This is a genomic window from Ralstonia sp. 24A2 (assembly GCF_051783885.1).
GTDB lineage: Bacteria > Pseudomonadota > Gammaproteobacteria > Burkholderiales > Burkholderiaceae > Ralstonia.
This window is the reverse complement of sequence record NZ_JBPVZD010000002.1, coordinates 1,316,263-1,774,351: the sequence shown is the minus strand read 5'-3', so window position 1 is coordinate 1,774,351 and position 458,089 is coordinate 1,316,263. Positions and strand designations below refer to the sequence as shown.

428 protein-coding genes, 4 tRNA genes, 1 other RNA gene, 7 pseudogenes and 2 riboswitches (2 of these 442 running past the window's edge) are annotated in these 458,089 nt (G+C 63.5%); of the genes and pseudogenes, 219 read left to right on the top strand and 221 right to left on the bottom strand.

All coding sequences use genetic code 11. From position 1 onward, the window contains the following. The 18 genes from era to ACS13N_RS13165 all read right to left on the bottom strand — a co-directional run. Positions 1-150: the beginning of a GTPase Era gene (era, locus tag ACS13N_RS13250; RefSeq protein ID WP_438932069.1), read on the bottom strand. 789 nt of this gene lie to the left of the window's left edge; the window shows 150 of its 939 coding nt (coding positions 1-150); its start codon is at positions 148-150; the stop codon falls past the left edge of the window. Between the two features lie 8 nt (positions 151-158). Further along, positions 159-929 (bottom strand): ribonuclease III, encoded by a 771-nt coding sequence (gene rnc / locus ACS13N_RS13245; protein ID WP_199030058.1) that lies wholly within the window; start codon positions 927-929, stop codon positions 159-161. Position 930: 1 nt separating this feature from the next. After that, positions 931-1,299 (bottom strand): DUF4845 domain-containing protein, encoded by a 369-nt coding sequence (locus tag ACS13N_RS13240; RefSeq protein WP_438932068.1) that lies wholly within the window; start codon positions 1,297-1,299, stop codon positions 931-933. 62 nt (positions 1,300-1,361) lie between these two features. Further along, positions 1,362-2,255, bottom strand: a complete 894-nt coding sequence (gene lepB / locus ACS13N_RS13235; protein WP_438932067.1) for a signal peptidase I — start codon at positions 2,253-2,255, stop codon at positions 1,362-1,364. A gap of 21 nt (positions 2,256-2,276) precedes the next feature. After that, complete coding sequence (lepA, locus tag ACS13N_RS13230) at positions 2,277-4,076, bottom strand: translation elongation factor 4 (RefSeq protein WP_438932066.1); 1,800 nt, start codon at positions 4,074-4,076, stop codon at positions 2,277-2,279. A 218-nt stretch (positions 4,077-4,294) separates the two neighbouring features. Further along, on the bottom strand, positions 4,295-4,579 hold the full coding sequence (locus ACS13N_RS13225; protein WP_438932065.1) for a glutaredoxin family protein: 285 nt from the start codon (positions 4,577-4,579) through the stop codon (positions 4,295-4,297). After that, a complete protein-coding gene (locus ACS13N_RS13220) occupies positions 4,576-6,090 on the bottom strand; it encodes a DegQ family serine endoprotease (RefSeq protein ID WP_438932064.1) in 1,515 nt (504 codons plus the stop codon). Before ACS13N_RS13220 ends, ACS13N_RS13225 begins: the two co-directional genes overlap by 4 nt. Before the next feature lie 75 nt (positions 6,091-6,165). Then, on the bottom strand, positions 6,166-7,275 hold the full coding sequence (locus tag ACS13N_RS13215; RefSeq protein WP_438932063.1) for a MucB/RseB C-terminal domain-containing protein: 1,110 nt from the start codon (positions 7,273-7,275) through the stop codon (positions 6,166-6,168). An 11-nt stretch (positions 7,276-7,286) separates the two neighbouring features. Beyond that, positions 7,287-7,919, bottom strand: a complete 633-nt coding sequence (locus tag ACS13N_RS13210; RefSeq protein WP_438932062.1) for a sigma-E factor negative regulatory protein — start codon at positions 7,917-7,919, stop codon at positions 7,287-7,289. Between the two features lie 116 nt (positions 7,920-8,035). After that, positions 8,036-8,635 carry an RNA polymerase sigma factor RpoE gene (gene rpoE / locus ACS13N_RS13205; protein ID WP_021195369.1) on the bottom strand — a complete coding sequence of 200 codons (600 nt, stop codon included), beginning with the start codon at positions 8,633-8,635 and terminating at the stop codon, positions 8,036-8,038. A gap of 603 nt (positions 8,636-9,238) precedes the next feature. Then, positions 9,239-10,474 (bottom strand): beta-ketoacyl-ACP synthase II, encoded by a 1,236-nt coding sequence (fabF, locus tag ACS13N_RS13200; RefSeq protein WP_438932061.1) that lies wholly within the window; start codon positions 10,472-10,474, stop codon positions 9,239-9,241. A gap of 113 nt (positions 10,475-10,587) precedes the next feature. Beyond that, a complete protein-coding gene (gene acpP, locus ACS13N_RS13195) occupies positions 10,588-10,827 on the bottom strand; it encodes an acyl carrier protein (RefSeq protein WP_438932060.1) in 240 nt (79 codons plus the stop codon). A gap of 186 nt (positions 10,828-11,013) precedes the next feature. Then, a complete protein-coding gene (gene fabG, locus ACS13N_RS13190; protein WP_316874264.1) occupies positions 11,014-11,763 on the bottom strand; it encodes a 3-oxoacyl-ACP reductase FabG in 750 nt (249 codons plus the stop codon). Positions 11,764-11,777: 14 nt separating this feature from the next. Next, on the bottom strand, positions 11,778-12,707 hold the full coding sequence (gene fabD / locus ACS13N_RS13185) for an ACP S-malonyltransferase (protein WP_438932059.1): 930 nt from the start codon (positions 12,705-12,707) through the stop codon (positions 11,778-11,780). A gap of 32 nt (positions 12,708-12,739) precedes the next feature. Next, a complete protein-coding gene (locus tag ACS13N_RS13180) occupies positions 12,740-13,720 on the bottom strand; it encodes a beta-ketoacyl-ACP synthase III (RefSeq protein WP_438932058.1) in 981 nt (326 codons plus the stop codon). 37 nt (positions 13,721-13,757) lie between these two features. Then, the gene (gene plsX, locus ACS13N_RS13175; protein ID WP_438932057.1) at positions 13,758-14,819 is read right to left on the bottom strand and encodes a phosphate acyltransferase PlsX; all 1,062 of its coding nucleotides are present in this window, start codon (positions 14,817-14,819) and stop codon (positions 13,758-13,760) included. A 188-nt stretch (positions 14,820-15,007) separates the two neighbouring features. Further along, a complete protein-coding gene (gene rpmF, locus ACS13N_RS13170) occupies positions 15,008-15,187 on the bottom strand; it encodes a 50S ribosomal protein L32 (protein WP_003268823.1) in 180 nt (59 codons plus the stop codon). Between the two features lie 115 nt (positions 15,188-15,302). Next, positions 15,303-15,839, bottom strand: a complete 537-nt coding sequence (locus ACS13N_RS13165) for a YceD family protein (protein WP_438932056.1) — start codon at positions 15,837-15,839, stop codon at positions 15,303-15,305. Between the two features lie 194 nt (positions 15,840-16,033). Here ACS13N_RS13165 and ACS13N_RS13160 point away from each other — a divergent pair, with 194 nt between their 5' ends. Both ACS13N_RS13160 and ACS13N_RS13155 read left to right on the top strand, forming a co-directional pair. Further along, positions 16,034-16,630: a Maf-like protein gene (locus ACS13N_RS13160; protein WP_438932852.1), complete on the top strand. Its 597-nt coding sequence runs from the start codon at positions 16,034-16,036 to the stop codon at positions 16,628-16,630. 3 nt (positions 16,631-16,633) lie between these two features. Next, positions 16,634-17,365, top strand: coding sequence for an SAM-dependent methyltransferase (locus ACS13N_RS13155; RefSeq protein ID WP_438932055.1), 732 nt, complete (start codon positions 16,634-16,636; stop codon positions 17,363-17,365). Positions 17,366-17,380: 15 nt separating this feature from the next. Here ACS13N_RS13155 and ACS13N_RS13150 read toward each other — a convergent pair whose 3' ends face one another. From ACS13N_RS13150 to ACS13N_RS13135, 4 genes are read right to left on the bottom strand one after another with little or no spacing between them, the layout of a single operon-like run. Next, positions 17,381-18,493, bottom strand: a complete 1,113-nt coding sequence (locus ACS13N_RS13150) for a S49 family peptidase (RefSeq protein ID WP_438932054.1) — start codon at positions 18,491-18,493, stop codon at positions 17,381-17,383. Between the two features lie 48 nt (positions 18,494-18,541). Next, positions 18,542-18,943 carry a Rieske (2Fe-2S) protein gene (locus ACS13N_RS13145; RefSeq protein ID WP_438932053.1) on the bottom strand — a complete coding sequence of 134 codons (402 nt, stop codon included), beginning with the start codon at positions 18,941-18,943 and terminating at the stop codon, positions 18,542-18,544. Further along, positions 18,936-19,595: an HAD-IA family hydrolase gene (locus ACS13N_RS13140; protein WP_438932052.1), complete on the bottom strand. Its 660-nt coding sequence runs from the start codon at positions 19,593-19,595 to the stop codon at positions 18,936-18,938. The genes ACS13N_RS13145 and ACS13N_RS13140 overlap by 8 nt, the downstream gene beginning before the upstream one ends. After that, positions 19,576-20,604, bottom strand: a complete 1,029-nt coding sequence (locus tag ACS13N_RS13135) for an RluA family pseudouridine synthase (protein WP_438932851.1) — start codon at positions 20,602-20,604, stop codon at positions 19,576-19,578. Before ACS13N_RS13135 ends, ACS13N_RS13140 begins: the two co-directional genes overlap by 20 nt. A 726-nt stretch (positions 20,605-21,330) precedes the next feature. On the opposite strand from ACS13N_RS13135, the gene ACS13N_RS13130 reads away from it, so the two are divergent. The 5 genes from ACS13N_RS13130 (at position 21,331) to ACS13N_RS13110 (ending at position 28,032) form a co-directional block, all read left to right on the top strand. Next, entirely contained in the window at positions 21,331-24,327 is a 2,997-nt protein-coding gene (locus tag ACS13N_RS13130) for an Rne/Rng family ribonuclease (protein ID WP_438932051.1), read from the top strand. A 182-nt stretch (positions 24,328-24,509) separates the two neighbouring features. After that, the gene (moaA, locus tag ACS13N_RS13125; protein WP_438932050.1) at positions 24,510-25,631 is read left to right on the top strand and encodes a GTP 3',8-cyclase MoaA; all 1,122 of its coding nucleotides are present in this window, start codon (positions 24,510-24,512) and stop codon (positions 25,629-25,631) included. An 18-nt stretch (positions 25,632-25,649) separates the two neighbouring features. Next, the gene (mobA, locus tag ACS13N_RS13120; RefSeq protein ID WP_438932049.1) at positions 25,650-26,264 is read left to right on the top strand and encodes a molybdenum cofactor guanylyltransferase MobA; all 615 of its coding nucleotides are present in this window, start codon (positions 25,650-25,652) and stop codon (positions 26,262-26,264) included. A gap of 27 nt (positions 26,265-26,291) precedes the next feature. Then, the gene (gene moeA, locus ACS13N_RS13115) at positions 26,292-27,572 is read left to right on the top strand and encodes a molybdopterin molybdotransferase MoeA (RefSeq protein ID WP_438932048.1); all 1,281 of its coding nucleotides are present in this window, start codon (positions 26,292-26,294) and stop codon (positions 27,570-27,572) included. Positions 27,573-27,753: 181 nt separating this feature from the next. Then, positions 27,754-28,032: a hypothetical protein gene (locus ACS13N_RS13110; protein ID WP_004635681.1), complete on the top strand. Its 279-nt coding sequence runs from the start codon at positions 27,754-27,756 to the stop codon at positions 28,030-28,032. Positions 28,033-28,102: 70 nt separating this feature from the next. On the opposite strand, the gene ACS13N_RS13105 is transcribed toward ACS13N_RS13110, so the two are convergent. The 5 genes from ACS13N_RS13105 to pncB all read right to left on the bottom strand — a co-directional run bounded on the left by ACS13N_RS13105 (position 28,103) and on the right by pncB (position 34,183). After that, on the bottom strand, positions 28,103-29,584 hold the full coding sequence (locus ACS13N_RS13105) for a DNA recombination protein RmuC (protein ID WP_438932047.1): 1,482 nt from the start codon (positions 29,582-29,584) through the stop codon (positions 28,103-28,105). 17 nt (positions 29,585-29,601) lie between these two features. Further along, positions 29,602-30,606 carry a 2-hydroxyacid dehydrogenase gene (locus ACS13N_RS13100; RefSeq protein ID WP_438932046.1) on the bottom strand — a complete coding sequence of 335 codons (1,005 nt, stop codon included), beginning with the start codon at positions 30,604-30,606 and terminating at the stop codon, positions 29,602-29,604. Between the two features lie 19 nt (positions 30,607-30,625). Continuing rightward, positions 30,626-32,035 (bottom strand): sodium:proton antiporter, encoded by a 1,410-nt coding sequence (locus ACS13N_RS13095; RefSeq protein WP_438932045.1) that lies wholly within the window; start codon positions 32,033-32,035, stop codon positions 30,626-30,628. A gap of 138 nt (positions 32,036-32,173) precedes the next feature. Beyond that, a complete protein-coding gene (locus ACS13N_RS13090) occupies positions 32,174-32,905 on the bottom strand; it encodes a LutC/YkgG family protein (RefSeq protein WP_438932044.1) in 732 nt (243 codons plus the stop codon). 96 nt (positions 32,906-33,001) lie between these two features. After that, the gene (pncB, locus tag ACS13N_RS13085; RefSeq protein WP_438932043.1) at positions 33,002-34,183 is read right to left on the bottom strand and encodes a nicotinate phosphoribosyltransferase; all 1,182 of its coding nucleotides are present in this window, start codon (positions 34,181-34,183) and stop codon (positions 33,002-33,004) included. Positions 34,184-34,374: 191 nt separating this feature from the next. Between pncB and prfB the strand changes: the two genes are divergently transcribed. The 4 genes from prfB to ACS13N_RS13065 all read left to right on the top strand — a co-directional run bounded on the left by prfB (position 34,375) and on the right by ACS13N_RS13065 (position 38,843). Then, positions 34,375-35,479 (top strand): peptide chain release factor 2 gene (gene prfB / locus ACS13N_RS13080; protein WP_137884610.1). Its coding sequence is split into 2 segments (ribosomal slippage): positions 34,375-34,455 and positions 34,457-35,479, totalling 1,104 coding nucleotides; the frame shifts between segments, so codons are not numbered across the junction. A gap of 15 nt (positions 35,480-35,494) precedes the next feature. Continuing rightward, positions 35,495-36,247, top strand: coding sequence for an SDR family oxidoreductase (locus ACS13N_RS13075; RefSeq protein ID WP_438932042.1), 753 nt, complete (start codon positions 35,495-35,497; stop codon positions 36,245-36,247). Between the two features lie 35 nt (positions 36,248-36,282). Continuing rightward, a complete protein-coding gene (lysS, locus tag ACS13N_RS13070) occupies positions 36,283-37,815 on the top strand; it encodes a lysine--tRNA ligase (RefSeq protein ID WP_438932041.1) in 1,533 nt (510 codons plus the stop codon). A 269-nt stretch (positions 37,816-38,084) separates the two neighbouring features. After that, on the top strand, positions 38,085-38,843 hold the full coding sequence (locus tag ACS13N_RS13065; protein WP_438932040.1) for a glycine zipper 2TM domain-containing protein: 759 nt from the start codon (positions 38,085-38,087) through the stop codon (positions 38,841-38,843). An 85-nt stretch (positions 38,844-38,928) separates the two neighbouring features. Here the strand turns inward: ACS13N_RS13065 and iscX are convergent, their stop codons facing one another. From iscX to iscR, 9 genes are all read right to left on the bottom strand, one after another. Continuing rightward, positions 38,929-39,123 (bottom strand): Fe-S cluster assembly protein IscX, encoded by a 195-nt coding sequence (iscX, locus tag ACS13N_RS13060; protein WP_199031835.1) that lies wholly within the window; start codon positions 39,121-39,123, stop codon positions 38,929-38,931. 34 nt (positions 39,124-39,157) lie between these two features. Then, complete coding sequence (fdx, locus tag ACS13N_RS13055; RefSeq protein WP_438932039.1) at positions 39,158-39,496, bottom strand: ISC system 2Fe-2S type ferredoxin; 339 nt, start codon at positions 39,494-39,496, stop codon at positions 39,158-39,160. Between the two features lie 53 nt (positions 39,497-39,549). Then, positions 39,550-41,415 carry a Fe-S protein assembly chaperone HscA gene (gene hscA, locus ACS13N_RS13050; protein WP_438932038.1) on the bottom strand — a complete coding sequence of 622 codons (1,866 nt, stop codon included), beginning with the start codon at positions 41,413-41,415 and terminating at the stop codon, positions 39,550-39,552. Positions 41,416-41,489: 74 nt separating this feature from the next. Continuing rightward, positions 41,490-42,026 carry a Fe-S protein assembly co-chaperone HscB gene (gene hscB, locus ACS13N_RS13045; protein WP_438932037.1) on the bottom strand — a complete coding sequence of 179 codons (537 nt, stop codon included), beginning with the start codon at positions 42,024-42,026 and terminating at the stop codon, positions 41,490-41,492. A 35-nt stretch (positions 42,027-42,061) separates the two neighbouring features. Further along, positions 42,062-42,262, bottom strand: coding sequence for a DUF3565 domain-containing protein (locus tag ACS13N_RS13040; RefSeq protein ID WP_316681892.1), 201 nt, complete (start codon positions 42,260-42,262; stop codon positions 42,062-42,064). Between the two features lie 10 nt (positions 42,263-42,272). Continuing rightward, positions 42,273-42,593 carry an iron-sulfur cluster assembly protein IscA gene (gene iscA / locus ACS13N_RS13035; protein WP_039596265.1) on the bottom strand — a complete coding sequence of 107 codons (321 nt, stop codon included), beginning with the start codon at positions 42,591-42,593 and terminating at the stop codon, positions 42,273-42,275. Positions 42,594-42,618: 25 nt separating this feature from the next. Further along, on the bottom strand, positions 42,619-43,020 hold the full coding sequence (gene iscU / locus ACS13N_RS13030) for a Fe-S cluster assembly scaffold IscU (RefSeq protein ID WP_021195404.1): 402 nt from the start codon (positions 43,018-43,020) through the stop codon (positions 42,619-42,621). A gap of 59 nt (positions 43,021-43,079) precedes the next feature. After that, a complete protein-coding gene (locus ACS13N_RS13025) occupies positions 43,080-44,297 on the bottom strand; it encodes an IscS subfamily cysteine desulfurase (protein WP_438932036.1) in 1,218 nt (405 codons plus the stop codon). Positions 44,298-44,373: 76 nt separating this feature from the next. Next, on the bottom strand, positions 44,374-44,967 hold the full coding sequence (gene iscR / locus ACS13N_RS13020; protein ID WP_438932035.1) for a Fe-S cluster assembly transcriptional regulator IscR: 594 nt from the start codon (positions 44,965-44,967) through the stop codon (positions 44,374-44,376). 425 nt (positions 44,968-45,392) lie between these two features. Between iscR and ACS13N_RS13015 the strand changes: the two genes are divergently transcribed. Genes ACS13N_RS13015 through rbsK form a run of 5 tightly spaced genes read left to right on the top strand, consistent with a single transcriptional unit; the run spans position 45,393 to position 51,026 of the window. Continuing rightward, positions 45,393-46,352 carry a sugar ABC transporter substrate-binding protein gene (locus tag ACS13N_RS13015; RefSeq protein WP_438932034.1) on the top strand — a complete coding sequence of 320 codons (960 nt, stop codon included), beginning with the start codon at positions 45,393-45,395 and terminating at the stop codon, positions 46,350-46,352. Positions 46,353-46,382: 30 nt separating this feature from the next. Next, positions 46,383-47,963, top strand: coding sequence for a sugar ABC transporter ATP-binding protein (locus ACS13N_RS13010; RefSeq protein ID WP_438932033.1), 1,581 nt, complete (start codon positions 46,383-46,385; stop codon positions 47,961-47,963). After that, positions 47,953-48,972 (top strand): ABC transporter permease, encoded by a 1,020-nt coding sequence (locus ACS13N_RS13005; protein WP_438932032.1) that lies wholly within the window; start codon positions 47,953-47,955, stop codon positions 48,970-48,972. The genes ACS13N_RS13010 and ACS13N_RS13005 overlap by 11 nt, the downstream gene beginning before the upstream one ends. 18 nt (positions 48,973-48,990) lie before the next feature. Then, positions 48,991-50,031, top strand: a complete 1,041-nt coding sequence (locus ACS13N_RS13000; RefSeq protein ID WP_438932031.1) for a LacI family DNA-binding transcriptional regulator — start codon at positions 48,991-48,993, stop codon at positions 50,029-50,031. Between the two features lie 32 nt (positions 50,032-50,063). Then, on the top strand, positions 50,064-51,026 hold the full coding sequence (gene rbsK, locus ACS13N_RS12995) for a ribokinase (RefSeq protein WP_438932030.1): 963 nt from the start codon (positions 50,064-50,066) through the stop codon (positions 51,024-51,026). On the opposite strand, the gene ACS13N_RS12990 is transcribed toward rbsK, so the two are convergent. Continuing rightward, positions 51,023-53,107: a site-specific recombinase gene (locus ACS13N_RS12990; RefSeq protein WP_438932029.1), complete on the bottom strand. Its 2,085-nt coding sequence runs from the start codon at positions 53,105-53,107 to the stop codon at positions 51,023-51,025. The two genes, rbsK and ACS13N_RS12990, sit on opposite strands and share 4 nt — an antisense overlap. A gap of 192 nt (positions 53,108-53,299) precedes the next feature. Then, positions 53,300-55,393: an excinuclease ABC subunit UvrB gene (gene uvrB / locus ACS13N_RS12985; RefSeq protein WP_438932028.1), complete on the bottom strand. Its 2,094-nt coding sequence runs from the start codon at positions 55,391-55,393 to the stop codon at positions 53,300-53,302. A gap of 334 nt (positions 55,394-55,727) precedes the next feature. Here uvrB and ACS13N_RS12980 point away from each other — a divergent pair, with 334 nt between their 5' ends. Both ACS13N_RS12980 and ACS13N_RS12975 read left to right on the top strand, forming a co-directional pair. Continuing rightward, positions 55,728-56,924, top strand: a complete 1,197-nt coding sequence (locus tag ACS13N_RS12980; RefSeq protein WP_438932027.1) for an amino acid aminotransferase — start codon at positions 55,728-55,730, stop codon at positions 56,922-56,924. A 195-nt stretch (positions 56,925-57,119) separates the two neighbouring features. Continuing rightward, positions 57,120-58,391, top strand: coding sequence for a polyhydroxyalkanoate depolymerase (locus ACS13N_RS12975; protein WP_438932026.1), 1,272 nt, complete (start codon positions 57,120-57,122; stop codon positions 58,389-58,391). A 69-nt stretch (positions 58,392-58,460) separates the two neighbouring features. Here the strand turns inward: ACS13N_RS12975 and ACS13N_RS12970 are convergent, their stop codons facing one another. Further along, positions 58,461-59,159 carry a TetR/AcrR family transcriptional regulator gene (locus ACS13N_RS12970; protein ID WP_438932025.1) on the bottom strand — a complete coding sequence of 233 codons (699 nt, stop codon included), beginning with the start codon at positions 59,157-59,159 and terminating at the stop codon, positions 58,461-58,463. Between the two features lie 140 nt (positions 59,160-59,299). Here ACS13N_RS12970 and rsxB point away from each other — a divergent pair, with 140 nt between their 5' ends. Together rsxB and nth are read left to right on the top strand one after the other, a co-directional pair. Then, positions 59,300-60,130, top strand: coding sequence for an electron transport complex subunit RsxB (rsxB, locus tag ACS13N_RS12965; protein ID WP_438932024.1), 831 nt, complete (start codon positions 59,300-59,302; stop codon positions 60,128-60,130). Between the two features lie 14 nt (positions 60,131-60,144). After that, positions 60,145-60,789, top strand: a complete 645-nt coding sequence (nth, locus tag ACS13N_RS12960) for an endonuclease III (protein ID WP_438932023.1) — start codon at positions 60,145-60,147, stop codon at positions 60,787-60,789. Positions 60,790-60,850: 61 nt separating this feature from the next. Here nth and ACS13N_RS12955 read toward each other — a convergent pair whose 3' ends face one another. Continuing rightward, on the bottom strand, positions 60,851-61,438 hold the full coding sequence (locus tag ACS13N_RS12955; protein WP_438932022.1) for a malonic semialdehyde reductase: 588 nt from the start codon (positions 61,436-61,438) through the stop codon (positions 60,851-60,853). A 608-nt stretch (positions 61,439-62,046) separates the two neighbouring features. Here ACS13N_RS12955 and ACS13N_RS12950 point away from each other — a divergent pair. Beyond that, the gene (locus ACS13N_RS12950) at positions 62,047-63,852 is read left to right on the top strand and encodes a S10 family peptidase (protein ID WP_438932850.1); all 1,806 of its coding nucleotides are present in this window, start codon (positions 62,047-62,049) and stop codon (positions 63,850-63,852) included. Positions 63,853-63,935: 83 nt separating this feature from the next. Here the strand turns inward: ACS13N_RS12950 and ACS13N_RS12945 are convergent, their stop codons facing one another. Next, a complete protein-coding gene (locus ACS13N_RS12945; RefSeq protein ID WP_438932021.1) occupies positions 63,936-64,871 on the bottom strand; it encodes a DMT family transporter in 936 nt (311 codons plus the stop codon). 107 nt (positions 64,872-64,978) lie between these two features. Here ACS13N_RS12945 and ACS13N_RS12940 point away from each other — a divergent pair, with 107 nt between their 5' ends. Further along, entirely contained in the window at positions 64,979-65,413 is a 435-nt protein-coding gene (locus ACS13N_RS12940; RefSeq protein ID WP_104656623.1) for a DUF1841 family protein, read from the top strand. 69 nt (positions 65,414-65,482) lie between these two features. Here the strand turns inward: ACS13N_RS12940 and ACS13N_RS12935 are convergent, their stop codons facing one another. After that, on the bottom strand, positions 65,483-65,869 hold the full coding sequence (locus tag ACS13N_RS12935) for a c-type cytochrome (RefSeq protein WP_169340131.1): 387 nt from the start codon (positions 65,867-65,869) through the stop codon (positions 65,483-65,485). An 11-nt stretch (positions 65,870-65,880) separates the two neighbouring features. Continuing rightward, a complete protein-coding gene (locus ACS13N_RS12930; RefSeq protein ID WP_438932020.1) occupies positions 65,881-66,240 on the bottom strand; it encodes a c-type cytochrome in 360 nt (119 codons plus the stop codon). Positions 66,241-66,539: 299 nt separating this feature from the next. Here ACS13N_RS12930 and ACS13N_RS12925 point away from each other — a divergent pair, with 299 nt between their 5' ends. From ACS13N_RS12925 to ACS13N_RS12905, 5 genes are all read left to right on the top strand, one after another. After that, positions 66,540-67,433, top strand: a complete 894-nt coding sequence (locus ACS13N_RS12925; protein ID WP_438932019.1) for an AAA family ATPase — start codon at positions 66,540-66,542, stop codon at positions 67,431-67,433. Between the two features lie 13 nt (positions 67,434-67,446). Beyond that, positions 67,447-68,052, top strand: a complete 606-nt coding sequence (locus tag ACS13N_RS12920) for a GNAT family N-acetyltransferase (protein WP_438932018.1) — start codon at positions 67,447-67,449, stop codon at positions 68,050-68,052. After that, a complete protein-coding gene (locus tag ACS13N_RS12915) occupies positions 68,049-68,375 on the top strand; it encodes a DMT family transporter (protein WP_438932017.1) in 327 nt (108 codons plus the stop codon). Before ACS13N_RS12920 ends, ACS13N_RS12915 begins: the two co-directional genes overlap by 4 nt. 21 nt (positions 68,376-68,396) lie before the next feature. After that, positions 68,397-69,572 (top strand): vWA domain-containing protein, encoded by a 1,176-nt coding sequence (locus tag ACS13N_RS12910; protein ID WP_438932016.1) that lies wholly within the window; start codon positions 68,397-68,399, stop codon positions 69,570-69,572. Positions 69,573-69,726: 154 nt separating this feature from the next. Next, positions 69,727-70,125: a nuclear transport factor 2 family protein gene (locus ACS13N_RS12905; protein WP_438932015.1), complete on the top strand. Its 399-nt coding sequence runs from the start codon at positions 69,727-69,729 to the stop codon at positions 70,123-70,125. A gap of 70 nt (positions 70,126-70,195) precedes the next feature. On the opposite strand, the gene ACS13N_RS12900 is transcribed toward ACS13N_RS12905, so the two are convergent. Together ACS13N_RS12900 and ACS13N_RS12895 are read right to left on the bottom strand one after the other, a co-directional pair. Continuing rightward, positions 70,196-71,071, bottom strand: coding sequence for a spermidine synthase (locus ACS13N_RS12900; RefSeq protein WP_438932014.1), 876 nt, complete (start codon positions 71,069-71,071; stop codon positions 70,196-70,198). 8 nt (positions 71,072-71,079) lie between these two features. Next, a complete protein-coding gene (locus ACS13N_RS12895) occupies positions 71,080-71,838 on the bottom strand; it encodes a tetratricopeptide repeat protein (protein WP_438932013.1) in 759 nt (252 codons plus the stop codon). A gap of 174 nt (positions 71,839-72,012) precedes the next feature. On the opposite strand from ACS13N_RS12895, the gene ACS13N_RS12890 reads away from it, so the two are divergent. Then, a complete protein-coding gene (locus tag ACS13N_RS12890) occupies positions 72,013-72,384 on the top strand; it encodes an ArsR/SmtB family transcription factor (RefSeq protein WP_438932012.1) in 372 nt (123 codons plus the stop codon). Between the two features lie 22 nt (positions 72,385-72,406). Beyond that, positions 72,407-73,489: an SRPBCC domain-containing protein gene (locus ACS13N_RS12885; RefSeq protein ID WP_438932011.1), complete on the top strand. Its 1,083-nt coding sequence runs from the start codon at positions 72,407-72,409 to the stop codon at positions 73,487-73,489. 72 nt (positions 73,490-73,561) lie between these two features. On the opposite strand, the gene ACS13N_RS12880 is transcribed toward ACS13N_RS12885, so the two are convergent. The 3 genes from ACS13N_RS12880 to ACS13N_RS12870 form a co-directional block, all read right to left on the bottom strand. Next, positions 73,562-74,071: a DUF1993 domain-containing protein gene (locus ACS13N_RS12880; protein WP_438932010.1), complete on the bottom strand. Its 510-nt coding sequence runs from the start codon at positions 74,069-74,071 to the stop codon at positions 73,562-73,564. A 410-nt stretch (positions 74,072-74,481) separates the two neighbouring features. Next, positions 74,482-74,925: a thioesterase family protein gene (locus ACS13N_RS12875; RefSeq protein ID WP_438932009.1), complete on the bottom strand. Its 444-nt coding sequence runs from the start codon at positions 74,923-74,925 to the stop codon at positions 74,482-74,484. Between the two features lie 152 nt (positions 74,926-75,077). Further along, the gene (locus ACS13N_RS12870; protein WP_048931733.1) at positions 75,078-75,539 is read right to left on the bottom strand and encodes an Lrp/AsnC family transcriptional regulator; all 462 of its coding nucleotides are present in this window, start codon (positions 75,537-75,539) and stop codon (positions 75,078-75,080) included. 145 nt (positions 75,540-75,684) lie between these two features. On the opposite strand from ACS13N_RS12870, the gene ACS13N_RS12865 reads away from it, so the two are divergent. After that, entirely contained in the window at positions 75,685-77,172 is a 1,488-nt protein-coding gene (locus ACS13N_RS12865) for an aminotransferase class V-fold PLP-dependent enzyme (RefSeq protein WP_438932008.1), read from the top strand. Between the two features lie 13 nt (positions 77,173-77,185). Here ACS13N_RS12865 and ACS13N_RS12860 read toward each other — a convergent pair whose 3' ends face one another. The 3 genes from ACS13N_RS12860 to ACS13N_RS12850 form a co-directional block, all read right to left on the bottom strand. Further along, complete coding sequence (locus ACS13N_RS12860; RefSeq protein WP_438932007.1) at positions 77,186-77,680, bottom strand: DNA-deoxyinosine glycosylase; 495 nt, start codon at positions 77,678-77,680, stop codon at positions 77,186-77,188. 8 nt (positions 77,681-77,688) lie between these two features. Then, a complete protein-coding gene (gene htpG, locus ACS13N_RS12855) occupies positions 77,689-79,611 on the bottom strand; it encodes a molecular chaperone HtpG (protein WP_438932006.1) in 1,923 nt (640 codons plus the stop codon). 101 nt (positions 79,612-79,712) lie between these two features. Beyond that, positions 79,713-81,194 carry a PLP-dependent aminotransferase family protein gene (locus tag ACS13N_RS12850; protein ID WP_438932005.1) on the bottom strand — a complete coding sequence of 494 codons (1,482 nt, stop codon included), beginning with the start codon at positions 81,192-81,194 and terminating at the stop codon, positions 79,713-79,715. Positions 81,195-81,325: 131 nt separating this feature from the next. On the opposite strand from ACS13N_RS12850, the gene ACS13N_RS12845 reads away from it, so the two are divergent. The 7 genes from ACS13N_RS12845 to ACS13N_RS12815 all read left to right on the top strand — a co-directional run bounded on the left by ACS13N_RS12845 (position 81,326) and on the right by ACS13N_RS12815 (position 87,721). Beyond that, entirely contained in the window at positions 81,326-82,048 is a 723-nt protein-coding gene (locus ACS13N_RS12845) for an alanyl-tRNA editing protein (protein ID WP_438932004.1), read from the top strand. A 9-nt stretch (positions 82,049-82,057) separates the two neighbouring features. Next, on the top strand, positions 82,058-82,996 hold the full coding sequence (locus tag ACS13N_RS12840) for a DMT family transporter (protein WP_438932003.1): 939 nt from the start codon (positions 82,058-82,060) through the stop codon (positions 82,994-82,996). Between the two features lie 58 nt (positions 82,997-83,054). Continuing rightward, entirely contained in the window at positions 83,055-83,525 is a 471-nt protein-coding gene (locus tag ACS13N_RS12835; RefSeq protein WP_438932002.1) for a RidA family protein, read from the top strand. Positions 83,526-83,643: 118 nt separating this feature from the next. Then, positions 83,644-84,834 (top strand): PLP-dependent aminotransferase family protein, encoded by a 1,191-nt coding sequence (locus ACS13N_RS12830; protein ID WP_438932001.1) that lies wholly within the window; start codon positions 83,644-83,646, stop codon positions 84,832-84,834. 48 nt (positions 84,835-84,882) lie between these two features. Continuing rightward, entirely contained in the window at positions 84,883-85,524 is a 642-nt protein-coding gene (locus ACS13N_RS12825; protein ID WP_438932000.1) for a glutathione S-transferase family protein, read from the top strand. Positions 85,525-85,613: 89 nt separating this feature from the next. Further along, positions 85,614-86,900: an MASE1 domain-containing protein gene (locus tag ACS13N_RS12820; protein WP_438931999.1), complete on the top strand. Its 1,287-nt coding sequence runs from the start codon at positions 85,614-85,616 to the stop codon at positions 86,898-86,900. Then, entirely contained in the window at positions 86,897-87,721 is an 825-nt protein-coding gene (locus tag ACS13N_RS12815; RefSeq protein ID WP_438931998.1) for an alpha/beta hydrolase, read from the top strand. Before ACS13N_RS12820 ends, ACS13N_RS12815 begins: the two co-directional genes overlap by 4 nt. 9 nt (positions 87,722-87,730) lie before the next feature. Here the strand turns inward: ACS13N_RS12815 and ACS13N_RS12810 are convergent, their stop codons facing one another. From ACS13N_RS12810 to ACS13N_RS12800, 3 genes are all read right to left on the bottom strand, one after another. Beyond that, positions 87,731-90,886, bottom strand: a complete 3,156-nt coding sequence (locus ACS13N_RS12810; protein WP_438931997.1) for a multidrug efflux RND transporter permease subunit — start codon at positions 90,884-90,886, stop codon at positions 87,731-87,733. A gap of 2 nt (positions 90,887-90,888) precedes the next feature. Next, positions 90,889-92,091 carry an efflux RND transporter periplasmic adaptor subunit gene (locus ACS13N_RS12805; RefSeq protein WP_438931996.1) on the bottom strand — a complete coding sequence of 401 codons (1,203 nt, stop codon included), beginning with the start codon at positions 92,089-92,091 and terminating at the stop codon, positions 90,889-90,891. Between the two features lie 168 nt (positions 92,092-92,259). After that, positions 92,260-94,617, bottom strand: a complete 2,358-nt coding sequence (locus ACS13N_RS12800; RefSeq protein WP_438931995.1) for a patatin-like phospholipase family protein — start codon at positions 94,615-94,617, stop codon at positions 92,260-92,262. A 292-nt stretch (positions 94,618-94,909) separates the two neighbouring features. Here ACS13N_RS12800 and ACS13N_RS12795 point away from each other — a divergent pair, with 292 nt between their 5' ends. Together ACS13N_RS12795 and ACS13N_RS12790 are read left to right on the top strand one after the other, a co-directional pair. Continuing rightward, complete coding sequence (locus ACS13N_RS12795) at positions 94,910-96,586, top strand: L-lactate permease (RefSeq protein ID WP_438931994.1); 1,677 nt, start codon at positions 94,910-94,912, stop codon at positions 96,584-96,586. Between the two features lie 472 nt (positions 96,587-97,058). Beyond that, the gene (locus ACS13N_RS12790) at positions 97,059-98,891 is read left to right on the top strand and encodes an ABC transporter ATP-binding protein (RefSeq protein ID WP_438931993.1); all 1,833 of its coding nucleotides are present in this window, start codon (positions 97,059-97,061) and stop codon (positions 98,889-98,891) included. Positions 98,892-98,894: 3 nt separating this feature from the next. Here ACS13N_RS12790 and ACS13N_RS12785 read toward each other — a convergent pair whose 3' ends face one another. The 10 genes and pseudogenes from ACS13N_RS12785 to ACS13N_RS12740 all read right to left on the bottom strand — a co-directional run. Continuing rightward, entirely contained in the window at positions 98,895-100,160 is a 1,266-nt protein-coding gene (locus tag ACS13N_RS12785; RefSeq protein ID WP_438932849.1) for an MFS transporter, read from the bottom strand. A gap of 123 nt (positions 100,161-100,283) precedes the next feature. Then, the gene (locus ACS13N_RS12780) at positions 100,284-101,666 is read right to left on the bottom strand and encodes an amino acid permease (protein ID WP_438931992.1); all 1,383 of its coding nucleotides are present in this window, start codon (positions 101,664-101,666) and stop codon (positions 100,284-100,286) included. Positions 101,667-102,005: 339 nt separating this feature from the next. After that, positions 102,006-102,536, bottom strand: coding sequence for a chromate transporter (locus ACS13N_RS12775; RefSeq protein ID WP_438931991.1), 531 nt, complete (start codon positions 102,534-102,536; stop codon positions 102,006-102,008). Beyond that, positions 102,533-103,114, bottom strand: a complete 582-nt coding sequence (locus ACS13N_RS12770; protein ID WP_438931990.1) for a chromate transporter — start codon at positions 103,112-103,114, stop codon at positions 102,533-102,535. The genes ACS13N_RS12775 and ACS13N_RS12770 overlap by 4 nt, the downstream gene beginning before the upstream one ends. Before the next feature lie 16 nt (positions 103,115-103,130). Further along, the gene (parC, locus tag ACS13N_RS12765; protein ID WP_438931989.1) at positions 103,131-105,473 is read right to left on the bottom strand and encodes a DNA topoisomerase IV subunit A; all 2,343 of its coding nucleotides are present in this window, start codon (positions 105,471-105,473) and stop codon (positions 103,131-103,133) included. A gap of 56 nt (positions 105,474-105,529) precedes the next feature. Further along, on the bottom strand, positions 105,530-106,423 hold the full coding sequence (locus ACS13N_RS12760; protein WP_438931988.1) for a lytic transglycosylase domain-containing protein: 894 nt from the start codon (positions 106,421-106,423) through the stop codon (positions 105,530-105,532). Positions 106,424-106,439: 16 nt separating this feature from the next. Continuing rightward, entirely contained in the window at positions 106,440-108,425 is a 1,986-nt protein-coding gene (locus ACS13N_RS12755) for a DNA topoisomerase IV subunit B (protein WP_438931987.1), read from the bottom strand. A 165-nt stretch (positions 108,426-108,590) separates the two neighbouring features. Then, positions 108,591-108,809 (bottom strand): annotated as a pseudogene (locus ACS13N_RS12750) (ABC transporter ATP-binding protein); the annotation flags it as partial. 345 nt (positions 108,810-109,154) lie between these two features. After that, positions 109,155-109,466, bottom strand: a pseudogene (locus ACS13N_RS12745) (ATP-binding cassette domain-containing protein); the annotation flags it as partial. Positions 109,467-109,667: 201 nt separating this feature from the next. Further along, a pseudogene (locus ACS13N_RS12740) lies at positions 109,668-110,501 on the bottom strand (ABC-F family ATP-binding cassette domain-containing protein); the annotation flags it as partial. Positions 110,502-110,676: 175 nt separating this feature from the next. On the opposite strand from ACS13N_RS12740, the gene ACS13N_RS12735 reads away from it, so the two are divergent. Continuing rightward, positions 110,677-110,883, top strand: a complete 207-nt coding sequence (locus ACS13N_RS12735) for a hypothetical protein (RefSeq protein WP_438931986.1) — start codon at positions 110,677-110,679, stop codon at positions 110,881-110,883. A 521-nt stretch (positions 110,884-111,404) separates the two neighbouring features. Further along, entirely contained in the window at positions 111,405-112,316 is a 912-nt protein-coding gene (locus tag ACS13N_RS12730; RefSeq protein WP_438931985.1) for an amino acid ABC transporter substrate-binding protein, read from the top strand. Between the two features lie 56 nt (positions 112,317-112,372). Here the strand turns inward: ACS13N_RS12730 and ACS13N_RS12725 are convergent, their stop codons facing one another. Together ACS13N_RS12725 and ACS13N_RS12720 are read right to left on the bottom strand one after the other, a co-directional pair. Continuing rightward, positions 112,373-113,335 (bottom strand): Kdo hydroxylase family protein, encoded by a 963-nt coding sequence (locus ACS13N_RS12725; RefSeq protein ID WP_438931984.1) that lies wholly within the window; start codon positions 113,333-113,335, stop codon positions 112,373-112,375. Between the two features lie 146 nt (positions 113,336-113,481). Next, on the bottom strand, positions 113,482-113,709 hold the full coding sequence (locus ACS13N_RS12720) for a hypothetical protein (RefSeq protein WP_438931983.1): 228 nt from the start codon (positions 113,707-113,709) through the stop codon (positions 113,482-113,484). Between the two features lie 204 nt (positions 113,710-113,913). Between ACS13N_RS12720 and ACS13N_RS12715 the strand changes: the two genes are divergently transcribed. The 3 genes from ACS13N_RS12715 to ACS13N_RS12705 all read left to right on the top strand — a co-directional run bounded on the left by ACS13N_RS12715 (position 113,914) and on the right by ACS13N_RS12705 (position 116,803). Further along, positions 113,914-115,326 carry a chloride channel protein gene (locus ACS13N_RS12715; protein WP_438931982.1) on the top strand — a complete coding sequence of 471 codons (1,413 nt, stop codon included), beginning with the start codon at positions 113,914-113,916 and terminating at the stop codon, positions 115,324-115,326. 79 nt (positions 115,327-115,405) lie between these two features. Beyond that, a tRNA-Arg gene (locus ACS13N_RS12710) sits at positions 115,406-115,480 on the top strand. A 39-nt stretch (positions 115,481-115,519) separates the two neighbouring features. After that, complete coding sequence (locus ACS13N_RS12705) at positions 115,520-116,803, top strand: acyltransferase family protein (RefSeq protein WP_438931981.1); 1,284 nt, start codon at positions 115,520-115,522, stop codon at positions 116,801-116,803. A gap of 335 nt (positions 116,804-117,138) precedes the next feature. Here the strand turns inward: ACS13N_RS12705 and ACS13N_RS12700 are convergent, their stop codons facing one another. Further along, the gene (locus ACS13N_RS12700) at positions 117,139-117,327 is read right to left on the bottom strand and encodes a hypothetical protein (protein WP_039596328.1); all 189 of its coding nucleotides are present in this window, start codon (positions 117,325-117,327) and stop codon (positions 117,139-117,141) included. A 481-nt stretch (positions 117,328-117,808) separates the two neighbouring features. Here ACS13N_RS12700 and ACS13N_RS12695 point away from each other — a divergent pair, with 481 nt between their 5' ends. Beyond that, complete coding sequence (locus ACS13N_RS12695) at positions 117,809-119,674, top strand: DEAD/DEAH box helicase (RefSeq protein WP_438931980.1); 1,866 nt, start codon at positions 117,809-117,811, stop codon at positions 119,672-119,674. Between the two features lie 67 nt (positions 119,675-119,741). Here ACS13N_RS12695 and ACS13N_RS12690 read toward each other — a convergent pair whose 3' ends face one another. Next, positions 119,742-121,040, bottom strand: a complete 1,299-nt coding sequence (locus ACS13N_RS12690; protein ID WP_438931979.1) for an SUMF1/EgtB/PvdO family nonheme iron enzyme — start codon at positions 121,038-121,040, stop codon at positions 119,742-119,744. Between the two features lie 74 nt (positions 121,041-121,114). Further along, positions 121,115-122,161, bottom strand: coding sequence for an L-histidine N(alpha)-methyltransferase (egtD, locus tag ACS13N_RS12685; RefSeq protein ID WP_438931978.1), 1,047 nt, complete (start codon positions 122,159-122,161; stop codon positions 121,115-121,117). 518 nt (positions 122,162-122,679) lie between these two features. Between egtD and ACS13N_RS12680 the strand changes: the two genes are divergently transcribed. Beyond that, complete coding sequence (locus ACS13N_RS12680; RefSeq protein ID WP_438931977.1) at positions 122,680-123,372, top strand: TerC family protein; 693 nt, start codon at positions 122,680-122,682, stop codon at positions 123,370-123,372. On the opposite strand, the gene ACS13N_RS12675 is transcribed toward ACS13N_RS12680, so the two are convergent. Further along, positions 123,369-124,370, bottom strand: coding sequence for a threonine dehydratase (locus tag ACS13N_RS12675; RefSeq protein WP_438931976.1), 1,002 nt, complete (start codon positions 124,368-124,370; stop codon positions 123,369-123,371). The two genes, ACS13N_RS12680 and ACS13N_RS12675, sit on opposite strands and share 4 nt — an antisense overlap. 210 nt (positions 124,371-124,580) lie before the next feature. On the opposite strand from ACS13N_RS12675, the gene ACS13N_RS12670 reads away from it, so the two are divergent. Then, positions 124,581-125,375 (top strand): thymidylate synthase, encoded by a 795-nt coding sequence (locus ACS13N_RS12670; RefSeq protein ID WP_041668026.1) that lies wholly within the window; start codon positions 124,581-124,583, stop codon positions 125,373-125,375. Next, positions 125,372-125,875: a dihydrofolate reductase gene (locus ACS13N_RS12665; protein WP_438931975.1), complete on the top strand. Its 504-nt coding sequence runs from the start codon at positions 125,372-125,374 to the stop codon at positions 125,873-125,875. The genes ACS13N_RS12670 and ACS13N_RS12665 overlap by 4 nt, the downstream gene beginning before the upstream one ends. Positions 125,876-125,939: 64 nt before the next feature. On the opposite strand, the gene pmbA is transcribed toward ACS13N_RS12665, so the two are convergent. Continuing rightward, positions 125,940-127,313, bottom strand: a complete 1,374-nt coding sequence (gene pmbA / locus ACS13N_RS12660) for a metalloprotease PmbA (protein WP_438931974.1) — start codon at positions 127,311-127,313, stop codon at positions 125,940-125,942. Between the two features lie 84 nt (positions 127,314-127,397). Here pmbA and yjgA point away from each other — a divergent pair, with 84 nt between their 5' ends. Together yjgA and mog are read left to right on the top strand one after the other, a co-directional pair. Then, positions 127,398-128,012: a ribosome biogenesis factor YjgA gene (gene yjgA, locus ACS13N_RS12655; protein WP_438931973.1), complete on the top strand. Its 615-nt coding sequence runs from the start codon at positions 127,398-127,400 to the stop codon at positions 128,010-128,012. Beyond that, on the top strand, positions 128,009-128,647 hold the full coding sequence (gene mog / locus ACS13N_RS12650) for a molybdopterin adenylyltransferase (RefSeq protein ID WP_438931972.1): 639 nt from the start codon (positions 128,009-128,011) through the stop codon (positions 128,645-128,647). Before yjgA ends, mog begins: the two co-directional genes overlap by 4 nt. Here mog and orn read toward each other — a convergent pair. Continuing rightward, on the bottom strand, positions 128,644-129,291 hold the full coding sequence (gene orn / locus ACS13N_RS12645; RefSeq protein WP_039596337.1) for an oligoribonuclease: 648 nt from the start codon (positions 129,289-129,291) through the stop codon (positions 128,644-128,646). The genes mog and orn overlap by 4 nt on opposite strands. A 64-nt stretch (positions 129,292-129,355) precedes the next feature. On the opposite strand from orn, the gene ACS13N_RS12640 reads away from it, so the two are divergent. From ACS13N_RS12640 to ACS13N_RS12630, 3 genes are read left to right on the top strand one after another with little or no spacing between them, the layout of a single operon-like run. Continuing rightward, the gene (locus tag ACS13N_RS12640) at positions 129,356-130,612 is read left to right on the top strand and encodes a M48 family metallopeptidase (RefSeq protein ID WP_438931971.1); all 1,257 of its coding nucleotides are present in this window, start codon (positions 129,356-129,358) and stop codon (positions 130,610-130,612) included. Beyond that, positions 130,609-131,556 (top strand): ribosome small subunit-dependent GTPase A, encoded by a 948-nt coding sequence (gene rsgA, locus ACS13N_RS12635; protein WP_438931970.1) that lies wholly within the window; start codon positions 130,609-130,611, stop codon positions 131,554-131,556. The genes ACS13N_RS12640 and rsgA overlap by 4 nt, the downstream gene beginning before the upstream one ends. A 29-nt stretch (positions 131,557-131,585) precedes the next feature. After that, positions 131,586-131,900, top strand: a complete 315-nt coding sequence (locus ACS13N_RS12630; RefSeq protein WP_438931969.1) for a hypothetical protein — start codon at positions 131,586-131,588, stop codon at positions 131,898-131,900. Between the two features lie 36 nt (positions 131,901-131,936). Here the strand turns inward: ACS13N_RS12630 and ACS13N_RS12625 are convergent, their stop codons facing one another. The 6 genes from ACS13N_RS12625 to rpsP all read right to left on the bottom strand — a co-directional run bounded on the left by ACS13N_RS12625 (position 131,937) and on the right by rpsP (position 135,977). Beyond that, on the bottom strand, positions 131,937-132,878 hold the full coding sequence (locus ACS13N_RS12625) for a CobD/CbiB family protein (RefSeq protein WP_438931968.1): 942 nt from the start codon (positions 132,876-132,878) through the stop codon (positions 131,937-131,939). Between the two features lie 96 nt (positions 132,879-132,974). Then, on the bottom strand, positions 132,975-133,658 hold the full coding sequence (locus ACS13N_RS12620; protein ID WP_438932848.1) for a CoA pyrophosphatase: 684 nt from the start codon (positions 133,656-133,658) through the stop codon (positions 132,975-132,977). Positions 133,659-133,762: 104 nt separating this feature from the next. Then, positions 133,763-134,149 (bottom strand): 50S ribosomal protein L19, encoded by a 387-nt coding sequence (gene rplS / locus ACS13N_RS12615; RefSeq protein WP_031329539.1) that lies wholly within the window; start codon positions 134,147-134,149, stop codon positions 133,763-133,765. 73 nt (positions 134,150-134,222) lie between these two features. After that, the gene (gene trmD, locus ACS13N_RS12610; protein WP_438931967.1) at positions 134,223-135,011 is read right to left on the bottom strand and encodes a tRNA (guanosine(37)-N1)-methyltransferase TrmD; all 789 of its coding nucleotides are present in this window, start codon (positions 135,009-135,011) and stop codon (positions 134,223-134,225) included. 23 nt (positions 135,012-135,034) lie between these two features. Next, the gene (rimM, locus tag ACS13N_RS12605) at positions 135,035-135,676 is read right to left on the bottom strand and encodes a ribosome maturation factor RimM (RefSeq protein ID WP_438931966.1); all 642 of its coding nucleotides are present in this window, start codon (positions 135,674-135,676) and stop codon (positions 135,035-135,037) included. Between the two features lie 46 nt (positions 135,677-135,722). Then, positions 135,723-135,977: a 30S ribosomal protein S16 gene (gene rpsP / locus ACS13N_RS12600; RefSeq protein ID WP_021195488.1), complete on the bottom strand. Its 255-nt coding sequence runs from the start codon at positions 135,975-135,977 to the stop codon at positions 135,723-135,725. A gap of 145 nt (positions 135,978-136,122) precedes the next feature. Between rpsP and ACS13N_RS12595 the strand changes: the two genes are divergently transcribed. The 4 genes from ACS13N_RS12595 to ACS13N_RS12580 all read left to right on the top strand — a co-directional run bounded on the left by ACS13N_RS12595 (position 136,123) and on the right by ACS13N_RS12580 (position 138,753). Further along, a complete protein-coding gene (locus ACS13N_RS12595; RefSeq protein WP_438931965.1) occupies positions 136,123-137,199 on the top strand; it encodes a PQQ-dependent sugar dehydrogenase in 1,077 nt (358 codons plus the stop codon). A 192-nt stretch (positions 137,200-137,391) separates the two neighbouring features. Further along, the gene (locus tag ACS13N_RS12590; RefSeq protein WP_438931964.1) at positions 137,392-137,793 is read left to right on the top strand and encodes a hypothetical protein; all 402 of its coding nucleotides are present in this window, start codon (positions 137,392-137,394) and stop codon (positions 137,791-137,793) included. A gap of 131 nt (positions 137,794-137,924) precedes the next feature. Then, on the top strand, positions 137,925-138,107 hold the full coding sequence (locus tag ACS13N_RS12585; RefSeq protein WP_438931963.1) for a hypothetical protein: 183 nt from the start codon (positions 137,925-137,927) through the stop codon (positions 138,105-138,107). 190 nt (positions 138,108-138,297) lie between these two features. Next, positions 138,298-138,753 (top strand): NINE protein, encoded by a 456-nt coding sequence (locus ACS13N_RS12580; RefSeq protein ID WP_438931962.1) that lies wholly within the window; start codon positions 138,298-138,300, stop codon positions 138,751-138,753. On the opposite strand, the gene ACS13N_RS12575 is transcribed toward ACS13N_RS12580, so the two are convergent. The 3 genes from ACS13N_RS12575 to ACS13N_RS12565 form a co-directional block, all read right to left on the bottom strand. Continuing rightward, the gene (locus ACS13N_RS12575) at positions 138,754-139,878 is read right to left on the bottom strand and encodes a PA0069 family radical SAM protein (RefSeq protein ID WP_438931961.1); all 1,125 of its coding nucleotides are present in this window, start codon (positions 139,876-139,878) and stop codon (positions 138,754-138,756) included. Between the two features lie 82 nt (positions 139,879-139,960). Next, entirely contained in the window at positions 139,961-141,580 is a 1,620-nt protein-coding gene (locus tag ACS13N_RS12570; RefSeq protein ID WP_438931960.1) for an alkaline phosphatase D family protein, read from the bottom strand. A 64-nt stretch (positions 141,581-141,644) separates the two neighbouring features. Continuing rightward, positions 141,645-142,142, bottom strand: coding sequence for an Lrp/AsnC ligand binding domain-containing protein (locus ACS13N_RS12565; protein ID WP_064804391.1), 498 nt, complete (start codon positions 142,140-142,142; stop codon positions 141,645-141,647). 122 nt (positions 142,143-142,264) lie between these two features. Here ACS13N_RS12565 and ACS13N_RS12560 point away from each other — a divergent pair, with 122 nt between their 5' ends. Further along, positions 142,265-143,554, top strand: coding sequence for a D-amino acid dehydrogenase (locus ACS13N_RS12560; protein ID WP_438931959.1), 1,290 nt, complete (start codon positions 142,265-142,267; stop codon positions 143,552-143,554). Between the two features lie 67 nt (positions 143,555-143,621). On the opposite strand, the gene ACS13N_RS12555 is transcribed toward ACS13N_RS12560, so the two are convergent. The 7 genes from ACS13N_RS12555 to ACS13N_RS12525 form a co-directional block, all read right to left on the bottom strand. Continuing rightward, the gene (locus ACS13N_RS12555) at positions 143,622-145,406 is read right to left on the bottom strand and encodes an acyl-CoA dehydrogenase (RefSeq protein WP_438931958.1); all 1,785 of its coding nucleotides are present in this window, start codon (positions 145,404-145,406) and stop codon (positions 143,622-143,624) included. A 168-nt stretch (positions 145,407-145,574) separates the two neighbouring features. Further along, on the bottom strand, positions 145,575-146,510 hold the full coding sequence (locus tag ACS13N_RS12550; protein WP_438931957.1) for an electron transfer flavoprotein subunit alpha/FixB family protein: 936 nt from the start codon (positions 146,508-146,510) through the stop codon (positions 145,575-145,577). A 53-nt stretch (positions 146,511-146,563) separates the two neighbouring features. After that, on the bottom strand, positions 146,564-147,313 hold the full coding sequence (locus ACS13N_RS12545) for an electron transfer flavoprotein subunit beta/FixA family protein (RefSeq protein ID WP_438931956.1): 750 nt from the start codon (positions 147,311-147,313) through the stop codon (positions 146,564-146,566). A gap of 190 nt (positions 147,314-147,503) precedes the next feature. Continuing rightward, the gene (locus ACS13N_RS12540) at positions 147,504-148,304 is read right to left on the bottom strand and encodes a MetQ/NlpA family ABC transporter substrate-binding protein (protein WP_438931955.1); all 801 of its coding nucleotides are present in this window, start codon (positions 148,302-148,304) and stop codon (positions 147,504-147,506) included. 42 nt (positions 148,305-148,346) lie between these two features. Next, positions 148,347-149,000: a methionine ABC transporter permease gene (locus ACS13N_RS12535; RefSeq protein ID WP_438931954.1), complete on the bottom strand. Its 654-nt coding sequence runs from the start codon at positions 148,998-149,000 to the stop codon at positions 148,347-148,349. Further along, entirely contained in the window at positions 148,990-150,039 is a 1,050-nt protein-coding gene (locus ACS13N_RS12530; RefSeq protein WP_438931953.1) for a methionine ABC transporter ATP-binding protein, read from the bottom strand. Before ACS13N_RS12530 ends, ACS13N_RS12535 begins: the two co-directional genes overlap by 11 nt. Positions 150,040-150,207: 168 nt before the next feature. Continuing rightward, complete coding sequence (locus ACS13N_RS12525; protein WP_438931952.1) at positions 150,208-151,131, bottom strand: histone deacetylase family protein; 924 nt, start codon at positions 151,129-151,131, stop codon at positions 150,208-150,210. A gap of 141 nt (positions 151,132-151,272) precedes the next feature. Here ACS13N_RS12525 and mltB point away from each other — a divergent pair, with 141 nt between their 5' ends. After that, positions 151,273-152,397, top strand: a complete 1,125-nt coding sequence (gene mltB / locus ACS13N_RS12520) for a lytic murein transglycosylase B (RefSeq protein ID WP_438931951.1) — start codon at positions 151,273-151,275, stop codon at positions 152,395-152,397. Positions 152,398-152,466: 69 nt separating this feature from the next. Here mltB and cysM read toward each other — a convergent pair whose 3' ends face one another. The 17 genes and pseudogenes from cysM to gyrA all read right to left on the bottom strand — a co-directional run bounded on the left by cysM (position 152,467) and on the right by gyrA (position 171,543). Beyond that, complete coding sequence (gene cysM / locus ACS13N_RS12515) at positions 152,467-153,369, bottom strand: cysteine synthase CysM (RefSeq protein WP_438931950.1); 903 nt, start codon at positions 153,367-153,369, stop codon at positions 152,467-152,469. Between the two features lie 113 nt (positions 153,370-153,482). Next, positions 153,483-153,800 (bottom strand): ComEA family DNA-binding protein, encoded by a 318-nt coding sequence (locus ACS13N_RS12510; RefSeq protein WP_438931949.1) that lies wholly within the window; start codon positions 153,798-153,800, stop codon positions 153,483-153,485. 133 nt (positions 153,801-153,933) lie between these two features. Further along, positions 153,934-154,929 carry an ADP-glyceromanno-heptose 6-epimerase gene (rfaD, locus tag ACS13N_RS12505; RefSeq protein WP_438931948.1) on the bottom strand — a complete coding sequence of 332 codons (996 nt, stop codon included), beginning with the start codon at positions 154,927-154,929 and terminating at the stop codon, positions 153,934-153,936. Between the two features lie 18 nt (positions 154,930-154,947). Further along, the gene (rfaE1, locus tag ACS13N_RS12500) at positions 154,948-155,880 is read right to left on the bottom strand and encodes a D-glycero-beta-D-manno-heptose-7-phosphate kinase (RefSeq protein WP_438931947.1); all 933 of its coding nucleotides are present in this window, start codon (positions 155,878-155,880) and stop codon (positions 154,948-154,950) included. A gap of 39 nt (positions 155,881-155,919) precedes the next feature. Further along, positions 155,920-157,284, bottom strand: a complete 1,365-nt coding sequence (locus ACS13N_RS12495; RefSeq protein WP_438931946.1) for a UDP-glucose dehydrogenase family protein — start codon at positions 157,282-157,284, stop codon at positions 155,920-155,922. Positions 157,285-157,346: 62 nt separating this feature from the next. Further along, entirely contained in the window at positions 157,347-158,621 is a 1,275-nt protein-coding gene (gene lapB / locus ACS13N_RS12490) for a lipopolysaccharide assembly protein LapB (RefSeq protein ID WP_438931945.1), read from the bottom strand. 3 nt (positions 158,622-158,624) lie between these two features. Beyond that, complete coding sequence (locus ACS13N_RS12485; RefSeq protein ID WP_438931944.1) at positions 158,625-158,948, bottom strand: LapA family protein; 324 nt, start codon at positions 158,946-158,948, stop codon at positions 158,625-158,627. 205 nt (positions 158,949-159,153) lie between these two features. Beyond that, positions 159,154-159,582 carry an integration host factor subunit beta gene (locus ACS13N_RS12480; protein WP_438931943.1) on the bottom strand — a complete coding sequence of 143 codons (429 nt, stop codon included), beginning with the start codon at positions 159,580-159,582 and terminating at the stop codon, positions 159,154-159,156. 45 nt (positions 159,583-159,627) lie between these two features. Further along, positions 159,628-161,316, bottom strand: coding sequence for a 30S ribosomal protein S1 (rpsA, locus tag ACS13N_RS12475; RefSeq protein ID WP_438931942.1), 1,689 nt, complete (start codon positions 161,314-161,316; stop codon positions 159,628-159,630). 142 nt (positions 161,317-161,458) lie between these two features. Beyond that, positions 161,459-162,154, bottom strand: coding sequence for a (d)CMP kinase (gene cmk, locus ACS13N_RS12470; RefSeq protein WP_438931941.1), 696 nt, complete (start codon positions 162,152-162,154; stop codon positions 161,459-161,461). A 27-nt stretch (positions 162,155-162,181) separates the two neighbouring features. Next, positions 162,182-163,486, bottom strand: coding sequence for a 3-phosphoshikimate 1-carboxyvinyltransferase (gene aroA, locus ACS13N_RS12465; protein WP_438931940.1), 1,305 nt, complete (start codon positions 163,484-163,486; stop codon positions 162,182-162,184). Between the two features lie 21 nt (positions 163,487-163,507). After that, complete coding sequence (locus ACS13N_RS12460; protein WP_438931939.1) at positions 163,508-164,404, bottom strand: prephenate dehydrogenase; 897 nt, start codon at positions 164,402-164,404, stop codon at positions 163,508-163,510. A gap of 97 nt (positions 164,405-164,501) precedes the next feature. After that, entirely contained in the window at positions 164,502-165,626 is a 1,125-nt protein-coding gene (gene hisC / locus ACS13N_RS12455) for a histidinol-phosphate transaminase (protein ID WP_438931938.1), read from the bottom strand. A 96-nt stretch (positions 165,627-165,722) separates the two neighbouring features. After that, positions 165,723-166,838: a prephenate dehydratase gene (pheA, locus tag ACS13N_RS12450; protein WP_438931937.1), complete on the bottom strand. Its 1,116-nt coding sequence runs from the start codon at positions 166,836-166,838 to the stop codon at positions 165,723-165,725. Positions 166,839-166,925: 87 nt separating this feature from the next. Beyond that, the gene (gene serC / locus ACS13N_RS12445; protein ID WP_438931936.1) at positions 166,926-168,062 is read right to left on the bottom strand and encodes a 3-phosphoserine/phosphohydroxythreonine transaminase; all 1,137 of its coding nucleotides are present in this window, start codon (positions 168,060-168,062) and stop codon (positions 166,926-166,928) included. Positions 168,063-168,186: 124 nt separating this feature from the next. Next, positions 168,187-168,747, bottom strand: coding sequence for a DUF2059 domain-containing protein (locus ACS13N_RS12440; RefSeq protein WP_039596375.1), 561 nt, complete (start codon positions 168,745-168,747; stop codon positions 168,187-168,189). Between the two features lie 128 nt (positions 168,748-168,875). Continuing rightward, positions 168,876-171,543: pseudogene (gyrA, locus tag ACS13N_RS12435) on the bottom strand (DNA gyrase subunit A). Between the two features lie 433 nt (positions 171,544-171,976). Here gyrA and ompA point away from each other — a divergent pair. After that, entirely contained in the window at positions 171,977-172,627 is a 651-nt protein-coding gene (gene ompA / locus ACS13N_RS12430) for an outer membrane protein OmpA (protein ID WP_104656691.1), read from the top strand. A 186-nt stretch (positions 172,628-172,813) separates the two neighbouring features. Here ompA and ACS13N_RS12425 read toward each other — a convergent pair whose 3' ends face one another. Beyond that, positions 172,814-173,317 (bottom strand): glycine zipper 2TM domain-containing protein, encoded by a 504-nt coding sequence (locus ACS13N_RS12425; protein ID WP_039596378.1) that lies wholly within the window; start codon positions 173,315-173,317, stop codon positions 172,814-172,816. Between the two features lie 161 nt (positions 173,318-173,478). Between ACS13N_RS12425 and ubiG the strand changes: the two genes are divergently transcribed. The 5 genes from ubiG to ACS13N_RS12400 all read left to right on the top strand — a co-directional run bounded on the left by ubiG (position 173,479) and on the right by ACS13N_RS12400 (position 180,562). Then, complete coding sequence (gene ubiG, locus ACS13N_RS12420) at positions 173,479-174,195, top strand: bifunctional 2-polyprenyl-6-hydroxyphenol methylase/3-demethylubiquinol 3-O-methyltransferase UbiG (RefSeq protein WP_438932847.1); 717 nt, start codon at positions 173,479-173,481, stop codon at positions 174,193-174,195. Continuing rightward, the gene (locus ACS13N_RS12415) at positions 174,192-174,881 is read left to right on the top strand and encodes an HAD family hydrolase (protein WP_438931935.1); all 690 of its coding nucleotides are present in this window, start codon (positions 174,192-174,194) and stop codon (positions 174,879-174,881) included. The genes ubiG and ACS13N_RS12415 overlap by 4 nt, the downstream gene beginning before the upstream one ends. 113 nt (positions 174,882-174,994) lie before the next feature. After that, positions 174,995-178,768 (top strand): DUF748 domain-containing protein, encoded by a 3,774-nt coding sequence (locus ACS13N_RS12410; RefSeq protein WP_438931934.1) that lies wholly within the window; start codon positions 174,995-174,997, stop codon positions 178,766-178,768. A 31-nt stretch (positions 178,769-178,799) separates the two neighbouring features. Then, positions 178,800-179,157, top strand: a transfer-messenger RNA (tmRNA) gene (ssrA, locus tag ACS13N_RS12405). Between the two features lie 331 nt (positions 179,158-179,488). Further along, the gene (locus ACS13N_RS12400) at positions 179,489-180,562 is read left to right on the top strand and encodes a porin (RefSeq protein WP_438931933.1); all 1,074 of its coding nucleotides are present in this window, start codon (positions 179,489-179,491) and stop codon (positions 180,560-180,562) included. 286 nt (positions 180,563-180,848) lie between these two features. Here ACS13N_RS12400 and rrtA read toward each other — a convergent pair whose 3' ends face one another. The 4 genes from rrtA to ACS13N_RS12380 form a co-directional block, all read right to left on the bottom strand. Further along, entirely contained in the window at positions 180,849-181,370 is a 522-nt protein-coding gene (gene rrtA / locus ACS13N_RS12395; RefSeq protein ID WP_438932846.1) for a rhombosortase, read from the bottom strand. Between the two features lie 77 nt (positions 181,371-181,447). Then, the gene (locus ACS13N_RS12390) at positions 181,448-183,922 is read right to left on the bottom strand and encodes an ExeM/NucH family extracellular endonuclease (RefSeq protein WP_438931932.1); all 2,475 of its coding nucleotides are present in this window, start codon (positions 183,920-183,922) and stop codon (positions 181,448-181,450) included. A 105-nt stretch (positions 183,923-184,027) separates the two neighbouring features. Then, entirely contained in the window at positions 184,028-185,929 is a 1,902-nt protein-coding gene (locus tag ACS13N_RS12385; RefSeq protein WP_438931931.1) for a bifunctional metallophosphatase/5'-nucleotidase, read from the bottom strand. Positions 185,930-186,151: 222 nt separating this feature from the next. Next, positions 186,152-186,499, bottom strand: coding sequence for an RcnB family protein (locus ACS13N_RS12380; protein ID WP_438931930.1), 348 nt, complete (start codon positions 186,497-186,499; stop codon positions 186,152-186,154). A gap of 286 nt (positions 186,500-186,785) precedes the next feature. On the opposite strand from ACS13N_RS12380, the gene ACS13N_RS12375 reads away from it, so the two are divergent. Then, positions 186,786-187,958, top strand: a complete 1,173-nt coding sequence (locus ACS13N_RS12375) for an MFS transporter (RefSeq protein ID WP_438931929.1) — start codon at positions 186,786-186,788, stop codon at positions 187,956-187,958. A gap of 6 nt (positions 187,959-187,964) precedes the next feature. Here the strand turns inward: ACS13N_RS12375 and ACS13N_RS12370 are convergent, their stop codons facing one another. Continuing rightward, positions 187,965-188,834: an AraC family transcriptional regulator gene (locus tag ACS13N_RS12370; RefSeq protein WP_438931928.1), complete on the bottom strand. Its 870-nt coding sequence runs from the start codon at positions 188,832-188,834 to the stop codon at positions 187,965-187,967. Between the two features lie 132 nt (positions 188,835-188,966). Between ACS13N_RS12370 and ACS13N_RS12365 the strand changes: the two genes are divergently transcribed. From ACS13N_RS12365 to sorB, 4 genes are all read left to right on the top strand, one after another. Further along, on the top strand, positions 188,967-189,515 hold the full coding sequence (locus ACS13N_RS12365) for a carboxymuconolactone decarboxylase family protein (RefSeq protein ID WP_438931927.1): 549 nt from the start codon (positions 188,967-188,969) through the stop codon (positions 189,513-189,515). Positions 189,516-189,644: 129 nt separating this feature from the next. Next, positions 189,645-190,277: a LysE family translocator gene (locus ACS13N_RS12360; RefSeq protein WP_438931926.1), complete on the top strand. Its 633-nt coding sequence runs from the start codon at positions 189,645-189,647 to the stop codon at positions 190,275-190,277. 117 nt (positions 190,278-190,394) lie between these two features. Next, the gene (sorA, locus tag ACS13N_RS12355) at positions 190,395-191,645 is read left to right on the top strand and encodes a SorA family sulfite dehydrogenase catalytic subunit (protein WP_438931925.1); all 1,251 of its coding nucleotides are present in this window, start codon (positions 190,395-190,397) and stop codon (positions 191,643-191,645) included. A gap of 10 nt (positions 191,646-191,655) precedes the next feature. After that, positions 191,656-192,000 carry a SorB family sulfite dehydrogenase c-type cytochrome subunit gene (gene sorB / locus ACS13N_RS12350; RefSeq protein ID WP_438931924.1) on the top strand — a complete coding sequence of 115 codons (345 nt, stop codon included), beginning with the start codon at positions 191,656-191,658 and terminating at the stop codon, positions 191,998-192,000. Positions 192,001-192,068: 68 nt separating this feature from the next. On the opposite strand, the gene ACS13N_RS12345 is transcribed toward sorB, so the two are convergent. From ACS13N_RS12345 to ACS13N_RS12320, 6 genes are all read right to left on the bottom strand, one after another. Further along, positions 192,069-192,296: a sulfurtransferase TusA family protein gene (locus tag ACS13N_RS12345; protein ID WP_021195565.1), complete on the bottom strand. Its 228-nt coding sequence runs from the start codon at positions 192,294-192,296 to the stop codon at positions 192,069-192,071. Positions 192,297-192,343: 47 nt separating this feature from the next. Beyond that, complete coding sequence (locus ACS13N_RS12340) at positions 192,344-192,925, bottom strand: NUDIX domain-containing protein (RefSeq protein ID WP_438931923.1); 582 nt, start codon at positions 192,923-192,925, stop codon at positions 192,344-192,346. 15 nt (positions 192,926-192,940) lie between these two features. After that, on the bottom strand, positions 192,941-193,978 hold the full coding sequence (locus ACS13N_RS12335; RefSeq protein ID WP_438931922.1) for a threonine aldolase family protein: 1,038 nt from the start codon (positions 193,976-193,978) through the stop codon (positions 192,941-192,943). Positions 193,979-194,011: 33 nt separating this feature from the next. After that, positions 194,012-194,200 (bottom strand): 4-oxalocrotonate tautomerase, encoded by a 189-nt coding sequence (locus tag ACS13N_RS12330; RefSeq protein ID WP_199028596.1) that lies wholly within the window; start codon positions 194,198-194,200, stop codon positions 194,012-194,014. Positions 194,201-194,235: 35 nt separating this feature from the next. Next, positions 194,236-195,021, bottom strand: a complete 786-nt coding sequence (locus tag ACS13N_RS12325) for a class II aldolase/adducin family protein (protein WP_438931921.1) — start codon at positions 195,019-195,021, stop codon at positions 194,236-194,238. Between the two features lie 75 nt (positions 195,022-195,096). Continuing rightward, complete coding sequence (locus tag ACS13N_RS12320; protein ID WP_438931920.1) at positions 195,097-196,290, bottom strand: YbfB/YjiJ family MFS transporter; 1,194 nt, start codon at positions 196,288-196,290, stop codon at positions 195,097-195,099. Between the two features lie 145 nt (positions 196,291-196,435). On the opposite strand from ACS13N_RS12320, the gene ACS13N_RS12315 reads away from it, so the two are divergent. From ACS13N_RS12315 to ACS13N_RS12305, 3 genes are all read left to right on the top strand, one after another. Further along, positions 196,436-197,356, top strand: a complete 921-nt coding sequence (locus ACS13N_RS12315) for a LysR family transcriptional regulator (RefSeq protein ID WP_438931919.1) — start codon at positions 196,436-196,438, stop codon at positions 197,354-197,356. 61 nt (positions 197,357-197,417) lie between these two features. Beyond that, positions 197,418-198,830 carry an NfeD family protein gene (locus tag ACS13N_RS12310; RefSeq protein ID WP_438931918.1) on the top strand — a complete coding sequence of 471 codons (1,413 nt, stop codon included), beginning with the start codon at positions 197,418-197,420 and terminating at the stop codon, positions 198,828-198,830. A 20-nt stretch (positions 198,831-198,850) separates the two neighbouring features. Then, positions 198,851-199,600, top strand: coding sequence for a slipin family protein (locus ACS13N_RS12305; RefSeq protein ID WP_438931917.1), 750 nt, complete (start codon positions 198,851-198,853; stop codon positions 199,598-199,600). A gap of 295 nt (positions 199,601-199,895) precedes the next feature. Here ACS13N_RS12305 and ACS13N_RS12300 read toward each other — a convergent pair whose 3' ends face one another. From ACS13N_RS12300 to ACS13N_RS12285, 4 genes are all read right to left on the bottom strand, one after another. Further along, entirely contained in the window at positions 199,896-200,615 is a 720-nt protein-coding gene (locus tag ACS13N_RS12300; RefSeq protein WP_438931916.1) for a hypothetical protein, read from the bottom strand. Between the two features lie 23 nt (positions 200,616-200,638). Further along, positions 200,639-202,756 carry a TonB-dependent siderophore receptor gene (locus tag ACS13N_RS12295; protein WP_438931915.1) on the bottom strand — a complete coding sequence of 706 codons (2,118 nt, stop codon included), beginning with the start codon at positions 202,754-202,756 and terminating at the stop codon, positions 200,639-200,641. A 234-nt stretch (positions 202,757-202,990) separates the two neighbouring features. Beyond that, positions 202,991-204,028 carry a purine-nucleoside phosphorylase gene (locus ACS13N_RS12290; RefSeq protein WP_438931914.1) on the bottom strand — a complete coding sequence of 346 codons (1,038 nt, stop codon included), beginning with the start codon at positions 204,026-204,028 and terminating at the stop codon, positions 202,991-202,993. Further along, complete coding sequence (locus ACS13N_RS12285) at positions 204,025-205,131, bottom strand: purine-nucleoside phosphorylase (protein WP_438931913.1); 1,107 nt, start codon at positions 205,129-205,131, stop codon at positions 204,025-204,027. Before ACS13N_RS12285 ends, ACS13N_RS12290 begins: the two co-directional genes overlap by 4 nt. Before the next feature lie 406 nt (positions 205,132-205,537). On the opposite strand from ACS13N_RS12285, the gene ACS13N_RS12280 reads away from it, so the two are divergent. After that, on the top strand, positions 205,538-207,391 hold the full coding sequence (locus ACS13N_RS12280; RefSeq protein WP_438931912.1) for an ArnT family glycosyltransferase: 1,854 nt from the start codon (positions 205,538-205,540) through the stop codon (positions 207,389-207,391). Between the two features lie 78 nt (positions 207,392-207,469). Here the strand turns inward: ACS13N_RS12280 and alaS are convergent, their stop codons facing one another. Continuing rightward, entirely contained in the window at positions 207,470-210,112 is a 2,643-nt protein-coding gene (gene alaS, locus ACS13N_RS12275) for an alanine--tRNA ligase (RefSeq protein ID WP_438931911.1), read from the bottom strand. A gap of 184 nt (positions 210,113-210,296) precedes the next feature. Here alaS and ACS13N_RS12270 point away from each other — a divergent pair, with 184 nt between their 5' ends. The 10 genes from ACS13N_RS12270 to ACS13N_RS12225 all read left to right on the top strand — a co-directional run bounded on the left by ACS13N_RS12270 (position 210,297) and on the right by ACS13N_RS12225 (position 219,654). After that, a complete protein-coding gene (locus ACS13N_RS12270) occupies positions 210,297-211,517 on the top strand; it encodes a CaiB/BaiF CoA transferase family protein (RefSeq protein WP_438931910.1) in 1,221 nt (406 codons plus the stop codon). 50 nt (positions 211,518-211,567) lie between these two features. Continuing rightward, positions 211,568-212,020, top strand: coding sequence for a DUF2214 family protein (locus ACS13N_RS12265; protein ID WP_438931909.1), 453 nt, complete (start codon positions 211,568-211,570; stop codon positions 212,018-212,020). Between the two features lie 295 nt (positions 212,021-212,315). Continuing rightward, complete coding sequence (locus ACS13N_RS12260; protein ID WP_438932845.1) at positions 212,316-212,735, top strand: tripartite tricarboxylate transporter TctB family protein; 420 nt, start codon at positions 212,316-212,318, stop codon at positions 212,733-212,735. 12 nt (positions 212,736-212,747) lie between these two features. Then, positions 212,748-214,250, top strand: coding sequence for a tripartite tricarboxylate transporter permease (locus tag ACS13N_RS12255; protein WP_438931908.1), 1,503 nt, complete (start codon positions 212,748-212,750; stop codon positions 214,248-214,250). Between the two features lie 185 nt (positions 214,251-214,435). Further along, a complete protein-coding gene (locus ACS13N_RS12250) occupies positions 214,436-215,443 on the top strand; it encodes a triacylglycerol lipase (protein ID WP_438931907.1) in 1,008 nt (335 codons plus the stop codon). Positions 215,444-215,520: 77 nt separating this feature from the next. After that, a complete protein-coding gene (locus ACS13N_RS12245; RefSeq protein ID WP_438931906.1) occupies positions 215,521-216,555 on the top strand; it encodes a lipase secretion chaperone in 1,035 nt (344 codons plus the stop codon). A 64-nt stretch (positions 216,556-216,619) separates the two neighbouring features. After that, positions 216,620-218,362 (top strand): glutamine--tRNA ligase/YqeY domain fusion protein, encoded by a 1,743-nt coding sequence (locus ACS13N_RS12240; protein ID WP_438931905.1) that lies wholly within the window; start codon positions 216,620-216,622, stop codon positions 218,360-218,362. Positions 218,363-218,406: 44 nt separating this feature from the next. Further along, complete coding sequence (locus ACS13N_RS12235; protein WP_438931904.1) at positions 218,407-218,970, top strand: YceI family protein; 564 nt, start codon at positions 218,407-218,409, stop codon at positions 218,968-218,970. Positions 218,971-218,978: 8 nt separating this feature from the next. Next, positions 218,979-219,200, top strand: coding sequence for an RNA-binding S4 domain-containing protein (locus ACS13N_RS12230; RefSeq protein ID WP_021195183.1), 222 nt, complete (start codon positions 218,979-218,981; stop codon positions 219,198-219,200). A gap of 70 nt (positions 219,201-219,270) precedes the next feature. Then, on the top strand, positions 219,271-219,654 hold the full coding sequence (locus tag ACS13N_RS12225; protein WP_438931903.1) for an MAPEG family protein: 384 nt from the start codon (positions 219,271-219,273) through the stop codon (positions 219,652-219,654). Between the two features lie 50 nt (positions 219,655-219,704). Here ACS13N_RS12225 and ACS13N_RS12220 read toward each other — a convergent pair whose 3' ends face one another. Then, the gene (locus ACS13N_RS12220; protein ID WP_438931902.1) at positions 219,705-221,027 is read right to left on the bottom strand and encodes a DUF3999 domain-containing protein; all 1,323 of its coding nucleotides are present in this window, start codon (positions 221,025-221,027) and stop codon (positions 219,705-219,707) included. Next, positions 221,024-223,861: a DUF2339 domain-containing protein gene (locus ACS13N_RS12215; RefSeq protein WP_438931901.1), complete on the bottom strand. Its 2,838-nt coding sequence runs from the start codon at positions 223,859-223,861 to the stop codon at positions 221,024-221,026. The genes ACS13N_RS12220 and ACS13N_RS12215 overlap by 4 nt, the downstream gene beginning before the upstream one ends. A gap of 204 nt (positions 223,862-224,065) precedes the next feature. Between ACS13N_RS12215 and ACS13N_RS12210 the strand changes: the two genes are divergently transcribed. From ACS13N_RS12210 to ACS13N_RS12190, 5 genes are all read left to right on the top strand, one after another. Further along, positions 224,066-224,617, top strand: coding sequence for a YaeQ family protein (locus ACS13N_RS12210; RefSeq protein ID WP_438931900.1), 552 nt, complete (start codon positions 224,066-224,068; stop codon positions 224,615-224,617). A gap of 37 nt (positions 224,618-224,654) precedes the next feature. Next, positions 224,655-225,008 carry an FKBP-type peptidyl-prolyl cis-trans isomerase gene (locus tag ACS13N_RS12205; RefSeq protein ID WP_438931899.1) on the top strand — a complete coding sequence of 118 codons (354 nt, stop codon included), beginning with the start codon at positions 224,655-224,657 and terminating at the stop codon, positions 225,006-225,008. A gap of 64 nt (positions 225,009-225,072) precedes the next feature. Then, a tRNA-Cys gene (locus ACS13N_RS12200) sits at positions 225,073-225,148 on the top strand. 136 nt (positions 225,149-225,284) lie between these two features. Then, positions 225,285-226,013, top strand: a complete 729-nt coding sequence (locus ACS13N_RS12195; RefSeq protein ID WP_438931898.1) for a gamma-glutamylcyclotransferase — start codon at positions 225,285-225,287, stop codon at positions 226,011-226,013. A gap of 11 nt (positions 226,014-226,024) precedes the next feature. Further along, positions 226,025-226,819: an ankyrin repeat domain-containing protein gene (locus ACS13N_RS12190; protein ID WP_438931897.1), complete on the top strand. Its 795-nt coding sequence runs from the start codon at positions 226,025-226,027 to the stop codon at positions 226,817-226,819. Between the two features lie 28 nt (positions 226,820-226,847). Here ACS13N_RS12190 and ACS13N_RS12185 read toward each other — a convergent pair whose 3' ends face one another. Then, complete coding sequence (locus tag ACS13N_RS12185; RefSeq protein WP_438931896.1) at positions 226,848-228,554, bottom strand: long-chain fatty acid--CoA ligase; 1,707 nt, start codon at positions 228,552-228,554, stop codon at positions 226,848-226,850. A 210-nt stretch (positions 228,555-228,764) separates the two neighbouring features. Here ACS13N_RS12185 and trxA point away from each other — a divergent pair, with 210 nt between their 5' ends. The 5 genes from trxA (at position 228,765) to ACS13N_RS12160 (ending at position 231,704) form a co-directional block, all read left to right on the top strand. Then, on the top strand, positions 228,765-229,610 hold the full coding sequence (gene trxA / locus ACS13N_RS12180) for a thioredoxin (protein ID WP_438931895.1): 846 nt from the start codon (positions 228,765-228,767) through the stop codon (positions 229,608-229,610). A gap of 2 nt (positions 229,611-229,612) precedes the next feature. Continuing rightward, the gene (locus ACS13N_RS12175) at positions 229,613-230,278 is read left to right on the top strand and encodes a DsbA family protein (RefSeq protein ID WP_438931894.1); all 666 of its coding nucleotides are present in this window, start codon (positions 229,613-229,615) and stop codon (positions 230,276-230,278) included. Positions 230,279-230,372: 94 nt separating this feature from the next. After that, complete coding sequence (locus ACS13N_RS12170; RefSeq protein WP_438931893.1) at positions 230,373-230,777, top strand: bacteriohemerythrin; 405 nt, start codon at positions 230,373-230,375, stop codon at positions 230,775-230,777. Positions 230,778-230,860: 83 nt separating this feature from the next. After that, positions 230,861-231,193 (top strand): thioredoxin family protein, encoded by a 333-nt coding sequence (locus ACS13N_RS12165; RefSeq protein ID WP_438931892.1) that lies wholly within the window; start codon positions 230,861-230,863, stop codon positions 231,191-231,193. A 187-nt stretch (positions 231,194-231,380) separates the two neighbouring features. Then, positions 231,381-231,704, top strand: coding sequence for a thioredoxin family protein (locus tag ACS13N_RS12160; protein ID WP_021195195.1), 324 nt, complete (start codon positions 231,381-231,383; stop codon positions 231,702-231,704). Positions 231,705-231,711: 7 nt separating this feature from the next. Here ACS13N_RS12160 and tcdA read toward each other — a convergent pair whose 3' ends face one another. Beyond that, positions 231,712-232,614 carry a tRNA cyclic N6-threonylcarbamoyladenosine(37) synthase TcdA gene (gene tcdA, locus ACS13N_RS12155; protein WP_438931891.1) on the bottom strand — a complete coding sequence of 301 codons (903 nt, stop codon included), beginning with the start codon at positions 232,612-232,614 and terminating at the stop codon, positions 231,712-231,714. A gap of 82 nt (positions 232,615-232,696) precedes the next feature. On the opposite strand from tcdA, the gene ACS13N_RS12150 reads away from it, so the two are divergent. Further along, a complete protein-coding gene (locus ACS13N_RS12150; protein ID WP_438931890.1) occupies positions 232,697-234,952 on the top strand; it encodes an AsmA family protein in 2,256 nt (751 codons plus the stop codon). A 10-nt stretch (positions 234,953-234,962) separates the two neighbouring features. Here ACS13N_RS12150 and ACS13N_RS12145 read toward each other — a convergent pair whose 3' ends face one another. Genes ACS13N_RS12145 through ACS13N_RS12135 form a run of 3 tightly spaced genes read right to left on the bottom strand, consistent with a single transcriptional unit; the run spans position 234,963 to position 238,349 of the window. After that, positions 234,963-236,231 carry a c-type cytochrome gene (locus ACS13N_RS12145; protein ID WP_438931889.1) on the bottom strand — a complete coding sequence of 423 codons (1,269 nt, stop codon included), beginning with the start codon at positions 236,229-236,231 and terminating at the stop codon, positions 234,963-234,965. A gap of 1 nt (position 236,232) precedes the next feature. Beyond that, complete coding sequence (locus tag ACS13N_RS12140; RefSeq protein ID WP_438931888.1) at positions 236,233-237,855, bottom strand: GMC family oxidoreductase; 1,623 nt, start codon at positions 237,853-237,855, stop codon at positions 236,233-236,235. Then, positions 237,855-238,349: a sugar dehydrogenase complex small subunit gene (locus ACS13N_RS12135; protein ID WP_438931887.1), complete on the bottom strand. Its 495-nt coding sequence runs from the start codon at positions 238,347-238,349 to the stop codon at positions 237,855-237,857. The genes ACS13N_RS12140 and ACS13N_RS12135 overlap by 1 nt, the downstream gene beginning before the upstream one ends. A gap of 205 nt (positions 238,350-238,554) precedes the next feature. Here ACS13N_RS12135 and pdxH point away from each other — a divergent pair, with 205 nt between their 5' ends. The 3 genes from pdxH to ACS13N_RS12120 all read left to right on the top strand — a co-directional run bounded on the left by pdxH (position 238,555) and on the right by ACS13N_RS12120 (position 241,712). Further along, entirely contained in the window at positions 238,555-239,193 is a 639-nt protein-coding gene (gene pdxH / locus ACS13N_RS12130) for a pyridoxamine 5'-phosphate oxidase (protein WP_438931886.1), read from the top strand. Positions 239,194-239,395: 202 nt separating this feature from the next. Further along, positions 239,396-240,616: a class I SAM-dependent methyltransferase gene (locus tag ACS13N_RS12125; RefSeq protein ID WP_438931885.1), complete on the top strand. Its 1,221-nt coding sequence runs from the start codon at positions 239,396-239,398 to the stop codon at positions 240,614-240,616. Positions 240,617-240,620: 4 nt separating this feature from the next. Next, positions 240,621-241,712 carry a DUF72 domain-containing protein gene (locus ACS13N_RS12120; RefSeq protein WP_438931884.1) on the top strand — a complete coding sequence of 364 codons (1,092 nt, stop codon included), beginning with the start codon at positions 240,621-240,623 and terminating at the stop codon, positions 241,710-241,712. A 13-nt stretch (positions 241,713-241,725) separates the two neighbouring features. On the opposite strand, the gene msrA is transcribed toward ACS13N_RS12120, so the two are convergent. Further along, complete coding sequence (gene msrA, locus ACS13N_RS12115; RefSeq protein ID WP_438931883.1) at positions 241,726-242,292, bottom strand: peptide-methionine (S)-S-oxide reductase MsrA; 567 nt, start codon at positions 242,290-242,292, stop codon at positions 241,726-241,728. A gap of 67 nt (positions 242,293-242,359) precedes the next feature. Next, positions 242,360-243,223, bottom strand: coding sequence for a class A beta-lactamase (gene bla / locus ACS13N_RS12110; protein WP_438931882.1), 864 nt, complete (start codon positions 243,221-243,223; stop codon positions 242,360-242,362). A gap of 286 nt (positions 243,224-243,509) precedes the next feature. Here bla and ACS13N_RS12105 point away from each other — a divergent pair, with 286 nt between their 5' ends. Next, on the top strand, positions 243,510-244,079 hold the full coding sequence (locus ACS13N_RS12105) for a flavin reductase family protein (protein ID WP_438931881.1): 570 nt from the start codon (positions 243,510-243,512) through the stop codon (positions 244,077-244,079). A gap of 9 nt (positions 244,080-244,088) precedes the next feature. On the opposite strand, the gene ACS13N_RS12100 is transcribed toward ACS13N_RS12105, so the two are convergent. After that, positions 244,089-244,295: a DUF3079 domain-containing protein gene (locus ACS13N_RS12100; RefSeq protein ID WP_438931880.1), complete on the bottom strand. Its 207-nt coding sequence runs from the start codon at positions 244,293-244,295 to the stop codon at positions 244,089-244,091. A gap of 73 nt (positions 244,296-244,368) precedes the next feature. Continuing rightward, on the bottom strand, positions 244,369-244,893 hold the full coding sequence (locus ACS13N_RS12095) for an Lrp/AsnC family transcriptional regulator (RefSeq protein WP_438931879.1): 525 nt from the start codon (positions 244,891-244,893) through the stop codon (positions 244,369-244,371). 148 nt (positions 244,894-245,041) lie between these two features. Between ACS13N_RS12095 and kynB the strand changes: the two genes are divergently transcribed. Genes kynB through kynA form a run of 3 tightly spaced genes read left to right on the top strand, consistent with a single transcriptional unit; the run spans position 245,042 to position 247,859 of the window. Then, positions 245,042-245,671, top strand: a complete 630-nt coding sequence (kynB, locus tag ACS13N_RS12090; RefSeq protein ID WP_438931878.1) for an arylformamidase — start codon at positions 245,042-245,044, stop codon at positions 245,669-245,671. Positions 245,672-245,710: 39 nt separating this feature from the next. Continuing rightward, positions 245,711-246,964, top strand: a complete 1,254-nt coding sequence (gene kynU, locus ACS13N_RS12085) for a kynureninase (protein WP_438931877.1) — start codon at positions 245,711-245,713, stop codon at positions 246,962-246,964. Between the two features lie 49 nt (positions 246,965-247,013). Next, the gene (gene kynA, locus ACS13N_RS12080; protein WP_438932844.1) at positions 247,014-247,859 is read left to right on the top strand and encodes a tryptophan 2,3-dioxygenase; all 846 of its coding nucleotides are present in this window, start codon (positions 247,014-247,016) and stop codon (positions 247,857-247,859) included. 137 nt (positions 247,860-247,996) lie between these two features. Here kynA and ACS13N_RS12075 read toward each other — a convergent pair whose 3' ends face one another. Beyond that, positions 247,997-248,542 carry a hypothetical protein gene (locus ACS13N_RS12075; protein ID WP_438931876.1) on the bottom strand — a complete coding sequence of 182 codons (546 nt, stop codon included), beginning with the start codon at positions 248,540-248,542 and terminating at the stop codon, positions 247,997-247,999. 355 nt (positions 248,543-248,897) lie between these two features. Then, positions 248,898-249,725 (bottom strand): IclR family transcriptional regulator, encoded by an 828-nt coding sequence (locus ACS13N_RS12070; RefSeq protein ID WP_438931875.1) that lies wholly within the window; start codon positions 249,723-249,725, stop codon positions 248,898-248,900. A 103-nt stretch (positions 249,726-249,828) separates the two neighbouring features. On the opposite strand from ACS13N_RS12070, the gene ACS13N_RS12065 reads away from it, so the two are divergent. Both ACS13N_RS12065 and ACS13N_RS12060 read left to right on the top strand, forming a co-directional pair. Then, positions 249,829-251,034, top strand: coding sequence for an acyl-CoA dehydrogenase (locus ACS13N_RS12065; RefSeq protein ID WP_438931874.1), 1,206 nt, complete (start codon positions 249,829-249,831; stop codon positions 251,032-251,034). A gap of 476 nt (positions 251,035-251,510) precedes the next feature. Beyond that, positions 251,511-252,830: pseudogene (locus ACS13N_RS12060) on the top strand (NCS2 family permease); the annotation flags it as partial. A gap of 150 nt (positions 252,831-252,980) precedes the next feature. Here the strand turns inward: ACS13N_RS12060 and ACS13N_RS12055 are convergent. Continuing rightward, positions 252,981-253,619, bottom strand: coding sequence for a peroxiredoxin (locus ACS13N_RS12055; protein WP_031329446.1), 639 nt, complete (start codon positions 253,617-253,619; stop codon positions 252,981-252,983). A gap of 280 nt (positions 253,620-253,899) precedes the next feature. On the opposite strand from ACS13N_RS12055, the gene ACS13N_RS12050 reads away from it, so the two are divergent. The 3 genes from ACS13N_RS12050 (at position 253,900) to ACS13N_RS12040 (ending at position 255,292) form a co-directional block, all read left to right on the top strand. Next, positions 253,900-254,226 (top strand): DUF883 family protein, encoded by a 327-nt coding sequence (locus ACS13N_RS12050; protein ID WP_021195215.1) that lies wholly within the window; start codon positions 253,900-253,902, stop codon positions 254,224-254,226. A gap of 149 nt (positions 254,227-254,375) precedes the next feature. Further along, the gene (locus ACS13N_RS12045; protein WP_438931873.1) at positions 254,376-254,753 is read left to right on the top strand and encodes a phage holin family protein; all 378 of its coding nucleotides are present in this window, start codon (positions 254,376-254,378) and stop codon (positions 254,751-254,753) included. Further along, on the top strand, positions 254,750-255,292 hold the full coding sequence (locus tag ACS13N_RS12040; RefSeq protein WP_438931872.1) for a DUF3318 domain-containing protein: 543 nt from the start codon (positions 254,750-254,752) through the stop codon (positions 255,290-255,292). Before ACS13N_RS12045 ends, ACS13N_RS12040 begins: the two co-directional genes overlap by 4 nt. A 59-nt stretch (positions 255,293-255,351) precedes the next feature. Here ACS13N_RS12040 and ACS13N_RS12035 read toward each other — a convergent pair whose 3' ends face one another. Further along, positions 255,352-255,726, bottom strand: coding sequence for a hypothetical protein (locus tag ACS13N_RS12035; protein ID WP_438931871.1), 375 nt, complete (start codon positions 255,724-255,726; stop codon positions 255,352-255,354). Between the two features lie 310 nt (positions 255,727-256,036). Here ACS13N_RS12035 and ACS13N_RS12030 point away from each other — a divergent pair, with 310 nt between their 5' ends. The 3 genes from ACS13N_RS12030 to ACS13N_RS12020 are packed head-to-tail and all read left to right on the top strand — an operon-like array spanning position 256,037 to position 257,980. Beyond that, complete coding sequence (locus ACS13N_RS12030; protein ID WP_438931870.1) at positions 256,037-256,708, top strand: ABC transporter ATP-binding protein; 672 nt, start codon at positions 256,037-256,039, stop codon at positions 256,706-256,708. Continuing rightward, positions 256,708-257,517 carry an ABC transporter permease gene (locus tag ACS13N_RS12025; protein WP_438932843.1) on the top strand — a complete coding sequence of 270 codons (810 nt, stop codon included), beginning with the start codon at positions 256,708-256,710 and terminating at the stop codon, positions 257,515-257,517. The genes ACS13N_RS12030 and ACS13N_RS12025 overlap by 1 nt, the downstream gene beginning before the upstream one ends. Before the next feature lies 1 nt (position 257,518). After that, on the top strand, positions 257,519-257,980 hold the full coding sequence (locus ACS13N_RS12020) for an NUDIX domain-containing protein (RefSeq protein WP_438931869.1): 462 nt from the start codon (positions 257,519-257,521) through the stop codon (positions 257,978-257,980). Here ACS13N_RS12020 and ACS13N_RS12015 read toward each other — a convergent pair. From ACS13N_RS12015 to ydfG, 14 genes are all read right to left on the bottom strand, one after another. Next, a complete protein-coding gene (locus ACS13N_RS12015; RefSeq protein ID WP_438931868.1) occupies positions 257,977-258,891 on the bottom strand; it encodes a TauD/TfdA dioxygenase family protein in 915 nt (304 codons plus the stop codon). The genes ACS13N_RS12020 and ACS13N_RS12015 overlap by 4 nt on opposite strands. 96 nt (positions 258,892-258,987) lie before the next feature. Further along, complete coding sequence (locus ACS13N_RS12010) at positions 258,988-260,160, bottom strand: acyl-CoA dehydrogenase family protein (protein ID WP_438931867.1); 1,173 nt, start codon at positions 260,158-260,160, stop codon at positions 258,988-258,990. A gap of 108 nt (positions 260,161-260,268) precedes the next feature. After that, positions 260,269-260,760: a nucleoside 2-deoxyribosyltransferase gene (locus tag ACS13N_RS12005; RefSeq protein WP_438931866.1), complete on the bottom strand. Its 492-nt coding sequence runs from the start codon at positions 260,758-260,760 to the stop codon at positions 260,269-260,271. A gap of 85 nt (positions 260,761-260,845) precedes the next feature. Further along, positions 260,846-260,921: transfer RNA gene (locus tag ACS13N_RS12000), tRNA-Lys, on the bottom strand. Positions 260,922-260,968: 47 nt separating this feature from the next. Further along, positions 260,969-262,084 carry a YeeE/YedE family protein gene (locus ACS13N_RS11995; RefSeq protein WP_438931865.1) on the bottom strand — a complete coding sequence of 372 codons (1,116 nt, stop codon included), beginning with the start codon at positions 262,082-262,084 and terminating at the stop codon, positions 260,969-260,971. A 4-nt stretch (positions 262,085-262,088) separates the two neighbouring features. After that, positions 262,089-262,763, bottom strand: coding sequence for a 7-cyano-7-deazaguanine synthase QueC (gene queC / locus ACS13N_RS11990; protein ID WP_438931864.1), 675 nt, complete (start codon positions 262,761-262,763; stop codon positions 262,089-262,091). 166 nt (positions 262,764-262,929) lie between these two features. After that, the gene (ybgF, locus tag ACS13N_RS11985) at positions 262,930-263,715 is read right to left on the bottom strand and encodes a tol-pal system protein YbgF (protein WP_438931863.1); all 786 of its coding nucleotides are present in this window, start codon (positions 263,713-263,715) and stop codon (positions 262,930-262,932) included. Positions 263,716-263,783: 68 nt separating this feature from the next. Further along, a complete protein-coding gene (gene pal / locus ACS13N_RS11980) occupies positions 263,784-264,305 on the bottom strand; it encodes a peptidoglycan-associated lipoprotein Pal (RefSeq protein ID WP_438931862.1) in 522 nt (173 codons plus the stop codon). A gap of 29 nt (positions 264,306-264,334) precedes the next feature. Then, positions 264,335-265,639, bottom strand: a complete 1,305-nt coding sequence (gene tolB / locus ACS13N_RS11975; RefSeq protein ID WP_438931861.1) for a Tol-Pal system beta propeller repeat protein TolB — start codon at positions 265,637-265,639, stop codon at positions 264,335-264,337. A gap of 56 nt (positions 265,640-265,695) precedes the next feature. Continuing rightward, positions 265,696-266,736, bottom strand: coding sequence for a cell envelope integrity protein TolA (gene tolA, locus ACS13N_RS11970; RefSeq protein ID WP_438931860.1), 1,041 nt, complete (start codon positions 266,734-266,736; stop codon positions 265,696-265,698). Positions 266,737-266,777: 41 nt separating this feature from the next. Continuing rightward, the gene (gene tolR / locus ACS13N_RS11965; RefSeq protein WP_048935074.1) at positions 266,778-267,212 is read right to left on the bottom strand and encodes a protein TolR; all 435 of its coding nucleotides are present in this window, start codon (positions 267,210-267,212) and stop codon (positions 266,778-266,780) included. Between the two features lie 12 nt (positions 267,213-267,224). After that, positions 267,225-267,917 carry a protein TolQ gene (gene tolQ, locus ACS13N_RS11960; RefSeq protein WP_438931859.1) on the bottom strand — a complete coding sequence of 231 codons (693 nt, stop codon included), beginning with the start codon at positions 267,915-267,917 and terminating at the stop codon, positions 267,225-267,227. Continuing rightward, a complete protein-coding gene (gene ybgC, locus ACS13N_RS11955) occupies positions 267,914-268,318 on the bottom strand; it encodes a tol-pal system-associated acyl-CoA thioesterase (protein WP_021195233.1) in 405 nt (134 codons plus the stop codon). The genes tolQ and ybgC overlap by 4 nt, the downstream gene beginning before the upstream one ends. Positions 268,319-268,408: 90 nt before the next feature. Further along, entirely contained in the window at positions 268,409-269,161 is a 753-nt protein-coding gene (gene ydfG, locus ACS13N_RS11950) for a bifunctional NADP-dependent 3-hydroxy acid dehydrogenase/3-hydroxypropionate dehydrogenase YdfG (RefSeq protein WP_438931858.1), read from the bottom strand. 140 nt (positions 269,162-269,301) lie between these two features. Continuing rightward, positions 269,302-269,437, top strand: a riboswitch (ZMP/ZTP riboswitch). Between the two features lie 138 nt (positions 269,438-269,575). Between ydfG and glyA the strand changes: the two genes are divergently transcribed. Then, complete coding sequence (gene glyA / locus ACS13N_RS11945; protein WP_438931857.1) at positions 269,576-270,823, top strand: serine hydroxymethyltransferase; 1,248 nt, start codon at positions 269,576-269,578, stop codon at positions 270,821-270,823. 115 nt (positions 270,824-270,938) lie between these two features. After that, positions 270,939-271,403, top strand: coding sequence for a transcriptional regulator NrdR (gene nrdR / locus ACS13N_RS11940; RefSeq protein WP_438931856.1), 465 nt, complete (start codon positions 270,939-270,941; stop codon positions 271,401-271,403). A gap of 27 nt (positions 271,404-271,430) precedes the next feature. Here the strand turns inward: nrdR and ACS13N_RS11935 are convergent, their stop codons facing one another. Genes ACS13N_RS11935 through ACS13N_RS11910 form a run of 6 tightly spaced genes read right to left on the bottom strand, consistent with a single transcriptional unit; the run spans position 271,431 to position 277,735 of the window. Further along, a complete protein-coding gene (locus tag ACS13N_RS11935; protein WP_438931855.1) occupies positions 271,431-271,889 on the bottom strand; it encodes a type IV pilin protein in 459 nt (152 codons plus the stop codon). A 3-nt stretch (positions 271,890-271,892) separates the two neighbouring features. Beyond that, positions 271,893-275,327: a pilus assembly protein gene (locus ACS13N_RS11930; RefSeq protein ID WP_438932842.1), complete on the bottom strand. Its 3,435-nt coding sequence runs from the start codon at positions 275,325-275,327 to the stop codon at positions 271,893-271,895. Then, positions 275,324-275,917, bottom strand: coding sequence for a pilus assembly PilX family protein (locus ACS13N_RS11925; RefSeq protein ID WP_438931854.1), 594 nt, complete (start codon positions 275,915-275,917; stop codon positions 275,324-275,326). Before ACS13N_RS11925 ends, ACS13N_RS11930 begins: the two co-directional genes overlap by 4 nt. Further along, complete coding sequence (locus ACS13N_RS11920; protein WP_438931853.1) at positions 275,914-276,660, bottom strand: PilW family protein; 747 nt, start codon at positions 276,658-276,660, stop codon at positions 275,914-275,916. The genes ACS13N_RS11925 and ACS13N_RS11920 overlap by 4 nt, the downstream gene beginning before the upstream one ends. Next, complete coding sequence (gene pilV, locus ACS13N_RS11915) at positions 276,657-277,187, bottom strand: type IV pilus modification protein PilV (RefSeq protein ID WP_438931852.1); 531 nt, start codon at positions 277,185-277,187, stop codon at positions 276,657-276,659. Before pilV ends, ACS13N_RS11920 begins: the two co-directional genes overlap by 4 nt. Before the next feature lie 2 nt (positions 277,188-277,189). Then, on the bottom strand, positions 277,190-277,735 hold the full coding sequence (locus ACS13N_RS11910; RefSeq protein ID WP_438931851.1) for a GspH/FimT family pseudopilin: 546 nt from the start codon (positions 277,733-277,735) through the stop codon (positions 277,190-277,192). Between the two features lie 628 nt (positions 277,736-278,363). Here ACS13N_RS11910 and ACS13N_RS11905 point away from each other — a divergent pair. From ACS13N_RS11905 to ACS13N_RS11855, 11 genes are all read left to right on the top strand, one after another. Continuing rightward, positions 278,364-278,558, top strand: a complete 195-nt coding sequence (locus ACS13N_RS11905) for a prepilin-type N-terminal cleavage/methylation domain-containing protein (RefSeq protein ID WP_438931850.1) — start codon at positions 278,364-278,366, stop codon at positions 278,556-278,558. A 1-nt stretch (position 278,559) separates the two neighbouring features. Then, positions 278,560-279,492 carry a PilW family protein gene (locus tag ACS13N_RS11900; RefSeq protein ID WP_438931849.1) on the top strand — a complete coding sequence of 311 codons (933 nt, stop codon included), beginning with the start codon at positions 278,560-278,562 and terminating at the stop codon, positions 279,490-279,492. 29 nt (positions 279,493-279,521) lie between these two features. Next, a complete protein-coding gene (locus ACS13N_RS11895) occupies positions 279,522-280,298 on the top strand; it encodes a pilus assembly PilX family protein (RefSeq protein ID WP_438931848.1) in 777 nt (258 codons plus the stop codon). Further along, a complete protein-coding gene (locus tag ACS13N_RS11890; RefSeq protein ID WP_438931847.1) occupies positions 280,298-280,699 on the top strand; it encodes a type IV pilin protein in 402 nt (133 codons plus the stop codon). The genes ACS13N_RS11895 and ACS13N_RS11890 overlap by 1 nt, the downstream gene beginning before the upstream one ends. After that, on the top strand, positions 280,696-281,259 hold the full coding sequence (locus tag ACS13N_RS11885; protein WP_438932841.1) for a GspH/FimT family pseudopilin: 564 nt from the start codon (positions 280,696-280,698) through the stop codon (positions 281,257-281,259). Before ACS13N_RS11890 ends, ACS13N_RS11885 begins: the two co-directional genes overlap by 4 nt. Positions 281,260-281,283: 24 nt before the next feature. Continuing rightward, the gene (ribD, locus tag ACS13N_RS11880) at positions 281,284-282,396 is read left to right on the top strand and encodes a bifunctional diaminohydroxyphosphoribosylaminopyrimidine deaminase/5-amino-6-(5-phosphoribosylamino)uracil reductase RibD (RefSeq protein WP_438931846.1); all 1,113 of its coding nucleotides are present in this window, start codon (positions 281,284-281,286) and stop codon (positions 282,394-282,396) included. Between the two features lie 4 nt (positions 282,397-282,400). Continuing rightward, entirely contained in the window at positions 282,401-283,036 is a 636-nt protein-coding gene (locus ACS13N_RS11875) for a riboflavin synthase (protein WP_438931845.1), read from the top strand. 130 nt (positions 283,037-283,166) lie between these two features. Beyond that, positions 283,167-284,309 (top strand): bifunctional 3,4-dihydroxy-2-butanone-4-phosphate synthase/GTP cyclohydrolase II, encoded by a 1,143-nt coding sequence (gene ribBA, locus ACS13N_RS11870; RefSeq protein WP_438931844.1) that lies wholly within the window; start codon positions 283,167-283,169, stop codon positions 284,307-284,309. Between the two features lie 112 nt (positions 284,310-284,421). Next, positions 284,422-284,916 carry a 6,7-dimethyl-8-ribityllumazine synthase gene (ribH, locus tag ACS13N_RS11865; RefSeq protein ID WP_021195252.1) on the top strand — a complete coding sequence of 165 codons (495 nt, stop codon included), beginning with the start codon at positions 284,422-284,424 and terminating at the stop codon, positions 284,914-284,916. Between the two features lie 29 nt (positions 284,917-284,945). Beyond that, complete coding sequence (gene nusB / locus ACS13N_RS11860; RefSeq protein ID WP_039597640.1) at positions 284,946-285,413, top strand: transcription antitermination factor NusB; 468 nt, start codon at positions 284,946-284,948, stop codon at positions 285,411-285,413. A gap of 45 nt (positions 285,414-285,458) precedes the next feature. Beyond that, on the top strand, positions 285,459-286,643 hold the full coding sequence (locus ACS13N_RS11855; protein WP_438931843.1) for a pyridoxal phosphate-dependent aminotransferase: 1,185 nt from the start codon (positions 285,459-285,461) through the stop codon (positions 286,641-286,643). Between the two features lie 96 nt (positions 286,644-286,739). On the opposite strand, the gene ACS13N_RS11850 is transcribed toward ACS13N_RS11855, so the two are convergent. Then, positions 286,740-287,930, bottom strand: coding sequence for a transglycosylase SLT domain-containing protein (locus ACS13N_RS11850; RefSeq protein WP_438931842.1), 1,191 nt, complete (start codon positions 287,928-287,930; stop codon positions 286,740-286,742). 538 nt (positions 287,931-288,468) lie between these two features. On the opposite strand from ACS13N_RS11850, the gene ubiD reads away from it, so the two are divergent. The 6 genes from ubiD to ACS13N_RS11820 all read left to right on the top strand — a co-directional run bounded on the left by ubiD (position 288,469) and on the right by ACS13N_RS11820 (position 296,296). Beyond that, positions 288,469-289,980 carry a 4-hydroxy-3-polyprenylbenzoate decarboxylase gene (ubiD, locus tag ACS13N_RS11845; RefSeq protein ID WP_438931841.1) on the top strand — a complete coding sequence of 504 codons (1,512 nt, stop codon included), beginning with the start codon at positions 288,469-288,471 and terminating at the stop codon, positions 289,978-289,980. Between the two features lie 123 nt (positions 289,981-290,103). Then, complete coding sequence (locus ACS13N_RS11840; protein ID WP_438931840.1) at positions 290,104-291,612, top strand: NAD-dependent succinate-semialdehyde dehydrogenase; 1,509 nt, start codon at positions 290,104-290,106, stop codon at positions 291,610-291,612. A gap of 87 nt (positions 291,613-291,699) precedes the next feature. Next, positions 291,700-293,754, top strand: a complete 2,055-nt coding sequence (locus tag ACS13N_RS11835) for an acetoacetate--CoA ligase (protein WP_438931839.1) — start codon at positions 291,700-291,702, stop codon at positions 293,752-293,754. Between the two features lie 130 nt (positions 293,755-293,884). Then, the gene (locus ACS13N_RS11830) at positions 293,885-294,628 is read left to right on the top strand and encodes a hypothetical protein (RefSeq protein WP_438931838.1); all 744 of its coding nucleotides are present in this window, start codon (positions 293,885-293,887) and stop codon (positions 294,626-294,628) included. An 80-nt stretch (positions 294,629-294,708) separates the two neighbouring features. Next, a complete protein-coding gene (locus ACS13N_RS11825; protein ID WP_438931837.1) occupies positions 294,709-295,608 on the top strand; it encodes a hypothetical protein in 900 nt (299 codons plus the stop codon). 91 nt (positions 295,609-295,699) lie between these two features. Beyond that, on the top strand, positions 295,700-296,296 hold the full coding sequence (locus tag ACS13N_RS11820) for a ParB-like protein (RefSeq protein ID WP_438931836.1): 597 nt from the start codon (positions 295,700-295,702) through the stop codon (positions 296,294-296,296). Positions 296,297-296,351: 55 nt separating this feature from the next. Here ACS13N_RS11820 and ACS13N_RS11815 read toward each other — a convergent pair whose 3' ends face one another. Continuing rightward, positions 296,352-297,557, bottom strand: a complete 1,206-nt coding sequence (locus ACS13N_RS11815; protein WP_438931835.1) for an amino acid aminotransferase — start codon at positions 297,555-297,557, stop codon at positions 296,352-296,354. 31 nt (positions 297,558-297,588) lie between these two features. Beyond that, positions 297,589-298,515: a DMT family transporter gene (locus ACS13N_RS11810; protein ID WP_438931834.1), complete on the bottom strand. Its 927-nt coding sequence runs from the start codon at positions 298,513-298,515 to the stop codon at positions 297,589-297,591. Positions 298,516-298,634: 119 nt separating this feature from the next. Between ACS13N_RS11810 and ACS13N_RS11805 the strand changes: the two genes are divergently transcribed. The 8 genes from ACS13N_RS11805 to trmB all read left to right on the top strand — a co-directional run bounded on the left by ACS13N_RS11805 (position 298,635) and on the right by trmB (position 304,535). Further along, on the top strand, positions 298,635-299,150 hold the full coding sequence (locus ACS13N_RS11805) for an Lrp/AsnC family transcriptional regulator (protein WP_438931833.1): 516 nt from the start codon (positions 298,635-298,637) through the stop codon (positions 299,148-299,150). A gap of 138 nt (positions 299,151-299,288) precedes the next feature. Next, positions 299,289-300,065: a TylF/MycF/NovP-related O-methyltransferase gene (locus ACS13N_RS11800; RefSeq protein ID WP_438931832.1), complete on the top strand. Its 777-nt coding sequence runs from the start codon at positions 299,289-299,291 to the stop codon at positions 300,063-300,065. Positions 300,066-300,085: 20 nt separating this feature from the next. Further along, entirely contained in the window at positions 300,086-300,982 is an 897-nt protein-coding gene (locus ACS13N_RS11795; protein WP_438931831.1) for a phytanoyl-CoA dioxygenase family protein, read from the top strand. A gap of 134 nt (positions 300,983-301,116) precedes the next feature. Further along, the gene (locus ACS13N_RS11790; RefSeq protein WP_438931830.1) at positions 301,117-301,806 is read left to right on the top strand and encodes a hypothetical protein; all 690 of its coding nucleotides are present in this window, start codon (positions 301,117-301,119) and stop codon (positions 301,804-301,806) included. A 273-nt stretch (positions 301,807-302,079) separates the two neighbouring features. Further along, positions 302,080-302,153: transfer RNA gene (locus ACS13N_RS11785), tRNA-Gly, on the top strand. Between the two features lie 156 nt (positions 302,154-302,309). After that, a complete protein-coding gene (locus tag ACS13N_RS11780; protein ID WP_438931829.1) occupies positions 302,310-302,630 on the top strand; it encodes a metalloregulator ArsR/SmtB family transcription factor in 321 nt (106 codons plus the stop codon). Between the two features lie 81 nt (positions 302,631-302,711). After that, positions 302,712-303,716, top strand: a complete 1,005-nt coding sequence (locus ACS13N_RS11775) for an acyl-CoA desaturase (protein ID WP_438931828.1) — start codon at positions 302,712-302,714, stop codon at positions 303,714-303,716. 66 nt (positions 303,717-303,782) lie between these two features. After that, a complete protein-coding gene (gene trmB, locus ACS13N_RS11770) occupies positions 303,783-304,535 on the top strand; it encodes a tRNA (guanosine(46)-N7)-methyltransferase TrmB (protein WP_438931827.1) in 753 nt (250 codons plus the stop codon). Between the two features lie 18 nt (positions 304,536-304,553). Here trmB and ACS13N_RS11765 read toward each other — a convergent pair whose 3' ends face one another. The 3 genes from ACS13N_RS11765 to ACS13N_RS11755 all read right to left on the bottom strand — a co-directional run bounded on the left by ACS13N_RS11765 (position 304,554) and on the right by ACS13N_RS11755 (position 307,328). Next, positions 304,554-305,666, bottom strand: coding sequence for an NADH:flavin oxidoreductase/NADH oxidase (locus ACS13N_RS11765; RefSeq protein WP_438931826.1), 1,113 nt, complete (start codon positions 305,664-305,666; stop codon positions 304,554-304,556). Positions 305,667-305,777: 111 nt separating this feature from the next. Beyond that, complete coding sequence (locus tag ACS13N_RS11760) at positions 305,778-306,659, bottom strand: undecaprenyl-diphosphate phosphatase (RefSeq protein ID WP_438931825.1); 882 nt, start codon at positions 306,657-306,659, stop codon at positions 305,778-305,780. Between the two features lie 72 nt (positions 306,660-306,731). Further along, positions 306,732-307,328 carry a DUF1439 domain-containing protein gene (locus ACS13N_RS11755; RefSeq protein WP_438931824.1) on the bottom strand — a complete coding sequence of 199 codons (597 nt, stop codon included), beginning with the start codon at positions 307,326-307,328 and terminating at the stop codon, positions 306,732-306,734. Between the two features lie 209 nt (positions 307,329-307,537). Here ACS13N_RS11755 and ACS13N_RS11750 point away from each other — a divergent pair, with 209 nt between their 5' ends. The 5 genes from ACS13N_RS11750 to ACS13N_RS11730 all read left to right on the top strand — a co-directional run bounded on the left by ACS13N_RS11750 (position 307,538) and on the right by ACS13N_RS11730 (position 311,666). Then, entirely contained in the window at positions 307,538-308,227 is a 690-nt protein-coding gene (locus ACS13N_RS11750; protein WP_438931823.1) for a WbqC family protein, read from the top strand. 97 nt (positions 308,228-308,324) lie between these two features. Continuing rightward, positions 308,325-308,996, top strand: a complete 672-nt coding sequence (locus tag ACS13N_RS11745) for an acetyltransferase (protein ID WP_438931822.1) — start codon at positions 308,325-308,327, stop codon at positions 308,994-308,996. Between the two features lie 268 nt (positions 308,997-309,264). Next, complete coding sequence (locus tag ACS13N_RS11740) at positions 309,265-309,483, top strand: hypothetical protein (protein WP_438931821.1); 219 nt, start codon at positions 309,265-309,267, stop codon at positions 309,481-309,483. Then, a complete protein-coding gene (locus ACS13N_RS11735) occupies positions 309,484-310,752 on the top strand; it encodes an O-antigen translocase (protein ID WP_438931820.1) in 1,269 nt (422 codons plus the stop codon). A gap of 2 nt (positions 310,753-310,754) precedes the next feature. Then, on the top strand, positions 310,755-311,666 hold the full coding sequence (locus tag ACS13N_RS11730; protein WP_438931819.1) for a glycosyltransferase: 912 nt from the start codon (positions 310,755-310,757) through the stop codon (positions 311,664-311,666). A gap of 331 nt (positions 311,667-311,997) precedes the next feature. Here the strand turns inward: ACS13N_RS11730 and ACS13N_RS11725 are convergent, their stop codons facing one another. Beyond that, positions 311,998-312,255 (bottom strand): YkgJ family cysteine cluster protein, encoded by a 258-nt coding sequence (locus ACS13N_RS11725; protein ID WP_438931818.1) that lies wholly within the window; start codon positions 312,253-312,255, stop codon positions 311,998-312,000. Between the two features lie 193 nt (positions 312,256-312,448). Between ACS13N_RS11725 and ACS13N_RS11720 the strand changes: the two genes are divergently transcribed. From ACS13N_RS11720 to ACS13N_RS11705, 4 genes are all read left to right on the top strand, one after another. Beyond that, positions 312,449-313,192, top strand: coding sequence for a TetR family transcriptional regulator (locus tag ACS13N_RS11720; protein WP_438931817.1), 744 nt, complete (start codon positions 312,449-312,451; stop codon positions 313,190-313,192). A 95-nt stretch (positions 313,193-313,287) separates the two neighbouring features. Continuing rightward, positions 313,288-313,938 carry a protein-L-isoaspartate O-methyltransferase family protein gene (locus ACS13N_RS11715; RefSeq protein WP_438931816.1) on the top strand — a complete coding sequence of 217 codons (651 nt, stop codon included), beginning with the start codon at positions 313,288-313,290 and terminating at the stop codon, positions 313,936-313,938. Between the two features lie 27 nt (positions 313,939-313,965). Next, positions 313,966-314,298, top strand: coding sequence for a rhodanese-like domain-containing protein (locus ACS13N_RS11710; protein WP_438931815.1), 333 nt, complete (start codon positions 313,966-313,968; stop codon positions 314,296-314,298). Between the two features lie 116 nt (positions 314,299-314,414). Beyond that, positions 314,415-315,902 carry a TolC family outer membrane protein gene (locus ACS13N_RS11705; protein WP_438931814.1) on the top strand — a complete coding sequence of 496 codons (1,488 nt, stop codon included), beginning with the start codon at positions 314,415-314,417 and terminating at the stop codon, positions 315,900-315,902. On the opposite strand, the gene ACS13N_RS11700 is transcribed toward ACS13N_RS11705, so the two are convergent. The 4 genes from ACS13N_RS11700 to ACS13N_RS11685 form a co-directional block, all read right to left on the bottom strand. Beyond that, the gene (locus ACS13N_RS11700) at positions 315,903-316,637 is read right to left on the bottom strand and encodes an META domain-containing protein (protein ID WP_438931813.1); all 735 of its coding nucleotides are present in this window, start codon (positions 316,635-316,637) and stop codon (positions 315,903-315,905) included. Positions 316,638-316,749: 112 nt separating this feature from the next. Continuing rightward, entirely contained in the window at positions 316,750-318,075 is a 1,326-nt protein-coding gene (gene waaA, locus ACS13N_RS11695) for a lipid IV(A) 3-deoxy-D-manno-octulosonic acid transferase (protein WP_438931812.1), read from the bottom strand. Further along, entirely contained in the window at positions 318,075-319,073 is a 999-nt protein-coding gene (gene waaC / locus ACS13N_RS11690; protein ID WP_438931811.1) for a lipopolysaccharide heptosyltransferase I, read from the bottom strand. The genes waaA and waaC overlap by 1 nt, the downstream gene beginning before the upstream one ends. Before the next feature lie 43 nt (positions 319,074-319,116). Next, positions 319,117-320,505, bottom strand: coding sequence for a phosphomannomutase/phosphoglucomutase (locus ACS13N_RS11685; RefSeq protein WP_438931810.1), 1,389 nt, complete (start codon positions 320,503-320,505; stop codon positions 319,117-319,119). A gap of 177 nt (positions 320,506-320,682) precedes the next feature. Between ACS13N_RS11685 and rfbB the strand changes: the two genes are divergently transcribed. From rfbB to ACS13N_RS11640, 9 genes are all read left to right on the top strand, one after another. Continuing rightward, positions 320,683-321,744, top strand: a complete 1,062-nt coding sequence (rfbB, locus tag ACS13N_RS11680; RefSeq protein WP_438931809.1) for a dTDP-glucose 4,6-dehydratase — start codon at positions 320,683-320,685, stop codon at positions 321,742-321,744. A 15-nt stretch (positions 321,745-321,759) separates the two neighbouring features. Then, entirely contained in the window at positions 321,760-322,641 is an 882-nt protein-coding gene (gene rfbA / locus ACS13N_RS11675) for a glucose-1-phosphate thymidylyltransferase RfbA (RefSeq protein WP_438931808.1), read from the top strand. A gap of 166 nt (positions 322,642-322,807) precedes the next feature. Next, positions 322,808-323,977: a dTDP-4-amino-4,6-dideoxygalactose transaminase gene (rffA, locus tag ACS13N_RS11670; protein ID WP_438931807.1), complete on the top strand. Its 1,170-nt coding sequence runs from the start codon at positions 322,808-322,810 to the stop codon at positions 323,975-323,977. A gap of 446 nt (positions 323,978-324,423) precedes the next feature. After that, on the top strand, positions 324,424-325,458 hold the full coding sequence (locus tag ACS13N_RS11665) for an EpsG family protein (RefSeq protein WP_438931806.1): 1,035 nt from the start codon (positions 324,424-324,426) through the stop codon (positions 325,456-325,458). Between the two features lie 41 nt (positions 325,459-325,499). Continuing rightward, positions 325,500-326,456 carry an NAD-dependent epimerase/dehydratase family protein gene (locus ACS13N_RS11660; protein ID WP_438931805.1) on the top strand — a complete coding sequence of 319 codons (957 nt, stop codon included), beginning with the start codon at positions 325,500-325,502 and terminating at the stop codon, positions 326,454-326,456. A 49-nt stretch (positions 326,457-326,505) separates the two neighbouring features. Beyond that, complete coding sequence (locus tag ACS13N_RS11655) at positions 326,506-327,666, top strand: glycosyltransferase family 4 protein (RefSeq protein WP_438931804.1); 1,161 nt, start codon at positions 326,506-326,508, stop codon at positions 327,664-327,666. Between the two features lie 6 nt (positions 327,667-327,672). Beyond that, positions 327,673-328,626, top strand: a complete 954-nt coding sequence (locus tag ACS13N_RS11650; RefSeq protein WP_438931803.1) for a UDP-glucose 4-epimerase family protein — start codon at positions 327,673-327,675, stop codon at positions 328,624-328,626. After that, positions 328,623-329,183 carry a sugar transferase gene (locus ACS13N_RS11645; RefSeq protein WP_438931802.1) on the top strand — a complete coding sequence of 187 codons (561 nt, stop codon included), beginning with the start codon at positions 328,623-328,625 and terminating at the stop codon, positions 329,181-329,183. The genes ACS13N_RS11650 and ACS13N_RS11645 overlap by 4 nt, the downstream gene beginning before the upstream one ends. Positions 329,184-329,244: 61 nt before the next feature. Beyond that, the gene (locus ACS13N_RS11640) at positions 329,245-331,101 is read left to right on the top strand and encodes a polysaccharide biosynthesis protein (protein ID WP_438931801.1); all 1,857 of its coding nucleotides are present in this window, start codon (positions 329,245-329,247) and stop codon (positions 331,099-331,101) included. On the opposite strand, the gene rfbD is transcribed toward ACS13N_RS11640, so the two are convergent. Beyond that, positions 331,102-332,010: a dTDP-4-dehydrorhamnose reductase gene (gene rfbD / locus ACS13N_RS11635; RefSeq protein ID WP_438931800.1), complete on the bottom strand. Its 909-nt coding sequence runs from the start codon at positions 332,008-332,010 to the stop codon at positions 331,102-331,104. 109 nt (positions 332,011-332,119) lie between these two features. On the opposite strand from rfbD, the gene rfbC reads away from it, so the two are divergent. From rfbC to ACS13N_RS11620, 3 genes are all read left to right on the top strand, one after another. Continuing rightward, positions 332,120-332,671: a dTDP-4-dehydrorhamnose 3,5-epimerase gene (gene rfbC, locus ACS13N_RS11630; RefSeq protein ID WP_438932840.1), complete on the top strand. Its 552-nt coding sequence runs from the start codon at positions 332,120-332,122 to the stop codon at positions 332,669-332,671. Positions 332,672-332,776: 105 nt separating this feature from the next. Then, positions 332,777-333,655 (top strand): hypothetical protein, encoded by an 879-nt coding sequence (locus tag ACS13N_RS11625; RefSeq protein WP_438931799.1) that lies wholly within the window; start codon positions 332,777-332,779, stop codon positions 333,653-333,655. Continuing rightward, entirely contained in the window at positions 333,652-334,509 is an 858-nt protein-coding gene (locus tag ACS13N_RS11620) for a symmetrical bis(5'-nucleosyl)-tetraphosphatase (protein ID WP_438931798.1), read from the top strand. Before ACS13N_RS11625 ends, ACS13N_RS11620 begins: the two co-directional genes overlap by 4 nt. Here ACS13N_RS11620 and ACS13N_RS11615 read toward each other — a convergent pair. The 7 genes from ACS13N_RS11615 to ACS13N_RS11585 all read right to left on the bottom strand — a co-directional run bounded on the left by ACS13N_RS11615 (position 334,506) and on the right by ACS13N_RS11585 (position 339,954). Then, on the bottom strand, positions 334,506-335,303 hold the full coding sequence (locus ACS13N_RS11615; protein ID WP_438931797.1) for a lysophospholipid acyltransferase family protein: 798 nt from the start codon (positions 335,301-335,303) through the stop codon (positions 334,506-334,508). The two genes, ACS13N_RS11620 and ACS13N_RS11615, sit on opposite strands and share 4 nt — an antisense overlap. Next, positions 335,290-336,567 carry a dihydroorotase gene (locus ACS13N_RS11610; protein WP_438931796.1) on the bottom strand — a complete coding sequence of 426 codons (1,278 nt, stop codon included), beginning with the start codon at positions 336,565-336,567 and terminating at the stop codon, positions 335,290-335,292. The genes ACS13N_RS11615 and ACS13N_RS11610 overlap by 14 nt, the downstream gene beginning before the upstream one ends. 8 nt (positions 336,568-336,575) lie before the next feature. Next, the gene (locus ACS13N_RS11605) at positions 336,576-337,547 is read right to left on the bottom strand and encodes an aspartate carbamoyltransferase catalytic subunit (RefSeq protein ID WP_027678022.1); all 972 of its coding nucleotides are present in this window, start codon (positions 337,545-337,547) and stop codon (positions 336,576-336,578) included. Between the two features lie 57 nt (positions 337,548-337,604). After that, on the bottom strand, positions 337,605-338,123 hold the full coding sequence (gene pyrR, locus ACS13N_RS11600; protein WP_438931795.1) for a bifunctional pyr operon transcriptional regulator/uracil phosphoribosyltransferase PyrR: 519 nt from the start codon (positions 338,121-338,123) through the stop codon (positions 337,605-337,607). Continuing rightward, on the bottom strand, positions 338,120-338,554 hold the full coding sequence (gene ruvX / locus ACS13N_RS11595) for a Holliday junction resolvase RuvX (protein ID WP_438931794.1): 435 nt from the start codon (positions 338,552-338,554) through the stop codon (positions 338,120-338,122). The genes pyrR and ruvX overlap by 4 nt, the downstream gene beginning before the upstream one ends. Next, positions 338,547-339,119 carry a YqgE/AlgH family protein gene (locus tag ACS13N_RS11590; protein ID WP_438931793.1) on the bottom strand — a complete coding sequence of 191 codons (573 nt, stop codon included), beginning with the start codon at positions 339,117-339,119 and terminating at the stop codon, positions 338,547-338,549. Before ACS13N_RS11590 ends, ruvX begins: the two co-directional genes overlap by 8 nt. Before the next feature lie 100 nt (positions 339,120-339,219). Then, positions 339,220-339,954 (bottom strand): 16S rRNA pseudouridine(516) synthase, encoded by a 735-nt coding sequence (locus ACS13N_RS11585; RefSeq protein ID WP_438931792.1) that lies wholly within the window; start codon positions 339,952-339,954, stop codon positions 339,220-339,222. Between the two features lie 89 nt (positions 339,955-340,043). Between ACS13N_RS11585 and ACS13N_RS11580 the strand changes: the two genes are divergently transcribed. Then, on the top strand, positions 340,044-341,600 hold the full coding sequence (locus ACS13N_RS11580; protein WP_438931791.1) for a cryptochrome/photolyase family protein: 1,557 nt from the start codon (positions 340,044-340,046) through the stop codon (positions 341,598-341,600). Positions 341,601-341,665: 65 nt separating this feature from the next. On the opposite strand, the gene ACS13N_RS11575 is transcribed toward ACS13N_RS11580, so the two are convergent. The 6 genes from ACS13N_RS11575 to ACS13N_RS11550 all read right to left on the bottom strand — a co-directional run bounded on the left by ACS13N_RS11575 (position 341,666) and on the right by ACS13N_RS11550 (position 352,424). Beyond that, positions 341,666-347,872 (bottom strand): Hpt domain-containing protein, encoded by a 6,207-nt coding sequence (locus tag ACS13N_RS11575; protein ID WP_438931790.1) that lies wholly within the window; start codon positions 347,870-347,872, stop codon positions 341,666-341,668. Between the two features lie 89 nt (positions 347,873-347,961). After that, complete coding sequence (locus tag ACS13N_RS11570) at positions 347,962-350,181, bottom strand: methyl-accepting chemotaxis protein (protein WP_438931789.1); 2,220 nt, start codon at positions 350,179-350,181, stop codon at positions 347,962-347,964. Positions 350,182-350,451: 270 nt separating this feature from the next. Further along, entirely contained in the window at positions 350,452-350,997 is a 546-nt protein-coding gene (locus ACS13N_RS11565) for a chemotaxis protein CheW (RefSeq protein ID WP_438931788.1), read from the bottom strand. Between the two features lie 34 nt (positions 350,998-351,031). Continuing rightward, positions 351,032-351,400 carry a response regulator gene (locus ACS13N_RS11560; protein ID WP_438931787.1) on the bottom strand — a complete coding sequence of 123 codons (369 nt, stop codon included), beginning with the start codon at positions 351,398-351,400 and terminating at the stop codon, positions 351,032-351,034. 42 nt (positions 351,401-351,442) lie between these two features. Further along, positions 351,443-351,958, bottom strand: a complete 516-nt coding sequence (locus ACS13N_RS11555) for a response regulator (RefSeq protein WP_438932839.1) — start codon at positions 351,956-351,958, stop codon at positions 351,443-351,445. Between the two features lie 283 nt (positions 351,959-352,241). Further along, a complete protein-coding gene (locus ACS13N_RS11550; protein WP_003261842.1) occupies positions 352,242-352,424 on the bottom strand; it encodes a rubredoxin in 183 nt (60 codons plus the stop codon). A gap of 213 nt (positions 352,425-352,637) precedes the next feature. Between ACS13N_RS11550 and hemL the strand changes: the two genes are divergently transcribed. Next, a complete protein-coding gene (hemL, locus tag ACS13N_RS11545; RefSeq protein ID WP_438931786.1) occupies positions 352,638-353,939 on the top strand; it encodes a glutamate-1-semialdehyde 2,1-aminomutase in 1,302 nt (433 codons plus the stop codon). Positions 353,940-354,422: 483 nt separating this feature from the next. On the opposite strand, the gene ACS13N_RS11540 is transcribed toward hemL, so the two are convergent. Further along, positions 354,423-355,493 carry an IS30 family transposase gene (locus ACS13N_RS11540; protein WP_438930839.1) on the bottom strand — a complete coding sequence of 357 codons (1,071 nt, stop codon included), beginning with the start codon at positions 355,491-355,493 and terminating at the stop codon, positions 354,423-354,425. 135 nt (positions 355,494-355,628) lie between these two features. Beyond that, a complete protein-coding gene (gene dapA / locus ACS13N_RS11535; RefSeq protein ID WP_438931785.1) occupies positions 355,629-356,537 on the bottom strand; it encodes a 4-hydroxy-tetrahydrodipicolinate synthase in 909 nt (302 codons plus the stop codon). 102 nt (positions 356,538-356,639) lie between these two features. Here dapA and ACS13N_RS11530 point away from each other — a divergent pair, with 102 nt between their 5' ends. The 7 genes from ACS13N_RS11530 to ACS13N_RS11500 all read left to right on the top strand — a co-directional run bounded on the left by ACS13N_RS11530 (position 356,640) and on the right by ACS13N_RS11500 (position 364,041). Beyond that, entirely contained in the window at positions 356,640-356,834 is a 195-nt protein-coding gene (locus tag ACS13N_RS11530) for a hypothetical protein (protein WP_438931784.1), read from the top strand. A gap of 108 nt (positions 356,835-356,942) precedes the next feature. Further along, entirely contained in the window at positions 356,943-357,569 is a 627-nt protein-coding gene (locus ACS13N_RS11525; RefSeq protein ID WP_438931783.1) for a LemA family protein, read from the top strand. Between the two features lie 13 nt (positions 357,570-357,582). Further along, positions 357,583-358,446 carry a TPM domain-containing protein gene (locus ACS13N_RS11520; protein WP_438931782.1) on the top strand — a complete coding sequence of 288 codons (864 nt, stop codon included), beginning with the start codon at positions 357,583-357,585 and terminating at the stop codon, positions 358,444-358,446. Positions 358,447-358,454: 8 nt separating this feature from the next. Beyond that, the gene (locus ACS13N_RS11515; RefSeq protein WP_438931781.1) at positions 358,455-358,979 is read left to right on the top strand and encodes a TPM domain-containing protein; all 525 of its coding nucleotides are present in this window, start codon (positions 358,455-358,457) and stop codon (positions 358,977-358,979) included. A gap of 1,152 nt (positions 358,980-360,131) precedes the next feature. Continuing rightward, complete coding sequence (locus ACS13N_RS11510) at positions 360,132-361,511, top strand: sigma 54-interacting transcriptional regulator (RefSeq protein ID WP_438931780.1); 1,380 nt, start codon at positions 360,132-360,134, stop codon at positions 361,509-361,511. A 62-nt stretch (positions 361,512-361,573) separates the two neighbouring features. Further along, a complete protein-coding gene (locus tag ACS13N_RS11505) occupies positions 361,574-362,899 on the top strand; it encodes a glycosyltransferase family 87 protein (RefSeq protein ID WP_438931779.1) in 1,326 nt (441 codons plus the stop codon). Continuing rightward, positions 362,896-364,041: an acyltransferase family protein gene (locus tag ACS13N_RS11500; protein ID WP_438931778.1), complete on the top strand. Its 1,146-nt coding sequence runs from the start codon at positions 362,896-362,898 to the stop codon at positions 364,039-364,041. The genes ACS13N_RS11505 and ACS13N_RS11500 overlap by 4 nt, the downstream gene beginning before the upstream one ends. Here the strand turns inward: ACS13N_RS11500 and ACS13N_RS11495 are convergent. Genes ACS13N_RS11495 through ACS13N_RS11480 form a run of 4 tightly spaced genes read right to left on the bottom strand, consistent with a single transcriptional unit; the run spans position 363,995 to position 368,853 of the window. Continuing rightward, complete coding sequence (locus ACS13N_RS11495) at positions 363,995-365,236, bottom strand: glycosyltransferase family 87 protein (protein ID WP_438931777.1); 1,242 nt, start codon at positions 365,234-365,236, stop codon at positions 363,995-363,997. The two genes, ACS13N_RS11500 and ACS13N_RS11495, sit on opposite strands and share 47 nt — an antisense overlap. A 26-nt stretch (positions 365,237-365,262) precedes the next feature. Next, entirely contained in the window at positions 365,263-366,276 is a 1,014-nt protein-coding gene (locus tag ACS13N_RS11490) for a glycosyltransferase family 2 protein (RefSeq protein WP_438931776.1), read from the bottom strand. Continuing rightward, complete coding sequence (locus ACS13N_RS11485) at positions 366,276-367,574, bottom strand: glycosyltransferase family 87 protein (protein WP_438931775.1); 1,299 nt, start codon at positions 367,572-367,574, stop codon at positions 366,276-366,278. Before ACS13N_RS11485 ends, ACS13N_RS11490 begins: the two co-directional genes overlap by 1 nt. Positions 367,575-367,581: 7 nt before the next feature. Then, positions 367,582-368,853, bottom strand: coding sequence for a glycosyltransferase family 87 protein (locus ACS13N_RS11480; RefSeq protein ID WP_438931774.1), 1,272 nt, complete (start codon positions 368,851-368,853; stop codon positions 367,582-367,584). A 966-nt stretch (positions 368,854-369,819) separates the two neighbouring features. On the opposite strand from ACS13N_RS11480, the gene ACS13N_RS11475 reads away from it, so the two are divergent. From ACS13N_RS11475 to ACS13N_RS11420, 12 genes are all read left to right on the top strand, one after another. Continuing rightward, positions 369,820-369,987: a Flp family type IVb pilin gene (locus tag ACS13N_RS11475; RefSeq protein ID WP_438931773.1), complete on the top strand. Its 168-nt coding sequence runs from the start codon at positions 369,820-369,822 to the stop codon at positions 369,985-369,987. A 149-nt stretch (positions 369,988-370,136) separates the two neighbouring features. Further along, entirely contained in the window at positions 370,137-370,307 is a 171-nt protein-coding gene (locus ACS13N_RS11470) for a Flp family type IVb pilin (protein WP_438931772.1), read from the top strand. 46 nt (positions 370,308-370,353) lie between these two features. Further along, entirely contained in the window at positions 370,354-370,524 is a 171-nt protein-coding gene (locus tag ACS13N_RS11465) for a Flp family type IVb pilin (RefSeq protein WP_438931771.1), read from the top strand. A 98-nt stretch (positions 370,525-370,622) separates the two neighbouring features. Further along, entirely contained in the window at positions 370,623-371,168 is a 546-nt protein-coding gene (locus ACS13N_RS11460; protein WP_438931770.1) for an A24 family peptidase, read from the top strand. Between the two features lie 61 nt (positions 371,169-371,229). Then, positions 371,230-372,669: an ATP-binding protein gene (locus ACS13N_RS11455; protein WP_438931769.1), complete on the top strand. Its 1,440-nt coding sequence runs from the start codon at positions 371,230-371,232 to the stop codon at positions 372,667-372,669. A gap of 49 nt (positions 372,670-372,718) precedes the next feature. Continuing rightward, positions 372,719-373,564 carry a Flp pilus assembly protein CpaB gene (cpaB, locus tag ACS13N_RS11450; protein ID WP_438931768.1) on the top strand — a complete coding sequence of 282 codons (846 nt, stop codon included), beginning with the start codon at positions 372,719-372,721 and terminating at the stop codon, positions 373,562-373,564. A 109-nt stretch (positions 373,565-373,673) separates the two neighbouring features. Continuing rightward, positions 373,674-375,680, top strand: coding sequence for a type II and III secretion system protein family protein (locus ACS13N_RS11445; RefSeq protein WP_438931767.1), 2,007 nt, complete (start codon positions 373,674-373,676; stop codon positions 375,678-375,680). A 25-nt stretch (positions 375,681-375,705) separates the two neighbouring features. Further along, positions 375,706-376,044, top strand: coding sequence for a hypothetical protein (locus ACS13N_RS11440; protein ID WP_438931766.1), 339 nt, complete (start codon positions 375,706-375,708; stop codon positions 376,042-376,044). A 126-nt stretch (positions 376,045-376,170) separates the two neighbouring features. Further along, positions 376,171-377,379 (top strand): AAA family ATPase, encoded by a 1,209-nt coding sequence (locus ACS13N_RS11435; RefSeq protein ID WP_438931765.1) that lies wholly within the window; start codon positions 376,171-376,173, stop codon positions 377,377-377,379. Positions 377,380-377,421: 42 nt separating this feature from the next. Continuing rightward, positions 377,422-378,786 (top strand): CpaF family protein, encoded by a 1,365-nt coding sequence (locus tag ACS13N_RS11430; protein WP_438931764.1) that lies wholly within the window; start codon positions 377,422-377,424, stop codon positions 378,784-378,786. A 72-nt stretch (positions 378,787-378,858) separates the two neighbouring features. Next, positions 378,859-379,839, top strand: a complete 981-nt coding sequence (locus tag ACS13N_RS11425) for a type II secretion system F family protein (RefSeq protein ID WP_438931763.1) — start codon at positions 378,859-378,861, stop codon at positions 379,837-379,839. 74 nt (positions 379,840-379,913) lie between these two features. Further along, positions 379,914-380,876 carry a type II secretion system F family protein gene (locus ACS13N_RS11420; protein WP_438931762.1) on the top strand — a complete coding sequence of 321 codons (963 nt, stop codon included), beginning with the start codon at positions 379,914-379,916 and terminating at the stop codon, positions 380,874-380,876. Positions 380,877-381,328: 452 nt separating this feature from the next. Here the strand turns inward: ACS13N_RS11420 and ACS13N_RS11415 are convergent, their stop codons facing one another. The 9 genes from ACS13N_RS11415 to groES all read right to left on the bottom strand — a co-directional run bounded on the left by ACS13N_RS11415 (position 381,329) and on the right by groES (position 389,466). Beyond that, positions 381,329-381,460 carry a hypothetical protein gene (locus tag ACS13N_RS11415; RefSeq protein ID WP_438931761.1) on the bottom strand — a complete coding sequence of 44 codons (132 nt, stop codon included), beginning with the start codon at positions 381,458-381,460 and terminating at the stop codon, positions 381,329-381,331. Positions 381,461-382,030: 570 nt separating this feature from the next. Then, a complete protein-coding gene (locus ACS13N_RS11410; RefSeq protein WP_438931760.1) occupies positions 382,031-382,477 on the bottom strand; it encodes a TadE/TadG family type IV pilus assembly protein in 447 nt (148 codons plus the stop codon). Continuing rightward, positions 382,470-382,967, bottom strand: a complete 498-nt coding sequence (locus tag ACS13N_RS11405; protein WP_438931759.1) for a TadE/TadG family type IV pilus assembly protein — start codon at positions 382,965-382,967, stop codon at positions 382,470-382,472. Before ACS13N_RS11405 ends, ACS13N_RS11410 begins: the two co-directional genes overlap by 8 nt. Positions 382,968-382,976: 9 nt before the next feature. Then, positions 382,977-384,221, bottom strand: a complete 1,245-nt coding sequence (locus ACS13N_RS11400; protein ID WP_438931758.1) for a pilus assembly protein TadG-related protein — start codon at positions 384,219-384,221, stop codon at positions 382,977-382,979. A gap of 221 nt (positions 384,222-384,442) precedes the next feature. After that, positions 384,443-384,889, bottom strand: coding sequence for a GtrA family protein (locus ACS13N_RS11395; protein ID WP_438931757.1), 447 nt, complete (start codon positions 384,887-384,889; stop codon positions 384,443-384,445). Between the two features lie 124 nt (positions 384,890-385,013). Beyond that, entirely contained in the window at positions 385,014-386,099 is a 1,086-nt protein-coding gene (locus ACS13N_RS11390) for a M48 family metallopeptidase (RefSeq protein WP_438931756.1), read from the bottom strand. 21 nt (positions 386,100-386,120) lie between these two features. After that, positions 386,121-387,197 (bottom strand): YjgN family protein, encoded by a 1,077-nt coding sequence (locus ACS13N_RS11385; RefSeq protein WP_438931755.1) that lies wholly within the window; start codon positions 387,195-387,197, stop codon positions 386,121-386,123. 231 nt (positions 387,198-387,428) lie between these two features. Continuing rightward, a complete protein-coding gene (groL, locus tag ACS13N_RS11380; protein WP_039600554.1) occupies positions 387,429-389,072 on the bottom strand; it encodes a chaperonin GroEL in 1,644 nt (547 codons plus the stop codon). 103 nt (positions 389,073-389,175) lie between these two features. Continuing rightward, positions 389,176-389,466 carry a co-chaperone GroES gene (gene groES / locus ACS13N_RS11375; protein ID WP_438931754.1) on the bottom strand — a complete coding sequence of 97 codons (291 nt, stop codon included), beginning with the start codon at positions 389,464-389,466 and terminating at the stop codon, positions 389,176-389,178. 663 nt (positions 389,467-390,129) lie between these two features. On the opposite strand from groES, the gene ACS13N_RS11370 reads away from it, so the two are divergent. Next, positions 390,130-391,383 (top strand): Hsp70 family protein, encoded by a 1,254-nt coding sequence (locus tag ACS13N_RS11370; protein ID WP_438931753.1) that lies wholly within the window; start codon positions 390,130-390,132, stop codon positions 391,381-391,383. A 338-nt stretch (positions 391,384-391,721) separates the two neighbouring features. On the opposite strand, the gene ACS13N_RS11365 is transcribed toward ACS13N_RS11370, so the two are convergent. After that, positions 391,722-392,627, bottom strand: a complete 906-nt coding sequence (locus tag ACS13N_RS11365) for a LysR family transcriptional regulator (RefSeq protein WP_438931752.1) — start codon at positions 392,625-392,627, stop codon at positions 391,722-391,724. A 95-nt stretch (positions 392,628-392,722) separates the two neighbouring features. On the opposite strand from ACS13N_RS11365, the gene ACS13N_RS11360 reads away from it, so the two are divergent. The 6 genes from ACS13N_RS11360 to aroQ are packed head-to-tail and all read left to right on the top strand — an operon-like array spanning position 392,723 to position 397,038. Beyond that, entirely contained in the window at positions 392,723-393,673 is a 951-nt protein-coding gene (locus ACS13N_RS11360) for a ketopantoate reductase family protein (RefSeq protein WP_438932838.1), read from the top strand. Beyond that, the gene (locus tag ACS13N_RS11355) at positions 393,670-394,062 is read left to right on the top strand and encodes a VOC family protein (protein ID WP_438931751.1); all 393 of its coding nucleotides are present in this window, start codon (positions 393,670-393,672) and stop codon (positions 394,060-394,062) included. The genes ACS13N_RS11360 and ACS13N_RS11355 overlap by 4 nt, the downstream gene beginning before the upstream one ends. Before the next feature lie 2 nt (positions 394,063-394,064). Further along, entirely contained in the window at positions 394,065-394,523 is a 459-nt protein-coding gene (locus ACS13N_RS11350) for a MaoC family dehydratase (protein WP_438931750.1), read from the top strand. Beyond that, a complete protein-coding gene (locus tag ACS13N_RS11345) occupies positions 394,523-395,734 on the top strand; it encodes a CaiB/BaiF CoA transferase family protein (protein WP_438931749.1) in 1,212 nt (403 codons plus the stop codon). Before ACS13N_RS11350 ends, ACS13N_RS11345 begins: the two co-directional genes overlap by 1 nt. 7 nt (positions 395,735-395,741) lie before the next feature. Continuing rightward, complete coding sequence (gene aroE, locus ACS13N_RS11340; RefSeq protein WP_438932837.1) at positions 395,742-396,575, top strand: shikimate dehydrogenase; 834 nt, start codon at positions 395,742-395,744, stop codon at positions 396,573-396,575. A 19-nt stretch (positions 396,576-396,594) separates the two neighbouring features. Beyond that, complete coding sequence (gene aroQ / locus ACS13N_RS11335; protein ID WP_438931748.1) at positions 396,595-397,038, top strand: type II 3-dehydroquinate dehydratase; 444 nt, start codon at positions 396,595-396,597, stop codon at positions 397,036-397,038. A gap of 164 nt (positions 397,039-397,202) precedes the next feature. Here the strand turns inward: aroQ and ACS13N_RS11330 are convergent, their stop codons facing one another. After that, positions 397,203-398,105, bottom strand: coding sequence for an alpha/beta fold hydrolase (locus ACS13N_RS11330; RefSeq protein WP_438932836.1), 903 nt, complete (start codon positions 398,103-398,105; stop codon positions 397,203-397,205). A 142-nt stretch (positions 398,106-398,247) separates the two neighbouring features. On the opposite strand from ACS13N_RS11330, the gene ACS13N_RS11325 reads away from it, so the two are divergent. Then, positions 398,248-398,694: an Rrf2 family transcriptional regulator gene (locus ACS13N_RS11325; RefSeq protein WP_438931747.1), complete on the top strand. Its 447-nt coding sequence runs from the start codon at positions 398,248-398,250 to the stop codon at positions 398,692-398,694. Positions 398,695-399,034: 340 nt separating this feature from the next. Here the strand turns inward: ACS13N_RS11325 and ACS13N_RS11320 are convergent, their stop codons facing one another. Then, positions 399,035-399,745: a response regulator gene (locus tag ACS13N_RS11320; protein WP_021196698.1), complete on the bottom strand. Its 711-nt coding sequence runs from the start codon at positions 399,743-399,745 to the stop codon at positions 399,035-399,037. 347 nt (positions 399,746-400,092) lie between these two features. On the opposite strand from ACS13N_RS11320, the gene ACS13N_RS11315 reads away from it, so the two are divergent. From ACS13N_RS11315 to ACS13N_RS11280, 8 genes are all read left to right on the top strand, one after another. After that, positions 400,093-400,734, top strand: a complete 642-nt coding sequence (locus ACS13N_RS11315; RefSeq protein ID WP_438931746.1) for an energy transducer TonB — start codon at positions 400,093-400,095, stop codon at positions 400,732-400,734. A 57-nt stretch (positions 400,735-400,791) separates the two neighbouring features. Next, positions 400,792-401,580: a MotA/TolQ/ExbB proton channel family protein gene (locus ACS13N_RS11310; protein ID WP_438931745.1), complete on the top strand. Its 789-nt coding sequence runs from the start codon at positions 400,792-400,794 to the stop codon at positions 401,578-401,580. A gap of 3 nt (positions 401,581-401,583) precedes the next feature. After that, on the top strand, positions 401,584-402,015 hold the full coding sequence (locus ACS13N_RS11305) for an ExbD/TolR family protein (protein WP_438931744.1): 432 nt from the start codon (positions 401,584-401,586) through the stop codon (positions 402,013-402,015). 34 nt (positions 402,016-402,049) lie between these two features. Continuing rightward, the gene (locus ACS13N_RS11300; RefSeq protein WP_438931743.1) at positions 402,050-402,481 is read left to right on the top strand and encodes an ExbD/TolR family protein; all 432 of its coding nucleotides are present in this window, start codon (positions 402,050-402,052) and stop codon (positions 402,479-402,481) included. A gap of 74 nt (positions 402,482-402,555) precedes the next feature. Then, a complete protein-coding gene (locus ACS13N_RS11295; protein WP_438931742.1) occupies positions 402,556-403,917 on the top strand; it encodes an MFS transporter in 1,362 nt (453 codons plus the stop codon). Between the two features lie 29 nt (positions 403,918-403,946). After that, positions 403,947-404,960 carry a dipeptide epimerase gene (locus ACS13N_RS11290; RefSeq protein ID WP_438931741.1) on the top strand — a complete coding sequence of 338 codons (1,014 nt, stop codon included), beginning with the start codon at positions 403,947-403,949 and terminating at the stop codon, positions 404,958-404,960. 8 nt (positions 404,961-404,968) lie between these two features. After that, positions 404,969-406,612, top strand: coding sequence for a serine hydrolase domain-containing protein (locus ACS13N_RS11285; RefSeq protein WP_438931740.1), 1,644 nt, complete (start codon positions 404,969-404,971; stop codon positions 406,610-406,612). A gap of 20 nt (positions 406,613-406,632) precedes the next feature. Continuing rightward, complete coding sequence (locus tag ACS13N_RS11280; RefSeq protein WP_438931739.1) at positions 406,633-408,306, top strand: serine hydrolase domain-containing protein; 1,674 nt, start codon at positions 406,633-406,635, stop codon at positions 408,304-408,306. A 747-nt stretch (positions 408,307-409,053) separates the two neighbouring features. Here ACS13N_RS11280 and ACS13N_RS11275 read toward each other — a convergent pair. Further along, positions 409,054-409,998, bottom strand: a pseudogene (locus ACS13N_RS11275) (serine hydrolase domain-containing protein); the annotation flags it as partial. A 15-nt stretch (positions 409,999-410,013) separates the two neighbouring features. After that, positions 410,014-412,266, bottom strand: coding sequence for a TonB-dependent receptor (locus ACS13N_RS11270; RefSeq protein WP_438931738.1), 2,253 nt, complete (start codon positions 412,264-412,266; stop codon positions 410,014-410,016). A 440-nt stretch (positions 412,267-412,706) separates the two neighbouring features. On the opposite strand from ACS13N_RS11270, the gene ACS13N_RS11265 reads away from it, so the two are divergent. From ACS13N_RS11265 to ACS13N_RS11250, 4 genes are all read left to right on the top strand, one after another. Next, a complete protein-coding gene (locus tag ACS13N_RS11265) occupies positions 412,707-413,654 on the top strand; it encodes an ATP-binding protein (protein WP_438932835.1) in 948 nt (315 codons plus the stop codon). A 124-nt stretch (positions 413,655-413,778) separates the two neighbouring features. After that, positions 413,779-415,239, top strand: coding sequence for a M81 family metallopeptidase (locus ACS13N_RS11260; protein ID WP_438932834.1), 1,461 nt, complete (start codon positions 413,779-413,781; stop codon positions 415,237-415,239). 92 nt (positions 415,240-415,331) lie between these two features. Continuing rightward, positions 415,332-416,603: an FAD-dependent oxidoreductase gene (locus ACS13N_RS11255; protein WP_438931737.1), complete on the top strand. Its 1,272-nt coding sequence runs from the start codon at positions 415,332-415,334 to the stop codon at positions 416,601-416,603. A gap of 31 nt (positions 416,604-416,634) precedes the next feature. Continuing rightward, positions 416,635-417,021 carry a RidA family protein gene (locus ACS13N_RS11250; protein ID WP_438931736.1) on the top strand — a complete coding sequence of 129 codons (387 nt, stop codon included), beginning with the start codon at positions 416,635-416,637 and terminating at the stop codon, positions 417,019-417,021. 324 nt (positions 417,022-417,345) lie between these two features. On the opposite strand, the gene ACS13N_RS11245 is transcribed toward ACS13N_RS11250, so the two are convergent. From ACS13N_RS11245 to ACS13N_RS11230, 4 genes are all read right to left on the bottom strand, one after another. Then, positions 417,346-419,076 (bottom strand): cation acetate symporter, encoded by a 1,731-nt coding sequence (locus ACS13N_RS11245; RefSeq protein ID WP_438931735.1) that lies wholly within the window; start codon positions 419,074-419,076, stop codon positions 417,346-417,348. Further along, the gene (locus ACS13N_RS11240) at positions 419,073-419,381 is read right to left on the bottom strand and encodes a DUF485 domain-containing protein (RefSeq protein WP_438931734.1); all 309 of its coding nucleotides are present in this window, start codon (positions 419,379-419,381) and stop codon (positions 419,073-419,075) included. The genes ACS13N_RS11245 and ACS13N_RS11240 overlap by 4 nt, the downstream gene beginning before the upstream one ends. A gap of 465 nt (positions 419,382-419,846) precedes the next feature. Then, positions 419,847-420,767 (bottom strand): recombination-associated protein RdgC, encoded by a 921-nt coding sequence (locus ACS13N_RS11235; protein ID WP_438931733.1) that lies wholly within the window; start codon positions 420,765-420,767, stop codon positions 419,847-419,849. Positions 420,768-420,885: 118 nt separating this feature from the next. Next, positions 420,886-421,656 carry an alpha/beta hydrolase gene (locus ACS13N_RS11230; protein ID WP_438931732.1) on the bottom strand — a complete coding sequence of 257 codons (771 nt, stop codon included), beginning with the start codon at positions 421,654-421,656 and terminating at the stop codon, positions 420,886-420,888. 434 nt (positions 421,657-422,090) lie between these two features. Here ACS13N_RS11230 and ACS13N_RS11225 point away from each other — a divergent pair. From ACS13N_RS11225 to ACS13N_RS11215, 3 genes and pseudogenes are all read left to right on the top strand, one after another. After that, positions 422,091-422,989: pseudogene (locus ACS13N_RS11225) on the top strand (acetoacetate decarboxylase). 52 nt (positions 422,990-423,041) lie between these two features. Beyond that, on the top strand, positions 423,042-424,286 hold the full coding sequence (locus ACS13N_RS11220; RefSeq protein WP_438931731.1) for a saccharopine dehydrogenase family protein: 1,245 nt from the start codon (positions 423,042-423,044) through the stop codon (positions 424,284-424,286). Then, a complete protein-coding gene (locus ACS13N_RS11215; protein ID WP_438932833.1) occupies positions 424,205-424,525 on the top strand; it encodes an FCD domain-containing protein in 321 nt (106 codons plus the stop codon). Before ACS13N_RS11220 ends, ACS13N_RS11215 begins: the two co-directional genes overlap by 82 nt. 2 nt (positions 424,526-424,527) lie before the next feature. On the opposite strand, the gene ACS13N_RS11210 is transcribed toward ACS13N_RS11215, so the two are convergent. The 3 genes from ACS13N_RS11210 to ACS13N_RS11200 all read right to left on the bottom strand — a co-directional run bounded on the left by ACS13N_RS11210 (position 424,528) and on the right by ACS13N_RS11200 (position 427,839). After that, positions 424,528-425,850, bottom strand: a complete 1,323-nt coding sequence (locus tag ACS13N_RS11210) for a voltage-gated chloride channel family protein (protein ID WP_438931730.1) — start codon at positions 425,848-425,850, stop codon at positions 424,528-424,530. 76 nt (positions 425,851-425,926) lie between these two features. Then, positions 425,927-426,000: riboswitch (Fluoride riboswitch) on the bottom strand. Positions 426,001-426,063: 63 nt separating this feature from the next. Then, the gene (locus ACS13N_RS11205) at positions 426,064-427,116 is read right to left on the bottom strand and encodes an AI-2E family transporter (protein WP_438931729.1); all 1,053 of its coding nucleotides are present in this window, start codon (positions 427,114-427,116) and stop codon (positions 426,064-426,066) included. A 138-nt stretch (positions 427,117-427,254) separates the two neighbouring features. Then, the gene (locus tag ACS13N_RS11200; RefSeq protein ID WP_438931728.1) at positions 427,255-427,839 is read right to left on the bottom strand and encodes a TetR/AcrR family transcriptional regulator; all 585 of its coding nucleotides are present in this window, start codon (positions 427,837-427,839) and stop codon (positions 427,255-427,257) included. A 175-nt stretch (positions 427,840-428,014) separates the two neighbouring features. Here ACS13N_RS11200 and ACS13N_RS11195 point away from each other — a divergent pair, with 175 nt between their 5' ends. Further along, positions 428,015-429,085, top strand: a complete 1,071-nt coding sequence (locus ACS13N_RS11195) for an MBL fold metallo-hydrolase (RefSeq protein WP_438931727.1) — start codon at positions 428,015-428,017, stop codon at positions 429,083-429,085. A 186-nt stretch (positions 429,086-429,271) separates the two neighbouring features. After that, a complete protein-coding gene (locus ACS13N_RS11190) occupies positions 429,272-430,507 on the top strand; it encodes a serine hydrolase domain-containing protein (protein WP_438931726.1) in 1,236 nt (411 codons plus the stop codon). Here the strand turns inward: ACS13N_RS11190 and ACS13N_RS11185 are convergent. After that, entirely contained in the window at positions 430,504-431,355 is an 852-nt protein-coding gene (locus ACS13N_RS11185; protein ID WP_438931725.1) for a GntR family transcriptional regulator, read from the bottom strand. The genes ACS13N_RS11190 and ACS13N_RS11185 overlap by 4 nt on opposite strands. 276 nt (positions 431,356-431,631) lie before the next feature. Between ACS13N_RS11185 and ACS13N_RS11180 the strand changes: the two genes are divergently transcribed. Beyond that, positions 431,632-433,389, top strand: a complete 1,758-nt coding sequence (locus ACS13N_RS11180; protein ID WP_438932832.1) for a diguanylate cyclase — start codon at positions 431,632-431,634, stop codon at positions 433,387-433,389. A 9-nt stretch (positions 433,390-433,398) separates the two neighbouring features. On the opposite strand, the gene ACS13N_RS11175 is transcribed toward ACS13N_RS11180, so the two are convergent. After that, positions 433,399-434,211, bottom strand: coding sequence for a DUF6597 domain-containing transcriptional factor (locus tag ACS13N_RS11175; protein WP_438931724.1), 813 nt, complete (start codon positions 434,209-434,211; stop codon positions 433,399-433,401). 118 nt (positions 434,212-434,329) lie between these two features. Between ACS13N_RS11175 and ACS13N_RS11170 the strand changes: the two genes are divergently transcribed. Then, positions 434,330-434,998: a glutathione S-transferase family protein gene (locus tag ACS13N_RS11170; RefSeq protein ID WP_438931723.1), complete on the top strand. Its 669-nt coding sequence runs from the start codon at positions 434,330-434,332 to the stop codon at positions 434,996-434,998. Positions 434,999-435,005: 7 nt separating this feature from the next. Here ACS13N_RS11170 and ACS13N_RS11165 read toward each other — a convergent pair whose 3' ends face one another. After that, positions 435,006-436,808 (bottom strand): methyl-accepting chemotaxis protein, encoded by a 1,803-nt coding sequence (locus ACS13N_RS11165; RefSeq protein ID WP_438931722.1) that lies wholly within the window; start codon positions 436,806-436,808, stop codon positions 435,006-435,008. A 231-nt stretch (positions 436,809-437,039) separates the two neighbouring features. Here ACS13N_RS11165 and ACS13N_RS11160 point away from each other — a divergent pair, with 231 nt between their 5' ends. The 6 genes from ACS13N_RS11160 to ACS13N_RS11135 all read left to right on the top strand — a co-directional run bounded on the left by ACS13N_RS11160 (position 437,040) and on the right by ACS13N_RS11135 (position 443,057). Beyond that, positions 437,040-438,146 carry an S-(hydroxymethyl)glutathione dehydrogenase/class III alcohol dehydrogenase gene (locus ACS13N_RS11160; protein ID WP_438931721.1) on the top strand — a complete coding sequence of 369 codons (1,107 nt, stop codon included), beginning with the start codon at positions 437,040-437,042 and terminating at the stop codon, positions 438,144-438,146. Between the two features lie 19 nt (positions 438,147-438,165). After that, on the top strand, positions 438,166-439,038 hold the full coding sequence (gene fghA / locus ACS13N_RS11155; protein WP_438931720.1) for an S-formylglutathione hydrolase: 873 nt from the start codon (positions 438,166-438,168) through the stop codon (positions 439,036-439,038). Positions 439,039-439,232: 194 nt separating this feature from the next. Further along, complete coding sequence (locus ACS13N_RS11150) at positions 439,233-440,057, top strand: paraquat-inducible protein A (RefSeq protein WP_438932831.1); 825 nt, start codon at positions 439,233-439,235, stop codon at positions 440,055-440,057. Beyond that, a complete protein-coding gene (locus ACS13N_RS11145; protein ID WP_438931719.1) occupies positions 440,054-440,773 on the top strand; it encodes a paraquat-inducible protein A in 720 nt (239 codons plus the stop codon). The genes ACS13N_RS11150 and ACS13N_RS11145 overlap by 4 nt, the downstream gene beginning before the upstream one ends. After that, positions 440,770-442,413, top strand: a complete 1,644-nt coding sequence (locus ACS13N_RS11140) for an intermembrane transport protein PqiB (protein ID WP_438931718.1) — start codon at positions 440,770-440,772, stop codon at positions 442,411-442,413. The genes ACS13N_RS11145 and ACS13N_RS11140 overlap by 4 nt, the downstream gene beginning before the upstream one ends. Then, the gene (locus ACS13N_RS11135; protein WP_438931717.1) at positions 442,410-443,057 is read left to right on the top strand and encodes a PqiC family protein; all 648 of its coding nucleotides are present in this window, start codon (positions 442,410-442,412) and stop codon (positions 443,055-443,057) included. Before ACS13N_RS11140 ends, ACS13N_RS11135 begins: the two co-directional genes overlap by 4 nt. An 11-nt stretch (positions 443,058-443,068) precedes the next feature. Here ACS13N_RS11135 and ACS13N_RS11130 read toward each other — a convergent pair whose 3' ends face one another. Further along, complete coding sequence (locus ACS13N_RS11130; protein ID WP_438931716.1) at positions 443,069-444,541, bottom strand: PLP-dependent aminotransferase family protein; 1,473 nt, start codon at positions 444,539-444,541, stop codon at positions 443,069-443,071. Between the two features lie 194 nt (positions 444,542-444,735). Between ACS13N_RS11130 and ACS13N_RS11125 the strand changes: the two genes are divergently transcribed. Beyond that, positions 444,736-445,104: a hypothetical protein gene (locus ACS13N_RS11125; RefSeq protein ID WP_438931715.1), complete on the top strand. Its 369-nt coding sequence runs from the start codon at positions 444,736-444,738 to the stop codon at positions 445,102-445,104. On the opposite strand, the gene ACS13N_RS11120 is transcribed toward ACS13N_RS11125, so the two are convergent. Next, entirely contained in the window at positions 445,101-445,310 is a 210-nt protein-coding gene (locus ACS13N_RS11120; protein WP_438931714.1) for a hypothetical protein, read from the bottom strand. The genes ACS13N_RS11125 and ACS13N_RS11120 overlap by 4 nt on opposite strands. 158 nt (positions 445,311-445,468) lie before the next feature. On the opposite strand from ACS13N_RS11120, the gene ACS13N_RS11115 reads away from it, so the two are divergent. Beyond that, positions 445,469-445,678 carry a hypothetical protein gene (locus tag ACS13N_RS11115; RefSeq protein ID WP_438931713.1) on the top strand — a complete coding sequence of 70 codons (210 nt, stop codon included), beginning with the start codon at positions 445,469-445,471 and terminating at the stop codon, positions 445,676-445,678. Between the two features lie 109 nt (positions 445,679-445,787). Further along, a complete protein-coding gene (locus tag ACS13N_RS11110) occupies positions 445,788-446,435 on the top strand; it encodes a hypothetical protein (RefSeq protein WP_438931712.1) in 648 nt (215 codons plus the stop codon). A gap of 164 nt (positions 446,436-446,599) precedes the next feature. On the opposite strand, the gene ACS13N_RS11105 is transcribed toward ACS13N_RS11110, so the two are convergent. From ACS13N_RS11105 to ACS13N_RS11090, 4 genes are all read right to left on the bottom strand, one after another. After that, entirely contained in the window at positions 446,600-448,819 is a 2,220-nt protein-coding gene (locus ACS13N_RS11105; protein WP_438931711.1) for a TonB-dependent receptor, read from the bottom strand. Between the two features lie 90 nt (positions 448,820-448,909). After that, on the bottom strand, positions 448,910-449,275 hold the full coding sequence (locus ACS13N_RS11100) for a hypothetical protein (protein ID WP_438931710.1): 366 nt from the start codon (positions 449,273-449,275) through the stop codon (positions 448,910-448,912). A 155-nt stretch (positions 449,276-449,430) separates the two neighbouring features. Then, on the bottom strand, positions 449,431-450,417 hold the full coding sequence (locus ACS13N_RS11095; protein ID WP_438931709.1) for a DUF6685 family protein: 987 nt from the start codon (positions 450,415-450,417) through the stop codon (positions 449,431-449,433). A 213-nt stretch (positions 450,418-450,630) separates the two neighbouring features. Beyond that, positions 450,631-451,851, bottom strand: coding sequence for an HD-GYP domain-containing protein (locus ACS13N_RS11090; RefSeq protein WP_438931708.1), 1,221 nt, complete (start codon positions 451,849-451,851; stop codon positions 450,631-450,633). A gap of 340 nt (positions 451,852-452,191) precedes the next feature. On the opposite strand from ACS13N_RS11090, the gene ACS13N_RS11085 reads away from it, so the two are divergent. After that, positions 452,192-452,533 (top strand): hypothetical protein, encoded by a 342-nt coding sequence (locus ACS13N_RS11085; RefSeq protein ID WP_438931707.1) that lies wholly within the window; start codon positions 452,192-452,194, stop codon positions 452,531-452,533. A gap of 57 nt (positions 452,534-452,590) precedes the next feature. On the opposite strand, the gene ACS13N_RS11080 is transcribed toward ACS13N_RS11085, so the two are convergent. From ACS13N_RS11080 to ACS13N_RS11070, 3 genes are all read right to left on the bottom strand, one after another. Then, entirely contained in the window at positions 452,591-453,103 is a 513-nt protein-coding gene (locus ACS13N_RS11080) for a MarR family winged helix-turn-helix transcriptional regulator (RefSeq protein WP_438932830.1), read from the bottom strand. A 73-nt stretch (positions 453,104-453,176) separates the two neighbouring features. Further along, positions 453,177-454,334, bottom strand: coding sequence for an ABC transporter substrate-binding protein (locus ACS13N_RS11075; RefSeq protein WP_438931706.1), 1,158 nt, complete (start codon positions 454,332-454,334; stop codon positions 453,177-453,179). Between the two features lie 39 nt (positions 454,335-454,373). Next, on the bottom strand, positions 454,374-455,651 hold the full coding sequence (locus ACS13N_RS11070) for a flavin-dependent oxidoreductase (protein WP_438931705.1): 1,278 nt from the start codon (positions 455,649-455,651) through the stop codon (positions 454,374-454,376). Between the two features lie 165 nt (positions 455,652-455,816). Here ACS13N_RS11070 and ACS13N_RS11065 point away from each other — a divergent pair, with 165 nt between their 5' ends. The 3 genes in view from ACS13N_RS11065 to ACS13N_RS11055 are tightly spaced (at most 38 nt apart) and all read left to right on the top strand, a layout consistent with a single transcriptional unit that may run on beyond the window. Next, on the top strand, positions 455,817-456,530 hold the full coding sequence (locus ACS13N_RS11065; RefSeq protein ID WP_438931704.1) for a GntR family transcriptional regulator: 714 nt from the start codon (positions 455,817-455,819) through the stop codon (positions 456,528-456,530). Between the two features lie 38 nt (positions 456,531-456,568). Further along, the gene (locus tag ACS13N_RS11060) at positions 456,569-457,246 is read left to right on the top strand and encodes a DUF2848 domain-containing protein (RefSeq protein ID WP_438931703.1); all 678 of its coding nucleotides are present in this window, start codon (positions 456,569-456,571) and stop codon (positions 457,244-457,246) included. A gap of 28 nt (positions 457,247-457,274) precedes the next feature. Then, positions 457,275-458,089: the 5' portion of an amidase gene (locus ACS13N_RS11055; protein WP_438931702.1), read on the top strand. It continues 532 nt past the right edge of the window; 815 of the gene's 1,347 nt are visible here — the first part of the coding sequence; its start codon is at positions 457,275-457,277; the stop codon falls past the right edge of the window.

Sequence of the window (458,089 nt, the reverse complement as noted above, 5' to 3'; positions counted from 1 at the left end):
CGACGTGATACTGACTTTCTGGCCCACCAAGGCATTCATCAGCGTGGACTTGCCGACGTTCGGCCGCCCAACGATGGCGACCATGCCGCAGCGGAACCCCTCCGGCACGCCAGATTCTGACTGCGGAGGCTGCAATGGGGTGTCGCTCATTTACCTGATTATTCCTTCAACCTGAGAGACAACTGCGGATCGGGCGGCGTGGCCTGTTTGCGCGTTTTGCCGGTACGCTCGGCGCGGCTGCGCTTGACGAGCTGCGGCACCAGGCGGTGCGCTTCATCCAGGGCCAGTTTGGCCGCCGATTGTTCGGCCGCGCGCCGCGATGCCCCGCTACCAGAGACGCGAATCTCCAGCTTGGGGATCGTGCACTCGACCTCGAATTGCTGATTATGCGCCGCGCCGTGGGTGGCAACCACCGTGTACAGCGGCAACGCAATCTTGTGACCTTGGAGATACTCCTGCAGCAGCGTCTTGGCATCCTTGCCCAGCGTGCGCGGATCAACCTGCTCCAGGATCGGGATGTACAGTTTGCGGATCAGCGTGCGGGCAGCATCGAAGCCGCCATCAAGAAACACCGCACCGAAGATCGCTTCCAACGCGTCCGCCAGGATGGACGGCCGGCGGAAACCGCCGCTTTTCAACTCGCCCTCGCCCAAGCGCAGCGCATCGGGCAACTGCAACATCTGCGCGATCTCATACAGCGCCTGCTGTTTGACCAGATTGGCCCGCACGCGCGAGAGATCACCTTCATCCAGCTTGCCGAACATGCCGTAGAGCATGTCAGCGACGGCGCAATTCAGGATCGAATCACCCAAAAACTCCAGGCGCTCGTTATGCATCGCGCTGTGGCTGCGATGGGTGAGCGCCTGCTGCAGCAACTCCGGTTTGCTGAAGCGATAGCCAAGGCGTTGCTGCAATGCATCCAAACTCATGTCAACGCTGGGTTCCCGAATACGTAATGACGATGCCGATCGGACCATACAGCGGAATTTCGCGCTTGTACGAGAAACGCACCGCCTGGATCGAACCGCCCGCATCCAACACTTCCAGATCCTCGCCCTTGAGGGACGTGATGTCATCAATGGCGGCCTGCTTGTCGAAGGCAACAACCACGTCCGCACGGGTGGCAGCTTTCTCGCGCGCCTGCTTCACTGCTCGGGTAATCGCTTGGTACTCCATCAGGCTTGGAATAGACCGGATTGCCGGCAGCACGGCCGTGATCAGCACGATGATGCCAATCAGAATTCCGAACATCGTAATCCCGCGCGACTGGCGCTTCAGAGCGGCCTGACGAATCCGCATTGCATTTCCCCCGTTGTGCAATTGCCGAGTTTCCATAAGAGATTCTTGAGTCACTTATTGGATCAATGGAAGCTGCCAATCCGCTTCAAATCACCCAGGTTCATCCAGATGAAGAACGCTTTTCCGACAATGTTCTTATCCGGCACGAAGCCCCAGTAGCGGGAGTCCGCGCTGTTGTCGCGATTATCGCCCATCATGAAATAGTGACCCGCAGGTACCTTGCAGGTAAAGCCGGTCTGATTGTAAGTGCAGTTCTCGCGGAACGGAAAATCGTCCGGGCCGGACACATAGGCCGGACGGTCGGCATCGTTCAGGATGTTGTGCGAGACGGTGCCGAGCGTTTCCTGGTACTGCTTCGAGTACGTCAGGCGCTCGCCATCGAGGTAGTCGGATTGCGGTGCATAGGTGGCCGGCTGACCATTCACCGTCAAACGCTTGTTGTCGTACTTGACCACATCACCCGGCACGCCGATGACGCGCTTGATGTAGTCCATCGATTCGTCTTTCGGGTAGCGGAAGACCATCACGTCGCCGCGCTGCGGCTGGTTCAGTTCGACGACCTTCTTATTCACGATCGGCAGGCGAACGCCATACGTGTACTTGTTGACGAGGATGAAGTCACCGATCTGCAGCGTCGGGATCATCGAGCCCGACGGAATCTTGAACGGTTCAATCACGAACGAGCGCAGCAGGAACACCGCGGCGATCACCGGGAAGAAGCTCGCTGTGTACTCCAGCCACCAGGGCTGGCGCAGCTTGTCTTCGGCCAGTTGAAGACGTGCGGCGCCAATGTCGCCACCGCCACCGTACTGTGCCTGCACTTGTGCGCGCGCATCGAATTCAGCCAGCGCAGTGGCTGCTGCCGCTTGGCGCTGGCGCTGGAATACGAGCTTGTCGGCTACCCACGCAATGCCGGTGAGGACGACGAGAACAAACAGAATCAGGGCGAAGTTCATGTGTGAGAGATTCGTCCGAGGTTATTTTTCTTCGACGCGCAGGATGGCGAGGAACGCCTCTTGCGGAATTTCAACAGTACCGACTTGCTTCATGCGCTTCTTGCCCTCCTTCTGCTTCTCGAGGAGCTTCTTCTTGCGCGAGATGTCACCGCCGTAGCACTTGGCCAGGACGTTTTTGCGCAGCGCCTTAACGTTTTCACGTGCAATGACGTTGGCGCCGATGGCCGCCTGGATGGCCACGTCGTACATCTGGCGCGGAATGATTTCGCGCATCTTGGCGGCCACTTCACGGCCACGGTACGTACTGTTGGAACGGTGGACGATGATGGAGAGCGCGTCGACCTTGTCGCCGTTGATCAGGATGTCGACCTTGACAACGTCCGACACGCGATATTCCTTGAACTCGTAGTCCATGGACGCATAACCGCGCGACACAGACTTCAGCCGGTCGAAGAAGTCCAGCACGATCTCGCCCATCGGGATCTCGTACGTCAGTTGGACCTGGCGACCGTGATAGCTCATGTTGATCTGCGAGCCACGCTTCTGCTCGCACAGCGTGATCACAGCGCCCACATACTCCTGCGGCATGTACAGGTTGACCGTGACGATCGGCTCCAGGATCGCCTCGATCTTGCTTGGGTCCGCCGGCATCTTGGCCGGGTTTTCCACCTGCACCATGGTACCGTCGCGCTGTTGCACCTGGTAGACCACCGTCGGCGCGGTGGTGATCAGGTCCATGTCGAATTCGCGCTCCAGGCGCTCCTGCACGATCTCCATGTGCAGCAAACCCAGGAAGCCGCAGCGGAAGCCAAAGCCCAACGCCTGGGACACCTCCGGCTCGTACTGCAGAGAAGCGTCATTGAGCTTGAGCTTCTCCAGCGATTCGCGCAGCGCTTCGTACTGGTTGGCTTCCACCGGATACAGACCAGCGAACACCTGCGGCTTGACTTCCTTGAAGCCCGGCAACGGTGCCTCGGCCTTGCGCGGCGCCACGTGGGTGATCGTGTCGCCTACCTTGGCGGCCTTCAATTCCTTGATGCCCGCGATGACAAAGCCCACTTGTCCCGCCGACAGCGATTCACGCGGAACCGATTTCGGCGAGAACACACCCACCTGTTCCACCAAGTGCTGCGCACCCGTGGCCATCAGCAGGACCTTGTCCTTGGCGCGCAGCGTACCGTTGACCACGCGCACGAGCATCACCACGCCGACGTAGTTGTCGAACCAGGAGTCGATGATCAGCGCTTGCAGCGGCGCCGCCGGGTCACCCTTGGGCGCGGGCACCTTGGCAATCAGTGCTTCCAGCACGTCCGCCACGCCCACACCGGTCTTGGCCGAGCAGCGCGTCGCATCCGTCGCGTCAATGCCAATCACGTCTTCGATTTCCTGGATCGCGTTGTCCGGGTCAGCTGCGGGCAGATCGATCTTGTTGAGCACCGGCACCACTTCCACACCCAGCTCAATGGCGGTGTAGCAGTTGGCGACCGTCTGTGCCTCCACGCCCTGCGAAGCGTCCACCACCAGCAGTGCGCCCTCGCAGGCGGACAGCGAGCGGCTGACTTCGTAGCTGAAGTCGACGTGGCCCGGGGTGTCGATTAGGTTCAGGTTGTAGACCTTGCCATCCTGCGCCTTGTAGGAGAGCGCGGCGGTCTGCGCCTTGATGGTGATGCCGCGCTCTTTCTCGATGTCCATCGAGTCCAGCACTTGGGCTTCCATCTCGCGGTCGGAGAGGCCGCCACACAACTGGATGATGCGATCGGCCAGCGTCGATTTGCCGTGGTCGATGTGGGCGATGATCGAGAAATTACGGATATTGTCCATCGAATGCGTCGAAAAGCGCGTCCATCCCGAGGACGCGTTGCCGGGCCGCGTGTGGCGACTCCGACGTGGCCGGCGCGCTCAGGACGGCACCGGCAGGAGAATTGGATTTCAAGCCGAGGCTGCAAAGCAAAATCGTGCGATGCAAAAATCGGCGCTAACAGGCGATTTTACCGGATTTCAGGGGGCTTCCCGCGCCTCTTTTTGCGGCGCCGCCAGCGTCAGGCACCGGGCGTCTGTTCGGCCTGTGCAGCCAGCCACCCCTGCACGGCAGGCATATCCAGGAAATAGTGGCACAGCTCGCGCGCGGTCTCAGCCGGCGCATCGGGCGCGCCTGCCATGAGCACCGGCACCAGCTCGCCAAAACGGTCTTCCAGCGCCGGATCGCTATCGACATCCACCTCGTGCAGCTGAAAAGAAAAATCGCGCCGGAAAGGTTCCAGCGCGACCTTCATGTCGTCGCACAAATGACAGTACGTGCGGCCGTAGAGCGTCAGCTCAATCACTGGCCGCCACCCGACCGCGCCGTGCTCGGGCGCATCGTCACCACCTGGGTGGCGTCACCGCGGCGCACAAACACAGCCACCATGCGGTTCTTGTCGAGCCTCCCAACCACGTCGTTAAACTGCTTGGCGCTGGTGACATCGGTGTCGCCCACACGCAGGATCAGGTCACCCGCGCGAATGCCGACGCGTGCAGCCGGACCTTCAGCCACCTGCACCTCGACGCCCACCTTGGTCTTGAACTCGCGCTGCGCACCCTCGGACAGATCGGCCACCACCAGCCCCAGTGCATTCGGCTTGCCGGGGCCCTGCGGGCCATTGTCCGGCTGGGCACCCTTGCCGCGCTGGGCAACCTTGGTATCGGACGGCAACTCAGCCACGGTCACGGTCAAATCGCGCGTCGCGCCCTTGCGCCACACTTGCACGGTCGCACGTGTACCAGGCTTGGTCTCGCCAACCTGGCGCTGCAGATCGCCCGCTTTCTCAACGTCGCGACCATTGAACTTCAGCACGATATCGCCGGCCTCGATGCCGGCCTTGTCGGCCGGGCCACCCGATTCAACATTACCCACATAAGCGCCACGTGCGCGACCCAGACCCAGCGATTCCGCCGCATCCTTCGGTACGTTGTCGATGGCCACACCGATGCGCCCACGCGTCACACGCCCCGTCGCCTTGATCTGCTCGGCCACGCGCATCGCCTCATCGATCGGAATCGAGAAGGAGATGCCCATGTAGCCACCGCTCTGGCTATAGATCTGATTGTTGATGCCGATCACCTCACCGCGCAGGTTGATCAGCGGCCCGCCCGAGTTGCCCGGGTTGACGGCCACGTCTGACTGGATGAACGGCAGGTAGTCGCCCGTATCACGCCCCTTGGCCGACACGATGCCTGCCGTGACCGTGTTGTCCAGACCGAAGGGCGAACCGATCGCCAACACCCACTCGCCCACGCGCACCTTGTCGGAATCGCCCTGCTTCAGGCTTGGCAGACCGCTGGCCTCAACCTTGACGAGGGCCACATCGGTTCGCTTGTCCAAGCCGATCAACTTGGCCTTGAACTCACGCTTGTCGAGCAGCGTCACGTAGATGGTCTCGGCACCATCAACTACGTGGGCATTGGTCAGGATGAAGCCGTCGCCGGAGATGATGAAGCCGGAACCCACGCCACGGCTCTGCTCTTCTTCCTGCGGCTGCGGCGTACTGCGACGCTTCTGCCCCTGCCCCTGACCAGGCATACCCGGCATCGGCACACCAAAGAAACGACGGAAGAACTCGGCCATGTCGTCGTCGCCCGGGCCACCTTGCGTGCGAACCTTCTCGGTCGTGCGGATGTTGACGACGGCCGGGCTGACCTTCTCGACCAGATCCGCAAAATCGGGCAAGCCATACGTGCCCGCGGCCACACTGCCTGTCGCATTCTGTGCGTAGGCCGGCGCGAGCGCGCCTCCGGCCGCCATCAAAGCGGCAACACACAGCAGACGCAAGGCATGAACGGTTCGAGCGGTACGCATGAAGGCTCCCCGGAACAAAGACAGAGTGAGAATGCGCTGCGTGATCGATTCACGCAGCTTAAGACAGGCGTCAGCTTATTGCGGCGCGCCGGCTGGCTTGTTGGTTGCCGAGTTGGCCGCGTTGGCAGAAACCGGCTTGTAGTCGACCGCTGCGCCAAACTGCTTGATGGTAGCAAACGGCACTTCGCCCACCACTGTCAGCCAGAAATCGGCAATGCGGCGCACCATCACGTGCGTAGCACCCTGCGAAATAAAGCCTTCGCGACGCGTGCGCTTCTCGGAAACCGGCTCGATGAAAAGCGATAGCCCGGCGAGCCCATCGCTGAACACGACCTGCTGCACCTCGAAGCTCGAACTGCCCTTGCCTGCCGGCGCAATGTCACCCAACGGACGGCGCACTTCACGGATCTTCTGGAAGCCCTTGATGGGCGCGCCGATCGTCCAGCCCTGATCGGCTAGGCTGGTCGGCTGCGTGATGATCTCGTACTGGTTCCAGCCACTCAAATTCTTGAGCGCGGCAATGATCTTCTGCTTTTCCGACGGCACACCCACCTCGACCTGCGAGAAGGCGACCTGCTCCAGCACCTTGCCGTCTTCACCGATGGTCTGTGCACGCATCAACAAACCGCTGTTGTGGTCGGCCCAAATGCGGTAGGCATAACGAAAACCATCTTTCGGATCGAGCTGGAAGACCTCGCAATCCATACCGGCCACACGCTCGGACGGCAGGTGGCGCATGTCGTACTGGTCCAGCACATCGCCATTGGTGGTGGCGAGCAGCGCCGGAAAGCTGTCCTTGTGCTCCTGCTTCTCGGTCACGACCAGCTTGACGTCGTAGATCAGGTTCCGGACGACATCGTTCTGACGCAGCATTTCACGCTGCTTGCCATCCAGCGCTTCAACGCGCTCGTACTCGTTGTTGAAGAGATCGGCGTAGTGCTGAATGCGCGTGGAATGCATGCCGGTGCCACGCTGATACGTCAGCGTGCCGACATAGTTCTGCTTGAGCGCAGCGCGATGAATCTTAGTCAGCCATGAGGCGGCCTCCTTGCGCGGCATGGGCTCGACTTGCGGCTGCGCAGCGGCAGCCAGCGTCGACGCACAGAGAAGGAGAAAAACGGACCGACGAACGGCCTGCAGCTTGCGGGCGCCTGCCCCGGCAACGGGGTGCCACACCTTCGACATGGATGCCCGCATTATTCCTGATTGGAGTCCTGGGTGTTCGACACCCCGTTGGCCACCGCACGCAGATACGGAACCACCATGCCGTTGGTCGCCGACTGACGATGCGCGCTCAGATATTCGTCCAGACGGGCGTCACGGATCATGGGCGTGTTGTCAGCCGAGGCCAGCGTCACGCCCGGTGCGTCGGCACCCTGTACCGCCTTGGCAACCAGTGCCGGCGAAGCGTTGCCGCCGTCGGCGGGGCCGCGCAATTGCGGCACGACCACCCAGCTAACGGCCGCCACCGCCGCAGCCACGGCAGTCGTTGGCATGATCCGACGGACCCACGAGGGGCGAACCAGGAAGCGATGCCTCTCTTCGGCTTGCGCGCGCTGCACCACAGCCGGCACCAGCAAGTGCGGCTCGGCTTCAAGCTTGGCCGAGAACCGGCTGAGGAAATCTTCGGAGGAACGCGTGTTCAGCAGATCTTCCGATCGGAGTACATCGCCGATCAGTTGATACTCGCGCCAGTGCGCCGCGCCCTCGCCGTCCTTGGCGAGATCGACAGCCGACGACACCTCGTGCGCCGCCAGTTCACCGTCCATCAATGCGGAGATACGCTGCGCGAACTCCGCTTCTGCTGTCTGCATTTGAGCCTGACCCATTTCCCGACCCCAAAAACTCCAACGTCCAATCAACGATCCGAGAGAAGACTTCCCGAGGTTTCACCGTTTGCAGCCTGGGGTTACACCCGCGGCCGCCGGCTTGTCATATCGGCTGGCTACCACCGTTTGCCCTCTACCGTTCCCAGCAGGGGGCGCAATTTCTCGGCAATCGCCTCGCGAGCCCGGAAGATCCGCGAACGGACCGTCCCTATTGGGCACTCCATCGCTTCGGCGATTTCCTCATAGCTCAGACCCTCGATCTCCCGGAGCGTAATTGCGGTACGCAATTCCTCGGGCAGCGCCTCCATCGCACGGTTGACCGTTTCGGCCACCTGCTTGGTGTGCAGCATGGAGTCCGGCGTATTGATATCCCTTAGTTGCTCACCGTCGGCAAAAGTTTCAGCCTCTTCGGTGTCAATGTCGCTGGACGATTCAGGGCGCCGGCCCTGGGTCGCCAGGTAATTCTTGGCCGTGTTGACGGCGATGCGATATAGCCACGTATAGAACGCGGATTCACCCCGGAACTGGGGTAATGCACGGTAGGCCTTGATAAAGGCATCCTGTGCCACATCCTCGACTTCGGCGGGGTCACGGATCAGGCGAGAGACGAGACGAATGATCTTGCGGTGGTACTTGACCACCAGCAGCTCAAACGCCCGCTTGTCGCCTTGCTGGACGCGCTCGACGAGGATCTGGTCGGCTTCGCGTTCACTCACGGATTCTTCACCTGCAGTGTATCGCCTTGAATTTTTATGACTTCGAAACGTTGTATTTTACCTACGACACACCGGTCGCCTGAGCGGCCATCGGTGGTGGCCCCAGGCGCAACAGACTTCGCATACGACGCAATGGCCCGGTCGCAAACCAGGGCGGCATCAATACAAATATCTGAGGACACCACCCGTGATGCGCAACACCAAGAACCAAGACGCGTTGCCCGAGTGACCATGACCATAACAGAGGCGCATTTCGGACCGCTTGAGGCATTTCCAGCCGGACCTGCCAGACCGGTTGACCGGGTTCGCCATCTGCTTTGAGACGGGCGCGCCACATCAGTTCCATCGCAAGCGGTGAGCGGTTCACTGTCAGTGGAATGCATGCTGCCACGGCCAGCGTACCGATCACAATCCAGGCCAGCACCGGCAGCACCCCACCCCATACGCCGACTAGCCAGGTCAAGACAAAGCAAACAAGGTTTGCCATGCCGAACCGGCCGATCGTACACAGCCGCCGGTATGGCGCCGGAAAAACGATGCGCTGAACTACCAAGGTGGGAAGCGAAAAACGGCGCGCAGCCAGAGGCTGCACGCCGTACAGCGTTACGGACGCGTGAACACCAGCGTGCCGTTGGTCCCGCCGAAGCCGAAGTTGTTCTTCACGGCCACGTCGATCTTCATATCACGCGCGGTATTGGCGCAGTAATCGAGATCGCACTCGGGATCCTGATTGAAGATGTTGATGGTCGGCGGCGACACTTGGTTGTGCAGCGCCAGAATCGTAAACACCGACTCTAGGCCACCCGCCCCGCCCAGCAAGTGGCCAGTCATTGACTTCGTGGAGTTCACGACGACCTTGCTGGCGTGATCGCCGAAAGCCGCCTTGATGGCGTCGGATTCGTTCTTGTCGCCCAGCGGGGTCGACGTACCGTGCGCGTTCAGGTACTGGACCTGATCAGCGTTGATACCGGCATCGCGCAGCGCGTTGAGCATGCAGCGGCGCGGGCCGTCCATGTTCGGTGCGGTCATGTGGTACGCGTCACCGCTCATGCCGAAGCCTGAGACTTCCGCGTAGATCGTGGCGCCACGTGCCTTGGCGGCTTCGTATTCCTCGAGCACCACCACACCGGCACCTTCGCCCAGCACGAAACCGTCGCGGTCCTTGTCCCACGGACGGGACGCGGTGGCGGGGTCATCGTTGCGGGTCGACAATGCGCGCGCCGCGGCGAAACCACCGATGCCCAGCGGCGAAACAGTCGACTCAGCACCACCGGCAACCATCACATCGGCATCGCCGGCCTGAATCAGGCGGGCGGCCAGGCCAATGCTGTGCAGACCCGTCGTACAGGCTGTCACGGCCGCCAGATTCGGTCCCTTCAGGCCGAACATGATGCTCAGATGACCCGAAATCATGTTGATGATCGAACCCGGCACGAAGAACGGCGAAATGCGGCGCGGGCCGCGATTCGTGTATTCCGCGTGGGTATCTTCGATCATTGGCAGGCCGCCGATGCCGGAGCCAACCAGCACGCCAATGCGATCGGCGTTGGCTTCGGTGACCTCCAGCCCGCTGTCCTTGAGCGCTTGCACGCCCGCGGCAATGCCGTAGTGGATGAAGGTATCCATGCGGCGCGCCTCATTGGCGGGGATACCGTATTCCTCGACATTGAAGCCCTTCACTTCACCAGCGAAGTGCACGGCCAGCGCGGAATGATCGAATTTGGTGATGGTGGCGATCCCGGACTTGCCGGCGACCAGATTGGCCCATGCTTCGGCGACCGAGTTTCCTACCGGAGAGACCAGCCCCAGGCCGGTTACGACTACGCGACGACGGCTCACTATGCTTTCCTGCAACTCTGTATCAGCGACAAAGGCCACAGAAAGCGCGCCACCCGGTCAAACCGGACAGCCGCCCTTTCTGTGGCCCGCGATGTCAAGAGATCGATTGACGCTTACGCCTTGACGTGGGCGGTTGCGTAGTCGATAGCTTGTTGCACCGTGGTGATCTTCTCGGCTTCCTCGTCCGGAATTTCCATACCGAACTCGTCTTCCAGAGCCATCACCAGCTCAACCGTATCGAGCGAATCCGCGCCCAGATCGTTCACGAACGACGATTCGTTCTTGATGTCGCCTTCAGCGACGCCGAGTTGTTCAGCAACGATCTTCTTGACGCGTTGTTCGATATTGTCCATGTAACCCTCCAGGGAAGTATTCGACAAAAAGTGCGCGCATTCTAGCAGGTTTGCGCAGCGAAAAACCGCGCCTGAATCCTTGCAAAAACTGCGCCCAATATGATGCTAAAAGCCTGTTAATTCAGCGATTTCACAGGATTCCGCGCATGCGCAAGACCCTGCACAATCGCCGCCGGGACGGCTTCCTTATCCCATGTACATGCCGCCGTTGACGTGCAGCGTCGAGCCCGTAATGTAGCCCGCCGCCGGTGACGCCAGAAAGGCAACCGCGCTGGCGATGTCTTCCGGTGCACCCAGACGGCCCAGCGGAATCTGCGCCTTCAGCGCAGTGTGTTGCTCTTCCGACAGAACCTTGGTCATGTCGGTATCGATAAAGCCCGGTGCAATGCAGTTGACCGTAATGTTGCGGCTGCCGATTTCGCGAGCCAGCGCACGAGCCATGCCTTCCACGCCGGCCTTGGCTGCCGCGTAGTTGGCCTGACCGGGGTTGCCAGCCGAGCCCACCACCGAAGTGATGTTGATGATGCGGCCGCCGCGCGCCTTCATCATCGGGCGCAGCACCGCACGCGACAGACGGAACACAGCGGAGAGGTTCGTGTCGATGACCGACACCCATTCCTCATCCTTCATGCGCATCGCCAGGTTGTCCTGCGTGATGCCGGCATTGTTGACCAAAATGTTCAGGCCACCATGCGTTTTGATCGTCTCGTCGATGACGGCTTCGCAGCGCGCGGCGTCGTTCACGTTGAGCACCACACCTGCGCCCTTCACGCCCGCTTCGGCAAAGTAGGCCGTGATGGCCTGCGCGCCGGCTTCCGACGTGGCCGTACCGACCACCGTCGCACCCTGACGCGCCAACTCCAGTGCGATGGCACGGCCGATGCCGCGCGACGCGCCAGTCACGAGCGCGACCTGGTTGTTCAATGCTTGGGTCATACGAATCCCGTTGATTATTTGAGTTGGCCGAGCACGGCTTCAAGCGATGCCGGATCGAAGATCGCATCGCCGATGATCTCGCCATCAATGCGCTTGACCAGACCCGCCAGCACCTTGCCCGGGCCGCACTCGACCACACGGGTGATGCCGTCGACCTTCATCTTCTGCACAGTCTCAACCCAGCGCACCGGCGAGGCAGCCTGGCGCACCAGCGCATCCTTGATGGCAGCCGGATCGCTCACGACGGCCACATCCACGTTGTTGATGACAGGAATGAGCGGAGCGCTGATCGTCACGCTGGCGAGATACTCGCGCAGACGATCCGATGCCGGATTGAGCAGCGACGAGTGGAACGGCGCCGACACCGGCAACGGCAGCGCGCGCTTGGCGCCCTTCGCCTTGGCGATTTCGCACGCCTTCTCGACAGCCGCCTTGGCACCGGCGATCACCACCTGTGCCGGTGCGTTGAAGTTGACAGCCTCGACCACGCCTGCAGCCGACGCTTCGGTACACGCAGCGCGCACGTCATCATCCGACAGGCCGAGAATCGCAGCCATGCCACCCTCACCCACCGGCACAGCTTCCTGCATAGCCTTGGCACGGAAACGCACCAGCGGCACAGCATCCTTGAAGGCGATCGCGCCAGCAGCGACCAGCGCCGAGTACTCACCCAGGCTGTGGCCGGCCATAACGGTCGGCACCGGGCCGCCCGCAGCTTGCCATGCTCGGTAGACCGCTACGGCGGCCGTCAGCATAACCGGCTGCGTGTTGGTGGTCAGATTCAGTTCTTCAGCCGGACCTTCGGCGATCAGCTTGCCGATGTCCTGACCCAGTGCATCGGAGGCCTCAGCCAGCGTGGCCGCCACCACGGGATGATCAGCAAACGCGTTGAGCATGCCGACCGATTGCGAACCCTGGCCGGGAAAGACGAAAGCGAATGTCATGGCTCGTATTGTTCGTTCTGGAAATTCGTCGATCAGAAGCGCAGCAGCGCCGCGCCCCAGGTAAAGCCGCCGCCCACGCCTTCGAGCATCACGTGATGGCCCGGTTTGATGCGACCATCGCGCACAGCGACGTCCAGCGCCAGCGGAATCGATGCAGCCGACGTGTTGCCGTGCTCATGCACCGTCACCACCATGCGCTCGACAGGCAGCCCAAGCTTCTTGGCCGTGCCTTGCATGATGCGAATGTTGGCCTGATGCGGGATCAGCCAGTCGACCTGCGAAGCGTCAAGCTCCGCAGCAGCCAGCGCTTCACGCGCCACCTTGTCGAGCACATTCACTGCCAGCTTGAAGACGGCCTGGCCGTCCATATACAGAAAAGCGCTGCCCTGGATCGCGCCGGCAGCGACGTTGCCGGGCACGCACAGGATATTGGCGTGGCTGCCATCGGCGTGCAATGCGGTCGACAGGATGCCCGGCTCGTCCGAGGCCTGCAGCACCACAGCGCCGGCGCCGTCGCCGAACAGCACGCAGGTGGTGCGGTCGCTGAAATCGATGATGCGCGAGAACACTTCAGAGCCGATCACCAGCACGTTACGGTAAGCACCCGCGCGGATGAACTTGTCGGCCGTCGACAGCGCGTAGACAAAACCGGAGCACACGGCCTGCACGTCAAACGCCGCGCAACCGTTGGTGATACCCAGCTTCTGCTGCACCAGACAAGCAGTGCTCGGGAAGACGAAATCCGGCGTGGACGTGGCCACCAGAATCAGGTCGATCTCAGAGCGATCGATGCCGGCGGCCTCGATGGCGCGCTCGGCTGCCTTGACGGCGAGATCGCTACACGTGACATCGGGTTCGGCAAAGTGGCGCGCGCGAATACCGCTGCGCGTGACGATCCATTCGTCGCTCGTCTCGATGCCCTTTTCGGCCAGTTGTGCAGCCAGTTCTTGATTGGTGACCCGCTTGGGCGGCAGGTAGCTGCCCGTGCCGATGATCCTTGCGTAACGTGTCATGTGCGGTGGGGTGAATGCTGACTCGGGGGCAACGCGCTCAAGCGGCGTCGGCGGCCGGAGTGGAAGTGGAGACCGGCGCAGCGCCCGCTGCGTCGTGATGCGATTCGAACGCCTGCGCAATGCGGGCGATCACGCCGTTGGCCGCTGCGTCGTAGGCGCGCTTGATCGCCCATTCAAACGCATAGGCATCGGCCGAACCGTGACTCTTGATGACAAGACCCCGCAGGCCGAGCAGCGCGGCGCCATTGTAGCGCCGATGGTCAACACGGCGTTTGAAACGCGAAAGCACGGGCAGCGCCACCACCGCGAGCAACTTGGTGAACCACGAGCGGCTGAATTCTTCGCGCAGCATCTCACCGATCATCTTGGCGAGGCCTTCCGTGCTCTTGAGCGCTACGTTGCCGACAAAGCCGTCGCAGACGACGATGTCCGTGGTGCCCTTGAAGATGTCGTTGCCTTCAACGTTGCCGAAGAAGTTGAGATCGGAGCCGCGCAGCAGCTCACCCGCCTGCTTGACGACCTCGTTACCCTTGATGACTTCTTCGCCGATGTTGAGCAGGCCCACCGTCGGACGCGGCTTCTGCTCGACCACCGACACCATTGCCGAGGCCATCTGCGCGAACTGCAGCAGGTGCGCGGGCTCGCAATCTGCGTTGGCACCGAGATCCAGCACCGTGGTGCCGGAGCCCTTCTCGTTCGGGATGGCGGTCGCAATGGCCGGGCGATCGATGCCGTCCAGCGTCTTGAGAACGTAACGCGACACGGCCATCAGGGCACCGGTATTGCCGGCGGAGACGCACGCTTGCGCGGCGCCTTCCTTGACCTGATTGATGGCCACGCGCATCGAAGAATCTTTCTTCTTGCGCAACGCGACCTCCACCGGATCGTCCATCGACACCACCTCGGAGGCAGGGACGACGTGGATGCGCGGGTTCGCAGCGGCGTGAAGTCGTTTGAGCTGCGCCGCAATGACGTCGGGCTGCCCGACGAGCAGCATTTCGACGTCTTCGTGTGCGGCGAGAAATTGGATCGCTGCAGGGATCGTCACGCCAACGCCGTGATCGCCACCCATGCAGTCGATGGCAAGCTTGATGGTCATGCGAGTCTGAGTTGCGGTTTCACGTGCGGCTTCAGCATAGGCGCCGTATGGTACACAAACCCGACCACGCCTTGCCGAATTCTGCGCAACAAAAAAGCGGCAATTTGGCTTGCCGCTTTCTCGTTTGCATCATGAACCTGTGCGTTCAGACCAACCCAACGCGCTTGCCAGAGAACTGGCAAATCGCATCAGTCGTTCTTGGTCTTCACAACCTTGCGGCCACGGTAGTAGCCGTTCGGGCTCACGTGGTGACGCAGGTGGACTTCACCCGTGGTCGGCTCGACAGCGATCGGGGCCGTGGTGAGGAAGTCGTGCGAACGATGCATGCCGCGCTTGGACGGCGACTTCTTGTTTTGTTGAACAGCCATGACTGACTCCTAAGCAATTTGATCGATTTTATCACATCACACGGAGCCGGAGCGTAGCCATTCCGGTAGGCGTGTGAAACGTACTGCCATCAACGCACGCAAAACCTGCGTACGCCTAATGTTTGGTCTTCAGATTGGCCAGCACCGCGAACGGCGACGGCTTCTTTTCGGCTTCCGCCTCTTCCGGCAAGACCTCATCCGGACAGACTGCGTGACGCGGTGACACCGGCAGCGCCAGCAGCAACTCGTCTTCGATCTGCGTGATCAGGTCGAAGTTACGGGAGCCGACGATGACATCTGCCTCGTCATCATCCAGCGGCGCTGCGTCAGCCTCTCCCTCCGAACGCATCACCTCTAGGCGCGTACGCACCGGCAGCGATTGCTCGTAGGCGTGCAGGCAACGCTGGCATTGCAGCCAGATCGAGCCATCCACTTCCAGATCAACGAAGAAACGCTGGCGGGCCGACTGACCTGCGGCGGCCTCCTCGCGCACAACGCCTTGCATTTGCCAACGAAACTGCCCGTTGGCACCAGCCGGCGCATCGGCGGCTTGCTCAGCCAGCAGACGAGGCATATCAACCAGGTTGACCGTGCCGCTTACCCGCTCGCCTGCGCGGATGAACGCGAAAAGGTCGAATGCACGAAAATTCACAGATCGAACCCGCTAAAGCCGTTGGTGCGCGAAACCTGATTTGTGCCGCCTTGCACATCGCCCCCGGCATCTTGCGCCTAGGCGCCCGGTTTGCGACACTGCGCGGCCAAACCGCGAAACGCGGGATTATAGCGAGAAAAAACCTCTGGCGTCAAAAGGTTTTTTCTCAAAATCCACTGCATCTTCAAGCACTTATGACCTCTGCCTCGCGTCCGCCGTTGATTCTCGGTTCCAGCTCGCCTTATCGGCGGGAATTGCTCGAACGCCTGCGCCTGCCGTTCGAAATCGTCGTGCCGAACATCGACGAGACCCCCGCTCCCGGCGAATCGCCCGACCAGACCGCGTTGCGCCTGGCCCGACAGAAAGCCGAGAAGGTAGCGTTGGACCATCCGGGCGCGCTGGTGATCGGCTCCGATCAAGTGGCGACGCTGGACGGCAAGCAGGTCGGCAAACCAGGCGATCACGCTCGCGCGCTCGCGCAATTGCACTGGATGCGTGGACGTACAGTCACTTTTCACTCGGCGTTGTGTCTATACGATGGCCGCACCGGGCAGCATCAAAGTGAAGATATCCGCACGCTGGCAACCTTCCGCGACCTCTCCGATGAGGAGCTGGACGCGTACTTGCACCTGGAACACCCTTACGACGTGGCTGGCAGCGCCAAATCCGAAGGTTTGGGCATCGCCCTGCTAGAGCGCGTGGAATCGTCAGACCCAACGGCACTGGTGGGCCTGCCGCTGATCGCGCTGACCAGCATGCTGCGCAACGTGCACTACCCTCTCTTCGTCTAAACCATGGCTGGCACGCTTTATCTCATTCCAAATACGCTTGGTCTGCGCGATGCAGCCGATCCGCTGCCCGACGTGATCCCCGCAGGCGTGCAGCAGATCACGGCGCAGCTCGATTATTTCGTGGCCGAACACGCCAAAACGGCGCGCGCGCTACTCAAAAAGCTGGCAGAAACCACGCCGCTGGCGCGTCCGCTACAGGAAATCACCATCCGCGAACTGAACATCAAGACGCCGGAATCGGAGTTGAAAGACCTGCTGGCACCGGTGATTGCCGGGCAGGATGCCGGGCTGATGTCCGAAGCCGGCGTGCCGGCGGTGGCCGATCCTGGCGCAAACCTCGTGCGTCTGGCCCATCGGCACGGCGTGCGCGTGAAGCCATTGGTGGGGCCAAGCTCGATCCTGCTGGCGGTAATGGCTTCGGGCCTGAACGGCCAGAGCTTCGCGTTCAACGGCTATCTACCGGTTGACGCGGGCGAGCGCAAAACCAAGCTGCGGGCGCTTGAGCAGCTTTCACGCTCAGCGGGACAAACCCAGGTATTCATCGAGACGCCATACCGCAACGGAGCATTGCTGGAAGCCATCCAGGCTGGCTGCGCACCAGGCACGCTGCTGTCCATCGCAGTGGATCTGACGCTGCCCGGCGAACAGGTGGTCACCCTGCCCGTGAGCGATTGGCGTGCCGACCGCATGGACTTGCACAAGCGGCCGGCCATCTTTTCGCTGCTGGCGCGCTGAGGGCGCCAGCGCGACTTACTCTTTCATCAGCAGCTTGAGCTGGCCTGTGGAGGCCAGCGCCTTGACGGCCCCCGCGCCCATTGCCGTGCCGAGCTTGCGGGCAACGCGCGAGGCGAAGTTTTCCTTGACCGTGTAGTCGACCACATCCGGCGCCTTGATGACGTTGCGCGCCACGAAGTCTGCACTACCGAGCCCGTCGGCCAGGCCCAGCTCAACCGCTTTCGAGCCTGTCCAGAACAAGCCCGTGAACAGCGTCGGATCATCCTTCAGCCGCGTGCCGCGGCCTTGCTTGACCACATCGATGAACTGCTGGTGGATGTCGTTGAGCATGTCCTGCGCGTACTGCTTCTGCTGCGGCGGCAAGGGCGAGAATGGATCAAGCATCCCCTTGTTCGAGCCCGCCGTGAGCAGACGGCGCTCCACCCCGATCTTGTCCATCAGCCCGGTAAAGCCGAAGCCGTCCATCAGTACGCCAATCGAGCCGACGATGCTGGCCTTATCGACATAGATCTTGTCAGCGGCAGCGGCCACGTAGTACCCGCCCGAAGCGCACATCTCCTCAACCACGACGTAGAGCGGGATGTTCTTGTACTTGGCACGCAGGCGACGGATGTCATCGTTGATCATGCCTGCCTGCACAGGCGACCCACCCGGCGAATTGATCTTGAGGATCACGCCGACCGTGTTGTCGTCGGCAAACGCCGCTTCAAGCGATGCGTTGATGTTCTCGGCGCTGGCGTTCGTGTTGGCGGCGATCTCACCATCGAGGTTGACCACGGCAGTGTGGCGGCCGGTGCTGACCGTTTCGCCCTCAAAGCTGGCGAACGCCCAAAGAATCAGACCAACGATACCCAGCGACACGAAGCGGAAGAAGATGCGCCAGCGGCGCGCAGCGCGTTGCTCCCGCACTGTCGCCATCAGCACCTTTTCAAGCACCTCGCGCTCCCAGCCGCTTGGCTGCGCCGGGGCCACCGCAGAGGCCGCCGATGCTGGCTTGCCGGCAGCAGGATCACGCAACTCAGCTTCGAGCGGGTGATCGGCGTGCTGCGTAACTTCCAGTGCTTCCAGCTTGCCAGCGCCCTCTTCGGGTGCATTTTCAGGCCCTTTCGGCGGATTCGAGTCGGTCATAGACGAAGTTGGGAACGGTCGAGGAAGTCGAAAAAACTGACGACGCCATCATGCGGGGGGAATCGGCGCCGGCGCGGGGGGCGACGCACGAAATAAGGCATCGGGTTGCCACCAGACGCCGCCGTCGCGCTCGGCAATGTCGAGCTTGGACAGATGCGAGCCCCGACACGGCCCGCCAACACAGCGGCCCGTATCCGGTTCGTAGATGGCGCCATGCGTCGCGCACATCAGATACAGCCCGGAGCTTTCAAAAAACTGACCTTCCTGCCAGTCCATCTCCATCGGCACGTGCGCGCACTGATTCAGGTAACCGTGCACGCCGCCGGCATAACGGACAACAAAGGCGCTAATCGTACGCCCACGCACTTCCACGGGAAAACGCACACCCAAGCCACCATCTTCCAGCGCGGCGCTCTCACAGATGCGAACCGGTTCTGCCATCTCAAGCATGATCCGCCAGCCAGCGATGCAGATCGGCGACCGATTGCGCGCAATACAACGGTGTAAGCGTATGCAGCACGTCGGCAGGATGCGCGCCGTATGTAACGGCCACACCGGCGGCCCCTGCATTCGCCGCCATCTGCAGGTCGTGCGTGGTGTCACCGATCATCACCGTGCGCTCGACATCCATGCCGAGGTCACGGGTGAGTTCGAGCAGCATCGCCGGGTGCGGCTTGGAGAACGTCTCGTCGGCGCACCGTGTGTTGTCGAACACGCCAGTCAAGCCGGTGACTTCCAGCGCGCGCTGCAGGCCAACGCGCGATTTACCGGTCGCCACAGCCAGCAGGTAGTTCTCGCGGCGCAGCGCGTCGAGCATCTCGCGCACGCCCGGGAACAGCACCAGTTGCGAATCACGGCTGAGGTAATGAAAACGATAACGTTCGGCCAGCTTGCCGTAGTCCGCCGGGTCGAGCGTCGGCACCGCATATTCGAGCGCGTCGCGCAGCCCCAGACCGATCACATGACTCGCGCGCGTATCATCCGGCACGGGCAGACCGAGATCCCGGCACGCAAGCTGGATCGACCGGGTAATGGCCGACGTCGAATCCATCAAGGTACCGTCCCAGTCGAAAACGATCAGGTCAAAGCGCTGCTGGGGCATCGGAATCGGGACTCTCAGATTGGAAGGCGTTCAGGAAATCGGCACACTCAGCCGGCAACGGCGCGTTGAATGTGACGATTTCACCGCTGTGCGGGTGCGTCAACTGCAGGCGATGCGCGTGCAGGAACATCCGCCCCAGCCGCGGCGACGCATTTGCGCGCGATAACGCCTTGTTGAGCGCAAAATCGCCGTATTTGTCGTCACCGAGGATGGGGAAACCGGCATGGGCCAGGTGCACGCGAATCTGGTGCGTACGCCCCGTCTTCAGTTCAGCCTCCAGCAAGGTGTAAGGCCCGAACACGCCCACCTTGTTGAAGATCGTGTGCGACGGCTGCCCATCGGCCTGCACACGCACGCGGCGCTCACCCTCGGGCGTGGTGAACTTGTGTAGCGGCGATTTGATGTGTTGGCGCTTGTGCGGCCAGACGCCCTTCACGGCGGCGAAATAGCGCTTGTCGAGCTGCCCTTCGCGAATCTGCTCGTGCAGTGCGACCAGCGCCGAACGCTTCTTAGCCAGCAGCAGAACACCGGAAGTCTCGCGATCCAGACGGTGCACAAGCTCAAGGAACTTGGCTTCCGGGCGCGATTGACGTAGCTGCTCGATCACGCCAAACGCGACCCCTGAGCCGCCATGCACGGCCACGCCGGCCGGCTTATCGATCACCAGCAGGTGCGTATCTTCGTGGAGGATCGTGAATTCAGCCGCCGGCACCGCACGCGGCGTTTCAGCTTGCTGAGCGATCCGAAGCGGCGGAATGCGCACCAGGTCGCCGAGCTTCAAGCGATATTCGGCGTCAATCCGACCTTTGTTCACACGCACCTCGCCGGAGCGCAGGATGCGGTAGATGTGGCTCTTGGGCACGCCCTTGGCCAGGCGCATCAGAAAATTGTCGACGCGCTGCCCTTCGGCGTCTTCACCGATTTCTACATAGGCGACGGATTTGCCATCGAGTGCGTCACGTGCGGCCTGTTGAATGCGGCCATCAAATGGATGGCGTAACTCATTCATTTTCAATATAATTTTCTCGCTGGACAGTCGTTTAGGCGCCAGCAAAGCCGGTCGGGACGAAACAACAGCTATTGTACACAGCCACCGTTTCCGTCCGGAACGTGCCGAACTCCCGCCCACTTGTGTTACAAAGCTAATCACGTGGCCGGTCCAATCGGCACGAAAGCAGCACGCACCGCTGTCCCATCGCGCAGGACGTGAACCAAAGATCACGTCGGTAAGATCGGTCAGCGTAGAACGAGCAGCTGGTAGAACAGAATTCAAAAGCGGGCGCCACATGGTCTCCATACGGCGCCCGCTTGGTGAAAGAAGCCCTTGCCGCACCACAGTTGGTGCCGGCCGGCTCAGTATCCGGTTACCGCGTTGCCATGGCGGTCCGGCGGCAAAACTCTAACAAGCAGCACGCCGCCCGATTTGCCCGCCGCGGGTTTCGTCCGGACAGGCCGTCCGTCAATTCGCTCTTTGTGGTCGCTTCACGCGACTCGCCGCCGCCGGCCCGCCCGCACAACGCGTTGGGCCCGTGGCACGAGTGACAGGACGCGCGACATGACGCCAACCGCGTCTGCGAACTCCGCCCTGCCGTCCGTGACGCCCTCATTTCTTTCGCCCGTGCCCCGTTGCGCCGTCTTTTCATCGGCCAACACCCCGGCAATTCGTTGACCACCCGCTCCGCCTTCGCGTGCTCCATGAAGCGCCGTGCATGCACGGCATTGGAGTGAGGTTGCAATGAAACGCATGTTGTTCAATGCGACGCAGCAAGAGGAATTGCGCGTCGCCATTGTCGATGGTCAGAAACTGATCGATATCGACATCGAAACCGCCGGGCGCGAACAGCGCAAAGGCAATATCTACAAGGGTGTCATCACCCGCATCGAACCGTCGCTGGAAGCCTGCTTCGTTAATTACGGCGAAGAACGGCACGGTTTTCTCCCCTTCAAGGAAGTCGCCCGCGCCTACTTCAAGGAAGGCGTGGATGTGCGCAATGCGCGCATCCAGGATGCGCTGCGTGAAGGCCAGGAACTGATCGTCCAGGTTGAGAAGGAAGAGCGTGGTAACAAGGGCGCAGCCCTGACCACGTTCATCTCGCTGGCCGGCCGCTATCTGGTGCTGATGCCGAACAACCCGCGCGGCGGTGGCGTCTCGCGCCGCATCGAGGGCGAAGACCGCCAGGAACTGCGCGAAACCATGGCGCAACTGGAAGTGCCGGACGGCATGAGCATCATCGCCCGCACCGCCGGTATCGGCCGCTCGGCCGAAGAACTGCAGTGGGACTTGAACTACCTGATGCAGCTGTGGAAGGCCGTCGATGGCGCCGCCGTAGACAACAAGGCCCCGCTGCTGATCTATCTCGAATCCAGCTTGGTGATCCGCGCGATCCGCGATTACTTCCAGCCGGATATCGGTGAAATCCTGATCGATACGGACGATATCTACGATCAGGCCCGCGCCTTCATGAGCGTGGTGATGCCCGACAACATGAATCGGGTGAAGAAGTACCGCGACGACGTTCCCCTGTTCTCGCGCTTCCAGATCGAACACCAGATTGAATCGGCGTACTCGCGCATGGTGATGCTGCCCTCGGGCGGCGCCATCGTGATCGACCACACCGAGGCGCTGGTCGCCATCGACGTGAACTCGGCGCGCGCCACCAAGGGTGCGGATATCGAGGAAACCGCCGCGCGCACCAACCTCGAAGCCGCCGACGAAATCGCCCGCCAGCTCCGACTGCGTGACCTGGGCGGCCTGATCGTGATCGACTTCATCGATATGGAGTCGAGCAAGGCCCAGAAGGACGTCGAGACCCGCCTGAAAGACGCACTGCGCCACGACCGCGCCCGCGTGCAGATGGGCAAGATCAGCCGCTTCGGCCTGATGGAGCTGTCGCGCCAGCGCCTGCGTCCGTCGCTGTCGGAAGGCTCGCACGTCACTTGCCCGCGCTGTAACGGCACGGGCCACATCCGCGATACCGAATCGTCCGCCCTGCAGGTGCTGCGCATCATCCAGGAAGAGGCGATGAAGGAAAACACCGCCGCGATCCACTGCCAGGTGCCGGTGGAAGTGGCTGCGTTCCTGCTCAACGAGAAGCGCCCGGACATCAACCTGATCGAGACGCGCTTCAAGGTCAATGTGCTGCTGATCCCGAACAAGCATCTGGAGACGCCGCACTACAAGCTGGAGCGCCTGCGCCACGACGATCCGCGCCTGGACGACACCAAGGCCAGCTACAAGATGGCCGAGGAAGCCGCCAAGGAGCTGGAAGCCGACACCGCCTACAGCACCCGCAAAGAAGCGGCCAAGCCGCGCCAGGAAGCCGCCGTCAAGGGCATCACGCCGGAACAACCGGCGCCTGTGTCGGTGCCGCGCCCGGAGCGCCCGGCCCGCACTGAAGCCACCCCAGCCCCGCAAGTGGCGGCCCCGGTGCCTGCACAAGGCGGTTTCATTTCGTGGCTGAAATCGCTGTTCGGCGGCAAGCCGGCTGAGCCGGTGGTGGCAGCGCCGGTTGAAGCACCGAAACAACGTACGGAAGACGGCAACCGCCAAGGCCGTGGCAATCGCCAAGACCGTGGTGGCCGTAGCCAACGTGGTGAACGCGCGGAACGTGGCGAACGCCAAGGCCAAAGCCAGCAACAAGGTGGCCGCGACGGCAACCGCCAAGGCCGTGACCGCAATGAAGCCCGCGAAGGCCAGCAACAACAAGGCCAGCGCGAAGGTCAACGTGACGGCCAACGCGGCAATCGCGACCGAAACCGCCAGCCGGCCCAGGTCGAAGGCGGCGCACGCGAAACCGCTGAAGCCCGTCAGCCGCAACAGGGCCAGGAAGCCCGCGGTGAAGGCCAAGGCCGCCGCGAGCGCAACCAGGAACGCCGCGAGCGCCAGCCGCGTGAGGGCCGCGAAGGTCGTGAGGCTCGCGAACCGCGTGAAAACCGCGAACGCGACCAACAAGCCAAGGAAGCCGCTGCGGCAACGCCTCTGGCAGCAGAGGACCTGATCGACCAGGCTGCTGCGCCGCAAGTGCCGCAGGCTCTGCTCGACACCACGGTTCCGGCGGAAGTCGCTGGCATGGAAGGCGTGGCTCCGGGTGCCGAAGGCAACGGTGAGGGCGAAGAGCGCCGCCGTCGTGGTCGTCGCGGCCGCAACCGCTATCGCCGTGACCGTGAAGGCGCAGAAGGCGAAGACGACGCGGAAGGTAGCGAAAACGCCATCGCAGAAACCGAAGCGCATGCTGCGCCTGAAGGTAACCAACTCGCCGAGCCGGCACTGCACACGACCGTGACTGAGCCGGTGCAGACTGCCTCGTTCGCACCGGTCGAGGCCCCGGCCCCGGTGGTCCAGGAGCCCGTGCTTACGGCTGATGCCGTGGCACCGGTCGCCGCCGCGCCCGCCGTGCAACCGGCTGAACCGGCCGTGGTAGCCACTGCTCCCGCAGTTGAAGTTGCCGAAGCCGCTATCGCAACTGCAACGGCCGTTGCACCAGCACCGGTCAGCACCGTCGGCAAGGCCGCGCCGCTGTCCGTCGAAACGCTGCAAAGCGTGGTGAGCAACGTCGGTATGACGTGGGTCCACACGGATGCGCAAAAGCTGCAAGCCTCGCAAGAAGAGGCCGCCCGCACCGTCGCAGCTCCGCGTGTGCCGCGCGAGCGCAAGCCGCTACCGCCGATCCAGCAAGGCCCGATGATCCTGGTCGAGACCGGCCGCACGTCAGGCGGCGCTGACCAGCAATAAGCGACCCACCCGGCGGGCAACCGCCGGTGCGTTGCCTCAGGGCGGCTTCGGCCGCCCTTTTTCCTGTGCGCGACGTGCGGAGCCAGAACTGTGCTCCCCGCGCCAAACAGGGGCTGCGCTACACTCGAAGATGTATCCAGCGTGATCGTCCTGCTTTCTGGATTGACGCGCCGCAACACACCATGACCGAAACCGTCATCCCCCTCTACGATTTGCGCGACGGCCAGCACCATCGCGCCACGGTGCCTGCCGTGCCGGACACGCTCGTCCCCGCACAGGGTTGGCTGGCGGACACACGCGGTCGCCGGCTGCACGATCTGCGTATCTCGGTCACGGATCGCTGCAACTTCCGCTGCGTCTACTGCATGCCGAAGGACGTATTCGACAAGGACTACCGCTTCCTGCGTCACTCCGAGCTGCTGTCGTTCGAAGAGATCGAGCGCATGGCGCGTCTGTTCATCGAGCACGGCGTCGAGAAGATCCGCCTCACGGGCGGCGAGCCGCTGCTGCGCAAGGATATCGAGCGCCTGGTCGAAATGCTCGCGCGCCTGACCACCGCAGAAGGCAAGCCGCTGGACCTGACGCTCACCACCAACGGCGCCCTGCTGGCGCGCAAGGCACAGTCGCTCAAGGATGCCGGCCTGAACCGCGTGACCGTCAGCCTGGATGCCATCGACGACGCCGCCTTCCGCCGCATGAACGACGTCGATTTTGCTGTGAGCGAGGTACTGCACGGCATCGAGGTCGCGCAGAAGGTGGGCCTCGCGCCGCTCAAGGTCAACATGGTCGTCAAGAAAGACGACAACGACAGCCAGATTGTGCCGATGGCGCGCCACTTCCGGGGCAGCGGCATCATCGTGCGCTTCATCGAATACATGGACGTGGGCACGACCAACCACTGGGAGATGGGCTCCGTCGTACCGTCGGCCGAGGTGGTCAAGCGCCTGTCGGCGGAGTTTCCGCTGGAGCCGGTCACGGCCAACTACAGCGGCGAGACTGCCGAACGCTGGCGCTATGTGGATGGCGCCGGCGAGATCGGCGTGATCTCCAGCGTCACGCAAGCGTTCTGCCACGACTGCACGCGCGCGCGGCTCTCGACCGAAGGCAAGCTGTACCTGTGCCTGTTCGCGACCGAAGGCTTCGACCTGCGCACCCTGCTGCGCAATGGCACGACTGACCTCAAACTCTCCAACGCGATCCGTGCCATCTGGCAGGGCCGCGCAGATCGCTACTCCGAACTGCGCGCCAACGGCCAGGCCCATCCGGCTGGCCGGCGCATCGAGATGTCCTACATCGGCGGCTGAGCCCGCTTAGGCAACCACATGATTCCGACATCCGACATCACCGGCCTGATCCTGGCCGGCGGCCGGGGCAGCCGCATGGGCGGCGTCGACAAGGGCCTGCAGACCTTCCGCGGCGCGCCAATGGCGATGCACACGCTGATGCGCCTGTCACCGCAGGTGGATCACATGCTGATTAACGCCAACCGCAACCTGGCCGCGTACGAGTCGTTTGGCGTGCCGGTAGTGGTGGATTCCGTGCCGGACTTTGCCGGGCCGCTGGCCGGCGTGCTCGCAGGGCTGGAGCAATGCCAGACGCGCTATCTGCTGACCGCGCCGTGCGATTCGCCATTCGTGCCAGTCGACCTTGCAGCCAAGCTCTCGGCTGCACTTGAAGCAACCGACGCGCGTATCGCCATGCCGGTGACGATGGAGCCAGATGAGCACGGTCAACCGCGCAAGCAGGTGCAGCCGGTATTCTGTTTGATCAATGCACGGCTGACCGACGACCTGATCGCCTACCTGCAAGGCGGCGGCCGTAAGATCGAAACCTGGACCGCACGCCACCCGACGGTGGAGGTGCCGTTCGACGACACCGCCGCCTTCGCCAACATCAACACGCTGGAAGAACTGCACCACCTGGCCGAGCGCCGCTAGAGCGCCGCCCCCTCCCTCATCGACGTCATGACCACCCTCGCCTCCGTCGTCTCCTGCCTGTCCGATTATGATCCGAACGCACTGCCCGTCGCGCAGGCGCAAGCCATCATGCGCGGTTTCGTGCAGCCGGTCAGCGGCTTTGCGCACGTGCCGATCCGCAGCGCGCTCGACCGCGTGCTGGCCGAAGATGTGCTGTCACCCATCGACGTGCCTTCGCATGACAACTCGGCGATGGACGGCTTCGCCTTCGCCAGCGCAGAACTCTCGCGCGATGAAGGTGAGGTGTCGTTGCGCGTGATCGGCACAGCGTACGCTGGTGTCGCCTTCGACGGTGCACCAGGCGCGGGTGAGACCGTACGCGTGATGACCGGCGCCGTCATGCCCGCCGGTTGCGATACGGTGATCCCGCAGGAATTCACGCAGGGCGACGCCACCGCTGTCCGCTTTGCCCGCGATGCGGTACGCGCCGGCGACAACCGCCGCCTGCGCGGCGAAGACCTTGCCCAGGGCAGCGCAGCGCTGGCGGCGGGCCGCGTCCTCCGCCCAGCCGATATCGGCATGCTCGCCTCACTGGGTATCGCCGAAGTGGCCGTGCGCCGCAAACTGCGCGTGGCGTTCTTCTCCACCGGCGACGAGCTGCGTTCCATCGGTGAACCACTCGACGCGGGCTGCGTGTACGACTCGAACCGCTACACGCTGCACGGCATGCTTTCGCGCCTGGGCGTGGAGCTGATCGACATGGGCGTCGTGCGCGACGACCCGGCCGCGCTCGAAACCGCCTTCCGTACCGCCGCTGAAAACGCCGATGCGATCATCACCTCGGGCGGTGTATCCGTTGGCGAGGCCGATTTCACCAAGCAGATGATGGCCAAGCTCGGCGACGTGACGTTCTGGAAGATCGCCATGCGCCCGGGCCGGCCGATGGCCTTCGGGCGCATCGCTTCCAACGGCCGCAGTGCGTTTCTGTTTGGCCTGCCGGGCAACCCGGTGGCGGTGATGGTGACGTTCTATCACTTCGTGCGTGGCGCCCTGCTGCAGATGATGGGGGCCAGCGAGCCGGGTGCACCTCTGGTGCCCGCCGTGAGCGTGACACCGATCCGCAAACGCCCCGGCCGCACGGAGTATCAGCGTGCCATTGCGGCGTTGAACGATCGCGGTCAGCTCGAAGTGCGCCTCACGGGCCAGCAAGGCTCGGGCGTGCTGCGTTCCATGAGCGAGGCGAACTGCTTTGTGGTGCTCGCGCATGAGCAGGGGCAGGTCAACGCGGGCGATGCGGTGCAGATCCTGCTGTTCGACGGACTGGTCTAGTCCGTTGCTACGATAGGCGAGCTGCAATCACCATGCGGGCGTGGCGCTCACGGCGCCTTGCGCCGGAAGCAACGTGGCAGGTTGTCGGTTTTTTGCGTCACCCGCTGAGCGCGGGTATCGGCAGGTCGGTCGATTCGCTACACTTTGCGCCAGTTTGAACGTTTTGAGCTTGCGTGACGCCATGATGACAAAGGAGATTGCTTACCTCCACCCGGCCCACACAGCGCGTGCGCTGGTGCTGGTCTACCTGTGTTTTTCGCTTCCGGTCGTGGGGCTGTTCTTCTTTGTCGGCTTTGTCCGCTACGGTGAACTACCGACGATCGTGGTGTTGAGCGGGTTGATTCTCAACGCGCTGGTTGGCTTTGGCGCGCTGTGGCTGGCTTGCCATGCCTACAACTGGGTCGCTGAGCGTTTTGGCGGCATCGAGATCCTGCTGCGCGACGTACCGGAAGAAGCCTGATCCAGGCACCTACGGATAAAAAAGAAGGGGCGGAAAATTCCGCCCCTTTTCTTTTGCTGATGCTGACCGCTTATTCGGCCTCGCTCATGTCACTTTCGCCATCCTGCGGCACGGCCGTTTCCAGCCCCAGCACGTTCTGCGCAGAATCGCTCGGCAGCGCTTCCACCGCCTTGAGCTTGCGATTCATCTGACGCGTACGCACCTCGGCCTGCTCGATGTTGCTGACGGCGCGCTCCAATGTCTTCTTGGTCGCGGCCAATACGTCGCCGAATTTGCCGAATTCGCTCTTCACCGCGCCCAGCACCTGCCAGACTTCGCTGGAACGCTTTTCCAGCGCCAGCGTGCGGAAACCCATCTGCAGGCTGTTGAGAATAGCCGTAAGTGTGGTCGGCCCCGCCACCGTCACGCGGAATTTGCGCTGCAGCTCATCGGTCAAGCCCGGACGGCGCAGCACCTCGGCGTAGAGGCCTTCCGTCGGCAGGAACAGGATCGCAAAATCGGTCGTGGCCGGCGGCGCGATGTACTTCTCGTGGATGGTCTGCGCTTCCTTGCGCACCGCGACTTCCAGCTCACGGCTGGCGACGGCAGCGGCATCCGCATCGGCGCGTTCCTGCGCGTCGAGCAGGCGCTCGTATTGTTCCTTCGGGAACTTGGCGTCGATCGGCAACCAGACAGTGGCATCGCGTTCCGCATCGGTCTTGCCGGGCAGGCGGATGGCGAACTCCACACGCGCGCCGGTGCCCTGCACGGTCTCGACGTTCTTGTCGTACTGCTCGGGCGTGAGCATCTGCTCCAGCAGCATCTCGAGCTGGACTTCACCCCAGGTGCCGCGCGTCTTCACATTGGTCAGCACCTTCTTCAGGTCACCCACGCCTTGGGCCAGCGCCTGCATCTCGCCCAAGCCGCGGTGCACCTGTTCGAGACGGTCGGACACCAGCTTGAACGACTCACCCAGGCGCTGTTCCAGCGTGGCGTGCAGCTTCTCGTCGACGGTGCGGCGCATCTCGTCAAGCTTGGTCGCGTTGTTGGCCTCGATGTCCTTGAGCTTCTGCTCCAGCGTGGCGCGCACCTCCGCCAGGCGGCGCTCGTTGCCCTCGCCCAGTTGGGCGAGCTGCTGCTGCATGGTCTCGCCAAAGCGGCGCAGCGCGTTGCCCTGCTCCTCGCGTGCCTGCTGGGCCTGTTGTTGCAGGCTCTGGCGCACAGCTTCCAACTGCTGGGTGTTCGTCTCGGTCAGCTTGGTGAGCTGCTGGGCAAACGTGTCGATCTGGTTGTTCTGCAGCGTGGCAACGCTAGTGAGCTGCGTCGCCAGCACCTGCTGGAACTGCCCCAGTTGTTGTGTGACGTCGCTGCGGCCAATGCGAGCGGTCTCGGCAATTTCACCGCGCAGTTCGCGTTCGACGCGTTCGTTGCCGCGCGCAAGCTCATCGCGTAGTGCCGCAAGCAATGGCGACACATCATTTCCAGCCGGGCGCGAGACACCGCGCCAGATCAGCACACACAGCACGGCCACGATGGCCACGCCAAACAACGTCAATAAAGCCAGCCAATCCATAGGGGCGTTCGGTTCGATCAGGAAGCGGCGCGCGGCACAGCCAGCGCGTCAGGGTTCAACAGATTGGGCGGTTGGCCCGCGCGCGGGCCGAAACCGAGTGCGGCAATCAGGTTGTCGGCGGCCATGTTGGCCATGCCCAGGCGCGTACCAAACGTGGCGCTGGCAATGTGCGGCGTAAGCGCGACGTGCTCGGCTTCCAGCAGCGCCGGATGCACCTTCGGTTCGCCTTCATACACATCCAGGCCGGCCGCGAAGATGCGCTTGTCCGCCAATGCCTGTGCCAGCGCCGCGTCATCGACGATGCCGCCGCGTGCGAGGTTGACCAGCGTGGCGGTCGGCTTCATCTGTGCGAGTTCCGCCGCGCCGATGGCGTGATGACTTTCCTTGGAATACGGCAGCACCAGCACGAGGTGATCAGCCTGCTTCAGCAGCTCTTCTTTGCTGACGTACGTGGCACGTGTGTCCTGCTCGATCTCGGGCGCGAGCCGGCTGCGGTTGTGATAGATCACGCGCATCGAGAAGCCGCTCGCGCGCCGCGCCAACGCCTGCCCGATGCGGCCCATGCCAAGAATGCCCAGCGTGCTGCCGTACACCTCGGCACCGAGGAACATGTCGTACGTCCAGCGCTTCCAATGCCCCGCACGCAACCAGTGCTCGGACTCCGGCACGCGGCGAGCGGCGGCCATCAGCAGGGCCCAGCCAAAATCCGCTGTCGTCTCGGTCAGGATGTCCGGTGTGTTGGTGGCGAGAATGCCCGCACGCGTCATTGCCGGCAGATCGAAGTTGTTGTAGCCGACCGCCATGTTGCACACCGCGCGCAGCGTCGGTACGCGGCTGATCAACTCGGCGTTGATGGTGTCGGCGGCGTTGGACAGCAACCCCACGCGGCCCTGCAAGCGCTCGGCCAGGGCTTCGGGCGGATAGACGACGTCCGCCTGGTTGTCGATCACGTCGAAGGTTTCGCGCAGGCGCTCCAGTACTTCGGGAAACATCGCGCGGGTGACAAGGATTCCGGGTTTCATACGCTCAGCACACGTTCGGTTAGCGGAAGAAAACGAAGGTCATGAGCACAAAGATCGGCACCAGAATGCCCACCGACCACAACATGTAGCCGAAGAAACTCGGCATCTGCAGGCCACGGCTTTCAGCAATGGCCTTGACCATCAGGTTGGGGGCATTGCCGATGTAGGTATTCGCGCCCATGAACACGGCCGCCGCCGAAATGGCCGCCAGCGTGGAGGCGCCTTCGGTCATCAGCATCTTGGCGTCGCCGCCGGCGGTGTTGAAGAACACGAGATACGTCGGCGCGTTGTCGAGGAAGGATGACAGCAACCCCGTCGTCCAGAAGTACATCGCGTTGTTCGGCTGCCCGGCGCTGTCGTTCACGAGACGAACGATCATTGCGAACGGACCGTCCACACCCGCCTTGAGCATGGCGATGACAGGCCCAATGGTGATGAAGATGCCGGCGAACAACTTGGCGACTTCCAGGATGGGCTCCCAGTTGAATTCGTTGCCAGCGCGCGCGCTGCCAGGCGTGAGCCACAGCGAGAGCAAGGCGATGCAGACCAGACCGATGTCACGCACCACGTTCTGCAGCAGCACCTCGGTGCCCATCACGTGGAAGACGATGCCGGGCTTCCACAGCCCGCTCATCAGCACGAGGCCCAGGATGCCAGCCAGCAGGATGAAGTTGACGTTGCCCTCGAAGCGCAGCGGACCGGCGTCGTCGGGCGTGGCATCGGTGATGTTGGGCAGTTCTTCCTTGCCCGTGTGATAGAAGTAGCTGTCGACCGCGAAGAAGATCGCCAGCAGCAGCACCCACATCATCAGCGTCTCTCGCCAGAGGTACTTGGCGGTCCAGAAGAAATCGACACCCTGCAGGAAACCGAGGAACAGCGGCGGATCGCCCAGCGGCGTCAGTGCCCCGCCCGCGTTGGCCACCAGAAAAATAAAGAACACCACGACGTGCGCACGGTGCCGGCGCGCCTCGTTGGCGCGCAGCAGCGGCCGAATCAGCAGCATGGCCGCCCCGGTCGTGCCCATGATGCTGGCGAGAACCGTGCCCAGCCCGATGAGGCCCGTATTCAGTTTTGGAGTGCCGTGGATATTGCCGCGAATGCAGATACCGCCGGCCACTACATACAGTGCGGAGATCAGCGCGATGAACGGGATGTACTCCGCAAGCGCGGCATGGATGACGGAGGCAACGGCAGACTCACCGCCAAAGCCGATGCCGAACGGCACCAGAAACGCCAGCGCCCATGCCGTAGCGATCTTGCCGTAGTGGTCGTGCCAAAGCTTGGGCGCTACCAGCGGTGCAATGGCAATCGACAGCAAGATGCCGGCAAACGGTGCGCCCCACCAAAGCGATAACTCCGCGCCATTCACGTCGGCAGCACGCGCCAGGCCACAGAAAAACAGGAAGGCAAGGGGCCAGAGGCGTTTCACGTAGACGTTCTCCTAAGCATTGGCGCGCCGCAAAGCCACACGCCACATGAACAAAGACGCCAGTGTAAACGCCTAGGGCCCGTTACCCGATGAAACGTACACACATGTTTGACAGTGCCGCCTGGGCACACCCAGGGATCAGGCGCCTGTCACGACAATGACGTGCACGCGGTACGGGCCGTGCGCACCGAGCACAATGGTCTGCTCGATATCGCCCGTGCGCGAGGGCCCGCTGATGACGTTGGTCGCGCGCGGCAATTCGCCCTGCTCCGTGCGCATCAACGCGTAAGCATCCTCCAGGTGGGCGACGATGCGCGACTGCGGCACCACGGCGATATGCGTCTCGGGCAGCAAAGCTGCAGAGGCCACGTTCTCCGGCCCCGACAGCAGCATCAGCGAGCCGGTCTCGGCAATCGCGCAGAAGCAGCCGGTAATTCCGACAAGGTCGCCGTGGTCATGGTCGGCTTGCGGCTCGCGCACCGGCGGACGGAATTCAACGGTGACGCCCGCGGCCGCCCAGTCGAGCGATTGCAGCGTGGTCCATGCCACCGCCTGCGGCTTGAGGCTCAATCCCGAGAGGTAACGCGCCGCAGCCGCCGGCACGTCGGCCAGCGTGGCAACGGACTCCAGCGTGGAGGCCATCTTCAGCGCCTGCTCGGCAAAGTGCGCGGCGAGGTCTTCGGGCATCGGCGGGCGTGGGCCAGCCGGATGGCGCGCAATGTAGTCGGCCACGGCATCGCGCTCGCCTTGTGTAGGCTGCTCCGGACGATGCTGCGCGTTGCGGATGCGCGCAAAGATGGCGTCGCGTGCGCGGGTGGTGTCGAGCGGATCAACAGGATCCTGCGCGGGGGAATCGGCTCGTGTGGTCATATCCGGAACGGCTGGCGTGGGATCGGTCGATTATACGAGCCGGTCAACGCCATGCCGCGCAACGCCGCTGAAACTTATTGGGCGACCGCGTGAACCTTATTGCACGCCAAACACCTGCTTGAGGTACGTGAGATAGGCCGGATCGTCGCACATGGTCTTCTCGGGCGCGTCCGACAGCTTGGCCACCGGCTGGCCATTGCAGCGGACCATCTTGATGACGATCTGCAGCGGCGTGTAGCCCAGATCGTTGGTCAGGTTGGTGCCCACGCCAAAGGCCAATTTGCAGCGACCATGGAAACGCTCGTACAGAGCGATGACCTTGGGCATGTCCAGGCTGTCGGAGAAGATCAGCGCCTTGGATTTCGGCTCGGCGCGCATGTCCTCGTAGTGCTTGAGCATGCGCTCGCCCCACTCGAACGGGTCGCCGGAATCGTGGCGCACGCCGTCGAAGAGCTTGCAGAAAAACATGTCGAAATCGCGCAGGAAGGCGTCAAAGCCATAGGTATCCGACAGTGCGACGCCGAGGTCGCCGCGATATTCCTTGGCCCAGGTCTCCAGCGCGAAGGTCTGCGAATCGCGCAGGCGCGGGCCAAGCGCCTGGCAGGCCTGCAGGTATTCATGCGCCATGGTGCCCAGCGGCGTCATGCCGTGCTTCATGGCGAAGTAGACGTTGCTGGTGCCGGCGTACTGGGCGCCAAGCTGCGTGCGTGTCTCCAGCAGCACATGCTCGTGCCACGTGTGCGAGAAGCGGCGGCGCGTACCGTAGTCAGCAATGCGGCAATCTTCGAGGCCAGGGCGCATCAGCGAGCCCAGCTTGTTGGTCAGGCGGCGCTTGCCTTCGTCCCATTGCGGGTGGCTCTGCGTGCGGCTGAAGAACACCTCGTTGACGATGGCCAGCACCGGCACCTCGAACATGATCGTGTGCAGCCACGGCCCGGCAATGACGATCTCGATCTGCCCGTCGTTGCTGGCGCCATTGGTCGATGCAGGGCGCACCTCGATGTACTTCTCGTTCAGATGGAACAGGCCAAGGAAATCGACGAAATCGCTTTTGATGAAGCGCAGGCCGCGCAGGTAATCGAGTTCCGCCTCAGTAAAGCGCAGCGTGCAGAGATGGCGGATTTCCGCGCGGATCTCCTCGATGAACGGCACCAGGTCAACGCCGACGTTGCGGCACTTGAAGCGGTATTCGACATGCGCACCGGGAAAGTGATGCAGCACAACCTGCATCATGGTGAACTTGTACAGATCGGTATCGAGCAGCGAGTGGATGATCATTGCTTCATTGCGGCAGCGCGCCAAAAACCACGTGGATTGGGCGTCATGCTAACCGAAGCCCGCCGCAGCGCCCGCCTCCGCCACAGAAATCCCGCACGGGATGCCGGAAAAGGCCGGGTTCACCCACCCGCGCGGGCTGGGAACCCCTTGATTCCGCTATAATTTCCGGTTTCCGACCGGATTTTTGCATCATGGAAGCAGAACGCCTCAATGCCATCCAGAACACGTTGGCCGACCTGAAGTCGCGCGCCGACGAACTTCGGAGGTATCTTTGACTACGACGTCAAATCTGAACGTCTAGTTGAAGTCGATAAAGAGCTCGAAAACCCCGAGGTCTGGAACGACCCGAAACGCGCCCAGGACCTGGGCCGCGAGAAGAAATCGCTCGAGGGCGTGGTCCACACGCTGACCAAGCTCGACGAAGACCTCACCGGCGGCGCCGAGCTGTTCGAGCTGGCCCGCGAAGAGGGTGACGACGACACCATCGAGGCCATTGAGGCCGACACCGCCGGCATGCGCGCCATTGTCGAAGACATGGAATTCCGCCGCATGTTCTCCGGCAAGATGGACGCCGCCAACTGCTTCCTCGACATCCAGGCTGGCGCCGGTGGCACCGAGGCGTGCGACTGGGCGTCGATGCTGCTGCGTCAGTACCTGAAGTACTGCGAGCGCAAGGGCTTCAAGACCGAAGTGCTGGAAGAGTCCGAAGGCGACGTTGCCGGTATCAAGAGCGCATCGATCAAGATCGAGGGCGAATACGCCTTTGGCTTCCTGCGCACGGAAACCGGCGTGCACCGCCTGGTGCGCAAGTCGCCGTTCGACTCGGCGGGTGGCCGCCACACATCGTTCACGTCGATCTTCGTGTACCCGGAAGTGGATGACTCGATCGAGATCGAGGTCAACCCGGCGGACCTGCGCGTCGATACCTACCGCGCGTCCGGCGCGGGTGGTCAGCACATCAACAAGACCGATTCGGCCGTGCGGATCACGCACATCCCGACCGGGATCGTCGTGCAGTGCCAGAACGACCGCTCGCAGCACCGCAACCGCGCTGAAGCGATGACGATGCTGAAGTCGCGCCTGTACGAGCACGAACTGCGCAAGCGCCAGGCTGAAGCCGACGCGCAAGAAGCCGCCAAGACGGACGTGGGCTGGGGCCACCAGATCCGCTCCTACGTGCTGGACCAGAGCCGCATCAAGGATCTGCGCACGAACGTGGAAATCTCCAACACGCAGAAGGTGCTGGACGGCGATCTTGACGCCTTCATCCAGGCCAGCCTGAAGCAAGGCGTCTAACCCGAAGGCGATCACATGTCGAGCATTGGGAAACCTCAGTCCCTGTTCATCCTGACCGGTGCCTCGCGCGGCCTGGGCGCTGCGCTGGCCCAGGCGCTGATGCAGCCCAGCCACCACCTCATCTGCGTGGCGCGCGGCGACAACGCCGAGCTGCGTGCGCAAGCCGCAGCCGCCGGCGTGACGCTCGACTGGCATCAGGTCGACCTGTCCGACGCGCATGCCGCCGAAGCCTGGATGACCAAGACGCTGGCCGCCCTGCCCGCCTTCGCCAACGTGACGCTGGTACTCAATGCCGGCGCGGTCGAACCGATCGGCACCATCGACACGCTGCGCGCCGACACGCTGCTGCCGCATCTGCAACTGAACCTTGCCGGCCCGATGGCGCTGACCGCTGCCCTGCTGCGCGGCACCGCCGCCTGGAACGCACAGCGCCGCGTGCTGGCGATCTCGTCGGGCGCCGCGCGCCGGCCGATCGCCGGTTGGGCTGCATACTGCACGGGCAAGGCCGGGCTCGACATGTTCGTGCGCGCGCTCAACGCTGACGGCGATGCCAGCGTGCGCGCCGTGGCGCTGGCCCCCGGCGTGATCGACACCGAGATGCAACGCACCATCCGTGGCGCCGACTTTGCCGGCGTGCAGCGCTTCCGCGATCTGCATGCGCACGGCGAGCTGGTCTCGCCGCAAGACGCCGCCACGCGCATCGCTGCCTACCTCGCCCGCCCCGACTTTGGCGCGACCGAACTCGACGATCTGCGCAATTACGCCTAATCCGCGCCTGACAAGACTCTCCTCTCATCACCATCATGACCGAACAGAACAACCCGGCCACAGCACCAGTCGCGGCGCAGGATGACAACAAGATCATCGCCGAGCGCCGCGAGAAGCTGGCAGAGATTCGCCAGCAAGGCGTTGCCTTCCCCAATGATTTCCGCCCGACGCATCACGCTGGCGATCTGCAAGCCAAGTACCGTGAGTTCGAGCAAGCCACGCTGGAAGCCGAACCGGTGCAAGTCGCCATTGCCGGCCGCATGATGCTCAAGCGCGTGATGGGCAAGGCCAGCTTTGCCACCGTGCAGGACGCCACCGACCGCATCCAGTTCTACATCAGCCGTGATGCCGTGGGCGAAGACGTCTACGCCAGCTTCAAGAAGTGGGACCTGGGCGACATCGTGGCCGCCCGCGGCACGCTGATGAAGACCAAGACCGGCGAACTGTCGGTGGCCGTGACGGAACTGCGCCTGCTCTCCAAGAGCCTGCGCCCGCTGCCGGGCGACTTCTATGGTCTGGCCGATCAAGAAGTGAAATACCGCCAGCGCTACGTCGACCTGATCGTCTCGAAGGAAACGCGCGACACCTTCCGCGCCCGCACCAAGGCCATGGCCTCGCTGCGCAACTTCATGGCCGGCAACGGCTTCATGGAAGTGGAAACGCCGATGCTGCACCCGATTCCGGGCGGCGCCGCGGCCAAGCCGTTCATCACGCACCACAACGCGCTGGACATGCAGATGTTCCTGCGCATCGCGCCGGAACTGTACCTCAAGCGCCTGATCGTCGGCGGCTTTGATCGCGTGTTCGAAATCAACCGCAACTTCCGTAACGAAGGCGTGTCGCCGCGACACAACCCCGAGTTCACGATGATGGAGTTCTACGCGGCCTACACGGACTACCGCTGGCTGATGGACTTCACCGAGCAGCTGATCCGCCAAGCCGCGATCGACGCCTCGGGCACCGCCACCCTGACCTACCAGGGCCGCGAGTTGGATCTGGCCAAGCCGTTCCATCGCCTGACGATCTGCCAGGCCATCCAGAAGTACGCGCCGCAGTACACCGACGCGCAACTGGCTGACGTCGACTTCCTGCGCGCTGAACTGAAGAAGTTCAAGATCGACACCAACGCACCGCAATTCCTGAACGCCGGCGTGGGCACGCTGCAACTGGTGCTGTTTGAAGAGACGGCCGAGTCGCAACTGTGGGAGCCGACCTTCATCATCGACTACCCGGTCGAAGTCTCGCCGCTGGCGCGCGCCTCCGATACGCAGCCGGGTATCACCGAGCGCTTCGAGCTGTTCATCACCGGCCGCGAAATCGCCAACGGCTTCTCGGAGCTGAATGACGCGGAGGACCAAGCCGAGCGCTTCCGCAAGCAAGTCGAGCAGAAGGACGCCGGTGACGAGGAAGCCATGTTCTACGACGCCGACTACATCCGTGCGCTGGAATACGGCATGCCCCCGACGGGCGGCTGCGGCATCGGCATTGACCGTCTGGTGATGTTGCTGACTGACAGCCCGAACATCCGCGACGTGATCCTCTTCCCGCACCTGCGCCGCGAAGATTGATCGTCCGGGCGCCCAGCCTCAAAAGAACGCCCCTTCGGGGGCGTTCTTGTTAGCCGCGCAGGCGCAATTCGCACGCCTACCCCCACCATTTGTAACATGCCCGCGGCTTCACAATGTGTATCGAAACGCGTCAACTAACTGATTTTTAGGGGGAAAATCGGGCTACAGATGCTTACAAATTAAAACGGCATCCGTTTGGGCGATCGACCACACTGTGATCATCGAAGGGCTGAAGTGATCATGGCGATCACCGCCGCAGGAGAACGATGATGAACAACAACATCCAACCGAACCCAGGTCAGCAACCGTACACAGGCTCGTCGCCAGGCCAGGTGCCTTCGTCGCGTCGTATGCACCCGCTGGTGGCCACGGCCGCCGTGGCAGTGATCATCGCCAGCCTGACGGCGGTGGCGGCCATTACCGGCGTGTTGCCGATCTCGAAGGCGACGCAGGGCAGCACAGATCCGAACGTTGCGGCGCAGTCGTCGACAGCACCGGCCGCCTCCGCGCCGCTGGCACTCGCTGCGCCCGGCCAGACGACGCAGCCGAACCAGGCCGCGCCGTATCCGGCCCAGGGGGCGTATCCGACGCAGAACACGATGCCGCCGCAAGCTCCGGCACGTCAGCCGTCCTATGCTGAGCGTGCGCCGTCGGCCAACCCGAGCTACGCACAAACGCAACCGCGTCAGTCAGTCAGCCCGTACACCGGCCGTGTGACGTCGATTACCCCGATCACCACGCAAGGCAAGGAAACGGGTCTGGGCATGATCGGCGGTGCAGTGGTGGGTGGCCTACTGGGTAACCAGGTCGGTCGCGGCAATGGCCGCACGCTCGCTACGGTGGGCGGAGCGCTGGCGGGCGGTTACGGCGGCCACGTGGCCGAGAACTACTACAGCCGCGATACGCAATACCGCGTGAACGTGCGCATGGACAACGGCACGAACCGCAGCTTCACCTACAAGGCAGCGCCGGGCTTCCAGGCCGGTGAGCGCGTGCATATCGAGAACGGCTCGCTGGTGGCGGGCTGATCCGTCGCAGCGTTCGCGCCTCCCCCCAAAAAAAAAACCGGCCTTCGGGCCGGTTTTTTTATGCACGGACGCTTGGGCTGCGCGCTTATTCCGCTTCGTCGATCCAGGCCTGCTGGATCGCTTCCAGGAATTTCTCACCGCCGCGCTTGTGGTCGTCGTCAAAGCCGTCCAGACCGACGACCTTGTTGTGCAGGTCGACAAAGTTCAACTTGGTCGGGTCGACGTCGGGGTAGGTGTCATACAGCGCTTCCGCGATCTGCTGGATGTCATTCCATTTCATGATGAGGCTCCCTCTCCACCGTCAGCCGCGCGGCTCAGTGGTTTTCCTTGGCGTGGTTGATGGTGTACTTCGGGATCTCGATGGTGAGGTCTTCGTCCGTCACCTTGGCCTGGCACGACAGGCGTGAGTTCGGCTCCAGGCCCCAGGCCTTGTCGAGCAGGTCTTCTTCCTTCTCGGTGGCCTCGTCCAGCGAGTCAAAGCCCTCGCGCACGATCACGTGGCAGGTGGTGCAGGCACACGACTTTTCGCAGGCATGCTCGATCTCGATGTCGTGGCCTAGCAGCGCATCACAGATGGTCGTGCCGGTCTTGGCTTCGATCACGGCCCCTTCCGGGCAGTACTCGACGTGAGGAAGGATGACGATTTGTGGCATGAAGAAACTCGTTCAATAAAGGGTTGGGAACACGGCGGCCGATGGTGAATCGGTCAGCCAAGCTCCTCGATACGTTTGCCGGCCAGTGCCTTGCGGATGCCGCGGTCCATACGGCGTGCGGCGAATTCGTCGGTGCCGTGCGAGAGCGTATCCACGGCTTCCTTGATGGCGCGGTGGTCTTCGCCCTGCATGGTCGCGCGCAGCGCAGCGATTTCGGTATCGATAGCGGCGCGCTCTTCGAGCGAGAGCAGATCGCCGTCGGCTTCCAGCGCATGCGAGAGTGCCTCAAGCAGGCGCTCGCCTTCGACGCGCTCTTCGGCCAGCGCGCGGCGGCGCATGTCGTCTTCAGCGGACTGGAAACCTTCTTGGAGCATGCGAGCGATATCGTCATCACCCAGGCCGTACGACGGCTTCACGGTGATGGACGCTTCCACGCCGGATACCGTCTCGCGCGCGAATACCGACAGCAGGCCATCTGCATCCACCTGATACGTCACGCGGATGCGTGCAGCGCCGGCCACCATCGGCGGAATGCCACGCAGCTCGAAGCGGGCCAGCGAGCGGCAGTCGCTTACCAGTTCGCGCTCGCCCTGCAGCACGTGGATCGCCATGGCCGTCTGGCCATCCTTGAAGGTGGTGAATTCCTGCGCACGCGCCACGGGAATCGTGCTGTTGCGCGGGATGATCTTCTCGACCAAGCCTCCCATGGTCTCGACGCCCAGCGACAGCGGGATCACGTCGAGCAGCAGCCAGTCTTCGCCCGGTGCGCGGTTGCCGGCCAGCAGATTGGCCTGCATGGCCGCACCGATGGCGACCACCTGATCCGGGTCGAGATTCGTCAGCGGGGTACGACCAAACAGTTGGCCCACGGCGCGGCGGATGATCGGCATGCGCGTCGCGCCGCCCACCAGCACCACGCCCTTCACGTCTTCCACGGTGACGCCCGCATCGCGCAGCGCGCGGCGCGCCGGCGACAGCGTCTTCTGCACGAGGTTGGCGGTCAGTTCGGCGAAGGTCTCGGCGGGCAGCACGAGGTGCACGGTCTCGCCGGTGGAGAGCACGGCGTCAACTTCGGTGCTGTCCGCAGTAGAGAGCCATTCCTTGGCCGCGCGCGCCTTGTTCAGCAGCAGGCGCGTATCTTCGGCCGACAGCGGCTGCAGGCCGGATTGCTCGACGATCCAGCAGACGATGCGCTGGTCGAAATCGTCGCCGCCGAGCGCGGAATCGCCGCCCGTCGACATCACCTCGAACACGCCCTTGGTGAGCTTGAGCACCGAGATGTCGAACGTGCCGCCGCCGAGGTCGTAGACCGCGTAGATGCCCTCGGCCGCGTTGTCCAGGCCGTAGGCGATGGCCGCAGCCGTCGGCTCGTTCAGAAGGCGCAGCACGCTCAGGCCGGCCAGCTTGGCGGCATCCTTGGTGGCTTGGCGCTGTGCATCATCAAAGTACGCCGGCACGGTAATCACGGCGCCGACCAACTCGTCGCCGAGCGTATCTTCCGCGCGCTGGCGCAGCGTGGCGAGAATCTCCGCCGACACTTCCACCGGGCTCTTCACGCCGGCCACGGTCTTCAACTGCACCATGCCAGGCGCGTCGACAAAGTCGTACGGCGTGTTCTCGATGTGGGCGACGTCCTTCAGGCCGCGGCCCATGAAGCGCTTGACCGAGATGATGGTGTTCTTCGGGTCGCGCACGGCCTCGGCCTGCGCCTTGTAGCCGATATGCGCGCCGCCGGTGGGCAGATAGCGCACCACGGAGGGCAGCAGCGGGCGGCCTTGATCATCGGGCAACACTTCCGGCACGCTGCTGCGCACGGAGGCCACCAGCGAGTTGGTCGTGCCCAGGTCGATGCCCACCGCCAGACGGCGTTGGTGCGGTGCGGGCGATTCGCCGGGTTCGGAAATCTGCAGTAAAGCCATGGGGATGTCTCGATTGCGCGGAAGTCGCAGGATGCCGGCCTCGGCAAACCCGCCATTGTCGCAAATTCTGTGTCTCAGTCGTCCAGCCGGTCGATGGCCTCGGCAGTATCGCGCTCGATCTTTTCAATGAACATCAACTGGCGGACGGCATCTGCGGCAGCGGCGCTGTTGCCGTCGCCATCATTGCCATTCAGCAGCCCCGCCAGTGCAGCGTAGCGCGCGCGCTTTTCCTTGCGCAGCATGCCGAGCAGTGCGTCCAGAGCATCGACATCGCGCTCGGCCTTGGCGTCGCCCAGCGATTCGCGCCATTCCATCTGCTGCATCAGGAACGCGGGCGGCATGGCGGTGTTGTTCTCCGCCTGCACATCGATACCGCGAAGGTGCAGCAAATACGTGGCCCGCTTGAGCGGGTCGCGCAGTGTCTGATACGCCTCATTGGCGCGCGTGGCCCATTGCATGGCGACGCGGCGTTCGGCGTCGCCCGCATGCGCGTAACGATCGGGGTGCGCCTGCGATTGCACGGTGCGGTACGCAGCGTTCAACGCGTCTTCGTTAACCTCGAAGTGCTCGGGCAGACCGAACAAGGAGAAATGCGTGTCGCTGACGTTCATGAATAAAAAAAGCGGCCGCGCCGCCTTGGTGTTGCTTACTCGATCGGTTCACCCCGATCGCACTTCAGGCATTCCACCACCACGCCGATCTTGCTGGCGCGCCCTGCTTCGGTTTCCGTCCAGGGCCGTTGCTGCCAGGGCGGATCGTGGCGCATGTGCTGCCCGTGCCCGCACGCGAGACGGGCGACCCAATGGCCTTCCTCGTCCCGCTCGAAACCAACAATCGCTTGCTTCAAGTCGGCCCGCTCACACGCGGAACGACTCGCCGCAGCCACACTCGTCCTTCACGTTCGGGTTGTTGAAGCGGAAGCCCTCATTCAACCCTTCACGCGCGAAGTCCAGCTCGGTGCCGTCGATGTACGGCAGGCTCTTCGGATCGACGATCACCTTGATGCCGTTGGATTCGAACACCTGGTCTTCTGCGGCAATCTCATCCGCGTATTCGAGCTTGTACGCCAAGCCCGAGCAACCCGTGGTCTTCACGCCCAGGCGCAGGCCCACGCCCTTGCCACGGCGGGTCAGATAGCGCGAGACGTGCTGCGCAGCTTTGTCAGTCAGGGTGATCATGCGACGTCCTTCCAATCCGTACGACTTAGGCAGCCTTCTGCTCGGCCGCGCCGTGCTTTTCCTTGTAGTCGGCCACGGCCGCCTTGATGGCGTCTTCCGCCAGGATCGAGCAGTGGATCTTCACCGGCGGCAGGGCCAGTTCTTCTGCGATCTGCGTGTTGCGGATCTCCAGTGCTTGGTCCAGCGTCTTGCCCTTCACCCACTCCGTCACCAGCGACGACGAGGCGATGGCCGAGCCGCAGCCGTAGGTCTTGAACTTGGCGTCTTCAATCACGCCCTGCTCGTTCACCTTGATCTGCAGCTTCATCACGTCGCCGCAAGCCGGTGCGCCGACCATGCCGGTGCCGACCGTGTCGTCGCCCTTCTCGAAGGAGCCCACGTTGCGCGGGTTTTCGTAGTGATCCAGAACTTGGTTGCTGTAAGACATTTCACACCTCTTTCAATCGTTGGCTGGCGCGGGGGCGCCGTTGTTCTCAAACGCCGCGCTTAGTGCGCCGCCCATTGAATGCTGTTCAGATCCACGCCGTCCTTGTACATCTCCCACAGCGGAGACAGGTCGCGCAGCTTGCCGATCTTGCCCTTGAGCAGTTCGACCACGTAGTCGACTTCTTCTTCCGTGGTGAAGCGGCCCACCGTGAAGCGGATCGAGCTGTGCGCCAGTTCGTCGTTGCGGCCCAGGGCGCGCAGCACATACGACGGCTCCAGCGAGGCCGACGTGCAAGCCGAGCCCGACGACACGGCGACGTCCTTGATCGCCATGATCAGCGACTCGCCTTCCACAAAGTTGAAGCTGATGTTCAGGTTGTGCGGCACACGGGCGTCCATGTCGCCGTTCACGTACACCTCTTCCATCGTGTTCAGGCCGCGGTACAGGCGATCACGCAGCATGCGGATGCGCTCGTTCTCGGTCGCCATTTCTTCCTTGGCAATGCGGAAGGCTTCACCCATGCCGACAATCTGGTGCGTGGCCAGCGTGCCCGAACGCATGCCGCGCTCGTGGCCACCGCCGTGCATCTGCGCTTCGATGCGGATACGCGGCTTGCGGCGCACGTACAGTGCGCCGATGCCCTTCGGGCCATACGTCTTGTGTGCCGAGAACGACATCAGGTCGACCTTCAGCTTTTGCAGATCGATCTCGACCTTGCCGGTGGCCTGCGCCGCGTCGACGTGGAAAATCACGCCCTTCTCGCGGCAGATCTCGCCGAGTTGTTCGATGTCCTGAATGACGCCGATCTCGTTGTTCACCATCATCACCGAAGCGAGGATGGTGTCCGGGCGGATGGTTTGCTTGAAGACTTCGATATCGATCAGGCCGTTGTCCTTCACGTCCAGATACGTCACTTCGAAGCCCTGGCGCTCCAACTCACGCGTCGTGTCCAGCACGGCCTTGTGCTCGGTCTTGACGGTGATGATGTGCTTGCCCTTGCTGCTGTAGAAGTTGGCTGCACCCTTGATCGCCAGGTTGTCGGACTCGGTGGCGCCCGACGTCCACACGATTTCGCGCGGGTCGGCATTCACCAGTGCGGCAACCTGCTCGCGCGCAGTCTCGACGGCCTTCTCAGCTTCCCAGCCAAACGGGTGGCTGCGCGAGGCCGGATTACCAAAGCTCTCGCGCAGGTACGGGATCATCTTGTCGACCACGCGCGGATCCACCGGCGTCGTCGCGGAATAGTCCATGTAGATGGGAAGATGCAGGGTGCTCATATCTTGTCTGCCTGATGTGGGGGGCGATGTTCTATGTGTGGGACTGGCTCGGCGGCCGGGCCTCACGCTGGCGCAATCACGACTGCGCCAGGCTGAAAACGGAATTGACCAACGGCGGGCGCTTGACCGGCTCGGCGGCCACCGACGTGGTGGCGGGCGTATCCAGGCTGCGGGCACGAGCCGGCGTACGCTCGCGGCGGGCCGGGCGCGCATCACGCATGTCCTGAATCACTTCGGGCTGGCGTTCGCGTTGCTGGTCGACCAGATTTTGCAGCGATACCGAATCGAGATACTCGACCATCTTCTGGTTGAGCGTCGCCCACAGGTCGTGCGTCATACAGCGGCCGCTCTGCCCGGCGGCGTGCTCTTCGCCGCCGCAATTGCCCTTGCCGCCGCACTGGGTGGCATCGAGAGGCTCGTCCACGGCGATGATGATGTCGGCAACGGTCACATCGTCGGCACGGCGCGCCAGGCTGTAGCCGCCGCCCGGGCCGCGCACGCTTTCCACGATCTCGTGGCGGCGCAGTTTACCGAACAGCTGCTCAAGGTACGACAGCGAAATCTTCTGGCGCTGGCTGATGCCAGCCAGCGTGACCGGACCCTGCTCTTGGCGCAGCGCCAAGTCAATCATGGCGGTGACCGCAAAGCGGCCTTTGGTGGTCAATCTCATGGTGTCGGGGAAATACCTGATCGTTTTGCTCAAGTATAAAGGAACCCGACAAAATCGGTCAACTAAGGTGTCGGGGGATTCCGCGTCGCAGCAAGGGGATTTGCTGATCCCACCTGGGTGGGCAACCGCGCGGCAGGCCGTATTGTGGACTAAAACAATCAACCACGTCGGGTAGGGGCATCACATCCCTCCTGCACCGCAACTTGCTACCGCCATGCGCGAAGCGCTGCCACTGCGGGTTTTCCTTATGCAGCGGGAAACCTAAATTCATTGACTTTTGTTACGTGCCCGCCGAGACTGTTAGATACGCAAACGTTTGCGAACGACGCGGCGCGATTGCCCTTAAGATTGGCTTACGATTCTTCGGGCGACGACGACCGCCTCCACTCAAGCCCCAGACAGCCCCCCTTCCTGGAGGAGACACCATGGATATCCGTCGTCGCCGCGCCCTGCAAATTGGCGCGGGCTCCGCTGTAGCCCTTGCTCTGCCCCTGCCTTTTTCGCTGGCACGTGCGGCTAACCAGCCACCCAAGGTGGCACTGGTGATGAAGTCGCTGGCCAACGAGTTCTTCCTGACCATGGAGAACGGCGCGCGCAAGCACCAGAAGGAGCACGCCTCGGAATACACCCTGCTGACCAACGGTATCCGCGACGAAACCGATACAGGCGGCCAGATCCGCCTGGTCGAGCAGATGATCGTCGCGCGCGTGGATGCGCTGGTGCTGGCACCGGCCGATTCCAAGGCGATGGTGCCGGTGGTCAAGAAGGCGGTGGACGCGGGCATCCTCGTCATCAACATCGACAACCGGCTGGACCCGGCCGCACTCAAGGAAAAGGGCTTGAACGTGCCCTTCGTGGGCCCGGACAACCGCAAGGGTGCGCGCCTGGTGGGTGACTTTGTCGCCAAGGGACTCAAGCCGGGCGACGAGGTGGGCATCATCGAAGGCATTCCGACCACCACCAACGCCCAGCAGCGCACGGCCGGCTTCAAGGAAGCCGCCGAGGCCGCCAAGCTGAAGGTCACCAGCGTGCAATCGGGCGAGTGGGAAATCGACAAGGGCAACAAGGTAGCCGCCGCCATGCTGCGCGCGCAGCCTGATCTCAAGGCCCTGCTGTGCGGCAACGACAACATGGCGATTGGCGCTGTATCGGCCGTGCGTGCCGCGGGCAAGCTGGGCAAGGTGCTGATTGGCGGCTACGACAACATCGACGCCATCAAGGCCATGCTGGCCGATGGGCGCGTGGTCGCCACGGCAGACCAGCATGCCGACCAGCAAGCGGTGTATGGCATCGAGACCGCATTGAAAGCTCTCGCCGCCAAGACGCCGCAGGCGAAGTTGTCGGGCGTGGTCGAAACGCCGGTCAACCTCGTCACGCGCACGTAACTCAATCGACAAGGCAAGCCGCCGCCAGCCATGTCTGCCGCCTACGAACCACGCCTGCCGCTGCTGCGCGCGTCCGCCATCAGCAAGCACTACGCCGCCCCCGTGCTGCGCGAGATCGATCTTGACGTGCACGCGGGTGAGGTGCTTGCGTTGACGGGCGAGAACGGCGCGGGCAAGAGCACGCTCTCCAAGATCCTCTGCGGGCTGGAGACGGCGACGTCCGGTTCGATGACGCTCGTGGGCACGGTATACGCACCAGCCTCGCGCAGTGCGGCGGAGGCACTGGGCGTGCGCATGGTGCTGCAGGAACTGAGCATGGTGCCCACGCTGACGGTGGCCGAGAACCTGTTTCTCGGCCAACTGCCGCGCCGGCTGGGTTTTGTCGACCGTCCCACGCTGCGCCGTCAGGCTGAGCAAGCGCTCGCGCGCGTCGGCCTGGACCTCGATCCGTGGACACCCGTGAGCACGCTCGGCATCGGCCACCGGCAGATGATCGAGATCGCCCGTGCGCTGGCCAGCGCCTGCCGCATGCTGATCCTCGATGAGCCGACTGCCATGCTGAGCGCGCACGAAAGCGCGACACTGTTCGCGCGCATCGACGCGCTGCGCCGCGAGGGCGTAGCGATCCTCTACATCTCACACCGGCTTGATGAGTTGGCGCGCATCGCCGACCGCATCGTCGTGCTGCGTGACGGCAAGCTCATCACCGATGCACCCGCCGCCACCGTCACACAGGACGCGCTGATTCAGGCGATGGTTGGGCGTGACGTCACCGCGTCGGCCAAAGGTGAACGCACCGCACGCGCACCTTGGCCGGGCGATGGTTCCCCTGCCCTGCGCGTAACCGATCTCACACGTACGCCCGCCGTACGCGATGTGTCGTTCGCGGTGGCACCCGGTGAGATCTTTGGCATTGCCGGCCTGGTGGGTGCGGGACGCACGGAATTGCTGCGCCTGATCTTTGGTGCGGACCGTGCAGATGCCGGCACCATCGAAGTGGGCTCGCCGCTCAAAACGGTGCGCATCCACTCACCCGGCGACGCGGTGCGCCAAGGCATCAGCCTGCTCACCGAAGATCGCAAGGATGAGGGGCTGATGCTGGGCTTGCCCATCGCCACCAACATCGCGCTGGGCAACATGCCGGGTGTGACCAAGCGAGGCTGGCTACAGCCTGCGCGTGAACGCGCCCTGGCAGAACGGCACATCGGCGCGCTGCGCATCCGCTGCGCCGGGCCGGAGCAGCCGGTGGGCGAACTCTCTGGCGGCAACCAACAAAAAGTGGCGATTGCCCGCTGGCTGGAGCGCGACACTCCGGTGCTGCTGTTCGACGAGCCCACACGCGGTGTAGACGTGGGTGCGAAGTTCGACATCTATGCCCTGCTCGATGCACTGGCCGCACGCGGCAAGGCGCTCATCGTGGTGTCCAGCGATCTGCGCGAGCTGATGCAGTTGTGCGACCGCATCGGCGTCATGCGCGCCGGTCGTCTTACACATATCTTCCAGCGCGGCGGCTGGAGCCAGGATGCCCTGCTGGCCGCCGCTTTTGGTGAGTCGGGCGAATCCAACCCGCCAGCCCCCAACGCATCTCCGGAGACTGCCGATGCGCTCTGACTCCACCCTGCCGCCGGCCGGTACCGACAACACGCCAGCGGCATCACGTGCCGCGGTGGGCATGTCGCTGGGCGCCATCGGTGGGCTACTGGCCGCGCTGATCGCCATGCTCGTGCTGTTCGGCACGCTGTCGCCCACGTTCTTCTCGCTGCCCACCTTCACCACCATTGCCAACGAAATCCCCGACCTGCTGGTGATGGCGGTAGGCATGACCTTCATCCTGATGATCGGCGGCATCGATCTGTCGGTGGGCTCGGTGCTGGCGCTGGCGGCCTCGGTGCTGTCGATCGCCATGACCAAGCTTGGCTGGGGCGTGCTGCCCGCCGCGCTGGCCGGCGTGCTGGTGGCGACAGCAGCCGGTGCGGTGACTGGCACGGTCACGGTGCACTGGGGCATTCCGTCATTCATCGTCTCGCTGGGGGTGCTGGAGATGGCGCGCGGCCTCGCCTACAGCCTGACCGATTCGCGTACCGCCTATATCGGCAGCGCAGTCGACTGGTTGGCCAACCCGATCGCGCTGGGCATCGCGCCATCGTTCCTGATTGCGATTGCGGTCACGGTGATCGGCCAGATCGTGCTGGTGCGCACCGTGTTCGGGCGCTACCTCGTCGCCATCGGCACCAATGAAGAGGCCGTGCGGCTGGCGGGCGTGAACCCGCGCCCCTACAAGATCGCGGTGTTCGCGCTGATGGGGTTGCTCTCCGGCCTGGCCGCGCTGTTCCAGGTGTCGCGGCTGGAAGCGGCCGACCCCAACGCGGGTGTCGGCATGGAATTGCAGGTGATCGCGGCCGTGGTGATCGGCGGTACGAGCCTGATGGGTGGGCGCGGTTCGGTCGCGCGCACGCTGTTCGGCGTGCTGATCATCTCGGTGCTCGAATCGGGCCTCGCACAGATCGGCGCCTCAGAGCCCACCAAACGCATCATCACGGGCGCGGTCATCGTTGCCGCCGTGGTCATGGATACCTATCGCAGCCGCCGCAACCAATCCGGTCGTAGCACGCACCACTAAGAGACAGAGGAGATCGTCATGGCAACCATCAAGGACGTGGCCGCATTGGCCGGAGTTTCGTTCACCACCGTCTCACACGTCATCAACAACACCAGGCCGGTGAACTCGGAGACGCGCAAGCGCGTGGAAGAGGCCATTCGCGCCACACGCTATGTGCCCAGCGCGGTCGCACGCTCGCTCAAGCACCGGACCACGCGCACCATTGGCGTACTGGTACCGACCGCCACCAACCCGTACTTTGCAGAGCTGGCGCGCGGCATCGAAGACGTCTGCGCAGCTGCCGGCTACAGCGTGATCCTCTGCAACTCCGACGACGACCCGCGCAAACAGCGCGACTACCTGCGCGTGCTGATGGAGAAACGCGTGGACGGCATCATCGTCAGCAGCGCCGGGCCCGACAACGCGCTCATCGAAGCGCTGGGCGAATCCGCCCTGCCCGTGGTGATGGTCGATCGTCCGACCGAAGGCATCCAGGCCGACCAGGTGCAGGTCGATCACGAAGAAGGCGCCTACATGGCGACCAAGCATCTGCTGGAGCTTGGCCACCGGCGCATTGCCTGCATCAGCGGGCCATCGGAGCTGAGCGTGACGGCCGGTCGTCTGGCGGGCTTCCACCGCGCACTGCGCGAAGCCGGCGTACCGGAAGCCTCCGCCCGCATTGCCGAAGGCGACTTCACCAGCCCAGGTGGCTACCGCGCCGCGCGCCAACTGCTGACCGAGGGCGAAATGCCCACCGCCATCTTTGCGAGCAATGACCTGATGGGCATCGGCGCGCTGCGTGCCGCGGCCGAACTGGGCATCCCGGTGCCGAAGGCGCTCTCCGTGATCGGCTTTGACGACATCGAGCTGAGCCGCTACGTATATCCGGCGCTGTCCACCGTCGGCCAGTCGATCCGCCAGCTTGGCGAGACCACCGCGCAGACGCTGCTCGAACACCTGACCGATGCTGCCATGCGCCACCCCGCGGAGGAGCCGCGTGCGCGCCGCATCGTGCTGCCCCCGCGCCTGTCGCTGCGCGAGTCGACCGCAGAGCCGGCTCGCCCCGCCCGCGCCGCTTGAGCGCCCCCCTCACTCTCTCAACGTAGTCCGCCATGGTGGCCAAGCGCCCTTCCGCCTCTTCTGCCCACGCGGCTGCCGACGTGCTGATCGTCGGCAGCCTCAACATGGATCTCGTGATCCGCACGCCGCGTTTGCCCCGCCCTGGGCAAACGGTTGCGGCGCCCGCTTTGGAGACAATTCCGGGCGGCAAGGGTGCCAACCAGGCTGTGGCTGCAGCGCGCCTGGGGGCCAAGGTCGCCATGCTCGGCTGCGTGGGTGACGACGCCTACGGCACGGCCCTGCGCGACGGCCTGCGGCGCGAAGGGGTGGAGACGTCGATGGTGTCGGTGCATGCAGGTGAGGCCACCGGCATCGCCTGCGTGACGGTTGCCGACAGCGGACAGAACACAATCGTGATCGTAGCGGGCGCCAACCAGTTGCTCACGCCGGCCATGATCGAGGCGCAACGCGCAGCGTTCGAGCGCGCCCGCGTGATCGTCTGCCAGTTGGAATCACCGCCGGATGCAGTGGAGTGCGCGCTCAAGCTTGGGGCACGGCTGGGCAAGACCGTCATCCTGAACCCGGCGCCCGCCATCGGCCCGCTGCCGACCCCCTGGCTGGCGGCATGCGATTACCTGATCCCGAATGAAACCGAAGCGGCGCTGCTGACTGCACGCGCCGTCGATTCCCCCGAATCCGCGCTGGATGCAGCGGCTGACCTGCACGCACAAGGCGCGCGGCACGTGATGGTCACGCTGGGCGCGCATGGCGTTGCCTATGTGGATGCCACCACGCGTCTGTTGATGCCGGCGCCAGTTGCGCAGGCTGTCGACACCACGGCGGCCGGCGACACGTTTGTCGGCGCACTGGCGGCCGCGTTGGCCGAGGGCGCTGCGCCGGATGCGGCCATCGCGTTTGGCCAGGCGGCGGCAGCCGTGTCGGTCACGCGGCTGGGCGCGCAACCGTCCATCCCTTTCCGCAGCGAGCTGGGTGTGCTCGCCACACACGCGCATTAAGCCGGCGTGCTAGTACCCGGCGGCGTGGCCGCGGTCGGGGCACGAGGCACCAGTAGGCACAGCGGATCGCGAAAAATGCGCCGCCACACCGCACCGGTGATGCGCTTGCGATCGAGCCCGCGCAGGTTGCGCGAGCGCATGGCCATGTTGAACGCCAGCGCAAACGACACCATCACATTGAGCACGCCCATCAGCGCGATACCAGCAACAGCGAGCCAGAACGGGGCTGTGTTCATCACGCCCGGCCCCAGCACGCCCACGGCCGTTGCCACAGCACCCGTCGACAGCGTGACGTGGCGCACCTCCATATGCGGCCCGAAGAACGACACGATTTCCGGCCCCAGCCCCAGCATGAAGCCCAGCGACACGTTGGCGACAACGCCCGAGAGGTTGCGTTTCCAGAACCCGGCAATGCGATGCGCACCGTGCTCGCCCACCATGAAGCGCAGGCGCCGGTGGTAAGCAATCACGTCGCCCACGCGATGCAATGCAAACCAGTTGTCGGCCCAGCCCGCTGCTAGGCTTGAGGCCCACAGCAGCACGCCCGTGAAGATTGCGTACAGCGGCGTTGGGCCGAGGATCGAGAACGAATCGATGGTCGCCACCGCCTTGGCCGGCGAGATCAGGTTCGCATGAAACAATCGCCCCGCCGCCCACTGCACCAGAAACGCCACCGGCGCCACCGCCACGAGGTTGCCGACGATGGCCGCTGCGTTGGTGCGGATCATGGCCACTGTGTCGTCCACAAAGCGGTCCAGCCCTTCCGGGCGGCTCACCTGGTCCAGCCGGTGCGCCAGTGCAGGCGCCGTCATGGCCGGCTGCTTGGTCGCCAGCGTGAAGTGCGCAAAGTGGATACCGAGAAAGCTCACCGCGTAGTTGATCGACGCAAACAAGCCCTCGGTGAATCGTGACAAGTGCGCGCCCGCGATGAAGAACTTGACATACACCGTGGCCGCCGTAATGACACCACCACCGGCTGCCGCCTTCACCATCGCGCCGTATTCCTTGCCGTCACGAGTGATGTAGTGCTCGCCACTTTCAGCCGAGCGCTCGACCACCTTGCGCGCCAGATCGGCAAAGGTGGAGCGGATCAGGTAACCGACGCTGCGGCGATGCTGGCTGGCAGATACCAGCTCAGCCGTCAAATGCACGAAGCGGCGCGAGGCCTTTGCGTCAGCCCAGGCCGTCAGCAGCAGGTCGATGCGTCCGAGCCACGCCTTCATGCGCTCGACCTGGAACACCACCTCGACGGAAACGCCGTTCTCGTCCAGATGCTGGTAGACGCTGGCAGTGGCGGTACGGCACTGGTCCAGCACCGCGCGGAAGTAGTTGAGCTGCTGCGGAAAACGCTCCGGCGTAGCGAGTGCCTCGTCCGGGCGTTCGAGGAAGATGGCGTTGGCCGCATCCGCCAGCCGGTAGAACGGCGAATCGGTGACTTCCGGATGCTCCATGCGCAGGCGGATGCCGCGCGACAGGCCCGCCGCACGCACCTGGCTAATCAGGATCTGGATGCCAATGCCCAGACTGCGCTCCAGCCGCGTTTGCCCAGCGGCTTCATCCTCGTCGCTCAGGCCGGCACGGAACAGCGTGTGCAGACGCGTGACCAGTTCATCGTCCAGACCGTCTACCCACTGTGCATCGGTCGGGCCGACGAACAGGAGTGCAAACAACGTCGCCAATTGCGGCTGATTGGGCGCAGGCGGCAACCAGCGCGCCTGCCAGCGGTCGACCAGCTCGCCCCAGAAACCAGAGCGCGACGACAAGCCCGTATCGCACAGCAGCGATACCGGATCGTTGTCCTGCACGATGGCGCGCAACGTCTGCCCGACGCGCTCGGCCAGTTCAGGGTTGTTTTCCAGCACCTGCAGCAAGTAGCGCAGGCGTGCGTAACGCCACGATTCGGACGTGGCGCCTGTAGGCCGGTCCGCACGACGCAGCCAATAGGCCAGCTCGATCAGCCATTCATTGCGTTCGGCCAGGCTGCGCGTGGGCGTGAACTGCGCCAGGATGGCGTCGAGCTGATGGCTGGCATGCCGGGAAGCGCGCCATTTGCGCCACGGATTGAGCAAAAACTTGAACATCGAACTCCCTAGTTGGCGGACACGCCTGGCTCGGCCTCGCCCCCGGGCCGATTCTTCTGCTTAACGTATGGATGCAGCGATCAGGCGACGCGCAGCGCCTGAAAATGTGTCCGCAATTGTGTCATGACTCCCCCGCCGCCAGCCTCGGGCGAGGCTGCGGTGCATGTCCGACGCATCAACCGCCTGAGAGGTTCAGGCGACCGGAACGATATGGTCTTCGCCGCTGGCCCCGAAGAGCTGCGATTTGAGCTTGGCAAGCTGGTCGCGCACCGATGCCGCCTTTTCGAATTCGAGGTTCTTGGCGTGATCGAGCATCTGCTTCTCCAGGCGCTTGATTTCCTTGGACGCCTGCTTCTCGCTCATGTCTTCGTACTTGGCGGCCTCTTGCGCGGCCTTGAGCTCGGCGCGCGCATCGTCGACGTTGTACACGCCGTCAATGATGTCCTTGATGCGCTTGACCACCCCGCGCGGCGTGATGCCGTGGGCCTCGTTGTGGGCGATCTGCTTGGCACGGCGGCGTTCGGTTTCGCCAATGGCCTTCTTCATCGATTCGGTGATGCGGTCGGCGTAGAGGATGGCGGTGCCGTTCACATTCCGCGCCGCGCGACCGATGGTCTGAATGAGCGAGCGTTCGGCGCGGAGGAAACCTTCCTTGTCCGCATCCAGAATCGCCACCAGTGACACTTCCGGAATATCCAAACCCTCGCGCAACAGGTTGATCCCGACCAGCACATCGAACGTGCCCAGGCGCAGATCGCGGATGATCTCCACGCGTTCCACCGTATCGATGTCCGAGTGCAGGTAGCGGACCTTGACGCCGTTTTCCGACAAGAACTCGGTCAACTGCTCGGCCATGCGCTTGGTCAGCGTGGTGACCAGTACGCGCTCGCCGGCTTCGACACGCAGATGGATTTCCGAAAGCAGGTCGTCGACCTGTGTGGTCGCCGGCCGCACGTGAATGACCGGGTCGACAAGGCCCGTCGGGCGCACCACCTGCTCCACCACCTCGGTGCCGCTGACAAGTCCCTTTTCATAATCACCCGGCGTGGCCGAGACGAACGTGACCTGCCGCATCTTGGTCTGGAACTCGGCAAACTTGAGCGGCCGGTTGTCCAGCGCAGAGGGCAGCCGGAAGCCAAACTCGGCCAGCGTTTCCTTGCGCGCGCGGTCGCCGTTGTACATGCCGTTGAGCTGGCCGATCAGCACGTGCGATTCATCCAGGAACATCAGCGCGTCTTGCGGGAGGTAGTCGACCAGCGTCGGCGGCGGTTCACCCGGCGCGGAGCCGGACAAATGCCGCGAGTAGTTCTCGATGCCCTTGCAGAAGCCCAGCTCCTGCAGCATCTCCAGGTCAAAGCGCGTGCGCTGCTCCAGGCGCTGCGCTTCCACCAGCTTGTTTTCCTTGTAGAAGAAATCGAGCCGCTCGCGCAGTTCTGCCTTGATGGTCTCGATGGCACGCAGCACGGTCTCGCGCGGCGTCACGTAGTGGCTCGACGGGTACACCGTGAAGCGCGGAATCTTCTGCCGCACGCGCCCGGTCAGCGGGTCGAACAGTTGCAGCGATTCCACCTCGTCGTCAAACAGCTCCAGGCGCACAGCCATCTCAGCATGCTCGGCGGGGAAGATATCGACTGTGTCGCCGCGCACACGGAAGGTGCCGCGCTGGAAGTCCGTCTCGTTGCGCGTGTATTGCATGGCGATCAGGCGCGCGATCACGTCGCGCTGGCTGATCTTGTCGCCCGCGCGCAGCGTCAGGATCATCTGGTGGTACTCGGTCGGGTTGCCGATACCGTAAATGGCGGACACGGTCGCCACGATCACCACGTCGCGTCGCTCCAGCAGGCTCTTAGTGGCCGACAAGCGCATCTGCTCGATGTGCTCGTTGATCGACGAATCCTTCTCGATGAAGAGATCGCGCTGCGGCACGTAGGCTTCAGGCTGGTAGTAGTCGTAGTAGGAAACGAAGTACTCGACCGCGTTGCGCGGAAAGAACTCGCGGAACTCCGAATACAACTGCGCCGCCAGCGTCTTGTTGGGCGCAAACACGATGGCCGGACGCCCCACGCGGGCGATCACGTTGGCCATGGTGTACGTCTTGCCCGAACCCGTCACGCCCAGCAGGGTCTGGTACGACAGGCCGTCCTCGACGTTCTCGACGAGCTGGCGGATCGCCTCGGGCTGGTCGCCGGCCGGCGGATACGGCTGGTACAGCTGGAACGGCGAGCCCTCGAAGGTGACGAACTTCGACTCGTCGTGCGGGCTAGGAACTTGGCTCAGATCAGTCATGGCGGCGGGTGGGATGGCAGCGCAGGAAGTCGACAAAGTGACTCGCACGCCCCCAACAGATCAGGGCGGCAGCGGCAATTGCAACCAATCGTCTAGTGTAGCGCGCCGCCCCTGCAATCGTTTAAGCGGCCGGTCGGGCCCATCTGTAGTGGCCGCTCAACCGCTTTCGGCCCCTGTTCTGCAAGGATTTTTCGGGCGATTAGAGCGTGTATTCGGTACAATTCGGCCTTGTGCCCGCTTCACGCATTCGGCGTCGGCAGCCCTGTCGACCGCTTGCGGCGCACCGCCTGCAGCACTCCACCGAATTCCGAACCAACCGATCGAGACACATCTCATGTCGCTTTTCTCCGCCGTCGAACTGGCCCCGCGCGACCCCATCCTGGGCCTGAATGAAGCTTTCAACGCCGATACCCGCAGCACCAAAGTGAATCTGGGCGTGGGCGTGTACTTCACCGACGAAGGGAAAATTCCGGTGCTGCGCGCCGTGCAGGAAGCCGAAAAGGCCCGCCTGGCGACCGTCGCCCCGCGCGGCTATCTGCCGATCGAAGGCATTGCCGCTTACGACCAAGCCGTGCAAAAGCTGCTGTTCGGCGCAGATTCCGCACTGATCGCCGAAGGCCGTGTGGTGACCGCTCAGGCCCTGGGCGGCACTGGAGCACTGAAGATCGGCGCCGACTTCCTCAAGCGCCTGTACCCGAACGCCAAGGTCGCCATTTCCGACCCGAGCTGGGAAAACCACCGCGCGCTGTTCGAATCGGCTGGCTTCGAAGTCGTCAACTACGCGTACTACGATGCTCCGTCGCACGGCCTGAACTTCGCTGGTCTGCTGGATTCGCTGAACAGCTACGCAGCGAACACCATCATCGTGCTGCACGCTTGCTGCCACAACCCGACCGGCGTCGACATGACCGCCGACCAGTGGAAGCAGGTCGTGGAAGTCATCAAGGCAAAGAACCTGATCCCGTTCCTCGACATGGCTTACCAGGGCTTTGCCGACGGCATCCAGCAAGACGGCCTGGCCGTGCAACTGTTTGCGGAATCGGGCCTGCCCTTCTTCGTGTCGAGCTCGTTCTCGAAGTCGTTCTCGCTGTACGGCGAGCGCGTCGGCGCCCTGTCGATCGTGACGACCAGCAAGGACGAAGCCGCCCGCGTGCTGTCGCAAGTCAAGCGCGTGATCCGCACCAACTACTCCAACCCGCCGACGCACGGCGGCACGGTGGTCGCCACGGTGCTGAACAGCCCCGAGCTGCGCGCGATGTGGGAACAGGAACTGGGCGAAATGCGCGACCGCATCAAGTCGATGCGCAATGCGCTGGTCGACAAGCTGGCCGCCAAGGGCGTGAAGACCGACTTCTCGTTCGTGAAGGCACAGCGCGGCATGTTCTCGTACTCGGGCCTGACCTCGGCCCAGGTGGATCGCCTGCGCAACGAGCATGGTATCTACGCGGTTTCGACCGGCCGCATCTGCGTGGCTGCGTTGAACACCCACAACATCGACGCCGTGGTCAACGCCATCGCCGACGTGCTGTAAGCGCCACGCCCAGCGGGCAATTGCAAAAAGAAAAGCGGCTTCGGCCGCTTTTTTGCTGCACCGATCTAGACTGACACGGGCGCATCATATAAGCGGCGCAACACTCTGTTATTAGGGTTTTTGCTGCGTCGCAGTAACATGCACCTAGGCGCATAATCGTTTGCGTCGCCCTCGCCACAACAGACCGGTCCAGCCATGCTTTACCAGCTCCATGAGTTCCAACGCGCCTTGCTCAGCCCCATGACGGCTTGGGCCCAGGCGACCGCCAAGACCTTCACCAACCCCTTGAGCCCGCTGTCGATGGTGCCCGGCGCCCAGCGCTACGCCGCAGGCTATGAGTTGCTCTATCGCCTGGGCAAGGAATATGAGAAGCCGGAATTCGGCATCCGCTCAGTCAAGTCCAACGGACGCGACATCCCGATCGTCGAGCAGACCATCATCGAGAAGCCGTTCTGCCGCCTGATCCGCTTCAAGCGCTACGCCGACGATGCCGAGACCATCAAGCTGCTCAAGGACGAGCCGATCGTGCTGGTGTGTGCGCCGCTGTCGGGGCACCATTCGACGCTGCTGCGCGACACCGTGCGCACGCTGCTGCAGGATCACAAGGTGTACGTGACCGACTGGATCGACGCCCGCATGGTGCCTGCCGAGGCAGGTGCTTTCCATCTGTCGGACTACATCAACTACATCCGCGAATTCATCAACCACATCGGTGCCGACAAGCTGCACGTGATCTCGGTGTGTCAGCCGACCGTGCCGGTGCTGGCCGCCATCTCGCTGATGGCCTCGGATGGCGAAAAGACGCCGCGCACCATGACCATGATGGGCGGCCCGATCGATGCGCGTAAGAGCCCGACCGCCGTCAACTCGCTGGCGACCAACAAGGCGCACAGCTGGTTCGAGACCAACGTGATCTACACGGTGCCGGCCAACTACCCGGGCCACGGCCGCAAGGTCTATCCGGGCTTCCTGCAGCACGCCGGCTTCGTGGCGATGAACCCGGATCGCCACCTGTCGTCGCACTACGATTACTACCTGAACCTGATTGAAGGCGACACGGAAGACGCCGAAGCCCACGTGCGTTTCTACGACGAGTACAACGCCGTGCTCGACATGGCCGCCGAGTACTACCTCGAGACCATCCGTGACGTGTTCCAGGAGTTCCACCTGGCCAACGGCACATGGGTCATCGAAGGCAAGCCGGTGCGCCCGCAAGACATCAAGGGCACAGCGCTGTTCACCATTGAAGGCGAGCTGGACGACATCTCCGGCAGCGGCCAGACCGAAGCGGCCCATGGCCTGTGCACGGGCATTCCGAAGGCGCGCAAGCAGCATCTGACCGCACCGAAGTGCGGCCACTACGGCATCTTCTCAGGCCGCCGCTGGCGCGAACAGGTGTATCCGCAATTGCGCGACTTCATCCGCCAGTACGATCAGGGCGCGCCGCGCATCAAGGCTGTCGCCTGATCCGCGGATCAAGCGACACCCAAAGAAAAAGCCTCGCAACCGCGAGGCTTTTTTTATCTGGCGCGCCGCTCAGCCCTGGGGCCGCTCCAGATACGCCAGCAGCATCTTGATGTGCAACTGCGCGAAGGCTTCATGCTCATCAGCCGATGCGATGTCTCGACCGATCACTGCGCTGATCGTGTAGCGGTTGGAGAGCACATAGTAGCCCAGCGCAGAAATCGTGAGATACAGCCGCGAGACATCCACATCCTTGTGAAAGACGCCGCTGCGCTGACCACGCTCGACCACACCGCGCAGCACATCGATGACCGGATTGACCAGCTCGCCCAGGTGCGGCGAGGTCTTCAGATGCCGCGCCTCATGCAGGTTCTCGCTGTTGAGCAGGCGGATGAACTCGGGGTTCTCGTAATAGAAATCCCAGATGAAACGCGCCAGCTGGATGACCGCTTCGCGTGGGTCAGACGACTCGAGCTGCACCTGCTCTTCCGCCTGCTTGAAGCGGAAGTACATGTGCTCGAGCACGGTCAGGAAGAGCTTCTCCTTGCTGCCGTAGTAGTAGTACAGCATGCGCTCGTTGGTCTCAGCGCGGCGGGCGATGGCATCGACGCGCGCACCGGCAAACCCACCACGTGAGAACTCTTCAAGGGCTGCAGCAAGGATGCGACGGCGCGTACCGGCGGGGTCGCGGCGTGCGCGGGGTGTGACGGAATCGCCCGAGGAATCGACCGGATCAATGTCGGCGAGCGGCGCGGCTGGGTAAGACGGCATGGCACGTCGGTCCGTTTAGAACCTAAGGATTATGTCATACGGTTAAGACATGGCCGCCGCGGTCAACGTCAGGGCATGCACGCCTTGCGCAGCCGCCAAATCAGCGATAATGGCAGGCTATTCAAACGACAAGTCCCATCGTGGTTTCCTTGGTTCCCGCATTGGCCACATCCTTGGCCGACCGGCTCGAACACCTCCTGCCGCAGACGCAATGCACCAAGTGCGGCTACAACGGCTGCCGCCCATACGCTGAAGCCATGGCGAACGGCGAGGCGCTGCCCAACCGTTGCCCGCCGGGCGGTGTAGAGGGCATCCGCCGCCTGTCCGACGCGCTGGGCCGCACTGGCGATCTGCTGCCGCTGGACCCAGCCAACGGCATCGAACAGCCGCGCGCCGTGGCCGTCATCGACCCGGAACGTTGTATCGGCTGCACGTTGTGCATCCAAGCATGCCCGGTCGACGCCATCGTCGGCGCACCCAAGGCCATGCACACGGTGCTCGAAGACTGGTGCACCGGTTGCGACCTCTGCGTACCGCCCTGCCCGGTCGATTGCATCGACATGATCCCCATCACCGGGGAACGCACGGGCTGGGACGCCTGGAGCCAGGCCCAGGCTGACGTCGCCCGCGACCGCTACGACTTCCGCAACGCACGCCTCAAGCGCGAGCAGGCTGAGAACGAAGCGCGCCTGGCCGCCAAGGCCGCCGCCAAGCTGGCCGCCGTCAGCGCAGAACAACCCGCCGATGACGCCGAGCGTGCCGCCCAGGCACGCAAGAAAGCGATCATCCAGGCCGCCATCGAGCGGGCCCGCCAGAAGCAGGCTGAGATGGCCGCGCGTGGGCAAGGTCCGCGCAACGTGACCGATGTGTCGGCAGACGTGCAGGCCCAGATCGACGAAGCCGAGGCCCGCCGCAAGCGCATCGCCGACCAGGTCGAGCACAGCGCCAAACCCGACGCCAACAAACCCTAACGTCCGCCCCGACGATGAATCCCGCCAAGCGCCACGCCATCTTCGAGACCCTGCGCGAGAACAACCCCACGCCAACCACGGAGCTTGAGTACACCTCACCGTTCGAGCTGCTGATTGCGGTTCTGCTCTCTGCGCAGGCGACCGATGTGGGCGTGAACAAGGCCACGCGCAAGCTGTTTCCGGTGGCGGATACGCCGGCCAAGATGCTGGCGCTGGGCGAGGAAGGCATCACCGAATACATCAAGACCATCGGGCTGTACCGCACCAAGTGCAAGCACATCCTGCAGACGTGCCGCATCCTGCGCGACCAGTACGGCGGTCAGGTGCCGCGTGATCGCGCCGCCCTGGAAAGCCTGCCGGGCGTGGGCCGCAAGACCGCCAATGTGGTGATGAACACGGCCTTTGGCGAGCCGACGATTGCGGTGGATACGCACATATTCCGCGTGGCCAACCGCACCGGGCTGGCGCCGGGCAAGAACGTGCTGGAAGTGGAACTGAAGCTGCTGAAAGTGGTGCCGGAGGAGTTCCGCCAGGATGCGCACCACTGGCTGATCCTGCACGGGCGCTACGTATGCAAGGCGCGCAAGCCCGAGTGCTGGCACTGCGCGATCGAGCCGCTGTGCGAGTTCAGGCCGAAGACGCCGGCGCCGAAGGAATGAAAAACGGGGACCGCAGTTTCGAATGCGAGTCCCCGTTTCTTTTTGCGCGATCGGTTATCGATCAAACGATCTTGCAAGCCTCTTCAAACGACAGGCGCGGGTTGCGCGGGTGCAGCTTCTCCACGTCGCCGTAGCCGATGTTCATGATGAAGTTGACCTTCCACTGACCATCGGGGAAGAACGTCTCATTGACCTTGTTGGCGTCGAAGCCAGCCATCGGGCCGCAATCCAGACCCAGCGCACGCGCCGCGATCACCAGGTAGCCGCCCTGCAGCGAGCTGTTCATCAATGCAGCAGCGTTGATCTTGGCCTGGTCACCGGCGTACCACGAACGCGCATCGGCGTGCGGGAACAGCTTGGGCAGTTGCTCGTGGAATTGCGTGTCGTACGCGACGATCACGGCCACGGGTGCCTGGCGGGTCTTTTCCTGGTTACCGGCCGACATGCACGGGATCAGGCGGTCCTTGGCAGCCGCGGTCTTCACGAACACAAAGCGCGCCGGCGTACTGTTGGCAGCAGTCGGGCCGTACTTGACGGTCTCGTACAGCGTGTTCAGCAGTTCATCGTCGACTGGCTTGTCCAACCACACGTTATGGGTGCGGGCTTCGTGGAACAGTTGGTCCAGCACGGACGGTTCAAGCATGGGCATTGCTAAACGCTCCTGAAAAGAGTCAAGGAGCGCATTGTAATGCGGCTCGCCACGTAGCGCCGGCCGGGTCTAAGCGCAGAAATGCATCAACGCCTTGACGGTCAACACCGACCAGCATGCAGAAACGACATGCCTTCATTGTATTTAATCGCCTTTCTTGTGGCGCACCGTTCAAAACCCATGTCATTTTTACCAGTGGATTGCACGCCCCATAAAACAGGTCTTTACAACGGTTTCCTTACGAACTACTTTTTCGTTCGTCATTGAATCACCAGCAGGTTGAGCGAACCAGATTCGCACTTTGATTTAGCCAAAGTGCGCGGACGCATTCGCGCTAACGTTTTCGCATTGCCCTCACTGGCTTTGCGCAAACACCCTGCCACATTGACTCCAGCGCTGCTCCTATTTTTTGAAACCCAACCGGGTCTCAAGGGGATCGTTTTTCCGAATAAAAACAGATTGAATTAAATCCCCGTGAGAGGCGGGAAATCAGAATATCCGGTTTGCGCGGGATAGAGATTACAAAACGCAAATCAGATATGGAGCCAACTTAAAACTATCCGTTTTAAGTGATGGCGTTCGTCATCCTGAAAAAGGCCTTTATCGCCATGAAAAAATCCAGGTTATCGACCAGTGATTTTGCAGGTTTGCCCAAAGCCCTGGGCGCATCGCTTGCCGCGGCAGCACTCGCTGCCGCGCTGCTGGCGGGTTGCGGCGGCGGCGACTCCTCTGCCACGGCCAACCCCAGCAGCACCGCTGTGGATGCGGGCAAGACGGTCACGCAACCGGTGACGGCAGCCACGCCGCCCGACCAGCCATACGTAGACCCCAACGTCTACGGCACCGGCCCCAATGACGCCCTGGCCGCCGACCCAGGCGAAAGCGCCGCCATCACGCACCACACAGTGAGCATCGGCGGCAAGAGCCTCGCCTACACGGCCACCGCCGGCCACCTGACGACCATCGACCCCGTGACGTCGAAAGCCAATGCGTCGATGTTCTACGTGGCCTACACGCAGGACAATCCGGACCCGTCCAAGCCGCGCCCGGTGACATTCTTCTATAACGGCGGCCCAGGCTCGTCGTCGGTCTTCCTGCTACTGGGCTCGTTCGGGCCGAAACGTCTGCAGTCGTCGTTCCCGAACTTCACGCCGCCGGCGCCGTACAAGTTGCCCGACAACCCGGACAGCCTGCTCGATCGCTCCGACCTCGTGTTCATCAACCCGGTGGGCACCGGCTATTCGGCCGCCATCTCCCCGGCCGTGAACAAGAACTTCTGGGGTACTGACCAGGACGCCCACTCGATCGACCGCTTCATCCAGCGCTACCTGACCAAGAACGCGCGCTGGAACTCGCCCAAGTTCCTGTACGGCGAGTCGTACGGCACGGCGCGCAGTGCGGTGTTGTCGTGGATCCTGCATGAAGACGGCATCGAGCTGAACGGCATCACGCTGCAGTCGTCGATCCTCGACTATGCAAATGCGCTCTCGGCCATTGGCACCTTCCCGACGCTGGCCGCCGACGCGTGGTACTGGAAGAAGACGACCGTCAACCCGCCGCCGACCGATCTCGACAGCTACATGGTCCAGGCACGCAACTATGCGGACAACACGCTCACGCCGCTCGCGCAAGCGCCCAACCCGCAAGACGGCGGCTTCGTCAACGTGCGCCTGAACCTGAACCTGCAATCCGCGCAGACGATGGGCTCGTACATCGGCACCGATCCGGTCTCGTTGATCCAGACGTTCGGCAACCCGGCTGCGCTGGGCAACGTTCCGTCGCAGAACAACAACCCGCCGTACACGTTCTTCCTGACGCTCAACCCGGGCATCCAAATCGGCCAGTACGACGGCCGCGCGAACTACACGGGCCAGGGCATTGCGCCGTTCATCCTGCCGAACTCTGGCAGCAACGATCCGTCGATCTCCAACATCGGCGGCGCGTACACGGTGCTGTGGAACAGCTACCTGAACACCCAGCTCAAGTACACGTCGACCTCGTCGTTCGTGGACCTGAACGACGCCGTGTTCAACAACTGGGACTTCAGCCACATCGACCCGACGGGCGCCAACAAGGGTGGCGGCAACACGCTGTACACGGCTGGCGACCTGGCCTCGACGATGAGCCTGAACCCGGATCTGAAGGTGCTGCAAGCCAGCGGCTACTTCGATGCGGTCACGCCGTTCCATCAGACCGAGTTGACGCTGGCGCAGATGCCACTCGACCCGGCCATCAAGGCCAAGAACCTGACGATCAAGAACTACCCGTCGGGCCACATGATCTATCTGAACGATGCGTCGCGCACGGCGCTCAAGGGTGACCTGGCCTCGTTCTACGATGGCGTGTTGGCGGATCGTCCGGCCCTGATGCGGGTGCAGGGCCTGCAACGCTTGCCGGAAGGCGTGAAGAAGTAATCGCCTGAAGGTGCAAAGAAAAACCGCCCGGCCCTGAGTCATACCAGGCCGGGCGGTTTTCATTTTGAGCAGCCGATCAAACCTCAGGCCATGTCATCCGCACGGTGGCCTGTGGGCTTTGCATCGGCACGCGTGAGCCACAGCACGCCGGCCAGGATCAATGCCCCACCGATCATCTGCGTGGGCGCAATCGACTCACCCAGCAGCATTGCCGCCAGCAGCACCGTCACCACCGGCTCCAGCGTGGAGAGCATCGACGCCTGCGCCGCACCCAGCTTCTGCAGGCCGGCAAAGAACGTGAGAATGGCCACCACCGTCGACAATCCGGCAATCGCTAATGCGGCCGCCCAGCCACCCACCGTACCGGGCAAGTGCGCCGGGGCACCGGCCAACGCCATGCCCGTATAGACGACACCCGCGGCCGTACAGATGACCGTGGTGCAGGCCAACGGGTCCACCCCATGCGTCACGCGCGCGCCCACGGTGATGTAGATCGAGTAGATCACCGCTGATGCCACACCCAATGCAATGCCAAGCAGGCTGCCGCCCGACAGGCCCGCGCCACCCACGGTCAGCCCCGCACCCACCGAACACAGTACCAGCGCAACAATGGCCGCCGTGGTCAGCCGCTCACGCAGAAACACGGCGGCCAGCACCGTCACGAACATCGGATACAGATACAGCAGCAGCGCCACCAGGCTGGCCGGCGCGTAGTTCAATGCCGAGAAGAACGTGAACGACTGCCCCGCATAGCCAATGCCGCCCATGGCCGCCAGGCCGAGCACGCGCGACCATGGCGGAATGCCGATGCGCCGCACGCGCATCACCACCATCAGCGCCGCAGCCGCAACGACAAAGCGCACCATCAGCAGGCCCACCACGTTGGCGCCGCTCGCGTAGGCGTAGTGCGTGAAGATCGCCATTGCCCCGAACGACGCGGCGGAAGTGGCGATCAGCAGCACGCCGAGCAGTTTGTCGGCAGCGCGTGCAGCGAGGGTGGAATCGGTGATTTGTCTCATGGTGCGCGGCGTTGGGTCGCCGTCTGCGGGGTGGGTCGCCATTGTAGCGTTGGCGTCGCTTGGAGGGCCCGGCACACGCCAGGGCAGGCCGGTACAATGGCGGGATCATGTTCAATCCCTCCCGCGACGAAGTCCGTCAATTCTTTTGCGGCGCCTGGCGCAAGCATCGCCAGGCAGAAATCCTCACGCCGCTTGAAGCCATGGCGGTCGACTGGATGCAACTGCATCCCGAATACCACGACACCCTGGACGCCGGCGAAGACGCCCTCGCCCGTGATTACACACCTGAGAGCGGCCAGAGCAACCCGTTCCTGCACCTGTCGATGCATCTGTCGATCAGCGAGCAGGTGTCGGTGGACCAGCCGCGCGGTATCCGTGCCGCATACGAGGCACTGGCCCAGCGGCTCGACTCGCCGCACGAGGCACAGCACCAGGTGATGGAATGCCTGGGCCAGATGCTGTGGACTGCGCAGCGCACCGGCCTGCCGCCCGACGGCGAGGCGTATATCGAGTGCGTGCGCAAACGCGCGACGGCCCGCTAAACGCCCGAGTCATCCGCCCAACAAAAAACCGCTCCGAGGAGCGGTTTTTCTTTGCCTGCCGAAGCCGGCTTACTTCTTGAGCACCAGCGAGCCGGGCAGCGATTCGATGTAGGCAGCGATGTCCTTCAACTCCGCCTCGGTGAACGGACGCGGCTTGCCGTCAGCACCGATGGTGGCCGGGTTGCTGTTGACCTGGCCCGCCATGATGGCGTTGCTGCGGCCCATCAGCGGGTTGTTGCTGGTCTGATAGGCCAGCAATGCGTGATAGATGTAGTCGCCGTGCTGGCCAGCCAGCTTCGGGTAGTCCGGCGAAATCGGGGCGTTCAGGCCGGCACCGTGGCAGGCCGCACACGTGCCCTTCTCCACCAGTTGCTTGCCCTTTTCCAGATCGGCGGCCTGTGCCGACACAGCGGCACCCAGGATCAACGCGCCCAAACCAAGCGAGATCTTCTTCATGTTCTTCCTCGTCACTTCCGCGGGTTGTTGGGCGTAGCGGCCGTCTGCTGCGAGTAATACGCAGCCAGGTTGGCGATGTCCTGGTCCGTCAACGACCCGGCAATGGCGCGCATGGTTGGATGCTTGCGGTCACCCTTCTGGTACGCGTGAAGCGCGCTTTCGATGTACTTGGCGTTCTGGCCGCCCAGGTAGGGCACGCGATACACCTCGGGGAACGACGTCTTGTAGTCGGGAATGGCATGGCAGCCGATGCACATTGCGACCTTGCTCTGGGCGGCGGCGGCATCGCCCTGAATGTCCGCTGCGGAGGCCGACGCGGCCAGCACGCCGAATGTGCCAAATGCGGCCACCATGGTGAGGATCTTTTTCATCTCGTTCTTAAGCGTGGAGTTCAGAATCCTGCTCGCCCTGCCTGGCTTGACCTGTCAGCCGGCTGTCTCTCTGGGCGCCTTCACCGGCTGCTGGCAAGGTGCCATAAGACGGTTGTTTTGAGGTGCGTCAAACCGGCGCATTGTAGCGCACAGATTTTTTTCCAGTCCAGTTAGGGGTCCCGTGACTTGACAGCGGGGAATGGCACGGCTGGGCGGCCCCGGCAGCGCCGGGCAGCAAACACCCAAACTCTCTTATACTGGCCGTTTCCGATTCTTTTACCGCCCAGTAGGCTTGCACGATGAACACCACCACCTCGCCTGCCGCATCCAACCAGCGTGCGCGTTTCGAAGGCTCCGAACAGTACGTCGCCACCGACGACCTCAAGCTTGCCGTCAACGCGTCCATGACGCTGCAGCGCCCGCTGCTGATCAAGGGCGAGCCGGGCACAGGCAAAACCATGCTGGCCGAGGAAGTGGCCGCCGCCCTGGGCATGCCGCTGCTGCAGTGGCACGTGAAGTCGACCACCAAGGCACAGCAGGGCCTGTACGAATACGACGCGGTCTCGCGCCTGCGCGACTCGCAACTGGGCGACAAGGAAAGTAGCAACCGGGTCCACGACATCCGCAACTACATCGTCAAGGGCGTGTTGTGGCAGGCCTTCGAGGCGGATGAGCCCGTCGTGCTTCTGATCGACGAGATCGACAAGGCCGACATCGAATTCCCCAACGACCTGCTGCGCGAGCTGGATCGCATGGAGTTCTACGTGTACGAAACGCGCGAGACCATCCGCGCCAAGCATCGCCCGCTGGTGATCATCACGTCGAACAACGAGAAAGAGCTGCCCGACGCCTTCCTGCGCCGTTGCTTCTTCCACTACATCAAGTTTCCGGATGCCGAGACGATGCAGGCCATCGTCGACGTGCACTACCCGGGCATCAAGCCGGCGCTGGTCAAGGCTGCGCTGGATGCGTTCTACGAGATGCGCAATCTGCCGGGACTGAAGAAGAAGCCGTCGACCTCGGAACTGATCGACTGGCTCAAGCTGCTGCTGGCCGAAGATATTCCGCCGGAATCGCTGCGCAGCCAGGACAAGAACGCGGCCATTCCGCCGCTGCATGGCGCGCTGCTCAAGAACGAGCAGGACGTGCACCTGTTCGAGCGCCTGGTCTTCATGAACCGCGCCAACCGCTGAACGGGGTTGCACCATGCCCCGCCTGATCGAACCCGTCACGCTGTCCGGCCAGCACGCCTGGCTGGAGCCACTCGGCCCCGAGCACGAAGAGGAAATCCGCGCCGCAGCCGCTGACGGTGAGCTGTGGCGGCTCTGGTACACCTCCGTGCCCTCGCCCGAAAAAGTCAGCGACTGGCTGACCATTGCGCTGGACATGCGCGAGCGCCTGGGCGCCATGCCCTTTGTTGTGCGCGAGATGCATGACGGCAAACCCGGCAAGGTGGTCGGCGCCACGCGCTTGTTCAACGTGGACGAGGCCAACCGCCGGCTGGAAATCGGCCACACGTGGTACGCCAAATCGGTGCAGCGCACCGCCATCAACACGGAATGCAAGCTGCTGTTGCTGACGCAAGCATTCGAGACGCTGCGCTGCATTGCCGTGGAGTTCCGCACGCACTGGATGAACCACCAGAGCCGCGCCGCCATCGCCCGCCTGGGTGCTAAACAAGATGGCGTGCTGCGCAATCACCAGCGCATGCCGGACGGCAGTTTCCGCGACACGGTGGTGTTCTCGATCATCGAATCGGAATGGCTGACCGTGAAACGCCATCTGCAATACAAGCTGGAGCAGCCGCGATGAACCCGTGGCTGCTGCTGGCCGGCACCATCGTCACCGAGGTGATCGGCACCTTGTGCCTGAAGCTGTCGGACGGGTTTTCCAAGCCGCTGTGGATCATCGGCACGGCCATCTGCTACGGGCTCGCCTTCGGGGGCCTGGCGATCGTCATGAAACGCATCGACATGAGCATCACGTATGCGGTGTGGTCAGGCGTGGGCACGGTGCTGACGGCCGTCGTCGGCATCCTGCTGTTCAAGGAGGGGGTGTCGATGGCCAAGCTTTCGGGCATCGGCATGGTGGTGGGCGGCGTGGTGCTGCTGAACGTCAGCGGCGCGTCTCATTAAGCCACCGAGCAGGAGACTGACATGCTCATCGATTTCTTCTTCACCTTGCGGCACGCCAAGCTGCCCGTCTCGGTCAAGGAATACCTGACGCTGCTTGAAGGGCTCAAGCAGCAGGTCATCGCGCCCTCGCTCGACGAGTTCTACTTCCTGGCGCGCATGACGCTGGTGAAGGACGAGAAGCACTTCGACAAGTTTGACCAGGCCTTTGGCGCGTATTTCAAGGGCGTGGAAGGCGCGGTCGACTGGCGCGCAGACATTCCGCTCGACTGGCTCATCAAGAAGCTGGAGCGCGAGCTCTCGCCGGAAGAGAAAGCCAAGGTCGAAGCCATGGGCGGCCTCGACAAGCTGATGGAGCGCCTGAAGGAACTGTTGGGCGAACAGCACGAGCGCCACGAAGGTGGCAGCAAGTGGATCGGCACCGGCGGCACGTCGCCGTTCGGGCACGGCGGCTACAACCCGGAAGGCATCCGCATCGGCGGGCCATCGAAGGGCAACCGCACGGCGGTCAAGGTGTGGGAAGCGCGCGCGTACAAGGACTACGACGACACCGTCGAACTCGGCACGCGCAACATCAAGGTCGCGCTGCGCCGCCTGCGCAAGTTCGCGCGTGACGGCGCCGACATCGAGCTGGACCTGGACGACACCATCCACTCCACCGCCGCCAATGCCGGCATGCTCGACATCAAGATGCGCCCCGAGCGGCACAACAACGTCAAGGTGCTGATGCTGATGGACGTGGGCGGCTCGATGGACGACCACATCAAGCGCGTGGAAGAGCTGTTCTCCGCCGCCAAGACCGAGTTCAAGCACCTGGAGTACTACTACTTCCACAACTGCGTGTATGAGCATCTCTGGAAGAACAACCGCCGCCGCCATGCGGAGCGCTTCTCCACGTGGGACGTCATCCGCAAGTACCCGCCCGACTACAAGCTGATCTTCGTGGGCGACGCGACCATGAGCCCGTACGAGATCCTGCAGGCCGGCGGCTCGGTCGAATACAACAATGCCGAAGCCGGCGCGGTCTGGCTCAAGCGGCTGATCGAACAGTTCCCGAAGTTCGTCTGGCTCAACCCCGAGCCGGAAAGCTTGTGGGAGTACCGGCAGTCCATCTCGGTCATCAACCAGATCGTGAAGACGCGGATGTATCCCGTGACCATCGCCGGGTTGGAATCGGCGATGCGGTTGCTGTCCAAGTAACGCCCTCGCCTTTCTCGTTTCTCCGGGCGTGGATGTGGTGATTACCTGCCGCGTAATCGACACCATCCACGCCGGCACCGAAGATGAAGCCATGCAGCACGGAAGACGAATCACCGTGCGCCGCAGCCTCCCCCACTTCGAACGGAGAAACGCCATGACCGCCACGCACCTCGCCGCCAACGAAACCCTCGCTGATACGCTGGTCGACCGCTACATCGCTGCCTGGAACGCGACCGATGCCGCGCAGCGCCGTACCTTCGTCGCGCAGACCTGGACCGAAGGCGCCACCTACGTTGATCCGCTGATGCAGGGCACAGGCCATGACGGCATCGACGCACTCATCGCCGGTGTGCACGCCAAGTTTCCGGGCTTCCGCTTTGCGCGCGACGGTGGTGTTGACGTGGTGCAAGACACAATCCGCTTCCGCTGGACGCTCGGGCCGGACGGCCAGGCGCTGGTCAAGGGCACGGATTTCGTGCGCATCGTTGGCGACCGCATGCACGTGGTGACCGGCTTCATCGACCAGATGCCCGGCATGGGCGACGCAGCCTGAGCTCGCACCTTCGCAAAAGCAAACGCCCCGGCAAACCGGGGCGTTTTGTATGGGCGGACGATAGAGATGCTCAGATCGTCAGCATGTCTTCCTGACCCGCATTGGCGCTGCGCAGCCCTTCTGCCCAACCCTTGGTTGGCAGCCTGAGCGACGCTTGCAACGCAGCGGCACGCTCTTGCACCGCCTCCCAGCTCACCTGCAGCGGCGGGCCGTTGAAGGCCAGCGCGATCACGTTGCCGTCGTGCACTTCGGGGAAGACGAGCACGCGGTTGTCGAATGCATCGCAGATGCGCTCGATGTTGCGCGGGAAACTGGTGTGGTCGCCAAACAGGTTGATCGTCATCACGCCGGGCGAGCGCAGCACCTCGCGGCAAGCCTTGTAGAACGCGGGCGTATCGAGTACCGGACCGCGGGCCGTGGCGTCGTACAAATCGATCTGCAGCGCGTCGACGGTGCAGTGATGGCTGGCGTCCATTACCCAGTCGTAGGCGTCCTGTTCCAGCACGCTCAGGCGCGCATCGTTGAACGGCATGTTGAACATGCTGTGCGCAGCAACGATCACGGAAGGGTTCAGCTCAACTGCAGTCACCTGCGCGGGTGCGAGCTGGCGGTGACAGAACTTGGTCAGCGCGGCCGCACCGAGGCCCAATTGCACGACATGGAAATCCGGTCGCGATGCCGGATCCAGGAACAGCATCCACGCCATCATCTGCTGGGCGTACTCCAGCTCAATAGCGTCGGGCTTGGACAGGCGCATTGCGCCTTGCACCCACTCGGTGCCGAAGTGCAGGTAGCGCACGCCCGCCAATTCAGAGAACGTGACCGGGGCAAAACGCGGGGCCATGCGCTTGGGTTCGTCATCGTGGTTCATGCGATCTTCACGCTTGGCGCGAGCAGGACGGCGCGAGGCCACGGCCTCGATGGATTTACGTTTCAACAGCGTCATAAAGCGGATCAACGGGAAGAAGACTGAGCGGCTGCAGCGCGCTGCAGCCATTCACGGTTGTGGTCTTTGGCATAGCGCGTCCAGTGTTTGGCGTCGCGCAGGATGTCGTCAAACAACGTCTGGGCGCGTTGCTTGTCGGCATCGTTGTTCTGGGTGAGCAGCCACTCGCCGAACAGGCAGCGGGCGGCGGCATCGTTGGCGTAGGTGAGCGCCTGCTCGAACGCCTCGCGTGTGTTGGGGGCATTGATGGCAGCCAGCGCGCGGGCGTAGAGCAGCGTCGAATCGGGTTGCTGGCGCGTCACGCGGTGGGCTTCGAACAGCGTCTCGAGCGTGCCCTTGGCGAGTGCCGCATCGCCGGTGGCGAACTGTGCGCGGGCCAGGCCCAGCAGCACTGCCGAGTCTCCAGCGAATGGGCCGGTGGCCGCCTGCTCGAAATGCTGGCGTGCTTCCTTGGCATCACCTGCCTCCAGCAGCGCTTCGCCCAGGCGCAGGCGGTGCTGCACGGTCGGCGCGCGATCAAAGTCGTTGCGTGCCTCGCGCACGGCGCGGTTGGGGTCGATCAGTTGGGTGACAGCGCGGCTCGCGACACGGGCGCCGCGCGAGTGGCGCATCTCCGGCAGATAGATCGCGAAGAAGTACACCACGCTGCCCAGCAGCGGAAACGCGAACAGGATGAACAGCCAGTACATGTTCTGGTTGCTGCGCACGACGTGCACGGCAAAGAACAGCGCGACGATGACGTGAAACCCGATTCCAAGAAACGGCATGTTGAGGCCCGGTAACAGAAAGGTGCCGGCACCCCCGCGCCGGCCACGGGCGCGATTGTGACAGATGCGCAGGCACACGGCCGTGACCTCTCCTTAACGTTTGCGAGTCGAGTACGGGCAAAGCCTTATGTAACCGACCTTGACAGTCAATTAACCAACAAGTTAAATGATGACATGCCGACATCAGACGACGCCCTCTCGACCGTGTTCGCCGCTCTGGCCGACCCCACCCGCCGCGCGATACTTGCGCGCCTGGCGGAAGGCGAAGCCCCGGTGAGTGAACTCGCCCGTCCGTTCGATATGTCCGCTCCCGCCATTTCCAAGCACCTGCGCGTGCTGGCCGAAGCCGGGCTGATCGAACGTGAGATCAACGCGCGCTGGCGCATCTGCCACCTGCGCCCCGGCGCCCTGCGCGATGCGCACGGCTGGCTGGAGCGCTATCGCCAGCATTGGGAAGGCAACCTGGATCGCCTGGTCGCCTTTGTCGAGCAAACCCACGCCACGTCTGCGCCCCCAGACGCGGACACCCCATCCACCAAGGACTGACAACAGACACCCGGAGACGACCATGGACCGCGCCGCCACTTTCGAACTGGAGATGACCCGCCATATCCGCGCACCGCGCGAGCGGGTATTCGATGCCTTTACCGATCAGGCTGCGCTCGCGGTCTGGCACTGCCCGCGGGGCATGGGCGTGGTCGAAGCCAGCGCCGATGCACGCGTCGGCGGCCAATACCGCATCGTCATGGGCACCCGCGATGGCGAGCAGCACGTGGCACATGGCGAATACCAGTTGCTCGACCGCGCCAACTTTCTCGCCTACACCTGGGGCTGGGAATCCGGCGAATTGCCGGCCAGCGCCCGCACGCTCATTGAAGTCACCCTCACCGACCAGGACGGCGGTACGCGACTGCACATGCGTCATAGCGGCTTCCCCGACGAGCCCACGCGCGATTCGCACAATGGCGGCTGGCAATCCGTCTTCAACCGGCTGAGCGACTACCTGGACCCCGAAGGCAGCGCCGGCACGCTCACCGTCTACGGCAATCCACGCAGCACCTACTGCCGCACGGTGCGCATGGCGCTTGAGGAAAAAGGCCTGCGCTACAAGCTCGACCCACTCACCCCGCATACGCCCGAGCTGCTTGAGCACAATCCCTTCGGCCGCGTACCCGCATTCAGCGACGGGCCGATCGAGTTCTACGAAACGCGGGCCATTCTCAGCTACATCAATGAAGCCTTCGACGGCCCGAGCCTGATACCGCAGACCGGCCCCACCGCCCGCGCCCGCAACGAGCAGTGGATCAGCCTGATCAACTGCCACGCCTACGACGCGATGGTGCGCCGTTACGTGCTGCAGTACGTTTTCCCCAAGGGCGCTGACGGGCAACCGGACCGCAAGGTGATCGATGCCGCTGTCCCGGAGATCGCCACGCAGCTCGACGCGCTTGAACAGGCCTACGGTGATCGCGACTATCTGGTCGGCAATACCTTATCGATGGCCGACCTGTTCTTCGCGCCGATTGCGATGTACCTGGAGATGTTTCCCGAAACCAAGGCGCTGCTGGATGCGCGCCCCAACATCCAGCGTGGGCAGGCCGCCATGCGTGCACGGCCCAGTTACGCCGCCACGATGCCGCAGCTCGGTTGATCAGCACCCATAAAAAAACGCCGGCGCCTGTGATCAGGCCGCCGGCGCTGTCTTTGCGGTGAAGTGCTTCGCTCAGGGGCGCCCGAGGTAATCGAACTTGCCGATCTCCACACCATTGTGACGCAGCAGCGCGTAGGCCATGGAGATGTGGAAATAGAAATTCGGCAGCATGAAGCCACGCAGATAGTCGATGCCGCTGAACCGCAGCTCGCCCTTCGGGGACTTGAGCGTGACCGTGCGATCTTCGCTGCCGGCAAACGCCGCCGGATCAACGCTGTTGACGTACTCCAGCGTCTTGGCGATGCGCGCCTTCAATTCCGGAATGGTCGCCTCGACATCTGGGTATGACGGCGGCTCGGCACCCGACAGGCGCGCCGCTGCGCCCTTGGCCTGATCGCAGGCAATCTGCACCTGGCGCGTGAATGGATGCATGTCCGGCGCCAGGCGCGCGGTCATGAGATTGGCGGGGTCGAATTTCTTCGCCTCCGCATAGGCAGCCGCCTTGTCGAGCAGAGCCGACAGGTTGCCCAGCATGCGGTTGGCAGTCGGCACCAGAAATTCGTACATCGACGGGGTGGTCATCAGCAAACGCTCCTTGGGGTCCATCCATGGTGGCCGGCCGCCCGTGTCCCCGGGACTTGCCAGCCGCTGCGCATCGGTGCACTGGCGACAGTGTAGGCGGAGCGCTGAATGATTGCTCAACAGTGACGTGCGCCCCGCCATGAGGCGTCTGGCACAAGATGCATATCAGCGCCAGCGTAGCGGTGCGCAGGATGCGGCGTGGCTATTGCCTTGGCAGGCACGGGGGCCAACGACGACCCCGGTCCAACACTTCAAATGACACAACACGTTCCAGTACGAGCGTGCATCCCAAACCAACGCCAACATCGAAAACGTCATGGCGCATGTCGCTGCACTTATCAGCACACGGAGATGCCATTGAAGCCCTACCTTAACGTCGGCACCATCGTTGTTCGGCCCGCGTGGTGGCCTTACTCCGCCCAGTTCACCTTCGGGAAGCGGTCTGCAAACCCCTCCGGCATCGCCACCACCTTCTTGTCCGCATAGTCGAAGAACACAAAGCCTGACTTGGCCATGGCGATCAGCGTGTCGTCGGCCGGGCGCGTGATGCGGAAGATGATGTCGCCACCGTACTTATTGAAGTCCATCACCCCCACCTCGAACAGCAGTTGATCGCGCGCATGTGCCTCGTTGCGATACATGGTGGCGAGATCGGTCACGATGATGCCGCTGCCTTGATGGCTCACATCCTCACGGGCGAATTCATGGAGGAAGCGTGCCCGTGCCTCGGAAATCATCGAGATCATCGAGTCATTGGCAAGATGGTTGGCCGAGTTGATATCGGTCACGCGCACGGTCAGATGCGTGGCATAGCAGAACTGATCAGCCGGTAGGTCGAGTTTGAGACGGGCCATGATGGGAGTTACAGGAATGGATTGGACGGCGGACTGGCAAGGCACCCCTCATACGAGAGGCGTCGACTCGGATTCACTCATGCTTCTGAGCGGTGCACCCAGTCAATATCGCGGACGAAAAGCGCATTTTCAGGGGGAACACTCAATCCGCCTTAGGCGTCGTCGCGCACCGGCAACGCGGTCGAATACTTGATCTGCTCCATTGCGAACGATGCGCTCACATCGGACAGCGGCACCGCCTTGATGAGTTGCTTGTAGATGCGGTCGTAGTCTTCGATGCCCGTCACGGCGACGCGCAACATGTAGTCGATGTCCCCGCTCATCCGATAGACCTCGACCACTTCCGGCATCTCACTCACCACCTGTGTGAAACGCTGCGCCCACTTCTCCGTATGTTGATCGGTTCGCACCGCAACGAAGACTGTCGTACCGACACCCAGCTTGCGCGCATCGCACAGCGCCACCTGCGCCCGGATGACGCCTGTCTCCTTGAGACGTTGCACCCGCTTCCAGCACGGCGTCTGCGAGAGATTCACCCGTTGCGCGAGTTCCGCAATGGGCAGGGTCACATCGGCCTGCAACAACCTCAGCAACTCGCGGTCAATGGCGTCCATTTTTTGCCAGGAAAAATATTTCTAGATATCCGCAATTCTAAGAAATATTCACCCCCTTTAGTAGGCATTTTGCAGGAACTTTGAATTATTTTTCCTGATCGTTCGCCGTATCATTTCCTCGCCCCTACAGCAGCAAGAGAACGAAATGAGCGACCGCAACACGATGCACTACCTCGACTACGCAGCCACCACACCGGCTGACCCCCGCGTGATCGCGGCGATGACTGCCTGCCTTGGCATCGACGGTGCATTCGGCAATCCCGCGTCGAGCTCACATGCGACCGGACGACGCGCGAAGAACCAGGTTGAGCACGCACGCGAACAGGTTGCCGCACTCATTAACGCAGATGCCGACGAGATCATCTGGACGTCCGGCGCCACCGAATCCAACAACCTCGCCCTGAAGGGCTACGTGGACACCGCCACCGGCAAGCGTCACCTGATCACCAGCCGCATCGAGCACAAGGCCATTCTGGACACGATGGCGCACCTGTCGACGCGTGGCCCATCGGCAATCTCGGTGACCTATCTCTCACCGACTGCGCAGGGCGAAATTACCGCTGACGCCGTGGCCGCAGCGATGACGCCGGAGACGGGCCTCGTCTCGCTCATGCTGGTGAACAACGAGCTTGGCACGCTGACAGACATCCGCGCGATCGCGCAGATCGTGCACGCCGCGGGCGCCCTATTGCATGTCGATGCAGCACAGGCGCTCGGCAAAACGCCGATTGACGTGCGTGCGCTCGGAATCGACATGCTGTCGATGTCCGCACACAAGTTCTATGGCCCGAAGGGCATTGGCGCGCTGTACGTCCGCCGCGAGATCGCACACCGCATTGCACCGCAAATGCACGGTGGCGGGCATGAGCGCGGTCTGCGCTCAGGCACGCTGGCAACGCATCAGATCGTCGGCATGGGGGTCGCATGCGCACTGGCGGCCGAAGAGATCGAGAGCGAAACCGCCCGGATTGCGGCGCTCAGCCGGCGACTGAAGACGTCGGTACTCGCCTTGGGCGATGTGGTCCACAACGGTGACGTAGCACGACGCATCCCGCACACCTTGAGTCTGACGGTCAATGCGCCCGGCTTCTTCCCGTTCATGCTGGGTGATGACCTCGCGGTGTCCTCGACATCTGCATGCAACTCCGCTGCAGGCACACCATCGCATGTGCTCTCGGCAATCGGTCTGGATGCAGACGCGGCAAGCCGCACCGTGCGCATCAGCCTCGGTCGCTTCACGACGGAGCAAGATATCAATTTCGCAATCGCTTGCTTTCGGCGTGCCATCGAGCAATGCCGCGCAACGGCATCGAGTGGATTGGCGGCTTCGCGGCAGATCATGCCGGCGGATCTGAAGGCGATTCGCGATGCGGGGTTCCGCTCCGTGATCTGCAACCGCCCAGACGGGGAAGGCATTGACCAGCCAACCTTTGAGGAAATCGCCGCAGCGGCGCGCGAGCTGGGCCTGGAGGCACGCTACTTGCCGATCGAGCCGAATCACATCGGCAATGCGGAAGTCGACGCGTTTGGCGCGTTGGTTGATGCACTGCCCAAGCCCATTCTCGCCTACTGCAGAAGCGGGAACCGCGCTGGCATGCTCTGGAATCGCCTGGCGGAGCAGCGCAAGGCTTGAAGGGCGACGCGGCCTAATCCAACCAGGGCTGCAGTGCCTGCCACGCATGCAGCTTTTCCGAATAGGACAAGGTGTGCGCCGGGCTGCTGGAGGGGAGCGTGAGAATACGGTAACCGCTGCCGTGCGCGCCGAGTGCCTTCGCGCCAATGCGTGCAGCGGTACCGCCATTGAACGCAATCACCGCCAGTTCCGGCAATGAAGCGATGAGGCCAACGAGGTCGTTGCCCGCGTGGTCCCGAATCTTGCTGTCGAGGCTGCCTTCGCGCTTGGCCTCGGCCACCACATCCCACAAACCGAGATGATGCGCCAGCAGCGCTTGCAGACGCGCGTCGTAATCCATGCCCGGCAAGTCCTGGCCGATCACCTCACCGGCCAGGCGCCAGAACTGGTTGTGCCTGTAGGCGTAGTACTGCGATTGCGCAAGCGATGCTTCGCCGGGCAGGCTGCCCAGGATCAACACGCGCGTGTGCGCGTCGACCACAGGCGGAAAGCATCGCTTGAGCGTCACGCTGCAGGTCAGGCCAGCAGGCGGTTCACACGCTGTACGTAAGCTGCCGGGTCCGTCAGCGAACCGCCTTCCGCCAGCAGTGCTTGATCGAACAGCACGTGTAGGCGATCTTCGAACGCAGCGCGATCCGCTTCATTGCCCGTGACGGTTTCCAGCAGCGCGAGCTTGCGCACCAGCGGATGCGTCGGGTTCAGTTCCAGCACCGGCTTGCTTTCCGGCGCCTGCTGACCAGCCTGCTTGAGCAGGCGCGCCAGCGTGCCGCTGATGTCGCCATCGTCAGCCACCAGGCACGAGGGCGAATCCGTCAGGCGGTGCGTGATCCGCACGTCCTTGGCCTTGTCGTTCAGCACGGCCTTGGCACGCTCGACCAGCGCCTTGAACTCGCCTTCCACTTTGGCATGCTCGGCCTTCTCGGCTTCGTCTTCCATGGCGCCGAGGTCGAGATCGCCGCGCGCCACCGACACCAGTTCCTTCTCTTCGAAGTCGTGCAGGAACGAGAGCATCCACTCGTCCACGCGGTCGGTCAGCAGCAGCACTTCCACGCCCTTCTTGCGGAAGATTTCCAGGTGCGGGCTCGATTTGGCGGCCGTCCAGTTCTCGGCGGTCACGTAGTAGATCTTGTCCTGACCTTCCTTCATGCGACCGATGTAGTCGGCCAGCGAGACGGTCTGCGCGCTGTCTTCGTTGTGCGTGGAGGCAAAGCGCAGCAGCTTGGCGATGCGCTCCTTGTTGGCGTGGTCTTCACCGATGCCTTCCTTGAGCACCTGGCCGAAGTTCTGCCAGAAGGTGGCGTACTTTTCGCGCTCGGCCGCGTCGTCCGACTCGGCCATCGATTCGAGCATGCCCAGCACGCGCTTGGTCGAGCCTTCGCGGATGGCCTTCACATCGCGGCTTTCCTGCAGGATTTCGCGCGACACGTTCAGCGGTAGATCCGCCGAATCGATCACGCCCTTCACGAAGCGCAAGTAGCCCGGCAGCAGTTGCTCGGCGTCGTCCATGATGAAGACGCGCTTGACGTACAGCTTCAGGCCGCTGCGGCGCTCGCGATCCCACAGGTCGAACGGAGCGTTGGTCGGGAGGTACAGCAGCTGCGTGTATTCGCTGCGGCCCTCCACGCGGTTGTGCGTCCAGGCGAGCGGCTTGCCGTTTTCGTGGGCGATGTGCTGGTAGAAGGCGATGTACTGATCGTCCGTCACGTCGGCGCGCGGGCGGGCCCACAGGGCGCTGCCCTGATTGATGGTTTCCCATTCGTCCTGGGGGACCATCGTCTTCTTCTCTTCGTCCCACGTTTCCTTGCGCATCTGGATCGGCAGGGAGATGTGGTCTGAGTACTTCTGCACGACCGACTTGATGCGCCAGGCGGAAAGGAAATCGTCCTCGCCCTCGCGCAGGTGCAGCGTGATGGTGGAGCCGCGCTCGGCGCGCTCGATGGTGTCGACGGTGAATTCGCCATCGCCGGTGCTTTCCCAGCGCACGCCTTCATTGGCGGCCACGCCGGCGCGGCGCGATTCCACCGTCACGCGGTCAGCCACGATGAAGGCCGAGTAGAAGCCCACGCCAAACTGGCCGATGAGGGCGGCGTCCTTCTGCTGGTCGCCCGAGAGCTGACTGAAGAACTCGCGCGTGCCCGAGCGGGCGATGGTGCCGAGGTTGCGAATGGCCTCGTCGCGGCTCATGCCGATGCCGTTGTCGGCAATGGTGATGGTGCGCGCGGTGGCATCGAAGCCGATGCGGATGCCCAGCTCACCGCCGCCTTCGAGCAGTTGCGGATCGGCGATGCCTTCGAAGCGCAGCTTGTCCACCGCATCCGACGCATTGGAAACCAACTCCCGCAGGAAGATTTCCTTGTTGCTGTACAGCGAGTGGATCATCAGATGCAGAAGCTGTTTCACTTCTGCCTGGAAAGCCATCTTCTCGTGCGGTGCGCTCATGGTGTGCGTAAAAGTCAGAAAAGTGGAAAGAGAAGCGGGCTACACCTTGCGCGTGCGCCCGCATGAATTTGTGAGGCTAGATAAGGCGGATGAGCCGGTTTTCAAGCCCCGCGATCAAGCTGCTCGGCCAGGAAGCGGAGCATGTCCGGATCGGTGCTGGTGGCGATGTTGAAGCGCATCCACGTGGACGGCATCTGCGACGGCGAGAACAGGCTCCCCGGCGCAAACACAAAGCCCTGCTCGTGCCCGGCGCGGGCAATGGCGTTGGCATCCTGCCCGGTGTCGGTCCAGAGGAACATGCCGGCGCCCTGCTGTGCAAACAGCTTCAGGCCCATGCGCTCCAGGTTGCGCTGCACCCCATCCCGTGCGCGATCCAGGCGGGCGCGTACGCGCTCGACATGCTTGCGGTACTGGCCCTCAGTGAGGATCTTGTAGAGCACGCGCTCGTTGATCTCGGGCGTGGTCAGGCCCGTCAGCAGCTTGCCATCGGTCAGATTCTTGGCCAGCTCCGGGTGACAGGCGATAAAGCCCACGCGCAAATTGATCGCCAGCGTCTTGGAGAAGCTGCCCAGATAGATCACCCGGCGCAACTGGTCCAGGCTTGCCAGGCGCGTGCCCTGGTGTCCGGGCGGTGCAAGGTCGCCATAGATATCGTCTTCAACAATCAGGAAGCCGTACTGCTCGGCCAGCCGCAACAGCTGGAACGCCTTGGCGGCGGAGAGCGAGGTGCCCGTCGGGTTGTGCAGGATCGAGTTGATGATCAGCAGCTTGGGCCGGCGCACCTGCACCAGTCCTTCCAGCGCCACCAGGTCCGGCCCCTCGGTGGTGTACGGCACGCCAATCACCTGCGCGCCCTGTGCAGCAAAGCGGCCGAACATCAGGAACCACGCCGGATCGCCCACCAGCACCGTGTCGCCGGGTTGCACGTACTGACGCGCGATCAAGTCCAGCGATGATGTGATGCCCGAGGTCACGACAATCTGGTCGGGGCGCGCGCCAATCTCCAGTTCCGCCAAGCGCGTCTGCAACTGCTGGCGCAGTGGCAAGAAGCCTTGCGGCAAGCCCGGCGCCAGAAACTGGTTGCCGTTCTGGCGGCCCAGCGCGCGCAACGCATTGGCAATCAACTCGCCATCCAGCCAGCCGTTGGGCAGAAAACCGATGCCCGGCGACTTGCGCGGCTCGGCCGACAGAAACATGTTGCGCAACAGCCAGGTCACGTCGATCTTGCGCCCGACCGCCAGCGGCGGCGCGGCGGGCTGCTCTTCCGGCAACGGCGTGTGGCGCTCCTTCACGTAGAAGCCCGAGCCGCGGCGCGATTCCAGATACCCCTGCGCCACCAGCCGCTCATACGCCTCCACCACGGTGAAGCGCGAGATGCTCTTCTCCTGCGCCAGCTGCCGGATCGACGGCATGCGCATGCCGGCACGGAAGACACGTTCATCAATGCGCATGCGCGCCCACTCGGTCAGCTGATCCACCAGCGTCATCTGCGCCGACGGGATCGGGTCGGGCAACTGCTCCGCAGCCGGCCGGGTGGCAGCGCGGTGGGCGTCCAGACTGACGATGTGGGAAGAGGCGGTCATGACGGGGTGGGCAGAAACGGGGCTGAAAACTGTACAGAAAGCGCCACGATAAAGTGTACAGGTACTGTACAGACACAGTTCGGTAGGATCAAGGTCAGAAATCCGCACCCAGCGAATCGGAGACCCCCGCCATGCCAACGCTCAAACGCTTTGACGAAGACGCCTACCGCACCACCTGCGACGCCACCGTCGTCGCGGTGCACGCAGAAGGCATCGAGCTGGACCAGACCGTGTTCTACGCCCGCAGCGGCGGCCAGGCCGGCGATACCGGCTTGCTGACCCTGAGTGACGGCCAGACCGTGACGATTGCCGACACTATCTACAGCCCCGATCGCCAGACAGTGCTACACGTGCCCGCCGACAACGCGGACGCAGCTGCCCTGCTCGCCCCCGGCACGCCCGTCACCGCCGCCATCGACTGGGACCGCCGCCACCGCCTGATGCGGTTGCACACGTGCCTGCACCTGCTGGGCTCGCTGATCCCGGTGCCGGTCACGGGCTGCGGTATCTCGCCGGACTCCGGCCGCATCGATTTCGACCTGCCCGAATCGACGCTCGACCGCGACACGCTCACCACGCAACTCAACGCGCTCATCGGCCGCAACACGCCGGTGCGCATCGACCTGATCACACCGGAAGAACTGGCCGCGCAACCTGAACTCGTGCGCACCATCGGCGCAGCGCCGCCGGTGAGCGCATCGGCCATCCGCATCATCCACATCGACGGCATCGACCGCCAGCCGTGCGGCGGCACCCACGTGCGCGCCACCGGCGAAATCGGCCGCGTGGTCGTCACCAAGATCGAGAAGAAGAGCCGCCAGAACCGCCGCGTTGCCGTGGCGTTTGCGGACTGAGTCACCGTCATGACCAAGTCCGCCACCCTCCCCCTGAACCACACCGACCACGCTGAACGCCGCGGCATGCTACTCGGCTTCATCGGCGTGGCGATCTTCAGCCAGACGCTGCCGTTCACCCGCATGGCCGTGGCCGAGCTGGATGCGACCTTCGTGGCACTGGCGCGGGCGGTGTTGGCCAGCGTGCTGGCGCTGGGCCTGTTGGTGGCCACGGGCGCGTTCTCCACAGGCAAGCGTCCGCAGGGTCGCCAGTGGTGGCTGCTCGCAGTGACGGCGATGGGCGTGGTGGTTGGTTTCCCGCTGTTCTCCTCGCTGGCGATGCGCGATGTGCCGGCCGCGCATGGTGCCATCATCACCGGCCTGCTGCCGCTGGCAACAGCCATCTTTGCCGCGTGGTTCGGCCGTGAGCGGCCGTCGACGGGGTTCTGGCTGTGCGCGGTGGTGGGCAGCGTGCTCGTCGTCTCGTTTGCGCTGCTGCAAGGCGCCGGCGCCCTGCACCGCGCCGATTGGCTGCTGTTCGCCGCCATGGTGACCGGCGCACTCGGCTATGCGACCGGCGGCAAGCTCGCACGCGAGTTGGGCGGCATGCAGACGATTGCCTGGGCGCTGGTCATCTCACTGCCGGTGCTGCTGCCGATGGTGGGCGCACTGGCGTGGCTGCCGTCCACGCATCAGGCCGATGCACTGGCACATGCGTCGTCCCGCGCTTGGATCGGGCTGGGTTACGTGTCAGCCTTTTCCATGTTCATCGGTTTTCTGTTCTGGTATTCAGGCCTGGCCGCGGGCGGTGTTGCTCGGGTCGGCCAGATACAATTGCTGCAACCTTTCATGACGTTGGTCGGCGGCTGGCTGCTGCTGGGCGAATCGCTGGATGCGCCCACTGTGCTGTTTGCGCTGGCAGTGATTGCCGTGGTCGGCATCGGCCGGCGAACGTCGGTACGCCGATAGCGCGTCTGTCAGCGTTACCTCACCCGTATTTGTTCACCCAACACCTCAAGGAGTCCTCATGACCGCCACGCACGACGCCCAGACCAAGCTCAAGCAACTGGGTATCGAACTGCCCGCCGCTGGTGCTCCGGCCGCCGCCTACGTCATGGCCGCGCAAACCGGCAACCAGGTCTTCCTGTCCGGCCACATCGCCAAGAAGGACGGCAAGCCGTGGGTCGGCAAGCTCGGCGCCAACATGACCACCGAAGAAGGCAAGGCCGCCGCGCGCGCCATCGCCATCGACCTGCTGGCCACGCTGAACACGCACCTGGGTGGCGACCTGGGCCGCGTCAAGCGCATCGTCAAGGTCATGAGCCTGGTCAACTCCACGCAGGAGTTCACCGAGCAACACCTGGTAACCAACGGCGCATCGGAGCTGTTTGCCGACGTGTTTGGCGATGCCGGCAAGCATGCCCGCAGCGCCTTCGGCGTCGCGCAGATTCCGTTCGGCGCGTGCGTCGAGATCGAGCTGATCGCTGAAGTCGCTTAAGCATCCCAATGGCGACGCGCCTGCCCGCCAAGACAGGCGCGTCACCTGCTATTCTTTTCGCTTTGCCCACCCACGGCGCCCGCTCACGAGGTGGGCGCCGCAACACAAGGACCACACCATGGACCACACCGCCTGTACCTTCTCCAACCGTGCTCAGAAACTGACCAGCTCGGCGATCCGGGAAATCCTCAAGATCACTGAACGTCCTGAGGTCATTTCGTTTGCCGGCGGCCTGCCCGCCCCGGTCACCTTCCCGGTGGAAGCGATTCAGGCGGCGTGCGCCCGTATGTTTGCAGACAACCCGCAGGCCGCATTGCAGTACGGCCCGACCGAGGGGCTGTCCGGACTGCGCGAATGGATCGCCAAACGTCATGGCACCACGGCCTCGCGCGTGCTGATCACGACGGGCTCGCAGCAGGGGCTGGACCTGCTGGGCAAGATATTCATCGACCCGCAAAGCAAGGTGATGGTGGAAACGCCGAGCTATCTGGGTGCCCTGCAATCGTTCTCGCTGTTCGAACCGGCATATACGTCGGTGCCTAGTGATGACAAGGGCTTGCTGCCCGAAGCGCTCACGCCCGAGCTGACCGCTGGCGCGCGCTTCTTCTACACCATCCCGAACTTCCAGAACCCGACCGGCCGCCGCCTGCCGCTCGACCGCCGCCAGGCCCTGGTGGTCCGCGCCAAGGAACTCGGCGTGCTGCTGGTCGAAGACGATCCGTACGGCGAGCTGAGCTACACCGGCGACCAACTGCCCTCGCTGCGCTCGCTCAATCCGGACGGCGTGGTCTACATGGGTTCGTTCTCGAAGATCCTGGCACCGGGCATGCGCCTGGGCTACATCATTGCGCCCGAGCACATCCACTTCAAACTCGTGCAGGCCAAGCAGGCATCGGACCTGCACACGCCCAGCTTCACGCAGCGCGTGGCCTACGAGGTGCTGAAGACCGGCCTGCTCGACACGCACATCCCGAGCATTCGTGACCTCTACGGCAAGCAGTGCGAGGCGATGCTCGATTCGCTCCAGCGCCACATGCCGCAAGGCGTGCACTGGAACCGCCCGGAAGGCGGCATGTTCATCTGGGTGGAAGTGCCGGAAGGCATCGACACGATGGCCCTGCTGGAAAAGGCCGTCGCGCGCAACGTGGCGTTCGTGCCGGGCGCACCGTTCTACGCCAACGCGCCGCGCCGTAACACGCTGCGCCTGGCGTTCGTGACGGTGGCGCCGGAACGGATCGAACAAGGCATTGCCGTGCTGGGTGAACTGCTCCGCACAGAAATTGCGGCACTCACACCCAAGGCCGCCTAAATTAGGTAACACCGTTCACTCATCCATCTAAGAAAGGAGCCGTCGTCGATGCTGCGGATCTGGGGAAGACTCTCTTCGGTCAACGTACAGAAAGTGGTCTGGTGCGCGCGCGAGCTGTCGCTCGACCATGAGCGCATCGACGTCGGCGGTGCCTTCGGGGGCGTCGACACGCCGGAATTCAAAGCGATGAACCCGAACGGCATGATCCCCGTCATCGAAGACGGCCTAAACGATTCCAGCGATGAGCGCTTCGTCCTGTGGGAGTCCAACGCCATCGTGCGCTACCTGTCGGCGCGTTACGGCCCGGGCAATCTGTACCCGCTCGAACTGCACGAGCGTGCAGATGCCGACCGCTGGATGGACTGGCAGACCACCTCATTCAGCCCGTCGATGGTGGATGCGTTCCTGCAGCTCGTGCGCACCCCCGAAGACCAACGCGACGCCGCCCGCATCGAGCGCTCGCGCCAGGCCGCCGAACGCACCAGCGCCGTCCTCGATGGCGTGCTCGCCAAGCAGCCCTATGTGGCCGGCCAACGCTTCACCATGGCCGACATCGTCTGCGGTTGCGCCGCGCACCGTTGGCTCGGGCTGCCGATGGAGCGCCCGGCGCGTCCGAACCTTGAGCGTTGGATGACCGAGCTGCGCGATCGGCGCGCGGCGCAGGAAGTGTTGGCGTTGCCGGTCGTCTGAGCGCCCGCCGAACCAATTGCGGTAGCATCACCAACCGCGCACGGCATGCATGCCGGCGCGGTTTTTTGTTTTCACCGAGGGAAACCCGGATGCAATTCCACCGACCTTCCACCACCGTCGCCACGATCCTGTGGGGCGTGCTCTATCTGGTTGCCGCCATTGTGTCGCACCGCCTGAACGGGCCAGTCGACATGACGGGCTATATCTGGTTGCCGGCGGGCGTGACCATGGCGGCCTTCATGATGCGGCCGTACCGCGAATGGCCGGGGCTGGGCGCAGCGTTTGCGGTGGCACAACTGGCGCTGGCCGCCATCGAGCACACCAACCCGGCGCACGCCATGCTCTTCGTGTTGGACGAAGCCGGTAGCTCAGCGCTGGCCGTGGCCGTGATCCGACTCGCGGGTGTGCCGGTGGAAGGGCTGTATTTCCTGCGCGCGATGCTGACAGCGGGGGCGATCAGCAGCGTTGTCGGTGCCGTGTTCGGCGCTGCGTGGTTTGCGTGGTCGCAGAATGGTTCATTCGGACACGTCTTCCGCGTCTGGGGTGCCTCGGATTTTCTGGGTGTGCTGATTGTCACGCCGGTGCTGGCGGCATGGTCCCGCTTTCGCGCGTTCCGCTCCGGCGGCACGGATCGCACGGATTTCCTTCTCGGCCTGGCGGCCTTCATCGCGCTGGCACTGTCTTCGTACGTGATTTTCGATGGCAACAGCGTCAGCAAATTTGGCGATGGCATTGGCTTTGCGCTGACCTACGTGCCGCTATTCTTTGCCGTGGTGGTGGCTCTGCTGTGGGGCGGGCGCGGCGGCTCGGTGGCGGTGCTGCTGCTGGCGCTGGTGGCGCTGACGCAAACAGCCGAAGGCGATGGCCCGTTTGCGGTGCTCGACCGCCACTACGGCCAATCGCTGCTGGAAACGCAGCTGTATCTGGGCGTTGCCGCGCTGCTGGTGCTGCTGGTGAGCGCGCTCAAGACCACGCGTGAGCAACTGCACGAGCAAAGCGCGCACTGGCAGAACCGCGTGGAGCTGGCACTGGCGGCGTCCAGCCAGCTCGTCTACACCATCGACCCGGTCAGCGGCCGCATCGACTGGGGCGGCGACGTGACGCTGGCCTTCGGGCATGACGCGCAGACCATGGCTTCGGTCTCCACCGTGCTGCAGCTCGTGCATCCGGACGATCGCGCCGCCCTGAGCGCCCGTTGGCTCGGCACCCCCGCAGTCGACGATGAAACCGTCGCACCCGCACGCCGGCAAACGCTGCGCCTCACCGCGCGCGACGGCACGTTGCATACGGTGGTGGATACCGGTGGGCCGCTGACGGATGCCGTCGGCAATACGGCGCTGGTGGCCGGTACCTGGTCGGTCGAGACCGCACTGTGACCACGCCAGCGCCCAGCAGCACGGCTGTGCTGCTGATCCACGGCCTGGGCGGCACGTCCTATGACCTGGGCGTACTGCAGAAAGCGCTGCGCAACGCTGGCTCGGTCACGCACGCCCCTACCCTGCCCGGCCACGGCACGCGCCCGGAAGACCTGCTCACCACGCACGCCGAGGCGTGGCTCGACGCGCTTGCGCAAACGTACAACCAGCTCCTCGCGGAGCACGAAACCGTGCACATCGCCGGTATGTGCATGGGCGCGCTGCTGGCACTGGTGCTGGCGCATCGTGTGCGGCACGGCGTGGATCGCCCGCAAGCCAGGCTGGCGCTGCTGGCAACGCCCATGTACGTCGACGGCTGGTCGACACCCTGGTATCGGGAACTGCGCCACGCGGTGTACCGGATTCCGGGCATGGCCGCGCACATGCGCGTGGAAGAAGACGAACCGTTCGGCATCAAGAACCCACTGTTGCGGCGGATCATCAAGGCCAAGCTCGCACGCGGCGACAGCTTCCACTACCCCTGGGTACCGCTCACCTGCATTCGCGAAGTCGATCGGCTGCGCGTCAAGGCGCATGCCGCCATGCGCGCCACCCCCTGCGAGACGCTGATCATCCACGCCCGTGAGGACGAGCTGACCAGCCTACGCTCCGCCGAGACACTGCAGGCCACCCTGCCGCGCGCCCGCACCGTGGTGCTGGAGAACAGCTACCACATGATCTGCGTGGACAACGACCGCGATCAGGTCGCGGCCGAGGTGTTGGGCTTCTTCGGATTCGATCCGGCGGCCGCCAGGCGCAAGAGCCCAGCCGCTGCGGATTGAGCGAATCGATCAGGCCACCGGCCCAGCGGTCTCATGCTCGTGCGCCGCATCCAGCCGGCGCTGGCGCTCGCTGCCCTTGAACACGCGCCGCACCACCACAAAGAACACCGGCACCAGGAACACCGCCAGCACCGTCGCCGTGATGATGCCGCCCAGCACGCCCGTGCCGATCGCACGCTGGCTGGCGGATGCCGCCCCCGTTGCAATCGCCAGCGGCACCACACCGAAGGCAAACGCCAGCGAGGTCATCACGATCGGCCGGAAGCGCAGGCGTGCGGCCTCCAGCGTCGCCTCGATCAGGCCCATGCCCTGCGCTACCAGATCCTTGGCGACTTCGATGATCAGAATCGCGTTCTTGGCTGACAAGCCGATCGTGGCGATCAAGCCGACCTTGAAATAGATGTCGTTGGGCAGGAAGCGCAGCGTGGCACCCAACAGCGCACCGAACACACCCAATGGCACCACCAGCATCACGGCCAGCGGAATCGACCAGCTTTCATACAACGCCGCCAGACACAGAAACACCACCAGGATCGACAACGCAAACAGCGCCGGCGCCTGCGCACCCGACAAGCGCTCTTCGAACGACTGACCGCTCCATTCATAGCCGAAACCGTCGGGCAGGTTACGCACGATGGACTCCATGGCGGCCATGGCCTCGCCCGAGCTGTGGCCGGCGGCAGGCGAGCCGTTGATCGCCATGGCCGGAAAGCCGTTGTAGCGGTCCAGCTTGAGCGGCCCCACGATCCATTGGGCCGTGGTGAAGGCAGACAGCGGCACCATTGCACCCGCGGCGTTGCGCACATGCATGCGGCCAAGCTGTTCGACCGACACACGCTGCTTGCCGTCGGCCTGCACGATCACGCGGCGCACCTGGTTGCGATAGACGAAATCGCCCGCATAGTCGGAGCCGAACATCACGGCCAGCGTGCGGTTGATGTCGTCAATCGACACGCCCATCGACAGCGCCTTCTTGCGGTCCACGTCGATCAGGATCTGCGGAGCATCACCCTGGCCGGCAAAGGTCACCTCCGACAACGCCGGATGCTTGGCTGCCTCGGCCAGCACACGGTCACGTGCTTGCGCAAGGCGCTCATAGCCGGCACCGCCGCGATCTTGCAGACGCAGGTCGAAGCCGGGCTTGCTGCCCAACTCCGGCAGCGCGGGCGAGTTCATCGCCATGACCATCGCGCCCTTGATCTTGCCGAACGCGGTATTGGCGCGAGCAACCACGGCGTCGACGTGCTGGTCGTCACCCTTGCGCTGCTTCCACTCCTTGAGCGTGAGGAACAGCATGGCCGCGTTCTGCCCGTTGCCGTACAGGCTAAAGCCTGTGATGGCCAGCGTGGACGCAACGGCCGGCTCCTTGGTCATGAAGTACTGCTCGGCCTGACGCACCACGTCGAGCGTCTGCGCCTGCGTGGCCCCCGTGGGCAGCATGACGACGGTCATGAACTCGCCCGTGTCTTCTTCCGGCAGGAAGGCGGTCGGCAAGCGCATGAACAGCAGCACCACCACGCCGATAATCGCGCCATAGACAATCAGCGCACGGCCGGTACGCGTCAGCAGCTTGGCGACACCGCCCTGGTAACGCGCTGTCAATCGCGCAAAGCCCCGGTTGAACGCGCCGAAGAAGCCCTTGCGCTCCGTACTGTGCCCAGGCTCCACCGGTTTGAGCAACGTCGCACACAAGGCCGGCGTCAACGTCAGCGCCAGGAAGGCCGAGAACACCATCGACACCGCCAGCGACAACGAGAACTGCCGGTAGATGTTGCCCACCGCACCGCCAAAGAACGCCATCGGCACGAACACCGCCGTCAGCACCAGCGAGATGCCGACGATGGCCCCGCTGATCTGGCGCATGGCCTTGGCCGTCGCATCGCGCGGCGAGAGCCCTTCTTCGTGCATCACGCGCTCGACGTTCTCCACCACCACGATGGCATCGTCGACGAGGATGCCGATCGCGAGCACCAGACCGAACAGCGTCAGCACGTTGATGGAAAAGCCCATCGGCAGCATCACCGCAAACGTGCCCAGCAGCGCAATCGGCACCACCAGCGTGGGGATGAGCGTCGCACGCAGGTTCTGCATGAACAGCATCATCACCAGAAACACAAGCACCACGGCTTCCAGCAGCGTCTTGACCACCTGCTCAATGGCGATGCCGACAAAGCGCGAGCTGTCGTACGCCACTTCGTAGCGCACGCCCGGCGGGAAGTGCGCCTGCGCCTCGTCCAGCACCGCACGCACGCGCTTGGCCACACCCACCGCGTTGGCACCCGGCGCGAGCTTGATACCGATGGTCGTGGCCGGCTTGCCATTCATGCGCGAGAGGTACAGGTAGTCGCTGCCGCCCAGCTCCACGCGCGCCACGTCGCGCAGCAGCACCATGCGGCCCTGCGCATCCGCACGCAGCGGGATCTGACCGAAGGCATCAGGCGTGGTCAGCCCATCGTCGCCGGTAATGCTCGCGTTGATGGGCGCACTGCCCGGCACCGCCCCGCTGCCGATTTCACCCACGGTGATGCGCGCGTTATAACGACGCACGGCATCGCTCAAGTCGCCCGCGGTCAGGCCGAGTGCGGTGAGCTTGTCCGCATCGGGCCAGATGCGCATGGCGTATTCCGCATCGAACAACTGTGCGGTACCGACACCCGACACGCGGCGCAGTTGCGGAATGAGGTCGGACGAGGCCAGATCACCCAGATCGATACCGTCGAAGCGGCCACGCTCAGCCGACAGCGACAGATACATCATGTAGTTCTCGGCCGCCTTCTCAATGCGGATGCCGTTGCGGCGCACGACCTCGGGCAGGCGCTCCTCGACGATCTTCAGGCGGTTCTGCACCTCCACCGCCGCCAGATCGGGGCTGGTGCCCTGCTTGAACGACAGGTTGATCGACACGTTGCCCGCCGCGTCGGACGAAGAGGACATGTACAGCAACCCCGGCGCTCCGTTCATCTCGCGCTCGATGATGGCCGTGACAGCCGACTCCACCGTGCGCGCAGAGGCCCCTGGATAGTTGGCGTTGATGCTGACGTTGGGCGGCGCGATGTTCGGATACTGCGCCACCGGCAAGCTGGGCAGCGCAAGCAGGCCGGCCAGGATGATGGCCAGCGCAATCACCCAGGCAAAGACCGGGCGGTCGATAAAGAAACGTGCCATGGTCAGCCTTTGGTGCGCTCGGTCGGCTTGGTGTCTGCGGCAGCGTCGGCGTGCTTGGTGGCGGGCACCGGCTTGACGGCCATGCCAGCTTCCAGCGTCTGCATGCCCGGGATGGCAATGCGCTCGCCGCCGCTCAGGCCGCTCGTCACGAGCCATTGGTCACCGGCCAGCGTTTGCGCAGCCACGGGCTGCGCCGCCAGCGTGTTGTCGGCTTTCACCACGAACACGGTCGCGCCATGGCGGTCACGCTGCAGGGCGCCCTTCGGAATCGTCACCGCGCCCTGCTGCACGGCGTGCGACAGCTTCACCCGCACGTACATGCCGGGCAGCAGCAAGCCATCCGGATTCGGCAGCACGGCACGCATCGAGACGTTGTCCGTCGCACGGTCCACCGCCAGATCGGAGAACAGCAACCGGCCCGGGCGCTCATAGGCCACGCCGTCGCTCAGGATCACCTGCACGCCAACGTCCTGGCCGGACAACGCAGAAGCCTGCCCCTTCTTGAGCGCACGCTGCAGGGCGAGCACCTCGGCGGCGGGCTGGGCAAAGTCGACGTAGATCGGGTCGATCTGCTCGACCGTGGTGAGCGGCGTGGCGGCGTCTTCCTTGACCAGCGCGCCCTCGGTTACCTGCGCGCGGCGCGAGCGGCCAGCGATTGGCGCGGTGACCGTGGCGTAGCCCAGGCGCAGTTGCGCTGTTTCCAGTGCAGCACGGGCGGAGACCACGTCGGCTGCAGCCTGACGCTCGGCGGATTGCGCTTCGGCGTATTCGAGTTCGCTCACGGCACGGGTGGAGGCCAGGCCCTTGTAGCGGGTGGCCTTGTCGCGGGCGATGGCAACCTGTGCCTGCGCACGGGCGAGCGCGCCTTGTGCCGCGTCCACCTGCGCCTTGAGCGGTGCGGGATCGATACGGAACAACACCTGGCCCGCCTTGACCACCTGCCCTTCTTCATAGGCGCGCTTGAGCACGATGCCATCGACGCGTGCGCGCACTTCTGCCGTGCGATACGGCTCGATACGGCCGGGCAACTCGGTCACCAGCGGCGCATCGGAGCGCTGCGCAACGGCAAACTCGACTTCCGGCGGGCCGGCAGGTTTGGCAGCCTCATCAGCGTGCTTGCTGCAGGCCACCAGCGCGCCGAACACACCTATGCAGAGCAACCACCGGAACGAACGGGAACCCTGGGACAACACAGAGAACATCATGGGAAAGGGGGCTGGGCGCGTGCGCGCCCGAGATATTGAAAAAGCGAAGCGGAAGGCTAGCACGCAGCCCCGCTACGGCTTGGTCGATTGATTTCCCAATCTGATCAAGACCTTACGAAGCAGGCACTTCCCCAAGGCGCCTGCGTACATGCACTGCGTGAAGCGGCGTCAGAACACGCGCCCCAACTGCAGGTAGACGTTCCACACGCCCTGCGGCGCCAGGGCAAAACCGAAGTACAGCGGCCCGATCGGGCTGTTGCCGCCGACGAACACGCTACCACTCTTCAGGTAACCGCCGCGACCGAAGTTGTTGCGCAACTGCCAGACGTTGCCCGCCTCTGCACTCGCGCCAAAGACCGGTGCGCGCAAACCCAGCAGATCATCCACGCGCAGGTCGTACAGATAGGTCAGGCGGCCATACAGCAGGTACTGCCCGTTGAACTGGTCCTGCGCATAGGCAGAAAGGTGCTGGAAGCCACCAAGATAGAAACCCTCATTGGCACCGTTACCACTGTTACCGCCGTTCTCCTGCGTCGGGCTGTTTGCGCCGAACTGCCCCGCCCCTTCCAGCGCAACGTTGAACGTGTGGCGCCCATAACTCGTCGCCCACAGGCCCTTGGCCTGGGCGATGTTGTACTTCTTGTCGGGCGAGCCGAAGCCTGCTTCCACGCTGCCGAACAGGTAGTAGCCACTGCGCGGGAACAGCGCATCGTCAAGCTGGTCCAGTGTGAGCTGCGCACGGAATGCCGGCTGAGTGGCAGTCAGGGATGGAAGATTGAGCGCATCCACGATTTCGCCGGAGTCATCCGTCACCAGCGACAGGTAGTTGTAGGTCGCGTTTTTTTTCACGTAGTTCACCCCCAGCCGCAGCTCGCCCTTGCGGCCCAGTGGGATGCCCATGTCGACACCGGCACGCGCCGTTTCGATGGTGAGACTGTTGAACGGTCTGGCGTCTTTGGTCGGTGGCTGGTCGTCAAAGTACTGATCCGAACGGCGGCGTGAATACTCTGCATAGGGCGCGATATAGAACCCCCGTGCGGGCCACAATGGCTGGCGCAGCTCGGTGTGGATGCTCGCGCGGTTGCTGCCCAGCACAATGTCATTGCGCCATTCCAACCCACTCTGCGTGAGCCACGGATAACGATGGCCAATGTTGACGTTGAACGCACCGCGCCCATCGAAGTTGGTCGACATGCCCAAGCCAAACAGGAAGAACTGGTTGCCCCAGGATTTCTCATGCGCGTCGATCTTGAGCGTGTGGACGCCGTTTTCTTCCACCAGCCGCTGCGTCACGGTTTCAAAATCGCCGGTGGTTGCCAGGGCCGAGAGCTCGCGGTTGAGTTCTTCGGCGTCATAGGTGTCACCCTCGCGCACCTTGAGCAGTTGGCGCACACGCGCCACCGGCACGCGGCCGCTGGTGGTCACGTCAATGGTGTCGATGCGCGCATTCTGGGCCAGCATGCCCTGCGGCACGTGGGCAGCACGGTAGGCCGCATACGCCTGCGGCGAGATCGACAGCGCCGCCAGCTTGGCCTCGACGCCCTGCGCCGATTTCTCGCCTTGGGCCACGCCCTGCGGGCCCTTGGCAAAATCGGTGAACGACAGCTCATTGAGCTGCGGTTCGATCAGCACGTCGCGCCCGCGCAACAGCGCCTTCTGCGCGCGCACGTTCTGGCCGACCAGGATGGTGATCATCTGCTGCGTCACCGCCGCCGGCGAGGCGAGGTCTTCCGGCCGCTGCAGGTCGGAGCCGATGTTGACGGCAATGATGATGTCCGCGCCCATGTCGCGCGCCAGCTGCACCGGCAGGTTGGCCACCAGGCCGCCGTCAACCAGCGTGCGCCCGTCCACCTCGATGGGCGCGAACAGGCCGGGCACCGCCATGCTGGCGCGCATCGCCAGTGGCAGCGAACCGCGATCGAGGATCACCGGATCGCCCGTGAACAGGTCCGTTGCCATGGCCTTGAACGGAATCGGCAACTGCGAAAACTTGATGTTGTCGGGCCACTGCGCCGTCCAGTTCTTGAGCAACGCCAGCAGGCGGTTGCCCTGCACCAGCCCGGCCGGCAGCTTGAGCTTGCCGTCGCCGTAACCGGCGGACAGGCCGATCGGGTACTGGAAATCGTCCTCGCGCAGCGATTGCGGCAGCTTGGCGCGCTCGTTGCGGTCGAAAGCAATGTCGCTCAGGTCAACCTGCGTGAGCTTCTCCTCCAGCGCATCTGCCCGCATGCCGCTGGCATACAGCCCGCCCACCACGGCGCCCATGCTGGTGGCGGCAATCACGTCCACCGGAATCCGCATGCGCTCCAGCGCCTTGAGCACGCCGATATGCGCATAGCCGCGCGCCCCGCCGCCCGACAGCACAAGGCCGATGCGCGGGCGCGTGGATTCGCTTTTCTCGGGTGTCGATGCAGCGTTGGGAGCCGTCTGGCCGCGCGCTGCCGGCAAGGACGTGACTAGCGCGATCAGCAAAACCAGCCCGGCAGCGGCCAGGCGGCGCAGAGAGAGAGCCGTCAGGAAAGCCATGAAGGAAGGATCGATCGGGGCGGATTTGTTATCGATTGGAACTTTGCAGGCGCAATGATTCCACAACCCGGATTTACCCGGTGCAATTCCTGCGCGCCACACCAAGCCGCACAGCACCGGGCGTCACGCGCCGATGAATACTTTTCAGGTTGAAAGTGACAGAATATTGCGCAGACCCCGACACGCTTGTTCCTAAAATCCGCGTTCGCCTCGCTGACCTATCAGACGCGGGCGCAAGAAGACGTTCGGTATCGCCATGAGCTGAAACGCCCAGAAACAGGAGGAGATCAAGATGTGGAATCAAGTCTATGACCCGCTCGGCAGTGCCGTGTGGTCAACCATCGCGGCCGGCATACCGGTGGCGGTGCTGCTGTGTTCGCTGGCCTTCTTTCATATGCAGGCCCATCTGGCTGCGGGCCTGGCGCTGATTGTCGGCATCGGCATTGCCTCGTTCGTGTTTGGCATGCCGGCCGCCATGGCGGGCAAGGCGGCGGGCCTTGGCATCGTTTCCGGCCTGTTCCCGATCGGCTGGATCGTTCTCAACATCATCTTCCTGCACCGGCTCACCACCTTGAACGGGTCGTTCAAGGTCTTGCAGAGCTCCATCTCCGGCATTACCGAAGACCGCCGCCTGCAACTGCTGCTGGTGGCGTTCAGCTTTGGCGCCTTCTTTGAAGGCGCAGCGGGCTTCGGCACGCCGGTGGCCGTGACGGGCGCCATCCTGATCGGCCTGGGCTTCTCGCCGCTGGCGGCGTCCGGCCTGGCGCTGATCGCCAACACCGCGCCGGTGGCTTACGGGGCGCTGGGCGCACCGCTCATCGGGCTGGCCTCCGTCACGGGGCTGGATCTGCTGCATCTGTCGGCCATGGTCGGCCGCCAACTGCCCTTCTTCTCGGTGTTGGTGCCGTTCTGGCTGATCTGGGCGTTTGCGGGCTTCCGCGGCATGCTGCAGATCTGGCCCGCGATCCTGGTGGCAGGTGTGTCGTTCGCCATTCCGCAGTTCCTGGTGTCGAACTTCCACGGCCCGTGGCTGGTGGACGTGATTGCGGCGCTGGTATCGATGGGCTCACTCACGCTGTTCCTGAAGGTGTGGAAGCCCAAGACCATCTGGACGTCGACCGCCCTGCGCAACCGCGAAGACAGCTCCCGCGTCGATCCCGAAGCCGCTGCTGAAGCACGCGAAGCCACCACCGCCACCGACGGCAAGATCTCGCGCATGCAAGCGTGGCTGCCGTGGGTGATCCTGACGGTCTTCGTGTTCATCTGGGGCGTGCCGCAGTTCAAGGCGCTGGTCGACGGCATCTGGCAATTCAAGTTCCCGATTCCGGGGCTGGACAAGATGGTGGTCAAGGGCCCGCCGGTGGTCGCCAAGGAAACGAAGGAAGGCGCAGTGTTCCTCTTCAACGTGCTGTCGATGGCCGGGACGGGCATTCTCGTCTCAGCCGTTGTGGGCGGCCTGCTGATGGGCTATTCGATCCCGCGCATGCTCAAGGAGTACTGGAACACCATCAAACTCACGCGCTATTCGCTGCTGACCATCTGCGCGATGTTCGGCATTGGGTACCTGACCCGCTACTCGGGGCTGGACGCCACGCTGGGCCTGGCCTTTGCGCACACCGGCGTGCTGTACCCGCTGTTCGGCACGATGCTGGGCTGGCTGGGCGTGGCGCTCACGGGCTCGGACACGGCATCGAACGTGCTGTTCGGCGGCCTGCAGAAGACCACGGCCGAGCAGCTTGGCCTGTCGCCGATCCTGATGTCTGCCGCCAACAGCTCGGGCGGCGTGATGGGCAAGATGATCGACGCACAGTCCATCGTGGTGGCCTCCACCGCCACCAAGTGGTACGGCCACGAGGGCGACATCCTGCGCTACGTGTTCTTCCACTCGATTGCGCTGGCCTTCCTGGTGGGCCTGTTGATCACGCTGCAGGCGTACGTGGAGCCGTTCACGCACATGGTCGTGCGCTGAAGACCGCCCTGCTGTCTGCACAAGAAGCCGCTCAACCGAGCGGCTTTTTTCATGCCGCGACGTGCGTGGGCCCAGCACGGCTCAAACCCTCACGCACCGGGTTCCGGACCCCGATTGCCGAGTCCAGCGCCACATGCGTTGGGCTCGCAACGCTAAACACCAAGCTCAGAGCCTCGACCGTCGAGTTCTGAACTCCAACATTTCGAGTTCCGAGCGTCATCCTTCGAGTTCGGAACCTCGAACGCCGCGTTCAGAACCTCACGCTCCAAGCTCTGAACCCCAAACGCCAAGCTGCGAGCCTCAACACTCCGGGTTCAGAACCTCATGCGCAAGGCGCCGGCGATCCACTTCGCGGCAGCAGACCGCGAAAGCCCCGCCTCAGGCGTGGCTTTTTTGTCGCGCGTATCATGGGCAGCTCTCCCGCGCACGCCCCGCCCAGGGGCGTCGGTCACCTCCCCCCGCTCGACCCGACATGCCGCTGCGCCGCCTCGAAAGACTCATCGACCCCTTCCGCCATTTGCCCGACAGCAAGCCGCCGGGCGATGTCTGGCGCTTCTACGCCTACTTCCTGCGTGAGGTGCGCGGCGTCTTCGTGTTCCTGCTGGCCGTGGGGCTGGTGGGGGCGCTGATCGAGGTGGCGCTGTTCGATTTTCTCGGGCGCATCGTCGACATGATTCAGGCGACGCCGGGGGCAGCGTTCTTCACCCGGCACCGCAACGAACTGCTGTGGATGGCCTTCGTTGCGGTGATCGCCCGGCCCATCATCTTTGGCCTGCACGATGTGCTGGTGCATCAGGTCATCAACCCGAACCTGGCCAACCTGATCCGCTGGCAGAACCACCGCTACGTGCTCAAGCAGAGCCTGTCGTTCTTCCAGAACGACTTTGCCGGCCGCATCGCCCAGCGCATCATGCAGACCGGCTTTTCGCTGCGGGATTCGGCCGTGCAGTCGGTGGATGCGATCTGGCATGTACTGATCTATTCGATCAGCGCGCTGGTGCTGTTTGCGCAAGCCGACTGGCGCCTGATGGTGCCGCTGCTGCTGTGGATTGCGTGCTACATCGCCGCGCTGGCCTACTTCGTGCCGCGCGTGAAGGCGCGCTCGGTCGTTGCCACCGAGGCGCGCTCCAAGCTGATGGGTCGCATTGTCGACGGCTACACCAACATCACCACGCTCAAGCTGTTCGCCCATACGCAGCACGAAGAGACCTACGCGCGCGACGCGATGTCGGAGCAGACCGAGAAGACGCGCATGGCCGGGCGCATGGTCAGTGCCATGGATTTCACCATCACCGGCATGAACGGTGCGCTGATCGCAGGCACCACCGGGCTTGCACTGTGGCTATGGAGCCAGGGGCTGGTGACGGTCGGCACCATTGCGCTGACAACGGGGCTGGTGATCCGCATCAACAACATGTCCGGCTGGATCATGTGGGTGGTCAACGGCATCTTTGAAAACGTCGGGCAGGTGCAGGACGGCATGCAGACCATTGCCGTGCCGCGCACCGTGACCGACCAGCCGGGTGCACAACCGCTGCGTGTCACCCAGGGCGAAGTGCGCTTCGAGCACGTCGGCTTTCACTACGGCAAGGGCAGCGGCGTGATCGAAGGGCTGGATCTTGTCGTACGCCCTGGCGAGCGGATCGGCCTGGTCGGCCCGTCGGGCGCGGGCAAGTCAACGCTGGTCAACCTGTTGCTGCGCCTGTACGACGTGGAGCAAGGCCGCATCCTGGTCGACGGCCAGGACATTGCCGGCATCACGCAAGAGAGCCTGCGCGCGCAGATCGGCATGGTCACGCAGGACACTTCGCTCCTGCACCGCTCCATTCGCGACAACCTGCGCTATGGCAAGCCGGATAGCAGCGAGGCCGAGTTGATGGAAGCCGTGCGCGGTGCCCGTGCCGACGAGTTCATCCCGCACCTGTCTGACGCGCACGGCCGGCGTGGCTTTGATGCGCTGGTGGGTGAACGCGGCGTGAAACTCTCGGGCGGCCAGCGCCAGCGCATTGCCATCGCGCGCGTGTTGTTGAAAGACGCGCCGATCCTGATCCTGGACGAGGCGACCTCAGCGCTCGATTCGGAAGTCGAAGCCGCCATTCAGGAAAGCCTGGAAACGCTGATGCGAGGCAAGACGGTGATTGCGATTGCGCACCGCCTTTCGACCATCGCGCGCATGGACCGGCTGGTGGTGCTGGATGGCGGCCGCATCGTCGAGAGCGGCACGCATGCGGAGTTGCTGGAGCACGGCGGTCTGTACGCCCGCCTGTGGGCGCATCAGACCGGTGGTTTTGTCGGGGTCGACTGAGCCTTACGACAGCCTGCGTCCCAGCGTTTCCGGCACCATCGCCAGGCCGATCAGCGACACCAGCCCGCAGCCGATCACGTAGAGCGCGGGCGCGTTCGCATTGCCGGTGAGCTGGATCAGCTCGGTCGAAAAGAACTGTGCGAAGCCGCCAAAGATGGCGATCGCAACGCAGTAGGCAATCGACAGCCCCGTGGCGCGCAGCCGCTGCGGCAGCACCTCGCTCACGAGCACCATCGACGCCGGCGAAGTCATCGACATCGGCACCGACAGGCAGCCCACCACGATCAGCAGTCGCGCCAGCGAGGGCTCGGCGTTGATCAGCGCGAAGGCCGGATAGACCATGACCAGCAGCGCCACGCGCGACCACAGCACCACCTTGCGGCGCCCAACTTGATCTGCGAGCCAGCCCGCGAACGGTGACAGCAGCACCTGCACCACGGAAGCGACGCACGCCGCCCAGATACCCAGCGACAGCGGCATGTGCAGCACGCTGACGGCGTAGTTGCTGAGGTAGTAGACGATGATGTACGTCGACGAGGCCACGCCGATCATCAGCAGGATGCTCGCCACCAGCGCGCGGCGGTGTTCACGCAGGAGCGGCAGCGTTGCATCGGCTTCACGCTCGCTGTGCGGCGCGGCGGTCTCCTCCAGACGACGGCGGATGATGAGGCCGACCGGGATCACGAGAATGCCGATCAGGAACGCAACCCGCCAGCCCCACGACTCCAGTTGCGCCGGTGCCAGCACGTTGCTCAGCAGCAAACCCACCAGCGCGCCGAACAGCGCGGCAAGCCCCTGGCTGAACGGCTGCCAGCTGGTGTAGAAGCCGCGCGAACGGTCGTCCGCGTATTCAAGTAGCAGCGCGGTCGAGGCGCCCATCTCGCCGCCGATGGCAAAGCCCTGCACGAGCCGCGCAAGCACCACCAGCACTGGCGCCATGATGCCGATCTGCGCATACGTCGGCGTCACCACGAAGATCAGCGACGACAGGCCCATCAGCCACAGCGTGAGCGCCACGGCCGGCTTGCGGCCTGCGCGGTCGGCGTACATGCCGATCAGCAACCCGCCGAGCGGCCGCATCAGAAAGCCCACGCCAAACGTGGCGAAGGACATCAGCAACTGCCCCGTCGCGTTGCCGACCGGAAAGTACAGCCGGCCGATCAGCGTGGCAAAGAAGCTGTAGACCACGAAGTCATAAAACTCGAGGCCGTTGCCGATGGTGATGGCGGCAATCGCACGCGGGCGTGACAGCGGGCGCTGGTGCGCCATGGCCTGCGCACCCGTGGGTGTGCCGCTGGCCGGGGCGGTGATGGGGTTGGACATGGGGGTCTCCTGCAGGAAATGCGGATCGGACAGCGACTGCGCTGCCCGTCTCGTTTCATTGAATTCGGCTTATGTCCCGCGCGCCTCGTTGGCGAGGGTGCCGTTTGCGGTCGGCTTGACGCGGAGGTACCACGCAGCCGATACCAGCGACACCCAGCCTGCCCCGACGTACAGCGCCACACGGGTGTCTTCCATGTAGCCCAGCACACCGATCACGAACAGCATGAAGGCGATGGCGAGTGCCGGACCGACCGGCCACAGCGGCACCTTGAACTTGAGCGCGTGCACTTCCTCGGCCGACAGGCGGCGGCGCATCGCCACCTGCGACAGCAGGATCATCAGCCATACCCACACGGTCGCGAAGGTGGCGATGGACGCGATGATCAGGAACACGTTCTCAGGAATCAGGTAGTTCAGCACCACGCCGCCCAGCAGCGCGCCGGCCATGGTCAGCACCGTCACCCAGGGCACGCCGTGGCGGGACGTTGCGGCAAAGATGCGCGGCGCCTGGCCCTGCTCGGCCATGCCGTACATCATGCGGCCCGCGCCGAAGATGTTGCTGTTGATGGCCGAGATGGCCGCCGAGATGACGATCAGGTTGAGGATCGCCGCGGCCGACTTGATGCCCAGGCCGGAGAAGATCTGCACGAACGGGCTGCCCTGGCCGCCGATGCCGGTCCACGGGAAGATCGCCATCAGCACGCACATCGTCAGCACATAGAACAGCAGGATGCGCGCGGGCACGGCGTTGATCGCCTTGGGGATGACCTTCTCGGGGTTCTGCGCTTCACCGCCGGTGATGCCGATGATCTCGACGCCGCCATAGGCAAACATCACCACCGCAAGCGAGGCGACGAGACCGCCGACACCGTGCGGCAGAAAGCCGCCGTGTGCCCACAGATTGCTCAGGCCGGGCGCGTGCTCGCCGTTCATCTGCACGCCGAGGAACAGGATCGCGATGCCGCCGACGATCATCGCGCCAATCGCCACGATCTTGATGAGCGCGAGCCAGAACTCCATCTCGCCGAACACCTTGACGTTGCACAGGTTCAGCGCGCAGATCAGCATGACGATGCCGAGCACCCAGATCCACTGCGGCACATCGGGAAACCAGAAGCCCATGTAGATGCCGAAGGCGGTCACGTCTGCCAGGCAGACGATCACCATTTCGAGGATGTACGTCCACCCCGTGAGGAAGCCGGCGAGCGGCCCGAGGTTGTCGCGTGCATAGCGCCCGAACGAGCCCGAGACCGGCTGCCGCACCGCCATTTCACCCAGCGCGCGCATCACCATGTAGACGGCCGCGCCACCGAGGATGTACGCCAGGATCACCGCCGGCCCGGCGAGCTGAATGGCCGATGCGGATCCATAGAAAAGGCCCGTACCGATGGCCGAACCGAGCGCGAGAAAGCGGATATGCCGCGCGCGCAGGTTGCGTTGAAGGTGTTCCAATCTGTCTCCTGTCCTGTCTGGGTAAGCGAGGTGGCCGTTGGGGCGGGCTGCGGCGTGCGGATCTTCGTCCGCCTTACGCCAGCGCAGCGCGAGCCAGACACGCGACAGCACGCGCGCCGAAGCATAGCCACCTTATCTAAGCAACATCGCAATAATTCGTATACTCTTGTATATACAAGACGAGTTGCACTAGGGTGTTCCCGAGGTTCGCGAACAGGAAGTGGCGGCGACCCGATTTTTTCGAATCACAGGCCAAGAAAAAAGGCGAACCCAGTTCGCCTTTGAGATCGCCTGCGATGAAGACTGCGCCGCCGATGCAATCGCGCCCGCCCTTAGACGCTAGACCCAGCCCAGCCCGCCCACGAGCGCACCAAGCCCCACCAGCAGTAGCGGATGCACGCGCGTGAAGGTGCATGCCAGTACGGTCGCCACCGTCAGCACGATAGTGCCGATGCTGTGGTCTGCCCCGCGCGTCAGCACCCAACCCGTGGCGAACATCAGGCCGATGGTCAGCGGTGCCAGTCCACGGCGGATGAGCGTGACCCAGCGGGCGTCGGGGGCGCGATCCATGACACGGGCGATGACACCCGCAATCACGCAGGACGGCCCGCAGATGCCCACCAGCGCGACAATCGCACCGCCCAGCCCAGCCGACTGCCAGCCGAACAACTCGACAAACAGCACGTTCGGCCCCGGCGCAGCCTGCGAGATGGCATACATGGCGCTCAACTGCTCGCTGGTCATGTAGTGCCGCGTGTCGACCAGGAAGCGATGCATGTCGGGCAGCGTTGAGCTGGCCCCACCAATGGCGAGAAACGACAACGTCAGGAAGTGCCAGAACAGGTCGAACAACGTGGAGAGGTAGCTCATCGCGTTGCCCTCCACTCCAGCACGAGCGCCAGCGGAATCAGCACCAGCATGACCGGCAGCAGCGGCCATTGCAGCACGCCAATCGCCAGGAACACCGCCAGGCCGATGCCGATGGCACGCCACGTGCGCGACTGCCCTTGCGCCAGCCGGATTGCTGTCGACAGCACCAGCCCCGCCGCTACCGCCGCCATGCCCTTGAGCAGGTTCTGCACCAGGGACAACGCGCTGAAGTGGTCGTACAGCATGACGATCAACAGCAGCAGCACGGCGGGCACCAGCACCAGCCCCGACATCGCGGCAGCCGCCCCTCGCACGCCGTGGTAGCGGTAGCCGAGCATCACCGAGAGGTTGACGACGTTGGGGCCGGGCAGCACCTGGCCCAGGCTCAGCAGCTCGGCAAACTCGGCGTTGGAGAGCCAGCCATTGCGGTCGACAATGCCCGCGCGCGCGAACGGCAGCACGCCGCCGAAGCCTGACAACCCCATGCGCGCAAACTCGGTGAAGAGCTTGCTGCACGATGGAACGTTTGCTGCCTGGATGGCGGCGTTGGTGTCAGGCTCGGCGCTCAGGTCGGTCATTGATTCAGGCGACAAATCAAGCAGTTTCTGGCGCAGGCTTGGGCAACGACAGCTTCGGTTCGCGCAGCTTGGGCTCCAGCGTCTTGCCCTTGCGTGCGCGCTTGCCGGCGTACGCCTCTTGCGCGCGCGTCGTCATGGTCTGCTCGACCGCCTTGCCGCCACGCGGGCCGGTGCCCGAGAGCACGAAGCCGGCTGCACCGAAGGCCAGCGCCTGCAGCAGCGTTTCGTTCTTCTCCAGCTCCATCAGGATTACGCCGCGGCCACCGCTGGCGAGCGTCTTCAGCTCGCTGATCTGGAACAGCAGCATGCGCCCGCCTTCCGACAGGCAGGCCACGCCGTACGCATCTTCCGGCGCCGCAGCCGGCTTGTTGGGTTGGTCACCCTCATCCAGCGTCAGGAACGCCTTGCCGGCCTTCTGGCGGCCGACCATGTCGCCCACCTTGGCCATGAAGCCATTGCCGCCGCGCGTGGAGATCACGAGGTTCTGCTCGGCATGGCCCGCGAACGTGTGGGCGATATGCGTGCCCGGTGCCAACTCGATCAGCGTGGTCAGCGGCACACCGTCGCCACGGCCGCCCGGCAGGTTGGCCACGGCCACGGAATAGACGCGGCCCGTGCCCTTATCGTCGCGCGTGCCGAAGATCAGCAGCGCATCGGTCGTGCGGCACTCAAAGGTGTCGTACAGCGTGTCGCCCGCCTTGAAGCCGAACTGCGTGGCGTCGTGGCCATGGCCCTGACGCGTACGCACCCAGCCCTTCTGCGAGACGACCACCGTGACGGGCTCGTCGATGACCTTCACCTCGGCGGCGGCGCGGCGTTCTTCCTGGATGAGCGTGCGGCGATCGTCGCCGTATTGCTTCGCGTCGGTCTCGATCTCCTTGATGATGCGACGGCGCATCATGGTCTCGGACTTCAGCAGCACGTCCAGCTCGGACTGCTCTTCGCGCAGGTTCTTCAGTTCCTGCTCGATCTTGATGGCTTCCAGGCGTGCCAACTGACGCAGGCGAATTTCCAGGATGTCTTCCGCCTGGCGATCGCTCAGGTTGAAGGCCTGGATGAGCGCGGCCTTGGGCTCGTCGCTCTCGCGGATGATGCGAATCACGTCCTCGATGCGCAGCAGCACCATCTGCCGGCCTTCGAGGATGTGGATGCGGTCTTCCACCTTGCCCAGACGATGGCGCGTGCGGCGCGTGACCGTGGCAAAGCGGTAGCTGATCCATTCGCGCAGGATCTCGGCCAGGCCCTTCTGACGCGGCCGGCCATCCATGCCGATCATCACCAGGTTAATAGAGGCACCCTGCTCCAGGGACGTATGCGCCAGCAGCGAATTGGCAAACTCCTGCTGGTCGATGTTCTTGCTCTTAGGCTCGAACACCAGACGCACCGGCGCATCCTTGCCAGACTCGTCGCGCACCGCATCGAGCAGGCCGAGCATGGTCTGCTTCATGGTGAGCTGATCCGGCGACAGCGACTTCTTGCCGGTGCGCACCTTCGGGTTGGTCAGCTCTTCAATCTCTTCCAGCACCTTCTGCGACGAGGTGTTGGGCGGCAGTTCGTTGACCACCAGTTGCCACTGGCCGCGTGCGAGCTCTTCAATCTTCCAGCGCGCACGCACCTTCAGGCTGCCGCGGCCGGTCTCGTACACCTGGGCGATGTCCGCCGGCGACGAGATGATCTGACCGCCGCCTGGATAGTCCGGACCCGGCATGTACTGCATCAGGTCGGCGCTGGTGAGCTTGTCGTCGCGGATGAGCGCGACAGCGGCCGTGGCCACTTCGCGCAGGTTGTGCGACGGGATCTCCGTGGCCATGCCCACCGCGATGCCCGATGCGCCGTTGAGCAGCACGAACGGCAGGCGCGCCGGCAGCAGCTTCGGCTCGTCCATCGAGCCGTCGTAGTTCGGGATGAAGTCGACCGTGCCCTGGTCCAGCTCTTCGAGCAGCAGGCGCGAGATCGGCGTGAGGCGCGCTTCGGTGTATCGCATCGCCGCTGCGCCATCGCCGTCGCGCGAGCCGAAGTTGCCCTGGCCGTCGATCAGCGGGTAGCGCAGCGAGAAATCCTGCGCGAGGCGCACCAGCGCGTCGTAGGCGGATTGGTCACCGTGCGGGTGGAATTTACCCAGCACGTCGCCCACCACGCGGGCCGATTTGACGGGCTTGGCGTCAGAACGCAGACCCATCTCATGCATTGCAAACAGAATGCGGCGCTGCACCGGCTTCTGGCCGTCGGCCACCTCGGGCAGTGCGCGGCCCTTGACCACGCTGACGGCATAGTCGAGGTAAGCGCGCTCGGCATAGGCGCCAAGCGTGAGCGCTTCGGCCGGCTCGCTAGGGTCGAAGAGGATGTCTTGTTGTTCCATGGAAGTTCAAGCGAAGGCGGCGCGCATGCTGCAAGTGCATTGGCGCGCCGCCAGGATCAATGTTGTTGTGCGTTCGTGACCACGCCGGTGGCCGGGTCCAGTACCACTTCGATGCGCGCGGGCCGGCCAGTGCGACCGGGCTTGCGCGTGACCATGGCACCGTTGGCGCTCACGGTCATAAAGCCGCCCGCCCCGTTCATCTCAGCCATCGGGTTGTAGTAGCGGTAGAACTGCATCACCGTCTTCACGTAGTTCTGCGTCTCGGCATAGGGCGGGATGTCGTTGCCGTGCTTCTGCACGGCGCCCTCGCCCGCGTTGTAGGCGGCAAGCACGAGTTCAAGATTGCCGGAGAACATGCGCAGCAGATCGCTCAAATAGCGCACACCCGTGGTGATGTTGATCTTGGGGTCGGCCAGTTTCTGTGCAGCGGTGCGGCGTGCGTCTCCGGTCACGCCATAGCGTGCGCCCGTGTCGGGAATCACCTGCATCAGCCCGATCGCGCCCTTGGGCGACACGGCCTGCGGGTTGAAACCCGACTCGGCGGCTATCACGGCCTTCACGAATGCGGGGTCGATGCCGCGCTTGCTCGCTGCTTCGCGAATCAGCGGCTCGACCGTCGGCACGTTCGGGTGCTGCAGCACCGCGCGCACGAGGCGCTGGCGCATGCCACCAGCGTTGTCCAGCGCATCGCGCTTGCTGGCGGCAAGGTAGGCATCGGCGTCCGGCAACTCGGTGGCTGGCAGTGCGATGGCGTTATCGCTCTTGTCATCCGCTCCGCCGGCCACTGCCGCACCCTTCATGAAGAGCACGTAGCGGTCGTCCAGCCGTTCAGAGGCGAAGTGCGCGAGGCCGTTCTCGTCGATGTAGCCGTAAACGTCCGCGCGCGCCGGCTGGCTGGCCAACAGGGCCAGCGCCGTCAATGCAAATGCGAAACGCGAGAACAGCTTCATCGTTGTCGGTGGATTGTCAGATATCGGCTTCAACCTCGTTGCCGCGCGCTTCCAGCCACGTGCGGCGTGCGCCGGCTTCACCCTTGCCCATCAGCATGTTCATCATGTTGACGGTCTGCTCCTGGTCCAGCGCGCCCAATGCCACGGGCAGCAGGCGACGCGTGTCGGGGTTCATGGTGGTTTCCCAAAGCTGCTCGGCACTCATCTCGCCCAGGCCCTTGAAGCGGGAGATCTGCCAGGCGCCTTCCTTGACGCCGTCCTTGCGCAGCTTGTCTTCAATGGCTTCGAGCTCGCCGTCGTCCAGCGCGTAGAGCTTCTGCGCGGGCTTCTTGCCGCGCGCCGGCGCATCGACACGATACAGCGGCGGGCGGGCCACGCATACATTCCCGCGGTCGATCAGTTGCGGGAAGTGCTTGAAGAACAACGTGAGCAGCAACACCTGGATGTGCGCGCCATCCACGTCCGCGTCGGACAGGATGCAGATCTTGCCGTAGCGCAGGCCCGAGAGGTCAACCGTATCGGTCGGGCCATGCGGGTCCACGCCGATGGCGACCGCAATGTCGTGCACTTCGTTGTTGGCGAAGAGACGATCGCGCTCGGTTTCCCACGTGTTCAGCACCTTGCCGCGCAACGGCAGGATGGCCTGGAACTCCTTGTCACGGCCCATCTTGGCGGAACCGCCCGCGGAGTCGCCCTCCACCAGGAACAGTTCGTTGCGGGTGACGTCGTCGGATTCGCAATCGGTCAGCTTACCGGGCAGCACGGCCACGCCGGAGCCCTTCTTCTTCTCGACCTTCTGCGCCGCGCGGGTGCGGGCCTGCGCCTGCTTGATGACGAGTTCGGCCAGCTTCTTGCCGTGCTCGACATGCTGGTTCAGCCACAGCTCCAGCGCGGGGCGGCTGAAGGTGGAGACGAGCCGCACCGCATCGCGGCTGTTCAGGCGTTCCTTGATCTGGCCCTGGAACTGCGGGTCGAGCACCTTGGCCGACAGCACGAACGAGGCGCGCGCAAACACGTCTTCAGGCATCAGCTTGACGCCCTTGGGCTGCAGCGCGTGCATCTCAACAAAGCTCTTCACAGCCTGGAACAGGCCTTCCCGCAAACCGGATTCATGCGTACCGCCGGCCGGCGTCGGGATCAGGTTGACGTACGACTCGCGCACCGGCGAGCCCTCTTCCGTCCAGGCCACCACCCACGAGGCACCCTCGCCCAGCGCAAAGCCTTCTTCGCCGGGCTTGTCGGGGTCGGCAAAATGTTCGCCCTCGAACAGGGGGATCACCGGCTCAGCGCCGCTGCCCTGCGCGAGCGATTCCACCAGATAGCCGCGCAGGCCCTCGGCGTATTGCCACTCGATGGTCTCGCCGGACTTCTCCAGCGTGAGCGTGACCTTCACGCCCGGCAGCAGCACGGCCTTGCTTCGCAACAGGCGTTGCAGCTCGGCCTGCGGAATGTTCTCGGAATCGAAATACTTGGCGTCCGGCCATGCGCGCACGCGCGTGCCGCTCTTCTTCTCGCCGCGCTCGGCCTTGCGGGTGGCCAACGGCTCGATGACGTCGCCGCCGGAGAACGTGAGCGTCGACACATTGCCGTCACGCCAGACCGTCACTTCCAGTCGCGTCGACAGCGCGTTCGTGACCGACACGCCCACGCCGTGCAGGCCGCCGGAGAACGCATACGCGCCGCCACTGCCCTTGTCGAACTTACCGCCCGCGTGCAGGCGCGTGTAGACGATCTCGACCACCGACACACCCTCTTCCGGGTGGATGCCGACGGGAATGCCGCGCGCCTCGTCTTCCACGCTCACGCTGCCGTCCTTGTGCAGCGTTACGGCAATCAGCTTGCCGAAGCCACCCAACGCCTCGTCAGCGGCGTTGTCGATCACTTCCTGCACGATGTGCAGGGGATTGTCGGTGCGCGTGTACATGCCCGGCCGTTGCTTGACCGGTTCCAGGCCCTTGAGGACCTTGATCGACGATTCGCTGTATTGGGAGGTTTTGCTCATGGAAGGCGGAAAAACTGGCGGGCTCAGGGTCTGCCCTGAGCACCGGAATGCAGCGCGCATTGTAAAGGAAGCCGTCCTTAACAATGCGGAGGGATCGTCAGCATCGGGATGCGACGCACTGCCGACATCCCGCTGACATATTGACGGACTATTGCGGAATCGGAATCACACCGCACCGGCGCGCTTGCCTTCGAGTGCTTCCCAGCGCTCCAGCGCTTCCAGCAACTCCAGCTCGATCGCCTCATGGCGTTCGGCCAGCTTCTGGGCGCGCTCGGGGTCACGTCCGTAGATCGTACCGTCCTCCAGTTCGGCGTTGACCTGCTTCTGCTCGGTCTCCAGCGCTTCGATGGTGGCGGGCAGCGCTTCCAGCTCGCGTTGTTCCTTGTAGCTGAGCTTGACCGCGGCCCGCTCGCGCGGCTTGGCTGCCTCCGGTTTCTTCTCTTCGGCGACGGGCTTGGCAGCCTGCGCGATCTGCGCCGAGCGCGCCGATTGCATCTGCCAGTCCGAGAACCCGCCCACGTATTCACGCCAGCGGCCCTCGCCCTCGGCCGCAATCACCGAGGTGACGACGTTGTCGACAAAGGCGCGATCGTGCGAGACCAGGAACACCGTACCGCTGTATTCCTGCAGCAGCTCTTCCAGCAGCTCCAGCGTGTCGATGTCCAGATCGTTGGTCGGTTCGTCCAGCACCAGCACGTTGGCCGGGCGTGCGAACAGACGCGCCAGCAGCAGGCGGTTCCGCTCGCCGCCCGACAACGACGCCACCGGCGAGCGTGCCCGCTCGGGCGGGAAGAGGAAGTCGCCCAGGTAGCTCATCACGTGCTTGCGCTGGCCATTGACTTCGATCCAGTCGCTGCCGGGGCTGATGGTGTCGGCCAGCGAGCGGTTCAGGTCCAGCTGCGCGCGCATCTGGTCGAAATACGCCACCTGCAGGTTGGTACCGTTGCGCACCGAACCCGAATCGGGCGCGAGTTCGCCGAGGATCAGCTTGAGCAGTGTGGTCTTGCCGACACCGTTGGCGCCGAGAATGCCGACCTTGTCGCCGCGCATGATGGTGGCGGTGAAGTTATCGACCACGATCTTGTCGCCGTAGCGCTTGGTCACGTCGGTCAGCTCGGCAACGATCTTGCCGGAACGGTCGCCCTGCGAGACTTCGAGTTTGACGTTGCCCTGTACCTCACGGCGTGCCTGGCGCTCCACACGCATCTGCTCTAGGCGAGCGACGCGGCCAACGCTGCGCGTGCGGCGCGCCTCCACGCCCTTGCGAATCCACACTTCTTCCTGCGCGAGCAGCTTGTCGAAGCGGGCGTTTTCCAGCGCTTCGGCTTCCAACTGCTGCGCCTTGCGCTCCTGATACGCGGTGAAGTTGCCGGGGTACGAGCGCAGCTTGCCGCGATCCAGCTCGATGATGCGCGTGGCGACACGGTCGAGGAACGCGCGATCGTGCGTGATGAACAGCACGCTGCCGCGGAAAGCGAGCAGCAAGTCTTCCAGCCAGCGGATGGAATCGTAGTCGAGGTGGTTGGTCGGCTCGTCCAGCAACAGAATGTCGGGCGCGCCCACCAGCGCCTGCGCCAGCGCAACACGCTTGGTCAGCCCGCCCGAGAGCGAACCGATGCGCGCGGCCGGCTGCAGGCCGAGCTGGGCGATGGTCGTTTCCACACGCGTGTGCAGTTGCCAGGCATCTGCGGCGTCGAGCTGCGCTTGCAGGGCGTGCAGCTTATGCATCGCCTCGTCATCGTGCGCATCGCCCATGGAGGCGATCAGCGCCTCGTATTCAGCGAGCAGGCCGGCGGCGTGCGGCACGCCCAGCGCAACGGCTTCGGCCACCGTCTGATCAGGATCGAATACGGGCTCCTGCGGCACATAGGCTGAGGTGACGCCGCTCTGGCGGGCGATCAGGCCGTCGTCAGGCGCAGTCGTGCCTGCCACGATCTTGAGCAGCGACGACTTGCCGGTGCCGTTGCGGCCGATCAGGCCAACGCGCTCGCCAGCTTCCAGCGAGAAATCGGTGTGGTCGAGCAGCGCCACGTGGCCGAACGCCAGTTGCGCATCGGTAATGGAAAACAGGGCCATGCTGGAATGGAAAAGGATGCGGGCCGCGTGCGGCCGGAAGGCGCGTATTGTAGTCGGCCCGCGCGACAGCCATCCGGTGTCATTGCGCTTGCGCGCGTCGGTGCTATAACGCTTGTGCCGCCGGGCTCGCTTTTCCGGCTGCTTCCACCCACAACGTTAGCGAAGGGGAACACTGATGCGCGGACTGTTCGGCTTGTTGATCGCCCTGATCGTGGTAGGCATTCCGGTGCGGCAGGTCTTGCTGCGGACCGGCTTCTCGCAGTGGTGGACGCTGCTGGTGCTAGTACCGCTGGTGAACCTCGTGGCGCTGTGGATCTTTGCGTTCTCGAACTGGCCGCGGCAGTCGTCGCAGCCGGGCAATGTGTTGCCGAATCAAAGCTGAACCCGGCAACGCTGATACCGGGTGCGTCAAAGGTTCGCACCAAAGAAAACGGCCCGCTTTCGGCGGGCCGGAAGAGTCTCTCCTCGATGCCTTGCGAACAAGACATGGCCGGAGCATAGCGCCCCTTGTCCGTCTCGGGCAGTCAGGACAAACCCGGTAGGGAAAAACGCCGAGGTTACTCACAAATCCAAGCCCCGTGCGGATTTGCACTGCAACAACGCATGCCGCGTCAAGCGTGCGCACGCCCCACACCACAAGGGTGCGACGCACCAGTCGCGTGGCTGATGCAGTGCAAACTGCGCACGCTTGATGTGCGCCATGCACCACTGTCAGGCACGCACCCCGTCTCGCCTGCAAGCAGATTTCTAGAGCATGGAATCCAGTCTTGCGGCCTGCTTACAACAGCGCAAAAGTGCGGACCTGCAGGTTCGCTCGTCGCGCCGTATCATGCGGCAGGCTCTCCGGCCACAAGCCGGACATAACGATAAGGCGGGCCGCCATTCTTTCCGGGGGATACAACCATGCTGTGCTTCAAGCGCACGCTGCTGATCGCAGCGCTGCTTTCCGTTTCTCTGTCCATCTTTGCGCCAGGCACTGCTCTGGCCTCTGCCACACCCGTTCTCGACCGCATTCGTGACACCGGCACCGTTCGCGTTGCGCATCGCGAGAGTTCCGTACCCTTCTCGTTCTACGACGCGGACAAGAAACCCATCGGCTATGCGATGGATCTCTGCCTGCGCGTGGTCGACAAGCTGCGTACCGAACTCAAGCGCCCTGACCTGAAAGTCCAATACGTGATGGTGACCTCGTCTTCGCGTATCCCGACCATTGCCGAAGGCAAGGCTGATGTCGAATGCGGTTCGACCACCAACACGCGTGAGCGCCGTGAGAAAGTGGCCTTCACCATCCCGCACTACATCGCGGGCAGCCGGATGATCGTCAAGACATCGTCAGGCATCCGCAAATGGGACGACTTGCGCGGCAAAACGGTCGTCTCGACCAAGGGCACCACCAACATCACCGAGTTGCGCAAGGTGAACGACGCTCGCGTGCTGGGCATGAACATCATCGAAGCCAAGGACCACGGCGAGGCCTTCGCCATGGTCGAAGCCGGCAAGGCTGATGCCTTTGCAATGGACGACGTGCTGCTCTACGGCTTTCGTGCCAACGCCAAGAACCCGAGTGACTACGCCGTGGTCGGCGACATGCTGACGATCGAGCCGTACGCGATCATGCTCAGCAAGGACGACGCCGAATTCAAGCGGATGGTCGACCGCGCGATGACCAACATCATCCTCGACTACGAGGCTGAGAAGCTCTACAAGAAGTGGTTCCTGCAGCCGATTCCACCCAACGGCGCGAAGCTCGACATTCCGATGAGTTTCCTGCTACGCGATTCGTTCAAGTACCCCAGCGACAAGGTCGCCGACTGAACACCGTATTTGAACGTTCAACGCCGCCAAGCTTGGCGGCGTTTTTCTTTGTGCGACTAGCGCAGCGGCTTGCCGAGCAGGCGCGCGAGCACGGCTTCCGGCGAGTGCGTGCGATCGGCAATCGCAGCCGGGCCGAGGTAGAAGGTCTGCTCCATCATCGCGCGGCCACGCATGGCTGCATGCAGCGCCTGATCGCTGAAAACCACCCACGTCGCACCTGGCGCAAATTCGAAAGTCTGCTGTGGTGCGGTGCGCTGGTACTGGAGATCGGCTTTCGCCAAGTCATGCAGCTGCAGCATGCGATGGTCGTAATCCGAGCGCGGGCGCTTCGTGACATGCAGCTTGTGCATCAACCACGACTGGCCAGGCCGCATGCAACGCGTTTTCGGTACGAAACGCTTCGCGAAATCCGCGAACGGTTCACCAACGCGCCAGATGCGCGGCGCATCCGGATCAACGTTGTGGAACACACGCAGAAGGCGCTGGCCGTGCAAGGGGTTCGACGGAAAGGCATCGATATGCAGGCGTGTGTCGTCTTTGCGCCAGCTGACTGGCCGCCCAGCAATCTCGGCGGAGCGCAGCGAAGTGCCTGCGCGCTTGAGGTGTGGGCCGTAGTCGGGAAACAGCGTGAGCACCAGGCGCTCGGCGGCATCGGCATAGCGACGGATCAACGCGGAAAGATCGCGCAAGTCGACGGGAGCACCCACCGCGCCGCGCACGGTGGTTTCGTTGGCGCGCAGGTTGATGTTTTTCGTCTTGCCATCAGACCAGCGCGCATCGAGAAAGCGCTGCTCGCGCGGGCTTAGTGGAAAATCGAGGGCGGGAAAATGTAGAACGTTGCCGCGCTCCAGTGCAGCACGCATGGCGATCGTTTCGGTTGCGGTGACGGCGGGCGCCCATTCACGTACCGGCCAAGGCACCACCATGTCGATGGCGGGCGGTGCAACAGCGGTCAACTCCCCAACGCATTCTTCGCGGACCGGCTGCTGAGCCGGCGCAAACCCCTGCATACTTCCCATGAACGTATCGATCGCTTATACAAAATGATTCGCGAATGATAGGTCGCTCACCAACGCAGCGCATCGTCAGGAAACACAACGCTGCATGTCATACGGCACGTCACAAACGTGACGTGCCGGTCCACTGACGACAAGGGAAAGAGGCTTTACAGGAAGTGCTTGACGACCTGTTCTTCCAGGCCGACGAAGCGCACGAGCTGGCGCGAGCCGTCCGGGAACTGTTTGATGACGTGGCCGTCTGGGGTATCGGTATGACGAAAGTAGATCGGGCGATCGATCGTCCCAGGCCGTTGCTTCGGTAGCAGGGCATCCAGCGACGACTCCACCGTCCACGGATCGTCCCGTTCCTCGGATGTCAGCATGTTGGTCGCCAAGAGGTTTTTCCGATGAGGGATGAAGCATAACTTCCGTGAACAATCATGCAAAGTTCGTAATACTTAAATCTGATTCGGTGACCGATCGTTCGTTCGATTTAGCGTTTGCGTCACCACAATCGCCTCCGAATTGTGGGGCGTGGCCGACAGAACCCCCACCGTCATCAAGACTTCACGCAGTTCCGATAGCCCCGCAGCCCTCCCATGAGCGACACCCCTTCCCCACCCTCCTCCCCGCTTGCGGCCTTGCGTGAACGCCTGTTGCGCGCCTTTGATCGCAAACTGCGGCAAACCTCGCGCATGTCGCGCAACGGGCTGCGGTTTGCCATTTTTTTGGCCGGTGCGATGGGTGTAGCGGTGTTCTCGCTGGTGTTCTCGTGGGTGGCTGATACCGCGCTGGCGTGGCAACGCGCCCTGCATACGCACTACACGTGGGCGGCCTTCGTACTGTTGCCACCAGGGTTGGCAGCGCTGCGCTGGCTGACGTTGCGTGTGGCACCGCAAGCGCGCGGCAGCGGCATCCCACAAGTCATCGCCACGCAGCATCTGCCGCCGTTTGGGGTAGCGCAGACGACGCTGGTGTCCTTTCCGCAGGCGTTGTGGAAGATCGGGCTGACAGCGGCGGCACTGTTCCTGGGCGCATCCGTCGGGCGCGAGGGGCCATCCGTGCAGGTGGGTGCGGCAGCGATGCTGGCCTGGGGCTCTTGGTGGCAGCATCGCGCTGGCGTGCGCGTCGGTTTCCATGCACAGGCCCTGCTGACAGCCGGGGCGGCCGGTGGCTTGGCGGCGGCGTTCAACACGCCACTGGCCGGCGTGGTCTTTGCCATTGAAGAACTGGGCAAGGGCGCCTCCCTGCGGTGGGACCGCCTAGTATTGGCGGGCGTGCTGGCCTCGGGTTTCCTGTCGCTGGCCATCGTAGGCAACAACCCGTATTTCCAGGTGCACGAGCCCATCCTGTTCCTGCGCGAGGCCTGGCCGTGGATCGTGCTGGCCGCGCTGGTGTGCGGTGTATTCGGTGGACTGTTCGCCAAGCTGTTGCTGGGCGGTGTCACGGGGATCCTGCCTGCGGCCATCGGGCAGCGCGTTCAGCGGCATCCGGTGTGGACTGCGTTTGGCTGTGGCGTCGTCCTCGCATGCATTGGCGCCAGCACGCATGGCGACACCTATGGCACCGGCTACGAGCAGGTAGCCGCCCTGCTCAACGGCCATTCGATCGAAACGCACTGGTTTGGCGTGTCCAAGCTGGCCGCGACTGTGGCGTCGTACTTTGCAGGCATTCCGGGCGGCATCTTCACGCCATCGCTGGCGATCGGCGCGGGGCTGGGGCAGCACCTGTGGCAACTCACCGCCGGCCTGACCGACGAACGCGTGTTGGTGCTGGTATCGATGGCCGCCTTCCTGGCGGCAGCCACGCAGGCGCCCATCACCGCGAGCGTGATCGTCATGGAGATGACGCGCAGCCAGAACATGATGTTTCATTTACTCGCGGCGACCTTGCTGGCCTCGTTCGTGGCCCGGCAATTCTGCCCACGGCCGTTCTATCACGCAGCCTCGCGCAACTTCCGGCGTGAGGCACTGGCCGTTGAAGCGGCTTCCGAGAAGGCTGCAAAGGCCTAGGCAATCTGGCCTTGGCGAGGCAAATTGCGTAGAATCGCCGCTCGCTCGGGCGGCCTTTTGCGTCACCCGGGGCAGGTCACTCGCCGTAGCACAATGGATAGTGCACGCGCCTCCTAAGCGTGAGATACAGGTTCGATTCCTGTCGGCGGGACCACTTAATAGCGTGTGAGTGCGGAGCGTTTTCGGCCCGACCTTGATCTACGTTCCGGTGCATTTTGGTATTTGGGACCGCACCTGCGACGCATCAATCACCAGAGTCGCTCAAGCGAATGCGATATTCGCCAAGGGACATCACCGGATACACCCAAAGAGCACGAGGGTAGTGGCCTGGCTGCAGAATCTGGGGACTCACAAAGACGGCCGACCTCGCCTCTCAAGCCCTCGAATTGCCCAAGAAAGCTATACCGATATCGGCAAAAAAAACTCGGGTATGATGCGGAAAAAATTGAGACCCGAAATGCTCATTTCAATCCAAATTCTCCGTGCTTTGGCCGCCTGGATCGTTGTTGGCCACCATGTCACACAACTGCTTCCCCCTTTTCGAGACAACAGCCAGATAAGCCAGTTCTTTGTCCACTATGGCGCATATGGAGTTGATCTGTTCTTCGTGATCAGCGGGTTCGTTATCTATCTATCGAGCTCAAAATCACACGTAACACCGCGAGAGTTCTTACTGCATCGCATCGTTCGCGTCGTACCCGCCTATTGGATCTTCACTGCCCTTACCGCAATTGCCTTGTTTTTTGACAGTACGATCGTAGCGCTCACAACATTCGAGTGGCCATTTTTTATCCGCTGCCTGTTCTTTGTGCCTGCAATGAATCCTTCCGGCATAGGCCCGTACCCCCTGCTGACTGTTGGGTGGACACTGAACTATGAGATGGTCTTCTATGCGATCTATCTTCTCGCCATGTTCGCCCCGACAAAGCTGCGCACAGGGTGCGTGATTATCGGCGTGCTCATGCTCACCTTCCTGGTACCGAAACTGGGAGGTGCCTTTGCGTTTTACGGAGACGCGATTGTTCTTGAGTTCTTGCTGGGTGTATTGATAGGCGTGGCTTATAAGCAAGGGATATTGAAAAAAACCAATGCCGCCGCAGGTGCATTGCTGGTTCTTTTTGGCCTGGTTGTCATTGGCGAACACGGCGGCATCGGCCACAACTTTGCATGGATAGGCCTACCCTGCGCAATGATTGTCTTTGGCACCATCACACTCGAAAAGTATGCCGTCAAGGCACGCTTCGCCAAAAGTCTGGGAGACTGGTCTTACTCAACCTACCTGTGTCACGCGCTGATTCTGAGTCTCGCGTATCGCGCCTATCAAGTTCTAGAACTCCCACTCCTGACAACCCTCCTGCTCGCGATCGCAGCCATTGTCCTGGTATCCTGGCTGAGCTTTTCGTTAATCGAGAATAGGCTGGCAAAATCTGCCCGCAACTTTCTCAATCCAGAAAAAACTAGTGCATCGTTAGCCTAGACTTGTGGCAGCGTTTCAAACATGCCTTACTCAATAGTTTTCACCCACCTCCCCAACCGTTGCAGCCCGACGCCCTAAACACCTCAAAAGGTTACTTGTCTGAGCCAGAACGCTCGGAGCAAGCCTCCAGAAATTTAAGGCCACGAAGGAATATCGCAGTTTACCGAATCGAGAAAAGGTCAATCATCGCGTTAACTCTTGATTCCTGTCGGCGGGACCAGCGCATCGAAAAAAAACCAGGCAGACATCACCTGGCTTTTTGTTTTCCCGGCCTGAAAAACGACGAGGCCCGCCACAATCGGGCGGGCCTATGGCTGCGGATGGCCCCGGGCCATCTAGGTCAACACCGGCAGCGCTTCGAGCACGAGCAGCCCGATCAGCACCCCAATGATCGTCAGCAGCACGCGGATCCCTACCCGCGCACCTCGGATCGCCAGTGGCGCAGACACCAGTCCGATCACACCCGCCACGCAGACGGCGAGCAACAGGTATAGGTTGGAGAAGGCCATAGGGAATTCCATCATCCGCCCCTTGCCGACCGAGAATGGCCGGTGATCTGAGTATAGGACGCGCCCTCATTCCGGCAACCCGTTGTAATACAGCCCATGCATGCACTTTTTGCGCACTGCAAAAAATCGTGCTATAGTTCGAGGCTTGGCTGCTTACTGCCCTTTTGCGGTTGGCCGATGTGCTGGTTTCGACACCAGCGTCCATCGCTCAGAATTCCGCCCCGAAGCATGCGCAGCCGATTGCCATAGAGCTTGGCATCGTCTCCGATCTCCCGCGTGGATTCACATCACGCCGCAGGGACCGCCGCCCTACCTCGCTGATTGATTCAGCTTGTGGCCGGCCAACTCCCCCGCCTTGTCCGTTTTGCAGCCTCGTCTGTCGAACCGGCCTTATCCGATTGGCGCCGACGCCCGTAATTAACCGGTCGCCGTATCCCATTTCCGTCGTCTGCATCGTGTGATGTGGTCGGCGCGGCAGCCTTACTACCTATTCGACATGACGCAGCCTCAAGACGGCAGCGGCGCCATTGCGCACGCTGAAACCACCACTACCGATAACCTTATCGCCGACGCCGCTACCCGTGCCAGTGCTTTTGCTGAGCTGGGTCTGGACGAGCGCATCGTCCGCGCGCTGGGCGAAGTGAACTACACCACGCCGACGCCAGTGCAGGCGCAAGCCATTCCGGCCGCCCTGGCAGGCAGCGACCTGCTGGTCACGAGCCAGACCGGTTCGGGCAAGACCGCAGCCTTCATGCTGCCGGCCATCCAGCGCATCAGCGAGCAGCCCGAGCCGCAGCGCCCGCGCATGGACGGCCCGCCGCAACGCATGAAGGGCCGTCGCCCCCGCCCGGCCCCGGCCAAGCCGTCGCTGCTGGTGCTCACGCCCACGCGTGAACTCGCCCTGCAGGTGACGACCGCTGCTTCGCAGTACGGCCGCCACATGCGCCGCATCGTCTGCGCGAGCATCCTGGGCGGCATGCCCTACCCGAAGCAGCTCGACATGCTGGCCCGCATGCCGGACATCATCATCGCCACGCCGGGTCGCCTGCTGGATCACATCGATTCGGGCCGCATCGACCTGTCGGCGCTGAACATGCTGGTGTTCGATGAAGCCGACCGCATGCTCGACATGGGTTTCGCTGACGACATCGAAGCCATCGTCGGCGCCACGCCGGCCACGCGCCAGATGCTGATGTTCTCGGCCACCATGGACCGCCGCATCGAACAACTGGCCGAGCGCATGATGCGCGATCCGCAGCGTATCGAAATCGCTGCCGCCAAGGTTGACCAAAGCAACATCGAAGAGCGCCTGCACTTCACCGACGACGTCTCGCACAAGCAGCAACTGCTGGACCACCTGCTGCGCGATGCGTCGCTCAAGCAAGCGATCGTCTTTACCGCCACCAAGCGTGACGCCGACTCGCTGGCCGAGCGCCTGACCGAAACCGGTTTTGCCGCTGGCGCCCTGCACGGCGACATGCACCAAGGCGCGCGTAACCGCACGCTGACCGCACTGCGCCGTGGCCATCTGCGCATTCTGGTGGCCACCGACGTGGCTGCGCGCGGCATCGACGTGCCGGACATCACGCACGTAGTCAACTTCGACCTGCCTAAGCAAGCCGAAGACTACGTGCACCGTATCGGCCGTACGGGCCGTGCCGGCCGCAGCGGTATCGCCATCAACCTGGTGAACCACAACGACACGTTCCAATGGCGCCGCATCGAGCGCTTCGTGGATCGCCGCATTGACGCGAGCACGATCGAAGGCCTGGAACCCAAGCGCACGCCGAAGCCACGCACTGGCGGCTCGGGTGGCCCGCGCGGTGGTGACCGTGGCGGTTACCGCGGCAACAACGGCGGTGGCGGCTATCGCGGCAATCGCGAAGGCTACGGCGCACGCCAGGGCGGCAATGGTGGCAACAACGAAGGCCGCTTCCAGCGCAGCTTCGGCGGCGACCGTGATGGCTTCGCCCCGCGTCGCGACGATCGCAACGGCAATGGTGGCGGTGGCTACCAAGGCCAAGGCGGCCAGCGCGAGTGGAACCGCGACGACCGCGCTCCGCGCCAATCGTACGGCCAAGGCCAGCAAAACCGTGGCGACTGGCAACAGCGCCCGGCCCGTACGCAAGACGGCAACCGTGGCTTTGGCAACAGCAACGGCGGTGGCTACGGCAACCGTGACGGCAATCGCGAAGGCTATGGCAACCGCGAAGGTGCTCCGCGTCGCTTCGGCGACAACAACGGTGGTAGCCGTTTTGGTGACAGCAACGGCACCGGCGCTCCACGTCGCAGCTACGGCAATCGTGACGGCAACCGCGACAGCTACGGCAGCAAGGGCCGCTCGCGCGATTTCGATCGTTGATCGGCTAAGCGCATCGCCCCAATGAAAAAGGCCCCGCAAGGGGCCTTTTCTTTTGCCGGCACCAAACTCAAAGCGCGCAGGTTCGGAAGCCAACGAAGATATCATCACGCTCCGGCAGCAGGAATCCACGGAAGCGGGGATGATGCGCCCGTTGCGGCGTGTGGGCGGCTGCGCCTCGCACTGTTTGCATCGTCATGAAATGCGGAGCCGACAGGCCCGCAACCCGGCCGCGCGGCACACCCGGCACGAAATCCGGATACGGATCGAACGGTGATGCGGTCCATTCCCACACCTGCCCCCAGTGGAAGCCGGCACGGCCCTGCACGGCAGCCATTTCCCACTCATCTTCAGTCGGCAGGCGGCGGCCCGCCCAGCGGCACCATGCCTGCGCCTCGTACAGGCTCACGTGGCGCACAGGCTCGTCGCGATTGAGCGTACGGGCCTGACCGTAGCGCAACGCCTGCCACGTGCGCGTGGCAGGGTCACGCTGCCAACCGAGCGGCGCGGAACGCTCCTGCATCATCAGCCACTCCATGCCGGCAGGTGACCACCACTGCGGATGGTCGTAGCCGCGATCCTCAATGAACTCCAGGTACTGACCGTTGGTGACCGGTTGCGCGTCGATCTCAAACGCGGGCACGTAGGTGCGGTATGGCGGGCACTCGTTGTCGAAGAAGAACCCATCGGCATCGGGCCACCCCATCTGGAAGCGGCCACCGGGCAAGGACAGCGTCTGCGCTGCCGGTACAGCCACGGCCGCCAGCGGCGGTTGCCCAGCCGGTTGCAGGCCCAGCACCTGCAGCAAGCCATGCAGGTGTTCGGCGCGCAGATCTTCATGAAAGACGGCCCAGCGGAACGGTTCGAGCGCCGCATCGTCATCAGTGCCGAGCGTGGCCAGCTTGCGCAGCACGCGGTCGAGCACATCGTGCGCGTATTGCTTGACGGCGGCGATACCGGGCAACGTCAGTTCCCAGCACGCATCCGGCGGCAGGCGATCCATATCGAAGAAGCTGTCGGCGCCTTCGAGTGCGGCGGGCAGCGTGGCCTGCCAACGTGCGAGATCCCACTCGGTGCCGGCGCCGTCTTCGATGGTGTCGCTGCCGTTGCGGCGCGGCTCGCGCAGGCACCAGAACTCGGCAAACCAGGCGAGCTGACCCAGCGTCCACAGCGGCGGCGCGTGGTGTGGCACGCGTTCGATTTGCCAGCCGCGCTGCGTGTCGCCAAACGCGGCGAGCAGCGCCAGCGTGCGATTGCGCGCATCCACCAGGCTGTGCGCGATGCCCTGACGCGGCAGGCGGCGGCCGTCGGTCCAGTCGGAAAGCGATCCGATGAAGGTCGGATCGGGGAGCATGAAGAATTCAGCCATCGCGGCACACCTCGGGCGGCGTCTCAAGATCGAGAGCCATTATCGCACCGCCCGCCATCCCCTCCGGCCCTTGCCTAACGGCTGACGCTGGCGTGGCAGACGGCAAAGTCCTCGCCTGTGTCGGTCCAGGCATACAGGTCTTCAAAGCCTGCGTCGGCAAACAGGCGCTGCAGGCGTGGCAGATCGTATTTGACAGAGTTTTCGGTATGCAGGCGCTCGCCAGCAACGAACGCACGCACCTGGTTGCCCCAGCGGACCGTCACGTCGCAGCGGGCTTCGAGATGCATTTCGATGCGATGTGCGTCGGTGCGATACAGCGCGAGGTGGCGCCAATCCTGCACATCGAAGTTCGCGCCCAGCAGGCGATTCAGATTGCGCAGCACGTTCAGGTTGAACGCCGCCGTCACGCCGAGCGGATCGTCGTAGGCCGCTTCCAGGCGGCGCGCGTCCTTGATGAGGTCGATGCCAATGAGCACGCTGTCGCCGGGGGCGGAGGCTTCGCGCAGACGCGTGAGGAAGGCGCGTGCATCGTCCGGCGTGAAGTTGCCCAGGCTGGAGCCGGGATAGAACCACACGCGGCGCCCATCGCCCACGGCATCGGGCAATACGAGCGGCGCGCAAAGGTCAGCACCGATGCCCACCATGGGGAGCTTCGGATGCTGCCGCGCCAGGGCGCGCAGCGTGTCGCGCAGGAAATCCGCCGAGATGTCGATGGCCACGTAACGCGACGGCGCCAGCGTGCGGAACAGGCGCGCGGCCTTCTCGCAGTTGCCGGCGCCCAGGTCGATCAGCGTGGCACCGCGCCCGACGCGCAGGGCGATCTCGGCAGCGTGCAGGCTGAAAATGCCGGCTTCGGTGCGGGTCGGGTAGTACTCGGGTAGATCGGTGATCGCCTCAAACAGCCGGGAGCCGAGCGCGTCGTAGAAGAATTTGGGGCTCACGCTGGCGGCCGATGCCAGCAAACCGGCCTCTGCCTCGGCACGCAATGCGGCATCGTCCTCGGTAAAGAGCTGATAGAACGTCAGGCCCGCACCGATGGCGTCAACAGTCGGCTGCGGCTGGATCAGACGGGCCAGCGCGCGGCGGGCGTAGGCATCGGCGGATGGCTTGGTGGCCTGCATGGTGTCTCCCGTTGTGGGTGGAACGGCACGGTACGGCATGGTCATGAAGGCCGTTGGCAGCGAGAAATGTGCCACCGCCTCCGCACTCGGTTGGCTCTGGTCTGCACTGATGAAATTGCAGCGTAGACGCCGCTTCGTGACAACGCCACCGTTCTTTCACATGAGAGCACGGCAATGCTGTGTGGCACATCGCGTAAAAATCGCCAGCGCCGCTGAAAAAATTCACGCATGCCGCTCTGTGATGCGGGTGTTGCATTTGCGCACCGCAGCAATCGCTGCCTGCGCTATAATGCGGACTTCCTCAAAGGGGAGTAGCTCGGGGGTTCTTCAGCCCCAGGCACGATCGTCAAGACGAGGCAGAGAAACGCCTCCGGTCGTGTCGGCAGCAGCAGGTTTCCAACCTGTTGGTGTCGAGCAAGACCTTTGCAACCGGATGTTTGGTCGGTCTGCAATGTGTCACGTCCCTGCCCTCCATGTCATCCGGTCAACCCAGTTTCTTGTTTGACTTTGGAGCCACCATGGAATGGTTGTCTGACATTTTCACCATGCAGTTTGCTGCGGCGCTGGCATCGATCATCGTGATCGACCTCGTGCTGGCAGGCGATAACGCCATCCTCATCGCGCTGGCCGCGCGCAACCTGCCGCCCGAGCTGCAGAAGAAAGCCATCATGTGGGGCGCAGCGGGTGCAATCATCGTCCGTGCGCTGATGACACTGGCGGTGGTATGGCTGCTGAAGATCCCCGGCCTGATGCTGGTGGGCGGCCTGGCGCTGGTGTGGATTGCGTGGAAGCTGCTGGCTGACGATGGCCAAGGCGGCGGCGAACACGGTGCCGGCAGCACGACGCTCTTGGGCGCGATGAAGACCATCATCATCGCCGATGCTGTGATGGGCATCGACAACGTGCTCGCCATTGCCGGCGCCTCGCATGGCAGCTTCCTGCTGGTGGTGTTGGGCCTGCTGATCAGCGTGCCCGTGGTGGTCTGGGGCAGCGGCGTAGTGCTGCGCCTGATCGAGCGCTTCCCGGTCATTATCTACGGCGGTGCTGCGGTGCTGGCTTATACGGCAGCACACATGATCGTGGCCGAGCCGGTCCTCAAGCCGTTCTTTGCAGAGCAACGTCCGCTGGTGTGGGCCGTGTACACGGTGGTGTTCTTGATCGTGCTGGGCGGCGGCTGGCTGGTGCAGCGTCGCCGCCAGCAGCCGGCTTAAGTCTGAATCGACTGACCGGCGAGGACCCGCGCCAGCAAAACGCGGTCGATATTGCCGCCGGTCAGCGGCAAGCCAACGCGCAAGCCGGCAATCTGCGTTCGCTGCTGCCATGCGGCCGCCAAGGCCGCGGCAGCGGCGCCTTCCGCCACGTTGTGCGTGGTCGAGAAATACAGGCGGATGGCCTCGGCGACTTCCTCGTCCGTCACAGCAACAATCTCGTCGACGCCCGCGCGGATCACCTCCAACGCCTTCGCGTCCGGCGTGCGACACGCCAAGCCATCAGCCAGCAGCGTTGTCACCGGCGCCGACACGACCGCACCGCTGGCAAACGAATGCTCGTAGCAAGGTGCATGTGCGGACACGACGCCGACGATGCGCGTGGACAACTCCAGCGCATCGCGCACCGCCACCGCCGAGCAGATGCCCGAACCCATGCCGATCGGCACATAGACCACATCCAGCGGCACCGCCTCAAAGAACTCCAGCCAGTAGCTCGCCACGCCTGCGACCAGATCCTCGTGGTACGAAGGCACGTAGTGCAGGCCTCGCTCGACGGCCAATTCGGCGGCCAATTCACGGCTGGCCTGGAAATCGTCCCCCGCCTCGATCAATTCGGCACCGAGCGCACGCATGGCGGCGTTCTTTTCCACGCTGTTGCCGTGCGGCACGATTACGGTCGCCGTCATGCCACTCTGGCGCGCTGCCAGTGCGATCGACTGACCGTGGTTACCACGCGTTGCCGAAATCACACCGCACAACTCCGGCTCGCGCTGGCGCAACGCGTGCAGATACGTCAGCCCGCCGCGCACCTTGAAAGCGCCCACTTCCGTGTGGTTCTCATGCTTCACCCACACCGTCGCACCCAAAGCTTGCGACAGCAACGGCCAACAGTATTGTGGCGTCGGCGGAATCACCGCGTGCACAACGTCAGCGGCGACGCGCAGACGGCGCAGTTCGGCAGCACGGTTGAGCGAAGCGGCGGTGGTAGCGAGTGACATGGCAATCTCCAGCGGACAGTTGGAAGCGATGGCTCATGTTGACTGTCCACCCTGTCGCTGAACATCGACAATTCCGCGATTTGTCAGTCCAACTGTGCCGCCTGCCCGACCGGGCCAGTTTTCAGACACTGCCAGTACAGTCGACGCTGCACCGCTCACGTTACAATGCGGCTCAACCGATTTTCGACGCACTGCCCCGCCCGCGCTCGCATGAAGCCCTATCTCGACCTGATGCGCCATGTCTACGAACATGGCACCGACAAAGCCGATCGCACCGGCACCGGCACGCGCTCCGTGTTCGGCCACCAGATGCGCTTCAACCTGCAGGACGGCTTTCCGCTGGTGACGACCAAGAAGGTCCACATCAAGTCCATCGTCTATGAACTGCTGTGGTTCCTCCAGGGCTCGACCAACGTGCGCTGGCTGCAGGACAACGGCGTGACGATCTGGGACGAATGGGCCGATGCCGATGGTGAACTGGGCCCGGTCTACGGCTCCCAATGGCGCTCCTGGCCGACGCCCAACGGCGAGCACATCGACCAGATTGCCGAGCTGATCGCACAGATCAAGCGCAACCCCGATTCGCGCCGGCTGATCGTCTCGGCTTGGAACGTGGCTGATATCCCGCGCATGAAGCTGCCGCCCTGCCACGCGTTCTTCCAGTTCTACGTGGCCGACGGCAAGCTGTCGTGCCAGCTCTACCAGCGCAGCGCCGACATCTTCCTCGGCGTGCCGTTCAACATCGCCAGCTACGCACTGCTCGTGCACATGGTGGCGCAGCAGACCGGCCTGGACGTCGGCGACTTCGTCTGGACCGGCGGCGACTGCCACCTCTACAACAACCACTTCGAGCAGGTGGAGACGCAACTCGCGCGTGAGCCGCTCCCGCTGCCGAAGCTGCACATCAAGCGCAAGCCCGAGAGCATCTTCGATTACCAGTACGAAGACTTCGAGATCGTCGGCTATCAGAGCCATCCCGCGATTAAGGCACCCGTAGCTGTATGACCATCCTCACGCTCATCGTCGCCCGCGCCCGCAACGGCGTCATCGGCCGCGACAACACGCTGCCCTGGCGCCTGCCGGAAGACCTCGCGCACTTCAAGCGCACCACGATGGGCGCGCCCATCGTGATGGGCCGCAAGACGTATGACTCGATCGGCCGTCCGCTGCCGGGTCGGCGCAACATTGTCGTCACGCGCAATGCCAAGTTGGAGCTGCCGGGCTGCGAGATCGCGTACTCGCTGGAAGATGCACAACGCCTGTGTGTTGGCGTAGAGCAGGTCTTCCTGATCGGCGGCGCACAGCTCTACGCCGATGCGCTACCGAGTGCCGATCGCCTGGTCGTTACCGAGATCGACGCCGACTTCGAAGGCGATGCGCACTTTCCGGCGCCGGACCCGAAGGTCTGGCACGAGGTTGCACGCGAGACGCACCACTCGCCCGCGCCCAACGATTTCGACTACGCGTTCGTGACCTACGAACGACCGCCCTCGGACGAGCAGTAACAAGTCGCAGGCAACAAAAAACGCGCTCAGCTTCGAGCGCGTTTTTCATTTGAGCCGTAGCGATTTACTCGCCCGCAATCGTCATCTGTTCGATCAGGATCGAGCCGGTTTCCTTCGTGCCGCGCACCAGCGCATCCGCACCGATGGCCACGATCTGACGGAACATCTCACCCAGGTTGCCGGCGATGGTGATCTCTTCCACCGGATACTGGATCACGCCGTTCTCGACCCAGTAGCCCGACGCGCCGCGCGAGTAGTCGCCGGTCACGTAGTTCACACCCTGACCCATCAGCTCGGTCACCAGCAGGCCCGTGCCCATGCGGCGCAGCATGCCGGCAAAATCGTCTTCCGGCTTGGTCTTGTCGGAGAACAACGTCAGGTTGTGCGAGCCGCCCGCGTTGCCGGTCGTCTGCATGCCGAGCTTGCGCGCGGAATACGTCGACAGGAAGTAGCCCTCGACCACGCCGTTCTTCACCACGTCGCGGCGCTGCGTACGCACACCTTCCTCATCGAACGGCGCGCTGCCCATGCCGCCGAGCACGTGCGGATCTTCCTTGATCTGCACATGCGGCGCGAAGACTTCCTTGCCCAGCGTATCGAGCAGGAACGTCGACTTGCGATACAGCGCACCACCCGACACCGCCTGCACAAACGCGCCCAGCAACCCTGCGGCCAGCGGCGCCTCGAACAGCACCGGGCACTTGCGCGTGGTCAGCCGGCGGGCTGACAGGCGCGCCAGCGCGCGCTCGGCGGCGTACTTACCGATGGCCTCCGGCGCCGCCAGATCGGCGGGCGAGCGCTTGGATGAATACCAGTCGTCGCGTTGCATATGCGCGCCCGACCCGGCAATCGGCGCGGCCGAAATGAAGTGCCGCGAATACGGATAGCCCGCCATGAACCCGCGCGACGTGGCCAGCACGAAGTGCGAATGCTGCGCCGAAATACTCGAGCCATCGCTGTTGCGGATCTTCGGGCTCACGGCAAAGGCGGCCGCTTCAGCGGCGCGGGCGATCTCGACGGCAGCTTCGGCGTCGATCATCCATGGGTGATAGAGCTGCAGGTCTTGCGGATGCTTCTCCAGCAGCTCCTCCTCGGCCAGGCCGGCAGCATCGTCATCGGCGGTAAAGCGCGCGATGTTGTAAGCGGCCTCCACGGTGGAACGCAGCGCAGCCGGCGAGAAATCCGACGTGCTGGCGTTGCCGCGCTTCTTGCCCAGCATGACCGTCACGCCGACGATCTTGTCGCGATTCTGCTCGATGGTTTCGATCTCGCCCTTGCGCACCGTGACCGACAGGCCCTGGCCTTCGGAGATTTCCGTCGCGGCATCGGTGGCACCGAGTTCGCGTGCAATGCGCAGCACGTCGGTGGCCATCTCTTCGAGCTGTTCGCGGCGGTAGGCAAACACAGGGGCGGTTTTGGAATCGAGCGTTTGGGACATAGGCAATCAAGGGGGAAAAACGGGTGCCGCGATTTTGGCAAAAGCGGGCGGAAGCGCCCATCATAGCAAGATACAATGCGCGCCATGAGCCGAGCATCCCGACACAACCCCACGTATCTGCAACCCATCGTGCGCCTAGACATTGGCGACGAGGACGATCCGGATACACCCAAGAGCAAATCGCAGCGCAAGCGCGAGGTGAACGCCTTGCAAGACCTGGGCACGGCCCTTGAGGCGCTGCCCAAGGACAAACTCGCCAAGGTACCCCTGCCCGAAAAGCTGGTCGACGCCCTGCGCGAGGCCAAGCGCACCACTGCCCATGAAGGCAAGCGCCGCCAGATGCAGTACATCGGCAAGCTGATGCGCGCCCTGACCGACGAAGAAGTCGAAGCCATCCGCCGCGTGATGGCCTCCTTCGTAGGTGCCTCCAAGGCGGAAACCGCGCGTCTGCACGCCATCGAACGTTGGCGCGATCGCCTGATCGCAAGTGACGATGCCGTCACCGAATTCATTGCCGCGCACCCCGACACCGATGTGCAGGCCCTGCGTACGCTGGTGCGCAATGCGCGCAAGGAAGCGCAACTGGCCAAGCCGCCCAAGTCATCGCGCGAGATTTTCCAGATGGTCAAGCAGGCCCTGGATGGCAATGCCCGTGACGACGAAGCCGATCAACCCGAAGCCGAAGACGACGAAGCATGACCGCCTCCTCCCCGCTCACCCGCCGCCATCCCGACGAGCTGATCGTCGGTTTTGTGTCGATTTCGGACCGCGCCTCGGCCGGCACGTATCAGGATGAAGGGATTCCGGCGCTGCGCGACTGGTTTGGCGCGGCGCTATCGTCGCCGTGGCAGGGAGTGGAACGGCTGATTCCGGACGATCAGGCCGCGATTGCCGAAACGCTGATCGACCTGGTCGACCATGCCGGCTGCGATCTGGTGCTCACCACCGGCGGCACCGGCCCGACGCGCCGCGACGTGACGCCCGAGGCCACCCTGGCCGTCGCCACCAAGGAAATGCCAGGATTCGGCGAGCAGATGCGCCAGATCAGCCTGCATTTCGTGCCGACGGCCATCCTGTCGCGCCAGGTGGCGGTGATCCGCGAAACGCCGTCACGCGCCGCGCTGATCATCAACCTGCCCGGCCAGCCGCGCGCCATCAAGGAAACGCTGGAAGGCCTGAAGGATGTGGAAGGCCGCGCCACGGTGCCAGGCATCTTTGCGGCCGTACCTTACTGCATCGACCTGATCGGCGGCCCGTACGTCGAAACGAATGACAGCGTGGTCAAGGCCTGGCGGCCCAAGCACGCTGTCCGCGCAAAGCCGCTGCAAGCTTAAGGGGCGACTGAGGAGGCCAGTGCTTCAGCGTCCGGCGTCTGCGGCACGTCGCGGATGAAGTGTTCGCGGTAGTAACGCAGCTCTTCGATCGACTCAATGATGTCTGCAAAGGCGGTGTGCCGCTGGTGCTTGGTAAAGCCCTTGGCAATTGCCGGCTGCCAACGCTTGCACAGCTCCTTGAGCGTGGAGACGTCCAGGTTGCGGTAGTGGAAATACTCCTCCAGCTTGGGCATGTAGCGCGCCATGAAGCGGCGGTCTTGGCAGATGGAGTTGCCGCACATCGGCGACTTGCTCTTCGGCACCCACTTCTTGAGGAAGGCCAGCAGCTCGGCTTCCGCTTCCGCTTCAGTGGTGGTCGAGGCCTTGACCTTGTCAATTAGGCCCGAGCGACCGTGCGTGCCCTTGTTCCAGGCGTCCATGCCGTCAAGTAGCTCGTCCGACTGGTGGATCACCAGCACCGGGCCTTCGGCCAGCACGTTCAGCTCCGAATCCGTCACCACCACCGCCACTTCGATGATGCGGTCGTTTTCGGGGCTCAGGCCGGTCATCTCCATGTCGAGCCAGACCAGGTTGTTGTCGCTCTTGGCGGCAACGCGGTTGGGGGTCGAGGACGATGCTGCCGGCTGGGAAACTGGGGTACTCACGCGAGGGCCTTGAGAAAATGACTGAAGGCTATAATTTTCGCATATCTGATAGGTGTTTCCCCACATGCCCGCCTTTACTCTTGTCTTCCTCGTTGCCCTTGTTCTGATGTCCGCCACGCGCCTGTGGCTGGCCGCGCGGCAGATCCGTCACGTGGCACGCCACCGCAATGCCGTGCCCGCGCAATTCGCCGAGTCGATCACGCTGGACATGCACCACAAGGCTGCCGACTACACGATTGCACGCACGCGCCTGGCAATGCTGGAAGTGCCGGTGCAAGCCGCCCTGCTGATCGCGCTGACGCTGCTCGGTGGGCTGAGCTGGATCAACCAGGCATGGCTGGGCGTGTTTGGGCCGGGCTATGCATATGGCGTGGCGCTCATCGTGTCGGTGATCGTCATCAGCAGCGTCATCGAGCTGCCGTTCTCGCTGTACGCGCAGTTTGTCGTCGAGGAGCGCTTCGGCTTCAACCGCATGACGTGGAAGCTGTGGGCGATTGACCTGGTCAAGGGCATCGGCATCGGCACTGCGCTGGGCCTGCCGTTGCTGCTGGCGGTGCTGTGGTTGATGGACAAGATGGGCGCGTACTGGTGGCTGTACACATGGCTCGTATGGATGGGCTACATGCTGTTCATCCAAGCGATCTACCCGAACGTCATCGCCCCGCTCTACAACAAATTCACGCCGCTACAAGACGAAGAGATGCGCGCGCGCATCGAAGGCTTGCTCAAGCGCTGCGGCTTCGCCAGCAAAGGCCTGTTCGTGATGGACGGCAGCCGCCGCAGCGCACACGGCAACGCCTATTTCAGCGGCTTTGGCGCAACCAAGCGCATCGTCTTCTTCGATACCCTGCTCGCGCGCCTGAACCCGCCCGAGATGGAAGCCGTGCTCGCACATGAGCTGGGGCACTTCAAGCGCCATCACATCACCAAACGCATCGCCGTGACCTTCGTGCTGAGCCTGGGTGCGTTGGCCCTGCTCGGCTGGCTGATGACGCGCACGTGGTTCTACCTGGGCCTGGGCGTGGCACCCAACCTGTTCTCCGACAATCACGCGCTGGCGCTGATGCTGTTCTTCCTGGCGCTGCCGGTGTTCACGTTCTTCATATCGCCGGTGGCGAGCCTGTCGTCCCGCAAGGACGAGTACGAAGCCGATGCCTTTGCCGCCGAGCACGCCGATGCCAAGCAACTCGTCTCGGCACTGGTCAAGCTGTTCCAGGACAACGCCTCGACACTGACACCGGACCCGGTCTACTCGACGTTCTACTACTCGCACCCGACCGCGTCGCAACGTGTGGCGCGTCTCGTGCAGGCTGGCGCATGACCCGAGGCAAACCGGGCCGCGCCCCTAAGCAGGCTGCCACTGGAGAACGCGGGCTCGTCATCGCCGCGCACGGCCGCCACTATCTTGTTGAACGCGAAGACGGCGGCTACCTGCAGTGTTTTCCGCGCGGCAAGCGCAGCGAATGCGCGGTGGGCGATCGCGTCGTCTTCGAGGCCACGGCGGTCGACCAGGGCGTGGTCGTGCGCGTGGACGAGCGCCGCAACCTGCTCCACCGCTCCGACCAGTTCAAGTCGAAGATGCTGGCGGCCAACCTGGATCAAGTCATCATCATGCTCGGCACCGAGCCGAGCTTTTCCGAAGATCTGCTTGGCCGCGCACTGGTGGCGGCAGAATCGCTCGGCATCACACCGCTGATCCTGCTCAACAAGATCGACCTGACCGCGCGGCTGGAGACCGCTCGCTCGCGTCTGGCGCTCTATCGGGAGCTCGGCTACGCGATCGTGGAGTTGACGGTGCATGGCGCGCCGGAAGCTGCGCACGCCGCGCTGGAACCTCATGTGGCCGGGCGCGCATCGATCCTGATCGGGCAGTCAGGCATGGGTAAATCGTCGCTACTGAATCTGCTAATTCCGGGTGTGGATGCACAGACGCGCGAGATCTCCGAGAAGCTCGATTCCGGCAAGCACACGACCACGTTCACACGGCTCTACCACCTACCCGCTGAGTGGGGCCAGGGTGGCGTACTGATCGATTCGCCGGGCTTTCAGGAATTCGGCCTGCACCACCTGAGCGAGGGCATGCTGGAACGCGCCTTCCCCGAATTCCGCCCACGCCTGACCGAGTGCCGCTTTTATAACTGCCGCCATCTGCAGGAGCCCGGCTGTGGCATTCTGGGGGCGATAGCCGAAGGCAAGATCGATCCGCGCCGGCACCAGCTCTACGCGCAACTGCTGCACGAATCGGAGCAGCAGAAGCCCTGGTAGCGGCGGGCAATACGTTCGGGGAGGCTGAGATGAAGTTGTTGATCAGCAGTCCATCGCTCGGCATGGCGGCGCACTGGCAGAACGTGCTATCCGCCGCCGGCATCCGCACCGAGCTGCGCAACATCTATCTGAGCAGCGTGGCCGGCGACATTCCACCGCAGGATTGCGCAGCGCAAGTCTGGCTGGTGAATCCGGAACAGGAAGCGCAGGCACAGGCGCTGCTCGATCAAGCCCGTCATCCGCCGACGGGCCCGGCTTGGCGTTGCATACATTGCGGGGAGATGCACGAGCCGCAGTTCGCCCAGTGTTGGCGCTGCGGCAGGGATCGTGAGGACGCCGCCTAATCGTGGCGGCGGGTAACGCGGCAGCGCTCGGAAGAATCAGCCCAGCCAGACGGCGATCGACAGCATCGCCAGCAACAGCATCCACAGCACCACCGCCCGCCACACCAGCCCCACGGCCGATTGCAGCGTACGCACGGTGGGCTCTTGCCCAACTTCCATCGGATAGGCGCCGTCCTCATCGGCGATGCTCTCAGCCGAATCGCGTTGCGCGATCGGCGTGCCCAGGCGTACGCCCAGCGCGCCACCGCCGGCCGCCAGCAGAATGCCGTTGACCTCATCGCTCCACTTGGCAGCGCGATTGCGCCACGCGTATACAGCGTCTTCAAAGTCACCAACGATGGCGAAGCCGATGGCGGTCAGGCGCGCAGGAACGTAGTCGATGATGAAGAACGCCTGGCGCGCGAACAGGCCCAGCGCGGGGCTGCGCTCCATCGATGGTTCGCTCCAATGGCGGGCGAGGTATTCCGCGCCGCGATAGAGCACCACACCCGCCGGCCCGATCGGTACAAGGAACCAGAAAAATACGCCGAACACGTGACGATGCACGGCCACGATTGCGCATTCAAGTGTATGGCGGACGATCTCATTGACCGGCATGTCGGTCGTGTCTCGCCCCGACCATTCGTTGAGGATCAACCGCGCGGTCACGACATCGTCGCTGCGCAGCGCCTCATGAATATCGGTGAAGTAATGGCTGAACTGGCGGAAGCCGAGGGTCAGGTAGACCATCACCACGTTCCACAGGAAAGCCAGCCCAATGCTGATCGATGACAACAGGTAGTGCACCAACGCCACAACCACGACAGCCGGCAGCGTGACCACGCACCAAGCCAGCACCGCGTCACGACGTTGTCCGGTGTCGAACCATTCTTCCGCCCGTGCGGCCAGCGCGCGCACGACGTCGTAGATCGGGTTGTCCCGGCTGAGCGCACGAAACTGCTCGAGGATCAGCGCGCAGAGTACGGAGAAGAAAGTCATTGGAGAGGCGTTGCGAAGGCGTTCATCACGCCATGAATGCGATGTGCAAGACGATAGCACACGGCGTGCGCGCAACAGCGCACAGTGACGCGCACGCTACGCTGCCAACAAGTGATACAGGTTGCGCAGCATACCCGCCGTCGCGCCCCAGATGAAGTGATAGCCGCCGTCGGCCTTGCGATACGGCATCGCATAAAAACGACGCACGCGATCTTCCCAACGTAGCTCACGCACTTCGTGATTGGCTGGATTCATCAGAAACGCCAGCGGCACCTCGAACACTTCGGCCACTTCGCTCGGGTCTGGGTACAGCGTGAAATCTGGAGTCAGCAGCCCGACGATCGGGCTCACATGGAAGCCCGTGCCGGTGATGTAGTCCGGCAGGTGACCAATCACATCGATGTGGTCGGCGCCGATCCCCACCTCTTCCATCGTTTCGCGCAGCGCCGTTTCGACGGGATCGCGATCGATGGCCTCGCGGCCGCCACCAGGAAAGCTGATCTGCCCGGCATGCTGGCTGAGCGATGCGTTGCGCTGCGTCAGGAGCACGGTCAAACCAGCTTCGCGCTGTACCAGCGGCACCAGCACAGCCGCTTCACGCAGCTTGAGCGAGGCATCGATCAGGCGCGACTCGTCGATCTGCTCGGGTTCCCACGCCGGCTGCGCGCGCAACCGTTGGCGCACGAAATCGGCAGACAGCTGCACAGCCCCGAGCGCCGGCAGCGATGCCGCAGGGGGCATCACCGGCAACTGCTCGGGATCGAACACGGGGCGGCGCACGGTGGGGAATGTATTGGTGGGCAGAGTAGATTCACGTGGGGGCAATCTTCCGCCCCAAAAGAGAAAAAAGGCACCCGAAGGTGCCTTTTCGCAACGCGCGCAGATTATGCTGCAGCGGTTTCCTTGCGCTTGAAGGTCAGCTTCTCCTTGATGCGTGCCGACTTGCCCGAGCGTTGGCGCAGGTAGTACAGCTTCGCACGGCGCACGTCACCGCGACGCTTCACTTCGATGCTGGCCAGCAGCGGCGAGTACAGCTGGAACGTACGCTCCACGCCTTCGCCCGAAGAGATCTTGCGAACGATGAACGACGAGTTCAGGCCACGATTGCGCTTGGCAATCACGACGCCTTCATACGCCTGCACACGCTTGCGGTTGCCTTCAACGACGTTCACGTTGACGATCACGGTGTCGCCAGGGGCGAACGGGGGGATCGTCTTGTTGGCCGTCAGGCGCTTGATTTCTTCCTGCTCGATTTGCTCGATGAGATTCATCTTTTTCTCCTTGACCATCATGCCGGCGTTTTGCCCAGTCAATTGACCGTGGCCCCGGTAGAGGATGGGAACTTCACTTGGCCGAGGCTTCCGGTGTGGAAGCATCCGACCCCTTTGCCGTCGTCGCCGCGGCAGCGAGGAAAGCCTCATCGCTGCGGGACAACAAACCCTGCTTGCGCGCCGCCTCGATCAGATCGGGGCGCTTGCGCATCGTATTCAACAGCGCCTGCTGGCGACGCCACTTTTCAATCTCGGCGTGGTGGCCACCCAGCAGTACATCGGGTACACGCACACCTTCGTACTCTTCCGGCCGCGTGTAATGCGCGCAGTCCAGCAAACCGTTGACGAAGCTGTCCTGCACCGCCGACTGCGCATCGCCCAGCACGCCGGGCAACTGCCGCACCACCGCGTCAATGATTGCCATTGCTGCGAGTTCGCCACCAGAGAGGACGAAATCGCCGAGGCTGATTTCCTCATCCACACGGCGGTCAACCAGACGTTGGTCGATCGCCTCGTAGCGACCGCACAGTAGCGTGAGTGCCGGCAACTGGGCCAACTCCATCACCCGCTTGTGCGTGAGCGGCTTGCCTTGCGGCGAGAGCAGCACCACATGCGACGCTGCCGGGGCTTGCGCCTCGCGAATCGCATCCAGCGCCGCTTCCAGCGGCTTGGCCAACATCACCATGCCGGGACCACCGCCGTAAGGCCGGTCGTCCACGGTACGGTAGTTGTCCGTCGTGAAGTCGCGTGGGTTCCAGGTGCGCAACGTGTACACCTGCTGCTTGGCTGCGCGGCTGGTGATACCCCAGTCCGTCAGCGCCCGGAACATGTCCGGAAACAGCGAGATGACGTCAAACTGCATCGCCGAATTCTCCGGCCGCATGTTCAGTAATCCAGACCCCAGTCGACGACGATGCGCTGACCAGCCACATCCACCGACTTCACATAAACCTCGACAAACGGCACGAGCCGCTCGACATCGCCTTCGCCAACGATACGCAAGATTTGATGCGCACCGTTGTCGATCAGCCCTGTCACCGTACCGAGCGTTTCCTGCTGTTCGTTGACGACGGTAGCGCCGATCAGATCGACCCAGTAGAACTCGTCATCATCCGGCGCAGGAAAATCGGCACGGCTGACCCACACGGCACAGCCGCGCAGCGCCTCGGCGACATTGCGATCCGGCACGGCAGGCGAACCTGCCACCACGGTACCGCTATGTTCGCGCGACGTGTCGACGGGAAATACCCACCAGTCAGTCGACGCGGCCATCGCCCCCGCTGCCGGCTTGAGCCACCAGGCACGAGCGTTGAGCAACGCGTCGGCTTCACCGTGCGGCTGAACCTTGATCCAGCCGCGAATTCCATAGGCACCGCCCACATAGCCGACCTCGACGAGATCGTCGGGCAGCGCTGGGTTAGCGCCAGCACCCGGACACATGGCTTGCAAGCGCTCAGCAACCTTTTGCGAGGTCGCTTGCGTAGCAACGGCCACGGGGCCGGGGCGCGTCGATGCAGCGCGCGTCACAGCAGAATGTGCTCGGACGGCACCGTCGATCGACGCATGCTAAAACTTAGGCAGCAGCCTTGGCGGCGCCTTGCTTCACCAGACGGGCAACCGTCGGCGACAGTTGTGCGCCAACGCCTTGCCAGTAGGCCAGACGGTCTTGCACGAGGCGCAGACCTTCTTCGCCATCCTTGGCGAGCGGGTTGTAGAAACCGACGCGCTCGATGAAACGGCCATCACGGCGGTTACGCGAGTCGGTCGCAACGATGTTGAAGAACGGGCGCTTCTTGGAGCCACCGCGGGCCAGACGGATCACGACCATGGATCTATTCCTTGAAAAACTGGGTATGCGTACAGAGAAACACGCAAGTATAGCGCAGTTTTCCAGACCAAACAAACACTTAGGCTGGGTGCGACTGCGCCGAGGATGGCCTACGTGGCGCAGACGGTACGTACGGGCTGCCATTGTGCTTGCGGCTTGGCTTGGTGCGGCGCTGCCGACAATGGCCAAGTTGCCCATCGAGACGCTACATGTACCGCCCGGCTTTCAGGTTGACGTGCTGACCGATGCGATGCCCTCAGCACGCGAAATGGCGATCTCCCCGGCAGGCATTCTGTATGTGGGCAGCCGCGCGGGCAAAGTTTACGCGATCTCGCTACAGACACCTGGTGCACCGGTGTATGTGGTGGCTTCGGGCCTGCAATTGCCTGTGGGGGTGGCTTGGCGCAACGGCAGCCTGTATGTATCAGTGGTGTCGCGCATCGTGCGGCTCAATGGTATCGACAAGCGCCTCGACAACCCGCCCGAGCCTGTGGTCATCAACGACAAGCTGCCCACGGAGACGCACCACGGCTGGAAATTCATCGCCTTCGGCCCCGATGGCAAGCTGTACGTGCCAGTGGGCGCACCCTGCAATATCTGCCGCCCCGATGAAAACCGTTACGCCAATTTGATGCGCATGAACGCGGACGGCAGCGACCTGGAACTGGTCGCACGCGGCATCCGCAACACGGTCGGTTTCGACTGGCACCCAAAGACGCACGAGCTGTGGTTCACCGACAACGGCCGCGACCTGATGGGCGACGACGTACCCGACGACGAGTTGAACCGCATCATTGCGCCCAACCAGCACTTCGGCTATCCGTTCTGCCATGCCGGCGACGTTCCCGATCCGGAGTTCGGGGCAGGCCACCCGTGTAGCCACTACGTGCCGCCGGTTGCCAAGCTGGGGGCGCATGTGGCGGCACTTGGCATGCGGTTCTACACCGGCAACAGCTTCCCGGCCGAATATCGCAACAACATCTTCATTGCCGAGCACGGCTCATGGAACCGCTCGTCCAAAGTCGGCTATCGCGTGATGCGCGTGGTGGTTGATGAGGCCGGCAAAGTCATTAGGCAAGAACCGTTTGTGCAAGGCTGGCTGCAACCGGGCGAACGCGTCTGGGGCCGCCCTGCCGATGTACTTGTGGCGCCCGACGGCAGTCTGCTCGTGGCGGACGACTACGCTGGCGCCGTGTATCGCATCCGTTACATCGGAAAATGACGCACGCGTCGCCTACCGCCTGGGCAACGCGTGCAGGAAACATCTCGTTACACAGGAAACCTTTGGACAGTGGATGCGACCTGAGTGAAGCCTTACATTGACAGGCATGAACACGCGCTGCTGCTTTCTCGTTCAAGCTGGAACAAGTGCGGCGCGTGGCACTTTCGAACCCTCGTCAGACAGGAGATAGCCATGCCGATCCGTGCATTGCTTCGCCCCTTGGCGACAGGTGTTCTGATCGCCGCCTCTGCGGGCGCCCTGGCAGCCAACGCATCGGCGCGTCAGGTCGCCGTTGCCTTTGCAGAAACCGCCATGCCGACATGGACGCAACCCGCCAATGCTGCGCCGCAAGCGCGCCCGTTGGTGGCGCAGATGTTCTTTGTCGATGCGCGAGCTGACCAAGCCCGCATCCGCGCGCAGATGGAGCGCATGGAAGCACGCGCACGCGCCGATGACCGCCTCAACGGCCGCGTACAGCCCCGCGAGGGCGGCGGCCGCGGTGACTGGCAGCAGCAACAGGAACGCGAGCGCATGCACCAGGAACGCGGTAATGGCGATCGGGGCGGCGACTGGCGCGGCTCGCGCCGGGGCTGACCGCCGCGCAAACCCACTTCATTTCACATCGCGGAACTTGCCCGGAGCACCTCAGTCGTATTGAATGGTAGATGGCACACGTTTGGCGTGCCCCTGCCATCACACCAATGACAACGACAACAGGTGCTTCAATGCTGTCCCAACTCCACCGCCATGTGCGGCTTCTGCTGGGTCTGATATGGACCTCGGCCTTCATGCTGATGCTTGCCCACTTGCTTTACGGCGAAGTCAGCCTGCGCCAACAGGCGCCCCAACTGTTGCAAGACCTAACGGCCTCGATGAGCGTGCCGTCGCCGCGTCTGGTCCCGATTTAGCGCCCCTGCCCTCCCTGCCACAGCCCCATCGCAACGCTGTGCGCGTCCGGCCGAACTGAAGGCCATCTCCCCCGATTGCTGATGCGTCCTTGCGACGCGCCCCCGGTGCCGCCCCTAGGCTGCGTCGCGGTTCATGTTGGGCGTAGAATGCGCGGCGCTGTGTTGTCTTGCCGTGTGTTCTCCGCTAGCCATGCCTACGACCGCTCTTCAGAAAAAATCCAAGCTGCTGACCGTGCTGCTCGCCTTCCTGTTTGGGAGCGTGGGCGCGCATCGTTTCTATCTCAAGGGCGGACGCGACTTCTGGGCGTGGTCGCAAGTCTTTGCCATGGCGCTTGGCGCGGTTGGCGTGGCACTGCTGCTGTCGACCCAGCGCGCGAGTGTGCCTGGCTGGATCTGCGCGATCATCGGCGGCGCTTCATTGCTGGCGGGATTCCTGTCAGCGCTGGTGTATGGCCTACGCCCGGACGACAAATGGGACGCGCAGTTCAACACCGATGGCACCCCCACCCGCTCGGGCTGGCCCGTCGTGCTGCTGTCCATCCTCACGCTGATGATCGGCACCGGCCTGCTCATGGCCGGCCTTGCCATCACGTTCCAAACCTACTTCGAAACACAGGTGCAGGCATCGAAGGAGCTGTCGCAGTAATCAGAACAAACTGCCCTGACGCTCATCGACCGGTTTTCTTGGTTTGATTGCGCGTGCGGGCGGTTTGAACTGCGACGTGTCCAGCACCAGCTCGTTGTAGCGATGGTAGCGATAATCGAGCTTGTCGGCGGCCTTGTAGAAGCGCTGCCGCAGTAGATCTGCCCAGATGCCGGTGCCACGCATGCGCGTGGCGAAATCCGCCTTGTAGTCCTGGCCGCCGTGCAGATCGCGGATGCGGTTCATCACGCGTTGCGCGCGGTCGGGAAAATGCGCCGTCAGCCAATCCTGGAAGACGGCGTTCAACTCGTTGGGCAGACGCAGCACGATGTAGCTCGCGTACGTGGCGCCCGCCTCGCGTGATGCTTCCAGAATCTGCTCCATGTGATCATCGGTGATGAACGGGATCATCGGCGCAACGCTCACCCCTACCGGAATGCCTGCTTCAGCCAATGTGCGGATCGTGCGCAGGCGGCGTGACGGTGTGGCTGCACGCGGCTCCAGCTTGCGCGCAAGCTCCGAGTCCAGCGTCGTGATGGTCACGGCTGCGACGACGAGGTTCTTCGCGGCCATCGGCGCGAGCAGATCGATGTCGCGTTCGATTAAGGTCGACTTGGTGATGAGCCCGACCGGGTGATCACAATCGTGCAGCACTTGCAGCACGTCGCGCGTGATGTGCAGTTCGCGCTCGATGGGTTGATACGCATCGGTGTTCACGCCAAGCGCAATCGCTTCGCAACGGTAGCCGGGCTTGGCCAGCGTTTCACGCAGCACTTCTGCAGCATTGGTCTTGGCGAACAGTTTGGTCTCGAAGTCGAGCCCGGGCGACAGCTCCAGATACGCATGCGTCGGCCGTGCGAAGCAATACACGCACCCATGCTCGCAACCGCGATAGGGATTCAACGACACGCTGAACGGAATGTCCGGCGATTGGTTATGACTCAGGATCGACCGCGCACGCTCAATGGAGACCGTGGTCTCGATGCGCGGCGGCGTGTCTTCCGGATCGAGCTGCCCGACGAGCGGCTGCCAGCCGTCGTCGACACGCGTGCGTTCATCACGTTCGAAGCGGCCTTGCAGATTGGAGGTAGCGCCGCGTCCCTTGCGGGGGACGTGGCGATCAGACATGTCGGGCACAGCGGAATGGATCGGATGCGGGGGCTTGCTGATCGTATCGCATCCGCCCCTGCTCCGCTGTGAGTGACGCGGGCTACGCCTCCGGATCGAGTTTCACTTCCCAGAGCGATTTGCCATCGAGATCATGCAGCGACACGTGCATGGTGCGCGTGGCCGGATCGATCTTGGCGCGGCCGTAATACTGCTGCAGCGCGGCCGGTGACTGGTTCTGCGGATTGTCTTTCGGGATGCTGATGTAGCGCAGGTCCGGCCCGAAGGTCTGGTCGACCTCGTTGGGCCCGAACGTGCCCGCGTTGATCGGCCCGCCGACGAATTCCCAGAACGGCTTGAACTCCGTGAACTTGGCGCGCGACGGGTGGTAGTACGTGGCCTGCGCGTAGTGCACATCGGCCGTCACCCACACCACGTTCTGGATGTTCTCCTGCTTGATGAAGCGCAGGATCTCGGCCAGCTCCAGCTCGCGGCCGGACGGCGCACCGTCATCCGCATTCGCCCAGGCTTCGTAGGTGCCCTTCGGCACGTCAGGGTTCAGATCGGGCACCACCAGCGAGATCGGCATGTCGCTGGCAATCACCTTCCACGTCGCCTTCGACTGCTTGAGCGATTGCTTCAGCCACGCCGTCTGTTTCGGGCCAAGGAAGGCGGCATCGGCATCCAGCGTGGTCTGGCGATTCGGCGAGTTGCGGCCGCGATAGCTGCGCTCATCCAGCATGAACACGTCGAGCAGCGGGCCGTACTGGAATGCGCGGTAGATCTGCTCCGGGTCGAGCGGGTTGAAGCGGAACGGGTTGTACTCGAACATCGCCTGCTTGGCGCGGGCGGCCAGCACGGATGCGCTGCGTTCTTGATAGCGCTTCTCTTCCGGGCCGATCTGTTGACCGGGGTACCAGTTGTTGCGCACCTCGTGGTCGTCCCACTGGACGAGGAACGGCACTTCGGCGGAGAACGCGCGCTTGTTCTTGTCGAGCTGGTTATAGGCGAACGCGCCGCGATAGTCGTCGAGCGTCTGTGCGACGTGCGACTTCGCCTCGGTGACGAGGTTGGTCCACAGCGAGCCGTCGGGCAGCTTCACTTCGGCCTGAATCGGGCCATCGGCGTAGATCTGGTCGCCGGAGTGGATGAAGAAGTCGGGCGATTCGCGGCGCATCGCTTCGTACAGGCGATAGCCGCCGAAGCGCTCGTTGATGCCCCAGCCCTGCCCGGCTTCGTCGCCGGAGAAGACGAAGCAGATCGAGCGATTGGTCTGCACGGGTGCCGTGTGGAAGCGGCCGGTGATGGGCTCGCTGAACGCCTTGTTGTGGATCGAATCCTGGAAGCGCACCCGATAGAACAGCTCGGCGCCAGCAGGCAACCCCGTGAGGTCTACACGCGCGGTGAAACCGCTGGTTTCAGTGGCTGCCGGTCCAACACGGCGCACGACTTTCTTGAGGGCGGCATCTGTCGAGTATTCGACAATCATGCGCGCCGGGCGGTCAGTGCGGCTCCAGACGATAGCGCTGTCGGCGGTGATATCGCCGCTCATCACGCCGCCGGGCAATTGCGGGCGCAGGCGCTCGGACGTGACCGCAGCCGGTGCGACGCCCTGGGCCAGCACGTCGCCAATGCGCGAACCAAGCAGCGCAGTACCGCTGGCGGATACAAGACCTTTGATGAGCGTGCGGCGGGTCGGCTTGAAGATGGGCTGGTCTGACATGGCGTCTCTACATACAAGGCTGAGAATGCCCGCCAGCGTAAGGCGCTTCCGTGACAACGCTACGTCACCCGCCCTCTTCCGTCACATCGATGGCGAGCGTCTCCTTGATCTCCTCCATCACGATGTAGCTCTTGGACTGCACTGCCCCCGGTAACTGCAGCAGGATGTCGCCCAGCAGGCGCCGGTATTCGCTCATCTCGCGGATGCGCGCCTTGATGAGGTAGTCGAAATCGCCCGAGACGAGATGGCACTCCAGCACCTCCGGAATGCGCAGCACCTCGCGCCGGAACTGCTCGAACATGTTGCCGGCCTTGCTGCCCAGGCTGATCTCCACGAACACCAGCAGCGAGGCGCCCAGCATGGCCGGGTTCAGCCGTGCGTAATAGCCGAGGATGAAGCCCTCGCGCTCCAGGCGTTTGACGCGCTCGATGCAGGGCGTGATGGTCAAGCCGACGGCTTCGGACAGCTCTTTCATCGACAGCCGCCCGTCCTTCTGCAGCAGGTCGAGAATGCGTCGGTCGAGCTTGTCGAGAGCCCGGACGGGCTTGCGCTGGGTTCGCATGGTGAAAAACACCCTAAAATCGAAGTTGTTCCTGTTTCCTGAAAATATACAGAAACAATGACTGGATAGGTGCGAATACGATAGCGGCATCTATCGTAAATGCATCTTCGGGGAGTATTACCATGCGCGTGCTCGTACTTGGCAGTGGCGTAATCGGCGTGACGAGCGCCTATTACCTGGCCCGCGCCGGCCATGAAGTCACCGTTGTCGACCGTGAAGCCGGTCCGGCGCTGGAGACGAGCTTTGCTAATGCCGGGCAGATCTCGCCGGGCTATGCATCGCCGTGGGCGGCGCCGGGCGTACCGCTCAAGGCCATCAAGTGGATGTTCCAGAAGCACGCGCCGCTGACCATCCGCCCGGACGGCACGCTCTTCCAGCTCAAGTGGATGTGGCAGATGCTGCGCAACTGCGACGCCGCCAGCTACGCGCAAAACAAGGAGCGCATGGTCCGCCTAGCTGAATACAGCCGCGACTGCATCCGTGAGCTGCGCGCCGACACCGGCATCGCCTACGAAGGCCGCCAGCAAGGCACGCTGCAAATCTTCCGCACGCAACAGCAAGTCGACGGCGCCGCGAATGACATCGCCGTGCTCGAGCGCGCTGGCGTGCCCTACGAACTGCTTTCGCGCGAAGACCTCGTGCGCAGTGAACCAGGCCTGGCCTCCACCCGCCACAAGCTGGCTGGCGGCCTGCGCCTACCCAATGACGAAACGGGCGATTGCCAGCTCTTCACCACGCGCCTGGCCGCGATGGCAGAGCAGCTTGGCGTGCGCTTCCGTTTCAACAGCACCATCAATAGCCTGATCTTCAAGAACGACGCCGTGCGCGGTGCGCTGGTCGATGGCCAACCGATCGACGCCGACCTCGTGGTCGTGGCGCTGGGCAGCTACAGCACGCCGTTCCTGAAGAACCTGGTGAACGTGCCGGTGTATCCGCTCAAGGGTTTCTCAATCACCGTGCCGATGACGGACGCGGCCAAGAGCCCCGTCTCCACCATCCTGGACGAGACCTACAAGGTGGCCGTGACGCGCTTCGACGACCGCATCCGCGTGGGCGGCATGGCGCAGATCGTCGGCTACGACAAGCGCCTGGACCCGGGCAAGCGCAACACGCTGGAGTTCGTCGTCAACGACCTGTTCCCGGGTGCGGGCGATGTGTCGCGCGCTTCGTTCTGGACCGGCCTGCGTCCGATGACGCCGGACGGCACGCCGATCGTCGGCCAGACACCGGTGCGCGGCCTGTGGCTCAACACCGGCCACGGCACGCTGGGTTGGACCATGGCGTGCGGCTCGGGCAAGCTGCTGTCGGATCTGGTGTCGGGTCGCTCGCCCGCCATCCGCGCGGATGATCTGTCGGTGTATCGCTACATGGGCGGTGCGCCGATGCCGGCCGGCAAACCCGCGCTGGCCTGATCGCCAACGCCGCATCAACGCAAAAGGGAGGCCGAAGCCTCCCTTTTTTCATGCCTGCGAGCGCCGCTTAGAACTGCACTTCCGGCACGGCACCGATGGTCTCACCGCCGGTCAGCACGCTCTGCGCAATGCCAGGCGCCTGCGTGAGCAGCACGTCGGCAAACACGCGCGCCGTGGCGATCTTCGCGCCGTAGAAGTTCGGGTCTTCGCTCTCGCGGTCGATAGCCACCAACAGCGCGCGCGCCATCTGCCAGCCCGACAGCACGATGCCGCACAGGCGCAGATACGGCACGCTGCCCGCGAACACGGCGTTCGGCTGCGCCTTGGTCTGCGCGACCACGAAACGCACCACCGATTCCATCGCCTCACGGCCCGCCGCCAGGCGCGTACGCATCGCCTCGCAATGCGCACCGCCCTTCGCGGCCAGCGCAGCTTCCACCTTGGCGATCTCGGCGCAGATGCCCAGTGCCACCGCGCCGCCATCACGTACCGTCTTGCGGCCGATCAGGTCGTTGGCCTGAATGGCCGTCGTGCCTTCATAGATCGGCAGGATGCGCGCGTCACGGTAATACTGCGCGGCGCCCGTCTCTTCGATGAAGCCCATGCCGCCGTGCACCTGTACGCCGAGGCTCGTCACGTCGATCGACATCTCGGTGCTCCAGCCCTTCACGATCGGCACCAGGAATTCGTACAGCGCTTCGTTCTGCTTGCGTGCAGCATCATCGGCAGCATGATGGCCGGCATCGCAGGCTGCGGCGGCCACGTAGGCCAGTGCGCGGGCGCCTTCGGTCATCGCGCGCATAGTCAGGAGCATGCGCTTCACATCCGGGTGATGAATGATCGGCACCGCCTTGGCTGCAGAGCCATCCACCGGCCGACTCTGCACACGCTCGCGCGCATAGGCCACGGCCTTCTGATACGCGCGCTCCGACACACCAATGCCCTGCATGCCCACCGCATAACGCGCCGCGTTCATCATGATGAACATGTACTCCAGGCCGCGGTTCTCTTCGCCGACCAGCGTGCCGATGGCGCCACCGTTGTCGCCGAATTGCAGTACGGCCGTCGGGCTCGCCTTGATGCCGAGCTTGTGCTCGATCGACACGCAGTGCGCATCGTTGCGCGCACCCAGCGAACCGTCTGCATTGACCATGAACTTCGGCACCACGAACAGCGAGATGCCCTTCACGCCCTCCGGCGCACCCGGCGTGCGCGCCAGCACGAGGTGGACGATGTTCTCGGCCATGTCGTGCTCGCCCCAGGTGATGAAGATCTTCGTGCCGAAGATCTTGAACGTGCCATCGCCCACCGGCTCGGCACGCGTGCGCACGAGTGCCAGGTCGGAGCCGGCCTGCGGCTCGGTCAGGTTCATCGTGCCGGTCCATTCGCCCGAGATGAGCTTGGGCACGAACAGTTGCTTCTGCTCTTCGCTGCCGGCGGTCAGCAGCGCTTCGATGGCGCCATCGGTCAGCAGCGGGCACAGCGCGAACGACAGGTTGGCCGAGTTCAGCATCTCGATGCATGCGGTGGCGATCAGCTTGGGGAGACCCTGGCCACCGTATTCCAGCGGGTGCTGCACGCCCTGCCAGCCACCCTGGCCGAATTGCGCGAAGGCTTCCTTGAAACCGGCAGTGGCCGTGACGACTCCGTCCTTCCAGCTGCTCGGATTGCGGTCACCTTCCACGTTGAGCGGAGCAACGACTTCACCGGTAAAGCGCGCGCTTTCTTCCAGCACGGCCTGCGCGGTGTCGGCGGTGGCGTCTTCGAAGCCGGGCAGCTTGGCGACGTTGTCCAGGCCGGCCAGTTCGTTCATCACGAACAGCATGTCCTTGACGGGGGCTTGATAGGTCATGTCTCTCTCCAATGCTTGTTAAGCGCGATCAGGACAGGTCGTCACAAGGTTCATGACGCGCTCTCCTGATAGCGCTCGCGTATAAAAAAGCCGTTTCCAAACCCAGTCGGAAACGGCTTTGCGTCGGGCATTGCAACGCGCGTCAACGAGGCGCGCTGCGCGGTGCTATCAGCCCAGTGCGGTCACCAGCTCCGGCACGACGGTGTTCAGATCGCCCACGAGGCCGTAGTCGGCCACCTGGAAGATCGGCGCTTCCGGATCCTTGTTGATCGCGACGATCACCTTGGAATCCTTCATGCCGGCCAAGTGCTGGATCGCGCCCGAGATACCGACGGCGATGTACAGCTGCGGCGCGACGATCTTGCCGGTCTGACCGACCTGGTAGTCGTTCGGCACGAAGCCGGCGTCGACCGCAGCACGCGAGGCACCCAGTGCGGCGCCCAGCTTGTCAGCCAGCGGCGTCAGCACCTTGGTGTAGTTCTCGCCCGAGCCCACGCCGCGGCCACCCGACACGATGATCTTGGCGGCGGTCAGTTCCGGGCGGTCGCTCTTCGTCACTTCACGCGAGACGAATTGCGAGATGCCGGCGTCTGCCACAGCGGTCAGGTTTTCGGTAGCAGCCGAACCACCGGTGGCGGCAGCCGGGTCGAATGCCGTGCCACGCACGGTGATCACCTTCACCTTGTCGGCCGATTGCACGGTGGCGATCGCGTTGCCGGCGTAGATCGGGCGCTCGAACGTATCCGGGCCGTCGACCTTGGTGATGTCGGACAGTTGGGCCACGTCCAGCTTGGCGGCCACGCGCGGCAGGATGTTCTTGCCGTAGGCGGTGGCGGGCGCCAGGATGTGGCTGTAGTTGCCAGCAACGGCCAGGGCCTGCTCGGCGACGTTCTCGGCCAGGCCATCGGCAAACTGGGGCGCGTCGGCCACCAGCACCTTGGTCACGCCGGCGATCTGCGCAGCGGCTTGTGCAGCGGCGCCGCAGCCAGCGCCGGCCACCAGCACGTGGACATCATCGCCGCATTGGGCGGCTGCCGTCACGGTGTTCAGCGTCGCGGCCTTGATGGATTGGTTGTCGTGTTCAGCAATAACGAGTGCGGTCATCTTGATCTGCCTGTTCGGTGTGCTTGAAGTTGCGTGCGTTGCGGAACAACCGCTTACAGCACCTTGGCTTCGGTCTTGAGCTTGGCGACCAGCGTGGCCACGTCGGGCACCATCACGCCGGCGCTGCGCTTGGCGGGCTCAACCACCTTCAGCGTCTTCAGGCGCGGTGCAACGTCCACGCCCAGGTCTTCCGGCTTGACCGTGTCGAGTTGCTTCTTCTTGGCCTTCATGATGTTCGGCAGCGTCACGTAGCGCGGCTCGTTCAGGCGCAGGTCGGTGGTGACCACGGCCGGCAGCTTGACCGACAAGGTTTCCAGACCGCCATCCACTTCACGGGTGACCGAAGCCTTGCCGTCGGCAACCTGCACCTTCGAAGCAAACGTGGCTTGCGGCAGGCCAGCCAGCGCAGCCAGCATCTGGCCGGTCTGGTTGGCGTCGTCGTCGATCGCCTGCTTGCCCAGGATGATCAGTTGCGGCTGCTCCTTGTCGACCAGCGCCTTGAGCAGCTTGGCCACGGCCAGCGGCTGCAGTTCTTCACTGGTTTCAACCAGGATGCCGCGATCGGCACCGATGGCCATGGCGGTGCGCAGGGTTTCCTGGCACTGCGTCACGCCGCACGACACGGCGATCACTTCGGTGGCAACGCCCGCTTCTTTCAGACGAACCGCCTCTTCCACGGCGATCTCGTCGAACGGGTTCATGCTCATCTTGACGTTGGCCAGATCGACACCGCTGCCGTCGGCCTTCACGCGAGCCTTCACGTTGTAATCGATCACGCGCTTGACTGCGACCAGGACTTTCATGCGCTCACTCCACTATTTGATAAGACGATTTTGCAAAACGCCGGCCATTATAAGGGGGGCCGGTCGGCCGCGTTAAATTTCCGAACGGTCGTGCTATTTTAACCCCGAAAAATTGCCGGACGCCAGTGAAACGTCCGGCAATCTGTTTGGTAGAGCCCTCTATCGGATCACCTGAGCGATCACAAAGTGGTTACCAAGCCACAATCACGGCGTCTTTGTACTTCGTCTTCACGAAGGCTTTGACCGCGTCGGAATGATACGCCTTCACGAGCTTGGCAACCCAGGGTTGATCCTTGTCGGCGGCACGAATGGCGATCACGTTGGCGTACGGGCCCTTCGGGGGTTCGATGGCGATGCCGTCCTTGGTCGGGTCCAGGCCGGCCTTCTCGGCGTAGTTGCCGTTGATGGCGGCGGCGTCCAGGTCATCCAGCGAGCGCGGCAGTTGAGCTGCATCCAGTTCGACGAACTTCAGCTTCTTCGGGTTCTCCACCACGTCACGCGGCGAAGCCTTGAAGCCGGCGTTCGGCTTGAGCTTGATCACGCCCAGCGATTGCAGCAGCAGGAGCGCGCGGCCGCCGTTGGTCGGATCGTTCGGCAGGCCAAAGCGTGCGCCGTCCTTCAGATCCTTGATCGACTTGATCTTCTTCGAGTAGATGCCCATCGGGAAGGTGATGGTCTGGCCGACGCTCACGAACTTGTAGCCGCGCGTGGCGATCTGGTCGTCCAGATACGGCTGATGCTGGTAGCTGTTGGCGTCCAGATCACCGGCAGCCAGGGCGGCGTTCGGCTGGATGTAGTCGTTGAACTCGACGATCTGGAGCTTCAGGCCGTCCTTCTCGGCGACCTTCTTCACTTCTTCCATGATCTCGGCGTGCGGGCCGGCGGTCACGCCGATCTTGATCGGCTTGCTCTGTGCCATTGCAGCACCGGTTGCCAGTGCCAGCGCGGCACCGAGGCTCGCGGACCATTGCAGCAGTTGACGACGATTCATTGCGTTCCCCTCGTGATGTGTCTGTGGGTGGGTGATATGTATTTAGCGATGGCTGAGGCGGCGCACGAGCCAATCGCCCGTCGACTGCACCGCCTGCACGAAGACGATCAGGATGACGACGACCGCCAGCATGATGTCCGATTCATAGCGCTGATAACCGTAGCGGATGCCCAGGTCGCCCAGACCGCCACCACCGATGGTGCCAGCCATGGCCGAGTAGCCGACCAGGCTGACGAAGGTGATCGTCAGGCCAGCAAGAATGCCGGGCATTGCCTCGGGCAGCAGCACCTTGTAGACGAGCTGGCCAGTGGTGGCGCCCATCGATTGGGCGGCTTCGATCAGGCCGCGATCCACTTCGCGCAGCGCGGTTTCCACCAGGCGCGCGACGAACGGAATGGCCGCGATCGTCAACGGCACAATGGCCGCAGCCGTGCCGATGGACGAGCCAGCCAGCAGGCGCGTGAACGGAATCACTGCCACCAGTAGGATGATGAACGGCACCGAGCGCACCGCATTGACGATCAGGCCCGCCACGCGGTTGAACGCCGGCGCCGACAACACGCCGCCCGACGTCGTCAGATACAGCAGCACACCCAGCGGCACGCCGAACAGCGCACCGATGCCCCCGGACACGCCCACCATGGCGAGCGTTTCCCAGAACGCCGGCAGAAACAGATCGGTCAGGTCAGACCACATGATTGATCTCCTCGACCACCACGCCTTGCTCGCGCAGGAAGTTCATTGCGTTGTTGATGTCAACCGTATCGCCCGTGGCCAGGATCGCCAGCGAGCCGAAGGCCTGCCCCTGGATCTCGTCGATGTGGCCATGCAGGATGTTGAAGTCGAACCCGTAAGTGCGGACGGCTTGCGCCAGCACGGGTTGGTCCACACCCTCGCCGGTAAAGGCGAGGCGGAACAGATGGTCGCGTCCGCCGTGCTCACGTGCGACGAGGCGGCTTTCCACACGCGCCAGCACAGAAGGCGGCAGCTCTTGCGAGATGACCTCGCCGATCAGCGCGCGCGTCACGTCGTGGTTCGGTTTCAGGAACACGTCGATCACGCGGCCGAGCTCCACCACGCGGCCGGCGTCGAGCACCGCCACGCGGTCGCACACCTGCTTGATCACTTCCATCTGGTGCGTGATCAGCACGATGGTCAAGCCCAGCTCGTGGTTGATCTTGCGCAGCAGGTCGAGGATGGAGCGCGTGGTCTCCGGGTCCAGCGCGGAGGTCGCTTCATCGCAGAGCAGCACTTCGGGCTGGCTGGCGAGCGCGCGCGCAATGCCGACGCGTTGCTTCTGCCCGCCCGAAAGTTGTGCGGGATAGCGGTCTTTGAACGCGGCCAGCCCAACGAGGTCCAGCAGCGGCAAGACGATCTCGCGGATACGCTCACGCGACATACCAGCCAGCTCCAGCGGCAGCGCCACGTTGTCATACACGGTGCGCGACGACAGCAGATTGAAGTGCTGGAAGATCATGCCGATCTTGCGGCGCGCCTGACGCAGCCCGTCGGCGTTCAGTGCGGTGAGGTTCTGGCCCGCCACAGTGACGGTGCCGGAAGTCGGCTTGTTCAGTAGGTTGATGACGCGCACCAGCGTGCTCTTGCCCGCGCCGCTACGGCCGATGATGCCGAAGACTTCGCCGCGGTCAATGGTGAGGTCGACGTCGCGCAGCGCGTGGACGTCGTTGCCGCCCGCTCCCCGGAAGTGCTGCGATATCCCCTTGAGTTCGATCATGCGTACATACAAAAACGGCAACCGCCCCGTGTCCAGGCCGTTGCCGTCTCTTTTTGTGTTTTGAATGAGGCGCTAGTGTAAGGCAGGCGCTACATGCGAGGAACGATTCTTTAACGATGTCTTTATTACTTTTTCGAATGTCCTCGACGATTCGTCATCGTCCAGCGCCTAAAGCTCCGCCAACGCCTTGACGTGCGCCACGACGCTGCGGCCGAGCGCGCTGAGGTTATAACCGCCCTCCAGGCAACTGACGATGCGGCCCTTCGCGTGCGTGCGTGCCACCTGCATGATTTGCTGGGTGATCCAGGTGTAGTCAGCTTCGACCAAGCCCATCTGGCCGAGGTCGTCTTCCCGGTGCGCATCGAAGCCGGCGGAGATGAACAGCATCTCGGGCTGGAACGCCTCCAGGCGCGGCAGCCAGATCGTCTCCACCACCTCGCGCACAGTCAGGCCGTTGGTGTAGGCCGGCAGCGGGATGTTGACCATGTTAGCCGCCACCGCCTCGGTGCCCGAGTACGGATAGAACGGGTGCTGGAAGATGCTGCACATCATCACGCGTGGCTCGTCGCGGAAGGCCGCTTCGGTGCCGTTGCCGTGGTGCACGTCAAAATCGATGATGGCGACGCGCTGCAAGCCGTGGTGCTCCAGCGCATGACGCGCGGCCACGGCCACGTTGTTGAAGAAGCAGAAGCCCATCGCGCGGCCGGGCTCGGCATGGTGGCCGGGCGGACGTACGCTGCAGAAGGCATTCTCCAACTCGCCGGCGATGACCTTGTCGGTGGCATCCACCGCCGCACCCGCAGCCAGCACGGCGGCCATGTAGGTATGCGGGTTCATCAAGGTGTCAGGGTCGATCGACACGTAGCCGGCAATCGGCACGCTGGCCACCAGCTCGCGCAGATACTCGGGGCGATGCACGCGGCACAACTGCGCCTCGGTGGCAGGCGGCGCCTCGCAGGGGACGAGCAGATCTTCGATGCGGCTGGCGATCAATTGATCTTCGATCGCGCGCAGACGGTCCGGGCACTCGGGGTGGTGATACCCCATCTCGTGCTTGAGGAATTCAGGATGCGTGTAGAGGCCGGTCGCCATGTTCGTTTTGTGCGCCCGTTTGGGCTTATGCGGTGCATGTGTCTCCAGCCGCTACGTTAGCACGGCGACGCGCAGTCGCACGGCAAGCCGCTCCGGCAGATCCATCCGCTACAATGCCCCGATCCCGTTTGAAGCCTGCCCATGAGCCAATCGCCCTCTTCCCGTCGTCCCGTATTGCGCGCCCTGGTAGCGGGCGCTGCGCTCTCCGCGCTGTCCTTCCCCACCCTCTCGCTGGCTGCCAAAAAGGCCACCAAGTCGCCCAAGCGCCGCGTGGCGGTGCATGAAGAAGAGATCGACCCAGACCGCTACCGCAACAATCCGCAAACGCAGGCCTTCGTCAACGAACTGGTCGGCCAGTACAACTTCGACCGCGCATCACTCGACGCGCTGTTCGCCGGTACAGCCTACTCCGCCACGGTAGCGCGGCTGATCATGCCGCCGGCCACGCCCGCGCGCCGGAGCTGGACGGCGTATCGAGGTCGCTTCATCGAACCCATCCGCATCAACGCCGGCGTGCAGTTCTGGCAGCAATACGGCGACACGCTGCGTCGCGCCGAAAGTGAGTTCGGCGTGCCGGCAGACGTGATCGTCGGCATCCTGGGCGTGGAAACCATCTACGGCCGCGACATGGGCAACTTCCGCGTGATGGATGCGCTGTCCACGCTGGCCTTTGACTACCCCGACACGCCCAACCGTGCCGACCGCAGCACGATGTTCCGCAACCAGCTCAAGGACTACCTGATCTGGTGCCGCGACACCGGGACGGATGCGTTCTCGGTGCTGGGCTCGTATGCGGGTGCGGTGGGCATTCCGCAGTTCATGCCGACCAGCATCCGCGAATACGCCGTCGACTACGACCACGATGGCCACATCGACCTGCGCAACAGCGCGGTGGATGCCATCGGCAGCGTCGCGCACTTCCTGCAGATGCACGGCTGGGAAGCCAACCGCCCGGTGATGTGGAACATCGCCAGCGACACCGACAGCCAGGGCATTGCCGCCGCTGCGGCAGACGGCCAGCCGTATCCGCGCATGACGCTGTCCAAGCTTACGCGCGCCGGCCTGGCGCTGGCGCCCGGCGTGGATGCCGCGCGCGAACAGGAAACCGAAGTGCTCGTGGTCGATCTGCCCACGCCCGGCCAGCCGACCGAGTATCGCGTTGGCCTGCGCAACTTCTACGTGCTCACGCGCTACAACCGCAGCTTCTTCTATGCAGCCGCGGTGTATGAGCTGGGCCAGGCCGTGCGGCAGGCAATGCGCAGCTGATCGCCAGTGTTCGCGCAAAAAAAAAGCGCAGCTTCGGCTGCGCTTTTCTCATGACGATACGGTGTGTCGTCAGGCAGGGAACACGCCGGTCGACAGGTAGCGGTCGCCCCGATCGCACACCACGAACACGATCGTCGCGTTCTCGACTTCTTCAGAAATCCGCAACGCCACGCACAGCGCGCCGGCAGCCGAGATGCCGCAGAAGATGCCCTCTTCACGCGCCATGCGACGGGCCATGTGCTCAGCGTCGGATTGGCTCACGGGCTCGGTACGGTCGATGTACTTCGGATCGTAGATCTTCGGCATGTATGCCTCGGGCCACTTGCGGATGCCCGGAATGCGCGAACCTTCTTCCGGCTGCGCGCCGACGATTTGGATGGCTGAGTTCTTCTCTTTCAGGAAGCGCGAGACGCCGGTGATCGTGCCCGTCGTGCCCATCGCCGAGACAAAATGCGTGATGCGGCCTTCCGTGTCGCGCCACAGCTCGGGGCCAGTGGTCTCGTAGTGCGCGAGCGGGTTGTCCGGGTTGGCGAACTGGTCGAGGATGACGCCCTTGCCTTCCTTCTCCATCGCATCGGCTAGGTCGCGCGCGTATTCCATGCCGCCCTTGACGGGGGTGAGGATGATCTCCGCGCCGTAGGCCGCCATGCTCTGACGGCGTTCTACCGACAGGTCTTCCGGCATGATCAGCACCATCTTGTAACCCCGAATGGCCGCCGCCATCGCCAGCGCGATGCCGGTGTTGCCCGAGGTGGACTCGATGAGCGTGTCGCCGGGCTTGATACGGCCGCGCGCCTCAGCGTGCTTGATCATCGACAACGCGGGGCGATCCTTGACCGAGCCCGCCGGATTGTTGCCTTCGAGCTTGCCGAGGATGACGTTGCCGCGTCGCGCATTGCCTTCGCCAGGAATGCGCTGGAGCTGAACCAAGGGCGTGTTGCCGATGGTGTCTTCAATGGTGAGATAAGCCATGATGCATGGGGAACGGGAATCGAGTCATTGTAATGCAGACCCACAACCCTGCCCCGCGCATGGCAAAACGCCCCGCTCGAGGCGGGGCGTTTTCGGCAGAGCAATCCGGGCGCTTACTTCTTCTTGGCGTCCTTGCCGTCCTTCTTGGCAGCAGCCGGTGCGGGTGCCGGCGCACCGAACGTCAGCCCTTCATTCTCCAGCTTGGCGAGCGTCTTGTCGCCGATGCCGGATACGCGGGACTTGAAGTCGGCAGCGTCCTTGTACGGGCCGTTTTTGGTGCGCTCTTCAATGATGGCCTTGGAGCGCTTCGGGCCGATGCCGGACAGCGTTTCCAGCCCAGCGTGATCGGCAGTGTTCACATCCACCGACGCCCAGGCAGCCGACACCATAGACAGCGACATCAACGCAGCGGCCAACAATTTCTTCAACATGTGCTCCTCCTGATTCTTGAGTTCAGAGATGAAAAAACCGCCACATCGGGTGGCGGTTTCAACGCATCTTAAGGAGCATCTCCGGGATGCCTCAGCGTGCTGACAAAAAGTCACGCGCTGTCTGATTCTGCAATCAGGCCGGTTGCTTCAGCAGCCACTGGCAATAGCGCGAGACGCCTTCCTGCACCGTCAGGAACGGCGCCGTGTAGCCCGCCGCCCGCAGTCTCGACTGATCCGCCTGCGTGAAGCACTGGTATTTGCCGCGCAGCGCATCCGGAAACTTCACATATTCGATCAGGCCTTCCTGCGCCAGCTCCTCGGTGGACAGCACCGGCTTACCTTCCGCCCCGCGCAGCGTGTTCACCACCGTCGTGGCGATGTCGTTAAACGGTTGTGCGCGGCCCGTGCCAAGGTTGAAGATGCCCGACTTGTCGGGGTTGTCGAAGAAGAACAAGTTGACCTTCACCACGTCTTCCACCGACACGAAGTCACGCATCTGACCGCCCTGCGGGTAGCCGTTGTACTCGCCGAACAGCTTGACGGTGCCTTCCGCGCGGAACTGGTTGAAGTTGTGGAACGCGACCGACGCCATCCGCCCCTTGTGCTGCTCACGCGGGCCATACACGTTGAAGTAGCGGAAGCCGACGATCTGCGACAGTGCCGTCGGCATGGCGCGGCGCACGACCTGATCGAACAGCAGCTTGGAGTACCCATACACATTGAGCGGGCGCTCGAACTCGGGCTCTTCACGGAAGGTTTCCGACGCGCCATACGTGGCCGCCGACGAGGCATAGAGGAACTGCACGCCCTGATCTAGGCACGCGCGCATCACCGCCAGCGTGTAGCGGTAGTTGTTGTCCATCATGTAGCGGCCGTCGGTCTCCATGGTGTCGGAGCAGGCGCCTTCGTGAAAGATCGCGCGAACCTTGCCGAAATCGCCGCGTGCAAAGCGTTCGACGAATTCGGTCTTGTCCAGGTAATCGCTGATCTGGCAGTCGACGATGTTCTTGAACTTGTCGGCACGCGTGAGGTTGTCGACGGCGATGATGTCGGTCTCACCGCGTTCGTTCAGGCCCTTGACGATGTTGGCGCCGATAAAGCCGGCCGCGCCGGTGACGATGATGGTCATGATCCGTTGATCAGGTGATCAGTTGAAGAGTTCTGCGTGGGTAACGACAGCCGTGCCCAGCTTGCCGACCACGATGCTGCCCGCACGGTTGGCGTACTGCACGGCTTCCTTGAGGCTGGCGCCGGCGCCCAGCATGGTGGCCAGCGTGGCGATCACGGTGTCGCCCGCGCCCGACACGTCGAACACCTCGCGCGCCTGAGCCGACACGTGCAGCACCTCGTGCTCGGTATAGAGCGTCATGCCCTCTTCCGAACGCGTGAGCAGCAACGCTTCGAGTTGCAGTTCGCGACGCAAATTCTGTGCGCGGATGGTCAGGTCCTGTTCCGATTTCCACGTGCCGACTACCTGGCGCATTTCAGCGCGGTTGGGCGTGATCATGGTCGCGCCCTTGTAGCGCGAATAGTCGTCGCCCTTCGGGTCCACCAGCACGCGGCGACCTGCGTGGCGCGACGCCTCAATCATCTTGCCCACGTGCGTGAGGCCACCCTTGCCGTAGTCGGACAGCACGACCACATCGTGCTGCGGCAACAGTGCGCCGAAACGATCCAGCACCGACATCAGCACTTCGTGCGTGGGCGCGTTCTCGAAATCGACCCGAATCAGTTGCTGCTGGCGCGCCAGCACGCGCAGCTTGATCGTCGTGTTGACGGCCGGATCGCGATGCAGGTGGCCAGTGACGTGGCTTTCGCCGAGCAGCGTTTCGATGCTGCGGCCGGGCTCATCGTCGCCAATCACGCCCAGCATGCCCGCCTGCGCACCCAGCGCCGCGACGTTGCGCGCCACGTTGGCGGCACCGCCCAGGCGCTCGTCCTGACGCTTGATCTGCACGACGGGCACCGGCGCTTCAGGCGAAATCCGATCGACGTCGCCAAACCAGTAGCGGTCGAGCATCATGTCGCCCACCACGAGGATGCGGGCGGCGTGGATCTGTTCGGAAGCGAGCGTGGTCATGGGTCTAGGACGTCGGCAGCGGCCGGGAAGTCTCGGTAATTACGATTGGGTGGAGCGCCCGATGGCCTGGTATTCGAAGCCCGCATCGCGCATGGCCTGCGGCTCGAACAGGTTGCGGCCGTCGAACACCATCGGCGTCTTCAACAGCGCCTTCACGGCGTTGAAGTCCGGGCTGCGGAACGCCTTCCACTCGGTCACGATGACCAGCGCGTCGGCGTTCTTGAGCGCGTCCATCTGACCGGCGCAGAACGTCACACGTTCCAGCTGCTCAGCAGAAAGATCGAGCGCCAGTGCGTGACGAGCCTCTTCCATGGCGACCGGGTCATACACCTGCACACGTGCGCCGCGCGACAGCAGCGAAGCGATCAGGATACGGCTCGGCGCTTCACGCATGTCATCGGTATTCGGCTTGAAGGCCAAGCCCCAGATGGCGAACGTGCGACCGGTCAGGTCTGCACCCATGCGGTCTTCGATCTTGCCGACCAGCACTTCCTTCTGCTTGTCGTTGACGGCCTCGACGGCCTCCAGCACGTGCAGCGTCTGGCCGTATTCCTGTGCGGTGCGTACCAGCGCCTGCACATCCTTCGGGAAACACGAGCCACCATAGCCGGTGCCGGCATAGAGGAAGCTGTAGCCGATGCGCGGGTCGGAGCCAATGCCCAGGCGCACGAGTTCGATGTCGGCGCCGACCTTGTCGGCCAGGTTGGCCATCTCGTTCATGAACGAGATGCGCGTGGCCAGCATTGAGTTGGCGGCGTACTTGGTGAACTCTGCCGAGCGCACGTCCATGTAGAAAGTGCGTTCGTGGTTGCGGTTGAACGGCGCATAGAGCGTGCGCATCATGGCCTTGGCGCGCTGGCCGTCGTTGTCGGCATAGGTGCCGAGCACGATGCGGTCCGGGCGCATGAAGTCGTCCACGGCCGCGCCTTCCTTCAGGAACTCGGGGTTCGACACCACCGAGAAGCCGATGTCGGACTTGCTACGTATGGCCAGCACTTCAGCCACGGCACCACGCACCTTGTCGCCAGTGCCGACGGGCACGGTCGACTTATCGACGATTACCTTGAAGCCGTTCATGTGCTGGGCGATGTTGCGCGCAGCTGCCAGCACATACTTCAGGTCGGCGGAGCCATCTTCATCGGGCGGCGTGCCGACGGCGATGAACTGCACGTCGCCGTGCGCCACGCTGGCGGCCACGTCGGTCGAGAACTGAATACGGCCGGCCGCGCGGTTGCGCTCGATCAGCTCCTTCAGGCCCGGTTCGTAGATGGGCACGCCGCCGGCGTTGAGCAGATCGATCTTCTTCTGGTCGACGTCGAGGCAGAACACGTCGTTGCCCAGTTCCGCCAGACACGCGCCGGTGACCAGACCGACATAACCGCTACCGATGATGGTGATTTTCATACGAACACTTCAAAGATTAGAAAAGCGCCAGCGCGGTGGAAGATCAACCACGCCGGACTGAATTACATGCTGGCCCCACCGCTGCCACCGAGCGTCTCGGTGCGGCGTGGTGAGTAGGTTTCCCAACGGTTGCAGCCCGGGCACTGCCAATAGAACAGACGCGCGCGGAAACCACACTCCTGGCACGTATAGCGCGCCAGGTTGCGTGTGCGGCTTTGCAGAAGATCGCGGATGGCACCGAGATCCTGCGCACGCTGGATGTCTGCATTGCTGCCAGCTTCCACCGGATCAGCCAGCGCACTCTCGGCTACATCGGCTGTCGCGGCGGCCTCATGACCAACCGCTTCAGAAGCACGCGTCGCTTCCGCTTCCACCAGACGTGTGAGCGCCATCAGCGACGGCTGACGGCGGATCTGATCACGCATCAACGCCACGGCATCGTCGATACCGTGCACGTCCAATTCGTACTTGTAGACCGTGTCGAGCAGTTCCGGCCCCAGGCGGGCATCCATCTTGGAGCGCAGCCATGCCAGCCCTTCTGCTGCACGGCCAAGCTGGGTGTACAGCTTCATCAATCGTTCAGCCACCAGCGGCAGGAACGCCGGGTTCTGCTGCTCGATGCTGCGCCAACGCTTGATCGCGCCCTCGTTATCGCCCTGACCCTGCGCCACATCGCCCAACTGGATGGTGGCGCGCACGTTCTTCGGGTTCTCCTGCAGCGCGCGCTCCAGCCATTCAACGGCAGTCGGCACGTCCTTGCGGTGCAGCGATTCCTGCGCCAACTCGCAACAGAATTGTGCGATCTGGACCGAGTAATCCTTGCCTTGTAGCGTCTGCAACTCGCGTGCGGCATCGATGGCCTTGCGCCATTCCTTTTCGACTTCGTACAGCTCCAGCAGCACGTGCTTGGCAGGCTCGGCAAACGTACCTTCCATCAGCCGGCGCAGGGATTCTTCTGCACGATCCAGCAAGCCCGCGCGCAGAAAATCCTGGCCGAGTTCATACATCGCGTGATCGCGCTCATTGGCCGGCAGATCGGGGCGATTGACGAGATTCTGGTGCACACGAATGGCGCGCTCGGTTTCTCCGCGGCGGCGGAACAGACTGCCGAGCGCAAAGTGCAGCTCGGTGGTTTCCGGGTCGAGGCGGGCAACTTCGATGAACGCGTCGATGGCCTTGTCCGGCTGCTCATTGAGCAGAAAGTTCAGTCCTTTGAAATAGGAGCGCGGCAGCGACGACTGTTCGGTGCGCAACTGGCGGGCATCGAGCCGCGCAGCGACCCAGCCCAAGCCAAATACCAACGGGATGGCCAACAGCCACCATAGATCGAAGTCCATACGTCAGACCTTGGGGCCGGGAACGTGATAAGGGGAATCAGCAACGACGGGTGCAGGCGGCTCGGCCACCTCTTCCGCATTCTTCATCCGGCCGATCTGGCGGCGCAGGCGGCTTGCGGTAAAGCGATGCCGCACCACACGCGGCGTCATTGCCAGCATGGCGAGCAGAATCCCAGCCACGAAGAATGCCAGCGCGATCAGAATCAGCGGCGCATGCCACGCCACGCCAAACGGCAACACCAGCGAGACTTCCGTCGTGTTGTGCAACGCCAGCGTAAAGAGCAGCACGAACAACAGGACGCGGATGACCCAGACGAGAAATTTCATGCAGACTCGGTAACAAACGGCACGGAAACGATCGGCGGTGCAGCTAGGCAGCACACGATTGCCGGGTTGTGCCGCATTGTAGCGGATTCACATGATAGCCAACCACGGTAAGGACCCAGCGGGACCGCGCGAAAAGCCATCGCCACAATAGAAAACGCCCCGGTAAAACCGGGGCGCTTCTGAAACTGCCATCTGCAACCAAGGCTTAGCGTGACATGGCCAGCGGTACCGCCGTGTCCGTCGGAAAACCGGCGGTCTGGCGGTTGCTATCGGCCTGCCGCGCTGCCTTGACAGCCATCAGCGACACAGCTGGCTCACCCTCCGAAGAAGGTTCACCCTGTTGCGCCAGGCTGCGATCGACCCGCTCGCGCAACTCCTTACCCGCCTTGAAGTGCGGCACCCGCTTCTCGGGCACCAGCACTTTCTCGCCGGACTTGGGGTTGCGACCGACGCGCGGCGGACGACGATTCAGACCAAAGCTGCCGAATCCGCGGATCTCGATGCGGTGGCCGTCCGCCAGGGCGTCGGACATCGCATCCAGGATCGTCTTGACCGCGATGTCCGCGTCCCGCAGCAACAGCTGCGGAAAGCGGGCGGCCAGCTTCTCCACGAGTTCGGACTTGGTCATGGGCATCGTGCGCGCGTCCTCGTCGTTCTTTTGGGTCGACCCGGTGGATGCTTACTGGTTGGTTTCGTTCAGCTTCGCCTTCAGCAGCGCGCCGAGGTTCGTGGTACCAGCTGCGCCGGTATCCGCCGAGAACTTCTGCATCGCTTCCTGTTGGTCGGCGCTGTCCTTGGCCTTGATGGAGACGTTGATGTTGCGCGACTTGCGATCGATGTTGACGATCATCGCGGTCATCTGTTCGCCTTCCTTCAGCACGTTGCGGGCATCTTCCACACGGTCACTCGAGATTTCCGAGGCACGCAGGTAGCCTTCCACGTCGTCAGCCAGTTGCACCACGGCGCCCTTCGGATCAACGGTCTTGATCGTGACATTCACGATCGAACCCTTGTCGTTGGTCGACACGAAGTTGTTGAACGGATCGCCCGACAGCTGCTTGATACCCAGCGAGATGCGTTCCTTGTCGATGTCGATGGCCAGCACAACGGCTTCCACCTCGTCGCCCTTCTTGTACTTGCGAACGGCTTCTTCGCCAGTCTCTTGCCACGACAGGTCCGACAGGTGCACCAGGCCATCGATGCCGCCCGGCAGACCGATGAACACGCCGAAGTCGGTGATCGACTTGATCTGACCCGACAGCTTGTCGCCCTTCTTGTGGTTACGGCCGAAATCGTCCCACGGGTTAGCCTTGCACTGCTTCATGCCCAGGCTGATACGACGCTTGTCTTCATCGATATCCAGGACCATGACTTCCACTTCGTCGCCCAGCTGGACAACCTTCGACGGAGCCACGTTCTTGTTGGTCCAGTCCATTTCCGACACGTGGACCAGGCCTTCGATGCCGGCTTCGATCTCAACGAACGCGCCGTAGTCGGTCAGGTTGGTCACCTTGCCGAACAGGCGGGTGCCTTGCGGGTAACGGCGCGAGATGCCGACCCACGGATCTTCGCCCAGCTGCTTCACGCCCAGCGAGACGCGGTTCTTCTCTTGGTCGAACTTGAGGATCTTGGCGGTGATTTCTTGGCCAACCGACAGCACTTCGCTCGGGTGACGCACACGACGCCATGCCAGGTCGGTGATGTGCAGCAGACCGTCGATACCACCCAGATCCACGAACGCGCCGTAGTCGGTGATATTCTTGACGATACCGTTGACGATCGCGCCTTCCTTGAGCGTTTCCATCAGCTTCTGACGCTCTTCGCCCAGCGTGGCTTCCACCACGGCACGGCGCGACAGCACAACGTTGTTGCGCTTGCGATCCAGCTTGATGACCTTGAATTCGAGGGTCTTGCCTTCGTACGGCGTGGTGTCCTTGATCGGACGCACGTCGACGAGCGAACCCGGGAGGAATGCACGAATACCGTTGACCATGACGGTCAGGCCGCCCTTCACCTTGCCGGTCACCGTACCGGAGATGATCTCGCCGGATTCCAGTGCCTTCTCAAGGTTCAGCCACGAAGCCAGGCGCTTGGCCTTGTCGCGCGACAGGATGGTGTCGCCGTAGCCGTTTTCCAGTGCGTCGATCGCGACCGAAACGTAGTCGCCGACTTGCACTTCCAGCTCGCCCTGGTCGTTCAGGAATTCTTCGACCGGAACAAATGCTTCAGACTTCAGGCCCGCGTTCACAACGACGAAGTTGTGGTCAATACGCACAACTTCCGCAGAGATCACTTCGCCAGCCTTCATATTGGACTTGGCGATCGACTCTTCGAACAGGGCGGCAAAAGATTCGTTAATTTGGGACATAAAAAATAGGCATCCGCAGAACATGCCTCGCAGAGCGTTCGCTCAATGACGAATTGGCGAAGACACGCGCATGCGGGGTTACGAGTTGAACAACCGCCAGCAGCAACATGCCACCGGCACCGATCGGACCAGTTCAGCCGGGTCAGTTCGCCTTGTTGGCGCCCTGCACCTGCCGGTACCAGTCCAGTACCTGCGCAACCACCTCATCGACCGACATGTCGGACGAATCCAGTTGCCGCGCATCTTGCGCCGGACGCAGCGGCGCGACACTGCGGGTGCGATCCCGCAAATCACGCGCTTCCAAGTCCTGCGAAAGACTTTCCACTGTAGCAGAAAAACCCTTTGCAATCAATTGTTTATAGCGCCGCTCGGCGCGTGCCTGCACGCTTGCCGTGAGGAACACTTTGAGCACCGCTTCGGGGAAAACCACCGTGCCCATGTCGCGGCCGTCGGCAACGAGGCCCGGCGCCTCGAGGAACGCCCGCTGACGTGCATGCAGCGCCTCACGCACCGCGCCGTGCACAGCGATGGCCGAGGCCTGGTTGCCAACCGATTCATGACGTAATGCCAAGCTCACATCTTCACCCTTGAGCCAGATGTGATCGGCCTTGAAGCGCACATCCAGTGTGCTGGCGATGCGTACGAGGCTGTCCACGTCGTGATCATCGACGTTCTCGCGGATGCTGGTGAGCGCCACGAGCCGGTACAGGGACCCGCTATCCAGCAGGTGAAAACCCAGCAAGTCGGCGACCTGATGGGCGACGGTACCCTTGCCGGACGCAGTCGGGCCGTCGATGGTGATGACCGGATACGGCGTGGAAGCAGCAGCGTCGGACATGATGAATTGCCAGTGGTTAATTGCGTTTCAAGCGGTGATGCCACCGAACGCCGTGAAGTATTCCGGGAACGTCTTGGCGACGCAACGCGGGTCGTTGATGCGCACCGGCACCGGGCCAAAAGCAGCCAGCGAGAAGGCCATCGCCATGCGGTGGTCGTCGTAGGTGTCAATGCCGCCGGCAGGCGGCGTCCATTGCGACGGGGGCGTCACGCGGATGTAGTCAGCGCCCTCGTCCACCTCGGCGCCGAGCTTGCGCAGTTCGGTCGCCATGGCGGACAGGCGGTCGGTCTCCTTGACGCGCCAGCTTGCGATGTTGGTAAGCGTGGTGGTGCCGTCGGCAAACAGCGCGGCAACAGCCAGCGTCATCGCCGCATCGGGGATGTGATTGCAATCCAACTCGACCGCGTGCAGCTTGCCGTCGTCGCGCTCGACGCCGCGCACTTCGATCCAGTTGTCGCCAGCCATGACGTTGGCGCCCATGCGGTTGAGCGCGTCAGCAAAGCGCACGTCGCCCTGGATGCTCGACATGCCCACACCTTCCACACGCACCGGCCCGCCACCAAGCGCACCAGCCGCCAGGAAGTACGACGCCGATGAAGCATCGCCTTCCACGAAGATCTCACCCGGCGCCTTGTACACCACGCCGGTCGGCACGGTGAACGACGCCCAGCCGTCGCGCTCGACTTGCACGCCGAAGCGCGCCATCAGGTTCAGCGTAATCTCGATGTAGGGCTTGGAGATCAGCTCGCCAATCACTTCAATGGTGACGTTGCCCGCTGACTCGACCAGAGGCAGCGACATCAGCAGCGCGGTCAGGAACTGGCTGGACACATCGCCGCGCACGCGGATGGGTGCGTCGATCTTGACCGGCGCGGCGTGGATTGCCAGCGGCGGATAGCCTTCGTTGCCGGTGTAGTCGATACGCGCGCCCACTTGGCGCAGGCCGTCAACCAAATCTCCGATCGGCCGCTCATGCATGCGCGGCACGCCATGCAGCGTGTACTCGCCGCCTTGCAGTGCCAATGCAGCCGTCAGCGGACGAATGGCGGTACCGGCGTTCCCCATGAACAGATCAGCCGACTTATTCGGGAAGCGACCGCCCGTGCCGGTGACGCGGTAGTCGTTGTCGCCCAGGCGCTCGACCGACACCCCCAGCTTGTCGAGCGCGGCCAGCATGACGCGCGTGTCGTCAGAATCCAGCAGTTCGCGCACGACGGTTTCGCCCTGCGCGAGTGCCGCGAGCAACAGCACGCGATTGGAGATGCTCTTCGAGCCCGGCAGCTTGATGGTGCCGCGCGCCGTCTTCAGCGGACCGACGTCGAGATGTTCCATGAATCCAGTCAGTTCAAAACGTTATTCGGGTTGAGTGGTCGGCGCGACGCGTTGCGGCCAAGCTAGGCGCGCTTCGCTGGCGCGTCGGAAAACGCGTTCGAGCGAGGCGCCGTCGCGCTCGGCAATCATCATCTTCATACGACCGATCACCGCTTCGTAGGTATTCAACTCGCGCAGCAGCGCTTCGCGATTCGACAAGCAGATGTCGCGCCACATCTCGGGCGACGAGGCCGCAATGCGCGTGAAATCGCGGAAACCGCCGCCGGCAAAGTCGAGCTTGAGCGAGGCGTCTTCGGCGTTGATGATCTGCGCGACCAGCGCGTACGACAGCACGTGCGGCAAGTGACTGACAGCGGCGAACACGGCATCGTGCTGCACAGCGGACATGATGTGGCAGTGTGCGCCCGCCACTTCCCACATCGCCTGCACGCGGGCGACATCAACGCGACGGTTTTCCTGCAGCGGGCACAGCACGGTCTTCTTGCCGACGTAGAGATCGGCCAGCGCAGCCTCCACACCATTCAGCTCACGGCCCGCGATCGGGTGCGCCGGTACGAACTGGCTGACCTGATCACCCAGCGCCGTCTTGGCTGCCATGATGACGTCGGACTTGGTGCTGCCGGCATCCGTGACGATGGCATCCGGGCCCAGGTGCGGCTGCATAGCGAGCAGCAGCGGGAGCGTCTGCGCCACCGGCGCGCACAGCACGACCATGTCGGCGCCGCGCACGGCTTCTTCCATCGGCAGCGCCTCGTCGATCACGCCCAGGCGAATCGCCGCTTCAAGTGACGCGGCCGAGCGCCCGACGCCAATGATCTGCCCGACCACACCCGCGCGGCGCAACGCCAGCGCCAGCGAACCGCCAATCAGGCCAACACCGACAATCACCAACCGGGAACTGGAAAAAGAAGAGGCCACAACACCGCCCTGCCAGAAAAAAGCAAAGCGGCATTGTAGCCCGATGTGCGCAGCGCCCGATGCCCGACCCTGGGCGCTGCAACGGTTCCGACAGAAGTTACGCGGCGGCCTTTTCCTGCGCCAGCGCTACTTCCAGTGCCTCGATAAAGGTTGCGTTCTCTTCGCGCAGCCCGATACTGACGCGCAGCCATTGCGGCAGACCATAGTTGCCGACCGGACGCACAATCACGCCCTGCTTGAGCAACGCGATGTTCACGCGCGCACCAGCGCTATTGTCGTCACCCACACGCACCAGCACGAAGTTGCCCGACGACGGCACGTACTGCAGGCCGAGGCGATCAAACGCTTCGGTCAACTGCACGTAGCCCGCAGCGTTCAGTTCCGCCGATTGGCGCAGAAATTCCGCGTCATTGAGCGCCGCCACGGCAGCAGCCTGCGCAAGGCTGTTCACGTTGAACGGCTGGCGGATGCGGTTGAGCAGATCAGTCAGTTGCGGTTGCGCGATGCCATAGCCCACGCGCAGGCCAGCCAGCCCGTACGCCTTGGAGAACGTGCGAGATACCAGCAGGTTCGGATACTGGCGCACCCATGCGGTCGAGTCGTACTGCTGCTCGGGCTTGAGGAACTCGTTGTAGGCCTCATCCAGCACGACCACGACGGCCGGCGGCACCTTGGCCAGGAACGCAGCAATTTCACCTGCCGACAGGAACGTGCCAGTCGGGTTATTCGGGTTGGCGATGTAGATCAGGCGCGTATCGGGGGTGATGGCAGCGGCCATCGCATCAAGATCGTGGCCGTAGTCGTGCGCCGACACTTCAATGGCACGTGCACCGACTTCCTGCGCCGCCAGTGCATACACGGCAAATGAATGCTGCGCGTACATCACGCCCTGCCCCGGCTCCACCAGTGCGCGGGCCGCCAGTTCAAGAATGTCGTTGCTACCGTTGCCCAGCGTGATCCACCCTTCGGGCACACCGAACTTGGCATGCAGCGCGGCCTTCAGGCTGAAGCCATTGGCATCCGGATAGCGCGCCAGTTCGTCAATGGCGGCCGCCATGGCGTTCTTGGCCGACTGCGGCATGCCCAGCGGATTCTCGTTGGATGCCAGCTTAACGATGCGTGCGGCATCCAGGCCAAACTCGCGTGCCACTTCGGAAATCGGCTTGCCGGCCACATAGGGGGCGATGGCGCGGACATACTCCGGGCCGAACTGTAAAGACATGGGGTGCTCCTCTGGTATCAGCACCCCACCCATGTGAGGCGCGCTTTTGAATCCCTCGGGAGCGCTGCAAACCAGCGCTGGTTTGCCTCGTCCCCGTCAGTGTGCCGTGGGGTAGGACCCCAGCACTTTGAAATACGCCGCGTCGTGACGCAGTTTTTCCAGCGCGCGCGCCACCTGCGGATCGCGCTGATGGCCTTCCACGTCGACGTAGAAGTAGTACTCCCACGCGCCGCTGCGTGCCGGACGCGATTCGAAACGGCACATCGACACGCCGTTCTCCGCCAGCGGCGCGAGCAGCTTGTAAACCGCGCCGGCCTCGTTCGGCACGGACAGGATCAGCGATGTCTGATCACGCCCGCTCGGCTCCGTCTCGTAGTTGCCGATGACGACGAAACGCGTGCGGTTGTGCGGATCGTCTTCCACGTTGGCGCGCACCACATGCAGGCCGTAGCGATTGGCCGCCTGCACACTTGCCAGCGCGGCAACGGTTTCATCCTCACCCGCCATGCGCGCAGCCTCGGCATTGCTCGACACGGCCTCCCGCGGCAGATGCGGGTAGTTCGTGTTCAGCCACCGTTGGCACTGCGCCAGCGCCTGCGCATGCGCGCGCACCACCTTCACCTTCGACATGTCGTCCGTCTTGTGCAGCAGGTTGTGGTGCACCCGCAGCGCGATCTCGCCGCTGATCTTCAACGACGTCGTCAAGAACAGATCGAGTGTGCGCGACACCACGCCTTCGGTCGAATTCTCGACCGGCACCACGCCGCAATCGACGGTGCCGGACTCCGCCGCACGGAACACCTCGTCAATGCTCGGGCACGGCAGCGGCTGAATCTCGTGGCCGAAGTGGGCGATCACCGCCTGCTCCGAGAACGTGCCCGCCGGGCCGAGGTAGCCGATGCGCAGCGCCTGCTCGAGGCCACGGCACGCAGACATCACCTCACGCCAGATGGCGGCGATGCTCTCGTCGTGCAGCGGACCCGCGTTACTCGACTGCATTTTGCGGATGACCTGCAGCTCGCGGTCGGGCCGGAACGCCGGCGACGAATAGCGCTTCTTCACCTCGCCCACTTCCTGCGCCACCTTGGCGCGGTCGGAGAGCAGCGTAAGCAACTGGTTGTCGATCGAATCGATCTGCGTGCGCAACGGCGCCAGCTCCGCCGCCAATGCGGCGTCCTTGTTTTGCTTTGTATCGTCTGACTGACTGGTCATTGTAGGAATCGGGTTCGGCAACGGATTGCAAATTGCCGCGCGAAGCAGGCGCTTCGCGCAATGTTCTGCCTTGATTTGGCGGGTGTCTTAGGCGGACGCCCGCTCAAAGTCACGCATAAAGTCGACCAGCGCTTCCACACCTTCCAGCGGCATCGCGTTATAGATGCTCGCCCGCATGCCGCCGACGGACTTGTGGCCCTTGAGCTGCACCAAACCGCGTTCGCGCGCCTGCGTGAGGAACGCCTCGTTGCGGGACTCATCGTTGAGGAAGAACGGCACGTTCATGCGCGAACGACACGTCGGATGAATTTCGTTGCGGTAGAAACCACTGGCGTCGATAAAGTCGTACAGCATCTTCGACTTGATGATGTTGCGCGTCTCCAATGCCTCAACGCCGCCCTGGCGCTTGATCCACTGAAACACCAGCCCGGCGATGTAGATCGCGTAGGTGGGCGGCGTGTTGTACATCGAGCCGTTCTCGGCCACGAGGCGCCAGTTGAACGCCGACGGGCACAGCGGGTGCGCGTGCCCCAGCAGGTCCTTGCGCACGATCGCAATCGTCAGGCCCGCCGGGCCGATGTTCTTCTGCGCGCCGCCATACAGGACTTGATAGCCATCCCAGTCGACCGGTCGAGAAAGAATGTGGCTCGACACGTCGGCCACCACCACGCGCCCATGCGCCTGACCGACGTCGGGTGTTTCCTGGTATTCCACGCCGACGATGGTCTCGTTCGTGCACAGATGCACGTAGGCTGCGTCATCCGACAGCTTCCAACTCGACACGTCCGGAATCTTGTGGAAGCGCTCGGCCTCGCTGGTGGCGGCGATATTCACCTCACCATACTTGCGTGCTTCCTGCTGCGACTTCACCGACCACGTGCCGGTCACGACGTAATCCGCCTTGGGCGCCTCCACTGATAGACGGCGCATCAGGTTCAGAGGAACGACGGCGTTCTCGGCAATCGCCCCACCCTGCAGGAACAGGATCTCGTAGTTGTCAGGCACCGCCAGTAGCTCGCGCAAATCTGCAAAGGCCTGCGCGAGGATGCTTTCGAACTCGCGGCCGCGATGACTCATCTCCATCACGCTCATACCGCTGCCCTGCCAGGAGAGCATCTCGTCCGCTGCCTGTTGCAGCACCTCGGCCGGCAGCACGGCCGGACCCGCCGAAAAGTTGTAGACACGTGCCTGGCTGGCTTGGATGGCGAGATCGGCTTGGCTCATGAGAGGGAGGGCAAAAGAAAAATGGCTGTCTGGGTTTGAACCCAAACAGCCATTATCTACCAACTGGCGGCCCGACGGGGCGGGGTGGGGAATTCGGCCCCGATCGTCCGCGTACGCCGGTCAATTACTTCGCAGCAGCCGAAACTTCCTTGTCAGCCATGTCGCGCATGGACTTGCCGACTTGCGGACCGTACTTCTGCATCACGTTGCCCCACACTTCCTGCATAGCCTTGCCTTGGTTAGCCATGAACTTCTGGCCGCTCGGCGTCTTCAGGAACGTGGTCAGATCCTTGATTTCCTGGGTCGAGTAGTACTTGCCCAGCGAATCGTAGTGCGCTTGCAGGGCATCCTTGCGGAAGGCATCCGTTTCGAACGCCTTGCCGGCGCCGTCGGTCATGCGCTGCACAGCGCCGTTCTTCTTCAGCTTGTCGACAGCAGCCTGCTTTTGCTTGTCGTTCAGCGACTTGTTCTCGACCAGCGATTGCTCCAGCACCAGCGGGGCTTCCTGCTTGGCGCCGTTTTCCAGCACTTCACCCTGACCCTTGATTGCTGCGTCGACGTTCATCGTCGTCAGCAGTTCCTTGATGGCCGCGGTCTTGTCAGCATCGCCAGCCTGGGCGAAAGCAAACAGCGGAGCGAAACCAGCCACCACGATCAGATGTTTGAGTTTGAGACTCTTGTGCATTGTTGCTCCCTTGAAATAAGCGTTGCGTTTAGGCCGGACGAGTGACGCAAAAGTTCCGGCCCCTGCCGCGCACAGGTCCGGCATCATGACCAGAACTGTGCACAACGGCAAGCAAAAGTTGTTTCCAATTATGACTCGGCGCCGTCATCCGACTGTGCATCGGCGTCCGGTGCGGCATCTAGCGTGTCCACACTTTCATCACCTTCTGCATCGGACTCCACCACACGTTGCAGACCGGACAGCTTGTTGCCCTCGCCCACATTGATGAGCGTGACGCCCTGCGTAGCCCGGCCCATTTCGCGGATCTCATCCACACGCGTGCGAATCAGCACGCCACCGGTGGTGATCAGCATGATCTCGTCTTCCGGCGCTACCAGCGCGGCAGCCACCACCTTGCCGTTCCGCTCGGAGGTCTGGATGGCGATCATGCCCTTGGTACCGCGGCCGTGGCGGGTGTATTCGGCGATCGGCGTGCGCTTGCCGTAGCCGTTTTCGGTGGCGGTCAGCACGCTGCCGATGCTCGCCTGTGCGCCCTCGCCTTCGGCTTCCGTCTCAGCCGGCGCCACCAGCATGGCGATCACCTGCTGACCCTCTTCCAGGTTCATGCCGCGCACACCGCGCGCCTGACGGCCCATCGGACGCACGTCGTTCTCATCAAAGCGCACGGCCTTGCCTGCATCCGAGAACAGCATCACGTCGTGTTGGCCATCCGTAATGGCGGCGCCAATCAGGAAGTCGCCCTCGTCCAGATCCACGGCAATGATGCCGGCCTTACGCGGGTTCGAGAAATCGGTCAGCGCCGTCTTCTTGACCGTGCCCTTGGAGGTGGTCATGAACACGAAATGCTGCTCGTCGAACTGCTTGACCGGCAGGATCACGTTGATCTTCTCGCCCGGCGACAGCGGGAACATATTAACGATCGGACGGCCGCGCGAGTTGCGGCTGCCAGCCGGCACTTCCCACACCTTCAGCCAATACAGACGGCCGCGGTTCGAGAAGCAGAGGATGTAATCGTGCGTGTTGGCGACAAATAGCGTGTCGATCCAATCGTCTTCCTTCGTGGCAGCGGCTTGCTTGCCACGCCCACCGCGCTTCTGCGCGCGGTACTCGGAAATCGGCTGACTCTTCATGTAGCCGCTGTGGGACAGCGTCACCACTAGATCCTGCGGCGTAATGAGATCTTCTGTATCCAACTCGGTCGCATTGTGCTCGATTTGCGAGCGGCGCTCGTCACCGAATTCCGCGCGGATGGCGGTGAGTTCCTCGACGATGATGGCGGTAATGCGCTCCGGACGCGCCAGGATATCCAGCAGGTCAGCGATCTGCGCCATCACCTCGCGGTATTCCTGAACGATCTTGTCCTGCTCGAGCCCCGTGAGTCGTTGCAGGCGCATCTGCAGAATTTCCTGCGCTTGCGTGTCCGACAGCTTGTACAGGCCGTCGCCCTGCATGCCGAACGCCGGCAGCAACCCTTCCGGGCGATACGCCGCGCGGCCACCAGCGGTTTCGCCTTCGGCACGCGACAGCATGTCACGCACCAGGCCCGAATCCCAGCTGCGATTCATCAGCTCTGCCTTGGCAACCGGCGGCGTCGGTGCGGCCTTGATGATCGCAATGAACTCGTCGATGTTGGCCAGCGCAACGGCCAAGCCTTCCAGGATGTGGCCGCGCTCGCGCGCCTTGCGCAGATCGAACACAGTACGGCGCGTCACCACCTCGCGGCGATGCAGCAGGAAGCACTCCAGCATCTGACGCAGGTTCAGCAGGCGCGGCTGGCCGTCGACCAGCGCCACCATGTTCATGCCGAACGTATCTTGCAGCTGCGTATTCTTATAGAGGTTGTTGAGCACAACCTCCGGCACTTCGCCGCGCTTGAGTTCGATCACCACGCGCATGCCGGATTTGTCCGACTCGTCGCGGATATCGGAGATACCCTCGATGCGCTTTTCCGTCACCAGCTCGGCAATGCGTTCGAGCAGCGTGCGCTTGTTAAACTTGATAGGGCAGCTCGTCGACGATGATCGCCTGGCGCTGGCCGCGGTCGATATCCTCGAAGTGCGTCTTAGCACGCATCACCACACGGCCGCGGCCGGTGCGATAGCCTTCCCGCACGCCCGAGATGCCGTAGATGATGCCGGCCGTCGGGAAGTCCGGCGCCGGAATCAGCTCGATCAGCTCATCGACCGTTGCGTCCGGATTGTTCAGCAGGTGCAGGCAGCCGTCGACAATCTCATTCAGGTTGTGCGGCGGAATGTTGGTCGCCATACCGACCGCAATCCCGGACGAACCGTTAACTAGCAGGTTCGGAATGCGTGCCGGCAGAACCGAGGGCTCGCTCTCGCTACCATCGTAGTTCGGCTCGAAATTGACGGTTTCCTTGTCGAGGTCAGCCAGCAGTTCGTGGGCAATCTTCGACAGGCGAATTTCGGTGTACCGCATGGCCGCGGCGTTGTCGCCGTCGACCGAACCGAAGTTGCCCTGGCCATCGACCAGCATGTAGCGCAGCGAGAAATTCTGCGCCATCCGCACGATCGTGTCGTATACAGCAGTGTCGCCGTGAGGGTGATACTTACCAATCACATCCCCGACGATACGGGCGGACTTCTTATAGGGACGATTCCAGTCGTTGTTCAGCTCGTGCATCGAGTACAGCGCACGGCGATGCACCGGCTTGAGACCATCCCGTACATCTGGAAGGGCGCGGCCCACGATCACGCTCATAGCGTAAGCGAGGTACGAACTGCGCATTTCCTCTTCGAGCGATACCGGGAGTGTCTCTTTGGCGAATTGATCCATTGGGCGAACGATGGGAGGCCCGGTAGCACTCACTGCGATGAGCACTACAAGGCGCTACGGTTGCGCGAATAACAGAACATTTTACCATGCCGCAAGCCCCCTCCCCCTCATGTGGTCGAGCGACGCATCCTCAACCTCGGGCACGTTCCCTGCGAAGGCGACCAAAACCCGCGATCCAGTCCCCACAAGGGTTTGCGAGCTGTTTTCTGCCTTGTTGCGTACACACCACAAGGCCATGATGCCCCGTTGGAATCGCTTATATTTGCTTTTTAGGAGTGCGTGCTTGTGGCACAATCCCCCAGCGAAGAGGCAGACATTGTTCGAAGTGGCGAATTCGCTACATCGAGGATGCTACACTCCGAAGAATGTATGACTTGTTTTCGTCCCATCTGCTCGCAGTCTTCTGCGGTGATCTCATCCTGAGAGGAGAAATATGAAAAAATTTGCCAAGCTCGCGTTCGCTGCAGCTGCGGTAGCCATGGCTGCGTCCGCTTACGCTCAGTCGGTGCCCTACGAAAAGAAGGCCGTCAACGACAACTGGGGTAACGGCACGAGCGAGTGGGTCTGGAAGAACGGCACGAACGAACTGTGCTGGCGCAATGGCTTCTGGACGCCGGCAACCGCCAATGCTCAGTGCGACGGCGCTCTGGCTCCGGCTGCTGCTCAAGTAACGCCGGAACAGAAGCCTGGCGTCGTGGCCCCGACCTCGGAAAAGGTCACGTTCGCCGCTGACACGCTGTTCGACTTCGACAAGGCAGTGCTGAAGCCGGAAGGCAAGGCTAAGCTGGATGACCTGGTCTCGAAGCTGCAAGGCATCAACCTGGAAGTCGTGATCGCCGTCGGCCACACCGACTCGTTCGGCTCGGACAAGTACAACGACCGCCTGTCGGTCCGTCGTGCTGAAGCCGTCAAGGGCTACCTGGTCAGCAAGGGCATCGAAGCCAACCGTGTTTACACGGAAGGCAAGGGCAAGCGCCAGCTGAAGGTTGATCCGAAGTCGTGCAAGGGCGCTCGCAAGGCACAAATCGCCTGCCAGCAACCGAACCGCCGTGTTGACGTTGAAGTGGTCGGCACCAAGAAGTAATTCGGTTTCCGCCGAAGAAAAAGCCCAGCGAAAGCTGGGCTTTTTTTTCGCTCGCAAGCTATGTCCGCGGCCAGATTGGATTGATCAGTCGACCCGCCCATCGCCAAGGCAACAAAAAGCGGTGATGCCCATGCGCCACCGCTTTTTGCTTTTCAGGGGCCGCCCCCCTTTTTTCGCCCTTCTCTATTAGTAAGACGGCGTCGCCTGATCGTTGGCGACCATGGCTCGATCACCCACGCGCAGGTTGTTCGGGTTTTGCTGCGTGACCGTCGCGACACGACCATCGTCCAGCCGCACGCTGATGCGGTACACGGTTTGTCCGCCCGCTGCCGCACGCTGCTCAACCTGGTTGCCGGCATAAGCGCCGAGCGCTGCGCCGCCAATCGTGGCGACCGTGTTACCGGTGCCGCCACCAACTTGGTGGCCCAGAATACCACCCGCCACACCACCGATGATCGTGCCCAGAATGCCCGGGCTGTTGACCGGCGCCTGCATCGGCTGGATGGATTCAACCCGGCCGTACAATGCCCCCGGCTGTTGCTGCGGCTGACCACCGTACGCCGGAGGCGGCGCATACCCGCCACCGCCGTAGCCGCCACCATATCCACCGCCATACCCCGGCGCGGCGCAGCCCGCCAGCACCGTCAGGCCCGCTACGCCGAGCCCCGCCAGAATCTGTTTGGATTTCATTGATCTCTCCTAGAGGGAAGGTGACCGTTGGAGAAAACGCATGCGCGTTCGTTCACCTTTGTTTCAATGTGAAACCTTTTTCCCGGCTCGCCCCATTTGGTCAGAACGACGCTTTTTGGTACATTTCCTCACCTAGCCGTTATACCCAGGCGCAGCGCAACATGACTACCATTCACGCGAACGCCGACCCCGGCGAACTCGAAAAATTCAGTGAACTCGCCCACCGCTGGTGGGACCCGAACAGCGAGTTCAAACCCCTGCACGAAATCAATCCGCTGCGCCTCGACTGGATTCAATCCATCGCGCCGCTGACTGGCAAGCGCGTTGTCGACATTGGTTGCGGCGGCGGCATCCTCTCCGAGAGCATGGCGCGTGTCGGCGCCAACGTCAAAGGTATCGACCTGTCACGCAAAGCATTGCGAGTTGCCGATCTCCACAGCCTCGAAGCGGGCGTTGCTGTCGATTACGAAGAGATCGCCGCAGAAGCGCTCGCCGCGCGCGAGCCCGGCAGCTACGATGTCGTGACTTGCATGGAGATGCTCGAACATGTGCCTGATCCGGCGTCGGTTGTGCGCGCTTGCGCGACCTTGGTGAAGCCGGGCGGCCACGTGTTCTTCTCGACCATCCATCGCAATGCCAAAGCGTATCTGCTGGCGGTGATCGGTGCGGAATACGTGCTGAACATGCTGCCGCGCGGCACGCACGACTATGCCAAGTTCATTCGCCCGTCCGAGCTTGCCTCCTTCACGCGCTCGGCAGGTTTGCAGCCGGAACAGATGCGTGGAATGGAATACAACCCGATCACCGGGCGCTACGCCCTGACGCAAGACACCAGCGTCAACTATCTGATGGCCACGCGCCGTCCGGGCAACGCATGACGGTCAGCAGATTCCCGGCCCTGCTGGGCGCAGTGCTGTTCGACCTGGATGGCACGCTGGCCGACACTGCGCCCGATCTGGCAGCGGCGGCCAACAAGGTGCGCACCGACCGCGGCCTGGAACCACTGGCCTACGAAGCGCTCCGCCCCGTTGCTTCGCATGGCGCGCGCGGGCTGCTCGGCGTGGCCTTCGGCATCGGGCCGGAGGATGTGGAATTCGAATCGCTACGGTTGGCATTCCTCGCCAACTACGAGGCGGAAATCTGCGTACGCACAACGCTGTTCCCAGGCATGGCAGACGTGCTGGCCGAACTCGGCCGCGCGGGTATTCCGTGGGGCATCGTCACCAACAAGTCCGGCCGGCTGACCGTGCCGCTGGTCGCTCAACTGCCGTTTCCGGTGCCGCCGGCATGCGTCGTTGCAGGTGACACCACGCCGCACGCCAAGCCCCACCCTGCCCCGCTGCTGCATGCAGCCGAATCCATCGGCGTGGATGCACGGCAGATCGTCTATGTGGGCGACGACGTGCGCGACATCGAAGCTGGCCGCGCCGCAGGCATGCCTACCATTGCTGCCAGTTACGGCTATTGTGGTAATGGGCCGCCGCCTTCGGAATGGCGCGCAGATGCGTTGATCGCCAACGCCGTCGAACTGATTCCGCTATTGCTCGAATCTCAACGCGCTTAAGCACGGCGCCAGGGCCAACGCCCGGCACCTTTCAGGACCGCCGCCTTCCACACGGGACGCGGCGGTCGACCGACTGACGAAGTACGCCACACCGTGGCCGGACCGACACCAGCATGAGCACCTCCCCCGATTCGCGTCCCGACCTGCAATCGAAGTCCAACGGCTGGCGTGCCCGGCTTGATCGTCTGCGTGGCACAGCCGGCTGGCAGCGCGCCACGCAGGTCGGTACGTCACGGCGCACCAAGCGCATCGGGTTGGGTGTGCTCATTTTCCTGGTGGTGTTTGGCCTGCTGGGCGCGCTGGGTGGGCCACCGCTGCTGCACCACCTGGCCGAGACGCAACTGAGCAAGGTGCTGGAGCGACCGGTATCGGTCGGCAAGATCCGCATCAACCCGTACACGCTGCGGCTCGATGTCGACCAGCTCCACATTGCCGAGCGCGACGGCAAGACGCCGTTCGTCGACGTCGGCCACCTTCACGTGAATGCCTCGTGGAGTTCGATCTTCCGCCGCGCCCCCGTGATTGAAGAGCTGCGCATCGATGCGCCGCGCGTGCACATCGTGCGCACCGCCGAGCAGCGCTTCAACTTCTCCGACATCGTCGACAGGCTCAACCAGCCCGAGAACCCGCCCAAGCCCAAGTCGACCGAGCCGGCGCGCTTCGTGTTCGCCAACCTGCAGTTGACCAACGGCGCGATCGAGCTTGTCGACCAACCGCTGGGCACGCAGCACAAAGTGGATAACCTGCAGATTGGCGTGCCTTTCTTGGCGAGCCTGCCGGCCGACGTGAACATCTTCGTGCAGCCACTGCTGGCGGCAAGCATCGACGGTGCCCCGCTCCGTTTCTCGGGCCAGACCAAGCCATTTGCCGACTCGCTTGAATCGAACCTGAACATCAAGCTCGATGGCCTGGAGCTGCCCCGCTACCTCGGTTACGTGCCCGGCCCGCTGCCGGTGGCCGTACCGCAAGGCAAGCTGACGACCGATCTAACGATCGACTTCCAGAAGCCGAAGACTGGCGCCCCGGTGCTGCGTGTGCATGGCACGGCTGGCCTGGACAACCTGGAAGTGACCGACGCCAAGAAGGCACCGTTGGTGGCGGCCAAGCAGGTACGCGCAACGCTGGCGGATGTGCGCCCGCTGGACAACGTGTTCCACCTGGACGCCCTGACGCTCGACGGCGTACGTGTGGATGCCGTGCGCGCCGCCGATGGCGCGATCAACTTCACGCAGCTTGGCGGCAAGCCGGCACCGACCGAAGCCAAGCCCGCTGCACCGGAACCCACCGCCAAGCCGAAGCCGCTGGACGTCGTTGTCGGCAAACTGCAGCTGGCCAACAGTACCGTGCACTGGCGCGACGCCACCACACAGCCGGCAGCGGACCTCACACTGGAAGACCTGCACGGCGACGTGGCCGTGCGTACGCTGGGTGGCCCGATCACGTTTGATGTGGGCAGCAAGCTGTCTCAGGGCGGCACGCTCAACGTGCGCGGCAATACGTCGCTGGAGAAGAACAATGGCGAGCTGGAGCTGAAGCTCGACGGCGTGAAACTGGCCGGCATCGGGCCGTATCTGCGCCAGGCAGGCGCGCCGCAACTGCAAAACGGCGCGCTGTCGGCAGACGGCAAAATCGCGCTCGACTTCGGCGCCGACAAGTTCAACGTGCGGGCTGAACCGCTAACCGCCAGCCTGGCTGACCTGTCGATGGCGCCGCCCACGGGCAAGGACACGGCGTTGCGCGCCAAGCTGCTGCGCGCCGATGTGAAGAGCTTCGATCTGGCCACCCGCACCATCGCACTGAACGAAGTGCGCGCCGATGGCCTGCAGCTCGATGCGCTGCGCAAGAAGGACGGGACGACCACGCTGACGCTGCTGGACGGCGCACCTGCTGCTGCCAAACCCGCTGCCGCACCGGCCAAATCCAAAGCCAACGCACCGGCCGAGAAACCCTGGGCCGTGACCGTGCAGACGTTCAAGCTGGACAACAGCGCCGTCGGCTTCGAAGACCAGACCAACGCACACCCGGTGAAAGTGCGCGTCGAACCGCTGAACGTGGTCGTGCAGAACGCGTCGACCGATCTCGGCAAGCCGATCAACGTGCAGATTGGTGCCGGACTGGGCAGCAAAGGCAAGCTGGACGTGCGCGGTGACGTTGTGCCGCAGCCGCTCAAGGCCGACCTGCGCGTGAACACGCAGAACCTGTCGCTGGCGGGCTTCGACCCGTACCTCGACAAGGCGCTGAACGCCGCCATCACCAGCGCGCTGCTGACGATGGACGGCCGCCTAGTGCTCAACCAGGGCAAGGCGCTAACGGCCAGCTACCAGGGCAACGCTACGCTGGGCAACGTGCGCCTGCAAGACCGCGTGACCTCTGATGACTTCCTGCGCTGGCGCTCGCTCGCGCTCAACCGCATCCAGGCGAACTACGACGGCAATACGCCGCGCGTGCGCGTGGGCGCGGTGGCGCTGTCGACATTCTATGCGCGGATCATCATCAACCCGAACGGCCGTCTGAACCTGCAGGACATCCGCGTGCAGTCGGATGAAGAGCGCCGCTCGCTCACGCAAGCGCAGCCGACGCCGGCGTCTGCATCTGCGGCATCCGCGCCTGCCGCGCAGGTTGCCCAGACCGCTCCAACGCCCGCTTCCGCACCTGCGGCAAACAGCGCTGTCGTATCGAACCCGCCCGCCCCCAAGGCCGGCGGCGCCGATCTGCGTGTCGACGCCATCACGCTGCAGGACGGCAACATCCGTTTCACCGACAACTTCGTCAAGCCGAACTACACGGCCAACCTGACCGCCATCGGTGGCTCGGTGGGCACCATCAGCACCTCCGCCAACCAGCAGCCTGCCGATGTGACACTGCGCGGCAGTGTCGACGGCACAGCACCGGTGGATATCCATGGCAAGGTCAATCCGCTCGCGCCCACAGCCTTCGTGGACCTGACGGCCAAGGCTGACGGCGTAGAGCTGACCAACCTCACGCCCTACTCCGCCAAGTACGCCGGCTACCCGATCACCAAGGGCAAGCTGACGATGGACCTGCACTACCTGCTCGACAGCGGCAAGCTGACGGCCGACAACCACATCTTCATCGACCAGCTCACGTTCGGTGACCGCGTGGAGAGCAAGGACGCGACCAATCTGCCGGTACGGCTGGCGGTAGCGCTGCTCAAGAACTCGCGTGGCGAAATCGACGTGCACTTGCCAGTATCAGGCTCGCTCGATGATCCGCAGTTCAGCGTCGGGGGCATCGTCATACGCGCACTCGTCAACCTGATTGCACGCGCGGTGACGGCACCCTTCTCGCTGCTGGCCAGCGCGTTTGGCGGCGCCGGCGGCGAGGAGCTTGGCTACATCGAATTTGACCCGGGCACCTCGACCATCAGCCAGGCATCGGTCGCCAAGATGGACAAGCTGGCGACCGCCCTCAAGGACCGCCCGTCGCTGAAGGTCGACATCGTCGGCCGCGTCGATCCGGAGTTCGACCGCGATGGCCTGCGGCGCGAAGCTGTGAACCGCCAGATCCGCGAGCAAAAGCTCAAGGACGCCGGTGACGCCGCCGAGGCCGACACCAGCGTCAAGCCGGAAGAGGAGAACAAGTACTTGGAGCGCGCCTACAAAGCCGCCAAGTTCCCGAAGCCGCGCAACATGATCGGCCTGGCGAAATCGCTGCCGCCGGAAGAAATGCGCAAGCTGATGGAGACCAACGTGCAGGTGACGGATGCGGATCTGCGTGAACTCGCCCAGCGCCGTGCCAACGCCGTGCATGTGGCGTTGGCAGAACGTGTGGATCCGGGCCGCCTCTTTGTGGTGGCGCCCAAGCTCAACGCCGAGGGCATCAAGGACAAGGGCAAGACGACGCGGGTTGATTTCGCGCTGAAGTAGCCCATCTATGGGATAATCACTCTTCTTCTCTGGGGCCGACCTGGTTTCGACGTGGGTTGCGAAGCAGTGGAGGGCATACCGAGGACCCGTCACCTCGTTAATCAATGGGAATGCAATAACTGCTAACGACGAACGTTACGCACTGGCAGCCTAAGGGCCGCCGTCCTCGCACTGGCTCGCTGACGGGCTAGGGTCGCAAGACTAGCGAGGTCATTTACGTCAGATAAGCTTTAGGTGAGTCACGGGCCTAGAGACGAAAACCTAGTGAATCGCCGTCGTAGAGCGTGTTCGTCCGCGATGCGGCGGTTAAATCAAATGACAGAACTAAGTATGTAGAACTCTCTGTGGAGGGCTTGCGGACGCGGGTTCGATTCCCGCCGGCTCCACCAAACACCTCTCAAACGTCTTCGACGTTTGGCAATGAAACCCTGCCGGGCTTAGCTCTGCGGGGTTTTTTGTTGCCCAGCCCATCGCCGGCACGTCCCGCTGCGTCACGCGCAGCCAGCCACTGCCCTGCACCGCTCACCGGCCTTCGTGACTCAACGCTGACGGGTCTTGCGAGTCGCTTACGAATTACTGGTAATACGCCAACGAATTTTCACACGGCATCCATAGCCTGCGTCCTGCCGCTGCACCAAGGGGGGGCGAATGCGCTCATGCCATGCGCGCCTGGTCGACGGCGGCGACTTCCTTTCACCCGAACATAAGTTGAGATAGACAGTGAAGAAAGCTTTCCTCGCAATGACAGCGATTGCCGCAGCCTGTGGCGCTTCCGGGGCGTTCGCCCAAACCGCATCTGGCGTGACCCTGTACGGCCTGGCCGACATTGGCATCGAAGCCATCAATCACGTGCCGGGCAACAGCGCCGGCGGCAACACCGCAGTCCGCATGAATGCCGGCAACCTGAGCGGTTCGCGCTGGGGCCTGCGCGGCACGGAAGATCTCGGCAACGGCCTGAAGGCCATCTTCACGCTCGAAAGCGGCTTCGACCTCGACACCGGCATGTCGGCCCAGGGTGGCCGCCTGTTCGGCCGCCAGGCCTACGCTGGCCTGCAGGGCAACTTTGGTGCCGTCACGCTGGGACGTCAGCAGACCGCGCTGTACGACCTGTTCGGCGCCTACGACCCGATGGGCGCAAACCCGCGCTACTCGCTGGCTGCTGTCGACTCGGCATTCAATGGCCGTGCTGACAACGCCATCAAGTACACCGGCAAGTTTGGCGGCCTGACCGCCATCGGCTTCTACAGCTTCGGCCGCGATAACAACGGCGAAGTGGCGGGCGCACCGAAGGTGGCTCGCAACTACGGCCTGGGCTTCGCCTATGCCGCAGGCAATCTCTCGATCGGTACCGCATATGACCAGTACCAAGGCGCTACCTTGGCGCTGCAGGATCGCAGCGCCAAGCGCGCCGCGATTGGTGCTTCGTACGCCTTTGGCGATGCCAAGGTGTTTGGCGGCTATCGCTGGCTGCGTGACGACGGTACGGCCAGCGCCACGGCCACCATCACACGCACCAACGTCTACTGGCTGGGCGGCCAGTACCGCGTCATGCCGGCCCTGGTGCTGACGGGTGCCGCGTACTACACGGACAACCGCAACTCGAGCGCGGATCCGTGGATGTTCGTGCTGTCGGCTGACTACTCGTTCTCCAAGCGCACCGACGTGTACCTGAACATCGGCTACGCGAAGAACAAGAACGGTTCGACGCAAGGCCTGAGCGGCTCGGGTTCGACCTTTGTTGCAGCTGGCGAGAACCAGACCGGCGCCACCATCGGCCTGCGTCACCGCTTCTAAGCAGTACGCACCGGACGACGGCGCATCATCAAATCGTCGTCACCCGCACCTCCCTTGCGAGGCCGCGGCGTGACGACACCACGTTCATATCGACCTTGCCTCCTTGCAGGGCTCGTTGGGCCGATTCTTGATTGCCGAATCGGCCTCTTTTTGTTTCCGTCCTTCTTCTCCCCTGCGATCCGGCGCACGTGGGTAACCTCGTGCGTCATCCACATCGCACTAGGTGCGAAATCACATCGCATCGACGTTGCGCTCAGCGCGTTGCCGGCCCGGCGGGGTTGGCTTACTAGCCAGTAGCCCTACGCCTGCGGCGGATCATGGGAATGCACAGCATCAACACACCGACAGCCAGCCCTGCCAGATGGGCGGCAGCAAGCGGTGGAGCACCGAGCCAGGCCACGGCATCCATATTGACGCCACCGAACCACTGCCAGACAGCACGACCGACAAGCGCGGCCAGCACAACGGCGGCAATCGCTTCGCCACGCGCACGTGGCAGCAGCGCCAGCACAGCAAGGCCGTAGTTGATGCCGGAGAACCCAGCGTAGAACTGCAGCCCAGGCAGGGCCGCAAAGAGAATCAGACCGATCAGCGTGGCAAGTACCACGCAGCAACGCCAAACACACAGCGACGCGGGCAGGATGGCCGCGAGTGCGACCAGGCCACCCACATTGAGCAGGCAGTGCACCCAGGTGAGATGCACGAAGTGGCCGGAGACCAGCCGCCACACCTCACCATTGAGGATGGCCGCACGGTCATAGCGCAGCGCGTCGACCACCGTGGCCCCACCGGCCTGCAGCACAAGCATCAGCAAGGCGGTCGCAAAAAAACCCGGATGCACCGGGCTGTGCGACCGCCAGTCAGGCCAGCGGTGTGTCCGGGTGCTCAGACGCGCCACGAACGGCGGCGTGCCAGGGCGACCATGCCGGCCGTCAGCGTCAGCCACATCAGCGGATCCAGCGAGCCCGAGCCCGAGTCACCCGCGTTGTTGCTGCCACCAGGCGTGCCCGTGCTGCCTTCCGGGGTCGTACCACCGGTGCCCGGGGTGCCGCCCGTCGCTTGCGTGTTGAGCGCAAAGTCAACCAGCACCGGATCGTGGTCCGAAGAGCGGTAGGCGTCCGGCGCGTAGTACGTCAGTTGCTGCTCGGCGCTCTTGTAGGCGAACGAGTATTCCAGCGCGATCGGCTCGTCGGCGTTGATGTGCCATTCATGCACGGCGCGCACGCGATCGGCCAGACCCGACGTCGCCAGCGCGTGGTCGATATAGCCGGACTCACCGCCGAACACATAGCTGTACGCGTCCTTGCCGACGAACTTCGCAACCATGTCGGCGTAGCCCTTCTGTGCGAACAGCAGCACCGGGTCTTCCTTGGCGTAGCTGTTCAGGTCACCGATCAACAGCTTGCCCACATCGGCCACGCCCGTCGGCGAGGTGGCGAGCCAATCGGCGATCAAGCCAGCGGCACGCAGGCGGGTGGGGTTCCAGCAGCTCTGCCCATCGCCCTGGTCGGCATCCTTGCCGGTGGCGCCGGTACAGCCCTTGGACTTCAGGTGATTGACCACCACGGTGAAGTTTTGCGTGCCACCAATGCGGCGGAAGCTGCGTGCCAGCGGCTGGCGGTTCTTGTCGTCGATCGCCAGCGTTGCGACCGCGCCAACCGGTTCCACCGTGCGGCTGTTGTAGATGATCGCCACCGTGATCGCGTCGCCGCCCAGCTTGGGCACGCCCGGATCAACGAAGCGCCAGTCGGCACCCAGCTGGCTGGTCAGGCGGCGGATGGCACTCAGGTCACCATAGCCGTCGTTCTCGATTTCCATCAGGCCGACCACATCGGCATTGATGGCGCGGATGGCCGCGACGATCTTGGCTTCCTGCCGCTCGAACTCGGCCTGCGTCTTGGCGCCGCGGTTGTTCGGATCGTCAAAGCCAGCCCCCTTGCCGTCGCCATTGAAGTAATTCAGCACGTTGAACGAGGCCACACGCACGTCCGCCTGGGCGTGACGTGCGGGCGCGCCGGTGCGCGGGTTGCCCGCGGCGTTGAAGACCGGTGCTACAGCGCCAGGCACCGGCTGCAGGCGCCACGCGTTGTAGCGCATCTCCAGCACGCCTTGCACGCCGCTCACCGTATAGCCGGCACGCACCGGGTTGGCGGCAGACAGGCCGGGCGCCGGGTAAGGCACGGTGCCAGGGTTCTGCTGATTGGAGCCGTCATCAAGCACCAGGCGGTTGAGCGCGTTGGCCGCAGCTTGCGCAGCCGCACCATTCGCGGCCGGGGCCACGTTGGTCGGCAGCGGCAGGCGGCCATTGCTGAGCAGTACGCTGCCATAGCGGCCGAGTTCGTAGGTCTCGCTCACCGTCAGCGTCTGCGGCAGGCGCACCAACATCCCTTCATACGCCGACAGCGATTTGGCATCGGCCACCGGCAGCGTCACATCCACCGGCGTTACGCGGTTGCCGCTGGAGCAGCTTGCCAGTCCACTTGCGGCCAGGGTCAGTTGCGTCTGGCCGTACTTCTCCTCGACCTTGCCGACGAGGTGAACCAGATCGCCCGCACGCGCGGTCACACCGGGCGCGTAGATGAACAGACCTTCGGACACGCCCGCCAACTTGCGGCGCTGCGCGTCTGGCTGTTGCACGAAGAAGCCGTTGAACCCGTTGGTGCCACTGTAGTCGGCGGTGACCACCGCCTCGATCTCGACGTTCTGGCCGGCCAGTGGCGACGTTGCCCCTGCGCCCTGCACGTCTGCGATATGCGTGGCTGCCGCGCCGCATACAGGCTGCACCGGCGGCGGTGTTGTCGTGCCGCCCTGGCCGTTGTACAAGCCAAGGTCGGAAAAATCGTCGACGTTGAACGCGTCCCACTGCACAGCCGGATCGAAGACCGCGGAGGCATTCGTATCGCCCTGCTTGACCGTGCTCTTGCGACGCAGCGTGTGGTCCATGGTGCCGGCCGTGGCCGTGCCCCAGTAGCCCACTGCAGGCCGGTAGCCGACCTGGCCGATGTGGTCCACCACCGTGCCGGAGCGCGTGAGCGTGATGGCATCGTCGCCGTTAAAGGTGAACGCCGCGGTCTGATTGACCTTGGAGCCGAGCACGGCAGCCAACGTGCTATGGGCCATCACGTACACCGCACCTGGCGCGAGCTTGCCGTTGAGCGCGAAGGACGTGGTCGGCGTCGTGGCACCGTTGTTGTACTGCTCAACCTTGTAGAGCGACAGATCCACCTCGGTGCTATCGGGGTTGTAGATCTCGAGCGCCTTGTTGTTCGAGGTGCCTTCAACGTATTCGCTGAAGATGAGCTCAGCATGGGCTGGCAACGCCATGGAGAGCGCAATGGGGAGGAGGTAATGCAAACGCATGGGATGGGGTCGGATAAAGCGGTGCGATGACGCACCTGTGGTTGTTGTATTGCGGCTGGAGCGCGCCTCGCCATCGGCGAGGCATGCTCCATGCCGTACTGTGGGTTACGGGGTTTCGATGTAGCTCTGCGTGCTGTAGTCCGCCACCGGCAGCTTGTTGAGCTGCTTGGTGGTGCCGGGCAGGCCATCCACGTAGGTGAGGAAGGCTTCGGCGTAGTCGAGGCCGACTTCGGTGCGGCGTGCACCGGTCACGCTCTTCATCGTGGTGTAGCCGTCCTGGCCATCCGCGAGGAAGTTGATGGTGACCACGCTGTAGGTCTTGGCCAGATCCAGCGGCACATAGCCCGAGGCGGTCTTCACTTCGAGCTGGCTCAAACGCGCGCCGGTTGCCTGGTTCAGATCCACCTTCCAGCGCAGGCCACCGGTGTAGGGGTAGGAACCGGTGTTGTTGGCGACCACCGATGCGATGGCGTCTTCCAGCGTGGCCTTCACTTCAGCGCCCGTCATCTTGAGCTGCACCAGCGTGTTCTTGAACGGCAGCACGCTGTAGATGCCGCCCACGGTCACGTTGCCGGCGGGCAGGTCAACGCGCACGCCGCCACCGTTCTGGATGGAGATGTCAGCATTGAAGAACGCCTTGCCGCGTTCCAGGAAGGCCTGGGCCACGAGCTGCTGCACGTCACCGCCATGCGCGATGACATCGGCGTCCTTGTTGCAAACGTCACCCAGCGTGGAGCGCGTGGCGTCCCGCTTGGTGCCGGGCACGCGACGCAGGCACAGGTTGGTCGGTGCGGTGGCGACCACCTTCTTGCCCAGCGCGTCCTTGTCGGCCTTGTAGCTGGCCAGCTTGGCGGCCGCAGCAGCGTCAGGCGTGGTGATGCGCAGTACAGCGCTAGCGGTGATGTCCTGGCGGATGGCGACGGCGTCAGCATCGGACACAGCCACCGTGCCACGCTTGAAGGTGTTGCCAATCAACACATGCGGCGTGCCTTGGCAGTTGACGACATCGCCGTTCTTATCAAAGTCCACCTTCAACTCACCGACCACGTAGCTGTACTGCCACGCCTGCACCACGCAGACGGGCTTGCCATCCTTGTCGGTGGTGCGGGTCGGGTAGTCGCCTTCCGGGGTCAGGCCCAGCGGCTGCATGGTGGCCTTGGGCCCAAGCAGGCTGTGAGAATCCGCACCCACGATCACGTCGACACCACTGAGCTGCTTGGCCAACGCCAACTCGCCGGTGTAGCCCACGTGCGAAGCAATTACGATCTTGTTGATGCCCTGCGCACGCAGGCGATTGATCTCCGCCTGTGCGGCCACAGCTTCGTTGTCGAATGTGGTGCCCGCATCCGGGCGCGAAGAATTCTTGGTCTTGTCCGCGATGGTCAGGCCGATGATGCCGATCTTCTGCCCATCACGCTCCACCACAGTGGAGGCCTTCACAGGGCCATTCGCCAGCGCGGAGGTGGCGGCAAATTTGGCGTTGGCGCTCAGTACCGGCGTTTTGCAGTTGCCCGCGTGCAGATAGTCGATGAAGGTCTTCAGGCCGCTGTCGGTGTTGTCGAACTCGTGGTTGCCCAGCGTGAACGAATCAAAGCAGACCGTGTTCATCATCTCGGCATCGGCCTTGCCGTTGCTGAGGTTGAAGTACAGGTCACCGGTGACGGCGTCGCCCGCGTGGATCTTCACCACGTTGCGCGAAGCGCTGGCCAGCGATTGGATGGCAGACGTCACGCGCGCGAAGCCGCCGTATTCCACGTCGATGGCTTCACGCTTGCCTGCTGCCGTCATCAGGTTGAGCTTGACCGACTCCGTATCCAAGTGGGAGTGGTGGTCGTTCACGTGCAGCAGCGTGAGCGACAGCGGCTTGGCCTCGGCGGGCTGTGCCGTCGCCGGCGGCTGGTTGGATGCGGTTGTATCGTCACCGCCACCGCAGGCAGCGAGAGCGAACAGCGTGGAAAAAAGGACGAGCGAATACGCGCCCGCCTTGTGTTTGGTTTGGCGTGCCATGGGTGCATTGCTGTGGGGTTGTGCAGCCCGCAACCTTCAACAACGCGCATGACGTGACCATGGCGCGTTGTCACAGATCTTTCAGCGATCCCTAAGCTACCTTTTTGTTTCCTTCTCGCCGGCCACACGCATCCGCGCAATTCACGCTGCCGCACCTGCAAACAAGAAACCCGCGACGCTTTCGCAGTCGCGGGTTTCTTTGTGACGCAACAGATGTGCGTGTTATCCGCCGATGGTCACATTGAGGACGACACCACTCGGCTGCACCAGGTAGTAGCCGCCGTTGACACCGATCCAGTGGGCCCCGCGCGGCGGCGGCGCCAGGTGGTGGTCACGCCAGTTGTCGATGACGTACTGGCGATCGCGGTACTCGGACGGAATCCGTTCGCCCCGGTTCCAGCGATGCGCCATTTCGCGGTCGGCACGGCGGTCCATGTCGACGCGCTCTTCATGGCGGTCGCGGTCCCAGCGGCGATCGTGATCGCGGTCATGATCTTGCGCGTGGCTCGCGAGCGGTACCAGCGCAGAAGCGGCCAGCATCAGGGCAGTCAGTATCTTGGCTTTTTGCATTGATGTGCTCCCAGAACGTCCGGATACGTCGGACCTTGTTTCCAGTCTAGGCCTCTAGCCCTCCTAAGGCTGTGACGAACACCGTTAAGGATGTAACGGAAGATTATCGTGCGTCACCCGTTTGGCTTACCGTGCCTTGCCCGCTCTGGGCATCGTTGCTACGCTGGCTGACGCAACCGTTTTCCACGTCTGGGATAACCGAAGCCCTGCCTCGAAACCCGACCGAACCGGCCATGTGCGCAACGCGCGACACGGTCATCCACTCGGAAGGGTCAGGAAGAGGCACATGGACACACGCATCTGGCTGCTCGCCGCCACCGTCTTCCTGGCGGGTATCGATGAGAACATCTGCATCGGCATCCTGCCCGGCATTGCGGCAGACCTGCGCGTCTCGCTTGCCGTGGGCGGGCAGCTCACCACCATCTTTTCGCTGATCTTCGCGCTGGCGGCGCTCGCATGCTCGGCATGGCTCGCGCATCGTGACCGCAGGCGTCTGCTGATCGTAGCGCTGGGCGTATTCGCGGCCAGCAACCTGCTCGCCGCCGCGAGCCCGGGTTATGCCGCCCTCTTCGCGCTGCGCATGGTGATGGCCGCAAGCTGCGCCACCGTCGTCCTGCTCGCCACCATGTTTGCCACCGAGCTGGCACCGCCGGGCAAGCAGGGGCGCGCCATCGGCATCATCTTCATGGGGATCAGCGGATCGCTCGTGCTCGGCGTACCCGTCGGCATGACACTCGATGGCTGGTTTGGTTGGCGCGCGGTGTTCGTGGCCATCGGCGTGCCGGTGTTGCCACTGGCGTTCGTGCTGGCGCGGCGATTGCCGACATCGCCCGCGCGGGCGCCGGTGTTGATCGGCGCATGGCTGCGGCATGCGCTCACGCCCAAGATCCTGACCGGGCAGCTCGTGTCGATTGCCATGATCGGCGGGCACTTCATCCTCTTCGCCTATCTCACCCCGTATCTGCAGGCGCGCCTGGGCACACCGCAGGCCACGCTGACGGCGCTGTACTTCGCGTTCGGTGCGGCGGGGGTCACGGGGGCCTGGTTGGGTGGCTGGTGTTCCGACCGCGCGGGGCCAGTGCGTGCACTGCTGCTCTGCCCGGCCGTGTTCCTGGTGGCAATGGCATTGCTGCCCGCCGCCGGACAGAACCTCGCCCTCTTCCTGCCGGCGATGATGCTGTGGGCGGGCCTGAGCTGGTCGATCTCGCCCATCGTGCAGAGCTACCTGATGCACAGTGCACCGGACCGGGCCGATGCGAGCCTGGGGATCAATGTCTCGGCCATGCACCTGGGCGTGGCGCTGGGTGCGGGCCTGGGCGGGTTGCTGGTGGATGCGGGCGGCTTGTTGCTCGCGCCATGGGCCGGCGCAGGTGTGGTGGCGATTGCGTTACTGCTGGCGATCATGTCCGCACGGCTCGGCACAGGCAGAGCAACCGCACAGCAAACAGTGAAGGCCTAACAACGCTCAGCGCATCTCGAACCGCTTGCGCCAATCGCGTGGCGACAGCCCGGTGCGCTCCTTGAACACCCGCGACAACGCCGACGGCCCGGCATAGCCCAACTCCTCGGCCAGCAACTGGATGGGCCGGCCCTCGCGCAATCGCGTCTGTGCGAGCGAGACACGCCAATCCGCCACATAGTCCGCCGGTGTCTGCCCGACGGTCTGCTTGAAGGCTGCGGCAAATGCGCTGCGCGACATGCCAGCGCGGGCCGCCATGGTGTCGAGCGTCCACGCTGCGCCGGGCGACTCATGCACGGCCACCATCGTGCGGGCCAGGCGTGGGTCCGACAGGCCTGCGATCAAACCGGGCTGAATGCCGGCGTCCTCAGGGTGATCGAGCAACCAGCGCAGCAGTTGGATGCAGACCACGTCGAACAGGCGGTCAGCCAGCACACGCTGGCCACAGCGCACGCGATCCGTCTCGGCAAACAGCAAGGCCAGTGCCGCGTCCAAGCCTTCCACCTTCTCCAGCGGCAAGACGATCAGCGCGGGCAGCCCGCGCGCCAGCGGGTTGAGTGCGCCACCATCGAAGTCGAGCGTGGCGCAGGTGAAATCCGATCCATCGACAGGTGGATTGTGGAAGCAGTGCGCCACCGGGCGCGGATAGAACAGCACGGCCGGCGCCTGCACACGCAGGTGTGTCGGCAAGCCGCCCACTGCGTCTGGATGCGTGAGTTCCAGCGCGCCACGCCGCAGCACATGCAGAAACCCCTGCCCCGCATCCGGCGCGAACTGCGTCACACCGCACAGCGGCCCCGAATGAAACAGGCGCGCACGCACACGAAAGCGCTCCAGCAAGCCAGACAGACGATCCAGCGGATCCATCGCACGCATTGGACGAATTGGTATGAAATTGAAACGAAATCGTCCAAATCATACATCCCCAATCGCCATACTGTGTACACGTCGATGGCGCACCCCACACGCCCGGCGCTCCGATCCAACCCATCCATGAGGAGTGTTTCCATGACTGCCCGCGTTCCCCTGCATGACCGCACCAGCGCCCCGATCGATAGCAAGGCCGTGCTGGATCAGATCCAAGGCGCTTTCGGCGCAACGCCTAACATGTTCCGCGCCGTGGCCAATTCGCCGGCGGCGCTCACGTCGATGTGGGCCGCGTTCGGCGCACTCGGCCACGGGCGCATTCCGGCTGTGCTCGGCGAGAAGATCGCCGTGGCTGTGGCCGACCGCAACCGCTGCGAATACTGCCTGGCTGCCCACACGGCGCTGGGCAAGAAGGCCGGCGCCTCCGGCCACGACATGGCCGAAGCCCAGGCCGGCCGCGCTGCCGACGCCAAGACAGCCGCCGCACTCGGCTTTGCACTCAAGCTCGTCGAGCAACGTGGTCAGATCGCCGATGCCGATGTGCTGGCCTTGCGTACGGCCGGTTTCGACGACGGTGAAATCGTCGAGATCCTGGCGCACGTGGCGTTGAACCTGTTCACCAACTACGTGAACGTGGCCTTCAACGTGCCGGTGGACTTTCCGGGCGTGAAGCTGCTGGCGGCAGCCTGATCGCCGCCAACGCACTGGAGCGGCCGACCGATACAGAATCCCGCAAATTTCTGGATTTCTGTACCTGTTGGCCGATTCTTGGCGGGTGCTAGCCTGCAAGCTCTTCATCCCCGCCTGCAGGCTCCTACCATGCCCACCCTCTCCAACCTGCTCACCTTTGCCCTGGTCGCGCTCGGCATGGTGCTCACGCCCGGCCCGAACATGATCTATCTGATCTCACGTTCGATCTGCCAGGGGCGCAATGCGGGGCTGATCTCGCTCACGGGCGTTGCCACCGGGTTCGTGTTCTACATGCTGTGCGCGGCGTTCGGCATCACAGCGCTGTTGATGACGGTGCCCCTTGCCTACGACGTGCTGCGCTTTGGCGGCGCGATCTATCTGCTGTATCTCGCCTGGCAGGCCGTGCGCCCGGGCGGCCGCGCGCCGTTCCAGGTGCGTGAGCTGCCGGTGGACAGCCCCCGCAAGCTGTACACGATGGGCCTGCTGACCAGCATGCTGAATCCGAAGGTGGCAGTGCTCTATCTGTCGCTGCTGCCGCAGTTCATCGAACCCGCGCACGGTAGCGTGCTGGTGCAGTCGGTCTGCCTCGGTATCACGCAGATCTGCGTGAGCGTGACCGTCAACTCGATGATTGCCGCCACGGCCGGCAGCATTGCGGCGTTCCTCTCACGCAAGCCGAGCTGGCTGTCGATTCAGCGCTACCTGATGGGCTCGGTGCTGACCAGCCTGGCACTGCGTATGGCGATGGAAGCGCGCAAGTAAGACATTCGGTGGTGCGCTGGGCACTGCGGCGCACCATCGTCACCACCGACAACCCTGATTGACATGCCTGCCGCCATGTCCTTGGATACCGTGAGGTGACTCCAAGGAGACGACGGCATGCACCCTGATGATCCGCAGCAACGCGCCCGGCGGCGCGGCGTACTCAAAGCCCTCAGCACGCTCGGTGCCAGCACTGCGCTTGGCCATCCGGCATTGACCGCGCTGGCCGCCACCGCAAGCAGCATCACCCTGCCCTTCGACAACGGCGTGCGCGAACTGGTGGCCTTTCCGCAGAAGCGTCCGCTGATCCTGCTGACCAGCCGTCCGCCGCAACTGGAGACGCCGTTCGCGGTGTTCAACGACGGCGCCATCACGCCCAACGATGCCTTCTTCGTGCGCTACCACTGGGCCGGCATTCCCACCTCGATCGACCCCGCGACGTATCGCCTGCAGGTGGGCGGCAACGTCAACGCGCCACTCGATCTGTCACTGGCAGATCTGAAGGCGCTGGGCGAACCGCGCGAGATCGTCGCCGTCAACCAGTGTTCGGGCAATGGGCGTGGTTACTTCCAGCCACGCGTTGGCGGCGGGCAGCTCTCCAACGGGGCGATGGGCAATGCGCGCTGGACGGGTGTGCCGCTCAAGCAGGTACTCGACAAGGCCGGCGTGCGCGCAGGCAGCGTACAGGTCGTGTTCGACGGCCTCGACCATCCTCCGCTGGCCGATGCCAAGAGCCCTGACTTCATCAAGGCGCTGGAGATCGACCACGCGCTCGACGGCGAGGTCATGATCGCCTGGGCCATGAACGGCGCCGACCTGCCCATGCTCAACGGCTACCCGATCCGCCTGATCGTGCCGGGTCACTACGGCACGTACTGGGTCAAGCATCTCTCAAGCATCCAGGTCGTGGACAAAGCGTTTGATGGGTTCTGGATGCGCGCGGCCTATCGCATTCCCGACAACGCCTGCGCCTGCGTGGCGCCGGGCACCGTACCCGCGAAGACGGCGCCGATCGGCCGCTTCAACGTGCGCTCGTTCATCACCAGCCTCGTCGACGGTGCGACCGTTGCCGCCGGGCGCGAGCACATCGTGCGCGGCATCGCCTTCGACGGCGGCTACGGTATTACCGAGGTGGCGTTCTCCTCCGATGGCGGGCGCACGTGGGCAGAAGCGCAATTGGGCGAAGACCTGGGCAAGTACTCGTTCCGCGAATGGCGGGCGCCGTTCAAACCCACGCGGCGCGGTACCTATGAACTGAAGGTGCGCGCAATCAATCGCGTCGGTCAGAGCCAGCCGATGACCGCGCTGTGGAATCCGCCCGGCTATATGCGCAACGTGGTGGAAACCACGCGTGTGACCGTTGCGTGAGGAGGCCGACATGTTCGATCGCAACACGCTACGCACCGGCCTCGCGCTAGCCATGCTGCTCGGCACCGCGGCCGCGCACGCGCTGGACGTCACGCTGCCACCCGAAACCGCGCAATACAAGCCGAGCGACCTGCCCGGCTATCGGCTCGTGCTGCAGAACTGCATGATCTGCCACGCCGCGCAGTACGTGCAGACGCAACCGCCAACGCTGCCGCGCAGCTACTGGGAAGCCACCGTCAAGAAGATGAAGGCGCCCTTTGGCGCACCGTTTCCGGAGGAAGACATCCCGGCGATGGTCGACTACCTGGTGAAGACCTACGGCGCCGAACGCCCGCAAGCCAGCCCCGCCAAATGACAACGGGGCGATCCGGCCAAACCCGAATCGCCCCGCTCGGCCCCGCTTGTGTTCAACACGCGGCCGGATCAGCGGCGGCGCATGTAGAACGTGAAGACCTTGTCGTGCTCGCTGTGCTCCAGCAGCTCGTTGCCGGTCTGCTTGGCGAACGCCTGGAAGTCGCGCGTGGCGCCCGGGTCGGTGGCAAGAATCTTGAGCACGTCGCCGCTTTGCATGTCGGCAAGCGCCTTCTTCGTGCGCAGGATGGGCAGCGGGCAGTTCAGGCCGCGTGCGTCAACTTCCTTCTGGAACTCCATGTCTTCCTCTGGGGTGCGGGCGAGCAGCCTGATGCCGCTCGCGTCAGTCATTCCGTTATTGTAACGAGCCGCGTAGGCTGCCACTGCCTCGCCGGCGGCTCGGCAGGTTCGCCGGTGCGGATGTCGATGTAGCTGACAGGCAGGCCGCGCGACGTCAGGAAGTCGGCCACGGCATACCCCGTGCCGGCCGTCCACGGACGCACTTTCTCGAACGGCTTCAGACGATACTCGACCAGCTCTTCCGACAGCGCGATCTCACCGTCGGCCACCACGTGGTACGCGATGATCAGCTCGTTCTTGCGGATGAACTCGTACACGCCAATGAGCGAGATCGATTGCGCATCGAGGTTGGTCTCTTCCTTCAGCTCACGCGCGATGCCCGCTTCGGGCGTCTCGTCGCGCTCCATGAACCCGGTGACGAGCGCGAACATGCCCTCGGGCCACACGGCATTGCGCGCAAGAAACATCTGCCCGCGATACTCGACCACCGCCGCCAGCACCGGCAGCGGGTTGTTCCAGTGCACAAAGCCACAGTCCGGCGCCGGACATGCAATGCGCAGGCGGCCGGCGTTGTGCTGCTCGACGAGCGGCGTGGCGCATTGCGGGCAGAAGCGGTAGTCGAAGCTCATGGCGGTGAAGTGGGGTTAGGCGACTTGTTCGCAGGCTTGGCGGATGTCGGCGGCGAAGGCTTCCACCGTCTCGGGCTGCACATCCCACGAGCACATCAGACGGCAGCCGCCCGCACCGATGAACGTGTAGAACTTCCAGCCACGCGCACGCAGTGCTTCGATGGCGGGTACGGGCAGTTCGGCAAACACGGCGTTCGATTCGGTCGGGAACATGATGCGCACGCCGGGCACATCGACGATGCGCGAGTGCAGCAGTTGCGCCATCGCGTTGCCGTGGCGGGCGTTGCGCAGCCACACGTCGTTCTCCAGCAGACCCAGCCACGGTGCGGAGATGAACCGCATCTTCGACGCCAGTTGCCCCGCCTGCTTGACGCGATACGCAAAATCTTCCGCCAGGCGGCGATCAAAGAAGACGACCGCCTCGCCCACCGGCAAGCCGTTCTTCGTGCCGCCGAAGCACAGCACATCCACACCCGCGCGCCAGGTGATTTCCGACGGATGCACACCGAGCGACGCCACCGCATTGGCAAAGCGCGCGCCGTCCATGTGCACGCGCAACTGGCGGCGCTTGGCGATCGCCGCAATCGCGCGTACTTCGTCCACCGTGTAGACCGTGCCCACCTCGGTCGACTGCGTGAGCGAGACGACCTTGGGCTTCGGGTAATGGATGTCGGAGCGGCGCGTGACCAGCGCTTCCACCGCGTCGGGCGTGAGCTTGCCGTTCTCGCCCTTGGCGGTCAGCAGCTTGGAGCCGTTGGAGAAGAACTCGGGGCCGCCGCACTCGTCCGTCTCGATATGCGCCAGCTCGTGGCAGATGACCGAGTGATACGACTGGCACAGCGATGACAGCGCCAGCGAATTCGCAGCCGTGCCGTTGAAGACGAAGAAGACTTCGCAGTCGGTCTCGAACAGGTCACGAATGCGATCGCACACGCGCTGCGTCCAGGAATCATCGCCATAGGCGGGCTCGTGGCCGCTGCCGTTGGCTTCCAGGAAGTACTTCAGCGATTCCGGGCAGAAGCCCGCGTAGTTGTCGGAGGCGAAGTGCTGCATGGGGCGGGCCGGCGAGTGATGTGGAGGAGGACGTTACTTCTGTTCGGACCAGAGCACGCCACCAGTCGCCCAGTTCTCGCGCTTGACGTCGTTGATGATGATGTCGACGGCGCCCGGTGCACAGCCCAGGGTTTCGCAGGTGACGCGCGTCACTTCCTCGACGAGCTTCTTCTTCTGCTCAACGGTGCGGCCTTCAAACATCTCGATATGGAAAGTCGGCATGGTGTTCCTTGGTGAGTCATTGGTGAGCCGCTTGGTTAGGCTCGATATGAACGGTCAATTTTATCCAGTTTGCGCAACAGGGCCGGCCACTCCATCACGCCTTCGATGGCGCCGCCATCTTCGAGCTGTTCGGCAGCGCGGTCGGCCACCTGCGGCGCGGGCGAGACGACCTCGCCACCGGTCAGCGCCTGGATCTGGATCTCGCACGCCTTGATGAGCGTGGCCATCAGCACGTGGGCCTCCGCCACGGTACGGCCGATGGTGAGCGTGCCGTGGTTGCGCAGCAGCATGGCGAATTGCTGGCCGAGGGACGCAGTCAGGCGCGTGCCCTCTTCCGGCGTGAAGGCGAGGCCTTCGTAGTCGTGATACGCGATACGTTTGTGGAAGCGCAGCGCATGCTGCGACAGCGGCAGCAGCCCGTGCTTATGCGCCGACACGGCAATGCCCGCCGTGTTGTGCAGGTGGATGACGCAATGCGCATCGGGCCGCGCGGCGTGCACGGCCGCATGCAGCGCAAAACCCGTCACGTTCACGGACGGCCGCTTGGCGGCATCGGGCCAATCGCCGACGAGCTGGCCAGCGCGGTTGATCTTCACCAGATTGGATGCGGTGATCTCGTCGAACGCGAGGCCGAAGGCGTTGATGAGGAAGTGATCCGGCTCGCCAGGAACGGTGGCCGACAGGTGGGTGTAGATCAGGTCATCCCAGCCGTTGAGCGCAGCCAGCCGATAGGCGGCGGCCAGGTCAACACGTACGGTGCGCTCGGCTTCGCTGATCTCGCCGCCAGGTGCAACGGCACCGGGGCGCAGGGCAAAAGACATGGGGCTCCTCCAATGGAGGAGGCATTCTAGAACGTGCGCGCAAATCGCGTGGCGACCTGCGCTACATGCTGTCCATCACGCACGTACGGGCGAGAGAGGAGAAGCGCGCTTGACCACGATGAAGATCATCACGCCCACCACCAGCGACACCGCCGCCACCGCCAGCGATGCACTGAAGCCACCCGTGGCGGCAAACAACCGATTCGCCAGCGGCGGCCCGACGATCTGGCCGATACCGTAGGCGGCCGTCATCAGCCCCATCAGCCGTGGCGCAGCATGCGGCCACAGGCGACGCGCCTCGCGCATGGCAAACAGCGTGATCGCTGTGAATGGCAGGCCAAGCAGTGTGCTGGACAGCGCCAGCCCCGCCACCGTGGGCCAGACGATGCTGACCGCCACGGCAACCGCCTGCATGGCATACGCCGTGGCAAGCAGCGAACGGTTGTCGCGCGCCAGGCTGATCCGTGTGGAGAGGAACGCGCCCAGTGCCACACCCGCGCCGAACATGGGCCAGAACAGATCGGGCCAGATGGAACCGGCTGGCAGCACCTTGCGCGCGATCACCGGCAGGAAGGTGGCGGTGATGATGTAGCCGAAACCGGCCAGACCGTAGGCAAGCGTAATGGCGGTGGTGGGCGCATCAAGGCCCGGTGCGGCGCCGGCTGCAGCCGCTGCGGGCGCCGCATGCGGACGCGTTTCCGGTCGGATGGTCGACCACACTGCCGCGGTGAGCAGCGCCGACAACACGCCAAATGCAATCCATGCCGACGTTGCATGCCACCCCAGTGCCACCATGCCGCTGGCCGCCAGACCGGGAATGGCGATGCCCAGGCCCGGCCCGCAGAAGATGATGCCGCCCAGCGCCGCGTGCCCCAGTTCCGTCAGCTTGTGCAGGCACCAGCCTGCGGTGAACACGAACACCAGTGCGCTCGCCATGCCGGCCGCAAAGCGCAGCCCAAGCCACGCCGGCTGGCCTTGCAGCACGCCCATCCCTGCGGTGAGCAGCACCGTGGCGATCAGGCCGACGCGGATCAGCCGCGCCGCATCGCCTCGCACCGCCATGCAAGCCAGCGCGCCCAGGAAATAGCCCAGGTAGTTGCCCGTTGCCAGCCAACTCCCCTGCGTGAGCGTGACGCTGCCGTCATGCAGCATCATCGGCAGGATCGGCGTGAAAGCGAAACGTCCGATGCCCATCGCCACCGACAGCGCAACCATGCCCGCAATCGCCACGCGCCAAGCTGTGCCGCGCGTGTCATGTGCGACGGACATTGAGGATGAAGTGGTAGACGAGGACGACAGCGCGGATTGCATGGTGATACCCGGACGGGGGAGATCGGTACCTCATCGTACGCAACGCGGTGCATTCTTAAAAATGAATTATATTGAACAAATCTATTAGCGTTTGAGATGCATCATGGATCTGGCCTCGCTTGAAATCTTCCGGACCGTTGTGCGCGAAGGCGGCGTCACACGGGCAGCCCAGCAACTGCACCGCGTGCAGTCGAACGTGACCACGCGCGTCCGCCAGTTGGAAACGTCCCTGGGCGTGCAATTGTTTGTGCGCGAGGGCAAGCGCATGGTGCTCACGCCTGCCGGCCAGACGCTGTTGACCTATGCGGACGACATCCTCCGCCTGGCCGCCGAAGCCCGGCAGGCCGTGCAGCCGCGCGAGCCGCATGGCCGCCTGCGCATTGCCTCGATGGAAAGCACGGCCGCCAGCCGCCTGCCCGGCCTGCTCGCCACGCTGCACCAGCGCTGGCCGCGCGTGCAGCTGGAGCTGGTCACCATGCCCACGCGCCAGTCGATCCAGGCGCTGTCGAACTTTGAAGTCGATTGCGCCTTCGTTGCGGAAACCGCCTGCCTGACCAACACGCGCGCCGCGCTCACGACACTGCCTGCCTTTACCGAAGAGCTGGTGCTGATCGCCCACCGCGCGCATCCGCCAATCCGCCGCGCTGCCGATGTGCAGACCCCTGCCCTGCTCGCCTTTGAGTCCGGCTGTGCCTATCGGCAGTTGATCGAAGACTGGTTTGAGGCCGACGGTGTGGTGCCGTCACGCGTGCTGGAGCTGGGGTCGTATCACGCCATCATCGCGTGCGCGGCAGCAGGGATTGGCGTGGCGCTGGTACCGCGCTCGGTGCTGGAGCTGTATACGAACGCGCCGGACATCAGCATCCACGCACTCAACAAACCCGGCCGCGTCGACACGATCCTGGCGTGGCATCGCGACATGGCGGGGCCAGCGCTGCAGGCACTGGTGCAGGTGCTGAGCGAGCCGCATGCCACGGCAAACGCATTGGCCACGACCGCCGCCGGTGAAGCCATCGCCGCCTAAACTGGATAGACAGACCCTGCCGCCGGTCTAACAACAAAGGCGGTCACCAACGGAGGCTGTCATGCGACGGTCGTCTCGTGCAGCACAGTGCATGGCATGGATGGCGGGCGTGCTGACCGCCGCGTGGAGCTGCCTCGCGCTGGCATCGGCGCCGGTCGTGATACTGCCGCTCACGGGTGCCATCGGGCCGGCTAGCGCGGCTTATGTCGTGCACGGGCTGGAAGACGCGCGCAAGCAAGGCGCACAGCTCGTGGTGCTGCAGATGGATACGCCGGGCGGGCTGGATGCGTCGATGCGGCAGATCATCCAGGCCATCCTCGCCTCTCCGGTGCCGGTGGCAGGTTATGTTGCGCCGGGTGGTGCGCGCGCGGCCAGTGCCGGTACCTACATCCTCTACGCCTGCCATATCGCCGCGATGGCGCCGGCCACCAACCTGGGGGCAGCGTCGCCGGTGGCGATCGGCGTTGGTGGGCACGCGCCGTCCGGTCCCTCACCCAACCCCACGAACCCAACGGCCAACCCGGCCAGCGCGCCTGCAGCCCCTACCGGCCCAGCCACCACGTCGAGCAACGAAGACACCCTCGCCCGCAAGCAGATGCACGATGCGGCGGCGTACATCCGGGGCCTGGCACAACTGCGCGGCCGCAACGCCGAATGGGGCGAACGCGCTGTCCGCGAAGCCGTGAGCCTGGACGCATCCGAAGCCGCAAACCAGCGCGTGATTGATCTGATCGCCAGCGATGTGCCCGACCTGCTCAAGCAGGTGGATGGCCGTGCGCTGCGCACCGCCACCGGCCCCGTCACGCTGCGCACCGCAGGCGCCCAGACCGTGACGCTGGAGCCGGGCTGGCGCAACCACTTCCTCGCCGTGATCACCGACCCGAGCCTCGCGCTGTTGCTGCTGACGGTGGGCGTGTATGCGCTGATCTTCGAGTTCTCGACACCGGGCATGGTGGTGCCGGGCATCCTGGGGGCGATGTGCATTCTGGTGGCGCTGTATGGGCTGCAGATGCTGCCGATCAACTACGCGGGGCTGGCGTTGATCTCGCTCGGCCTCGGCTGCATGGTGGCCGAGGCGTTCCTGCCGACGTTTGGGGCGTTGGGCGTGGGGGGCATCGTCGCGTTCATCCTGGGCGCGGTGATGTTGATCGATACGCAGACACCAGGCTTTGGCGTGCCGCTGCCGTTGATCGTGTCGATGGCCTTCGTGAGCCTGACGGTGATCCTGCTCCTCTCCAGCATGGCGGTACGCGCGCGCCGGCGGCCGACAGTGGCCGGCGGCGACACGATCATCGGCATGACGGGCGAATTGCTGGAACTCGATCCGACCGACCCCAACGACCCCGCAGCAGGCTGGGCGCAGGTTCATGGCGAACGCTGGCGTGTGCATTGCACAGGCCGTCTGACACGGGGTGACCGTGTACGCGTGACGGCGCGACATGGGCTCACGCTCGACGTCGTGCCTGCGGGTTAGCCATCCTCAGGAGAAGAAAAATGCTCTATGGATTCTTCAGCGCAGGCGGCCTGATCTTTCTGGCCGTGCTGCTGATCATTTCGTCGTTTCGCGTGCTGCGCGAGTACGAGCGCGGCGTGGTGTTTCTGCTGGGCCGCTTCTGGCGTGTGAAGGGGCCGGGGCTGGTGCTGATTGTGCCGGCCATCCAACAGATGGTGCGCGTGGACCTGCGCACCGTGGTAATGGACGTACCGCCGCAGGATGTAATCTCGCACGACAACGTGTCGGTCAAAGTCAACGCGGTGGTGTACTTCCGGGTGGTCGATCCGGAGCGCGCGATCATCCAGGTGGCCAACTTTCTGGAGGCAACCAGCCAGCTTGCACAGACCACGCTGCGGGCCATTCTCGGCAAGCACGAACTGGATGAAATGCTGGCCGAGCGTGAGAAGCTCAACCTCGATATCCAGAAGGTGCTTGATATCCAGACCGACCCGTGGGGCATCAAGATCGCCAACGTGGAGATCAAGCATGTGGACCTGAATGAATCGATGATTCGCGCGATTGCCCGCCAGGCTGAGGCCGAGCGCGAGCGGCGGGCCAAGGTCATTCATGCTGAGGGGGAATTGCAGGCTTCGGAAAAACTGCTGGAGGCGGCGCGCATGCTGGCGCAGCAGCCTGAGGCCATCCAGCTGCGGTATCTGCAGACGCTTACGCAGATTGCTGGTGACAAGAGTTCGACGATCGTGTTTCCGTTGCCGATGGAGATATTGGGGGCGGTAAAGAAGGCCTAACGCTTAAGTTGCACCTCCATTGATTGAGTCTGGTGGTGCATCCCTTGTTTCATCCCCTGCCGGGGCTGACTCACTTTCTTTGTCTTGCCAAAGAAAGTAAGCAAAGAAAGGCGCGCCCGATGCGGCGACTTCCCCTTGAATTTATGTGACCGTGCGGGGAAGGAGGCAAACTCGCTGCGCTCAGACAAGCCTCCTTCCTTTTTCCGCCCGCTCACAGAAATTCAAGGCGCCGCATAGGGCAGGTACGGCCAAACCATCTGGACGCAAATGTTGGTGCCATTGACAGGCACTCGACTCATTTTCCGCCCGCTACTGCCCAATCAATCGCCGCATCAAACAGCTTGCGCCCCGTGGGCGTCAAGTTCGGGAAGGTTTCATTGTCCAGGAAGAAGAACACGCGGCGTGCCGGGGCGAGCGTTTCGTAGTCCATCGTCGCGCCTTTCTCGTAGCCGAAGATCACGGCCTTGTTCGGATCACCGGCCACGCTGGCGATGATGTTGGCACCCAGGCCCGGCTTGCCCCAGCCCATCGGCGCGTCCTTGGCATAGCCCACAGCCACACCGGCCGGCACGCCACCTGAGAGCGGATGCGGCGCGTTGACCATCCACAGGTAGTGTTCCTTCTCGACCGCGCCGAAGTCGGTGCCGAGGCGCTTGCCGGTCATGGCCAGGTCGTCGAGCAGGTCGTTCTCCCACGTCATGAGCGGTACAGGCACGTTGCGATACGCGCCCAGCAGATCGCGCGAGCGCACGGTGGACGACAGCACGACGAGGTCGAAATCCTTGGCGCGCTCTGCCGGCTGGTACTGGTCGTACAGCGTGACGGCGTAACCGCGCGATTCGAGATGCGCGACGATCTGCCTGTCGATCGGCAGGCTCTTGCCCTGCATGCGCACGACCATCAGGACGGTCTTACCCGCTGTCTTTCCAGACTCGGGCAACGTGTCAGCCCCAGCCGGTTGCGAGAAAGCGAATGCCATCCAGGCGATGGCGCAGAAACGAAGCAGCGATTGCATGCGTTGCACTCCAGAAAACATCATCACAGGTCGATCTTCATGCCGAGCTTGAACAGGCGCGGCGCGCCCATCGACAGGCGGTTGTTGCCCGCACCGCCCCAGTAGCGCTTGTCGGTCAAGTTGTCGACGTTGAACTGCAGCGTGGTGCGCTTGCCCGAGATGCGCGTGACGTAGCGCACGCCTGCGCTGAACAGCGTGGTGCCACCCAGCTCGGCCTGATTGGCATCGTTCACGGGGCGCGGGCCGAGGTAGTACGCACCGGCGTTGAATGACACGGAGCGCAGCATCGGCAGTGTGTATTCCGCAAACACGCTGGCGGTGCTGCGCGGCGTGTTCTCTGGCGTGTTGCCGTTCAGGCCGTTGCCGACACCGCGGAACTTGGCGTCCGTCCAACCGGCGGAGGCCAGCAGCGACAGGTCTTTCGTGACGCGGCCTTGCGCGGTCAGCTCGACACCACGGATGCGCTCGCGCCCGTCCTGCACGAAGAGGTTTGCGTCGTTGGTGTAGCTGGCGGCACGGTCGATGTCGTACACCGCGGCAGCGAGTTGCGTACCGGCGGGCGTTTCATAGCGCACGCCCACTTCCTTCTGCTCGGATAGGGCTGGCGGCATCGCCACGTTGGCATTGGCAGCCGTGTTCGGCGCGCGTGCCCCGGCCTCCAAGCCTTGCGCGTACGAGGCATACGCCGACAGCGTGGGCGTGAACTTGTAGATGACCGCACCCAGCGGCGTGGTCTTGCTGGCCTCGTAGCGGTTGGGCGCCTGCTCACTGGTGTAGCGCGTGTAGCGCAGGCCGGCAATCACCTGCCAGTGCTCCGACAGCGTCATGCGGTCCATCGCATAGATGCCCGTGTCGACGGCGCGCTGTTCGGCGGTAAAGCTGTTGCCGGTGGTCGGCAGCCAACCGAGGTCGATCGGGTTGTAGAGGTTCTGCGCGCCGGAGAAACGATCGGAATACACGGCCGCCTGACGCATGTCGGAACGCGCCACGCCAAAGGTCAGATCGTGCGTGATCCAGCCCGTCTTCTCGGTACCAGAGATATCAGCGCGGAGATGGCTGGTGTTCCAGCGGCCGTTCTGGCGATTGCCGGAGATGGTGCCTGCGCCCGTCACCGGGTTGGTGATCCGGAACTCATTGAACGCCCGCGAGCGTGCCGTTTCCGACATGCCACCCTCCACCGTCAGCAACCACGCATCGGTGAGCGCGTAGTCGGCGCGCAGCAGTGCGTTGGTGTTGTTGCCGTCAAAGTCGGCCCAGCCCGGCGCGATGCGCTTGGTCGGGTCCGGCATGGCCGGCAGCGTGATGACGCCGTTCTTGGCGGCCGGCAAGGTCACCACCGCTTGCTCGGTGATGACCTTGCGTGAATATTCCACGTCCGCCTTCAGGCTCAAGCGGCTGTTGACCTTCCAGTCGAAGGCCACGGCCCCGAGCTGGCGCGTGCCATCGATGCCGTTGGTGGGCGATTGCAGCGAGCCGCCGGCTGCGTTGAAGCGGATGCCGTACTGGTTGTCTTCACCAAAGCGGCGGCCGACATCCAGCGTGCTGACGATCGAGCCGTTGCTGTCGAACTGCACGCCCAGCGTGGTGACCGGCGTGTTGCCCGCGCGCTTGGTGACGAGGTTCACGACGCCGCCCGGCGTGGTGTAGCCGTAGTACAGCGCCGATACGCCCTTGAGCACCTCCACGCGCTCCTTGTCTTCCAGCGGGATGGCCGTGAGCGCCGCAATCGGCATCGAGCCGTTGAAGCGGAAGTTGGTGCGGTTCTCCATCGTCACACCGCGGATGGCGAGGTTGTCGAAAGTCTCGCCGGAGAGCTGCTGGCGCGTCACGCTTGCCGTGTTGCGCAGCGCATCGAACAACGACGTGTCCTGCTGCGCGTCGAGCGCCTCGCGCGTAACGACGTTCACCGTAGCCGGGATGTCGCGCAACGCCATCCCCCGGAATGCGCCCACCTCCGCCGTGCTGGCCGCAAAGCCGCGTTGGCTGCGCGCGGTGACGGTGGTTTCGTCCAGGTCCACCTTGGCGTGATTGCCGGCGGGTTGGGTGTCGTCGGCACGCGCCAACGTGGCGGTGAGCAAGGCAGCAAGAGGAATGGCGGCAAGCGCGCACGGCAGTGCGCGGGCCGAAAGACGGCGGGTCATCGCAGGCAAGGTCGATCAGGATTGGCAAAACCGGACGCGCCCGGAGGGAGCGCTGGAGGATGAAAAAACGCGCCGCAACAACAAACGCGGCGCGTCGATCCGTTGGCTTGCAGGTGAAAACCCGCTGGCTCGCCCGGCAGAAGCGATGGCCAGCGATCAGGCGAGGTGCCCGCTGCCGCCCATCAAATGAGAATGATTCGCATTATATATTTTGAAATGTGATGTAAGCAACCATTAATTCGGCACCCCCTCCTTCCACTGTGGCCAGTGGTTGACGATGTCGTCCAGCAACGGCTTGGCCGCATTGACGAGGTTGTGCGTGGCCGGCACGAAACCGCCCTGCTGCGCGTAGTTGATCAGGCCATCCGTTGCAGTCTGGCCGTCGTAAGGGCGATCGAAGTCCGAGCCCGAACGCAGCAACGCCACGCGGCTGAAATCGACCTTGCCCGCACGGGCGCCGCGCGTGAGCACCTCCAGCGTGGCGTTGTCTTCCTGCGCGGTGGTGCAGTAGGTGCCCTTGTTGTCCGTCATCGTCTTCACCCAGTCACGTGCGCGCTGGCCCAGATTGCGGCCAGCCCACCAGGTATCGGCGGAAGCCACATCGCATTGGATGACCGATGGCGGCTGATTGGCCGGCGCAAACGCGTAGTTCTTGCGGAAGGCGATGGCCTCGGGGCTATCTTCCAACGTGGCGGACTTGGACAGCGTGTACGCCCGCTGCAGCAGCGCCTCGTTCAGCTGGAACACCTCGGTGCGGTAATCCAGCGGCGGCTTCTGGCCGGGGCTCTTGGTACCGATGCCGAAGTAGCCGTATGACCAGCCGGCAGGCATCTCGCGCGCGTCGATCTCGTGCGACAGACCGTAGTCCACCGCATAGTGCGCCCACGCCGCCGAGCCCACCGTGCCCTGCCCCGGATCGATGCCTGCAATGCCGGCGATCACGAAGTAGGTGTGTGTCAGGTCCAGCTTGCTGCGATAGAGCAGCGCCGAAATGGTCGACGCCGCATTCGCGTAACCCATGCCGGTGGTGACCTGGCAAATGCCGTCGTAGTTGCACAGCATGTTGGGCGCATCGGGCGACAGGCCGGAGATGTACACCTTCTCCTTCAGGTCATAGCGGTCGATAAAGGGCTGGGCTTCGCCCTGGAACATATTGATGACGATGACCTTGACGCCGTCGTATGCACAGCTGTTCAAGGTCAGCGCTGCCGCGCCCACGGCGAGCAACTTGGTGATGGAGCGCATGGGAGTCTTATATCGGGAATCGATCATGGCGAGGGCACTCCGTGTTTCCACACGCTCCAGCGCGTGACGATCTCGTTGACCAGCGGGCCGCCCGCCAGGTAGAGGTTGTTGAGCGACGGCACAAACCCGCCCGAGTTGCTGTTGACCAGCGAGTCATACGGCGTCTGCCCCGGATACGGCCGGTCGAAGTTGGACGCGGTACGCAGAACGGCCACGCGTTGCAGATCGAGCAGGCCCGCCTTAGACCCACGCGTGAGCGCTTCGAACGTGGCGTTGTCTTCCTGCTGCGTGGTGCAGTAGGTGCCCTGCCCATCGGTCAGCAGCTTGACCCACGCGGCTTCGCGCTCGCCCATCTTGGCGCCATGCCAGTACGTGTTGCCGGCGGCGGTGTCGCATTGCACGACTGACGGCGGCTGGTTGGCCGGTGCGCTGGGGTAATTGGCGCGATACGCGCGGGCGGTGGCATTGTCGTCAAGCGCCGCACCCTTGGAAAGCGCCAGCGCCTTCTGCAGCAGCGCCTCGTTCACGCGGAAGACTTCGGTCTTGTAGTCCAGCGGCGGCTTCTGCCCTGGACCCTGCGTGTTGATGCCGATGAAGCCGCTGGGCCAGCTGGCGGGCACCTCGCGGGCATCGATCTCCCAGGCGATGTCGCTGTCGACCAGGAAGCGCGCCCACGCGGCACTACCCAGCGTGCCTTGCGACGGATCGATCCCGGCAATGCCCGCCACCAGGAAGTACGTGCGCTGCAGGTCAAATTTGCCGCTGTAGATCAGCGCCGACACCGACGACGCGGCATTCGCCTTGCCCATGCCGGTGGTGAGCTGGCAAACGTCGTTGGCGTTGCAATGCACGCTCGGATAGTCGATCGACAGGCCCGGCACGGGCACATCCTGGGTCAGGCCCAGCTTGTCGATCCACGGCTGCGCCTCCGGCGCGAACATGCTGATGATCAGCACCTTGACCTTGCGCGCATGCGATTCCGGCGCGAGTTGCGCAACCGGCTGGGTCGATGCGCCAATGCCTGCGGCCACCAGCACGCCGGCTGCGACCGCCCGCAGCAATCGTTTGCTGCGCCGCGCAGCCAATGGCGCTGGCGGCACGGCGTCGACCTTGTCAGATAAGACGCTCATGGTTCTCCTCGGATTTTGGGTAAGGGGTACGACGGGGCACTGCGGGGGACAACGGGCTCGGCCAATGCAATTTGCCTGCCAGGCAGCCGGCAACCCGCAGCGTTTGACCGGTATAGGCGATGGCACGGCCTGTCTCCAGCATTGGGGCATCGCCCAACTTGTCCACATCACGTAGACAAGACGCCAGCCCTGTGCCGGATGCCCAAAAAAGCGCATCCGGTCAGCTTTCCACCTCGGCGGAAATCGGTTGCTCAGATTCCGGCGCTGTCGCTCAGGGTCTCCGTAAGACGGGCGTGATGTACTCCACGCCGCCCCAGCACACCTTGCCGGGCGCCTTGTTTGTCTCGCATAAGCCGATCGGCCGGGTTCTCCGGACCGCATCCGGCAAACTGGAAACTCTTTCGTCATGCTGGAACCGACACGCCCTGGACGGCGGAGCGTCAACACGCCCGCCGCGACCGCTCACGCGCGTGACATCACTTCGAACACCGCCGCGCTGCCCCCCGGCGCGGTCATGGCATCTGCGGCACAAGCCTGGCCGTGGCAGGCGGTGCGCAAATGGCGCACGTGGATCTTCGCCGTGCTCATCGCCTGTGCCTACCTGCTGCCGGGCACACTCGGCCACGACCCCTGGAAACAGGATGAGACCTACACGTTCGGCATCATCCAGCACATGCTGGAGACCGGCGACCTGATCGTGCCGACCAGCGCCGGACAACCGTTCGTTGAGAAACCGCCGCTGTATGCGTGGGTTGCCAGCAGCCTCGCCTGGCTGCTGGGGGATGTCCTGCCCCCGCACGACGCGGCGCGGCTCGCGAGCGCACTGTTTGCCAGTCTGGCGCTCGCCTTCACCGTACGTCTGGCACGCGCTGCCACCAACGCGCCTTCGTGGGCAGACCTGCGCGTGCTCTGCACACTGGCGCTCTGCGCGGGCTCGCTGATCGTGGTCAAGCACACGCACGACATGATCACCGACGTGGCCTTGCTGGCCGGCACCGCCATCGGCTTCTGCGGGCTGTTCGAATGTGTGCAGGCAACCGTGCAGCCCGCGGCACACAGGCGCAGCTCGGCATGGTTGCTCGGCCTCGGCATGGGGATGGCGCTGCTGGCAAAAGGCGTGTTCATCCCGCTGGTGTTTTGCATCACGCTTGCCGGGGCCTGGAGTCTGTTTCCGGCCTGTCGCAGCCGCACGTCCCTGCGTCAGCTCGGCACCGCGGCGCTGGTGTTTCTGCCCTTCGCCACGATCTGGCCGAGGCTGTTCTACCTGCGCGCCCCCGATCTGTTTTACGTCTGGTTCTGGGACAACAACATCGGGCGCTTCCTGGGCTTTTCCGTGCCAGTGCTGGGTGCGGAAAACGACGACCCGTTCTACGTCTTGCACTCGCTGCTGACCATTGGCTTTCCGGCAGGCCCGCTTGCGCTGATCGCACTGGCCTGCGGTGCGTGGCGCGAGTGGCGGACGCCGCGCGTGGCCCTGCCGCTGATCTTCGCGGGCGTCGGGCTACTGGCGCTGCACGTCTCTGCGACAGCTCGACCGCTTTACCTGCTGCCCTTCATGGTGCCGCTGGCACTGCTCGGCCAGCAGGCGATCGCGCGGCTGCCGATGCGCCTGCATGCTGCGTGGGACTACCTCAGCCGCGCGCTGTTCGGCAGCATTGTGCTGCTGGCCTGGCTGCTATGGGCGGTGATGACGAAAGACACCTCACGCGCGGGCCTGCGCTGGCTCGACCGCTGGTTGCCTGTCGACTGGACGATGCCCATCGAGCCCTGGCTGGTGGGCGCCGCACTGGTGCTCACGGTGGGATGGCTGCGTCTGCTGCCGCACCTGCGGCGGGCTGGGGCATGGCGCGGGGCGTTGTCCTGGGCCGCCGGTGCCCTGGTGGGCTGGGGATTGGTCGCCACCTTGCTGCTGCCGTGGCTGGATGAAGCGAAGAGCTACCGCTCGGTGTTCGACAGCCTCAGCAGCAAACTGGCCCCCGCGTGGCGCGAAGACGATTGCATGGCCAGCCTGCATCTGGGTGAATCCGAAGCGCCGATGCTGCATTACTTCACCGGCATCCTGCACCGTCCGCTGGCACAGTCATCGAACCACACCTGCCGATGGCTGATCATCCAGGACAGCCACACGAACACACGAACACCGGGCCGCGAATGGATACCGTTCTGGACCGGCGCCCGCCCCGGTGACAGGAGTGAGCGGCTACGTGTCTTCCTGCTGGTGCCCCCAGTCCTGCGCGCCGCCGTCCACCTGCCCCGCTGACCGGCCGGAAAACAAAACGGCGCGCGCCCCGTTGCCGGGAACGCGCGCCATTCAGCGCATCAGGTTGGAGGCGTTACATCACACCTTCTGCTGCACCCATGCGACCACACCGGCCAGCGCCTGCGGCAGGTTGTCCGGCTCGGTACCACCGGCCTGCGCCATGTCCGGGCGGCCACCGCCCTTGCCGCCGACTTGCTGGGCGACAAAGTTGACCAGCTCGCCGGCCTTGACCTTGGCCGTCGCATCTGCCGTCACACCCGCAATCAGCGCGACCTTGCCGTCGCTCACGCTGCCCAGCACGATGGCGGCGGTCTGCAGCTTGTCCTTGAGCTTGTCCATGGTCTCGCGCAGCGTCTTGGCGTCGGCGCCGTCGAGCTTGGCGGCCAGCACCTTGATGCCAGCCACGTCCACGGCCTGGCTCACCAGTTCGTCGCCCTGGCTTGCGGCCAGCTTCGACTTCAGGCGCTCCAGTTCCTTCTCCAGCGTCTTGACCTGGTCCTGCACCTGGCCGATACGCTGCGTCAGTTCCGACGGCTGTGCGCGCAGTGCGGCAGCCGCTTCGTTGATGCGCGTGTCGAGCGTCTGCAGGTAGTGCAGCACGTTGTCGCCGGTGATGGCTTCCACACGGCGGATGCCGGCTGCCACGCCCGATTCGCCCACGATCTTGAACAGGCCAATGTCACCGGTGCGGGCCACATGGGTGCCGCCGCACAGTTCCTTCGACGTGCCGATCGACAGCACGCGCACTTCGTCGCCGTACTTCTCGCCGAACAGCGCCATGGCACCGTTCTTGACGGCATCGTCAAAGCCCATGATCTGGGCGGCGGTCGGGGCGTTGGCGAAAATTTCTGCATTGACGCGTGCTTCCACTTCGCGGATCTGCAGCGGCGTCATCGGTGCGTTGTGCGAGAAGTCGAAGCGCGTCTTGTCGGCATCGACCAGCGAGCCCTTCTGCTGCACGTGGCCGCCCAGCACTTCGCGCAGGGCCTTGTGCATCAGGTGGGTAGCCGAGTGGTTGCGCATGGTACGCGCGCGGCGCACAGCGTCCACTTCCGCCGCCACGGCATCGCCGACCTTCAGCACGCCGGTGCGCAGCTCGCCGTGGTGGCCGAAGACTTCCGGCTGCACCTTGAGCGTATCGGCCACGTCAAACCAGACAGTGGCGGCCTTGAGCGTGCCCTGGTCGCCAACCTGACCGCCGGATTCGGCATAGAACGGCGTGTGGTCGAGCACCACCACGCCGGTCTGGCCCGGGTGCATTTCCTGCACGGATGCGCCATCGACGAACAACGCCGTCACACGCGCGGTTTCGCGCACGAGCTGGTCGTAGCCGTGGAAGGTGGTCTTGTCGCCGGTGTAGTCGAGCGTGCCGGCAGCCAGCTTGAACTTGCCAGCGGCGCGTGCCTGCTCGCGCTGGCGGTTCATGGCGGCGTCGAAGGCCGCTTCGTCGACGATCACGTCGTTCTCGCGGCAGACGTCTTGCGTCAGGTCCAGCGGGAAACCGTAGGTGTCATGCAGCTTGAAGGCGAGTTCACCGTCGAGCATCTTGCTGCCCGAGGTCTTCAGCTCGCCCAGCGCGCCGTCGAGAATCGACATGCCGTGCTCGATGGTTTCGAAGAAGCGTGCTTCTTCCGTGCGCAGCACTTCGACCACGCGGTCGCGCGCTTCGCGCAGCTCCGGATAGGCCTCGCCCATCTGCGCAACAAGGTCGTCCACCAGCTTGTGGAAGAACGCGGCGCGGCAGCCGAGTTTGTAACCGTGGCGGATGGCGCGGCGGATGATCCGGCGCAGCACGTAGCCGCGGCCTTCATTGCCCGGGATCACGCCATCAACGATCAGGAACGAGCATGCGCGGATATGGTCGGCAATCACGCGCAGCGAGTTGTTCGACAGATCCTTGGTGTTGGTCTCACGCGAAGCCGCCGCGATGAGCGCCTGGAACAGGTCGATCTCGTAGTTGCTGTGCACGTGCTGCAGGATGGCAGCCAGGCGCTCCATGCCCATGCCGGTGTCGACGCAGGGTGCGGGCAGCGGGGTCAGCGTGTATTCGCCGGTGGCCGGATCGAGCTGGCGGTCGAACTGCATGAACACGTTGTTCCAGATCTCGATGTAGCGGTCACCGTCGGCTTCCGGGCTTCCCGGGGGGCCGCCCCAGATGTCCGGGCCGTGGTCGTAGAAGATTTCCGAGCACGGGCCGCACGGGCCGGTCTCGGCCATTTGCCAGAAGTTGTCGGACGCGTACGGTGCGCCCTTGTTGTCACCGATGCGCACGACGCGCTCGGGCGGCAAGCCGATCACCTTGGTCCAGATGTCGTAGGCCTCGTCGTCGTTGTGATAGACCGTGGCCCACAGCTTGTCTGCCGGCAGCTTGTATTCCTGTGTCAGCAGCTCCCACGCCCACACGAGTGCGTCGCGCTTGAAGTAGTCGCCGAACGACCAGTTGCCAAGCATTTCGAAGAACGTGTGGTGGCGCGCGGTGTAGCCGACGTTCTCCAGATCGTTGTGCTTGCCGCCGGCGCGCAGGCAACGCTGCACGGAGGCCGCACGCACGTACGGGCGCTTGTCGGTACCGAGGAAGACGTCCTTGAACTGCACCATGCCGGAGTTGGTGAACAGCAGCGTCGGGTCATTGCCCGGCACCAGCGGCGAGGAGCGCACCACGGTGTGGTTCTTCGACTCGAAGAACGTCAGGAATTTTTGGCGGATATCGGAGGCTTTCATGTCGCGGGGTGCCGGAGTCAGCATTGCGCCGGGGAGCGATGGCTCCTGAGCGCCTTGGATTAGTGCAAACCGTTGATTATACGAGGTTCGCGCCCCATTCGCGCCCATTCATCGCATGGAGCTGGGGGGACCCGGGAGCGTGGTGTAGAGTGCACCCGTTCCAATCGTGTCGATTCGTCAATCCATGGGCGCTCTCAGCCATCTCCGTGTTCTTGACCTGACCCGCGTGCTTGCCGGCCCCTGGTGCGCGCAAAACCTCGCCGATTTCGGTGCCGACGTCATCAAGGTGGAACGCCCCGGCGCCGGCGACGACACCCGCACCTGGGGCCCGCCCTGGCTGCAGGACGAAGCCGGCCAGGACACCGCCGAGGCCGCGTACTACCTCGCTGCCAACCGCAACAAGCGCTCCATCACCGTCGATATCAGCACGCCCGAGGGGCAGGACATCGTCCGCAAGCTCGCCGCGCATGCCGATGTGGTGCTGGAGAACTACAAGGTCGGCCAGTTGAAGAAATACGGGCTCGACTATGAGTCGCTCAAGGCCATCAAGCCGGACCTGATCTACTGCTCCATCACCGGCTTCGGCCAGACCGGCCCCTACGCCGCGCGCGCCGGCTACGACTTCATCGTGCAGGGCATGGGCGGCTTCATGAGCCTGACCGGCGAGCGCGACGACCTGCCCGGCGGCGGCCCGCAGAAGGCCGGCGTGGCCATCTCGGACCTGATGACCGGCATGTACTCCACGGTCGCCGTGCTGGCTGCGCTGGCACACCGGGACCGCACCGGCGAGGGCCAGTACATCGACATGGCGCTGCTCGACGTGCAGGTCGCCATGCTGGCCAACATGAACACCAACTACCTGGCCAGCGGCCAGGCACCCAAGCGCTGGGGCAACGCGCACCCGAACATCGTGCCGTACCAGACCTTCCAGGCGTCCAACGGGTGGATCATCGTCGCGGTGGGCAACGATGGGCAGTTCCGCCGCTTTGTCGATGCCGGCGGCATGCCCGAACTGGCCGACGACCCGCGCTTTGCCACCAACCCGCAGCGCGTGGCCAACCGTGATGTGCTGGTGCCGATCCTGGCCGAGATGGTCAAGCGTTTCCGCAAAGGCGAGTGGATCGACAAGCTCGAAGCCGCTGGCGTGCCCTGCGGCCCGATCAACGATCTCCACGAGGTGTTCGACAATGAGCAGGTGCAGGCCCGCGGTCTGCGCGTCGACCTGCCCCACCCGAGCGCGGGCACCGTCAAGCTGGTCGGCAGCCCGGTCAAGATGAGCGCCACACCGCCCAAGGCGACAAGCCACCCGCCGCTGCTGGGGGAGCACACCGAGACCGTGCTGCGCGACGTGCTCGACCTGAGCGCCGAGCAGATCACGGCACTGCGCACGCGCGGCGTGATCTGACGCCCGCGCCAACCCGAATCAACCGTTTCCCCCACCCTGACGAGGTCACCATGTGGCTTGATGCGTTGCTGGCTTACCTGCATTACATCTCGATCTTCACGATGATCGTCTTCCTCACCGCCGAGGCCGTGGTGCTGCGCCCGGCCATGACGCCGGAGATCCGCCAGCGCCTGGCACGCTATGACGCCGTGTTCGGTTTTGCCGCGCTGGCGGTGCTGATAACGGGGCTGCTGCGTGTGTTCTATGGTGCCAAGGGCTACGCGTTCTACGTCCACAATCCGGTGTTCCACGTCAAGGTGGGGTTGTTCATCCTGGTGGGACTGCTGTCGATCAAGCCCACCATCACCATCCTGCGCTGGAACAAGCAGGGCAAGACACTGCCCGACTTCGTGCCGACGCCCTCGGAGATTGCGACGACGCGCCGCTGGGTCATGATCGAATCGCACCTGATCATCTTCATTCCGCTGGCGGCCGTGCTGATGGCACGCGGCATCGGCATGTAATGCGTACCGGGCTGCGACAGCGTTGCGCGGCCCGTGCTCTCCCGCCATCCACGGCTAGGGCAAACCCGAAATCCTTTGCCTGTGCGCCGTGCCAGGCTGCTGCGCGGCCTGTATCCCCTCTGCAAGGTGCTTGAAAGCCGCTCTGCTTAGCGTGCACACTTGGTCGCCGCTTTGGCCACCACCCGGCCACCCGCAGAGCGCGGCGTTGCATGCCGACAAGAGGAGACCCATCTTGCAGAACGATCCACAGAGCCGCCCGGTGATCCGCAGTCACCAGGACTTTGCGTCGGGCGTCATGTTCATCGTTGCTGGTGTGGCATTCGCCATCCTGGCGCGCGGCTATCGTATGGGCACGACCAGCAGCATGGGGCCCGGCTACTTCCCGTTCTGGCTCGGCATCGTGCTGGCGGCGCTGGGCGTGGTGGTGTTGGCGCAATCACTGTCGCGCAAGGGTGTGGCAGACCGCATCCCACGCTGGGACATCAAAACGCTGCTGTGGATTCTTGGCTCGGTGGTGCTGTTCGGCCTGCTGCTGCAACCGCTGGGGCTGGTGTTTTCCGTAGTGGCGCTGGTCATGATCTCCAGCCTGGCCAGCCACGAGTTCGGCTGGCGGGGCGCCATCGCCACTGCAATCGTCATGGTGGTCATCGGCTGGGGCACCTTCGTCTGGTTGTTGAATCTGCAACTCGCGATGTGGCCTGCCTTCGTTTCCTGAGGAGCCCCCGGTATGGATCTCTTTGCCAACCTTGCACTCGGCTTCTCAACCGCGCTTTCGCTTCAGAACCTCATCTATGCGCTGATCGGATGCACCTTCGGCACGTTGATTGGCGTGCTGCCAGGCATTGGCCCCATCGCGACCATCGCGATGCTCCTGCCGACGACGTACAGCCTACCGCCGGTTGCCGCGCTCATCATGCTTGCCGGCATTTACTACGGCGCGCAGTACGGCGGGTCTACCACGGCTATCCTCGTCAATCTCCCCGGTGAATCGTCTTCTGTGGTCACGACAATCGATGGCTATCAAATGGCGCGTCGCGGGCGGGCCGGGGTAGCTCTTGCAACAGCGGGCATCGGTTCCTTCTTCGCAGGCTGCGTTGCCACCGTGATCCTGGCCGCGTTTGCCAAACCCTTGTCGGAGATCGCGTTCCATTTTGGGGCCGCAGAGTATTTTTCCCTGATGGTCTTGGGCCTGGTGGGCGCAGTCGTGCTGGCCTCCGGATCGCTGCCCAAGGCGCTGGCCATGATCGTTCTCGGCATGCTGCTTGGTCTGGTCGGCACAGACGTCAGCTCAGGCGTGGCGCGCTATGCGTTTGATGTTCCGGAGCTGGCGGACGGGCTGAACTTTGTGTCCGTCGCCATGGGCCTGTTCGGCTTTGCCGAGATCATCGTCAACCTTGAACAGAAGGGGCACCGCGAAACGTTCGTCAATCACGTGCGCAACCTCTGGCCCAACCGCGAGGACTTCAAGCGCATGATTCCTGCCGTGCTGCGCGGTACGGCGCTGGGCTCGGCACTCGGCATCCTGCCCGGCGGCGGCGCGACGCTGGCCTCGTTCGCGTCGTACTCGCTGGAGAAGAAGGCGTCGAAGTACTCGCACGAGTTCGGCAAGGGCGCCATCGAGGGCGTGGCCGGCCCGGAGTCGGCCAACAATGCAGCGGCACAAACATCGTTCATTCCGCTGCTCACGCTAGGCATTCCACCCAACGCGGTGATGGCGCTGATGGTGAGCGCGATGACCATTCACAACATCCAGCCAGGCCCGCAGGTGATGACCAGCAACCCCGCGCTGTTCTGGGGCCTGATCGCCTCGATGTGGATTGGCAACCTGATGCTGATCGTGCTGAATCTGCCGATGATCGGCGTGTGGGTGCGCCTACTGAAGGTGCCCTACCGCTTCCTGTATCCGGCCATCCTGGTGTTCTGCTGCATCGGCGTGTATTCGGTATCGAACACCACATTCGACGTGTTCCAAACGGCGGTCTTCGGGCTGCTCGGCTATCTGTTCGTGAAACTGCGCTGCGAACCGGCACCGATGCTGCTCGGCTTTGTACTGGGGCCGATGATGGAAGAGAACTTCCGCCGTGCGCTGCAACTCTCGCGTGGTGACTTCTCCACCTTCGTCACACGGCCGCTGTCGCTGGGGCTGCTGATCGCGGCGGTCGTGCTCGTGCTGCTGGTGGCACTGCCCGCTATCCGCCGCAAACGCGAGGAAGCGTTTCAAGAGGAGTAGCGGCGTTGCTGCATCGCATCCTAAAGAACCGGAGGCTCGCCCTCCGGTTTTTGTTTGCGCACGCGGCAGCGCAGCATTAGAGCCAATCTTCCAATTCGGTTGACGCTGGAATGCGCACTTCGGATAACGGAGGGCGATCGACCCGCAGAGGTCGACCACCTTTCCATCATTCAGGAGACAACCGAATGTCACAGACGCCCCTGCTTCATGCTGTGTACAAATCAGTGCGCGGCATCTTGCGCACGCACACTGCAGCAGCCGCCTTGGCCACAACTTTGGCCGCATCCGCCCTCACCCTCACCGCCGCTCCGGCCCAAGCCGCCAGCACGTATGCCGCCACCCAATACCCGATCGTGCTGGTGCACGGCCTCTCGGGCACCAGCAAGTTCCTGGGCGTGGTCGACTACTGGTACCAGATTCCCGAAGACCTGCGTGCCAACGGCGCCAACGTCTACGTGGCTGATGTCTCCGCCTTCAACGATGAAACCGTGCGCGGCGAGCAGCTCCTGAGCCAGATCCGCGCCGTGCTGGCCACCACCGGCGCCACCAAGGTCAACCTCATCGGCCACAGCCAGGGCGGTCTAACCTCGCGCTATGCGGCCGCCGTGGCGCCCAACCTAGTGGCGTCCGTCACCACCATCGGCACGCCGCACAAGGGCTCGGAGTTTGCCGACTTTGTCGAGGCCACGCCGGCGCCCTTCCAGGCCCTGGTGAACCTGGGCGCGAATGTGTTCGGCTCCGTGCTCGGCTGGTTCAACGGCAACAGCAATCCGCAGAACGGCTTTGCGGCGCTGCATATCCTCTCGACTGCAGGCGCGGCGGATTTCAACAAGACCTTCCCTAGCGCGGGCCTGGCCAACGGCTGCAACACCGGCAGCGCCACCGACATGCGCAACGGCAACGTACAGAAGCTGTATTCGTGGACGGGACGCTCGACGGCCACCAACATCCTCGACCTGTTCGACCCGGTACTGGTCTTCAGCGGCGGGGTGATGCAGGCGCGTGGTTCGGGTACCAATGACGGGCTGGTCTCGGTGTGCAGCGCCAAGTTCGGGCAGGTGCTGTCGACCGACTATGCTTGGAATCACCTCGACGAGGTCAACCAGCTGCTCGGCCTGATCGGCTGGGGTGCGGCAGATCCGGTAGCGGTGATCCGCACGCAGGCCAATCGGTTGAAGACGGCCGGGCTGTAGTCCATCCTCATCGATCGCCTCCCATCGCCACCAACACGCGCATCGCCATGAAGGGCAAATCACAACCCGTGCAATCCATGCAGCCGACCACATTCATCGGCGCAGTGTTGGTGGCAATTGCCGTTGCGGGGGGCGTCTACTGGTGGCATGCCACCGGTGATGCGCCCCCGGCCGCCGAGCAACCCCAGGCGGCGCCCCGCTCCGGCGCCTATATCGGCAGCATCAAGAGCGACGAGGCAACCGCCACGGCCAAACCCACGGAATTGGCCGACACACAGGCGCCCGACGGCCTGCGTGTCGACGCGAACGGCCACCTCATCCTCGAAGCCGCCAACCGTGCGGTATTCGACTACTTCCTCGACGTGCCCGCGTCGCAGCCCGAAGCGCAGCGCATCGCGATGGCAGAGGCGCACATGCACGCCAAGCTGGTCAGCCCCGCACTGTCGGAGGCGCAATCGCTGCTGCAGCGCTATCTCACCTACCGCAAGGCACTGGCAGGACAGGGCGATGCCGGCCGCAGCAAGCCGAGCCTTGAACAGGTCCGGCAGCAGCCCGAGATCATTGCCACGCTGCGGCAACAGATCGGCGCCCGTGCCGCGTTGCGCCGCCAATACCTCGGCGCGGATGTCGCCCAGGCTTGGTATGGCGACGAAGATGCGCTGGACACCGCTGCGCTCGACCGCCTGGCCGTGATGGCCGACCCCTCGCTCACGCCGGAGCAACGCGCCGCCAAGCTCGCCGCCATCGAGGCCAACCTGCCGGCCGCCCTGCGAGAGGCCCGCCGCAATGCCTCCGCGCCGGTCAAGCTCGCAAACGACATGGATTCCTGGACCAAGGATGGTCTGAGCGAGGCGCAGATCCGCCAGCGTCTGGCCGCCCAGGGCATCGACGGCATCGTGGCGGACCGTTTGGTGCAGGCCAGCCGCGAAGAAGCCGTCTGGCGCGGCCGCTACGACGCCTACGCCCAGCAGCGCGACCGCATCAACAGCTTCCCCGGCCTGTCAGACGCCGACCGCGCCGCACAGCTCACGCAACTGCGCCAGCAGGCCTTTCCTGCCCCGTATGAGGCGTTGCGTGCACAAGCGTTGGATGGCGTCGCGCAACGGAAATAAGGGACAACCCGGCAGAGCGCCCCGGGCACGGTAAAATCATAGGATTGCCGAATCACGCATTCCCATGAGCCAAGACAACGCCAATGGGGCGGCCGCCGCCCCCACGTCCAACTTCCTGCGCCAAATCATTGATGGCGACCTGACGCAAGGCACCTATGCCGGCCGCAAGGACACCAAGGGCCAGGCCCTTCCGCCGGTCATTACGCGCTTTCCGCCGGAGCCCAACGGCTACCTGCACATTGGTCACGCCAAGAGCATCTGGGTGAACTTCGGCCTGGCCAAGGATTACCAAGGCCGCTGCCACCTGCGCTTTGACGACACCAACCCGGTCAAGGAAGACACCGAATACGTCGACTCCATCATCGACGCGGTGCACTGGCTTGGCTACTCGTGGGAAAACGGCACGGGCACGCACCTGTACTACGCCAGCGATTACTTCGAGCAGCTCTACAGCTTTGCCGAAGTGCTGATCCAGCGCGGCGCCGCCTATGTCGACAGCCAAAGCGCCGAGCAGATCGCCGCCAACCGTGGCGACTTCACCCGCCCCGGCACGCCGTCGCCGTTCCGCGACCGCTCGGTGGACGAGAACCTCGCGCTGTTCCGCGACATGCGCGCCGGCAAGTACAAGGATGGCGAGCTCGTGCTGCGCGCCAAGATCGACATGGCCGCACCCAACATCGTGATGCGCGATCCGGTGCTGTACCGCATTCGCCACGCGCACCACCACCGCACCGGCGACGCTTGGTGCATCTACCCGATGTACGACTTCACGCATTGCATTTCCGATGCGCTGGAGAACATCACGCATTCGCTGTGCACGCTGGAGTTCGAGAACAACCGCCCGCTGTACGACTGGGTGCTCGACCACCTGCGCGATGCCGGCGCCCTGCCCGCACCGCTGCCGCATCAGTACGAATTCGCGCGCCTGCACCTGACCTACGCCATCACCAGCAAGCGCAAGCTGCTGCAGTTGGTGAACGAAAAGCGCGTCGACGGCTGGGACGACCCGCGCATGCCGACGCTCGTTGGCATCCGCCGCCGCGGCTATACGCCGGAATCGATCCAGCTGTTCTGCGAGCGCGTGGGCGTGTCCAAGGCCGACAGCTGGATCGACATGAGCATCCTGGAAGGCGCCGTGCGCGACGACCTTGATGCGCGTGCGCCGCGCTCGGTGGGCGTGCTGGACCCGGTCAAGCTGATCCTCGACAACGTGCCAGCGGATTTCAACGAGCCCTGCTCGGCGCCCGTGCACCCGAAGCAGCCCGAACTCGGCCGCCGCGAATTCCCGCTCACGCGCGAGCTGTGGATCGAGCGCGAAGACTTTACCGAGACGCCGCCCAAGGGCTACTTCCGCCTGTTCCCGGGCAACAAGGTGCGCCTGCGCTACGGCTATGTGATCGAATGTACCGGCTGCGACAAGGACGCCGACGGCAACGTCACCGCCGTGCACGCCAACATCATCCCGGACACCAAGAGTGGCACGCCGGGTGCTGACAGCGTGAAGGTGAAGGGCAACATCCATTGGGTCAGCGCCGCGCATGCACTGGAAGCCGAAGTGCGCCTCTATGACCGCCTGTTCAGCGACCCGCAGCCGGACTCGGGCGACAAGAACTTCCTGGATGCGCTCAACCCGAACTCCAAGCAGATCGTCACGGCCTACCTGGAGCCGACGCTGGCAACCGCCAAGGCTGAGGACCGCTTCCAGTTCGAGCGCCACGGCTACTTCGTCGCCGACCGCATCGACTCGCAACCGGGCAAGCCCGTGTTCAACCGCGTGGTCGGTCTGAAAGACAGCTGGGGCAAGTAAGCACAGGCCCATGGTCGACGTGGGCCCCTGAAATAGGAGGCACTATGCGACCTTGGGTTTTGATGCTGGCGGGCGTGCTGAGCACTTCCGCCCTTGCCGCGCCATTCACGCCAGATCTGGCACATACGTCGGTCTACTTCGGCACCTCGCACTTCGATCGGTCTACGGTGCGTGGCCGCTTCGACAAGCTCGACGGCGCCATCGACTTTGACGAGGCGAGCAGCCAAGGCAGCATCGATTTCACCATCGACGCCGCGTCCGTCAACACACGCCTGCCGGTGCTGGACGGCGTGCTGAAATCCGAACAGTTTCTGGATGCCGCACAGTTTCCGATCATCCGCCTGCGCAGCGACCGCTTTGTCGTGCAAGACGGCAAGCTCGTCGCCATCGAAGCCAAGCTGACGCTGCATGGTGTAACGCAGCCCGTGCGGCTGGACGTGCGCCGTTTCAACTGCGGCGACGTAAAGATGCCCGGCACGACACGCCACGTATGCGGCGGCGATTTTCACCTCGCCATCCAGCGCAGTGCATTCGGCATGACACGGTTCCTGCCCGACGTGGGCGACCGCGTCGATCTCGACATCAGCGTGGAAGCCACACCGCAATAATTTTCTCTATGCCCAACATCGATTTCGCTCTGAATACGGAATACATCGAGCTGCACAAGCTGCTCAAGCTCACCGGCGTGGTCGACAGCGGCGGCGCTGGCAAAGCTGTCGTCGCCGATGGCGGTGTCACCGTCGACGGCCAGCCGGAGTCGCGCAAGACCGCCAAGATCCGCGCGGGCCAAGTGGTCATGCTGGGCGACATCCGCATCGCCGTACATGAGGCCGACTAGCACTTCTGGTGTTTGAAAACGCCGCCCGTGCTACGGTGCGGCTCCTTCACAGCTGTCCAGGAGACTGACCATGCCGGTCGCCCTCTGGTGCGTTCTGGTAGCGGCGGTATTGCCGATCGTGTGCGTCGGCATTGCCAAGGCCAGCGGCCCGCGTTACGACAACCGCAACCCGCGTGCGTGGCTTGCGCAGCAAACCGGGGTAGCAGGCCGCGCTGGTGCTGCGCGGCAGAACCACTTTGAAGCGTTTCCGTTCTTTGCAATGGCCGCGCTGGTGGCCATCCTGGGCGGCGGCATGATCGATCGCGTCAACCTGCTCGCCATCGCATTCGTCGTGGCGCGCGTGTTGTACACGAGCTGCTACCTGGCCGACTGGGCGGCGCTACGTTCGCTGATGTGGTTGACAGGCGTAGCCCTGTGCGTAGCGCTGTTTGTGCAACCCGCCTTCGCGCACTGAGCAACCACTCGGTCAAAAAAAACGGCGCTCTAGTGGCGCCGTTTTGTTTGCTACTGCGATGACCCCGGTGGCGTCGCCGACGTACGGAACAACCGCCACGCCATGCCGCCCAGCACAATCACCGCTGCAACCAACGCACCCCACAGCACCCACTGCCGCGTCCTGCCGCCGGGCGGCTCGGCCGTCATCGCATCGGATGGCGAATCACTCATCGCACCAAGCTGCGCCGGTGCAATTGCTGGCGAAGCACCCGCCAACAGATCCGCCCGTGCAATTGGATTGCCACGCGCCACCTCCCCTACCGCAAGCACAAACGGCACGTTGCCGCGCGCCGCGTAGGTAACGGTGGCCGGACGCCAGCCGATCGCCAGTTGCGGCGCGCCCGAACCCAGGCCACCGCTGCGCGTGTCGACCTGCAGGCGCCAGTAACGCTCGCCGGTCGCGGGCACGCTGATCGGCGCGTTCTCCTGTTCGCCCTGCCCGCCAGCACCCGCCAGGCGGAACAGCCGTGCAGACGTGACCGGCCGCCATTGCGCCTGCGCATCCGCACGCGCATACAGCGTGGCCTGTGCGACGGTGTTGGCCTGCGGCAGATGAATCTTCACGCGCTCCACCGGAAACGCGCCACCGGTATCGAACTGGTAGTCGCCGGCTGCAGGCGTCTGCACCGGCGTCAAACCAGTACGCCACTGGATGGCGCTGTCCGCCGGCAACGGTGCCGCACCGGCCGCCAGTTCTGCGCGCACGCTCTCGGGCACGGGCGGCTTGCCCTGCCACGTCAGTCGCAGGTATTTCGCACGCAGCCCGGTGAACTCGATGCGATCCTGCACCAGCAGGCTGCCCTGATTGGACAGGCGGAACAGCGTGGCCTGGCTCACCGGGTTCCAGTCCTGCAAGTCATCACTGGCCTGCACGGTCACGCCGCTTTGAAATTCGGCAGCGGGCAAACCCACCACCAGCGCCGTCAACGTATCGTGCAACTGGCTCAGGTCGACGAGCCACGCCCGCGCCGACTCCTGTGCGAGCGGCGTACCAGTGGCACGCAACACGCCATCGGCGCCGAGCATGACACCGGCGGCACCAGGCTTTTGTGCTTCGTCGATCGGCGTGGCAAACCAGCGCACGTCCTGTAGCGTGCGCGCCTGCGGGGCCGGATCGCGCGGGATCTCGATGGTGAACGGCACAGGCTCGCCATCGCCGTTGAGGATGCGCAAGTCCGCCAGACCGGTGTCGCGCGCATGGGCATACACGTCTTCGCTGAGCGTGACGGCGTAGTACGGCGCGCCGGGCGTACCGGTCAGCGCAAAGCGCTCGGCCCAGGCCGGCGCCGATAGCAGCGACGCCACGGCGATCGCAAGAACAATCTTCTTCACACAACCTCCTTGGTCTCGGCGTCACCGTGCGTCTTGGCCTTGGGCGGCAGCGGCGACAGGTAGCCGATCAACAGCAGCAGCACGCCAATGCCGATAAACGAAACGATGCGCTCCACACCCGTCACGCGCGACAGGTCGAACAGGAACAGCTTGATCACCGTCACACCCAGCAGTGCCGCGCCGGTAAACCACAACGCACGGCTGACGCGCCGCGTGGCAAACACCATCACGCCCAGTGCCAGCACCGTCCAGAACATCGACAGCGACGCCTGTACCAGCATCGAGTCCCCCAGGTCGTCCAGCGTGTACGGAATGCGCGCCCAGTGATGCAATGTGCGCAGCAGTACCGCGTTGGCCCAGATGAACAGCGTCGCGCCGACGGCGTATCCGATCACCATCGGCTCAGGCACCAGCTTCTGCAATGCCACGCGGCGCATCCACAGCGCGATGGCCAGGAAGACCAGCAACTGCGCCACGTCCAGCGGGTTGAGGATGGGCAGATAGAACAGCGGTGCGGCATCGCCATCGCTGGCGGCGCTGACCACGCTCCACAGCCATAACAATGCCGCCAGGGGCGCTGCGCCCCACAGCAGATAAGCACGTTCAAAGCGGGCGATCGGCCAGCGAATGCGCCAGCCGGCACCGGCCAGCAGGGCGAGCAACGCGCCATAGCCATAGGCCCAAGCGGCAAAGCTCCACGTGCCTTCCGGCACATAGGCGTCCAGGCGCCAGTAGCCCTCGGTGGCTAACATGCCGCAGATCAACCAGAACAGCACCGTATGCAGCGGCGCGAGAATGGTGTCGCCAACATCTCGCTGCTGACGGCGCAGCAGCAAGAAGGCCAGCACGATCGATGCGATCCACACTGCCCCACCCCAGCCGGCCAGCGGCGACGGCGCCCAATGTTCGATGGCCAACAACGCGATCAGCGCAAGCGCGGGCGACAGCGACAGCGCAGGCCATTCCGCCAGCGCCCAATCCAGCTTGCGGCGCAGGCCGTGCGCGCCCCATGCGGTCAGCACTGCAAAGGCGGCGTAGAGTGGGATGTCCGGCCGGTCGACCGCCTTGGTGCCGAGGCGCCATGCATAGCGGTCGATCTCATCGCCGCCACTGCCAAGCCACCACAGCAAGCCCCACACCGAGGCGGCCATGCCGAGTGCAGGTGCCACCTTCAGCCAGTCGCGCGCTTCGGCCTTGCCGTGCAGGCGCCAGCCGCTGAAGATGCCCGCCGCCGCAATCAGCACCCCGCCGATGTAGTGGCTGTTGAGCACCGGCCACTGCAGCGACGCCGACCACTCAAGCAGCACGCCCAACGCAAAGGCCACACCCGCCGCCACCTGCAGCAGCAAGCCGGCTGCCAGTGCCAGACGACGACGCTGACGCACACTTGCCCACACCACAGCCGCGCCTTCCACCGCCCAGACCGCACTGGTCGTGCGTCCGTCGAAGGCCAGCGGAATCGCCAGCGTGATGAAGATCACGCCCAGCGCAAACATCGATTCAAACAGCAGCCCCAGGCGCGCACGCTTGCCTGCCAGCCACGCGGCAATACCCAGGTAGAACGCTGCCAGTGTCGCGGCACTCCACGCCATCGCAAACGGAATGTGGTGCACCAGCGCTGCCTGCAGGCCCATCGCCACCAGCGGCGTGCCGAACACCAGCGTGCCGTCTACGTAGTGCTTGAGGTTGACCTGGCGACGCAGCGCATACAGCAGCGCAATGCCCACATACATCAGAAAGAAGAGGACCAGGAACGGCTCGGTGCTCTTGAGCAGTGACGGTTCATAGCGCAGCGCCCCCCAAGCCGTGGCGATGCCGAAGGTGAATACGAAGCCCAGCAGATTCAGCGCACGCCATGCACGGAACCATGCGATGGCGAAGATGCCGGCATTGAGCAGCGCGTAATAGCTGAACAGCGCCACATGGCTGCCCTGCCCGGTCGAGATCAGGATCGGAGCCAGGAACCCGCCTGCGCTACCCGTAAAGGCCAACGCCGACGCGTTCTGCTTGACGGCCAGCCCGGCCGCCAGCGCACAGATCAACACCAGCAGCGGAAACGCCATCCCCGGCGTCAGCAGCGGCACCATGCGTGTCGCCGCGAATACGGTCAGGTACAACACGCCAACCCCGCCGCCCTGCAGCACCAGCGCATAGCCCGGGCGCTTGTCACGCAGGCGCCAGCCGATGCCCAGCAGCACGATGGCCCCCACGGCCACGGCCGCCAGGCGGAACTCGACCGGCAGCAGGCTGTTGTCGGCCGCGTACTTGAGCAGGAACGCCACGCCGAAGAAGAGGATCAGGATGCCGACGCGCACCACGCTGTTGCCGCCCAGCAGCCAGTCGCGCGCAGCACCCACCGCGCGCTCCACCCAATCGGGCTCGTGCGGCGCGAGGGTCGGTTGAGCAATCGGTGGCGCAACCGGCACCGGCTGCGCCACAGCGGGCACTTCCACTGCAGGCAACGACTCGGCAGCGATAGGCTCTGGCACCGGTTCTGGCACCGGCACAACCACAGGCTCAACAGCGGCCGGCACTTCCGGCACAGGCGTTGCGAATGACTGTCCCTTGAGCTCGGCGATCTGGCGACGCAGCAACGCCACCTCGTGCTCCAGCCGCGTCACACGCTCATTGATCGGCACAGCTACTGGGACCTGCACCGGCGCATTGCCTTGCGAGACGTCGGGCGCCTTGGCCCATTGCGAACTGGCGCGCTTGTCCATGACCAGGATCAGCGAAGCCAACCCGACGCCGATCAGCGCGCCGAAAAACGCGCCAACCACACCCCCTGAGAAGGCCCCGAACACCAGGCCCACGATTCCGAAAATCCAACGCATCGTTCTGATTGTCCTGTTGGTATTGGAAAATGCGCGCACATTCCCTGCGCCCTGGGCAACCCGACTCCTGCCCAAGATGCGCGCACCGCTTGCATATACCGCAATCCGGCCCCGAATGGAATCGATCAAGACGCAGAACGCTATGAGGATCGTGTCATCAGGCCATGCGACAATGCGCGCTTTGCTGAAAAACCCGCTGCCCGAATGGCCCTCAAATCCACGATCTACAAGGTCGATCTACAGATCGCCGACATGGATCGCCACTACTACGGCAACCACGCGCTGACCGTCGCCCGCCACCCGAGCGAGAACGACGAGCGCATGATGGTGCGCGTGCTCGCCTTTGCCCGCCACGCCAGTGAAACGCTCGCCTTCACGCGCGGCCTGTCCGAACCCGACGAGCCCGAGCTCTGGCAGCGCGACCTGACCGACGCCATCGAACTCTGGATCGACCTCGGCAACCCCGACGACACCCGCGTGCGCAAGGCCAGTAACCGTGCCGAGCAGGTCGCTGTGTATACGTATAGCGGCAATGCCAGCCGTGTGTGGTGGCAGCAGATCGAGACCAAGGTGGCCCGCTTTGCCAACCTGTCGGTCTACGAAGTTGCGCCCGACACCGTGGCCGCGCTGGCCGGCATGGTGGAACGCACCATGCGTCTGCAAGTCACCATCCAGGATGGCGACATCTGGATCGCCAACGACGCGGACAACGTCCACGTCCAGCTTGAAACGCTCAAGGCCGCAGAGGCTGCCTGAGCCCTCTCTCACCCACGCCCACACCACGAGGCTCAACATGACCACCACGACCACCGCAAGCGGCCTGCAATATGAAGACGTCGTCGTCGGCGACGGCGCTGAGGCCACCGCCGGCAAGTACGTCACTGTGCACTACACCGGCTGGCTGTACGACGACGGCCAGGCTGGCAAGAAGTTCGACTCCAGCAAGGACCGCAACGATCCGTTCGCCTTCCCGCTGGGCGCCGGCCACGTCATCAAGGGCTGGGACGAAGGCGTGCAAGGCATGAAGGTGGGCGGCACGCGCAAGCTGATCATCCCGGCAGCCCTGGGCTACGGCGCACGCGGCGCGGGCGGCGTGATCCCCCCTAACGCAACGTTGATTTTCGAAGTCGATCTGCTGGAAGTCTGATCCTGCGCTAGAATCGCGCCCGGCCTGCGATATGTCATTCGACACATCGCAGGCGCCCTCCCCCGGCGGGGTGGCAGAGTGGTCAATGCTGCGGCTTGCAAAGCCGTATAAGACGGTTCAATTCCGTTCCCCCGCCTCCAATTTTCCGGCCTCACCGTGTGTACCGTTGCGGCCGCGCCATAGCCAAACGCTTCCCGACCCGCACAACGCGGTATTTCAGCGGTATCGCCCGTCCGCCTGCGTGACCACTCGTAACGATTGCTCTATGCTTGCGACATGGCCGTCACCCGAGAGGATCTCGAACAGAACCGGTTGCGCGCCGCCCTGGGTGATTCACCCGTCGCGTCGTCGTTGCTAACCGAGGCTGCGCTGGAAGCGTCGCTTGCATCGACGCTCGCGCGGTTGTCGAGTGCGCCCTGCGAATGTCAGGACGCGTGGGTGTTCGGTTACGGCTCCCTCATCTGGAACCCGATGATCTTCCACACCGAGGCGGCTGCCGCCACGGTGCACGGGTATCACCGCGGCTTCTACCTGTATTCCCGCATCAACCGTGGCACCTGGGACAACCCGGGGCTGGTGCTCGGCCTGGACCGTGGCGGCAGTTGCCGAGGCGTGGCCTTCCGCGTGCCGCGCGCGCATGCCGAGCGTGAATTCCGCGTGCTGTGGCGCCGCGAGATGCTGACCGGCGCCTACCAACCGCGCTGGCTGCCCACCGAGATCAACGGCGAACGCGTCTTCGCACTGGCCTTCGTCATGAACCGCACGCATGAAGCCTACGCCGGCCGTCTGCCTGATGAGCGCGTGGTCGGCTGCCTGCGCGAGGCGGTCGGCCTGTACGGGCCGGCACGCGAATACCTGCAACGCACGCTGATCGGCCTGGCCAGCAACGGGCTGCACGACCCCTATCTGGACCGCCTGTGGACGCGCCTGCAAGCCATGGATGCAGCCAACGCGCCCGTCGCCGGCGAACCCGCAGAACAGCCCGACCCCTACCTCAGCGCCTGAGCCCTCCCGCCATGCTCCTCGCCCGTCATCCCGCGCTCAACCAGCTCATCGGCGTCATGCTGGGGCTGGCGCTGGCCGTGGGCGACATGGCCAACGCCTGGCAGGAGCAGCATCTGCCGATGCTGCGCGTTGCCGCCAGCACGAGTGCCAGCGCCAAGGCCACACCCGGCGCCGCGCCCGCGACGCGCCCCGCTCATCACAGCGACCCCGCCACACGCGACCGCGACCTGATCACCGCCGCCCAAACGGGCAACACGATGGTCATCCAGGCCTTGCTGGCCGACGGTGCCAGCCTCAAGGCCCGCGATGCCGACGGCCGCACCGCACTCATTGCCGCTGTGACAGCACACCAGGGCGCATCAGCACGCCTGCTCATCCAGGCCGGCGCCGACGTCAACGTGCAGGACAACGCCCAGAACAGCGCGTTCCTGCTCGCCGCAAGTCAGGGCGATGCGGAAACCGTGCGCCTGGCGCTGTCGCACGGCGCCAACCTGCGCGCCACCAACGCCGAGGGCGATACTGCGCTGATCCCGGCTGCGCGCCGTGGCTATGTGGAAGTGGTGAGCGAACTGGCAAAAGCCGGCTTGCCGCCCGATGCCACCAACAACCTGGGCCTGACGGCGCTGATCGAAGCCGTGGCCATGGGCGACGGCAGCGACAAGTACGAGAAGATCGTGCAGCTCCTGCTCGACGCGGGCGCCGATCCAAACCTGCCCGACCGGGCCGGTGTCACGCCGATGCGGCACGCGCGCCAGCGCGGCTTCCACGGCATCGGCGCGTTGCTGTTCAAAGCGCGCGGACATTGAAGAAGGGGCCACATGGGCCCCTTCTTCTTTAGGCGGTTGCCGGTTTCTCGGCCGCCGCGTTCCTGGCGTTTTCCTGCTCTTGCAGCGTGCGCCACATCACCTTGCCCGTGCCGGACTTGGGCAGCGCATCCACGAACTCCACCACACGCGGATACTTGTACGCGGCCATGTTGTCGCGCGCCCAGTTGATGATGTCGTCTTCCGTGGTCTTGCCCTTGGCGTGCGCCTTGAGCACGACCACCGCCTTGACCGACTCGCCGCGATACGCGTCGCGCGTGCCGATGATGCAGGCCTCCTGCACATCCGGATGCTTGTACAGCAGGCTCTCCACCTCGGCCGGCCAGACCTTGAAGCCCGAGGCGTTGATCATGCGTTTCAAGCGGTCGGTGAGGAAGAAGTAGCCGTCTTCATCCATCTTGCCGAGGTCGCCCGTGCGGAAGAATTTCTTGCCCTCGAACTCGATGAAGACCTCGGCGGTGGCCTGCGGCTTGCCCCAGTAGCCCAGGAACACCTGCGGGCCGCTGACGATGATCTCGCCCACCTCGCCAATCGGCAGCTCCTGCAACGTCTGCGGATCGACGATGCGTGCGTCAGTGTTGAACACGGGAATGCCCAGGCATTGCTGCTTGGCCCGGTCGGCCGGGTTGCTGTGCGTGGGCGCGATGGTCTCCGACAGGCCGTAGCCTTCCTGGTACGCCAGGTTGAAATCCTTCAGCAGGCGTTCGGCCACAGCCTGCGGCATCGCCGCGCCACCGCCGCCGATGTAGGCCAGGCTCGACAGGTCAAACTCGGCCAGCTGCGGGCTCGCCAGGAAGTCGATCACCATGGTCGGGATGTTCGTCCAGTGCGTGATCTTGTAGCGCGAGATCAGTCGCCCCGCTACTTCGCGGTCCCAGCGGGGCAGCATCACCACCGTGGAGCCCATGTAGATCGGCGCGTTCATGCCGTACTGCATGCCGGTCACGTGGAACAGCGGGATGATCGACAGGCTCACGCCTTCCTTGGTCGAACTTGACCACATCGAGCCGCCCACCACGTTGTGCATGACGGTGCGGTGCGGGTGCATGCAGCCCTTCGGGAACCCCGTGGTGCCCGACGTATAGGGCATCACGGCCAAGTCGTCAGGCCCAGCGGTGTGCGGGCCCGGCACGAGGCGCTGGGCGATTACGTCGTTCCAGTCAACGGCGCCGGGCTGTGCCGGATGCGTTGCGGTGATCCACGCGGGCGGCGCATCTTCGGGGTATTCGTACGTGGCCGGCAGCGCGTCGGCATAGGACGTGACCAGCAGATGTTTCGTACGCTGCGCCTCAGGCAGTTCAGCGTTGGACGTGGTCACGTTGACGGCCAGATCCGCACTGCAGATGACCGTCGCGGCGCCGGCATCGGTGATGTAGTGCTTGAACTCTTCCGGCCGGTTCATCGGGTTGACCGGCACGACCACCGCGTCAGCGCGCAGGATGCCGTAGTACGCGGCCATGAACTGCGGGCAGTTCTGCATGTAGAGCAGCACGCGGTCGCCCTTCTGCACACCGGCCACCTGCTGCAGCCAGCCGGCCACGGCCACCGCATCGTCGTGCAGCTCGCGGAAGCTGGTGTGGCGACCGTAGAAGATGATCGCGTCCTTGTCCGGATAGCGTCGTGCAGACACCTCCAGGTTGTACCAAAGGCTCGTTTGCGGCGAGCCGATGTTGTGCGGCATGCGCCGGGGCCAGAACTGGAAGTGCGGTCGTGTCATAGCGTGTCTCCGTGAATCTGTCTGTTGTTTTTACCGGATGGTATCCGAACGATCGTTCTATTTTCAACCGTTGTCAGGACAGTCATTTTTAAGGGCATGGAAACACCCCCGGGAGCAGCCTGGAAGCAGGCCCAGGCACCCCCAAGTAGAATGCACGACACACCGCCGGCAACCGCTGCCGGCCGCACTTTTCCCAGGAGAATCCCGTCGATGAGCGACGTCACCTCGCAGAGTTTCGCGCTAGAAGTGATCGAAACGTCTCGCCAAGTTCCAGTACTGGTTGATTTCTGGGCGCCGTGGTGCGGGCCTTGCCGCACGCTGGGCCCGATGCTGGAAAAGCTCGAAGCCGAATACGGCGGCAAATGGAAGCTCGCCAAGGTCAATTCGGACGACAACCCCGAGCTGTCGGCGCAGTTCAACGTGCGCAGCATCCCGTACGCGGTGGCCTTTGTGGATGGCAAGCCGGTCGACCAGTTTGTCGGCGTGCTGCCCGAGGGGCAATTGCGCGCGTTCCTCGACCGCGTGATCCCACAGCCGGCCGACGTGGCCTACCGTGAAGGGCTGGCCGCGCGCCAAGCCGGCGAGATCGCCCATGCGCGCGAGGCGTTCCAGAACGCGTTGGCGTTCGACCCCGGCTTCGACGCGGCACGCTTCGAACTGGTGAACTTGCTGCTGGACAGCGGTGACGCGCGCGCAGCGCAGGACGAATTCGCGCTGCTCTCGCCCAAGGCGCCGCAGGATGCGCATTTTGGCCCGCTGCAAACGCGCCTGAAGGCCACTGAACGCGCCGACGCGCTGCCCGATACCAACGCCCTACAGGCGCGCATCGAGAACGAACCGAACAACCTGCAGGCCCGCCTGGATCTTGCCGAGCAGTACATCGCGCAGCAACACTATGAAGCCGCGCTTGAACAACTGATCGCCATTGTCGAGCGCGACCGCACCTTCCGCGACGACGTTGCGCGCAAGACCATGGTGTCGGTGTTCGACATGATGCGCGACGCGCCGCAGGCGGTATCGCACTGGCGCCGCCAACTGGCCTCCAAACTGAACTGACCATGCGACTCATCTACGTTGCCGACCCGATGTGCTCGTGGTGCTACGGCTTTGGCCCGCAGCTTGCCGATCTGCGCAAGCGGCTGGGCGACCTGCTTGCCGCACCGGTGCCGGTCACGCTCATCACCGGCGGTCTGCGCCCCGGGCAACGCGAACCCATGGCCGCTGACAAGCGCGACGAAATCCTCCACCACTGGCATGCCGTGGCCGAACGCAGCGGCATGCCATTCGACCAGTCGCCCGACGTGGCCATGCGCCGAGATGGCTTCGTCTACGACACCGAGCCCGCCTGCCGCGCCGTCGTCATGGCACGCGAACAGTGGGGCGAAGACGACGAGCGCGTGCTCACCCTCTTCCACGCCGTGCAGCATGCCTTCTATGCCGAGGGGCGCGACACGACGCAGGCCGACGTGCTGCGCGAGGTCGCCATCGCCAACGGTATCGACGCCGCACACTTCGACGCCGTGTTCGACACGGAAACGCTGCGCGACGAAACGCGCGAAGACTTCCGCCTCTCGCGCCGCTGGGGCATCAATGGCTTCCCCAGCCTGCTGACCGAACAGAACGGCACGCTGTACCAGATCGGGCGCGGCTACGCGCCATCGGTGGCGCTGTATGCACGGGCGGTGGAAGTGATGCAGCAGCATCCCGCAGCGGATGCCGAATAGCCAGTCCGACCCAGCGATTTGCCCGGCGTCAAACCAGAGCACCAAGGCCGTCGCGTAAGCTGACGGCCTTGTCCATCCTGCACATTCATCCGCCATGCCCGTGATCGAATGGTCTGAGGCGCTCCAGCTTGGAGACGCCGCCACCGACGCCAACCACGCCGAGTTCTGCGCGCTGCTCAACACCGTGGCTGACGCGTCGGACGCCGACTTCATCGCCGCACTCGATGCCTTCATCGCACATACCGAAATCCACTTCGGCGAGGAAAACGCGTGGATGGACGCGGCAGAGTTTCCCCCGCGCCACTGCCATCGCGGCGAGCACGACAACGTGCTGGCGCTGTGCCGTGAAGTGCGCAAGCGCGCTGCAGCAGGCGAGATGGAACTGGGGCGCCGTCTGGTGGCGGAACTGCCCGAGTGGTTTGCCCAGCACGTGGACGTGATGGACCGCATGATGACGACGTACTTAACTCAAATGGGTAAAAGTGCAGCCGTGGTTTGAGCCCGGATTTTTCCCCGCCTAGAGTCAGAGCAGCTTGCGCGGCAGTCTTCGCACAGGCCCCCAACTTCTAGCGAGGAGCCCGCATGGAAACGATTGACGATGACGCCGTCTTTCAAACCCAGGTCATCAAAGCCCCCAAAGGCCAACCTGTGCTTGTGTCCTTCATGACGACATGGTGTGGCCCGTGGAGAGCGATCAAGCCCAAGCTCGACGAGCTCGAAGCAAGTTACAAGAACCGCGTCACATTTGTAGCGGTTGACGTCGACGGAGCTGAACAAGCCGCTGCCAGCGTGGACGTTAACAGCCTGCCAACGTTCATGATGTTCATCGACGGCAAGGAGCAGAAGGGGACTTTTTCTGGGGCGAATAGCGACAAGCTTGTTAGTGATCTACTGAAGCCGTATGCGCTAGGGTAAATCTCGCAGGCTATTCATTAGGCCATCGTCACGGACCGCATGACGATGGCGCCCCTGACTCCGATGGGCAACATCATGCACGTCGATTGCGTTCGGGTTGTTGATCGCCGCTGACCTGCCTACAGTCAGAGTGGCCCTGCCCGCAGGCCTTCATTGCGCGGGCGTCCACTTCGCCCAAGGAGCGCCCATGAAGATCGTCAACGATGCTTCGTTTCAGTCAGACGTGATCGACGCCTCGCAAAGCAAGCCCGTGGTCGTATGCTTTGCCGCAGAGTGGAGCCACCCCAGCCAGTGTGCGGTGGCCAGCCTGGAGAAGATGGAGTCGAGCTACGCCGGGCGCGCCACGTTCGTCACCATGGACTTTGACGAAAACGAAGGCACCGCAGCCAAGTACGGCGTATCGGTCATGCCGGCCTTCGTGCTGTTCGCCAACAGCCAGCCGAGTAGCGAATGGTCGGGGCGCTACGCTGACCAGATCCAGGAAAAGCTGGACCAGCTCCTGCCCCACTAGCCCCCTGTCAGACGGCCGCGATCGCTCGCAAGGCGGTCGACGCCGCCACCATCCCGAACACTGCCGTCACGCACACCGACGAGCCAAAGCCCGCGCAAGCCAGCCCTTGCGGGCCTTGCGACGGCTGCGGCGCGGGCGGGGCGTTGACGACTTCGATCTCCCCTGCCGCTGCCAGATCGTCAATGCCGGCGTGGATCGATTCAACCGGCAACTCAACAGCACAGGCCTGCTGCTCGGGCTCCGGATAGCGCAGCGGCTCATCCGAGAACACCGCATCGATACCGAAACGCGTCTTTGGGTTTTTCGAGAAACCGTGCTGGCGACGCAGGTTGCCGCGTACCTTGGCAAGCAGCGGGTCCTGAATCGTGCGCGTGAGATCCGTCACGCGGATGCGCGTCGGGTCGAGCTGCCCGCCTGCAGCACCGCAGGTCACCACACGTTTGCCGGTGCGCTGGCAAAACGCGAGGATGGCCGTCTTCACCTTCACCGCGTCGATGGCGTCGATCACGTAGTCGAACGGGTGGCCGAGCAATGCCTCGACGTTTTCCACGGTAACGAAATCGTCGATGCGGCTGATTTCGGCACGTGGATTGATCTGCAGGATGCGCTCGGCCATGGCGTCCACCTTGGCCATACCATAGGCGTCGCCCAACGCGTGGATCTGGCGGTTGGTGTTGGAGACGGCGATGTGGTCGAGATCGATCAGCGTGAGCTTGCCGACACCGCAGCGCGCCAACGCTTCCGCCACCCACGAACCGACACCGCCGATGCCGATCACGCACACGTGTGCAGCCGCAAAGCGCTCTAACGCGTTCGGTCCGTACAGGCGCGCAACGCCGCCAAACCGGCGTGCATATTCGTCGTCGAGGATGGGCGGGTGCGCGGGCGCGCTGATTGCTACTTGGCTCATGACACAATTGAATCGGAACTGCGCCGAACTATATATCAATGCGGCGAGTCGGATTTTTACGTGCCAAACGAATAGAAAACCCATGCGAACCTCAGGCAAGCTCGCCCTCGGACTGGTCATCTCGCCCGTTGTCATCGTGGCCACGGCGGTCATCTTTGTGCTGACGTTCGACTGGAACCGCGCCAAGCCGTACCTGAACGACCACGTCTCGCAAGCCATCGGCCGCGCGTTCGCCATCAACGGCGACCTGATGCTGACCTGGAAGAAGCCCGAAGGCGAAACGGGCTGGCGCGCCTATGTGCCCTGGCCACGGCTGATCGCCAATGACATCACCGTCGGCAATCCGGATTGGACCAAGCAGCCGCACGTGGCGACCATCCACCAACTTACGTTCGTGCTGGAAGCCCTGCCGCTGCTGGCGCACCGCATCGTCATCCCGAGCGTGACACTCGATACGCCGGCTATTGCACTGGAGCGCGACAAGCAGAACCGCAACAACTGGACATTCGACCTCGCCGGCGGCGACAAGAAACCGTCCGACTGGAAGCTGGAGCTGCGCGAAATTGCCTTCAGCAAGGGCGCGCTGGCGCTGGACGACGACATCAAGCGCATCCACCTGGCCGCCACCATCGACACGATCGACAACCAGGCGCTGTACACCGCTGCCAATGGCACGGCCATCCAGGGCAGCGAGCAACCAGCGATGGTGCCGACGGCCTCGGGCGCGGCCGCCTCAGGTACGGCTGCCAATGCGCCCGTTACGCCCGATCCACAGCAACCCTACGGCATCTCCTGGACGGTCAAGGGCACGTATAACAACGCCGCTATCAACGGCAGCGGCAAGGCCGGTGGCGTGTTGCGCCTGCAGGATGCCAAGCGCCCCTACCCACTGCAGGCCGACGTGACCGTCGGCAAGACGCGCATCGATCTGGCGGGCACACTCACCAACCCGGCCAGTATCACAGCGTTGGATCTGCGCTTGCATCTATCGGGCGCGAGCATGGCGCAGTTGTATCCGCTCACGGGCGTGGTGCTGCCCGACACGCCGCCGTTCGACACGCGTGGCCGCCTGGTCGGCGAGTTGCGCAAGCAAGGTTCGAGCTGGCGCTACGAAAAATTCACTGGCCGCGTGGGTGGTTCGGATCTGGGCGGCACGCTCACCTTCGCCATGCGCGAGCCGCGCCCGCAACTGACCGGTGAGCTGGTCTCGCACCAACTGCTGTTTGCTGACCTGGCCCCGATCATCGGTGCTGACTCCAATGCCAGCAAAGCCAAACGCGCCGACCCTAGCGCAGAGCCGGGCGACAGCAAGACCATCCGCCAGCCCTCCGACAAGGTTCTGCCGGTCGAGCCCTTCCGCACCGATCGCTGGAACGCCATCGACGCCGACGTGAAGTTCGCCGGCGAGCGCATCGTGCACAGCACCGACCTGCCGATCGACCACCTCGTCACGCACGTCAAGCTGCAGGACGCGGTGCTTACGCTCGACCCGCTCAACTTCGGCATTGCGGGCGGCACGCTCACCTCCAACATCCAGCTCGATGGTCACGCCACGCCGATGCAGGCGCGCGCGGCACTGGCGGCGCGGCACTTCAAGATCAAGCAGCTGTTCCCGAAGATCGATTCCATGCGCGCCAGCGTGGGCGAGATCAACGGCGACGCGCGCCTGTCCGCCACCGGCAACTCGGTTGCCACGCTGCTCGGCTCGTCCAACGGTGAGATGAAGGTGCTCGTGGAACAAGGCACCATCAGCAAGTTCATCCTCGAAGCGATGGGACTGAACGTGGGGAACGTGATCCTCACCAAGCTCTTTGGCGACAAGCAGGTCACCATCAACTGCGCAGCCGGCGATTTTGCGGTGAGCAACGGTTTGGCGCAGGCACGTACCTTTGTGGTGGACACGCAGGATGCCGTGATCGACGTGACCGGCGCGACCAGCTTCAAGCAGGAGGCACTGGACTTCACCATCCATCCGGACTCGAAGGGGTTGCGCGTGTTTTCGCTGCGCACGCCGCTGTACGTGAAGGGCACGTACAAGCATCCGGATGTGTCGGTCAACCCAGCGGTGGTGGCGCTGCGTGCGGGTGGCGCAGTAGCGCTGGCGTTTGCTGCGCCAATCGCTGCAGTGCTGCCGGTGCTGGAACTCAAGCCCGCGCCTGAGAGCCCCTGCGGCAAGCTGCTGGCGGACGTACGCCAGCGCCCCACGGCCCCGCCGCCCGGCAAGACCTACCGCAGCAAGAACCCGGGGCGCACGCCTGAGGGCGATCTGAAATCGGCACAGCCGGCCCCGCGCCCGAGCACGCCGCCCACGCGTGACCCGATGACGAGCGGCGGCTGATTCCGCTGGCTCAGCGTCGCTTGGCAATCCCCTCTGCCGTCATCTGCGGCGTGGCCGGATCGCCAAACTGCCGCGTCACGTAGTTCGTCAGCGCGGCGAGTTGCGCGTCCGACAGCTCGCGCCCGAACGCAGGCATACCGATGTGCCGGTCCCCGGCCTTGCGCTCGATGCCGTGCAAGATCACCTGCACCAGGTTGCCCGAATCACGCGCCCCCACCGTGGAGTTGTGCAGCAACGGCGGATAGTAGCCGTCGGGCGTGCCACGCCCATCGGCCTGGTGGCAGGTGGCGCAGTTGCCGAGATACAGGCGTGCGGCGTCGATGGTGGTTTCGATCGGCTTGCCGCGCAACGCGGTCACATCGGTGGCGGGCTTGCCCCAGTCCTGCCGCGCGCGCTCCAGGTTGTTGCTGGCGGCCGGCACGGTGCGAAGGTACTCCGCCATGGCCAGGATGTCGCGTTCAGTCATGCGCGAGAAGCTGTGTTGCACCGCCTCGCCCATCGGCCCCGCTGCCTGCGCCACGCCCGGCACGCTGCCGGTGCGCAGGTACTGCACAACCTGCTCGGGTTTCCACGCACCAATGCCGCTGACCGGGTCGGACGTGATGTTGAACGCCGTCCAGCCCGCCAGCGTGGAGCCAGCAAGGTAACCCTTGCCCCGCTCGTCCATCGCCTTCTCCTGCATGGCGAAACCGCGCGGCGTGTGGCATGTGCCGCAATGCGCGAGGCCCTGCATCAGGTAGGCACCGCGGTTCCACGTGGGCGTCTTGTCGCCCCTGGGGACGTACGGCTCGCTCTTGAGGAAAACGAGGTTCCACAGCTTGAGTGGCCAGCGCATATTCAGCGGCCAGCGGATGGTGCTGGGCGGCGGATCGTTCTGCACCGCAGTCACGCCGTAGCGGAAGTACGCATAGAGATCCCGCATGTCCGCGTCGTTGATCTTCGCGTACGACGGATACGGCATGGCCGGATAGAGGTTATCGCCGTCGTCGTCCACGCCCTTGCGCACGGCGCGCTCGAAATCTTCATAGCTCCATTTGCCGATCCCGGTCTTCTCATCGGGCGTGATGTTGCTGGTGTAGATCGTGCCCAGCATCGGGATCGGCATGGGCAAGCCGCCGGCAAAGGGCTTGCCGCCCGGTGCGGTGTGGCAGGCTGCGCAGTCGGCGGCAATGGCGAGGTATTCGCCGCGCTTGATCTGCGCGGTGTCGGCCGGTGTGTCCTTGGCGGAAGCGACAGTCGCCAGGCTGGCGAGCAACGGGAAAAAGGCGATCGTTTTCATCTCACGCCTCCTTCTTCAGTTGATCGGCAATGCGCAGCGCCAGTGCGGCGATGGTCAGCGTCACGTTGACGGTGCCCACCGTCGGCATGGTGGAACTGCTGCTGATGAACAGGTTCGGGTGGTCGAAGGTGCGGCAGTCCTTGTCGACCACGGCGTCCTTCGGGTCGGCCCCCATGATGGTTGCGCCGGTGATGTGGTTGTTGGGCGCGAACTCATCATTGAATTGCACGTCGGTGCCGCCCAGCACCTTGGCGGCCGTGGCGTACACCTGGCGCGTATGCACGGCGCTGCGTTTGACGTAATCGTCGATGCGGTACGTGATCTCGGGGCGCGGAATACCGATGGCGTCCACCTCGGTGGTGCTCGGCACGATGCGGTTCTCGGGCAGCGGCAGGATCTCGTGAAAGCTGTCGAACTCCACGAAGCGCGCGGCCTGATCGCGAATGCGCGCATCCAGTTCGGCGGGCTTGATGAGCTTGCCCTCCTTGAAGATGCGCTGCGTCTCCTGCTCGATGCGCGAGATGTTCGACAGGTGCAGTTTCTTGCCCGCCTGCGTGGCGCGGAACGGCCCATCGCGAAAGCCGATCAGCGAAGTCATCTCCTGCGGCCCGCGCCCCGGCCACAGCTTGCGGTCGGCATAGAAGCTCACGCCGGTACCGGGGTGGTCCATCAGGTTGCGGCCCACCATGTCGGAGCTGTTGCCCACACCCTTGGGGAAGTCCTGGCTGGTCGACATCAACATCAGCTTGGGCGTTTCAATACCGTTGGCGGCCAGCACGAACCACTTGCCTTCCACGCGGTGCTCGGCACCCTTCGCATCCTTGTAGCGCGCGGCGACGATACGTTTGTTGGCGCCCACCTCCAGCTTGAAGACCACGGCGTTCTCGATCACGCGTGCGCCGGCCTGCTCGGCTTTCTCCACATGGAAGATGCCGTTGTACATCGCGCCAATCGGGCAGATCGGCATGCAGTTGTTGTTACCGCAGCAGGTCGGTCGGCCATCGTAGGGGCGGCTGTTGCGCGCCACCGGCTCGGTCACCACGTGGAAGTCCGGGTCGTACCCGTTGAGCGCTTCCTTGATGGTGCGCTCGTTGAACGACAGCGGCAGCGGCGTCATCGGATACGGCTGGCTGCGCGGGGAGCCAAGCTCCTCGTCGTTCGGGCCCCATACGCCCAGGGCTTCTTCAGCGCGACCGTAGTAGCGCTCCAGATCGCTGTACTGCAAGGGCCAATCGCGCGCGATGCCGTACACGCTGCGCAACTTGAAATCGTTCGGCATGAAGCGCCAGGCAGACGCCGCCCAGTGCCATGTCGTGCCGCCCACCGCACGGATGTATTGCGAGTTGAATTTGTGCTCACCCTTGAGGATCAGGTAGTTGTTGGGCGGGCCGTATTCCGGATGCGGCGCCCACGATGTGGATGGATACGGCGCCATGAAATCCATCTTGTCGGCCTGATTGCGGAAGCGCTCGACGATCTCCCAGCGCGGCAGGCGCGGGCCGGCTTCGAGCATCAGTACCGACTTGCCTGCGCGCGCCAGTTCGTATGCCACCAGCGCGCCGGCCACGCCGGAGCCCACCACCACGATGTCCGCCTGTTGAGCGGCTTGTTGGGTATCAGCCATCAGGCTTGCCTCTCGACAGGGGGCTCGGCCCAGAAGCCGGGCTGGTTGGGGCAGTACGTGCGGATGACCAGCGTGTCGGACACCACGCTGTACATCAGCGCCTGCTCGTATGTGACGACGTTGCCGTCGACCACGCCCAGGTACCATGCCTCCAGAATGCGCAACGCGATCTTCTGCTGCGCCTCGGACAGCGCACCGGCCGCCAGCGATTGCGCCAGCGGCCGCAACTGCGCGACAAAGTCGCTGCCTGGCTTGCCCAGCGCAGCCAGCAACCGCGTGCCAACGGCACGGTCCAGCGTCGACCGAGCGGTCAGCGCCTGTGACAACGCCATGAACGCATCCAGCGGTTCACCGGGCGCCTGCGCCACCGCACGCAGCACCTGCGAGCCGACCAGCCCCGCAGTCGCAACAGCCAGCGTGCCCTGCAACCACTGGCGGCGCGTCAACCCGAAAGGCGCATCTGAGGGTTCAGGGGAAGGAGCATGGGTGGCCATTTCGACATCCTCTTGCAACTTTTGCGGGGGAATCAGGCGAGCGTGCTGCCGCGCGGCCCGAATTGCCAATATAGGCGGCGTTCCGCAGATCGCCAGAACCCCGGCACAAGCGCGAACCGTGCCAGGCACCCTTGCGTATGCGCAAATGGCGGTCGGCCGCGTTTGTCTATACTCGGCCCGTTCGCATGCCGCTTCCTCTTGCACCATGACCTCCATCGCTGATATCCGCACCGAATACGCCCGCGCCTCGCTCGACATCGCCGACGTCGATGCCAACCCCCTGCACCAATTCCGCCGCTGGTTTGACGAGGCGCTCAAGGCCGAGGTGGCCGAGGTCAACGCTATGACGCTCGCCACGGTCGACCCGCATGGCCAGCCGTCGGCCCGCATCGTCCTGCTCAAGAACCTGGACGAGCGCGGCTTCACCTTCTTCACCAACTACGCCAGCCACAAGGGTGAGGAGTTGGCCGCCAACCCGCATGCGGCATTGCTGTTTCACTGGATCGGGCTGGAGCGTCAGGTGCGCATTCAGGGCACCGTCGAAAAAGTGTCGGAAGCCGAGAGCGATGCCTACTACCACTCGCGCCCGCTGGGCTCGCGCCTGGGCGCCTGGGCATCGGAGCAGAGCAGCGAGGTGCCCGACCGCGCCACGCTGGAAGCGCGCGAGGCCGAATACAGCCAGCGCTTTGGCGCTAACCCGCCGCGCCCGCCGCACTGGGGCGGTTATCGCCTGCTGCCCGAGTGCCTGGAGTTCTGGCAGGGCCGCCCGTCACGCCTGCACGACCGGCTGGAATATCGCAAGCAAGCCGACGGCACCTGGAAGATCGCCCGCCTCGCCCCCTGATGGGGTGAGGTCGCCAGCGCAATGGTCTATTGCGCATTGCGTCATCCCGGCACGGCGCTTGCTGCCACGTGAGAGAAGCTATCCGCCACGCATAAGACCCGCACAGCACAATGGGAATCTTTGTCGTAAGCTAATGTGATGCGTTCGGGCGGCAATCCGATGACGGCTGCCCCGATCTTGTGCACATCTGGGAGGCGTCGACATGTTTTTCCAACAGGCGATTGACCGTAAGCTCGAGCAGTGGATCAAGGAGATCCGCGACTCCGCCAACCTCCCGGTGCGCCTGCGCCTATGGAACGGCGACCAGTACGAACTCGGCCGCTTCGACCAACCGCGTGTCACGCTCACTGTGCGCGAAGCCAGCGCCTTGCCGCTGCTGCTGTCCCCCACGCTCAACAACCTAGGTGAGGCCTACGTCCAGGAGAAGATCGACCTGGAGGGCAAGCTGGCCGACATCATCAACGTGAGCTACGGCCTGGCCACCGCAGCTGCAGCCAAGAGCGGCAACGCGCTGGCCCGCGTGGTACGCCACTTCGCGCACACGAAGGAAGGCGACAAGGAATCGATCCAGTACCACTACGACGTCTCCAACGACTTCTACAAGCTGTGGCTGGACCGGAACATGGTCTACTCCTGCGCCTACTTCGAGAACGGCGACGAAACGCTCGATGAAGCGCAGCTCAAGAAGATCGACCACATCCTCACCAAGATTCGCCTGCAGCCTGGGCAGACACTGCTCGACATCGGCTGCGGCTGGGGTGCGCTGGTGCTGCGTGCGGCGCAGAAGTACGGCGCACGCTGCCTGGGCGTGACGCTGTCGCAGAACCAGTACGACCTCGCTACCGAGCGCGTGCGCGCCGCCGGGCTGCGGGACCAGATCGAAATCCGCATCCAGGACTACCGCGACCTCACCGGCCAGTTCGACCGCATCACCAGCGTCGGCATGTTCGAACACGTCGGGCGCAAGAACCTGCCGGGCTACTTCCGCCGCATGCACGATCTGCTGGCCGACGGCGGCGTCGCCATGAACCACGGCATCACCTCGTCCGACCCAGACGGCGGCGAGAGCTCAATGGGCGGCGGCGATTTCATCGACCGCTACGTCTTCCCGCAAGGTGAGCTGCCGCATATCTCACTGGCGCTCTCTGCCGCACAGGATGGCGGCCTGGAAGCGCTTGACGTTGAAAGCCTGCGCCGCCACTATGCGCGCACGCTTGAGCACTGGGCCGAGCGCTTCGAGACCAACGGTGACACCATCCGCGCGATGGTGGGCGAGAAGAAGTACCGCATCTGGCGTGTCTATCTGGCCGGCTGCGCACACGCCTTCGACGCCGACGAGATCTCGATCTTCCAGACCGTGCTGCAGAAGGCCGGCCAGTCGGCGACGTCGATCCCGTGGTCGCGCCGCTATATCTACGCGTGACCATTTGACTGCCCGTTCACCCAACCCCGCACCCATCGACGATCTGTTCGGCGCGCCGCAAGACAACGCTGCGGCGGCCGAATCGGCCAAACCCGCTTCCAAACCCAAGCGCTCGCCTACCCGTCTGGGCGTGCAGCCAGCCGCGGTTGCGCCCGAGGTGGCTGCGCTCGCGCAGCGCCTGCCGCGCGGGCTGCGCATCGGCACGTCGTCGTGGTCGTATCCAGGGTGGGATGGGCTGGTGTATGCGGGCGAGTATTCCGATTCGATGCTCGCGCGCAAGGGACTGGCGGCCTACGCGCAGCACCCACTGCTGCGCACGGTCAGCATTGATCGCGGCTTCTATGCGCCGATTCCGCTGGCGGATTACGTGGCCTACGCGGCCAGCGTGCCGGAGGATTTCCGCTTCGCCATCAAAGCGCCCGCGGCGGTGTGCGATGCGTGGATCCGAGAGCTGGACGGGCGCGGCCGCATGGCCAACCCGGCCTTCCTGAATGCGGAATTCGCGGTGCGTGATTTTGTCGATCCGGCCGCGCGTGGGCTCGGCATGCGGTGCGGGCCACTGGTGTTCCAGCTTTCGCCACTGGGCGCGCTGGCCGAAGATGCCACCGGTTTCGTGGAGCGGCTCGAAGCGTTCCTGGCCGTGCTGCCGCCGCTTGATCCGCAACTCAATCCGGATGCGATCTATGCAGTGGAATTGCGCGATGCAACGCTGCTCACGCCACGCTTCATCAAGATGCTGCGCGCAGCCGGCGTGCGTTACTGCGTTGGCCTGCATGAACGGATGCCCGCGGCCGATCGGCAGGCCGCCGCCGTTGCACTGCTGGATGAAGGCGCGGGCGGCCCGCTCGTGGTGCGCTGGAACCTGAACAGCCGCTATCGCTACGCGCAAGCCGAGGCGGCTTACAAACCGTTCGACAAGCTCGTCGACGAAGACCCGTTCTCGCGCGAGACGCTGGCCGACATGGCAGTGGCCGCACTGGCGGCCGGACGCAAGGTAACGATCCTGGTCAGCAACAAGGCCGAGGGCTCGTCGCCGCTGTCGTGCATCAAGCTGGCCGAGGCCATCGCCGCGCGCCTGTCGGCGGACGCAACGTAGCCCCGGCCCTGCCTTACCCTTGCAAGCGGTGTGCGAACTGCTTGCGGAACTTCGCCACCTTGGGCGATATGACGAACGCGCAATAGCCTTGCGCCGGGTGGTCTCGGAAGTAGTTCTGGTGCTCTTCCTCCGCACGCCAGAAGGTCACCTTGCCATCGGCAGCATCCACCAGTTCCGTCACGATGGGCGCTTCGAAGATGTCGCTGGCGCCGATCTCGTCAATGGCCTTGCGCGCCGTCGCCAACTGCTCGGGCGATTGCGCAAAGATGGCCGAGCGGTACTGCGGGCCGACATCGTTGCCTTGCCGATCCGGCGTGGTCGGGTCATGGATGGCGAAGAAGATGTCGAGGATCTCGCGGTACGGAATCACGGCCGGGTCGAATTGCACGGCAACCACTTCGGCATGGCCCGTGTTGCCGTTGCAAACAGCGCGGTAGCTTGGGTAGTCGACATGGCCGCCGGCATAGCCGGACACCACGCTGCGCACACCCTGCACCTGCTGAAACACGGCTTCCAGGCACCAGAAGCAGCCTCCGCCCAACACAGCGGTTTCAAGTTGACGGTCTTGTTGGTTTTCCAAGGTTTCTCTCCTGAATCTGCTTCCAATTTTTGGACAGAAAGGCCGGCCACAAGGGTTAGCCTCTTATCTACTGCATGCTCTTGAACAGAATGGATCCCATCCTCGCAATGGCCGCATTGCTCTGTCCGATGGTCGCCTTCGTATCGGTGATGTAGATGGAAACCAGCAGCGGCTTTTTCCCCTCGGGATAGACAACCGCCACAATCGAGCGCGATCCATAACCACCCGCCCCGGTTTTGTCGGCGATTTCCCATTGGGGCGGCAGCGCTTTCCTCAGCAGATCATCGGCGACTTTGTCGTTGCGCATCCAGAGCTTCAGTTCAGCCTTTGCGTTTTTGGACAGGCCGTCGCTAAAGAAAATCTGGTTCAAGCTGTTGACGGCCGCTATCGGCGTCGTGGTATCGCGAAGGTCCCCTGGCGTCCCCTCATTGAGCTCGGGCTCCTTGCGATCCAGACGCGTTGCCTTGTCGCCAATCGATCGCATGAACCCGTTGAAGCCCTGCACACCGCCAATCTTCTCCAGCACCTTGTTGGCTGCCGTGTTGTCGCTGTAGCTCACGGCGGCTTCACACAGCTGAGCATTGGTGGCCGACTGCAGTTTCTCTGTAATCGGGGAGTAGGTCACCAGATCGCTCTTGGAAATTGCGGTGATATCACTGAGCCCAAGCTTCCTTTGATCGACCTTTTCAAGCAGGGCGGCACAGAGGTAGGCCTTGTGCGTGCTGTTGATCGGGAAAGCCTCATCGCCTCGGTAGTTCCAGATGTAACCAGACTCCTTGTCGATTACGGCGATACCAATTCTGGCCTTGAGACTGGCCTCTTCGGATTTGGCAGCCTGCAGCAACCACTGCGCGTTGAATGCATGCGCGTTGAAACTCGCGGCCAGCATGCCAGCCATCAGGGTGAAGAACTTATTTGTCTTAGCAATCATCAGTGCAACGATTTGAAATCCATTGAAAGACGCCCGAGCGTGCTTTACGGCGGCCGTTACCGTTTGACACCGGGCTTGCCGAAGCGCTGCGTCAAAAATGTAACGCATGGATATCAGAGCCGCTTTTCTTTGGGAGCACACGATGCCATTGGTCGGCGGAGCACGCACTTCCTGACATGTGCACTTTGCATCACGCAAAGCCCTACCTACCGGCGGCCTATCGGACGTCCGTTACAATTGAGCATTACTTTCGGTAGTTTGCATGGACCACCACGGAGCCATTCCCATGGATGCGCGCGACAGCGCGTCGTCCGCGCGCGAGCCTTCGGCGGCGCATGGCAGCGCCGCCCCGCCTGATTTCGACGCAGCCCATTTCCGGCACGCGCTGTCCCAATTTGCGACGGGTGTGACGGTTGTCACCACGCGCTCGGAGGGCGGCCCGGGTCAGCCGGCGTTCGTCGGTGTGACGGCCAGCTCGTTCAACTCGGTGTCGCTGGACCCGCCGCTGGTGCTGTGGAGCCTGGGCACGCAGGCGAATTCGTTTCCGCTGTTCCACAGCGGTTCGCACTACGTCATCAACATCCTGTCGGCAGCGCAGTTGGAACTGTGCAAGCGCTTCGCCACCCTCAAGGGCGACCGCTTTGCCAACGTCGACTACACCCTGAGCCCGACCGGCCTGCCGATCCTCGCGCAGTCACTGGCCTGGTTCGAGTGCCATAACCGCAGCCGCTACGACGAGGGCGACCACGTCATCTTCGTTGGCGAAGTCGAGCGCTGTGGCGTGGTTGCGCCGGACGGTGCGCCACTGGTGTTCCATCGCGGCGAATTCTCGTCGCTCACACAGATCGGCAAATAGCCCGCCACATCACGCGGGAGCCGTCGCCTTGCTCGGCGCTTGCGCTTCGATGCCCCAATCGCCGAATGCATACCAGTCATCGCCAAGCAGTTCGGCGGGGTGCTGCGTGCGGCCCGAGCCGTTGCCGCAGCCCAATGCGTTGGTGGAGCAATACTTGTCGCAGCCCCAGCAGATGCGCTCGGGGTGCACAGGATGCAGCGGAAACTTTTTGGCCATGGCCCGCTCCGGTCGACAACACAGGTCGACTATCCGCGCACGCTGGCCGTAGGGGATTGATCCCCGTCAGAAACTAGCTCGCTTTGCCGCGTTTGCCTGCCCCGGCCTCCAACGGGCGGACACCGCGTGCCTCCATCAACAGCGCCAACCCACCGTCGCGTTCCTTGATGGTGCGCAGGACGATGTTCGAGCGGATGTCCATCACGCCCGGCGTCTTGTACAGCCGCTCGATGATGAACTCCGAGTAGTGCTGCAGGTTAGGCGCCTGCACGCGCAGGATGTAGTTGCAATCCCCGGTGATGATGTAGGCGGCCACGATCTCGGGCCAGCTCTGCACGGCGGCCATGAAGGTCTCGTGCCAGCCAGTCACGTCCTGGCGCATCGACACCTGCACGATTGCCTCCAGCTCCAGCCCCAGCGCCGCACGGCCCAGTTGCGCCCGGTAGCCGGTGATGGCGCCGCCCTCCTCCAGCATCCGCACGCGCCGCAGGCAGGCCGACGGCGACAGCGCCACGCGCTCGGCCAGATCCTGGTTACTGATGCGGCCATCTTCCTGCAAGACCTGGAGAATGCGCAGATCGGTGGTATCGAGTTGCATCTGTCGTCGTTCTTTGCGTCATTTCGTTTATATGTTGAATTTTATGCGAATTCAGCTGAATCACACGCACGAATATGCAAACCCATTGCGCGCGGATTTCCCTATCATTTCGGCACGGATTCACCGAGTTTTCTGCCCTGGAGCCGCCTTGGAACGCACTTTGTGGGACATCAGCCCCGCCCTCTCGACCACCACGCCCACTTGGCCCGGCGACACGCCGTTTTCGCAGGAAATTGCGTGGAAGCTCGAAGGTGATTGCCCGGTCAACGTCGGGCGCATCACGCTGTCGCCGCACACGGGCGCGCATGCGGATGCGCCGCTGCACTATCACGCAGATGGCGCGGCCATCGGGCAAGTGCCGCTGGACGCTTATCTCGGACCCTGCCGCGTCATTCACTGTGTAGGCGTGGCGCGCGTTGAGCCGGAACACGTGCGTGATGCGCTCGCTGACACCCCGCCCCGCGTGCTGCTGCGCACGTACGCACAGATGCCGCAGACCACGTGGGACGACCACTTCGCCGCTGTCGCACCCGAGACCATCGAGCTGCTGGCCGCGCACGGCGTCAAGCTGATCGGCGTCGACACCGCCTCGCTCGACCCGCAGACCTCCAAGACCATGGATGCGCACCACGCCGTCGGCAAACATGGCCTCGCCATCCTCGAAGGGCTGGTGCTCGACGCCGTACCCGCCGGTGACTATGAGTTGATCGCCCTGCCGCTCAAGTTCGCCACGCTCGATGCGAGCCCGGTGCGCGCCGTGCTGCGCAGTCTGCCCTGATCCACAGAACACCAACGCATTCATCGCCCCCACATCACCATGACCTTGACCCGCAACTCCTGTCTCGAACGCGACGCGGCCGATCCGATCGCCCCGCTGCGCGACGCCTTTGCACTGCCCGACGGCGTGATCTACCTGGATGGCAACTCGCTTGGCGCGCGCCCGAAAGCTGCGTTGGCCCGCGCGCAGGAAGTCGTCGCCAATGAATGGGGCGACGGCCTGATCCGCAGCTGGAATTCGGCTGGCTGGTTCGAACTGCCACGCCGCCTGGGCAACAAGCTCGCCCCGCTGATCGGCGCGCGTGAAGACGAAGTGGTCGTCACCGACACCACGTCGATCAACCTGTTCAAGGTGCTGGCCGCCGCGATTCGCGTGCAGCGTGAAGACGCGCCGAATCGCAAGATCATCGTCTCGGAAACGCACAACTTCCCGACCGACCTGTACATCGCCGAAGGGCTGGCCGATCTGCTGCGCGACGGCTACAAGCTGCGCCTGATCAATTCGCCCGACGAACTGGAAGATGCGCTGGGTGATGACGTGGCCGTCACCATGCTCACGCACGTGAACTACAAGAGCGGGCACATGTACGACATGGCGGCCGTCTCCGCGCTGGCGCACAAGCACGGCGCGCTGGCGATCTGGGATCTGGCGCACTCGGCCGGCGCGGTGCCTGTGGACCTGCACGCAGGCGGCGCGGATTACGCCATCGGCTGCACGTACAAATACCTGAACGGCGGCCCGGGTTCGCCGGCCTTCGTGTGGGTCTCGCCGGCTCTGCGCGAGCGCTTCTGGCAGCCGCTGTCAGGCTGGTGGGGCCACGCGCGGCCGTTCGCGATGGAGTCGCGCTACGACGCGGACGCCGGCATCGGCCGCTTCCTGTGCGGCACGCAGCCGATCACGTCGATGGCGATGGTCGAATGCGGGCTCGACATCTTCGCGCAGACTTCGATGGCTGCGCTACGCAGCAAATCCTTGGCGCTCACCGACCTCTTCATCACGCTGGTGGAAACGCGTTGCGCGGGCTTCCCGCTCACGCTCGCCACGCCGCGCGACCATGCCGTGCGCGGCAGCCACGTCAGCTACGAACACCCGAATGGCTATGCCGTGGTGCAGGCACTGATCGCGCGCGGCGTGATCGGCGACTACCGCGAGCCGCAGATCATGCGCTTCGGCTTCACGCCGCTGTACACGAGCTTTGCCGATGTGTGGGATGCGGTGGAGATCCTGCGCGACGTGCTGGAAACCGGCGCGTGGCAGTCAGCCCAATTCAACGAACGTACGCTGGTGACCTGAGATGTCGAATCCGATTGAACCGATCAAGCCCGTGGCATCGGGCTGCCCCATGCACGCGGCACAGGGCAACGAAGGCGACGGCTGGCACAGCGCCCAGCTCGATTTCTCGCAGTCGATGAGCTATGGGGACTACCTCGCGCTCGACCAGATCCTGAACGCACAACACCCGCGCTCGCCGGATCACAACGAGATGCTCTTCATCGTGCAGCACCAGACCACAGAGTTGTGGATGAAGCTGATGCTGCACGAGTTGCGTGCGGCGCGTGCCTGCGTGCGCAACGACGATCTGCCGCCCGCGTTCAAGATGCTGGCGCGTGTGTCGCGCATCATGGATCAGCTCGTGCAGGCGTGGAACGTGCTCGCCACGATGACGCCTCCAGAGTACTCGGCCATGCGTCCGCACCTGGGGCAGTCGTCGGGCTTCCAGTCGTATCAATACCGTGAGATCGAGTTCATCCTCGGCAACAAGAATGCGGCGATGCTCAAGCCGCATGCACATCGGCCCGAGCATTACGAGCAGGTGAAGGCCGCGCTGGAGACGCCGTCGCTGTATGACGAAGCCGTGCGTTACATGGCGCGCCACGGCTTTGCGTTCGATGCGGATTGCGTTGAGCGTGACTGGTCGCGACCTGTCACCTACAACGCTTCAGTGGAAGCCGCATGGCTGGAGGTCTATCGCGACCCGACGCACCACTGGGAGTTGTACGAACTGGCTGAGAAGTTTGTCGACCTGGAGGATGCCTTCCGCCAATGGCGCTTCCGCCATGTGACCACGGTGGAACGCGTGATCGGCTTCAAGCGCGGCACGGGCGGCACCGAAGGTGTGGGCTATCTGCGCAAGATGTTGGATGTGGTGTTGTTTCCGGAGCTTTGGAAGTTGCGGACGGATTTGTAGTTGGTATTGATGGTGCGCGTTGGCGAGGAGGTCTAGTCGAGCCTCAAAGGAAATGCGTGTTGGGAGACATGCGCCTCTGCTGAAATGAACATGCCGCCATAGTCGGCGGCATGTTGAGAGGGGTCACTTAGTCTGGCTTAGAGAGCAATTTGAGGCGTCAAGCCCTTCAGGCAGAAATCGCCAGCATATTTAGCGTTCTTTTCATCCTCGCAAAACTCGCTGATCATTTGTCTTCCTACGGGGTGCCGCAGCGTTGGGCGCTCGCTGAGATTGAGTAAGCCCCAGTGAGTGAGGCTATCCGAGGAGAAATTGATCTTCCGGATTTCGCTCATGGCAAATGGAATTTCATAAATGTCATCACGCTTGGTATTACCGTAGCGATCAACTAACCCCGCGTTCAGAACAATGCGAACTTCGTCGACTTGCTGGTCGGGGAAGTACTTGACGATGTTTTTGAAAATGCGCTCCATGCCAAACGCGGCATTCGACATGTCAGGGCCGGGAGACACGCCTGCCAACTTCCAGACAATTCTCAGCTCAGTCTTTCCTGCGTCCTTGGTCTCGGTCACGCTGAGGATATGACTGTCGATGTCTTGGATCGTTTTGGGAGGCTTCTCTCCACAAGCAGAGAGAAGCACGGCAGCAACCATGCACACGCCAATTTGTTTTGCTTTTAGCTCCATTTTTTCTCCATTGGTTTCTGAGCCATCGTGCTAGATGTGGCAGATGATGCCAGACGAGGAGCCCAAATGCTCCACGCTCGTCTCGCCACACCCGGTCAATGCTGACAACGAGATTATCGATGGCATGCCGCTTGTTGTGTTCAATTAGCTTGTCATTGTTTTCCCTTCGAACTCGCACAAGATAAAGCGCGCTTCTAGGTTTATCTCACACCCGCTCAGCAGCCTCCTCTCTTTTGCCTCCCTGCAACACAAACCCAAGGCATCGAACAAAAATCCAAGGCTCCGCATAGGGCAGGAAGAGCCAACCCCTTCGTACGCCAACGCCAAAGCTAATTCCGGTAGACCCTCAAAGGGGTTACACGGCCGGCTCGACCACTTGGCCAAGCCGCGCCGCAAACTCTCGCAGCGCGGGCGCCAGCTCGTCGCGAATGCGTTCGGCATCGGCCGCCGTGTACGGCGCGCTGCAGCTCACCACGTACGGCTCACGCTGGCTTGGCGCGAAAAACGCCACGGCACATGCGTGGATGGCCGGGTGCCAGTCGCGCAGCGATACAGCGTAGCCCTCACGCACACCGGCTTTCACGGCATCGGCCGCTGCCGCACCTTCTGCGGCCCACTGCGCGGGCTGCTGCGTGCGCAACGCCTCATAAAGGCGCTCACGCTTTGCCGTCGGCAGCGAGGCCAGGTACGCCCGCCCCATCGAACTCGACAGCAGCGACAGCCGCGAGCCCACGCCCAGCCCCGCCGAACCGCTCATCGATGGGCTGTCATGGCGGATCGTTTCCAGGTAGACCATGTCCAGCCGATCGCGCTTGCCCAGCGAGATCGACACGCCGTACTTCTGCGCAAACGCGCTCATGTGCGGGCGCGCGAGTTGGATGACGTCGCTCGATGCTAGGTAGGCAAAGCCGAGCGCCAGTACGCCTGCATCCAGCCCGTATTTGCCAAGCGCTTCGTCGTATCGCAGATAACCGAGCGAGACCAATGTGCCCGCCAGTCGACTGACCGTGGCTTTGGGAAAGCCCGTGCGCCGCACGAATTCCTGGTTGCCGAGCAGCGTGTCGCCGGGGCGGAAGGCGCGCAGCAACTCCAGCCCGCGTGCGAGCGCCGTGACGAAGTTCGGATCGCTCGACTCAACGGGCGAGGTGTCGAATTCGGGATCGGGGAGACGGGTTGTGCTCATGGCAAAAAAGCCCTGGAAATCGTCGGTAGTTGGGCTATGATAGCTCTAAATTTCGAAACTGTGTTCCGCATCTCGGAACAACAAAGACTCGGAGACTACTGCTGTGACTGCTCGCAATGCCGCTCCTAACGCCTTTAGCTGGGCCGATCCCCTGCTGCTCGACCAACAACTGACCGACGACGAGCGCATGGTGCGCGACGCCGCCGCGTCGTACTGCCAGGACAAGCTGATGCCGCGCGTGCTGGAATCGTTCCGGCATGAGAAGACCGATGCGTCGATCTTCCGCGAGATGGGCGAGCTCGGCCTGCTCGGCCCGACGATTCCCGAGCAGTACGGCGGCCCCGGCCTGAACTACGTCAGCTACGGCCTGATCGCGCGCGAAGTGGAGCGCGTGGATTCGGGCTACCGCTCGATGATGAGCGTGCAGTCGTCGCTGGTGATGGTGCCGATCTATGAATTCGGCAGCGAAGCGCAAAAGCAGAAGTACCTGCCCAAGCTGGCCACCGGCGAGTGGATCGGCTGCTTCGGCCTGACCGAGCCGAACCACGGCTCCGACCCGGCCTCGATGATCACGCGCGCCAAGAAGGTCGACGGCGGCTACTCGCTGTCGGGCGCCAAGATGTGGATCACCAACTCGCCTATCGCCGACGTATTTGTCGTGTGGGGCAAGCTGCCGAATGACAAGGGCGAGGACGAGATCCGCGGCTTCATTCTGGAAAAGGGCTGGAAGGGTCTGACGGCACCGGCCATTCACGGCAAGGTCGGCCTGCGTACGTCGATTACCGGCGAGATCGTGCTGGACGAAGTGTTCGTGCCGGAAGAAAACCTGATGCCCGGCGTGCGCGGCCTGAAGGGCCCGTTCACGTGCCTGAACTCGGCACGCTACGGCATCGCGTGGGGTGCGCTGGGTGCGGCGGAAGACTGCTGGCACCGCGCGCGCCAATACGTGCTGGACCGCAAGCAGTTTGGTCGTCCGCTCGCCGCCAACCAGCTCGTGCAGAAGAAGCTGGCCGACATGCAGACCGAAATCACGCTCGGCCTGCAAGGCTGCCTGCGCCTGGGCCGCATGAAGGACGAAGGCACGGCCGCAGTGGAAATCACCTCGATCATGAAGCGCAATTCGTGCGGCAAGTCGCTCGACATTGCCCGCATGGCGCGCGACATGCTCGGCGGCAACGGCATCTCCGATGAATTCGGTGTGATCCGCCACGTGGTGAACCTGGAAGTGGTGAATACGTACGAAGGCACGCACGACATCCACGCGCTGATCCTGGGTCGCGCGCAGACGGGTATTCAGGCTTTCTTCTAATTGCGCTTTTCATTTTGGGCGGGTTGGTGCACACTCGCGCACTACCCGCCGCATCCTCTCGCCCGTCCTGGGCACTGTCGTTCTCTCCCCTGTGGTCTTCCCCGCGTTATATAAATTTGCAAATGATCGGGATACGTCTCGCCGCATGAATCGGCCCTGGGCGCCCGTCTATGCTTCGCTCCAAGTGCCAGCGGATCGAATCACTGACACGGCCCTCACACCGATAAAACGTGCGCGCAGTCCACACGCAGATTGCAGCGCCACGCGACAAAACCAATCGCGAGACAACGGTCTGGAGAATGCCAGCGCGCGTACGCAGGCACCCGCACCGAATCAAAACCAGAACAGGGCGCCTCACGTTGACGGTTCAGAGAAACCAGACAGCGCGGAGCTCTGCCAGGAGACAACCCACCATGGCTGAACAGTCCATTCCGTCGACGACGGAACTTGGCGCCGCTGGCTTTACCGATGCGCGTGCCGTTGATCGCTATTTCCAAATATCTGCACGCGGCAGCACCCAGAAGCGCGAGGTCGTGGCTGGTATCACCACCTTCATGGCGATGGTCTACGCCGTGTTTGTCGTGCCCGGCATGCTGGGCAAGGCAGGCTTCGATAGCAGCGCCGTCTTCGTCGCGGTGTGTCTGACCACCGCCTTCGGCTCGCTGCTGATGGGCCTGTGGGCCAAGCTGCCGATCGCCATCGGCTGCGCGATCTCGCTCACCGCCTTCATGGCCTTCGGCCTCGTGTTGGGCCAGAAGCTCACGCCGGGCGTGGCACTGGGCGCGGTCTTCCTCATGGGGGTTGTCTTCACAGCCATCTCCGCCACCGGTGTGCGCTCTTGGATTCTGCGCAACCTGCCCTCGGGCGTGGCGCATGGCACCGGTATCGGTATCGGCCTGTTCCTGCTGCTGATCGCGTCGAACGACGTGGGCCTGGTGGTCAAGAACGCCGGTGAGGGCCTGCCCGTTGCACTGGGTCATGTCACCGCCTTCCCGGTGATGATGTCGGTGCTCGGTCTGGCCGCCATCTTCGGCATGGAGCGTCGTCGTGTACCGGGCGGCATCCTGATCGTGATCATCGCCATCTCGGCGCTGGGCTTGATCTTTGACCCGGCGGTCAAGTTCACCGGCGTCTTCGCCCTGCCCTCGCTCAGTTCGCCTGGCCATGCCTCGCTCATCGGCGCGATGGACATCCGCGGTGCGCTCTCCGCCACCGTACTGCCCGCCGTACTGGCACTGGTGATGACCGCGGTGTTCGACGCCACCGGCACGATCCGCGCCGTGGCTGGCCAAGCTGGTCTGCTCAACGACAAGGGCCACATCATCAACGGTGGCCGCGCCCTGACGGCCGATTCGATCAGCTCGATCTTCTCGGCGTTCTTCGGTGGTGCACCGGCTGCGGCTTACATTGAGTCGACGGTAGGTGTGGCGGCCGGCGGCAAGACAGGCCTGACGGCTGTCGTGGTCGGCGTGCTGTTCCTGGCGGTGATGTTCTTCTCGCCGCTGGCCGGCCTGGTGCCGTCGTACGCCACGGCCCCGGCGCTGATGTATGTCGGCCTGTTGATGCTGTCGAGCGTGAGCAAGCTGCACATGGACGACATGGTCGACGCACTCTCCGGCCTGGTCTGCGCCGTGTTCATCGTGCTGACCTGCAACATCGTCACCGGCATCATGCTCGGTTTCGCTACGCTGGTGATCGGCCGCCTGGTGGCCGGCGAATGGCGCAAGCTGAACATCGGCACAGTGGCGATTGCCCTGGCACTGGTGGCGTTCTACGCAGGCGGCTGGGCGATTTGATCGCGCGCTGAACCGTCTCCACAAAAGACAAACCGGCCAGACCCGCAAGGGCTGGCCGGTTTTGTTTTGGCGCCGCACGTTATCGTTTGCACGAACGCAAAAAACGCCCGGCACGAGGGCCGGGCGGCAATCACACTACCAAGGAGCCGGTTACTTATTGGGCTGCGGCGTCAGGCGCAGATACGGACGCAACGCTTTGTAGCCCTTCGGGAATTTCTGCTTGATGACCTCTTCATCCTTGAGCGACGGCACGATGACAACGTCATCGCCGTCTTGCCAGTTACCCGGCGTGGCCACGCTGTGATACTCGGTCAACTGCAGCGAGTCGATTACGCGCAGCACTTCATTGAAGTTGCGCCCCGTCGAAGCCGGATACGTAATCGTCAGGCGGACCTTCTTGTTCGGGTCGATCACGAACAGCGAACGCACGGTAAACGTCTCACTCGCATTCGGGTGGATCATGTCGTAGAGCTGCGAAACCTTACGGTCCGGATCCGCAATGATCGGGAAGTTGACCGTGGTGTTCTGCGTCTCGTTGATGTCGTTGATCCAGCCCTTGTGCGACTCGACCGAATCCACCGACAGCGCGATCGCCTTGACATTGCGCTTGGCAAATTCTTCCTTGAGCTTGGCGGTCAGGCCCAACTCAGTCGTGCAGACCGGCGTGTAGTCGGCCGGGTGAGAAAACAGCACGCCCCAGCTGTTACCCAGCCACTCGTGGAACTTGATGCGGCCTTCGCTGGAATCCTGCTCAAAATCCGGGGCGATATCGCCCAAACGTAAAGACATCGTGTCCTCCATGCACTGATTGGGAACCACTATAGCCAGATTGCCATCCAACCAAAACGACTATAAATTCACAACAACATCACTTTTCGTCATTTGGCGCGGCAATTGCTGACAGAACGGTGGAAGGCACGCGCACATTGCCGGACAATGACCGAGGTCTTGATCCATCGCAGCGTGCGCGACGTGAGCGCTTGAAGTTTCGCAACGCCCACACATATGCTAGCGAATAAGCGCGTCGACATATTGACGATTGAACCACCCCGATACCAAGGACCCGACCATGACGAACACCTCCCCCAACCTGGCCGAATCCGTCAATAAGGAGAAACTGATGACCGACGTGAAGACCGTTCTGTCCGACGCCGAAACCCTACTCAAACAAGCCGCCTCTTCCAGCGGTGAGAAAGCCGCCGAACTGCGCGAGCGCGGCATGGGCATGCTGCGCCAAGCCAAGGAAAAAGCGCAGGACCTGCAAGACGCCGTCGTCCACAAGAGCAAGGCGGCTGCACGCGCCACCGATGACTACGTTCACGATCATCCGTGGCAAGCTGTGGGCGTGGCCGCGGGCGTGGGCCTGCTGATCGGTCTGCTGCTGAACCGCAAGTAATCCGAAGACCTCTTCCTGGCCGATGGCGCGCACTTGAGTGGTTCGCGCCATCGGCCAGTTGCATTCTGGCGGTCCCGCCATGGGTGTGTGCTGCGTGCTGTATTTGTAATGGCAGTCACGCGCTTCACCTCGTATCCTCCGGAACCTTCATGACCGACGACACCAGCCCGAAGCTGTTCGCCTCCCTGAAGACACTGGCCGGTACGGTCGTCTCGATGCTGCAGACGCGGCTCGAACTGGCGAGCGTAGAACTGGCCGAAGAAAAAGACCGGCTGCTCGGTGCAGCCTTCCTGGGCATGCTGGCAGTCAGCCTGATCGCGCTGTCCATCATGACGCTCACGGCGCTCATCGCCATCCTGTTCTGGGACACCTACCGTTGGCAGGCGCTGGCCGTCATGGCCGTGCTCTATGCGCTGGGCGCGGCGGGCTGCCTGTGGAAGGTACGTACGTCGCTGCGGAACGCACCGCCGCTGTTCGAGGCCACGCTGGCCGAACTTGACAAAGACCGGGAGATCCTGCGCCGATGACCGATCCGACCCAACCGACGTCGTCTCCCTCGCCCAATCCGGTGCCCGAACACGAACCGGCGAGCAGTGCACGGCACCATGTGCGGCCATCCCGCCGTGGCGCCGAGGGCCGCTTGCCGCTGGCCGTGCGCAAGGAACTGCTGCTCACGCGTGCTGCGCTGGAGCGCTATGACTACGCACAGGCCCGCAACGATGTGAGCCGTGCAACCAGTCGCACATTCAGCCTGGGTGGCTTTGGCGCGCTGCTGCCGAGCCTGATCCGCCCGCTCGCCCGCCCGAACGGCCTGATGCGCGCGCTGGGCATTGCACGTGAGTATCCGCTGGTCGGTACAGCACTCTCACTGGCTTATGCAGGACTGCGCCGCACCGTGATCGGCCGCATTACGCGCCGGCTCGGCAAGGTAGGGCTGGTGGCCGGGGCTGCATGGTGGGGCTATCGCAAGTGGCAGGAGGTGCAAGGCGAGCACCCTGACGATACGCCCGCCACAACAACACCCTGCGACGACGCAGACGAGATCATCCCGGGTAGTACCTCCTGAAGATACCCAACAAAAAAGGCCGGATCATTCTGGCCTTTTTTGTTCGTGGCAGATCCATGTCAGTGCAACGGAATCGGATGCCGCACGCGTTCCCAGCGGCGGGCCATGCTTTGACGCAGCCCGGCCAAACCTTGCGGATGGGCAACGGGCTCCAACACCGGAGCCGCATCTGCTGCGGCTTGCGCTGTCACATCGGCGTCGTGCGCAACACGCCGGCGACCATGCCACATCAGCACGCCACTGGCCGTCCAGCCAATCACGAATAACGTATCGCCCACGCGCGCGAGCGAGTCGGGCGAAGTGCCCGCATGAAAAATATCGCCAAGCATGTCGGCAGGCAGTTGAGCGCAGACCCACAGGAAAATCGCCGGGGCTGACGCAAAAACCCCAGGCTGCCACCACGGATGCGCCACCTGAATCTTTTCGGTCTCCATGGCGCCCTCCCATCGCTTCTTGTGATGATTCGATCCTATGCCCGGCGTGCGTAAATGGCGACCCTCCCGTCACTGAATGCAATGTCGGATTCGTCCGACATCCGCTGTGCGCCAGAGCATCCGGCACCGTCTGTTCGGTTTAGGGAGCGGCCTGCATGGCATGCGAATCGCGCAGCGGCGCGGTCGCCGCAAATCGTGCATGCACGCGGCGGAGAGATTTCGGCGGAGGATCGCCCCACCTGCTCATATGCATAATGCATAGAAGCCCTGCATTGATGCCGTACTGTATGCAACACGCCCGCCCCACATCATGCTGACTGCCACCGACCTCCACCGCCGCGACACACGTACCGGCGCCACGCTGCTGCACCCGACTTCGCTTGCCGTGCGCCCGGGCGAACGCGTTGCACTCACCGGCCCGTCGGGCGCTGGCAAGAGCGTGCTGCTGCGCGCGCTCGCACTGTTGGACCCGGTCGATGACGGTCATGTGACATGGCATGGTCAGACGATTGCTGCACGAGCCGTCCCGACCTATCGCTGCCAAGTCGCCTACGTGCGCCAGCGCCCTGCATTGTTGCCCGGCACGGTGGAAGACAACCTGCGGCTGCCCTATCAACTGCATGCACGCCAGGGCCACGCATCGTTTGACCGCGAGGCTGCCATCGCCATGCTGACCCGCGCAGAGCGCGATGCAAGCTTTCTCGACAAAGCCGCCGCCGACCTCTCCGGCGGCGAAGCGCAGATTGCCGCGCTCGTCCGCACCCTGCAGACTGGCCCCGCCGTACTGCTGCTCGATGAGCCGACCGCCGCATTGGACCCGGCCTCCGTGCGGGCGATTGAGGTCCTGCTGCAGCATTGGTTTGCCCAGGCGCCTGACCGGCATGCCTGGGTCTGGATCACGCACGACCCGGCACAGGCCACGCGCGTCGGCCAGCAGCACTGGCGCATGGAAGCCGGCCGACTGAATACCGAGGCATCATGATGAACGGGCAGGAACTCACGCTCTCCGCCTGGCAGGTCGGCATTGCGGCGGCGCTGATTCTCGTGAACGGTGCGCTATCGATCGGCCTGGGTCTGGGGTTGGAGCGTCGCCTCGCGTGGGCCGCCGTACGCACTGTGGTGCAGTTGCTGGCGATCGGCTTCGTGCTCGAATGGGTGTTCGCCCACGCGTATTGGGTGGTGGTGCTGGGCGTGGTTGCCATCATGACGCTCATTGCGGGGCACGCCACCGGCAGCCGTGGTGCACGCGGCTACGCGGGGCTGCGGATCGACGGCACGCTTTCGGTGTTCGGCAGCACGTGGCTCATCGGCGCGATCGGGTTGATCGTCGTCCTGCATGCGCGGCCGTGGTACGAACCGCAGTACGCGATTCCGATCATGGGGATGATTCTGGGCAACACGCTCACGGGCGTAGGCCTGGCGCTGGAGCGCATGACCGGTGAGTTGATCGCCACGCGCGATCAGGTGGAGACAGTGCTCGCGCTGGGCGGTACTCGCTGGGAAGCGGCACGCAATGCGGCGCGCACCGCCGTACGCGCCGGCATGACACCGATCATCAACCAGATGTCCGTGGTCGGCGTGGTGAGCCTACCGGGCATGATGACGGGCCAGGTGCTGGCGGGGCAGTCGCCACTGGAGGCCGTGCGCTACCAGATCGTCATCATGTTCCTGCTGGCGGCGTCTTCGGGGCTCGGCACGGTGACGGCGGTGCTGCTCGCCTACCGGCGCCTGTTCAGCCGCGACCATCAGTTGCTGACCGCGCGCATCGTGCAGCGCGGAGGAGGCAAGTAGCATGCCGATCGCCCTGTCCTGCGGCCTCGTGCTGCTCAACGAAGACGCGGAAGTCCTGCTCGCCCACGCCACTGAAACGCGCCACTGGGATATCCCCAAGGGCGCCCCGGAACCCGGCGAGGATTGCCGCGACACCGCATTGCGCGAGACGCGCGAAGAGACTGGTCTCGTGCTCGACGGCCGCACGCTGGTCGAACTCGGGCGCGTTCCGTTCCGGCGCGACAAGGAGCTGCACCTGTTCGCCACGCGCCTGCACCGCGCCGAAGTCGTGCTCGACACACTCACGTGCACTTCGATGTTCAACAGTTATCACACGGGGCGTCTGATCCCTGAGATGGATGCGTACCGCTGGGCTACCGCGGACGTGGTATCGCAGCACGCAAGCCAATCCCTCGCGCGACTCTTCGCACAGACGCTGACGCTCGCAAGCATTGATGCGCGCCTGCGCGAGGCAGGGCTTTAGACGGGAACGTCGCCCTCGATCGTCGTGCGATGCAGCGTGCGGCGATACGTGTCGGGACAGCCGGGTGCGAAGTGGATGGTCGAGCGGTTGTCCCAGAACAGCATGTCGCCGGCGCGCCAGTGGTGCGTGTAGACGTTGTCTGCGCGGATGCTGTGGGCGAAGAGTTGTTCGAGCACGCTGGTGCTTTCGTCTTCCGGCAGGCCTAGGATGTGCGAGGTAAAGCCTTCGTTGACGAAGAGCGCGCGCTTGGCCGTCTCCGGGTGCGTGCGCACGACCGGATGATCGACCGGTGGCACGGCATCGATCTGCGCCTGCGAGAGCGCCGGCCGCCACGTCGACAGTGCACGCAGGCGCTCGTAACGGTACACGTACGAGTGCACCGCGCGGCGGCCCTCGATCACGCGTTTGAGCTCAACGGGCAACGTCTCGAATGCGCGGACCATGTTGGCGAACAGCGTATCGCCGCCCTCCTCCGGCAGCTCACGCGTCAGCAACAGCGAACCCAGGCTCGGCAACGGCTTGTATGAAAGATCCGAATGCCAGTCGCGCCCCGCATCACCCAGGCCGATCGGCTTGCCGTTCTCGACCACGTTGGAGACGACCAGGATTTCCGGGTGCTCGGCTAGATGAAACTGGTTGAGCACGTGCACCTGCAACGGGCCAAAGCGACGGCTGAATTCGACTTGTGATTGCGGTGTGAGCTGCACGTCGCGGAAGACAAGCAAGCCATCGTGCGCAAGCCACGCCTGGCGAATGGCGGCGATGTCGGCATCAGATAGGTCTGCTGCATCTGCCAGACCAAGAATCTCCGCGCCGAGCGGCGCATCAGGCAGACGACGAACGTGGAAACGGGCAGTGTGAACGGCAGGCGCCTCAGGGGCAGCCGGAGTGGCGAGGGCAACGTCAGACATGATGTAAGTAGACAGTTCACGGCAGCGAACGAATTCCACATTACACCGCCCGCGTCGGCCATGTGCCAACGAAGGAAAGCGCAGATCGATACGCGCTCAGCCGTAGACCGTGGCATCCGGCAGGATGCCTTCCAGCGCGTAGCGGCCAATGGCGCGCAGCTTGTAGTCGAGCGGATCGTGCAGCGTGTGCGTGCGCGCGTTGCGCCAGAAGCGGTCCAGTGCGAGTGCGGCCTTGGTAGAGCGCGCGCCCGTGGCCTCAAACATTTCCTGGCTGATGAACAACGCTGCGCGATGCGCCGCCACCTTGGCCTCGGCCGTGACAAGCGACACCTCGGCGCGCTCGTCGGCGGTGAGTGCTGCGCCCTTGCGCCACGCGCGGTCCAGCCGTTGGATGGCACGATCGGCCAGGGCTTCAGCAGCGAGCCATTGCACGCGCATCTCGCCAAAGCGCTGAATCTGATAGGGATCGTCCGCCGCGCGCTCAACGCCGGACGTCAGCCACGGCCGCGATGCATGCAGCGTGACCTTGCGCGCCTCGTCCAGCGCGCCTGCTGCGATACCGGTGTAGAGATTGACCAGCACGTTCTGCGCCACGCATGAGCGCAAGGTCTGATACGGCGTGAAGACGTTCTCGGGACCCGACAGCACCTCGTCTTCACTCACCTGTACGTGGCGGAACTGCACGGTCGCGCTATCCGTCTGGCGCTGACCGATGGGATGCCAGTCATCGCGCACGGTGATGCCATAGCGCGCAGTCGGTACCACGGCCACGATCGACTTGCCACTCGCCTCGTCGTGGGCGGACACCACCATCATGTTTGAGCCCAGCGTGCCCGAACAGAAACCCTTTTCCCCGTCGAGCACCCAGCCGCTGCCGGAGCGCTGTGCGCGCAATCGATGATCGAGCGGGTTGACGGCATTGCCCCACCACCAGCCCAGCTCGGCGGTCGGGCGCAGAAAGCGTTCGCGCTGCGCGTCAGAACCGTACAGATACACCGTGGTGGTCTGCAGGTACTGGAAGGCCAGCAGATGCCCGAGGGAGCTGTCGACCGCGGCGATGGCACGCACGGCGGCAAAAGCATCGGCCCAGCCTACACCTGCCCCGCCGTACTGCGTGGGAATGACCAACGGCAGCAAACCTGCGCGCGCAATCGCTGCCTTCTCGTGCGCAGCATGACCGCCTTGCTGATCGCGTTGCGCAGCGGTGGAGGCCAATTCGGCCAGCAGGTGTGTGAGATCAGGGAGTTGATGCAGGTCGTCGAGCTTCATGCGGTGCCTCGTCCGGTGGGTTATCCGGTGCAGGCACTATACGGACAGCCCCTGCCGCCCTGAAGGAAGTAATCCGCATACGCATATCGGCCGCGCGACTATGTGCAACTACGCGCCTGCATAGTGCGCGCGCATCTGCTCCAGGCACGCACGCGCATCGCCCACCACTAGGCGGCTGCTGCACGCGATCATCAGGTTGCGCGGCAAGTCGAAGTCCTCCACGGTCCAGCCGTCGGCATCACTGCCTTGAGTGTTCGGTACCTGCGCGAGGAGCGGCACGGCGGGCACGTTGTAGCACCACACGTCTTTGCCGCGCGCGATGGCATAGCCAATCTCGAAGCACGTGCCGGAGTCGGGCTCATGGCCACGAAAATCGGCTACGTTGGCGATCACGGCGTCGGCCGAATCGATCAGTGCGATGTTTTGTCGGTAGATCTCGGCGGCGGTCGCTGGACCGTTGGCCTGTGGGGCGACTGCGTTGTCGAGCGGATACAGGCCGGTGAAGCCGAATTCCGCGCACAGCGCCTTGAGCGCTTCGCCATGGGCGACCGGTTGCGGGCGAAAGACATCGGGGCCGGCGAGGTAGAGGCGCAAGGACATGAGCGTAGACCGGTAAGTGACACGCGCAGGATAGCGTCGCACAAAAGACAAAGGGCCCGACATTGCTGTCGAGCCCTCTGAAATTTGGTGGGTCCTGCGGGATTCGAACCCGCGACCAATAGATTAAAAGTCTACTGCTCTACCGACTGAGCTAAAGACCCCAAAGACAGCGATTATAGGCACACCACCTTGATTTCGTCAACGCCTGTTAGACCAGGCGCTCCATCCGCCACATCTGATAGCGGAACGCCAGCACCGCGCCGATCAGGATGCCCGCCAGCGCGATGAACGAGCCGATCGCCAGCGTCGACACGCCCGACAGCCCCTGCCCGATCGTGCAACCCAGTGCCGTCACGCCGCCCACCCCCATCAGGATGCCGCCGATGATGTGGTTGCCGGTGTCTTCGGCATTGGCAAAGCCTTCCCAGCGGAACGTGCTCGTGGCCAGCGCCACCACGGCCGAGCCGGCAATCACGCCCAGCACGCTCACGATGCCCACCGTCAGCACGCGCGAGGTATCGCTGAAGAACATCAACCACTCCAGCGTGTACGACACGGGGGCGACAAAGCTCAGCGCCTCCATGCGGCCACTGTTGGTGGCAACGAACGCCTCCTGCAGCGTGTTCGGATCTTCCTGCACGTAGCCGAGGTGACCCGACACGTACCACATGGCCACGATGATGAGCCCGACGCCCACACCGCCGAGCAGGTTGTCGACGGTGCGGAAATCATGCCCGAGCAGCGCCCATAGCGACAGCGCCCCGCCAATCACCAGCGCGAGCGCCAGACGCAGCGTGCGCACGTCCACTGACAACGCATGGCCCAGCACGCTCGGCAGGTCTTGCGAGGTCGGCAGCGTGACCACGACGTTGTCGACGGTTGCCACACGCACCACGCCAAACACGCCCTTGAGCGTCATGTACGCCGACAACCCGAGGAATACGAATACCACCACCGACTTGAGATTGCCGCCGCCGATGCGCACCAGCGTCTTGCTGCCGCAACCCGAACCCAGCACCATGCCGAAACCGAACAGCAGCCCGCCCACCAGCGACGACAGCCACAGCAGCTTGTTGGCTGTGTAGATGGTCTTGCTCGTATCGATCAGGCCCAGCCAGCTCAGTACACCCGTGCCGATCGTGGCCACGCCAATGGCCAGCACCCACATGCGCACACGGCTCCAGTCACCAATATTGATGGCATCGGACACCGCACCCATCGTGCAGAAGTGCGTGCGCTGCAAGAGCGCGCCAAAGACAAAGGTGAGCGCGAAGGTCGCCCATAGCAGCGTGTGGGAGAGCGCGTTGAGATCGAGTTCGGGCATGGCGTCAGGCGTAGCGCGTCGGGTCGGGCACGCCGGCGGCCTCAAAACCGGCCTTGCGGATGCGGCATGAATCGCACACGCCGCAGGCACGCCCCTCCTCGTCCGCCTTGTAGCACGACACCGTCATGCCATAGTCGACGCCCAGTCGCGCACCGGTCTGGATGATCTCCGCCTTGGTCATGGCGATGATGGGTGCGTTCACACGGATTCGCTCGCCCTCCACACCGGCCTTGGTGGCCAGGTTGGCGAGCGCCTCGTACGCAGCCACGTATTCGGGTCGGCAGTCCGGATAGCCGGAATAGTCGACCGCGTTGGCGCCGAAGAACAGATCACGCGCGCCCACGGCTTCAGCCCAGCCAAGTGCCAGCGACAACATGATGGTGTTGCGTGCCGGCACGTAGGTGATGGGAATACCCTCGTGTGCGCCTTCGGTCGGCACATCGAGCTTGTCATCCGTCAGCGCGGAGCCGCCGAACTTGCGCAAATCCAGATCGACGATCTCGTGGCGCACGGCGCCCAGCGCCGCCGCCACCTTCTTGGCCGCGTCCAGCTCGGACGAGTGACGTTGGCCGTAGCGCATCGACAGCGCGTAGGTCTCAAAGCCATCGGCATTGGCCATGGCGAGCACGGTGGCGGAGTCCAGCCCGCCGGAGAGCAGGACGATGGCGCGTTTTTTCATGGGCGAAGCCTTGTGGAGCAAATCAGGGGAAGGCCAGCATTTTAGCGCGCCGCCACCCAGCCCGCGCCCAACCGTTCACATGCCGGCCATTTACGGCCCGCCATGAAAAACGCCCGCCAGTGCAACCACGGGCGGGCGTCGATCAACCACAAAAGCGATTCGCCGATCAGCGCATCGTCTTCAGGCGGCTTTGTGCAGTCTTGGCCTGCTCGCTGCCCGGGTACTGGGCAACCACCGCTTCCAGCGTTTTGCGTGCAGCTGCCTTCTGGCCCGACTCACCCTGGTTGGTTGCCACCTGCAGCAGCGCATCGGCGGCCTTCGGGTGCTGCGGATTGGCGCGCGCCATGCTCTCCAGCACGTAGCTCGATCCCTTGTAGTCACGCTGCGCATACAGCGCGTTGCCCAGCCAGAACTGAGCCAGCGGCAGGTACGGGCTCTGCGGGTACTTCTTCACGAAGGCCGAGAACTGGTTGCCCGCGCCCTTGAAATCGCCGCCCTGGAACGTCTTCAGCGCGGCGTCGTATTCATCCTTCTCGCCCGGCTGGACCATGCCGTCACGGCCTTCCACCGTGGCCTGCTGCGGCTCGAATTTCTTCAGGCGCGCATCGAGGTCGGCGTAGTAGTCCTTCTGCTGCTTGGTCAGCGTGTCGACTGAATTCTGCAGCACCTCGTTCTGGCCACGCAGGCGTGCCACTTCGGACTTGAGCGTCTCGATCTGGTTCTGCGCGTCGATCAGGTTGCGGCTATTTTGGTCGATACGCTGCGCGGCGCTCGACTGGAAGGTGTTGAACTTCTCGCGCATGTCGATGATGGCGCGACGCGCCTCATCGTCGTCAAATACCCCTGCCGCCGCCGGGCCAGCCATGGTCAGAGCACCACCGGCAACAAGCGTCGTCATCAGGATGGCCCGACGCATGGCTTCATACGCGCGCTGTTTCATCATCGTGTTCATGTGATTGCCAACGTAAGAACGCCGGCCACGCAAGCGTAGCCGGCGCGCACGACTTCAAACCATGCCGATCAGTAAACGATGTCGGCGCGGCGGTTCTGCGCCCACGACTCTTCGTCGTGACCGGTGGCCTGCGGCTTTTCCTTGCCCAGGCTCACGGCTTCCATCTGGCTGTCAGGCACGCCCATCGACGACAGTGCGCGACGCACGGCTTCGGCACGCTTCTGGCCCAGGGCCAGGTTGTACTCGCTGGTGCCGCGCTCGTCGGTGTTGCCCTGGATCAGGACCTTACGCTGGTTGTGCGACTGCAGGTAGCGCGAGTGCTGACCCAGCAGGCCTTGGTACTCCGACTTCACCGAGTAGCTGTCGAAGTCGAAGTAGATGCTGCGCTTGGCCAGCGGGCTGTTCGGATCGGTCAGCTCGTCACGGCCAACGTCCACCGGGGTGACCGTGCGGGCATCAGCGCCCGTACCGGCTGCGCCGCCGGTGCCGTTCTTGGCGGTGTCATCCAGCTTCACGCCCGAGCTGCAAGCGCCCAGGGCCAGCAGCGTGGCAATGGCTGCGAGTTTGATCATGGTTTGGGACTTCGACATGTCCGATTTCTCCTAGAGGAACTGCTTCGTTATTGCATGAAAGGACCCCATGCCGGCTCACGAACTTCGCCGGCCTGGAGGGAAAGAATCTGACGCGTACGGCCATCGGTCGACACGGCTGCCAGCACGGTCTTACCGCCCACGCGCGTGGAATACAGGATGAACTTGCCGTTGGCGGCAAAGCTCGGGGATTCGTCGTACGTGGTGTCCGTCAGCGCGTTTACATCGCCGTTGGACAAGTCCTGCGTGTACAGGCGGAACGCACCGCCCACGCGCGAGATGTAGGCCAGCAGCTTGCCGTCCGGCGACACACGCGGGCTCGTGTTGTAGCTGCCCTTGAATGTCACGCGCTGGGCACCGCCCGCCTCTTCACCGTCAGCCGACATGCGGTAGATCTGCGGTGCACCGCCACGGTCGCTGGTGAAGTAGATCGAGCGGCCATCCGGCGAGAACGACGGTTCAGTATCGATAGCGCTGCTGCGCGTCAGGCGGCGCAGGCCCGAGCCATCAGCATTGACCACATAGACCTGCGTATTGCCGTCACGCGAGAGCGCCACCGCCACGCGGCGACCATCCGGCGACCACGACGGTGCCGAGTTGTTGCCCTTCTGGTTCGAGATCACCGTGCGGCGACCGGCCACCAGATCATGCACGTACACCACCGGCTTCTTGAGCTCGAACGACACGTACGCGACCTTGGTGCCGTCCGGCGACCATGCCGGCGAGATGATCGGCTCGTTGCTGGTCAGCGCAATCTGCGGGTTGGCGCCGTCCGAATCGGAAATCTGCAGCTGGTAGCGACGACCCACCTTCGACACATACGACAGGCGCGTCGCAAACACACCGCGCTCGCCAATCAGCTTCTGGTAGATGTAATCGGCAATCTCGTGCGCAGCCAGGCGCAGTTGGCCAGGCCCACGTGTGAGCGACAGGCCGCCCAGGCTCTCGCCCTTGGCGGTGTCATACAGGCGGAAGCGAATCTCGTAGCGATCGCCGTTGCGCGTCACGGTGCCGCCCACGAAGGCAGCCGCACCGCGCGTCTTCCAGGCGCCCAGGTCCGGGGCCGGGCTTTCCGGCACCACCGCGCCGGCGACATCCACGTTGGAGAAACGGCCGCTGCGCGCCAAGTCTGCCCGGACGATTGCCGAGAGGTTTTGCGGGGCCTCGGCCTCGCCCTGGAAGTTGGCGATGGCGATCGGGTACTGGCTCGAACCGACGCCCGAGATCTCCACGTTGAGCTGTGCATGGGCCACGCCGACGCACGCTGCAGTCAGCAGCAACGCCTGCGCGGCTCGTCGGAAGATTGGAATCCACATCTTGCGCATCATGTTCATCATCCGTATCGAATCTGTGAACTGGGTGCCGGCGCCACCGGGGCGACGCCAGCGCGTTATTCCTTGGGCCGGAACGTCAGGATGACGCTCGACGGTGCCTTGCCGTTGGTATCGCGCGGCAGCGGATCGGAACGGTCCACCGCACGCAGCACGGCTTCGTCATAGGCGCCGTTGCCGCTCGACTTGGTCAGCCGCTTGGACAGGATCGAGCCGTCCGGCGCCATCGTCACCGCCACCACCGCTGCCGGATTGCCACTGATGGCACCCGGGTCGAACACGATGTTCGGCTTGACCTTGGCGCGCACGCGCTCGGCGTACCCTGCCGATGCCGTACCGCCCGTGCCCATGGCGTTGCCGACACCGCCACCGGAGCCCGCCACCGTGCCGGTTGCACCGGCACCGGCCATCGCACGCAGGCGATCCAGTTGCTCCTTGCGCTGTGCGTTGGCACGCGATTCATTGGCCTTGCGTTCGGCATCCGCCTTAGCCTTGGCATCTGCGGCAGCCTTGGCTTTCAGCTCCTTCTGCTTCGCTTCGGCATCTGCCTTGGCCTTGGCTTCCGCCTGGGCCTGCAGTTGTGCGTTCTTGCGAGCCTGGGCTTCAGCGGCGGCGGCCTTTTCCTTGGCCTGCTGTTCGGCCTGGGCCTTGCGTTGAAGTTCCGCCTGGTGGGCTTGCTGTTCCTTCTGCGCTTTCAGTTGCGCTTGGCGCTGGGCTTCGGCGCGGTCCTCGGCGGCCCGGCGGGCGAGTTCAGCCTCGCGCGCGGCAGCCGCTGCGGCAGCGGCTTCCTGCTCGCGCTTGCGCTTCTGCTCCAGCGCGATGTCGGCTTCCTCTTCCACCTTGGTCGGCGGCGCCTTGATGACCGGCTCCGGCTTGACCTCTGGCGGCGGCGCGGTCTGCACGGCTTGCTGAACCGCAGCCTCATCCCACAGCTCGGCCTCTTCGCCGCGCGGCGTGCTGCTCTGCCACTGCACGCCAAAGTACAGGAAGGCGATCAGCAACAGGTGCGTGAGGACTGCCAACCCAAACGCGCGCAGTGTGCCGCGCTCGCGGACAGGCTCGTAACGATGCAACGCGGGGCTCACTGACCTTGTAGCCATGACGCTCACTCAGGTTGCCTCGCCTGGAAACATCTTCGCGTTCATTGCGACTTCACCATCAGGCCGACGCGCTTGACGCCATCGCCCTTCAATACGCTCATCACCGTCAGCACACGGTCGTACTGCACGGCCTTGTCGGCGGCAATCACGACCGGCTGATCGGGGTTCTCGTCGGTGCGCTGCTTCACGAAAGCGCGCAGCTCATTGTTGTTGGCGAGCTTCTGCTCGGTGGCACCCGAGCCCGTCTTGATGCGAGCAAGGATCGTGCCGTCGCCCTTGATGGTCACGACGATGGGCGGCTGGGTCTGCTGCGGCGTGGCGTTGGCCACAGAAGGCAGGTTGACCACACCCGGGTTCACCACAGGCGCTGCCACCATGAAGATGACCAGCAGCACCAGCATCACGTCGATGTACGGAACAACGTTGATGTCGGCCTTGGCCCGTCGGGCGCGGCGCGTTCGCTGGATGGTAGCCATGACGATCCGTCCTTAGCGCGTTTGGCGCTGGAGGATGTTCGAAAACTCTTCCATGAAGCTCTCGAACCGGTTGGCCAAGCGGTCCATCTCGGTGGCGTAACGGTTGTAGGCGATCACCGCCGGGATGGCCGCAAACAGGCCGATGGCCGTGGCGACCAGCGCTTCGGCAATACCCGGCGCCACAGCAGACAACGTGGCCTGCTGCACGTTGGACAGGCCGCGGAAGGCGTTCATGATCCCCCACACCGTGCCGAACAGGCCGATGTACGGGCTGACCGAACCGACCGACGCCAGGAACGGCAGGTGCGATTCAAGCGAATCCATTTCGCGCTGATAGGCGGCACGCATGGCGCGGCGGGCAGCATCGAGGATGGCACTCGGGTCGCCACCGCCACGCTGCTGCTCACGCGTCTTGAGGTATTCGCGCATGCCGGCTTCAAAGATGCGTTCCAGCGCGCCGGTGTTGTGGCGGTTGTTGGCGGCGCTTTGATACAGCGCCTGCAGATCGCCGCCGGCCCAGAATTCGCGTTCGAACGATTCGGTCTGGCTGCGCGCAGCGCGCAGTGCAAATGCCTTGCGGAAGATGTACGTCCAGGAGAACAGCGACATCACCAGCAACAGGCCCATGACAAATTGGACCAACAGACTGGCGTGCAGCACCAGCGAGACGATCGACAGATCTTGTGTGACCTCGACGGGATTCATGCGGCGGCTTTGATGGTTGCGAGTACGGGAGCGGGGATCGGGGTCGGCCGGAATGTGAGCCGGTCGACACATCCAACACGAATCGTGCCTGATGCGAGCAGAACGTCGCCACGCCAGCCTTCTTGGGCAAATTGGACCGACGCTGGGCCAACCCGTTCCATACGCGAACGGATCTGCACCAGGTCATCTAGGCGGGCAGGTGCGCGGTAGTCCACAGCGGTGCTGCGCACCACGAAAATGGCCCCGGTCGTGTCGGCCAGCGCCTGCTGGTCGACCCCGAGCGCGCGGAGCCACTCAGTGCGGGCGCGCTCAAAGAATTTCAGATAGTTGGCGTAGAACACTACACCGCCTGCGTCGGTATCTTCCCAATACACGCGCAGGTTCCAGTCAAAAGAAGACATCCGGCAATTTTACCAAGGCTCATGTGACGGCCAGCCATCCACCGGCCGGCCGAGGGCTTGCACGCTGTGGCAAACCCTGCATGACACGATTTAAGCCATGTCCCGCGTCAAGCTCGTGGCCGAGAATGACTGGCAAACGGGCATGAGCTCGATTGCGTTGACATTGAAGTGCGCTGGGAGCGCCGCCATCCAGTAGACCGCCTCGGCGATGTCGTCGGCGGTGAGCGCCTCCGTGCCTTCGTAGACCTTATCCACGCGGGCATCGTCGCCCTTGAAACGGACGTTGGAGAACTCGGTGCCCGAGCACAGGCCCGGCTCGATGTTCGATACGCGCACGCGGGTGCCGGTCAGGTCGGCACGCAGGTTCAGCGAGAATTGGCGCACGAACGCCTTGGTCGCACCATATACGTTGCCGCCCGGGTACGGGTACGTCCCGGCAATCGAGCCAATGTTGATGACATGACCACGATTGCGCTCGACCATGGCCGGAAGCAACGCACGCGTCATATGAACCAAGCCGGAGCAGTTGGTACCGATCATGCGATCCCAGTCGGTCAGGTCTGCGCGTTGGGCGGGTTCCAGACCAAGCGCCAGGCCAGCGTTGTTGACCAGCACGTCGACGTCGCGCCAGTCCTCGGGCAGCGAGCCCGGCAACGCCGCAACAGCGGCGGCATCCAGCACATCCAGCACGACCGGCAGAAGCGCGTCGCCCAGTTCGGCCTTGAGCGCATCCAGACGATCCTGACGGCGGCCAGCCGCGATCACACGATGGCCTTCCCGCACGAAACGCCGCGCGATGGCTGCACCGAACCCGGCAGTTGCACCGGTCACGAATACGATCATGGAAGTGTCTCCAAGCCTGAAAAAATGCGAAAAACAGAGTTTACCTGAAGCGTTGCCGCCTGTTGCGTCGCAATGTGCTTGGGCAAGCGCCCCGCGCCTTGCGGCAGTCAAGGGCCTGTCGTACACTCGCGGGCAACCATTCCACCTTGCGCGACTGGCGAATCCCGGGGCTGCAGCAACACACCGCAGACCTCGGCAGTGGGCACCGACCACGAGGAAGCGCAAGGTTTCTGGCGTCATGCACAACGACGCCTGCCGCTCGCCTGGGCAGCGAATGGGAAGCAGGGTGACTTGGGCACCCGCTGCCATCGGTCAACGCCGAGACAGCGTCCAAGCCGCGCGCATGTTTCCCGAAGCCAGCCCGCCACACCCGATCTCCGTTTTTTCCGTTTCGTTTCAGACCAGACACTCGCCATGTTCGAACGCAGCCGCTATACGATCGACCAGATCGATCCCGAGATCTTTGCCGCCATCCAGAAGGAAAATCAGCGCCAGGAAGATCACATCGAGCTGATTGCCTCCGAGAACTACACCTCGCCGGCCGTGATGGCCGCGCAGGGCTCGCAACTGACCAACAAGTACGCCGAGGGCTACCCCGGCAAGCGCTACTACGGCGGCTGCGAATATGTGGACGTGGTTGAACAGCTCGCCATCGACCGCGTGAAGCAACTGTTTGGCGCTGAAGCGGCCAACGTGCAGCCGAACTCCGGCTCGCAGGCCAACCAGGGCGTGTTCTTCGCCGTGCTCAAGCCGGGCGACACAATCATGGGCATGAGCTTGGCCGAAGGCGGTCACCTGACGCACGGCATGGCGCTCAACATGAGCGGCAAGTGGTTCAACGTCGTCAGCTACGGCCTGAACGCGCAAGAAGACATCGATTACGACGCGCTGGAAGCCCTGGCGCAAGAGAAGAAGCCCAAGCTGATCATCGCTGGCGCTTCCGCCTTTGCGCTGCGCATCGACTTCGAGCGCATTGGCAAGATCGCCAAGGCGATCGGCGCGTACTTCATGGTGGACATGGCCCACTACGCCGGCCTGATCGCCGCAGGCGTGTACCCGAACCCGGTACCGCACGCTGACTTCGTCACCACGACCACCCACAAGAGCCTGCGCGGCCCGCGCGGCGGCGTGATCCTGATGAAGGCCGAGCACGAGAAGGCCATCAACTCGGCGATCTTCCCGGGGATCCAGGGTGGCCCGCTGATGCACGTGATCGCCGGCAAGGCAGTGGCATTCAAGGAAGCGCTGTCGCCGGAGTTCAAGGCGTACCAGGAGCAAGTGGTGAAGAACGCTCGTGCCATGGCCGAAACGCTGATGGCCCGTGGCCTGCGTATCGTGTCGGGCCGCACCGAGAGCCACGTGATGCTGGTGGACCTGCGTGCCAAGAACATCACCGGCAAGGAAGCCGAGAAGGTGCTGGGCGACGCGCACATCACCGTCAACAAGAACGCGATTCCGAATGACCCGGAAAAACCGTTCGTGACCTCGGGCGTGCGCCTGGGCTCGCCGGCCATGACCACGCGCGGCTTCAAGGAAGCCGAGGCCGTGAAGGTTGCACACCTGATCGCCGACGTGCTGGACAACCCGCACGACGAAGCGAACATCGCCGCCGTGCGCGCCAAGGTGGCTGAGCTGACCAAGCAGTTCCCGGTCTACGCCTAAGCGCTTGACCATGGCCGGGCAACTGGCCACGTAGTACTCTGCCGCGATGGTCACCCCGGCCATCGCGGCGTTGTTCTTTTAGCGCAGTGCGTTTGAGGTTCCCGAGGAGCGCGGCATGAAATGCCCCTTTTGCGGCCACGCGGCCACCCAGGTGATTGAGACTCGCATGTCGGAGGAAGGCGACACCGTGCGCCGGCGCCGCAAGTGCGAGTCCTGCGACCGCCGCTTCACGACCTACGAGCGCATCGAGCTGTTCTTCCCCGCCGTCGTCAAAAAGAACGGCAGCCGCGTCGATTACGACCGCGCCAAGGTCAAGGATTCCATGCGCCTGGCGCTACGTAAGCGCCCTGTCTCCGCCGAGGCCATCGACGAGGCCATCGCCCGCATCGAAGAAAAACTCCTCAGCCACGGCGAGAAGGAAATCGGCAGCGACCGCGTGGGTGAACTGGTCATGCGCGAACTCAAGCGGCTGGACAAGATCGGGTACATCCGGTTTGCGTCGGTGTACCGGAGTTTTGAGGATCTGGCGGAGTTTCGTGACGTGCTGGATGAAGTTGCGGCGACGAGTGCGCGCAAATGAGAAAGGCCCCCTAGGGGGCCTTTTTTGTTACCAGCACTGCGCAGTTGCAGTCGTGTTGTTTTGGTTATTCTGCTGGCCCAATTGGTTAATCGTGTAGGTGCCGCAGGTGTCTGGTAGTTGCGGCCCCGATGGTACAGCGACCGCCGTGTACGAAGGCTGTGACGCCGCGTTGTTCAACTGTGTCACGTTAAGCGTGTAGTAGCTCTGGCTGCCCGTCTGCACCGCGACCGGAAATGATGCGGCCCCATACCCCAATGCCGCAGGCGAACTGGTGTAGATGTTCTGCAGCGTGTAGTAGCGCTCCTGCCGCGCCGCCAAATCCAGCAGCGCGGTCTTCGCATCAACGCGATGCGACTTGAGCACATATTGCTGATACGACGGGTACGCAATGATCGTGATGATGGCGACGATCGCCACCGTGATCATCAGCTCGATCAGGGTAAAGCCTGCGGCCTGCCCCGCTGGAATGGATTGTTCTCGATTCATGGTTTAACGCAGCTTGACCCAGTTCAGACGCGAGCCGACACCGGCAGCACCCGGGTTGATCTGGTTGACGACACCTGTACCGGTGGTGGTCTGCTGCACCAGATAAGGCAGCTTGTTTGCGGTCACGATCGACGGCGTACCGGTAGCGCTCAAGCCAATACCACTCACAATGCCGCCGTTGTAAGTCGGGAAGTTGTTGTTGTTATCGCCAAAGAAGGATTGCGACGCTGCACCGCCTGAGCCTACCGCCACGGCCATCGTATATCCCGAAGCCGGTGTCGACGTGCAGGACAGCACCTGCTGCACCGCCGGGATGGTCGTGTTGACGATGAACATGCCGTAGGCAAGCGTCGGGTTGTAGACGACCTGCTCATAGTTGGTGACAGCTGTAGCTCCCGATCCCGTGGTCGTACTTGGCAACGGCAGCGTCCAGCCATACTGGGTATTGCCACTGCCACATGCAGTCGATCCTTGCCAGCACACCTTATTGTTGCTGACAGTCCGGTACGAAGGAGTGTTAGCGGAGCTAGTCGATTGCGCAGTAATGTTCTGGGTTAGCAGCGATGTTGTCGTAACATTCTGCGGCCCGGTGAGCGACGCATATCGCGCGGATGCTGATGCCTTGCTATTCCAGGCACTCATGTCCCAATCCCAAATACCGTAGAGCGCCTGCACAGTCTTCGAATACGTGGCCGCCGCTGTCAGCGTTTGCGGCAACGCTTGCCCGGTGCCGAAACTCACAAGCACGCGCGGCTGACCAGTACCGGTGCCGGGGATCGAAGCCACAGCTACCTTGCTGGTAATCGGCTGGCCGGTCGAGGTCGTAAACAGAGGCGACGAAGATGCCGCCCACGAAGATGGGTTTGCCGAAGTCAAGTCAAAACGCCATACGTTGCCCAGCAAATCGCCCGCGTACACATAGTCAGTAATGTGGTCGCCATCAAGATCTGCCGGGGTCACGTACGCAATCCCGTTCTTAGTGCTTCCGCTGGGGCCGGCGCCGGTATCGAAGTAATAAAACGTCTTTGTGCCATCGCTGGGATTAACCAACATGACAAATAGGCCCGCGCTACCCTGCTGGCTGTTCAGCCCATTACCGAACAGAACTGCCCAGTAGCCGTTGTGCAGACGACGAATGACGGGCGTGCCATAGGTGCTACCGAGATACTGACCGCAGTTTGCGACGTTGGAACATGTGATCGTAGACGACGACCACTCGCCCACCACCAACGAACCGGCATTGCCCTCGGTAAAAGTAGAAGGATTGGTGATGTCGAGCGCGTAAATCGCCCCCGAACCCTGGCTCGTGTTGTCCCCAATCGCACCGGTGGCATTGCCACCGCCACCCAGGCCACCGACCAGCCATGTGTGCCAAGCACCGTTGTAAAACAGCTCCCCCGTGCCAGGCGTCGCATCGACATACAGATTGTGTGTGTACGCCGTCGCACTGAAATCGAGGTTGCTGTCAGTACTGTGGATCGTGTTCAACACCGTTGCCGGCATGTATGCGATAGCCTCAGCACCATCGTTCGGCGTACTCGCCGAGTTCCCGACAAAGTTGCCCGTGGCATCGTAGGCACCAGCACGAAAACCATGCAACATGCCGTCGTTGGCACCAACATAGACAACGTTCTGCCGAGTTGCATACTGACTTTTGAAGGCCGCGTAGCTTCCTGCTGGCTCGGCCGGAGTTGCCGAAGCATTCAGCGCATCCACCCACGGGCCGTTGTATGGGGCAGAAGGCGCGCCCACCCAGGTCGGGCTGGAATTCATGATATCGCCCAGCACTCCTGCCCGGGTCCGGAACGATCCGCCAGTGGCAACCTCTTTCGTACGATCGCCACGCAAGTAGGACAAACGGTCGGCGGTAGCGCTGCTATCACCCGCTGTAAGCACCTGCTGCTGCGCAGAGGTCAAATTTGCCCACTCAAACGGAATGCCCACGCGCGACGCATCGTTCCAGGTCAAGATGTTGCGTGCTGTCGGCGCTTGCGCCGTGACCGTCACGTTTGAACCCATTGCCTGACATGCCCCACCGGTCAGCTTGCAACTTGCGTTCCAATTCGCCGTACCGTTGATGGTGACGATGCCCGTCACGGGATCCATCATTAGATTTTGTGCAGTCAGTTCGCCCCACCAGTTCGTCGGGTGGTAGTACGCAAGGTAGACCTGTGTGCCAGCCTCAACCCGTGCCGATTGCTGAACGTTGGTCCCCGCCGAACTACTCGACTGCCCAATTGGCGCAGCCTTGAAACAAGTGATCTCGTGAATATTGCTCCCGCTACCCGTACCGGCCGAGAAACCGAAACGGAACGATGGCGGCAATGGCCCGTTTTGTGCGGTGATGCTTTGATCCTTGATCACCGTCTGAGTCGTGCCACCGTTCACGCTGTATGACACGTTCAAAATGCCGTCCTGCGTAATGCTGATCCCATAAGTGATCGGAACCCCGTTTGCACGCGTCGGGTTCGAAACAGCTTGCTGGTTGGCGATCGAGATACCGAGATCTTTGCCCGTGATGTAGTTGTAGTTGTATGGCAGCTTCTCTGTCGTCTGATAGCCGCTGCCAATGCGCTGGTTGTTCGCGTCGGTTTGCGTCGAGCCGCTGTAGTTGTACAGGTAACCGGCCTTGCAAGTTGACTGAACGGCTGTCTGTTGCGACACCGCCAAACCCGATGACGGATAGTACTTAGCGTACTTGGTGCTCAAATTCAGCCAGTTGGTATTACCTGCTCCTCGCAGACTGATCCGACTAGGCTTCGATCCCCCTGCGCCTGAACTGGTGTTGTCGCCCGAATTCGAGAAATTACCGAACTCGTCAATGCCAAGACCAATGTAGCCTCCAGCCACACCGTCATACACACCGTTTACGTTCGAGCAGCTGTACCCCAAGCTACCACCCAGTGCACCAACCGTAATCAGATCCGTTTTGCCATCGGCTTGTTTCAATGAGCCATCGGACAGGAAGAACCCAATCCCATCCGCACCAGAGCCAACGCCGGCGGAGTTTTTATAAGCATTGCCACCATATGTCACCGTGGTGAACGTGACCTGCACCCCTTGGTTCGTAGGAATGGTGAAGTTCGAAACGACAGCACCGTTCTGGCTATTGCCATTCGTGCCCTTGCCCGTGTCTCCATTAGTCAAACGCAGTGCGCCTGACCCGGCTGCCTCAGGAAACGTTCCGTTAACGCCACCAACCAACGTGGAATTCTTCTGGGTGTAGTAGGCCAGCCCCGAACACCCAGGAATTGGATTCGTGTTGGGGTCATAGACAGGATTAGTCCCGGCAGTCAGGCATGCCCCGTTCAGGGAGAACCATTTGGCAGTCGAAGTTGTGCCGGTCAACGTATCGCTGATGACCTGCTGCGCACGCGACACCCCGGGCAATAACGCCACCGTCGCAAACAAGACAATCCGTTGGATCTTTTCCATTATTGTTGCCCCAGATCTTTGGCGCCCGTCGTGATTTGGTAGGTGCTCTGCACCACAGCTGCGGTTGCCGAATCGCCACCATAGCCAAACGCGGTGACACGGAAGAGCTGCCCGAGGCCGTTCGGCGTCAGACCCATGTAACTGATGTACATGCCGGGCTTGTTGGCATAGTTGATGTCGCCAGCCGGCGAACTTGCTGTGGCCAGGCCACCGCCACCGCTGGCCGTCATTAGCGGCGGCAGATAGTCGGATCGCACACTCCACGGCAGCGTAGTGGGATTGGTCAATGCGGTAGAGCAGACCCGCATCGCAGACAACGTGTTGGCGTTGGTTACCCCCGAGCACGCGACACCGCCAGCCGCACCGTTGCCCTGAGAAAGCCACCACTCCCCGTATTGCAAGGCACTCTGCGCGGCCTCAACCGCACGCTGCTTGTCACGCGTATTGGCGGCAATACGTTCCTGCAAACCAAAGCTGCGCAGCATGCTCACGGCAAACAACGTGAGCACGACCAACAGCACCAGCCCGATGACGAGCGTGTAGCCCTGATCCCTGTGACGCAAAGCGCCGGATGAACGCATCGTCTTGCTCATATCTGACCCATCAGGCTGATGGTCTGAAGCCATGGAATGGCTGGAGGACTGGTCCCATCTGGTTTTTTGAACGGCGGAAGGAAGGTCAGCTGGATCTGCACCGTACGCACGGATGACCACAGGCCACCTGCGGCTACCTGGCTCGCGCTCATATAGGTATCTGCACTGCGATTGTTGTTGCTATCGACGCCGTACGTCACCTTGAAGCCGGACACACCGCTGACCAACGGGACGGGGTTCGCGCCATTCAACGAACACTGCAGCTCATTGTTTGCACTGATCGAGAACGTATTGATGTAGACCTGACCGCTACCGCTGGTGTTGGTCTGGCCCCAGCAGTTCATGATGCCGTCGCCGCTAGCCGTTGCGAACTGCGTTGTCAGCACGTCATTTGCACCAGATGCACCCGACGTGCCAGCAATCGGCTGCCCTGCCACCAGCGACCCATAGACTGCGTTGGTCGAAGCCGGTAGCGATGCAAGTGCAGTGCTATTGACGGGATCGGGGTAGTAACCCGCCGACTGGACCGTCGAGGTCAACACAGTCAGCGCCAAGCGCTCGTTGTCCTGCAACTGCGCGAGCTGATCCTGACTCGTGAACGTGTTCTTCAAGTTCACGAACACCACCACCACGCCCGCCATCAGGAATAGCCCGATGACCATGGCGATCAGAATTTCGATCAAGCTCGAGCCTGCCTGCCTACCGGCGAGCCTTGTACGGGACGTCGTCAGTGTCGTGTTCATGGCTGGACGTAGACAGTAAAGCTCTGAGTGGACGCCGTCGTCACGCCCGACGCTGCAGTCGTGCTATTGATGGCCGTGTATTTTTCAGACCACGTCACCGTGATGTTGCAGCTGACCGGTACACCCGTGGTGGTCGTGCAGTTCACGGTTGCGAAATAGCTTGGGAAGTGATCATTCATGGCGGACGCCCAGGTCTTCACGTCATAGGCCGCCATCTGCTGCGGGGTACAACCGCTCGCACAACTCGCCACGGTGGCATTCAGCACACCCGAGGAATCCGTGACCGTGTTGGCACCAGTCACAGTAAACGAGGCGGGCGCCAAACCCGCCGCCCAATACGCCTTGTTGCCGTGCATGGCGGCAGACAAAGCCTCCGTCTGCATCGCCATCAAGGACCGGACACGTGTGATCTGGGTGTTGTTAACCGCCGCCGCCTGAATCTTGGCCAAACCCAGCAAGCCCACACCGATCACCACCATGGTGATCAACACTTCGATCAGCGAGACGCCGGCTTGGCGCCGTTTCATATTCAGCTGCATGCGCCCCCCGTGTGCACCGCGCGCCCAACCATGTTGACGCTCACGCAGCGTGTTGCCGTGGCATTCGCGGGCGAAGTCGTGCTCAACGTCACCTTGAATGCGCCGTTGTTCGGCAAGTTCATTGCAAAGCCGTCACGGCTATACGTCAACGATTTGGTCGTTGAGGTCGTGGTCGCGGTAAACGTATCGCTGCTAGTGAAAGGGGCCCGCGCCCGCAACACCTTGTCAGTCGACGTATCAATGGCTCCGGAACCGTTGTCATCGTTAAATACGATCCAGCCCCTGTCCCAAGCATTTGCGTTCGTGCACGTTGCGCCATCAGACGAAGCACACAGGCTGACCGGCAAACCACGCTTGATCGCTTCGCTACGGGCGAACTGGAGGTCGTTGACCAGGGAATTCGCCTCGGATTGCGTGCGCGCCCGCTGAATCGTGCCGGTGAATGACGGCACGGCGATCACCGCCAGAATGGCGACGATTGCGAGGGTAATGATGATCTCGACCATCGTGACGCCACGGGATCGACGCGACCGCATACGCCCCGCCCGCCCCATGCGAGGCAGGAGATCAGGTTGCGCCTGCATATCGCGCGACGCGCGTCCGGCACAAATGCCGAAGCCGCCGCCACACCTCACCTCTTGGCATACATGCCCGGTGCTGCGTGAAGACGATTGATGACGCGCGGCTAGATGATTGCGGACCGCAGCCGCCATGTCAGTGCAACAGCTGACCGACTGGAAACCCGTATCGCCCGGTAGGCGAAATCCCGTTGTGCATATTTACCCCCGACATTTTGTTATGCGGCAGTCACGACGCAATCGTTATCGCGTGCGCTGCTGATTTCTGAACTTCCCGAGTTCTTTTGTTGGGCCGCATTCAGCCCCCGCTGAACACGATGGTCTGCCCGGCAAAAAAGCGCAGGCTGACGCACCCACCGAAATAGTGGGGAATTAGTCAAAAAGTGTCAACAACCCCCTACTCGATAGCAGGGTTCGAGCAAGTCGGCTTTGACGAAAATCCAACGATTGACAGTGAAACGCAAACGCGGGCGCACTATGAGCGGGCGCCTTGCCAGACCACCAAGGAGGGTATTGACCAGATATGACACTTATACGGCCAGATTCACACTAACTTGAGCGGCTCCGTCAAGCGCACTACCGACGCATGCCCTCCCGCCCCCTCCGCCAGCACGGCGCCATCCTGATCGAATCCCTCGTTGCGCTAGCCCTGCTGTCACTCTGTGCCGCAGGCGCACTGGCAGCGCTTGAGCGCATGGAAACGACCAGCCAGAGCCTGCGCCAGCTATCGGCCGAAGTCCGCACACAAAGCACCCGAATCGAAACCGCAGACTCGCGCTGACATGCGTCGCCTATCCCACGCCTCGCGGGGCGCGACGCTGGTCGAGTTGCTGATCGGCACGTTGGTCGGTCTGATCGTGCTCGGCATCGCGCTCCAACTCACGCTCCTTGCTCGCGCGCGCTATCAACGCGTCACCGACGAGGCCCTGATCGAAGATCGCGGCACGCAAGCGCTGGAATTGCTGACAACCGCGCTGCAGCAAGCGGGGTGGGTGACGGATACGCCGGCACCACCACGTGCGCGCATGTGGCCCGATGCCAAGGCACCGCCCTCCATCCAAGGCGCGGACAACTGCACCCCACGGGAGGCTGAAAACCTGGATTGCGGCTCCAGTGGCATCCGAAGCAGCGACGCAGTGCTGGTGCGCTTTGCGGGCCGCAACATGTCGACCTCGCCTCAACGCGCAGACAACAGCGTCACCGATTGCTCCGGCTACGGTGTGACAGAACAAGTCCAGGGAGGTGGCAGTGATTTGCGCCCCGGATACATGTTGCTGTACCTCTCCAGGGCACCCGACAACGAGCCACAGTTGATGTGCCGCTCGCGAGCACATCAATCTGGTCAGATCGCTGCCAATGCCTGGACATCCAACGGTATGGTCCGCGGCGTTGAAACGATGCAACTCCTGTACGCGGTCGGCACACCCGACGGCACCTCAACCACCACACTGTCAGCCCGGGCACTCACCCCCGATCAGTGGCGCCGCGTGCAAGCCGTACATATCGCGTTGGTCGTACGCGGCAACGACAACGACCCGAACTCCGCTGGCAAACCCGCGCCGACGCTGGCGCTGTTTCCCCACCTTCGCCAACCGACAGGAACCAACGCGCAGGACTTGGGATTCACCCCTACCCAACCTCAGCGCCGCCGGGCCCTCTTCACGGCGACTGTGCGCTTGCGCAATCCACTCGCCTGCGACGTCGACGTATGCTGACCTGTAGCCCCCGGGAACACGGCTTCTCGATGATGATCGTGATGGCAGCAGTGGCGTTGCTCGGCCTGCTGACGATGGCGACGTTCCATGTGGTACTGGATCAGCGGCAGCGCACCTCCCTCACCGCCGACCACGCCTTGGCCAAATACGCCGCAGAGCATGCGCTGACTGCGGCGGAGTGCGAACTGTCTGTCGTCACCGACACGCCAGCCCCTTCGGAATGCGCCGTTGCCTTGCCACAAGAGCGCATCGTTGCCCTCAATCCCTTCTCGTTGCCGGGCTTTGTCGCCGGAGCCTGCGGCAGCGGTAACACGCTCGGGTTGTGCCGGCCCCGACCTGATCAATCGCTCTGGGAACTGGCGGGGCTGCTGGATGCAATCTCCCTTGGCATGCCAGTTGGCTTACCTACCCCGACCCCAGTCAGTGAGCGCATGTCGGCTCGTGTCGCGCGCTACGTCATCGAGCCCATTCCCGACCAGTGGCCCGGCCAAGTCACGCAAGCCGGCGAGATATCGCTGCCCTGGTTGTATCGCATCACGGCCGCAGGTTTCGGCGCCGACCCTGCCGTGTATGTCGTGCTGCAAACGGTCTTTCGCCCACGGGTGTCGAGTCAGGCATCGACACCATACGTCGCTATTGAACCCGCGCTGCCAGTCGTCCGCCCTGACCGCACAATAGTGCAAACCGTTCACACAACACACTGGACAACCGGCGGCGACCCGCCACACACCACCACAACCCAGACACACACCCTCAAGCTGGCTCGCTTGAGCTGGCGTGAACTGATTGAAGAAGGCACACGCTGATGCGTCACGAAGCCGCGTTCACGCTCGTCGACCTCACGATCGCACTGGCCGCCGCTGCTTTGCTGGCCGGAGTGGCCGTGCAAACGTGGGGGAACCATCGCGAGCGCGCGCAACGAGCCTCGGCGCGTGCAGCCTTGATCGCGGCCATGACTGAGTTGGAGCGGCTGCATGCCCACACGGGCAAAGACACGGCACCCGCCCGCCTCTCAGAGCACGCTCCAGGCTACCGTCTGCTCGCCAGCCCATGCGCAGGCCGCGCCTCCGCGCATTGCATAGAAGTGGCAGCGCAACCCGTGGAGCCAGACACCGCCTGCGGCACGCTCATCCTGCGCAGCAACGGCGAGCGGTTCACGCAGATTGGCGATACGCGCCAATCGGCATCACACGCGTGTTGGCCATGAAATATCTTCGTTCGCGTGCCGGGTTCACGCTGGCCGAACTGGTCGTCGTCTTGAGCGTTGTGTCCATCCTGGCGGTGTTCGCCGCGCCTGCCGGATTGAACTGGTGGCAACGCGAAACCGTCATCGTCCTGGCAGACCGCTTTGCGAGCGCCATTTCACTGGCGCAAACCCTGTCGCGCAATCAACACGTGTGGGTTCACCTTGGCCCGCTCAACGCAGCGCAGCGCTGGAAATCCGGATGGGCGCTCTATCAGACATCGGCACCCGGGCAGCAAGAGGCACCGCGCGAGCCCGACGCCAATAGCATTCTGATGACCGTATCACCGCCGATGATTCCGCCGGCCGAAATGACCTTCCGGGGCTCGAGACGGGGCGTGGACACCCTTTCCTATGCACCTGTGGGATACTCACGACAGCTCAACGGCGCTCAGTTTGGCGGCACGCTGACCATCGCATCCGGAACGCATGTCCGTCGCGTCAAGATCAGCTTGGCGGGCCGCGCCCGCATCTGCGATCCGGCCAACGACACCACATGCACTGACACCGGCGCCGACTCTTAACCCAACCGCCCCGTTTCTCTGCCCATGTTTTCCGATTTCGACCACGCCATGATGCAGCGCGCCCTGGGGCTGGCCGAGAATGGACTCTTCACCACCACACCCAACCCGCGCGTAGGCTGCGTGATTGTGCACGGCGACACTGTCATCGGCGAAGGCTACACACAGCCCGCCGGCCAGGACCACGCCGAAATTCAAGCCATCAAGGACGCCCAGTCGCGCGGCCAGGATGTGCGCGGCGCTACCGCCTATGTGACGCTGGAGCCGTGCAGCCATTTCGGACGCACCCCGCCCTGCGCTGACCGCCTGGTTGAAGCCGGCATCGCCCGCGTAGTGGCCGCGATGGAAGACCCGAACCCCACTGTTTCCGGACGCGGCCTGCAGAAACTGCGGGACGCCGGCGTCGATGTGCGCTGCGGCCTGCTGGAGCGCGAAGCACGCGAACTGAATATCGGCTTTGTCTCGCGCATGACGCGCGGCACGCCGTGGGTGCGCGTGAAGGTGGGCGCATCGCTGGACGGCCGCACGGCGCTCGACAACGGCATCAGCCAGTGGATTACCGAAACCGAGGCGCGTAACGACGGCCATCGCTGGCGCGCACGGGCCTGCGCCATCCTCACCGGCATCGGCACGGTGCGGGAAGACAACCCACGCCTGACCGTGCGTGCCGTCACCACGCCGCGCCAGCCGCGCCGCGTGCTGGTCGACTCAGCCCTGGACGTGCCGCTCGATGCGCACATCCTCACCACGGATGGCCACCACGAGCCGACGCTGATCTTTGCCGCCCAGCCCGAAGCCGGCCGCATGCGCGCCTTGGCCGAACGCGGCGCGGAGGTCGTCCTCCTGCCCAATGCTGCAGGCAAGGTCGATCTGGCAGCCATGCTGCGCGAGTTGGGCCGCCGCGAAATCAACGAGCTGCACGTCGAGGCCGGCTTCAAGCTCAACGGCTCCTTGCTGCGCGAAGGGCTGGTCGACGAGATCCTCGTCTACCTGGCGCCCAAGGTGCTCGGCTCCGGCCAGGGCATGTTCAACATGGGGCCGCTGCAGACGCTGGAAGGCGCGGCCGAATTCTTCTTTCACGACATCTCGCGCATCGGGGGCGACCTTCGCATCCTGGCGCGCCGCAACCCGACAGACTGACACTATGTTCACTGGAATCGTCGCCGCAGTTGGCCGCATTGAAACCGTCACGCCGCTTGGCACCCACGCAGATGCAGGCGTGCGCCTGTCCATCAACTCGGGTGGCCTGCCGCTGGCCGACGTCGCGCTGGGCGATTCGATCGCCATCCAGGGCGCATGCATGACCGTCGTCGCCAAGACCGATACGCAGTTCGACGTAGATGTCTCGCGCGAATCGCTGTCGAAAACGGTCGGTCTGGAGCACCCGGGCGAAGTGAATCTGGAGAAGGCCCTGCGCCTGGCCGACCACATCGGTGGGCATCTCGTGTCGGGCCACGTGGACGGCCTGGGTACCGTCACACATTTCGCGCCCGTGAACGAATCGCACGAACTGCGCATACGCGCCGCGCCGGCTTTGGGCAAGTATCTGGCCTACAAGGGCTCCGTGGTGGTCAACGGGGTATCGCTGACGGTCAACAGCGTGCGCGACGACGCCGACGGCTGCGAGTTCTCGATCAACCTGATCCCGCACACGGTGGCCGTGACCACGCTCAAGCACCTGAAGGCAGGCAGCCAGGTCAACCTGGAAATCGACCTGATCGCCCGGTATGTGGAGCGCATGCTGAGCCACACCACGCTCGCCCAGCCCGCCACCGTTTGAGCCCCAGCCGGGGTGGGGACAAGCGGGGGTCTCCTCGGCCGCCTTGGCGTACAATAGCGGGCTTCCCATTTACGCAGTCGCACGGTCACCAAACGGGGGTTGATCGGCGGCGCGCACCCCTAGTTACGCCATGTCGATCGCCACAGTCGAAGAAATCATTGCCGAAATCCGCGCCGGACGGATGGTCATCCTGGTCGACGAGGAAGACCGTGAGAACGAAGGCGACCTGATTCTGGCGGCCGATTACGTCACACCGGAAGCCATCAACTTCATGGTCACGCACGCGCGCGGCTTGGTGTGCCTGACGCTCACCGAAGAACACTGCGACCAGCTCGACCTGCCGATGATGGCGAGCCGCAACGGCACGCAGTTCGGCACCAACTTCACCGTATCGATCGAGGCGGCCGAAGGGGTGACGACCGGCATTTCCGCCGCCGACCGTGCACGCACCATCCAGGTGGCAGCCGCCAAGAATGCCAAACCGGCAGACTTGGTGAATCCGGGCCACATCTTCCCGCTGCGTGCCCAAAAGGGTGGTGTGCTGATGCGCGCCGGCCACACTGAAGCCGGTTGCGACCTGACCGCGATGGCTGGCCTGACGCCCGCCGGCGTGATCTGCGAGATTCTGAAGGACGACGGCACCATGGCCCGCCTGCCGGACCTGGTGGAGTTCGCCAAGAAGCACGGCCTGAAGATCGGCACGATTGCCGACCTGATCCAATACCGAAGCCGCACCGAGAGCATTGTCGAGCGCGTCGGCGAGCGCACCATGGAAACGCAGTTCGGCACCTTCCGTGCCGTAGCTTTCCGCGACCACGCTGCCGGCCGCGCCCACCTGGCGCTGGTCAAGGGTGACCCGACGCCGGGCACCGAGACGCTTGTGCGCGTGCACGAGCCGCTGTCGGTGCTGGATCTGCTCGAATGCCAGCGCACCACACACTCGTGGAGCGTGCCAGCCGCTCTGCGCGCCGTGCAGGCCGCCCCAGCCGGCGTGGTCGTGCTGCTCAACTGCGGTGACTCGCCGGACCGCCTGTTCACCCAGTTCACCGCGCTGGACGCCCCGCATGAACGCCCACGCAGCAAACCCGATCCGCGCATCTACGGTATTGGCGCGCAGATCCTCAAGGATGTGGGTGTCGGCAAGATGCGTGTGCTGGCTTCGCCACTCAAGCTGCCGAGCATGACCGGCTACGATCTGGAAGTGACGGCCTATCAGTCGATGGCCGAGTCGTCAGAAACCCTGCCGGATGCAACGACGGCAACCAAGCACTGATGCTTTCCTGCGGCAGCTCCGGCTGCCGCGCTGGTTTTCTCCTTTTCGCCTTTTTCTCGATTTCTGACGTTGCCAGATGGACAACCTCAGGCAACCCTAACCGGAACACACCATGGAACACGGCTTCTACCCGACCAATCTCGACGGCGAAGGTCTGCGCATCGGCATCGTTCAGGCACGCTTTAACGAACCCGTGTGCGAAGCGCTGCGCGAAGCTTGCGTCGCTGAACTCGAACAGCTCGGCGTAGCCGGCGAAGACGTGCTGCTGGTGACCGTGCCGGGCGCACTGGAAGCCCCACTGGCACTGCAGAAGATGGCTGAATCGGGCCAGTTCGATGCACTGATCGCACTGGGCGCCGTGATCCGCGGCGAGACGTACCACTTCGAGCTGGTGTCCAACGAATCCGCCGCCGGCATCACGCGCGTCGGCCTGGACTTCAACATCGCCATCGCCAACGGCATCCTGACCACCGACACCGACGCCCAGGCCCACGCCCGCACCCGCGAAAAGGGCCGCGACTGCGCCCGTGCCGCCGTTGAAATGGCCAACCTGACCAGCGACCTCGACGGTCTGCAGGATCACGGCCAAGACGAAGAGAACGAATAAGCGCAGCTGTTCGCGCAAAGGCTTTTCCCATGACGCAAGACAATTCCCAGGCCAAGACCAAAGCCCCTGCCAAGAGCGCGCGCCGCCGTGCGCGCGAGCTGGCGCTGCAGGGCCTGTACCAATGGTTGCTCAACCGCAACGACCCGGGCGTGGTCGAAGCACACCTGCAGGATGCGCAAGGCTTCAACAAGGCCGACCGCGCGCACTTCGACGCCCTGCTGCACGGCGCGATCCGTGAAGAGACCACGCTGACGGAGAGCTTCACGCCATTTCTGGACCGCCCGGTTGCCGAGCTGTCGCCGGTTGAGCGCGCGGCCCTGCTGGTGGGCGCGTACGAACTCGTGCACTGCGTCGACATCCCGTACAAGGTCGTGATCAACGAAGCCGTAGAACTGACCAAGACCTTTGGTGGCGTAGAAGGCTACAAGTACGTCAACGGGGTGCTGGACAAGCTGGCCGCCCAGGTGCGTGCCGTCGAGGTTGCCGCCCGCCGGTAATTCCGGCGTTTGCTGTTCTCTGTACCCCTTTAGCTTCGCTTCAAGATGGACGCCCACCGCCTGCAGACAGCCGCCCGGCTGGCCAATATCCGCGCCTTTCACGTGATGGAGTTGGCCAAGCAGGCCCGCGAGCTGGAGCTGGCGGGGCGCAGCATCATCCACATGGGCATCGGCGAGCCGGACTTCACCGCCGCCGAGCCCGTCGTGCAGGCCGCAGCCGATGCCATGCGGCGCGGTGTGACGCAGTACACCGGCGCGCTGGGCATCCGCCCGCTACGCGAGGCCATCGCCCGCTATTACCAGACTACTTACGGCCTCGACATTACGCCCGAGCGCATCATCGTGACGGCTGGCGCGTCGGCGGCACTGCTGCTGGCGTGCGCGGTGCTGGTGGAAATTGGCGGCGAGGTGCTGATGCCCGACCCGAGCTATCCGTGCAACCGGCATTTCGTGGCTGCCTTCAATGGCGTGGCGAAGCTGATTCCATCAGGGCCGGAGCAGCGCTTCCAGTTGACCACCGAACAGGTCGAAGCCAATTGGGGCCCACGCACGCAGGGTGTGCTGCTGGCCTCACCTTCCAACCCGACCGGCACATCCATCCTGCCAGACGAGTTGCAGCGCATCGTGGAGGCCGTGCGTGCTCGCGGCGGCTTCTCGATCGTCGATGAGATCTATCAGGGCCTGTCGTACGACCAGGCACCGGTCTCTGCGCTGTCGTTCGGCGACGATGTCGTCACGATCAATAGCTTTTCGAAGTATTTCAATATGACCGGCTGGCGCCTCGGCTGGCTGGTGGCACCCACCGAGTTGGTGCCCGAGTTCGAGAAGGTCGCGCAGAACCTGTTCATCTGCGCGTCAGCCGTGGCGCAGCACGCGGCGCTGGCGTGCTTCGAGCCGGAAGCGCTGGCCATCTACGATGGCCGCAAGGCCGAGTTTCGCCGCCGCCGCGACTTCATTGTGCCGGCGCTGGAATCGCTGGGCTTCAAGGTGCCGGTCAAGCCGGACGGCGCGTTCTATGTCTACGCGGACTGCCGCGGCGTGAACCACCCGCACGCGTCAGATGCCGACGCCCTCACGCAATCGATGCTGCAGGAAGCAGGCGTGGTGCTCGTGCCGGGACTGGATTTCGGGCCATACACGGCACACCACTACATCCGCCTGTCCTACGCCACGGCGATGGACCATCTTGAGGAAGCGGTCGCGCGGCTTGGCAAGCTGTTCGGGCGTTGAGCTAGCGGCTTCTCGCCTCACCCAAACAAAAAGGCCGCCCCGAAGGACGGCCTTTTTTTGCCCTCTCTATATAGAGAAGAACAGAGCTTCTACCAATCAGGCTTGGCCCTGCAGCTTGGTGTCCAAGCGCGCCTCTTCCTGCTGACCGGTAACCGGTTGCTTGTCGGCCGGCTTTGCAGCCGGCGTCTTCGCATCCGCCTGGGTCACGGGCGTGGCAGCAGCGACCGGCTTGACCTGCTCACGCTCGGAAGCCATCGTCACCGGCGACTTGTGGCCCGTGGCCACCATACGCAGGCGCGAACGCTCCGCCAGCACCTTGCTGCCATAACCGCCGTCACCTTGCGTCACCGCGCCAACATACAGCTTCAGACCACCTTCGATCGAACCACCGCGGGCGATGCAATCCTTCAGCACCAGTGCACCGACCTTGATGTTGGCATACGGGTTGAGCGCGGCGTTGACGCCACCCATCACCTCATACTTGTCCTGGTGGACCTTGGTCATCACCTGCATCAGGCCCTGCGCACCCATGCCACTCTCGGCAAACGGGTTAAAGCTGGACTCGATGGCCATCACGCCCAGGATCAGCAGCGGATCGATGCCGACTTCCTTGCCAGTCTGGTAGGCCGCCTTCACCAGCTGACCGGTGGCGGTGGCCGCCACTCGGTACTTGCGGGCGATGTACTCGGCCACGGCAGCCTGCTCACGCGGCGTACCGGCGGTTGCCGACTCACGCGCGTCGCGAGCGACCTGCGTGTTCGGAATCTGCGCAGCCAGTTCGGCCACGGACGGCACCTTGGACAGCGAATCCCAGCCTGCAGCTGCCACCGTGCCACCCGCCTGGGCAGCTGTGGCAGGCGCGACGGCCTGAGCGGCGCCCATGCCGGCCGATGGTGCGGCCGGCGCAAAGGCAACCGGCTCCACACCCGCCGAGACGGCAGGTGGCGTGACCGAAGCCACATTGGTGTCCGCACCCGGCGTGAAATGCAGCACGCGCTGAACAGCCATAGCACGCCACTCGCCGTTGAGCGAAAGCGCGACCGCAGCCGCCACAGCCAGCACGCCAATGCTGTTCAGCACGACATGCCCACTACGGAACACCAGCAGGACGCCAGGATGCAACTCATTGCGGGACGCGGCAGCGCCCCCTGCGTTCAACTCCATGCGCAGCTTTCTAGGCAGCGCAACTTGACCAGCGCGCGCGAGGCGGCGGCCAACCGGGGCAACGAGCCGGCGTTGCAGCGCCGATCCGATCCCGGAAGAATGAAGGGTTTTCCAACCGTTCATACTTACCTCCGTCCGCTGCGCTAATTCGGTAGGCGCCTTTCTTTTGCATGGCGCCGTGCGTTTCGAATCGCAACGGTTTTTAGTAAGGATGCCGCGCTGTTGCAGTCAGCCGGCATCTGTTGGGGGCACTCCCCGTGTGCCCAGACAAAAGCGGGGCGTGTCCTTGGGGAGGTCACGTCCCGCAGCGATGCTGTGAAGCTCTGGTGTCGCCCCTCATACGAATGAGAGCAGGGCGAGGGCAATAGCCGAAAACATGTTGCGACGCAACAATTACCAGATCGGATTGGATTGTAGGAAGCGCGTTATGCCAAGTCAATCATAAAGAATCGTCTTTTCATATCAGAAAGTTATGATGAAACCCGCGTTGTTGGGACTGGCTGACCCGCGGTGCGTTCTGTCATCAGGGTGCCGCGAAGTTTTGGCCGTACAATCGCGGCCACCCCGCCTACACCAAAAAAATCGTCCCGGGACGGCCATTTGACTGTCCCGTCATGTGCACGATAGGTGCCTTACCCCTTACCTTTGGTTACAAAAATCCATGCAATACAGGGACTTACGTGACTTCCTCGCCCAACTGGAGCACGCCGGTGAGCTGCGCCGGGTGCGCCAACCGGTTTCGCCGCGGCTGGAAATGACCGAAGTCTGCGACCGCCTGCTGCGCGCCGAAGGCCCGGCAGTGGTGTTCGAGCAGCCCGTGGACGGTGCGCGCAAGTACGACATACCGGTGCTCGCCAACTTGTTTGGTACCACGCGCCGCGTGGCGCTGGGCATGGGCGCGGAGTCGCTCGATGAACTGCGCGACGTGGGCCGCCTGCTCTCTGCATTGAAGGAGCCCGAGCCGCCGCGCGGTCTGCGCGAAGCCGGCAAGCTGTGGACGATGGCCAAGGCCGTGTGGGACATGGCGCCGCGCAAGGTGTCGTCACCGGCGTGCCAAGAGATCGTGTGGGAAGGCAATGATGTCGACCTCTCGCGCATTCCCGTGCAGACGTGCTGGCCGGGCGATGCGGCACCGCTCGTCACATGGGGGCTGGTCATCACGCGCGGGCCGCACAAGAAGCGGCAGAACCTGGGCATCTATCGCCAGCAGGTGATCAGCCGCAATCAGGTCATCATGCGCTGGCTGGCGCATCGGGGCGGCGCGCTGGATTTCCGCGAGCACGCTATCGCGAATCCCGGCCAGCCTTTCCCGATTGCCGTGGCGTTGGGTGCAGACCCGGCCACCATTCTCGGCGCGGTGACGCCGGTGCCGGATACCTTGTCCGAGTATCAATTTGCCGGCTTGCTGCGCGGCAGCAGGACCGAGCTGGCGACATGCCTCACGCCTTCGCTCGCGCACGCGCAACTGCAAGTGCCGGCCGGTGCAGAGATCGTCCTCGAAGGCCACATCCAGCCCGACCCGACGCACCCGAGCGGCTACCAGCACGCACTCGAAGGCCCGTTCGGCGACCACACCGGCTACTACAATGAGCAGGACTGGTTCCCCGTGTTCACGGTCGAGCGCATCACCATGCGGCGCGACCCGATCTACCACTCTACGTATACAGGCAAGCCGCCCGATGAGCCAGCCGTGCTGGGCGTGGCGCTCAATGAAGTGTTCGTACCGCTGCTGCAGAAGCAGTTTCCGGAGATTGCGGACTTCTATCTGCCGCCCGAGGGCTGCAGCTACCGCATGGCGCTGGTCAGCATGAAGAAGCAATACGCCGGCCACGCCAAGCGCGTGATGTTTGGCGTGTGGAGCTTCCTGCGGCAGTTCATGTATACGAAGTTCATCGTGGTGGTGGACGACGATGTGAACCTGCGCGACTGGAAGGAAGTGATCTGGGCGATCACCACCCGCGTGGACCCAGCGCGCGATACGGTCATGGTCGAAAACACCCCGATCGATTACCTCGACTTCGCCTCGCCCGTGTCGGGCCTGGGCTCCAAGATGGGCATCGACGCCACCAACAAGTGGCCCGGCGAAACCACCCGCGAATGGGGCCAGCCCATCGTCATGGATGCCGCCGTCAAGGCCAAGGTCGACACCATGTGGGACACGCTCTTCCAGTAACCGCGTGCCCTGGCGGGCTGGGCAGCAAGCGAACGGTCGTTCGGTTATTCTTATCAAGTTAAGCGACTGCTGCATCTAAAAGGCAGGCCTCCCGGTCTGCCTTCTTTCCTTTCGGAGACCGCCATGGCCGAAGCACTCGACTCCCGCACCACCGCCAACGCGCTGGAGCGCATCAAAGACCGCACCCTCGTCAAGACGCAGTCCTACGTGGATGGCGCCTGGGTGGGCGCGGCGGACGGCGCCACCTTCCCCGTCTACGACCCCGCTACCAACGCGCATCTGACCGACGTCGCCAACCTGGGCCACGCAGAAACGCTTCGCGCCATCGACGCGGCCAACGCGGCGTGGCCGGCCTGGCGCGAACTGACCGGCAAGGAACGCGCCGGCCTGATGCGCCGCTGGTTCGATCTGCTCATTGCCAATGCTGACGACCTCGCTGCGCTGATGACCGCCGAGCAAGGCAAGCCGCTGGCCGAAGCCAAGGGCGAGATCGTCTACGGCGCGTCGTTCATCGAATGGTTTGCCGAAGAGGCCAAGCGTGTCTCCGGCGACGTGATGGCCAGCACCTGGCGCGACAAGCGCATGGTCGTGCTCAAGCAGCCGGTGGGCGTGTGTGCGTCCATCACGCCATGGAACTTTCCGCTGGCGATGATCACCCGCAAAGTCGCACCGGCCATGGCTGCCGGCTGCACCATCGTCATCAAGCCGGCTGAACAGACACCGCTGTCCGCGCTGGCGATGGCCGAACTGGCGCACCGAGCGGGCATTCCCAAGGGCGTGGTCAACGTGGTGACGGGCGATGCCGATCGCTCGATCGCCATTGGCAAGGCGCTGTGCGAATCGCCGATCGTGCGGCATCTGTCGTTCACGGGTTCGACGCCAGTGGGCCGCATCCTGATGCAGCAATGCTCGCCGACGGTGAAGAAGGTCGCGCTGGAGCTGGGCGGCCACGCGCCATTCATCGTGTTTGACGACGCCGATATCGATGCCGCCGTCGAAGGCGCGGTGCAATCGAAGTACCGCAACGCGGGCCAGACCTGCGTGTGTACGAACCGTTTCTACGTGCACGCCTCGGTGTACGACACGTTTGTCGAGAAGCTCTCGGCCAAGGTGCGCAGCATCAAGGTCGGCAACGGCTTCGATGCAGGCGTGGTGCAAGGCCCGCTGATCGACGACCAGGCCGTGGAAAAGGTGCAGCGCCACATCAGCGACGCGACGCAGAAAGGTGCGCGCCTGACCGCCGGCGGCAAGCTGATGCAAGGCTTCGGCTCACAGCGCTTTGTCGAGCCCACCGTGCTGGCCGACGCCACGCCCGACATGCTGATCGCGCGCGAAGAAACCTTCGGCCCCGTCTCCGCCATCTTCAAATTCCAGGACGAAGCGGAAGTCGTGCGCCTGGCCAACGACACCGAATTCGGCCTCGCCTCGTACTTCTTCAGCCGCGACATCGGCCGCATCTGGCGCGTGGCCGAACAGCTCGAATACGGCATGGTCGGCATCAATACCGGGCTGATCTCCAACGAGGTCGCGCCGTTCGGCGGCATCAAGCAATCGGGCCTGGGCCGTGAAGGCTCGGTCTACGGCATCGACGAATATCTGGAACTCAAGTACCTGTGCATGGGCGGCATCTAAGCCGTCACACCACCCCATCGGCCGACCCGCCACACAGAGCGGGCGGCCTTCCCGCTTGCCGATGTCCCCATTCGGCGGAGGAGACACATGAGCACCATCCAGGAAGGCGCCCTGCTGTGGACGCCATCGGCTGACTTCATCGCGCGTGCGCGCCTGACGCATTACCTCGACTGGCTTGCGCGCGAGCGCGGCCTGCGCTTTTCGGCCACCACGCCTGAGGGTTACGACGCACTCTGGCAGTGGTCCACCACCGAACTCGAAGCGTTCTGGACATCTGTCTGGGACTACCTCGACCTGCGCGCCTCCACGCCATTCACCAAGATGCTCGGCGACCGCGCCATGCCCGGCGCGCAATGGCTAGTCGGCGCCAGGCTGAATTACGTCGATCAGGTCATGCGTCACGTCGAGGAAGGCGGCAGTCCTGATCGCACCGCTATCCGCTACGCGAGCGAAACCAAGCCCCTGGCGGATCTCTCATGGCGCGAGCTGCGCCAACGCGTCGCCTCGCTGGCCGATGCGCTGCGCAAGATGGGTGTGGTGCCGGGCGACCGCGTGGCCGCGTATCTGTCGAATACGCCGGACGCGATCGTCGCGTTCCTCGCCACGGCTAGCGTCGGGGCCATCTGGTCGGTCTGTGCGCCCGACATGGGGCAAGTGGCCGTCACCGATCGCTTCCGCCAGATCGAACCGAAGGTGCTCATCGCCGTGGATGGCTATCACTATGGCGGCCGCACGTTTGACCGCACCGACGTCGTCGCAGAGATGGTCGCCGCGCTGCCGACGGTCGAACACCTCGTCCTCGTGCCGCAACTGCTCGGTGACATCAAGCGCGCGCGCTTCCCGCAAGCCAAGGACTGGCGCGACCTGACGGCGAACGACGTGCCGCTCGTCATCACGCCCGTGGCGGCCGATCACCCGCTGTGGATTCTCTATTCGTCCGGCACCACGGGCATGCCCAAGCCCATCGTGCACGGCCACGGCGGCCTGCTGCTGGTGCAGACAGCCATGGGCGCGCTGCATCTCGACCTCGGCCCCGACGACGTCTATCACTGGTACAGCAGCACCGGCTGGGTCATGTGGAATTCGCAGGCGAGCGGGCTACTTGGCGGCGTCACGCTCGCCATCTACGACGGCAACCCCGGTACGCCCGATCTCAACACGCTGTGGCGCTTCGCCCAGGACGCGGGCGTGACGTTCTTCGGCGCCGGCGCCGCGTTCTTCGCCAATTGCCTGAAAGCCGGCATCGAGCCCGGCCGCGATTTTGACCTGTCGAAGCTGCGCGCCATTGGCTCCACCGGCTCCCCGCTCTCGGCCGAGGCGTACGACTGGATCTACCGCCATGTGAAGGCCGACGTCTGGCTCAACCCGATCTCTGGCGGCACCGACTTTGCCGGCTGCTTCGTGGGCGGCGTGGCCACCCTGCCCGTCTACGCGGGTGAGATGCAATGCCGCAACCTCGGCTCCCGCGTGGAAGCGCTGGACGAAGCGGGCAAACCCCTCATCGATGCCGTGGGCGAACTGGTCTGCACCGCGCCCATTCCGTCGATGCCGCTCTTCTTCTGGGGTGACACCGACGGTAGCCGCTACCGCGACAGCTACTTCGACATGTACCCCGGCCAGTGGCGCCACGGCGACTGGATCAAGATCACCCCGCGCGGCGGCGCCATCATCTATGGCCGCTCGGATGCCACCATCAACCGCCACGGCATCCGCATGGGCACAGCCGAGTTGTATCGCGTGGTGGAAGACCTGCCGGAAGTGCTCGACAGCCTGGTCGTCGACCTGGAATTCCTCGGCCGCGAGTCGTTCATGCCGCTGTTCATCGTGCTGCGGGATGGCGCCGTGCTGGACGATGCGCTGCGCGATACGATCAACGCGCGCATCAAGGCAGGGCTGTCGGCTCGGCATGTGCCCAACGTGATCGTGCAAGCGCCGGGCGTGCCGCGCACGCTATCGGGCAAGAAGATGGAAGTGCCGATCAAGAAGCTGCTGCTGGGCGCACCGCCCGAGCGCATCGCCAACCCCGATGCGATGGCCAATCCGGACGTGCTGGCGTGGTATGTGGACTACGCACGCACGATGACCGCGCAGACCAGCGCTGCCGGTGAAGCCGCTCCAGCGCTGGAATCCTGGCGGAGCTAAACCGATCGATCACGTGAGGTTTAGTACACTCGTCCAATCGCACGATGGCACGGCACAGACAGGCTGACTAACGTACAGCGTGCACCGGTGCACCAAGACACCGGGCTCGCTGCTGATACGGGGAGTCACCATGCTTGCAACGACAAGCGTTCTGATCAAGACGGACGACGGCCGAGAGGCCTTGGCCGCGCGCCGCCACGACATGCAGATGCGCCAGCGCCATCTGCTCATCCTCATTGATGGCGCCCGTACGGTCGGGCAGCTGCACCAGTTGCTGGGCGACTGGTCCGATCTGGATGAACTGCTCGTCGGGCTGCAACTGGCCGGGATGGTCGACGTGTTGCCCGGCGTTGCGCGGGAAGACATGCCGGCCCCGGCGATACCCGTTGATGCCTTCGATCCCATCGCCTACTTCAACCGCCCGGTGCTGGACGACGCATCCGAGCGGGAACACGGTGCCCTGTCGTCCATATCGCCCATCTACGACGAACTACCGCCGCTGACCGGCATGACGCTCGGCCTGCAGACCGTGGCCGCGCCGGTTGACGTACCTGCGGCCAACGAGCCGCGCCTCGCGCCCGTTGAGCCTCCCAAAGCGCTGCCCTCGCCCGCCCCGGTTCAGACACCCATCTCGCCCGAGTTGGCCGACGTGCTGCCCAACGTGGTCAAGGTGGAATTGATGCGCTTGGCACTCATCCATTTCGGCTCGGCCGCCGGGGCTGCCATGCCGCTGCTGCGCGCTTGCCAGGAAGACACGGAATCGCTGTGCCATGTGATCGCCGCCTGCGCCAAGGCCGCCACGCCCACGGCCGGCGAACTTGCTGCGGCAAGATTCGTCGATGCGGCCATGCAGTCGATGGCGCGACGGCGGTAGCCTTCCTCACAACGGAGGATCGCCGCCCAAAACAGCCAGCGCTACGATCCGCTGGGTCTGGATGCACACAGGAGGCCGCCATGCGTCGACGCCAGTTTCTCGTACTCGGGTGCGCAGCAGGTCTGGTCGCGGCCGGGCCCACCGTTGCGACCGACCTGATCGGCGATGCACTCAATGGCTACTGGCTGGTCACCGTTATCGGTGAAACCAAGGAGCGGCTGTTGCTGCTCGACGGCGCTGCATTACGGGACGGCAAGCTCGTGATCGGCAAGATGCGCTACGGGCTCGTAGAGGCAGCAGCCCTGTCTGACGTGCATGACGTTTCTGGCTTCGTCGAGGGCGACCATCTGCAGTTGGAGTTTTCATCCATCGTGAACTCCAGAATCCGTGTGGCGCTGACCGCTGGGGACACATCATTGCTGGGCGAGCTTCGATATCCGAACGGGCACACGGTCAATGTGCGGATGACGCGCATCACCGCGGACGAAGCTGCCGCAACGCAGGTCGCCGCACGAAAGGTCCTCCAGGACGGCGCACAAGGCGTCCTCGGCAAAGGCAGCGTGGGCAGCTTTAGTGCCAGCGGAAAGCTGCAGGCGCGTGCCAACTCACGTATCGCGCTGGTTTATGCGGGTGCAATCAATTGCCCTGCCTGCCGAGGCTACCAAGCTGAATACTTCGGCCGCATGGCGAAGATGAAGACCGCGCTGCCCGAGTTGGATCAGATCGACTACGTCCCGCTGAAACTGGGTGGCTTCACGGCGAGAATCCGGTCCGAAGATTTGCCGCCCTACCTTGCATGGGCCGGCGGCGAGCGCCCGGACGGTCGCCGGATTCTGCTGAATCACGGCGTTCCGTTCTTCTTTGCAGCGATCGACGAACAGATCTGGGGGCAGGCGCACGCAGTTTCCGGGCTCGAGGGCATCGTCTTGCCGCAGATCAGGCTCGCCCTCCAGGAACGGGCTCGCGCGCGGGCCACTTGAACGCGCACTGAACACCACACGCGCCCTCGCTTGCTATGCTGCTGTGGGATGACCGGTGTCCAGCACCAGCAGCCACCATAGAGGAAACACCATGCCCAAGATCCACGAATCGCCCATCCACGACCTGCGCCCCACGCAACTCACCGTGGGCATGATCGAGGTTCAAGACAAGAAGAAGCACCTGATGTCGCTTGCGCCAAAAGAGCAGCAGGCATTCATGCAGGCCCATCCGATTCCGGCCGTGCTTGGGCCGGGCGGCAAGCTGTACATCACGGACCACCATCACCTCGGGCGCGCGGCGCTGGAAGCCGGCGTGAGCGTCGGCTATTTCGAGGTTGAAGCCGATCTGTCCGATCATGCCATCGATGACTTCTGGAAAGCGATGGACAAGAGCTGCTGGGTCCATCCCCTCGACGAGCACGGCGTGCGGCACTACTACGCATCGGTTCCGGAGAGCCTGGAGAAGCTGGTCGACGACCCCTATCGGTCGCTCGCCGGGTACGTGCGCAATGCAGGCGGTTATGAGAAGACGCCTACCGCCTTTGCCGAGTTTGTGTGGGCAGATTTCTTCCGCCGCTCCATCCCCGTGGAAGACCTGCAGGGCGATTTCCTGACCGCCGTGCAGAGCGCGCTGGCGCTAGCGCACGGCAAGCTGGCAAGTGGATTGCCAGGGTTCAAGGCGAAGTAAGGCGACCACCCATAGGGCAGTTGGGGGGCGCCCATGTCACCCCGGCTGAAGTCTCTCAGGCCGGCGCGCACACCGTGTCTGAGGCCACGGCAACCAGCGCGCCAGCCACCCGGCCGATCTGCTCCGGCGCCAGACCTGCGATGTTGATACGGCCACCCTGGGTGCCATAGATGGCGTGCTCCGCGCGTAAGCGCTCCATGGCATCAGCGTTCAGCGGCAGCATGGAGAACATGCCCTTGTGCCGTGACAGGTTCTGCAGCCCAGCGGGTGCGCCCAAGCTGACCAGTGCCTCGTCAAGCCGACGTCGGTTGCCGACGATGCGCTGTCGCATGTGCTCCAGCTCGTCGCGCCAGCAGGCCGTCAGCGTGGCATCGGCAAGGATGGCGGCTACGATGGCGGCGCCGTGGTCCGGCGGCATCGAATAGTTGGTACGCGTGATGCGCTCCAGCACACCGCCAACCGGCTGCAGGGCCGCCATGTTCTTGCCGATGACCATTGCGGCGCCGGTGCGCTCGCAGTACAGCCCAACGCTCTTCGAGCAACTCGCCGCCACCAGCACCGTGTCCAGTGCGTCGATGAGCAGCCGCAAACCCGCGGTGTCCTGATCCAGACCGTCGGCAAGCCCCAGATAGGCCATGTCGACAAGCGGTATCAGGCCCTGCTTCGCGCAGCACGCCGCCACGGCCTGCCAGACCCCGATGCCCATGTCGATGCCGGTCGGGTTATGGCAGCAGCCGTGCAGCAACACGATGTCGCCTGCACGTGCGACGGCAAGGTCGGCGAGAACCGCGTCGGCGTCGAGCACACCACCTTCAGCACGCCAGCGGTAGCGTTCGACCGCCAGCCCGGCCGCACGCATGATGGGCACGTGATTGACGTAGCCGGGGTCCGACACCCAGACGCGCGCGCCGGGCGACGCCACGGCGATGAAATCCGCCAGCAACCGCAGCGCGCCGGTCCCGCCCACGGTCTGCATCGTGGTCTGGCGCGCCAGGCGCCCTGCATCGTGTCCGAGGAGCAGCGCTGCCAGACCCGCATTGAAATCGATATTACCGGCCAACCCGCGATAAGCCTTGGAGGCACCGGCTGCGGCCAAACGCTCCTCCGCAGCTTTCACGGCGGCCATGACGGGCGTGCGCCCGGTGTCATCACGGTAGACACCGACCACGAGATCGACCTTGTTGGGCCGGGGGTCAGCGCGGAAAGCAGCGGTCAGCCCCCACAGTGGGTCCGGGGCAACGGTTGCGAGGGTCGCGAGCATGGTGTGTTCTCCGGGAGAGTGATGCGATGGGCTACGCGCGGTTTGCCAGGATCACGCCTACGGTGATCACGGCGATGCCGCACGCAACGGTCAGGGTCAGCGATTCACCGAGCAACGGCACGGCCCCGAGACAGGCCAACGCCGGCGCCAGCGAGCCGATCGCGGAACAGCGCGGCGTATCCAGATGCCGGATCGCCAGCGCATAGGAAACGCTGGAAATCACGCCCACCCCCAGGCCCTGGGCCAGCAGGAATGGCATGGCGCTGGCGATGGTGAACTGCCCGATATGGCTGTCGACCACACCCAGCCCCATCAGCAGCGCCGTCAGCAGGAAGGAAGGCACGCTCAGCAGCAACGCGCAGCCAATGGCGTCGAGCCCGGCGCGGCGCAGCCCGAGGGTGTAGCTGCCCCACAGCAGACTGGCCAGCAACAGCAGTGCGGCCCCGCCGACAAAGGCGCCTTGCGAGCCGTGCGATTGCGACACCAGCAACAGCAGTACACCCGCAAGAATGATCGCGATCGCCCGCCCCCGTGCAGCACCGATGCGCTGACCGTCCAGCGCATAGGCGACCAGCGCCACCGACAACGGCGTGGTACCCGCGATCAGCGCAGCCACATGGGCCGCGGATGTCGCCTTGCCGCCGGCAGAGGCCATGAAGAAGAACGGCACGCCGCCACCCGCCAGCACCATCAGCGCACTGAGCGGCTTCACGCGCCGCAGCATCGGCCAGCGTGAAGGCAGGAACGGCAACAGCAGCAAGGTCGGCAGGCCGAACCGGATAAGCGCCACGTCCGCCGGCGCCAGCGGTGAAGCGCCAATCGCGCGGATCGATAGGGCGAACCCCGCCCAGATCAGCACCGTCAGCACCATCGCCGCATACCCGATCAGCGGACTGGTCTGCGTGGTGCTCCGCCCCGCCTGACCACCTGCTCCCACTGTCAATGTCGAACCACGCATTCCGCCCACCTTCGATTTCAGAATGGAGACAGAATGCCTCAGCATAAAAAGTAGTATCTTTCAATTTCCGCCAATGTTTCAACGCACTTTGGCAGAACCTGCCACGCTAGGAAAATCACATGGATAAGAAGGACAGGCAGATCATTGCCGCCCTGCAAAAGGAAGGCCGCTTGACCAACCAGGAGCTGTCGGAGCGGGTCAACCTGTCGCCCTCCCCCTGCCTGCGCCGGCTGCGGTTGCTGGAAGAGGCGGGCGTGATCCGTGGCTACACGGCCATCGTCGACGAAGAGGCATACGGCCTGCCGGTCACGGCGTTCGTCCATATTCGCTTGCAGCAGCACACGCGGGAGGTGGTCGCAACATTCGAGAACCGCATCCGCGCCATCGACGCGATCCTCGACTGCTACGTGCTGACCGGCGAGGCGGATTACCTGTTGCGCGTGCTGGTGGAGAGCCTGCAGGACTACGAGCATTTCGTGCGCAGCCAGTTGCACGCCATTCCGGGCATCGCCGCCATCGATACGAGCTTTGCCTATGGCGTGGTCAAGCGCTCAACCGTGTTCCCGGCCTGGGATGAAAACCGGAAGAGCGCGGGACGCCGTCGTGAAAAACCGTCAGGCCGATCACCGGCTTAAGTGGCCCGCCCACGGTACCGCTACGGCCGCTGCGCTCAAGAATCCGGGGCGTGGACCGATACTAGGGCTGCAGCATGCAGCGTCCCCAGACGATGGGAGCCGCACCGTATGCGCCCAGAAACCAAGTGGACTGAACCCATGGAACGAAAGAAGCCCGCCCCGTGCCCCGACAACAACTTTGTCGAAGAGGCCATGTTCTCTCTGGTCGCAAGACAGATCGAGGACAAGAACCGCGATGCATTCCGGTTCGGCGGCCTGCTGCGGTACGTCAACCGCCGCGCGCTTGCCAAGCTCATCTGTCACTACGAGATCTACAAGCTGGTCAACGACTTGCCTGGCCATATCGTCGAGTTTGGCGTCTTCAAGGGCGAATCGCTGCTCCGGTTTGCGCAGTTCACCGAGATCTTTGCGCCTTACGACAGAAGCTTCGATGTCATCGGGTTCGACAACTTCGCCGGCTTTCCTGATTTTCATGAGAAGGACGGCGCGCGCAAGGCCATCAACGACAAGGTCGAAGGCGGATGGTCTTCAGCCCAGTATCGCGAAGAGCTGTATGACCTGATCAACGTCTTCGATCACGACCGGTTTGCCCCGCACAAGCCGCGCATCAAGCTCATTGAAGGCGACATCCGGCAGACCGTTCCGCAATACGCGCTCGACAACCCGGGCACCAAGATCAAGCTCCTCCATCTGGACGCCGATCTGTATGAGCCCACCAAGGTTGGCCTCGAGCACCTCTGGGATCGGCTCGTCAGAGGCGGCATCCTGCTGCTGGATGAATACGGCTTCGATGTGTTCCCCGGTGAAGCATCCGCGGTGGACGAGTTCTTCAGAGCGCGCGGGATCGCACCGAAGATCCAGAAATTCCCGTTCTCCGACAACCCGGGGGGCTACATCATCAAAGAGACCTACTGAGCTGCGCGCGAAAAACGAACATGTCCAAGACAATGACGACGGGTTCGCTGGCCGAAGAGGGGTGGGAAAGGGTTGTCCCGGGCGAGGCACTGCAAAGCGACATCGAGGCGCTGTTTTTTGACGTGTGCAATTACCTCCTGGTGCTGGTGAAGAATGACACGCGGTTCGACGGCACAACCCAGCGCCTGCTGCGTGAAGCCATCACGAATCGGGATGTGTTCACGGCAGAACGGCATCTCCAACAGGTCATGCTGGAAATCAACGCCAAGGATCGCAAGCTCCTGGGCCGGGTGTACGACATCGGGACCCGTCCGATGCGGCTCATGTCGGGCATGCGCCTGTTCTTCAATCCGCAGATTCAGCAGATCGCGGAACGCTTCTTCGGCAAGCCCGCAGAACCGTCCATTCTGGTCCGCCCGTACAACGGCGAGACCCTCCACGTGTTTCCCCCGGGCGAGGAAAACTACCGGTACAACCTCCCCATCCATCAAGACTTCCCCTACCTACTACAAAGCGAAAAGCAGCTCACGTTCTGGCTGAACCTGACCAACAATCTGAACGGCGAGGCTGGCGGCGTCCGCATCTATCCGCGCACGCACAAGCTGGGGTTGCCGAAGACGACCAAGAACACGTTTGGCCACTACGAGGTCGCGGTCGAACACTACCCAGAGTTCGATCAAAACGATCACCTCGAATCGGAATCTGGGTTGTTTGAGCTTTACGCGATCGACTCCCTGACCTGGCACAGTTCCCTGCCGAGCATCTCCAAGGACAGCACGCGCCTGACCTACATCTTCCGCATCTCGGATATTGGCGTGCAGGATCGTGTGCCCTACGGCGCCGACAAGGCGAATCCTAAGGGGAAGAATTTCGAGGATCTGTACCCGGAGCTGTATATCGCGCCGGTGACGCAGTAACTCTACCGACAATCGAAATAGGTTCGTAGGATAGGAGTTACGTCGCTCGCACACACCGCACGGTTTAATGCCGCGCTTGAACAATCGGACGCGCTCTTGTGATACGAGGCTGCCGGCATATCTATGGAGGAGCGATGGCAACTGGAAGCCAAGACGCGACCAGCAGTCCTGCGGGGAAACGCGCGAAGAGTCTTACTAAGCGACTACTCTGGGTGCTGTCTTTCATTGCCGCATTTGCAGCCTCACGCGTTGCAATGCAATGGTACTTTGACGATCAGAGACTAAAGGCTGCGTCCGCGTCGGGTAGCCGGATGGTGGAGGCATTGCGGGAAAAAGCAGTCAGTCAGCACCCCAACCAGCCAGTCCCTTACGCGATGGCTGAAGAAGCTACCAAGGCCTCGGGTGAGCGGTTATCTAGTTCTTCCGGCGAGTCGAAAGCACAGGAAGCAGCGGGACAGTTCTTGCGTTTCTATCTTGTCAACGTACGAGCGCGCCGCGAATATTGCCAGCGCCTCGGCATTGATATCACGCCCTTTGTGGAAGCGTTCAGTGCCGAACATAGGGATCTGTACAAGAAGAGTCGCAGAATTATTGCGCGTGGCCCCTACCCGCCGGATCAAGTCGAAGACAGGTTGTACAACATGATGCTGCCAACGCTGCAAACAACCGTTGGAGACGCGATGCAGACGATGGGAAGTGAGGTCCATGCAAGCAAGCAACAGGTCTGTGCGGCGTTCAGTGCAAATGGGGCGAAGATTGCGAGCGCGTTCCAGCTTGCGACCCTAAACCCTGCTTTGTATCAGGTCCTGCTTGAGGTGAAATAGGTCATTGGGACTTCTGCGTACGCGCTTGGTGACGCTATTGCTCAGCTCGCTTCTGCACTCGCCATACTTGTGCAGATGGCTGTGTCCTCCCAATCGCGAGTTTTGAAGGAGCCATGAGTAGCAGCGCCACGACTCCTTCCTTGGTCTTGATCATCGCCACTCTGAACACCAGCGAATGCAGCAATAAAAGTGCTTATAGATGCATTTTTTGCGCCAACGCCCGCCGTCACAGCTTGCCGAATTGCCGCTACCCCGCATAGAATGTCAGGCTACGCGGGCGTCGTATAATGGTAATACCCTAGCTTCCCAAGCTAGAGCCGTGGGTTCGATTCCCATCGCCCGCTCCAGATACCGCATCATCGCGCTGCTTTTACCGCGATGCCTCTTCGAAAAAACCGGACGCTGCTCCGGTTTTTTTGTGTCTGCTGCCCCTCCACATTCACCTTGACACCCGATGCGCCGTCGACAAACAATGAATTAACAAATTTGCTAATCGTTGAATCATGTCCAGCATCGACAAGATCTTTGAAGCGCTGGCATCCGCGCCGCGCCGGCAGATCCTGGCCTACCTGTCGGAAGCCGAACTCACCACGTCCGAGCTGGCCGAGCGCTTTGCCATGAGCGCCCCGGCGATCTCACGCCATCTGTCGGTACTGGAGAACGCCGGATTGGTCATCAGTGAACGGCGCGGCCAGTTCGTCCTGTACCGGCTCAACGGCGACAGCCTCGTCAACAGCCTGACCAGCTATGCCTTCGAGCTGTGTCCGGTCGCCCGCCCGCTCAAGGCGGAATCCCGCAAGAAGGCCGCAGAAAAGCCCGGCTGACACCTCGCGCAGCCGCGCCGCCCCCCCCCCTTTGAAGCCAACGCTGTCATGCATTCCCGATGCCGGGAAGGGAGCCCTGTTGTGCAAAATTCTGCCGAGAGCCTGAAAACACACCGCGTGCAGGCTGCGGACATGCAAAGCGTGGTGCGCGGTGAAGTCCGCTATGCACCAGTCAAATCGCTGTGGTTGACCGGTATGGCAGTGGCCGGCGTGGTTGGCGGCATCTGGACGTTCAGTTGGGCCGCCTTCGCTGGCTTCGTCCTGGCAACCGGCAGCGTCCTGCTGCTGGGCCATTCGCTGGGCAGCCACCGCAAGCTGATCCACGATAGCTATCAGTGCCCCAGATGGTTGGAGTACACGCTGGTGTACTTCGGCGTGCAGGTCGGCCTGGCCGGACCGATCGGCCTGTTGCGCCAACATGATCTGCGTGACTACGCGCAGCGGCTCCCCGACTGCCACGACTACCTGCGCCATGGCCGTTCGTTCTGGCGGGATGCCTGGTGGCAGCTGCACTGCGAATTGCAATTGACCCATCCGCCCCGGATCGCGTTGGAGCCACGAATCGCCAACGACCGCGTCTATCAGTTCCTCGAGCGGACATGGATGCTGCAGCAATTGCCGGTCGCGTTGGTGCTGTACGGGCTAGGTGGGTGGGGCTTCGTGTTCTGGGGGACCTGTGCGCGCGTGACGGCCGGCGTGTTTGGCCACTGGTTGATCGGCTATTTCGCGCACAACCACGGCGGCATGCGCTACGAGGTGCAAGGCGCCGCGGTGCAGGGCCACAACATCCGCTTCGCATCGCTGCTGACCATGGGCGAGTGCTGGCACAACAACCACCACGCCTATCCGGGATCAGCACGTCTTGGCTTGTTGGCCGGCGAGTGGGACCCGGGCTGGTGGGTGCTGATCGCCTTACGCAAGCTTGGCTTGGTCTGGAACCTCCGCCTGCCGTCCGACCTGCCAGCCCGCCCGGAACTGGCTCGCCTGCCGGACGACCCGGCGCCGCCGGCAGAACACCCCGCCCGTCGCTGGCGACTGCCATGTCCGTGCCGACGCCCGCGGGCCGACAGGGCTGCGCTGCTATAATCGGCACATCTCCCAAGCCGCCCTCGGCGGCTTTTTTATTGCCGCCACATCCGTGGTGAATCCGCCATGCAGTCCACCGAACACATCAACGACGGCACGCCCGTCGAACCGCTCGACGACGATCAATCCGGTACGCCCGAAACCGGCCACCCGCGCCGCATCCGCTCTTTCGTGCGCCGTGCTGGCCGCACCTCGACCGGCCAGCAGCGCGCCATCGATGAACTCGGCCCGCGCTTCCAGCTGCCCTACGCCGCCGCGCCGCTCGACTGGGAAGCCGCCTTCGGCCGCCCCGGTGCCAAACGCATCTTCGAGATCGGCTTCGGCATGGGCGAGACCACCGCGCACATCGCGCAACTGCGCCCGGACGACGATTTCCTGGGTGTGGAAGTGCACGAGCCGGGCGTGGGTGCGCTGCTCAAGCTGATTGGCGAACGCGAGATCGGCAACATCCGCATCTGCTCGCACGATGCAGTGGAAGTGCTGGCCCAGATGATTCCGGAAGGCACGCTCGATGGCATCCACGTGTTCTTCCCGGACCCGTGGCACAAGAAGCGCCACAACAAGCGACGCCTGATCCAGAGCCCGTTCGTGGCGCGCCTGGCAGCGCACCTGAAGCCGGGCGGCTACCTGCACTGCGCAACGGACTGGGAGGAATACGCCCACCAGATGCTGGAGGTGCTGTCCGCCGAGCCGACGCTGGAGAACACCGCCGACGGCTTCGCACCGCGCCCCGACTATCGCCCCGTCACCAAGTTCGAGAAGCGCGGCCTGCGCCTCGGGCACGGGGTGTGGGACGTGGTCTTCCGCAAGCGCGGTTAACCACAGCCCACGCGCGGTTTACCGCGCGCCGAAATGCGTCTCGCCGAAGAGGTTCTTGGCGTGACGCGGGAAAGCGCGCCAGTACTGCGGCGGCGCCTTGACGGTGGCGCCCAGTTCAGCGGCCGCGGCCCACGCCCAATGCGGGTTGTAGAGGAAGGCGCGACCGACCGCGATCAGGTCCGCACGCCCTTCCGCCACGATGGCCTCGGCCTCGTGCGCCTCGTTGATGAGCCCGACGGCGATGGTCGGCACCTCAGCCTCACGGCGAATCTTCTCGGCAAACGGCACCTGATAGCCGGTCGACAGCGGAATCTGCTGCAGCGGCGATACGCCGCCTGACGACGCGTCGATCCAGTCGCAGCCACGCGCGCGCAACGCCTGCGCAAACACCACCGAGTCTTCCGGCGTCCAGCCACCTTCCACCCAATCGGTGGCCGACACGCGCACGCCCACTGGAATGCTGTCCGGCACCACAGCGCGCACGGCGTCGAAAATCTCGAGCGGATAGCGCATGCGGTTCTCGCGAGAGCCGCCGTACGCATCGGTGCGCTGATTGGCAATCGGCGAGAGGAACTCGTGCAGCAGATAGCCATGTGCGGCGTGCAGTTCGATGGCGGCCAGCCCCAAGCGCACGGCGCGGCGTGCGGTATCGACAAACTGGTCGCGCACGCGAGCGAGGTCGGCCTCGGTCATCTCGCGCGGGGCGCGTTCTTCCGGGCGTTGCGACAATGCGGACGGGCCTATCGTCTCCCAGCCGCCTGCATCAAGCGGCAACAACGCGCCACCCTCCCACGGCCGCGCACTCGAACCCTTGCGGCCCGCATGCGCGATCTGCATACCGATCGGCACCAGCGCGTTCTGGCGAATCGCAACGAGTATGTTCGCCAGTGCAGTTTCGGTCACGTCATCCCACAAACCCAGACAGCCGTTGGTGATACGCCCTTCCGGCGACACGGCGGTTGCCTCGATCATCAGCAGGCCCGCGCCCGAAAGCGACAGACTACCCAGATGCGCGTGATGCCACGCCGTGGCCTGGCCGTGGTCGGCCGAGTACTGGCACATCGGCGAGATGACGATGCGGTTCTCAAGCGTGAGACCGCGCAGGGAGAAAGGCTGGAAGAGTGCACTCATGATCGGGAGACCCGCAAACAGCGCCTAGCGAAAGAAACCGCCAGTGTGTCCGAATCCGCCCGATCGTGCAGACAGCGCGAAAGCCCGCGCCGAGAGAGGGAGATGCGTGGCTTAAGCCTGCCAGGCGATGAGGTGCGTGTAAGCCGTCACCAGCACAATGACGCCGAAGATGATCCGGTACCACGCAAAGCCGCGGAAATCATGCGAGGCAATGAACTTCAGCAGCCAGCGCACGCAGAAGAACGCCGAGATGAACGCGGCCACAAAACCCACTGCGAAGATCGACAGATCATCCGCCGACAGCAACGCGCGCGACTTGTACAGCTCGTACACCGTCGCCCCGAAAATCACGGGAATCGCCAGGAAAAACGAGAACTCGGTAGCCACCTTGCGCGACAGGCCGAACAGCAGGCCGCCGATGATGGTCGAGCCCGAACGCGACGTACCAGGAATCAGCGCAAAGCACTGCGCGAAGCCCACCTTGATGGCGTCGGAGATGCGCAGGTCATCCAGCGTTTCGATACGCGGCGCGCCGGCCTTGGCGGCCTCAAGTAGTGCGTTGGCGCGCGGGTCGTGCGTCTCGCCGCGATGGCGCTCGCGCCATTCGGCCCACAGGATCACGAAGCCGCCGATGATGAACGCCGACGCCACCACGATCGGGTTGAACAGATGCGCCTTGATCGCCTTGCCGAAGATCAGCGCCAGCGTAATCGCAGGAATCGTCGCCACAATCACGTTGATGGCAAAACGCTGCTGACGCGGATCACTGGGCAGCCCCTTCACCACCTCGATGATCTTGTGGCGGAACTCCCAGCACACCGCGAGGATGGCGCCGAACTGGATCACGATCTCGAAGATCTTGCCCTTCTCGTCATTGAAATCGAGCAGTTGGCCAGCGAGGATCAGGTGGCCAGTGCTGGAGATGGGAAGGAACTCGGTCAGACCTTCGACGATGCCGAGAATCAGCGCTTTGATGGCGAGTGCAATGTCCATGCAGTAAGCAGAGGTGGAGAAGAGAAGAAGAAAAACGGACCGCTGGGCGTGCGACGTACCGCAGCTACGGCATCAGGGCCGCTCGGCCTGAACGTGTACGCCTTCGGGCAAAACCGTGATTGTACCGGGCTCTACAGCAATGCCAGCCACTTTCAACTGCTCCGGCTTGAACGTGTAGACCGCGTAGTCGTTGAGCAACTGCCCTGCGATCAACGAGCCGATCGCGCTGATCTGCTGGCCCAATCCACCGGGCACGTTCTGCAGATCGAAGCGGTCAACACTGGGTTGATCCAGACGAATCGAACGCGTGGGCGGGTCGTAGTGCAAACCGCTGGAGATGGCCAGCGGCCCCGTCAGCGGTTGCCGCAGCAAGCCGCTTTCCACGCTCGCATCCGCCTGGATGGCGATGCGGTTGCGCGCGGGGTCCAGCGAGATCTGCGGGTTGGTCAACGTGACATCGAAGAAACCGAGAAAGCGCCGCTGGAACGGAAACTTGCGCGCCAGCGCTTCCTGCATCTGACCGCGCGAGAAGGTGTAGCCGTTGCCAGTCCAGCCGGTCGGCATGCACGCGACCAGCACGACGGCAACGGTCGCCGTGACAGCGGCTGCGCCGGCCCACCAGCGAACGCGGTTGGAACGGGCGTGGGACGTGGCAGAACGGTCAGTCATGGTTGGCCTTGCCTCGATTGCCGGGACGGGGTCACTGCTGACTGCCTTGATCGCCGGCGAAATATTGGAGGGTGTAAGAGCGACGATCCCGTTGTGACGAAGGCAGCACTCGCCTTCCGGTCGAGTCGGAAATCGGCTATTCTGCCGCCGATCGCGCAATAGGCGCAACCGGCGCGTGCCAGTCGCGCCAGCTATGGTTTGAAGCAACAATGACGAAGAAAATCGCTATTCTCCAGTCGAACTATGTGCCGTGGAAGGGTTACTTCGACCTGATCCGCACGGTGGACGAGTTCATCCTGTACGACGAAGTGCAGTACACGAAGAATGACTGGCGCAATCGCAACCGCATCAAGACCCAGTCCGGTGTGAAATGGTTGAGCATCCCGGTACGCCAAGAACGGCTTGAGCAGAAGATCAGCGAGACCCGTGTAGTCGATTCGCGTTGGGCGGCCCTGCATTGGAAATCAATCGCTGGCAACTACGCGCGAGCGCCCTACTTCGGCCAATACGCTGCAATGGTCGAAGCGTGGTATGGCGAGGCAGCCGCGTGTGAGTTGCTATCGGACATCAACGCGCTTTTCATTCGCGCGATCTGCACGACGCTCGGCATCACCACGCGCATCACTTCATCACGTGACTATGATCTCTCTGGCGATCGGGTCGAACGGCTCGTCAGCATCTGCAAGCAGGCCGACGCGGACGTCTATCTGTCAGGGCCGGCCGCGCGTGGCTATCTCGACGAAACGCGCTTTACCGAGGTAGGTATGCGCGTCGAATGGATGAGCTATGACGGTTATCCAGAATACCCCCAGCTCTTTCCACCGTTTGAGCACGGCGTGACCATTCTCGATCTGCTGTTCAATGTGGGCCCCGAGCACGCAGCCTTCATGAAGGCATGAACGCACTACTGCAGTACGACGAAACCATCTATTCGAACGACCGCGCCCAGATGCTGCTCGCGGTCGACAATTCGTCCACGGAGCACGGATGGCAGGGTTGATCATCTTCGGCGCGGGGCCGTTCGCACAGCTCGTGTGCCGCTACGCGACTACCGATCTCGGCATGCAGGTGCACGCGTTTGCCGTTGACGAACCGTATTTGCCCGCCGCCACCTCAGCACTGGACGGCATACCCTTGCTTGGTTGGCAAGCAGCGCAAGAGCGCTACGCACCCGCTGACGTGATGCTGTTCGTCGCAGTTGGATATCGAAGCATGCGCGCGCGCGCGAACGTGTATCGCACGATCAAACAAAGCGGCTATACCCTCGCCAATCTCCTGCATCCGGCCGCGTGGATCGCGGGCGATGTTGCTATCGGGGATAACGTGATCGTCATGCCTGGCGCCGTCATCGAACCCGGCGTAACGCTCGGCTCGAACAATGTAGTCTGGTCAAACGCAACCGTGTGTCACGACAGCAAAATCGGCGACCACAATTTCATCGCGGCCAATGCAACACTCGGCGGCAACGTCGCGATCGGTACTCGCAACTTCATCGGCTTCTCAGCCGTGGTGATGCAAGGCAGGCGCATCGGGGACGACACCCTGATTGGTGCCCAGTCGTTGATCAACCGCGACACCCAAGATCTCTGCGCCTATGTTGGCGCACCGGCACGGCGGCTGCGCACCCTGGATCCGGCGACTGGCGTGTCGGTCAGCGACCAGGGGTAATCTGCGACGCCATGAAATCTGCGCGCGACATTTCGTTCTCCAGCAAGTTCAGTCCAGTCGGCCGAAGGGCTGTCGAAGACCTGCATGCAGACCGTCGCCCATGCCCGCCCCGACGCCCGAGACCCATCCGAGAGCCTGCAAACCATGGAGCATTGAACGCAGGTCACCAACTTAGCAGCCCACACGGGCTTCATAAGGCGAGCTTTCTGCCGCTCAAACGCCGCTCCGCGCTGCACAAGTGGTTCGACCGACAATGCTATGATCCGCAATGCCAGACAACGTCCAAACTGAACGCATTCCTTTCAACAAGCCGTACCTGCACGGCGGGGAACTCGTCTACGTCGCTCTGGCCATGTCTTCCGGAAAGATTTCCTGCGACGGCATGTTCTCAAGGCAGCGCCATCAATATTTCGAAATGACGGATGAACAGGTCTACCGCGTTTGCGGTGCCCTTGCCGTCGCCGAGTTCTACGGGAACAACACCTGAATGCCTAAACGCTGGCTGAAGGCATCCGTCGCAAGCGCGGCGGCACAGCTGACACGCATGGCCTGCGGTCTGCTTGTGCTGAAGATTGTGATCATGCAACTTGGCGTGGATGGAGTTGGCAGACTCGGTCATTTCATGAATCTGCTCTCGATCCTGTATGTGTTCGCCGGCGGCGGCATCACGATTGGTATTTCCAAGTATGTTGCCGAGCATGAGAAGGCAAAGGATGAGCTGACCTCATTTCTGTCTTCGGCTTGGAGCTATTCGCTCCTGGCGTCCACGCTCATTGCCATCGCATTCACCATCGGTGCGCAACCGCTCTCCGGCGCACTGTTCGGGGATGACTCGTTTAGCGGCATGATCATGTTCGTGGGCGTAGCTCAGTTTGCCTTCGCCTACATCAACTATGCCACGGGCGTGATCAACGGCTTAAGAGAGACCCAGGCGTTTTCGCGTATTACCGTCATCGGGTGCATCGTCGGCGTCATCCCCTGCTACTTCCTGGTATCCAGGTATCGCCTGGAAGGGGCCGTGGTAGCACTCGTGCTGGTCCAGGGTTGCATGCTCTTTCCGGCGGCATGGGAATTCCACAAGCTGTTCAACCGGCTTCGCCCTGCGTTTGCCATGAGCCGCCAGCACATGCGTAATCTCAGCAAGTTTGGCCTCATGCAGCTCTTCTCGGTTGCAACGATGCCGGTTGTCGAGATGTATATCCGCACAGAACTCTCCCATTCGGCAGGCGGATGGGAACTGGCGGGAACCTGGCAGGGTGTGCAGCGCCTCTCGTATGCGGCGCTGAGCCTGTTCACGAGCTTTCTGGCGGTGTACTACATGCCTACCCTATCTGGCATGACCGACCGAAAGCAGATCGTGCACTATGTCCTGAAGACGTTGACCGCTGTCATGGGCGTCTATGCCGTGGCGGCGTGCGGCATCTTCTTGCTGCGCGACATCATTTTCGCCTTGTTCCTTTCAAGAGATTTCGCCATCAGTCCCGGGTTGCTAGCACTCCAACTTGCAGGCGACGTGTTCCGGATCTCCGCCTATGTCGTGGGATTTCTCTCCGCCGCGAAGGCTGCAACACGCGTGTACGTGCTGGCTGAACTCGTGCAGTCAGCCCTGTATGTGGGCCTGTTCACTGTGATTTCGCATCAGGTCGGCGGCAATGGCGTATTCCCGGCGTACGCCGCCTCGAATCTGACATACCTCATTCTCTGCTTGATCGGCCTGTACCTTTATGCCAGGGCCTCGAGTAAAGCATCAACCTGATCATGCTCAAGCTTTCCGTTGTTGTCTCCTGCTACAACCAGCGCGCCTATATCGCCGAATGCCTTGACAGCATCATCGGACAACAAGTCGACTTCCCGTATGAGATTGTCATCTCCGACGATTGCTCGACGGACGGTACACGCGACATCGTCGACGCCTATGGCGCAAAGTACCCGGACCTGATCCGCGTCCTGCCCAATACGCAGAACGTTGGTGTCGGCCGTAACTATTTCCGTGCCCACACTGCCGCAGCCGGGGAGTATGTCGCGCACATCGACGGCGACGACATCATGCTGCCCGGTAAATTGCAGCGTCAGGTCGATGTGTTCGAGACAAACCCGCACTGCAATCTCGTCATCCACCGCGCACGCTATTTCAGCGACGATCGGTCATATGAGTGTGAAACGGGGGCATTCCCGTCCAAGGAGCCGCTGATCTTCTATTCGCAGGCGGAACAGGCGCTCTGGGGCACCATCGCCGTACACAGTTCATACATGTACCGGGCCAGCGCCCTCAAGACCAGGGTATATCCCGCGGATCTCATGGAGTGGTACTTCGCCATGGAGTACCTGAGCGCCCCGGGTACAACGGCCTGCTTCATCAATTCGGTTCTGGTCGAGTATCGTTGCAATATCTCGAGTTCGGCCTTTTCGGGATCCCGAAAGGGCCGAAGCAAATCGTACCGGAACCTGATCGGCCATCTGATGGACAGCTTCGCCACATTGCCAGAGCGTCGCCGGGACATCTACGCGCACGCGATCATCAGCATTCTGGCCTATCACCTCAATGTCAGGACCATCTCTCCGGCCATGATCTGGTTCCTGATTCGCAACCTGCCCTCTCTGGACTTGGCGCGCCTGCGCGAGGCCCTGAGGATTCGCCGCGCCGTGGCTCCCGAGAAGCGGGTTCGCTAGACAAACGGCAATCACGGCCGCGCCAACACGCGTTTCGCCATCGGATTTTTCTTCAGCGCAAATCAACCGACTTGGTTCTCTCCTTGGCGGCCGAGCACAACCTGCAGCGTCAACTCACCCTCGATGGGCGCTTAGCCCCCCCTGGGAAAGGCTCGATCAGTTCGGCAAGCAGCGTGATAACCACGCCGTAAGGCCCAAGCGCACGCTCCGTGCCGTCACGCTCCATCAACTGCATCACGAGCGAACGGTCATGCGCGGGGTCCAGCGCCCCCCCCTGCCAGCGAAGGCGGTTTGTGCGGGCGGCAGGTTTTGCGAAATCGCTCATGAAAGATCAATGCGCCGCAGTGGCGATTTCGAGTCGAGTCAGGAACTGTATGGCGTGCACCGCCGTGTCGCCACACATGTCGGATTCGGGCTGCAGGCTGCCGCACACTGCCGGACGCTCCGGGTGGCCGAAGATGCGGCAGCGGTTGGCGTCATCCAGTTGCGCGCAACGCACGCCTGCCGGCTTGCCGGTTGGCATGCCGGGAATCGGGCTGGAGATCGAGGGCGCAATGCAACACGCGCCGCAGTGGGGTCGGCAGTCCATGGCCGTCCTAGTCAACGAAATGGCTTGGAAAACCGCTATTGTGCACCAGCACATTCGAGGCCCAGTCTGATTGACTGCTCCGATGTTGCTTGACCCACCCTCGCGCCATGCGTACATTAATGACCGGAAAGTAAGTTATCCGTGAGTCAGTGACCCTTGTGTGCTGGCTGACATCCCTTTTGCAGTTGCTGCCGTGACCGATCGAGATACCGAGTCTTCCGCCAAACGCTGGACCCGCCGCAAGGAAGCCCGCCCACAGGAGTTGGTGGCGGCGGCGCTCAACCTGTTCGTGGCGCGCGGCTATGCGGCCACACGACTGGAAGACGTGGCATCGGCGGCCGGTGTGTCCAAGGGCACGGTCTATCTGTACTTCGCCAACAAGGAAGAACTGTTCAAGGCCGTGGTGCAGGAAAACCTGCTGCCCGCACTGGCCGAGGGCGAATCCCTGATCGGCACCTTTGAGGGCACCACCGAAGCGCTACTGCACGAAATCCTGATGGGCTGGTGGGAGCTGATCGGCGAATCGTCGGCCTCGGGCCTGACGAAGCTGCTAATGGCCGAATCCGGCAACTTCCCCGATCTGGCGCAGTACTACAACGAAGAAGTCATTGAGCGCTGCGACCGCCTGTTTGCGCGCATCCTGGCGCGCGGCGTTGCCCGTGGTGAGTTCCGCGAAACCGACGTGGACCTGACCACGCTGGCGCTGACCGCCCCGATGCTCTTCCTGATGATGTGGAAACACTCGTTCGGCCCGTGCGCCTCCAAAGTGCTAGAGCCGAAAGCGTTCATCACGCACGTGGTGGCGCTGATGCTGCACGGCCTGTTGCGCAGTCCGGTGCCCGGCGCCGTGATCCCGCCGCCACCTCCGCTCACCGTACAGCCGTGGCGCACCCTATCCGATACCGCTGGTGACCTCAACGGGGGCACCAAGTCATGACGTTCTCTGCCGGAATGTCCTCCGGACTTGCTAAAATGCCAGGTTTGTCGTCAAACCCTCATTTGCATCACTCGCTCCGCGTGGAAGGCATGCCCATGGACATCGAAAAATCCCGGTTCAACATGATCGAGCAACAAATCCGTCCGTGGGACGTGCTCGATACCGACGTGCTTGACCTGCTGGCCGTCGTCAAACGTGAACACTACGTGCCCGAGGCTTATCGCGCACTGGCGTTCGTCGACATGGAAATCCCGCTGGCCGGCGGCCAGAACATGCTGGCCCCGCGCGTGGAAGCCCGCGTGCTGCAGGAGCTGGCCGTGCGCAAGCATGAAGACGTGCTGGAAATCGGCGCAGGCTCGGGCTACATGGCCGCCCTGCTGGCCCACCGCGGCCGCCAGGTCACCACGCTGGACATCGTGCCTGAGCTGATCACCTTTGCACGCGACAACCTCACGCGCAACGGCGTGACCAACGTCGACGTGGTCGAAGCCAGCGGCGCACAAGGCTGGGGCCAGGACCTGTACGACGTGATCTGCGTGTCGGGCTCGGTGCCTGCGGTGCCGGAAGCGCTGCTCAAGCAGCTCAAGGTGGGCGGCCGCCTGTCGATCTTCGTGGGTGGTGCACCGGTCATGGAAGCGCAGCTCATCACGCGCATCTCCAACACCGAATACCAGACGCGCAACCTGTTCGAAACCTACGTGACACCGCTGGTGGGCGTGCCTGCACCGTCGCAGTTCCGCTTCTGATCCACCATCCGGCCCTCCCCAATCATCATGCAACAGCTCGCTCCCTCCACCCTCGCCCAATGGCTCGCCGACGCATCGCGCGCGAAGCCCGTCCTGCTCGACGTGCGTTGGACTGAAGAGGTAGAGATCTGCGCCCTGCCTGGCATCACACACATTCCGATGAATGAGATCCAAGCCCGCGCCGGCGAGCTGCAAGCTGACCAAGACATCGTCTGCATCTGCCACCACGGCGGGCGCAGCGCGCAGGTTGCACAGTTTCTGATCACGCATGCTGGCTTTGATCCGGCTCGTATCTACAACCTGCAAGGCGGCGTCCATGCCTGGGCCAACCAGGTGGACCCGCAGATGGCGACGTACTGATTGGGGAAGCCGCCGCCGGGCACGAACCCAACTGAGCCTGCTCACGCTCCAACTCGCGTGCACAGGTTCTGACGCGCCCGCGCTGCCTTCCGACGTTTTCCTCGTCCGGGGGCTTTATGCGTATTGCTTGCATTGGCCGCGCGCGGTTTGCCGTGCGCGGTTCGCTTGTTGTGCTGTGCTGGTCGATGGCGCCATTGCTGGCGTGGGCCCAAACGCCCGCGCCGGTAGTGCAGAATGTGCCGGCCGCGACCGATCTCCTCTCCGCTTACCGCGCCGCGCTGGCCAACGATCCGCAGTTCGCATCGGCCCGCGCGCAATCGCTCGCACAGCGTGAGAAGCTCACGCAAGGCCGTGCCGGCCTGTTACCGCAGATTGGTGGCGCATGGAGTTCGACGCGCGTCATCTTTGATCAGAAGGCGCCGGTCGAATTCAACAAAACCTTCTCGTCGACAGGCTGGACGCTCTCGCTCTCGCAGCCGCTGTTCCGCTGGGACCGCTGGGAGACTTACAAGCAAGGCGAGATTGCCGCGCAAGCCGCTGAGGCCTCGCTCGCACAAGCGCAGCTTGATCTCATTACACGCACGGCACAGGCCTACTTCGACGTGCTCAACGCGCAGGACACGCTGCAGCTTGCCGCCGCACAGCGCGACGCCATCCAGCAGCAGTATGAGCAGGCCCGCCGCAATTTCGATGTCGGCAACGCCAACATCACCGATGCCAACGACGCGCAAGCGCGACGCGACGCCATCGATGCGACCGTCATTGCCGCGCGCAGTGATCTTGAGGTCAAACAGTCGGCACTCAAGCAGATCGTTGGCGAGCCGGTCGGCACGCTGGCAGGCGTGCGCACAGGCGTAGCGCTGCCGCAGCCGGAGCCGGCCACCCCCGAACCCTGGGTAGACCAGGCACGCAGCGGCAACCTGCAGGTGGCGCTCGCCCAGTACAACCTGCAGAACGCCGAGCGCGATGTCAAAAAAGCCGCTGCCGGCCACCTGCCCTCCGTCGACCTCGTCGCGCAAACGGGCCATACCAATGCGAGCGGCAACCAGTACCTTCCTTCGCTGCCGGGGGGCGCGCGCTTTGATAGCTCACAGATTGGCGTGCAGGTGTCGATTCCGATCTTCGCGGGCGGCGCGATCCAGTCGCGCGTGCGCGAGAACATCGCGTTGGAAACCAAGGCTGCGAGCGACCTTGAATACGCTCGCCGTGCGGCCGAACAAGGCGCGCGGCAAGCGTATATCGGTGTGGTTGCAGGGTTGGCGCAGGTGAAGGCGCTGGAAGCGGCCGAGCTGTCGGCGCGCACAGCATACGATTCAAACCAGCTCGCCTATGGCGTGGGCGTGCGCATCGGCACCGACGTGCTGAATGCGCAGGCGCAACTGTTCCAGGCAAGGCGCGATCTGGCCCACGCGCGCTACGACACCATCGTCAATGGCTTGCGGCTGAAATCCGCCGCCGGCTCGCTCAACGAGGCTGACGTGATTCAGGTGAATACGCTACTCACAGCCAACGGATCAAGCGACATCACCGCCCTGCCGACGCGCTCTGCCAAGCCCACATCGGCAAAGTCGGCACCGACCGCGACCAAACCCGCCAAGCGCTGATCAGGGGGTCTGGCCGCTTGGTGATGACGCCGGTGCCGGCGCAGATGTCGGCGTCGGCAGTGGCCGCTCTGCAAACTGCAGTAGCGCGCCGCTGGCGGTCTTCCAAATCACCTGACGACCCTGACGCCCCGAAGCTGAAGGCTGCATGCCGACGGTCGCCAATGGCGATTTCAACGCTTCCATAAGCGCACCCTCCAACTCCATACGCGCTGGGTCACACGCCATGCGTGTCGTCACCAGGTTGCCAAAACGCATGCCCGAGACGAGCTTCTCGTACGGGCCAGTGAAGCGGTTGCAGCCCGAGTAGCCCGATGCGACGCCGCTGGCGGCTTCCAGGCCGGCGCTGAATTCGATGGAGATCGGCTGCGCGGCCGGATCAGTGTCCTCCCCCTCAGCCGAGGGCAGATCCTTGGGTGCAGCCCCCGGCTCTTGCCAGCGCACCAGCACGAAGCGTGAGCGGCCCTCGCCTTGCGCCTGGGTCAAGGTGGCTTGGCCAGGGTTGGGCGCGGCGCTGGCGGGAGCGGGCTTCGCCTCAGGCGCCGACGCGGCTTGCGCGACGGGGGCGGAGGCCGTGGCACTTGCCACTGCCGTAGCGGGCTTGCTGGTGGGCGCGGGCGTCATGCAGCCGGCGCCGATGATGGTGGCTGCGGTCAGCACGGCCAAGGCCGCTGCCGTCAGCACCACACGGCGCGGCGTCTGCAGCAGGCTTGGCTTGGGACGATTCGATTGAGACATGAACGGTTCGTAGACGATGACGAATGCAAACTGCGGCAAACTGCACAAAGAGCCGTTAGTCTGCGCCGCGCGGATTGAGTTCGCAGTTTTCGTGCCGAACGTGGCTTGCGCGTTACAGCGTCGGCAATACGAGCGACGCGACGGCCTCCACGGTGCGCGCTGTCGCCCCGCCATGCGTGGCTGCAAAGGCCAGCGCGGCACGTGATGCGGTCTCGCGCGCATCGGCGTCAGACAACCACGTATCAATCACGCACATCACCGCTGCCGCATCGTCCACCTGCATGCAGGCACCTGCAGCCACGGCATCGCGCGTGGCCTGCGCAAAGTTGAACGTATGCGGCCCGATGACCACCGGGGTCCCGACAGCACATGCCTCGATCAGGTTCTGTCCACCCAACGGCAACAGGCTGCCGCCAATGAATGCGGCTTCGGCGGCGGCGTAGTACAGCGCCATCTCGCCCATCGAATCACCAAGCAGGACATCCGCTTCGGCCAAACTGGCGTCGTTCACCATGCCTGCAGCCGAGACTGTCATTGCGCTGCGACGCGCAACGCGCAAGCCCACACGCTCTGCAAGCTGCGCTACTTCATCAAAGCGCTGCGGATGGCGCGGCACGAGAATCAACAGCGGGTGCCGACGCCCGACATGCTGCGCGCGATGCGCCTGCCATGCCTCCAGCAACAACGCCTCTTCGCCTTCGCGCGTGCTGGCGGCCACCCAGGCCACACGCCCATACGGTCCGTGCAAGGCTTCACGCAGCACGCGGCCCGCCATGATCTGGTCGACGTGCGGGGTGATGTCGAACTTCAGGTTACCCGTTACACGCACACGCGGCACACCGAGCGAACGGTAACGGTCGGCATCGTCCGGTGTCTGCGCCAGCACAGCGGCCAGTTGTGCGTACGTCTCGCGCGCGGCCTCGCCCAGGCGAGACGTACGGCGATGGCTTCGCGCTGACAGACGCCCGTTGACGAGCACCACGGGTACGCCAGCGGCATAGGCGCGTTCGATCAGCACCGGCCAGATCTCCGTCTCCATCAACAAGCCGAGACGCGGCTGGAAGTGGCGCAGGAAACGATCGACAGCGCCAGTCAGGTCATACGGCAAATACGCCTGAATGACGCGGCCGTTGCGCTGCGCCGCGAACTCGGCACCCGTGCGGCGGCCGGTCGGCGTCATATGCGTGAGCAGCACGGCATGGTGCGGAAAGCGCGCGAGCAACGCATCAATGAGCGGCTGCGCGGCGCGTGTCTCGCCTACGGACACGGCATGCACCCACAGCAATGGGCGATCAGGATTCGCGCGCGAGGGATAAAGGCCAAGCCGCTCGCCAATGTGCTGACGATAGCCGGGCTCCTTGCGGCCACGCCACCACAGACGCAGCAGTGCGAGAGGCAGCGCAATGCGCCACAGCAGGCGATACAGGAAGCGCAGCATCAGAGCACACCCAGCGCACGCAGTGCATCGAGCGCCTGGGCGCTGGTAGGATGGGCCTCGGCGCTGCCGAGGTCACGCACATTGGGCGTCCAGTAGCCGCCCGTGCGCCACGAGGTCGTGAAGTTATAGAGCGCCACCGTCGGCTTGCACAGCGCGGCGGCAATGTGCACGAGCCCTGTGTCCACGCCCACCACAGCCGTCGCCTGATTGAGGAATGCCGTCACATCCGGCAGCGACATGCGCGGCGGAATCACCACGCGCCCCACCGTGCCCGGCACCGCTGCAATGATGGCCTCGCGAATGGCCTCGCTGGTGCGTCGCTCAGTCTCGCTGCCCCACGGCAGGGCGATGGCGTAGTCACGCGCCAGCAACTCACGTGCCGCGTCCACCCAGGAGGCTTGCGGCCAGCCCTTGTCAGCGCGCGAGGTCGCGTGCACCAGCGCAACGTACGGACGCGGCATCGCAAACGGCAATTCCGTCGACGGCTGCAGACCAAAATCGATCGACTCGGGCAGCGTGTAGCCGAGCGCCTCGGCCACCATGCGGCGCGAGCGCTCGACCACGTGCACGCGCGGTTCCATCTCGATCTTGCGTTGGTAGAACAGCTTGGCGAGCGGTTCATAGCCAGCGCCATCGGTGCGATTGCCGAAACCGGCAACGAAACCGCTCGGCGTCAGCCTGGCCTGGGCCGCAACCAACGCAGTCTTGATGAGACCTTGCGCATCGAGCACCACGTCGTACGACTTGGCGCGCAACGCGCGACGGAAGGCCGCCATCTCGCTCCATGTCTTACCGGAGCCCAGCGACTTGCGCCAGCGCCGCAGCGCAAAGGGAATCACACCCTGCACGCCACGCACGATGCGCACGATGCCGGCAAAGCCCTCTTCGACCACCCAGTCGATCTCGGCATCCGGATGCGCGCGCAGAATATCGGCCACGACCGGTGTGCAATGCACCACATCGCCAAGCGACGATACCTTGACGATCAGCACACGCATGCCGCCATCCTTTCCCCCAACTTCATGAGTACGGACCGTGCGATCAGAACGGCAGTTGCGCGTCCGGCTTCTCGGCCAGGATCGCGCGGCGGAACTGCTCCTGGATGCGCGTCATGGCCGCATCGTTGTCGGCCTCGAAGCGCATGACCACTACCGGCGTGGTGTTGGACGGGCGCGCCAGACCAAAGCCGTCTTCGTATTCCACGCGCACGCCGTCGATGCGATTGACTTCCTTTGCGCCCGCAAACGTGGCATTGGCCTTGATCTTGTCGAGCAACGTGAAGGCTTCACCCTCCGCGCACTTCAGTTGCAGCTCGGGCGTGCAGTGCGAGTTCGGCAGTGCGTTGAGCGTGGCGCTCGGGTCCGCCAGGCGCGAGACGATCTCCAGCAGGCGCGCGCCCGTGTACAGGCCATCATCGAAGCCGTACCAGCGGTCCTTGAAGAAGATGTGGCCGCTCATCTCACCGGCCAGCGGCGCACCAGTTTCCTTCAGCTTGGCCTTGACCAGGGAATGGCCGGTCTTCCACATCGTGGCCTTGCCGCCGTGCTCACGAATGAACGGAGCCAGCTTGCCCGTGCACTTCACATCGAAGATGATCTCACCGCCCGGACTGCGAGACAGCACTTCCTGTGCAAACAGCATCAGTTGACGATCGGGGAAGATCACCTGGCCATCCTTGGTGACCACGCCCAGGCGGTCGCCATCGCCGTCGAAGGCGAGGCCAAGTTCGCAATCGGTGGTCTGCAGCGTGTGCACGAGGTCCTGCAGGTTCTCGACATGCGCCGGGTCCGGATGGTGGTTCGGGAAGTGACCATCCACCTCACAGAACAGCTCCGTCACCTCGCAGCCCATCGCGCGGAAGAGCTCCGGCGCAAAGGCACCCGCCACGCCATTGCCACAATCCACGGCAATCTTCATCGGGCGACTCAGCTTGACGTCCGACACGATACGGTCGATGTACTGTTGGCGGATATCCACCTGGACGTAATCGCCGGCACCCTGGGTGAAGTCGCCCTGCTCGATGCGCGTGCGCAGCGCTTGAATCTGTTCACCGTAAATGGCCTGACCTGCCAGCACCATCTTGAAACCGTTGTAGTCGGGCGGATTGTGACTGCCGGTGACCATCACGCCCGAGGTGGCACGACGGCCAGCCAGTTCAATGTTGGTACCGAAATAGACCATTGGCGTGGCAACCAGGCCCAGGTCGATCACGTCGACGCCGCTTGCGCGCAAGCCATCGGCCAGCGCCGCCAGCAGCTCGGGGCCCGACAGACGGCCGTCGCGGCCGATCACCACGGCGGATTCACCCTTGGCGCGTGCCGCCGAGCCAAATGCTTGGCCGATCAGACGTGCGGTTTCGGCATCGACGGTTTTTCCGACAATGCCGCGGATGTCGTAGGCCTTGAAGATGGTGGGGTTGAGTTCAGTCATGGAATTTCTGAGCACATGCAACCGCGATGTGCGGCAAATGTTGTTGCGGGCAGTCTCGGATTCTAACCTTTAAGCCTTTATAATAGCGGGCTGGCTCTTGTGAGCCGTCCGTCTCATCCCGTCGCACGGCCGCTTTTTGGCACATCGGCCTCGCGCGCAACGCTTACCGAAGATCGCATGATTCTGATTACAGGCGGCGCTGGCTTTATTGGCGCCAACTTCATTCTGGATTGGCTGCGCGGCTCCGACGAGCCTGTGGTCAACGTCGACAAGCTCACCTACGCAGGCAATCTCAAGACGCTCGCGTCGCTTGAGGGTGATACCCGGCATACGTTCGTTCGCGCAGACATCTGTGACCGCGAAGCGATGGACGAACTGCTGACCAAATTCAGCCCCCGTGCAGTCGTGCACTTTGCGGCGGAAAGCCATGTAGATCGATCAATCCACGGCCCAGCGGACTTCGTGCAAACGAACGTGTTCGGTACATTCACGTTGCTGGAAGCAGCACGCGCCTACTGGAGCAAGCTGGAAGGTTCAGCGCGCGAAAACTTCCGCTTCCACCACGTTTCCACCGACGAGGTCTACGGCTCGCTGAGCCAGGATGACGCCCCCTTCACGGAAACCACAGCGTACGCCCCCAACAGCCCATATTCCGCATCGAAGGCCGCCTCAGACCATCTGGTTCGAGCCTACTTCCATACCTATGGGCTACCGGTCCTGACGACCAACTGCTCGAACAACTACGGCCCGTATCACTTCCCCGAGAAACTCATCCCGCTAATGATCGCCAATGCGCTGGCCGGCAAGCCTCTGCCAGTGTATGGCGATGGGTTGAATGTGCGCGATTGGCTATATGTCGGTGACCACTGCGCCGCGATACGTCGTGTGCTGGAAGCCGGTCAAGTGGGCGAGGTCTACAACGTCGGCGGATGGAATGAGAAGAGCAATCTTGAAGTTGTCCACACGTTGTGTGACCTGTTAGATGCACTCAAGCCACGCTCGCAGGGCTCATATCGTGAGCAGATCACTTTTGTAAAGGACCGGCCTGGCCACGACCGCCGCTACGCCATTGACGCACGGAAACTGGAACGCGAGTTGAACTGGACGCCCGCCGAAACCTTTGAGACCGGCTTACGCAAGACCGTCGAGTGGTACCTCCAGAATCAGGAGTGGGTGGCGGACGTGATGTCCGGCGCCTATCGAGAGTGGGTCGACGTGAACTACGGCAGCCGCCACTAACCAACCGGATTCCCCATGGCACGCAAAGGCATCATTCTGGCGGGTGGTTCAGGGACACGTCTGTACCCGATCACGCACTCTGTCTCGAAGCAACTGCTTCCTGTGTATGACAAGCCGATGATCTACTACCCCCTCAGCACATTAATGCTGGCGGGTATTCGCGACATCCTTATCATCTCCACACCGCAGGACACGCCACGCTTCTCCGAGATGCTCGGCGATGGCAGTCAGTGGGGGGTGAATCTCCAGTACGCTGTTCAGCCATCGCCGGATGGGCTCGCACAAGCGTTCATCATCGGTAGCGATTTCATCGGGAATGATCCGTCAACCCTGGTGCTTGGTGACAATATCTTCCACGGCCACAGCCTCATCCAGCAGTTAGGCCAAGCAGCCTCCAACCATGTGGGGGCAACGGTTTTCGCCTATCGCGTACACGACCCCGAGCGATACGGTGTTGTGGAATTCGACCAAAACTTCAAGGCGCTCTCGCTGGAGGAGAAGCCCAGCAAGCCGCGCTCGAACTACGCGGTCACTGGACTCTACTTCTATGACAACAATGTCTGCGACGTTGCAAGAGAGGTAAAACCGTCGCCGCGAGGAGAGCTCGAGATCACGGACATCAACCGGCACTATCTGGAAACCAACCAACTGGAAGTTCAGATCATGGGGCGAGGCTATGCGTGGCTGGATACGGGAACGCACGACTCGCTGCTGGAGGCCGCAAGCTTCATCGCCACCCTGCAAAAGCGCCAAGGTCTCATGGTGGCATGTCCGGAAGAAATCGCGTTACGGAAGCACTGGATCACCATTGAAGATTTGGCGCGGATCGCCGCCCCGCTCTCCAAAAGCAGCTACGGTGGATACCTGAAGCAGTTGCTCGCGGAGCCTGGACTCTAAACGTCGCGGCGACATCAGACATTTCGCAAACCAGTAAGCCGTAGACGAAAACTTTGGAACACCGATCGCAGAGAATGACCACGCATCTGCGACACAAGAAGAAATCGTGCAAGTGCCCATCTCTACCTCCGGCATCAGCACCGAGACCCATACAGCGGACCACAATATGACCGATGCCATTCGCCAGGAAACGCCGCCGATTCCCTTCAATAAGCCATATCTGCACGGGAGGGAGCTTGCCTATATCGCGCAAGCTGCGGCTGCCGGAAAGATTGCGGGCGACGGCACTTTCACCAAGCGCTGCCATGAATATTTCCGGCAACGCTACGGCATCCTCAAGCCGCTACTGACCACGTCCTGCACCGATGCCTTGGAGATGGCGGCCATTCTGCTCAACATTGAGCCAGGTGACGAGGTCATTCTGCCGTCATACACGTTCGTCTCCACGGCAAACCCGTTCGTCATGCGTGGCGCTCGGCTCGTGTTCGCAGATAGCTGCTCAGATCACCCCAACATCGATCCAGAGCAGATCGCCACGTTGATCACACCGCGCACGAAAGCGATCGTGGTTGTCCACTACGCAGGTGTTGCCTGTGACATGGGGCGAATCACAGCACTGGCGGAAGCAGCAGGCATTCCCGTTGTTGAGGATGCCGCCCAAGCCATTGACTCGTTCTATCTGGATAAACCGCTCGGTACCATTGGCGCCGTCGGCACGTTCTCGTTTCACGAGACGAAGAATATTATCGCTGGCGAAGGTGGCCTGCTGTCTGTCAACCGCGCAGATTTGGCAGCTCGCGCGGAGATCATCCGAGAAAAGGGCACGAACCGCTCCGCGTTCTTCCGCGGGGAGGTCGACAAATACGGATGGGTCGACATCGGTTCCTCCTTCCTTCCATCGGAGCTTGTGGCTGCATACCTGTTTGCGCAGCTCGAGCAACTTGACACGATTCAAGGTCGCCGTAAAGCTATCTACGAACGTTATCAGGATCAGCTCGCACCAGTGGAAGGACGTGGCTATATCGCGCTACCGCGGATTCCTCAGTGGGCAACAAATAATGCCCACATGGCCTACATCGTGTGCCGAACGCTGGAGGAGCGCACGGAACTCGCGGCTTATCTGAAAGCCCAGGGCATCCATGCAGTGTTTCACTACTTGTCACTGCACGCGAGCCCGTTCTACGCCGCCAAACATGACGGCCGAGCGCTGCCTAACAGCGATCGCTATACCGATTGCCTGCTCCGGCTGCCCCTGTTCTACGAAATGACCGACGCACAGGTCGATCGCGTGTGCGCCGCTATCGGAGCTTTTTTCGCGTGTCAAAGCGCTGGCTAACCGCATTGCTATCCAGCGGTAGGGCTCAGACAGCATGCATGGTTGCTGGGCTCGCGCTCTCAAAACTCAACGTTGTGCAGCTTGGCCCCACCGGCGACGTTAAGTGTGCCACCAAGCGTCGCGAGAACCTGGAGCTGCCGCACGGACTCCTCTACGCTGTCAGCGCGTATTCACTGCAATTCTCAGGCGGATTTCCAGGACTGGTTGCATTTGCCCTGAACATCTCACGCACACTTTTTGGCACGCTTGCGTGCCGGGTCGTATGTTTGTGCATTCGCCAGAATTCTGGCTTACCGGTGAAATGATGAAGCAGCCGATTTTGGTGTGCCTCGACTCCAACTGCTGCATATCGGATGACTAGACTTGCAACATATTAGAGAAACCGCACAGATTCACCAAGCAGTTGGTCCGCGAATGTGAGTTCGCTAGATTCTCAGAAGACGCTCATGCAACAACAGAATCGGACCTCATCGACATTACGGCCATCTCGTGGCCCGCTTCCGCATGCGCTTTATATTGTCGCAGGGATGTTGTTGGCTCTTTTGTTCGCCGCAGCTGACTTTGGACCCGACTCTGACAAAACTGCATACGCACTGTACTTTGATGCGATCGCACACAATCTCGGAATTCCGACGGGCTTCGAGCGAATAGAGCCTGGGTTTTATGGCTTCACCTGGCTAGTTACCCATATTACCGAGTCGACCTATGCATACTTCTGGCTGATCTTCACCTTTCAGTTTTTCGGCCTCACTAGCACGTGGGGAAAGCGCAGCCCTCTGTTCAGAGATGGAGTTTATTCGGCTCTGTTGTGGCTCGCATTTCCGATGTTTTACTCATTGAGTCTAAATGTGCTTCGGCAAGGCATGGCATTGGTGTTCGTTATTTATGCCCTTGATGCAGAACTGACAGGGCGTCGATATCGGCCTTTCGCCCTCATCTGCCTTGGTACATTGTTTCATGCAAGCACCTTGATCTTTGCACCGGCACTACTGATCTTGCGATTGAACTGGAGCTTGCGCACGTTCCTGCTGATCTGGTCGCTGTGCGTAGTTGCCGCCGTTGCTTCGCTTCCGCAGCAGCTGGTAGCCTTGGTTGCAAGCGTAATACCACCCGGCATCAGCGAACAATATCCGTACTATTTTTCATACTTAACCGGGGAATTGGCTGAGACCTACAACACCGGTCTCAAGTGGCACTTTATCGCTTTTAGTGCGCTACCAATTCTGGCATGGGTTGTGGCTCGACAATGCCGGTTTGCGGTCGATCGCAACTGCCTAAGAGTAATCAAGCTGTACCTACTGCTGAATGGGCTCTTCTTCTTCATTGGACATATCCCGTTTAGTGATCGCATAGCGTTGCTGAGCTGGCAACTCATGCCTATCATCGGCCTCGGCTTGACGCCGCAGCGCATCAAGCCGGTGATGGCATCCGTGGCGCTACTAAGCGCGATCACATTGATTTCCTACTTCTCCATACTGTAAATAACCCCCGCCATGCTTCAAATTTCAATTCAGGAAAAATCGTGCGTGCGGCAGTAACGGGGGGCAGTGGCTTCATTGGCCGTGTCTTGATCGACCACCTGCTCATGGCGGGTTGGGACGTCACGGTGCTATCCCGACGTGCGGCCCAAACAATCTCGCCAGGGAAACTCCGTCACGTACAAGGTGATCTTCTTGAGGTCGGCCCTCATTTGGGCGAGTTTCTACGAGGCAGTGATGTCCTGTTTCACTGCGCTGGAGAACTGTACCGTCCCGCAATCATGGAAGCAGTGCACGTTGGTGGGACGCGTAATTTGCTGCAGGCAATCGCAGAGCAAGCGCCCACAGTACGTCCACATTGGGTGCAGTTGAGTAGTGTCGGTGCCTATGGCCCCCCACAGATGGGAGCCGCTGAACCGCGGGTGATCGAGGAGGACACCCCTCCTCACCCAGTCGGTCCCTATGAAACAACCAAAACGCAGGCAGATGAGCTGGTCTTGGCTGCGGATCAAGCTGGTCTCATCACCCAGACCATTGTTCGCCCTGCAAATGTTTTTGGTGAAGCAATGACGAATCAATCGTTACGCGCGCTGCTCCGGATGATTCGCCGGGGGCTGTTTTTCTATATTGGGAAGCCCGGGGCTATCGCCAACTACGTTCACGTCGAGGACGTTGTTGCAGCATTGATCGCATGTGCTCGCTACCCGAATGCGCGCGGTCAGATTTACAACCTATCGAATGACTGCACCTTGGAGACCTTGGCGGAGGGATCAGCTCGAGCCTTTGATGTCAGGCCGCCATCGCTGCGCATACCCGAGAGCGCAATGCGCATGGTCGCGTACATGGGATCTGCACTACCCCGATTTCCGCTAACAAATGAACGCATCAACGCACTAGTCAACCGTACCCGATACCCTTCCGACAAGATTGAGCGCGAGTTGGGTATCAAGGCGACCATTTCCGTCGCATCTCGAGCGTTGTCCATGCTTGACACTCACTAGGATCGCACTCAAATTTGCGATTTTTTTATATTGGTAGAGGAATGCGGTCATGAAGCGACAGCGCGTCTGTGTTATTTCGACGATCGCGACACCCCTGCGAGTCTTTATTGGCCCGCATATCAAGGCATTGGCGGAGCAGTATGACGTTGTGCTTGTATGCGATGGCACGTCAGAAGAGCTCGATACCCTTCTCGGAGAGCATGTGTCATTTGTGGCCTGCCCCATCCGGCGAGACATCGCTCTGTTTGAGGATCTGCGCTGCTTGCTCTGGCTTTGGCGATTCATCCGACGTGAGCACTTCACCGCAGTCCACACAATCATGCCGAAATCTGGCCTGCTTGGAATGCTGGCAGCCAAATTGGGGGCGGTTCCCCATAGGTTCCACTCATTCACCGGCCAAGTCTGGGCGACAAGAACCGGGGGGATGCGGCACGTACTGAAATTGATGGACAAACTTCTTGCTACATGCGCTTCGAGGTTGCTCACCGATAGTCCGTCGCAGATGCACTTCCTCATCGAACAGGGTGTCACCAGCCCGCAGAACATTGAGGTATTGGCACATGGTTCAATTTGCGGCGTGGACACGGCTCGATTCAAGCCCAATATCGAGAAACGGACTGTCATAAGGACTACCATGGGTATCGAGCGCGATGCCACCGTCTTCCTATTTGTCGGCCGGGTCAATGCAGACAAGGGTATTGTCGAGCTACTCGCGGCGTTCAGTACAGTCGCCAACGCGTTGAAGAATGCACACCTCGTGATCGTCGGGCCCGCCGAGGAAGATCTTGAGGTTCCGATCGCGCAGGCCAAACGTGACACGAATGGGCGAGTCCATCGTCTTGGCTTCACGGATCACCCTGAAGACTACATGGCGGCGGCCGATGTCTTCTGCTTACCCTCGCATCGAGAAGGATTCGGGACCGTAATCATTGAAGCCGCCGCCACGGGAATCCCAGCCATTGCCTCGCGCATATACGGCATTTCAGACGCAGTCATAGACGGCTCAACGGGAATGCTCCACCCAGTTGAAGATGTGGAGGCAATGACATCGCTGATGATACGGCTTGCCTCCGATCACGCATTGCGCTCCAGACTCGGGGAAGCAGCACGACAGCGCGCCCATGATTATTTTTCACAGGACATTGTCGTCCGGGCCATGATGAATTTCTATGATCGCCAGGGCGTCTCAGATGTCCTGAACCAGGCTTGAACATCGATGCACGCCACCAAGATACTCGTTACTGGAGCGACAGGATTTGTCGGCAGCAAGCTTTGCCAGCGGCTAGAGCGTGAGGGTATAGCCCATACTCCTGCTGCCCGAACGCCCATGCCCGGTATGGTCAACGTCGGGGAGCTCAATGCACGAACTGACTGGACGGAAGCGCTGCAGGGTGTCACTGCCGTCATCCACCTCGCTGCACGCGTTCATGTGATGAACGAAACCGAGGCCGACCCCTTGGCTGCCTTCTCGCTCGTGAATGTCGACGCGACACTGAATCTAGCCCGGCAAGCTGTTGCTTCTGGCGTCAAGCGGTTGCTCTATGTCAGCTCCGTGAAGGTCAACGGCGAAGCCACATTTGACCGACCCTATACAGCGGCAGACACTCCGGCTCCGGAAGACGCTTACGGACGCTCCAAGCACATGGCGGAGCAAGCATTGTGGGCGCTGGCGAAGGAAAGTGGCTTGGAAATTGTCGTGGTGCGCCCCCCTCTGGTGTACGGCCCCGGAGTCAAGGCAAACTTCAGAAGCCTGATGCAGGCGGTATATCGCCGCATCCCTCTGCCAATCGGATCGGTCAACAATCTGCGTAGCATGGTCGGTGTTGATAATCTGGTGGATCTGCTGCTGACGGCCGCGACTCACCCCAGGGCTGCTGGACACACTTTCTTGGCATCCGATGATCACGACATCGGAACAGCAGACCTAGCACGCGAGCTTGGCCATGCAATGCAACGCCCCGCGATTCTGGTACCTGTGCCAGTGCCCATCTTGAGGGCACTCGGAACACTTACCGGAAGAAGTGGCTTCATCGACAGACTGACAGGTTCGCTACAAGTGGACATCAGTCCTGCCAAGGAAATACTGGGCTGGTCGCCCAAAGTCGGACTGCGGGAGGGTCTCCTGGCCACTGCTGCACATTTCATTTCTTCGAAACATGAACACGCATGAAACGCGTTTTTGACCTCGCCCTTTGCCTTGTTGTGATCGCCATCCTAGGTCTACCAGCCCTTGTTGTGGCGATACTTGTCAAAACCACCTCGGAGGGCCCGATTCTCTATTGGTCTGATCGTGTCGGCCGCCAGAACCGACTCTTCAAGATGCCCAAGTTTCGTTCCATGCGTATTGGAACGCCTGCCGTCGCAACCCACTTGCTGAGTAACCCTGACACATACCTCACCCCAATAGGTGGGTTCCTGCGTAAAAGCAGTTTGGACGAGTTGCCGCAGCTCTGGTCCATCTTGGTTGGCGATATGAGTTTTGTTGGTCCGAGGCCGGCGCTGTTCAATCAGCATGATCTTGTCGGTCTGCGCACAGAGAACAACGTACATCTACTGCGCCCAGGCTTGACTGGATGGGCTCAGGTCAACGGACGCGACGAACTCCCGATTCCAGTCAAAGTGCAGTACGACACCGAATACGCAAGCAAGCAATCCCTCTTTTTTGATCTCAAAATTCTCGCCCTGACCTTCATCAAAGTCGTCAAGCGGGATGGCGTCTCTCACTAGGATCGGTCATATGCTCCACAGAATCGCGAACTGGCCACGGGCCATCAAGCGACCGCTCATCATGGCAGCAGACTTTGTACTGCTACCTCTTGCGCTATGGACGGCAATTGGACTTCGCTTAGACAACTGGCACGCTGCGAGCACCTACAGTCCGTGGATTTTTTTGCTTCCATCCATCATCGCCATCCCAATCTTTGTCCGATTGGGGCTTTACCGCGCAGTCATCCGGTACCTCGGAGATAAGGCAGCGGTCACGATCGTCCTCGCCGTCACACTTTCCGTTCTACTTTTTGTGAGTGTGTACGCCTTCACCGGACTCCCAGCGATTCCGCGTGGAGCACTCGCCATCTATTGGGTACTTGCGGTTTTCTATATCGGCGCAAGCCGTTTTCTCGCGCGCTTTCTACTGCGTCAGTTGGAATCTGCTCCCGAGCAGCGGCGGGTCCTGATCTATGGTGCCGGAAGCGCTGGCCGACAACTGGCGGTCGCGTTGCGCCACGGGCGGGAATATGACCCCGTTGCTTTCGTCGATGACGACATTACCCAGCTTGGCCTCTCCATCGACGGGTTGACCGTCTATCCGAACAAGAATCTTGAGGCACTGATTCGTCGGCTTGACATCTCCGTTGTCGTCCTCGCGATTCCATCGGCCCCCAGAAGCCGCCGTATCGAGATCATCAATCAACTCGTACCAATGCGCGTCCGCGTACAAGCCGTGCCGGGCATCGCCGATCTGGTTGGTGGAGAGGTCAAGCTCACGGACGTTCGCGAGGTCGAAATCGATGAACTGCTGGGCCGAGACGCGGTTCCGCCGGAAGAAAAACTCCTGGCTGCAAACATTCGAGGCAAGGCCGTGATGGTCACCGGGGCCGGAGGATCAATCGGCAGTGAACTCTGTCGACAGATCATCCGCAACAAACCATCGATGTTGCTGCTGTATGAGCTGTCAGAGTTTGCCTTGTACGCGATCGAGCGAGAGTTGCTCCATATCGCTCAAAACCACGCACTGGACCTGAAGATTCTCCCGATTCTCGGCTCTGTCCAAAACAGCGCTCGGCTTGCAAGCGTGATGCGCCGCTACTGCATCCAGACGGTGTATCACGCAGCAGCCTACAAACACGTGCCCCTCGTTGAATTCAACATGATCGAGGGCATCCTGAACAACACGTTCGGCACGCAAGCGACCGCTCTCGCGGCGATCGAGGCTGGCGTGGAAACCTTCGTCCTGATTTCGACGGACAAGGCGGTGCGCCCCACGAATGTCATGGGGGCGAGTAAACGCATGGCGGAGCTCGTACTGCAGTCCCTTGCAAGCGACCCTGGCGTACACACGCGCTTCAGCATGGTCCGGTTTGGCAACGTACTGGGCTCGTCGGGCTCGGTCGTTCCGCTGTTCCGCCAACAGATTGCTCGCGGTGGCCCCATCACCGTGACGCACCCCGAGATCATTCGCTACTTCATGACGATTCCCGAAGCCTCTCAGTTGGTCATTCAAGCTGGAGCACTTGGCGGCCATGGCGAGGTCTTCGTTCTGGACATGGGGGAGCCGGTAAAGATTGTTGATCTGGCCCGACGCATGATCCACCTGAGTGGTTTGTCGGTCAAAGAGCCCGGCGATACCGATGGCCAGGGCGATATCGGCATTGAGTTCAGCGGCCTGCGCCCAGGCGAGAAATTGTACGAGGAGCTGCTGATTGGCGATGATGTCATGGGTACGCCACACCCTCGCATCATGAAAGCACGGGAAAGCCACCTTGATCGTCCTGCGATGGAAGCTGTGCTTGAGCAGCTCAGCGTCGCATGCACGAGCAATGACTTGGAAGCCATCCGGCAAATCCTGCTGAAGAACGTTGCCGGCTTCAAACCCGACCGAGAAATTGTCGACCTGCTTCACGAACCGGATGCAATGATCGACTGATCATTGCCTACGAACGAGACGCTCCATTTCGAAAAGCAGTATCTCGTCCACAACGGATTGCCACGACGGTGGCACGACTTGCAGTATCGACTGCAGCCTCGAACAGTCCAGCACAGCATGTGCTGGGCGTCGTGCGCCAAAGTGAGCAAGACCAACGATCTGGGGGAGGTTTCTCGCCCGATCCCTCGCGTCCGGAACCAAACGAGTCGCTTGGGCGGCGATGTACTCAACCAGCCCTTGGCGCGATACACAGCCGGATGAGCTCGCGTGCAAGATGTCTGTCTCCGGCATGCCGAACCCACCAGGGCTGAGCATGCGTCGTACAGCAACCGCAGCAACGCGAGCAAGCCATGTTGCCGACGTCGGCGCCCCCCATTGCTCGATGATGGGGAACGCCTGTCCGCCAATAAGCTTATCGAGAACAAACTGGATGAAGTTTGGTTTTGTCATTGACATCAGCCAACCCGTGCGGAAGATAAGGTGCTGACATCCCGACTGCCGTATGGCCTCCTCCCCCGCCAGCTTGGTCTTCCCGTACACGGAAAGAGGGCGCGGCCTATGCGCTTCTCGATAGGGTGCATACAGCGAACCAGAGAAAACGTAGTCCGTCGAAAAATGAACCAGCGTACTTCCGATTGACCGTGCGATGTTAGCCAGGATTGCTGGTGCGACAGCATTGACCGCTTCAGCTTCTGCGTATTGTGACTCCGCGCGGTCGACAGCGGTGAAGGCTGCTGCATTGACGATGACATCTGGTCGCCTATCCAGCAAGACGCGACGCATCGCCCCTGAGTCACGTACATCTAAGAACTGCCGGTCAGTTGCGATCAGTTCACCCAATCCGTTCAACTCCGCAATGAGCGCCGTCCCAAGCTGCCCTCGGCATCCTGTCAGAAGAATTCGTTTCATTTGAGCTAGAGCTACTCACCGGCACATCACATTGGTCATCGCCTGTCCAAATTGGCGGCTCGACCGGAACAATTGCATCGTCCAACCCATCATCCAGACATTGTTGCCCATGCACTCACCTAAAGCGTTCTTTCTGCCCAGATTCCCCGACGAGCGCGGAGAAGTCATGGAGGTCTATCACCGTGAGCATTTGCACAATACGATTGGATGCGATCCGACGTTCGTCCAAGACATCATCGCTCGTTCAAACCATCAGGCCTTGCGCGGGTTGCACTACCAACTGACCGAGCCACAAGGCAAGCTGGTTACCGTCATTGAGGGAGGCATTCTAGATGTTGCCGTCGACCTGCGACTGGACTCCGCACAGTTTCTCACTGTGTATCGCTTTCACTTGGAGTCACACGGCAAGTTCAACAGCGTGTGGATTCCGGAGGGCTTCGCACATGGCTATCTCGTCACCTCGACAACCGCCTTGGTACACTACAAGGTGACCCGGCATCGCGATCCGGAGGCCGAGCGCCGAATTCTCTGGAGCGATCCCGCACTAAGAATCGAGTGGCCCGTGCAAACACCAATTTTATCGATCGCAGACCAAAACGCGACGACATTGGAAGTGGCCCTTGAAGAGCTACGTGCATATGCAGTGCCAAAACATCAGTAGATGTCAGCACGACTGCGCCCCCCGATGCCCAAGGGCGAGGATGTTATATTGAATCACCCGGTAAATCAGGCCACTGAGAACCGAAGCTATTCGTTGGATCCCCACATGCATGCCCCTAACCGTCGTGACGAACAGGATACCGTTGCTAGCGGCGCGCTTTCCCCAGCCTGCTTGATACGATTTGTCAGAACACAAGGACTTCGACTACTCGCGGGCGCATTGGTAGGCGCTGCAATCAGCTACGGCATCACCATGACGCTTCCCAAGCAATGGCAAGCCGCTGCAACCCTGCAACTCGGACAAGTCTACGATGGCAGGACAACCGTCCAGCTTGAGCCTCCCATCCGTGCAATTGAGCGACTGCGCTTGCGCAGCCTGCAAGAACAAGCGTTCCATCGCCTTGGACTTGAGCCACGGAGCGATGCTGGCAAGCTCTTTTTCAGCACCGCCAACGCCAAGCTGGTCCGTAGCTCCGACCTCATCGAGATTAGCGCGAACGGCTACTCACCGGAACAGGCTCAACAATTCTCCGAGGCACTTCAGAACGAATTCATTTCGCAGCACTTACGCATGTTCGAACCCGCGTCTAAGAGATTGACCGACAATCTTGCGGAAACCGATCGCCTTATTGCACAGTCAGAAGCTCGCCGCTCCAGGCTGCTCGAAGTGGGAGAGGCCAAAGTCGCAAAGAGCCGGAATGGTGAAACCAGCCCGGACAACCTCTTGATCGCCGAGCTATTGAATAGCAGTGCCGAAGAGATCAGCCGCGCCCGCCGTGATCGAAATGATCTGTTGGAGCAGTTGAATCCCCTGCGAACGTTCAATACGAAGCCACTGGGGGCAGTCATGGTCAGCGAATCGCCCGTCTTTCCGAAGACTGGCATTGCCGTATTTGCGGGGATTTTGCTCGGCGTAGCCGCCGCACTGTTCAGCGCGCTCTGGACGCTGGCACGTGTGCGCCCGCCGGTTGACCAAGCCACATGACACAGTTGGCCCACGCCATCGGCGACCTCCAAGGCTGCTGCTCCCCCCTCCTGTCCCTGCTGGCCAACCTGCCCGCCAACGCCCCCCTGCGCTTCGTCGGCGACCTCATCAACCGCGGCCCTGATTCGCTCGATACGCTGCGGCGCGTGATCACGCTGTGCGAAAGCGGCCGCGCCCGCACGGTCCTCGGTAACCACGACATCCACCTGCTGGCTGTAGCCGCTGGCGTACGCAAGCCGGGCAAGCGCGACACCATCGCCGAGATCCTGGCCGCCCCCGATCACGACCAACTCATCACGTGGCTGCGCCACCAGCCGCTGGCCATCTTCGAGAACGGCTTCCTGATGGTGCACGCCGGCGTATTGCCACAGTGGACAACCGGCGACGTGCTGGAACTGGCTGGCGCCGTGGAGCGCGAGTTGCGCAGCGCACACTGGAAAACCTTCCTGGCAGATGCGTTTGGCAACCATCCGGCCAAATGGAGCGACGATCTCGTCGGTATGGACCGCCTGCGCCTGACCATCAACGCGCTCACTCGCCTACGCTTCTGCACACTTGATGGTGCAATGGAATTCGAGACGACGGACGCCGATGGTGCACCTGACGGCCACATGCCGTGGTTCGACGTGCCGGGGCGACGCACGCGCGGCACGCCGATCGTCTTCGGACACTGGTCCACGCGTGGTCTGGTCATGCGTGACGACCTGATCGGCCTGGATACCGGGTGCGTGTGGGGCGGGAAGCTGTCTGCGGCAAAGCTCTCGCTGGCGCCAGCAGGGCGCGATGTGGTGCAGGTCGCATGCGAGCAGGCGCAGGACCCGCTCGCAGACAAAAAGAAATCGCAGACGGCCTAGCCGGCGCGTTCGATCAACGCCGCGACAGCATCCTGGCTGTGCGCGGCCAATGAACGGCGGTCCATCTCCGGGGCCACGGTGGCTCCCACCAGCACCTCAACCACCAACGGCGGCCCGTTCAGGATCGCGTTGATGGTATCCATCATCGACAGATCGCCGATGTACGCAGGAATAGTCGTCAGCTCACCCGTAGCGGCAATGCGATAGCGCAGTGCCACAGGGCGAATCGGCGCGGCGGCGGTCACCGGCGCCTGAAACAGGTTGGCGTGGAACGGCAGCAATTGCAGCCCGTCTGACGTCGTCCCCTCGGGAAACACACAGACCGCGTCACCGCTGCGCAGCGCGTCGGCAATGGCGTGCATGATGCGGTGCGCGTCGCGCTTGCGAGCGCGTTCGACAAACAGCACGCCCGTCTGCGCACACAGCCAACCAATCACGGGCCAGCCGCGGATCTCCGACTTGGCGACAAAGCGCGGCGGATGCCAGCCATTGATCGCGTAGATGTCGAGCCACGACACGTGATTGGACACCAGCATAGAGCCCGCCAGATCGCGTGCCTCAGCCTGCTCGCCGTGCACGACGAGTGACACGCGAAACAGCGCTAGCAGCTTGCGCGACCAGCGCTGGATCAGCGCCTGCTTGCGTACAGGGCCCACCCACCAGAACAGCAGCGCGCACGTCGCGAGGCCCTCAGCCAAGTGCACAAGCAACCGCAGCTTACGCAGCAGGTGCATGCGCTGCGGCGTACTTACCTCGGTGGGTGCGCCTTCCGCGCGCTGGTCAATGCCCGTCATAGGCAAGGTGGCCGGCAACCAGCGTCGCACGTACACGGCCGGCCATCTCGAAGCCCAGGTACGGCGAGTTCTTGCCCTGGCTGCGCAGACTGCGCGGCTCGAGTTTCCAGATGGCGTCCGGATCGAACACGCAGACATCGGCCATCGCGCCCACTTCCAGCGAGCCAGCCTGCAAACCCAGCACGCGCGCAGGTTCACTGGTGATGCGCGCCAGCGCCTTCGACAGCCCGACCTTGTGCTCAGCGGCCCAGCGCAGCGTCAGCGGCAACAGGGTTTCGAGGCCAGTCGCGCCAGGCGTGGCCTCGGCGAACGGCAGCAGCTTCTCGTCGTCGTCCACGGGCGTGTGGTCCGAGCAGATGGCGTCAATCGTGCCGTCAGCCAGCGCACGCACGATGCCGTCGCGGTCGCGGCCCGAGCGCAGCGGCGGTACGAAGCGCATCTGCGAGTTGAAGTAGCCGATGTCCACGTCGGTCAGCGAGATGTGATGGACGTTCACATCGCACGTGACCGGCAGGCCTTCTGCCTTGGCGTTGCGCACCAGATCGAGACCAGCGGCCGACGACAGGCGGCACAAGTGCACGCGCGCGCCGGTGCTGCGCATCAGTTCGAAGATGGTGTGCAGGCGCACGGTCTCGGCAATCACGGGCACGCCAGAGAGGCCCATGCGCGAAGCCAGCGGGCCGCTTGCCGCCACGCCGCCCTTGCCCAGGTATGGATCTTCAGGACGCAGCCAGACGGTAAAGCCAAAGGTCCGCGCGTACTGCAGCGCGCGCATCAGCACCTGCGTATCAGCCATCGGCGCATCAGTTTGTGAGAAGCCGACGCAACCCGATTCGGTCAGCTCGGCCATCTCGGTCAGCACCGCGCCCTTCAGGCCAACGGTAAGCGCGCCCAGCGGATACACGTGCGCCTGATTCAGGTTGCGCGCGCGGAACTTGAGCATCTCGACCAGGCCGGGCTCATCCAGCACGGGGTCGGTGTCCGGCGGGCACACCAGCGAGGTCACACCACCGGCCATGGCGGCAGCCATTTCCGATTCAAGCGTCGCCTTGTATTCAAAGCCCGGCTCACGCAGACGGGCAGACAGGTCGATGAAGCCCGGGCTGACGATCAGGCCCGTCGCGTCGACCGTCTTGTTGGCGTGGAAATCCGCCGGCGCGTGGCCGACACCGACCACCTTGCCCGCTGCGATATACAGATCCTGTTGCGCGTCGATACCGTTGGCCGGGTCGATCAGGCGGCCGCCTTTGATATGCAGTTTCATCGGTCTTCTTAGTCGTTATTGCCGGCAACAATGCCCATCACGGCCATGCGTACGGCGATGCCAAACGTCACCTGGTTCAGGATCACCGATTGCACGCCGTCGGCCACGGCGGAGTCGATCTCCACGCCGCGGTTCATCGGGCCGGGGTGCATGACGATGGCGTCCGGCTTGGCCAGCGCCAGGCGCTCTTGTGTGAGACCGTACGCCTTGAAGTATTCCTGCGCGGAGGGCAGCAGCGCGCCACTCATGCGCTCGTTCTGCAGGCGCAGCATGATGACCACGTCCACGCCCTTGAGGCCTTCTTCCATGTTGTGGAAGACGCGCACGCCCATGTGCTCCAGACCGCCCGGCAGCAGCGTGCGCGGGCCGATGGCACGCACCTCGGCGCAGCCCAACGTCGTCAGCGCATGGATGTCGGAGCGCGCCACGCGCGAGTGCAGGATGTCACCGACGATCGCCACCGTCAGGTTCGAGAAATCCTTCTTGTAGTGGCGGATGGTGAACATGTCGAGCAGCCCCTGCGTGGGGTGCGCGTGACGGCCATCGCCCGCGTTGATCACGTGCACGTGCGGTGCGACGTGTTCGGCAATCAGGTACGGCGCGCCCGAACTGGCGTGCCGCACAACGAACATGTCCGCTTGCATCGCCGACAGATTGTTGATCGTGTCGAGCAGCGACTCGCCCTTGCTGGTGGACGACGCGTTGATGTTCAGGTTGATCACGTCCGCCGACAACCGCTTGGCCGCGATCTCGAACGTGGTGCGCGTGCGCGTGGAGTTCTCGAAGAACAGGTTGAACACGCTCTTGCCGCGCAGCAGCGGCACCTTCTTCACCTCGCGATCGGAATCCGACACGGAGACGAACTGCTGGGCGGTATCCAGCACGTGCGTGAGGATGTCGCGCGACAGCCCCTCGATCGACAGCAGGTGCTTGAGCTCGCCGTTTTTCGTGAGCTGCGGGTTGGCGAAAGTCTTGGGCATGAGAGACGAAAAGCGACGAAAGCGGTCTACAGAACAGAAGCGATACAGCGCGCGAGGTCAGGCACCCTTGGGCTCGCGCGTGAAGGTGAAGCGCGCAGCTGCGCCCTCGCCGGATTCACTCAACACGAGCGATTCGTTAGCGGGCAGCGTGATTCGCTCACCGATGTAATCCGGGGCGACCGGTAGTTGACGCTCACCGCGGTCGACCAGCACGGCCAGTTCCACCGCAGCCGGGCGGCCGTAGTCGAACAGCTCGTTGATGGCCGCGCGAATGGTACGGCCGCTGGCCAGCACGTCGTCGACCAGCAGGATGCGGCGGTCGTTCACGTCGAACGGCAGCGTGGTCGGCTGGGCCTGGGCGTGCAGGCCTTTCTTGGCGTAATCGTCACGGTGCAGGGCGACGTTGACGACGCCGTATTCCGGCAAGCCCAGGTCATGCGCCAAGCGCTTGGCGATCCAGGCGCCGCCGCTGACGATTCCGGCGACCGACCAGGTGTGGCCCTCGGCCATCCGTGTGCGCAGTTGTGCGACGAGGCTCTGGTACAGCGCCTCGGCATCGATCTGTTGCGATGTCATGCGTGTGATTCGTCGAAGAACTGTTGGAGGATGATGCACGCGGCTTCAGCGTCGAGCACATCGTCGGAGGCACCGGCGTCCTGTGCGGCAATCGAGGAATAACGCTCGTCCACCCAGGTGACCGGCAGGCCATAACGACCGTGCAATTGATTGCCGAAGCGCTTGGCGAGCTTGATCATCGGCTGCTCGTCGCCATCAGGGTGCACCGGCATGCCGACCACGAAGCCGACCGGCTGCCATTCGCTGATCAGCCGCGTGATCTGCTCGAAGCGGAAGTCGACGGAGCGATTGGGAATGGTTTCCAGCGCCCGCGCTGAGCGCGAAATCGTATTGCCCAGCGCCACGCCGATGCGTTTTTCGCCGTAATCGAATGCCAGCAAGGTGCCTTCTGGTGGCACGGAGGCGGTCGCCGGACGCGCCGGCTCAGGCATGCCCTGCCTCGCCCGACAACATGGCGGGATTGATGCCCAGCAGGTTCAGCGCGGCGGCAAACCTCGCCTCGGCAGGCACATTGAAGATGATTTCGGGATCGGCCTGGACGGTCAGCCAGCCATTGCGGCTGAGTTCGTCTTCCAGCTGGCCGGCGCTCCAGCCGGCATACCCGAGGGTCAGGATGAAGCGCTGCGGCCCACCGCCCTGGGCGACGGCTTCCAGCACATCCTTGGAGGTGGTCATTTCCAGCCCGCCCGGCACCGCCAGCGACGACGAATACGCGCCCGTGGCGTCATGCAGCACAAAGCCGCGCTCGGTCTGCACCGGGCCGCCGTAATACACGGGCTGTTCTGCGAGGGGGTGGATTTCGAGCTTGAGGTCGATCTTGTCGAACAGCGTCGCCAAGTCGATGTCGATGGGGCGGTTGATGACGAGCCCGAGCGCGCCGCGCTCGTTGTGCTCGCACATGTACACGACCGCGCCCGAAAAGGTGGAGTCCGCCATGCCGGGCATAGCGATCAGGAACTGATTCGTGAGATTGATAGGTGCGTCCGGCGAGGCCATGCGACTAGTTTACCAAAAGCCCCCGGGCATCGCCCCTTTCATTTGGAGGAGCCTGCTTTGGGGGTAAGGATTTTGTGGTGATTCGCGCACCCAGAGCGTCCTAGCGCTCCGGCGTGGTGTTCAGCGCTTCGATGTCGGCGGCGTCCAGCCAGCGCCAGTCGCCGGGGGCCAGATCGTCGCCCAGCGACAGCCCGCCGATGGCGCTCCGGTGTAGCCCGGTCACATGGTTGCCGGCCGCAGCCACCATGCGTTTCACCTGATGGTATTTGCCCTGTGTGAGCGCCATGCGCAGGTGGTGGGTGTCCACGCGTTCAGCCCAGGCAGCGGTCACGTTTTCATCCTCATCGTCCAGCAGCACGCCGGCGCACAACTGGGCGACCTGCGCGTCGGTCACCGGTTCGGCGGTGGTGATTTCGTACACCTTGGGCACCTGGTGGCGCGGGCTGGTGAGGGTATGGACGAACTGGCCATCATCGGTGAGCAGCAGCAGGCCCGTGGTGTCCTGGTCAAGTCGCCCGACGCACTGCACGCCGCGCTCGCGCAGCGGCACGGGCAGCAGCGTGTACACGCTCGGATGGTGCTTCGGCTTTTGCGAGCACTCCACCCCGGCTGGCTTGTTGATCATCAGGTAGGCGCGGGCGTGGTACGCCCAGCGCTCGCCATCCACATCGAGCACCAGGCCGGCGGTGTCGACCAGCGCGTCGGGGTCTTCCATTTCGACGTCGTTGATGAACACCAGCCCAGCGAGCACGAGGTCCTTGCAGTAGCGGCGCGTGCCGAAGCCCTGGGATTGCAGGATGCGATACAGCGGAAGACGGGCAGAAGAAGCAGTCATGACAACAACGTGAAGAAGAGAATGCGGCGCGGTGTGCCGGGTTTTTGTTATACGCTCGGCCGATCTCCAAACCCAGCCGAGCGCACCCGATGCCACCCACCACCGGAAACTGCCAGCCTTACGACATCGGCGCGCATTTCCAGCGCGGGCTGGTGTGGTTCCGGCGCGATCTGCGGCACTTTGACCACGCGGCGCTGCATTATGCCCTGCGCCACTGCCACGAGGTCTATTGCGTGTTCGTTTTCGACCGCGACATCCTCGACACAGTGCTCGCGCGGGGGCTCAAGGCAGACCGCCGCATCGAGTTCATCCGCGCATCCATCGAGGAACTGCGCACCGCCCTGCGCGAAGCCGGCGGCGACCTCATCGTCGTGCACGACCAACCGCGCCACGCGATTCCCGACATCGCACGCCGGCTCAACGTCGAAGCCGTCTTCGCCAACCACGACGAAGAGCCCGCCGCGCAGGCCCGCGACGAGGCCGTGCGCAAGGTGCTCGCGCAACAGCCCTGCGCATGGTTCGACTTCAAGGATCAGGTGATCTTCGAGCGCGAAGAGATTCTCAACGGGCAAGGCAAGCCGTACGGCGTCTTCACGCCCTACAAGAACGCGTGGCTGGCCGCGCTCAGGCCGTTCGACCTGCGTGCGTATCCGACGCAAGCCCACTTCGGCGCGCTGGCCAAGCCGCCGCACGCGCTCATGCAAGCAACACCGTCGCTGGAAGCCATGGGCTTCGCGCGCTCGAACCTCGCGGAGATCGCCCTGCCGACCGGCATGTCGGGCGGCGAGGCATTGCTCGACGACTTCGAAGACCGCATGGACGACTACCACGCGCGCCGCGATTTCCCGGCAGTGCGTGGGCCCAGCTACCTGTCGACACATCTGCGCTTTGGCACCGTGTCGATCCGCGCGCTGGCCGCGCGCGCGCATGCCGCCATGCTGCGCGGCAGCCGGGGGGCGGCGACGTGGCTGTCAGAGCTGATCTGGCGCGACTTCTATTTCATGATCCTGCACTACCGCCCGGACCTGGCCGATGGCGCCTCATTCCACCCCGAGTTCGACCGCATCCGCTGGGTGGACGGCGAAACCGGCAACGCGCGCTTCGAAGCCTGGAAAGGCGCCCGCACTGGCTACCCGCTGGTGGATGCGGCCATGCTGCAGATCTTCCAGAGCGGCTACATGCACAACCGCCTGCGCATGGTGGCAGCAAGCTTCCTCATCAAGGATCTGGGCATCGACTGGCGGCGCGGCGAGCAGTACTTTGCCGACGTGCTCAACGATTTTGATTTCGCTGCCAACAATGGCGGCTGGCAGTGGGCGGCATCGAGTGGGTGCGATGCGCAGCCGTGGTTCCGCATCTTCAACCCGGTCACGCAATCGGAGAAGTTCGACCCGCAAGGCCGCTTCATCCGCAAGTACCTGCCGCAGCTCGCCGGGCTGCCCGACAAGTTCATCCATGCACCGTGGATGGCGCCAGCCGATGTGTTGAAGGCAGCGGGCGTGGTGCTTGGCGAGACGTACCCACACCCCATCGTCGACCATGCCGGTGCACGTGCTGCCACGCTCGACCGCTATGCCGTCACCAAAGCGCATCGCACATCGGGGGCAGAGGCGGCGGCACTCAGCAGAACCGGCGAGAACGATTGAGGTGCGTACCAAAGACAACGGGCCGGTAGAACACCGGCCCGTTGTCTTTGCTGCGATGGATTGCGTCAGCCCGCGTTGGCCGCCGGCGCGCGAGCGCCGATCAGGTTGCGCAGGTGCTGCAACAATTCCTCTTCGTTGTACGGCTTGCCGAGGTAGACGTTCACGCCAATCTCCGCGGCATAGCGGCGGTGTTTGTCCGCCGTACGCGAGGTGATCATGATGATCGGCGTGGCGCCGATGCGCTCGTCGGCACGCACGTTGCGCGTCAGGTCGAAGCCGTCCATGTGCGGCATTTCGATGTCGACCAGCATGGCGTCCGGCGTGATCTCCTGCAGCTGACGCAGTGCATCCACACCATCACGCGCGAGCACGGCCTGGTAGCCGGAGCGCGTAAGCAGACGCTGCGTGACCTTGCGCACCGTGAGCGAATCGTCGACCACCATGACGATCGGCTGCGTAGCCAGACCCGGCACGGCATCGGTGCTGCCGTTGCGCGAGAGTTCTGCCACGGCGCCGGTGGTTTCCTGATCAGCATGCGGCAAGCCCAGCGCGGCCGCTTCACGCTCGAAACGCTGCGTGAGCACCACCGGGTTGTAAATCAGCACGATCTCGCCATCACCCAGCGTGGTCGCACCCGCAATGCCCTCCAGACGCGCGAGGTGCGGGCCAATGTGCTTGACCACCACTTCACGGTTGCCGATCACTTCATCGACATGCACGGCGGCGCGTTCTGCGCCGCTGCGCACCACCACGGCCGGCGAGTACTTGCGGCCACCCGTCACGGCCTGCGCTTCTTCAAGCAGCGCGCCGAAGTAGTGGAACGGCACCGGACCGGTCGGCAGTTGCAGCGCCGCGGCGTTGTATGCCTCGGCCAGGGCCTGCGGACGCAGTTGCTGCACGTGGTCGATCATGCCCGACGGAATCGCATACACGCGCTCGCCCACACGCACCAGCAGCACCTGCGTAATCGCGGTGGTCAGCGGCAGGTGGATAGTGAAACGCGTGCCGACTTCCGGCGTGGTCTGCAGCGAGATGCGGCCGCCCAGGGCCACGGTCTCCGCACGCACCACGTCCATACCCACGCCACGACCGGCCAGCTCCGACACCTGATCGGCAGTGGAGAAGCCCGGCGTAAAGATCATCTCGGTGAGGCGCGCGTCGCTCGCTTCTTCGTCGGGCGCCAGGAGTTGACGTTCCAGCGCGCGGGCACGGATGCGGTCGAGGTTCAGGCCCCCGCCGTCATCGACGAAGTTCAGCACGACTTCGTTGCCTTCCTGCTGCACTTCCAGCGTCAGTTCACCCGCAGGCGATTTGCCCTTGGCGCGACGCTCATCAGCGGACTCGATACCGTGCGCAACGGCGTTACGGATCATGTGCTCCAGCGGGCCGCCCATGCGGTCCAGCACGCTGCGGTCCAGTTCCACCGTACCGCCCTTGATGAACAGGCGGACTTCCTTGGCCGTTTCCGATGCGGCCTGACGGGCCACACGATACAAACGATCGGCCACGGTATCGAACTGCACCATGCGCGCGCGCATCAGGCTGCGCTGCAGACCACGCGTGAGGCGTGCCTGCGTTTCCAGATCGAGCGAGGCTTGATCGAAACCGCGGAACAAGTTCTGCTGCACGGTCGCCACGTCGTTGACGGACTCGGCCATCATCCGCGTGAGTTCCTGCAGGCGCGTAAAGCGGTCGAACTCCAGCGGGTCGAAGGCTTCGGCGTGCGCTTGCGCATCGGCAATGCGCGACTCCATCTGCGTTTCGGCCTGGATTTCGATCTCACGCACCTGCGAGCGCAGACGCGCCACGTTGTCGTTCAGTTCCGACAGATAGGTCTTGAGCGCATCGACTTCCGATTCCAGACGCGCACGCGCGGCACCCACCTCACCGGCGTCGTTGATGAGCGAGTCGAGCGCACGTGCCTGCACACGCACCATGGCGCGCTGGCGTTCGGCCACTTCCAGGGCTTCGGCTTCTGCGCTGCGCGTGTCGGTCAGATCAACGTTGGTGGTGGCGGCCACGGCCGGCAGCATCGACGTGCCGGGCGTGGCTTGCGTTTCATCCTGCGCCGAGGATGCAACCAAGGCTTCTGCGGCTTCGGCCAGACCGGCGTCCAGCGGCAGCACCTTGCCCGAGCCCAGTGCGTCGACGTGTGCCTGGATGCGGTCGAACCACACGTAGAGCTTGCGGAACAGCGCGTCGTCTACGCGGTTCTGGCGCAGACCGCTCTCGATGGCGCTCTCCATTTCGTGCGCGGCCTGGCCCAGCGTCATGGCGCCGGCCATGCGAGCACTGCCCTTCACGGTGTGCAGGTTACGCAGCAGCAGGCCGGAGGCAGCGCGGTCCTGCGGCGCGGCTTCCCATGCGCGCAGGTGCTGGCCGAGTTCGGGCAGGGCAACGTGCGCCTCTTCCAGGAAGATTTCCAGCAGTGCCGGGTCCAGCGCATCCGTCGGCGCCTGACGCACCAGCTCACCAACAGCCGGTTCGGCCACGGGCGCCTGGTAAGCCGGTGCAAGCTGCGCCACATCCTCGGGCAGTGCAAAGGCGGGTTCATCCGCCAGGCCAGCGGTTTCGTTCTCTGCCTGTGCAGCTTCGATCAAGGCTTGCGGCGCCGGCTCCAGCGGCAGGCGCGGACGCACCAGCACGCGCTCGCACAGTTCTTCCAAGCCACGACGCAGCGGCTCATCGGTCTCGGGCCAGACGCTGGCAGCAAACTGATGCAGCATGCCGCGCATGCGCTCGACCGCTTGGTCGAGCAGGCGGAAGTCGCCCGGGTGCATCGCTACCGGGCGGCTGTTCAGGTTCAGCAGCACTTGCTCCAGCGCATCGGCCAACTGGCGCACGGGCTCCAGTTCAACCACGGCGGAGCTGCCCTGCAGCGTGTGCGCGGCGCGCAGCGCCAGCTCACTCGGCGGCGTGCGGCCTTCGTGGCGCCATTCCGAGAAGTCCACGCCCAGGCGACGGATCAGATCGTCGGCTTCCTGCAGGTAGACGTTGTACAGCGCCACGCTCACGCGCACCGGGCCGATCACCTTCACGCCATCGTCGTGCGGCGCTTCTTCCGCTGCCCCGGTCTGTGCGAACGGGAACGGGATCACCTTGGCGTCACCGTCGGCAGCGTGTGCCGGCGTTTCGATCTCGGTGTGTGGGGTTTCGGGCTCGACGCTCGCTGCCTGGGACTCGGCGAGCGGCGTTTCGAACTCGATGTTCGGCGTTTCGAACTCGGCGTGTGAGGTTCCGAACTCGACATTCGAGGTTCCGGACTCAGCGTGTGAGGTTTCGAACTCGGCGGATGGCGTTTCGGACTCGATGTTCGAAGCTCCGAACTCGACGTGTGAGGTTCCGGACTCGGCATGCGGTGTTTCGGACTCGACGTGAGGCGCTTCGAACTCCGCGCTCGGGGCTTCGAACCCGGCGTGCAGCGTTTCGAACTCAACGCTTGGTGCTTCAGGCGCCTGCGCGGCCGGCTCGTCTTCCCAGACCAGAGAGGATGCGTCATTGGCCGGCTCGACTGCCTCCACCGGAGCAGCTACGGGCTCCGCCGCCAGTGCCGGCGTTTCCGGCACCGTTTCCAGCCAAACGAACGGACCGCCATGGCGTACGCGCTCGGCAGCGGCCACCAGCGGCTCGATCGGGTGATCGGCCTGCGGCGACTGCGCAATGGCAGCCGCCCACGTTGACAGCTCGGATTCCGCGCGGGTCAGCAGCGCAGCCAGATCGTGCGATGGCACACGGCTCTCGGCCAACCACACGTTCATCACCTGCTCGATGGCCCATGCGGCTTCACCATAGCGGGTCAGGCCAACCATGCGGCCCGAGCCCTTGAGCGTGTGGAACGCGCGGCGCAGTTGCGTCAGCAGGTCCAGGTCGGAGCCGGCAGCCAGGCCACCGGAGCCGGCCTCTGCGGCAGCGTGCAGCGCGTGCAGATCGGTGCGCACACCCGCCAGCACTTCTTCGGCTTCGGACAGGAAGATGTCGAGCAGCTCGGCATCGATGGATTGCGTATCGCGCGCAGCGACGGCCGGTGCGGGTGCGGCCTCGGCCGGTGCGGCAACCGGTGCAGCCAGCGCAGCCTGCAGCCGCTCCAGCGAGCCTGCACTACCAACCTGCCATGCGTCGAACTGTGCCAGCGCCTCTTCCAGACGGCGGCGGCGTGCCGGATCGTCGTCAATGGCGGCGGCGTCGCGTGCTTCTTGCAGAGCGGTGCGCAACTCGGCGGCCAGCGGGTCGGTCGGGTCCACCGGATGCTTGGCGAGCAGGCGGTCGAGCAGCGATTGCAGCGGCGACGCGACATCGGCAGCCGCCGTGTGCTCGGCGACCTGCGCATCGTCCTGCGTCTCACGGCGGGCCAGCATGCCGGCTTCCGCGTCAAAGGCGAACGTGTGCCACGCGGTCTCGCGCTCGGTTGGCGTGAGCGTACCGTCGATGACGATCTCATCGATCTGCGTGCCGGTCAGCTCGGTGCCAGCCGACAGCGCATCGAGGAAACCCTGCAGGCCGCTGGCGTTGGCAGCCAGCGCGCCCAGATAGCGTTCGCGGTCCGCCGCGGCGCCCTCGCCTGCAGCTTCCAGCGCGGCAATGGTCGATTGCGCGGCTTCGGTGGCGTGCACGGCCTCGTAGGCATCAATGGCAGCAAAGGCGCCCTGCATGTCGCCGAACAGGCGGCTGGCTTCCTGCAGGCCGCCGCTTTGCTCACCTTCGCGCTCGAAGGCGTCGAGGTGGGTTTCGGCCGAGGCCAGTTGGGTCTGCAGCGCGCGCACCTGTTCGCCACGCGTGCGGCGGTGTGCGGTTTCTTCAGCCAGCAGGGACAGCCACGCCGGTGCGGGCACAGCGTCGCCTGCCTGCGTAGCGCGGGCGTGTTCGGCCAACTCATTGCAGCGGGCGGCAAACCACGCGCTACGCAAATCGCCGGATTCGCCATGCAGCGCCCAGGGGCGAGCGAGCATGCGCGAGAGGAATTGCAGCGTGGGCGCGACATCGCGGCCATGCGCTTGTGCCAGGCGCTGCGACAGATCCAACAGCGCGGGCTGACCCAGTGCCTCGGTATGCAGTGCGAGCGTCTGCAGCGCGGCGTCGGTTTCTTCGGCGTCGGGCTCGGCTTGCTGGCTCAGGGTTTCCAACGTGCGGCCCACGCGCTGCAGCGTGTCGGTCGCATCCGCCGGCAGCAGCGCGTAGTACTGACGGGTGTGCAACGCACCGGCCGGCGCGTGCGTGGGCGGAATCGCAAAGGCCTGCACGCAGGCGACGATGTCCGGACCCAGCGTGTCGTCACCCACCGCCATGGCAGGCGCATTGCTGTAGGCCATGCCTGCGAGCAGGTACAGCGCGTCGGTCAGCAGGCCTTGCGGCAGGTGGATGTTGTTGTGCGAATACTGGCGCAGCAGCAGGTTGACGCGCGCGGCCAGACGCTTGGCGGTCATGTCAGCTGGCACCAGCCCGGCACGCAGCGCGCCGAACGTCAGCGCCAGCACGAGCCACAGGTCACGCTGCAGATCATCGCCGGCGCGGCGCGGTTCGCGTTCCAGCGCGCGGATGCCATGCAGCAGTTCTTCCAGCGGCGCGTAAGCGGCGGCAGCGGCAGCCGGATCGGCCTGGGCGCTGTCTGTGTTGGATGCCGGTGCGCCGGATGGTGCCCGTAAGGCGGTCAGCAGTGCGAGTTCGAATTTGCGACGCAGGCGTGCCAGCCCCGGCAGATCACGTGAAGGCAGCAGCAATGCCGGCAGGTGGCGCAGCTCGTCGGCCCACAGGTCAGCCGGGTGGATACGTTCTTCACCCAGGCGGGCGAGCACCACTTGATACGGTTGGAACAGGCGCAGCGGCTCCTCGGCCATGCCGGCCATCAGGTCGGCCACGTATTCCTGCAGCGCCTGCACGGCGCGCGAGAAGACGTCCAGCGTCTGCACGTCGGCCGGTACGGTACCGGCATCAACCGCTTCGAGCAGGCGCTTGGCAGCCTGGCAGTACACGTCGATACCGCGCAGGCCGACGATCAGCAGTGCGCCGGCCGCTTGGTGCAGGTACTGGCTAGCCAAGCGCAGCGAGGTGGTATCGCGCGCGCCGATGACTTCCGGGTTGGCGATGACATCGGCTGCATATTCGCCGAACTCGCGCACGGCATCGTCCAGCGCGGCGCGCATGTTGGGCGCAACCCAGGCCAGCGCGGAGAGATCGCGCACTGGCACGACAGCCTTCGGACGCCCGGCGGAGGCTCCGGCCACCTCAAGCGAGGCGCGCTCGGATTCTTCGGGCTGGGCGGAAGATTGATGACGCATGTGTGCTTCCAAAAAGCAGGTGGCGGTTGCCGCTTAGCGTTCCCGCCCGAAATCCAGTAACGACGGTGTCAGGCCCGATGTCAGGCGAATTACGCGATACGGAACCGCGCCACCGAGTCACGCAGTTCTTCAGCAAGCTGCGTGAGCTGGCGCACCGACTGCGCGGTCTGGCGCGTACCCGTCGACGTCTGTTCCGTGATGTGCAGAATCTGTTCGATGTTCTGCGCCACGTCAGACGCCAGCGTTGCTTCGTGCGACGTCGTCTGCGAAATGCTCTCAATCAGTTCGGCAAGCTGGCGCGACACGCGGCCAATCTCCACCAGTGCGGCACCGGCGTTATCGGACAGCTTCGCCCCTTCCACCACACCCGCCGTGCTGCGCTCCATCGCGTGCACCGCGTCTTGCGTATCGGTCTGAATCGTGCGGATCAGCGCACCGATCTGCTTGGCTGCCTCGGCGGAACGTTCTGCCAGGCGCTGCACTTCCTCTGCCACCACCGAGAAGCCGCGACCGGCTTCACCAGCAGATGCCGCCTGGATGGCAGCGTTCAGTGCCAGCACGTTGGTCTGCTCGGTAATGTCCGAGATCAGCTCCACGATTTCACCAATCTCCTGCGACGATTCGCCCAGGCGCTTGATCCGCTTCGAGGTTTCCTGAATCTGGTCACGGATGTCGTTCATGCCCGTGATGGCGTTCTGCACCGCCTGCTGACCTTGCTCGGCTGCCGCCAGCGAGGCGCGTGCCACGTTGGCCGATTCAGCAGCGCCGCGCGACACCTGCGTAATGCGGTCAGCCATCTCCACCACCGACTGACCGGTCTGGCGAATCTGGCGCGACTGTTCTTCCGATGCGGCCACCAGGCCCTCGGACGTCACGGCCACCGCCGACGATGCCTGCGTCACCTGCTCGGCCGTCTGCTGCACCCGGCCGACCAGCTCGCGCAGTTCTTCCACGGTGTAGTTCACCGAGTCGGCAATGGCGCCGGTAATGTCTTCCGACACGGTGGCCTGTTTGGTCAAGTCGCCATCTGCGATGTCCTGCAGCTCGTTCATCAGACGCAGAATTGCAGCCTGGGTGGAATCGTTGTTGCGCTTTTCCACCATCCGGCGTTCTTCAGCTTCACGCTGACGGGCTTCTGCTTCCATCGTACGCACGCGCGAATCGCGCAGGTACAGGGCAGCCAGGCCGGCCAGGCAGACCACGGTCAGGATGGCCGACAGCACCACCGCGCCCAGGGTGAATGGACGGCTGCGCACGCTACCTGCATAGGTCGATTGCAGGTCCGACAGGTCGGCACGCAGCTTTTCGTTGTCGTTGAAGATCTGCTGCTGGGCGCGCTTGGCGGCAATCAGGCCAGGCAGGTTTTCCAGAATGATCTGCGTGGTCTTCTGCACGTTGTCGAAGCGGGTCGACAGCTCTTGCAGGTAGCCCTTGGTCTCGGGGTCGGTCGCGGGCGACAGGCGCAGCGCTTCCGAGCCGTTGAGCAGGCCGTTCAGGGTTTCGCGGAAGGTGTTGGTGTCCTTACCGAGCAGGAACGCCGTTTCCGGGTTCACGCCTTCACCGGCCAGGAACTCGTTCATGTTCTTACCGAGACGCTGCGTCAACATCACGAGCTGCGACGAAGCGGCCACTTCACGGGCCGGCGCGTTGGTCTGCAGCTTCATCGACGAGATCTGTTCGGCTTCTTCCAGCAGTTCGGGGTTGGACGCGTTGAACACGTTCAGCGTCTTACCCACGGCCACCAGGGTCTTCTCTTGCGACAGAACGGCCTGGGCGCTCTTGTCGCTGCGCTTCCATTCGTCGATCGCCTTGTCGAGCAGGACTTCAGAGTCGCTTCCGATGGTGGCGCGCACGCCGCGATCGGAGTTGCCGTTCTTCAGGGCTTCGAGGTTTTCCTGCAGACGCGCGCGGCTCTCCTTGAGCTGCGCGAATGCGTTGACGTTACCGAGCAATGCAACCGGAACCGCCTTGGCCAGACGCTGCGAGTGCATCAGCGTGTCACCGGCAATTTCAATCTGCACCGAGCCGTTGTTGGCCTGACGGTTATCCAGGTACACCGACGTCAGCAGGGCCAGCAGGCCGACCACCAGGCCGATCGTGAACACGCGCTGCTGCGCGGCAAACGGCACACGCTCCATCCAGTCGACCACGGCATCCATGGGCGTGCGGCCCAGCTGCGTGGGCGTGCCAGCGGGATTGTCGTCATCCACGTGGGGGTTATCCAACTGCGCGGAGGCGGCCGATGCACCCTCTCCTGCAACCTCCGGCGCCCCAGCTCGGCGACCTGCGTTGAACCACTTGAACCCCATAGGACCCTCTTGTTTTGTCGATGCGGCCGTCCCGTTTTCCCGAGATCAGCAGCATGGATTTCCCGTCCGCGGCCTCGCCTTGTCTTGCCCGGCGTGGTCCGCACCTTCTGCAGTGCATATCGGCACAAAATGGCGCGTCCTGTTGCCGCGCCACGCACCGCATCTTGCCCCTTGCGCCCACCCGCTCCCGTTGCGGATGTGCCTAATCTTTTCTTGTTCGTTGCCCAGCCAATCCTGAGACCGGGTCTTGCACTACGGTTGCCGCGCGCTTTACGCGCGGCTGCGGCCCACCTGCAGGAAGGCCGGATCGGCTAGCAGGCGGCGCACGTCCATCTCGCGCCACAGCGTGCCCTGCGCATCACGCCAGGCGCGGCCTTGCCACGGGCGGTTCTCGTCCTGCTCAGCCTCGACCGGCTGCAGATCGGTCAGGCTGCGCAGCCCCGCCACACGCGGCACGATGATCGCGCACGCACGCTGCGGGTCTTTGGACAGCACCACGATCTTGGCGCCAGTGCCACCGGCCGTCGGCGCTTCGCCGCAGAACTGGCCGAAATCGATCACACCCAGCAGATTGCCCCGCGCATTCACGAGGCCCAGGTACCACGGCTGCGTGAGCGGCACGCGTGCGGGCGGCTGGTAGTCCAGCACCTCGCCCGTATCCGACAGCGACAGCAGCCAGTGCTGGTCGCCGATCTGCACGCCCAGGAAGCCTTCCGTCGACGACTTGGCGCGCGCTTCTTGCAGGCGCCGTGCCAGCATCGCCTGGTATTCATGCAGGCGCTGGCGGGAGGTCAGGTTCGTGCGGGTTTCACTCATATCCGTGGTGTTCCGGGTCGACGGCTGGCTCGGCTTATTGCGGCAGCTTGGCGATCTTTTCCAGCAGCTCTTCAGCCTTGACCGGCTTGACGATGTAGTCCGATGCGCCCTGGCGCATGCCCCACACGCGGTCGGTCTCCAGCCCCTTGGTCGTGCACATGATCACGGGGATGTCTTGGAAACGCTCGTCTTTCTTGATCGCGCGGGTGGCCTGGTAGCCGTTCTGGCCGGGCATCACCACATCCATCAGGATCAGGTCGAAGGCTTCGGATTCGAGCTTGGCCATGGCCTGGTCGCTATCGGCTGCAACCGTCACCTTGAAACCGCCCTTGCCGAGGATCTCCGACAGGTGCAGCGCTTCGGTCGGGGAATCATCGACCACCAACACTTTCTTGATTGCCATACAAACAGTCCTTCAATTAGAGAGATGCCGTCCGGGGTGCCATCATGCGGCGGCGCCACGAGATTCACTCGCCGCCGGCAGATGGGTCTGGACCGCCTCCAGCAGCGCTTCCTTGGAGAAAGGCTTGGCGAGGTGATCGACCGCCCCGACCGACCGGCCGCGCGCGCGGTCAAAGATACCGTCGCGCGAAGACAGCATGATCACAGGCGTGGCATGAAACTTCGGGCTTTTCTTGATGAGCGCGCAGGTCTGGTAGCCGTCCACGTTCGGCATCAGGATGTCGCAGAACACGAGATCGGGCTTCAGGTCGCCAACTTTAGCCAGGGCGTCGAAACCGTCTTCGGCCAGCACGACCTGGCAACCAGCCTGGGTCAGGAAAATCTGCGCAGTACGGCGGATGGTGCTGGAGTCATCAATGACCAGCACTTTGCAGCCCGTGAGGGGCGCCAAGGAGTTCGCCGGCGGTGAATTCGCCAGCGGTTGGGATTCGGTCAGTTGTTCCACCCGCGCGGATTGCATCATGTTCTCGCATTGCGCGACCACGGGTCGCCACGACATTCTGACCGGATGGATCGCGGCAAATCGACGCGGCGTGCCCAAAAAGGGCCCACGCTGGCGACGACTTCAAAACTACGCCCCCCGGCCCGCTTATGAAGTGTGAAGCTCAGAATTTGACGAAGTGTGACAAGTCACCTATTCGCCGTCAATGGCGCCGACTGTCCGCTGGGCGCCTGTGGCATGGAAGCGACGAGCCTATTCATCGAACCGTCACTTCCTGATATTTGGCTGTCGGCAAGAGGGCAACCGCTCACTTGCCGACGGGAGACACGTCAGATCCGGCTCAGATCTGCACCATTTCAAAGTCTTCCTTGCGCGCGCCGCACTCGGGGCACGTCCAGTTGATGGGCACGTCTTCCCACTTCGTGCCGGGCGCGATGCCGTCATCCGGTGCGCCTTGTTCTTCGTCGTAGATCCAGCCGCAAATCAGGCACATCCACGTCTTGTATTCAATCTGTTGTTCCATAGGGCAAAGCTTCGGTGGGTTCCGTCTATTAAAATGGCAGGCCAGATGGTACCGAATCACGCCCGGGTGCGCCAGAACAGGCGCCGGGCGGACACGGTGTTTGACTGTATCCAACCTGGATCTGCGGCAAACCACCACATAATCGCCTCAAACTGCCTTTAATCCGTGCCGCAGCGTCACTCTGCGCGGCGCCTCTCTCTTGCAACTGCATCCATGTCGACTCCTTCCCGCAGCGCCGCCCTGTTTGAACGTGCCCAGAAGACCATCCCTGGCGGTGTGAACTCGCCGGTACGCGCCTTCCGCTCGGTGGGCGGCACGCCGCGCTTCATTGCCAAGGCAGCTGGCCCGTATATGTGGGACGCCGACGGCACCCGCTATATCGACTACGTCGGCTCGTGGGGCCCGATGATCGTCGGCCACGCGCATCCGGACGTCGTGCGTGCCGTGCAGGAGGTGGCGGCCGACAGCTTCTCGTTCGGCGCCCCGACCGAGGCGGAAGTCGTCATGGCTGAGGAAATCTGCAAGCTCGTGCCGTCGATCGAGCAGGTGCGACTGGTGTCGTCGGGCACCGAGGCGACCATGAGCGCCCTGCGCTTGGCGCGCGGCTTTACCGGGCGCGACCTGATCGTCAAGTTCGAGGGCTGCTACCACGGCCACGCCGACAGCCTGCTGGTCAAGGCCGGCTCGGGCCTGCTGACCTTTGCAGATACCACGCAGAATGCGCCATCCTCCGCTGGTGTGCCGGAAGACGTGGTCAAGCACACGATGGTGCTCCCCTACAACGACGTCGACGCCCTGCGCGAGGCGTTTGCGCGCCACGGCAAGGAAATCGCCGCGGTGATCGTCGAGCCGGTGGCCGGCAATATGAACCTGGTGCGAGGCAGCACCGAGTTCCACCAGGCCATGCGCTCGCTGTGCACCGAGAACGGCGCTGTGCTGATCTTCGATGAGGTGATGACGGGTTTCCGTGTGGCGCTGGGTTGCGCGCAAGCGCTGTACGGCATCAAGCCGGATCTGACGTGCCTGGGCAAGGTGATTGGCGGCGGCATGCCAGCGGCAGCGTTTGGCGGCCGCAGCGACATCATGGGCTTCCTCGCGCCGCTGGGCAGCGTGTATCAAGCCGGCACGCTGTCGGGTAACCCGCTAGCGGTTGCTGCCGGGCTGACCACGCTGCGCCTGATTGCTGCGGATGGCTTCCACGACCGGCTGGCTGTGCAGACGCGCAAGCTGGTGGATGGGCTGTCCGAGATTGCCCGCGAAGCTGGCGTGCCGTTTGCCGCTGACAGCGTCGGCGGCATGTTCGGGATCTACTTCCGTGAAGGCGTGCCGACCAGCTTTGCTGAAGTGACCAAGAGTGACGTTGGGCGCTTCAATGCGTTCTTCCATGCCATGTTGGCTGAGGGCGTGTATCTGGCGCCGTCTGCGTTTGAGGCTGGATTTGTTTCGGCTACGCATGACGATGCGATTTTGGATGCGACGTTTGCTGCAGCTCGGAAGGCGTTTAAGGCGGTTTGAATTTTGGCTCCTTGGGGGATGTGCCTTGGCGGTGCGTCCCTTGTTTCATCCCCTGCCGGGGCTGACTCACTTTTCTTTGTCTTGCCAAAGAAAGTAAGCAAAGAAAGGCGCGCCCGATGCGGCGAAAGACTCCTTGAATTTCCGTGACCGTGCGGGGAAAGAGGCAAACTCGCTTCGCTCAGACAGCCTCCTTCCTTTTTCCGCCCGCTCACAAAAATTCAAGGCGCCGCATAGGGCAGGAAAGTCAAAGGCCAAAGCCAAACCGTCTGGGCACCCACCAGAACGACAAAGACCAACCTCGCGAGGGGTTGGCCTTTGTTTTTGACGTTCCTGCCCTTGATGGCGCCTTGGATTTTTGTTGCGGGGAGGATAAAGAAGGGAGGCTTGTCTGAGCGAAGCGAGTTTGCCTCCCTTCCCTCCCCGCGACAAAAATCCAAGGAGGGGGTCGCCATCTCGGGCGCGCCTTTCTTTTGCTTGGCGGTTTCAAGCCCCAAGTGCAACAGCGGGGTCAATCACAATGCCCTGCTTGGCGCAGTTCTCAATGAAGGCTTCTGCAGGTGTGCGCCAGCCGAGCGTCTTGCGTGGTCGGGTGTTCATCAGCAACGCGATCGCGTCAAGCTGACGCTGTGAGAGCACCGACAGGTCCGCTCCCTTTGGCAAGTACTGGCGCAGCAGGCCATTGGTGTTCTCACAGATGCCGCGCTGCCAGGGGCTGTGTGGATCACAGAAGTAGATCCGGATGCCAGTCGCCTCGGCGAGCTTGCTGTGCAGCGCCATTTCCTTGCCCTGGTCATAGGTCAGAGTCTTGCGCAACTCCTCCGGCAGAGGAGCGAACGCCGCGCTATAGGCCTGCAAAGCAGCCTCGGCTGTACTGCCGTCGATCTTCACCAGCATCACGAACAAGGTGCTGCGGTCGATGAGCGTGCCCACTGCCGAACGGTTACCAGCACCTTTGATCAGGTCGCCCTCCCAGTGCCCCGGAATCAGCCGGTCGTTAGCCTCTGGCGGGCGCACATGAATGCTCACCATGTCGGTGAGCTGCCCACGCCGATCTTGCCCGCGCGAGCGCGGCTTGCGAGCACCGTGCGCCTGCCGCAGCAGGCTGACCAACTCGCGCCGCAGAGCACCGCGTGGAGCGGCGTAGATGGCGTGATAGATCGTTTCGTGCGAGACGTTCAAAGCGGGTTCGCCGGGATGGACACGTTTGAGCTGCGCAGCCACCTGCTCCGGCGAGAAGCCTCTCTCCAAGTACTGGCGGACCTCAGGCCACAGTTTGCCTTGCCGGTGCAGCTTGCGTTCGCGACGTGGCTTACGTCGCAACTTGGAGGCCCGCCGGCCAGCGCGCACCGCATTGTAGCCACCGGCTATCGTGGGGCGCCCCATCGGACCGCGCTCATGTTCCGGTTTCCAGCCGTTGCGCCGAAGCTCCCGGCTGATCGTGCTCGGTGAGCGTTGCAGTGCACGCGCAATCTCCCGCATGCTCCTGTCCTCCAGCTTCATCGCGAAGATCGCGCCACGCTCTTCGGCGCTCAGGTGTTCGTAGTCTTGTCCCATGCAACACATCCTAGATAACGTGTTGCACTTGCTACTTGAAACCGCCCTTACTTTTCTTTGGCAAGACAAAGAAAAGTGAGTCGGCCCCGGCAGGGGACGATACCGGGGATGGACCAACAGAAAAAAAGCAAAAACTTAAACCCGCCCAACCGCCTCCACCAACTCACGCCCCAACGCCTCAGAAACCGCCACCATAGGCGCTCGCAACACATTCCGAACCTGCCCCTCTGCAGCAAGCCAGGCCTTCAACGGCCCAGGATTCGTCGCTGCAAACAACAACCGAATCACCGGCGCCAGCGCATGATGCAGCCGCCGCGCATCATTCAGCCGCTGTTCCTGCACCGCCCGCACCATTTCTACAAACAGCTCAGTCCGCACGTGGGCCGCAGCAATGATCGCCCCCACGCCACCCGCGCACAGCGTGCCGAACACCTGCGCATCTTCCCCTGCCAACACCTGCAACCGCCCATCGGCAATCACGCGCTGGGTCTTGTCCGCGTCTCCACCACAATCCTTGATGCCGTGAATGTTGGGATGCGCGGCCAGCGCAAGTAGCGTTTCGGTATCGATGCTCGCACCCGTGCGATACGGAATGTCGTACAGCAGCACCGGCACGGGCGAAGCATCGGCCAGCGCCGTGAAGTATTCGAGAATCCCGTCCTGCGACGGGCGGATATAGGAAGGCGCGGGAATCAGGAACGCCCCGGGCCGATGCTCGGCGAGCCTGAGCATGCGCTCCCGCACGGGGGCCAGGGCGCTGCCCGAGACACCCATCACCACCGGCAGCCCATCGGCTGCGGCGCGTACCGTATCAAGCACGTCGACCTGTTCCTGGTCGGTCAGCGCGGCGGCCTCGCCGGTGCTGCCGCAGGCAACGAAACCGGCAACGCCCTGCGCGCGATACCGCGCCACTAATGTGTAGAGCGCACCGTAATCGACCGAACGCTGCGCATCATCGGTAAACGGCGTGACGATGGGCACCCAGATGCCCGCATAAGACGGACGCGCGCTGGTAGACAGATTGGTGGATGAATTTTCAAGCACGACAACACTCCTGGACAAATCAACGACCGATCAAGAACCATCAGGAGAGCATCGGGAAGCAGGAGCCCGCGAGATGCGGGTATGAGGTCAACCGTGTCTTGCATGGCGGTCAGCCGCTGTTCCGTCGCCCATCTGACGGAACAGCGCTCCGGTCAGACGAGCGGCTGTTTGGAGGCTTTTTTGGCGTGCGCGCGCGTCGACGCAACCGACAGGCAATGTGCCGGTGCGATGCAGATCGACGAAGCGGAGGAAATCGCGCGCATGGAAATTGTCAAAAAAGTCCCCATACCGTACTGATGTGCGACTGAGGCGTCAAGCGCATAGGCTAGAGTTCGCTGGAACACCATGAGACGATGTCGGTCTCATGCCACATTGTTTGTCTGACTGTCTGATCACGAGGTATTCATGACCCCTGCCCTGTCCGTTCGTTCGACGCGTTTTTCGGTGCTGCGCTGGCTGGCGCTGTCGCTGGCCGTACTGGCCGCGCCGTTCCTGTCTGCTTGCGGCTACAACGACTTCCAGGCCAAGGACGAGGCCACCAAGGCCGCGTGGGCCGAGGTCGTCAACCAGTACCAGCGCCGCGCTGACCTGATCCCGAACCTGGTCAACACGGTCAAGGGCTACGCTTCGCACGAGAAAGACACGCTGGAAGCCGTGACCCGCGCCCGCGCCGCTGCCACCAGCTTCCAGATCACACCCGAAGTGCTGAACGATCCGGCGGCGTTCCAGAAATTCCAGCAAGTGCAGGGCGAGCTTTCGAGCGCGCTGTCGCGCCTGATGGCCGTGTCGGAAAACTACCCGCAGCTCAAGGCGGATCAGTCGTTCCGCGATCTGCAGTCGCAGCTGGAAGGCACCGAAAACCGCATCACCGTCGCGCGCCAGCGTTACATCAAGTCGGTGCAGGACTACAACGTGCTGGCCCGCAGCTTCCCGACCAACCTGACGGCCAAGGTGATGGGCTATCAGGTCAAGCCAAACTTCACGGTCGAGAACGAGAAGGGTATTTCCACCGCTCCGGCGGTGAAGTTCTGACGAGCTGACCATCATGTCGATGCGCGCGCGTGCTTTCTTCGCCTTCCTACTGACAGCGGCCCTCTGGCTGACCGCGTTGCCTGCGCGCACGCAGACTGCCGAGGTGGCCGTACCGCCGCTGACCGCGCGTGTGACCGACCTGACCGGCACCTTGTCTGCCCAGCAACGCAGCGCGCTCGAACAGGTGCTGGCCGACTACGAGCAGCAGCGCGGCAGTCAGATCTTCGTTCTGATGGTGCCCTCCACCGCGCCGGAGCCGATCGAGGCCTACGGCATTCGCGTGGCCGATGCGTGGAAGGCCGGCCGCAAGGGCGTGGACGACGGCGCGATCATCCTCATCGCCAAGGACAACCCGGCGTCGCTGCGCAAGATGCGTATCGAGGTCGGGCGCGGACTGGAGGGGGTGCTGACCGATGCGCAATCGAAGCGCGTTCTACAGGATGTGATGGCACCGCACTTCCGTCAGGGCGATTTTTATGGCGGCTTGTCGGCGGGCATCTCGGCCATCCAGACCATCGTTGCGCAGGAGAGCCTGCCGCCGGCTGAACGCGCCAAGCATCAGCAGGCCAGCAGTGGTATCGAAGATTGGTTGCCGGTGCTGTTTCCGCTCGCGATCATCGTGTTCTTTGTGCTGAGCGCAGCCATGCGCTCAGGCGGACGCGTCACGGGCAGCCTGCCCAGCGGCCGACCCGGCACGCGGGTGGTGATGGGCAACCGCGGCTGGGGGCCCGGCACCATCGGCGGGCTCGGTGGCGGCCTGGGTGGTGGCTGGGGCCGCGGCGGCGGCGGAGATTTCGGTGGCGGCGGCGGAGGGGGCGGCTTTGGAGGCGGCGGCGGGGGCGATTTCGGCGGCGGCGGTGCCTCCGGCAACTGGTGAGGACGATCATGGCATCTCAAACCCGACACCATCGCGGCGCACGCCGTGCCTTCACCCACCTGCTGACGACCTCGTCGCACGCCAAGCGCGCCTTCCCGCCTGCCGATCTGCAAAAGCTGGAAGCCGCTGTGCGCGAAGGCGAACAACGCCATCGCGGTGAAGTGCGCGTGGTCATTGAAAGCTCGTTGCCGGTACGCGATGCATGGGCAGGCGTGACCCCACGCCATCGCGCACGCACACTGTTCGGCCTGCTGGAGGTGTGGAACACGCGCGAGCATGTGGGCGTGCTGCTCTACATCAACCTGGCCGACCACGCTGTCGAGATCCTGGCCGACCACGGCATCGCCGCCAAGGTCGATGCGCATGCCTGGCGCACGGCATGCGAGACCATCACACGCGGCTTTGCGCAGCGCGTGACGATGGCGCCGGTGCTGGACGCGCTGGCGCAGATCAACGACGTCCTTGCCACCCACGTTCCGGCTGACGGCACCCCGCGTGCGAATGAGCTGAGCGACCGTCCACTGGTGCTGTAGCGGCCCCTTCGCCGTCCGTCGGACGGCGAGTGGATCCCAGCCCGTTTATGCGCCCAGTTTGTGCGCTGCGCCGGTCACCTTGTTTCACGGCGATCCGACTGCGGGCGCACATCCACGGCGCGTGTTTCAGTTCTGATACGAATTCGCGCGCGCAAAGAAACGCATTGGCGACACGCCCAGGCAACGAGGCGCCTCATCTTTTAGGATGACGCGGCGGGCGGCTCGCCTCGGGTATCCGCGTCATTCTCTGCCGCGCATTCACCCACATCGCCGACAAGCCGCTACGCCATTTCTGCGACGCACGTGTGCGCAGTGCGATACGGAGACGCCCGTCGCGATGCCTCCGCACGCACGGTGCGCGGGGCATGTTTCACGAATGCAACCATTTCAGTGCCCTCTGGTTGCCCCCGAGTTTTCGCACCGCAGCAGGCATTTCACGTCACTCTTTGCGTCCGTTTGCGCGCCTGATTGCGCACAAAACGCCCTCTTCCTTGGCGATTTCCACTAGCCACCGCCGGTATCCGGCACGTATCCAATTCGAAACATCCAACTGGCGCCTGCCACTGCAAACATCCTGATCCGGACCGAAAGCGTTGTGGCTCAAGGGTTTATCCGCCGTGGCATGGTCGTCGCTCTACCCAGCGGGCCAGCGAGGCAAACCAGTGATCCGCAAGCTCGGCAATCGAACCAGCGGCACGCAACGCCGCCGCCGAGACTGCAGGACAGATTCATGACGGAGTGCCAGTCAACGTGCCATAGAAGAGGCGCTCCGAGGGGAAGTTCAGAACGAAGGCGGTGCACCGGCCACACAAGATGGCCAAGCACCCAAGAATGCGCCTGATGCGGCCATCCATACCGGCCTCAGGCAATGCGGGAAGTCCACTCGCAGAAGTGAAAGTAGAAGTAGAAGTGTCCGGGGGGGGCGTCGGTGCGAACCGACGTGAAAGCCAGTCTCGAACCAACGAGACAGCCAGGTTGCCAGGCATGCACTACACGCCGACCGCCACATGGCACAGAGAGATTCCTCCCCCAGACTGCATGTGCTGCATTTTCGGACAGGCGGTGTTCCGCCCTTGTCCGCTGATTGATCCGGCAGTCCAGTGGTGGCCGCAACAGCTGCGCGCGGCCATATAAAAAGCGTTGGGGGAAAACATGAACGCGTACATCAACCGCCCGTTGCTCTATGTCTCGCTGCGTCACGATGCAACGCGTTGCCGCTACCTGGCTCAACAGGGCTGGCAACTGATCTTCGCCAACAGCCGCCGCGACCTTGAGGCGCTGAACCTGGGCGATGAACCTGTTCTCGGCGGTTTGCTGGATCTGGACAGCGGTTTCTCCGACGCTGAACTGGAAGACCTGGAACCCTGGCTGGCCCAGCAGAACATCGGCTGGATCGGGGTGGTCAACAACGGCGACATGCTGTCAGCACCGATGCGCAAGCTGCTCGGCCTGTACTTTGTCGACTACTACAACATCCCGTGCGACAGCGCCGAACTGGCGCGCGCACTCGGCCACGCCGTCGGAATGGCGAACCTGCGCCCCGCAGCTTCGCTCGCACGTGGTGCGCTGCGCCCAGATGGGATGATCGGCAACTGCCCTGCCATGCAGACGCTGTTCCGCGGCATCGAGAAGGTCTCGAAATGGGATACGCCCGTGCTGATCTCGGGCGAATCCGGTACCGGCAAGGAACTCGCGGCACGCGCAATCCACTGCGCCTCGCGCCGCGCCGGCCAGCCGTTCATCGCCGTCAACTGCGCCGCCATCCCGCCCACGCTGCTGATGTCCGAGCTGTTCGGCTATGAACGCGGCGCCTTCACCGGCGCAGTCAAGCGCAAGCTAGGCCGCATCGAGATGGCGCACGGCGGCACCCTCTTCCTGGATGAAATCGGTGACATGCCGCTGGAAAGCCAGACCAGCCTGCTGCGCTTTCTGGAAACCGGTTGCATCGAACGGCTGGGCAGCACGGAGTCGGTTGCCGTCGACGTGCGCGTCATCTCCGCCACCCATGTCGACCTGGAAGCGGCCATTGCGGCGGAACGCTTTCGCGGCGACCTCTATCACCGCCTCTGCGTGCTGCGCGTCAAGCAACCCGCACTGCGCGAGCGCGACACCGACATCCTGCTGTTGGCCGAACACATCCTCAACAGCATCCGCAGCCATTCACCCGAGCACATCAAGGGGTTCTCGCCGACGGCCCTGCGGGCACTCAGCGTGCACACCTGGCCAGGCAACGTGCGGGAACTGATCAACCGCATCCGGCACGCGGCAGCCATGTGCGAAGACGGCATCATCAAGCCGGCCGACCTCGACCTGCAGCCGCCCGTCGAGCCCTCGCGCCCGCCCACCCTGGCTGAGGCTCGGGAAGCGGCCGAGCGCTGCGCCGTCAAGGAGGCCCTGCAACGCAATCATGAACGGCTCATCGACGTGGCCGAGGAACTGGGCATCTCTCGCGTCACGCTGTTCCGGATGATGCGTGAGCACAAGCTGCAGATCCGCAAGGGAGAACTCGGGATGGTGTGCGTGCAGGGATGAATGCGGGGGTGGAGGCGACGGTAAAGGTGGGGGTAGAACAAGACTGAAAACAGGGGCGGACCATGTCAGTCAGCCAGCAGGGCAAGCAACAAGCGGCGCATGCGGTACCCGCGCCGACAACGAGGGGGGGAGGTTGGCCGGGGTCCCGCCGACTGTATGTCTATGGCGGGGCCCTGCTCTTCCTTGAGTATTTCCTGCTCGGCATGTGGTGGTGGGGGCACCACATCCTGAAGAACACCACCATTCCATCGCCGGGGTGGGACCTTGCAGTCTTCTGGAATGCCGCCAGCCTGGCCATGACGCACGGTGCCACGGCAGCTTATGACTGGGCGTTGCTCCGCGCTGCGGAGGCCGCCATCCTGCCGCCCGACATCTTTGGACCGTTCTCTTATCCACCAACGTTTCTGTTGCTGATCTACCCGATCGGGATGTTGTCGTTTGGCGCCGCAACAGTCGTTTTCTCCGGCTGCGGCATCGCGCTCTATTTGGGGATGCTCCGGTCGACGCTGGCATCGCTGCGGCTGCCCTGGCTCATTCCGGCCGTTGCGTTTCCTGGCGTGTGGGTCACGCTGGTCACCGGGCAGAATTCGCTGTTCACAGCGGCAGCGGCGGGCGCGGCGTTGGTGCTGCTGCGCCGCTCTCCGGTGGCGGCCGGTGCTTGCATCGCCATGCTCTGCATCAAACCGCAACTGGGCGTCCTGTTCCCGCTCTACCTGCTCTGTGGGCGCCAGTGGCGCGCGCTCGCATCGGCGGCGTTCTTTTCTGTACTGACCCTGGCGGTCAGTTGGCTCGCATTCGGCACGGACACCTTTGTTGCCGCCGCGAAAAGCCTGGCCATGTTCCGCCACGCCATTGTCGAAAACGGCGGCGTGATCCTGTACGGCGCGCCGACGGTGTTCGGCACGCTGCGCTCAGCGGGCTACTCGACCACGGTGTCGTATGCGGTACACGCCGGCGTGGCCATGCTGGTGATAGCCGCCTGCGTCTGGCTGTGGCGCAGCACGTGCCGCTTCGAACTGCGTGCCGCCTCGCTGCCCATTGCGACACTGATGGTGCAGCCCTACCTCATCTACTACGACCTGGCATGGCTCGCCTTGCCAATGGCTTGGCTCACCGTCGATTTCGTGCGCCACGGCTGTAACCGGTTCGAAAAAGCGGTACTGCTTGCTGCCTGGCTGGTGCCAGCGCAAGGCCTGTTCGCCGTGCTTTCGCGCAGCATGGGACAGTGGGCGCCGGTCGTACTGGTGGCCTTGCTCGCCATCGTCGTGCAGCGCGCACGTGCACCGCAACGCGTGATCACGCCACCCGAAACCTCTGACGCGGCAACACAACCCGTTACCGCGATTGGCACACACGCAACCAATCCGGCACAGGGGACAACAGCGTGATCAGAAGTTTCGAAGGCCTGCGCGGCATCGCGGCCTTGTTCGTCGTGGTGCATCACATGTTCTGCGCATGGCCGCACCCGCTCTCCGCCAATGCCTATCTTGCGGTGGATCTCTTCTTTGTCTTGAGCGGCTTCGTCATCAGCAGCGCGTGCGGCCCACAGTTGTCGAACCTCGCGTCACTGCGGATATTCATGATCCGCCGCATCGGCCGCCTGTGGCCAACGCACCTGGCAACCACGGTGCTCGCCCTCATCGTGGCTCGCCATCTGCCGCCGATCGGCGAGATGCTGGCGCTCGCCACCATGTCGCAGGGCCTGAACGTCTTCCAGGCCGGCATCGGCAACGCCGTGAGCTGGAGCGCCGGCGACGAAATGTACGTCTACCTGCTGTTCGGTGCGGGTTGCATCCTGATGCGCCGCCCAGTCCGCATGGTGGTGTTCGCTGCGTTGGCCTTGACGGCTTGCGTGCTGGCCGCCCGGATCGAGATCGACCGCGCCTGTCTTCTCCAGGGCGGCTGCCTCAGTAAGTTGGTTCACCAGTTCGGCTGGCTGCGGTGTATCGCGGGCTTCTTTGTCGGCACCCTCATCTATGACTTCCGAGATCGTCTTGTCACGTTGACGAACCACCCCGCCTTTCAGGTGACGGCGTTTTCAGCAGCGCTGTTCCTGCTCATTTCCGCAGATGCCCTTCCAGGGTCCGCATTGACCGCGCCGCTAACGTTCGGCGCACTGATCAGTGCGCTCATCAGTGACCGTGGCCCGATCGCACGCATTCTTCAGATACCGGCTGCGCAATATCTCGGCAAGGTGTCATACCCGCTGTATCTCGCGCATGGCGTCATGCTGCCGCTCGTCGTGAGCATGCCGGCTGACATCGGACTCATGGATCAACTCGTCACCTACGCGCTGTTTCTCTTCTGGGCGTTTGCCGCTGCCCATCTGCTGCACAACTACGTCGAAGTGCCATTTCGCAATCGGTTCAATGCGTGGTCTCAAACCTTCTCGCATGCAACGTCGTCACACGCGCCGATCCAGGAGCCGCGTGGGGCACTGATGCATGACGCGCGTGGCAGCCAAACTGTGCGGCCACAGATCCTCAAACCAGCGGAGACGCGCCCGCCGCGTGCTCGACAAGACCGTTAGCGGATTGCGTGTGTGTCGCGGTTGACGCGAAATGACGCCGCATCGCGATAACCAGCAGCGCCACGAGCACAGCGGGAAGCACCTGAAGATACAAGCCGACATACGCGGCAAGAACACCCTGCACAGGTGCCAGCCACGCCGCAGCCAGCAGAACCCGCTCCAGACGATTCAGCGGCTGAACCCTGGCGTCGCGCATCAGAAAGACGATCGGCAGGACCAGCCATACCAGGTCGTAAAACATGACGTAGGGCTGCATCAACAGCGTGGCCACGACAAAGGCAGTTGCGCGAAGCTCGAACCTGGCACGCTTGACCCACAGGAAGGCCATGACCATCACGGCCGGCGCGGCAACCAGGCCATGCACAACGTAGGCCACGCTCACCGGCAAGCCCAGGCTACGGCTGATCGCAAATACGGTTGGCATGCCAAGCCACATTTCACGACCGCCCTGCTCCACCGCGATCCGGCTGAACTCGGGAAGATACGCAGCAAACGCACGCCATGCGTCAACCCCGAAAACGGCGACACTGCCCCCTGCAAAAACCAAGGTGCAGAGACCCGCAACAACGAGCGCCCTCCATTGCCGACTGCACACCAGTGCCAGCGGAAACAGCACGCCAAATTGGGGCTTGATCACGAGGATCGCGATGCACATCCCGGCAAGACCCGCGTTTGTCTCAAGCAAGGCAAGTGCTGCGCCCGTGGCAGACACCGTCAACAGCGCGTTCTGGCCCAACCCCAACGCGACCGGCACCCCTGGAAATGCGGCCAGCCAAGGCAGCCACGCACGGTCAATGCTGCGACTGATGCGGACAAGCATTGCCCCGTAGGCGGACAAGCCGAGCGCAAAGTAGAGAACGAGCGCGCTCCCGAATGGCAGCAGCCCGAAGAGAATGACTGCCAGCAAGAAGGTGGGCGGATAAGGCCATGGGGAGTAGCCGATCTGGTGCCGTAACGACTCTTCCATCGGCTGCATCCATTGCGCGGAAAACACCGCTGCCGCGTTGTGTTCGAGCGCGACCCGAGCAGCGGACCAGAACACGGAAAAGTCGTAGCCGAGCATCGGCGCCGTCCAATCGTTCAGCACGTAAAACCGGATGCCCCAGATCACCAACGCCAAGACCTGGAGCACCAATGCCACCGCCGCATAGACGGTCAGGCGACGCGCCAGACACCCTACATCCGTTGCCGACATGACGCGCCTCCCATGCACGCATGTGCCTAACCGCGCTGACCCCGCACCATCTGAATCACACGCCGCTCACCCGTCAACCGATTGCGCAGCCGGCGCTCCTGATAGCGGCGCTTCACGAGGTAGATCGGGCGGCCCTTGGCCTCGTCGTAGATGCGGCCGACGTATTCCCCCACCATGCCCAGGCCGATCAACTGCAAGCCGCCAAAGAACAGCAGCAGCGACAGCAGCGAGGCGTAACCCGGCACGTCCACGCCCAAGACCATGGTGCGCGCGATGATGTAGCTGCCATACACGAAGGCCACGCTCGCAATCGCCAGACCGATGTACGTCCAGCTCCGCAGCGGCCAGGTGCTGAAGCTGGTGATGCCTTCCAGCGCGAAATTCCACAGGCGCCAGCCGGAGAATTTCGATTGCCCAGCGCTACGTGCCTCGCGCTCGTACGGAACGATCACGGTGTTGAAACCCACCCACGCAAACAGGCCCTTCATGAACCTGTGCCGCTCGGGCAGCTGCTTGAGCGCGTTGACGACGGCACGGTCCATCAAGCGGAAATCGCCAACGTTCTCCGGCAGTTTCAGGTCTGACAGCGTGTTGTGAACGCGGTAGTACGCCGCAGCGGTCACCCGCTTGAGGAAGGTATCGCAAGCGCGGCTGGCGCGCTGTGCCAGCACCACCTCCGCCCCCTTCTGCCAGTGCGCCACCAGGGTGGGAATCAGTTCCGGCGGATCTTGCAGGTCGGCATCGATGGGGATGACGGCATCGCCCGATGCCTCGTCAATGCCGGCCGTCAGCGCCGCTTCCTTGCCGAAGTTGCGTGTCAGGTCGATCACCCGCACGCGTTCATCCTGGCGTGATACCGCAATCAGCTTCTGCAGCGTGTCGTCTTTGCTGCCGTCGTTCACGCACACGATCTCGAACTGCGTGAACTCGATCGACTCCAGGATCGGCACGACGCGCGCAAAGAAGGACTCCAGCGCCTCGCCTTCGTTGTAGAACGGCACGACCAGCGAAAGCAGTTGGTTTCTTTTGTAATCCAACATCATTGTTCTCCCCGTCCAAGGCGCCTTGGCACGCGGCTGTGTGACGCGTTGCGTGTGCGCTCAAGATGAATACGGCGCGCGATATGCGCGAGTGCCAGCAGCAATACAACCGGCATCAGCTGAAAGCTGAGTCGGTCAATCAGGAGCATTCCGCCCAGCGGCAGAAGCCACAGCAGGATCAGTCCTTCACGTTCACCGGGCAGCCACCCCTCCCGCCACGCGTAGGACGCCAGCCAGGCAATGGCCAGGCCGAGGAAGGCCAGATCGTAGTCGTACAGGTAGGGGCTGGCGAGCATGGTTGCCGTCAGCACAGCCGCAGCACGCAGCGCAAAGCTGCTCGGCCGGCTCCACGCATAGGCGACCACGGCGCAGGCCGCCGTCGCCCCCACCAAGTGCAGTGCGTAGGCCAACACCACGCTACCGTGCAGCATCTTGACCATGGCAAAGAGGGTGGGCATGCGTTCAAGATGGACCGCGCCGGATTCCACCACCGACCGCGCAAACGCTGCGTTGTGCAGGAAGGCGATGAACGACTGCGGACCAAACGCCACGAGCGCCAGCACTGCCAGCGCGAGCGAGGTCAGCGCCATTGCAATCAACGCCTTCCACGCTCTCGCGCACACGAGCGCGACCGGAAACATCACAGCCAGTTGCGGCTTCACCGTCAGCAGAGCAAGCAGTACGCCCGCGGCGATCGGGCTGGCAGGCCGCTTGGGCCGTGGGGAATGCAGCAACGTGAGCGCCAAACCAGCACACGCCGCCAGCAACAACGCGTTCTGCCCCGTTGCGAGCACCACCGCAATGCCGGGAAACGCCGCACACGGCAACCATGCCTGCCGCCACGGCACGATCCGGCTGACCACCCACAGGAAGCACCCGACGCTTACCCCCAGGAAGACCAGCGCGGCAAGCCAGTACGGCAGCAGCCCAAACGGCGCGACGAAGGGCAGGAACGTTGGCGGGTAGAACCAAGGCAACAAGCCCTGGGTTGTCGCCACCAGTGGAACGGTTGCCAGCTCCAGGTTGTGCAGGACGGCAACATCGTAAGCAGCGAGCGGGTGACCCTGCAGGACCAGCTGCGCGGCACTCCAGAACACCAGAAAGTCGCCGCCGATCGGAAAGACACCCGGCACCTTCAACACACTGGCGCGGACGGCCCAGATCGCAAAGTATGCGACGTAGCAGGCCAGCGCGGCCATCGAATACACACGCAGGCGGTCCGGACCCAGCCAGTGGCGGGCATCCGCTGCAGTTGCCTCGGGCACCCTGTGCTTTAGAAGGTTCCAAGCGATGGCCATGGCGCCCTCACCTCCGCTTTGCCACGCGACGTACAACAAGCGCCATCATGACCATCAGAACCAGCGGCCCGATCTGCGGCAGCTTCAGGTAAGGATTGGCGTGCTCATAGAGCGGCAACAGCCAAGCCACCACGAGCAGCCCCCGCTCGCCGCTCGACAGGCCATTGCCACTGCCATCGCGCACCCCGTCGCCCACCACTCCTGCAATGGCAACCCCCAGCCATGTCAGCTCGTAGTCACGCAGATAGGGCGACACAAATAGGGTGGCGATGGCCAGCGCCGCGGCACGCAACTCAAACGCCGTCGTCCGCCGCCAGACATAGGCCATCGCGCCGGCCATCGCCAACGCTGTCAGCACCTGTACGGCGTAGGCGCCAGTCACGCTCGCCCCGGCCAGCCGGACGGCTGCAATGGGCGTTGGCATGCCCCACCACAGGTTGGCGCCGCCTTCGATGAAACTCGTCCGCACCCACTGCGCGTTGGCAAGAAACGCCGGCACCGTGCGCCAGCCGCAGACCAACACGCTGACACCGGCAAACGCCACGGTCGTCAGCAGCGCACCGGCCAGCGCCTTCCATGCGCGCGAGATCACCAGAGCCAGCGGGAACAACACCGCCAACTGCGGCTTGATGGCAAGCAAGCCAATGAGCACACCGGCAAGCACGGGGCGCTTGTTGAGGTGGTACACGGCCGCCCCCGCCACGCCAGCCGTCAACAGGGCGTTCTGGCCAGCAAGAATGGTGATGAGCGTTGCAGGCGCGGCCACCACAGGCAACCACACCCCTTGGCGCCAGGGGTGCCGCGCCCCCACCAACACGCTGATCGATCGGAAATAGACGAACCCCGTGCCCGCCAGGAACAGCAGGTAGCTCAAGGTCAGCGGCAACAACGACAGCGGCAAGACCATCAGCAGAAAGGTCGGCGGATAGAGCCAGGGAAGGATCAGCTCGGCGCCCTTCCCCAAGGTTCCATGCTCGGCGATCACTGCGGTCAGTTGGCGCACGTCGTAGGCCTGCAGCGCCCCCTGCGTCAGTGCGAGATGAGATGCCCCCCAGAACGCCGAGAAATCTGTTCCAGGACGCGCCATCGTCACATCGGTAAAGCCCTGGCTTGTCCAGGCCCAGCCAAGCAGCAACGCGCAGAACAGGGCCAGCAGCGCGCCGCTGTAAGCGCGCACCCGGGCCAGGTCGATCCAGTGGCCAGCAGCATCCTCACCCGCTGCACGAACTGCGGCAGCGGCGCTGCCCGTGGCTGGTAGACGCACAGATCTCTGGCTCATGCTGCTCCTCGCGTCGGTTCCGGGTGATACGCCGCACACGATGTCTGCGCTGCGCTGGGTGGAGCTTCGCCACGCGCGCGACAGCTTCGCGCCGTGTGCGTGTCTTAGAGCCCAGTCTTGTTCTCTCGCGTGAATAAGGCAAGGCACGGCATACGCCTGCAGCCTGGTTCTGGCGCTACCCGATCGTCGAAATTGCATCGACGTTTCAGCGCTGAAGCGCGGCGTCTTTTTCCGCGGAGGCGTTGTGGCTGCGGCCTCGCTGCACACCACCGGGCGAGACAGACACCTGGGGGATCAATCAACGTTTCCGCCCAGAAACGTCGCCCCGCTATGGGCACACCCCCGGCCGGGACACGGTGGAGGGCCTCATGCGGACCCCAAGCCTGCCCGGTGGCGATTTCCACCATCCACTACGCTACCCCCTCACCTGTCCATTTGAATGAGGGCGCCCCTGCACTGCGTCATCCCTACGTAGCCTCATCCAAATCGACGTGCCCCGCCACGCGTTTCCCCCTGGCAACTCCGCCCCCGAGAACCTGGGCACCAACCCGCCGGCGGGTTCTCCAGATTCCGTCCCATTGCCCGCAAAGCCTTGTCGCACATGGAAGTGCATGGGGGTGGCCCGGCTTTTGCCTATGCCAGATCGCAGGACATCGTCACCGCCGCCTTGAACGGGGAGCAGCAAGTTCGCAGCAGACGGCGAAGCGAAACGGAATCTCCAATTCAAAGCATCGAATTGAACAAGGGATCGAGACAAATGCTGACCAACAACACGCTCACATCACCCGCAAGGGACAGCGCACAACACAACACCGCACGGTGTGTGTCACGTGAGTTCCTGCGGGCCGATGACGGCAGCGAAGGCTGCTGGCCGTTTCATGCTTGTGCCATCTGTGCGCCGCCGACATGACCTCTCACTCATTCTGGCTTTTCGAACGCGCATTTTTTCCACTGAAGGAGATTGTCATGAACTACCTCAACGCACTCAAGCAATTCGCCCGTGACGAAGATGGTGTGACCGCCATCGAATACGGCCTGATCGCCGCCCTGATCGCTGTCGTGATCATCGCTTCGGTCAAGCTGGTTGGCACCAACCTGAGCACCGTGTTCAACAACATCGCGCAAGCACTCTGATGCCCCGATGTTGTGAGCGCGAGGCTCACTGCATTCGGTTTCACCGCAATGCATGCCAAGCGAAAGCAAGCGTGGGTCGCCATGAACGTGGCAACCCACGCTCCAGCAACAACCGGCAGAACTTCTGCCTTTGGCAAAGGGAGATTGTGATGAACAGCTACAGCACGCCTCTACAGCAGTTCCTGTACGACGAGCAGGCGGTCACTGCAATCGAGTACGGCCTGATCGCGGCATTGATTGCCGTTGTCATCATCGCCTCGGTTCAGCTCGTCGGCACGAACCTGAGTACGGTGTTTTCCAACATTGCAGCCGCGCTCTAACGGACTGCCAACTCAGTCAGCTACCAGCGCCACGCAGGAGACCAGCATGCACAAGCCAATCAACCCCAGGAAGTGGCTGCGCGACGATCGAGGCGTGACCTCGATCGAGTACGCACTGCTGGGCTCGCTTATCGCAATTGCCATTCTCGGCTCCGTCGTGGCGCTGGGTAGCGGCGTGAAGTCCCTCTACGAAATGATCGCCGCGGCCATCCCGTGATGCCGTGTTGGCCCCAACAACAACATCAACAACAACCTTTGCGACACCCGACCCCATCGAACTGAACTTGCAACTGCACCAAAGAACCCGAGGACACCATGAACGACGCCACCCTGCTCTCGCCAATGATCGGCCCCGTTGCCATGGGCGTGGCGCTGACCGCGGCGGCCATCGACGCGCAGCATCGCCGCATCCCGAACTGGCTGACCTTCGGTGCCTGGCTGGTGGCGCTGCCGTTGCAGGTGGCGATCCATGGCCTCGGTAATGGCGCACTGGTGTGGGCGGGCGGCTGGCTTACAGGCCTGGCGATCTTCCTGCCGTTCTATCTGCTGCGCGGCATGGCTGCGGGCGATGTGAAGCTCATGGCTGCCGTAGGTGCCTGGCTGGGTGCGTTCATGGCCTTTGAGATCGCGCTGGCCACGTTCGTGATCGGCGGCGTCTGGGCGCTGGCGTTCACCCTCTGGCACAAGCGCATGGCGCAGTTGCTCCGGAACCTGCGCGATGTCCTGTTGACGTCGGGACAGGTCAGCCGCGAAGCAGGTACGCCAACACCGCAAGCCGATGCTTCATGGTCGGTGGGTTCGTTGCCGTACGGCGTTGCGATTGCCGCCGGCACGATTGCTGTCCTGTTTGTGTCGGCCTGATGCACGCACTTTGCACACCTCGACGCGCACTTCGTATCCACTCAGACAAACGGTGATGAAGATGATTGGGGACCAAAAGATCGAGCACACAGAATTCGGGCACGCCCAACATGCGCCGCGCTCGCTTGAGGCCGTGCCATCGCCCACCGGGCTCGACACTGCCCGGCGCGAGCCCGCTGCTCCCTGGCATATCCTGCCGCGCACCGTTGCCGAGACGGGCCTGGACATCTCGCTGCTGCTCGGCCTGCTCATGAAGGTGGCCTACCTGCATCGCAGCGCCACGCTGGTCATGCTGATGGACACCATCAAGCTGCCCGCCATGGTCATCAATGAAGTGGCGGCCTACGCCGTGCGCGAGCGCATGCTGGAAGTGGCCCACCGCGGCGCCAACGACCTGGATGTACGCTTCCACCTGACCGACGCCGGCTATGTACGCGCCGCTGAATTCACCGCGCGCTGCAGCTATGTCGGCGCCGCACCCGTCACGCTGGAAGCCTATGTTGAATCCGTTCAACGGCACTCCATCCAGTTTGCCTCGCTGTCCAAGACCGACGTCACCGCTGCCTTCAGCACGTTCGTGATGCCGCCGGACCTGCTCGACGATGTGGGCGTCGCACTGAACACGAGCCGCGCGCTGATGCTGTACGGCCCCGCCGGCGGCGGCAAGACCTATCTCGCGCAGCATCTGGGCATGCTGCTGCCCGGCACGGTGCCGGTGCCGCACGCCATCACGATCGCGGGCGAGATCATCCAGATCTTCGACCCGCTCGTGCACGTAGCGCAGAACGACGAAGATGGCCCCATCGCCCGTCGCCCGCTCGACCGCCGCTGGCAGATGTGCCGTCGGCCCGCTGTGCTCTCCGGCGGCGAGCTCACGCTGGAGATGCTCGAGCTGCGCTACGACGGCACGACCGGCTTCTACCAGGCGCCTCCGCACATGAAGGCCAACTGCGGCATCTACATCGTCGACGACCTTGGCCGTCAACAAGTGGGCGTGAGCGAGCTGCTCAACCGCTGGATCGTACCGTTGGACCGTCGCGTCGACATGTTTTCGCTGCGCAACGGCGTGCGGTTCACCGTGCCGTTCGATGTGTGGCCGGTCTTCTCGACCAATCTTGAACCGGCCCAGCTGGGCGACGACGCCTTCCTGCGCCGGCTCGGCAGCAAGCTTTACGTGGGCCCGCTCTCGGTGGGCGACTACCGCGAGGTCTATCTGCGCGCCGCTGAAGACCTTGGCCTGCAACGTGCAGACATCGCCTTCGATTACCTGCGCGACGCGCTACACGGCGGCAGCGGCAAGCCGTTGCTGGCCTGCATTCCGCGCGATCTGCTGCGCCTGGTGGCCTCCGCTGTCCAGTACCACGGCGGGCCATCCGAGGTGACCGAAGAAGCGCTGCGCCGGGCTTGGCAAATCTATTTCTGTTCGCACACAGATTTCAAGACAACCGACTCCATGAGTGCGGGCATGGGCTGGCGGCAGGACACGCAGGCTCACACCTGAGCCTTGCCGATCCGATCCGCATTATTGATCTCAGAAGGGGGAACTCATCATGAAAAACGCGCGTGCAATCGTGATGCTGGTCGTCGCATTGGTAGCGGGGATCGCGGCCGTTGTCTCTGCATCACGCTGGCTGTCTCAGCAGTCATCCACTTCAGTCAAGCAAGTCGTGGTGGCCGCCAGCGACATGGATCTCGGCCAGCCGCTGGGCAATGAGCAGTTGCGCATGGTCAGCTGGCCAGCCGGCAGCCTGCCGCCGGGCACGTTTGACGATCCCAAGGCACTGCAAGGGCGCGTGGTGCGCGCAAGCCTGCAGAAAGGCGAACCGATTCTGGAAAACAAGCTCGCGCCCATCGGCACCAAAGGTGGCCTGTCCGCCGTCATTGCCGAAGGCAAGCGCGCCATCACCGTGCGTGTGAACGACGTGGTGGGCGTGGCGGGTTTCGCGTTGCCGGGCAACCTGGTCGACGTGATCGTCAATACCAACGAAGACGTCAAGAGCACGAACAACAACAGCATCTCCAAGATCGTGCTGGAAAAGATCCTGGTGCTGGCCGTCGCGCAGCAAGTCAGCCGGGACGATACCCAGCCCAAGGTCGTCAACGCGGTCACGCTGGAAGTCACACCCGATCAGGCAGAGAAGCTCGATGTGGCACGCAGCGTGGGAACGCTCTCGCTGGTGCTGCGCAATCAGGTCGACGTTGCCGCCACCGCAACCGGCGGCGCCACGAAAGGCACCTTGCTGGGCACGCCCGCAGCCGAACCCGCACCCAAGGTGGTGATGGTCAGCGCACCGCGGGCAACGGCCAAGGTGCGCCGCGTTGCCTCGGCTCCGGTCCGGCAGCGCGACTGCATCGGTGTGCTGGCTGGCGTGCAGGGCAGCATGGAGTGCTTCTGACCCGCCACACCTGACAGTCCTTCAACACGCATTGCAACGTAGAGGTTAACCAGCCACAGCGTCTCAACCGCATTTTCTTCTTGTGCAGCACACCCTCGGGGGGGGAGATATGAAGACGAACCAAAAAACCAATGTCGCACTGCATGGCGCTCAGGTCCTCGGCAGCACACGCATGCTGATCCTGGCGAGTGCCGCCGGTGCCATGCTCTGCATGCCGCCGCACGCGACAGCACAAACGGCCATGGAAGCAGGTGCCGTGGCCAAGTCCACCACGGCACCGGTCGTTGTGCAAGGCCGTGCTGGTGCGCCCGCACCGGTGCAGATGACGATCAGCATGAACCCGGCGCTGGCGACCGCGCCAGTGGCCGACGTACGCGGGCCGAACTGCACGGGCGCCGTGCGCGGTGAGAGCAGCGTGGTGGTGCCGGTTGGCAAGTCTTCGCTCATCTCGCTGCCCGAGCCCGTGCGCAATCGCACCCTGGGCAACCCCGCCGTGGTGCAAGCCACCATGGTGTCACCGCAATCCATGTACCTGCTCGGCCGCAGTGTGGGCACCACCAACATGATCGTGCAGGGCCGCAGCGGCGCCTGCAGCATCGTCAACGTGGTGGTCAACGCAGATGCCGGTGGCTTGCAGACCTCGCTCGCGCAACTGATGCCGGGCGAATCCAAGATTCGCGTCATGACCGCGGCCGACAGCCTGGTACTCGCCGGCAACGTGTCGAGCGCACAGGCCGCGCAGCAAGCCATGGAAATCGCGCACGCCTATGCCGCCTCTGCACAAAGCGGCGCGGACAAGGGAGGTGGTGTTGCCGGTGCACTCGGCGGTGGCGGTGGCGGCACCAGCGGCGGCGCCCCGGTCATCAACATGATGATCGTGGATACGCCGCAGCAAGTCATGCTGGAAGTCAAGGTGGCGGAAGTGTCGAAGACCTTGCTGAACCAACTGGGCACGGCACTCAATATCCAGGGTGGATTCGGCTCCTGGAGCGGCGGCCTCTTGACCTCCCTGTTGACGGGTTCGTCCACCGGGTTCTTTGCCAACAAGGCGAACAACCGGCCCTTCCAAGCGCAGTTGGACGCGCAGAAGAACGACAGCCTGGTGAAGATCCTTGCGGAGCCGAACCTCGTCACGCTTAGCGGGCAGGAAGCCAGCTTCCTGGCAGGCGGCAAGATCTACATCCCGGTGGCGCAGAGCAGCGCTTCGGGTGGTGCACCCACCATCACGCTGCAGGAAGAGGAATTCGGCGTTGGCCTGAAGTTCACGCCAACCGTGATGGCCAATGGCCGCATCAATGTGAAGGTGGCACCGGAGGTGTCGGAACTCTCGCCCACGGGCGCAACTGTCACCGGCGCCAACACGAACGGCCAGACCATCCTGCCGCTCATCACCACACGGCGCGCCTCCACCACCGTGCAGATGCGTGACGGCGAGAGCTTCGCCATCGGCGGGCTGCTGCAAGACAACGCACGCGGCTCGCTCAAGGCATTGCCTGGTGCGGGTGAAATCCCCGTCCTGGGCACGCTGTTCCGCAGCACGCAGTTCCAGCATGATCTGACGGAGCTGGTCATCGTCATCACGCCGCGACTGGTGCAGCCGATGCAGACGGCCTCGTACCCGCTGCCGACCGACAGCTTCTCGACGCCCAACGATCTCGACGTCTACCTGACGGGCAACATGGAAGGCAGAGGCGCCAAGAACCGCGCGGCCAAACCGGCGAGCGCCGCAGCACCCGCAGCGGCCCCGCAGATGCCCGCACAGGCACCAAGCGCGCCCTCGGCACCGAGCTCGCAGGCACCTGCCCCCGCCCCGGTAGCACCAGCACCGGTGGCTCCAGCTGCCCCTGCACCGCGCACTGAGGTGAGCACCGAGGTGACCACACCGGCGGTCACGCCGCCGACGAACGATGTGCCGGAACAACCAGCCGCCACGCTGCCGGTTGCGGAAGCCGCACCCGCACCCACCGCAACCCCCGCCCCGGCGCCCACGGACGACAACGCCGCCCGCGTCGCCCGGATCGAGGCCACCGCAGCACGGCTGGCCCAGGCCAGAGCCAAGACGCAGGGCCGTCAGACGGCAGTGGCCGACACGACCACAACCCCGCAGACACGCTAACCCGGGAACCATGTGGAGATATGCCATGAACACCAACTTCAAACGCCTGCAACGTGCCGCACTCGTGATCCTGGCTTGCCAGGCCCTGACTGCCTGCATGACCACGACGCCCAACTGGGACAAGCATTTCGGCGAGGCCGTCACGAGCGTCAAGCAAGCGCAGGTGATCAACCCTGACGCACCGGCCGGCCTGCCCGCGCTGGATGGCTACGACGGCAAGGCCGCAGTGGCCGCCATGAGCAACTACGACCGCTCCATGACCCGTTTCCCGGCTGGCGGCGTCGGCAGCAGTAGTGGGTACGGTGGCGGATTCGGCGGCGGTGGGTACGGCGGTAGCGGCATGTCCGGCAGCTTCTCACGCTGACGGCGCATGGCGGGTGCCCAAACCGCACCCGCCATCGCAAGCCTGATACCGGGCCGGCCTATTCGCAACACCTTGCGGCGCGATGCAACGCTATACAGAACACACGATCGAACGGGGAGCTTTGCCATGCTCAAGATCTTGATTGCGTCCGAAGACGGCGAGCGCCTGGCGGACCTTGCGCGCCTGGTAGCCGCTGCCGGCAGCTACCAGGTCATGCGCCTGCAGGCCGCGCCGGGCAGCCTGTCTACGCACGCCTGCCAACTGCGCGGCGCCGATGCGCTCATCATCGACCAGCCGAGCGGCGGCGCCAGCCAGATGCTGAGCATTGAACTGATCCGGCAGCAGTTCTCTGACCTGCCCTGCATCCTCGTCACGCAAACCCAGGAGCGCGACGACCTGATCCGCGCGCTGCGCGCAGGCGTCAGTGACGTACTGACCTGGCCGCTGGAACGCGCACAGTTGACGGCGGCGCTCACCCGGCTGGAAACCAATCACACCCCGAGAACGAGAGAGGAAGCGCGCGTGATCGCCTTCATCTCCAGCAAGGGCGGTGCCGGCTCCAGCTTCATCGCCAGCAACGTTGGCTACACGCTGGCCGCGCACGAACACAAGCGCGTGCTGTTAATCGACCTGAACACGCAGTTCAGCGACACGCACTTTCTGGTGAGCAACAAGACGCCACCCGCCACGCTGTCCGAGGTGTGCGCGCAGGTCGACCGCCTGGACGATGCCTTTCTGGAAGCGTGCCTGACGCGCGTGGCCAAGGACTTCGACGTCCTGGCCGGCGCCAGTGACCCCATCAAGGCGGGCGAGATCAAGAAGGACAAGATCGAGTACGTGCTGTCGCTGGTGTCGCCGGTCTACGACTTCATCCTGGTCGACGTCGGGCAGGCCATCAACCCGCTGTCGATTGCAGTGCTCGACCACTGTGACCAGATCTGCGTGGTGGTTCAGCCGACCATTGCCTTTGCCCGCACGGGGCGGCGCCTGCTGGATATCCTGCACGGGCTGCACTACCCCGCCGAGAAGCTGCGCATCCTGGTCAACCGGCACGGCAAGCGCGACGAGCTGCCACGCACCACGCTGGAGCAGGTCTTCGGTCAGAAGCTCTTCCATGTGCTGCCCGACGATGCGGCTGCGGTGGACGACTCCATCTGCCAAGGCATGCCCATTGCCCAACATCATCGCAGCAGCGCCATGGCCAAGGCACTCATGGCGCTGGCCGAAGTCTTCGCCACGGCACGCGAGAACGACCGTCACGCATCGCAAGAGAAAGGCTTCTCTCTGAGCAAGCTCTTCACGCGGGCCAAGACGTCGTCTCCGAACATTGCCTGAGTTTTCCTGCTCATTGATTTCGCCAGTCAGACGGAGCCCATCATGTCGATCCGCGAACAACTCTCCCACCCGGACCATGCGCCGCTGTCCATGAACGGACACACGCCGCTTCACCACAAAGTGGTGGGCCATCCGGCCTACCGGGACTTCAAGAAAACCGTGCACGAAGTCGTGCTGGACCGCGTGGACCTGGAGCGGCTGGCCCGCTTCCCGACCGAGCAGGTACGCCACGAGATCGGCACCCTCGTCAACAGCATCATCGACGAGGAGAAACTGCTGCTCAACGATACCGAGCGCCGGCAGATGACCACCGACGTGTACGACGAGATGTTCGGCTTCGGCCCGCTCGAGCCGCTGCTGCAGGACCCGACGGTGTCCGACATCCTGGTCAACACGGCCAAGCAGGTCTACGTTGAACGCCGCGGCAAGCTGGAGCTCACCGACGTCACGTTCTACGACGATGCGCACCTGATGAAGGTGATCGAGAAGATCGTCTCGCGCGTGGGCCGTCGCATTGATGAGACCAGCCCGATGGTGGATGCGCGCCTGCCCGACGGCTCGCGGGTGAACGCCATCATTCCGCCCTCGGCCATCGACGGCCCGCTGCTGTCGATTCGCCGGTTTGCGACCAACCCGCTGCAGGTGTCTGACCTGATCGACCTCAAGACGCTCACGCCGCCCATGGCCAAGCTGATGCAAGCCCTGTCGCAAGCCAAGGTGAACGTGCTGGTGTCGGGCGGCACGGGCAGCGGCAAGACCACGCTGCTGAACATCCTCTCGGGCTTCATTCCAGCCGACGAGCGGATGGTCACCATCGAAGATGCCGCTGAACTCCAGCTGCGTCAGCCGCATGTGCTGCGCCTGGAAACACGCCCGCCCAACATCGAAGGCAAGGGCGAAATCACGCAGCGTGCACTGGTGCGCAACGCCCTGCGCATGCGGCCCGACCGCATCCTCCTGGGCGAAGTGCGCGGCGGCGAGGCACTGGACATGCTCAACGCCATGAACACCGGCCACGAAGGGTCGCTCACCACCGTCCACGCCAACACCCCGCGCGATGCACTCACGCGCATGGAAAACATGGTGAACATGGCGGGCCTGAACCTGCCGCCCAAGACGATCCGGCAGCAGATCGCCTCGGCCATCACCGTGATCATCCAGGTGGCTCGGTTGACCGACGGGCGTCGCAAGGTCATCAGCATTCAGGAGATCACCGGCATGGAAGGTGATGTCATCAACATGCAGGAGATCTTCACCTTCCAGCGCACGGGCATTGCCCAGGACGGCGCCGTCAAGGGGCACTTCCGCGCCACGGGGGTCTATCCGAAATTTGCCGAGCGGCTGCGCGTGTTCGGGGTGGGCTTGCCAGACGAAACCTTTGACCCGCAACGGCACTTTGAGGCCTAACGACTTAAGGGCTTGAAGCCAGAGCCACCACCAGTGTGGTCCAAGCGCGATCTAGAAACGGGGGCACCCTAAATGAACGAAATCTTCTACGCGTTCGCAATCCTGCTGTTCGCGGCCGTCGTGCTCTGCATCGAGGGGGTCTACCAGTGGTGGAACAACTACCACGGCCCCGAGGCGAAGCGCGTTGATGCCCGCATTCGGGCACTGTCCGCGGGCGGACACGTCGGCACGGAACAACTGTCGATTCTCAAGAAACGTCTGCTGAGCGAATCACCACAGTTCCAGCGCTGGCTGATGAGCCTGCCCCGTGTGAGTGTGATCGACCGCTGGCTGGAGCAATCCGGCAGCGCCTGGTCGGTCGCGCAGCTCTTCGGGTACAGCATCGCGATTGCCGTCGGCGCGCTGGTGGTGGGTGCGCTGTTTCTGCCGTTTCCACTGCCCATCCTGATGGCGTGTGCGCTGCTTGCATCCGCGCTGCCAGTCTTGCGCATCACATCGCTGCGGCACAAACGCCTCAAGAAGCTGGAGGCACAGCTTCCCGACGCGGTGGACATGATCGCGCGTGCGCTGCGTGCCGGCCACTCCTTCGCCAGCGCGCTGGGCATGGTCGGGCAGGAGATCAAGGAACCGATGGGCCCCGAGTTCCGCACCACCTTCGAAGAGATCAACTACGGCGTGTCGCTCGACGAGGCGTTGACCAACCTGGCCAAGCGGGTGCCCGTGAATGACCTGCGCTACTTCGTGATTGCCGTGCTCATCCAGCGCGAGAGCGGCGGCAACCTGGCGGAGATTCTCGACACCATCGGCAACCTGGTGCGCGAGCGCCTGAAGCTGTACGACAAGATCCGTGTGCTGTCGGCCGAAGGGCGGCTGTCGGCATGGATTCTCGGGCTGCTGCCCTTCGGCACGGCCGCCATGATCCTCATCGTCAATCCGGACTTCATGAAGGTGCTGTGGACAGACCCGATCGGCCTGCGGATGATCGGCCTGGCGCTGTTCAACATGGTGATGGGCCTGATCTGGATGCGCAAGATCATCCGCATCCGGGTCTGACGAACGTGCGACATGCGGCACGGCTGATGACCTGACCTGACAACGTGACTTCGTTTTCTTGGGGGGAGACGATCATGCAAGCGCTCTATTCCGATCAATATTTCGTCCTGGCCCTGATCTTCGTGGCTGCCTTTGGCGGTGCACTTGGGTTACTGCATCTGTTCTCTCCGAACCGCGCACGCGACCGAATGCAACAGATCGGCGGCCAGACCGTGGGCGCAGACCTGGCCGGCGGCACCGACCATGCCTGGGTAGAGAAACTGGCCACCTGGGCCAAGCCGGTCTCGCAACTGTCGTTGCCCAAAGACGGCTGGGAGAACTCACAGCTGCGCATCCGCTTCATGAATGCAGGCTGGCGGCAACCCTGGGCGCCGTCGCTGTACTTTGGCGTCAAGACGGTGCTGGCGATCCTCTTCCCGCTGGCAGCGCTGCTGGTGCTGAGCAGCCGGCCGGAACACCACGAGCAGGAGGCGGTCCTCGCTGTCCTGGGGATGCTGAGCGCCATTGGCTACTACGTGCCCAACGCGGCACTGGCACGCAAAGTCGAGCATCGTCAGCGCGACGTGTTTGAAGAATTTCCCGACATGCTAGACCTGCTCACGGTGTGCGTAGAAGCCGGGCTTGGCCTGGATGCCGCCATGATGCGTGTGTCGGACGAACTCGCGCTGCGCTGCCCCGTGATGGCCGAAGAAATGGAACTCACGCTGCTGGAGCTGCGCTCCGGGTTTCCCAAGGAAAAGGCGCTCACCAACCTGGCGCTGCGCACCGGTGTGGAAGACGTCGACCGGTTTGCATCGATGCTGATCCAGGCAGACCGTTTCGGTACCAGCCTTGCCGACTCGCTGCGCGTGCTGTCCGACATGCTGCGCACCAAGCGCCGCATGCGCGCCGAAGAACAGGCTGCAAAGATCGCACTGAAGCTGCTCTTTCCGCTGATCTTCTTCATCTTCCCGACGCTGCTGCTGGTGTTGCTCGGCCCGGCGTTCATCCAGATCTACCGTGTGCTGCTGCCGACCATGACAGGCTCGGGAGGCTGACATGCGCGCGCGAAGATAAGCTGGTAGGAAAGGCCCCCGGACTATCACCTGGCGTATGTGCTAGAGCGGTGGTCCTGTTCCCGGACGCGCGCCGGGTTTTTTCCTTTGTATCTCGAGTGTGTGGTTGGGCTGGGACGTGTGTTCCTCGATGGCTCTCTCGGGTTTCGGGGATTGCCGTGTGTGCCTGGTGCGTCGTTTCTTGACGTTGTTGGTTTGTCTGCATGTTTGCGCTTTCGCTAGGGGCGTGTCTTTGTGGTCCACCTCCCTTTCGTCCCCTGCCGGGGCCGACTCACTTTCTTTGTCTTGCCAAAGAAAGTAAGCAAAGAAAGGCGCGCCCGAGATGACGAAACACTCCTTGAATTTATGTCGCAGGGAGGGGAAGGGAAAAACTCGCTGCGCTCAAACAGTTTCCCTTCCTTTTTCCTCCCTGCAACAGAAATTCAAGGCGCCATCTAGGGCAGGAACGGCCACACCGTCGTGGCACTGGCGTTGGCGTTGGAGCGAATCGATTCGCCCGCCACGCTCTTTGTAGCGGCATTGAGGTTCTGAACTTCGACGCCGAGGTTCTGGAACGCCAGCGTCAAGGTGCCGAACTCGGACTTTGGAGTTCTGAACGCCGACTTTGACGTTCCGGAACCCCAGCATTGAGGTTCTGAACGCCAACTGAGCGGTTCCGAGCTTCAACTTTGAGGTTCTGAACTTCGACTGTGGGGTTCCGGAACCCCGACTTTGAGGTTCTGCACCCCAATTTTGGAGTTCTGAACCTCAACCTCGGGGCTTTGAGCCCTGCAGGAGCAAGAAACACGGCGCCACGGACAGCACCCAGCCGGTTTGGCCGTTCCTGCCCTAGATGGCGCCTTGGATTTTTGTTGCGGGGAGGAAAAAGAGGGGAGGCTTGTCTGAGCGCAGCGAGTTTGCCTCCCCTCCCTCCCGGCGACAAAAATCCAAGGAGGGGGTCGCCATCTCGGGCGCGCCTTTCTTTGCTTACTTTCTTTGGCAAGACAAAGAAAGTAAGTCAGCCCCGGCAGGGGATGAAACAAGGGATGGACCACAACCGCCCATCCCGCCAGGGAATGACAAAGGGGATGGGCCACCAAGCCCATCCCCCAACAAACAAGAAACAGCGAACCAGACCGGCAGCAAGCAAAGAAACCTCAAGAGCAAACGCTACTGCTGTTGGCATCCTGCCCCATGACCTCCCGCGGCAGGTAGGTGGAAAACCCCGGCACAGCCAGCCGAGAAAATCCAATCCAGGTCGCCGGCGAATAAGGCGCCACCGTCATCCCGGTAACACTGACTGCAACACCACCGCAGCTCGTGGCATCACAAGTTGTGCTCACTGCCCCGCTGGTGTCGTACCACTGCACCGACACGTTCGCAGTCTTGAGCGTCGGCAGAATGGTCTGCATCTTGGTCAACACAGACGTCGACCCCTGACCGCAAACCACCGCCTGTCGCGCGCCCCAGCGCGTCGCCTCACCCACGGCGTTCCAGGTAAAGAGAATGCGCCCAAAGTCGAGGATGCCGAGCAGCACCGTCAGAAAGAGCGCCACCACAATGGCGAACTCAACCGCCGTCGTACCTTTCTGATGCTTATTCATAGGACTGCCTCATCGTCACTGAGATGTTCCCAAACGGGAACGAGGTGATCGACCCTTTGCCGCCCGCATAGAAGCGCAGGAACGCCATCATGTCGATCACCGGATTGAACTTGTAGCCCGAGATGGTGACGGTGACGGTATTGATGGCCGGGTTGGTCCCTTGTGCGATGTTGGATGTGCAACTCGTGTTGGACGCATCGCAAATGGAAACCATGCTGGACGTCAGCCCCGGCACCAGTGGCGCTTGGGTGTTGCCGACCGTGGGCGTGCCGTAGACCGCCAGATTCGTTGCCGTCGTATAGGAGGTCGCGTTGCCGGCGGCCTGCGTGCTCAGGTAGCGAGTGGCGTCTCGGGTGGCCTTGGCCAGGGTGTTGTACGTGTAGATGGCCCGACCGAACTCCGTCACCGCAAAGGTGATGGCCAGCAGCAAACTGAGCGTGATCGCCAGTTCGACCAGCGCTACACCATGTTGTCGTTGTCGCATCTTCATGGTTCGCTCCTACTGCACCAATGCGGGAACCAAAGGGCCCTTGCTGCCGCCCGCCAAGCCACTGGGCGCGCACGGACTGCTGGTACTCGACGCATTGGCCAGGAACTCGAACTGCGGCGTGTTGTGGACCCCATCAATGGGCTGCAGCATCAGCATGCAGGCGTAATCGATGATCTTCGATGCGGACGAGATGACTGGCACCAGGACAACACGCCGGTTCACTCCATAGGTGGCAAGGTCACCGCTGTTCCCGCTTGTCGCAAGATTCTTGTAGCCGCCCTTGACGTTGAGCCCGGTGATCTTGTCACCGCCGGAGACACTCGTGCCGGTATCGTCGTAGTTGGCATAGGCCAGCCGTTTGTTCTTGAAGTTGGCAGCGCTCTTGTCGGAACCCGATGCAGGTGTGCCGCTGTAGGCGTTCTGCGGCACCGTGTTTTTCCAGTTGGTCGACGTATAGGAGTAGCCCGTGAAATCCGGCTGCAGTTGCGACGCATTGGACTTGTTCTTGTAGATACCGAAGCGCGCGTTCCAATTGTCATCAACGGACACCTTCGCACCGGGTGTCCCTAACTGGTCACCGATCTTGGAATTGCAGTAGCCCTGATCCATTTCGGTTTTTGTCTCGTTGGCATTGGTGGAACCATCGAGGTTGTACCAACCCATCTCACCCGGCGTAGTGGAGCCGCCAGCGTACAGCATGCTGACCCACTCACCGATCTGGAAGCCGTAGTTGGGTGCCGTACCGCCGGTTTTCGGGATCAAGGCTACGGGAATGGGACACGTGCTCTGCGCATGCACACGCGTGGCCACCGCCAGCGCGGCAACGGCATAGCTGTTGGCACCGCCAACGAACTTGATCAGGCGCGCCGTGATCCCGCTTTTCGAGTGCGTGCACTTGACATAGCTGGACGAGCTGGACGCGACACCGGCAGCGCTGTATGTGCCGTTCAGCGCCGTACTGAACGTGACGTCAGCATTGGCCAACGACGCAGACGATGCCTGATAGACAACACGGTTGGCATTGCCCGCCGTCACCCCTGCATTCGTCGCGCGTGTCAGCGCATCAGTGGCGCCATCCAGCTCCTGCGCGGCCGACAAGGCGCAGCTATCCACCGCTGACTGGAGCTCCGTCTTGGCCACGAACAAGCCGCTCAAGTCGATGACCAGGCCTGCCATCCCCAGCAACACGGCAAGCATCAGGCCGACCATCGGGAGCACCGCCCCTCGTTCTCTCTGTTTGGTATGCGTGCGCATATGCCTTCGCCTCCGCCGGTATGAATGGCTATCGGGCGTCGTACTGACTACCTGCTGCAACTCGCCGGTCGTATGCAGGTTTCCCCGTCCCTTATCGTCAGTTGTAGGCGCCGCGAACGCAGTCCGAAACTGGCCGTAGGTATGATTCAGCAATGAAACGCCAGGCCGCCTGGTCGCTTGCATGGCGGGCGGTTTGTGTAGGCAGCCCATGTGGCCCTCCGCTAGCGGAACGTCCAGAACCGATGCAATACAAAGGTGAGCGGCGGCACCACTGACAAGATGGCCGCAAGCCCCACCCAGTAGCTCAGACCCAACGTCTGGGCCAGCCACGAGATCGCGAGCGTCAGCGCCAGGCAGAGTAGTGACACGGCATAGAAGCGCAGGAAATTGGCGCGCCCCGGCTTGGCCGAGAAGCTCCACAGCGCATTGAGCAGGTACGAGCAGACGTTGGCGCAGACAAACGCCACGCCGTTAGCCGTCACCTGGGAGGCAGAAAAACCGTTGATGAGCGTGGTGGCAATGGCCACGTGCACGCCGGTAGCCACAACCCCAGAAACCCCGAAGCGGGCCAAGCGGATCACCATCATGCGGTCCGGCAACCGCTGCACAAGCGTTGGCGGCAGCACACCCGCCAATGCGTTCATGACGCCTGATTCTGCGTGTCGCATGATGTCCCCCGTCCCTCTGCCACCATTCTTGGTGGCACGAGGCAAGGGAGAAATCGATCAAACGGATGACGAAGCCGCCGGGAATTGGACGAGCGTGGCGAGTGGAGTCGGCGTGTGTGACGCGTCAGTCCGCGTCGCGGGTGTCGCTGGCGCCGTGCGTGCGATCGAAACGGCGCAGCGTGTCGATGCGCTCACGCGTGAGCGGGTGGGAAGAAAAGAACGCCGAGGCGTCGTCATCGCTGGCGGTGTCGGATTGCTTCGCGCCGTCAGCCTTGCGCGTGCCGCCGTGCGTGTCTTCCAGCGCCTGCAGTACATCCGCAAACGCGCCGACAGACACGCCGTTGTCCTGCAGCAATTGCGCGGCGTAGTGGTCTGCATCACGCTCGTAGTCACGCGAATAGCGCAGCGTGAGCATCGCCGCCGGCACGCCCGAGAGAATGGTCGACACATCGCCAAAGAGCAGCGCCGCTGTCGCACCAATGGCGGAGGATTGAATCAGCTGGCGCAGGCCGTGGCGATACTCAACGTGCCCGGCTTCGTGCGCCAGCACACCCGTGAGCCCGTCGCCCTCGCCCACCAGCTTGACCAGTGCATCGGTCACGATGATGTCGCCGCCGGGTAGCGCGAATGCATTGGCACCCAGCGAACCCGCATCCCGAAAGACGATGTTGTACGTATGCGTGGCCTGCGGTGCACGCAGGGCTGCGAAGCGTGCACGAATGCGCGCCTGCTGCGCTTCCGGCAGTTTGCTGGGCTTGAGCCAGCGTTCATCCAGCGCGCGCAGCGTACCGCGCCCGAGCTGCAGCTCCACACGTTGCGGCACCATGTTCGCGACCACCTTGGCACCCCACGGCAAGCCGTAGCGGTAACCGATCACCAGCACCAGTACCGTCACGATCAGCGCACCCAGCGCGAGCTTCCAGCTGTTCTGCGCACGCACCACCAGACCTTCCTGGTGGCCGGTACGCTGCAGCAGCGTGTTGAGTGTCGCCTGCTCGGTGGGATCGGCAATCTCGCAGAAGGCGCCGTCCTCAAACGTGATCAGGCGCGGCGCATGCTTGACGCGCTCCGACACGCGCAGCGTGGGCAGGGGCGCACGACGCAGCAGCGTGCCATCGGTATCGAACAGCACCGCCTCGCCTGCCTCGACGGCAAGGCGCACGGGCTGCGCGCGCGAAGTCCGGCCGTCGAAGTAGGTGGCGAGGATCATGTGCGTTGTCTTCCAGCGTGCTTACAGGGCGATGTCGATGTCGTACCAGTCCACAGCGGCGTCGCCCAGCGCGCCCACCTTGGTGGCCTCGCCCGCCACGAACGTATCGAGCGAACCGGCCGCAAACAGCGTCACCGAGTCGAGCTTGTAGCGCAGCGTACGCACACGCGCAAACGGCGTGAACAGGCCGATGGTGATGGCAATCAGCACCGCGTTCGACACGTAGATCCAGAACAGCTTGCCGGCCGCCACCTGGCTCTGGAAGCGGTGCGGGCCCAGCGTGGTGTGGTTCCACACGACGTTCTGCAAACGCGACATGAAGTACGGTGCCAGGAACAGCATCGCCACATACATCAGCACCACCGTAATGGCGATGGCGATGGCGCGGCCAGCGCTGCTTTCCGCCTTGCCGATCGAAACGCCCAGCAGCGCGATCACAGCAACCGCCACCGCGAAGGCCAGCAGCGCCAGCCCGAAGGTGCGCAGATACACACCGTAGAAGTTACCCGGCGTGCCCGAGAAATCGAACGGCGTGGTGCCAAAGCGCGTGTTGCGGTGCTGATAGCGCTTGAAGCGCTGGTGCGCCAGCGGCGCCAGCAGGTATGCGGTGAACACGCTCAGGATCGGCCACACCAGAAACACCATGTAGCCTTCTGCATCCTTGCCCGTGAAGGCAAAGCGCAGGCCGCGGTAGCTGGAGTTGGCCATGCGGAAGCGCAGCGAGCGCACCAGCAGCCACGGAAACGCCGCCGCCAGCAGCGCCAGGAACAGCAGCGACATGCCCGGCGACGAATGACTCAGCAAGTTGAACGCCAGCGCCAACACAAAGATGATCGCGCGGCCCTTGAGGATGGCGGTCGGGCTGCCGTGGTAGTCGAAGCTCGATCCTGCCAGCTGCGTGTTGCGGTAGAAATACTGCATCGTACGCACCTTCGCCCAGGCCGAGTAGATGCCCAGCGTGACGATGGTCAGCAGCAGGTTGACGATCCAGATACGGAAGTATTCCGAGCCGCTGCCAATAAAGCGGACCCGCAAGGGTTGCGGGGCAGCCGGAGCGGGGGCGCCGCCAAGAATGGGCTCGCGTGCGATGTCGTTCATCTGTTTTCCCTTCCCTGTGTTGTTGTCGTGCCCGCTCAGAAACAGACGCTCGCGGGTGGGCCGATTGTAGCGAAGCCTGCCGCAATGCAGCGTTAACGGCGCGTTAACAAATCAGCGGGAGAACATGCATGCATATAACAAAAAACCCCGCGGGCTCGCACCCACGGGGTTTTTTGTTTGGAACAGCCGCCGGAAGAACCAGCGGCCGGGCCGGGTTGCCGGACGGGCAAATTACATCATGCCGTCCATGCCGCCCATGCCACCCATGCCGCCCGGCATTGCCGGAGCTGCATCGTCCTTCGGCAGTTCTGCAACGGCGCAATCCGTCGTCAGCATCAGCGAAGCGACCGAAGCGGCGTTCTGCAGCGCGGTGCGGGTCACCTTGGTCGGATCCAGCACGCCCATTTCCACCAGGTCACCGTACTCGCCGGTGGCGGCGTTGTAGCCGTGGTTGCCCTTGCCGGCGATCACGTTGGCCACAACCACCGAAGCCTCGTCGCCAGCGTTGGTGACGATCTGGCGCAGCGGCTCTTCCATGGCGCGCAGCACGATCTTGATGCCGGCGTCTTGGTCAGCGTTGGAACCCTTCAGGCCCGAGATGGCAGCGCGGGCGCGCAGCAGCGCAACACCGCCACCAGCCACGATGCCTTCTTCCACGGCAGCGCGCGTTGCGTGCAGTGCATCTTCCACGCGGGCCTTCTTTTCCTTCATTTCGACTTCGGTGGCAGCGCCAACCTTGATCACGGCAACACCGCCGGCCAGCTTGGCCACGCGCTCTTGCAGCTTTTCACGGTCGTAGTCCGAGGTCGCTTCTTCGATCTGGGCACGCACTTGCTTCACGCGGGCTTCGATGTTGCGGGCATCGCCAGCGCCATCGATGATCGTGGTGTTTTCCTTGCCGATTTCAACGCGCTTGGCTTGGCCCAGGTCGTTCAGGGTTGCCTTTTCCAGCGTCAGGCCGACTTCTTCAGCGATGACTTGGCCGCCCGTCAGGATGGCGATGTCTTCCAGCATGGCCTTGCGGCGGTCGCCAAAGCCCGGAGCCTTGACGGCGGCGGTCTTCAGGATGCCACGGATGTTGTTGACCACCAGCGTTGCCAGGGCTTCGCCTTCGACGTCTTCAGCGATGATCAGCAGCGGACGGCCAGCCTTGGCCACTTGCTCCAGCACCGGCAGCAGATCACGGATGTTGCTGACCTTCTTGTCGAACAGCAGCACGAACGGGTTGTCCAGCTGGACAACTTGCTTTTCCGGGTTGTTGATGAAGTACGGCGACAGGTAGCCGCGGTCGAACTGCATGCCTTCCACGACGTCCAGCTCGTCGGCCAGCGACTTGCCGTCTTCCACGGTGATCACGCCTTCCTTGCCGACCTTGTCCATGGCTTCAGCGATGCGCTGGCCGATGGATTCGTCGCTGTTGGCCGAGATGGCGCCAACTTGAGCGATTTCCTTGCTGGTGGTGGTCGGCTTGCTGATGTTCTTCAGCTCTTCGACGGCTGCTGCAACAGCCTTGTCGATGCCGCGCTTCAGGTCCATCGGGTTCATGCCGGCGGCAACGTACTTCATGCCTTCGCGCACGATCGACTGAGCCAGCACCGTTGCGGTGGTGGTGCCGTCACCGGCGTTGTCGCTGGTCTTGGAAGCGACTTCCTTGACCATTTGCGCGCCCATGTTCTGCAGCTTGTCCTTCAGCTCGATTTCCTTGGCGACCGACACACCGTCCTTGGTCACGGTCGGGCCACCGAAGCTACGCTCCAGCACCACGTTGCGGCCCTTCGGGCCCAGGGTCACCTTCACTGCGTTGGCGAGAATGTTCACGCCTTCAACCATCTTGGCACGTGCGGCGTCGCCGAACACTACGTCTTTAGCTGCCATCTTGAGAATCTCCGAGATCTTTGGATGTTGCCTGCGCCAGCCTTAGTGGGGCGCGGGCAATGAGGATTGGGTTACTGGTAAGCCGTTGCGCTTGAGCGCACGCTTACTTCGCCACCACGGCCATGATGTCTTCTTCGCGCATGACCAGGACTTCCTGGCCTTCCACCTTGACGCTCTGGCCGGCGTACTTGCCGAACAGCACGCGGTCGCCGACCTTCACGTCCAGCGAAATCGCGTTGCCCTTGTCGTCTTTCTTGCCCGGGCCAACGGCCAGCACTTCGCCTTGATCCGGCTTTTCAGCGGCGGCGTCAGGGATGACGATGCCCGAAGCGGTCTTGGTTTCGTTGTCCAGGCGCTTCACGATCACGCGGTCGTGCAAAGGACGCAGGTTCATACACAACTCCTCAATGCAAAGTGAGTGTTTATTCACAAAACGCGCCGCAAGACGCGGCGCATCGGGAAAGCATCGGGGGTCGGAGGCGTTGTTAGCACTCCTGCCCGGCGAGTGCTAATTATAGGGACGGGGTATTACGATTTCAAGAATGGGGAATTGTCGAGACTCACTCAGCGCTGAACTTTGTTCGCTCAACTCTGAACTCCCTGACGCTCCCAGTTGTCACTGCCTCAAAAAATTCCTTTCTCTTCAATAAGTTACATCGAGACGGTTGAGTAACGAGGAAGATACGTAACGCTCCGCGACGGTGGTGCATACGAAGTTAGGCGGATCTTCGGCACCCATAAATATGATGTATAAATCACTTAAATGAGATCATCCTAAGTCGCAAGCCCTGAAAAAAAAACCAACGACCAACGCTTGGCACACAAGGAGGTGGTGACACGGCTGCCCTCAGCGACCGCTTCCAGCTTGTTGCCGCCATTCGAGTTTCATTGGCCAACACCGGCTTCGCAGCGATTGCTGTCAGCCATGACCCGGCAACGAACGGGCGGCGATCCCTCGCACAAAGCCACTACAATAGCGCCCCTTCGCCGGTGGCGCCCGCTCCTGATATCCCGTACAGGCGCATGCCTCCCGCTGCACTCGAGAAGCCACAATCCTATGATGTCAAACGCTTGCGGCGTCGATTTCGGCACGTCCAACTCCACCGTCGGCTGGCTGAGATCGGACGCACCCACCCTGCTGCCGCTCGAAGACGGCAAGGTTACGCTGCCTTCCGTCATCTTCTTTCACGCCGAAGACCCGCTGGTCAGCTACGGCCGTGCCGCGCTGACCGACTATCTTGCCGGCTACGAGGGCCGCCTGATGCGCTCGCTCAAGAGCCTGCTCGGCACGTCGATGATGGACGACAGCACCGAGGTCATGGGCCAGGCCATGCCCTTCCGCAAGCTGCTGGCGCATTTCATCGGCGAACTCAAGAGCCGCGCCGAGCGCGCCGCCGGCCATGAATTCCGCCGCGCCGTGCTGGGCCGCCCGGTGTTCTTCATCGACGAAGATCCCAAGGCCGACCAGCTCGCCGAAGACACGCTGTCGGAAATCGCGCGCGACGCCGGCTTCGACGAGATCGCCTTCCAGTACGAGCCCATCGCCGCCGCGTTCGACTACGAGGCCAGCATCAGCGGTGAAGAACTTGTGCTGGTGGCGGACATTGGCGGCGGTACGTCGGACTTCTCGCTGGTGCGCCTGTCGCCCGACCGCGCGAAACGCCCTGACCGCCGCGAGGACATCCTCGCCAACGGCGGCGTTCACATTGGTGGCACCGACTTCGACCGCGCCTTGAGCCTAGCCAGCGTGATGCCGCTACTGGGCCTGAACAGCACGCTGCGCAACGGCAAGGCGATGCCGTCCGGCCAGTATTTCGACCTGGCGAGCTGGCACACCATCAACCACGTGTACACGCGCAAGGCGTGGGCGGTGGTGATGGACAATTACCGAGATGTCGCCGACACCGAAAAACTCGACCGCCTGATCCGCCTGATCCGCGAGCGCGCCGGCCACTGGCTGGCCATCCAGGTGGAAGGCGCGAAAATCGCGCTGTCGGACGTCCCGGTAGCGGAGATCGACCTGCACCGCATCGCGCCCGAGTTGAAGCAGCCCGTCACGCGCGAGGACTTCGACCAGTCGATTGGGAAGCTGGTCGGCAAGACGGTCTCGACGGTACAGGCGATGCTGAAGACGGCGGGCGTCGCAGCGGAAGCGGTCGATACCATTCTCTTCGCCGGCGGCTCCAGCGGGGTGCCGTTGCTGCGCGAGCAACTGGCGCAAGTGCTGCCGTCGGCGCGGCGCGTCGAAGGCGACCTGTTCGGCGGGATCGGTTCTGGCCTGGCGCGCGATGCGGCGCGCAAGTTCAGCTGACGGGCTGAAAGGCTGAGGGGCGGCGGGACGTTTCGAGCGTATCGAACCATCCGGGCTGGGATATTGCTGTCGTCGGAGACGAGGACCACGCCATGCTAGAGGCGATCCAACTCAAAGCGACGGACTCAGTTCGCAGGCTAAGCGCAATGCCGTCGCCAGACGACTCAACGAACGTCCGCGCAAGACTCTAAACTTCGATACGCCAGCGGAACGATTCCATCAATACGTTGCATTGACCGGTTGAATCTGCACCCCTTCTTGGCCGTTCGACCGGGCGCTGAGCCACAGGCGGCTTCCAAACAGAAGCGGACCCTTTTTCAAGAATCGTTGACGACGGTCTAGCGCGAACTGCCAAACAACTGCACCACCACGCCACGCAACCACCGATTCCCGGCTTCCTGATGGTATCGGGCGTGCCAGTGCTGCCGCACGGCGAACCCCTCGACGGGGATCGGGCACGGATGGACCGCCAGATCGTTGGCCCGTGCCAGCGTCTCGCCGATGTGACGCGGCAGTGTGGCGATCAGATCGGTGGTCTGGATGATGGCGCCCAGGCCGAGGAACCCCGGTAGTTCCAGCACCACCTGGCGCTCGATCCGCTCGCGAGCCAGGGCCTGTTCCAGCAGTTGCGCTCCAGTTCCTGCGGTAATGGCGACATGCCCTTCGTTGCGGTATTGATTCACACCAAGCCGCGTGCGAAGCCGCGGGTGATGCCGGTTGGCAAGGCACACCCAATCCTGCTCGTAAAGCTGCTGCTGATACATGCCACCGCCCAGCCACGGCACGTAGCCGATCGCGAGATCGGCCTCGCCGGACTCCAGTGCGCGTTCGGTGTTGCCATCGATCCTTGCTGCTTCCAGCCGAATGCCGGGGGCCTGGGCACGAACGTGCGCCAGCAGCCGAGGGAGCAGCGTGATGTGGCTCGCGTCGGTCATGCAGATGCGAAATCGCCGCTGCGCGGTGGCGGGGTCGAACGCAATCTCCCACGTCACGAAGCGCCGCAGCGATTCGAGAATCTCCCGGCATGGTCCGATCAGCGCATCGGCCTGGGGCGTCGGCGCCATGCCGCCCGGCGTGCGGATGAATAGCGGGTCCTGCAGGGTTTCACGCAAACGCCCCAGCCAGATGCTGATGGTCGGCTGACTCTGGCCCAGTTGCTCCGCCACGCGGGTGACGCTGCGCGTGTCGTACAGCAGGTCGAAGAGCTGGAGCAGCTTCAGGTCGGGCAGATCGGTCGGCATCATGGCTTTATTGCGGTATGCAATGGCGATATTGCAATCATTGCATTTTCAGCATGAACGTCAACTCCTACCATGCACCGCATGACAAGGAGATGCCGTTGAAGATCGCGATTCTGGGTGCCGGCGCGCTGGGCTGCGCCATCGGCGCCGCACTGACCGAAGCCGGTCATGAAACCTGGCTGCTGAACCGATCGGCGGCGCACGTTGCAGCCATGCGCCGCGACGGGCTACAGGTCGATGATGCCGGTGGCACGCGGCGCGTTCCGGTGCGGACTACGACGCAGGCGGCCGAGGCGGGTGCAGCGGACCTCGTGGTCGTTCTGGTCAAATCCTTCCACACGGATGCAGCAATGCGCGGTGCGCTGGAATTGGTCGGGCCCGACACGCTGGTGCTGTCGCTACAGAACGGGCTCGGGCACGAGGATGTGCTTGCCGACATCGTGGGTCGCGAGCGCGTGCTGGCCGGCAAGACTTACGTCGGCGGCGTGCTGCGCGGCCCGGGGCATATCCAGTCTGGGGTGGCCGGCAAGGCGACCTACATCGGCGAGCTCGATGGTCAACTCACGCGCCGCGTGCAGGCCATTGCCGACGCGTTCAATGCCGCCGGGCTTGCCACGACGGTCAGCGACAACATCGTCGGCACGATGTGGGACAAGCTGCTGATCAACGTTGCGACCGGCGCACTGACCGGCATCACCGGCCTGACCTACGGGCAGCTTTACGACGAACCACTGCTGAAAGCGACCGCGCTGGCGGCGGTGGCCGAAGCGATGGCCGTTGCCAAGACCGCGGGCGTCGGACTCTCCATGGCGAATCCCGAACAGGCCTGGACGCTGGCCGCCGAAGGACTTTCCCCCGCTTTCAAGACGTCGATGCTGCAGAGCCTCGAAAAGGGTTCGGTCACCGAAATCGACTTCATCAATGGCTCGGTCGTGCGCTGGGGGCAGCGTTACGGCGTGCCGACTCCGGTCAACGCCACGCTGGTCGCCTGCATCAAGGGGATCGAGCGTGCAATGGCCGACCGACAACGCAAGGAGACAAGCGCATGAGCCTTCCCAAGGCCTATCTGGAGCACGTCGCCATCTGGGTGAAAGACATCCATTGGCACATCCGGTTTTTCGAGGAGGTGCTCGGCATGACCATGCGCGAGGTGGACGGCCCGCGTGAAGCGCCTCGGCAGTACTGGACGCTGGGCGGCATGCAGTTCATCCACGACCCGCAGTACGAAGGCCCCGAGGGTCGGCTCGCGCACCTTGGCGTGATGTGCGAGGACCTGGAGGCCGCGTTGGCGGCGGCGCAGCGATTCGGCGTCAGCGCAATGCCGCAGGGGCGCAACTGGCTGCGCCTGCCGGACGGCCTGGCCGTCGAGCTGATCCAGGCCAAGCCTGCGTCTTGCGTGGCCAGTGCCCTGGCGATCAACCCGCGTGCGGAGGCATGAACATGACGGTCATCGAGAAATATTGGGACGACGCGCGCGAAGGCGATGAGTGCGTCAGCCCGCAGTACACGGTCACCAAGGAACGCATCCTCGCCTATGCCGACCTCACGGGTGACCACACACCGGTGCACGTGGACGAGGACTATGCGAAGGCCAGCCACTTCGGCTGTCTCGTCGCGCATGGCCTGTTTGGGTTGTCGATTGCCGATGGGCTCAAGACGCAGAGTGACTACCGCTTTCTGCCGGGCATGTCGCTCGGCTGGACGTGGGATTTCCTGCTGCCGATCAAGGTGGGCGACGTGCTGCACGTGAAGTTTCGCGTGGGCGCAATGCGACCAAGCAAGAGCCGCCCGGGCTGGGGCATCGTCGTGCTGCCGTCCGAATTGATCAACCAGAATAGCCAGGTGGTGCAGCGCGGCGAGCACCGGCTGATGGTGCCGCGCCGGCCGGGAGCGTTGTGATGCAGGCCCGTCCTCTCGAAGGTATTCGCGTTGTCGACTACAGCCATTTCCTCGCTGGTCCGTATGTCGGCCGCTGTTTGGCGGCGCTCGGCGCTGAAGTCATCAAGGTCGAGCGTCCGGGCACCGGCGACGCCGGCCGCCAGCATGCGACTGTGCTCGACGACCAGCAAAGCGGCTACTTCCTGCAGCTCAACATGGGCAAGCGCGGCGTGAGCGTTGACATGAAAGACCCGCGCGGCAAGGCATTCATGCAGCGCCTGTGCGACTCGGCCGACGTCTTTATCGAAAACTACCGGCCTGGCGCGCTGGACAAGCTCGGGCTGGGGTACGCCGCCCTGTCGGCGAGCAATCCAGGCTTGGTGTACTGCTCGATCTCTGCGTACGGCCATACCGGGCCCGACGCACATCGCGCCGGCTTCGGGCTGATCGCAGAAGCCAAGAGCGGCATCATGCAGATGGTCGGCACGCCGGGCGAGCGACCACCGCTGCTGCGCATCTCATTGGGCGACATGTACACCGGCATTCACGCGGTGGCGGCCATCAACGCTGCACTGCTGGGCCGCGTGAAAAGCGGCCGCGGACAGCACATCGATATGGCGCTGTATGACACGCTGGTGTCGATGCACGAATACGCGGTGCAGTGCTACACGCTCAAGGGCGTGCTGCCCGAGCAGACCGGGCACGATATGCCGACCTCGACCCTCTATGGCGTGTTCCGTGCCGCCGACGGCGATCTGGTAATTGCGGCGCAGGTGGACGATGCATGGAAACGCTTCGCCGCGCTGATCGAAGCGCACGGTGGCCCAGCCGGCTTCGGCACCGATACGCGATTCCATGACGGCGTGGGCCGCAACGCCCATCGCCTAGAAATCCTGTCGGTGGTCGAGCCCTGGGTGGCGGTCCGTTCGGTGAAGTCGGTCCTAGAGCTGCTGGACAGCATCGACGTCCCCTGCGCCAAGGTGCAGCGTATCGACGAGGTGCTTGCCGATCCGCAAATCCTGGCGCGAGGCATGGTGGTCGAGCAGCAGCATCCGCGCTATGGAACGCTGCGCCTGCCCAACCTGCCGTTCCACTTCTCGGCGTGCGACACAACCATCCGAGAGGTCGCCCCCGATCTGGGACAACACAACGCCGAGGTGGCGCGGTCGCTGGGCTTCGAGCCGGCAGAGATCGACGCGATGCAGGCCGACGGAGTGCTCTATTCAAAGTGAGGCCATGATGACCGACCAGTATGCAGTGATCGGCAATCCGATCGGACACACGAAATCGCCGCTGATCCACGGCCTCTTTGCCGAAGCGACGCAGCAGGACATGACTTACACAGCCATCGAGGGGCCCGTGGCGCCAGATGACGCCTTTGCCGAGACCGTGCGGGCATTCGTTGCCACCGGCGGCAGGGGGATGAACGTGACCGCGCCATTCAAGCTCAAGGCCTTCGCGATGGCCGATGTGCGCAGCGAGCGCGCAACGCTTGCCGGTGCCGCCAACGCGCTGAAGTTCGAAGACGGCCGCATCCTGGCTGAGAACTTCGATGGCATCGGGCTGCTCCGCGACATCGAGGTCAACCTGGGGCTGCCGATCGCTGGTAAGCGCGTGCTGATGCTCGGTGCGGGCGGCGCGGCGCGCGGCGCATTGCTGCCATTCCTTGCGGCCACCCCCACCGAATTGGTCATTGCGAATCGCGACGTGACCAAGGGCCAGGCGCTTGCAGCGCAGGTCTCCGGGCGCGGCCGAATTGTCGCATGCAGCTATACCGATCTTGCCGGCGCGGGACGCTTCGATCTGGTGGTCAACGCAACATCGGCAAGTCTGACCGGCGACCTGCCGCCCGTCCCGCCCTCCGTCTTCAGCCCGGACGGCGCGGCTTACGAGCTTGCCTACGGCAAAGGGTTGACGCCCTTCCTGCGCCTCGCGCGCAACGCAGGCGTGCGCGGTGTCGCAGACGGCGTGGGCATGCTGGTCGAGCAGGCGGCAGAAGCCTTTGTCTGGTGGCGTGGCGTGCGCCCGCAAACGCGGGCGGTGATCGGCCGGCTTACAGTCCCGCTCGTTTGAGCACTCGGTGGAGAAGCGGATGAAGACCATCCTGATGCTGCACGGCGTCAATCACAACATGTTCGGCAAACGCGATCCCGTGCAATACGGAACGATCACGTTGGCTGAAATCGACGCGCAACTGCAGGCCCTGGGTGCAGAACTGGGTGTGGAAGTCGAGTCCTTCCAGACCAACAGCGAAGCGGCGATGTGCGAGCGCATCCATCGCGCGTTCGAGGAAGGAATGGACGCCGTTCTCATCAACGCGGGTGCCTGGACCCACTACAGCTATGGCATTCGTGACGCACTGGCCATCCTCACGTGCCCGATCGTTGAATTGCATATGTCGAACATCCACGCACGTGAGCCGTTCCGGCATCACTCCGTGTTCGCAGACATTGTCAGCGGGCAGATCTGCGGCTTCGGGATTCAGAGCTATCTGCTGGCTCTGCGAGCAGCGGCTTCAGCGACTGGCGGAACTTGAGCAAGGCTTCTCAACAGGTACCGGTGCTTGGAACGCGAAGAGGCGCAGACACGGCCGCCCTCAGCGACCGCTTTCGACTGCGGATTCAACCGTTCGCAAGCCACGCTTGTAGCGGATATGTCAGCGAAACGCGCCTACCGTGTTGCGACACAAGCCTTCATGATTCAGAGTGATTTCAAGAAACCGATAAGCGCCGCATTGACCGCCTCAGGTGCTTCTTGCTGGAGCCAATGACCCGCCTTGGGTACCACCTGCGACACGCGTAGCTGAGGCACCAACGACGGCATGGCATCGATGATGTTCTGCATGCCCGGCATGGCGAGACCGGTATCGCGCTCGCCCACCAAGTACATGGCGGGCACGTTGACTTGCAGGCCGACGAAGGCTGCCTCTGATGCCCAATTGCGGTCAAGGTTGCGGTAGTAGTTCAAACCACCGCGAAAACCGCTTTTCTCAAACGCGCGCACAAGCTGCTCAAAGTCGACGGCGCTGAGCCAGTCCGGCAGGGCTTGTGGGGTCGGCAATGCAGTGAGCAGTCCGCCTGGGCGAGCAAGCATGCCGAACGGATTCGGTGTGCGCACATCGTCGCGCGGCCCGGCACTTCCTGAAGCCGCAAAGTAGAGCTTGCGCAGGGTTGTCGCTACATCGGCCTCCAGCTCTCGCTCCGCCAAACCTGGCGATGCGAAGTAGTGCGTGTAGAACCAAGCGTCTGGCGTCTGGGGAAAAAGCTGGCTGGGCGCCATGGGCGCACGGCCCATCATGGGTACACCCAGTGCGGCCACCGCCTTGAATCGGTCCGGTCTCAAGAGCGCTGCTTGCCAGGCAATCGTCGCGCCCCAATCTCCGCCGACAACGACAGCCTGCCGCTCTCCCAATGCATCGAGCAGCGCGACCAAGTCGCCGACCACTTGCAGTGCCGTGTATGCGTCGACTGCCTCGGGCTGCTCACTGCGTCCATAGCCACGCAAATCTGGAGCGACGGCGCGGTAGCCCGCTGCAGCAAGCGCCGGCAACTGATAGCGCCACGCGAGGGAGGTCTCTGGAAATCCGTGGCAAAGCAGGACCAACGGCCCCTGGCCTTGTTCAAGCAGATTAAGGTGTATCCCGTTGGCATCGACCAGGCGATGAGAAGCTGTAGTCATGAGTGTCTCGCTGTGCGTGAGCCAATACTGTAATATATAGAGTTACGGAATAAAAGCATCTCTGAACATGGCTCAAGACGTACGCCTTGCCCGGCTGTTGCACGTACTCATTCACATGCATCTGCGCGGCGGCTCCACCAGCTCTGAAACGATTTCACAGATGCTGCACACCAACCCGGTCGTCGTGCGGCGGACCATGGCGGCGCTGCGTGACGCAGGCTACGTTGCCTCCGCTGGTGGGCGCAGCGGTGGTTGGACGCTCGCTTGCGGACTCGACACGCTCACGGTGGGCGACATTCATACGGCGATTGCGACTGCCAGCCCGTTTGCTTTTGGGCCAGCCCAAGACAACCCGCAGTGCCCAGTAGAAGCGGTAGTGAACCGCTTTGTCAGCAACGCGCAGAGTGCGGCAGAGAATGCGCTGTTGAGGCGTTTTCAAGGCAAGCGCTTGTCAGCGCTCGCAAAAGAGTGCATCTCGTTCGCATCGGAGCCTCAGGCGAGTCACTCTGTATAGCGTTGACTGCTGGCGTAGGGGCATCTCTTTTTTGATGCATCGATGGATGACCGCTTGAACGCGTACTGCTCTATATAGGTTCCGCGCCATTGCCTGCGGAAGAGCGGAGCGACAAGGGGCAACGTGTTGCGGCGTATAGACCAGGCATTCGGGGGCGCCCGCCACGCCGACTGCCCCACAAATGAAGCCGTCCGAATCGCGATACCTTCATCGTTCAAACAACTTGAGATGGTCTACCGCTTCACCGACCGCAGCGGACACCGTTCGATACGTTACGTTGTCCGCTCCACACAAGACCGCAGACCGATCTATTGCGCATGCGCAACTGAATCAGCCACGCTCAATGCTGCTTGGCATCGAGCATGTAGCCCTCCCCGCGAATCGTGCGAATCAGCTTGGGCTCCTTGATGTCTTCTCTCAACTTGTGACGCAAGCGCGAGATCTGCACGTCGATGCTGCGATCAAATGCATCGGTTGACTTGCCGCGGGCGGCATCCATCAGGTATTCGCGGCTGAGTACACGCCCCGGGGCGGCAAGGAACGCGTTGAGGAGGCGGAACTCGGCATTCGACAGTGGGATGACCGTATTGTCAGCCGCGATCAAATGGCGGCCAATGAGGTTCAGACGCCAGTTTGCGAACCGGCACTCTTCCTGCGTATCGGCATGCGCATGCAATTGGGCTCGCGTGCGGCGCAGGATGGTCTGGATACGCGCCACCAGTTCACGGGGCTCAAACGGCTTGACGACGTAGTCGTCTGCGCCCAGTTCGAGCCCTACGATTCTGTCTGTCATCTCACCGCGCGCCGTCAGGATGATGATCGGGATATCCGACTTCGCGCGAATCTCGCGACAGAGATCGAGTCCATCGCCATCCGGCAACATCAGATCCAGCACGACAATATCGGCGGTGCCGTCTGCAAGCGCACGATGCATATCGGCACCGTTGGCGGCTTGCGTGGTGACCATGCCGAAATCGGCCAAGCAATCACACAGCAAGCCCCTGATCTGCGCGTCGTCGTCGACCGCGAGAACATGAATCGATTTGGTCACGGTGTCTCCCCCTTTCCGGTGTCGTAGCAGCTGCGTGCCGCCCGCGCGCCCATGGAATTATGAGCCGCCAATATAAGGGCTTTTTTGTACGGATTATTTCAAGCTTGAAATAATCGATCTGGGTGCTGTTGCGCATACGTCCGTGGCCAAGCGCACCGCAAGAATCCGGTCACGCCGGTAGCGCAACGGGATGTGCGCTTCACACGCGCCATCGCGCCAAGCTCGGCCGCTGCTTCCCGCACATCCAGCTTCGTATCAACCTCGATACAAAGTCGAGATGAAGTGGAAATGCCCAGGCTTTAACGTGCTCCTCAACAAGACCTATCAAGGCAGGAGACACGTGGCATATGAACTACGCCCAACCCAAACCGCACGCTCGTCGAATGGCCGGCATCGCATTCGTGATCGCTTTGCATGTGGTGATCCTGTACGCGCTGCTGAGCGGTATCGCAACGAACGTTGTGAAGATCATCACGACGCCGATCGAAACGCGTCTGATTGAAGAGGTCAAGCCTCCGCCCCCGCCTCCGCCGCCCCCCAAGAAGCTGGCGGAGCCCCCGCCGCGGCCGAAGCACGTTGCCCCCCCCCCGTTTGTGCCGCCGCCGGAAGTGCATACCGCCGCACCGCCGTCGCAAAACACCATCACTGCGCAGTCGGCCACGCCAACGCCGTCTGCACCGATCGCGCCTCCCACTCCGGCAGCGCCTCCCGCGCCCGTCGCCGCAAGCGTGGGCGTTGTGTGTCCGAACTCGACGCAAGTGCGCGCGGGCATCCGCTATCCACGTGAAGCGATCAAAGACAGCCTCACGGGCGACGTTGTCGTGGCGTTCACGGTCGGTACAGACGGCAACGTGAAGGACCTGCGTGTCACGACATCCGCCGCACCTGTGCTGGATCGTGCGGCTGAGAACGCCGTGCGGCAGTTCCACTGCATCGCGCAAGGCCAGGAGGTGCGCGTACAGGTGCCTTTCTCTTTCAAGCTCGATTGAGGCTGCAACCGACAGCCAATGCCATCACGTTGTTCCAACACGTTCCAGGAGACAAATATGTTCAAACGCTTCTACCCAGCTGCCGCCACCGTCGCTCTGACGCTGGCAACCAGCGCTGCGCATGCCGCCACGGATGCGGTCACGAATCCATACGGCCTGGAGGCGCTTTGGAAAGGTGGCGATCTGATTGCCCGCGGCACGCTGCTGATCCTCATCGTGATGTCGATGGGCAGCTGGTACATCATCGTCGCGAAGCTGCTTGAACAGGCGCGCGTGCTCCGCCGTGCAAAAGCTGCCGAAGCCGTCTTCTGGACCGCGCCCACGCTTGCAGAAGGCGCACGCGCACTCAACGAGGACTGCCCCTTCCGCTTCATTGCACAGGCCGGCCTGTCCGCATGGGATCACCACGATGGCGCGATGCTGGAGCAGATCAACCTGGATACGTGGGTCACCACCGCTGTTGAGCGTGCGACCAACACCGTTTCCAATCGCCTGCAGGACGGCCTCTCCTTCCTGGGTACTGTCGGGTCAACCGCGCCATTCGTGGGGCTGTTCGGGACGGTGTGGGGCATCTATCACGCGCTCACGGCCATCGGCATTGCCGGCCAGGCATCGATCGACAAAGTCGCCGGCCCCGTGGGCGAAGCCTTGATCATGACCGCCATCGGCCTGGCCGTGGCCGTGCCGGCCGTGCTCGGCTACAACTGGCTGGTCCGGCGCAACAAGGCGGTGATGGAGCGCGTGCGCGGCTTCTCCGCCGAACTGCATACCGTTCTCTTCACAGGCAAGACCACCGCTGCCGCTGCCGCCGCCACGCGGTCCATGGTCATTGCCCGCGTGGGGTGAGCCATGGCCATGTCCGTTGGAACTGGCAGCAGTGACGAGCACGATGAGGTGATGTCCACCATCAACACGACGCCCTTGGTGGACGTGATGCTGGTGCTGCTGATCATCTTCCTGATCACCATTCCGGTGGTCTCACACACCGTGCCGGTCACGCTTCCCAAGGAAGCCGTGCACCCGCTGCAAACCACAGCCCAGAACGTGATCCTCGCGGTCACGAAAGACGGCGACGTGTTCTGGAATGAAGGTCGTGTGCCGGACACCCAAGCGCTGGTCGACAGGCTCAAGACGGTGGCCGTGCAGACACCGCAGCCGGAAGTGCACATCCGTGGCGACCTGGATGCGCGCTATGCCGCCATCGGACGTGTCGTGCTTGCCTGTCAACGCGCGGGTATTGCGAAGGTGGACTTCATTACCGAAGCACCACCGCGCCAATAACCAGTCACCCACTCACACCACAAGGAGGCCCGTCATGGCAATGACGATGCATGGCGGCAACGGCGATGAGGCCGAGGTCATGGTCGAGATCAACACCACCCCGTTGATCGATGTGATGCTCGTGCTGCTCATCATGCTCATCCTCACCATCCCCATCCAAACGCACGCGGTAAAACTGGACATGCCGACCGACGCGCCGGCGCAGCCCCAGCAGACAACGCCGACCGTCGTGCAGATCGACGTCGCACCTGATGGCTCACTCGCCTGGAATGGCGAACCGGTGATCTCACGCGCGCAGCTGGAAAGCCGGCTTGAGGCGGTCAGCGCAGACCCAGCACCAACTGAGCTGCATCTGCGTCCGGACAAGGCGGCGCCGTATCGGGCCGTTGCCATGGTCATGGCGTCCGCCCAGCGGCTGGGTGTGAAGCGCATCGGGCTGGTCGGCAACGAGCAGTTCATGCCGTAACCGTAAGCCGTACGACGCGCTCATCCCGCACGCCCGGTCACCCTCCCGCACTCTCCTCAATTGTCGGATCCACCATGTTCGACTCGAAACTCGACTTACCTTCCCCTGCCCTGGGCATCTCTGCCCCCAGGGAAGCGTCCGCTGGCGCGCTTGCCTGGTTCGGCCTCGCGGTACTCGTGATCGTCGCGTTCTTTGCCAACATCGACCGGCAGATACTTGTCCTCCTTACCGAGCCCATCCGCCAGGACTTCGGTCTCTCGGATCTGCAGATCGGCTTGCTGCAAGGCGCCGGCATCGCGCTGTTTGCGGGTGCGGCGGCGCTACCGATCGGGTGGGTGGCCGACCGCGTCGACCGCCGCCTCGTGCTGGCGGTGTGCATCCTGGTCTGGAGCGCGGCGACTGCCACCTGCGGGCTCACCACCGGCTTCTGGCAACTCTTCATCGCCTCGATCGGATTGGGCATTGGAGAAGCCGGATTGATGCCCATCATCTACGGCATGATTCCCGACCTGTTTCCCGCACGACAGCGCGTGCTCGCCAACTCGGTGTTCGCGCTGGTCAATCTGCTGGGCGCCGGCGCGGGCATGGCGTTGGGGGGCGCGCTATTGCAGGGCGTCACGACGATGCACGGCACGCTACCCAGTGCGCTGGCCAGCTTCTCGCCCTGGCGGCTGGCGTTCTTTGCCGTTGCCATCCCTGCGCCGCTTCTGGTCGTTCTGGTCGCCATGATCCGCCCCAAGCACGGCGACCCTGGCAGGCATCTGCACGCCGCCGGGCAGGTCGCTACGTCGCCCCTGACCGCGCGTGTCTATTTCCAGCGCGAATGGACGATGATGGCGAAATTCTTCGGTGCGATTGCGTTGATCAACATGGCATTCGCCGGCATCACCACCTGGATGCCCATCGTTGCCGTGCGGAACTTTGGCGCGGCCCCAGCCGCGGCTGGCGGTGGATTGGGGGCCGCGGCCAGCATCGGCAGCATCGTTGGCTGCATCCTGGGCTGGCTGATCGCTCGCCGCATCGGGCCTCGCTTCGGCGTTTTGGCTCCGATGCGTGTGTGTGAGTGGGGCGCCTTTGCCGCGGGTGTTGTTTCCCTCCTCTACCTGACCGCCGGTTCGGTGACGTTCGTCTACGGCCTCTTTGGTCTGCAGTTCACTTGCGTAGTGGCCGGCATGGTGCTGTTTCCCGCCATCATGCAAAGCATCTGCCCAGCACATCTGCGCTCGCGCGTGGCCGCCATCGGCGTGCTGACAACCATCGTCGTCCAGGCTGGTAGCCCGGTATTCATCGGCGTGATGTCGGACCACCTGCATGCGATCAACCACGGTCTCCTGCTGACGATCATTGGCGTTGCGCTTGTTGGCTTCTTTTCCGCGTGCGTGCTGATGCGCGCAGCCGGCAAAGGCGTACGCGACGCCATCGAACGCTACGCATAGCGCACCCCCCCCACCGTCCACCAAACACCATGACATCCTGCTCTCTCTCGATTCGGATCGAGCGCTGGCCGCTGGCCGCGCCATTCCAGATCACCGGATATCTCATCGACGCGGCAAAAGTGGTCGTCGTGATGATCGCTGACGCACACCATGAAGGTGTCGGTGAAGCCGCCGGCGTCTTCTATCTTGGCGAGACGCCCGAATCAATCGTGGCGCAGATCGAGGCCGTACGGCCATCCATCGAACGCGGCATCAGCCGTGCGCAGTTGCTGGCGCTACTGCCGTCGGGCGGTGCGCGCAATGCGGTAGACGCGGCGCTTTGGGCATTGGAGTCGAAGCGTAAAGCACAACCGGTCTGGCGCATCGCGCAGCTTCCGCCACCGCGCCCCCTGCTCACCACGATGACGATCGGCGTCGATACCCCACAGGCGATGGCGAGCAAGGCGCGTAGCCTGCGCCAGGCGCGCGCGCTCAAGATCAAGCTCGATGGCAGTGTGCGTGATGCCAGCCGCCTGCTCTCCATCCGCGACGCGAGACCTGACATCCCGCTCTCCGTCGATGCCAACCAGGGCTGGTCGCGCGTGCACCTCGATGCGATGCTTCCGGTGTTGCAGCAGGTCGGCATCGACATGCTGGAACAGCCTTTCGCCATCGGTGCTGACGCCTGCCTCGACACGCTGGACTACCCGATTCCCCTGGCCGCCGATGAGTCGTTCCAGGATGTGCAAGACCTGCCCTGCGTCGTTCGCCGGTACGACATCGTCAACATCAAGCTCGACAAATGCGGCGGACTCACGCGTGCGCTTGCACTCGCTTCCAGCGCACGGTCTGCGGGCCTCTCCGTCATGGTTGGATGCATGCCGGGGACGTCATTGGCGATCGCACCCGCCTTCCTGCTTGGTCAGCTGTGCGACCGCATTGACCTCGATGGACCGCTGTTTCTTGCCAGTGATCGTGCTGTCGGCGCCCACTACGCGGACGGGCTTTTGCTGTGTCCGGACGATGTCTGGGGATCCTCCGTCGACAACGCTGTGCTCCCATAACGCCCGCCATGCAGTACATTGCCTCTTTACTTGCCGCAAGGCTCGACGCCCTCTTTGCCCCTTATCAGCGTAGTGACGCACCGGGCCTCGTCGTGGGCATTGCGTACGGTGACGCGTTGCGCTATCGCCGTGGCTTTGGCATGGCCAGTCTGGAGCACGACGTCGCCAATACGCCATGCACACGCATGCGCATCGGGTCCGTCACCAAGCATTTCGCTTGCCTGGCCGCCATGCTGCTTGTGGAAGCCGGCAAGCTCGACATTGACACGCCGGTGCGCCGCTACCTCCCTGAGCTTCCCGCGCGGGACAACGATCCCACGCTTCGCCAGCTCATGAACCATTCCGGCGGAGAACGGTGCTTTCTCGATCTCTTCATGCTCACGCAGGGATTGAGCATGGTTCCCGCCGGTGCGGCATTGGCCATGCAGGCGCGACAGTCCGAGGGCAACTTCCCTGCGGGCGAGCGTGCCATGTACACCAACGGCGGCTACCAGATGCTGTCGATCGTGATTGAACGCATCAGTGGCCTGTCGTTCGAAGCGTTCCTGGCAGAACACCTCTTTGGCCCGATGGGCATGATCGACACCATTGCGGCGCCCCACGACCTGCAGATCCTGCCTGGCATGGCGACACTGCATGTACGAGACGCCACAGGCGGCTGGCAACGCGGGCTACTGCCAGGATGGCGCTGCCTGGGTGAAGGCGCCATCGTCTCGACTGTCGATGACATGCTGCGCTGGATCGCACACCTGCGCGGCAAGAAACGCATTGGCTCCGCTGCCACGTGGCGTGAAATGCTCACCCCTGCCCGTTTCAATAGCGGGGAGGTCGGCATTTACTCGCTCGGCCTGATGCAGACAACCTATCGCGGCGTCCCGATGCTGCACCACTCCGGTGGCTCGATCGGCGGCGCCTGCCAGATGTTGACGGTGCCTGAGCATGGCCTCGACATCGTGATCATGACGAACGGGGACGCGATCAATCCGATCGCGTTGTCCAAGCGAGTGATCGACATCGTGCTGGAGGCGCATCTCTCGCCAGTGGAAAGCCGCCCGGCAACGTCCGTTGAATATCCCGCCTGGTTGGGGACGTACCACGCGCGCGAAACCGGCGCCTATTGCGAGATTGTGGACCACGAGGGCGCGCTGCATCTCATTCACCACAATCTCGTCATTCACCCCTTGCCGCTCAAGACCGTGTCCAGCAGGCCGAGGACGTTGGCGCTGGATGAAGGCCCGGAGGGCGCGCTTTATCTGAAGCTCCACAGCGACGGAACGCATCTCGACATGACGCAGTGCGGGCAAAGCCAGACGCTGGACCGCCTCGCCAATGTGGCGCCCCATGCAGCCGACGCGGCCGACGGATTGGTCGGACGTTACGTCAGCTCGGATGCCGACGCGCTTGCGATCATCAAGCAGGCAGGCGACGCGCTGGCGATGCATGTCCAAGGCAAACACGGCACGGCGCACTACAGGCTGGACCCCAAGTCGAACGACATGCTTGCCTTCACGCCACACGACCCCAGCAGCATGGCGTATGGCGCCATGCGCCTCTCACGCGACGGCAGTGGCAACACCACGTGTTTCCGGCTTGACACCTGGCGCACGCGCAACTTGCTGTTCACTCGCGTTGACGACGATACAACCCCATGACAAGCACCTCAGAAAGCCGCATGTACGAAGCGCTGTCGGCGCTGTTTCGCCCCTACGCGTGCAGCGATGGTCCGGGCGTCGTGGTCGGCATCGCACAGCATGGTGAACTGCTCTATCGCAAGGCATTCGGCATGGCGAGTCTGGAGCACGCGCGCGCGCTCACCACCGCCACGCGCCTGCGCATCGGCTCTGTCAGCAAGCACTTCACTTGCCTGGCGGTACTGTTGCTCTGCGAGGACGGTCTTCTTGATGCGGATGCCTGCATCGGAACCTATATTCCTGAGCTATCGCGCGCCGGCGGTGCGCCGACGCTGCGTCAACTGATGTCGCACCGCGGTGGACAACGATGCGCGCTCGATCTGGCCCTGTTGACGCAAGGCCTGGCCATCCCACCGCGCGGTGCAACGCTCGCTGCGCAGACCCGGCAACGCGATGAGAATTTCCGCCCGGGCGAGCGGATGATGTATTCGAACGGCGGATATCACTTGCTCTCGCTCGCCATTGAACGTGTCAGTGGTATGCCGTTTGCCGCGTTCCTGGATGCAAGGATCTTTACCCCGATGGGCATGCATCAGACCGCCTCCATCGACAGCGACATGGCCATCGTGCCGGGTATCGCCAGCTTTCATATGCCCGATGGCAAAGGCGGGTACCTGCGCGGCATCTTTCCCTCAAGAGAGATTCTGGGTGAAGGCGGCATTGTTTCGACAGTCGATGACATGCTGCGATGGACGGCACACGTGCGTGGCGACAAGATCATCGGCACTGAAGCAACGTGGGCGCAAATGTTTGAGATGCCCGTGTTCTCTAGCGGACAGCGCAGCCACTACGCCCTGGGGCTTAAGCAAACCAACTATCGCGGTGTCGAGCTCACCCACCATTCTGGCGGTGTTATCGGGGGCACCAGCCACATGCTGTTCTCCGCCGCGCACGGGCTGGATGTGCTGCTCCTCAGCAACGGCGCACTCGATACCCCAATCGATCTTGCCCATCGCATCGTCGATATCGTCCTCGCCGATGTACTGAGCGGTGATGGGCCACCGATACCAGCGCGTGCGTCAGCGCATGCGGCGCGGCTTGGCTGCTATCGCGCATTGGAGAGCGGCGCGGTGTATGCATTGGAGGATCGCGACGGTGCGCTAGCGCTCGGTGGCTGGCTCTGCGCGGGGAAGCCCCTGCCGCTGTATCCGATCGAAGGGAGCCCCACCAACGATGTCGCCATCGAGGCCGGCTCTGACGGGGCCTTCTCCGTGCACTGGGGAACACACAACGCGCCCGATGACCTCGATCATCTGCGGATCGCCCATTGCGGCCATGCGGAGACGTTCCAACGCCTGGCAGAACCGCCGCTGATGACCGCCGACCTCGCCGCTGCCGTGTGCGGCATCTACGAGAGCCACGATGCCAACGCGCGCGCCATCATCGAACCCGATCCGGCCGACTGCAATGCGCTGATGCTCCATATGCAGGGCTCTGCTGGCGGTTGTGATTACCGACTGACACCAATCGCAGAGCGCGTCTTTGGCATGGCTCCTATTGCTCCCCTGGGCTTCATTGACGGCATCGTGACGCTATCGCACGATCCATCCCAGCCGCTGGCGACCAGCTTCCGCATTGATACCCAACGGAGCCGGCGCGTCGCATTCACGCGGGTAGTTGGCAGTTGGGCCCGATACCCCGACCCCTGCATCTAAGAGAAGACGACGAACGTCGGAAGAAAAAGCGGAGCAGCACCGCTGCTGCTCCGCCCGTTCTCATATCTCCCGCGAGAACGCGAGGTTGCGTGTGCGCGAGGTGTCCAGCCAGAAACGCGAAACACGTCCATTGACACGATCGACGGTCAGCACACCGGTGGAGAAGCCTTGCGCATCGGCCGGTTCAAACATGAAGACGTCTTCGCTGACAGGGACAAGCCGGTAGTTGACGCCACCCATCGTGCCCTCGAGCCGCATCGACATCACGCCGTTCGAGAGCGTCAGTCCGGCGTGGCCTGCGGCATCGCCGCTGAAGTAAGCCCCCTCCATGCCGGCGAAGGCATCTGAGAGGGGCGGTGCCTCATCCGGCAGCCTTGCCAGCACCGATGCATGGCCGCAATCGATGAACTCGATCGCCGCCACGCGGCCGGCCGACGTTTCGCCGGGCCGGATCATCAACGCGCCACCAGTGCCGTCCTCAATGCGCAGACCGTCCGGCGTCTCGATCAGCGGTAGCGCCAGGTGCTTCTGGTTGTGGATCACGGCAGCAAGGTGCCCATCCCGATCGACAACCTCACAGTACGCGCGATCGGCACGCGAGAAGTATCGGCCCAGCAGCGCTTCATGGCCTTGGGTGATCAGTGGCGCGGCGCGCGGTGCACCGAGTACCTCGTCGCCCAGGACAACGTCGACGATTTGCGTTGCCAGTGCGATCGGGTCCACCGGCGCGCCATTGGTGAGCACCACCACGTCGAGCGCATGTGCCGCCACGGTCAACATCTGGCATGACCCACCGAACACGCCGCCAGCGTGGTGCAGCAGTTCAACATTGCGATGCGGGGTGCGCATCAGTCCAAGCGCATACACGCCCTCAGCCCCACTGGAATAGCGCGGCTTGGTCAGCATCTGCCGCCACACATCCTGGGTGCCGAGCTTGTCGGGCGCGCGCAGATGGGCCGCCCAGCGCAGCATGTCATCGATGGTGGACACGATGCCGCCTTCACCACGCACTTCCCACGAAGGGAACAGGCCGCGAATAAAGCCGCCCTTTCCGTCCGGTACATGCTGGGTGGCCATGCGGGGCCGAATCTGCATATCGTCCGCAACGGCCTCGGTATCGACCATGCCCATCACACGGAAGATGCGTTCCGACAGGAAGGTCTCGAATGGCACACCGCTGACGCGCTCAATAGCGAGCGACAGGAGGTGATAGCCGCCGTTGCAGTAGATCATCCGCTCCCCGGGGCGGAAATTGACGTCGCGCTGGCGGACCTCTGCCGCCAACGCCGTGCCCCGAGGCATGGTCACCACGCCCTGCGTCAACACCCACAGGTCCAGGTAGCAGCGGTAGCCACCCGTGTGGGTCATCAGCTGGCGTAGCGTGGGATCGCCCGCGAGCACCGGCAGCTCCGGGATATACGTGCGGATGCCCGCGTCGACATCCAGCTTGCCCTCCTCTGCCAGGAGCAGCGCGGCGAGGCACGTGAAGTGCTTGCTCGTCGAGCCGATCCGCATGCGCGTTGCAGGCGTGTTGATGGTGCCGTGCTCAATGCTGGCCAGCCCGAAGCCGCGCCGGTAAAGCGCATCCCCGCGCAACGCGACGCCGACCACGAGGCCCGGTTGGTCCGCCTTGTTGTACGGCTCCAGCAACGCGTCGAGTTGCTTCCTGATATCCAATGGATTGTGTGTCATGCCAAGTGATGTGCGTTAGAAAGGAACCGTCAGCGTTGCGCCGATCGTGCGAGGCTGTGCCACGCTGACCAGCGCAGGGCCACCCATCGGTACCAGAGCCGTACCCGCCGCAAGCAATGCACGACGGTCGAACAGGTTTCGGACATAGAAAGCAAGGCTGAACTTCTTGAAGTCGAGCCCCGCCTGCAGATCCGTCATGGCGTAGCCCGGCAGGGAGTAGTCCGGGCGGCCTGTATTGTTTCCAAAGCCAGCATGGCGACTGCCGACAAACCGCTGGCTGACCCCTGCGTAGGCGGGATACCCGTTCACAGCAAAGAGGTAGCTGGCCGATACCGTGGCGGCAACCCGGGCCGAGTTCGGAAGCGGATCACCCGCATTGGTGCCCGTGCTGGCATTGCCCGTGGTCAGTTTTGCGTCGATGAGCGACACGCTGAGCCCGAGGTTCCAATGGCGATTCGGACGGAACGCGCTGGAGAGCTCCAACCCTCGAATCCTTGCATCACCGGCGTTGAGCACCTGGTTGACGCCATTGACCGCGCCGAACTGCTGGATGTTCTTCCACTGGATGTCGTACACCGTCGCCGCGACCGACATGCGCTTGTCCAACAGATCGGCCTTGTAGCCGGCCTCGTAGGTCCACAGCGTGTCGGGGCGGAACGTGGGATTGCCGGACGAAGGCTGCCCTGTGACAGGGTCGACCAGCAGCGCATTCGGTCCGCCCGGTCGATACCCGCTGGCAGCGCGCACATAGACGTTGCTGTCTTTCGTGAGCGCGTAGCTCGCTGTGAGCATGTAAGTCTTGCTGGTATCCGACGAGGGGGCGGTGATGGTCTGCGTGGGCCCTGCCAGCGCGCCAAACGTGGTCTGCTGGTACTCCTGGGTGTTGTGTGCCACACGCAGGCCACCGGTCAACGACAGACGCGGCGTCAGGTGATAGGTCAGATCCCCGTAGGCAGCGTACTCGCTGTAGGTGCTCGGGGCCTCCAGGGCGGTCAGGTTGGGGCCGGTGGTTCCGTCGGGCAACGTCGTGATGAGCCCTTGGCTCGCATCACTGCGCTCACGCGTGTAGAACACACCGGCAAGCCATTCCAGCGTCCGGTTGCCTGGCGAGGTCAGACGAAACTCCTGCGTGAACTTGTTCGTCGTCGCCACGTTCTTTGCGACAACGGAGTTCACGTTGAGCCCCAGGCCGTTGAGCAGTGGGACGTACACCACCGACAAGTCTTGCGGTGCGTCCGATCGCATCGACTGGTATGACGTAATCGAGTTCGCGCGTGCCCAGCCGAACTCGTACTCAACCCCGGCGGAATAGAGCTGGACGTTCTGATGAAAGGGCTCTGCCGCAAAGAGCCGTGTTGTCAGGTCGCCGTCCACAGGTTGCCCGTTTTTGCCATAGGCAACGTAGTTCGGTGCATTGCGGTTGATGTTCTGCGTCAATGCGGTCAGGCGCACCGTCAAATCACTCGTGGGCGTCAGCAGGAACGACGCGCGCGCGCCGTAGGTATCGCCGCGGTCAACACGTGAACCCGCCTGCGGCCCCACGGCATCGACATAACCTGCGTCGTGCTGGCTGAACATCGAGATCCGTGCCGCCGCAACATCGGTCTTCAACGGAAGATTCAACACAGCGTTGGCCGAGTTGTTCACGCCGCCGTGCTTTGTCACGGAAAGGCCTGCAGAGGCCTGGCCAGAGAACTCGCTGGAATCCGGCTCGTTGGTCACGTACTTGAGCAGACCGCCCATCGCACCCGCACCGTACAGCGTTCCTTGCGGGCCACGCAGAATCTCGATGTGATTGAGGTCCAGCAGGCTCATGTCAAGCGCGAATGTCGCGCCCTGGGAGAACACCGTGCTTCCGCCAAATGCCACATCGTCGACATACACGCCGACGGTCGGCCCAGTCTGCTCACCCGTCGTCACGCCGCGCATGCTGATCTGTCCTGAGCCGCTGCCACCCGCCGTATTCAGATCCACGCCAGGTTCCGACGACAGGAAGTCGGACATCGTCTTCGCGCCACCTTTTTGCAGCTCTTCAGCCGAGACCACGTTGATCTGCATCGGCACTTCACGTGCGGGCTCCCGGCGGCGCGTTGCGGTCACCACAACCGTGTTGAGGGTGGCGCCTTCCTTCCCCTGGGACACGGAAGTCTCGGCTGCCGGCGCAGGCTTCTCAGCCGTGGTCGGTGCGCTTGCGGGCTTCACTCCAGATGTCGTATCCGACGCGGCATCGGGCGCCGCAACCTGCACCGTCTCTTGTGAAGGCTTCACCGTTTGTGCGTGCGTGTACAGGGACGCCAAGCCAAGTACCGGTCCGGCGAACCACGTCATGTATCGCCCACCCTGGCGAAATAGCGACGCGGTTGCATCCGCTCTACGTGTCCTTCGATTGTTCATTTTCACTATCGTCTCCTCCGAGTTTTCCGCTTTCTGATAGCGGTGTTCAAAGCACTGCTCCACTTCGCAACTCATCGGCAACGGTAAGTGCATGGCATTTCTGTTTCGTGTGTACTTTGTATCGGGCTTGAAACAAGCGGAGATCCGACATCGTCCCCGTCGTGCATTGTTTCAACGTTGAAATGGAATACAAACAAAGTCGATACAGTCGAGCGCGATAATCCCGCTACGCTTACTTGTATCCGTATTCGACGTACCGCAGGCCACCTATGCCCAAGCCATCATTTGATTCCGCGTTCTATCGTTTGCTGTTCGTGATGCTGGCCATGGTGCTGATGACGCAGGCCTGCGCAGCTCTCGTCTTGTGGTGGTTCTACAGCGCCGCAGTGTTCAAGGCGCCTCCGGGCATGAGCGCTCCGCTACAGCTATTTCTGGCCGTGCTGATCCAACTGGTGCCGCTATTGATCTCGTCCTGGATCGGCGCGCGCATGCTCGCGGCACCGTTTCGTTCACTGGCCCAAGGGGCTGCCGAATTGGCGAACAACATCGACGCATCGCCCATCCGGGAAGCCGGCCCGATTGAAGCGCGACAGGCGGCCCAGGTTTTCAACTCGATGCAAGCGGCCATACGGCGCCAGATGAGTGAGCGAAACCAATTCCTAGCCGCCGTCTCGCATGATCTACGCACGCCATTGACGCGCATGCGGCTACGCCTTCGCACGCTGGAAGACCGAGAGTTGAATGACCGGCTGCAGAGCGACATCGACGAGATGACGCAGTTGTTGGACGCCACGTTGTCGTTCTTGCGGAACGCGGAAGTCGTTGAAGCCTTCAGCCCGGTCGATATCAACGCGCTGGTGGACGCGATAGCGGAAGATGCCGCCGAACGCGGGCAGCGCGTCACCATCAGCGGTGAGATACGCGCGGTGATGGCGCAACCGCTTGGTTTGAAGCGATGCCTGACGAATCTGGTGACCAACGCCATCCGCTACGGTGAGGAAGCGCATATTCACCTGACTGACGGGCCCTCGTTCATCTGCATCGATGTCGCCGACCGTGGCCCGGGTATCCCCGAGGCGCAGTTGGCACGCGTGCTTGAACCGTTCTACCGGCTTGAGAGCTCGCGCAACAAGGACACCGGCGGCACGGGCCTCGGACTGGCCATCGCGAGCGACATCGTCAAGCGGCACAACGGATCGCTTGAGCTGCGCAACGATCCAGCGGGAGGACTGGTGGCGACGGTGAAACTGCCGCGCCGGTAGCCTGCGCCGCCGTGTCGCCTGCGGCCGCGCTCTCGTGTCGAACGCGATACAGAGTGCTCACAAACCAGCAACAGCGTGTGCCTACAGTGAGGTTTCGATCTCCACGCCTCCCGTAGGATTCACGATGAAACTATTCACCGCTCAGCTCGCGACCGAAACGAATACGTTCGCGCCCTGCCCCACCGGCTGGGGCGGCTTTGAAGAATCGGGCATCTTCCACGGCGACGCGAGCCTGCGGGCCCCGCAAGGCATGGGGTTCGCCCTTGCGGAAGTGCGGCGCCTTGCGGAACGCGACGGGCACGAGATCGTCGAGGGCATCTGCGCAGAGGCGCAACCATCAGGCCCCACGATTCGCGCGGTCTATGAATCGCTGCGAGACGAGATCCTAGGCAAGATCGAAGCAGCCCAGCCGCTGGATGGCGTGCTCCTGGTGCTGCACGGCGCGATGGTGGCCGAGGGATACGACGACTGTGAAGGCGATCTGCTGTCTCGGGTGCGCGCCATTGTCGGCCCCGAAGTGCCGATTGCCGCCACGCTCGATCCGCACTGCCATTTCACGGAGCGCATGCGGCGCTCGGCGGACGTCCTGATCGCCTACAAAGAGTATCCGCACACCGACCCCATCGATCGTTTGCGCGAAGCGTATCAACTGCTGCTCGACACCGCGACAGGCAAGATCCGCCCCACGACAGGGGTGTACGACTGCCGCATGGTGGGGGCCTGGCACACCACCAGTGAGCCCATGGCTACGTTCGTTCAACGCATGAAATCGCTGGAAGGACGGGACGGCGTGTTGTCCGTGTCGTTCGGGCATGGGTTCCCATGGGGCGATGTTCCGGAGGCCGGCGCAAAGTTTTGGGTGGTGACCGACAATAACCTCGCCGGTGCGACGGCGCTGGCCACCCAGCTTGGCCACGAATTCTGGGCGCTGCGGGAAGCCACGCGCCCTACATGGCTCGACGTCGACACCGGGCTGGACCGCGCCCTGGCGGTTGGCAGCGGCCCCGTCGTGATTGGCGACGTTGCCGACAACCCGGGAGGCGGGGCGCCAGGAGACAACACGGTCATCCTGCGCCGGATCATCGAGCGACAGATCGCAAACGTCGCCATCGGGTGCTTCTGGGATCTCGGTGCAATCCAGATCTGTCACGACGCCGGTGTGGGCGCAACGTTCGACTTGCGCCTGGGTGGCAAATGCGGCGTGGCCTCGGCAGACCCGTTGGACCTGCGCGTGACTGTACGTGCGCTGTCCGACCAACATACGCAAAGCATTTCGGGGCTGACCATTCCGTTTGGGCGCGCCGTTTGGCTCGAGGCTGCCAATGGCGTCGACATCGTTCTGGCCTCGGTGCGCAACCAAGTGGTTGGCGTCGACGCGTTCACTGGCCTGGGGATCGATTTTGAAAGCAAGCGGCTGGTTGTCGTGAAGTCAACCCAGCACTTTCAAGCCGAGTTCGCCCCGCGCGCCAAGGCGATCTTCCACATCGCAGCGCCAGGGGCCGTCACACCGAGCTTCGCCGATCTGCACTATCGACGTCGCGATCTCAACTACTGGCCCCGCGTGTCGAACCCCTTCGAGGCATAAGTCCGCATACCAAGGGCATATCCGCCAGAAGCGCAAGAACATCTGCGGCCATCAAACGGCCACGCCTTTCAATACGTCGGGCAGTCAGATCCATGAACATTGTCGTCGTGGGTGCCGGAATCTCAGGCACCGTCACCGCGTTGACCCTCGCACGCGAAGGTCATCACGTGCAGCTCGTCGAACGCGCAGATACCGCTGCTACCGGTGCCAGCTTCGCCAATGCAGGCCTGATCTCACCAGGACACAGCTTCAGTTGGGCGGAGCCTGGAATCATCCAGGTCGCGCTGCGCTCTTTGTTGCACTCCAGCGAAGGCCTGGGCATCTGCGCCCCTTGGAAACCGGCTCTGCTGCGATGGGCATGGCTGTTCGCACGCGAAGCGACGCTGGAGCGGTGGTTGGACAACTCCCGCGCTGCGCTGGCGCTCGCCGCGTACTCGCGCGACCTGCAGTTTGGCGATCCCCTGGTACCGCCTGAAGCGTATGGCGGCCGGCAGGCCGGCATCCTGTATCTGTACGGGAACGGGGCGCAACCCGGCCAGCATGATTCAGAACTGCTCGCAGCGGCCGGTGAACCGTTTGAGAGGATCGACACCACGCGGTTGGTCGACATTGAGCCCATGCTGCGCACTGCGTCAGAGCAGTTTGCATACGCAACCTACTGTCCAATGGACGGGACGGGCGATGCTGCACACTACGCACAGGCAGCCTTGGCAGAGGCGGCGCGTCTTGGCGCGGTGGTGCGATTTTCCGAGACGGTACGCGCGCTGAAAACGCGCGGTGATCGCATCGTCGGTGTCGAGACGGAGCGTGATTGCATCCAGGCGGACGCCGTCGTGATCGCAACCGGTCTGGCGTCGCGCCGGCTGCTGGCGCCCTTGGGATACGACCTGCCGATCTACCCCGTCACGGGTTACTCAATCTCTTACACGGGTGTCCGCGATGCATCGCCTCGTGTGGGCGCCGTCTCGATCCCCCACAAGATCGCGTGGGCATCGTTTGCACCCGAAGCCGTTCGGTTCACGGGGTTCGCCGATATCGGTCAGCCCAGCGCACAACGCATCGCCAAACGTCTTGCCGCCCTTGAAGCCTTTGCCGCGCGTATCTGCACGCGTCTGAACCGCGTACAGCCCAGCCGGTGGGTCGGCCATCGCCCCATGACGCCCGACAACCTGCCGTTTCTCGGAGCCACGCGCCACACCAACCTTTGGCTGAACTGCGGGCACGGTGCGATGGGCTGGACGATGGCGTGCGGCTCAGCGCGCACCGTAGCCGACCTCATCGGCAGACGACAACCCGTGTTGGATCCATCGCCCTATCGCTGGGATCGTTATCAGCTTCTGGGCCGGCGCCAACTACACGCTTGATCTTCTCTTCACCTCAACTCCATCAAGTGCAATGACGACCTCCCCTGCTTACTTGCCTGCACCTCCTGGCCTACCTTTCTCAACAGCGGTACGTGCTGGCGGCTTCTTGTGGCTGTCCGGGCAAATACCCTTGGATGCTGATCACAAGCCGCACGGCGGAACAATCGAAGAACAGACCCACGCTGTCCTGCAAAGCATTTCCACCACGCTTGAAGGCCTGGGAAGCTCTCTGCGCCGCGTAGTCAAAACCACGGTCTGGTTAAGCGATCTCGCGAACTTTGCAGCGTTTAACCAGATTTACCTGCGCTACTTTGAAGCGGGCGCGTTCCCCGCACGGAGTCTGGTGGAGGCCAAGCTGGTATTTGGCGTCGCCGTAGAGATCGAGGTGCTGGCCATCGACGACAGCGTGAGTCCGTAGCCAATCCGTTCAGCCGCCACCATGCGCAAGCAGCGCCCCGTGCAAGATACCCCTGCATTTCAGCGTCGACACCATCGAGACGCAATCTGAATGCGGGCCGTTCTCGGCCACAAGCTGGAGCACGGCCCCGTTCCCCTCAGGCTTCGCTCGAACAGAGGCCTGGCGGGGTAGTCGCGAGCGCCCTCAGCACGACTGGCGAGACGGTCTTGCCGGCCAAAGATGAACCTTGAAGCGGACGGAAGCGGCGCTGACTGGCCGCTCCCGCGCTTGGATGGCGGGCGACGCAAGAGGCCGCCCGCTTCCGGTTGGTGTCGCTGAAACCGCTCAGTGGCCCGAAGCGCCCGCCGCGCCGAGCCCCGTTTCCGAGCGAACCTGCTGCGCGTCGAACGACGCCTTCTCCGCCTTGGCACGCGCGCTGGTATCCAGCACCGAGAACAGCCACACACCTACAAAACCGATCGTCATCGAGAACAGCGCCGGCGACGTGTACGGGAACCACGCCGAGCCCTTCGGATACCCCAGCGTGGCTTCCCACACCGACGGCGACACGATCGTCAGCCCCACCGAAGAGATCAGCCCCAGGAACCCACCGATCACCGCACCACGCGTGGTGCAGCCCTTCCACAGCATCGACAGGAACAGCACCGGGAAGTTGGCGGACGCCGCCACCGCAAACGCCAGCGACACCATGAATGCGATGTTCTGCTTTTCGAAGGCGATGCCCAGCGCCACGGCAACCACACCCAGCACCAGCGTCGTCATGCGCGACACCTTCAGCTCATCGGCGCTGTTGGCCTTGCCGTTCTTGAAGACCGTGGCGTACAGATCGTGCGACACCGCCGAGGCGCCGGACAGCGTGAGCCCTGCCACCACCGCCAGAATCGTGGCAAACGCCACCGCTGAGATGAAGCCGTAGAACACATCACCGCCCACCGTCTTGGCGACTAGGACAGCCGCCATGTTGGCCGTGCCCGCCCCGCCCTTGATCACACCCTTGGCAACGTCGGACAGCTCTGGATTGGTCAGCACCAGCGTGATCGCACCAAAGCCGATGATGAAGATCAGGACGTAGAAATAGCCGATCCACGTGGTCGCCCAGAACACCGACTTGCGTGCTTCCTTGGCATCCGGCACCGTGAAGAAGCGCATCAGGATGTGCGGCAGCCCGGCGGTGCCGAACATCAGCGCCATGCCGAACGAGATGGCCGAAATCGGGTCCTTGATGAAGCCGCCCGGCGACATCACCGACAGGCCGATCTTGGCGGCGTCGTCAGGTGCCTTGCCTGCATTGGTGGCAATGACGGTCTTCACCTCCACTGCCTTGGCGAACAGCGCTTCCGGGCTGAAGCCGTACTGCGCCAGCACCATGATCGCCATGAACGTCACGCCGGCCAGCAGCATGCACGCCTTGATGATCTGCACCCACGTCGTTGCGGTCATGCCACCAAACAGCACGTACACCATCATCAGCGCGCCGACGATGACCACCGCCACCCAGTAGTCCAGGCCGAACAGCAGCTTGATGAGCTGCCCAGCACCCACCATCTGCGCGATCAGGTAGAAGGCCACCACCACCAGCGTGCCGATGGCGGCAAAGCTGCGGATCGGGCCTTGCTCGAAGCGGTAACCGGCCACATCGGCAAAGGTGAACTTGCCGAGGTTGCGCAGCCGCTCGGCCATCAGGAACGTGATGATCGGCCAGCCGACCAGGAAGCCGATCGAATAGATCAGGCCGTCGTAGCCTGAGGTCATCACCGCGGCGGAAATGCCCAGGAAGGACGCCGCTGACATGTAGTCGCCCGAGATGGCCAGACCGTTCTGGAAGCCGGTGATGCCACCGCCCGCCGTATAGAAATCCGCCGCCGAGCGCGTGCGCTTGGCCGCCCACTTGGTGATCCACAGCGTGCCGGCCACGAACAGCGCAAACAGCACGATGGCGGTGGTGTTGGTTTCCTGCTTGGCGGTCTCGCCGACATCGCCACCCGCAGCGATGGCTGCACCGCAGGCGCCGGCGGCCAGCAGGGCTACCAGCATCATGGAAAGCGTCTTCTTCATTGCTTGACGTCCTGCAGGATGTCCTGCGTCAGTTGATCGTATTCGTTGTTCGCGCGGCGCACGTAGAGGCCGGTGATGACCACGGTGAAGACGATCACCGCCATGCCGACCGGGATGCCGACACTCATCACGCCCGCGCTCACAGGCTTGGCGAGGAACGGCTTATTGAATGCGATCAGCGCGATGTAGCCGTAGTACACGACCAGCATCAGCACCGTCAGAAGCAGGCCGAGCGCATTGCGCCGGCGCTTGAGCTGCGCATACTTGGGATGCGCCGCGATTTTTCCTACCAAACCATCCTGCATCGCTGTCTCCTGATTCTTTCTTGATTGAGCGCGGCGATTCTGGATAGCGAAACTGACTCGACTCTTACTCGCGCCCTCTGCAGCGGCGTGGCGAGCACTATGGTTTTCCCTAGCGAAGTCGAATCGTTCGTTGGATGGGCATGCGTGACCGCGCTTTGGGTTGGGTGACGTGGTTGACGATCACAGTAGACAGCGAAGGCGCGATGGGCCGCCGCTTCCCCATCGCGGGCATCTGGCATGCTTGCCAGGCTTCCACCAGGAGCGACCGTGTAGAACCTCGCATCGTCATCTGGTGCGCCGCGCGCCCTCCCAGCATCCGATCAGCGTTGTCGGACTCTTGATTGGCGCCCAGGCCGGCATTTGTGCTGGCGAATATTTGCAGCACGCGATGAATGGCGGATGGGTGGAGTCGGTACGTTGTTTGCCAGGGCTGTGGCCTGGCAAACAACGCACCGCCACCGAAGCTCAGGCTGCGGCCTGATGCACCGCGTCGTGCTGATCGCCGCCCAGGATATCGACCAGATCGGTCAACATCCGCCCCAGCTCACCGGCCATCAGCGTGACATCCGACTCGAAGCGTTCGTCGTCGTTCTTGGCGGTTGGGTCCTCCGCTTCCTTGATCACGTCCAGCGGTGTGACACGCTTGATCGTCAGCGACGGCGTCAGCACGAAGGAGATCCGGTCGTCCCAGGTCATCGCAAGGCGCATGCATTGCTTGCCGGCTTCAATGTGCCGCCGCATGTCGTCTGCTTCCAGCGCGTGGCCAACGTAGCGCACCGTGGCGCCGCCTTCACCGCTCGATCGCAGCTCGGCGTCCTGGTCAACGGTAAATCCGCCCGGCGCTTCGCCAGACAGCAGCCACTCCGTCATCGCGGCAACCGGAGAGCGCGCCACGCGAACGCTGGTGATCGGCAGTTGATCGATCGATTTCACGAGCAGTCCGCGAACGTCGTCGGCAAGCGTCTGGGAAGCGGCATCGATGACGAGCCAGCCGTTGACCGTATCGATCCACACACGGGTGTCGCGACGAATGCTGAACGCGCGCGGCAGCAGTTCATCGGTCACGTGTTCCTTGAGTTCGCGCAGTTGCTTTCGCCCGACCTTGAAGCCTTGCTGCTCCTCGATTTCAAGGGCCCGGGCTTTGGTCACCTGGTTGATGACCGATGCCGGCAGCAGTTTCTTTTCTGCACGGAACACCAGCAGCATCTGCCGGTTGGTCGAATACACGAGCGCGCCGTCATCGCGTGGTGATGCCCATCCGGAGGTCTGCTTCTCGACGCTGTTGCCCGGTTGAAACGCGTGAGGCGCGAGCCACTTTTCAAGCTGGTCAGGAGCAACGGCCCAAGGTGCCGGAAGACGATGAAGCTGAAGATTCTTGAACCACATGGGAGTACGGGCAAAGAGCGCGATTCTAAATGACTGCGACGTTGCCCGGTCCACTGCCGCTATTCGGACCGATCAAAACCGAACGGCGATGACCGGTCTGTGCGACGCTTTGTGTCCATCAGTTCTTGGCGGACTGCATGGCCGCCTGCTCGATGAGCTTGGCCACCTCAGCCGGGTGCGAGATGTAGGCGACGTGGCTGGAGTTCTTGATCTCGATCGTCTTGCTGCCGGCACGCGAAGTCATGAAGCGCTCCAGATCCGGGTTGATCGCACGGTCTGCCGTGGCAACCACCGCCCAGCTCGGCTTCGACCTCCAGGCTGCATTTTTGATGGGCACACCAAACGACTGCGCGGCCGGCATCACCTGCGAGATCGCCATGAACTTGGCTTCAGCGACGGGCACGTCGGCGGCAAAGTCAGCGTGGAAAGACGGCTGATCGAAGTACAGAAAGCCGTCGGGCGTCGGCTTGATAGCCTGGGTGGCGGGCGGCATCTTCTTGGTCAGGTCGAGTGGGCTCTCACCGGTGTCAGGCTGGAACGCGGCCACATAAACGAGACCGGCGACCTTGTCATGGTTACCGGCTTCAGTGATGACAGCACCCCCGTAGCTGTGGCCAACCAGGATGGAGGGGCCGTCCTGCGCTTCGAGCACGCGGGTGGTGGCCTTCACGTCCTCGTCGAACGAGGTTTCCGGTTGCTGCACGATGGACACCTTGTAGCCATCGCGCATGAGGATCTTGGTCACGGCCTGCCACCCCGAGCCATCGGCAAAGTAGCCGTGCACGAGCACGATGTTCTTGACGGGTGCGGCGGCCGCTGCGGGCGTGCTGAGTGCTGCAGCAGAAATGGCGACGGCGGCGGCGCGGACGGCGAACGAGGCAATTTTCATGATGACGCTCCTTGGTGGTGAGTGGACTACGACACTTCATCTGGCGGCGTGACAACACCGCAGTGGCTACGCATGTGTCTCGAATACGGTCGACGTGTACACAGCGAATACCCATCGCTGCCATGCATCTGTCTCGCACGAATTGTTCTGATGGTGAAAACTTGTGCGGCCAGCGAACTTGACGTGAATCCTAGGAACGTCAGCAGAATTTCGCCATTAAATAATGCGTATATCCAGTATTGGAATTTCTGATAATCAGGTTTGTCTGTTCAAGGACGGCCGAGGTATCAAAACGCAAGCCGGCATTCCTGACGTAGGTGGTCGTCAGGTCGTCAGCGGTACGCTCGAAAGGCTGTCGTCAGCGATGACGCTGACATGCCATGGATTGCCCAGGCCCACGCGTTGCGATGTCGCCAGAACGCAGCCGGGTGTTGATGGATTTTGCCGTCGGCGCAACGAACACAGTCGAAGTGCCGGCGGGCGGCTATTACGACCGCTACCGGATGAACCCGAACCTGGATGAAGTGGCACAGGACCCTGCTGCCGAAAACATCGACTGCTTCCGCCGGATTCCCAAGCGCCTGGCCGCGTCGCGTGTCGGCCCCACCTGGGCACCCAACTTCTGCTACCGCTCCAGCAGCATTCAACTGCTGTTCCTGGCGCCGCTCTCCCGATTGCGGCGACACTGCCGGAACCGCTCGAGCCGCTGCGTGCATTCCCGGGCTATGGGCTCGTCGCGCTGATCTTCTTCTCCTATGCGGTGTGCGATAACGATCCGTACAACGAGGTATCCGTTGCGGTGGTAATCCGCCGACCCGGCGCGCGCGGGTCGCATGCGCTGGAACTGCTGGATCCCATGCGACGCCGCAGCTTCGTCGCGCATGTGCTGGCGCTGCCCGTCACCACAGAAATTGCGCGCGTGCGCGGCGTGCATGGCTATCAATTGCCGAAGTGGCGCGCCGACATCAACATGAACATTGGAGCGACCGTGCGGTCCAGCATCGCCGGGCCAGAAGGCAAACCCGACCTGACCTTGCATGCACCGCTTCCTGCCTTGCACAACGCCGTACCCCAGTCCCGCATGGGAACGACGACCATGATCAACAAGGTCGACGGCGAATGGCATCAGAGTTCGGTGCAGCGCAACACGCTATCGTTCGCCCAGCGCCTGTTCCCGCGCAACATCAACCTCGTGCGCAGTGGCGGCCCGCTGAGCCAGTTGCTTGATGGGCTGGGAGCGTCCACCATGCTTCGTCTGGACGTCGTGAAAGACGCGCAGCTGGTTCTGAATCTGCCAACGCCGCTGAAGGCGTTCGATCAATCCGCGATGTGAGGGAGGCGGCGTTCATGCAGGCACTCTCATTCGCCCCTGGAAGGAAGACGCCATGACCGCACCGGACTATGACCTCGTCGTGTTTGGCGCCACGAGCTTTGTTGGCCAGATCCTGACCCGCTACCTAGCCGAGCACTTCTCGGGCCAGGCCGAAACCCTGCGCTGGGCCATTGCGGGCCGGTCCGAAGCCAAGCTCAATGACCTCAAACGGTCACTGGGCACCGCGGGGGCTACGCTGCCCACCATCGTGGCGGACGCGGCCAACGAAACGCAGTTGCGCGCGTTATGCGCACAGACCCGGGTGGTGGTATCCACCGTCGGCCCCTACGCGCTGTATGGCGAACCGCTCATCAAGGTCTGCGCGCAGACCGGCACCGACTACTGCGACCTCACCGGCGAGACCCAGTGGATCAAGCGCATGGTCGAAAAGTACGAGTCGACCGCGCGGCAGTCAGGGGCGCGCATCGTGCATTGCTGCGGCTTCGACTCGGTGCCGTCGGATATGGGCGTCTATTTCCTGCAACGGCAAGCGATGCAGCAATGGGGCACGCCGGCCGCCCACGTGAAGATGCGTGTCAAGACGCTCAAAGGCGGCGCCTCAGGTGGCACCGTGGCCAGCCTGATCAACGTGGTGCGGGAGGCCGCCGCCGACCCCGCGTTGCGCAAGGAGCTGATCAACCCATACGCCCTCTGCCCCAGCGGACATGGTTTTACGGCGCGTCAACATACCGTCAGGGGCGCTGCATTCGATACCGATTTCGATGCGTGGATCGCGCCCTTCGTCATGGCGGCCATCAACGAGCGCGTGGTGCATCGCTCGAACGCGTTGTCCGGCAACGCCTATGGCAACCAGTTCACGTATGACGAAGCGGTGATCACCGGCAGTGGCATGCAGGGCCGCCTGAAAGCCGTGACGATGGTGGCAGGCCTGGGTGCGTTCATGCTGGGAATCGTCATCAAACCCGCCCGCCTCCTGATGGAGCGCTTCCTGCTGCCCAAGCCCGGCGAAGGCCCTAGCCCCGCAGCGCAGTTGGCCGGCCGCTACGATCTCCGCTTTTTCGCCCGCACCGACGACGGGAAGACCTTGCGCGTGAAAGTCACCGGAGATCGCGATCCGGGCTACGGCTCGACCGGCAAGATGCTGGGCCAGGCAGCCGCCAGCCTCGCGCTGGACCACGTCAAGGACGGTGCCAAGACGGGGCGTGCTGGCGGTTTCTGGACGCCAGCCACGATGTTCGACGAACGCTTCATCGAACGCCTGACCCGCCATGCGGGCCTGCGCTTCGAGCGGATCTGAGGTCGCCCAGGAAAGCTCGGCCCCTCACGCTCAAGGCGATCGCAGAGCTGCGCGGCCAGGTGGAACGCTATGAACGGTTGCAGGACACCTTGCTTGCAGACACCCCCTCGTTCCAATACGAGCACGAGAACATCCTCCAGGCATGCCGCGAGCGCAACGCACGCGGCGCCCGCTCCATGACGGTCGCCCATCTCAACTCGGCCAGGGCCATTGTGATGCGGCTCGTCGAGAGCGATTGAGGTCAGGACTGCGAGCGCTCGGCGGATTCTGCGGATGTCTGCCCGGTGGCCTGCGGATCCGGCAAGCGGAGCCCTTCTTGTTCGCTGTCCTGTCCGGACGGGCGTTTCGCATGGCCGATGCGCTGTGCGTGATAGATGCCCGCGTGGCCCGAGAAGAGGTAGCTCACCACACACGCAATGCCGGCGAAGGTACCGACCTCTGGGCCGAACAGCTCCATCGCCATCAAGGTCGACGCGATCGGCGTGTTGGCCGCACCCGCAAACACCGCAACGAACCCGAGACCGGCCAGCAGCGGGAACGGTAGCGGCAACACATAACCAAGCGCATTGCCCAGCGTGGCGCCGATGTAGAACAGCGGCGTCACCTCGCCCCCCTTGAAGCCAGACGCCAGCGTCACGATGGTAAAGGCCGCCTTGCCGGCAAAGTCGTAGGCCGGCAACGGATTGTGGAAGGCATCGACGATGACGGGAATGCCCAGCCCGAGGTATCTATCAGTCCCCAGCGCCATGGCACCGGCCACCACGACACAGCCGCCCAGCACAGGACGCAGCGGACCAAACGGAATGCGATGCTTCAACAGACGCCCGAGCTTGTGCGTGAGCGCCGCAAAGGTCTTGCCCGCCAGGCCGAAGACGATACCGGCCAGCACCACCATGCCGATCGCAACCGGTGTGAGATGCGGCACAAACGGAATCGCGTAGGGCGTGTGATGGACGCCCAGCAGGGGCGGCACCAGATCACCAACGATGGCCGCAATAAAGCACGGCAGGATCGCGTCATAGCGCAGGCGCCCGATGGCCAACACCTCTAGACCAAACACGGCGCCAGCCAGCGGTGTGCCAAACACCGATGCAAAACCAGCGCTGATGCCGGCCATCAGCAGGATGCGGCGATCGCCCGGGTCCAGCTTGAACAACCGGGTCAGATAGTCCGCAAAGCTGCCGCCCATCTGGACTGCAGTCCCCTCGCGCCCGGCCGAGCCGCCAAAGAGATGGGTAACAACGGTACCGAGCAGGATCAGCGGTGCCATGCGCTTCGGCACCACGCGCTTTGGATCGTGGATTTCGTCAATGAGGAGGTTGTTGCCGCCCTCCACCGAGCGGCCCGTGTAGTGATACAGCAGGCCGACAGCTAGACCGGCTGCGGGCAGCAACCAAAGCAGCCACGGATGCGCGATGCGCGTGTCGGTCGCCCAGTCCAGCGCCAGCAGCAGCACCGCAGAGCCCAGCCCCGCGAGCATGCCGACGAGCGCCCCCAGCGAGAGCCAGCGCAGCAGATACGCCAGCATCAGCAGTGGCTCGGAGCGTGTGATCGTTTTCTTCATGATGACCAGATTCGTAGAACGCAAACCTGGACGACAGGATGTCGTATAGACGTGTGCCCACAACTTCCTTGTCCAGGAATTTGTAGGCATCATCAGCCGGCAGTTGGTCGCGCCGGCGGTTAAGGGAGGAATGCCATCTCCACAAGACGGCGAATTGTGCCTGAAATTGGCATCGCCGTGAACGTGATGCAGATCACAGCGCCGCCTGCAGCATCACTCTGCCTGTCCGGCGCGCGCAAAGATGTCCCAGCTCGCCATGAACAGCGCGGCAACGAGCGGCCCGATCACGAAGCCAGTGATGCCGAACAACGCCATCCCGCCGAGCGTCGAGATCAGCACGACCCAATCGGGCATCTTCGTATCCTTGCCGACGAGGATCGGGCGCAGCAGATTGTCAACGAGCCCGATCACGCCCACGCAGAACACCACGAGGATCGCGCATTTCCCCAGCGCGCCCGTCGCCAGGAAGTACAGCGCGGCCGGCACCCAGACAATGCTCGCGCCAATCGCGGGCAGCAGCGACAGAAATGCCATCAGCGCGCCCCACAGCACAACGCCCTCGATACCCACGACCCAGAAGATGAAGCCGCCGAGCGCACCCTGCACCAGCGCCACTGCGATGTTGCCCTTCACGGTGGCGCGCACGACGGTGGTGAACTTGACCAACAGCAGGTTCTTGTGTTCTTCATCGAGCGGCAGCGCGCGGCGCACGCGACGGCCGATCTCGCCGCCGTCGCGCAGCAGGAAAAACACCATGTAAAGCATCACACCAAAACTGATGACGAACTGGAAGGTGTTCTGGCCGATGGTGAGTGCCTGGGTTGCCGCAAACTGGCTGATCTGCGCGGCGCCGTCGCTGAGCTTGCGCTGGATGCCCGGCAGATTGGCCAGACCATACTTGGCGAGCAGTTGCTGGATCGACGTCGGCAGCGCGTGCATGACCTCCTGGAAGTACTGCGAATAGTTGGGCTGCGCGTTCTTGATTTCCTGATAGACGTAGGCCACTTCCTGCACAAGCGTGATCGCCACGAACAACAGCGGCAGGATCACGATCAGGATGATCAGGGTGAGCGTGACGAGCGCGGCCAGGTTGCGCCGCTTGTTGAACCGGGCGACCAGCCAGCGCTGCACGGGCTGGAACAAAATCGCCAGGATGACACCCCAGAACACCGCCCCAAAAAAGGGCGAGAGTATCCAGCAGAGTCCGATGGTGACGACAAACAGCAGAAAGTAGAAAAAATACCGGCGGTCGTTTCCGCTATCCATGGTGCGTCTTCGCGTGAAGGTGAAGTCTGAAGACCCTGGACAAGACCAGAGCCAAGTGAGTTGAACCGGAGTATGCCCGCGACCGTGCCGCTGTCATAGCAGTTGCGGGTGCTGCTGCCAGCGCACGCAAAGGTGCCGCTACCGGGGCACCGATGGGCTGCGCAGCCCCGAGACCATCAACGCGACGAGGCGCTTCGCGCCGGCCTCCCAATCGGTGTCGACCCCGAACGTCGCCACACCCGCAATCGCGCAGAGCAGTTCCAGCGGTTCGATCGGGTGATGGATCTCGCCCGCCTCTCGCGCACGCTGCATCAGCAAGGTCAGTGCCTCGACGATCGCATCGGCGGACAAGGTACAGACGTCGTCCTTGCCACCGACCATGCAGTTGAGCACGTCGGCGTGAATCTGTTTGTTGGCCAGATAGCCGATGAACAGCAGCAGCCAGGCCTGAATGGCGTCCAATGGCGCGAGTTCGGCGGACAGCTGCTGTGCCGCCTCCACGAGCCGATTGCCTTCATCCCGGTAGATCTCGTCGATCAGCGCCTCGCGCGTTGGAAAGTGCCGGTACAGCGTGCCGATCCCCAAGCCCGCCTCGCGTGCAATCTCTTCCAGGCTGGCAGAAACGCCCTTCTCTGCAAACGCCACCTTGGCCACGTCCAGCAGACGTTGGCGATTCCGCTCGGCATCGGCTCTGGGTTTTCGGTTTGTGATCTTCTCGGCCACTGAATCGTGTCTCGCTTGACAAACGGAGGAAGCCTCCGCATATTAAGCGGAGGCCGCCTCATGTTATGTCCTCCCATGCGACGGCGCAAGGCATCATCGTTGCGGAGGACGTGTCAGTCAGGGCTTGCTGCCCCCACCTGATCCGTTTGCCCCTTGCTGTCGGAGTTCTCCCCCAATGTCTGTGCACCCCACCGCTTCGCCCTCGCCTGTTGCCGCCCCCCAGCCATCGGCCGCTCCCGGCGCGAATGACACATTCCACAACGCAGTCAGCCGCCCCAAGAGTGGTTTCTGGTCAGGACTGCGTTTGCTGTGGGCCTTCTTCAACAAGCCGGCGGGTACCGTGCCGAGCCAACCTGTGCCGACCCACGCGTTGACGCGTGAAGCCCTGCTCGCGGCGCCCGATCGCTCACTGTTCCGCCTTGGCCACTCCACCGTACTGCTCAAGCTGCGCGGCGTTTTCTGGCTGACTGATCCGGTGTTCGCAGAACGTGCCTCGCCGGTGCAGTGGCTCGGCCCCAAGCGATTCCACGCGCCGCCCATCGCGCTGGCAGACCTGCCGGACATAGAGGCGGTCATCCTCTCGCATGATCACTACGACCATCTGGACCGCGCGACCGTCCTCACGCTCGCGCCCAAGGTGAAGCACTTCCTCACGCCCCTGGGTGTGGGCGATCGGCTCATCGATTGGGGCATCGCCGCCGATCAGGTGCGGCAGCTCAACTGGTGGGAGTCGACCACGGTGAGCGGCCTGCAATTCACCGCCACCCCCGCACAGCACTTTTCGGGTCGCACGCCGTTTGACGGCAACCGCACACTGTGGGCATCGTGGGTCATGATCGACGATGACCTGCGCGTCTTCTTCAGCGGCGACACCGGCTACTTCCCGGGCTTCAAAACCATTGGCGAGCGCTTCGGACCATTCGACCTGACCCTGATGGAAACCGGCGCCTACGACCCGCGCTGGGCCTACGTGCACATGTTGCCGGAGCAGACCGTTCAAGCGCATCTGGATTTGCGCGGGCGCCGACTCGTGCCGATTCACAACGGCACGTTCGACTTGGCGTTTCATGCCTGGCAGGAACCCTTTGAACGCATTGCCGCTGCGGCGCGCGCCCGCGCGGTGGAAGTGCTGACACCGGCCATCGGGGCGAAGCTCGACATGGTGCAACCGGGTCCTACGCCGGCTTGGTGGCGCACTCAGGCTGAAGCATCACCACTGGCCGCCGTGCCCTCTGCGGCTGCCTGAATGGCCCACCTGCGCTGTTGCCCACCAAGCCGGATGCACTAACCCATCCTTCAGCAAACAGTGCGCCTTGCCCATTAAAGTGCTAATATCCTATTTTTAGAATGTTTAGCGGCTACCGCGCGTTGGTAGCCTGTGCGAAACGGATGCCGGCACCCTGAGGCCGGCATCCCTTTTTGGGGATCGAGCATGGCAATGGCGGAACAGGTGGGGTTGTCGTCGCAGCGTCTGCAGGCGTTCGATGCGGCGCTGAATGCGCGATACGTGGCGTCGGGGCATCTGCCCGGTGCGGTCACGCTGGTCTATCGCCGTGGCGAGCTCGCGCATGCGAATGTGGTGGGGTCGATGGACCTGGAGCGTGACAAGCCCATGCGTGACGACGCCATCTTCCGCATCTATTCGATGACCAAGCCGATCACCAGCGTGGCGTTCATGACGCTGGTCGAGCAAGGGCTGGTGGCGCTGGATGATCCGGTCTCACGCTTCATTCCGGCGTGGAAGCAACTGGGCGTTGCCGTGGCCGGCGCGCGCAGCCTTGGCGGCTTCCACACTCGCCCGGTCGGCCGCGAGATGCTGATCGTGGACCTGCTGCGCCATACCGCCGGCCTGTCCTACTTCTTCCAGGCCCGTACCAATGTCGACGCGGCTTACCGTGAACTGGCCATCGGCGAGCCCAACAACCCGACCGGCCTGGGCGGCATGATCGAAAGCCTGAGCCAACTGCCGCTCGACTATTCGCCGGGCGAGGAGTGGAACTACTCCGTGGCCACCCACGTGCTGGGCTACCTGATCGAACAGATCTCCGGACAGTCCTTTGCCGATTACCTGAAGACCGCCCTCTTCGATCCGATCGGCATGCCGGACACGGGCTTCTTCGTGCCGGATGACAAGGCTGAGCGCCTCTGCGCCTGCTATCGCCCCACGCCCACCGGCGGCCTGCATCTGCAAGACGACCCGGCCACGAGCGCGTTCCTCCAGGCGCCCGCGCTGGCGTCAGGCGGCAGCGGGCTGGTGTCGACCGCGCACGACTACCTGCGCTTCTGCCGGATGCTGCTCAATGGCGGCTCGATCGACGGGCACCAGATTCTCAGCCCCAAGACCATCGAGCTGATGACGCTCAATCATCTGCCGGACGGCAAGACGCTCGATCAGATGTCGCGCTCTTCGTTCAGCGAGGCGGTCTATCCGGGCCTCGGGTTCGGCCTGGGCTTTGCCGTGACGCAAGACGTGGCAAGCACGATGATGCCCGGCAGCGTGGGGGACTATTTCTGGGGCGGCGGCGCCAGCACGTCGTTCTGGATCGACCCGGCCGAAGACCTGATCGTGATCTTCATGACGCAGCTCCTGCCCTCCACCACCTATCAGGTGCGCCGCGACCTGCGGCACTGGATCTACGGCGCCATGCTCGAAGGCGGTCGCGCTTAAGCCTTCGTTCCGGATCGGCGTTTTTGCGCACCCGCTCGCGGCGAGCGGGTGCCACTGCCTGTCACCGGAATCAGATCCGTACTGCGGTCGTCACCGACAAGATCGTGCGTCATATCGAGCACGAATTTGTCTGCGCGATAGAGATAGAGGCCGGCATGGATCACGCAGCCAGCGTCGTCCGTCCACCAGCGCCGGGTGCGCACCAGCGGGTCGGCCATGCTGTAGTCCGCACGCGCTGCGCTCAGCAGGCCCGCGACCTCCTGATCCGCATAGGCGACGGTGATCTCCTGGCGCACCTTGGCGAGCGGGATACGGTTGTACTTGCGCACCAGGTAACCGATCTTGTGCTGCGCATCGCTGCCTTTGGGAAGCCGGTCGTAGGTTTCCCGCGCGACGTAGGTATCCATCACACCATAGGGCTCGCCGTCATGCAGATGCACGGTGCGGACCCGCATGTAGGCCGCGTGTTCGGGCTGGCCGGTCTTCAATGCTGCGGGCAGCGCATGCGCGGGCTCGCGCAGGAGCAGCCGGATGGTCTGCCCCGGCGCAAGGCTCAGGGGGTCATTGATGGCGTGACGCAGGTCTTCGTTGTCGGCGGGCGACACGATATCTGCCGTGACAAAGGTACCGCGGCCCCGCGCGCTGTTCACCAGGCCTTCGGCGCTCAGTTCCGCCAGCGCCTGACGCACCGTGATCGTGCCGACCCCATAGAAGGCACATAGCTCGGGGATCGAAGGCAACTGATCGCCGCGCTTCCAGTCCCCCTGCAAGATCCGCCCCCGAAGCAGGCTGGCCAACTGGGTATACAGGGCAACCCCCTTGCGCTCTGCATTCAGCAACGGATTCACTCACAAGCTCCTGGTCACCCAATCATTCCAACATTCTACTCTTGGCATGTCATCGGGAACGGACCTCACTCGTCTTAAAGGATCCGCAAGAATCCTTTTTCATTTGTTTGCAGTCTGCGCACCGGGGGCGCGTTCAATGGCAACGTAAAGATGCCCTCCGTCTTGCCGTTAGGCTGGGTAAGCATCGCGCACATCCGCTGCGCTGCCACCCTCGCCGATTTGCCCGTCAGGCCTGCCAAGACGCCACCGCTCCCGCTCATGTCCTCAGAAACGTCGATGGACAGGCGCTTCGGCGCCAGTGTCGCCATCGTCCTCATCCCGGTGCTCTCGCTGTCGTGCTGGCTGCTCGGCTACGCATGGCTTGCCTACGGCCGGGCGGATGACGCCGCGCGCAGCTTCCAGGCGCTGCGCGCCGTGCTGTTGACGATGGAGAAGGTCTCGGCCGAGCGCGGCCCGACCAACGGCGTGCTGGGCGAAGACCTGCCGCTGCCGGCCGAACGTACCGCCGCTCTGCAACGCATGCGCGCCGCCAGCGACGAGCACATCGCCACGCTGCTCAACGCACTGCAACCTGATCACTGCCCCGGCTGCGTTGCCGACGCCGATGCCGCGCGCCAGGCACAGGCCGACCTGTCCCGCGCGCGCCAGAACGTCGACAACCTTGTCACCCAGCCCCTGCAGTCGCGCGGCAACGGCGCACTGGCGGATGCGGTGGACCGCATGATCGGGGTGATTCCCGAATTCATGCCGATCATCAACGCACGCACGGCCAACATCACGCGCGGCGACCCCGACGTGCTCAACTGCCTGACACTGGCCCGGCTGGCCGCCGACCTGCGCGAGTACGCCGGCCAGCTCGGCTCACGCTTCACCAGCGCGCTGGCCATGCGCCGCAAGCTGACGCAGAGTGAACAGCTCGCCATCGAGCGCACGCATGGCCGCATCGACCAGCTGCGCGCCATGATCGAGACGCGCATCATGCGCGGATCCGCGCTGGGCCAGCACGCCATGGACACGCTGAATGCACAGTATTTTGGCGACGGCCTGCGCTATCTCGAAGCCGTGCGCGCCGCCACCAACCAACCCGGCGGGGCGGACGTCACCACCGGCCAATTCGCCGAGCGCTATGTGCCGACCATGCGCGCTGTCACCGATTTCCGCGACAGCGTGCTGCGCCTGGCCGAAGACGACATCCGCGCGCACCGGCGCGCCATGCTCTGGGTGCTGCTGGGCTCGGCGGCGGCTGTGCTGTCGGTGCTGGGGGCGCTGGCTTGGATGATCGTTTCGTTCCGCCGTGACGTGGTGCGGCCGTTCGTCAACGCCACGCGCCTGATCGATGCCATCGCACGCGGCAACCTGAGCCTGCATATCCCGACCAGCTTCACGCGGCGCGAGATCCGCGCCATGTTTGAGGCGATCCGCGTGCTGCGCATCAACAGCATCGAGCGGCGCCGGCTTGAACTGGAACGCGCGCACCTGATGCAGGAACTCGCGCGCATGGCCGAGACCGACCCGCTCACCCAGTTGCTCAACCGGCGCGCCTTTGAAGATCAGTCGATTGCGATGTGCAAGGCGCCCCAACCCAAGGCGCCTCTCATCGCGCTGGTGATGTTTGACGTCGACCACTTCAAGCGCATCAACGACACCTACGGCCACGCCGTCGGTGACGAGGCACTGCGTACCGTGGCGCGCCTGTGCCGCACCGACGGCCCCGCGGCCGACCTGGTAGCGCGCATTGGTGGCGAGGAGTTCGCGGTGATGGTGTGGGCAGACAGCCTAGACCAAGCACGCAGCGTGGCCGAACGCCTGCGCAAGCGCATTGCGGAAGCGACCGTGCCGACCGGCACCGACGTGCCCTGCCGCATGACGGCCAGCTTTGGCGTGGCCGTGGCGCGGGCGGCGGACCATCCGACGCTGGAATCGCTGCTCAAGCGTGCCGACCGCCTGCTGTATGAAGGCAAGCTGGCCGGGCGCAACCGCGTGATGACCGACCCGCCATCGCCCCCACACGATTTGTCGGTAGCGGCGGACTAAGACACGTGGCTAGGATTGATTGCTGCGCCGGTACTCCGCCGGTGCCTTGCCGACCAGGCGACGGAAATCGCGCGTGAAGTGCGCCTGGTCGAAGTAGCCCAGCGCGTGCGCGAGTTCAGCCAGATCGACGTCTGCCCCATTGGCGAGCTGATCCGCCGCTTCATGCAGGCGGTAGCGGCGAATCACCCACTTGGGCGTCACGCCCACGTACTCAGAGAACAACTGCTGCAGCGTGCGCTCGCTCAAGGCCGCGCGTTCGGCAAGGTCACGCACCTGCGTCAAACCCGCGTCCTGCTGCAGCATCTGCAGGATGGCGTGGATGCGCTCGACCTGCGGGTCGGGCGGCGGCAGCACGCGCAGCAGCAGCGTTTCTGCGGCCGCAACCATGCCCGCGTCATCCTGCGCGCTGAGCACGACCTCCTCAGCCTGCGCATCGTCGCAATCAAGCAGCGTGGATACCGGCAGCACCCTGTCGGTCAGTAAGTGCACGGACTTGCCGAAGAACGCACGAAAGGCGCCGGGCCGAAAGCGCAAGCCGATCACGCGGCCCGCCTCGGCCAGCGTGGTCTCGAAGGCGCCCGACACCACACCAAAGATGCCCGTCTGCCTCCTGTCGAAGACCACGTTCACGCACGGATACGGCAACGTGCGCTGCGCGAACGGCGGCTGGCCGCGCAAGTCCCATTCAACGATCCAGTGGTGATCCAGCACGCCGGCCAGCGCGGCGCTTGGCTGGTAGCGGTTCAAGCGAACGCGCTGGCGAAAGGCCAGCGGATCGACCACACCCTTGGGGCTGTCGACAACATCACGCAGGTCAGTCATGGAAGCCACATCGAAAGCAATGCCGCGATGATGCACCGCCACAGCGGATTTTTCCAAGACGCGGGGGAATCGTCGGCCTACAGTGGCAGTCTCTGATTCATACACACCGGAGACCACGATGTCGCAAGACCGCCACCTGATCCTGTATCACTCGCCGCGCAGCCGCTCGCGGGGCGTACGCATGCTGCTCGAAGAACTGGGCGCCGACTATGAACTGCACACGTTCGACCTGAGCACGGGCGAGCACAAGGTGCCGGCGTTCCGTGCGATCAACCCGCTGGGCAAGGTGCCGACGCTGCGTCACGGTGATGAGGTGGTAACCGAGCAGGTCGCCATCTACATGTATGCGGCAGAGTTGTATCCGGAGGCGGGCCTGTCACCGGCAGTGGGTGACCCGCTACGCGGCGCGTACCTGCGATGGATGGCGTTCTACGGCGCGTGCTTCGAGCCGGCCGTGGTGGACCGCTCGATGAATCGGCCACCGGCTGCGTACTCGCTGTCGCCGTATGGCGACTTCGACACTGTGATCAAGACGATCAACGCGCAGCTCGCCAAGGGCCCTTACCTGCTGGGCGAACGCTTCACGGCGGCAGACGTCCTGTGGGGTGCAGCGCTGGGTTGGATCACGATGTTCAAGCTGATGCCGGAAACACCGGTGGTGCGCGCCTATATTGATCGCGTCATGGCGCGCCCGGCCCTGCAACGTGCGCAAGCGGCCGATCTGGCGCTGGCGGCAGAACAGGACAACGCCAAGGCGGCCGCCAGCGCAGCCGCCCCGGGAGCCTGAGTCAGGCTCAGTGCGAGAGGCGGAACTGCCCCACGGCCTCGTTGAGGTTGTGGGCCTGTTCCTCAAGCGACTCCGCCGCAGCAGCAGCTTGTTCGACCAGTGCAGCGTTCTGCTGCGTCACCTGGTCCATCTGGTTGACGGCCTGGTTGACCTGCTCGATGCCGCTGCTCTGCTCTTCCGAGGCCGACGAGATCTCGCCCATGATGTCGGTCACGCGCTTCACCGCGTCAACAATCTCTGCCATCGTCACGCCGGCCTGATCGACCAGTGCCGTGCCGTTGCTCACACGGTCCACCGAGTCGCTGATGAGCGCCTTGATTTCCTTCGCGGCACCGGCCGAGCGTTGCGCCAGGCTGCGCACTTCGCTGGCCACCACCGCAAAGCCGCGGCCCTGTTCGCCCGCACGTGCCGCTTCCACCGCAGCATTGAGCGCCAGGATGTTGGTCTGGAAGGCGATGCTTTCGATCACGCCGATGATGTCGGCAATCTTCTTGCTGCTCTCGTTGATGCCGCCCATGGTCTGCACGACCTGGCCGACCACATCGCCGCCGCGCGTGGCAACGTCCGATGCGGTGACGGCAAGCTGGCTCGCCTGACGCGCGTTGTCGGCGTTCTGCTTCACGATGCTCGTGAGCTCTTCCATGCTCGATGCGGTTTCTTCCAGCGAGCTGGCCTGCTCTTCCGTGCGTTGCGACAGGTCGGCATTGCCGGCAGCAATCTCCTGCGCGGCCGAGCGCACCGAGTCGCTGCCCAGGCGGATCTGCTGCATCACGGCCGTCAGCTTGTCGGCAAAGGTATTGAACGAGCGGGCGATCTGCGCGACTTCGTCTTCGCCGTCAGACGGCAGACGCTTGGTGAGGTCGCCGCTGCCCGAGCCGATGTCGTCCATCGCATCACGGATCAACGACAGGCGGCGGAATGCGCGCGCGGTCATGGCGCCGACGATCAGCGCGGCCACCACGGCCACCGCCACCAGCGCACCAATCGAGGTCATGACCAGAGAGCGCATACCCGCCGTGGCATCGGACTTGTCCAGCGCCACCACCAACCCCCAGTCGGAGCCCTTCACGCCCTGGCGGTAGAGCAGCTTGGTCGCGCCGTTCACATCCACTTCCACCGGCTTGGTGGCTTGCGCCAGCACAGCGAGCGTGGCTTCGTTCAGGCCTGCCGACAGGTCGGTCGCGGGCTTGAGCGTGAGCTTGTCATCGGGGTGCGCGACGATCTTGCCGGCTGCGTTGACCAGGAAGCCGAAGCTGGCCGGCGTCGGGTGGATCGCCTTCACGTTGGCGATCACGCTGTCCATCGCCACGTCGCCGCCAATCACGCCCTTGAGGCCGCCATCGCGCAGGATGGGCACCGCGAACGTCACCACCAGTTGGCCGGTGCTCGCGCTCACGTACGGCGGCGTCACCACGGGCTTGCCTGCGTCGGCGGCCTGCTTGTACCAGGGGCGCGCGGTCGGGTCGTAGGTGGGCGGAATCCCTTCGGGGTTCGAGAACTTGTACGTCTTGTCGGCATAGCCAACGTAGACGTTGATGAAACCACCGGCCTGATGCACGGCCTTGAATACGGCGATCGGGTCTGCCGACAGCGCCACGTCTTGCAGCGACACCATCATCTGTGTCTTGGCGGCAATCCAGTCGTCAATGCCGGCGATATGGCCGCGCGCGACCGACTGCAGGTTCTGGCGGATCGACTCGTCGTTGTACGAGCGGGTGACGAGATAGTTGAGGCCACCAGCGAAAGTCAGTGCGCCGACCACGATGGCAACGCAGGTCAGCAAGATGCGGGTACGAATGGAAGCAAGCACGGTATGGTTTCCTACGAAGCCCATGGCGGCGGTTCCGCCATGTAAGGCAAGCAGCACAAGACCCTGTCGGCCGTGCCGTCGCTCAAGAAACGGCCGTCGTAAGGAAATCTGAAGTCTGGTCTGACACCTATTACGCGCATGACACATTGCCGTGGCAGGCAACGCACTACAATCGCCCGTCTCGTATCAAGCCGGCAGCCAAACGGCGCCCATCTACCAAAAGGAGTCCACATGAAAACCAAAGCCGCCATCGCCTGGAAAGCCGGTGCCCCGCTGACCGTGGAAGAAGTCGACCTGCAAGGCCCGCGCGCCGGCGAGGTGCTGGTCGAGATCAAGGCGACCGGCATCTGCCATACCGATTACTACACGCTCTCGGGCGCAGACCCGGAAGGCATCTTCCCGGCGATCCTCGGCCACGAGGGTGCGGGTGTGGTGCTGGAAGTGGGTGCAGGCGTGACCTCGTTGAAGGCCGGCGACCACGTGATCCCCCTCTACACGCCGGAATGCCGCCAGTGCAAGTTCTGCCTGTCGCGCAAGACCAACCTGTGTCAGGCGATTCGCGCCACGCAGGGCAAGGGCCTGATGCCGGACGGCACGTCGCGCTTCTCGATCGACGGCAAGCCGCTGTTCCACTACATGGGCACGTCCACGTTTGCGAACCACATCGTGGTGCCGGAGATTGCGCTGGCAAAGATCCGCCCGGATGCGCCCTTCGACAAGGTCTGCTACATCGGCTGCGGCGTCACCACGGGCGTGGGTGCAGTGGTCTACACGGCCAAGGTAGAAGCCGGTGCCAACGTGGTGGTGTTCGGTCTGGGCGGCATCGGTCTGAACGTGATCCAGGGCGCCAAGATGGTGGGCGCCGACAAGATCATCGGCGTGGACCTGAACCCCGGGCGTGAAGCCATGGCCCGCAAATTCGGCATGACGCACTTCATCAACCCGAAGGACGTCGACAACGTGGTCGACCATATCGTGCAGCTCACCGACGGCGGCGCGGACTACTCGTTCGAATGCATCGGCAATACACAGGTCATGCGCCAGGCGCTGGAGTGCTGCCACAAGGGCTGGGGCCAGTCGATCATCATCGGCGTGGCCGAAGCCGGCGCAGAGATCAGCACGCGCCCGTTCCAGCTCGTGACCGGTCGGGAATGGAAAGGCTCCGCATTCGGCGGCGCACGCGGCCGCACCGATGTGCCGAAGATCGTCGACTGGTACATGGAGGGCAAGCTCAACATCGACGACCTCATCACGCACACGCTGCCGCTGGAGCGCATCAACGAGGGCTTCGACCTGATGAAGCGCGGCGAGTCGATCCGTTCGGTCGTGCTGTACTGAGGATTGGGGAGCCACGCGAATGACCATCCCGGTGCCAGCACTTGAGCTGATCTCCGAACACGCCTGCTTTGGCGGCGTGCAGCGCTTCTATCGGCATGCCTCCACGACGATCGGGCTGCCGATGCGCTTCTCGGTCTACCTGCCGCCGCAAGCGCTGGCCGGTGAGAAACGCCCCGCGCTGTTCTACTTGGCCGGCCTGACTTGCACGGAAGAGACCTTCGCCATCAAGGCCGGCGCGCAACGCGTGGCGGCGCGCGAGGGGCTCATCCTGATTGCGCCCGACACCAGCCCGCGCGGCGCCAACGTGCCCGGCGAAGCGGACAGCTGGGATTTCGGCGTCAGCGCCGGCTTCTATCTGGACGCGACACAGGCGCCCTGGCGCGAGCACTACCGGATGGAGAGCTACATCGCCGAGGAGCTGCATCACATCGCGCGGGTCGCCTTTCCGGTCGCCCACGGGCGCATCGGCATCTTCGGGCACTCGATGGGCGGCCATGGTGCACTAACGCTGGCGCTGCGCCATCGGGAGCGCTTTGCCTCGGTCTCGGCGTTCGCGCCCATTGCGCATCCGTCCGTGTGCCCGTGGGGCATCAAGGCATTCACGGGCTACCTCGGTGACGACCGCGCCGCGTGGGCCGCGCACGACGCCACGCAACTGATGCGGCAGGCTCAGTGCCCATTCCCCGGTGGCATCCTTGTCGATCAGGGCGAAGCCGACAAATTCCTCGTCGAACAGCTCTATCCCGACGACTTTGCCGCAGCCTGCGCCGCCGCCGGACAACCGCTGCAACTACGCCGCCACCCCGGCTACGACCACGGCTACTACTTCATCGAGACCTTTATCGAAGACCATCTGCTGCACCACGCAGCCCAGTTGGGCGTCGGCGGTTAGTCAAGAAGACAACCTTCAAACAATGTGGATGGCGGGATTCTTGCATCGCTTCCACCGTCAAAATGCGAACCCAGGGTGGAGGCGCTTATACATTCAACCTTGTATGTATAATCGCCCCCAACCTGATCCGGCATGAGGCTGCGCCTTTCCATGTGGCGCAGAAGTTACGTAACGGCCCGCTCGCCGGCCAGACGATGGAGTTGTTCGACGTGAAATTTTCCTTCCCGCTGCCGCAGTCTTGGCGCGCGCCCCTGCCCGGGCTGGCGCCAGATGACGCAACGGGCGCCGCTTCCGCTACACCCGCCGCCCCGGTTGCACAGCCATTGCCAGGGGACCCCGACGCGTGGATCGCCTGCGAACATTGCGACACCCTGCACCGCCACGAGGTCATCGCGCTGGATGAAGAGGCGCGCTGCACGCGCTGCGGCGTCAAGCTGTATCGCAACCAGAGCGAGCGGCTGTCCGTGCTGCTGCCATTGATCGTGACGGGGCTGATCGTCTACTTCGTTGCCAACGTCTTCCCGATTGCCGAGCTGAACGGCGGCGGCAACCGCAACACCACCACGCTGTGGGGCGCCGTTGAAGCGCTGTACAACTACGACATGGTGTTTGCGGCCGTGCTGGTGGGCCTGACCACGCTGCTGTTCCCGCTGCTGTACCTGACCGTACTGGCACCGCTGCTGATCGCACGGCTGCGCGGGCGGCAGCATCCGTCTGCCGCGCTGGCACTGCGCGCGGCAGCATTGATCCGGCCCTGGGCCATGATCGAGATCTTCATGCTGGGCGTGGTGGTGGCGCTCATCAAGGTGGCGCACATGGTGTCGCTGCAGGCCGATGCAGGCCTGTGGGCGTTCGGTGCGCTGACGGTGTTCATGACGATTGCGCTGTCGATCGACTTGCGTCCGTTCTGGCGCGAGATCGGCATGACGCTCCCACCGGGCACGCAGGTCGATGCGCCCACCGGCATGGATGCCGCAGCACGCCCCGGCGAAGCAACCAGCGGCGAGGAGCACGCATGAGCACCACCGCTGCCCCCGCGCAACCCGCTCGCCCAATCCGGGCTGCCGCACATGGCCTCGCCACATGCGAGCATTGCGGCCTGCTCGCGCGCATGCCCGGCGCGCAGACAGCCGCCCACGCCGCGCTCACGCACGACGATGCGCCCGAGCACGCCGCCGCGCCGGTCTGCCCGCGCTGCCTGTCACCCATGCACGCACGCAAACCCGACAGTCTGATGCGCTGCTGGGCACTGCTGATCGCCGCCATGGCCATGTACCTGCCGGCCAACATGCTGCCCGTCATGATTACCGACACGCTGGTCGGCACGCAGCAAGACACCATCATGAGCGGCATCGTCTATCTGTGGACGTCGGGCTCGTGGCACCTGGCCATCATCGTGTTCATCGCCAGCTTCTTTGTGCCGCTGGCCAAGCTGGGCATTCTGGCGGTGCTGTGCCTATCGGTGCAGCAGCGCTGGCGCTGGAACCCGCGCTTTCGCACGCGGCTGTATGTGATTGTCGAGGCGGTCGGCCGCTGGTCGATGCTCGATGTATTCGTGGTGGCGCTGCTAGCAGGGTTGGTGCACCTGTCCACGCTGGCCGTCATCAAGCCTGGCCCCGGTGTCGGGCCGTTCGCCGCCGTGGTGGTACTGACCATGTTTGCCGCCCGCTGTTTTGACCCCCGCCTGATCTGGGACGCCGTCGACGAGCCCGATCCCGATGAGACCGACGCATGACCGACCCCATTGATAAAGAAAACGTCCCGCCGCCGCGCCGCATGAAACGCAAGCGCTGGCTGCCTTCGCTGATCTGGCTGGTGCCCATCGTTGCACTCGTGGTGGGCGGCACGCTCATGGCGCGCGTGATCCTGGCGCGCGGTGCGCAGATCACGGTCACCTTCAGTTCGGCCGAGGGCATCGAAGCGGGCAAGACGCGCGTGAAATACAAGAGCGTCGACATTGGCGTCGTGAAGTCCGTTGGGCTGACAGACGATCGCTCCGGTGCCGTTGCACTCATTGAACTCACGCACGACGGCAAGGCCTTCGCCGTGGCTGACACGCGGTTCTGGGTGGTACGCCCGCGTGTGGCCGCCGGCAATGTCTCGGGGCTGGGCACACTGCTCTCGGGCGCCTATATCGGCGTGGACGGTGGACGCTCGCACGACAAGAAATCCAGCTTCAAGGGCCTGGATATACCGCCTGCCATCTATGCCGACACCCCGGGCAAGCAGTTCACGCTCCATGCGCCCGACCTGGGCTCGCTCGATATCGGTTCACCCGTCTACTTCCGCCGCGTGCGCGTGGGGCAGATCACCGCTTACGACATCGACACCGACGGCAAAGGCGTGACGCTGCATGCGTTCGTCAACGCGCCGTTCGACAAGTTCGTCACACGCGGCACACGCTTCTGGAACGCCAGCGGCATCGACCTGAAGCTCGATGCCAACGGCCTGAAGCTCGACACGCAATCACTGCTGGCGGTCGCGCTGGGCGGCATTGCCTTCCAGACACCCGAAGAGGCGGACCACGAGCCCGCTGCGTCCAACACCGAATACCAGCTCGTGCGCAACGAGGCCATGGCGCTCAAGGACCCCGAGCACATCTCGCAGACCGTGGTGATGTACTTCCACCGCTCGCTGCGCGGCCTGACGGTGGGCGCGCCGATGGAATTCAAGGGCATCAACGTGGGTGAGATCAAATCGATCGGCATCCACTACAGCCGCAAGCGCAAGGAGTTCGTGCTGCCGGTCACGGCCGTGATCTATCCGACGCGCTTCGGCATGGACATCCGCGACGACAACCCGCAGCACGCCGCGGAGGATGTCCGCACGCAATTCGACACGCTCATCCAAAACGGCATGCGGGCACGGTTGAAGAGTGCGAGCCTGCTGACCGGCCAGCAGTTCGTGGAGCTCGACTTCATCGACCCGGCCGACCGCGAGAAGACGCCGCCGCGCTTCGGCATGCGCGATCGTGACGGCACCTATGTCTTCCCGACCGCCGACAACCCGACCGATGACATCGAAGCGCAGCTCGCCGGCATTGCCAAAAAGCTCAACAAGGTACCGTTCGAGCAGATCGGCCAGGACATGCATCGCGCGCTGGGCACGCTGGACGCCACGCTCAAGCAGACCGAGCAACTGGCCAAGACGGTCAACACCGACCTGGCTCCGCAGATGAAGGAAACGCTGGCCGAGGCACGCCGCACGCTGGAGACCGCGCGCCAGACCTTCTCGGAAGACGCGCCGCTGCAGCACAACGCACGCGACACACTGGAACAGGTGGCCAAGGCCGCCGCCTCGGTGCGTGTGCTGACCGATTACCTGCAAACCCACCCCGAAGCGCTGATCCGGGGCAAGGCAAAGGATGCGCAATGATGCAAACGCCGACGCTGTCTTCTTCCCTTCGACTGGCCAGCGCGGTTGCCGCTGCCGCGCTGATGGCGGCGTGCGCCTCGCCCACGCCGACGTTGCATACACTGTCGCTGCGCAGTGAGGCACCCGCGCCTGACGCACGCTTCCAGCGCGCCTTCCGCCTGACGGGCGTGCGCGTGCCTGACCGTCTGGACAAGCCGCAGATCGTGCTGCGCACGTCTGACAGCGAAATCCAGGCGCTCGAGCAGCAGCGCTGGGCGGCGCCGTTCGGTTCGGAGCTGCGCGATGCACTGTCGGCCAATCTGGCTGGCGCGCTATCGGCGGTGGATGTGGGGGGTGGCGTGGCGCCTGCCGGCGTGCCGCTCTACCGCATCGCTGCCGACATGCGCAGCTACGATGCGCGCCCCGGCCAGAACGTGACGGCGCTGGCGACCTGGCGTGTGACGCGCGATGCGGCAACGCAAACGCAGGGCCCGGCGGCGGCCACCGCCCTCACCTGCCAGAACACGTTGACGGTGCCGGCTGGCGCCGGTGTCGATGCCGTGGTGTCGTCGACACAGCAACTAGTGCAGCAGTGGTCGCAGCAAATTGCACAGAGCGTGCAGGGGCTGGAGTCGCGTGCGGCCATGCCGGCCTGGTGCCGGTGATTGGCCAGTGACTACGCTTCGGTCAGTTGCCGCGTCAGCTCACCCAGCGTGGCCAATGCGGCCTCCAGGTTGGCCGAAGGCGGCAGCCCGAAGCAGATGCGGAAGAAGTGATCGAAGCGGTTGAGGTTCGAGAACATCGTCCCCGGTGCGATGCGAATGCCCTGCGCCAGCGCCGCATCAAACAGCGCCACCGATGAGACATTGGTCGGCAACTCCACCCACATCGCCACCCCGCCCGAGGGCACCGAGAGCCGCGTGCCCGCCGGGAAGCACGCCGCAATCGACTCCGCCATGGCCTCGCGCTGCTTGCACAAGGTCTGGCGCAGCGTGCGCAGATGTCGGTCATACGCCCCCGACGCAATGAAGCGCGCGGCCAGCACCTGCGGCCATGAATCATTCGGCCGCGACTGGGCAAACTTCAGCATCTGGACACGCTCATGCCAGCGCCCTGCGGCCATCCAGCCCAGGCGCAGGCCGGGCGCGAACGTCTTGCGCAATGACGCGCAATAGATGACGTTGCCCGTGCGATCCCACGCCTTGATCGCCTTGAGCGGCGTGGGGCTGTCGGCCAGCGGGCTGTAGGTGTCGTCTTCAATGAGGGCGATGTCGTGGGCCTCGCAGAAGGCCGCCATGCGCCGCTTGGCGGTGTCCGGCATGATGCTGCCGAGCGGGTTCTGCAGATTGGGCACCACCACCACGGCGCGGATGTTGCCGTAGGCCTGCACCGCCATCTGCAAGGCTTCCAGCGACATGCCGGTGCGCGGGCTGGTCGGGATCTCCACCGCGCGTAGCCCCAGGCTTTCCAGCGCCTGCAGCAGCCCGTAGTACGTGGGCGACTCCACGGCCACGGTATCGCCCGGCTGCGCAACGGCGCGCAGTGCCAGATTGACTGCCTCGATACACCCGTGCGTGATGACCACGTCGTCGGGCGCGAGCTGGATGCCGATGTCGAGCATGCGGCGCGCCACGGCAGTCTGTAATTCCGGATGCCCGTTAGGTATGACCGCCTGCGTGAGCAGCAACGGATGCTGGCGCAGCACCTGGGCGGCGATCCGGTTGAGCGTAGCCGACGGATAGAGCGCCGCATCCCCACTTGCCCCGGACAGATCGATGTGCACATTGGCCTGCTGCCCGCGCGCCACAATGGCCGATATGCGCGCATGGACACCCACATACGCGGCCGGGTCCGGCGTGCCGACGTCGGGCTCCCCCACCGGCGCCAGCAACGCACGACGCGGCTGACGCACGAAGTAGCCCGAGCGCTCGCGCGCTTCCAGCCACCCCTCGGCTTCGAGGTGGCGGCATACCTGCAGCGCAGTCGACAGGCTCACCCCATGCGTGCGCATCAGCATACGCACCGACGGCATGCGCTCGCCCGGCATGAGTACCCCACTGCGGATTGCGCCGAGGTAATGATCTGCCAGCATCCGATACAGAGGCTGTGCGGGCTGCATGGGCGGGAGGGTCAACTCGGTGACGGTCATAACAGGCGGGCGACGGTGGGAGTTTCCCGCAAATCATGCAGGCGTGGCCCTCACCGCAACAGATACAGACGATGTCAAACTGTACCGTAACAGATGGGCACAATGCGGGCGCTGTTGTGGTGCAAGCGGCGCTTTCTGTGTCTGTTATGGCCGGGGTCGCTTCCCTACGCTGCAGTCATGCACTGGAGACCAACATGACCGCCAGCACCCCCGACACCACGCTCCATACCGAATGGCCCGCCTTGCTACGCGGTGAATCCCGCCTCGAATGGTTGCCGGCACGTACCACCGTGGTGGTGCTGGCGGGCAGCATCACGCTGGAGCACCCGCCGTGCTGGCTGGCCGGCGAGGCATACCGCATCCGCCAGACCTTCACGGAAGGCCATGCGCATACGCTGGAGACTTCCGGCTGGTGGGGCCTGCATGCGGACCGGCCAGGCGGCGCGCAACTGTGCGTACTCGTGCCCGCTGAACCGCCGTACCGGTGGGCGCTGCTCGCACCACTGCGTCGCTGGCTGGCGTTGCTCGGCGGGCGGCAGCAGACACGGCGCGGGCGCGCCTAGCGCTCGCGCGGCGGCGCGGGGTCTGGGTTGGGGTGGCCATCATCCCGGCGAATGGAAGCGTTTTCGTAGTCTCCCGGGTCTTCCTCGCCGACCGCGCTCTCACTGGGCAAAACGGGGCGATTCGGTTTGACGCGATCGACGCGGTCGTCGTGTTTCTGACGCTCGGCGCCTGGCTTGTGTTGCGAAGGATGCTTCTGCGGCTTCATCGTCGGGCTCCTGCTCGGCATGGCATGTGGTTCCGCTCACAAGCGGACGCAACCGACGTACCACGTGAGCACGGCAGGAACCGCCCTGCCGTGCAGGCATCTGCCTTGCTGCACGTTGGCTATCGCGCCGCAAGCGCAGCTCGCAGCGGAGACGCTCGATGGCACACCCCACCCACGACGACCACGACGACCGCCGCTCCACCGACAATACCGCCGACACAAATCGCAGCCCATCGGCACACCCGCCGCACGTTGAACGCCACGTGCCGCTGCGCTCCCCCACCGGCGGCACCGACTGGGCGGAGAACATGCGCCGCGGCCGGCCCACCAACAAGGGCAAAGGCGTACCTGGGCAGCGACGCGGCTAACCATTTGTAATCAAGTGCCGCCAGCGCATGCGCAGCCTGCGCCCTACACTGGCGCTCGGACTCGCCGTCCGCCCCGCCCACGTTTGGACACATCCCACTGGAAACCGCCATGCCACGCCTGTCTTCCGCAGCCGGCACCTTCGCCGCACTGGCCCTCGCCGCCGCCTCGCTCTTCACGCAAACCACCTTCGCCGCCGACAGTGCGCCACCCGCCCGCGTGCGCGCGACCATCGTTGCCACGCACGGCAATGCCATCGACGTGTCCGACAAGTCCGGCAACAAGGCCACCGTCACCCTGCCCGCCGATGCGACCGTCACCGAAGTTGCCCCCATCGAGCCGTCGGCCATTCAGGCCGGCAGCTACATCGGCACGGCCGCCGTCAAACAGCCTGACGGCACGCTGCGCGCGCTGGAAGTACATGTGTTTCCCGAAGCCATGCGCGGCACGGGTGACGGCCATCGCCCATATGACCTGGGCCCGAACAGCTCGATGACCAACGGCACAGTCGAGCAGGCCGGCGCGGTCATGGATACCCAGGCAGGCGCACAAGGCCGCACGCTGTCGGTCAAGTACAAGGATGGGGAGCAGCGCATCGTGGTGCCGGCAGATGTGCCGATCGTCGCCTTCGCGCCGGGGCGGCGTGATGAGCTGAAGGCGGGTGCGCACGTGGTGCTGTTCGTGCGCCCCGATGCGCAAGGCGCGCTGACTGCGCAGCGCGTGCTGGTCGGCAAGGACGGACTCGTCCCGCCGATGTGATGGGGGACGCGGGCCAGCCGAAGAGGCTGGCCCATGCCGCTGGAACCTGTTCACGATCCGTGGCGAGCGCCCCGAGGTTGACCCGAGAAGCGCAGCCGTACACGGGGTACGGCGAGCATCACAGGGCCAAGATCGGGGCGCGCAGTAGGATAGTGGGCAGGTTCCTAGAACGGCTTGCTGACCGACAGGAGGAACGTACGACGCGGCGCAAACTGCGGCGCACCCACGCCGATGCCGGTGCCGTCGCGCAGCTGGTAGCTGCGGTCGAAGATGTTCAGCACGGTCAGGCGTGTCTTGAACTTGCCGAGCATCGGCAAGTTGAAGTCGCGCGCAGCACCCAGATTCATCTGCCAGTAGGCCGGCAGGTGGTCGGTATTGGCGAAGCCGTTTCGCAGGCCCGTGCCGAACAGCACATCGCTGGTGTAGGTCGTGCCCGAGTACAGGTACGACACCCCTGCCGATGCCGTCAAACGCTGGTCGTGGTCCAGATTGACCCAGTGGCTGTTGATGTAGGCCAGCTCATCCGCACCGAAATTGAACTGACCGGTCTCGATGCCCTTGCCCTGCGCGCGCGACACCGCCACGTTCACATACGCACCCAGGTTGCCGTTGCGATAGTTGGCGCTGCCTTCCAGGCCGTAGATGCGGCCGCGCTCGTAGTTGAACGCTGAGTACAGCAACGCATTGCCGAACTGCCCCTCGTCCTGCAGATGGCGCACGTCGCGGTAATACGCATCCAGACCCAGCGTGAGGTGCGGCGTGACTTGGTGCGAAACACCCAGATCAAAGTAGTTCGAGCGCTCCGACTTGACCGCCGTATTGGCATCCGACGGCAGCGCATTGGTCGTGCCGGAGAAGGCCTGCACCGACGTGGCATCGAACTTCTCGGTCGGCGGCGGCGTGAAATAGCGCGCGTAGCCGGCGTGCACGCGGGTGCGTGGCGTCAGGTCGTAGGTCAGACCCAGGCGCGGGCTCAACTGCTGCTCGCTGACGATGGTGTTGACGCGGTCGTAGCGCGCACCGTAGTTGACGGTGAGCTTATCGGTCGGCTTCCACTCGTCCTGCAGGTAGACGCCCATCGTCGTGCCGGTGCCGCTGTGGTTGTCGACGATGGTGAACGGCGTGCCGCTGGTCTGCGCGCCAGTGTCGTCGGCGGAGAACACGCTGGAGGTGTTGTCGGTGCCGAAGCGCTCTCGTTGCACAAACACGCCAGCGCGCAGCGTGTGCTTGTCATTGAGCTTGTAGCTCGCGTCGCCCTGCAGGCCGTAGGCCTGGTTGCGGCGGGTGAGGTCAGCCGCCACGCCGTTGTAGACGAGATCCCCGATCGGATCGGGCGTGTAATCGATGCGGCTGGAACGGCGGAACACCGACACCTGGTAGTCCAGCTTGGGCGATACCTTCTGCTGATACGTCAGGATCTGGAAATCTGTCTTCTCGCGCTGGTTGGCGTTGAGCGCTTGCGACGCCGGCGGCACCACGCCATCCAGCGTGAACTTCGGATCGAGCCCAGGGCGCGTCGGAATCTGGAAGCGGCCGTTGGACGAACCAAACATGAAGCTCACGCGGCTGTCGTTGTCGAGCAGGTACGAGAGCATGCCGAACGACTTGTTCTGCGTGGTGTGGTCATGCGTGGCGTTGCGGTTGCCCGTCGGGTTCTCGATGCCGAGATTGTTCTCGGCAAACACGCCCGACAGGTAATAGCTGAAGCGGTCTTTCGTGCCGTGAATCTGCGCATTGACCTCGTGCGTGGCGTTGCTGCCAAGCACCGTGCCGATCTCGCCGCCAAAGGCCTTGGGCTCGCCGTCCTCATCGGTGGCAGCGCCCTTGGTGGTGATGTCCACAATGCCGGCCGTGCGATAGCCGTACTGCGCCGGCAGCGCGCCGGTCAGCACGTTGATCTGGTTGGCGAAGCGCGTGTCGAGCATCTGCCCGAAGCCACTGATCGGCTCAGGGACGATCACGCCGTTGATGCGGTATTGCAGGTTGGAGTGGTCCCCCCGCACGTGCAATTGGCCATACGAATCCTGCACCACGCCCGGCGCTTGCAGCAGCACCTGGTTCAGCGGGGTGGCATCGCCCAGCGGCAGGCGAGCGATGTCGTCAGTGTCGAACTTGTAGACCGAACTGCCGGTGTCGGGCGACAGCGCATTGCGCGCAGCGTCCAGGCGTTTGGCCGTGACACGGGTTTCGCTGAGGTCGCGCACGCTGGTGGCAGCCGGCGTGGCCGACTTGGCAGGCGTGGCGGAGGGGGTGGCTGGCGCTGCGGCCGGTGGTGTCGGCGTAGCGGGCGTTGGGGCCTCCTGGGCCAGTGCAGAAACGGAGGCGACGGATGGCAGCACGGCGGCAAGCGCCACCACCAGCTTGCGGGGCTGGAACGGAATCATGGAAAGACCTTTGAATCGAGCGAATGCGTCAAACAGCGGCCCGCGCATGCATCAACACAACAACGCGCAGGCCGACAGGCAAGTCGAGAATCAAAGGCAGAACGGTGGATCGCGCGAACAGACGGCCACCGGAAAGACCGGTGCCGCAGCGCGGAAGCCAACATGAGGAAAGTGCCAGCGCCGCGTACTGCGCAAACGCAGCACAAGCAGCGCCGGCAGCGCCGCCGCGAGCGCAGCAAAGGCCGCGCAATGCAAGCAGGCGGCATGCTCCTGCGCGGGCTGACTGCCGCGCTCGGTGCCGGCAGGCTTGGCCGCAACGCTCAGTTCAACCGAAGCCCCTTCACTCCAATGCGACAGCGCATGCCGCAGCGCGCCCTGCTGACCGAACAGCAGCAGCACGACCAGCAGGCAAGACAGCCAGCGCAGGTGCGAGAAAGAAGAGCGGAAGGCGCGCACAGTTTGAGGAGCGGATGCCGGCGCGCAATCTTTCAGGTGACTGAGCGCCCAATGCAACTAAGTTGCGAATTCTGACACCGGCCGCCCAATTCGGCAATCCGTCGGGCGGAGGGCAGTGGCAGGGAAAACCCGGCCGCAACCCTACCGCCTTCGTATTACAAGCGCGTGTGCGCGAAGCCTGGCGCGAAACCGGTCGGCACGCCCAGGCTCGGCACGGGCACACGTTTCCAGTTCGGGCGGGCCTTGCGGGCAACCTCGGCACGCTGGGCCGGGGCGCCCACCTCAGTGGCGTCGTGAAGGTTGGCCAGCCAGGTGCCATAGTCGAACCAGCCATCACGAATGAGTTGTTCACCCACGCAGTTGGCAAAGCGGTCAGCCTTCGGCAGGAAGCACAGCTCAAAGCCCTCGGTCTCGCGGCGGCCGTGCATCCAGCGGTGCGGCACCTGGTGGCTGGCGAGCGCTTCCGACAAACGCGTGCCATAACGCTGCTGCCCCTGACGGCGTGCGGCAATCACATGGAAGCCGTCCAGCAGCCGGCGCAGGCCCAGCGCGGAGCGTGCATGGCGCACCTCGGCATCGACCAGCAGTGCGCGGTTCTGCGTGCGTGCCTGCAGCGCCAGCGCAGCAAAATGGTGCGCGCCCCATTCATTCATGAAGAAGAGTTCGCCGCCGGCAAAGTCATACGCGCGAAACACGTTGGTCTGGTCCGCATAGCGGAACACGTGGCGCTTGTTGGCAGCAAAGTCTGCATCGGTGCTGTGCGGAATGCGGCGGCAATGCTGGTGCGCAAACACCAGCATGCTCGGGAACGAGTGCACCGAGCACGGCGACTGCGCCAGCCCCGTCACCGCACGAATGTCGATCTGGCAATGCTCACGGCGCACACCCACCAGTTGGCTCAGATGGTGGTGGAGATCATCCACCCAGTCGGCATGCGCCAGATGCTTGGGAAACAGCTGATGCGCAGGCTCGGCCAGCCCGCCCTCGAGCAGGAACGGCACGCTCTTGTGCCAGATGTCGAGCTTCCAGTGCGACAGTGCATCGCTCTCGGTGCGATGGTGCGCAACCGATTGCGTGACATTGAAGGCGCGCGACTGGGTCACCCAATCGGAAGCCGCCCGCAGCATGTTGGAAACGTTCATGTCACCCCCCGGAAGACCGAATCGTTTGTTTGAGAGGTTGCTGCCGCTGCTCTTTATGGCAATCAGTCAACAACGTAAAAATCAACGACTCAACGGTACCCCACTTTAGAGGGGTGCGGCATGAAGTTTATTGAAGTCCGTGTTAAGAAAAATACACAAAAACGAAAGGGGCTTGCCAAATGAAGCGCGCCGCACTTTGGCGGCGCTGCTGCTTCAAACCAGGCACATGTCGGAGACTTCCTCGTCCGACAAACCCCAGGTGGCGGCATCTTCCACCGTGACGATGGAATCGTCCGACTTGCCCAGGCTGATGCGCTCGGGGCGCACGCGGGTCTTGGTATTGCCGGAATAGAACACAACGATGTCCGGCTTGAGGGCCGACGCCTCGTTCTGGTTGACGACCACGCCCAGGCGATTGGTGCGCAGCTTGACCAGCGTACCGACCGGGTAGATGCCCACGCTACGCGTGAAGGCCTGGAACACCGTGCGATCGAACTGCGTGTCGGTGCGGGCCATCATGTACTTGAGCGCCTGCGCCGGCGACCATGCATGGTGATACGGGCTGCTCGACGTCAACGTGTCATACACATCGCAGATGGCGCCCATCTTGGCCCACAGGCTGATCCCGTCGGCCTTCTGCGCGTCGGGGTAACCACTGCCGTCAATACGCTCGTGGTGATGCAGGCAGATCTCACGCGCGATCTCGCTGAACTGGCCGGTGCCCATCAACAGGTGATGACCGCCCACGGCGTGGGTCTGCAGCAGCGCCAGCTCATCCTTGGTCAACGCCGTGCTCTTGTCGAGCAGCGTGCGCGGCATGGCCGATTTGCCGATGTCGTGCACCAGCCCACCCAGGCCGCATTCGCGGATCTCGTCTTCTGGCAGGCCCAGCGTGCGCGCCAGCGCCACCATCAGCGCGCAGACGGCAAACGAATGCAGGTAGGTGTAGTCGTCCTTGTTCTTCAGGCGGGCCAGGGCGATCAGCGCATAGGAGTTGCGCGCCAGCGAGTTGGACACGTCGTCCACCAGCAGCAGCGCCTTGTCGGTCTCAAGCGCGCGGCCCATGCGGGCTTCGGCAAACATGTGGCCGAGCGTGGCCTTGCCGTTCTGCATCAGCTTCTGGGCGTGCTGCCACTCTTCCTTGAGCGACGTGGGCGTAACGGGCGGGCGGGCGCGCACGGTCTCGCGCGTAAGCGGCTCGGGCTCGGGCGCAACAGCAGGGGCCGGCTTGGGCATCAGGCTCTGGGCGACAACGTCCTCACCGCGCTCCGGATCGATCCAGATCTCGGTAATACCTGCTTTGAGGATGTCGTCGATCTGACCCTGGTGCGACAACTGAAACTGCGTACGCCAGAACGGATGTTTCAGCCAGGACCCGCCCAGCTTCATCACAAACATACCGACACGCAATTGGTTCGCATCGATTCGCTTCATACCCTGCCTGCCTCGGCTCGAAGTCCGGTTTTGATTGAAATAGGGATGCGGTACGTCAGCCGACACTGACGCCGTTTTGGCCGCTCGGGTCTACGACCCAGGTGGATGCTCGGGGCCACCAACAAACCAAACCGCGCTTGGCTTATCGGCAGCCCTGCACAAAACTTGAGGGTAAAAGTGGATCAGGCGGCGCGCAACACGCCTCAAACCGGGGCCATCGGGGGAACATCGGCAGCCCCAGCGGTCGAATTAAACGGGCGGTGCGTCAAGACCCTCGCCCGTCGGGCTGCCGATCGGGCCGATCGCGGCGTACACTAAGCTTCATGGAAGTGCATCCGACATGACTCACGATCCCACGTCCCAACGCAAAGAGGCAAAACCCGATGACTTCGCGCTCAACCGCGAAGCCATCCGCTGGCTCGCGTCTCTGCCTGACGACGTCCGGCCGATCGAGCTCGGCCGCAAATTCCCGCGCATCATCAATACCATCGCCGCCAAATGGGTCGATTTCATCGGCTGCCGGCGCTACCTCGACAGCCTGCAGATGGACGACCGTGGCGGTCGCCAGGGCTTTCCGTTCGAGGTCGTGCAGGAAATCTGCACACTGCGCGAGCACTTCGATTCGCTCTACCCGCCCGACAAGGACCTCTGGCAAAAGGCGATTGACGCAGACAAGCGCTAAGCTAGTCCAAAGATGCGGCGGCCCCGGGAGCGGTTCAAACCCCGGGGCCGCTTTCATTCAGCCGCCGTCCGGCCCAGATGCCAATTTATTGAGCAACCCCAGCAGGCGCTGCTTCTCCTCCACGGACAGATGCGCCGTGACGCGGGCATCATGCGCGGTAACCGCTCGCGTGATCTCGTCGAGCGTGGTGGCGCCTTTGGCCGTGAGCACCAGCCGGAAGGCGCGCCGGTCCGTTGGCGACGGCTGCCGCTCGACCATGCCCATGTCTTCCAGCGTATCCACCAGCAGCACTGCACCGGAGCGCGCCACGCCCAGAATGTTGGCCAGCTCGGTCAGTTTGAGGTTGGGATTGTGCGCGATCACGGTCATGGCCGAGAAGCGCGGCGGCGTGATGTTCCACGCCTGCAGCGAGCGCACGAAATCTTCATAGATATGCAACTGCGCGCGCCGCACCGCATAGCCGACCAGCCCGTCGAGCGCGCCGTACTCCACGTCCGCGATATGCGGATTGAAGTGACCGGTTTCGGCAACGGCTGGGTACAAGTCTTCGGCTTTGGGTTGGCGCGACATGGCGATATTAGGCATGCGGATCCCGTCGATTATCGTTGGCAAGGCGCCCGTCGGCCATGAACTGAGAAGAACTTCAGTTCTTCACGACAGCTTGATCGGCGGGCAGCAGTTTCCACTTGCCATGATCGATGGTCAGCAGCACGCGGCCGCGCGCATCAAAGCCGAAGTGGTCGGCGGCCGTGTAGTTCAGCACGCCGTGCGAGACGACGATGTCGTGCTCAGTCTCCAACGCGTTCCTGAGCGCGCGACGGAACTCCGGCGTGCCCGGTTTGGCCGTCTTGAGCGCCACCGGCACGATGCGCTGAAGCACCTGCAACGCATCCCACGTGTGGGCACCGAACTGCGTGCGTGAATCGGGCCCGTAGGTCTTCTCGTAGCGCGTCACATACTCCAGCGCAGTCTTCTTGCTCGGATGGCTGTCCGGCAACTGCTCGGCCACGATGACCGGCCCGGCTGGCAGGATGGCCCCGTCGACCGCCTTGCCACCGATACGGATCAGGTCCTTGGTGGCCGCACCGTGCGTCTGGTAGATCGGCCCGGTATAGCTGCGGTCGCGCAGCGAGGTGTGCGGCAACGCGGCGCCCGTGCCTGCCCCCGCCACGAGAACGGCGTCGGGCTTGAAGCTGATCAGCTTGGCGACCTGCCCTGTCACATTGGTATCAGCGCGCGCGTAGCGCTCCACATCGACCACCTTCAGGCCGCGCGGCGTGGCGGCGGCCGTGAAATCCTTCAGCCAGCTTTCGCCATACGCATCGGCAAAGCCGATGAAGCCGACGGTCTTGACGCCGCTCGACGCCATGCGCGCAGCAATCGCCTCTGCCATCAGCGAAATCGGCTGCGCCAGGCGATACGTCCAATCGCCCTTGCCGGGCTTCAGCTCCACGGGCGCGAGCGACAACTGCGGCGTCTGCGATTCGGTGGCAACTTCGGCAATCGCAATCGACGGCGCCACGGCGGACGACCCGACGATCAGGTCCACGTGGTCCTCCGTCACCAGTTTGCGCGCCATGCGTGCGCCGGTGCTCGGGTCGGAGGCGTCATCCACCAGCACCAGGCGCAGCTTCTCGCCGCCGATGGCGTCCGGATAGAACGCCAGCGAGTTCTTCTGCGTAATGCCAAGCGACGCCGACGGCCCCGTGGTCGACAGGCTCACGCCCACGACAATCTCGGCATGGACGGCGGGCACAAGCAGGAGCGCGGCGGCGGCGCAGATGGTGCGGCGGATGGTCATGAGTCCCCTCTTCTTTTCTGATGTTTCGTTAGCGTTGGCTCAGGCGGGCACGCGCGAGCGTTCCGGCATCGGCGGCTGGTCACGCAGCGATTGCGGATCAAAGCCGGCCAGTTTTTTATAGCGCATCGCGATCCCTTCCAGCTCCGCACGCGGGATCACGTCGTCGATGCGGGCAAAGCCTCGCGGTGCGCGTTCGTGTGCGAGCTGCATGACCTGCTCGGGGCCATTGAGCCGGTTGCGCAGCACGATGCCGGCGGTGCGCGGCAGGCGGTCGGCCTCGTATTCGCGCAGGGCGATGCCGGTGTCGCGCGTGGTGAGCAGGCAATCAACCAGTGCACGCGCATCAAGAATGGCCTGGGCGCTGCCGTTCGAGCCGATCGGGTACATCGGGTGGGCCGCGTCGCCCAGCAGCGTCACGCGCCCGAAGGTCCAGCGCGGCAGCGGGTCTTTGTCGACCAGCGGGAATTCATACACGGCCTGCGCGCCGTCGATGAGTGCGGGAATGTCGATCCAATCCCATTTCCAGTCCGCAAAGGCGCTGCGGAAGATGGCGCGGTCGACCTCGCGGTTCCAGTCGCTGCGCGGCGGCGCCTCGTCGGGCACGCGCAGCTCGGCAATCCAGTTGATGAGCGAGCGGCCCTGCTGCCGCAGCGGCTCGGAGATCGGATAGGCGACGAACTTCTGGTCCTGGTGGCCGGCCATGAACATGGTGCGGCCGTCGAGATACGGCGCGGCCTCCGTGGTGGCACGCCAGAGCATGCGGCCCGCGAAGCGCGGTGCATCGCCGGCCGGATAGAACTGGCGGCGCACGGCGGAGTGGATGCCGTCCGCACCGATCAGCACGTCGGCAGACGATTCGACGAGCGTGTCGTTGGCGCGGTCACGCAGCGTGAAGCGCACGGGGCCACCACCCTCGCCAGTCGATTGGATAGCGTCAAAGCTGTGACCCAGCCGGATGCAACCGGGTCCGAGCCGTTCGGCCACGGCATCGGCCAGTGCCATCTGAAACTCGCCGCGGTGGATAGAGAACTGCGGCCAGTCATAGCCCGCCGCCAGCCCACGCGGCTCGTGCCAGATCGGCTGGCCAAAACGGTTGTAGTAGGCCAGTGCCGAGGTGCGGATCGCCAACGCACCGAGCGTGTCTTCGAGTCCCAGTTCACACAACTGGCGCGCGGCGTGCGGCAGCAGATTGATGCCCACGCCCAGCGGCCGCAGCGTCTGCACCGCCTCCCACACCTCGACCTCGAAGCCCTGGCGTTCGGCCATCAATGCGAGCGTGAGCCCGCCGATGCCCGCGCCGATGATGGCGATCTTCATGGCTGTCTCCGTGAAATTTGTTGCAGTCTATAACAAATATCGGAGACAACCAGAGCGTGCCGGATCAGGGCAATCCCTAGGGCCTTTGTGGCGTGTGGATGCCTTGACGCTCAGTGATATATCACAATACCATCACTCGACTTTTACGAAATCCGAGACTGCCTCATGTCGCGTCCGATCAAGCTGGTTACCGCTGAAGCGCCTGCATCTTCCCCATTCGCCGCCGAACCCGCCGCGCATGCCCCCAAGGGCGCCGCCCTGCGTGAGCTCGCTTATGGCGAGATCAAGCGCCGCATCATGGCGTGCGAATTCCGCCCCGGCGAGCCGCTCAACGAAGCGCAGCTCACCGCGCTGCTGGGCCTGGGCCGCACGCCGATCCACCAGGCCCTGCATCGCCTGGAGGTCGAAGGGCTGGTGCAAATCCTGCCGCGCAAGGGCGTGCTGGTGACGCCGCTGTCGCTCAACGACGTGCTCGACATGATCGAGGTGCGCGCCACCAACGAGATCCTCTGCGTGACGCTGGCCGCCGAGCGCGCCCACCCGGCCGACTTCGAAGCCATGCGCGCCATCGTCGACGCATCGCCTGCGCTGATCGAGCACCGCGACATTGCCGCACTGGCGGCGCTGGACCTCAAGTTCCACCTCGCCATCTCAGCCGCCTCGCGCAACCGCGTACTGGCCGAACTGCTGCGCGGCCTGCACGAGAAGCAGGCGCGCTTCTGGTTCCTCTCGCTGTCAGAGCCGCAACACCTGCAGAACGTGTACGACGAGCACCTCGCCGTGCTCGACGCGCTGGAACGCCGCGACGTGCCCGCCGCGCGCGAGGCCATCCGCGAGCACATCGACGAGTTCCGCCGCACGATCATCCGCACGCTCTGATCCCGATTCCCCTTCGTTTGCTTCCCCCCGGATACCGCATGACCACGCTGCACCTGAACCTGATCGGCCACGGCCTCATCGACGTGACCGTCGACCACCTCGTCATTGCCGGCTGGACCGGCCGCGACGCCGAAGCCGTTGAACACCACATCGCAGAACTCGAAGCGATTGGGGTAGCGCGCCCCGCGCGTGTGCCGTGCTTCTATCGCGTATCGCACTCGCTGCTGACCACCGACGCGCGCGTGGAGATTCCCGGCGCCGATTCGTCGGGTGAAGCGGAGTTCGTGCTGTATTCCACGCCGCTGGGCCTGCTGGTCGGCATCGGCTCGGACCATACCGACCGCAAGGTCGAAGCGTATGGCGTGACGGTCTCCAAGCAGATGTGCGCCAAGCCCGTGAGCCGCGACGTGTGGCGCTTCGAAGCGCTGGCCGATCACTGGGACAGCCTGCAGATGAAGACCTGGCGCACCCGCGACGGCCAGACGGCGCTATACCAGGAAGGCAGCGTCACGCGCATGCTCGACCCGCGCGACCTGATCCGCCGCTACACCGGCACCGACACGCTGCCGGTGGGCACCGCCATGTTCTGCGGCACGCAGCCGATCATCGGCGAACTCGGCTTTGGCGAGGCTTTCGACATGGCCCTCATCGACCCGGCGTCGGGCACCGAGCTGCGCCACCAGTATGCTGTCGACACGCTGCCCGTTGAGGGCTGAAGCGCACCACCTACCGGAGACCCTCTGCATGATGACGCCCCGCCCGAACATGATCCGCGCACTGGCCGCCGACCTAGCTGCCGGCCGCATCACCAGCGTCGCGCTGACCGAAACCGCACTGGAGCGCACCGAATCGCACCGCGCCGCGGGTGGCGCCGCCTATGTGAGCATCGATGTGCAAGCCGCGCTGGCCATGGCACGTGCCGCCGATGCCGCACGCGCGGCAGGCAATGTGCCGTCGCTGCTGGCGGGGCTGCCGGTATCGATCAAGGATCTGTTCGACGTGGCGGGCCAAGTCACGGCCGCGGGCTCGCGTGCACTGGCCCACCAACCCGCGGCCACTGCGGATGCTGCAGCCGTGGCACGCCTGCGCGCGGCCGGAGCCGTGCTGCTCGGCCGCACCAACATGAGCGAATTCGCGTTCTCGGGCCTGGGCCTGAATCCGCACTACGGCACGCCGCGTACGCCGGCAGACGGCACGCGTGCGGCGGGCGGTTCCACCTCGGGCGGCGCAGTCACGGTGGCGGGCGGCATGGCGGTGGCGGCCTTGGGTACGGACACGGGCGGCTCGATCCGGATTCCGTCGGCCTTCTGCAACCTGACCGGCTTCAAACCCACCGCGCGCCGCGTACCGATGACGGGCGGCGTGCCGCTGTCCACCTCGCTCGATTCGGGTGGGCCGCTGGCTAACTCGGTCGATTGCTGCGCGCTCGTCGATGCCATCCTGAGTGGCGAAACACTGGATACCGCCGCCGTTCCGCTGGCCGGCCTGCGCTTCGGCATCACGCAGGACTACGTGGGCGCGGACCTCGACGACACGGTCGCCACCGCATTCAACCGCGC

Coding starts and splice junctions, on each gene's coding strand:
- rnc (WP_199030058.1), bottom strand. CDS start 929: ATGAGTTTGGATGCATTGCAGCAACGCCTTGGCTATCGCTTCAGCAAA.
- ACS13N_RS13240 (WP_438932068.1), bottom strand. CDS start 1,299: ATGCGGATTCGTCAGGCCGCTCTGAAGCGCCAGTCGCGCGGGATTACG.
- lepB (WP_438932067.1), bottom strand. CDS start 2,255: ATGAACTTCGCCCTGATTCTGTTTGTTCTCGTCGTCCTCACCGGCATT.
- lepA (WP_438932066.1), bottom strand. CDS start 4,076: ATGGACAATATCCGTAATTTCTCGATCATCGCCCACATCGACCACGGC.
- ACS13N_RS13220 (WP_438932064.1), bottom strand. CDS start 6,090: ATGCGTACCGCTCGAACCGTTCATGCCTTGCGTCTGCTGTGTGTTGCC.
- ACS13N_RS13215 (WP_438932063.1), bottom strand. CDS start 7,275: ATGTCGAAGGTGTGGCACCCCGTTGCCGGGGCAGGCGCCCGCAAGCTG.
- ACS13N_RS13210 (WP_438932062.1), bottom strand. CDS start 7,919: ATGGGTCAGGCTCAAATGCAGACAGCAGAAGCGGAGTTCGCGCAGCGT.
- acpP (WP_438932060.1), bottom strand. CDS start 10,827: ATGGACAATATCGAACAACGCGTCAAGAAGATCGTTGCTGAACAACTC.
- fabG (WP_316874264.1), bottom strand. CDS start 11,763: ATGACCCAAGCATTGAACAACCAGGTCGCGCTCGTGACTGGCGCGTCG.
- fabD (WP_438932059.1), bottom strand. CDS start 12,707: ATGACATTCGCTTTCGTCTTTCCCGGCCAGGGTTCGCAATCGGTCGGC.
- ACS13N_RS13180 (WP_438932058.1), bottom strand. CDS start 13,720: ATGACACGTTACGCAAGGATCATCGGCACGGGCAGCTACCTGCCGCCC.
- plsX (WP_438932057.1), bottom strand. CDS start 14,819: ATGACCATCAAGCTTGCCATCGACTGCATGGGTGGCGATCACGGCGTT.
- rpmF (WP_003268823.1), bottom strand. CDS start 15,187: ATGGCTGTTCAACAAAACAAGAAGTCGCCGTCCAAGCGCGGCATGCAT.
- ACS13N_RS13160 (WP_438932852.1), top strand. CDS start 16,034: ATGACCTCTGCCTCGCGTCCGCCGTTGATTCTCGGTTCCAGCTCGCCT.
- ACS13N_RS13155 (WP_438932055.1), top strand. CDS start 16,634: ATGGCTGGCACGCTTTATCTCATTCCAAATACGCTTGGTCTGCGCGAT.
- ACS13N_RS13150 (WP_438932054.1), bottom strand. CDS start 18,493: ATGACCGACTCGAATCCGCCGAAAGGGCCTGAAAATGCACCCGAAGAG.
- ACS13N_RS13145 (WP_438932053.1), bottom strand. CDS start 18,943: ATGCTTGAGATGGCAGAACCGGTTCGCATCTGTGAGAGCGCCGCGCTG.
- ACS13N_RS13140 (WP_438932052.1), bottom strand. CDS start 19,595: ATGCCCCAGCAGCGCTTTGACCTGATCGTTTTCGACTGGGACGGTACC.
- ACS13N_RS13135 (WP_438932851.1), bottom strand. CDS start 20,604: ATGAATGAGTTACGCCATCCATTTGATGGCCGCATTCAACAGGCCGCA.
- ACS13N_RS13130 (WP_438932051.1), top strand. CDS start 21,331: ATGAAACGCATGTTGTTCAATGCGACGCAGCAAGAGGAATTGCGCGTC.
- moaA (WP_438932050.1), top strand. CDS start 24,510: ATGACCGAAACCGTCATCCCCCTCTACGATTTGCGCGACGGCCAGCAC.
- mobA (WP_438932049.1), top strand. CDS start 25,650: ATGATTCCGACATCCGACATCACCGGCCTGATCCTGGCCGGCGGCCGG.
- moeA (WP_438932048.1), top strand. CDS start 26,292: ATGACCACCCTCGCCTCCGTCGTCTCCTGCCTGTCCGATTATGATCCG.
- ACS13N_RS13110 (WP_004635681.1), top strand. CDS start 27,754: ATGATGACAAAGGAGATTGCTTACCTCCACCCGGCCCACACAGCGCGT.
- ACS13N_RS13105 (WP_438932047.1), bottom strand. CDS start 29,584: ATGGATTGGCTGGCTTTATTGACGTTGTTTGGCGTGGCCATCGTGGCC.
- ACS13N_RS13100 (WP_438932046.1), bottom strand. CDS start 30,606: ATGAAACCCGGAATCCTTGTCACCCGCGCGATGTTTCCCGAAGTACTG.
- ACS13N_RS13090 (WP_438932044.1), bottom strand. CDS start 32,905: ATGACCACACGAGCCGATTCCCCCGCGCAGGATCCTGTTGATCCGCTC.
- pncB (WP_438932043.1), bottom strand. CDS start 34,183: ATGATCATCCACTCGCTGCTCGATACCGATCTGTACAAGTTCACCATG.
- ACS13N_RS13075 (WP_438932042.1), top strand. CDS start 35,495: ATGTCGAGCATTGGGAAACCTCAGTCCCTGTTCATCCTGACCGGTGCC.
- lysS (WP_438932041.1), top strand. CDS start 36,283: ATGACCGAACAGAACAACCCGGCCACAGCACCAGTCGCGGCGCAGGAT.
- ACS13N_RS13065 (WP_438932040.1), top strand. CDS start 38,085: ATGAACAACAACATCCAACCGAACCCAGGTCAGCAACCGTACACAGGC.
- iscX (WP_199031835.1), bottom strand. CDS start 39,123: ATGAAATGGAATGACATCCAGCAGATCGCGGAAGCGCTGTATGACACC.
- fdx (WP_438932039.1), bottom strand. CDS start 39,496: ATGCCACAAATCGTCATCCTTCCTCACGTCGAGTACTGCCCGGAAGGG.
- hscA (WP_438932038.1), bottom strand. CDS start 41,415: ATGGCTTTACTGCAGATTTCCGAACCCGGCGAATCGCCCGCACCGCAC.
- hscB (WP_438932037.1), bottom strand. CDS start 42,026: ATGAACGTCAGCGACACGCATTTCTCCTTGTTCGGTCTGCCCGAGCAC.
- iscA (WP_039596265.1), bottom strand. CDS start 42,593: ATGATCACCCTGACTGACAAAGCTGCGCAGCACGTCTCGCGCTATCTG.
- iscU (WP_021195404.1), bottom strand. CDS start 43,020: ATGTCTTACAGCAACCAAGTTCTGGATCACTACGAAAACCCGCGCAAC.
- ACS13N_RS13025 (WP_438932036.1), bottom strand. CDS start 44,297: ATGAGCACCCTGCATCTTCCCATCTACATGGACTATTCCGCGACGACG.
- iscR (WP_438932035.1), bottom strand. CDS start 44,967: ATGAGATTGACCACCAAAGGCCGCTTTGCGGTCACCGCCATGATTGAC.
- ACS13N_RS13015 (WP_438932034.1), top strand. CDS start 45,393: ATGGATATCCGTCGTCGCCGCGCCCTGCAAATTGGCGCGGGCTCCGCT.
- ACS13N_RS13010 (WP_438932033.1), top strand. CDS start 46,383: ATGTCTGCCGCCTACGAACCACGCCTGCCGCTGCTGCGCGCGTCCGCC.
- ACS13N_RS13005 (WP_438932032.1), top strand. CDS start 47,953: ATGCGCTCTGACTCCACCCTGCCGCCGGCCGGTACCGACAACACGCCA.
- ACS13N_RS13000 (WP_438932031.1), top strand. CDS start 48,991: ATGGCAACCATCAAGGACGTGGCCGCATTGGCCGGAGTTTCGTTCACC.
- rbsK (WP_438932030.1), top strand. CDS start 50,064: ATGGTGGCCAAGCGCCCTTCCGCCTCTTCTGCCCACGCGGCTGCCGAC.
- ACS13N_RS12990 (WP_438932029.1), bottom strand. CDS start 53,107: ATGTTCAAGTTTTTGCTCAATCCGTGGCGCAAATGGCGCGCTTCCCGG.
- uvrB (WP_438932028.1), bottom strand. CDS start 55,393: ATGACTGATCTGAGCCAAGTTCCTAGCCCGCACGACGAGTCGAAGTTC.
- ACS13N_RS12980 (WP_438932027.1), top strand. CDS start 55,728: ATGTCGCTTTTCTCCGCCGTCGAACTGGCCCCGCGCGACCCCATCCTG.
- ACS13N_RS12975 (WP_438932026.1), top strand. CDS start 57,120: ATGCTTTACCAGCTCCATGAGTTCCAACGCGCCTTGCTCAGCCCCATG.
- ACS13N_RS12970 (WP_438932025.1), bottom strand. CDS start 59,159: ATGCCGTCTTACCCAGCCGCGCCGCTCGCCGACATTGATCCGGTCGAT.
- nth (WP_438932023.1), top strand. CDS start 60,145: ATGAATCCCGCCAAGCGCCACGCCATCTTCGAGACCCTGCGCGAGAAC.
- ACS13N_RS12955 (WP_438932022.1), bottom strand. CDS start 61,438: ATGCCCATGCTTGAACCGTCCGTGCTGGACCAACTGTTCCACGAAGCC.
- ACS13N_RS12950 (WP_438932850.1), top strand. CDS start 62,047: ATGAAAAAATCCAGGTTATCGACCAGTGATTTTGCAGGTTTGCCCAAA.
- ACS13N_RS12945 (WP_438932021.1), bottom strand. CDS start 64,871: ATGAGACAAATCACCGATTCCACCCTCGCTGCACGCGCTGCCGACAAA.
- ACS13N_RS12940 (WP_104656623.1), top strand. CDS start 64,979: ATGTTCAATCCCTCCCGCGACGAAGTCCGTCAATTCTTTTGCGGCGCC.
- ACS13N_RS12935 (WP_169340131.1), bottom strand. CDS start 65,869: ATGAAGAAGATCTCGCTTGGTTTGGGCGCGTTGATCCTGGGTGCCGCT.
- ACS13N_RS12930 (WP_438932020.1), bottom strand. CDS start 66,240: ATGAAAAAGATCCTCACCATGGTGGCCGCATTTGGCACATTCGGCGTG.
- ACS13N_RS12925 (WP_438932019.1), top strand. CDS start 66,540: ATGAACACCACCACCTCGCCTGCCGCATCCAACCAGCGTGCGCGTTTC.
- ACS13N_RS12920 (WP_438932018.1), top strand. CDS start 67,447: ATGCCCCGCCTGATCGAACCCGTCACGCTGTCCGGCCAGCACGCCTGG.
- ACS13N_RS12915 (WP_438932017.1), top strand. CDS start 68,049: ATGAACCCGTGGCTGCTGCTGGCCGGCACCATCGTCACCGAGGTGATC.
- ACS13N_RS12910 (WP_438932016.1), top strand. CDS start 68,397: ATGCTCATCGATTTCTTCTTCACCTTGCGGCACGCCAAGCTGCCCGTC.
- ACS13N_RS12905 (WP_438932015.1), top strand. CDS start 69,727: ATGACCGCCACGCACCTCGCCGCCAACGAAACCCTCGCTGATACGCTG.
- ACS13N_RS12900 (WP_438932014.1), bottom strand. CDS start 71,071: ATGACGCTGTTGAAACGTAAATCCATCGAGGCCGTGGCCTCGCGCCGT.
- ACS13N_RS12895 (WP_438932013.1), bottom strand. CDS start 71,838: ATGCCGTTTCTTGGAATCGGGTTTCACGTCATCGTCGCGCTGTTCTTT.
- ACS13N_RS12890 (WP_438932012.1), top strand. CDS start 72,013: ATGCCGACATCAGACGACGCCCTCTCGACCGTGTTCGCCGCTCTGGCC.
- ACS13N_RS12885 (WP_438932011.1), top strand. CDS start 72,407: ATGGACCGCGCCGCCACTTTCGAACTGGAGATGACCCGCCATATCCGC.
- ACS13N_RS12880 (WP_438932010.1), bottom strand. CDS start 74,071: ATGACCACCCCGTCGATGTACGAATTTCTGGTGCCGACTGCCAACCGC.
- ACS13N_RS12875 (WP_438932009.1), bottom strand. CDS start 74,925: ATGGCCCGTCTCAAACTCGACCTACCGGCTGATCAGTTCTGCTATGCC.
- ACS13N_RS12870 (WP_048931733.1), bottom strand. CDS start 75,539: ATGGACGCCATTGACCGCGAGTTGCTGAGGTTGTTGCAGGCCGATGTG.
- ACS13N_RS12865 (WP_438932008.1), top strand. CDS start 75,685: ATGAGCGACCGCAACACGATGCACTACCTCGACTACGCAGCCACCACA.
- htpG (WP_438932006.1), bottom strand. CDS start 79,611: ATGAGCGCACCGCACGAGAAGATGGCTTTCCAGGCAGAAGTGAAACAG.
- ACS13N_RS12850 (WP_438932005.1), bottom strand. CDS start 81,194: ATGACCGCCTCTTCCCACATCGTCAGTCTGGACGCCCACCGCGCTGCC.
- ACS13N_RS12845 (WP_438932004.1), top strand. CDS start 81,326: ATGCCAACGCTCAAACGCTTTGACGAAGACGCCTACCGCACCACCTGC.
- ACS13N_RS12840 (WP_438932003.1), top strand. CDS start 82,058: ATGACCAAGTCCGCCACCCTCCCCCTGAACCACACCGACCACGCTGAA.
- ACS13N_RS12835 (WP_438932002.1), top strand. CDS start 83,055: ATGACCGCCACGCACGACGCCCAGACCAAGCTCAAGCAACTGGGTATC.
- ACS13N_RS12830 (WP_438932001.1), top strand. CDS start 83,644: ATGGACCACACCGCCTGTACCTTCTCCAACCGTGCTCAGAAACTGACC.
- ACS13N_RS12825 (WP_438932000.1), top strand. CDS start 84,883: ATGCTGCGGATCTGGGGAAGACTCTCTTCGGTCAACGTACAGAAAGTG.
- ACS13N_RS12820 (WP_438931999.1), top strand. CDS start 85,614: ATGCAATTCCACCGACCTTCCACCACCGTCGCCACGATCCTGTGGGGC.
- ACS13N_RS12810 (WP_438931997.1), bottom strand. CDS start 90,886: ATGGCACGTTTCTTTATCGACCGCCCGGTCTTTGCCTGGGTGATTGCG.
- ACS13N_RS12805 (WP_438931996.1), bottom strand. CDS start 92,091: ATGATGTTCTCTGTGTTGTCCCAGGGTTCCCGTTCGTTCCGGTGGTTG.
- ACS13N_RS12800 (WP_438931995.1), bottom strand. CDS start 94,617: ATGGCTTTCCTGACGGCTCTCTCTCTGCGCCGCCTGGCCGCTGCCGGG.
- ACS13N_RS12795 (WP_438931994.1), top strand. CDS start 94,910: ATGTGGAATCAAGTCTATGACCCGCTCGGCAGTGCCGTGTGGTCAACC.
- ACS13N_RS12790 (WP_438931993.1), top strand. CDS start 97,059: ATGCCGCTGCGCCGCCTCGAAAGACTCATCGACCCCTTCCGCCATTTG.
- ACS13N_RS12785 (WP_438932849.1), bottom strand. CDS start 100,160: ATGGCGCACCAGCGCCCGCTGTCACGCCCGCGTGCGATTGCCGCCATC.
- ACS13N_RS12775 (WP_438931991.1), bottom strand. CDS start 102,536: ATGAGCTACCTCTCCACGTTGTTCGACCTGTTCTGGCACTTCCTGACG.
- ACS13N_RS12770 (WP_438931990.1), bottom strand. CDS start 103,114: ATGACCGACCTGAGCGCCGAGCCTGACACCAACGCCGCCATCCAGGCA.
- parC (WP_438931989.1), bottom strand. CDS start 105,473: ATGGAACAACAAGACATCCTCTTCGACCCTAGCGAGCCGGCCGAAGCG.
- ACS13N_RS12760 (WP_438931988.1), bottom strand. CDS start 106,423: ATGAAGCTGTTCTCGCGTTTCGCATTTGCATTGACGGCGCTGGCCCTG.
- ACS13N_RS12755 (WP_438931987.1), bottom strand. CDS start 108,425: ATGAGCAAAACCTCCCAATACAGCGAATCGTCGATCAAGGTCCTCAAG.
- ACS13N_RS12735 (WP_438931986.1), top strand. CDS start 110,677: ATGCGCGGACTGTTCGGCTTGTTGATCGCCCTGATCGTGGTAGGCATT.
- ACS13N_RS12730 (WP_438931985.1), top strand. CDS start 111,405: ATGCTGTGCTTCAAGCGCACGCTGCTGATCGCAGCGCTGCTTTCCGTT.
- ACS13N_RS12725 (WP_438931984.1), bottom strand. CDS start 113,335: ATGGGAAGTATGCAGGGGTTTGCGCCGGCTCAGCAGCCGGTCCGCGAA.
- ACS13N_RS12715 (WP_438931982.1), top strand. CDS start 113,914: ATGAGCGACACCCCTTCCCCACCCTCCTCCCCGCTTGCGGCCTTGCGT.
- ACS13N_RS12700 (WP_039596328.1), bottom strand. CDS start 117,327: ATGATGGAATTCCCTATGGCCTTCTCCAACCTATACCTGTTGCTCGCC.
- ACS13N_RS12695 (WP_438931980.1), top strand. CDS start 117,809: ATGACGCAGCCTCAAGACGGCAGCGGCGCCATTGCGCACGCTGAAACC.
- ACS13N_RS12690 (WP_438931979.1), bottom strand. CDS start 121,040: ATGGCTGAATTCTTCATGCTCCCCGATCCGACCTTCATCGGATCGCTT.
- egtD (WP_438931978.1), bottom strand. CDS start 122,161: ATGCAGGCCACCAAGCCATCCGCCGATGCCTACGCCCGCCGCGCGCTG.
- ACS13N_RS12680 (WP_438931977.1), top strand. CDS start 122,680: ATGGAATGGTTGTCTGACATTTTCACCATGCAGTTTGCTGCGGCGCTG.
- ACS13N_RS12675 (WP_438931976.1), bottom strand. CDS start 124,370: ATGTCACTCGCTACCACCGCCGCTTCGCTCAACCGTGCTGCCGAACTG.
- ACS13N_RS12670 (WP_041668026.1), top strand. CDS start 124,581: ATGAAGCCCTATCTCGACCTGATGCGCCATGTCTACGAACATGGCACC.
- ACS13N_RS12665 (WP_438931975.1), top strand. CDS start 125,372: ATGACCATCCTCACGCTCATCGTCGCCCGCGCCCGCAACGGCGTCATC.
- pmbA (WP_438931974.1), bottom strand. CDS start 127,313: ATGTCCCAAACGCTCGATTCCAAAACCGCCCCTGTGTTTGCCTACCGC.
- yjgA (WP_438931973.1), top strand. CDS start 127,398: ATGAGCCGAGCATCCCGACACAACCCCACGTATCTGCAACCCATCGTG.
- mog (WP_438931972.1), top strand. CDS start 128,009: ATGACCGCCTCCTCCCCGCTCACCCGCCGCCATCCCGACGAGCTGATC.
- ACS13N_RS12640 (WP_438931971.1), top strand. CDS start 129,356: ATGCCCGCCTTTACTCTTGTCTTCCTCGTTGCCCTTGTTCTGATGTCC.
- rsgA (WP_438931970.1), top strand. CDS start 130,609: ATGACCCGAGGCAAACCGGGCCGCGCCCCTAAGCAGGCTGCCACTGGA.
- ACS13N_RS12630 (WP_438931969.1), top strand. CDS start 131,586: ATGAAGTTGTTGATCAGCAGTCCATCGCTCGGCATGGCGGCGCACTGG.
- ACS13N_RS12625 (WP_438931968.1), bottom strand. CDS start 132,878: ATGACTTTCTTCTCCGTACTCTGCGCGCTGATCCTCGAGCAGTTTCGT.
- rplS (WP_031329539.1), bottom strand. CDS start 134,149: ATGAATCTCATCGAGCAAATCGAGCAGGAAGAAATCAAGCGCCTGACG.
- trmD (WP_438931967.1), bottom strand. CDS start 135,011: ATGCAGTTTGACGTCATCTCGCTGTTTCCGGACATGTTCCGGGCGCTG.
- rpsP (WP_021195488.1), bottom strand. CDS start 135,977: ATGGTCGTGATCCGTCTGGCCCGCGGTGGCTCCAAGAAGCGCCCGTTC.
- ACS13N_RS12590 (WP_438931964.1), top strand. CDS start 137,392: ATGCCGATCCGTGCATTGCTTCGCCCCTTGGCGACAGGTGTTCTGATC.
- ACS13N_RS12585 (WP_438931963.1), top strand. CDS start 137,925: ATGCTGTCCCAACTCCACCGCCATGTGCGGCTTCTGCTGGGTCTGATA.
- ACS13N_RS12580 (WP_438931962.1), top strand. CDS start 138,298: ATGCCTACGACCGCTCTTCAGAAAAAATCCAAGCTGCTGACCGTGCTG.
- ACS13N_RS12575 (WP_438931961.1), bottom strand. CDS start 139,878: ATGTCTGATCGCCACGTCCCCCGCAAGGGACGCGGCGCTACCTCCAAT.
- ACS13N_RS12570 (WP_438931960.1), bottom strand. CDS start 141,580: ATGTCAGACCAGCCCATCTTCAAGCCGACCCGCCGCACGCTCATCAAA.
- ACS13N_RS12565 (WP_064804391.1), bottom strand. CDS start 142,142: ATGCGAACCCAGCGCAAGCCCGTCCGGGCTCTCGACAAGCTCGACCGA.
- ACS13N_RS12560 (WP_438931959.1), top strand. CDS start 142,265: ATGCGCGTGCTCGTACTTGGCAGTGGCGTAATCGGCGTGACGAGCGCC.
- ACS13N_RS12555 (WP_438931958.1), bottom strand. CDS start 145,406: ATGACCTATCAAGCCCCCGTCAAGGACATGCTGTTCGTGATGAACGAA.
- ACS13N_RS12550 (WP_438931957.1), bottom strand. CDS start 146,510: ATGACCGCACTCGTTATTGCTGAACACGACAACCAATCCATCAAGGCC.
- ACS13N_RS12545 (WP_438931956.1), bottom strand. CDS start 147,313: ATGAAAGTCCTGGTCGCAGTCAAGCGCGTGATCGATTACAACGTGAAG.
- ACS13N_RS12540 (WP_438931955.1), bottom strand. CDS start 148,304: ATGAATCGTCGTCAACTGCTGCAATGGTCCGCGAGCCTCGGTGCCGCG.
- ACS13N_RS12535 (WP_438931954.1), bottom strand. CDS start 149,000: ATGTGGTCTGACCTGACCGATCTGTTTCTGCCGGCGTTCTGGGAAACG.
- ACS13N_RS12530 (WP_438931953.1), bottom strand. CDS start 150,039: ATGATCGAACTCAAGGGGATATCGCAGCACTTCCGGGGAGCGGGCGGC.
- ACS13N_RS12525 (WP_438931952.1), bottom strand. CDS start 151,131: ATGGCGACCGGCCTCTACACGCATCCTGAATTCCTCAAGCACGAGATG.
- mltB (WP_438931951.1), top strand. CDS start 151,273: ATGAGCCAATCGCCCTCTTCCCGTCGTCCCGTATTGCGCGCCCTGGTA.
- cysM (WP_438931950.1), bottom strand. CDS start 153,369: ATGGCTTATCTCACCATTGAAGACACCATCGGCAACACGCCCTTGGTT.
- ACS13N_RS12510 (WP_438931949.1), bottom strand. CDS start 153,800: ATGTTGAAGAAATTGTTGGCCGCTGCGTTGATGTCGCTGTCTATGGTG.
- rfaD (WP_438931948.1), bottom strand. CDS start 154,929: ATGACCATCATCGTCACCGGCGCGGCCGGCTTTATCGGCGCCAACATC.
- rfaE1 (WP_438931947.1), bottom strand. CDS start 155,880: ATGACCACGCTCGCTTCCGAACAGATCCACGCCGCCCGCATCCTCGTG.
- ACS13N_RS12495 (WP_438931946.1), bottom strand. CDS start 157,284: ATGAAAATCACCATCATCGGTAGCGGTTATGTCGGTCTGGTCACCGGC.
- lapB (WP_438931945.1), bottom strand. CDS start 158,621: ATGGACTTCGATCTATGGTGGCTGTTGGCCATCCCGTTGGTATTTGGC.
- ACS13N_RS12485 (WP_438931944.1), bottom strand. CDS start 158,948: ATGAAATTTCTCGTCTGGGTCATCCGCGTCCTGTTGTTCGTGCTGCTC.
- ACS13N_RS12480 (WP_438931943.1), bottom strand. CDS start 159,582: ATGCCCATGACCAAGTCCGAACTCGTGGAGAAGCTGGCCGCCCGCTTT.
- rpsA (WP_438931942.1), bottom strand. CDS start 161,316: ATGTCCCAAATTAACGAATCTTTTGCCGCCCTGTTCGAAGAGTCGATC.
- cmk (WP_438931941.1), bottom strand. CDS start 162,154: ATGTCCGACGCTGCTGCTTCCACGCCGTATCCGGTCATCACCATCGAC.
- aroA (WP_438931940.1), bottom strand. CDS start 163,486: ATGGAACATCTCGACGTCGGTCCGCTGAAGACGGCGCGCGGCACCATC.
- hisC (WP_438931938.1), bottom strand. CDS start 165,626: ATGTCTTTACAGTTCGGCCCGGAGTATGTCCGCGCCATCGCCCCCTAT.
- pheA (WP_438931937.1), bottom strand. CDS start 166,838: ATGACCAGTCAGTCAGACGATACAAAGCAAAACAAGGACGCCGCATTG.
- serC (WP_438931936.1), bottom strand. CDS start 168,062: ATGAGCCAAGCCGATCTCGCCATCCAAGCCAGCCAGGCACGTGTCTAC.
- ACS13N_RS12440 (WP_039596375.1), bottom strand. CDS start 168,747: ATGCACAAGAGTCTCAAACTCAAACATCTGATCGTGGTGGCTGGTTTC.
- ompA (WP_104656691.1), top strand. CDS start 171,977: ATGAAAAAATTTGCCAAGCTCGCGTTCGCTGCAGCTGCGGTAGCCATG.
- ACS13N_RS12425 (WP_039596378.1), bottom strand. CDS start 173,317: ATGAAATCCAAACAGATTCTGGCGGGGCTCGGCGTAGCGGGCCTGACG.
- ubiG (WP_438932847.1), top strand. CDS start 173,479: ATGACTACCATTCACGCGAACGCCGACCCCGGCGAACTCGAAAAATTC.
- ACS13N_RS12415 (WP_438931935.1), top strand. CDS start 174,192: ATGACGGTCAGCAGATTCCCGGCCCTGCTGGGCGCAGTGCTGTTCGAC.
- ACS13N_RS12410 (WP_438931934.1), top strand. CDS start 174,995: ATGAGCACCTCCCCCGATTCGCGTCCCGACCTGCAATCGAAGTCCAAC.
- rrtA (WP_438932846.1), bottom strand. CDS start 181,370: ATGCTTGTGCTGCAGGCCGGTGGGGCCACGGTGGTCGACGCGCTGCGC.
- ACS13N_RS12390 (WP_438931932.1), bottom strand. CDS start 183,922: ATGCGTTTGCATTACCTCCTCCCCATTGCGCTCTCCATGGCGTTGCCA.
- ACS13N_RS12385 (WP_438931931.1), bottom strand. CDS start 185,929: ATGGCACGCCAAACCAAACACAAGGCGGGCGCGTATTCGCTCGTCCTT.
- ACS13N_RS12380 (WP_438931930.1), bottom strand. CDS start 186,499: ATGCAAAAAGCCAAGATACTGACTGCCCTGATGCTGGCCGCTTCTGCG.
- ACS13N_RS12375 (WP_438931929.1), top strand. CDS start 186,786: ATGGACACACGCATCTGGCTGCTCGCCGCCACCGTCTTCCTGGCGGGT.
- ACS13N_RS12370 (WP_438931928.1), bottom strand. CDS start 188,834: ATGCGTGCGATGGATCCGCTGGATCGTCTGTCTGGCTTGCTGGAGCGC.
- ACS13N_RS12365 (WP_438931927.1), top strand. CDS start 188,967: ATGACTGCCCGCGTTCCCCTGCATGACCGCACCAGCGCCCCGATCGAT.
- ACS13N_RS12360 (WP_438931926.1), top strand. CDS start 189,645: ATGCCCACCCTCTCCAACCTGCTCACCTTTGCCCTGGTCGCGCTCGGC.
- sorA (WP_438931925.1), top strand. CDS start 190,395: ATGCACCCTGATGATCCGCAGCAACGCGCCCGGCGGCGCGGCGTACTC.
- sorB (WP_438931924.1), top strand. CDS start 191,656: ATGTTCGATCGCAACACGCTACGCACCGGCCTCGCGCTAGCCATGCTG.
- ACS13N_RS12345 (WP_021195565.1), bottom strand. CDS start 192,296: ATGGAGTTCCAGAAGGAAGTTGACGCACGCGGCCTGAACTGCCCGCTG.
- ACS13N_RS12340 (WP_438931923.1), bottom strand. CDS start 192,925: ATGAGCTTCGACTACCGCTTCTGCCCGCAATGCGCCACGCCGCTCGTC.
- ACS13N_RS12335 (WP_438931922.1), bottom strand. CDS start 193,978: ATGCAGCACTTCGCCTCCGACAACTACGCGGGCTTCTGCCCGGAATCG.
- ACS13N_RS12330 (WP_199028596.1), bottom strand. CDS start 194,200: ATGCCGACTTTCCATATCGAGATGTTTGAAGGCCGCACCGTTGAGCAG.
- ACS13N_RS12325 (WP_438931921.1), bottom strand. CDS start 195,021: ATGTCTTTTGCCCTGCGCCCCGGTGCCGTTGCACCTGGCGGCGAGATC.
- ACS13N_RS12320 (WP_438931920.1), bottom strand. CDS start 196,290: ATGTCCGTCGCACATGACACGCGCGGCACAGCTTGGCGCGTGGCGATT.
- ACS13N_RS12315 (WP_438931919.1), top strand. CDS start 196,436: ATGGATCTGGCCTCGCTTGAAATCTTCCGGACCGTTGTGCGCGAAGGC.
- ACS13N_RS12310 (WP_438931918.1), top strand. CDS start 197,418: ATGCGACGGTCGTCTCGTGCAGCACAGTGCATGGCATGGATGGCGGGC.
- ACS13N_RS12305 (WP_438931917.1), top strand. CDS start 198,851: ATGCTCTATGGATTCTTCAGCGCAGGCGGCCTGATCTTTCTGGCCGTG.
- ACS13N_RS12300 (WP_438931916.1), bottom strand. CDS start 200,615: ATGCAATCGCTGCTTCGTTTCTGCGCCATCGCCTGGATGGCATTCGCT.
- ACS13N_RS12295 (WP_438931915.1), bottom strand. CDS start 202,756: ATGACCCGCCGTCTTTCGGCCCGCGCACTGCCGTGCGCGCTTGCCGCC.
- ACS13N_RS12290 (WP_438931914.1), bottom strand. CDS start 204,028: ATGATCGATTCCCGATATAAGACTCCCATGCGCTCCATCACCAAGTTG.
- ACS13N_RS12285 (WP_438931913.1), bottom strand. CDS start 205,131: ATGAGCGTCTTATCTGACAAGGTCGACGCCGTGCCGCCAGCGCCATTG.
- ACS13N_RS12280 (WP_438931912.1), top strand. CDS start 205,538: ATGCTGGAACCGACACGCCCTGGACGGCGGAGCGTCAACACGCCCGCC.
- alaS (WP_438931911.1), bottom strand. CDS start 210,112: ATGAAAGCCTCCGATATCCGCCAAAAATTCCTGACGTTCTTCGAGTCG.
- ACS13N_RS12270 (WP_438931910.1), top strand. CDS start 210,297: ATGGGCGCTCTCAGCCATCTCCGTGTTCTTGACCTGACCCGCGTGCTT.
- ACS13N_RS12265 (WP_438931909.1), top strand. CDS start 211,568: ATGTGGCTTGATGCGTTGCTGGCTTACCTGCATTACATCTCGATCTTC.
- ACS13N_RS12260 (WP_438932845.1), top strand. CDS start 212,316: ATGTTCATCGTTGCTGGTGTGGCATTCGCCATCCTGGCGCGCGGCTAT.
- ACS13N_RS12255 (WP_438931908.1), top strand. CDS start 212,748: ATGGATCTCTTTGCCAACCTTGCACTCGGCTTCTCAACCGCGCTTTCG.
- ACS13N_RS12250 (WP_438931907.1), top strand. CDS start 214,436: ATGTCACAGACGCCCCTGCTTCATGCTGTGTACAAATCAGTGCGCGGC.
- ACS13N_RS12245 (WP_438931906.1), top strand. CDS start 215,521: ATGCAGCCGACCACATTCATCGGCGCAGTGTTGGTGGCAATTGCCGTT.
- ACS13N_RS12240 (WP_438931905.1), top strand. CDS start 216,620: ATGAGCCAAGACAACGCCAATGGGGCGGCCGCCGCCCCCACGTCCAAC.
- ACS13N_RS12235 (WP_438931904.1), top strand. CDS start 218,407: ATGCGACCTTGGGTTTTGATGCTGGCGGGCGTGCTGAGCACTTCCGCC.
- ACS13N_RS12230 (WP_021195183.1), top strand. CDS start 218,979: ATGCCCAACATCGATTTCGCTCTGAATACGGAATACATCGAGCTGCAC.
- ACS13N_RS12225 (WP_438931903.1), top strand. CDS start 219,271: ATGCCGGTCGCCCTCTGGTGCGTTCTGGTAGCGGCGGTATTGCCGATC.
- ACS13N_RS12215 (WP_438931901.1), bottom strand. CDS start 223,861: ATGCGTTGGATTTTCGGAATCGTGGGCCTGGTGTTCGGGGCCTTCTCA.
- ACS13N_RS12210 (WP_438931900.1), top strand. CDS start 224,066: ATGGCCCTCAAATCCACGATCTACAAGGTCGATCTACAGATCGCCGAC.
- ACS13N_RS12205 (WP_438931899.1), top strand. CDS start 224,655: ATGACCACCACGACCACCGCAAGCGGCCTGCAATATGAAGACGTCGTC.
- ACS13N_RS12195 (WP_438931898.1), top strand. CDS start 225,285: ATGGCCGTCACCCGAGAGGATCTCGAACAGAACCGGTTGCGCGCCGCC.
- ACS13N_RS12190 (WP_438931897.1), top strand. CDS start 226,025: ATGCTCCTCGCCCGTCATCCCGCGCTCAACCAGCTCATCGGCGTCATG.
- ACS13N_RS12185 (WP_438931896.1), bottom strand. CDS start 228,554: ATGACACGACCGCACTTCCAGTTCTGGCCCCGGCGCATGCCGCACAAC.
- trxA (WP_438931895.1), top strand. CDS start 228,765: ATGAGCGACGTCACCTCGCAGAGTTTCGCGCTAGAAGTGATCGAAACG.
- ACS13N_RS12175 (WP_438931894.1), top strand. CDS start 229,613: ATGCGACTCATCTACGTTGCCGACCCGATGTGCTCGTGGTGCTACGGC.
- ACS13N_RS12170 (WP_438931893.1), top strand. CDS start 230,373: ATGCCCGTGATCGAATGGTCTGAGGCGCTCCAGCTTGGAGACGCCGCC.
- ACS13N_RS12165 (WP_438931892.1), top strand. CDS start 230,861: ATGGAAACGATTGACGATGACGCCGTCTTTCAAACCCAGGTCATCAAA.
- ACS13N_RS12160 (WP_021195195.1), top strand. CDS start 231,381: ATGAAGATCGTCAACGATGCTTCGTTTCAGTCAGACGTGATCGACGCC.
- tcdA (WP_438931891.1), bottom strand. CDS start 232,614: ATGAGCCAAGTAGCAATCAGCGCGCCCGCGCACCCGCCCATCCTCGAC.
- ACS13N_RS12150 (WP_438931890.1), top strand. CDS start 232,697: ATGCGAACCTCAGGCAAGCTCGCCCTCGGACTGGTCATCTCGCCCGTT.
- ACS13N_RS12145 (WP_438931889.1), bottom strand. CDS start 236,231: ATGAAAACGATCGCCTTTTTCCCGTTGCTCGCCAGCCTGGCGACTGTC.
- ACS13N_RS12140 (WP_438931888.1), bottom strand. CDS start 237,855: ATGGCTGATACCCAACAAGCCGCTCAACAGGCGGACATCGTGGTGGTG.
- ACS13N_RS12135 (WP_438931887.1), bottom strand. CDS start 238,349: ATGGCCACCCATGCTCCTTCCCCTGAACCCTCAGATGCGCCTTTCGGG.
- pdxH (WP_438931886.1), top strand. CDS start 238,555: ATGACCTCCATCGCTGATATCCGCACCGAATACGCCCGCGCCTCGCTC.
- ACS13N_RS12125 (WP_438931885.1), top strand. CDS start 239,396: ATGTTTTTCCAACAGGCGATTGACCGTAAGCTCGAGCAGTGGATCAAG.
- bla (WP_438931882.1), bottom strand. CDS start 243,223: ATGATTGCTAAGACAAATAAGTTCTTCACCCTGATGGCTGGCATGCTG.
- ACS13N_RS12105 (WP_438931881.1), top strand. CDS start 243,510: ATGGATGCGCGCGACAGCGCGTCGTCCGCGCGCGAGCCTTCGGCGGCG.
- ACS13N_RS12100 (WP_438931880.1), bottom strand. CDS start 244,295: ATGGCCAAAAAGTTTCCGCTGCATCCTGTGCACCCCGAGCGCATCTGC.
- ACS13N_RS12095 (WP_438931879.1), bottom strand. CDS start 244,893: ATGCAACTCGATACCACCGATCTGCGCATTCTCCAGGTCTTGCAGGAA.
- kynU (WP_438931877.1), top strand. CDS start 245,711: ATGACCTTGACCCGCAACTCCTGTCTCGAACGCGACGCGGCCGATCCG.
- kynA (WP_438932844.1), top strand. CDS start 247,014: ATGCACGCGGCACAGGGCAACGAAGGCGACGGCTGGCACAGCGCCCAG.
- ACS13N_RS12075 (WP_438931876.1), bottom strand. CDS start 248,542: ATGGAGCTAAAAGCAAAACAAATTGGCGTGTGCATGGTTGCTGCCGTG.
- ACS13N_RS12070 (WP_438931875.1), bottom strand. CDS start 249,725: ATGAGCACAACCCGTCTCCCCGATCCCGAATTCGACACCTCGCCCGTT.
- ACS13N_RS12055 (WP_031329446.1), bottom strand. CDS start 253,619: ATGTCTTTACGTTTGGGCGATATCGCCCCGGATTTTGAGCAGGATTCC.
- ACS13N_RS12050 (WP_021195215.1), top strand. CDS start 253,900: ATGACGAACACCTCCCCCAACCTGGCCGAATCCGTCAATAAGGAGAAA.
- ACS13N_RS12045 (WP_438931873.1), top strand. CDS start 254,376: ATGACCGACGACACCAGCCCGAAGCTGTTCGCCTCCCTGAAGACACTG.
- ACS13N_RS12040 (WP_438931872.1), top strand. CDS start 254,750: ATGACCGATCCGACCCAACCGACGTCGTCTCCCTCGCCCAATCCGGTG.
- ACS13N_RS12035 (WP_438931871.1), bottom strand. CDS start 255,726: ATGGAGACCGAAAAGATTCAGGTGGCGCATCCGTGGTGGCAGCCTGGG.
- ACS13N_RS12030 (WP_438931870.1), top strand. CDS start 256,037: ATGCTGACTGCCACCGACCTCCACCGCCGCGACACACGTACCGGCGCC.
- ACS13N_RS12025 (WP_438932843.1), top strand. CDS start 256,708: ATGAACGGGCAGGAACTCACGCTCTCCGCCTGGCAGGTCGGCATTGCG.
- ACS13N_RS12020 (WP_438931869.1), top strand. CDS start 257,519: ATGCCGATCGCCCTGTCCTGCGGCCTCGTGCTGCTCAACGAAGACGCG.
- ACS13N_RS12015 (WP_438931868.1), bottom strand. CDS start 258,891: ATGTCTGACGTTGCCCTCGCCACTCCGGCTGCCCCTGAGGCGCCTGCC.
- ACS13N_RS12010 (WP_438931867.1), bottom strand. CDS start 260,160: ATGAAGCTCGACGACCTGCATCAACTCCCTGATCTCACACACCTGCTG.
- ACS13N_RS12005 (WP_438931866.1), bottom strand. CDS start 260,760: ATGTCCTTGCGCCTCTACCTCGCCGGCCCCGATGTCTTTCGCCCGCAA.
- ACS13N_RS11995 (WP_438931865.1), bottom strand. CDS start 262,084: ATGCCCGAACTCGATCTCAACGCGCTCTCCCACACGCTGCTATGGGCG.
- queC (WP_438931864.1), bottom strand. CDS start 262,763: ATGAAAAAACGCGCCATCGTCCTGCTCTCCGGCGGGCTGGACTCCGCC.
- ybgF (WP_438931863.1), bottom strand. CDS start 263,715: ATGAACACGATGATGAAACAGCGCGCGTATGAAGCCATGCGTCGGGCC.
- pal (WP_438931862.1), bottom strand. CDS start 264,305: ATGTCGAAGTCCCAAACCATGATCAAACTCGCAGCCATTGCCACGCTG.
- tolB (WP_438931861.1), bottom strand. CDS start 265,639: ATGAACATGATGCGCAAGATGTGGATTCCAATCTTCCGACGAGCCGCG.
- tolA (WP_438931860.1), bottom strand. CDS start 266,736: ATGGCTACAAGGTCAGTGAGCCCCGCGTTGCATCGTTACGAGCCTGTC.
- tolR (WP_048935074.1), bottom strand. CDS start 267,212: ATGGCTACCATCCAGCGAACGCGCCGCGCCCGACGGGCCAAGGCCGAC.
- tolQ (WP_438931859.1), bottom strand. CDS start 267,917: ATGAATCCCGTCGAGGTCACACAAGATCTGTCGATCGTCTCGCTGGTG.
- ybgC (WP_021195233.1), bottom strand. CDS start 268,318: ATGTCTTCTTTTGACTGGAACCTGCGCGTGTATTGGGAAGATACCGAC.
- ydfG (WP_438931858.1), bottom strand. CDS start 269,161: ATGATCGTATTCGTGACCGGTGCAACTGCCGGGTTCGGTGCAGCCATC.
- glyA (WP_438931857.1), top strand. CDS start 269,576: ATGTTCGAACGCAGCCGCTATACGATCGACCAGATCGATCCCGAGATC.
- nrdR (WP_438931856.1), top strand. CDS start 270,939: ATGAAATGCCCCTTTTGCGGCCACGCGGCCACCCAGGTGATTGAGACT.
- ACS13N_RS11935 (WP_438931855.1), bottom strand. CDS start 271,889: ATGAATCGAGAACAATCCATTCCAGCGGGGCAGGCCGCAGGCTTTACC.
- ACS13N_RS11925 (WP_438931854.1), bottom strand. CDS start 275,917: ATGAGCAAGACGATGCGTTCATCCGGCGCTTTGCGTCACAGGGATCAG.
- ACS13N_RS11920 (WP_438931853.1), bottom strand. CDS start 276,660: ATGAACACGACACTGACGACGTCCCGTACAAGGCTCGCCGGTAGGCAG.
- pilV (WP_438931852.1), bottom strand. CDS start 277,187: ATGAAACGGCGCCAAGCCGGCGTCTCGCTGATCGAAGTGTTGATCACC.
- ACS13N_RS11910 (WP_438931851.1), bottom strand. CDS start 277,735: ATGCGGTCGCGTCGATCCCGTGGCGTCACGATGGTCGAGATCATCATT.
- ACS13N_RS11905 (WP_438931850.1), top strand. CDS start 278,364: ATGCCCTCCCGCCCCCTCCGCCAGCACGGCGCCATCCTGATCGAATCC.
- ACS13N_RS11900 (WP_438931849.1), top strand. CDS start 278,560: ATGCGTCGCCTATCCCACGCCTCGCGGGGCGCGACGCTGGTCGAGTTG.
- ACS13N_RS11895 (WP_438931848.1), top strand. CDS start 279,522: ATGATGATCGTGATGGCAGCAGTGGCGTTGCTCGGCCTGCTGACGATG.
- ACS13N_RS11890 (WP_438931847.1), top strand. CDS start 280,298: ATGCGTCACGAAGCCGCGTTCACGCTCGTCGACCTCACGATCGCACTG.
- ACS13N_RS11885 (WP_438932841.1), top strand. CDS start 280,696: ATGAAATATCTTCGTTCGCGTGCCGGGTTCACGCTGGCCGAACTGGTC.
- ribD (WP_438931846.1), top strand. CDS start 281,284: ATGTTTTCCGATTTCGACCACGCCATGATGCAGCGCGCCCTGGGGCTG.
- ACS13N_RS11875 (WP_438931845.1), top strand. CDS start 282,401: ATGTTCACTGGAATCGTCGCCGCAGTTGGCCGCATTGAAACCGTCACG.
- ribBA (WP_438931844.1), top strand. CDS start 283,167: ATGTCGATCGCCACAGTCGAAGAAATCATTGCCGAAATCCGCGCCGGA.
- ribH (WP_021195252.1), top strand. CDS start 284,422: ATGGAACACGGCTTCTACCCGACCAATCTCGACGGCGAAGGTCTGCGC.
- nusB (WP_039597640.1), top strand. CDS start 284,946: ATGACGCAAGACAATTCCCAGGCCAAGACCAAAGCCCCTGCCAAGAGC.
- ACS13N_RS11855 (WP_438931843.1), top strand. CDS start 285,459: ATGGACGCCCACCGCCTGCAGACAGCCGCCCGGCTGGCCAATATCCGC.
- ACS13N_RS11850 (WP_438931842.1), bottom strand. CDS start 287,930: ATGAACGGTTGGAAAACCCTTCATTCTTCCGGGATCGGATCGGCGCTG.
- ubiD (WP_438931841.1), top strand. CDS start 288,469: ATGCAATACAGGGACTTACGTGACTTCCTCGCCCAACTGGAGCACGCC.
- ACS13N_RS11840 (WP_438931840.1), top strand. CDS start 290,104: ATGGCCGAAGCACTCGACTCCCGCACCACCGCCAACGCGCTGGAGCGC.
- ACS13N_RS11835 (WP_438931839.1), top strand. CDS start 291,700: ATGAGCACCATCCAGGAAGGCGCCCTGCTGTGGACGCCATCGGCTGAC.
- ACS13N_RS11830 (WP_438931838.1), top strand. CDS start 293,885: ATGCTTGCAACGACAAGCGTTCTGATCAAGACGGACGACGGCCGAGAG.
- ACS13N_RS11825 (WP_438931837.1), top strand. CDS start 294,709: ATGCGTCGACGCCAGTTTCTCGTACTCGGGTGCGCAGCAGGTCTGGTC.
- ACS13N_RS11820 (WP_438931836.1), top strand. CDS start 295,700: ATGCCCAAGATCCACGAATCGCCCATCCACGACCTGCGCCCCACGCAA.
- ACS13N_RS11815 (WP_438931835.1), bottom strand. CDS start 297,557: ATGCTCGCGACCCTCGCAACCGTTGCCCCGGACCCACTGTGGGGGCTG.
- ACS13N_RS11810 (WP_438931834.1), bottom strand. CDS start 298,515: ATGCGTGGTTCGACATTGACAGTGGGAGCAGGTGGTCAGGCGGGGCGG.
- ACS13N_RS11805 (WP_438931833.1), top strand. CDS start 298,635: ATGGATAAGAAGGACAGGCAGATCATTGCCGCCCTGCAAAAGGAAGGC.
- ACS13N_RS11800 (WP_438931832.1), top strand. CDS start 299,289: ATGGAACGAAAGAAGCCCGCCCCGTGCCCCGACAACAACTTTGTCGAA.
- ACS13N_RS11795 (WP_438931831.1), top strand. CDS start 300,086: ATGTCCAAGACAATGACGACGGGTTCGCTGGCCGAAGAGGGGTGGGAA.
- ACS13N_RS11790 (WP_438931830.1), top strand. CDS start 301,117: ATGGCAACTGGAAGCCAAGACGCGACCAGCAGTCCTGCGGGGAAACGC.
- ACS13N_RS11780 (WP_438931829.1), top strand. CDS start 302,310: ATGTCCAGCATCGACAAGATCTTTGAAGCGCTGGCATCCGCGCCGCGC.
- trmB (WP_438931827.1), top strand. CDS start 303,783: ATGCAGTCCACCGAACACATCAACGACGGCACGCCCGTCGAACCGCTC.
- ACS13N_RS11765 (WP_438931826.1), bottom strand. CDS start 305,666: ATGAGTGCACTCTTCCAGCCTTTCTCCCTGCGCGGTCTCACGCTTGAG.
- ACS13N_RS11760 (WP_438931825.1), bottom strand. CDS start 306,659: ATGGACATTGCACTCGCCATCAAAGCGCTGATTCTCGGCATCGTCGAA.
- ACS13N_RS11755 (WP_438931824.1), bottom strand. CDS start 307,328: ATGACTGACCGTTCTGCCACGTCCCACGCCCGTTCCAACCGCGTTCGC.
- ACS13N_RS11750 (WP_438931823.1), top strand. CDS start 307,538: ATGACGAAGAAAATCGCTATTCTCCAGTCGAACTATGTGCCGTGGAAG.
- ACS13N_RS11740 (WP_438931821.1), top strand. CDS start 309,265: ATGCCAGACAACGTCCAAACTGAACGCATTCCTTTCAACAAGCCGTAC.
- ACS13N_RS11735 (WP_438931820.1), top strand. CDS start 309,484: ATGCCTAAACGCTGGCTGAAGGCATCCGTCGCAAGCGCGGCGGCACAG.
- ACS13N_RS11730 (WP_438931819.1), top strand. CDS start 310,755: ATGCTCAAGCTTTCCGTTGTTGTCTCCTGCTACAACCAGCGCGCCTAT.
- ACS13N_RS11725 (WP_438931818.1), bottom strand. CDS start 312,255: ATGGACTGCCGACCCCACTGCGGCGCGTGTTGCATTGCGCCCTCGATC.
- ACS13N_RS11715 (WP_438931816.1), top strand. CDS start 313,288: ATGGACATCGAAAAATCCCGGTTCAACATGATCGAGCAACAAATCCGT.
- ACS13N_RS11710 (WP_438931815.1), top strand. CDS start 313,966: ATGCAACAGCTCGCTCCCTCCACCCTCGCCCAATGGCTCGCCGACGCA.
- ACS13N_RS11705 (WP_438931814.1), top strand. CDS start 314,415: ATGCGTATTGCTTGCATTGGCCGCGCGCGGTTTGCCGTGCGCGGTTCG.
- ACS13N_RS11700 (WP_438931813.1), bottom strand. CDS start 316,637: ATGTCTCAATCGAATCGTCCCAAGCCAAGCCTGCTGCAGACGCCGCGC.
- waaA (WP_438931812.1), bottom strand. CDS start 318,075: ATGCTGCGCTTCCTGTATCGCCTGCTGTGGCGCATTGCGCTGCCTCTC.
- waaC (WP_438931811.1), bottom strand. CDS start 319,073: ATGCGTGTGCTGATCGTCAAGGTATCGTCGCTTGGCGATGTGGTGCAT.
- ACS13N_RS11685 (WP_438931810.1), bottom strand. CDS start 320,505: ATGACTGAACTCAACCCCACCATCTTCAAGGCCTACGACATCCGCGGC.
- rfbB (WP_438931809.1), top strand. CDS start 320,683: ATGATTCTGATTACAGGCGGCGCTGGCTTTATTGGCGCCAACTTCATT.
- rfbA (WP_438931808.1), top strand. CDS start 321,760: ATGGCACGCAAAGGCATCATTCTGGCGGGTGGTTCAGGGACACGTCTG.
- rffA (WP_438931807.1), top strand. CDS start 322,808: ATGACCGATGCCATTCGCCAGGAAACGCCGCCGATTCCCTTCAATAAG.
- ACS13N_RS11665 (WP_438931806.1), top strand. CDS start 324,424: ATGCAACAACAGAATCGGACCTCATCGACATTACGGCCATCTCGTGGC.
- ACS13N_RS11655 (WP_438931804.1), top strand. CDS start 326,506: ATGAAGCGACAGCGCGTCTGTGTTATTTCGACGATCGCGACACCCCTG.
- ACS13N_RS11650 (WP_438931803.1), top strand. CDS start 327,673: ATGCACGCCACCAAGATACTCGTTACTGGAGCGACAGGATTTGTCGGC.
- ACS13N_RS11645 (WP_438931802.1), top strand. CDS start 328,623: ATGAAACGCGTTTTTGACCTCGCCCTTTGCCTTGTTGTGATCGCCATC.
- ACS13N_RS11640 (WP_438931801.1), top strand. CDS start 329,245: ATGGCAGCAGACTTTGTACTGCTACCTCTTGCGCTATGGACGGCAATT.
- rfbD (WP_438931800.1), bottom strand. CDS start 332,010: ATGAAACGAATTCTTCTGACAGGATGCCGAGGGCAGCTTGGGACGGCG.
- rfbC (WP_438932840.1), top strand. CDS start 332,120: ATGCACTCACCTAAAGCGTTCTTTCTGCCCAGATTCCCCGACGAGCGC.
- ACS13N_RS11625 (WP_438931799.1), top strand. CDS start 332,777: ATGCATGCCCCTAACCGTCGTGACGAACAGGATACCGTTGCTAGCGGC.
- ACS13N_RS11620 (WP_438931798.1), top strand. CDS start 333,652: ATGACACAGTTGGCCCACGCCATCGGCGACCTCCAAGGCTGCTGCTCC.
- ACS13N_RS11615 (WP_438931797.1), bottom strand. CDS start 335,303: ATGACGGGCATTGACCAGCGCGCGGAAGGCGCACCCACCGAGGTAAGT.
- ACS13N_RS11610 (WP_438931796.1), bottom strand. CDS start 336,567: ATGAAACTGCATATCAAAGGCGGCCGCCTGATCGACCCGGCCAACGGT.
- ACS13N_RS11605 (WP_027678022.1), bottom strand. CDS start 337,547: ATGCCCAAGACTTTCGCCAACCCGCAGCTCACGAAAAACGGCGAGCTC.
- pyrR (WP_438931795.1), bottom strand. CDS start 338,123: ATGACATCGCAACAGATCGATGCCGAGGCGCTGTACCAGAGCCTCGTC.
- ruvX (WP_438931794.1), bottom strand. CDS start 338,554: ATGCCTGAGCCGGCGCGTCCGGCGACCGCCTCCGTGCCACCAGAAGGC.
- ACS13N_RS11590 (WP_438931793.1), bottom strand. CDS start 339,119: ATGGCCTCGCCGGACGCACCTATCAATCTCACGAATCAGTTCCTGATC.
- ACS13N_RS11585 (WP_438931792.1), bottom strand. CDS start 339,954: ATGACTGCTTCTTCTGCCCGTCTTCCGCTGTATCGCATCCTGCAATCC.
- ACS13N_RS11580 (WP_438931791.1), top strand. CDS start 340,044: ATGCCACCCACCACCGGAAACTGCCAGCCTTACGACATCGGCGCGCAT.
- ACS13N_RS11575 (WP_438931790.1), bottom strand. CDS start 347,872: ATGCGTCATCAATCTTCCGCCCAGCCCGAAGAATCCGAGCGCGCCTCG.
- ACS13N_RS11570 (WP_438931789.1), bottom strand. CDS start 350,181: ATGGGGTTCAAGTGGTTCAACGCAGGTCGCCGAGCTGGGGCGCCGGAG.
- ACS13N_RS11565 (WP_438931788.1), bottom strand. CDS start 350,997: ATGAGTGAAACCCGCACGAACCTGACCTCCCGCCAGCGCCTGCATGAA.
- ACS13N_RS11560 (WP_438931787.1), bottom strand. CDS start 351,400: ATGGCAATCAAGAAAGTGTTGGTGGTCGATGATTCCCCGACCGAAGCG.
- ACS13N_RS11555 (WP_438932839.1), bottom strand. CDS start 351,958: ATGTCGTGGCGACCCGTGGTCGCGCAATGCGAGAACATGATGCAATCC.
- ACS13N_RS11550 (WP_003261842.1), bottom strand. CDS start 352,424: ATGGAACAACAGATTGAATACAAGACGTGGATGTGCCTGATTTGCGGC.
- hemL (WP_438931786.1), top strand. CDS start 352,638: ATGTCGACTCCTTCCCGCAGCGCCGCCCTGTTTGAACGTGCCCAGAAG.
- ACS13N_RS11540 (WP_438930839.1), bottom strand. CDS start 355,493: ATGGGACAAGACTACGAACACCTGAGCGCCGAAGAGCGTGGCGCGATC.
- ACS13N_RS11530 (WP_438931784.1), top strand. CDS start 356,640: ATGGCGGTCAGCCGCTGTTCCGTCGCCCATCTGACGGAACAGCGCTCC.
- ACS13N_RS11525 (WP_438931783.1), top strand. CDS start 356,943: ATGACCCCTGCCCTGTCCGTTCGTTCGACGCGTTTTTCGGTGCTGCGC.
- ACS13N_RS11520 (WP_438931782.1), top strand. CDS start 357,583: ATGTCGATGCGCGCGCGTGCTTTCTTCGCCTTCCTACTGACAGCGGCC.
- ACS13N_RS11515 (WP_438931781.1), top strand. CDS start 358,455: ATGGCATCTCAAACCCGACACCATCGCGGCGCACGCCGTGCCTTCACC.
- ACS13N_RS11510 (WP_438931780.1), top strand. CDS start 360,132: ATGAACGCGTACATCAACCGCCCGTTGCTCTATGTCTCGCTGCGTCAC.
- ACS13N_RS11505 (WP_438931779.1), top strand. CDS start 361,574: ATGTCAGTCAGCCAGCAGGGCAAGCAACAAGCGGCGCATGCGGTACCC.
- ACS13N_RS11495 (WP_438931777.1), bottom strand. CDS start 365,236: ATGTCGGCAACGGATGTAGGGTGTCTGGCGCGTCGCCTGACCGTCTAT.
- ACS13N_RS11490 (WP_438931776.1), bottom strand. CDS start 366,276: ATGTTGGATTACAAAAGAAACCAACTGCTTTCGCTGGTCGTGCCGTTC.
- ACS13N_RS11485 (WP_438931775.1), bottom strand. CDS start 367,574: ATGGCCATCGCTTGGAACCTTCTAAAGCACAGGGTGCCCGAGGCAACT.
- ACS13N_RS11480 (WP_438931774.1), bottom strand. CDS start 368,853: ATGAGCCAGAGATCTGTGCGTCTACCAGCCACGGGCAGCGCCGCTGCC.
- ACS13N_RS11475 (WP_438931773.1), top strand. CDS start 369,820: ATGAACTACCTCAACGCACTCAAGCAATTCGCCCGTGACGAAGATGGT.
- ACS13N_RS11470 (WP_438931772.1), top strand. CDS start 370,137: ATGAACAGCTACAGCACGCCTCTACAGCAGTTCCTGTACGACGAGCAG.
- ACS13N_RS11465 (WP_438931771.1), top strand. CDS start 370,354: ATGCACAAGCCAATCAACCCCAGGAAGTGGCTGCGCGACGATCGAGGC.
- ACS13N_RS11460 (WP_438931770.1), top strand. CDS start 370,623: ATGAACGACGCCACCCTGCTCTCGCCAATGATCGGCCCCGTTGCCATG.
- ACS13N_RS11455 (WP_438931769.1), top strand. CDS start 371,230: ATGATTGGGGACCAAAAGATCGAGCACACAGAATTCGGGCACGCCCAA.
- cpaB (WP_438931768.1), top strand. CDS start 372,719: ATGAAAAACGCGCGTGCAATCGTGATGCTGGTCGTCGCATTGGTAGCG.
- ACS13N_RS11445 (WP_438931767.1), top strand. CDS start 373,674: ATGAAGACGAACCAAAAAACCAATGTCGCACTGCATGGCGCTCAGGTC.
- ACS13N_RS11440 (WP_438931766.1), top strand. CDS start 375,706: ATGAACACCAACTTCAAACGCCTGCAACGTGCCGCACTCGTGATCCTG.
- ACS13N_RS11435 (WP_438931765.1), top strand. CDS start 376,171: ATGCTCAAGATCTTGATTGCGTCCGAAGACGGCGAGCGCCTGGCGGAC.
- ACS13N_RS11430 (WP_438931764.1), top strand. CDS start 377,422: ATGTCGATCCGCGAACAACTCTCCCACCCGGACCATGCGCCGCTGTCC.
- ACS13N_RS11425 (WP_438931763.1), top strand. CDS start 378,859: ATGAACGAAATCTTCTACGCGTTCGCAATCCTGCTGTTCGCGGCCGTC.
- ACS13N_RS11420 (WP_438931762.1), top strand. CDS start 379,914: ATGCAAGCGCTCTATTCCGATCAATATTTCGTCCTGGCCCTGATCTTC.
- ACS13N_RS11410 (WP_438931760.1), bottom strand. CDS start 382,477: ATGAATAAGCATCAGAAAGGTACGACGGCGGTTGAGTTCGCCATTGTG.
- ACS13N_RS11405 (WP_438931759.1), bottom strand. CDS start 382,967: ATGAAGATGCGACAACGACAACATGGTGTAGCGCTGGTCGAACTGGCG.
- ACS13N_RS11400 (WP_438931758.1), bottom strand. CDS start 384,221: ATGCGCACGCATACCAAACAGAGAGAACGAGGGGCGGTGCTCCCGATG.
- ACS13N_RS11395 (WP_438931757.1), bottom strand. CDS start 384,889: ATGCGACACGCAGAATCAGGCGTCATGAACGCATTGGCGGGTGTGCTG.
- ACS13N_RS11390 (WP_438931756.1), bottom strand. CDS start 386,099: ATGATCCTCGCCACCTACTTCGACGGCCGGACTTCGCGCGCGCAGCCC.
- ACS13N_RS11385 (WP_438931755.1), bottom strand. CDS start 387,197: ATGAACGACATCGCACGCGAGCCCATTCTTGGCGGCGCCCCCGCTCCG.
- groL (WP_039600554.1), bottom strand. CDS start 389,072: ATGGCAGCTAAAGACGTAGTGTTCGGCGACGCCGCACGTGCCAAGATG.
- groES (WP_438931754.1), bottom strand. CDS start 389,466: ATGAACCTGCGTCCTTTGCACGACCGCGTGATCGTGAAGCGCCTGGAC.
- ACS13N_RS11370 (WP_438931753.1), top strand. CDS start 390,130: ATGATGTCAAACGCTTGCGGCGTCGATTTCGGCACGTCCAACTCCACC.
- ACS13N_RS11365 (WP_438931752.1), bottom strand. CDS start 392,627: ATGATGCCGACCGATCTGCCCGACCTGAAGCTGCTCCAGCTCTTCGAC.
- ACS13N_RS11355 (WP_438931751.1), top strand. CDS start 393,670: ATGAGCCTTCCCAAGGCCTATCTGGAGCACGTCGCCATCTGGGTGAAA.
- ACS13N_RS11350 (WP_438931750.1), top strand. CDS start 394,065: ATGACGGTCATCGAGAAATATTGGGACGACGCGCGCGAAGGCGATGAG.
- ACS13N_RS11345 (WP_438931749.1), top strand. CDS start 394,523: ATGCAGGCCCGTCCTCTCGAAGGTATTCGCGTTGTCGACTACAGCCAT.
- aroE (WP_438932837.1), top strand. CDS start 395,742: ATGACCGACCAGTATGCAGTGATCGGCAATCCGATCGGACACACGAAA.
- aroQ (WP_438931748.1), top strand. CDS start 396,595: ATGAAGACCATCCTGATGCTGCACGGCGTCAATCACAACATGTTCGGC.
- ACS13N_RS11325 (WP_438931747.1), top strand. CDS start 398,248: ATGGCTCAAGACGTACGCCTTGCCCGGCTGTTGCACGTACTCATTCAC.
- ACS13N_RS11315 (WP_438931746.1), top strand. CDS start 400,093: ATGAACTACGCCCAACCCAAACCGCACGCTCGTCGAATGGCCGGCATC.
- ACS13N_RS11310 (WP_438931745.1), top strand. CDS start 400,792: ATGTTCAAACGCTTCTACCCAGCTGCCGCCACCGTCGCTCTGACGCTG.
- ACS13N_RS11305 (WP_438931744.1), top strand. CDS start 401,584: ATGGCCATGTCCGTTGGAACTGGCAGCAGTGACGAGCACGATGAGGTG.
- ACS13N_RS11300 (WP_438931743.1), top strand. CDS start 402,050: ATGGCAATGACGATGCATGGCGGCAACGGCGATGAGGCCGAGGTCATG.
- ACS13N_RS11295 (WP_438931742.1), top strand. CDS start 402,556: ATGTTCGACTCGAAACTCGACTTACCTTCCCCTGCCCTGGGCATCTCT.
- ACS13N_RS11290 (WP_438931741.1), top strand. CDS start 403,947: ATGACATCCTGCTCTCTCTCGATTCGGATCGAGCGCTGGCCGCTGGCC.
- ACS13N_RS11285 (WP_438931740.1), top strand. CDS start 404,969: ATGCAGTACATTGCCTCTTTACTTGCCGCAAGGCTCGACGCCCTCTTT.
- ACS13N_RS11280 (WP_438931739.1), top strand. CDS start 406,633: ATGTACGAAGCGCTGTCGGCGCTGTTTCGCCCCTACGCGTGCAGCGAT.
- ACS13N_RS11260 (WP_438932834.1), top strand. CDS start 413,779: ATGAAACTATTCACCGCTCAGCTCGCGACCGAAACGAATACGTTCGCG.
- ACS13N_RS11255 (WP_438931737.1), top strand. CDS start 415,332: ATGAACATTGTCGTCGTGGGTGCCGGAATCTCAGGCACCGTCACCGCG.
- ACS13N_RS11250 (WP_438931736.1), top strand. CDS start 416,635: ATGACGACCTCCCCTGCTTACTTGCCTGCACCTCCTGGCCTACCTTTC.
- ACS13N_RS11245 (WP_438931735.1), bottom strand. CDS start 419,076: ATGAAGAAGACGCTTTCCATGATGCTGGTAGCCCTGCTGGCCGCCGGC.
- ACS13N_RS11240 (WP_438931734.1), bottom strand. CDS start 419,381: ATGCAGGATGGTTTGGTAGGAAAAATCGCGGCGCATCCCAAGTATGCG.
- ACS13N_RS11235 (WP_438931733.1), bottom strand. CDS start 420,767: ATGTGGTTCAAGAATCTTCAGCTTCATCGTCTTCCGGCACCTTGGGCC.
- ACS13N_RS11230 (WP_438931732.1), bottom strand. CDS start 421,656: ATGAAAATTGCCTCGTTCGCCGTCCGCGCCGCCGCCGTCGCCATTTCT.
- ACS13N_RS11220 (WP_438931731.1), top strand. CDS start 423,042: ATGACCGCACCGGACTATGACCTCGTCGTGTTTGGCGCCACGAGCTTT.
- ACS13N_RS11210 (WP_438931730.1), bottom strand. CDS start 425,850: ATGAAGAAAACGATCACACGCTCCGAGCCACTGCTGATGCTGGCGTAT.
- ACS13N_RS11205 (WP_438931729.1), bottom strand. CDS start 427,116: ATGGATAGCGGAAACGACCGCCGGTATTTTTTCTACTTTCTGCTGTTT.
- ACS13N_RS11195 (WP_438931727.1), top strand. CDS start 428,015: ATGTCTGTGCACCCCACCGCTTCGCCCTCGCCTGTTGCCGCCCCCCAG.
- ACS13N_RS11190 (WP_438931726.1), top strand. CDS start 429,272: ATGGCAATGGCGGAACAGGTGGGGTTGTCGTCGCAGCGTCTGCAGGCG.
- ACS13N_RS11180 (WP_438932832.1), top strand. CDS start 431,632: ATGGACAGGCGCTTCGGCGCCAGTGTCGCCATCGTCCTCATCCCGGTG.
- ACS13N_RS11175 (WP_438931724.1), bottom strand. CDS start 434,211: ATGACTGACCTGCGTGATGTTGTCGACAGCCCCAAGGGTGTGGTCGAT.
- ACS13N_RS11170 (WP_438931723.1), top strand. CDS start 434,330: ATGTCGCAAGACCGCCACCTGATCCTGTATCACTCGCCGCGCAGCCGC.
- ACS13N_RS11160 (WP_438931721.1), top strand. CDS start 437,040: ATGAAAACCAAAGCCGCCATCGCCTGGAAAGCCGGTGCCCCGCTGACC.
- fghA (WP_438931720.1), top strand. CDS start 438,166: ATGACCATCCCGGTGCCAGCACTTGAGCTGATCTCCGAACACGCCTGC.
- ACS13N_RS11150 (WP_438932831.1), top strand. CDS start 439,233: ATGGAGTTGTTCGACGTGAAATTTTCCTTCCCGCTGCCGCAGTCTTGG.
- ACS13N_RS11145 (WP_438931719.1), top strand. CDS start 440,054: ATGAGCACCACCGCTGCCCCCGCGCAACCCGCTCGCCCAATCCGGGCT.
- ACS13N_RS11140 (WP_438931718.1), top strand. CDS start 440,770: ATGACCGACCCCATTGATAAAGAAAACGTCCCGCCGCCGCGCCGCATG.
- ACS13N_RS11135 (WP_438931717.1), top strand. CDS start 442,410: ATGATGCAAACGCCGACGCTGTCTTCTTCCCTTCGACTGGCCAGCGCG.
- ACS13N_RS11130 (WP_438931716.1), bottom strand. CDS start 444,541: ATGACCGTCACCGAGTTGACCCTCCCGCCCATGCAGCCCGCACAGCCT.
- ACS13N_RS11125 (WP_438931715.1), top strand. CDS start 444,736: ATGACCGCCAGCACCCCCGACACCACGCTCCATACCGAATGGCCCGCC.
- ACS13N_RS11120 (WP_438931714.1), bottom strand. CDS start 445,310: ATGAAGCCGCAGAAGCATCCTTCGCAACACAAGCCAGGCGCCGAGCGT.
- ACS13N_RS11115 (WP_438931713.1), top strand. CDS start 445,469: ATGGCACACCCCACCCACGACGACCACGACGACCGCCGCTCCACCGAC.
- ACS13N_RS11110 (WP_438931712.1), top strand. CDS start 445,788: ATGCCACGCCTGTCTTCCGCAGCCGGCACCTTCGCCGCACTGGCCCTC.
- ACS13N_RS11105 (WP_438931711.1), bottom strand. CDS start 448,819: ATGATTCCGTTCCAGCCCCGCAAGCTGGTGGTGGCGCTTGCCGCCGTG.
- ACS13N_RS11095 (WP_438931709.1), bottom strand. CDS start 450,417: ATGAACGTTTCCAACATGCTGCGGGCGGCTTCCGATTGGGTGACCCAG.
- ACS13N_RS11090 (WP_438931708.1), bottom strand. CDS start 451,851: ATGAAGCGAATCGATGCGAACCAATTGCGTGTCGGTATGTTTGTGATG.
- ACS13N_RS11085 (WP_438931707.1), top strand. CDS start 452,192: ATGACTCACGATCCCACGTCCCAACGCAAAGAGGCAAAACCCGATGAC.
- ACS13N_RS11080 (WP_438932830.1), bottom strand. CDS start 453,103: ATGTCGCGCCAACCCAAAGCCGAAGACTTGTACCCAGCCGTTGCCGAA.
- ACS13N_RS11075 (WP_438931706.1), bottom strand. CDS start 454,334: ATGACCATCCGCCGCACCATCTGCGCCGCCGCCGCGCTCCTGCTTGTG.
- ACS13N_RS11070 (WP_438931705.1), bottom strand. CDS start 455,651: ATGAAGATCGCCATCATCGGCGCGGGCATCGGCGGGCTCACGCTCGCA.
- ACS13N_RS11065 (WP_438931704.1), top strand. CDS start 455,817: ATGTCGCGTCCGATCAAGCTGGTTACCGCTGAAGCGCCTGCATCTTCC.
- ACS13N_RS11060 (WP_438931703.1), top strand. CDS start 456,569: ATGACCACGCTGCACCTGAACCTGATCGGCCACGGCCTCATCGACGTG.